Genomic DNA, 459,821 nt, shown 5'->3' with positions numbered 1-459,821 from the left:
CCTTGTTAAAATATGTTGATAGATATCGTAAATACTTACCCATTAGCAGACCTTCAGTCCAGCGAAGGATGCAGTATACGTATGATAATAAGCCATTAGAGTCATCCTCAAATAGTGATGTACAAAAACAATGGGATTTACCACCACCATGTAATATCTCACTAGCGCAATCACGGGATCGTGCGGTAGGTACGCTTATTGGTCTTGCTGTTGGAGATGCTGTAGGTACGACGCTCGAATTTTTGCCTCGTGACAGAGCATACGTCAAAGATATGACAGGAGGTGGGCCATTTCAACTTCGTGCAGGCGAATGGACGGATGATACATCCATGGCATTATGTCTTGCGGAAACGCTTCTTGAGAAAGGCGATGCTGATACTATATGTTTCAGGAATAAGCTTCTGGAATGGTATCAGCATGGTTATAACAGTTCAAATGGCGTCTGTTTTGATATAGGTAATACAACGCGATTTGCTTTAGAGCAATATTTAACAATTGGCCCAGGATGGAGCGGCAATACTGCTCCAGAAACTGCGGGTAATGCTTCCATTATCAGACAAGCCCCTGTCTCTATTTTTTTTAGAAAGTCATTAAGCAAAGCGTTTTATGAAGCTAAAAAACAATGTATCGCAACACACGGTGCCGCGGAAGCAATCAATAGCACGCAGTATTTAAGTTATTTGCTTGTGCATATGATTAACGGTAGCAATAAAGATTTTGTTTTTTCTCCGCACGTTATGCCGCTTCAGCCACGCGTAATGATTATCAACGCGGGTGAATATAAGCAAAAAACTCGCGATCAGATTCGTTCAAGTGGTTATGTTATCGATACGCTTGAAGCCGCGATGTGGTCCGTATGGAATACGGATAATTTCCGTGATGCCATTCTGCTGGCAGCCAACCTTGCCGATGATGCTGACAGCGTTGCGGCGACGGCGGGACAAATAGCTGGAGCATTATATGGTTATTCCGGTATTCCGCAGGAGTGGAAAAACAATCTTGTACAACATGAACGTATCGCCAAAATGGCTGGTGAATTGTTCGATAGAGCCCCCGAAGACACTTTCTTATAACTGTTTATCTCAATGAAACTACAGGAAAAGTAGTTTTATTTTGTGGCAAGCGAAGTCAATCTTACAGCTACTCATTATCACATCAACGGCGTTTCCGCTTTGCATACTGAGATGAGTTAACTTCTGGCACTGAGATTCGTCCATAGTGGAATAAAGATTATGCTCAACCGAATTACCGTCCAGCTCCCGGTTGAGGGGCTGCTCTTCTGGAAACTCTCCGGCCGCGAGGCGATGTCCGAGTCGTTCGCGCTGACGCTGACCGTGCTCGGCACAGACGCGCGCATTGACCGCAGCAGGCTGCTCGGTCAGCCGGTCACGGTGACCATCCCCACGCAGAGCCTGCTTACTCCCCGCTTTATCAACGGCAAGGTGACGCGCGTGGCGGTGAGCGCCGTTGAGCTGACGGGCACCCGCTACGCGGTGTACCAGCTGACGGTGGAGCCGGACCTGTGGCCAATGAAGCGCGACCGCAACCTGCGTATCTTCCAGGGCCAGACGGTGCCGCAGATTGTCAAAACCCTGCTGGGTGAGCATCAGGTCAACGTTGAGGACAAACTCACCGGCAGCTACCGGGTGTGGGACTACTGCGTGCAGTATCAGGAATCGAGCCTGGACTTCATCAGCCGCCTGATGGAGCTGGAGGGGATTGCGTACTACTTCAGCCACGAGGCGGACAAGCATACCCTGGTACTGACCGACGCCGCCACCCAGCACCAGCCGTTCAGCGGCTATGAGGTCATTCCTTACCATCAGACGCCGTCCGGCGGCAGTACGGACGAAGAGGGTATCAGCCAGTGGGCGCTGGAGGACAGCGTGACGCCGGGGATTTACAGCCTCGATGACTATGACTTCCGCAAGCCGAACGCGTGGCTTTTCCAGGCGCAGCAGAACCCGGCGTCACCGAAACCGGGCAGCATCGACGTGTACGACTGGCCGGGTCGCTTTGTGGAGACAGGGCATGCGGAGTTCTACGCCCGCATTCGTCAGGAGCGCTGGCAGGTGGAGCATCAGCAGATTCAGGCGACGGCCACGGCGGCGGGCATTGCGCCGGGCCACATTTTTACCCTCACCAACGCGCCGTTCTTCAGCGATAACGGCGAGTATCTGGTGACGGCGGCGGGCTACCATTTCGAGGAGAACCGCTACGCGAGCGGTGAGGGGGAGACCATTCACCGCACCGATTTCACCGTTATCCCGGCGTCGGTGTCCTACCGTCCGGCACAGTCCACGGCGTGGCCGCGGACCTACGGCCCGCAGACGGCGAAAGTGGTGGGGCCGCAGGGGGAGAGTATCTGGACGGACAAATACGGTCGCGTGAAGGTGAAGTTCCACTGGGACCGTCTGGCGAAGGGCGATGACACCAGCTCCTGCTGGGTGCGTGTGTCGAGCGCGTGGGCGGGCCAGGGCTACGGCGGGGTGCAAATCCCGCGCGTCGGCGATGAGGTGGTGGTGGACTTTATCAACGGCGACCCGGACCGTCCGATCATTACTGGTCGCGTGTACAACGACGCGAGCATGCCGCCGTGGGCGCTGCCGGCTGCGGCGACGCAGATGGGCTTTATGAGCCGGACAAAAGACGGTTCCGTGGACAACGCCAACGCCCTGCGCTTTGAGGACAAGGCGGGCGCAGAGCAGGTGTGGATCCAGGCCGAGCGCAACATGGACACCAGCGTTAAAAATGATGAAACGCACACCGTTGGCGGCGCGCGCAGCCATTACGTGAAGAAAAATGAGCTGCATCGCGTGGAGGCTAATCAGATCCAGGCCGTGAAAGGCGGAACCGAGATCCTTACGGGTAAAGGCAAGCTGGATGCAGCGGTGGAGCAGTACGTCATTGCTTCCGGGACGAAGCTGCGGCTGGTCTCGGGCGAGAGTGCTATTGAGCTTAACGCTAACGGCAAAATTAACCTGATCGGCAAAGAGTTTAACTTCTTTGTGGAAGGGGATGGGTATATCACCACAGGCGGTAAGCTGCATCTGAATACGTCGGGCACCAAGCCGGGCACAACGGCGCCGGGATCGGGGCATAAAGGGGATATTGATGCGGCGGTGCAGGAGAAGTTTTCTCCGAATAAAAGTGCTAAGAATCCGGCTCCCGCAGCTTCAGCGCCAGCAGCAACCAGACCAAAACCAACAACAAAATTTGCATCAGCGCCACCATTAAAAGGGAGTTACGTCTATCAAAATAATTCCTACAACTCTGATGTGATGCCCTTCAGTGAAGATGTAGTTAAGGAAATCAATAAGTCACCAACGCTTCAGACACAATTAAAAGATCTAAAAGATAAAGGGTGGGCTATTCAGCCGGGAGCAGCAGGAGGGGGGAGTTACGCTGATACGAATAACAAATTGATTGTCATGGACCCTGAACACATGGAAGATACAGCCACAACGGTGCAAACTCTGGCACATGAGGCAGGGCATGCAACTTATCCTGTTGCGGTAGATTCTTCGAGTAAGGAAAGCTTCATCAACAGCCAGCTTATGGATGAAGGTGGAGCAACGCTGAATAACATTAAAATACAACGCGAGATCCTTGCAAACGGCGGTATTGATATTGATATAGCGGGAAGTGCCGAAAACCTAAAAGCATATAATTCTGCCTATGATAAAATGGTAAGTGGTGAGTTATCTCGCATTGATGCAGCCAAAGCAATAGGAAAAGTGTATGGTAAAGGCGAAATAGCCTCAGGGACTAATCTAAATTATAATGATTACTATGGAGGATTCTATGGAAAGTAGGATGATTAAAGCTACATTCCTCATTGTTCTTCCACTATTTTCAATATTTACCTATGCAGGGCATAATAAAATGAATCAAGATTCGTTGTGGCAAATGATTAAAGAAATGAAATCAGTGTGGGGTAAACAAGTTGAGGATGTCAGTAAACTGTTTAACCAACCGCTGATTAATAATACACAGGAGAAAGAAGACCGTTATACTTCAGCTCCCTTTACGTTAACTGATGGCACACGGATCAGTAATGTGGATGTTCGTTTATGGGGAAATGGTGATAACAGCGTATCTTTGGTTTCTTTCGTAGTTAATCAACCATGTATTACTCTTGATCAAGTCAAATCTCATTTTCCGGATCTGAAATTGTCTAATATCCCTCGCGGAAACACGCCGGGACAATCAGTTGGATATCGCACCCCTACCGATGAACGCGGGCTGGCATGGGCATTTAGCTTTCCAGTTCTGAATCAGGAATGCCTGGGCAGGGTAGTTATGTCACGCTACGAACAATAAGTTGCGAGGCAATTTTACGGGCTGTGAAAGAAGATAATTATCAAACGGCTAATAATATCGCTGCCCCTAAAGTTTTTGCGGAAAAAAAGAAAGTGCTAACGTTCTAATGATCATATTTCTCTGAGTCGCTAAGCAGTAATTAATATTGGCGGTATAAATTTTAGCGCTTTTAATTTTATTTTTCTAATAAATCATCCCGAGTTCACTTATGAAATACACCCTCCAGGAAGGTTCCTTTACCCTTTTTCCTGCCGCCTGGCAGGACAACAGCATGAACATCATTCGCGATGACGAAAGCGGGCTGTCCGTGGTAGTCAGCCGCGGCGTCATCCCGGATGGTAGCGATTACGAACAAGAGTTCCACCTTCAGTGGGAAGTCCTGCGCCCTCAGATGGGGGAGATCGCCCAGAGCGAATTTCAGCACGTAAAAGCCGGGCCAGACGGAAACATTAGCGGACTGGAAGTTGAGACCACCTTTGACCGTAACGGCCAGCGCCTGTGGCAAAAACAGCTGGCCGTGCAGACGCCGGGCAAACCGGTACTGATGATTTTTACCCTCTCGGCCTTAAAAGCCTTTACGGAAGAGGACGAGGCGCGCTGGAGCGCACTGAAGCAGAGTCTGACGCTAAACGACAACCGGAATGTGTAAGGCATGAGCGATAACAACGCGGCCCGTAAGGGCGACGAGATTATTCACTCCAGCATTTTTGCTGATATTACCAGCATTGTGGCGGAAGGCGCTGCCTATGCGGTGATTGGCGCGGCGGTGGGCGCGGCAGCGACCGTCGCGGCCCCACTGCTGGGAGCCGGGGCCGCAGCGGCAGGCGTGGCGGCAATTGGATCCAGCTGTCTGTTGAGCGGCATTATTGGTGGGGTTCTGGCGAACGTCGCGGGGATCACCGACGATATCAGCAATGCTGCTGAAGGGCTGGGCAACGCGCTTTTTCCGCCGTCGCCTGCGGGTAAGATCACCACCGGTTCGAGCAATGTTCTGACAAATAAACTTCCCGCTGCACGCGCAGCCGGGACGTTAACGCCTGCCGATACCCCGTCTCCTGAGCCGCAGTCGCCGGGCAGCTTTGCCGACTACGCGGGTATGCTGCTCTCCGCTGCCGGACAGTTCGGCAGCGAGATGTGGCAGCCGAGCGTCGCCTCTGCTGCCGCGGGAACCTCGCCGCTGGAAGAAGACAAGGTGGCTTGCGAAAAGCACTCCGGGCCGCAGTATCTGGCGGAAGGCTCTAAAAGCGTCTTTATCAACGGACAACCCGCGGTACGCGCGAAAGATCGCACCACCTGCGAAGGCACCGTTTCCGACGACGTCTCCCCGAACGTGATCATCGGCGGCGACACCCTCACGGTCCGCGATATCAAAAGCGGTAAAACGCCGGGTCTGGCGTTGGGGATGATTGCGCTCTCCCTGCTGCGCGGGCGTCCGGGCAAGATCCTGAAAAACATGCCCTGCGCGCTGGCTGCTGCCGGTGGCGGGATGCTGGCTGATATGGCCGTCAACGCCGTGTTCGGCTCCTCGCACCCGGTTCACGCTGCTACCGGCGTGAAGGTGCTGAATGACGACGACGAACTCGATTTCTCGCTGCCGGGGCGCTTTCCGCTGCGCTGGCAGCGCAGCTACAACAGCCTGACCACCCGCGAAGGGCTTTTCGGTCTGGGCTGGGCTACCACCTTTGACAGCTATCTGACGCTGGAAGAAAACAATGCCACCTGGTTCGATGAAACCGGGCGCGAGCTGAGCTTTGAACTGCCGCCGGTCGACCGCGCGTTTTACAGCATTAGTGAAGGCATCATTATCCGCCGCAATGAGAGCGGCGACGTGGCGATAGCCGACGATGACGGCGCGGTGTGGCGTCTGTATAAACCGACCCGCGCTAACCCAGCCATCATGCGCCTGGCCTCCCTCAGCGACGAATACGGCAACGCGTTGCTGACGGAATGGGACGAGCACGGGCGGCTGGTCGGACTGCACGATGAGCCGCGGGCGATCGATGTCACCCTGCGCTATGACGATGAACGTTTCCCGCAGCGCGTTACCTCGGCGAGCCATTTTGACGGCAACCAGACATGGCCGCTGATGCAGTGGGGGTATGACGCGCGCGGCCAGCTGGCCAGCGCAACGGATGCCTCCGGCGTGGTTACCCGTGAATACCGTTATAACGATGATGGCCTGATGGTCTGGCACCGTCTGCCGGGCGGGCTGGAGAGCGAATACCGCTGGCAAAAATTCGACCACTGGCGCGTGGTGGAAAACCGCACCAGCACCGGCGACGGCTGTCGCTTTACCTATGATCTAGCCGCCGGGCTGACGACCGTCGAACACTACGACGGTCAGACGCGAAAGCATTACTGGAACGCGCAAAACCTGATTGTTCGCTACGTTGACGAGCGCGGTGAGAACTGGCGCTACGAGTGGGATGACAACGAACTCCTCACGCGTCGCATCGATCCGCTGGGTAATGCCGTTACTTTCGTCTATGACGAGATGGGCAACCGGGTGCAGGAGATCGACGCCGATGGCAATACCCGCACCACCACCTGGCTGGAGCACCGTGCGCTTCCGGCGTCCATCATCGAAGCCGACGGTAGCGCCACCCGGTTCCTGTATGACGAACATCACGGGCTGAAACGCGTGGTGGATCCGATGGGGCAGACCACGCTGCTGCGTCGGGACGAGTTTGGTCAGGTTGTGGAAGAAGTCGATGCCGCCGGGAACAGCCGCTACCAGGAGTACAACGAAGCCGGGCAGATGGTGCGTGTGACGGACTGTTCGGGCCGTGTGACACAATGCCGTTATCATCCGCTAGGCTGGCTGGTGGCTGAGATAAGCGCCGACGGCGAAGAGACGCGTTACCGCTACGACGCCGCGGGGCGTCCGGTGCAGCTCGACCGACCAGAAGGCTGGACCGAGTCGCTCAAATGGAACGAACGTGGCCTGCCGGTGAAGCATGCGGGCGCCGACGGGAAAGAGAGCGAGTTCAGATACGACGAGGCAGGGCGCTTAACCGCCACCCGTAATACGCAGGGTGAAGAGGTGCGCCGCCGCTGGGACAGCCGCGGGCGTCTGATTGCCCTGGAAAACGAAAACGGCGAAGCGTATCAGTTCCGCTGGGGCGCGGACTCGCTGCTGCTGGAAGAGGTGGGACTCGATGGCGAGGCCTCGCAGTATCGCTACGATGCCTGCGGGCGTACGATAGCGCGCACCTTTGCCGCCGGACATCCGGAGGCCATTACCCATTCCTTCGCCTGGAGCGCGAGCGGCCAGCTGGTCGCCCGCACCACGCCGGAGGGGCAGACCCGCTACCACTACACCCCGTCCGGCCTTCTGAGCCGGATTGGGCTGCATCCCGCGCTTTCAGCCGATGCCTGGAGTGCCGAGGCCGAGCAGGAGCTTGTGTTTGAGTATGACGCGCTCGGGCGCGTCACGCGCGAAGCTGGCGAGCACGGTGAGCTGGCGTGGGAGTATGACGCGCTGGGCAACCGCACCTCCGTCACGCTGCCCGATGGCCGCGAGCTGAAGCAGTTCTACTACGGCAGCGGGCATCTGCTCAGCATCGCGCTTGATAAGCTCTCGGTCTCCGACTTTACCCGCGACGAACTTCACCGTGAAACCAGCCGTACGCAGGGGCTGCTAACCACACGCAGCGAATATGACCGTCTCGGTCGACTGCATCGCCGGGACGTTTTTACCGGCAATGCCCAGCGCCCGTCGCCGCGCCGCTGGTCCCGCCGCTGGGATTACGACTATCGCAATAACCTGGTGCGGGAAGAGCGGGACGATAACCCGTTCAGCTGGTACCGCTGGCAGTACGACAGCGCCGGACGTCTGCTGGTTCAGGACGGCACGCTGCCCGGCCAGGAGCAGTGGCGCTGGGATGCTGCCGGTAACCCGCTCGAAGGATCTGCTGAGAAGGTCACGCACAACCGTCTGACGCACCTCAACGGCATTCGCTGGCGCTATGACATCCACGGCCGCACCGTGGAGAAGGATAACGGCCAGACCCGCTGGCACTACCGCTACGACGGCGAGCACCGCCTGACGGAGGTCATCAGCCAGCCGCGGGACCGCAACAGGCCGCAGACGCAGGTCAGCTTCCGCTATGACCCGCTCGGGCGACGCATCAGCAAAACGCGCCGCCAGATGCTGGGCGGACAGCCAACCGGCAAGCCGGTCACTACCCGGTTTGTCTGGGAAGGGTTCCGGCTGTTGCAGGAGGTGCACGGGGATGTGCCGCTGACCTACGTCTACAGCGATCAGGACAGCTACGATCCGCTGGCACGTATTGACGGCGTTGATGCCCCGGAAATCTTCTGGTTCCACTGCCAGCCCAACGGCACACCGGAGCGGATGACGGATAGCGAAGGGCAGGTGCGCTGGGAAGGGGTGAACAGTGCCTGGGGCAAACTGCTGCGGGAAAGCGAGACGCAGGTATCAGGATATTCCCAGAACCTGCGTATGCAGGGGCAATACCTGGACCGCGAGACAGGGCTGCACTACAATCTGTTCCGGTATTACGACCCGGACTGCGGACGATTTACGCAGCAGGACCCGATAGGGCTGGCGGGAGGGATTAACCTTTACCAGTATGCACCGAATGCGCTGGGGTGGGTGGATCCGTGGGGGTTAAAATGTGGTTTTTCTCAAAAAGATCGTATAACACAAAGATGGGTGGATAGATTAACAGGGAAAAAACCCGCTGATGTTCATAATATTTTGACATCCAAAGGTTGGACGAGAACATATCCACAAGCAAATAAACCAGGAGCTATCCAACATATTCAATATGTCAAAACAACAAAATCAGGTACTACGTACAAATTAGATTATCATCCCGGAGGGACTCCAACTCAACCTAATATTCATGGTAATGATTACTGGAAAGTTTATCGCGAAGTTGATGGTGCTGATGTAGTATATGGGAGAATTGGTCATGGAGAGTTTAAAAATTATGATTTAATAACCGATTCACCTGTTTATGTTGACGGAGTTTTACTTAATGGGGGGGTATAAAATGATTGATTTTAATGCTGATATTTTATCAGGAAGAGCACTAGGTAACGTTTTTTTGGGGGATAATATCAGTAAGTACATAAGCGAGTTATATGCTGGCTATAAGGTAACTTACTTTGATTATTTCTTGCCTGATGATAATAAAAGGCTTGCATATATTGTAGATGACACAATGACAATCGCTACCCTTGAAGATGGAACGATCATTTCTATTGGTTGTAACGTAAACTATAAGGGGAGGTATAATAAAATATTACAAACAGGTCAAACGATGGGGGAAATAATAGGGTTGACTTACAAACAGCGTATATTTAATGGCTGTATTATTATAAATGACGACTTTGGTTTTTCATTCGAGTTGCCAGCGCCATATGATGAAATTGCAGATAGCATTGCACATGTTCCACTAGATCTTGTTCTTAATGAAATCCGTGTTGCTGATTACTCTGATTGGAACCCACAAAAAATAAAACGCTGAAGTGTGGGTTAGGGTTGATCCCTCGGATTATTTACTTTACCTAAAACCCTAGGTAAGCATTTTCTGGAGTCATGACATCCACTGTCGTAAGTAAAATACCCAGCGCCCGTCGCAGCGCCGCTGGGATTACTACTACCGCAATAACTTGGTGCGCGAAGAGCGGGACGATAACCCGTTCAAATGGTACCGCTGGCAGTACGACAGACAGTGCCGAGCGTCTCCTGGTTCAGGACGGCACGCTGGCCGGAGAGGAGCAGGGGGTCTGGGATGCAGCCGCTAACCCGCTCGAAGGTTCTGTTGAGAACATTACGCACAACCGCCTGGCGCAGCTGAATGATATTCGCTGGCGTTATAATACCCATGCTTGCACTGTAGAGAAGGATAACGGCCAAACCCGAGGAACCGCAAAAAACCGCAGACGCAGGTCAGCTTCCGCTACGATCCGCTCGGTCGCCGCATCAGTAAAACGCGACGCCAGAAGCTGGGCGGACAGCCAACCGGCAAGCCATCACCACCCGGTGTGTCTGGGAATGACTGCCTACTGGGGGAAGCGCACGGGGATGTGCTGTTCACCTACGTCGACGAAAGTGGTCAGGACAACTACGATTTGCTGGCGCGTGTAGATAGTGTTGATGCTTCATATATCTTCTGGGTCCATTGCCAATCCAACGGCACGGCACAACTTATAACTGATATCTAAAAGCAGTAATTTTGGTGCAGGTTCGAGTATTGGTAATGTTTTTCCATAACAATCATATGGAACAAGAATAAAAGTCTAGGGAATATAATGAGTGATAAGATCATGCAAACAGTAGATCTGCTAATTTCACATAGTCAAATATTGTTACGATCCAGAGACTATGACGAAAAGCTGAGTCAGTGGGGAAAAGGTAATGTTTCTCAAGGCGCTGTTTTACACAAGGATTATGTTGTATTCGATCCATTACCAGAGGACGCATTTGGAGCAAACGTCAATATCAAAATAGATAATGCTTTTAAATTAGATCAAAATGCACAACGCTGCATTGTTGTTCCATTTTTTATTACGGATAAAAATAAGATCCAGATCGCATCTGCGACAGAGAAATTTGATGTAAGCATTAACGTAACCGGCAAGATTTATTCGCTCTTTTATGAGGTTTGTGAGGGGGACGAGATTTATTATAATTTTACTCTTGTGCCTGAAAAAGAAGCAATCCCTGCTAAGTTTTTATTAGACGACCCTTGGGGAGGGAAAAAATACAATCCTCTAAAAGAGGGTTTTTTTTAAAGTTAATAATAACTAAATCGAATGAAAAAAAATCATACGTTAAACAAGAAGTTCACCACATGAACCTCGTTAACGAAGTAATCTTTCCCTTCCGTACGCATCTTGCCTGCTTCTTTCGCGCCTTGCTCACCCTTGCAGGTGATAAAGTCTTAAAACGCGATAGTCTGCGCACGAATGAAGCCCTTCTCAAAGTCGGTGTGGATCTTACCGGCCGCGTGAGGCGCAGTCGCACCGACAGGGATGATTCACGCGTTCACTTCTTTCACGCCCGCGGTGAAGTAGGTTTGCAGGCTGAGCAGCTCATAGCCCGCGCGGATCACGCGGTTCAGCCCCCGCTCGGCCATGAACTCTTTATGGTCGCCGTCGATGATTTCAGCGATATCGGATTCAACCGCGGCGTAAACCGCTACCTCTACAGAACCTTTACCGCTTGAAGACTCTGCTGAGAAGGTCACGCACAACCGTCTGACGCAGCTGAACGTCATTCGCTGGCACTACTGTTATGACGGTGAACATCACCTGACGGAGGTCATCAGCCAGCTGCGGGACCGTAACAGGCCGCGGACGCAGGTCAGCTTCCGTTACCCTCATACATTGTGACATTCCCAACAGTCAATCAATATAGAGGTGATCCTTTGGGTTATCATCAAGCGTTACAGGTAAAATTAGATGTAACTGGCTTAGATGTAATTGAACCCCGGAAAAATACATTTTTGATCTTAAACACAAAAGATCTCGTTGTCTCTAAAAGAATTGTTAAAAGTGGGAGGAGTTGTGGTTGAGGTGAAAATATATTATAAAGGAAGTGTTTATTTTATTGCAGGTGAAGGGACTATTCTCAATGAGTTCATAGGAGAAGTAGCCACGCGACAAATAAATATTATAGATGGAAATTATTATGCTTCTTCCTCTTTGCTAGATAAAAAAGAAAAAGTTGGCTTCCTGCTGTATGATGGTAAGAAAAGCGACCTGAACTTAAGTGACGCCGAAGAAATTTCAAATGAGGAATTTGAAGTTTTCTGGCAAACATCAACGGGTTCATTGCAAGAAAAAAAGCGAATAAAATACTTGTCTGGAGATGCTGTGGAACCTTTGAAAAAATCCACAGTTATTGCTCATATTGTGAATAATAAAGGGAAGTGGGGTAAAGGTTTTGTTCTGTCCCTTTCAAATAAATATCCTGCGGCAAAAAAAAGCTATCTTAGTTGCTTCAAAGAAAATAACTTCCCAGAATTAGGGGTGGTTGATTTTGTTATGGTTGATGCTCAGGAGAAGATATTTATTGCGAATATGTATGCGCAGGATGGTATAAAGAAAAATATCAACGACAAAAAACAATACGTATGTTATGACTCTCTGAAAGTTTGTCTTGAAAAATTATCTGACTTTGCTTTAGTTAATCGCCTTTCTATACAAATGCCAAGGATAGGAGCTGGCCTCGGTGGTGGTGATTGGAATGTTATAGAGTCCTTAATACTAAAAAATATTTGCTATAAAATGATTGATTGCAATGTAATAACTTTATAATTTTAAATAAAATTTAACCATAGATTATGGTGTTTTTGGCGGTTTCTTAGGCAAAGTTTTTTATTTAAAAGGACAAGATCTTAAGTATTATAATATCTATAACAATATACTATTGATCAAGGGAACGAGTTTCACGACAACCAAAAATACGCCGAGGCTTTAGAGCAAAACCAAAAAGCCTGGCAAGCGCTTCCTGAGCCAAAGCTCGAATGGGAACTCGCCAACTGGATCGCTGCCTGCATGTACAGCGCATGTTTTGATCTTGCGGATTATGCTGAGGAAAACAAATGGGGAAAAACGACATTACGGACACGTGGATCGGATATAGACACTGCACCCTTAATCGATCTCGGCATGGTCTGTTATGAGTTAAATCAATTCGAGGAAGCGTATAAATATTTTAACGATGCTTATAACTACAGCAAAGAGCGTGCGTTTCAGGATAGACCTAAAAAATATCTAGAGTTCTATCTGCGCAAAAGGGATAAGTTCGTTACGCTATAAAAAAATCAAACATTACGCGTGGATCCGACAACGCCAGGTAGGTCGTGTGAATTACCATCAATATGGGCAGAATGGCTTGAAGAAGTAGCGATTCCAGGCTCCGGGAATGTAAGATAGGTTACTATATGAATATCAATAAAGATGACGAACTCCTTGTGATAGTTAAGTATGAAGGAAGATTTTATTGGTTCGTTGCGTTCAAGGAAATGTGGGTCTTAGACAGAGTAAAATGGGTAGAGGATTTTGTGAAAAGTGGGGTGGAAATAAACCTACAGAATACCCATAAGGAAAGATATGACATACCAGTTGTAAATGAAGAAAACGCGCAGATATTCATTGAAGGTTTAATTAACGATGGTTATTCATACGATAAGGATGACATTGCTGAGGAGTTTTATAAAAGGCTTTCGCAAAAAACAATTTGGTGGGATATATATGAACTTATGCCGGATTTATTTATAGACTTTGATAATAAAAGATTATATTCGGAATATGTTGAGAGTATGCATTATCAAGAATATGTTCCTGATGGTTGGCAAGGTGAACTTGTTGATTTTTGCAGCAATGGATCGTTACCTCAAGATGAAATGTTCTGGATAAAAAATGAAACTGATCATAGAAGCGTTTTGATCGCTAAAGGATAAAATATATTTTCGGCAAACCATTTTTAGACAATGCAATGGTCGATTCAACACGCCAATTTGTGTTTGTGTTAAGCGAGACAAAGCCGTTACCAATCGTTTTGACCATCTTCAACGCTCAGGGTGAAAAACTATTTTGGTCTGCATCTCCTGAAAGTGCTATTTTCTATTACTTAACATTAAACCAGTCAAAGGAAGTGGTTGTTGTATGTAATTTTACAGTAATACAAAATGGCTGGCATAATTGGTTTTATTCTTGGGATATGAAGCGTAACGCGTTGTCTAGATCAGGACCTTCGTACTAAATTCACATTTAACATTAAAATTACAGCGACAAGAGTGCCTGAAACTGGCGTACGCAAAGGGGGTATACCTGCTAAAGGTGAGAGACTTGCCTGACCAGCAGAGCGTTTACACCAGCACCCTTTTCAGACGTTAAAATTTGCGGCTGCCGACATCATTCTCTTTACCATGTAAAAAAAAAATCCACGCCCAAGCGGGGATTTTTCCCATTCAAAACAAATCAAACGTTAAACAAGAAGTTCATCACATCGCCATCTTTAATGATGTAATCTTTGCCTTCCGCACGCATCTTGCCTGTTTCTTTCGCGCCTTGCTCTCCCTTGTAGGTGATAAAGTCTTCAAACACGATAGTCTGTGTACGAATAAAGCCTTTCACGAAATCGGTGTGGATTTTATCGGCCGCCTGAGGCGCAGTCGCACCCACAGGGATGGTCCACGCACTTCTTTTACGCCCGCGGTGAAGTAGGTTTGCAGGCTGAGCATCTCATGGCCCGCGCGGATCACGCGGTTCAGACCCTGCTCGGCCATGAAATCTTCACGATCGGCGTCGTTCATTTCAGCGATATCGGATTCAACCGCGGCGCAAACCGCCACCACTACAGGACCTTTATCGCTTGAAGAGTCTGCTGAGAAGGTCACGCACAACCGCCTGACGCAGCTGAACGGCATTCGCTGGCGCTATGACATCCACGGCCGCACCGTGGAGAAGGATAACGGCCAGACCCGCTGGCACTACCGCTACGACAGCGAGCATCGCCTGACGGAGGTCATCAGCCAGCCGCGGAATCGCAACAGGCCGCAGACGCAGGCCAGCTTACGCTATGACCCGCTCGGGCGACGCATCAGCAAAACGCGTCGCCAGATGGTGGGCGGACAGCCAACCGGTAACCCAGTCACCACGCGGTTTGTCTGGGAAGGGTTCCGGCTGTTGCAGGAAGTGCACGGGGATGTGCCGCTGACCTACGTCTACAGCGATCAGGACAGCTACGATCCGCTGGCGCGTATCGACGGGGTTGATGCCCCGGAAATCTTCTGGTTCCACTGTCAGCCGAACGGCACGCCGGAACGGATGACGGATAGCGAAGGACAGGTGCGCTGGGAAGGGGTGAACAGCGCCTGGGGCAAGCTGCTGCGGGAAAGCGAGACGCAGGTATCAGGATATTCTCAGAACCTGCGCATGCAGGGGCAATACCTGGATCGTGAGACAGGGCTGCACTACAATCTGTTCCGGTATTATGACCCGGACTGCGGACGATTTACGCAGCAGGACCCGATAGGGCTGGCGGGAGGGATTAACCTTTACCAGTATGCGCCGAATGCGCTGGGGTGGGTGGATCCGTGGGGGTTGAGCCGCGAGTGTAGCGGTAAAACAAAACCTGATTTCTATGTTGGTCCAAATGGCCCTAGTTCGACTATGCCTTCTACAGCATATCGTTATATGGATAGCAAATATGCTCCACAGACAATAGAAAATAAATCAGCCCCGTTAAGTTATTTTGGGTATACGAAATATAAATCTGCACATGAAGCCAGGGACGCCTATCAAATTTTTTATGAGAAAGGTAATCCTGATTCATGGAGTGATGCACGTTTATTAGGTGAGTTTGATACATTACAACTGTATAAAAATGGAGTGCCTCAGGTGCAAGTACCTCTTGCCAATGGTGGTCGAGGGCCTGGATATGAGCTTTTCACCAGTGCATATCCTGAGTATGGTAAAGGTGGGGCATTACAGTTGCTACCAATCGAACGTAATTACCCTGTTATTTTTGAACGTGTTACTATAATTCCGGAGTAAAAGCGATGACAGATGAAGAGTTACGAAAGAATCTTGTTTTTTTAATAAAAAAATATGTTCCGGAAAGTCAACAAAAAGCATTTTATGATGATATATCAAAGTCTACTGTGCCAGTGAAAGGTATTTTAGCTGACTTTAATAAAATCAAAACCAGAACTGTTGATGAAGTTGATGGAGATTTAATACGGGATATTTACTTTTATTTTTGTTGACAGATAATTACGTGGGGGATTTATTTTTCCGTTCGTTTTTTATATTTTTTTGGTTGGGAATGGCTCGGTAAAGAGATGAAAATTATCTTTACCGGCAATCAAAATATCAGCAATGGCGTTTAGGAAATTATTAGTTACGCTGATCTCACAGAAAAAATAATTGAAAATATTTAATTATGCTGGTGATTTGTATAATGGAGAGGACTAAATCAGGCGGTTAGTTGTTGCCGAATATCCTAATTAAACTATAATGGGGGTTTCAGGGTTTGCGCTTGTTACTAACCTGCTGCTCAAAGTTTGAGCAGCAGGGGAAGGGTGCTTCCCCTATCAGTTTTCATATTACAGCTAATCATTAACCCCTTAAAGAATTTCACAAGCATTTTATTTTTAATGGACTGACCCCACATTATCGGTAGAACGATAATAAAAATCGAGGTAATGTAATGAATGATAAAAAAAATACAAATAGTTGAGCTACTGATTTCACATAGTCAAATGTTGTTACGATCCAGAGACTATGACGAAAAGCTGAATTACTGGGGAAAAGGCAATGTTTCTCAAGGTGCTGTTCTTCACAAAGATTATGTTATATTCGACCCATTCCCAGAGGACGCATTTGGAGCCAACGTCAATATCAAATTAGATAATTCTTTTATATTAGATGAAACTGCTCAACGCTGCATTGTAGTGCCATTTTTTATTACAAATAAAAATAAGCTTCAGGTCGCATGATTGAATTTAAATTCAACCCGATTACCGGTGAGCTAAACCTTGATGGTCTTCCTTTAAAAATAGATACTGAAGAAGGCTTTTGTAAGTGTGATTTATACCACGAATTAGTAAAACGCAAAGCTGTAAATAAAAATATGTCGAATCACTACCTTGTTGACTCAGTAATGTTTTTCGATAAAGAATTTCAAGTTACTATACGCCCGGTGTGCTATGGTTTTCATTTTATGCTTCATCTTGTTGATAAAAATAGTCAATACTATAAATCATTAAATGATTGGAATGCACGAACTAATGTTCACATGCTAAATGAATCAGTGAAAAGCCTGTCTGATTGGCTGAAAGAATCACTGAACCTGGACACGCCTGATACCACGGAAACAGACATCATTAGGTGGAACTTTGAGTGGGGGCGGGTTTCAGTCTCATATGAGACAAAGTCATTTAATCATGGGGTATATATAGTTTGGAATATAAAGTAGTCACTTCCAAAAAAGGTGGTTTAGATATGTTAGAAATGAAACTTGATGTTCATACTGGATTTGTAGAAATTAACAACTACCCCATCGAATTAAAAGATGTTGATACTTTTAAAAATTCCGCATTTTACAAGTTTTTCTCGCCATTGACTACAGTAGGTCCTTTTTATTTCGCTATCGATAATGTTAAATGGAAAGATCAAGTTTTCATTTTGGAACTGAGGCCTTCAGCATTTTCTTTTTCTCCATCATTATTCCTTACTAGTAAGGATGGAAGTTTTTATAAAACGTTAGAGGATTGGGATAAAAGGGCTAGTCTGAGTAATTTATCGGATGAGCAGCAGCGTTTGACAGTATGGGTTGAGAATGAAATAACATCAAAGCCTAATCTTAAAATTAACAATCCCCCATATGGATTTCAATGGAGGCATGAATGGGGAAATATTGTTGTACAGTCTAATGAAAAAAGCTTCGATTGTGGTGTTTATATAGAATGGAATGTTTGACTAAATGATGTTAATGATTAATAAAATCCTCCATTTCTTATAGCCTTACTTTTTTATTGATAAACTTAAAATTTAAATAATGAAACTTACTAATCGACTGAAAAAGAAGTTATTAGTCCTTGATGGCATTGACAATGATTTCATAGAGTATGGAAAGGAAATAACATGCCCTGAATGCGAGGGGGTAATAGTCTACTCTATCGTAAACTCATATGAGTTTGACACGCTCACAGAAGAGGTAAAATGCTTTTTGGTTAAGAAAATGAGAGGTGTGAAGCTTGATAGTGAACATAAGAAATATAGCTATGATGAAAGCCAATTAGATGTTTCGAAAAACACATGTTCAAAGTGTTTAAAAGAGTTTTCCGCTATATTAACGTATAAAGAAGTGCAGCCAGCCCGATACCGGGTATATCTTGTGGGGCTTTTTGAAGGTGATTTGAAGCAGATCAAACTTTAAACGTTGAGGTTTACCAATGATTGAAAATCTCATTTGTATTAAAGAAAAAGACCTGCTTCAATGGGCGTGTGGTGAAAGTAACATACTGGTTAGTGTGCCATTTTTAAGCTATGCATTGGTCGACTTAACACGCCAGTTAGTCTTTGTGTTAAGCGAGCCTAAGCCATTACCAACCGTTTTGACCATCTTCAATGTGCAGGGCGAAAAACTATTTTGGTCTGCCCCTCCTGAAGGTGCGACTTTCTATTACTTAACATTCAACCTGTCAAAGGAAGTGATCGTTGTCTGTAGCTATCCAGCAAAAAAAAATGGCTGGCATGATTGGTTTTATTCCTGGGATATGAAGCGTAACGTGTTGTCTCAATCGGGCCCTGCGTATTAAGTTCAAAAGCGCCAAAAAAATGATAACTATAACCGGTGGCAAAAAAGGAACTGTATCAGCAGTTATATCAAGCAGTTTAAAAAAGGCTATGAGGAAAAAGATGACTACGGTTTACATTGTCATATTGACGTATATAAACCCCTTGAGGAGGTTGACGCAACGATACCTTCTCATGTTGAGTGACTAAAAAAGGGTATTCAGAGGGGATATTTCTGACTTCCGGAAGACGGATCCCAAGAACTGGTGGGGTCATTCTCGCTAAATCTGAGAGTCCTGCATCTCTTAAAGAGCGCTAGCGCGAGGGCTCTTTTCAGGCGTTAGGCTTGTGTCTGCCGAAATCATTCCCTTAGATTCCAGCATGAAAACTGATCTCTTAGACAATGTGTTTTAACCTCACAATAAAAAAATCCACGCCAAAGCGTGGATTTTTTTCATTCAAATCAAACGTTAAACAAGAAGTTCATCACGTCGCCATCTTTAACGATGTAATCTTTCCCTTCCGCACGCATCTTGCCTGCTTCTTTCGCGCCTTGCTCACCCTTGTAGGTGATGAAGTCTTCAAACGCGATAGTCTGCGCACGAATGAAGCCTTTCTCGAAGTCGGTGTGGATCTTACCAGCCGCCTGAGGCGCGGTCGCACCCACAGGGATGGTCCACGCACGCACTTCTTTTACGCCAGCGGTGAAGTAGGTTTGCAGGTTCAGCAGCTCATAGCCCGCGCGGATCACGCGGTTCAGGCCCGGCTCTTCCAGACCCAGCTCGGCCATGAACTCTTCACGATCGGCGTCGTCCAGCTCTGCAATATCAGATTCAACGGCAGCGCAAACCGCAACCACTACAGAACCTTCAGCCGCAGCGATTTCACGCACTTTGTCCAGATACGGGTTGTTCTCGAAACCGTCTTCGTTAACGTTGGCGATGTACATGGTTGGCTTCAGGGTCAGGAAGCTCAGGTATTTGATCGCCGCTTTGTCTTCGTCAGTCAGGTTTTTCAGCGCGCGCAGCATGCCCGCGTTTTCCAGCTGTGGCAGACATTTTTCCAGCGCAGCCAGTTCCGCTTTCGCGTCCTTGTCGCCGCCTTTGGCTTTCTTCTGCACGCGGTGAATGGCGCGCTCGCAGGTGTCGAGGTCAGAGAGCGCCAGCTCGGTGTTGATGACGTCGATGTCGTCAGCCGGATCCACTTTGTTGTTTACGTGAATGATATTGTCGTTCTCGAAGCAGCGCACAACGTGGCCGATCGCTTCGGTTTCACGGATGTTGGTAAGGAACTGGTTGCCCAGGCCTTCACCTTTGGATGCGCCTTTTACCAGGCCCGCGATGTCCACGAACTCCATGGCGGTTGGCAGAATGCGCTGCGGCTTCACGATTTCCGCGAGCTGGTCCAGACGCGGATCGGGCATAGGCACGACGCCGGTGTTCGGCTCGATGGTACAGAACGGGAAGTTCGCCGCTTCAATACCTGCTTTGGTGAGCGCGTTGAACAGGGTGGATTTGCCCACGTTTGGCAGACCGACGATACCGCATTTGAATCCCATTTCTAAATCACCTTAATATCTTGATAATCAATCCGTTAACGATAATCGATTGAAGAAAAGTAAATAACTACGCCTATTATACACGTAACCCGCGCGACGCGCGGTAAAAAAGCCCCAGGACGCCGATTATTGCGCTTTGAAAGCGTGCAGTCGATTGGTGGCTTTCGTCAGGCCGTCCTGAAGCCAAATCTCGGTGCAGCGGGCCGCTTCGTCTACCGCTTCGTCAATCAGCTTCTGCTCAGAAACCGGGGGTTTACCCAGTACGAAACCAACAACTTTGTTTTTATCGCCCGGATGGCCGATTCCCACGCGCAAACGGTGGAAATTAGGGTTATTACCCAGTTTGCTGATGATGTCTTTAAGGCCGTTGTGGCCGCCATGACCGCCGCCCAGTTTGAACTTCGCCACCCCTGACGGCAGGTCCAGTTCGTCGTGGGCCACCAGGATCTCATCCGGATTGATGCGATAAAACGTTGCCATAGCTGCCACGGCTTTGCCGCTCAGGTTCATAAAGGTGGTTGGCACCAGCAACCGCACGTCAGCACCCGCAAGATTGATGCGTGAGGTATACCCGTAAAACTTGGGTTCTTCACGCAGGGGAGCGCGCAAACGCTCCGCCAGCAGATCAACATACCAGGCACCGGCGTTATGGCGGGTAGCAGCATACTCTGCGCCCGGATTGGCGAGGCCGACAATCAGTTTAATCGTCACGATTTACTTCCTAATGGGTTCCAGATCTGGCGCGTAGTTTACTGTCTGGCGCGCCGCTTGACAAAGTTCTGCCTGCTGTACACCGAAATGCGAATAATTTCTTCTTTGAACAATTAGAATTTCAAGCTGTTCAATGTCTTATTTGTAAATTTTTGTCCGGGAGTTATCAGTAAATGTGATCATTCACGCAACTCATATAAGAGGCGTTGTCTATACTTTACACACAAGGAGAAGGGGCTTTTCCCCTGACAACCCAAAGTTCCGGAGGTGACATATGAAACGCAAAAACGCTTCAATGCTCGGTAACGTGCTAATGGGGTTGGGACTGTTCGTGATGGTCGCCGGTGTCGGTTATTCAATCTTAAACCAATTACCGCAGCTTGACCTCCCACAATACTTTGCGCATGGCGCGGTGCTGAGTATCTTCCTCGGTGCGGTACTGTGGCTCGCCGGGGCGCGCGTGAGCGGACATGAGGAAGTCTGCGATAAATACTGGTGGGTGCGTCATTACGATAAACGATGCCGCCGCGACCAGCGCAAGCATAGCTAGTGCCCCATAAAGAACACCGAAACGACTTCATCTGAAGTCGTTTTTTTTTGCATGACGCATTGACCCTCACGTAACGTAAGGCTTCAGAGTAACGACACTGGCAGAACAAAAGGAGCCGTTATGTTGATACAGGTGGGAGAACTGGCGAAACGTGCCGGGATCACCGTGCGGACTTTGCATCACTACGAGCAAACAGGGCTGTTGTTACCTTCTGCCAGAAGCGCGGCAGGCTACCGGCTTTATAACCTGGCGGATGTGCAGCGTCTGCATATGATCCAGACGCTGGCAAAAGCCGGGCTGGAGCTTGCCGAAATCAGGGATTTTCTGAAACAGCGTTCGCTGTCATTAGCCGAATTACTCGACGGGCAAATCACTCTGCTGGACAAGCAACTGCGTAGTATCCATACGCTGCGCAACCGGCTGGTGGAATTGCGTACCGGGCTGACCGACGATGCGACGCCGGATCTGGAATCCTGGCTACAGACTCTGGAGTTAATGAATATGTACGATCGCTGGTTTAGCAAAGAAGAGTTGCAGCAACTGCCGTTTGCGGTAGAGAAAGAGGCGCTGGCGGATATCTGGTCGGGGCTGGTGAGGGAGGTTAAACACTTGCTGGAACAGAACGTCAGCGTCACGGACGCGCGGGCGACCGATTTGGCTTCACGGTGGATGGAACGCCTGGAGCAGGATACCGCAGGCAAACCGGAATTTTTGACCCGCCTGAACGAGATGCACAGCGTGGAGCCGCAGATGCAGGAGCAAACCGGCATTACGCCGGAGATAACTGATTACATCACGCGGGCGTTTGCCGAATCAAAGCTCAGCATCTGGGAGAAATATCTCACTGCCGAAGAGATGGCCTTTACCCGGGCGCACTACTTTGACCGGATGATGGAGTGGCCGCCGCTGGTGGCGAAGCTGCATCAGGCGCAGCGAGATAATCTCAGTCCCGCTTCTGACGATGCGCAAAAGCTGGCAGAAAAGTGGCTGGTTTTATTCCAGTCCTATGCGGGAACAAACCCGCAGACCCAGCAAAAATTTCGCCTCGCCATGCAGCAGGAGCCGCATCTGATGAAAGGCACGTGGATGACGCCTGCCGTGCTTGAATGGCTCCAGCAGGCGATCGGGGTGATGATGCAAAGACGCGTCTCTGCATCAGATGACTCACAGATCCGCTAATGCAGCTTCACGGTTAGGGTAGAAGGACAATCGGCCAGGGATCGGCTGCACGCCTGCGCGCGCCATGGTGCGCAGGGGCTGGAATTCGAGGTTACTTATCCGCAGCTCGCAGCCTTCCGGCAGGCGGGCAACAAAGCGCTGGAAGGCATCCAGACCGCCGGCATCCAGCACCGGGACGGCATCCCACTTCAGCACCACAATCCGTTTGCCCGCGATGCGGGATTCCAGATCGCTGAACAAACCTTCCGCTGCGGCGAAGAACAGCGGACCAATCACGCGCAGCACCAGCACATCGTCAGGCACCTCAACGTTAACCGGGGAGAGACGCGTCATCTGCGCGATGCGGCGCATAAACAGCAGCGAGGCCAGCACTATGCCGACGCTGATAGCGATAACCATATCGAACAGCACGGTCAGCGACATGCAGATCAGCATCACGATAATGTCGTCTTTCGGCGCGCGGCGCAGCAGGTTAACCACCTTATGCGCCTCACTCATGTTCCAGGCCACCATCAGCAGCAACGCAGCCATGGCAGAGAGCGGAAGCCATGAAAGCAGCGGGGCAAGGATCAGCAGCGCCATGATCACCAGCAGGGAGTGAATGACCGCCGAAACCGGTGATGTCGCGCCCGCACGTACGTTCGCGGCGGAACGGGCAATCGCAGCCGTAGCCGTAATACCGCCGAAGAACGGTGCAACGATGTTCCCTAAGCCCTGGCCGACCAGCTCGCTATTGGCTTTATGCTTAGTGCCGGTCATGCCGTCGAGCACAACGGCGCACAGTAGAGATTCAATCGCGCCCAGCATTGCCATGGAGAATGCAGCGGGCAGCAGAGCGCGAAGGGAATCCCAGCTCAGGGTGAAGCTGGAGCCCGGCATGTCCCACGGCAGAACCAGCTGCGGCAGCAGCTGCGGAATGCCGCTGCCCTGTGAGCCGTCCGCCAGAACATAGTGGAACTGGGAGCCAATGGTGGCGACCTGTCCACCGAGCAGGTTGACGGCGCCCATCACCGCGCAGCCCAGCAGCAGAGCGGGCAGATGGCCCGGGAGACGAATGCCTAAGCGAGGCCAGACGATGAGTGTGCCGAGGGTAACGATGCCAATGGCCGCATCGCCCAGGTTGGCCGTCGGCAACGCCATAAACAGCGCGCCCACTTTCTGTAAATAGTGCTCCGGAACATGGGCCATTTGCAGGCCGAGGAAATCCTTAATCTGCATGGTCCCGATGGTAATCCCAATCCCCGAGGTGAACCCCAGCGTTACGGAAAGGGGAATATATTCAATCAGGCGACCAAAGCGGGCCAGACCAAACAGAATTAAAAAGATGCCGGACATCAGGGTGGCAACCAGCAGGCCTGCCAGACCAAACTGTTGGGAAACCGGGTAGAGGATCACCACAAAGGCGGCCGTCGGGCCGGAGACGCTGAAGCGGGACCCGCCCGTCAGCGCAATCACAATCCCCGCAACGGCCGAGGTGTACAGCCCGTACTGCGGCGCGACGCCGCTACCAATCGCCAGCGCCATCGCCAGCGGGATGGCAATAATCCCGACGGTGATCCCGGCTATCAGGTCACGAACAAAGCGTGACGACGTGTATTTCTCTTTCCAGCAGGCGTCGATGAGGGCGCGAAAGGGCAGAACATGTGAGGAGGTTACTTTTTTCACAATTATCTATCATCCGTGTGCGCATCATCTGTCATATGAATGGCAGGTGAAGGAGGCATAAGTCATACAAATAAATACTATAAACAAAAAAACCCGCCGTAGCGGGTTTTTTGGCCGTGTTCGATCAGTGTTCGAACATTGCAGAGATCGATTCTTCGTTGCTGATACGACGAATTGCTTCGGCCAGCATCCCGGACAGAGTCAACGTACGCACATTTGGCAGCGCTTTGATCTCGTCGCTCAGTGGAATGGTATCGCACACCACAACTTCGTCAATGACGGAGTTACGGAGGTTGTTTACCGCATTGCCGGAGAAGATCGGGTGAGTGGCGTAAGCGAATACGCGTTTCGCACCACGCTCTTTCAGCGCTTCAGCGGCTTTACACAGCGTACCGCCGGTATCGATCATGTCGTCCACCAACACGCAGTCACGGCCAGCCACGTCACCGATGATGTGCATCACCTGAGAAACGTTAGCGCGCGGACGGCGTTTGTCGATGATCGCCATGTCGGTATCGTTCAGCAGCTTCGCGATAGCACGCGCACGTACCACGCCGCCGATGTCTGGAGAAACCACAATCGGGTTGTCCAGATTCAGTTGCAGCATGTCTTCCAGCAGGATTGGGCTGCCGAATACGTTATCAACCGGCACGTCGAAGAAGCCCTGAATCTGCTCTGCGTGCAGGTCGACCGTCAGTACGCGGTCAACGCCGACGCTGGACAGGAAGTCAGCGACTACTTTAGCGGTGATTGGCACACGCGCGGAACGGACGCGACGGTCCTGACGTGCATAGCCAAAGTAAGGAATAACAGCAGTGATACGGCCAGCAGAAGCACGACGCAGCGCGTCGACCATAACAACCAATTCCATCAGGTTGTCATTCGTTGGAGCACAGGTGGACTGGATGATGAAAATATCACCACCGCGTACATTTTCATTAATTTGTACGCTGACTTCGCCGTCGCTAAAGCGACCTACAGCGGCGTCGCCGAGGGAAGTGTACAGGCGGTTGGCAATACGTTGTGCTAGTTCCGGGGTGGCGTTACCAGCAAAAAGCTTCATATCAGGCACGAGAAGAACCTCAGGCATGCGTCCAGTGGTGGATAGCGTTCGCCGCAAACTGCGGGGCCTAAGCAAACGCTATCCAGGCGGTGTATTAAAGAGCGCGATGCAACGTCTGGAACAGGGTGACGTTGTCACCGAAACTCAGTCTGCGCCAGAATGGCCTGCTGTAGGGGGGAGATGTTCATCCCGCGTGCTACAAAACCATGCAGCCAAACCGGCGCTTGCTCAAGCACCTGACGGGCGGCGGTTTCGGTGTCAAATTCAGCAAAGACACAGGCCCCTGTACCGGTCAGGCGCGACGGCGCGTATTCTAACAGCCAGGAAAGCACCGCATCAACCTCGCGAAAACGTTTTCTTGCGATATCCTCGCAATCGTTGCTGAATTCACAATTTAATAACGTTTTTATTGACCGTACCGGGGTATTTCTTTTCAGGTCAGGATCTTTAAAGATGACCGGGGTAGGAATGCTCACGCCAGGGTGAACGATCAGATACCATTTTTCCGGCGGATCGACCGGCGTGAGGATTTCACCGACACCTTCAGCGAACGCCGCGTGGCCGCGCACAAACACCGGTACATCGGCGCCCAGCGTCAATCCTAACGCTGCCAGTTCGTCCGTCGTCAGACCGCAGTCCCAGAGGTGGTTAAGCGCCACCAGTACGGTCGCGGCGTTTGATGAACCGCCACCAAGACCGCCGCCCATTGGCAGGCGTTTGTCGATACGGATATCCGCACCGCTTCCCGCTGGCAGACGACCCGACGACGACGCCGTTTTCATCAGAAGGCGAGCAGCGCGCACGATCAGGTTATCCTCATGCGCCACGCCGTCGACCGGCGTCAGCAGGTGAATCTGCCCGTCCTGACGCGGTTCGATGGAGATCGTGTCGCCGTAATCGACAAACTGAAACAGCGTTTGCAGGGTGTGATAGCCGTCAGCGCGCTGTCCGGTAATGTAGAGAAACAGGTTCAGTTTTGCGGGAGAGGGCCAGTGGGTCATCATTTAACGATCCAGTTGTCCATTTTCAGCTTGATACGCTGGCTACCCTGCGTCAGCTCCATATTGGACGGCAGCGACGGTTGCGTCTTGCTGTCATACGCGCTGTACACCACTTTCCAGGTTTTACCGCCCTGAGTGTAATTTACCTGGCTCAGACGGTATTGATCGTCGAGCGTGTAGTCGGTTGCGTCACCCGGCAGGCCAAGGATCCACTGGCGCAGACTATTGAGCGGAATCGGCATCCCGGTCAGCTTGCCAATCATCTCTTCGGCGTCGGTTGCCGTGTAGTGCTGGCCTTTGTTATCGGTAATCTGCGCTTCGCCAGGCTTCGCGTTCAGCTCCAGTTCGGTGCTGCCCAGCGGGTTCAGCAGCAGCAGGCGATAGTTGTCCTGACCCGTTTGCTGCCAGAAGAAGCGAGCGTAAACTTTTTGCTCGTCAGAGAGATAAGCAAATGCACCGCGGGTCTGATACTGGCTTAATTTCAGCACGTCCTGCTGGTGCTGACGCCACTGCGGTGAGTCAGGGCTTTTGCCCGGGCCTTTCGGCTGATGAACGGAACAGGCGGTCAGAACCAGGGCCGCCAGAGGCAGCAGGCGAATCATTCGGGTCATAATGATGACAAATCCTTGAGATACGTTGCAGTTATAATTGTTAATGCTAGCGTTGAAGGGTGCCACCGTCTACGTTCAAATTATCTCAAAGCGTGGCGTAAGCTATTACTCCGAAAGGGGGCAGTCTCTTTTATTGATCTCGCGCATCCTGTATGATGCGTCCTGCTAACCTTATTAACGCTGGTACTACTCCCGCTCAACATGACCCTATTAGCACTCGGTATTAACCACAAAACGGCCCCGGTTTCACTGCGAGAACGCGTTACGTTTTCGCCGGATACGCTCGACCTGGCGCTGGACAGCCTGCTTGCACAGCCGATGGTGCAGGGTGGCGTGGTGCTGTCGACGTGCAACCGTACCGAGCTCTATTTAAGCGTGGAGGAGCAGGACAACCTGCACGAGGCGCTGATCCGCTGGCTATGTGACTACCACAACCTCAACGAAGAAGAGCTGCGCAACAGCCTGTACTGGCATCAGGATAACGATGCGGTCAGCCATCTGATGCGCGTGGCCAGCGGTCTGGATTCGCTGGTGCTGGGCGAGCCACAGATCCTCGGCCAGGTGAAAAAAGCCTTCGCGGATTCCCAGAAAGGGCATCTGAAAGCCAGCGAACTTGAACGAATGTTCCAGAAGTCATTCTCCGTGGCGAAGCGTGTGCGAACCGAAACCGACATTGGCGCCAGTGCGGTTTCGGTTGCTTTCGCGGCCTGTACCCTTGCCCGTCAAATCTTCGAATCGCTGTCGACCGTCACCGTACTGCTGGTGGGGGCGGGCGAAACCATCGAGCTGGTGGCGCGCCATCTTCGCGAACACAAGGTGAAGAAGATGATCATCGCCAACCGCACCCGCGAACGTGCACAGGTGCTGGCAGATGAAGTGGGCGCTGAGGTGATTGCGTTGAGCGACATCGATGAACGTCTGAAAGAGGCGGACATTATTATCAGCTCTACCGCAAGCCCGCTGCCGATTATCGGGAAAGGGATGGTCGAGCGTGCGCTGAAATCGCGCCGCAATCAGCCGATGCTGCTGGTGGATATCGCCGTTCCGCGTGATGTCGAACCGGAAGTGGGCAAACTGGCGAACGCCTACCTGTACAGCGTGGATGACCTGCAAAGCATCATTTCGCACAACCTTGCCCAGCGTAAGGCGGCGGCTGTGCAGGCGGAAACCATCGTTGAACAGGAAACCAGCGAATTTATGGCCTGGCTGCGCGCGCAAAGCGTCAGCGAGACCATCCGCGAATACCGCGGTCAGGCGGAGCAGGTGCGTGATGACCTGACGGCCAAAGCGTTAGCGGCCCTTGAACAGGGCGGCGACGCGCAGGCGATTATGCAGGATCTGGCCTGGAAACTGACCAACCGCCTGATCCATGCCCCAACCAAATCTCTTCAGCAGGCTGCCCGTGACGGGGACGATGAACGCCTGACAATTCTGCGCAACAGCCTCGGGCTGGAATAGCGCCCTATACCCATTTTCTAAGACAAGGTGCATTTACGCCTATGAAGCCTTCTATCGTCGCTAAACTGGAAGCTCTGCACGAGCGCCATGAAGAAGTCCAGGCGCTGCTCGGCGATGCCGGGACCATTGCCGACCAGGAACGTTTTCGCGCGCTGTCGCGTGAATACGCGCAGTTAAGTGATGTTTCAAAATGCTTTACCGACTGGCGACAGGTCCAGGAAGATATCGAAACCGCGCAGATGATGCTCGACGATCCTGAGATGCGCGAGATGGCGCAGGAAGAGTTACAGGATGCGAAAGCGCGTTCAGAAGAGATGGAGCAGCAGCTTCAGGTGCTTCTGCTGCCGAAAGATCCGGACGATGAGCGTAACGCCTTTGTGGAAGTCCGCGCCGGTACCGGCGGCGACGAAGCGGCGCTGTTCGCCGGGGATCTGTTCCGTATGTACAGCCGTTATGCCGAATCCCGTCGCTGGCGCGTGGAGATCATGAGCGCCAACGAAGGCGAGCATGGCGGCTACAAAGAGGTTATCGCCAAAATCAGCGGTGACGGCGTGTACGGTCGACTGAAATTTGAATCCGGCGGTCACCGCGTGCAGCGCGTGCCTGCGACGGAATCGCAGGGGCGCATTCATACCTCGGCCTGTACGGTGGCGGTGATGCCGGAGCTGCCGGAAGCGGAACTGCCGGATATCAACCCGGCGGATCTGCGCATCGACACCTTCCGCTCTTCAGGGGCAGGTGGTCAGCACGTTAACACCACCGACTCCGCTATCCGTATTACTCACCTGCCCACCGGGATTGTGGTTGAGTGTCAGGATGAACGTTCCCAGCACAAGAACAAAGCTAAGGCGTTATCCGTGCTGGGCGCCCGTATCCACGCGGCGGAAATGGCGAAACGCCAACAGGCGGAAGCCTCTACCCGCCGTAACCTGCTGGGCAGCGGCGACCGTAGCGATCGTAACCGCACCTATAACTTCCCGCAGGGGCGCGTAACCGACCACCGCATCAACCTGACGCTGTACCGTCTGGATGAGGCAATGGAAGGCAAGCTCGATATGCTGATTGAGCCTATCGTGCAGGAATACCAGGCCGACCAGCTGGCGGCACTGTCCGAGCAGGATTAATGGATTTTCAGCGCTGGTTACGCCATGCCGCCAGTGAGCTTTCTGCAAGTGAAAGCCCGAAGCGCGACGCCGAAATTCTGCTTGAGCATGTGACGGGTAAAGCCCGCACGTATCTGCTGGCTTTCGGCGAAACCGCGCTGACCGCTGAACAGCAATCGCAGCTGGAGACGCTGCTTGCCCGCCGTAAAACCGGCGAGCCGGTGGCGCATCTGGTTGGCGAGCGCGAGTTCTGGTCCCTTCCACTGTACGTCTCAGCGGCCACGCTGATCCCGCGCCCGGACACCGAGTGTCTGGTGGAGCAGGCGCTGGCGCGGTTACCGGCGCAGTCGTGTCAGATCCTCGATCTCGGCACCGGCACCGGGGCGATTGCGCTGGCGCTTGCCAGCGAGCGGCCAGACTGCACCGTGACGGCGGTAGACGTGATGCCTGATGCGGTCGCCCTCGCGCGGCGCAACGTTGAACGGCTGGGGCTGAACAATGTTTCCGTTCTGCAAAGCAGCTGGTTTGCCGCGCTTGAAAGCCGCATGTTTGAAATGGTTGTCAGCAATCCGCCCTACATCGACGAAGACGATCCGCATCTCGCGCAGGGCGACGTGCGTTTTGAACCGTTGACCGCGCTGGTCGCTGCGAATCAGGGACTTGCGGATCTTGATCACATTGTGACAACGTCACGGCAACATTTGCTTCCCGGTGGCTGGCTGCTGGTGGAACATGGCTGGACGCAGGGAGAGGCGGTGCGAGCGCTGTTTACGCATGCCGGATACGCTGCCGTGGAAACCTGCCGGGATTACGGCGGCAATGAACGTCTGACGCTGGGGCAGCGGTCATGAGCATGTTTACGCTGCTGATCTCCGTTCACCTGGTTTCCGTTGCCCTGACCATTGGCTTTTTTATTGCCCGCTACTGGTGGCGCTACAACAACAATCCGCTGATTAACGCCCGCTGGGTACGCATCGCCCCGCACTGTATCGACACGGTGCTGTTCCTTTCCGGAGCCGGGTTAATGTGGAAGACCGGCTATCTGCCATTTACTGATAAAGGCGCATGGCTGACTGAAAAGCTGTTTGGCGTTATCATCTACATCGTTTTGGGTTTTATCGCGCTTGGGCGTCATCGTCCGCGCAGCCAGCAGACAGGGTTTATCGCCTTTTTGCTGGGTCTGGTGGTGCTGTACATCATCATTAAACTCGCCACCACAAGAATACCGTTACTGGGGTAAGTCATGAGGTCCTTAGCCGATTTCGAATTTAACAAAGTGCCGCTCTGCGATGGTATGATCCTGATTTCAGAGATGATCCGCGACGATTTTACGTCACAGTACGTTTACGCTGAACTGGAGAATCTGGTCAGCCTGGCGCGCGAAGAGATCAATCAGGCACGTCCGCAGGACTGGCAATTAGAGAAGCTGATTGAGCTTTTCTACGGCGAATGGGGTTTCTGCGACACGCGAGGCGTGTACCGCCTGTCTGACGCACTGTGGCTGGACCAGGTGTTGAAAAATCGTCAGGGCAGCGCCGTCGCGTTGGGCGCCATTTTACTGTGGGTTGCGCACGAGCTGGAGATTCCACTGGTGCCGGTCATTTTCCCGACGCAGATGATTTTGCGGGCGGAGTGGCTGGACGGTGAGATGTGGTTAATCAATCCGTTTAACGGTGACACGCTGGATGAGCATACGCTGGATGTCTGGCTGAAAGGCAACATCAGCCCGATAGCTGAGCTGTTCAATGAAGATCTCGATGAAGCCGATAACGCCGAAGTGATCCGCAAGCTCCTGGATACGCTGAAGTCTGCGCTGATGGAAGAGCGTCAGATGGAGCTGGCCCTGCGCGCAAGCGAAGTGCTGTTGCAGTTCAATCCGGAAGATCCGTACGAAATCCGCGACCGCGGCCTGATTTATGCGCAGCTCGACTGCGAGCACGTGGCGCTGAATGATTTAAATTATTTCGTCGAACAATGTCCGGAAGACCCGATCAGCGAGATGATCCGCGCGCAGATCAACGCGATCGCGCATAAACACATTACACTGCATTAATCTTAATTCCGATTCACACCTGAATAAGGCGATCCTATGAAACAAAAAGTGGTTAGCATTGGTGATATCAACGTGGCAAACGACCTGCCGTTCGTGCTGTTTGGCGGTATGAACGTGCTGGAATCCCGCGATCTCGCTATGCGCATCTGCGAACACTACGTGACCGTGACCCAAAAACTGGGCATCCCGTACGTGTTTAAAGCCTCTTTTGACAAAGCCAACCGCTCCTCCATTCACTCATACCGTGGCCCGGGCCTGGAAGAGGGGATGAAGATTTTCCAGGAGCTGAAACAGACGTTTGGCGTGAAAGTGATCACCGACGTGCACGAGGCGTCTCAGGCACAGCCGGTGGCTGATGTGGTAGACGTGATTCAGCTTCCGGCGTTCCTCGCTCGCCAGACTGACCTGGTAGAAGCGATGGCGAAAACCGGTGCCGTGATTAACGTGAAAAAACCGCAGTTCGTGAGCCCAGGCCAGATGGGTAACATCGTCGACAAGTTTATCGAAGGCGGTAACGACCAGGTTATCCTGTGCGACCGTGGTTCAAACTTCGGTTATGACAACCTGGTTGTGGATATGCTGGGCTTCAGCGTGATGAAGAACGTCTCTAACCAGTCTCCGGTGATTTTCGACGTGACCCACTCCCTGCAATGCCGCGACCCGTTTGGCGCCGCGTCTGGCGGGCGTCGTGCGCAGGTGACCGAACTGGCGCGCGCCGGTATGGCAACCGGCCTGGCGGGTCTGTTCATTGAAGCGCACCCGGATCCGGCTAACGCGAAATGCGACGGTCCATCCGCGCTGCCGCTGGATAAGCTGGAGCCGTTCCTGAAACAGATCAAAGCGATTGACGATCTGGTGAAGAGCTTCGACGAGCTGGATACCAGCAACTAATAAAAAAACCCGCTTCGGCGGGTTTTTCTTTGCCCGGCGGCGCTACGCTTGCGCGGGCCTACGGGTTTTGTAGGCCGGGTAAGCGCAGCGCCACCCCGCAAAAAAATTACGCAAATATCGTCATCAGATACGCAATAAACAGCGCCATATGCGCCGCGCCGTTCAGCACATTGGTGCGGCCGGTGGAGAAGGAAATCTGGCACAGCAGCAAGGATGCCACCATCACAATCATCTCTGGCGCACCCAGCGCAAACTGCAATTCATTTCCCGTCATAAAGGCAATCAACGTCACCACCGGAACGGTAAGGGAGATGGTCGCCAGAACAGAGCCAAAGAACAGATTCATCGCACGCTGCACCTGATTATTGAGCACCGCTTTCAGCGCTCCCAGGCCTTCTGGCGACAGGATCAACAGGGCCACCAGGAAACCGGTAAAGGCGACCGGCGCGTTCAGTTCAGTTAACAGCGCCTCCAGCGGGTTCGCATTCATCTTGGTGACCGCAATAACGGCAATCAGATGCACGATCAGCCATACCGTGTGCCACGCGCTGCTGTGAGCCGACGGCTTACCGTGATGCGGGTCATCGTCGTCACCGTCGTCTTCATGCTCGTAAACAAACAGGCTCTGGTGCGTTTTGGTCTGGATCAGCAGGAACACGCCGTACATCGCCGCGGAAATCAGCGCCACCAGCAGCGCCTGGCCGGTGGTGAAATTTGCACCCGGCAGCGCCATCGGGAATACCAGCACAATAATCGCCAGCGGGAACAGGGCGATCAGGTACTGTTTAATGCCAAAAAGGTTCATGTACTGGGTGGCAAATTTGCGACCACCTAATAAAAGTGAAAAACCAACCAGGCCGCCGGTAACAATCATAATGATGGAATAGAGCGTATCGCGCATTAGCGTTGGCGCGGCGTCGCCGGTGGCCATTAATGCGGAAATGAGACTGACCTCAAGAATCACAACCGAAAGGCTTAAAATTAATGACCCATACGGCTCTCCAAGACGGTGGGCTAAAACATCCGCATGGCGTACCACGCTAAATGCGCTGGTTAAAATACCCACCAGAGCCAGAATATTGATCCCCACAACCACTGGCAATGACTGACTGCTTCCCCAGAAGAGCAGCACAGCCAGTGCCAGAACCGGGAAAATGAGAGAGGTCTCCTTGTGGCGGGTTTTCACCGCCTCGTGTGTTGCTGTCATGTGTTTCTCCAACAATGCAGGTGCTTGTAATTATAGATAGATTTTAAAAGTATTAAATTAACAGAAATCTGTTAAATACCCTGTATTTTTTACTTAATTTTACCCTTTATTATAATTTTTATGCCTGAGGCTTATAATGGCCTATCTCTGTTAAATATTAATTTAATAACAATGACTTGCATTTTTATATTGTTCATTTCTTTCTGTTGGCTGGCACCCTCGCGTATCGTCGTCCACACTTATCTTTTAGCCAAAAGAGGGGTTAACGATGCCATACAAATCGAAAAGCGAATTACCAGATAACGTGCAAAACGTATTGCCTGCCCACGCCCAGGAAATCTACAAAGAAGCCTTTAACAGCGCCTGGGATCAGTACAAAGATAAAGAAGATCGCCGGGACGATGCCAGCCGCGAAGAGACGGCCCATAAGGTGGCCTGGGCCGCCGTAAAAAATGACTATGAGAAAGGGGACGATGATAAATGGCACAAAAAGAAATAGCCGCGAATAATACGCTGCCTCCCTTTTGACATTTCAGGCGGTTGACCTGCCGCTGTATTGCATCTGGCCCGCGAATTGCTTATCGTTGCTCAACTGCTGTTAAAATGAACAGCACAGAATGCCGGGAAGGCGAATTACAGATGTCGCAAGGAAGCATGCAGTGGCGGAGGTGGAATGTGTTAACGCGTGATTTCTTGATGAAGGCAGATTGTAAGACGGCATTTGGTGCTATTGAGGAATCGCTTCTGTGGTCGGCTGAACAACGTGCGGCGTCGCTTGCGGCAACGCTGGCCTGCCGCCCGGATGATGGCCCGGTCTGGATCTTTGGTTACGGCTCGCTGATGTGGAACCCGGCGCTCGAATTTGTTGAATCGGCAACCGGAACGCTGCCTGGCTGGCACCGCGCCTTCTGTTTGCGCCTGACCGCCGGACGCGGCAGCGCGTGTCAGCCAGGACGCATGCTTGCACTAAAAGAGGGCGGGCGCACCACGGGCGTGGCATACCGGCTGCCGGATACCACGCTGGAAGATGAGCTGACGCTGCTGTGGAAGCGCGAGATGATCACCGGCTGCTATATGCCCAGCTGGTGCAAGCTGGAACTGGATGACGGCCGCACCGTCAACGCGCTGGTGTTCATTATGGATCCGCGCCACCCGCTGTATGAAGCCGACACCCGAACCCAGGTGATTGCCCCGCTGATTGCCGCCGCCAGTGGACCGCTGGGTACTAACGCCCAGTACCTTTTCTCGCTCGATCAGGAGCTGACGCGTCTCGGTATGCAGGACGACTGTCTGAGTGAGCTGGTGGTGAAGGTGAAAGCGCTGCTGGAAGGGAACCCGCTCAGCAATACGCTGCGGCCAGGTTTTGCCTGATAATACGCCCGGCTGGCCGGGCGTTTATGGTTATGCTGCCACGTAACTTACGGAATGTTCGAGCGACTGGCTGTGGCTGTCGATCAGCACATCCCAGGTGCCGGTGTAAGGCACCGTCAGCCAGGCCTTATCGTCCTGGACGGTAAGGATATCTGCCTGCGATTGTTTCTGTCCTTTCGAACTTATCAGATGGATGCGGCAACGCTCTGAGCAACGCACCACTACCGTATCCCCGCCAAACAGTTTCAGACTTGTTTTAACTCGTGCCATTTTATACCCCGTCGTTTTTGCCCATCCCGAGCGTGATGTTGTTCACAATTTACTCATTGCATAACACCAAAGGGGCAGGAGTGGGATGCTGATTTCGATCAAAAAATGGCGCAACGATTAAACAAAAATGACAAAATCCCTGAAACCTTTCAGCGGACGCACTTTTTCCCTGTTTAACGCGCGTCCGGGAAAAATTATATGCGGAAATGGCCTGCGGTCTCAGCAAGGTCGCCCGCCTGGCTTTGCAGCGCGCTGGCCGCCGCAGCAGACTGTACAACAAGCTCGGCGTTCTGCTGCACCATGCGATCCAGATGAGTCACCGCGTGGTTAATTTCATGGATCCCTTTCATCTGCTCGCGGGTGGCAATAGATATTTCACGCATTATGCCTGACACGCTCCCGACGCTGGCGCGGATCTCATCCATGCTGTCGCCCGCAAGGTGCACAAACCGGGAGCCGGTTGCAACGCTTTCGGTGGTGGAATCAATAAGGGATTTGATCTCTTTCGCCGCCTGAGCGCTGCGGCTGGCCAGGTTACGTACTTCCCCCGCAACGACCGCGAACCCACGGCCTTGCTCCCCGGCACGTGCCGCTTCCACCGAGGCGTTAAGCGCCAGAATATTGGTCTGGAAGGCGATGCCGTCAATGACGCTGGTGATATCGCCGATTTTCGCGGAAGCCAGTTCGATGGACTGCATGGTGCTGATGGCCTGAGCGACGACGTCGCCGCCGCGGGATGCGGCGGCAGAGGCCTTGCTAGCCTGTTCATTCGCTTCTGCTGCCGACTCGTTTGACTGCGTAACGGAGGCCGTGATCTCTTCCACGGCGCTGGCGGTTTCGCGAAGGCTTGATGCCGCCTGCTCGGTACGCCCGGAAAGATCCTGATTACCCGCCGCAATCTCATGCGCGGCGTTTTTCACTGAGGCGCTCGCATCACGCAGCTGGACCATCACCACAGAAAGCTTATCGCTGAAGGCGTTAAACGCCTGCGCGATTTGCGCCACTTCATCGCCCCCCTTATCCGGCAGACGCTGCGACAGATCGTTAGTACCGTTGGCAATGTTGTTCATCGCGTCACGGATACCGAACAGCCGCTTAAGCAGGCGGGCAATCAGGAGGTGCATGAGGGCTCCGCTCAGCAGGGCGAGGATTGCCAGCGACAGTGCAGATGCTTTAAGCAATGAGCGCATCCCTGCGGTGGCATCGCCGTTATCAAGCGCCACAACCAGCAGCCAGTGCGTCCCCGGCACGGCGGTGGCCAGGAACGTTTTTTCGCGTCCGTTTGACGTTCCGTCAACCAGGTTGCCGCTTTTCAGAGTGGCAAAATCGGTCCCTTTGATCGTTTCAGTAAACGGCTTAAGCGTCAGCGCAGGATCGCTGCCGGCAATTACGGTGCCGTTGCTGTCCAAAAGCAGTCCACTGCTGGCCGGAGTCGGGTGAATACCGCGCACGTTAGCCACCACGCTGTCCATTGCCACATCGCCCGCCACCACCGCTTTCAGGGCGCCTTGCTCTTTAACGGGTACCGCGAACGTCACCACCAGTTTCCCGGTGCCCGCATCCACATAGGGTGCAGTCACTACCGGGCCATCAGCGCTGACGACCTGCTGATACCACGGGCGAAGGGTGGGATCGTAATCAGCGGGCACCCCGGTTGGGTCAGAAAATTTAGCCGTTTTGCTGGCATAACCCACGTAGACGTTGGTAAATCCACCCGCCAGTGCAAGCTGTTTAAACACCGGAACCGGATCGTCGCTGAGCGCGACCGACTGCGCCGAAGTGATGACGGTTATTTTGCTGTTCACCCAGTCGGCAATCGCCATGTTGTGGCTGGCGCTGGTGCTGGTCAGAATATCGCGCTGCGACTGCTGATTATCCTGGCGCGTGACCTGAAAGTTAATAATGGTATTAAGAAGAAGGGCGACGACCAGACAGCCTGTCGTCGCGGCAATGATGCGGGCGCGAATGGATCTGAACATAAGTGTAATACCTGCTGTGTTGTTTCCATGCCTATCGGCAACGGTGCAGGTAAACTTGATGCTGAAACCGCGTCCATAAGAAAATAATATTTTTAGCGGGTTATTATTAAAAAGTTAATACTTTATCGGCGGAAAGCGTCCATTCAGCCAGCTCCACCAGCGTACCAATTTCCACGCCATCAATCAGCGGCAGCCCGGTAATGCCGCGCCCGTCGGTACAGGTTTTGCACAGTTTGACCGGAACGTTTTGCGCGGTCAGGATCTCCAGCATTTGTTGAATGTTGTAGCCCTCTGCGGGTTTTTGCCACTTCAGCCCGGCCGTGACGGCGTCGGACATCAAAAAGAGGCGCAGCTCCAGCTCACTCTCCTTATCGCGCAGCGCGATTGCCAGGCGCAGGCTGTTAAAAAGGGATTCACTGCCGTAGGCCGCACCGTTGGCGACGATCACAATCTTCTGCATGTTGACTCCTGTTCTTTGAAAAGGCACGAATATTGCTTCTCGTACCGAAGAATACGTATCGGGGAGAGAAACGATGACGATAGTGGCTGGCAGTTCCCCTGGCGCAACCGAATGGTTCCAGCGTGCGAGAATGTTGCGCGAGGAACAGCTCGGCAGACTGGCGCAGCTGGGCGCACTGGTGAACGGCATCAGTCGACTGGTGCATATGCTACAGTGCGAGCGCGGTGCGTCAAATGTCTGGCTCTGCTCGCAGGCCAAATTGTACGCGCCTGAATGCAAGGCCAGCAGGGCCCTGGTGGATGAAAACCTCGCCGCATTGCACCTTCAGTTTAACGAACCGCTGCCGGGCAGCGCCCTGTGCGAACGTATTGCCAGCGCACTGCACGGCCTTGAGACGCTAACGGCGCTGCGTGATGGCGTTACAGGTCAATGCGTCACCGCGCCGCAGGCGATGGAACATTACAGCCGCATACTGCGTCATTTGCTCAGTATCGTACCCCAACTCAGCGACAGCATTGACGATCCGCACATCGCGGGCCGATTTGTGGCCCTTTACAGCCTGATGCAGGGCAAAGAACTTGTGGGACAAGAGCGGGCGCTGGGGGCTATTGGTTTCACCCAGGGATTCTTTGACGATGAAACCCGCCAGCGGCTGGTGGATCGCATTGATGGCCAGCAGGCCTGCTTTGAGGTTTTTATCTCCCATTGCACTCCAGACGTGCAGGAGTCATTTACCCTCAACTGCCTGCCGGGTCTGGAGACTGAAAAACTCAGGCGTGAAGCGTGCACCCGCCAGCCTCCGGCAGATAACGGTGATACCGCCCTCAAATGGTTTGCCCTGCAAACCGCGCGCCTTGAGCACCTGCGCACGCTGGAGGAGGTGGCAATTGCCGATCTGATGACGGCAGTTGAGGAGCGCCGCTATAGCGAAAACCTGCACGCAGACGATGAACACGACGATATCCTGGCGCGATTTCCGGATAAACCGCTGCTGCCGCTGGTGCGCCAGCAGGCGCGTGAAATTGAGCAACTCTCCCGTCAGCTTGCTTCCCTGCGCGACACGCTGGAGGAGCGTAAGACCATCGACAAAGCCAAAAGCGTGCTGATGACGCACCAGAACATGAGCGAGGAGCAGGCGTGGACCTCCCTGCGCAAAATGGCGATGGATAAAAACCAACGCATGGTAGATATCGCCCGTGCGCTGCTTACGGTGAAAAATCTGTGGAAGATACCCCCTGGGGAGTAGTTGCACAGTCAGTGGGCAATTTATGCCTGATTGAGGTGCGTAATACAGCGCTCTTCTTGCAGAAACCCCGTAACGCCGGGGATGAAAAGCTGGCATTACCTTTGCATTAACAGATTAACCATTTTCGACGATGCGCCAACGGCGGTGCATGCGTCTTCAGGATAAAGGCGTCCAGCGGTGCTTCAGCACCGTCGGGCGCTTTTTTTTGCCTTTTTTCAGGAGCAATTATGGCGGATTTGTCGAGACGGCGGTTATTGCAGGCCAGCATGCTGGCGAGTGGTGCGATGCTGTTGCCGGGTGTCATGCAGGCCGCATGGGCGGCGGGGTCAGATAAGCCGGAGCAGGATACCGTGCGTATCGGGTTTATACCTCTGACCGACTGCGCGCCCGTGGTTATCGCGGCCCTGAAGGGGTTCGATAAAAAACACGGCATTACCATTGTACCGACCAAAGAGGCGAGCTGGGCGGCGGTGCGCGACAAGCTGGTGGCGGGCGAGCTGGACGCTGCGCACATTCTTTACGGCCTGCTGTACGGTCTGGAGCTGGGTATCGCGGGCAAGCCGCAGCAGATGGCGAACCTGATGACCCTCAACCAGAACGGTCAGGCCATTACGCTCTCCAGCGATCTGGCGGAGAAGGGCGTTCGTGACCTCGACGGGCTGAAAAAGCTGATTGCGCAGCAGGCGCCGGGAACCTACACCTTCGCGCATACCTTCCCGACGGGAACGCACGCCATGTGGCTCTACTACTGGCTGGCCAGCGCGGGGATTAACCCGTTTGACGACGTGCGCACCGTGGTGGTGCCGCCGCCGCAGATGGTGATGAACATGCGCATTGGCAACATGGTCGGGTTTTGCGTTGGCGAGCCGTGGAACGCGCGGGCGATTAACGACCGCATCGGATTTACCGCCGCTACGTCGCAGTCCATCTGGGCCGATCACCCGGAAAAGATCCTCGGCACCCGACGCGACTGGGTGGCGAAAAATCCGCACACCGCACGGGCGCTGGTGAGCGCCGTGATGGAAGCCGCGCGCTGGATCGAGGCGTCAGCGGAAAACAAACGCGAAACCGCGCAGATCCTCTCGCGCCGCGCCTGGCTCAACTGCAAGGAACAGTATCTCACCGGACGCATGCTCGGCGAGTACGACAACGGGGTCGGTCAGCGCTGGCAGGATGCGCACCCGATCCGTTTCTTCAACGAGGGTGCCGTGAGCTACCCGTATCTCTCCGATGGCATGTGGTTCTTAACCCAGTTCCGCCGCTGGGGCTTGCTCAACGCCGCGCCGGATTACGCGGGCATTGCACAGCGCATTAACCAGACCGCGGTCTGGCAGGATGCCGCGACCGCCGTGGGCGGCATGTCCACACCGTCATCACCGTATCGCAGCAGCACCCTGATGGACGGCACCGTCTGGAACGGCACCGATCCGGAAGGGTACGCCAACCGCTTCGCTATTCACCGTAAAGGGGCCTGAGTATGCAGCATCTGCAAAATACAAAACCACAAGAGACGTCAGAGAGCGGGGAAGTGATAGTCCTGCCTCCGTTACAGGTTCGCCGTCGTGCGCCCGCGTTTACGCGTCGGATGAATGATTTTTTACAGCGCGTCATCCCGGCGCTGCTCGGTCTCGGCCTGCTGGTGGTGCTCTGGCAGCTGGCGGCGATAAACAGTAAAGGCTTTCCGACGCCGCTCAGCACGCTCGATTCGGCCATAAGCCTGTTTGCCGATCCGTTTTATCGCGACGGGCCAAACGATATGGGCATTGGCTGGAACGTGCTGGCGTCGTTGCAGCGCGTCGCCATCGGCTTCGGTCTGGCGGCGCTGGTGGGCATTCCGCTGGGCTTTTTGATTGGCCGCTTCACCTTTTTCTCCCGCATGTTCAACCCGCTGATCGCGCTACTGCGTCCGGTCAGCCCGCTGGCCTGGCTGCCTATCGGCCTGCTGCTGTTCCAGAAAGCGGAGCCTGCATCGAGCTGGACTATTTTTATCTGCTCCATCTGGCCGATGGTCATTAACACCGCCGAAGGGGTGCGCTGTATTCCGCAGGACTACCTCAACGTGGCCCGGGTGCTGCAACTCTCAGAGTGGACCATCATGCGCCGCATTCTTTTCCCGGCCGTGCTGCCTGCGGTGCTGACCGGGGTACGTCTTTCCATTGGCATTGCCTGGCTGGTGATTGTCGCCGCCGAGATGCTCACCGGAGGTTTAGGCATTGGCTTCTGGATCTGGAATGAGTGGAACAACCTCAACGTCGAAAACATTCTCATCGCCATCGTCATCATTGGCGTGGTCGGGTTGCTGCTGGAGCAGGGGCTGATGCTGATCGCCCGTCGCTTTAGCTGGCAGGAAAAATAAGGAGTGAAGATGAAACCGTTAATTCAGGTCCAGGCCGTGAGCCAGCGTTTTTCCACCGCCAGCGGCGAGTTTCTGGCGCTGCAAAACGTCTCTTTTGATATCCACGAGGGCGAAACCGTCAGTCTGATTGGTCACTCCGGCTGCGGCAAGTCGACGCTGTTAAACCTGATCGCCGGGATCACGCTGCCGACGGAAGGCGGGCTGATTTGCGACAACCGCGAAATCGCCGGGCCGGGGCCAGAGCGCGCGGTGGTGTTTCAGAATCATTCGCTGCTGCCGTGGCTGACCTGCTTCGACAACGTGGCGCTGGCGGTAGATCAGGTCTTCCGTCACACCATGAGTAAGGCCGAGCGCAAAGCGTGGATTGAGCACAATCTCGACCGGGTGCAGATGGGCCACGCGCTGCATAAGCGCCCCGGGGAGATCTCCGGCGGTATGAAGCAGCGCGTCGGGATTGCCCGCGCGCTGGCGATGAAGCCGAAAGTCCTGCTGATGGATGAACCCTTCGGCGCGCTGGATGCGCTGACGCGCGCCCATCTTCAGGACTCGGTGATGCAGATCCAGCAGGCGCTGAATACCACCATCGTGCTCATCACCCACGACGTGGACGAGGCGGTACTGCTCTCTGACCGCGTACTGATGATGACCAACGGCCCGGCGGCCACCGTGGGTGAGATCCTGCGCGTCGATCTGCCGCGCCCGCGCAACCGGGTGCAGCTGGCGGACGACAGCCGCTATCACCACATGCGCCAGCAGATCCTCCATTTCCTCTACGAAAAACAGCCGAAAGCGGCGTAATGAGGGGGCACGATGCGACTGGTCATTATCGGTAATGGTATGGCGGCAACCCGGCTGATTGCGTCGCTCACCGGGCGTGTTCCCGGTCGTTTCGCTGTCACCGTCATCGGTGACGAGCCGGAGCAGGCATACAACCGCATCCAGCTTTCGCCAGTGCTGGGTGGCGAAAAGCAGGCGGAGCACATCTGTCTGCACGATGAAGACTGGTACACGGCACGAGGCGTGACGGTGCTGCGAGGAGAAACGGCGCTCGCAGTAGACGTCAACGCGCGTGAAGTGCATACCTCTGCTCGCACGCTGGGCTGGGATGCGCTGGTGTTTGCTACCGGTTCTACCCCTGTTGTGCCGCCGATCCCCGGCGGCGATGCGCCGCATGTGTTCACCTTTCGCACCCTGGCAGAAACCCGCGCCATCCAGAATATCTCCGGGCCGGCGGTAGTGCTGGGCGGCGGCGTACTCGGCGTGGAGGCAGCGGCAGCGCTGGCGCGCAAGGGTGACAACGTCACGCTCGTGCATCGCGGTCCGTGGCTGATGGAACAGCAGCTGGATCAGCAGGCGGGACTGTTGCTGGAAGAGGCGCTGGCGGCGCGGGGCGTTAGCTGTGAACTCGCCTCCGGCATCACCGCCATCGCTGACGATGCCGTGACGTTGCTCGACGGACGCCGCATTGCCGCCACGCGCGTGGTGCTGGCAACCGGCGTGCAGCCCAACGTTGCGCTGGCGAATGCCAGGGGCATTCGCTGCGCGCGCGGCATCGTGGTGGATCAGGAGATGCAAACCTCCGTGCCGGGTATCTACGCCATCGGCGAGTGCTGCGAAATTGACGGCCAGACGTTTGGCCTGGTGGCCCCCTGTCTGGCGCAGGCGGATATTCTTGCCGCGCGGCTGGCCGGGGAGGTCACCGCGCCGTTTACCCTGACCGACAACGGTGTGCGCCTTAAGGTGACCGGCGTGGATCTGTTCAGCCTCGGGCGCGCGACGGCGCAGGCGGACGATGTGGTCTGGAGTTCATGGGATCCGCTGACCCGTCACTATCGACGTTTACTGATCCATCAGGAGGCGCTGGCTGGCGTGCTGCTGCTGGGTGACTGCCGCAGCGCGGCAACCTTTACCGATTTACTGGCAACGGCTGCGCCCGCCCACGCGGACTGGCTGTTCGATCGTTTCACAACGCAACCGCAGGTTGCAGGACAGAACGCTATGACAAAACCTACTCTGGTGGTGGTTGGGCACGGTATGGTCGGCCATCATTTCCTCGAAGACTGCGTTAACCGCAATTTGCATCAGCAGTATCAGATTATTGTTTTTGGCGAAGAGCGCTATGCCGCCTATGACCGCGTGCATCTGTCGGAATATTTTGGCGGACGCAGCGCGGACTCGCTCTCGCTGGTGGCGGGGGAGTTCTTTGCCGATAACGGCATTGAGCTGCGCCTCTCCCAGCAGATCGTTGCTATCGATCGTGATGCACACGTAGTGCGTACCGCCAGTGGCCATGAGACTCACTGGGACAAGCTGGTGCTGGCGACCGGCTCGTACCCGTTCGTACCACCCGTTCCGGGCAACGATCTGCCGGGTTGTTTTGTCTACCGCACCCTCGACGATCTGGACAACATTGCGGCCCATGCGGCAGGCTCTCGCCGCGGTGTGGTGATTGGCGGCGGCCTGCTGGGGCTGGAGGCGGCGAATGCGCTTAAGCAGCTCGGGCTGGAAACCCACGTGGTGGAGTTTGCGCCTAACCTGATGGCGGTGCAGCTCGACAGCGACGGCGCGGCAATGCTGCGTAAGAAAATTGAGGCGCTGGGCGTAGGGGTACACACCAGTAAATCGACGACGGAGATTGCCACCGCAGACGACGGGCTGGTGCTGCGCTTTGCCGATGGTGAACAGCTGGAAACGGACATGGTGGTCTTCTCTGCTGGTATTCGGCCGCAGGACGCGCTGGCGCGCAGCAGCGGGCTGGCTGTCGGCGAGCGCGGCGGGATCTGCATTGACGACGGCTGCCGGACCTCCGATCCGGATGTGCTTGCCATCGGGGAATGCGCGCTGTGGGAGGGGAAAATCTTTGGCCTGGTGGCACCGGGCTACCAGATGGCGCGCGTGGCCGCCGCTGTGCTGGCGGGTGAGGCGAAGCGCTTCACCGGCGCGGATATGAGTACCAAACTCAAGTTGCTGGGCGTGGATGTGGCGTCGTTTGGCGATGCTCACGGGCGCACGCCGGGCGCGCTGAGCTACCAGTGGACGCACGGGCCGCAGCAAATCTACAAAAAAATTGTGGTCAGCCACGACAGCAAAACCCTGCTGGGTGGCGTGCTGGTGGGCGATGCCAGCGAATACGCCACGCTGGTGCAGATGATGCTCAACGGCATCAGCCTGCCAAAAGAGCCGGAAACGCTGATCTTACCCGCGTCGTCAGGCAGCGCGCCGAAAGCGCTGGGCGTGGCGGCGCTGCCGGAAAGCGCGCAGATCTGTTCGTGTCATAACGTCAGCAAAGGGGATATCTGCCAGGCGGTAAGCGCGGGCGCAACGGATATCGGCGCCATTAAGCAGTGCACCAAAGCGGCGACCGGCTGCGGAGGCTGTAGCGCGCTGGTGAAGCAGGTGATGGAGTTCCAGCTTGCGGAGCAGGGCGTGGAGGTGAAGAAAGATATCTGCGAACACTTCCCGTACTCGCGTCAGGAGATTTACCACCTGGTGCGCGTCAACCATATCCGCACCTTCGACCAGCTTATCAGCCGCTACGGTCAGGGGCACGGGTGCGAGATCTGTAAGCCGCTGGTGGGATCGGTATTGGCTTCCTGCTGGAACGAGTATCTGCTGAAACCGGCGCATCTGCCGTTGCAGGACACCAACGACCGCTTTTTCGCCAATATTCAGAAGGACGGAACGTACTCCATCGTCCCGCGGATGCCTGCGGGTGAAGTGACCGCCGACGGGCTGATCGCCATCGGCCAGATCGCGAAACGCTATAGCCTTTACAGCAAAATTACCGGCGGGCAGCGTATTGACCTGTTTGGCGCCACGCTCGAACAGTTGCCGGAAATCTGGCAGGCGCTGGTGGAGGCCGGGTTTGAGACCGGACATGCCTACGGGAAATCTCTGCGCACGGTGAAATCCTGCGTCGGGTCGACCTGGTGCCGCTACGGCGTGCAGGATTCCACCGGCCTCGCGGTCAGGCTGGAGCACCGCTACAAGGGCCTGCGCGCGCCGCACAAAATCAAAATGGCGGTCTCCGGCTGTACCCGTGAGTGCGCAGAGGCGCAGAGCAAAGACGTGGGGGTGATTGCCACGGACAAAGGCTGGAACCTCTATCTGTGCGGCAACGGCGGGATGAAGCCGCGCCACGCGGACCTCTTCGCCAGCGATCTGGACGACGAAACGCTGATCCGCACCGTTGACCGTTTCCTGATGTTCTACATTCGCACGGCAGATCGTCTGCAACGTACCAGTACCTGGATGGATAACCTGGAAGGCGGCCTCGACTATCTGCGCGAGGTGATCCTCAACGACAGCCTGGGGATCGCCCACGAGCTGGAGCAGGAGATGGCCCGGGTGGTGGAGACCTACCAGTGCGAATGGCAAACCACCCTCAACGATCCTGATCGCCTGGCGCTGTTCCGCACTGCGGTGAACGTCCCCGCCGCGGAGGAGAACAAGCGCTGGCAGGAAATTTGTAATATCGATGAGATCCCGGAGCAGGCGGGCATCGGTGCGCATCTTGGGCGCAAACCGATTGCGCTGTTCCGCTTTGGCAAAAACGTTTATGCCCTCGACGATCGGGAGCCGGGTAGCCGCGCGAACGTGCTTTCACGCGGCATCCTCGGCGATGCGGCGGGGGAACCGGTGGTGATCTCGCCGCTCTACAAGCAACGTATTCGTCTGCGCGACGGCTGTCAGGTGGAGAATGGCGAACCCGTGGTGCGCGCCTGGCCGGTAAAAATTGAAAACGGCAAGGTATGGGTTGGAAATGAAGAGCTGGTGATGCGTGCGGAGGCCTCATGACCGAAACCCGGACAACGTGCCCTTACTGCGGGGTGGGCTGCGGCGTGGTCGCCAGCGCAGACGGTGATAAGGTGAGCATTCGGGGGGATGAAACTCATCCGGCGAATTTCGGTCGTCTGTGTGTAAAAGGATCTGCCCTCGGGGAAACCACGGGGTTGCAGGGACGCCTGCTGCGCCCGGTGGTCGATGGCCGGGAGGTGGCATGGCCGCAGGCGCTGGGCGAAGCGGGCGAGCGGTTACGGAACATCATCAACGAATGGGGGCCGCAGGCGGTGGCGTTTTATGCCTCCGGCCAGCTGTTGACCGAGGATTACTATGCCGCCAACAAGCTGATGAAAGGCTTTATCGGGGCGGCGAACATTGATACCAACTCGCGGCTGTGCATGTCATCGGCGGTGGTGGGCTACAAACGCGCCTTCGGTGAAGACGTGGTGCCGTGCAGCTACGAGGACGTGGAAAACAGCGATCTGGTGGTACTCGTTGGCTCAAACGCGGCCTGGACGCATCCGGTGCTGTATCAGCGGCTGGTGCAGGCAAAGCACAACAATCCGCAGATAAAAGTGGTCGTGATCGATCCGCGTAAAACCGCCACCTGCGATATCGCCGATCTCCACCTCGCGCTCAGACCCGGCAGCGACGCCGGGCTGTTTGTGGGGTTGCTCAATCTGATTCAGGGGCGGGGCGAGTGGCCGATCCCTCGCGTGGCGGCGTTTTGCGATCTGCCTTCAGACGAGATTAGCACCTTCTACGACTGGTTTATCACCGCGCCACGCGCGATCACGCTCTACACCATGGGGATCAACCAGTCCTCCACCGGCAGCGACAAGTGTAACGCCATCATTAACGTGCATCTTGCCAGCGGGAAGTTCAACCGTCCTGGCTGCGGCCCGTTTTCGCTGACCGGACAGCCAAATGCCATGGGCGGGCGGGAAGTGGGCGGGCTGGCGAATCAGCTGGCGGCGCACATGAACTTCGAGCCGGACGATCTTTCGCGCGTGGCGCGTTTCTGGGGAACAGAACGGCTGGCGCAGACCCCGGGCCTGATGGCGGTGGAATTGTTTGACGCCATTGCGCGCGGCGAGGTGAAGGCGGTGTGGATCATGGGCACCAACCCTGCCGTGTCGCTTCCCGACAGCCACGCGGTGTGTCAGGCTCTGGCAGCCTGCCCGCTGGTCATGGTATCTGAGGTGATGCAGGAGACGGACACCAGCCGGTTTGCCCATATCCGTTTTCCCGCCCTGGGCTGGGGCGAGAAAAACGGCACGGTGACCAATTCTGAACGCCGTATCTCCCGCCAGCGTGCCTTTCTGCCTGCGCCGGGCGAGGCCAGACCGGACTGGTGGATAATCGCCCGGATCGCAGAGCAGCTCGGTTATGGCGATGCCTTCGCCTGGGAACACCCTCAGGAGATATTTTGTGAACATGCGGCGCTGACGGCGTTTGAAAATAACGGCGAACGGGCGCTAAACCTGCGCGAACTGGCGTCGCTGTCGCGAGAGGCGTGGGACGCGCTGGCGCCTTATCAGTGGCATGCCGGTGATTTCCCGCAAAGAAATCTTGTACCGGTTGATCCTTCCTCGCATGGGGCAGGCGTCGACGAATTGTACCCCTTGATACTGAATACCGGGCGGATCCGCGATCAGTGGCACACCATGACGCGCACGGGGTATGTTCCGCGCCTGATGCAGCATATTGATGAGCCTTTTGTTGAGATGAACGCAACCGATGCGGCGCGCGCTGGGCTGACTGACGGCCAGCTGGCGCGGATAAGCTCCCCGCGCGGGGTGATGGTTGCCAGAGTACGTATCTCCACCGCGCAGCGTGCGGGCGAGCTGTTTGCGCCGATGCACTGGAACGCGCAATTTGCACGGCAGGGGAAGGTCAATGCGTTGGTAGAAGGGCGGATTGATGCCGGTTCCGGCCAGCCGGAGAGTAAACAAACCGCGGTGAGGATCATGCCCTGGCTACCGGCCTGGCAGGGTGAACTGTATGCCCGCGAGCTGCCAGCGCTGCCGCCGTCGGTCTGCTGGTGGCGTAAAGCCTCACGTCTGACGGTGGCGGGGGAGCAGCCGTTGCTGTCGTGGGTCAGGGCGTACGCCAGCGGTCGGGGCTGGCAGTTACAGGTGGCACAGACGGGAGAACGCAGCAGCGTGCTCGCCTGGCATCACGGCGAGCTGATGCTGGGCTACTGGGAGGGCCATACGCTGCCGGCGCTGGCGCATGCGTTTATTGAAGAAGCCTTTGCTGCTGCACCCGTACAACTCGCTGAACGCCATGCGCTGCTGCACGGACAACGGCCGGGCGAAGATGCCGATCCCGGGCGAATTATCTGTAGCTGCTTCAGCGTGGGTGAAAATACGATACGTAAGGCGATAGCCGGAGGCTGTGATTCTGCCGCAGCGCTGGGCGTGAAGCTGCGCTGCGGCACGAACTGCGGCTCCTGCGTGCCGGAGCTGAAAGCGCTGTTGGGATAATAGTGCAAGGGCGTCGGTTGGCGGCTTCGCACCGGTACGAATTTGTAGGTCGGGTAAGGCGAAGCCGCCACCCGACAAATCTTTTCAGGATATTCCTGAAATTTCTGTTAAGACTGGTTTTCAGGGCTTATGGCGTTAACATAATAAGTGTTTGTTCATAAACACAGGTTCTGATTGACGACGTTGAAGGCTGTATCGTCCCGCATCCGTTTTTTGCTGTTACTCTCCCTTTTTACGGCTGGAGCCGTTCACGGTGCGCCGAAATCCTTCGTGCAGCAGGCGCAGAATCCGTTTGATAATAACGGCGATAGCCTGCCGGATCTCGGTATGGCGCAACCGACCACCGAAGGCGAAAAGCATCTGGCTGAAATGGCAAAGGCCTTCGGTGAAGCCAGTATGACCGATAACGGCCTGACGGCCGGGCAGCAGGCGCGACAGTTCGCGTTTGGCAAAGTGCGGGATGCCGTCAGTGGGGAAGTCAACGAGCAGATTGAATCCTGGCTTTCACCCTGGGGAAACGCCAGCGTCAATGTACTGGTGGATGACGACGGCAACTTTAACGGCAGCAGCGGTAGCTGGTTTATCCCCTGGAACGACAACACCCGTTATCTGAGCTGGAGCCAGCTTGGCCTGACGCAGCAGACAGATGGGCTGGTGAGCAATGTCGGGATCGGGCAGCGCTGGGTTGCCGGAAACTGGCTGCTGGGCTACAACACCTTTTACGACAACCTGCTGGAAGACAACCTGCAACGTGCCGGGCTGGGCGCAGAGGCGTGGGGTGAAAACCTGCGCCTGTCGGCCAATTACTACCAGCCGTTCGCTGGCTGGCAGCCGCGTTCCGACATCCGCGAGCAGCGCATGGCGCGCGGGTACGACGTAACGGCCAAAGCCTGGCTTCCCTGGTTTCATCACCTGAACACCAGCGTCAGCTTTGAACAGTATTTTGGCGATAACGTCGATCTGTTTAACAGCGGTACGGGATATCACAATCCGGTTGCGGTCAACCTGGGGCTGAACTATACCCCCGTTCCGCTGGTCACCCTGACGGCTGCCCATAAGCAGGGGGAGAGCGGCGTTAGCCAGAATAACCTCGGGCTGAAGCTCAACTATCGCTTTGGCGTGCCGCTGGCGAAACAGCTTTCCGCCGGGGAAGTGGCGGCGACGCGCTCGCTGCGGGGCAGCCGCTATGATTCACCTGAGCGCGATAATCTGCCCGTGATGGAATTCCGTCAGCGCAAAACCCTCTCGGTATATCTGGCCACGCCGCCGTGGGATCTTAAGCCAGGCGAAACCGTGATGCTGAAGCTGCAAATTCGCAGCAAGCACGGTATCCGGCAGATCCACTGGCTGGGTGATACCCAGGCGCTCAGCCTGACCTCACCGGCAAACGGCAACAGCAGCGATGGCTGGAGTGTGATCATGCCTGCATGGGATGATTCAGAAGGGGCGAAAAACGCATGGCGGCTAACGGCCGTGGTGGAAGATAAGGATGGGCAGCGTGTCTCCTCCAATGAGATCACGCTTTCCGTGGTGCAACCGCTCGTCGCAATGCCTGCCGACGATCCACGGTGGAAGTTGCTGCCGGATGAGTAAGTTAAAAAATGCGCTCCTGATGCACCCAGACGGCGGCTTCGACGCGGGATTTTAACTTCATTTTTTTCAGCATGTGTTTGACATGCACTTTGACCGTGCTCTCGGTGATGTCCAGACGGCGGGCGATCATTTTGTTCGGCAGCCCCTGGGCAATCAGCTTCAGAATGTCACGCTCGCGCGGGGTCAACTGGCTGACGTCGCGATCAGACGTGGCGCGGTTAGCACGCAGGCTGGCGGCCAGTACCGGCGTTAACGCTTCACTCAGCACCATCTCGCCTGCGGCAGCCTGTTGCAGCGCCTTGAGCAGATCTTCCGGCTCCATATCTTTCAGCAGATAGCCGTCTGCCCCTCGCTTGAGGGCGGTGACCACGTCTTCTTCATGGTTTGAGACGCTGAAGACCACCACCCGGCCAGAGAGGGATTTCTCCCGCAGCTTGTCGAGGGTTTCCAGGCCATTCATGCCCGGCATGTTGAGATCGAGCAAGATCAAATCAGGATCGAGCGATTCGGCAAGTTCAATACCCTGTTCGCCGTTGCTGGCTTCCCCGACGACGGTGATATCTGGCGCCATGCTGACAAGCTGTTTAACGCCAGTGCGCAGCATCGGATGATCGTCAATCAACAGGATAGATGCCGGTTCCTGATTAGTCATGGTTTTCTCCTTGAGCAGTTATGAGGGGCTTTTCGGGTATAAAGGTGACCACTACTTCGGTGCCACCTGACTCTCCCCGGCGAACCTGGCAATCACCGCGCAGGCTTTGCGCGCGGTCTCGCATGATAATTAAACCATAATGGTTCGTTCGTTCGGCATTTTCCGGCACGCCGCGGCCGTTATCCTGAACCCTGAGCTTCACCTGATTATCCTGGCAGCTGACGGTGACCGTAACGGCCGTCGCCTCGGCATGCTTGAGCACGTTGCTCAGGGCTTCACGGGCAATTTGCAGCAAATGGATCGCCTGGTGAGAGGGGACAAAACGCGGTGGCAGCTGGTAATCCAGCTTCACCGGGAAGCCCAGCCGGGCACTAAACTCCTGACAGCTGGACTCCAGCGCAGGGCGCAGCCCCGGCTCGGTGAGCTGCAAACGGAAGGTGGTCAGCAGCTCGCGAAGCTGAACCCACGAGGTGTTAAGCTCGTTGCGGATCTGGCTGAGCAGCTGTTTGCTGCTCTCGGGCATGCCTTCGTCCTGCATTTGCAGGCAGCTCACCTGCATCTTCATGCAGGAGAGGGACTGGGCGATGGAGTCGTGCAGCTCGCGGGCGATGGTGGCACGCTCCTCCATCACGATCAGCTGCTGCTGTTTCTCCTGGTGGCGGTCGAGCGCCAGCGTGGCCGTGAGCTGCTCAACAAGCGTATCGACCAGCTGCTGCTGGTCGTGGCTCAGGTGACGTCCGGCGGGCAGGGTGGCCAGCAAAATACCGTACTGGGTATGGCTGTCCATCAGCCGCCACTTGAGGGTCGTGCCGCTGGTGGTAAGCGGCGGCAAGCCGCGCGGGCACAGATGACACCCTTTATCGTCGCAGGAGATGTCCGACTGACAGGTAAATTCCTGATGGTTTTCCTCATCTTCAACGTCGTAAACCCGAAGCTCAAGATCGCGGAGCAGAGTCAGGTTTTGCAGGCCGTTCAGTACTGGCGAGAGACGTTCGCAAAGCGGTACCTGCATATGCAGGCGACGGTTCGCCTGCCAGAGGAAAGAGAGGATCTCGTTTTTTTGCTCAAGCCCGGCGGTTTTCTCCTGGACGCGTTGTTCCAGTACCGCGTAGCTCTCTGATAGCTCTGCCGACATGGTATTGAGCGCCTCGCCAAGCATCGCCATTTCGTTGCGCCCGCTGATGTGCGTGCGCTGGGTAAAATCGCGCTGTGTGACGGCGCGGGCCATCGCCAGGAGCTGTTTCCAGGGGTTAAGCAACCGCGCGCGCAGCCAGATAACCGTGAAAATCAGCAGCAAACCCATAAACAGCGCCATTGCGCGGTGAACCATCACCACACGGTCAATGCGTAACTCTGTGGTGCGATCGAATGAGGAGACAAGATGATCGATGCGTGACACAAACCCGGCGACATCCTGGGCGACCGTTTCCCGGTCTTCCGCCCGCTTTAAGCCGGGCTCCAGCTGGGTATGCCAGTAGCCCTGAAGCGCCTTAAGCTGAGATTGCTGACCGTCACGGATGGCGGCTCTTTCCAGTTCAGGGCTGAATGCGGTACGCTCCATTTCGTCGATAAGCGGTTGGTCAGCCTGCGTCAGCGGCACCGACGCCAGTAGCCGGTAACTCTGCATACGTAGCGAGCCTGCCTCGTTGATGGCATGCGCGTTACCCTGTACACCCTGTACCAGCCAGCCAGAAATAGCCATGCCGGTCACACCGATAGCGGTGGACAGCAGAACAATAAGCGCCAGCTGGTTAACCAGCGTCAGCGGAGATAAACATCTTTTTAACATAGAGTTGCCGGGCTCCTGACGTGACCTGATTGCAGGAATGGCGCTATTCTGGTGCATACCCTGGAGTATACCCATACCAATAAAGGATTACCTCTAAATTGCCAGAGGGGTAACGGTTAGTGGGTGGACGAAGCAGGGATGCCTCAGCACCGTGAAAAACCACACCTTTTTTACGTTTTGCATCTACTCATTAAGAGTGATGGCTTTTTTTTTGCCGCAAAACCTCCCACTTTTCCTTTGATTTATATCAACTTACCGCCGCTCTAAAGCCCTAATGTTTGCAGCATCATTCGAGAATCAGAGGTGTCTATGAGTCACTCTTCCGCTCCCGAAAGGGAAACTGGTGCCGTTATTACAGACTGGCGTCCAGAGGATCCGGCGTTCTGGCAACAGCGCGGCCACCGTGTAGCAAGTCGTAATCTGTGGATTTCCGTTCCATGTCTGTTACTGGCGTTTTGCGTCTGGATGTTGTTCAGTGCGGTTGCGGTTAACCTGCCAAAAGTGGGCTTTACCTTTACCACCGACCAGCTGTTTATGTTGACCGCGTTGCCGTCGCTTTCAGGCGCACTGCTGCGCGTTCCTTATGCGTTTATGGTGCCGGTCTTTGGTGGTCGTCGCTGGACGGCTTTCAGTACCGGGATCATGATCATACCGTGCGTGTGGCTCGGTTTTGCGGTGCAGGATACCTCCACACCGTTTAGCGTGTTCGTGATTATCTCTCTGCTGTGCGGTTTTGCGGGGGCGAACTTTGCGTCCAGTATGGCAAACATCAGCTTCTTCTTCCCGAAAGCGAAGCAGGGTGGCGCGCTGGGCATTAACGGCGGTCTGGGTAACATGGGCGTGAGCGTGATGCAGCTGATTGCCCCGCTGGCGATCTCTGTCTCCATCTTTGCGGCCTTTGGCGGCGGCGGTGTGACGCAGCCCGACGGTTCCGTGCTGTTCCTGCAAAACGCCTCCTGGATTTGGGTACCGTTCCTGGTGGTCTTTACCCTGGCGGCGTGGTTCTTCATGAACGATCTGTCCGCGTCCAAAGCGTCATTGAGCGAGCAGCTGCCGGTTCTGAAGCGTGGCCACCTGTGGGTGATGGCGCTGCTGTATCTGGCGACCTTCGGCTCGTTCATCGGTTTCTCCGCAGGCTTTGCCATGCTGTCTAAAACCCAGTTCCCGGACGTGCAGATCCTTCAGTTTGCCTTCTTCGGTCCGTTTATCGGCGCGCTGGCACGTTCGCTGGGCGGGATGATCTCCGACCGTCTGGGCGGGACGCGCGTTACGCTGGTGAACTTTGTTGTAATGGCCATCTTCTGTGCGCTGCTGTTCCTGACGCTGCCTGCGGGTGGTGAGGGGGGTAACTTCTTTGCCTTCTTCGGCGTCTTCATGGTGCTGTTCCTGACCGCCGGGCTGGGCAGTGCGTCTACTTTCCAGATGATCTCTGTCATCTTCCGCAAGCTGACCATGGACCGCGTGAAAGCGCAGGGTGGGAGCGACGAGCAGGCAATGCGTGAAGCCGCCACCGATACCGCTGCGGCGCTTGGGTTTATCTCTGCGATAGGCGCGATTGGCGGCTTCTTTATTCCAAAAGCGTTCGGTATCTCACTGGATCTGACCGGCTCACCGGCGGGTGCGATGAAAGTATTCCTCGTCTTCTATATCGCCTGCGTGGTCATCACCTGGCTGGTATATGGCCGTAATACCAAGAAAAACAAGTAAGCTTGATTATCCGTTTGCGCGGCCTGAGTGCCGCGCTTTTTTTAATCGCTGAATAGTTACAACATACTAATGGCGTTACCCGTGGTCACCCGCAGGTAACGCTGTGATCGCCATCGCTTTACAGGTGTTTCTACCCCTTAATACCTAAGATGTTAAATTTTGCCTCGCTTATTGTACGATAAATAAAATATATCTATATAAATCACAAGGTTAAGAAATATTAACGGCTACCGCTTTGGTGGTATTTGATCTAATACCACCCCTGAGAGTCCCCCTTCGTCTTGATCGTTATCAATTCTCACCATCTTTCATAGCGTTACCTTCGCTGCAAATCAGCAATGTCGATTTAGAGAGCCACAGGCTCCACACAGGAGATACCCGATGAGCAAATTTTTGGACCGGTTTCGCTACTTCAAACAGAAGGGTGAAACTTTTGCCGATGGGCACGGCCAGGTTCTGGATACCAACCGGGACTGGGAAGACGGTTACCGTCAACGCTGGCAGCATGACAAAGTTGTCCGTTCTACCCACGGCGTAAACTGCACTGGCTCATGTAGCTGGAAGATTTTCGTTAAAAACGGTCTGGTGACCTGGGAAATGCAGCAGACCGATTATCCGCGTACCCGTCCGGATATGCCGAACCACGAGCCGCGTGGCTGCCCGCGTGGGGCCAGCTACTCCTGGTATCTCTACAGCGCAAACCGACTGAAATACCCGCTGATGCGTAAACGCCTGATGAAAATGTGGCGTGAAGCGAAAGTGCAGCACAGCGATCCGGTTGATGCCTGGGCCTCCATCATTGAAGATGCCGACAAAGCGAAAAGCTTCAAGCAGGCGCGTGGTCGCGGTGGTTTCGTTCGCTCTTCCTGGAAAGAGGTGAACGAGCTGATTGCGGCTTCCAACGTCTACACCGTGAAAACTTACGGTCCTGACCGTGTGGCAGGCTTCTCGCCAATTCCGGCGATGTCGATGGTCTCTTACGCCTCCGGCGCGCGCTACCTGTCACTCATCGGCGGTACCTGCCTGAGCTTCTACGACTGGTACTGCGACCTGCCGCCAGCGTCGCCACAGACCTGGGGCGAGCAGACCGACGTGCCGGAGTCCGCTGACTGGTACAACTCCAGCTACATCATCGCCTGGGGCTCTAACGTTCCGCAGACCCGTACCCCGGATGCGCACTTCTTTACTGAAGTACGTTACAAAGGGACCAAAACCGTTGCCGTGACCCCAGACTACGCCGAAATTGCCAAGCTGTGCGACCTGTGGCTGGCGCCGAAACAGGGTACCGATGCCGCCATGGCGCTGGCGATGGGCCACGTCATGCTGCGCGAATTCCACCTCGACAAGCCAAGCCAGTATTTCACTGATTACGTGCGTCGCTACACCGACATGCCAATGCTGGTGATGCTCGAAGAGCGTGACGGCTATTACGCCGCAGGCCGTATGCTGCGTGCCGCAGATCTGGTGGACGCGCTGGGTCAGGAAAACAACCCGGAGTGGAAAACGGTCGCCTGCAACAGCAACGGCGAGCTGGTGGCGCCAAACGGCTCTATCGGCTTCCGCTGGGGCGAAAAAGGCAAATGGAACCTGGAGCAGCGTAACGGCACCACGGGTGAAGAGACGGAACTTCGTCTCAGCATGCTGGGCAGCCAGGATGAGATCGCCGATGTCGGCTTCCCGTACTTTGGTGGTGAAGGTTCCGAGCACTTCAACAAGGTTGAGCTGCAAAACGTTCTGATGCACAAACTGCCGGTTAAGCGCCTGCAACTGGCGGACGGTTCTACTGCTCTGGTCACTACCGTCTACGATCTGACCATGGCGAACTACGGCCTGGAGCGCGGCCTGAACGATGAAAACTGCGCGACCAGCTATGATGACGTGAAGGCTTATACCCCGGCCTGGGCGGAGCAGATCACCGGCGTGCCACGCGCGCAGATCACCCGTATCGCGCGTGAATTTGCGGAAAACGCCGACAAAACCCACGGTCGCTCCATGATCATCGTCGGTGCCGGTCTGAACCACTGGTATCACCTCGATATGAACTATCGCGGCCTGATCAACATGCTGATCTTCTGCGGCTGCGTCGGGCAGAGCGGCGGCGGCTGGGCGCACTACGTGGGCCAGGAAAAACTGCGTCCGCAGACCGGCTGGCAGCCGCTGGCGTTTGCCCTTGACTGGCAGCGTCCGGCCCGTCACATGAACAGCACCTCCTACTTCTATAACCACTCCAGCCAGTGGCGCTACGAGACGGTTACCGCCCAGGAACTGCTGTCGCCGATGGCGGATAAATCCCGCTACAGCGGCCACCTGATTGACTTCAACGTGCGCGCTGAGCGTATGGGCTGGCTGCCGTCTGCGCCGCAGCTGGGCACGAACCCGCTGCGCATTGCGGAAGCGGCGAAGAAAGCGGGCATGTCACCGGTTGACTACACCGTTAAATCCCTCAAAGACGGCTCAATCCGCTTCGCGGCAGAACAGCCGGAGAACGGTAAAAACCATCCGCGTAACCTGTTCATCTGGCGCTCTAACCTGCTGGGTTCGTCCGGTAAAGGCCATGAATACATGCTGAAATACCTGCTCGGTACCGAAAACGGTATTCAGGGTAAAGATCTCGGCAAGCAGGGCGGCGTGAAGCCAGAAGAAGTTGAATGGAAAGACAACGGTCTGGACGGCAAGCTGGATCTGGTGGTAACGCTGGACTTCCGTCTGTCCAGTACCTGCCTGTACTCCGATATCGTGCTGCCTACCGCCACCTGGTACGAAAAAGACGACATGAATACGTCGGATATGCATCCGTTTATTCATCCGCTGTCTGCGGCCGTTGACCCGGCATGGGAATCAAAAAGCGACTGGGAAATCTACAAAGACATCGCGAAGAAATTCTCCGAAGTCTGTGTAGGGCACCTGGGCAAAGAGACCGACGTGGTGACGCTGCCAATCCAGCACGACTCCGCTGCCGAACTGGCGCAACCGCTGGACGTGAAGGACTGGAAAAAAGGCGAGTGCGACCTGATCCCAGGCGTAACCGCGCCGCACATTATTCCGGTTGAACGTGATTACCCGGCAACGTACGAGCGCTTTACCTCTATCGGCCCGCTGATGGAAAAAATCGGTAACGGCGGGAAAGGGATCGCCTGGAACACCCAGAGTGAAATGGACCTGCTGCGCAAGCTCAATTACACCAAAGCGGACGGCCCGGCGAAAGGCCAGCCGATGCTGAACACGGCGATTGATGCGGCGGAAATGATCCTGACCCTGGCCCCGGAAACCAACGGCCACGTGGCGGTGAAAGCCTGGGCGGCCCTGAGCGAGTTTACCGGTCGTGACCATACGCACCTGGCGAAGAATAAAGAGGAAGAGAAAATCCGCTTCCGCGATATTCAGGCCCAGCCGCGCAAGATTATCTCCAGCCCGACCTGGTCTGGCCTCGAAGATGAACATGTGTCCTATAACGCCGGATACACCAACGTTCACGAGCTGATCCCATGGCGCACGCTTTCTGGCCGTCAGTCTCTGTATCAGGATCACCAGTGGATGCGTGACTTCGGTGAAAGCCTGCTGGTTTACCGTCCGCCAATCGACACCCGCTCCGTGAAAGCGGTGATGGGTGCGAAATCAAACGGTAACCCTGAGAAGGCGCTGAACTTCCTGACGCCGCACCAGAAGTGGGGTATCCACTCCACCTATAGCGACAACCTGCTGATGCTGACCCTGTCGCGCGGGGGGCCAATCGTCTGGATGAGCGAAGCGGACGCCAAAGATCTGGGTATCGAAGATAACGACTGGATTGAAGTGTTCAACAGCAACGGTGCCCTGACGGCACGTGCGGTGGTGAGCCAGCGTGTACCGGCCGGGATGACCATGATGTACCACGCGCAGGAACGTATCATTAACCTGCCGGGGTCTGAGATCACCGAACAGCGCGGCGGTATTCACAACTCCGTGACCCGTATTACGCCGAAGCCGACCCACATGATCGGTGGTTATGCCCAGCTGGCCTACGGCTTTAACTACTACGGCACCGTAGGATCGAACCGCGATGAGTTCGTGGTGGTACGTAAGATGAAGAATATTAACTGGTTAGATGGCGAAGGTAATGACCAGGTACAGGAGAGCGTAAAATGAAAATTCGTTCACAAGTCGGCATGGTGCTGAATCTGGATAAATGCATCGGCTGTCATACCTGCTCAGTCACCTGTAAAAACGTCTGGACCAGCCGTGAAGGTATGGAGTACGCCTGGTTCAACAACGTGGAAAGTAAGCCGGGCACCGGCTTCCCGACCGACTGGGAAAACCAGGAGAAGTGGAAGGGCGGCTGGATCCGTAAAATCAACGGCAAACTGCAACCGCGCATGGGTAACCGTGCCATGCTGCTGGGTAAAATCTTCGCTAACCCGCATCTGCCGGGCATCGATGATTACTACGAGCCGTTTGATTACGACTATCAGAACCTGCACAACGCGCCGGAAAGCAAACACCAGCCGATCGCCCGTCCTCGCTCGCTGATCACCGGCCAGCGCATGGACAAAATTACCAGCGGTCCAAACTGGGAAGAGATTCTGGGCGGCGAGTTCGAAAAACGCGCCAAAGACCAGAACTTCGAGAACATGCAGAAGGCGATGTACGGCCAGTTCGAAAACACCTTCATGATGTACCTGCCGCGCCTGTGCGAACACTGCCTTAACCCGGCGTGCGTGGCGACCTGCCCAAGCGGCGCCATCTACAAGCGTGAAGAAGATGGCATTGTGCTGATCGACCAGGACAAGTGCCGCGGCTGGCGTATGTGCATCACCGGCTGCCCGTACAAAAAAATCTACTTCAACTGGAAGAGCGGTAAGTCTGAGAAGTGCATCTTCTGCTACCCGCGTATCGAAGCCGGTATGCCGACCGTCTGCTCAGAGAGCTGCGTAGGTCGTATCCGCTACCTCGGCGTGCTGCTGTACGACGCGGACGCGATTGAAAATGCCGCAAGCACCGAGAACGAGAAAGATCTGTATCAGCGTCAACTGGATGTCTTCCTCGATCCAAACGATCCGAAGGTTATTGAGCAGGCGCTTAAAGACGGTATTCCGCAGAGCGTGATTGACGCCGCACAGCAGTCTCCGGTGTACAAAATGGCGATGGACTGGAAGCTGGCCCTGCCGCTGCACCCGGAATACCGCACGCTGCCGATGGTCTGGTACGTGCCGCCGCTGTCTCCGATTCAGTCTGCGGCGGATGCGGGTGAACTGGGCAGCAACGGCATTCTGCCGGACGTGGAAAGCCTGCGTATCCCGGTTCAGTATCTGGCCAACCTGCTCACCGCCGGGGATACCCAGCCGGTACTGCTGGCGCTGAAACGTATGCTGGCGATGCGTCACTTCAAACGTGCGGAAACTGTTGACGGCGTGAACGATACCCGCGCGCTGGAAGAGGTTGGTCTGACCGAAGCGCAGGCGCAGGAGATGTACCGCTATCTGGCAATCGCTAACTACGAAGATCGTTTCGTGGTGCCGAGCAGCCACCGTGAACTGGCTCGCGAGGCCTTCCCGGAGAAAAGTGGGTGTGGCTTTACCTTTGGCGACGGTTGCCACGGGTCAGACAGCAAATTCAACCTGTTCAACAGCCGCCGCATCGACGCGATGGATGTGACCAGCAAAACGGAGCCGCACCAATGATTGAACTCGTCATTGTTTCGCGTCTGCTCGAGTACCCTGATGCTGCGCTTGTGCAGCATCAACAGGAACTCTTTGATGCACTCGCGTCATCTGAAAACCTGGATAAAGAGGATGCCCAGAAGCTGGGCGTTTTCCTCCGCGATCTGCTGGCGCGCGATCTTCTTGATGCGCAGGCGGACTACAGCCAGCTGTTTGACCGGGGTCGTGCCACGTCTCTGCTGTTGTTCGAACACGTTCACGGTGAATCCCGCGACCGTGGTCAGGCGATGGTGGATCTGATGGCCCAGTACGAGCAGCACGGTTTGCAACTCGACAGCCGCGAGCTGCCGGATCACCTGCCGCTGTATCTGGAATATCTGGCGCAGTTGCCGAAAGAGGAAGCGCTGGGCGGGTTGCAGGACATTGCTCCCATTCTGGCGTTGCTCGGCGCGCGTCTCCAGCAACGTGAGAGCAGCTATGCAGTCCTGTTTGATCTGCTGGTGAAACTGGCTAACGCCTCGGTTGACAGTCAAAAAGTGGCGGAAAAAATCGCGGATGAAGCCCGGGACGATACCCCACAAGCACTGGATGCCGTCTGGGAAGAAGAGCAGGTGAAATTCTTTGCTGACCAGAGCTGTGGCGAATCTGAAATCTCCGCGCATCAGCGTCGTTTTGCCGGAGCGGTGGCTCCGCAATATTTGAATATCTCTAACGGAGGACAGCACTAATGCACTTCCTGAATATGTTCTTCTTTGACATTTACCCGTATATCGCGGGCAACGTGTTCCTGGTGGGAAGCTGGCTGCGTTATGACTATGGCCAGTACACCTGGCGTGCTGCCTCCAGCCAGATGCTGGATCGTAAAGGGATGAACCTGGCGTCAAACCTGTTCCACATCGGGATTTTGGGGATTTTCGCCGGTCACTTCCTGGGGATGCTGACCCCGCACTGGATGTACGAAGCGTGGCTGCCGATTGACGTGAAGCAGAAGATGGCGATGCTCGCCGGTGGCGCCTGCGGCGTGATGACCCTGGTGGGTGGTCTGTTGCTGCTGAAACGCCGTCTGTTCAGCCCACGCGTGCGGGCTACCACGACCGGAGCGGACATCCTGATCCTCTCCCTGCTGATGGTGCAGTGTGCGCTTGGTCTGCTGACCATTCCATTCTCTGCGCAGCATATGGACGGCAGCGAGATGATGAAGCTGGTGGGATGGGCGCAGTCTGTCGTGACCTTCCGCGGGGGCGCCTCTGAGCATCTGGACGGCGTGGCGTTCATCTTCCGCGTTCACCTGGTGTTGGGTATGACCCTGTTTGTGCTGTTCCCGTTCTCTCGCCTGGTGCACATCTGGAGTGCGCCGGTGGAGTACCTGACGCGCAAATATCAGGTTGTGCGTGCTCGTCGCTGATTCGCTGTATTAATACAACCCCGCATATGCGGGGTTTTTTTTGTCCCCGATCCAGGGTTTCGTGCGGATGCCGGGTGGCGGTTGCGCCTTACCCGGCCTACAGAATTCACTATGCTCGAATCGAACCTTGGTCGAAGCTTCTTATCCTTCCCCGCATGGGAGAACCATGGGGCATTGTGCTTTTGGATAGTGCTAAAGAATCTGGAAGTGATGGTGGTGGGGGAAGGATTACTCAGCGCTTCGCGCTTCGCCCTTCGGGTCGTTGCCTGCGGCAACGCTTTCTCGCTACGCTCGAATCGAACCCTGGTCGAAGCTTCTTATCCTTCCCCGCACTGAAGAACCATGGGGCATTGTGCTTTGAGAGAGTGCTGTAGCATCTGGAAGTGATGGTGGTGGGGGAAGGATTACTCAGCGCTTCGCGCTTCGCCCTTCGGGTCGTTGCCTGCGGCAACGCTTTCTCGCTACGCTCGAATCGAACCTTGGTCGAAGCTTCTCATCCTTCCCCGCACTGAAGAACCATGGGGCATTGTGCTTTGAGAGAGTGCTGTAGCATCTGGAAGTGATGGTGGTGGGGGAAGGATTCGAACCTTCGAAGTCGATGACGGCAGATTTACAGTCTGCTCCCTTTGGCCACTCGGGAACCCCACCAGGGGTAATTCATATTTTGAGGTAAAGCTGGAGATGGTGGTGGGGGAAGGATTCGAACCTTCGAAGTCGATGACGGCAGATTTACAGTCTGCTCCCTTTGGCCGCTCGGGAACCCCACCACGGGGTAATGCTTTTAACTGGCCTGCTTCCTGTTGGAAGCGGGGCGCATCATATCAAATGAGACGCCCCTGTAAAGCATTCCTTTAGGAAAATGAAGCTGTTTGCCTGCTTTTTATCCGTAAAGGCGTAAAGCTAATCAATTCATTTTCCGAGGGATTAAAGAATAATCGTTCTGTTGCCGTACACAAAGACGCGCTGGGCAAGTACCTGATACAGCGCACGGCTTAGTACGTTCTTCTCAACGTCACGGCCAGCACGCATCATATCTTCTGCCGTGTAGGTGTGATCCACGTGAATCACGTCCTGCATGATGATTGGGCCTTCATCCAGATTATCATTCACGTAGTGCGCGGTTGCGCCAATGATCTTCACCCCACGCTCGTATGCCTGGTGATACGGACGCGCGCCAATAAAGGCTGGCAGGAAGGAGTGGTGGATGTTGATAATCTTGTTCGGGAAGCGCGCCACGAAGGATGGCGTCAGCACGCGCATATATTTCGCCAGCACCACGTAGTCCGGGTTATGCGCTTCAATCGCAGCAGCCATCAGGTTGTCGTGCTCTTCACGGGTATGGCCTTCGTGACTGACCAGCTCAAACGGAATGTCGAAACGTTCTACCAGCGTACGCAGCGTCTCGTGGTTGCCAATGACGGCGGCAATTTCGACGTCCAGGCCACCGTAGTTGGCTTTCATCAGCAGATCGCCCAGGCAGTGCGCCTCTTTGGTGACCAGAATGACAATACGGCGACGGCCCGCCGGGTTAAGCTCACGCACCGAGCCTTCCGGCAGGGCGCTGTCCAGATCGGCAAGCAGGGTTGTGTCGTTGAAAATGCCTTCCAGTTCGGTACGCATAAAGAAGCGACCGGTACGGTGGTCAACGAACTCGTTGTTCTGCACGATATTCAGTTCATGCTTGTAGCAAATGTTGGTAATTCGTGCGATCAGCCCTTTTTGATCGGGACAGATAGTGCGCAGAACTTTACGTTGTAATGATTGCATCGCCGGGAAATCCTGTTTATGTATTTGCGAAGTCTGAGTTGTCAGGCATTACTGCCGCAACACTTTTTAAATTTTTTTCCTGAACCACAGGGGCAGGGATCGTTACGACCGAATTGCGGACGTGTGCCGTCAATATAATACCATTGCCCGCTGTCCTTTAAGAACCGTGACCGTTCAATGATGGCGCCGGGTTTGTTTTGTTCGCTAAAGCGGGCGACAAAACTGACATAGCCCTCGTTCGCATCGCGGCCGGGAGCGGCTTCAAAGACGGTGAGGCCCAGCCAGACGGTGTTAGCAAATCCGGCTTCAATCTCTTGGCTAAAATCGGCAGCATGGCAGGACGGATGCCAGGTTTTAATCAGGTAGTCTGCGTTTTTGATCACAAAAGCAGTATACCGCGAGCGCATAAGGTGTGACGGGTCTGGTGCAACCTGCTTGCCAGAAAGATATCGCTGGCAACATAGGCTATACTCCAGAGCGCTACCACAGGGGCAGAGTTGAGACACGATTCTCTTCCTGGAACAAAAAATAAGGCGTTAAACGCTTAAGGTAGCAATATGTTAACTGAGCAGGTGCGTTGACGCTATGTCGGGAATCCAGGGGAAGTAAAACAGGGCTAATGAGAAAGGTAAAAATTGGACTGGCGTTGGGCTCAGGTGCTGCCCGGGGTTGGTCACATATTGGCGTTATCAATACCTTAAACCAGATGGGGATTGACGTTGATATTGTTGCAGGATGTTCTATCGGGTCGCTGGTCGGATCTGCGTACGCCTGCGGTAAGCTCCCGGAGCTTGAAAGCTGGGTGCGCTCCTTCAGTTACTGGGATGTGCTGCGCCTGATGGATCTCTCCTGGCAGCGTGGCGGCCTGCTGCGCGGCGAACGCGTGTTCAATCAGTTTCGCAAGATAATGCCCCTCGCTGACTTCAGCCACTGCCAAATGCCTTTCGGGGCCGTTGCAACCAACCTCAGTACGGGCAGGGAGTTATGGCTCACCGAAGGGGATATTCATCTCGCCGTTCGTGCATCCTGTAGTATGCCTGGGTTAATGGCGCCTGTGCCTCACAACGGCTACTGGCTCGTTGATGGGGGCGTAGTGAATCCTGTACCCATCTCTCTGACCCGCGCCATGGGGGCGGATATCGTCATTGCCGTGGATTTACAGCACGATGCTCACCTCATGCAGCAAGATTTGATGCCGGTTAATCTTCAGAGCGATGATGCGGAAGAAGAGAAACTTGCCTGGCATGCTCGATTACGCGGCAGAATAGGGCGCCTGGCTGCCCGTCGCGCGGTGACCGCACCGAACGCCATTGAAATCATGACGACCTCTATTCAAATTCTTGAGAATCGCCTGAAGCGAAACCGTATGGCTGGCGATCCTCCGGATATTCTTATTCAACCCTATTGTCCACAAATCTCTACCCTTGATTTCCACCGGGCTGAGGCCGCCATAGCAGCGGGCTCGTTAGCCGTCGAAAAGAAAATAGATGAACTGTTGCCTTTTGTGCGTACAGCACGTTGAGCACTTTTTTGATTACTTCAGCAAAATCTGACAGGCGATAGTACCAATAGCATGCCACTATTGAGTAACTGTCAGCCAGGGGAGGAACCATGACACAGCCATTGGCCGGAAAACATATTTTGATAGTAGAAGACGAGCCCGTTTTCCGATCGCTACTGGATTCGTGGTTATCCTCACTGGGTGCAACCACGTCCCTTGCCGAAGATGGCGTCGAGGCACTGGAAAAAATGGCCAGCATGGCGCCGGATCTGATGATCTGCGATCTTGAGATGCCGCGCATGGACGGATTAATGCTGGTAGAAAACCTGCGTAATGAAGGTTATCAGACACCGATACTGGTGATCTCGGCCACCGAAAATATGGCGGATATTGCTAAGGCGTTGCGTTTAGGTGTGCAGGATATTCTGCTCAAACCGGTTAAAGATTTGAACCGTCTGCGTGAAACGGTGTTGGCCTGCCTGTATCCCAATATGTTTAATTCCCGGGTGGAAGAAGAAGAACGTCTTTTCCAGGACTGGGATGCTTTAGTCAGTAATCCTCTCGCGGCCGCGAAGCTGCTTCAGGAACTTCAGCCGCCGGTGCAGCAAAATATCTCTCATTGCAGAGTAAATTATCGCCAGCTGGTAGCGGCTGACCAGCCTGGACTGGTGCTGGATATTGCGCCGCTCTCGGATTCCGACCTCGCTTTTTATTGCCTGGATGTTACCCGAGCGGGAGATAACGGCGTTCTGGCGGCCTTATTACTCCGGGCGCTGTTTAATGGATTGCTACAGGAACAATTATCCCATCAGGGGCAACGACTTCCTGAGCTAGGCAGTTTACTAAAACAGGTCAACCAACTTTTTCGCCAGGCCAATTTACCGGGGCAGTTCCCGCTTCTGGTTGGCTATTATCACAGCGGGTTGAATAACCTTATTCTGGTGTCTGCGGGATTAAATGCCACACTGAATACTGGCGAACACCATATTCAGGTGAGTAACGGCGTGCCGTTGGGTACGCTGGGAAATACTTACCTTAATCAAATTAGCCATCGCTGCACCTCCTGGCAGTGCCAAATTTGGGGTGCCGGAGGGCGGTTACGCTTAATGTTGTCCACGGAGTAAGCAGTCAGATTTTATTTTTTAGATTGCTTTACCTGTGTTTTTGCTGGCAGTGCTACTATCGCTGCAAGTTTCATGCGTATTTGTCTTAATTGATCGGCAACGCGTTCTTTTCAGACCCGTATTAGTGGCTGAGACTGTATACTCAACGCGTTATTCAATGCATAAAAGTTCAAAACTTGAACAGTTCAGGAGAATTTCAATGGCTGCCCTTAATTCGAAAGTCAGAAAGGCCGTTATCCCGGTGGCGGGATTGGGTACCAGGATGTTGCCAGCGACGAAGGCAATCCCAAAAGAGATGCTGCCTCTGGTTGATAAGCCATTAATCCAGTATGTCGTGAATGAATGTATTGCAGCAGGTATCACCGAAATTGTGCTGGTGACGCATTCATCTAAAAACTCTATCGAAAACCATTTCGATACCAGTTTCGAACTCGAAGCAATGCTGGAAAAACGCGTTAAGCGCCAGCTGCTGGAGGAAGTGCAGTCTATTTGTCCTCCACACGTTACCATTATGCAGGTTCGTCAGGGCCTGGCGAAGGGCCTGGGGCATGCAGTATTGTGCGCACATCCTGTAGTGGGTGATGAGCCGGTCGCGGTTATTCTGCCTGATGTGATCCTTGATGAGTACGAGTCCGATCTTTCCCAGGAAAACCTGGCGGAAATGATTAAACGCTTCGACGAAACCGGCAGCAGCCAGATTATGGTTGAGCCAGTCGACGACGTGACCGCTTACGGCGTGGTTGACTGCAAAGGCGTTGACCTGCAACCTGGCGAAAGCGTACCGATGGTTGGCGTTGTTGAAAAACCTAAAGCGGACGTCGCGCCGTCTAACCTTGCTGTTGTTGGTCGTTACGTACTGAGCGCTGAAATTTGGGCGCTGCTGGCGAAAACGCCTCCGGGTGCGGGCGATGAAATCCAGCTGACGGATGCTATCGATATGCTGATCGAGAAAGAGACCGTGGAAGCCTACCATATGAAAGGTAAGAGCCATGACTGCGGGAATAAGCTCGGTTATATGCAGGCATTCGTCGAATATGGTATTCGCCATAACAGCCTGGGTGAAGAATTTAAAGCCTGGCTCAAAGGTAGCGTGGGTATTAAGTAATAAACTCACCAGCCTGTGAACAAGACCGGTGTGGCGTCGCCCACCGGTTTTTTTATGCCTGTCACTCTGTAAATGACGGGGGATTGTCAAGGACGTTAAATACGGAGCCTCACAATATGACAGAATGTAAGGAGATGTTCGGGCGGATATTACAGGCATAAAAAATCCCGCATTAAGCGGGATTTTTCAGAATCTTTCCAGATTAATCCTTGATCAGGAAGTCATCCAGTTGTTTACCTTGTTCGTCCATTGCTTTCTTGATTACAGCAGGAGTACGGCCCTGGCCAGTCCAGGTTTTCTCTTCGCCGTTCTCATCGATGTAGCTATATTTAGCAGGACGTGCCGCGCGTTTTGCTTTGGTACCGGTTTTAGCCGCAGCCATGCTGTTCAGCAATTCGTTTGGATCGATACCATCGGCAATCAGCATTTCGCGATACTGTTGCAGTTTACGTGTACGTTCTTCGATTTCAGCCGCAGCTGCGCTTTCTTCTTCACGACGTTCGTTAACTACAACTTCTAATTTTTCGAGCATTTCTTCAAGCGTCTCAAGGGTACATTCTCTTGCCTGCGCACGAAGAGTACGGATGTTGTTCAGAATTTTAAGTGCTTCGCTCATTGTAGTAATCTCAAACTTATAATGGGGGTGGGTTTGTTGTCCTAATAATAGAGCCTTAATTTCACTTGTGCAATAGGTGGGAATGTAAGGAATTCAAAAAATACAAAATAAACGACGCTATTATTAATTACGCTAACTTAAATTTCATTGTTTGTTGGGGCTGCGAGATATCGTTTCAAACGGCAAAAGCGCGTCATTTGCATGTTTGTTTTGTGACTTTTACCTCAGGAATTATAGTTGCGGTTGATAAATATCAGCCTTTTGTATTACCCCGTGTAAACGCAGCGAAGCCAGGAATAGTTAATAAATAGTGAATTTTAATGAACGAAGAAGACACTATAAAAAGAAGTGTTATCTCTGGTTGCGGTCTCACCTTATTGTCAGTGTTTAATGCCTTTACTGCCTGTTTTAACGCATTATTTTGCGCTACTCGCGAAGGATTTACCGGTGCATGGCAGGTTGGAGTGTGCTGCTCGCCGCAGCTGACGGTACAAAATATGGTACAATGATCCATCGGGAATATTTCACATTGATTAGGGTTCTTCGGCCAATGGCACAACTTTATTTCTACTATTCGGCAATGAATGCAGGGAAATCGACGGCGTTACTGCAATCCTCATACAATTATCAGGAGCGGGGGATGCGTACCGTTGTTTATACCGCCGAAATCGACGATCGCTTTGGGGCAGGGAAGGTAAGCTCAAGAATAGGGCTTTCATCGCCTGCAAGGCTGTTTAACCCTCAAACGGACCTGCTGGAGGACATTCGTGTCGAGCATGCCTCTAAGCCTGTCCATTGCGTGCTGGTAGATGAAAGCCAGTTCCTGACCCGTGAGCAGGTCCATGCGCTTTCAGAGGTCGTTGATGAGCTGGATATTCCCGTTCTTTGCTATGGATTACGTACCGATTTTCGTGGGGAGTTATTTGCCGGCAGCCAGTATCTGCTCGCCTGGTCGGATAAGCTGGTTGAGCTGAAAACAATCTGCTTTTGTGGCCGCAAGGCAAGTATGGTTCTTCGCCTGGACCAGTCGGGTAAACCCTATGCTGATGGCGAGCAGGTGGTGATAGGAGGCAATGAACGTTATGTCTCGGTCTGCCGCAAGCATTATAAAGAGGCGCTGGCTGTAGGCTCGCTGACGGCGTTACAGGGCGACAATCGAAAATAACAAGAATGTTTTACCGATCCTCAGATATAAAAAAACCCGCTGCTGGCGGGTTTTTTATCACACTGTCAACTAAGCGTTTTTCTTCGCTTTCTTGTCAGCCTTTACAACTGCGGGGATTTCAACTTTTACGGCTGCGACATCGCTTTCAGTGAAGTTACGACCGTAATAAGTATCCAGCAGGATCTGTTTCAGTTCGGAAATCAGTGGGTAGCGCGGGTTAGCACCAGTACACTGGTCATCGAATGCATCTTCAGACAGCTTATCTACGTGAGCGAGGAAGTCAGCTTCCTGAACGCCTGCTTCGCGGATAGATTTAGGAATACCCAGTTCCGCCTTCAGACTTTCCAGCCATGCCAGCAGTTTTTCGATCTTCGCGGCAGTACGGTCGCCCGGTGCGCTCAGACCCAGGTGATCGGCGATTTCAGCATAACGACGGCGCGCCTGTGGACGGTCGTACTGGCTGAATGCAGTTTGCTTGGTTGGGTTGTCGTTGGCGTTATAGCGGATAACGTTGCTGATCAACAGGGCGTTCGCCAGACCGTGAGGAATGTGGAACTGTGAACCCAGCTTGTGCGCCATAGAGTGACAGACACCCAGGAAGGCGTTAGCAAACGCGATGCCCGCGATTGTTGCCGCACTGTGTACACGTTCACGCGCAACAGGGTTTTTCGAACCTTCGTTGTAAGAAGCTGGCAGGTTTTCTTTCAGAAGTTTCAGCGCCTGCAAAGCCTGACCGTCAGAGAACTCAGAAGCCAGTACGGAAACGTAAGCTTCCAGAGCGTGAGTTACCGCATCCAGACCACCGAACGCACACAGTGATTTCGGCATTTCCATGACCAGGTTGGCGTCAACGATAGCCATATCTGGCGTCAGTGCGTAGTCAGCCAGCGGGTATTTCTGACCGGTTGCGTCATCAGTCACAACGGCAAATGGTGTCACTTCTGAACCAGTACCGGATGTGGTGGTGACGGCGATCATTTTCGCTTTCACGCCCATTTTCGGGAACTTGTAGATACGTTTACGGATATCCATAAAGCGCAGCGCCAGTTCTTCGAAGTGAGTTTCCGGATGCTCGTACATCACCCACATAATTTTCGCAGCGTCCATTGGGGAACCGCCACCCAGTGCGATGATCACATCAGGTTTGAAGGAGTTCGCCAGTTCAGCACCTTTACGGACAACGCTCAGGGTTGGGTCAGCTTCAACTTCAAAGAAGACTTCAGTTTCGACGCCAGCCGCTTTCAGAACAGAGGTGATCTGGTCTGCATAGCCATTGTTGAACAGGAAACGGTCAGTCACGATGAGCGCACGTTTGTGGCCATCAGTAATCACTTCATCCAGCGCGATTGGCAGAGAGCCGCGGCGGAAGTAGATAGATTTCGGAAGTTTGTGCCACAACATGTTTTCAGCTCGCTTAGCAACGGTTTTCTTGTTGATCAGGTGTTTTGGACCAACGTTTTCAGAGATGGAGTTACCACCCCAGGAACCACAACCCAGAGTCAGGGAAGGTGCGAGTTTGAAGTTGTACAGATCACCGATACCACCCTGAGAAGCAGGGGTGTTGATCAGGATACGTGCCGTCTTCATCTTCTGACCGAAGTAAGCAACACGCTCAGGCTGGTTATCCTGATCGGTGTACAGGCAAGAGGTGTGGCCGATACCGCCCATTGCCACCAGTTTCTCTGCTTTTTCTACCGCGTCATCAAAATCTTTCGCACGGTACATTGCCAGCGTTGGGGAGAGTTTCTCGTGAGCAAACGGCTCACTTTCATCAACGACTTTCACTTCACCAATCAGAATCTTGGTGGTAGCAGGGACGCTAAAGCCAGCGAGTTCAGCAATTTTATACGCTGGCTGACCTACGATAGCTGCGTTCAGTGCACCATTTTTCAGAATCACGTCCTGAACGGCTTTCAGTTCTTTACCTTGCAACAGGTAGCCGCCGTGGCTGGCGAAACGTTCACGAACGGCGTCGTATACCGAATCAACCACGACAACAGACTGTTCAGATGCGCAGATAACGCCGTTATCGAAGGTTTTAGACATCAGCACAGAAGCAACTGCACGCTTGATATCTGCCGTTTCGTCGATCACAACAGGAGTATTACCTGCGCCTACGCCGATGGCTGGTTTACCGGAGCTGTATGCTGCTTTAACCATACCAGGACCACCGGTCGCCAGAATCAGGTTAATGTCCGGGTGATGCATCAGAGCGTTGGACAGTTCAACAGAAGGTTGGTCGATCCAGCCGATCAGATCTTTTGGCGCACCCGCAGCAATGGCTGCCTGAAGCACGATATCTGCTGCTTTGTTGGTGGCGTCCTTCGCACGTGGATGCGGAGAGAAAATGATTGCGTTACGAGTCTTCAGACTGATGAGAGATTTGAAGATGGCGGTAGAGGTTGGGTTAGTGGTTGGAACGATACCGCAAATGATGCCGATCGGTTCTGCGATGGTGATGGTGCCGAAAGTATCGTCTTCTGACAGCACACCGCAGGTTTTCTCATCTTTATAGGCGTTGTAGATATACTCTGAAGCAAAGTGGTTTTTGATCACTTTATCTTCAACGATACCCATGCCGGATTCGGCAACGGCCATTTTAGCGAGAGGGATTCGAGCATCAGCAGCAGCCAGAGCGGCCGCGCGGAAGATTTTATCAACCTGTTCTTGGGTGAAATTGGCATATTCACGCTGGGCTTTTTTTACGCGCTCGACGAGGGCGTTCAGTTCAGCGATATTGGTAACAGCCATAATGCTCTCCTGATAATGTTTAAACTCTTTTAGTAAACCAGCGCTCGATACGTCTGACAGTATAGTCAGAGCCGATCCCACTTGCGTAACACACAGTAAAACAAAGGATTACTCACTGCTCCAGCTCACTAATTTACTAAAAGAGCCTTACCTTAGCATCATACCTTTTTGATAGGTGATCTCCCTGGCGGCGTAACCAAGATTACTCACTTCTGAGTACGAAAATTATGATCGAGATCAATTTTGTCCTAAGCTGATACCTTTCAGCAGGGTTATTTTGTGCTAATTATTCTACTGTTAAATAATTAAGTAACTATTGGAAGCGGCGATATCATTGATTACACAAATGTTTAACATCATGAATTGATAACGTTTAAGAACAGATTTCTGGTGAAGTGTGCGGCTAAAAAGCGTATCTTCAGCGCGGATTTATCATGACACGCAGTTTCTCCCCGGACATGCTCAATTGCGGAGCTTAATGTGATTCAAACGCTCTTTGATTTCCCTACATATTTCAAGTTTTTTATCGGCTTGTTTGCTCTGGTTAACCCGGTAGGGATCATCCCTGTCTTCATCAGTATGACCAGCTATCAGACGGCTGCGGCACGAAATAAAACCAACCTGACGGCAAACCTGTCGGTGGCGATCATCCTACTTACGTCTCTTTATCTCGGGGACGCCATTCTTCAGGTCTTCGGCATCTCGATTGATTCGTTCCGTATAGCAGGCGGGATCCTGGTGGTGACGATTGCCATGTCGATGATCAGCGGCAAGCTGGGGGAGGATAAACAGAACAAACAGGAAAAATCAGAGACAGCTATCCGCGAGAGCATTGGGGTTGTGCCACTGGCACTGCCGCTGATGGCGGGCCCGGGGGCGATCAGTTCCACCATTGTCTGGGGAACGCGCTACCACAGCCTGATGCACCTGATTGGCTTTTCCGTCGCCATTGCGCTGTTCGCGCTGTGCTGCTGGGGCGTATTTCGTATGGCGCCATGGCTGGTTCGCTTGCTGGGACAAACGGGCATCAACGTGATTACCCGTATCATGGGTCTGTTGTTAATGGCGTTGGGCATCGAATTTATCGTTACCGGTATAAAAAGTATTTTCCCCGGGTTAGTACACTGACTTTCATTTGAAAGAGCGGAGCCAGCGGCTCCGTTTTTTTACGTGATTATCTGCAAATCATATAAATAAAGTTGAAATAGGCGCCAGTCATAATAAGTTCTACTAATAACTCTCTTTTGTTGTTTTTCAAGAGGTTGTTTATTTTCATTTCCCCTTGCCGCGCATAAATCCCTCAAACCCTCTGTTATTTTACTCACATGATACTCTGGGGCTTGCTGACAGATAACCGAAATGATATTAGTAATTTCGATGCTGACTCAGACGAATGTGCTAAATAATAATCAATTGTTAAATTATCGTGAAAAGTCGTTCAACTAAGCCATGTCGTCGCGTTTGGAGCAGCAAAATTTCTTATCTGTATGAATTATATGTCTTTTTGTTGATTTCGGCGTAAGCCAGGGTTAGCGCCTTAGTTATGCCAGCCATCGTAAAAGAGAAATGCTTAACAAATTTGCAAAATGTATTGGCGAGAGTTGGCACCATTTGGTACTTTCCGGCCTTATATTTTGCAGCATTAAACAAGTTGATGAGAACTATTTTCATATAGCCCTCACGTAAGATATCCAACGCATCTCTCTGACAGGGGAGCGGTGTAAAGAATCGACGCAAGACCGCCGTTCGAGCGGTCAGTAATAATGAAGTCGGTGATAGCAAGAAGTAAAAAAAGAACCTGACAGTAGCAAAAAAAACTCCTGCGCTGTACAGGCCCCAACAGGGGATTACACAACTGGCGAAGGCCAGTCATTATAATGAGTGGAGTATCAACACAATGTCCATCATCACAAAAAAAAGTCTGGTAGCGGCGGGGATTTTAACTGCGCTAATCGCGGGCAACGCTGCAATGGCTGCGGACGTTCCTGCTGGTGTTCAGCTGGCTGAGAAGCAAACGCTGGTACGTAATAACGGTGCGGAAGTGCAGTCTCTTGATCCGCACAAAATTGAAGGTGTTCCAGAGTCTAACGTTAACCGCGATCTGTTTGAAGGTCTGCTGGTGACTGACGTAGACGGCCACCCGGCTCCGGGCGTGGCGGAAAAATGGGACAACAAAGATTTTAAAGTCTGGACCTTCCATCTGCGTAAAGATGCGAAATGGTCCGACGGTACGCCGGTTACCGCCGAAGATTTCGTCTATAGCTGGCAGCGTCTGGCGGATCCAAACACCGCCTCCCCGTATGCGAGTTACCTCCAGTATGGCCATATTGCCAATATCGATGACATCATCACGGGTAAAAAGCCAGTAACCGACCTGGGCGTAAAAGCCATCGATGCCAATACCTTTGAAGTGACGTTGAGCGAACCTGTTCCGTACTTCTATAAGCTGCTGGTTCACCCGTCCGTCTCCCCGGTACCAAAATCCGCGGTAGAAAAATTTGGTGAAAAATGGACGCAGCCTGCGAATATCGTGACCAACGGTGCATATAAGCTGAAGGACTGGGTCGTTAACGAACGTATGGTGCTGGAGCGCAACCCGCAGTATTGGGATAATGCGAAGACCGTTATCAATCAGGTCACCTACCTGCCAATCTCTTCTGAAGTGACGGACGTAAACCGCTACCGCAGTGGTGAAATCGACATGACCTATAACAACATGCCGATTGAACTGTTCCAGAAGCTGAAAAAAGAAATCCCGAAAGAAGTTCACGTCGATCCGTATCTGTGCACCTACTATTACGAAATTAACAACCAGAAAGCACCGTTCACCGACGTACGTGTTCGTACCGCACTGAAGCTGGCTCTGGATCGCGACATTATCGTGAATAAAGTGAAGAATCAGGGTGACCTGCCGGCTTACAGCTACACCCCGCCTTACACCGACGGTATGAAGCTGGTTGAACCTGAATGGTTCAAATGGTCCCAGGAAAAACGTAACGAAGAAGCGAAAAAACTGCTGGCTGAAGCTGGCTATACCGCCGACAAGCCGCTGACCTTTAGCCTGCTGTACAACACCTCTGATCTGCATAAAAAACTGGCTATTGCCGTCGCGTCTATCTGGAAGAAAAACCTCGGCGTGAACGTGAAGCTGGAAAATCAGGAATGGAAGACCTTCCTCGATACGCGCCACCAGGGAACCTTTGACGTGGCACGTGCAGGATGGTGTGCGGACTATAACGAACCGACCTCATTCCTGAACACCATGCTGAGCGACAGTTCGAACAACACCGCACACTATAAGAGCCCGGCGTTTGATAAGCTGATTGGCGAAACCCTGAAGGTGGCAGATGACGCCCAGCGCGCCGATCTGTACGCCAAATCAGAACAACAGCTCGATAAAGACTCTGCGATCGTTCCGGTTTACTACTACGTTAACGCCCGCCTGGTGAAACCATGGGTAGGGGGTTATACCGGTAAAGACCCGTTGGATAATATTTCCGTTAAGAATCTTTATATTATCAAGCATTAATGGCAATACGTGGGGCGAGCGAGCTTGCCCCACTGTGTCTATTTTGTAACATTCATCAGGCACACGCCAGAAGGTACGGGCAATGTTGAAATTTATCCTGCGTCGCTGTCTTGAAGCGATTCCAACGTTATTTATTCTAATTACAATTTCCTTCTTCATGATGCGTCTTGCACCGGGCAGTCCTTTTACCGGTGAACGCACGCTTCCGCCAGAAGTTATGGCCAACATCGAAGCGAAATACCATTTAAACGATCCTATCACCACGCAGTACTTCAACTATCTGAAGCAACTTGCACACGGTGATTTTGGTCCGTCATTTAAATATAAAGACTATTCCGTTAACGACCTGGTGGCGTCCAGCTTCCCGGTATCGGCTAAATTAGGGGCTGCTGCATTTATCCTGGCCGTTGTTCTCGGTGTCACTGCGGGCGTTATCGCTGCGCTAAAACAAAATACCCGATGGGATTACGCCGTAATGGGGGTCGCAATGACCGGGGTGGTTATCCCCAGCTTCGTTGTCGCGCCGTTGCTGGTCATGATATTCGCCATAACCCTGAAATGGCTTCCCGGGGGCGGCTGGAACGGCGGGGCGCTGAAGTTCATGATATTGCCGATGGTGGCATTATCTCTGGCCTACATCGCCAGTATCGCCCGTATTACCCGCGGTTCAATGATTGAAGTCCTGCATTCGAACTTCATCCGTACCGCCCGTGCGAAAGGGCTGCCGATGCGCCGGATTATTTTCCGTCATGCCCTCAAGCCTGCACTGTTACCGGTACTCTCCTATATGGGGCCTGCTTTCGTCGGCATTATCACCGGTTCAATGGTGATTGAAACCATTTATGGTCTGCCGGGCATCGGGCAGCTGTTTGTTAACGGGGCGCTTAACCGTGACTATTCGCTGGTGCTGAGCCTGACGATCCTCGTGGGCGCGCTGACCATTCTGTTTAATGCCGTTGTCGATGTGCTGTATGCCGTTATCGACCCTAAAATCCGTTACTAACTGGAGCACGCCATGATGTTGAGTAAGAAAAACAGCGAGGCGCTGGAAAACTTCAGTGAAAAGCTGGAGGTTGAAGGTCGTAGCCTTTGGCAGGACGCCCGCCGTCGTTTTATGCATAACCGCGCCGCCGTTGCCAGCCTGGTCGTGCTGGTGCTTATTGCGCTGTTTGTCACCCTGGCGCCAATGCTCTCTCAGTTCACCTATTTCGATACGGACTGGGGCATGATGTCCAGCGCGCCGGATATGGAATCCGGGCACTATTTCGGTACCGACTCTTCCGGGCGTGATTTGCTGGTGCGTGTGGCGATTGGCGGCCGTATCTCCCTGATGGTTGGCATCGCGGCGGCGCTGGTGGCGGTGATCGTCGGCACGCTTTACGGTTCGCTTTCCGGATACCTCGGCGGGAAAGTGGACTCCGTGATGATGCGTCTGCTAGAAATCCTGAACTCCTTCCCGTTCATGTTCTTCGTCATTCTGCTGGTGACCTTCTTTGGTCAAAATATCCTGCTGATCTTCGTGGCGATCGGGATGGTGTCCTGGCTGGATATGGCGCGTATTGTGCGCGGCCAGACGCTGAGCCTCAAACGTAAGGAGTTTATCGAAGCCGCACAGGTTGGTGGTGTTTCTACCGCCAATATTGTGGTGCGTCATATCGTTCCTAACGTGCTGGGCGTGGTGGTGGTATACGCCTCCCTGTTGGTGCCAAGTATGATCCTGTTTGAATCTTTCCTGAGCTTCCTGGGATTAGGTACGCAAGAGCCGCTGAGTAGCTGGGGCGCTCTGTTAAGTGATGGCGCAAACTCCATGGAAGTGTCACCGTGGTTACTCCTGTATCCGGCGGGCTTCCTGGTCGTCACCCTGTTCTGTTTCAACTTTATCGGCGATGGCCTGCGTGATGCCCTCGACCCGAAAGACCGTTAAGGAGCGCCGTCATGACTATTATTGAAACGGCAACCGCGCCACAGGCGCAACAGCGGACCAGCGCACTGCTGGACGTTAAAGACCTCCGCGTGACGTTTAAAACCCCCGACGGTGATGTTACTGCCGTTAACGATCTCAACTTCGACCTGCGTGCCGGTGAAACGCTGGGCATTGTGGGCGAATCCGGTTCCGGTAAATCCCAGACCGCATTCGCGCTGATGGGCCTGCTGGCGTCAAACGGCGTGATCGGTGGTTCGGCGACGTTTAACGGAAAAGAGATCCTGAATTTGCCGGAACATGAGCTGAATAAGCTGCGCGCGGAGCAGATTTCAATGATTTTCCAGGATCCGATGACGTCCCTGAACCCCTATATGCGTGTGGGCGAACAGCTGATGGAAGTGCTGATGCTCCACAAGGGGCTGGGTAAAGCCGAAGCGTTTGAAGAGTCCGTCAAAATGCTGGATGCGGTGAAAATGCCTGAGGCACGTAAGCGCATGCGCATGTATCCGCACGAATTCTCCGGCGGTATGCGCCAGCGCGTCATGATCGCGATGGCATTGCTTTGTCGGCCAAAACTGCTGATCGCTGATGAACCGACCACCGCTCTGGACGTGACCGTCCAGGCGCAGATCATGACGTTGCTGAACGAGCTGAAGCGCGAGTTCAACACCGCCATCATCATGATCACCCACGATTTAGGCGTCGTTGCCGGGATCTGCGACAAAGTGTTAGTCATGTATGCAGGTCGCACGATGGAATACGGTAATGCCCGCGATGTGTTCTACCAGCCAGCCCATCCGTACTCTATCGGGTTGCTGAATGCCGTACCGCGCCTTGATGCGGAAGGGGAGTCGCTGCTGACTATCCCGGGTAACCCGCCAAACCTGCTGCGTCTGCCAAAAGGCTGTCCGTTCCAGCCGCGTTGTCCGCATGCGATGGAAATCTGTAACAGCGCACCGCCGCTGGAAGCGTTTGTCCCAGGCCGTCTGCGCGCCTGCTTTAAGCCGCTGGAGGAGCTGGTATGAACGCAATCGACGAAAAAAGAAATGTGCTGCTCGAAATCGCTGACCTGAAGGTCCATTTCGATATCAAAGACGGTAAACAGTGGTTCTGGCAGCCTGCCAAAACCCTGAAAGCGGTGGATGGCGTCACGCTACGCCTGTACGAAGGGGAGACCCTGGGCGTGGTGGGTGAATCTGGCTGCGGCAAATCGACATTTGCGCGTGCGATCATCGGCCTGGTGAAAGCCACCGACGGGAAAGTGGCCTGGCTTGGCAAAGATCTGCTGGGGATGAAGCCGGATGAATGGCGCGACGTGCGCAGCGACATCCAGATGATTTTCCAGGATCCGCTGGCATCCCTGAACCCGCGTATGACCATTGGCGAAATCATTGCCGAGCCGCTGCGCACCTATCATCCGAAGATGCCGCGCCAGGAAGTTCGCGATCGGGTGAAAGCGACGATGCTCAAGGTGGGTCTGTTGCCTAACCTCATCAACCGCTACCCACATGAGTTTTCCGGCGGTCAGTGCCAGCGTATCGGTATCGCACGCGCGTTGATCCTTGAACCAAAACTGATTATCTGTGACGAGCCGGTTTCGGCGCTGGACGTCTCCATCCAGGCCCAGGTGGTTAACCTGCTACAGAAACTGCAACGGGAAATGGGGCTGTCGCTGATCTTCATCGCCCACGATCTGGCGGTGGTAAAACACATTTCGGACCGTGTGCTGGTCATGTATCTGGGCCACGCCGTGGAGCTGGGTACGTATGATGAGGTGTACCACAATCCGCTGCACCCTTATACCAAAGCGCTGATGTCTGCGGTTCCCGTTCCGGATCCCGATCTGGAAAAAAATAAAACCATTCAGCTTCTGGAAGGTGAACTGCCTTCGCCAATCAACCCGCCTTCAGGCTGCGTATTCCGTACGCGATGCCCAATAGCCGGGCCGGAATGTGCAAAAACACGGCCGGTTCTGGAGGGCAGTTTCCGACATGCGGTTTCCTGCCTGAAAGTAGACCCGTTATAATCGCAAGGGCTGACATGATGTCAGCCCTTATTTTTCGAGGTTAATGTGTCGCGATTATTCACGTCGGCCCGTCAGCGGCTGTATCACCTTTTATTTGATCCTGAGACGGTTTCCGGTCGCCGTTTCGAAGGCCTTTGTGGTTTATTTGCCCTGATTAGCGTCATTATTATCTTTATCGAATCCGGCGCCGGAACGCAGTACCATATGACGTATGAGGAGTGGCACGTTTTCGTCTGGCTGGAATTGATTGTCACGCTGGTGTTTACCGCGGAATATGTGCTGAGGGTCATTAGCTGGCCAAATCCGGCGAAATACGTTTTCAGCTTCTGGGGGTTTATTGATTTAGCCACCATCCTGCCGCTGTATGTCATGTGGCTGTGGCCTGAGATCAGCCTGAATTATGTGTTTGCCTGGCGTGCAATGCGGGCGATTCGTGTGTTACGAATACTCAAACTGCTGCGCTTTATGCCGTCGCTGCGGGTTTTTTGGGTCGCCATTGTCAGCGCCCGCCACCAGCTGATTCTCTTCTATTCGTTTATTGCTATCGTGATGATCGTTTTTGGCTCCCTGATGTATTTAATCGAAGGGCCAAAATACGGGTTTACCACGCTTAATGCGTCTGTTTACTGGGCTATCGTCACGGTGACCACCGTGGGCTATGGCGATATTACCCCGCATACGCCGCTCGGACGTATTGTGGCATCGGTTCTTATACTGATCGGCTATTCAGTAATAGCGATACCAACGGGGTTAATTACCACCCATATGAGCAGCGCCTTCCAGAACAGCAAGCAGCAACGCAAATGTCCGAAGTGTCAGCAGGGGAATCATGAACCCGGCGCGCGGTTTTGTCACCGCTGTGGAAATGCTTTACCGGATTAAATAAAAAAGGCTGCGCGGGCAGCCTTTTTTATTATTCGCGCCAGAGAATATGGCACAGTTTGTGGTCTTTCTCGCGGCACAGCAGGACGCGGGCAAAGATGTCGTTAATTTCTCCGCCGTCTTCATCTGCCAGGCCAATCACCACCTCGGCGAAGAAGTCCGGATTGAGGTCAAAATCGACGTGTTCGGCCCAGTCTTCAGACGGATCGAACAGCTCAGCACCGCCACGCTCTTCAAATTGCAGGTTGAAAAGAATGACGTCAGCAGGGTCGAGATTATCGACCGCCAGCTCGAGAAAAATATCGTAGGCCTGTTCGAGCGTTTCGTCTTCGGTCAGGCGATTGTTCAGATCCATTTCCATGATGACTACCTGTTAAACATCGTTGGGCACGTTTTACAGCAACGGGCTAAAGAAGTAAAACAGTCGTTCGGCAATTCGCTGCCACAGCGGACGTTTCGCCCACAGTCTGGCGTCCAGCAGGCGTGAGCGGGAGATATAATCGTCCTGAACCGCTGCCAGATCGCCACCGAACCCGGCGTCATCAATGACCAGCGTAATTTCAAAATTCAGCCACAGACTGCGCATATCGAGGTTAACGGTGCCCACCAGGCTCAGCTCTCCGTCCACCAGCACGCTCTTGGTATGTAACAGCCCGCCTTCGAACTGATAAATTTTAACGCCTGCGGCCAGCAGCTCACTAAAGAACGCGCGGCTTGCCCATCCCACCAGCAGCGAATCGTTCTTGCGCGGCATAATAATGCTCACATCCACTCCGCGCTGTGCCGCTGTACAGATGGCATGCAGAAGGTCGTCGCTGGGAACGAAATAGGGCGTGGTCATGATCAGATATTCCCGCGCGGAGTAGGCGGCGGTCAGCAGTGCCTGATGGATCAGATCTTCCGGGAAGCCAGGACCGGATGCAATAGTGTGGATAGTGTGCCCGCTGGCTTCCTCAAACGGCATGATATTGCCATCCGGGGGTGGGGGAAGTATGCGTTTACCGGTTTCAATTTCCCAGTCGCAGGAGTAGACGATACCCATTGAGGTCGCGATCGGTCCCTCCATCCGCGCCATCAGATCGATCCATTGCCCCACGCCGGAATCCTGCTTGAAGAAGCGGGGGTCAACCATGTTCATGCTGCCGGTGTAGGCGATATAGTTATCGATCAGAACCATTTTCCGGTGCTGGCGGAGATCCATGCGGCGCAGAAAGACGCGGAAAAGATTCACTTTCAGCGCCTCGACCACCTCGATACCGGCGTTGCGCATCATGCCTGCCCACGGGCTACGGAAAAAGGCCACGCTGCCGGCGGAGTCCAGCATCAGGCGGCAGTGGATACCGCGACGTGCAGCGGCCATTAGTGATTCGGCGACCTGGTCCGCCATGCCGCCCGGCTGCCAGATATAAAACACCATCTCGATATTATGCCGTGCGAGCTGGATATCACGGATCAGCGCCTGCATCACATCATCGGAAGAGGTCATCAGTTGCAATTGATTACCTTTTACCCCAGCAATCCCCTGGCGGCGTTCGCACAGCTTGAACAGAGATGCGGCCACGCTGCTGTTCTCTTCAGCGAAGATATGCTTGCAGGCTTTAAGGTCGGCAAGCCATTTCGCCGTGGAGGGCCACATGGCGCGGGCGCGTTCGGCGCGGCGTTTACCCAGATGAAGTTCACCGAAAGAGAGATAGGCGATGATGCCCACCAGCGGCAGAATATAGATAATCAGAAGCCAGGCCATGGCGGAAGGTACCGCTCTGCGTTTCATCAGAATGCGCAACGTCACCCCGGCAATTAACAGCCAGTATCCTAAAATGACCAGCCAACTCACCACGGTGTAGAAGGTTGTCATAAATAAAAAATCCTTTTGAAAGCGTATTGTTATGAGTTTACGCATCAGGATTCATCTGGCAAATAAAAACGGCAGATAAAAGCGCTGGTTTGCCGTCTGCTTAGGCATATAATGGCATCTCTGTTAGAGAAAGAGTTGTAGACATGAAGCGCAGTAGAACTGAAGTTGGGCGCTGGCGCATGTTGCGACAGGTGAGTCGTCGTAAGGCGCGTTGGCTGGAAGCACAATCCCGCCGCAATATGCGTATCCACGCCATCAGAAAATGTGGCCTGAACAGACACCGTAACGCGCTGTTGTTCGCGGTCCAGGACATCTGAAAAGCATGAAGGGCACCGTAAAGGTGCCCATTAAACATCCAGGCTATCAATTTTTGCAGTCTCTTCCCATCTGCTTTCCGCGATATACTAAGTCCCCTTAACGTCATGATATTAAAAGATGAATCCTTATCTCTGGATTTTTATTGTACTTTTGGCGCTGGATGCGCTCAGGGAAGATTTAGGACTTTCGTCATTTTCCTCATTGGCAGATTATGTTTTCGCATGGGGAATACATTGGCTTTATTAAAGGAAAAAAGGATGAACGGAAAAGTAATGGCAGCACTCTTTGGGATTGCGATATTAAGCGGTTGTGCCAGCAGCAAAACCTCACCCGAACGGCACGCGTTTTATTTCGTGTCGCATCAGTCCAGCTTTACTGGCGGCAATTACACCTCCAGCGTGCAGAAAAATTATCAGCTGAACGTGGCGCAGTTCCGCGAGCTTTATGCCCGGGGCAAAGCTGACCGCGCGGAAGGGCGGACTCAGGCTGAAGCCAGTGAATACGCACAAAGCATTCGCGATCAGCTAAAAGAAAATGCGACGTCTCAGGAATTGTTCGCAGGCAACACGAAGGATAAATGGTCATCGGACATGGACAGTAAAGACGCCATATTATTTGGCAACGAACTGGCCGCGACTTATCTTGATGGCTATAACGGCGTACAATAGCGCAACTGATTCAGGGGATACCGTAATTACCGGTATCCCCGCTGTTTTTGAGCGAAAGGAGTGAGACGTGTTTGCGGAGTTTGGTGTACTGAATTTCTGGACCTATGTTGTCGGCGCATTTTTTATCGTGCTGGTTCCAGGACCGAACACCTTGTTTGTGCTGAAAACAGGGATTGGCCACGGCGTTAAGAAAGGCTATCTGGCAGCCACCGGTGTGTTTATTGGTGATGCCGTGCTGATGTTTCTGGCCTGGGCAGGCGTCGCCGCGTTGATCCAGACCACTCCGGTATTATTTAATATTGTCCGCTATCTGGGCGCGTTTTATCTGCTGTGGCTGGGCGGAAAAATGCTCTGGTCCGTTATGACGCGTCAAAAAAATGCGCACGAAAGTAGCGCCGAACCGGCAAGCGCAATCCTTAAGCGTTCGCTGGTGCTGAGCCTGACGAACCCGAAAGCGATTCTCTTTTACGTGTCGTTCTTCGTACAGTTCATTGATGTCAATGCGAAGAATACCGGCACGTCGTTCCTGATCCTCGCCACAACGCTTGAGCTGATCAGCTTCATGTACATGAGCTTCCTGATTTTCTCAGGCGCGTTTGTCACGCGTTACCTCAAAACCAAAAAGAAACTGGCGAAGCTGGGGAACGGGCTGATAGGTCTGCTGTTTGTCGGATTTGCGGCGAGGCTGGCGTCGCTGCACTGAATGAAGAAAAGGCTCCCGAGGGAGCCTTTCGTTTCAGAATACTTTTTTATACGGACGAACCGTGACTTTCTCGTACACGCCGGCTGCGACGTACGGGTCTGCTTCTGCCCAAGCCTGCGCGGCTTCAAGAGATTCAAACTCGGCAATCACCGTGGAGCCGGTAAAACCCGCCGCGCCCGGATCGTTGCTGTCAACGGCAGGCATCGGGCCTGCGGTCAGCAACCGACCTTCATCCTGTAGCAACTGTAAACGCGCCAGATGGGCAGGGCGAACGGAAAGACGTTTTTCCAGAGAATCAGGTACATCTTCAGCGTAAATCACGTAAAGCACGGCAAAGCTCCTTAACCGGTAAAAGTGACAATTACGTTATGTGAAAGCACAAATGACTGCAATGTAAAGATAATAACAATGTTAAAACCCTGATCTGGATGCCCCTTTTTTGCCCTCATGTACGCTTAAATTGCGCCAGGACAAAGTGTCTTATTGAATATGATTGCTATTTGCATTTAAAATCAAGGTTCGGTTTTTTAACGTTGATGATTATGACTTCGATGACCCTTGATTTACCTCGCCGCTTTCCATGGCCGACGCTGCTTTCCGTCGTTATTCACGGTGCTGTCGTGGCGGGTCTGCTCTATACCTCGGTTCATCAGGTTATTGAAATGCCGGCGCCAGCGCAGCCAATTTCTGTGACCATGGTATCGCCTGCGGATCTTGAGCCGCCGCAGGTTGCGCCGCCGCCGCCACAGCCCGTTGTTGAACCCGAGCCGGAGCCAGAGCCCGAGCCGGTTCCTGAACCGCCGAAAGAAGCGCCGGTGGTGATCCATAAGCCGGAGCCGAAACCTAAGCCGAAGCCAAAACCCAAGCCGGTCAAAAAGGTTGAAGAACGTCCGAAACGCGAAGTGCGTCCGGTTGAGCCACGCGCCACGCAGCCGGTTGAAAATGCCGCCCCGTCACGTCCGCTGATGAATAACACCACGACCGCGACAAAACCGACGGTAACGGCGCCAGCAGGCCCGCGCGCGCTGAGCCGTAACCAGCCGCAGTACCCGGCACGTGCTCAGGCGTTACGTATTGAAGGGCGTGTACGGGTGAAATTCGACGTTACGGCCGATGGACGTGTCGATAACGTGGAAATCCTGTCCGCACAGCCGGCGAATATGTTTGAACGTGAAGTTAAATCGGCCATGCGCAGGTGGCGCTATGAAGCCGGTAAACCCGGCAATGGGTTGATTGTGAACATTGTCTTCCGCCTGAACGGCGGGGCACAGATGGAATAAAAGAAGCCTCCGCAAGGAGGCTTTTTTTTACCTGAGGATCAGCTCCGTGGAAGCTGGCGGGGCTTACCGTCGCTATCCACCGCCACATAGATGAACAATGCCTCCGTCGCCTTATAGCGCTGACCAATCGGTTCAGAAGAGACTTTTTTCACCCAGACTTCAATGTTGATGGAGACAGACGTAGTGCCGCGTTTTACGCAGCGTGCATAACAGCACACCACGTCCCCCACCGCGACAGGACGCAGGAAGGTCATGCCATCGACCCGGACGGTTACCACGCGCCCGTGTGCAATCTCTTTTGCCAGGATTGCACCGCCCATATCCATCTGCGACATCAACCAGCCGCCAAAAATATCGCCATTGGCATTCGTATCCGCAGGCATTGCCAGTGTGCGTAAAACCAGTTCGCCCTGTGGGGCGTCATTTGTTGTCATTGTTTTTAAACTCGTAACTGAAGACTTCAGGCGGGATGCTACTATGATTTCTGGCTGGAGAGAATAGGGTTAGCGCCCGCAGAGCAGGCGCCTTAGGGTCAGAAGGACAGGGTCACGCCTGCGTAATACGCACGGCCTGGTTCGTTATAGGTCGATGCACCGTCATTTTCACGGTAAATCTGCTTGTCAAAGAGGTTGCTGATGCCGGCATTCAGGCGCAGGTTTTTGGTCAGCTGATAGTTACTGCCGATACCCACGATGGAATACGCGCCGATCTCTCTGTTGGACATCGCATTTTCCTCTTTGCGGATTTCAGCGTTTTCTCTGGGCTTCTGGCGGCCGTACATCGTCCAGCTTACATTGGCTGAAAGCTTGCTGTTAACCTCCCAGTCCAGCATGGTGTTGACGGTATATTTGGGGATAATCGACAACGGATTACCGGTGTCTTTACTTTCAGACTGAATCATATACGTCGCATTAGTACGCCAGGTTAGCGTGTCGCGAATAACAGGGACGGTGAGGTTGCCTTCCAGCCCTTCAACAACGGCCTTACCGCCGTTCTCCCATTGCAGGATATTTGCGCCGCTGCTTGTCTGGCCCAGCACGTCCGTTCCTGAAACGATCTTGTTTTTGTAATCGTTGCGGAACCAGGTTATGCCCGCCTCGTAGCCTTCCAGCGCAAAGGCCAGGCCAATCTCTTTGTTCACGCTGATTTCAGGATCCAGATCCGGGTTACCTAACAGGTAACAGCTTCCTTCGGAAACGTTGTTCGGGCAGCCATTACCGCGGGTGGAAAGCAGATAGCCTTCGCTGGATTGATACAGATTTGGCGCTTTAAATACCCGAGCGATACCCGCTTTAACCTTGAACATGTCACCCAAATCCTGGGAGACGTTCAGGCTAGGGCTCCAGTTGCTGCCGAACTGATTGTGATAATCAAAGCGGAGCCCTGGGATCAGGTTGGTGCCCTGACGCGCTTCAATATTGTCCTCAAGATAGATGCCAGTGAGGTCAGCGCTGTTTTTGCTGTTGCGCTCAGAAGCCGTACCGGGAACGCCGTTAATCACTTCTCCCGACACATTTGTCGCCTGCATTGAGGCCGGATCGTTCAGTTCATCACGGTTCCATTCTGCACCCACGGTTAGCGTCTGTTCGACCAGCCAGAAGAAAGGAATGTTCAGCTCACCCGTTGAACGGTATGACTGCAGCCGGCTGGTATCGTATTTATCGCTATTGATCATCCCCTCAACTTTGCCCGTAGAGCCTTCTTCCAGGCGGGTGTTGTTGGTCTTTTCATAATAGACACCGAACTTTGACTGACCCCAGTCCCAGATGCCGTTGTGCGTAATGCCATAAGACTGGCGGTACATTCGGTTGGTTTCGTGTCCATACAGGGACGACACCAGACCGTCAGGGCTGACGTTGCTGTTGCTGTATTGAGTATCACCCGCGTAGATATTGCCCTGGCGGCTGTAGCTGTAGTCGAAATCGATAATCTGCTGTGGCGTGAGTTTCCAGGAGAGCAGGGCATTGATGTCCTTGTTGCGCACGCCTTCACGTCCGGCGGCGTAAGAGCCATTTTGCGCGGTGTTGATGTCCTGAGCATCTGCGTCAGTTTTATTGATATTCCCGTACAGGCGCATCGTTAACGCATCGCCCGCAAGGGGGCCGCTCAGATCAAAATTAGCGCGTTTTGTCGACCCCTCTTTATCATTTTCAGGCTGGTTAGTGTACAGGGAGAGTGAGCCGTGCCAGTCGTTGGTCGGGCGTTTGGTAATGATGTTGACGACGCCGCCGGCCGCCCCCGAACCATAGCGGGCGGCAGCAGGTCCCCGGAGCACTTCAATGCGCTCAACCATCTCTGGCGGAACCCAGTTAGTATCCCCGCGGGTGTCGCGCTCCCCGCGCCAGCTGTAGCGCACCGAGTTACGTGACGTCACCGGCACACCGTCAATCAGAATCAGCGTGTTCTCCGGCCCCATACCGCGGATGTCGATCTGGCGGTTGTTACCGCGGCTGCCTGTCGCGCTGTTTCCGGTGAGGTTAACCCCGGGCATTTTGCGAATAATTTCTGAAAGATCGTTAACCGGTGGATCCTTTTCTATGTCCTTTGCCGTGATGATGGAAACCCCCAGCTGTTGCTTCAGCGCCTCTTCAGCGGTGGCCTGAACAACCATTGTTTCACCATCGGTGAGAGTCTCTTCCGCTGCGTGTGCGCTCTGGTATAGCGTTGAAAAAATGGCGAGCGTAAGTGTAGCCGGGGCAAATCTTATTATGTTATTCATCAACTCATTTCCATTTGTTAAAAATGCGATGACGAATATTAATGATAGTCATTCTCATTACAATAAAGTGACAGCGATCTCCATAAAATCTTCATAGTTCAGACATTTTCGCAGGAAGGATGTAGAGAAAAGAGAAGGCGGGAAAAGAGGCCAGACCGCGTGGCGATCTGGCCAGAAGGATCAGTGCTTGTCATCCTGCGGCATGTGGCGATAAATATAAACGCCGCTGAGCAGGGTGAAGATAAGGGTCAGCGCCGTCAGGCCAAACACCTTGAAGTTGACCCAGATATTCTGCGGCAGCCAGAATGCGATATAGATATTCGCCAGACCACACAGAATAAAAAATAGCGCCCAGGCGATATTCAGACGCTCCCACACAGCCTGCGGCAGGGTCAGTTCTTTCCCCAGCATGCGCTGGATCAGCGGCTTCTTCATCACCCACTGGCTGATGAGCAGCGCGCCCGCAAACAGGCCGTAAATCACCGTAACCTTCCATTTGATAAATTCATCATTGTGGAAGAACAACGTCAGGCCACCAAACACCGCCACCATCAGGAAGGTGATGAGCGCCATCTTTTCAACTTTGCGATAGCGAACCCAGCTGTAAATCAGCACCACAGCCGTTGCCACAATCAGCGCCAGCGTGCCGGCATAAATGTCGTACAGCTTATAAAAAGCGAAAAATACGATCAGCGGTAAAAAATCAAGAAACTGCTTCATTCTGCGATCCCAGTTACTGACGAATTAACATGTACAGGCGGAACAAATAGACCAGCAGCACGGCTGAAATCAGATTGCTCAGCGTATTGGCGACAACCGCTCCGACATTTGGCGTTAACACCGCAAAATTCGGCGCAAACAGCAACAGCAGAGTCTTGGCCAGCAGCCAGCTGATAACGGCCGGGGCGACCAGTCGCATATTGGCCCATGCGAGCCTGATGCTGCTGCGCATGGCGGTGAAAATGCCCAGTTTGTCCTGCACAACCATTACTGGCGCGAATGAAAGCACGATAGCCAGCAGCACGCCCGGCACGACCACCAACATGATCCCCATCTGGACCAGCAGCGTGGTCAGGAAGATGAGGATAAACAGCTTTGGCAGCACCGGAGCACTGGCCCCGATTGCACGTAACGCGCTGACGCGTTGGCCGGCAGATACCAGTTGGATCATCAGCAACACGCCACCCGCCAGAATGGCATTGCCAATCAGACCCGAGAAGGTAGATGCCGCAGATGCGCGCAGCAAGATTTGCTGTTGCTCTGGCGTCATATTCTGCACAAGGTCAAACAACCCTGCGCTGCCTGCAAGATGATCCCCCTGGCTCAGCGTGGCAATCTGTTCATCACTGGGTGAGAACGCATGACCCAGCACCACCGTAATAAAGGCGCACAACAACGCGATCAGTAAAAAGGTAATGAACTGATTGCGGAAAAAATTTCCCGTGTCACGGTAGACAGACTTCGCCGTGATAGACATGCACTCTCCTTGAGTATTGCAGGTGTTAATTAGCCGGCAATTGTACACCGGATAACACGCTGGTGGCAGCATCAAGGCTTGTATGGAAAAGCATATCTTTGTAAAGCGGCGGTAATCCATAGCGGGCGCGGGCGCGATTGCATGCCTCATTGACCTGCCCATCCTCTCCCGACATCGCGAAAGTGCGACACGGGCTGGGGCGATCCGCGTAAATGGAGCAGCGGGTGGATACCCCAGGTTCACCTTCCAGTGCCACACAGCGGCTCTGTTTTTGGTTGGTGCCGCGCATACAGCGCAGAAAAGGGGTCAAGGGTTCAGTGAGATCGACCGGAACGGTGCCGCCGCCATCGCTGGCTTCAGCCCAGTAGAAAGAGACTCGAAAATACGCACAACAGGCTCCGCACGTCATGCACGGGTTATGATCACTCATGGCACACCTGCAAAAGTAGAACGCATCAAATCACATTGTGAGAGCGATAAATTATCCAGCCGCTACAGGAAGCGCAAGAGAGGGAAAACAGAAAATTTTGTAACCATGAAATGCCAAAAATTGACGCGGTAACAACTTATTGCTTTATGAGGCGTCACCAAAAATTAACCTAGATCAATGAATGTTAACTTACTGGTTTTAATGTGATCTGTGTTAGATCACTTATTACTCATTTGTGAGTATATTCTCCTCCGCAATTAAAACCACAACGATGGAGCGGATATGAAAAAATTAGCGGTGGCAGCCCTCATCTTAAGCAGTCTCTCTGGCGGCGCTTACGCGCATGAAGCAGGTGAATTCTTTATTCGTGCCGGTTCGGCAACGGTACGTCCAACGGAAGGGTCCGACAATGTGCTGGGTATGGGCGGGTTTAACGTTAGCAATAACACCCAGTTAGGCCTGACGTTTACGTATATGGCAACGGATAACATTGGCGTCGAGCTTTTAGCCGCCACGCCATTCCGTCACCGCGTCGGTTTAGGACCGACCGGGGACATTGCCACGGTGCACCATTTGCCACCAACGCTGATGGCGCAGTGGTACTTCGGCGATTCCAGCAGCAAGGTGCGCCCTTATATTGGTGCAGGCGTTAACTACACCACCTTCTTTGATGAGAAATTTAACGATACTGGTAAAGAGGCCGGGCTCTCCGATCTCAGCCTGAAAGACTCGTGGGGCATGGCGGGACAGGTTGGTCTGGATTATCTGATTAATCGTGACTGGCTGATCAACGCCTCTGTCTGGTATATGGACATTGATACGGACGTGCGCTTTAAAGCTGGCGGGCAGCAGCAAAGTATCAATACCCGTCTGGATCCGTGGGTATTTATGTTCTCAGCAGGCTATCGTTTCTGACAGAAGATATATCCCCTGTCAGCCGGTGATTGCTGTATGGTGGTTGTTCCACACACCTGTCTGGAGGGGATATCCCCAACATCAAATTTGAGTGTCCGGTTTGTGCAGGTAAACAGTTTCAGTTCACGACGTTCAGCCCAGCACATAGCCTACCTCACGGTGCTATCTGTTCCGTTTGCGGAACACGTCTCACCATTCATTCATGCCTGCCGAAGCTCAGACGACGACGGTGGCCAAAGCCAGTAAACTAGAAAAGGCCTCTGAGAGGCCTTTTTCGATCGTGAAATCACTTCTGAATTAAATAACGAATGGTTGGTCCGTCCTGCTGGATATCCAGCACGGTATAGCCGTGATTTTTGGCATCAAGCGGAATGTTATTGATCGACTGGGGGCAATCGCTCACCACTTCCAGAATTTCACCTTTCTTTAGCTGTGGTAGCGCTTCAAGCGTGGCGACGGCCGGGTAAGGGCAAGGTTCACCCACCATATCGAGACGATAATCAGGCACGATCTCTTTCATGCGGCATTCTCCTGAGTTTCAGTTTTGGCGGTGGCGCGTCGGAAGAAGCGCTTCTCTTGTGCAACAACCAGTAAGAAGGCGATAAGCAGCAGGGCATAGGTCACCAGGAGCCCCCCGAGTGGACCAAAGGTTTTCAGCAGGTTGACCTTGTCCCAGTTTGTTGCCAGCACCGGAGAGACGTCATCCCAGTAGCAGGCCAGAAGGGTAGAGCCAATCACGTTACCCAGACCCACCCACCAGTAATGCACCTGGCCTTCCACAGCGCGATACATCCAGCCGGTTTCACACCCGCCCGCCAGCACAATGCCAAAGCCAAACAGCAGCCCGCCAATGACGGCATTTGGGCCCGCCCACATGATTTTCGGTTCCACGCCGAGCTGAACGTAGCTGAAGATGCCGATCGCGCTCACGGCCATACCGGCAATGATCGCCTTCGCCATCATGGTTCGTCCGGTGATCCACATATCGCGAAACGCGGAGGTAAAGCAGATCTGCGCGCGTTCGATCAGCAGACCAAAGCCGACGCCGAACAGCATGGCCAGACCGAGTTTGGGCTGATTCATTGCCGTGCAAATCGCCCAGGCAACCATAGCAAAAAAGACCAGCATACCGAGGCGGAAACGACGACGCGCCTGATCGGGTTTTTGCGTTAACGGAGAGGCAGCGCTAACTTTCGTCATTTTCACCGGAATGCGGAACAGCGGCAGCAGGGTGAATTTAGCACCGAAGTAGGAGCCGATGGCGGTGGCGACGGCAAAGAACCAGGCATGCAGCGAGAACTGCGGAATGCCGGTAAAGAACGCGGCCAGATTACAGCCCATCGCCAGACGAGCGCCAAACCCGGCAATGATGCCGCCGACCACGGCCTGCATAATGCGGATGCGGCTTTTCGGCATGCGCAACTTAACGTTGTTGGCCCACAGCGCGGCCGCAAAACAGCCGCCGAACATGCCAATGATCATCATCCCGTCGATGCGGGTCAGCGGTGTGCCCTCAAGATGGATCAGTTTGAAGTAGCCCCACTCTTCGGCATGGACGCCTGCCAGCTGTAATAGCTGCCCACCCCAGCGGGTAAACTCGCCCGTAACAGCCCAGAAGGTGCCGGTAATACCGAAATAATAGGTAGAGAGAATGCCTGTCGCGATAACGGCCGGAACAGGTGACCAGAACTTAACCAGGTAAGTCTGTTTGAAGGAATGCCATGACATGAATAACCTCTGAACTCAGAAGGGTAACGCTAAAAAGAGCCCAGATCATACGCTTACGCGAAAGTTTGGAAAGTCATTCACACCTAAAATATCGACAGGATCAATTTTGACCTGCTTCTTTCAGGAAGAGAGGAGGGAAAACCGCCTGACGCCGGGGCCAGACGGTGTTAACGGTTACGCCTTGCGCGTGGCCGCTTTCATGGATGTGACGAATGCGTGTAATTCAGCCAGCATCTGCTGTGGCTTATCCACGTTCTTCTCGATAATTTTCACGATAGCCGAACCCGAAATGGCCCCGGCGGCTTTCGCGTCAATCGCCGCAGTAACCTGATCCGGTGAGGAAATGCCAAAGCCCTGAAGCGGCGGTGCAGCATGGTATTCTGCAAGCTTCTCCACCAGATGATGCAGCGGCAGCGCGGCTTTGTTTTCCGCACCGGTGACGCCCGCACGGGAGAGCAGGTAGGTGTAACCTCGTCCGTAAGAGGCAATCTGGCGCAACAGATCGTCATCGGCATTCGGTGGACAGATGAAAATCGGCGCGACGTTGTGGCGCATTGCCGCCTGACGGAATGGCGCAGACTCTTCAACGGGCACGTCAGCCACCAGCACGGAGTCAACGCCCACGCGGGCGCACTCTGCGTAAAACGCATCAATACCGCGGCTGAACACCAGGTTGGCGTACATCAGCAGGCCGATCGGAATGGTCGGGTGCTTCTGCCGGATCGCCGCCAGCATTTCAAAGCACTGGCTCGGCGTCACGCCCGCGGCAAACGCGCGTAGCGTTGCGTTCTGAATGGTCGGGCCATCCGCCAGCGGATCGGAGAACGGAATACCGAGCTCCAGCGCGTCGGCACCGGCATCAATCAGGGTGTCGATAATCTTCAGCGACTGCTCCGGGCCGGGGTCGCCCAGCGTCACGAAGGGAACGAACGCGCCTTCCTGGCGGGCTTTCAGTTGTGCAAATGCGTTGTCGTAGCGTTCCATCAGATTTCCCCTCGTGCTTTCAGAATATCGTGAACGGTGAAGATATCTTTGTCACCGCGACCGGAAAGGTTTACCACCAGCAGCTGCTCTTTTTCCGGGTTTTCCTTCATCATTTTCAGCGCGTGCGCCAGCGCGTGGGAAGACTCCAGCGCCGGGATGATCCCTTCATTGCGGCACAGCGTTTTGAAGGCCTCCAGCGCTTCGTCATCGGTGATGGAGACATAATCCGCGCGGCCGGTGCTGTTCAGGAACGCGTGCTGCGGCCCTACGGACGGGAAATCCAGCCCGGCAGAGATCGAGTAAGACTCCTCAATCTGCCCTTCATCGGTCTGCATCATCGGGGCCTTCATGCCGAAGTAGATCCCCACGCGGCCATGCTTCAGCGGCGCACCATGCTCGCCCGTTTCAATGCCGTGGCCGGCAGGCTCAACGCCAATCAGCCCAACGCTGGTTTCGTCGATAAAATCGGCAAACATGCCGATGGCGTTAGATCCGCCGCCAACGCAGGCGATCACCGCATCCGGCAGGCGAACCTCTTTTTCGAGGATCTGCGCTTTAGTCTCTTCGCCGATCATGCGCTGGAATTCACGCACGATGGTCGGGAACGGGTGCGGGCCCGCGGCGGTACCGAGCATGTAGTGGGCGGTTTCGTAGCTGCCAGACCAGTCGCGCAGCGCTTCATTACAGGCATCTTTCAGCGTGGCAGAACCGCTGTGCACCGGGATCACTTCCGCCCCCATCAGACGCATACGGAACACGTTTGGCGACTGGCGCTCAACGTCCTTCGCCCCCATGTAAATGCGGCATTTCAGGCCGAGCAGGGCGCTGGCGAGCGCTGAGGCCACACCGTGCTGCCCCGCGCCGGTTTCGGCGATGATTTCGGTTTTACCCATCCGCTTCGCGAGCAGCGCCTGGCCCAGCACCTGGTTAGTTTTATGCGCGCCACCGTGCAGCAAATCTTCACGCTTAAGATACAGCGTAGTTTTAGTGCCTTCGGTCAGGTTGCGGCACTTTGTCAGCGCCGTCGGACGACCGGCGTAGTTTTTCAGCAGGTCAGTAAACTCCGCCTGAAACGCCGGATCTTTCTGTGCGCTCACGAACGCTTCTTCCAGCTGGCGCAGCGCGGGCATCAGGATTTGTGGGACATACATCCCACCGAACTCACCAAAATACGGGTTAAGTAATGTCGTCATCTTCTCTTCCTTAATATGCACGCAGAGTTTTAAATACCGATGCCAGCTTGCTGGCGTCTTTAATGCCCGGTTGGGACTCTACGCCTGAATTGAAATCGAGGCCGGCGCAGCCGGTTTTGGCCGCTTCCACACAGTTATCGGGGCTTAATCCCCCCGCCAGCAGGACATTGTCCAGCACTTCGCCACGCAGCAGTGACCAGTCGAAACGCTGCCCCGTGCCGCCCTGGCCGTTGTCGAGCACGTATTTATCAACATGCTTCAGGTTACGCGCGGGCAGGGTGGCGCCAACGCTTTGCGCTTTCCAGATCTGAACCTGAGGCGCCAGAGCATGTCGCAGAGCATCAATGTACGCCTGATCTTCATCGCCATGCAGCTGAACCGCGCTCAGGGATAACGCGTCCGCTTTAGCCGCAACGTCGTTAATATCCGCATCGCGGAACACGCCCACGTAGTTCAGTGGCGCAGCCGCCATCACCTTGCGCGCCTGTTCCTCATTAACGGCGCGAGGAGAGGACTCAACAAAGATCAGACCACCATAGATTGCGCCCGCTTCATATGCGGCCTGCGCATCCTGTTCACGGGTCAGGCCGCAGACTTTGTTCTCACCCAACAGCACGCGGCGCACGGCCGCATTAAGATCGTCGTGTTCCATCATCGCGGAGCCGATCAGGAAACCGTTGGCAAAGTGGCTGAGTTCGCGCACCTGAGCGTAGCTGTTTATCCCGGATTCGCTGATCACCGTGACGCCCGCGCCCAGACGCGGCGCAAGCTGGCGCGTACGGTTGAGGTCAATCGACAGGTCGCGCAGGTCGCGGTTGTTAATGCCGACCACTTTGGCTTCCAGCGCGATGGCGCGCTCCAGCTCCTCTTCGTTGCTCACTTCGGTCAGTACGCCCATATTCAGGCTGTGCGCGACGGCGGAGAGCTGGCGATACTGCTCGTCATCCAGCACGGAGAGCATCAGCAGGCAGGCATCGGCCTGGTAAAAGCGCGCCAGCCAGATCTGATACGGGTCGATAATAAAGTCTTTGCACAGAATCGGCTGCGGCGCGATGCCGCTGACTACGGGCAGAAAATCGAAGCTGCCCTGAAAATATTTCTCATCCGTCAGCACAGAAATGGCAGACGCATGATGCTTGTAGATACCGGCAATACGCGCCGGGTCGAAATCGTCACGGATCACGCCTTTGGACGGAGACGCTTTTTTACACTCCAGAATAAACGCGGTACGCGCGCCCTGGAGCGCATCATAAAAACGACGGCTGCTCGGAACGACGTCATTCTGAAAACTGGCGAGCGGCTGCTGTTGCTTGCGGGCTTCCACCCAGATGGCCTTATCGGCGACGATTTTCGCTAAAACGGTCTGCATTATTTACCCTCTTGCCGCAAGTGCGGTAACGCGATCGTAAGCTGCACCGGAGCGCAGTACGTCCAGAACTTTTTGGGCGTTGGCTTTTAGATCTTCCTCGCCATGTAAACGCATCAGCATGGCTACGTTGGCCGCCACGGCGGCCTCATGGGCGGCCTCACCTTTACCTTGTAATAAGCGCGTGAGAATGTCACGGTTTTCTTCCGGCGTGCCGCCCGCCAGGGCGTCCTGATGGTACGGGGTCAACCCGAAGTCAGCGGCCTCAAGCTGATAGTTCAGCACTTCGCCGTGATTCAGTTCCGCCACCAGCGTGGGCGCATGCAGGGAAACTTCATCCATCCCGCCGCTGTGTACCACGGCGGCGCGTTGGTAACCGAGGACGCGCAGCGTCTCCGCAATCGGCAGGACCAGCTCCGGGCTGTAAACGCCAATCAGCGCCAGCGGCGGATGCGCCGGGTTAATGAGTGGACCGAGCACGTTAAACAGCGTGCGGGTTTTAAGCTGCTGGCGAACCGGCATCGCGTGGCGGAAACCGGTGTGATACTTCGGCGCAAACAGGAAACAGACGCCCAGGTCATCCAGCGCTTCACGGGAACGCTCGGCGTTCATGTCCAGGTTGATACCGAAAGCCGCCAGCAGGTCGGACGATCCTGAACGGCTGGACACGCTGCGGTTGCCGTGTTTCGCCACTTTCAGACCGCATGCCGCGGCCACAAAGGCGCTGGCGGTGGAAATATTGATACTGTTACTGCCGTCGCCACCGGTCCCGACAATATCGGCAAACGGATAGTCCGGGCGCGGGAACGGGGCGGCATTTTCCAGCAGCGCGGTTGCCGCGCCGGCGATCTCCTGCGGGCTTTCGCCGCGCACTTTCATACTCACCAGCGCAGCGGCCAGCTGCTCAGGCTTCAACTCGCCGCGCACGACGGCGGAGAACAGCTGATGGCTCTCCTGCTGGCTCAGGGTCTGAGCCTGATACAGTTTTTCCAGAATCGGTTGCAGGGTGTTGGTCTGCTCCAGCTTTTGCAGCGCCCAGTCGAGCGTTTGCTCCAGCAGGCGCGCGCCGTTGGACGTCAGGATAGATTCCGGGTGGAACTGCATCCCGCAGACGCGATCCGCATCATGACGCACCGCCATCACCATCCCTTCAAACGAGGCGTTAATGGTCAGCCCGGCCGGAATGTTGCTGCCAACCAGCGAGTGGTAACGCGCTACCGGAAGCGGGTTCGGCAGACCGGCAAACATCGCCTGACCGTCATGTTCAATGCTTGACGCTTTACCATGCAGGATCTCCCCCGCCTGACCCACGTAACCGCCGTAGGCTTCGACAATCGCCTGATGGCCAAGGCAGATGCCGATAATCGGCAGCTTGCCGCGCATACGGGTCAACAGCTCAGGCATACAGCCTGCTTCGCTCGGTGCGCCTGGGCCCGGGGAGAGCATCAGCACTGGGTTTTGCATGGTCGCCAGACGGTCAATCAGCGTCTGGGCCGGAACGTGGTTGCGATAGATAACGACATTGTGACCATTCGCACGCAGCTGATCTGCCAGGTTGTAGGTAAAGGAATCGATATTATCGAGCAGCAGAATGTCAGCCATCAGAAAATCTCCTGTGCATGGTGTGCGGTAGCAATGGCGCGCAGTACCGCGCGCGCTTTACTGCGGGTTTCGTCGGCTTCCGACTGCGGAACAGAATCCAGCACAATTCCGGCCCCGGCCTGGACGGTGGCAATGCCGTCCTCAACGTAGGCGGAGCGGATCACGATGCAGGTATCGAGGTCACCGTGAGCGGTGAAATAGCCCACGGCACCACCGTAGCTGCCGCGACGGCGGCCTTCAGCTTCGGCAATCAGCTGCATGGCGCGGACTTTCGGCGCGCCGCTCAACGTGCCCATGTTCATGCAGGCGCGGTAGGCGTGCAGGACGTCGAGGTCGTGGCGCAGCTCACCCACCACGCGGGAGACCAGATGCATGACGAAGGAGTAGCGGTCGACTTTGGTCAGGTCCGCCACGTAGCGGCTGCCAGGCGTGCAAATGCGTGCCAGATCGTTACGCGCCAGGTCAACCAGCATCAGGTGTTCGGAGAGCTCTTTATGGTCGGTACGCATTTCCAGTTCAATGCGGCTGTCGAGATCGCGGTCCAGGGAGCCATCGGCACGACGGCCGCGTGGGCGGGTTCCCGCTATCGGGTAGATCTCAATCTGGCGGCTGGTGGCGTCGTACTTGAGGGAGCTTTCCGGCGACGCGCCAAACAGGGTGAAATCATTGTCCTGCATAAAGAACATGTAAGGGCTTGGGTTGCTCTTTTTAAGCACATCGTAAGCCGCCAGCGGCGACGGGCAGGGCAGTGAGAAGCGACGGGACGGCACCACCTGGAATATCTCCCCGGCACGAATCGCTTTTTGCATCTGACGCACCACCGCGCCGTACTGATCGTCGGTCTGACTCACCTCGCAGGTCATCTTTTCAACACGCTGCACCGGGAGCGCGGGCGGTGCTTCCGACATCTGCTGTTGCAGTTGGGCGATGCGCTGCGCGAGGCGATTTTTCTCAGACGCAGACGGCGTGAACAGGCTGGCCTGGATGCGGGTGTATTTTTTCTGATGGTCGATCACCAGCAGGGTTTCGGCCAGGTAGAAGCAGTAGTCCGGGCAGCGGTTACCCTGCTCGGTTTGGGGTAAATCTTCAAAGCCAGCAACCAGGTCGTAAGCAAACAGCCCGCCAAAGAACATTGCTTCGCGCTCATCTTCCGGTACGGCCACCAGATTTTGCAGCAGACGGAAGGCGTCAAAAACGGAGAGCGAGCAGAGGCGGGCATCCTCATCCAGCAGCTGGCTTACCGGTGGGAAATGCAGAATTCTCAGGTCCGGATGACGCTCATTTTCAATACCTGAAGGCAGAGCCGCATCCAGCAGCGGCAGCAGCGACGCGCCATTCTCAGATAACGCCTTAATAGTGACAGTATCACCCGCTGCGGTAATGCGCAGCGCGCTGTCAACCAGCAGCAGGCTTTTGAGATCGTCCTTGCTGTCGATATCAGCAGATTCCAGCAGCAGCGTCGCAGGACGTGCACCGCACACCTGATGAAACAGCGCGGTAGGGTTATGGCGATAGGCCGCCTCGCAGGTCAGCAGTTCGAGGTGGGGTTTGGCTGTTTGCATGTTGTTTTTCTCATATTCTGTTCAAAAAAAAGCCCGCTGGGTAGCGGGCTGGGTATCTGTTTGCTTATCGCAGACGCGTGACACTGCCCGAAGATCAGGAAGTACGCCACCAACCGTGCAGAGCGAAATGTGCTGTCATTTTCAGATACCTTTCTCGTGTGAACTTGCGTACTAGTTAACTAGTTCGATGGCGTGTTGTCAACCCCTGATTTCAGTATTTCACGGTTAGTCGGTATCATAGGGGCTTCGGATGTCTCCAACCTGTTATGGGAAGTGCTTTGAGCGATACCACCTACGCCGTAATTTATGATTTACACAGCCATACGCAGGCTTCAGATGGCCTGCTGACACCCGAAGCTCTGGTCCATCGCGCCGTTGAAATGCGTGTCGGCACGCTGGCAATAACCGATCACGATACCACTGACGGCATTCCCGCCGCGCGCGCCGAGATTGTCCGCAGCGGACTGGCGCTGGATCTGGTGGCCGGGGTTGAGATCTCGACGGTCTGGGAAAACCACGAAATTCATATCGTTGGCCTGAACATCGATACAGAACATCCGGCCATGCGTGCTTTTTTGCAAGAACAAAAAACACGCCGCAATCAACGCGCGGAGATGATTGGCGAACGTCTGGAAAAAGCGCATATTCCCGGTGCGCTGGAAGGCGCGCGAAAGCTGGCGAACGGTGGGGCGGTGACGCGCGGCCATTTCGCCCGTTTTCTGGTGGACGCTGGTAAGGCGACGACCATGGCGAATGTCTTTAAAAAGTATCTGGCGCGCGGGAAAACCGGATACGTTCCCCCACAGTGGTGTACAATAAAACAAGCTATTGATGTGATTCATCATTCTGGCGGTAAGGCCGTGCTGGCCCATCCGGGGCGGTATAATCTTTCTGCTAAATGGCTGAAAAGACTGCTGGCACACTTTGCCGAATGCGGCGGTGAGGCGATGGAAGTTGCCCAGTGTCAGCAGGCACCCAATGAACGTTCGCAGCTCGCGACCTACGCCCGTCAGTTTGGCCTGCTTGGCTCACAGGGTTCAGATTTCCATCAGCCCTGCGCGTGGATTGAACTGGGGCGCAAGCTCTGGTTACCCGCGGGCGTTGAGCCTGTCTGGCAGCTCTGGGAACAGCCACAGCAAATTGAAGAGAGGGAAGTATGAGTCAGTTTTTCTATATCCATCCGGATAACCCCCAGCCACGGCTGATTAATCAGGCCGTGGAGATCGTCCGCAAAGGCGGCGTTATTGTCTACCCAACCGATTCTGGCTACGCGCTGGGCTGTAAAATTGAGGACAAAGGGGCGATGGAGCGCATCTGTCGCATCCGCCAGCTGCCGGACGGCCACAACTTTACCCTGATGTGTCGCGATCTCTCTGAACTGTCGACCTACGCTTATGTTGATAACGTGGCCTTTCGCCTGATTAAGAACAACACGCCCGGTAACTACACCTTCATTCTGAAAGGGACAAAAGAGGTGCCGCGTCGTCTGTTGCAGGAAAAACGTAAAACCATCGGCATGCGCGTGCCGTCGAACCCGATTGCCCAGGCGCTGCTGGAAACCCTCGGCGAGCCGATGCTCTCCACATCGCTGATGCTGCCGGGCAGTGAGTTTACCGAGTCCGACCCGGAAGAGATCAAAGATCGTCTGGAGAAGGTGGTGGAGCTGATTATCCATGGCGGCTATCTTGGCCAGCAGCCGACCACCGTGGTGGATCTCACCGAAGACGCGCCAGAAGTCATTCGTGAAGGTGTGGGCGATGTTAAGCCTTTCTTGTAAGGGTGTAAGCAGATATACTACGCGGCCATCAAAGCAGGGCGCCGCCCTGTTTTTGACCTGATTCGACGCCTGTGAAGGCGACACCTGAGGAAGCTCAATGAGCGAGAAGTTACAGAAAGTGCTGGCGCGTGCCGGCCACGGTTCGCGCCGTGAAATCGAAGCCATTATTGAAGCAGGCCGCGTGAGTGTGGACGGTAAAATCGCCACGCTCGGTGACCGCGTTGAAATCGTACCGGGGCTGAAGATCCGCATTGACGGCCATCTTATCTCCGTGAAAGAGTCTGCTGAACAGATCTGCCGCGTGCTGGCTTACTACAAGCCGGAAGGCGAACTGTGTACCCGCAACGATCCGGAAGGCCGCCCGACGGTGTTTGACCGTCTGCCAAAACTGCGTGGCGCCCGCTGGATTGCCGTAGGACGTCTGGACGTGAACACCTGCGGCCTGCTGCTGTTCACCACCGATGGTGAACTGGCAAACCGTCTGATGCACCCGAGTCGTGAAGTGGAACGTGAATACGCCGTTCGTGTTTTCGGCCAGGTTGATGAAAACAAACTGCGCGACCTGTCGCGTGGTGTTCAGCTGGAGGACGGCCCAGCGGCGTTCAAAACCATCAAGTTTACCGGTGGTGAAGGCATTAACCAGTGGTACAACGTTACCCTGACAGAGGGACGTAACCGCGAGGTGCGTCGTCTGTGGGAAGCGGTCGGTGTCCAGGTGAGCCGTTTGATTCGCGTCCGCTATGGCGACATTCTGCTGCCGAAAGGCCTGCCACGTGGCGGCTATACCGAGCTGGATCTGACGCAAACCAACTACCTGCGCGATCTGGTTGGCCTGACGCCAGAAACCACGTCGAAAGTGGCGGTAGAGAAAGATCGTCGTCGCATGAAGGCGAATCAGATCCGCCGTGCGGTGAAGCGTCACAGCCAGGTTAGCAGCAATCGCCGCTCTGGCAGCCGTAATAACAACGGTTAATCGAAAAGCCCGGTGAATATACCGGGCTTTTTTTCTTCAGTAATCAATCCCCATTTGCGCTTTGATACCCGCATCGAACGCATGCTTAACCGGACGCAGCTCGCTGACGGTATCGGCCAGCTCCAGAATATCCCGATGACACCCGCGCCCCGTGACGATAACCGTCTGATGCGCTGGGCGGTTTTTCAGGGCAGCCAGCACGGCCTCCAGAGGCAGGTAGTCATAAGCCACCATATAGGTGATCTCATCCAGCAACACCATGTTCAGCGACGGGTCTGAAAGCATTCTTTTGGCATGCTCCCAGACGGCGAGGCAGGCTGCGGTATCGGTTTCCCGGTTCTGGGTATCCCAGGTAAAACCGGTCGCCATCACCTGAAACTCAACGCCATGCGGCTCGAGCAGATTACGCTCGCCGTTGGGCCATTCACCCTTGATAAACTGGATCACGCCCACTTTCTGCCCATGTCCGACTGCGCGGGTGGCGGTACCAAATGCGGCGGTGGTTTTTCCTTTACCGTTGCCGGTGAACACGATGAGGATCCCGCGCTCGTCCTGAGCGGCTGCCACGCGTGCATCAACCTGTTCTTTCAGACGCTGCTGGCGCTGCTGATGCCGATCTTCACTCATTGCGATATCCCCGGTTTGCGGCCTGGCTGGGCATCGAAGGTCATTCCGGTTTTACGACGGCTGTCGTCACCCATCAGCCACAGGTAAAGAGGCATAATATCGGCCGGGGTTTTAAGCTTTTGCGGATCTTCTGTCGGGAAGGCGCTGGCACGCATTTTGGTGCGTGTACCGCCCGGGTTAATACAGTTAACCCGCAGGTGGCGGCTTTGGTACTCTTCGGCCAGCACCTGCATCATTCCTTCGGTGGCAAATTTTGAGACGGCGTAAGCCCCCCAGTTCGCACGCCCCTGACGCCCCACGCTGGAGGAGGTAAAGACCAGCGAGCCGGAATCGGAGTTGAGTAATAAAGGAAGCAAGGCCTGGGTCAGGAAGAACGTCCCGTTGACGTTAACCTGCATCACCTGCTGCCAAATCTCCGGATCCTGTTCATCCATCGGGCGCACTTCGCCCAGTAACCCCGCGTTGTGCAGTACGCCATCCAGACGCGGATAATGCGTGCTGATACGCTGGGCAAGGGCCTGACATGACGCTGGCGTACAGGTCAGCAGATCGAGCGTATACCAGGGCGTGGGGGTACCGCCGGCGTTTTCGATTTCACGGGCGACGGCCTTGAGCTTTTCTTCATTACGTCCCAGCAGAATAAGGCTCGCACCGTATTCAGAATAGGTCAGCGCCGCTTCGCGACCAATCCCGTCGCTGGCACCGGTAACCAGAATGATGCGGTTCTGTAGAAGGTTTTTTTGTGGCTGATAATGCACGGTGGCTCCTCAGGCGCATTGGGCGTGACTTGCACCTTTATTTATGACTTTTCGGCTTTATGCCCGAAACAGCGTCAGAATTCAATCAGTCTACAGGACAGATCGCTGGGAAATTAACAATTTGCAAAGATTTAAACCAGAAACGGGGGATTCCTGAAGCCGCCTCGCAGAGGTAATGTCCAGAGCGAGACGCCTGCGCAGGGCTGTTGTACACTGGCGTGAAAGATTCGTGGTTAAATCAAGGTGGAACGCGTGGAATTACTTTCTCAGTATGGGTTGTTTTTGGCCAAAATCGCGACGGTGGTTATAGCTGTCGCGGTGATTGCCGTCCTGATTGTTAACCTGACGCAGCGTAAGCGTCAGCGTGGTGAGTTACGCATTACCCGCCTGAGCGAACAGTATAAAGAGATGCAGGAGGAGATGTCTCTGGCGCTGCTTGACGATCATCAACAGAAGCTGTGGCTAAAAGCCCAGAAGAAAAAACATAAGCAGGACGCCAAAGCTGCGAAGGCGAAAGCTAAACTCGCCACGCCACAGGCTGACGCAAAACCGCGCGTCTATGTGCTCGATTTTAAAGGTAGCATGGATGCGCATGAAGTCTCCTCACTGCGTGAAGAAGTGACGGCGGTGCTGGCCGTGGCGACAGCCCAGGATCAGGTGGTGGTACGCCTTGAAAGCCCGGGTGGCGTAGTGCATGGGTATGGACTGGCGGCTTCGCAGTTACAACGTCTGCGGGATAAACAGATCCCGCTCACCGTGGCGGTAGATAAGGTCGCGGCGAGTGGCGGCTATATGATGGCGTGCGTGGCGGATAAAATCGTCGCGGCACCGTTCTCCATTATCGGCTCGATTGGGGTAGTCGCGCAGATCCCTAACTTCAATCGTTTCCTGAAAAACAAAGAGATCGACATTGAACTGCATACGGCGGGCCAGTACAAACGTACGCTGACGCTGCTCGGCGAAAATACCGAAGAGGGACGGCAGAAGTTCCGGGAAGATCTGAACGAAACCCACCATCTGTTCAAAGATTTCGTGCACCGCATGCGCCCAACGCTGGACATTGAGCAGGTGGCTACGGGCGAACACTGGTACGGCACGCAGGCGCAGGAGAAAGGGCTGGTGGATGAAGTGGGTACCAGCGACGACCTCCTGCTCAACCTGATGGACGGCCGTGAGCTGGTGGGGGTGCGCTTCACCCGACGTAAGCGCCTGCTCGACCGTTTTACCAATAGCGCGGCAGAAAGCGCGGATCGCCTGCTGCTACGCTGGTTGCAGCGCGGACAAAAGCCGCTGTTGTAAAGAAAAACGCGAGGCAGATGCCTCGCGTTTTCGTTTTAATCGACCAGGTGGTACTTCTCTGAGAGGGTATGCGCCAGGTATTTAAACATGTTAAATACGGCGGTGCTTTTTGGGGTGGGTAATCCTTGTTCATCAAGGAAGTATTCACCGCTGAACACCAGCACGCCATTACGTTGTTCCACGCCAGTCGCTTCAATCCCCGCCAGGGTGTCTTCATGGTCGCGAATGAGTTTGTTTGCTTCGATAAGCAGTGAAGCTCGGTCAATGGATTGGGTCGTATTCTGCATATTCCACTCCTTAAACAGTGACAATAGTCTACGCCTGGGTCGCTTCGGGGGCAAATTTTCCCTGTTATCCGAGGGGATAAGGAACAGGGGCTGGCTGGCGGGATTTGCTTTTGCATGCTAATAAAGTTGCGTAACGAATTTTATCAGGTACAGTGTGCGCTTTCGTCATTCTGGCAACAGAATTGCTTGACATTCGACCGGGAATTCGTCACGAATGAACTTTGATGTGAGAAAAATACCCGAAAACTCAATGACCTGGATGTCGCCATTCTGACGTTCGGTAACACATAGGGGTTGATATCCCCTGACGACGTCGCAATATCAATGGCTCGTCGTCAGCGGAAGGGAAATCAACGTGCGGCGTATTCCTGGAAGAATTAAATTAGGTAAAGGTGAATATGGGTAAAGCTCTCGTCATCGTTGAGTCCCCGGCAAAAGCCAAAACGATCAATAAATATCTGGGCAATGACTACGTGGTTAAGTCCAGCGTTGGTCACATTCGCGACTTGCCGACCAGTGGCTCAGCCAGCAAAAAGAGCGCAGACTCTACCTCCACCAAAGGGGCTAAAAAGCCTAAAAAGGATGAACGTAGCGCGCTTGTCAACCGCATGGGTGTTAACCCATGGCACAACTGGGATGCACATTACGAAGTGCTGCCAGGCAAAGAAAAAGTCGTTAACGAGCTGAAACAGCTTGCTGAAAAAGCAGACCACATTTATCTCGCAACCGACCTTGACCGCGAAGGGGAGGCCATCGCATGGCACCTGCGGGAAGTGATCGGGGGTGATGACAAACGCTACAGCCGTGTAGTGTTCAACGAAATTACAAAGAATGCGATTCGTCAGGCGTTTGAAAAGCCGGGTGAACTGAATATCGACCGTGTTAACGCTCAGCAGGCGCGTCGCTTTATGGACCGCGTTGTAGGCTACATGGTCTCGCCGTTGCTGTGGAAAAAGGTCGCTCGCGGCCTGTCTGCGGGGCGTGTGCAGTCTGTTGCTGTTCGTCTTGTTGTTGAGCGTGAACGCGAGATCAAAGCGTTCGTCCCGGAAGAGTTCTGGGAAGTGGATGCGAATGTCACCACGCCGGGCGGCGATGCGCTGCCGTTGCAGGTGAGCCACCACAACGACAAACCGTTCCGACCTGAAAATCGCGATCAGACCATGGCCGCCGTGGCGCTGCTGGAAAAAGCGCGTTATCAGGTTCTGGATCGTGAAGACAAACCGACCAGCAGCAAGCCTGGCGCACCGTTTATCACGTCAACGCTTCAGCAGGCGGCGAGTACGCGTCTGGGTTACGGCGTGAAGAAAACCATGATGATGGCCCAGCGTTTGTATGAAGCGGGTTACATCACCTACATGCGTACTGACTCCACCAACCTGAGCCAGGACGCTGTCAACATGGTGCGCGGCTATATCGAGGACAACTTCGGTAAGAAATATCTGCCGGACAGTCCTAATCAGTACGCCAGCAAAGAGAATTCTCAGGAAGCGCACGAAGCGATTCGACCTTCTGACGTTTCCGTTCTGGCAGAATCGCTGAAAGATATGGAAGCGGACGCCCAGAAGCTGTATCAGCTGATCTGGCGCCAGTTCGTAGCCTGCCAGATGACGCCAGCGAAATACGACTCCACCACGCTGACCGTCGGCGCGGGTGATTTCCGCCTGAAAGCGCGCGGCCGTATTCTGCGCTTCGACGGCTGGACAAAAGTGATGCCTGCGCTGCGTAAAGGTGATGAAGACAGAACGCTGCCTTCAGTCAACAAAGGTGACGAGCTGTCGCTGGTTGATCTGGTCCCGGCTCAGCACTTCACCAAGCCACCTGCGCGCTTTAGCGAAGCATCGCTGGTGAAAGAGCTGGAAAAACGCGGCATCGGTCGCCCGTCCACCTATGCGTCAATCATTTCGACCATTCAGGATCGTGGATACGTTCGCGTTGAGAACCGTCGTTTCTATGCTGAAAAAATGGGGGAGATTGTCACCGACCGTCTGGAAGCGAACTTCCGCGAGTTGATGAACTATGACTTCACCGCGCAGATGGAAGACAGCCTCGATGAGGTTGCCAGCCATAAGGCAGAGTGGAAGAAAGTTCTCGACAGCTTCTTCAGCGATTTTACCAATCAGCTTGAGAAAGCCGAGAAAGATCCTGAAGAGGGCGGCATGCTGCCTAACCAGATGGTACTGACGAGCATCGACTGCCCAACCTGTGGCCGTAAAATGGGGATCCGTACCGCGACCACGGGCGTGTTCCTCGGTTGCTCTGGTTATGCGCTGTCGCCGAAAGAGCGTTGCAAAACCACCATCAACCTCGTGCCGGAGAACGAAGTTCTCAACGTGCTGGAAGGTGACGATGCGGAGACCAACGCACTGCGCGCCAAACGCCGCTGTAAGAAATGCGGCACGGCGATGGACAGCTACCTGATCGATCCAAAACGCAAACTGCACGTTTGTGGCAATAACCCGACCTGCGATGGTTATGAGATCGAAGAAGGTGAGTTCCGCATTAAGGGCTATGATGGTCCAATCGTTGAGTGTGAGAAATGTGGTTCCGAAATGCACCTGAAAATGGGACGCTTCGGTAAGTACATGGCATGCACCAACGACGACTGTAAAAACACGCGTAAGATCCTGCGTAACGGTGAAGTTGCGCCGCCGAAGGAAGATCCGGTTCCGCTCCCTGAGCTGCCGTGCGAGAAGTCAGACGCGTATTTCGTGCTGCGTGACGGCGCTGCCGGGGTATTCCTGGCGGCCAACACCTTCCCGAAATCGCGCGAAACCCGTGCGCCGCTGGTAGAAGAGCTGTACCGCTTCCGCGACCGTCTGCCGGAGAAACTGCGTTACCTGGCCGATGCGCCACAGCAGGATCCGGAAGGCAATAAAACCGTGGTGCGCTTCAGCCGTAAAACGAAGCAGCAGTACGTGGCGGCAGAGAAAGAGGGCAAAGCGACCGGATGGTCAGCCTTCTTTGTCGACGGGAAATGGGTTGAAGGCAAGAAATAATCTTTCCTTACCGTAACTTACCTGTGAAAGGGCCGGACTTCCGGCCCTTTTTTATTACGTTGTTATTATTTTTTGTTCCGTACTATACAGCCTGGCTATAAATGATATAGTGGTTATAGTTAACCCGTTTCTTATTATCAAATCGTCTTAAGCGATTGACGCATGCGCTAAATCGGATGGTCTGGCATGAAATTACAGCAGCTTCGCTATATCGTTGAGGTCGTCAATCATAACCTCAATGTCTCTTCCACCGCAGAAGGTCTTTATACCTCTCAGCCCGGCATCAGTAAGCAGGTGCGTATGCTGGAGGATGAGTTAGGTATTCAGATATTTGCCCGCAGCGGTAAGCACCTGACTCAGGTCACGCCGGCAGGACAGGAAATCATACGCATCGCACGGGAAGTGCTCTCCAAAGTCGACGCCATTAAATCCGTCGCCGGGGAGCATACCTGGCCTGATAAAGGCTCTCTGTATATTGCCACCACGCATACACAGGCGCGTTATGCACTTCCCGGGGTGATCAAAGGTTTTATCGAACGCTATCCCCGCGTTTCCCTGCATATGCATCAGGGCTCACCGACGCAAATCGCAGAGGCCGTGTCTAAAGGTAATGCAGACTTCGCTATCGCGACGGAAGCGCTCCATCTGTACGATGATCTGGTCATGCTCCCGTGCTACCACTGGAACCGTTCTATTGTTGTGACCCCGGAGCACCCGCTGGCGGGGAAGGGCGAAGTGACAATCGAAGAACTGGCGCAATACCCGCTGGTGACCTATACGTTCGGCTTTACGGGCCGGTCTGAACTGGACACCGCGTTTAACCGCGCCGGATTAACGCCACGGATTGTCTTTACGGCGACGGATGCGGACGTCATAAAAACGTATGTGCGTCTGGGCCTGGGCGTTGGGGTTATTGCCAGCATGGCGGTGGATCCTGTCTCAGACCCGGATCTGGTGCGTCTGGATGCGCATGATATTTTCAGCCACAGCACCACCAAGATAGGTTTTCGTCGCAGCACGTTCCTGCGCAGCTATATGTATGATTTTATTCAACGCTTCGCGCCACATCTAACGCGCGACGTGGTGGATACAGCTGTGGCGTTACGCTCCAATGAAGACATCGAAGAGATGTTTAAAGACATTAAACTTCCCGCCAAATAATCACACCCGGTATCTTTCTTGCGCGGAAAGATACCGTCATTCCCCTTTAAACCTGAATTAGAATTATCATCATCTACGCCCACTGTCATATATCGTCATAACCCATTTAATGACTATGGTTTTACTGTCGCAAATTTGCGACAAAAGTAGAAACTAATTTACAGGTGTGCAAATTATTCTTTTCAATTATTTATTTCGGGTCAAAAGATTGAATTTTCCCAGCCTCAGATACGTAAATTCACTGGCTTTTCGGCTAAAGTTTCTTTAGGATTTATCTCATCAGATGATTACTTGTGCCAATTGTTTGGTCTCTAAATGATAAGCGATGTCGATTGTATGAGGTTAGCAATGCCGTCAGGAAGTGAAGAACCGCAAAGGGATCCCGCGCTTAAGCGTAAAGCTTGGCTGGCGGTCTTTCTTGGCTCTGCCCTGTTCTGGGTGGTGGTTGCTCTTCTTGTCTGGAATTACTGGGGTTGATTATGGTCATGACGGTGCGTACAGAAGCGAGAAAAGAGATGTGTCAGCTTCGTGACAATGTTCACAAAGCCCGTAAGGCGCCAGCAACCAGCGTACCAGCTTCCTGGAAACTGACGCCACAGCAGCAGGCCTTTATTGATGTGTTCGCGGAAGACGAACCCAAAAAACAATAATTTTGATTTTTGCGTAATGATGCAAATAGTCTGAATAAAGACTGTGCACTTTTGTACTCCTTAATAAATACACATCAGCAATATAGAACGAGGGCAGACCTCGCAACCTTAAATAATTAAAGTCTGGTGTCCCTATGATGAATAACATGACAACCGTAAAATACTGGTCATGGCTCGGCGTATTCTCAGCGTCGATCCTCTTCTGGTGTCAGCTCCTCTGGCTGGCCTTGCACTAAATCGTAAAACCTCGCCACGGCGGGGTTTTTTGTTTTATCCCTCGCGTTGGACCATTCCTAAATTTATCAATTTGGGTTGTTATCAAAACGTTACGACATCTTTGTGTTATCTTTAATTACAGCCCTGATGATTGTCAGGACATCCCTGTTTTTAAGGAGGAGCTTATGTCGTTAACCCTACGCGAAGCCAGTAAGGACACATTACAGGCGGAAAATAAAACCTGGCGCTACTACAGCTTACCGCTGGCTGCCAGAACGCTTGGGGACATTTCGCGGTTACCCAAGTCGTTGAAAGTGTTACTGGAAAACCTCTTGCGCTGGCAGGATGGCGACTCGGTTACCGAGGAGGACATCCAGGCTCTGGCAGGGTGGCTGAAAAATGCTCATGCAGACAGAGAAATTGCCTATCGCCCGGCCAGGGTGCTGATGCAGGATTTCACCGGCGTACCAGCGGTTGTGGATTTGGCTGCCATGCGTGAAGCCGTTAAGCGTCTCGGGGGCGATACTGCTAAGGTTAACCCCCTGTCCCCGGTAGACCTCGTCATTGACCACTCCGTCACCGTCGATCACTTTGGTGACGACGATGCTTTCGGCGAAAACGTCCGTCTGGAGATGGAACGTAACCATGAACGCTACGTATTTCTGAAATGGGGTCAGCAGGCGTTCAGCCGCTTCAGCGTTGTTCCACCAGGCACCGGCATTTGTCACCAGGTCAACCTGGAATATCTCGGCAAAGCCGTCTGGAGTGAATTGCAGGATAAAGAGTGGGTGGCTTACCCGGATACGCTGGTGGGCACCGATTCACACACAACCATGATTAACGGCCTTGGCGTTCTGGGTTGGGGCGTCGGTGGTATTGAAGCGGAAGCGGCCATGCTCGGCCAGCCGGTATCAATGCTCATTCCCGATGTGGTGGGCTTTAAGCTGACCGGTAAATTGTCCGAAGGCATCACCGCCACGGATCTGGTTCTGACGGTCACCCAGATGCTGCGTAAGCATGGTGTGGTGGGTAAATTCGTTGAATTTTATGGCGATGGTCTGGATTCCTTGCCGCTGGCGGACCGGGCCACCATCGCCAACATGGCGCCGGAATATGGCGCGACCTGCGGCTTTTTCCCGATTGATAGCGTTACGCTGGAGTATATGCGCCTCAGTGGTCGCAGCGAGGAGCAGGTGGCTCTCGTTGAGGCCTACACCAAAGCGCAGGGCATGTGGCGTAACCCGGGTGACGAGCCGGTATTTACCAGTACGCTGGAACTGGATATGGGCACCGTTGAGGCAAGCCTCGCAGGGCCAAAACGTCCGCAGGACCGCGTCGCCCTGAGCAACGTTCCCAAAGCCTTTGCCGCCAGCAATGAGCTGGAGGTTAACGCCGCGCAAAAAGATCACCGTCCGGTGGACTATGTTCTGAACGGGCATCAGTATCAGCTTCCTGACGGCGCCGTGGTGATCGCCGCTATCACTTCCTGTACCAACACGTCCAACCCGAGTGTGTTAATGGCTGCCGGGCTGCTGGCAAAAAAAGCGGTAGAACTGGGGCTCAAGCCACAGCCGTGGGTTAAAGCCTCTCTGGCGCCTGGTTCGAAAGTGGTTTCCGATTATCTGGCGCAGGCCAGACTCACGCCTTACCTCGACGAGCTGGGCTTCAACCTGGTGGGCTATGGCTGTACGACCTGTATCGGTAACTCTGGTCCACTGCCTGAGCCTATTGAAGTGGCGATCAGGCAGGGTGATTTGACCGTTGGCGCGGTACTTTCTGGTAACCGAAACTTTGAAGGGCGTATTCATCCGCTGGTGAAAACCAACTGGCTGGCCTCGCCGCCGCTGGTTGTAGCCTATGCGCTGGCCGGAAACATGAACATTAACCTGGCGACCGATCCGATTGGTCACGATCGCAAAAATGAACCGGTCTATCTGAAAGACATCTGGCCATCATCGCGTGAAATTGCGCGCGCGGTAGAGAAAGTTTCCACCGAGATGTTCCGCAAAGAGTATGCGGAAGTGTTCGAAGGCACAGCGGAATGGAAAGCGATCGACGTGGTGGGTTCCGATACCTATGACTGGCAGGATGATTCCAACTATATTCGCCTGTCGCCATTCTTCGACGAAATGCTGGCGGAGCCTGCACCGCTGAAAGATATTCACGGCGCGCGGATCCTGGCGATGCTGGGCGATTCCGTCACCACCGACCATATCTCTCCGGCTGGGAGCATCAAGGCGGACAGTCCGGCAGGTCGGTATCTGCAAAGCCGTGGCGTGGAACGTCGCGATTTCAACTCCTACGGTTCGCGCCGTGGTAACCACGAAGTGATGATGCGCGGGACCTTTGCCAACATCCGCATTCGCAATGAAATGGTCCCGGGCGTGGAAGGGGGCATGACGCGCCACCTGCCGGATACAGAGGTCATTTCAATTTATGACGCAGCCATGAAGTATCAGCAGGAGGGGACGCCGCTGGCCGTTATTGCCGGTAAAGAGTACGGCTCCGGTTCCAGTCGCGACTGGGCGGCAAAAGGTCCGCGTCTGCTCGGGGTTCGCGTGGTGATTGCCGAATCCTTTGAACGTATCCACCGCTCAAACCTGATCGGCATGGGGATTTTGCCGCTGGAGTTCCCGCAGGGCGTGACGCGTAAAACGCTGGGTCTGACCGGGGAAGAGCAGATTGATATCAGCGGTCTGCAAAATCTGCAACCGGGTAAAACCGTTCCGGTGAAGTTAACGCGCGCAGATGGAACGACAGAAGTGCTGGATTGCCGGTGTCGTATTGATACGGCAACAGAGCTGACCTATTACCAGAACGACGGCATTTTACATTATGTGATTCGTAAGATGCTGGACTGAAAATTCGCCCGGCACATGTGCCGGGCGTTTTGCGTTTACTCGCTCAGTAAATGCCCCATTTTGGCGGCTTTGGTATCGAGATAATGCGCGTTTTTCGGGTTGCGGCCGACAATCAGCGGCACGCGTTCCACGATATTGATGCCCGCTTCAGTGAGGATTTCCACTTTTTTCGGGTTATTGGTCAACAGACGCACTTCGTCCACGCCCAGCAGCTTGAACATATCTGCGCACAGGGTGAAATCGCGCTCGTCAGCAGCAAAGCCGAGCTGATGGTTCGCTTCGACGGTATCGTAGCCCTGATCCTGCAACGCGTAGGCGCGGATTTTATTCAGCAGGCCAATATTGCGTCCTTCCTGACGGTGATACAGCAGAACGCCACGTCCTTCCTCTGCGATATGAGAAAGGGCGGCTTCAAGCTGGAAACCGCAGTCGCACCGCAGGCTGAACAGCGCGTCACCGGTCAGACACTCTGAATGAACGCGGGACAGCACCGGCGTTTGCCCCGAAATGTCGCCGAATACCAGGGCGACGTGATCTTGCCCGGTTGCCAGTTCTTCAAAACCCACCATCAGGAAATCGCCCCATGGGGTTGGCAGTTTGGCTTCTGCCACACGTTTAAGCTGCATGTGATTCTCCAGACCAGGCTGACACGTTTCGTGCCTTTGCCCCATTATGCTTTCTGTATTGGACTATTTTGCCACAAGCCCGGCAACTTCACCTAATCACCACCACGCTTTACAAACGTTAAACGCACAATCCGACATATCCACCTGAATGATGAAATTCAGTTATGATTGTGGTGCTTAGTGAAAAAGGAGAGGACATGCTTTCAATTGCCAGACGAACGGCCGCAGGCGCCGCCGTATTGCTCGTTATCCCCCTGGTCGTTTGGTTCTCCGGCTGGATGTGGCAGCCCGGACAAAACGAGACGTGGCTGAAAGCCTTATACTGGATAACCGAGACGGTCACCCAGCCGTGGGGGATTATTACGCACGTGCTGCTCTGTGGCTGGTTCCTGTGGTGCCTGCGCTTTCGCCTTCGCGCGGCGCTGGTACTGTTTGCCATTCTCGGCGGGGCCATACTTATCGGGCAGGGGGTGAAGTCGTGGGTGAAAGATCGCGTGCAGGAACCCCGTCCTTTCGTCGTCTGGCTGGAAAAAACGCACCATGTTCCGGTGGATGAGTTCTACAATTTAAAGCGTAAAGATCGCGGTGCGCTGGTAAAGGAGCAGCTTGCGGAACAGCAGGATATCCCGACCTTTTTACGCAAACACTGGCAAAAAGAGACCGGCTTTGCGTTTCCTTCCGGGCATACGATGTTTGCTGCCAGCTGGGCGCTACTTGGCGTGGGACTGCTGTGGCCGCGTCGGCGTACCCTCACGATTGCGATTTTGCTGGTCTGGGCGACAGGCGTAATGGGCAGCCGGATGCTGCTGGGGATGCACTGGCCGCGTGATTTGGTGGTGGCAACGCTGATCTCGTGGGTACTGGTGACGCTGGCGACCTGGCTTGCACAACGTTTTTGTGGACCATTGACGCCGCCGCCGGAAGAGAAGGAAGAAATAGCCGAAAGGGAGTCTGGCGGAACCTGAAGGTTGATATTCCGCATTTTGACCATAAATCCATGTAGGGCGCGTTACTTTTTCCATTTCGCGCCCGCCACTAAAATGGTAGCTTATAAGGCTGATTGCAGTGAGTTGAACACGCTTTATACGCTCGAACCACATAACGGGAAGTCATGTGAAATATTTACTCATTTTCTTACTGGTGTTGGCGATTTTTGTCATTTCGGTCACATTGGGCGCGCAAAACGATCAACAGGTAAGTTTCAACTATCTGCTGGCGCAGGGCGAGTACCGGGTGTCGAGCCTGCTGGCTGTGTTATTCGCGGCGGGGTTTGTCATCGGCTGGCTTGTATGCGGCCTGTTCTGGCTTAAGGTTCGTGTTTCTCTTGTTCGCGCTGAACGTAAAATTAAACGACTTGAACATCAACTTACGCCTGCGTCTGACATTCCGGCGAGCTCTGGTGTGCCGGTAGTCAAGGAATAATCGAATATGCTGGAGTTGTTGTTTCTGCTTTTGCCTGTCGCCGCAGCCTATGGCTGGTATATGGGCCGCAGAAGCGCGCAACAAACAAAACAGGATGAAGCAAACCGACTCTCCCGTGACTACGTAGCGGGGGTGAACTTCCTGCTGAGCAATCAGCAGGATAAAGCGGTGGATCTGTTCCTCGATATGCTTAAAGAGGATACCGGCACCGTTGAGGCGCATCTCACCCTGGGAAACCTGTTCCGCTCGCGCGGAGAGGTTGACCGTGCCATTCGTATCCACCAGACCTTGATGGAAAGCGCTTCGTTGACCTATGAGCAACGGTTGCTGGCCGTGCAGCAGCTTGGGCGGGATTACATGGCCGCGGGGCTTTACGATCGCGCCGAGGATATGTTCTCTCAGCTGGTGGATGAGACGGACTTCCGTATCGGTGCGCTTCAGCAGCTTCTGCAAATCTATCAGGCCACCAGCGACTGGCAAAAAGCGATTGATACCGCTGAACGGCTGGTCAAACTCGGCAAAGACAAACAGCGCGTCGAAATTGCCCACTTCTATTGCGAGCTGGCTCTCCAGCAGATGGGTAGCGATGACATGGATAAAGCCATGGCACTGTTAAAGAAAGGCGCAGCGGCCGATCGCAACAGCGCGCGCATCTCGATCATGATGGGGCGGGTCTTTATGGCTAACGGTGATTACGCCAAAGCCGTGGAGAGCCTGCTTCGCGTTATCGATCAGGACAAAGAGCTGGTCAGCGAAACGTTGGAAATGCTGCAAACCTGCTATCAGCAGCTCGGTAAGCAGGACGAGTGGGTTGCGTTTCTGCGTCGCTGTGTTGAAGAGAATACAGGTGCCACAGCCGAGCTGATGCTGTCAGATGTCGTCGAAGAGCATGAAGGGAGCGATACCGCCCAGGTATACATTACCCGTCAGTTGCAGCGTCATCCTACCATGCGTGTCTTCCATAAGCTGATGGATTACCACCTTAATGACGCAGAAGAAGGGCGCGCTAAAGAGAGCCTGATGGTGCTGCGAGACATGGTGGGTGAACAGGTGCGCAGCAAACCGCGCTATCGCTGCCAGAAATGCGGCTTCACCGCCTATTCGCTCTACTGGCATTGCCCTTCCTGCCGGGCGTGGTCCACCATTAAGCCAATCCGAGGTCTGGACGGACAGTGATTTTTTAAAACGCTGCACTTTAGTTACAACATACTAATGGTTACAGTAATTCCATCAGCACCGTGCGGTCTGGGGTTCAGCAGGAAAAGCATTCGATTCTGTTCATTTACCCCGAGGGCAGGTAGAATGCACGCCGTTTATCTGTTCCGCGCCGCTGCGCGCCCATAGACGAAAAGGGCTGGTCATGACGTCTGTTACATCCTCCACTTCCCGCGTAGTTACCGATTCTCCCGTAGTTGTTGCTCTGGATTACAATAACCGTGACGCCGCACTGGCCTTTGTTGATGGCATTGATCCCCGCGATTGCCGTCTGAAAGTAGGCAAAGAGATGTTTACGCTGTTCGGCCCACAAATTGTCCGCGATCTGCATCAACGTGGTTTCGACGTTTTCCTCGACCTGAAATTCCACGACATTCCAAATACCACTGCGCACGCCGTTGCTGCGGCAGCTGAACTCGGCGTGTGGATGGTTAACGTACATGCATCGGGCGGGGCACGCATGATGACGGCTGCGCGCGAAGCGCTGGTGCCGTTTGGTAATGACGCTCCGCTTCTGATCGCCGTCACCGTGCTGACCAGTATGGATGAATCCGACCTGCGCGACCTGGGTGTGACGTTGTCACCTGCCGAACATGCAGAGCGTCTGGCGCGCCTCACGCAACAGTGTGGTCTCGATGGCGTGGTCTGTTCGGCTCAGGAGGCGGTTCGCTTCAAATCTGAGTTAGGCCGCGATTTTAAACTGGTGACGCCAGGTATTCGTCCAGCAGGCAGCGAGTCAGGGGATCAGCGACGTATCATGACGCCAGAGCAGGCGCTGAGCGCGGGTGTAGACTATATGGTGATTGGTCGCCCGGTGACGCAATCCGCTCATCCGGCAGAGACCCTGAAAGCGATTAATGCATCACTGAAAAAGGGGGCATAATGCGTGACGCCAACAGTCGTCTGGTCTATTCAACGGATACCGGGCGCATTGAAGAGCCAAAAGAGAAAGCTGAACGTCCAAAAGGCGATGGTATCGTGCGAATTCAGCGCCAGACCAGCGGCAGAAAAGGGAAAGGCGTTTGCCTTGTCACCGGCATTGACCTGGATGATGCAGACCTGGTAAAGCTCGCCGCTGAGCTTAAAAAGAAGTGCGGATGCGGTGGGGCAGTAAAAGACGGCATTATTGAGATTCAGGGCGATAAACGAGATTTAATTAAAACGCTGCTGGAAGCTAAAGGAATGAAAGTCAAACTGGCGGGCGGCTAAAATAAATGAGCCACGGACATTGCCGTGGCTCTTTTTTTTACGTGCGTAAGTCAGACCTGAAAATACTTAATATATTATTATGCCGCTGAGAGCCGTTATGGTGATTATTTGCCCACCTGGTGACCGATAATACCACCTACGGCAGCACCACCTAATGTACCCAGCGTACTACCATCCGTTAATACTGCACCACCAAGCGCACCAGCACCGGCACCAATCGCGGTGTTACGGTCACGTTTAGACCAGTTAGAGCAAGCGCTCAGGGACATTGCTACAGTGATTGCCAGAACAGCGGCGGCTAATTTTTTGCTGGTAAAGGTCATAATACTTTCTCCTGAATTATCGATTCACGGAAAGGAATGCACTTTAAGTATAGACAATATCCATTCTTAAATTCTGTTCCCGTGAAAGCTGGTCGCGCAGGCGTTTCATCATCACGCAGGTGATAGTCACTTCCTGTTATATCGCTAATATTAATTTTACGTGTTTAGAACGGTTTCAACAGGTAAAAACTCTTAAAGGAAGGGTCGGAATACTCTCAGAGAAAGGTTTAAGTGCGCCCATTATTCGGGCGCAGCAGGATAATCAGGCCGTTTTTTTTACAATATCGACAGTCAGACCGTCTTGTTCTAATTGCTGGCGATATTCATCACGCAAACGCTCATCCGTGATTACACGGCTGAAGCGCGAGGCCGGCCCCATCGTATAAGGGTGTACGGCGCCAAATTTAGAACTGTCGGTCAGCACAATCGCTTCACACTCTTTGGCGAGTACGGCGTTAACCACGTCTGAACGCATCATGTCGCGGCCGGTAAAGCCGGTGTCGGGCTGCCAGCCGTCAATACCTATGAATGCCTTACTGAAGTGAACCTGCTGAACATATTGGCGCGTTAATGGCCCCACCATGCTTTCGCTTTTCTTCTGGTAAATGCCGCCCAGCAGAATCACCTCGCAGCGAGTATCCTTCAACAGATGGGCAATATAGCTGCTTACGGTGATGATGGTAACGTCTTTTTGATCGGCAAGCGTGCGCGCCAGAAGGGCGTTACTGCTGCCATTTTCAATAAAGACGGTCTCACCGTTATTCACCAGGGATGCAGCAAACTCCGCCAACTCCCGCTTGAGTGCATAATTGTTCATCATGCGGGTTTCAACGTCGTCGCTGTCCAGTGGAACGGCATATCCGTGCGCACGCCGCAGGTAGCTCTGTTTTTCCAGAAGATTCAGATCCTGACGAATGGTGACTTCAGAAACGCCGGTGGCTTTAGCGAGATCGACCACGCTTACGCGTCCCTGATCGATCACCATCTGCAAAATGATTTGTTGTCGGGAGTTCATAGCATCCATTTAAAAGGCAAGGTCGGAAACGACGTGGTTACACTTCCCACGGGGCTTTAGGTTGAGTGGATTCTGGAGCGTTATCAGCGCCGTTCTCAGCCAGCAGTTCAGACTTGAGGATCTCAAGATTACGGATAGCAGAGTGATAATCGCCTGCGACAAGAATATCCAGCACAGTATCAATACGCTGCGCCACGGCTGTTGCATCAATGTTAGACATAAGCTCACCCTGAAGCGAAAAGTTAATATTATCAATGATGCAGAAAATTGATTCAAAAGAGAAGGTAAAAAATGCAATAACCAAAGTCCATAAATGAAAGTGATAAATTTAACCCCCGTCTGCTGCGGGTTGTAGGGGTGGATTAGTCTAAAACTGCGCGCAACGCGCTTTTTTATAAGAGGAATTCGACTATGACAGTTATCAACCAGACAACCTGCACATTGTTTACTGATGCTGAACGATTCACTCAACTGGCGGCTTATTATGAGGCCGAACGGCGTACGGTGTGGATGATGTTACGCGCCACGCCACGGCCTTGCTTCAACCATGCGCTGATCGAGGAGATCATGAATCTCTCCTGGCTGGTTCGACAGTCCGGATTTGTCGTTGATTTTTGGGTCACCGGATCGCTGGTCCCCGACATCTACAATACCGGCGGTGATTTACAGTTCTTCGTTGAGTGCATCAAAAACAACCGACGCGAAGCGTTACGCGCCTATGCCCGGGCCTGTGTGGACTGCGTTCATGCCGCCTCGCGAGGGTTTGATACCGGCGCTGTCACGCTGGCTATGGTGGAAGGAAGCGCTTTAGGGGGCGGGTTTGAAGCCGCGCTGGCGCATCATTTCATTCTGGCCCAGCGCGATGCCCGATTAGGCTTTCCGGAAATCGCGTTCAATCTGTTCCCGGGCATGGGCGGCTATTCACTGGTGGCGCGTCGTGCCGGCATGAAAATGGCGGAGGCGCTGATCTACAAAGGTGAGACGCATACGGCGGAATGGTATGAGCAGCATGGTCTTGTGGATCTCTTATTTGAGCCGTTACAGAGCTATGTTTCGGTGCGGACGTTTATCGACACGCTACAGCCGAAGCTGAACGGCGTAAGGGCCATGCTGCGTGCACGTACGCGCGTGCTGCCACTTCCGCGAAGCGAGTTGATGGACATTACTGAGGATTGGGTTGATGCCGCCTTCTGCCTTGAACCGAAGGATATCGCCTACATGGAGCGGCTGGTTATGCTGCAAAATCGCCATCAGGCGACGGGCTTACGCAAAGCCAGCTAACGGACATTCCTGGCCTGATAACGTTTTAGCCATCGCTCGAATGCGGCAGCGGGCATGGGCTTAGCAAAAAGATAACCCTGCCGTTCGTTGACGCCATTCTTCGTCAGAAAGGCGTCTTCTTTTGCACTTTCCACCCCTTCAGCAATGACCTGCAAATTTAACGCTTGCGCCACGGCGACTATCGCACGCACCAGCGACTGTGAAATGGACTGCTTATGGATATCCCGCACGAAAGACTGGTCAAGCTTAATGGCATCGATAGGGAAGCGCGCCAGTTGCGACAGGGAAGAGTACCCCGTACCAAAGTCATCCAGATGAATTTGCGCTCCCAGGCGGCTAAATTGCTGGATCACTGACAGGGCCAGTTCTTCATTTTCAATGAGACAGCTTTCGGTTAATTCCACGTCAATCGGGCAGTATTCAAAATTCAGGTCTTTCAGCGCCTGCTTCAGGTCACTGAAGATGGTCTGGTCCGCCAGCTGACGGGCGGAGACGTTGACCGCGACGCGCATGTTGATCCCCTTGTCGCGCCATTTTGCTACCTGGCGCACCACATCAAGCATAACCCAGCGGCCCAGAGGCACAATCAGCCCTGATTCCTCTGCATAGGAGATAAACTCCATCGGCGGGATCAGGCCACGCTCTGGCGACTGCCAGCGCACCAGCGCCTCCAGACTTCTGACTTCGCCGCGCCAGGTCATTTTGGGCTGGTAGTGGATTAACAGCTGATCGTTATCCAGCGCTTTACGCAGGTTAGTATCCAGCCACAGGTATTCAAATACGCGCTGGTTCATCTCTGGCGAGAAGACGCAGAATTTGCCCCGGCCATTTTCTTTGGCGGTGTACATGGCGGTGTCGGCATTGCGAATGACGCTTTCGCGATCGTTACCGTGCTGGGGCGCAAGCGCGATGCCCAGCGAGCAGCCGGTGTAAACCTCAATCAGCCCGATGCGGAAAGGTTGACGCAGTCGGGTCAGTATTCGCGACGCCATCGCTTCCAGCGCGCCCTGCGAGGTATCGGTGGCCATCACGATAAACTCATCCCCACCCAGGCGCGCCAGGGTTTGTCCTTCGTCCAGGCAGCTCAGGATCGCCAGCGCAACGGCCTGTAGCAGCTGGTCGCCAAACATATGCCCATAGGCATCGTTCACTTTTTTAAAATTATCCAGATCGAGATAAACTACGCCAACCTGCGTGTCACCCCGAGCGGTAATGGCATCAGAGATCAACTCATGGATGGCATTTCGGTTAGGCAAACCGGTAATCGTATCCGTATTGGCGAGAACGCGCAGGCGCTCCTGGGCCCGACGCTCCTCGGTTATGTCGGTACCTGAACAGATGAGGAAAATTTCATTTTTTCCGCTGCCGCTGTGAACAAATTTATTTCTGAAGAGAAACAGGCGTTGCCCCTTGCGGGTCTTGATCCAGCGTTCAACTTCGTATGAGCTGCCGTTACGAAAAAAACCGGTGATGTTGCGTTTGGAGGCCGCGGCTTCGCTGCGGCTCATAAACAGTTTGAACACGTTTTGCCCGATAACTTCCTGTTCCTTCAGGCCCGTATATTCTTCACTTAAACGGTTGAAGCGCTGAATATTCCCGTTCTGGTCGAGGATCACAATCACGGAGTTAGCCTCGGAAACTACCTGTTCGGCGAAGGAGAGCCCCTGCGCCAGGTCGCGCGCAACGGAAGGGGTATCGTTCCAGGCTGATGCCGTTCCTGCCCACTCATTTTTGTTAATTTTACGGCCGACAAGATGAACGGGAACGTCCACACCGTACAAAGGCAGGGTCATGGCAATGCTGGAGGTGATTACGGTGAGCTGGCGGATCAGCGCGGCCTGTTCATCATCCAGCGCAACCACCTGAATGATGTCAGCGCTTTCACTGGCAGCAAGATGCAGAGCATTGCTGTCTGCTGTCAGTCGCCACCAGGGGCTATGCGTACCCATGTAACGAAACAGCAAATTCTGCTCCAGATCGTCCATCACGTTTTCTCCCGCGGCTGCTGAGTAGCGCACAAATTATTCATTTGCAGTCGACAATGACGGCTCTCTTTTACTGTAGATAATTCTGGAGAAATGTGGCGATGGGAAACAGAAAAGTGTGAGAAAAAACGATGATTTTGCGGGAGATAATTCAGGAGAGAACTCCCGGCCATCCCTTAACGGAACGGCCGGAAGTTTACGCGGTTATCAGGCGACAGGGCGCGCGATAATACTGCGGGTTTCCATGCGCACTTCAGCGATGGTGACATCAATCACGTCAGTGACCTTGTAAACCGTTTCGCCTTTAATTTGCACGGTCCCGTTTTCCTGGCTACAAACCAGTTCGTCGCGGACGGCATGCAGGAACGGGGCAGGAATAAAGGCAACGGCGCCATTATCCACCAGGCGAACGCGCATACCGCCGCGGCTGATGTCAATGATTTCAGCCGGGAAACGGGTATCAGTCCCTGCCTTATCATTCAGGAAGCGCGCGTACAACCAGTCGCCGACATCACGCTCCGCCATACGGTTGAGACGGCGACGTTCTGCCATCTGCAATGTCGTATCATCCTGTGGGCGGGCAACAGATTCCCCTTTGATGATCGCTTTCAGCAGACGATGGTTAACCATGTCGCCGTACTTACGGATCGGGGAGGTCCAGGTCGCGTAAGCCTCAAGGCCAAGGCCGAAGTGCGGGCCAGGCTCGGTGCTGATTTCCGCAAAGGACTGGAAGCGGCGAATACGGCTGTCGAGGAACCCTGACGGCTGTGCGTCCAGCTCGCGGCGCAGTTTGCAGAAACCTTGCAGGGTCAGCACTTCCTCAGGATCGACGTGTACGTCATGGGTTTTCAGCAGGGCAGCCAGCGCTTCGGTGTTCGCCGGATCAAACCCGGTGTGCACGTTGTAAATGCCAAAGCCTAATTTGTCGCGCAGCACGCGTGCAGCACAAATGTTGGCGGAAATCATCGCTTCTTCAACGATGCGGTTGGCAATACGGCGCGGCTCAGCGACGATATTCAGCACTTCACCTTTTTCACCCAGCACAAAACGGTAGTCCGGACGATCTTTGAAGACCAGCGCGTGAGTTTGACGCCATTCGCTGCGGCTCAGGCAGACGCGGTGCAACAGACGAATTTGTGCGGCAATGTTGTCCGACTCGGGTTTCCAGTTGCCCGTGTTCTCCAGCCAGTCGGACACGTCGTCATAGGCCAGCTTGGCTTTGGATTCGATGGTGGCGGCGAAGAATTCAATATCTTCTTCAATGGTACCGTCAGCCGCAATGGTCATCCGACATGCCAGCACCGGACGTACTTCATGCGCACGCAGCGAACAAAGATCGTCGGAAAGTTCACGCGGCAACATCGGAATGTTAAAGCCCGGCAGGTAGTTGGTGAACGAGCGCACTTTGGCCATCTCGTCCAGCTTGCTGCCTTCGACAATCCATGCGGTAGGGTCGGCGATGGCGACGGTCAGATGCAGTTTGCCATCGGCTGTCTCTTCGGCATACAGCGCATCGTCCATATCCTCGGTGCTGGCGCTGTCAATGGTGACAAAGTCCAGCGCCGTCAGATCGCGACGTTCCAGACCTTCGTCCTGCATTTCAGTCGCCACGCCATCAGGCGCTTCTTTTTCGAGGTTGTGGCGCGCCAGCGTCACCCACCATGGGACGAAATGGTCGTCGCCGAAGGTAATGTATTGGGTAAGCTCGGCGTAGAAACCGCGATCGCCTTTTAAAGGATGACGGCGCATCTCAGCAACCGCCCAGTCACCCTCAACAAAATCATGCTCAACGCCACGCGCGGCGCGGCACGGAATAGCATCTTTCAGGAGAGGATGGTCCGGCACGACGGAAAGACGATCGTCTTTTTTATGCACTTTCCCGACAAAGCGGGTCAGGAAAGGTTCGATCAGTGCTTCCGGCTCGGCAGACTCTCGTTCCTTTTCGGTATGAATAACGGCCGAAATGCGGTCGCCATGCATCACTTTCTTCATCTGAGGAGGCGGAATGAAGTAGCTCTTCTGCCCGTCAACTTCAAGAAAGCCAAAGCCCTTTTCCGTGGCTTTTACGACCCCTTCTGCACGCGGCGTCTGGGAATGCAGTTGCTGTTTAAGCTGCGCTAGCAGCGGGTTGTCCTGAAACATAATGTTCTATTTTCGTAGCCATTGAGCGGCTGACAGTTTTACGCGAATCTCACTGCTACAGCAAGCGCTCTTTAGGTAAAGAGTATGGTTATTCCTCTTTGCCGAGCGCCACGCGCAGACGGTTCAGCCAGCCATAAAATGCATCTCGGGTTAGCAGATTGATGGCCTTCTCTGGCAAGAGACCCGACCCGGTCAGGGGCGTTAACTGAGCGGCGCTAAAGCGATCCGGAGAGGCGACGAGCAGCGCACGAGCGGCTGAGATCATCGAAGACGCGGGACCTTCACTTAGCGGATGGTTAAGCAGAATTTCGCCCGTCAGATTAAGCAGCATCGGCTCATGACACAGCACAGGGGTGAGCGCTTCAAGCGCCGGTTCCGCCTGCCAGCGTGAGAGTGCCTCAAGCTGAAGCGCACTGGCATATTTTAGCTCTACCGCGGGTAGCGTGGCGGTCCATCTGCTGAAGCTGACCGGCAGCGTATGGGGCTGAATGTGGTGCCCGGGCAACCAGCGTACCGGATGGCCAAGCAATGCCTGAAATACCGCGACCACTCGCGCCTGAAAACCGACAAAGCCGATGATCTGGTTGATAAGCACAATGTCATACGTTGTGAGTCCAACCTCATCAAGCTGGTTTTGGGCTTTGTCATCGATCACATCGGGTGAGCTGGCTAACTGGCGGGCATACTGGGTAATTTCTGCAAGGCGTCGATTGCTTTCCCGGGAGGAGTCCGGCCCCGGAAGAGGGGCGAGCAGGGCAGCGTAGTGGTTACAGAGCCGCTGAACACCACACGCCTGGGCAACCGTTAATGCCGTGCTCAGCCTGTCGTAGGCGCTGAGCGTATGCAGACGGCTCACGGGAGTATCAAGCGGGAACAAAAGATGACACAGGGTTCGGGCAGGCGCAAGCCAACCAGCACAGCTTGCGAGAATGTCATCGGGCAGGGCTAAATCGAGCAAAAAACGGTCGTCGACGTTAGCGGCTTCGGGCACCAGCGGCAGAACGTCCGTCTGCGAATGATTCGACTGGGTTTCATGATACCAGTGGCCTTTGCCGGAAAAACGGCGTTGTTCCATGGGCGTTCCTTGATCTCAAAATGGCGATCAATATCCTGGCGTAAGGCGGATGAGGGGAAAAATATTGTTAGGTGATAACAAATAGCAGAACGGAATAACGAGGAGCGGGGCGGGGAGAAACTCTCTTCCCTGGCGGGAAGAGAGTGACAAGCTTATTTGATTTCCAGCTCGTTCATTGCAGCGATGTTGAAGCCGCCGTCAACGTGAACCACTTCGCCGGAGATACCTGCGGAAAGGTCAGAGCACAGGAATGCCGCAGAGTTACCCACATCTTCGATGGTAACGGTACGACGAATCGGGGTAACCGCTTCGCAGTGTGCCAGCATTTTACGGAAATCTTTGATACCGGAAGCGGCCAGGGTACGGATTGGACCCGCAGAAATAGCGTTAACACGCACGCCTTCAGGACCCATTGCGTTCGCCATGTAGCGCACGTTGGCTTCCAGAGACGCTTTCGCCAGACCCATAACGTTGTAGTTAGGGATAGCACGTTCTGCGCCGAGGTAGGACAGGGTCAGCAGGGCTGCGCCCGGGTTCAGCATCGCGCGGCAGGATTTTGCCATTGCAACGAAGCTGTAGGAGCTGATGTCGTGGGCGATTTTGAAGCCATCACGGGTAACCGCGTTCACGTAGTCGCCGTCCAGCTGGTCGCCAGGAGCGAAGCCGATGGAGTGAACAAAACCGTCGAATTTCGGCCATGCTTTTGCCAGTTCAGCAAACATGCCATCAATGCTTTCGTCTTGTGCAACGTCACATTCCAGAACAATGCTGGAACCCAGCTGCGCGGCAAATTCTTCAACACGGCCTTTCAGCTTGTCGTTCTGGTAGGTGAACGCCAGCTCAGCGCCTTCGCGATGCATTGCCTGTGCGATGCCGTATGCGATGGACAGTTTGCTGGCAACGCCAGTCACCAGAATGCGCTTACCGGAAAGAAAACCCATAGCTTTAATCCTTATATTCATTGCTTATTTTGCCTTGTAATTCATAGCGTTACAGGCAGTATTTCAAAATCATTCGAAATTAGCTCGAAATTATAGCCCACTCACAGCCCCATGTGTCACGATATTTCTCGCTCCTGCGCCGTGAATGGGCTCACGGAAGAGGTTGAACTGACTCTTCATCAGGCCGTTTCGTGTGTATCCCAGCAGTATATCACCGCACGCGGGGTTCGCCTCATCCAACCAGCGGGCACCGTGACGCCGCCCTCATGCTGATGTGTCCAGCGCCTTTTGCGCAAAATGATCCGTTTAGCCCTTTAAACGCTTTAAAATTGCGCGAGGGTCGATAACGGCTATGCCATTTTGCGTCTTTATCTGTGTGCGGTAAGAAGGAAGATGAAAAATATAACGTTGGCCGAAAAACTGATCATGCTGTCAGGTGCGGCGCTTTTTGCGCTTATGATCGCGGTGAACTCCTTTTGCGTGAATGATAATCCTGGTTTCAGGGTGCCTATGACCACCTATTTGATCGTCATGATTGCGCTGTTCTTTCTGGATACCATTATCTTTATTTTTATCCAGATGCTGTATGCCTCCGACCGATCGCGTTTTTCCTTATTCATCCTGAGCCTGGCATTTCTTAGTGGGCTGGTTTATTTCATTGAGACGATCATTGTCATTCAGCTTCCGGAGCATGCTGGTTTTACCCAGGCGGCAAAAACCAACGATACGGCGGTATTCTATTTTTTTCGGCAGCTGAGCTTTATCGTATTACTGGCGCTGGCGGTCCGTGTGGAAAAAATCACGATACGATCCACGCTCAGATTCCGAAATAAGATCAGCATGACGTTAGCATTAATGATGACACTGGTTATGTTTCCGATGCTGGCCCATTATCTCAGCAGCTACCATCCGGCCTGGACATTAACGATTGCAGCATACGAAGATGAACATCATTATCCTGTCTGGGATATCAGGTACGTAAACGTTCTGATCCTGCTCTGGTCGGCTTTACTTTGTTATATGATCTCTGTGACACGCCTGGCGTCCGGGATCTGGAACAGTATTATTGTGGTTTGCCTTTCCGCCATCGTTTACAATTTTTTCCTCTTACTGCTTGATACCTACAATCTGTCGCTCTGGTATATCAGCCGGGCAGTAGAGGTCCTCAGCAAATTATTTGTGATTTGTACCTTAATGTTCCATGTCTTTAACCTGTTGAAAATTTTCGGCGATCGGGTTGATCGCGATCCGCTTACTCAGATCTACAACCGTAAATATTTTTATGAGGCACTTCCGCGGGTCCGCTCCCTCAGGACAGAAAAGGGGACCAGCATTATGATGCTGGACATCGACAACTTTAAGTCGATTAACGATAACTGGGGGCATCTTGTGGGGGATCGCGTGATTCTGGCGGTCGTGGATATTATCAAAGACAGCATTCGCGATAACGACATCTTTGCCCGACTGGGAGGCGAGGAATTTGGTCTGCTGCTGCCGGATACCGACGGTAAGCAGGCTATGGCCGTCGCGGAGCGTATTCGCCAGAACGTTCAACAGCGCACCGGGCCGGGCTATCATTATGCTCTCCCTGTAAAGGTCACATTAAGTATCGGCGTGTGCTCAGCCATTCAGAATAACGTCAACGGCAATGATATTATGCGTGACGTGGACGAGGCGTTGTATGAGGCTAAGCACAACGGTAAAAACAGAATTGTTACCAGACAGGCTGAATGAAGCTGAGGTTACAGGATGGGGATGAAAACATCAAAATCGACACACTCATCGCTGTACCCATTAATTTTCATCAGGTAAATACCGTCGCGCAACGTCAGGCGTTGATTTACCATCGCCTTAACGAAGGCAATCTTGTTAAACGCGCTGTAGATTTCCCAGCTACCGCTAAAGGGCATTCTTGCGTATCTCCCACGCACAATGCAGGATTTTTTATTTGTCACCGTGTCGCTTTGTAACGCGTACGATATTAATACCTCGACCAGATACGATCGGCTTTTGCCTAACTCGGGGCGGCGGGGCATCAGAATAATTTTATCGATATCATGGCGGTTTTCTGTCAGGAGCTTTTTGATTTTTTTAGTAATATCATGCACTGAGGTATCAAAAAGATGATCGTGTTCGATAAATTCATGCGTATAGATAAACGTTTCATCCAGATAGCAGACCTCGAGCTCAGGCGTTTCATGTTCGCTTAATAAAAAAGAGGGCTGTAAGATGTCAAAATTCCACCCTCTGGCACATCTGTACTCAGAGGGTGTCAGCCCCATCATTTTTTTAAAGGCTCTGGAAAATCCCTGACTGCTCTGGTAATGGAATAAATACGCAATATCCGTCACCGGAATCGACGTCATTCTCAGCATAATGGCGGCACGGCTTAACCTCCGTCGGAGAATATATTCACCTAAAGAGAGCCGATACTTCTCTTTAAACCATGTTTCGATGGTTCTTCTGCTGTATCCAATATCTGCAACCAAATCACCGATGTGTAAAATAGTAAAGTTATTTTCTTCTACCCAGGAGAGAATATAGTTGCTGATGCTGTCTTTCATTTGTGCGTCAGTGATAGCTTAACGGTAAATCAGTTTGCTGCCAGATGTTAATTCGCGGGCGTAGGGATCCTGGCGATAACCTTAATTTCGAAATCAAAACCCGCAAGCCAGTTAACGCCTATTGCTGTCCAGTTTGGGTAGGGGGGGTGCGGAAACGCCAGTTTTTTTGCCTCCATGATGGCGGGGAACTGGTTTTCAGGATCGGTATGAAATGTCGTGACATCAATCAGATCGTCAAAAGTACACCCTGCGGCTGCCAGAGTCGCCCGTAAATTATCGAACGCCAGCTGCACCTGAGCTGGGAAGTGGGGTTCAGGTGTGCCATCGCTGCGGCTGCCAACCTGACCGGAAACAAATAACAGATCGCCAGAGCGGATTGCTGCTGAATAGCCATGCTCTTCATAGAGGGCATGTCGATTAGCCGGAAAGACGGGGTCACGTGGATGCATGGCTTTTCCTTTTCTGTCAGAGGTATTGTTGTGGTTACGCAGTAGAAGTAACATACGCGATGTATGTCAAAAATGTAATCCACATACGCCGCGTATGTCAAATTATAATTACCGCTTAATGAAGGAAGTCCCATGGCTACAAAACGTCGTGCTGAAACGGCCCAGGAAAATCGCGAGAAAATGATTCAGGCGGCGCGGAAGGCATTTGCTGAAAAAGGCTATGCCGCAGCGTCAATGGATGAACTCACGGCAAGCGTGGGGTTAACACGCGGCGCGCTATATCATAATTTCAACGACAAGAAGGGATTACTGGCGGCGGTGGTCGCGCAGATAGACAGCGAAATGGCAGCAAACGCGAAAGCGATTGCCGCCGCCGCCGATGATGACTGGGAGCGACTGCTGGCGGAGGGCATCGCCTATATCAAAATGGCGCTCGTTCCGGAAGTTCAGCGTATCGTCCTTCTTGACGGCCCGGCTGTTCTGGGCGACCCGGCGCAATGGCCCAGCCAGAACAACTGCCTTGAGTCGACCCGTCAGACCATCGAAAAAATGATGGAGTGCAACGTAATCAAAAAGATGGATGCCAGAGTCGCAGCCCATCTGCTGAACGGCGCTGCGCTGAATGCGGCTCTGCTTATTGCCGCGAGTGATGAACCGCAGAAGACCCTTCCGCATGCCATAGAGGTGTTTACTCTGCTGGCAAGCGGGTTACGCAACGGCTAACGATCTTTACGCCACGCGTCCGCCGTCAATGCTTCACCAAAGTGTCCGGCAATCAGGCGTTTTGTCAGGTCATGGAGCGGGGAGGCCAGTACGTCAGCGGTACTGCCGCGCTCGACCACTTCTCCCTGGTGCATCACCAGCACCTGGTCGCTGATGTGTTTCATCATGCCCAGGTGCTGAGTCACGTAAATATAAGAGATCCCCTGCTTTTCCTGTAACTCCAGCATCAGGTTAATGAGCTGCGAACGCATCGACATATCCAGCGACGCCAGCGCTTCGTCGGCGATAATAACTTTCGGGCGCAGGATCAGCGCGCGGGCCAGACCGAGACGCTGTTTTTGGCCCGGGGCCAGCATGTGCGGGTAATAGCTGACATGGTCGGGCAGGAGGCCTACCAGACGCAGGGTTTCGACAATCCGTTTGCGACGCGCTTCCGGCTCCAGGTCGGTATTCAACCGCAGCGGGAAATCCAGGATCTGGGAAATACGCTGGCGCGGGTTCAGGGACGTCGACGGATCCTGAAAAATCATCCGGATGCGCTGACTGCGAAAAGAGTAGTCCCCAAATTCCAGAGGATGATCGTCAATCAGTATTTCACCGCCGCTTGGCTCGACCATGCCCGCGAGCATTTTTGCCAGGGTCGATTTGCCCGAGCCGTTTTCACCGATAATCGCCAGCGTCTGCTTTTCGCGCAGCGTAAAGCTCAGCGGTTTAACCGCCTCGACGGTCTGACGGTGAAACAGGCCGGTGCGATAGCGAAAGGTCTTACTCAGGTTACGTACTTCCAGTAAGGTTTCGACCATTTCACTCTCTCTCCATGTTCAGCGGGAAATGACAGGCAAACAGATGGTTTTTCGGCCCTGTCAGGCGCGGTGTTTCAATGCATTTACGCTGAGCATACGGGCAACGTGGTCCCAGACGGCAGCCAATGGGCAGCGATTCCAGCAGCGGTATCGCGCCAGGCAGCGTATTCAGACGGCTTTTGTGCGGCATCGCGCTGCCAAAGTCCGGGATCGCCCTGATCAGCGCCTGCGTGTAGGGATGATGTGGCGTCGTCACCAGGTCTTCACTTGGCGCGGTTTCTACCGTCTGGCCGCAATACATTACATCAATTTTATCCGCCCACTTGCTCAGCATTTGCAGGTCGTGACTGATCAGCAAAATGGTGGTGTTGTTATTCTGGTTCAGACGCGTGAGCAGGCGGAAAATCTGGGCCTGGGTGGTTGGCTCCATCGCGTTCGTTGGTTCGTCCGCAATCAGCAGACGCGGCTGATTCGCCAGGGCGATGGCAATCATCACTTTCTGGCATTCACCGTCGGTCAGTTCGTAGGGGAAACTGCGCATCGCGTCTTTATGGTCTTTGATCCCGACACGGTGCAACAGCTCAATGGCACGACGTTTACGCCAGCCGAAACGCTGCCACCAGCGGCCTTTATAGGTCCAGCCGGGGATGTTCTGCATCAGCTGTTTCCCGACGCGCTCGGACGGATCGAGACAGGATTGCGGCTCCTGGAAAATCATCGAGACGTTATGGCCCACCAGTTTGCGGCGTTCGCGCGGGGAGAGACGCAACAGATCGATGTCGTCGAAGCGCATACGATCGGCGGTCACCCGCCAGTTGTCTTTCGCCACGCCGCAAATGGCCTTGGCGATCAGACTTTTCCCCGAACCCGATTCGCCCACCAGCCCGCGGATTTCGCCCTCTGCGAGCGTAATACTGATGCGATCCACGGCCTTGACCCAGCCTTCGCCCGTTTTAATTTCTATTGTGAGGTTGCGGATATCGAGTAACGGCATTATTGCACCCCCGCATTGATTGCGCGGCGGATCCCGTCGCCCAGCAGGTTAACGAGCAGCACGCTCACCATGATGGCCGCGCCCGGCAGCATGACCGTCCACGGCGCAACGTAAATCAGCTCCAGCGCATCGCCGAGCATGGCGCCCCATTCCGGGGAGGGAAGCTGCGCGCCAAGGTCCAGGAAGCCCAGCGCTGCGATATCCAGAATCGCCATCGACAGGGCGCGGGTGATCTCCGTCACCAGCCCGGCGGCAATGTTAGGCAGCACGGCAAACCACAAAATATTAAACGTGGTGGCGCCATCCAGACGGGCGGCGACGACATACTCTTTTTCCAGCTCGTCGTGAACCAGGCTGTAAACCGAACGCACCATGCGCGGCAGAATGGCCAGCCAGACGGCGAACATCGCATGGGTGAGGTGCGGCCCCGCGAAGGCCACGACGATAATCGCCAGCAGCAGTGAAGGAATAGAGAGCAGGGTATCAAGAATATGGTTAAGCACGGCCGACCGCAGCCCGTGGGTTGAGCCGGCAAAAATGCCCAGCGCCAGGCCGCAGATCGCGGCAGCCAGGGTGACCACGAACGCGCCGCCTACCGTAGGTGCGGCGCCGCTCAGTAAACGACTTAGCACGTCACGTCCGAGATCGTCAGTCCCCAGGAAGAACGAAACCTCCCCGTAACGCGACCACGACGGCGGTAAAAGCTGATAACCAAGGAACTGCTGATCGATGCCATACGGTGCAAACCACGAACCCAAAACGCACAGCAACACGAGGCCAATGCAGCCGTAAAAGCCGATCATCGCCGTGGTGTCGCCGTAAAAATTACGCCACACGGTACGTAGCGCACCGGGCGTGCGCTTTTCGCTGTAGACGTTATCGTAAGGCATACCATTCCTTATGCTTCAATGGGTTGGCCATGGCACCCAAAATATCGGAAACAACGTTAACAATAATGACCAGGGAGCCAATCACCATCACGCCGGCAGAGATCGCCGCGTAATCCTGCTGGCGAATGGCGTTGATCATCCAGCGTCCAAGGCCCGGCCAGCTGAAAACCATCTCGGTGATCATCGCCAGCGTCAGCATGGTTGAAAATTGCAGCCCAAGACGTGGGATTACGGGTGGCAACGCATTGTGCAGCACATGGCGACGGAGAATCGTCAGGCGAGACAGTCCGCGCGTGGCGGCGGCCTTCACATAGTTTTGATCGAAGACGTCGATAGTGCTGATACGCATCAGGCGAATTACTTCGGTCGTCGGCGCGACGGCCAGCGTGAGCACCGGCAGCACCATGTGGCGCAGCGCGCTCACGATCATTTCGTCGCGCCAGACTGAATCAGAAAGCCAGGCGTCAACGATGGCGAAGCCGCTCACCGTTTGCACGTTATACAGCAGATCAAAACGGCCAGATACCGGCAGCCAGCCTAACGTCAGTGAGAAGAAGAGGGTAAGCAGTAGCGCCAGCCAGAAAACAGGGATGGAAAAGCCAATTAAGGCAAGCGCGCTGATGAATTTATCCTGCCACTTATTACGATAAATGCCCGCCAGCATCCCCACCGGGATCCCCACCATGAGGGCAAAGCCAAAGGCGAGTACACACAGCTCCATGGTGGCCGGGAAAACCACTTTCAGCTGCTCGGAGATGAGCTGTCCGTTAATGCTGGACACGCCAAAATCCCAGTGTAGCAGGCCATTAAACCAGAACAGCCAGGCGTCCCAGAGGGATGAGCCCTGAAGCGGGGCGTGCGGCGTAAAGTAGCTCAGGCTAAAGCCGACAAAGGTCAGGAAGAACAGGGTGACCAGCAGTAACAGCAGCCGACGCAAGGTAAATATAATCATGGTTTCTTCACCTCTTGTTCTTTCTCACGGGTGACGCCCGCGAAGGAGGCGTTACCAAACGGGCTGAGTACCAGCCCTTTAATATCGTAACGGTAGGCCTGGAGGCGCAGGGAAGAGGCAAGCGGCAACACGGGAAGTTCTCTGGCCAGAATATTTTGCGCTTCATCATAGGCCTCAATGCGTGAGGCAAGCTGTTGAGACGCCAACGCTTTTTGCAGCACGGCATCAAATTCCCGGTTACACCAGTGGGCGTAGTTGGTCTGGGAGTTGATTGCCGCACAGCTCAGCAGAGGACGGAAGAAGCTGTCCGGGTCGTTACTGTCGGTGGACCAGCCAGCCAGCGTTAAGTCGTGATTCATGTCCATCAGACGCGCCTCCTGGAAACGGCCTTCGACAGGCACGATGATCACCTTAACGCCCACCTGCGCCATATCAGCCTGCAACAGCTCAGCCGTTTTAAGCGGACTGGGGTTCCACGCCTGAGAGCTGGTGGGCACCCACAGCTGTAGCGTCAGGTTTTCTGCCCCCAGCGCTTTAAGCTGTTCGCGCGCTTTCGCCGGATTATATTCGGTAATCTTCGCCTCGCCGTCATAGGCCCAGGAGGCGCGCGGAAGAATAGAGGCGGCGGTTTCCGCGGTCCCGTAGTAAATCGACTGCATCAGACGCTGATTGTTGATTACTAACGCCAGCGCATGGCGCACGGCCGGATTATTCAGCGGCGGCTTATCGGTGTTAAACGCCAGATAAGCGATGTTCATTCCCGGGCGCAGTGTCAGGCGCAGGCGTGGGTCGTCGCGCAAAATGGTCAACTGGCTGGCCGCAGGCCAGGCAAGCACGTCGCACTCGCCGGTCAGCAGTTTGGAGAGTCGGCCTGTTCCACCTGAACCCAGATCGACAATGACCTGCGGCATCAGCGGTTTGCCGCGCCAGAAACGATCGTGGCGTTGCAGGCGAATGTATTGTCCGGCGCGGTACTCTGCTAACTGGAACGGACCTGTGCCCACTGGCTCACGATCGAGACGTTCCTGACGATCCTTTTTCGTCAGCTGATCTGCGTATTCGGCTGACATGACCGAGGCGTAGTGCGTCGCCAGATGCCAGAGGAAGGAGGCGTCCGGGCGCGTCAGGCGAAACTCAACCGTGCGGTTATCCAGCTTACGAACGCTTTTGACCGAGTCCGCGAATTGCAGACTGTCGAAATAGGGGAAGTTCCCGCCATTAACGTTATGCCACGGATGATTGCGGTTGAATATGCGCTGGAAGGTGAAAACCACGTCATCCGCGTTGAGTTTACGGGTTGGCGTAAACCACGGAGTGTGCTGAAAGGCGACATCATCGCGTAGACGAAAGCGGTATGTGGCGCCGTTATCAAGCACTTCCCAACTTTCAGCAAGCTCCGGAACCAGCCGATAGGTATAAGGATCGACGTCGAGCAGGCGATCGTAGAGCTGTGCGGCCAGCGTATCAACAATCAGGCCGCTCCCCGCTTTTTGTGGGTTAAAGGTATCAACTTGCCCGCTGACGCAATAGACGAAACCACTCTCTCGGATATCAGGGGGCACAGCGCGATCGGGCGCAGCAAAGGCCAGATTGCTGAACAGACCGAGTGCAAACAGGGACGATAAAACCAGGCGCATAGTTTTTAAGGTTTTTAGATTCGATCTGCAAAGTGTATCGCACTTACGCCTGCTTCGTAAAAATGTCTGGGGGTAAGTGCTGATAATGTCAGCGCATTTGATGTTTTTTGAGCAATGCCCTTAACTGATGGTAGGTCAGGCCCAGCAGTTCAGCCGCCCGTTTCTGATTATATTTCGCCTCTTTCAGGCTCTGCTCGAGCAAGTTTTGTTCCTGCTGATGCTGGAACTGGCGTAAATCGAGCGGCAACGCCGGATCCTGCTGGCGCGTCGCCGGAACCGGGGGCTGTTTATCCTCGCGACGAAACGGATCGAGAATAATGTTGTCCAGTTCGGTTTCGCTGCTGCCATGCCGGTAAACGGACCGTTCCACCACGTTTTTCAGTTCACGAATATTGCCCGGCCAGTGGTAACCGAGCAGGGTCTCAGTGGCCTGTTCGCTAAAGCCCGGAAAGAGCGGCAGGCCCAGTTCCCGGCACATCTGAATGGCAAATTGATCGGCTAGCAGCATGATATCGCTGCGACGCTCCCGCAGCGGCGGCAGCTGAACGACATCGAAAGCCAGCCTGTCCAGCAGGTCGGCGCGGAATTTGTCTTCTGCCACCATTGCGGGCAGATCGGCGTTAGTGGCGCACACCAGGCGAACGTTGACCTGGAGCGGCTGACTGCCGCCAACGCGTTCCAGTTCGCCATACTCAATGACGCGCAGCAGCTTTTCCTGCACCAGCATCGGCGCGGTCGCCAGCTCGTCGAGAAAAAGCGTTCCGCCATCGGCGCGCTCAAAGCGTCCGGGATGGCGTTTTTGTGCGCCGGTAAAGGCGCCAGCTTCATGACCAAACAGCTCGGTGTCGAGCAGATTTTCATTCAACGCCGCGCAGTTAAGGGAAATAAAAGGGCCGTCCCAGCGGCCAGACAGAAAGTGCAGGCGGTTAGCGATAAGTTCTTTACCCGTTCCGCGCTCACCGATAATCAGCACCGGTTTATTCAGCGGCGCGAGGCGCGAAACCTGTTCAAGCACTTCCAGGAAGCTGTTGGCTTCGCCAAGCAAATTATCCTTATAGTCAGTCATGATGAAATTAACCACTCCTTAGTGATATTCACCAGGTGAGAATAGCCGCTGGATGGATAAATATCAATCACATTGAGTAAAATCAATAAGATAAAAAGTTGGCATGGGATTTGTATTATCTGTTGAGCAGGGCATCGCCCGATAACAGAACTATGAGGATTGAATTATGGGTATTTTTTCTCGTTTTGCCGACATCGTGAACGCCAACATCAACTCGCTGCTGGAGAAAGCGGAAGATCCGCAGAAGCTGGTGCGCCTGATGATTCAGGAGATGGAAGACACGCTGGTTGAAGTACGCTCCACCTCCGCCCGCGCGCTGGCAGAGAAAAAGCAGTTAACACGTCGTATCGAGCAGGCGACTGCCCAGCTTAACGAGTGGCAGGAAAAAGCGGAACTGGCGCTGCGTAAAGATAAAGAAGATCTGGCCCGCGCTGCGCTGATTGAGAAGCAGAAGCTGACCGACATGGTTGCCACGCTGGAACACGAAGTGACGCTGGTGGATGATACTCTGACGCGTATGAAGAAAGAGATTGGTGAGCTTGAAAACAAACTCAGCGAAACCCGTGCACGTCAACAGGCGCTGGCGCTGCGCCACCAGGCTGCAAGCTCGTCCCGCGACGTGCGTCGCCAGCTGGACAGCGGCAAACTGGATGAAGCAATGGCGCGTTTCGAATCGTTTGAACGTCGTATCGACCACATGGAAGCGGAAGCCGAAAGCCACAGCATCGGTAAGCAGAAAACTCTGGATCAGCAGTTTGCTGACCTGAAGGCCGATGATGAAATTAGCGAGCAACTGGCTGCGCTGAAAGCCAAAATGAAACAAGACAACCAATAATAATTCCTGCGGCACCTGAGCGTGCCGCATCGTTAGACAAGGAGTACACATGAGCGCGCTTTTTCTGGCTATACCCCTGACCATTTTCGTGCTGTTTGTTCTGCCCATATGGTTATGGCTGCACTACAGCAACCGCTCTTCACGCGGTGAGCTGTCGCAGAGTGAACAACAGCGGCTGGCGCAGCTCTCTGCCGAGGCAAATAAAATGCGCGAACGTATTCAGGCGCTGGAAGCCATCCTGGACGCGGAACACCCAAACTGGAGGGAACGGTAATGGCTGGACTGAATCTGAATAAAAAATTGTGGCGGATCCCACAGCAGGGCATGGTTCGGGGCGTTTGCGCCGGGCTGGCGCACTATCTGGATGTCCCGGTAAAACTGGTGCGTGTGGTCACCGTATTGTCGATTTTCTTCGGTCTGGCCTTTATTACACTGGTGGCATACATCATTCTGTCGTTTGTACTCGATCCTATGCCGGAAGGTGAGCTGAATGCTGAGAACACGCCAACCAGCAGCGATCTCCTGAACGCGGTGGATGAACAGCTGAGCGCAGGGGAGAAGCGATTGCGCGAGATGGAACGTTATGTCACCTCCGATACCTTTACGCTGAGAAGTCGTTTTCGTCAGCTTTAAGAGAGAACTTACATGAAACAAAACTGGCAACAGGCCGGTCAGAAGGTAAAACCCGGCCTGAAAATCGCAGGTAAACTGGTTCTGATGACGGCGTTACGTTATGGCCCGGCCGGTGTGGCGGGTTGGGCGATCAAGTCTGTTGCCCGCAAGCCGGTCAGAATGATGCTGGCGGTCGCTCTGGAGCCGCTGTTACAGAAACTGGCAAAACGCGTTTCCCGGCGCTACTTGTCACGCTAGATCCTCCCGCATAAGCCCTTTCTCCCCCAGAGAAGGGGCATGACTTTCCTTTCTGCGTTTCTTCTGCTTTTCTGCTTTCTTTGCGGCAGCTCACAATAATGCGTTGCGCTGCGCTGAGAATGCTGCTTTCTGCCCCCGGGTCCGTTGACAGATATTTTTCATGGGAGTAGATTGCCACTCCGTGGGACCGCTACCATGGAAAATAATGTGAACGCAAAAATTAAAAAACTCATCAATCATATCTACGGTGAATCATTTTCAGATGCACACCTTAACGTGTTATTAACTAAGCTTGAAAAAGCGGCGGCTAATATTACGGAAAAGCGTAAGTCAGGCTGGGATGAAAAAGACGTTGTGCTGATTACCTATGCCGATCAGTTCTCCACAAAAGGGGAGCAAGCGTTGCCGGTATTTACCCGGTTCTATAATGAATGGCTTTCTCGTACGTTTTCCCATGTCCATCTGTTACCTTTTTATCCGTGGTCTTCGGATGATGGATTTTCCGTCATTGATTATCACGAGGTTGCTCCTGAAACAGGAACCTGGCGAGATGTCGCGGAATTAAAACAGTCAGCCAGCTTAATGTTTGACTTCGTTTGCAATCATATGTCAGCGAAAAGCGAATGGTTTGCTAATTATCTTGCGCAGAAGCCGGGCTACGAAGATTTCTTTATTTCTGTCGACCCCGAAACCGATTTATCCGCGGTGACGCGTCCACGCGCATTACCGCTGCTGACGCCGTTCACGCTTCATGATGGCAGCGTTCGTCATCTGTGGACCACATTCAGCGATGACCAGATCGATCTCAATTTCGCCTCGCCGCAGGTGCTGATTGCCATGGTTGACGTTCTGCTCCATTACCTCATGGAAGGGGCGCGTTATATCCGTCTGGATGCGGTCGGGTTTATGTGGAAGATCCCGGGAACCACCTGTATCCATCTGGAACAAACCCATTGCCTTATCCAGCTGTTCCGCGCCATTACGGACGCTGTGGCGCCTGGAACGGTGATCATCACTGAGACAAATGTTCCCCACAAAGACAATGTCTCTTACTTCGGTGATGGTGAAAATGAAGCCCAGATGGTCTATCAGTTTTCCTTACCTCCGCTGGTGCTGCATGCTGTTCATCGTCAGGATGTTAAAGCCCTATGCCAGTGGGCGGGGTCACTGGCGCTGCCTTCAACTCATACCACCTGGTTTAATTTCCTGGCCTCGCATGATGGTATCGGTTTGAACCCGTTACGCGGCATCCTTCCGGAATCAGAGATCCTCTCGCTGGTTGAAAAGCTTCAGCAGGAAGGCGCGCTGGTCAACTGGAAAAATAATCCTGACGGTACGCGAAGCCCCTATGAAATTAATGTCACATATCTTGATGCGTTGAGTTTGCGAGACAGCTCAGATGATGAGCGCATTGCGCGGTTCATCCTGGCGCATGCTGTGTTGTTAAGTTTTCCTGGCGTACCGGCTGTATATATTCAAAGCATTCTCGGTTCGCGTAACGATTATGAAGGTGTCGAACGTCTTGGATATAACCGCGCAATAAACAGGAAGAAATACACCGCAGGTCAGGTTGATCTGGAACTCAATAATAAGAAGAGTATTCGTTATCAAATTTATTCTCGTTTGAGTGAGCTTATTGCTATTCGTCGCGGCGTGAGTGCGTTCCATCCGGATAGTCAGGCTATTTTTGACGCAATCGGCGAACATATTCTTAAAATTGTTCGTGTTGCTGAAAATGGCGAGCGAATGACAGCATTATTTAATTTTAGCAATAAAATGCAGACCATTTATGGACAAACGCTCTTTGGTAGGGAATTACTATCAGGACACGATATTAGCGGTACGGAACTGAACCTCAATCCATGGCAGGTAATGTGGATTAAAGAAAACTAAAAAGGACCCTAAAATGAAAATGCCCAAAATTGTGCTGTTATCAGCACTGGTTTCGTGCGCCCTGTTATCAGGCTGTAAGGACGATAAAGCATCTCAGGTCACCATTGAGTTTATGCACTCGTCGGTAGAACAGGAGCGTCAGGCAGTTATTACGAAACTGATCGAAAAATTCGAGAAAGAGAACCCGACTATTACGGTGAAACAGGTACCCGTTGAGGAAGATGCCTATAACACCAAGGTCATTACGTTGGCCCGTACCGGCGCGCTGCCGGAAGTGATTGAAGTCAGCCATGACTACGCCAAAGTCATGGATAAAGAGCAACTGCTGGACCGTGACGCGATCGGCAACGCGATTAAAGCCGTCGGTGAAGATACCTTTTATGACGGCATTTTACGCGTTGTTCGCACTGAAGACGGCAAGGCATGGACGGGGGTGCCGGTTAGCGCCTGGCTGTCCGGCGTCTGGTATCACAAAGATGAGCTCGCGGCAGCAGGAATCGAAGAACCGCACACCTGGGAGCAACTGCTGAAGGCCAGTCAGTCGCTCAACGATCCGGCGAAAAAACATTACGGTATCGCGCTGCCAACCGCAGAAAGCGTCATGACCGAGCAGGCTTTCTCGCAGTTTGCGTTGTCAGGCGGAGCCAACGTCTTTGATGCAAACGGCAACGTGAAAATCGATACCCCTGAAATGTCGAAAGCGCTGGCGTTTTATCGGGCACTGGCCGCGAACACCATGCCGGGCTCGAATGATGTTATGGAGATCAAAGACGCCTTCATGAACGGTTCTGCGCCGATGGCCGTTTATTCCACCTATATCCTGCCCGCGGTCTACAAAGATGGCAATCCGGCCAACCTGGGGTTCGTGGTCCCGACAGAAAAATCATCAGCCGTGTACGGCATGATCACCTCGTTGACGATCACGACCGGCCAGACCGAAGAGGAAACGCAGGCGGCAGAAAAATTTGTGACCTGGATGGAGCAGGCTCAAAACGCGTCTGACTGGGTGATGATGTCCCCTGGTGCGGCGCTGCCGGTGAACAAACTCGTGGTGGGCACTGAGAGCTGGAAAAACAACGACGTGATCAAAGCCTTTGGTCAACTGCCTTACGAGCTGATTGCGCAGTTCCCGAACGTCCAGGTATTTGGCGCCGTAGGCGACAAAAACTTTACCCGCATGGGAGATGTTACCGGGTCCGGCATTATCAGTTCCATGGTGCATAACGTAACAGTGGGACAAAAAGATCTCAATGCGACGTTAAGCAACAGCCAGAAGAAACTGACTGACCTGATCTCACAACGATAGGAGCGCTTTGCGAAGGGAATTATGAAGACGTTGTTTTCTGGTCGTTCAGATATGCCTTTCGCCATGCTGCTGTTGGCCCCCAGCCTGATTTTGCTGGGGGGCCTGGTGGCCTGGCCAATGATTTCCAACATTGAAATCAGTTTTTTACGTTTACCGCTGAACCCGCGTATTGATGCGATGTTCGTCGGCCTGGATAACTACATTCGCATTCTGGGCGATGCTGCGTTCTGGCACTCCCTGTGGATGACGTTCTGGTATACGGCGCTGGTCGTACTCGGCAGCACCGGGTTGGGACTGGCCGTAGCGATCTTCTTTAACCGTGAATTCCGCATGCGGAAAACGGCACGTTCACTGGTGATTCTGTCCTACGTGACGCCGTCTATTTCACTAGTATTTGCCTGGAAATACATGTTCAACAACGGCTACGGGATTGTGAACTACCTGGGCGTTGATCTGCTGCATCTCTACGATCAGGCGCCGCTGTGGTTCGATAATCCTGGCAGCAGTTTTGTCCTGGTTGTGCTGTTCGCCATCTGGCGTTACTTCCCGTACGCCTTTATCTCGTTCCTCGCAATTTTGCAGACCATTGATAAATCATTGTACGAAGCGGCAGAGATGGACGGGGCGAATGCCTGGCAGCGTTTTCGTATCGTGACGTTGCCCGCCATCATGCCGGTGCTGGCCACGGTGGTCACGCTGCGAACCATCTGGATGTTCTACATGTTTGCGGATGTGTATCTGCTCACCACCAAGGTCGACATTCTGGGCGTATATCTCTACAAAACCGCCTTTGCGTTCAATGACCAGGGTAAAGCAGCCGCCATTTCCGTTGTGCTGTTTGTGATCATCTTCGCGGTCATTCTGCTGACCAGAAAAAGGGTAAACCTCAATGGCAACAAATAAACGCGTTCTGGGCCGTATCGGTTTTTATCTGGGACTGGCGGTATTCCTGATTATCACGCTGTTTCCGTTTTTTGTAATGTTGATGACGTCATTCAAAAGCGCGAAAGAGGCGATCTCGCTGCACCCGACCATTCTGCCGCAGGAGTGGACGCTACAGCACTACATCGACATCTTTAACCCGCTGATTTTCCCGTTTGTGGATTACTTCCGTAACAGCATGGTGGTGTCGCTGACCTCCTCGGTCATTGCGGTGTTTCTCGGCACGCTGGGCGCATATGCGTTATCCAAACTGCGCTTTAAAGGGCGTACGACGATCAATGCGAGCTTCTACACCGTCTATATGTTCTCCGGGATCCTGCTGGTGGTGCCGCTGTTCAAAATCATCACCGCGCTCGGCATTTATGACACCGAACTGGCGCTGATCATCACCATGGTGACGCAGACGTTGCCTACCGCGGTCTTTATGCTGCGCAGCTATTTCGACACCATCCCGGACGAAATCGAAGAAGCCGCGATGATGGACGGCCTGAACCGCCTGCAAATCATCTTCCGCATCACCGTCCCGCTGGCGATCTCAGGTCTGGTGTCGGTCTTTGTCTACTGCTTCATGGTGGCGTGGAATGACTATCTGTTCGCCTCCATTTTCCTGTCCAGCGCCAGCAACTTCACGTTGCCGGTGGGGCTGAACACGCTCTTCAGTACGCCAGATTACATCTGGGGTCGCATGATGGCGGCATCGCTGGTAACGGCACTTCCGGTCGTCATTATGTATGCCCTGTCTGAACGTTTCATTAAAAGTGGTTTGACCGCCGGCGGCGTGAAGGGCTGAGGCGGCCGATATTAACAAGGAGTCAGTCATGAAAAAATTAGTTGCGACAGCGCCTCGTGTAGCGGCGCTGGTGGAATACGAAGATCGTCCTGTTGCAGCACATGAGGTGAAGATTCGTGCCCGTTATGGTGCCCCGAAACACGGCACCGAAGTCGTGGATTTCCGCGCGGCAAGCCCGTTCATCGATGAAGAGTTCAACGCTGAGTGGCAGATGTTTACCCCGCGTGAAAAAGGTGCAGCGCGCGGCATCGAATTTGGTAAATTCCAGCTGGGGAACATGATCGTCGGCGACATTATCGAATGTGGTGCGGACGTGACGGAATACCAGATCGGCGACAGCGTCTGCTGCTACGGCCCGTTGCAGGAAACGGTCATCGTAAACGCGGTGAACAACTATAAGCTGCGCAAAATGCCGCAGGGCGCATCCTGGAAAAACGCCGTTTGCTACGATCCGGCGCAGTTCGCCATGAGCGGCGTGCGTGATGCTAATGTCCGCGTAGGGGATTTCGTCGTGGTTGTGGGGCTGGGCGCGATTGGCCAGATTGCGATTCAGCTGGCGAAAAAAGCCGGCGCGTCAGTGGTTATTGGTGTCGATCCTATCGAACATCGCTGTGAGATCGCCCGCCGTCACGGTGCAGACCACTGCCTGAACCCAATCGGTACCGATGTCGGTCTGGAAATTAAGAAACTGACCGGCAAGCAGGGCGCCGATGTGATCATCGAAACCAGCGGATTTGCAGATGCGCTGCAATCTGCGCTGCGCGGTCTCGCCTACGGTGGAACGATCTCCTACGTGGCTTTCGCCAAGCCGTTTGCGGCAGGCTTCAACCTTGGTCGCGAAGCACACTTCAATAACGCCAAAATTGTCTTCTCCCGCGCATGCAGTGAACCCAACCCGGATTATCCGCGCTGGAGCCGCAAGCGTATTGAAGAGACCTGCTGGGAATTGCTGATGAACGGTTATCTCAATTGCGAAGATCTGATCGACCCGGTCGTCACCTTCACCACCAGCCCGGAAAGCTATATGAAGTATGTCGATCAGCACCCGGAACTCAGTATCAAAATGGGCGTCACTTTTTAAGCTAAGGACAGCAATCATGAAAATCGCAACACAAAACCAGGCCTTTTTCCCGACCGCTATCATGGAAAAATTCGAATACATCAAAGCGATGGGATTTGATGGCTACGAAATTGATGGCCGACTGCTGGTGGAAAACCTCGACGAAGTAAAAGCGGCTATCAAAGCCACCGGCCTGCCGGTCACGACGGCCTGTGGCGGATACGATGGCTGGATCGGGGATTTCATTGAAGAACGCCGCCTGAACGGTCTACAGCAGATTGAACGCATTCTGGAAGCGCTGGCAGAAGTGGGCGGAAAGGGGATTATCGTTCCGGCTGCCTGGGGGATGTTTACCTTCCGTCTGCCGCCAATGACTTCGCCACGTAGTCTGGACGGCGATCGCAAAGCGGTCAGCGCTTCCCTGCGCTGGCTGGATGAGGTGGCAGCGCGCACCGGTACTACCGTCTACCTGGAGCCGCTGAACCGCTATCAGGATCATATGATCAACACTCTGGCCGACGCGCGTCGTTATATCGAAGAGAACGGCCTGAAGCACGTGCAGATCATCGGTGATTTCTACCATATGAATATTGAAGAAGACTCCCTGACGGAAGCGTTGCATCAGAACCGCGACCTGCTGGGTCATGTGCACATTGCTGATAACCACCGCTATCAGCCGGGCAGCGGCAGCCTCGATTTCGCCAGCCTGTTCGATCAGCTGCGTGCCGATAATTATCAGGGTTACGTCGTGTACGAGTGCCGGGTGCGTGCCGACGATCCGGCTCAGGCCTATAAGGACTCTCTCACTTACTTGCGTGAATGCTAAGGATGACAAGCGTGATGAGTGCTTCTACACCTTTGCCTCTGCGCGTCGCCATCATTGGCGCCGGGCAGGTTGCAGACAAAGTGCATGCCTCGTATTACGCCACGCGCAGTGATGTTCAAATGGTGGCTGTCATGGACAGCCGCCTTGAGCAGGCACAGGCGTTCGCGGAACGTTATGCTATTCCATCGGCATGGCAGGACGCTCACGAGATGTTGCAGGAAGTAAAACCGGATGTGGTGAGCGTCTGTTCGCCTAACCGGTTCCATTTTGAACATGTGATGGCGGCTCTCGAAGCAGGTTGTCATGTGATGTGTGAAAAGCCGCCGGCGATGACGCCGCACCAGGCGGATGAGATGCGTCTCGCGGCGCGCAAGGCCGGAAAAGTCCTCGCGTACGATTTTCACCATCGCTTTGCGCTGGATACCCAGCTCCTGCGCGATGCGGTAATGAACGGAACGCTCGGTGAAATTTACTTCACCTCCGCGCAGGCGCTGCGTCGTTGCGGTGTGCCGGGGTGGGGCGTTTTCACCAATAAATCGCTCCAGGGCGGCGGGCCGCTGATCGATATCGGCATTCACATGCTGGATGCCGCGATGTATGTGCTGGGTTTCCCGACCGTGAAACGGGTAACCGCGCACAGCTTCCAGAGACTGGGGAACCGTAAACACACCGGCCAGTTTGGCGAATGGGATCCTGCACAGTTTACCGTGGAGGATGTCCTGTTTGGCACGATTGAGTTTTGCAACGGTGGCATTCTGCGTCTGGACACCTCTTTTGCGCTTAATATCCGCGAGCAGTCGATCATGAACGTCTCTTTCTGCGGTGAGAAGGCGGGTGCAACGCTGTTCCCGGCACACATTTATAACGACGAAGCCGGAGTTTTACAGACGCTGACCCAGCGGGAGGAGGCTGACGGTCGCCGACATCTGCGCAGTATGGATGCGTTTGTTCGCCACGTAATGGGCGAGCCGGTCATGATTGCCGATGCGGAGCAGGGGCTGGTGATCCAGCAATTAGTCGCGGCGTTATATGAAGCCGCGGAAACAGGGGAAAGCGTGACGTTATGCTGAACCAGTCTGTATTAACCGATCCGGGCTTTTGCCCGCATAGCCTGAATAAGTACGCGTCCATTATGGCCTGCGGCAATGGCTACATGGGCATTCGCGCCACGCATGAAGAAGATTACACCCAGCAGACCAGAGGCATGTATCTCGCGGGGCTGTATCATCGCGCGGGACGCAACGAAACCACAGAGCTGATCAATCTGCCGGATGTCACCGGGGTTGAAGTTGAGCTGGACGGCGTCAATTTCACGCTCCTTTCAGGCGAAATTCTTGAGTGGCAACGCGAGCTGGCCTTTGCTAACGGCGAACTGCATCGTAACGTTGTCTGGCGTTCGCCGGACGGAAAACGCTATCGCCTCGAGAGCCGTCGTTTTGTTTCGCTGGACCAGTTGCCCTTAGTGGCAATGCAGCTCTCGATTACACCGCTTGATGGCGCCGCTCAGGCCGTGCTGAAAACCGGCATAGATGCGACACAGACGAACAGCGGCAGGCAGCATCTGGATGAAATCTCGGTCAGGGTTTTTGACCAGCACTACATGCAGGGTGTGTATGAAACGCAGGACCGGGCGTCTGAAGTTGTTGTTTCGGCGTTTTGTCAGCTCTCCGCTCAGAGCGACAGCTGTTTCACCGCCAAAAATCGTCGCCTCAGCGTTCATCATTCTCTGACTATCTCGCAAGGTGACACCGTCACGCTTGAGAAGATCGTCTGGCTGACCCATCGCAGCGATAAAGCGCTCTCACAGGAGTCTTTCGCCCGCAACGCGCTGGCCGATCTCAAAGTCTGCGCGGCAAGAGGCTACGATGCGTTGCTTGAAAGCTCAGCGTACGCCTGGGAAGCGGTCTGGCGTGACGCTCGGGTGGAAGTGACTTGTGCAGAACAGCAGGATCAGCTTGCACTGGATTATGCCGTCTGGCACCTGACGACAATGACGCCAGCCCATAGCGAAAGAAGCAGCATTGCCGCGAAAGGGCTGACGGGGGAAGGGTACAAAGGGCACGTCTTCTGGGATACCGAAATTTTCCTGTTGCCGTTCCATCTGTTTACCCGTCCACAGATTGCCCGCAGCCTGCTGCGCTATCGCTGGCTGAATCTTTCTGGCGCGCGTGAAAAAGCACGCCGTAACGGTTGGCCGGGCGCGTTGTTCCCGTGGGAAAGCGCCGCCAGCGGAGAGGAAGAGACGCCAGAATTCGCAGCCATTAACATCCGCACCGGGGTTCGCCAGAAGGTCGCCTCCGCACTCGCTGAACACCACATCGTGGCTGATATTGCCTGGGCCGTTGTCGCTTACTGGCAGGCAACACACGACGATGCCTTTATGCGCAATGAGGGTCTGACGCTGCTGATGGAAACCGCTTCGTTCTGGATGGGACGCGCGACGGAAATTAATGGTCGTCTTGAGATCCATGACGTGATCGGACCGGATGAATACACCGAGCATGTCAACAACAACGCTTACACCAACTATCTGGCCTGGCACAACGTGGCCTGCGCGCGTCAGTTTATGGCGAAATTTGGGCGTGAAGATGCGCGTTTTACGGAGAATGCCGGTAAGTTCCTGGCGCGCCTGTGGCTGCCAGAGGCCGACGCAGAGGGTGTGATCCCGCAGGATGATACCTTCATGGCAAAACCTGCCATCGATCTGAGCCGCTATAAAGCCAAAGCGGGTAAGCAAACCATTCTGCTTGATTACTCTCGCGCGGAAGTGAACGAGATGCAGATCCTGAAGCAGGCCGACGTGGTGATGCTTAACTACCTGCTGCCGGAACGGTTTACGCCGCAGCAATGTGCCGCCAATCTGGCGTTCTACGAGCCACGCACGATCCATGATTCATCCCTGAGTAAAGCCATTCACGGCATTGTGCTCGCACGCTGCGGTGACACCGAGGGGGCGTATGCCTTCTGGCGCGATGGGATTGCCATCGACCTGGGGGACGACCCGCACAGCAGTGATGACGGTATTCATGCCGCCGCCACCGGTGCGATCTGGTTGGGCGCCATTCAGGGATTTGCTGGCCTGCACATTAGCGAAGGGGAGCTGCATCTTGCGCCGAAGCTGCCTGCTCACTGGCAGAAACTCGCCTTCCCGCTGCGGTGGCGGGGCGCAACAATACACATTACCTGTGAAGATGACCTGTTAACCATTGAAACCACCGCACCTGTCACGTTGACGCTGTGGGGTAAAACGCTGCATGTATCAGGGCGAAAGGTCTGTGAGCGTAAGGACTTTCTTGTACCTGTTAATGGGACCGCTACCACGGAGGGGCGCCATGACGCTTAACGCTGTTGTATTCGATCTGGACGGGGTGATCACCGATACCGCGCATCTTCACTTTCTGGCCTGGCGCGCCGTGGCGGAGGAGATTGGTATCACCTTCGACGAAGTATTTAACGAACAGCTGAAGGGAATAAGCCGTATGGACTCCCTCCAGCGCATTCTGATACATGGCGGGAAAGAGGGGATGTTCAGTGACGAGCAGCGCCTGGCGCTGGCGACGAAAAAAAACGCGCTTTACGTCCAGTCGCTGGCATCACTGAAGCAGGATTCGCTGCTGCCGGGTATTCGCGACGTGCTGGCGGATATTCGCGCCGCGAAGGTCAAAATTGGCCTGGCATCCGTATCGCTTAATGCTCCTGGGATTTTGCACGCGTTGGGTATTCATCAGGCTTTCGATTTTTGCGCCGATGCTTCGCGTATTAGCCGCTCAAAGCCGGACCCGGAAATCTTCCTTGCGGCCTGTAAAGGACTGAACGTGCGTCCTGAAGAGGCCATTGGTATCGAAGATGCCGCCGCAGGGGTAGATGCGATCAACGCCGCAGGAATGCTGTCGGTCGGGATTGGGCCTGGCCTGAACCATGCGGGATTACAACTTCATTCAACGCAGGAACTGACCTGGGAACGCCTGACGGCGTTCTGGGCATCCCGGGCGTATTGATAAGGAATTAATAATGGCTCAACTGTCTCTGAAACACATTCAGAAAATTTATGATAACCAAGTCCACGTGGTGAAGGATTTCAACCTCGAAATTGAAGACAAAGAATTTATCGTCTTCGTCGGTCCATCGGGTTGTGGGAAATCCACGACGCTGCGAATGATTGCCGGCCTCGAGGAGATCAGCGCGGGTGAACTGATTATTGACGGGGTTTGCATGAATGATGTTCCCGCCAAGTCCCGTGATATCGCGATGGTCTTCCAGAACTATGCGCTCTATCCGCATATGACGGTCTACGACAACATGGCGTTTGGCCTGAAAATGCAAAAAATTGCGCCCTCCGTCATTGAAGAACGCGTTACCTGGGCGGCACAGATCCTGGGCTTGCGCGATTATCTCCAGCGTAAACCTGGCGCGTTGTCCGGCGGTCAGCGTCAGCGCGTGGCGTTAGGCAGGGCGATAGTGCGCGAAGCGGGGGTGTTCCTGATGGATGAGCCCTTATCCAACCTCGATGCCAAACTTCGTGTGCAGATGCGCGCTGAAATCAGCAAGCTGCATCAGAAGCTTAATACCACCATGATTTACGTGACGCACGATCAGACGGAAGCCATGACGATGGCGACCCGCATCGTGATTTTAAAGGACGGCATCATTCAGCAGGTGGGCGCGCCGAAGCAGGTCTACAACGAGCCGGCGAATATGTTCGTTGCAGGATTTATTGGCTCACCGGCGATGAACTTCATTCGTGGCGCAATCGACGACCGCTATTTTGTGACGGAAACGCTGCGTCTGGAGATCCCGGAGGACAAGCTGGCCGTACTGAATGCGCAAGGTTACCAGCGTAAAGCGGTTGTCTTTGGGATCCGTCCGGAAGATATTCTCACCGTACAGCGAAGCGGCGAAAACATCACGGCGAAGATCAGCGTTGCTGAGCTGACCGGGGCTGAATTTATGCTTTATGCCACCGTGGGTGGGCATGAACTGGTTGTCCGTGCGGGAGCGGCGGATGATTACGTTGCCGGAGATAATATCGGCATCCAGTTCGACATGAATAAGTGCCATTTCTTCGATGCTGATACTGAAACAGCTATTAGATAAGAAAGGTGTTCGCCGGAAATGAAAGTTTCCGGTTTTTTGTATGTTAATTATAAAGGAATATTTTAATGAGTACTCTACTAAGAAGTGCTGCGCTCGTCCTGTGCGCAGGGGTGAGCTGCGCGCAAGCAACTGAATCAGCCAAACAGTGGGAATTTAATATTGGCGCCATGTATGAAATTGAAAACGTCGAAGGTCAGGCAGACGATAAAGATGGATTATATGAACCCTCCGTGTGGTTTAATGCCACTTGGGATGCATGGACCATTTCGCTGGCTATGTATCAGGAAGGGCCGGTTGATTACAGTAGCATGACGCGCGGCACCTATTTCGATCGTCCCGAAGTAGAATTACGCTATCGTATTATTGGTACCGATGATTTCACGCTGGGACTGACGGGTGGTTTCCGTAATTACAGCTATCATTTCAAAGATGAGGATGGCGCGAAAGCGGGCAGCGCAAATATGCAGCGCTATAAAATTCAACCGGACTGGGATGTAAAATTAACCGATGACTGGCGTTTTGGCGGATGGTTTGCCATGTACCAGTTTGCGAATGACCTGGCAAAAACCGGTTATTCTGACAGCCGTGTTGAAACGGAAACCGGTTTTACCTGGACAATTAACGAAACCGTCTCTGCAAAAGTTAATTACTATTTAGAGCGGGGTTTCAATATGGACAGTTCACGTAATAACGGTGAATTCTCCACTCAGGAAATTCGCGCCTATCTGCCGATTTCATTGGGTCAGACGACGCTAACGCCTTATACCCGTCTGGGACTCGATCGCTGGTCAAACTGGGACTGGCAAGACGATCCTGAGCGTGAAGGACATGATTTCAACCGTTTGGGTATGCTGTACGCCTATGATTTTAACAATGGTTTATCCATGACGCTGGAATATGCCTACGAATGGGAAAACCATGACGAAGGGGAAAGTGACCGCTTCCACTATGCCGGTATCGGCGTGAATTACGCGTTTTGATAACACTTCACCAGGGGCGTTTGCCCCTGGTTTTTAGCGTAATGAAGCCGCATCTGAAAAATGCGTTTCAACCAATACCTTATGCGGGGCAGGTTTACCCGCAATGCACCTGAACAACAAATCGCAGCTCTCTTCGCCCAGCTTTCTCGTGGGGATATCAAAACCGCCTGGTGCAGGGGTTAAAATGAGAGATAGCATCGGGTCGCTGTATCCTGCCATTGCGACCTGTTCCGGGATCGTCAGATTTAGCTCATCCGCGGCACGATAAAGACTCAGCAATTTCATGCTGTCCGTCGCAAAAACCGCATCGGGCGGGTTGTCTGATGAGAGTAGCTGACAGGCCGCCTGAAGCGCGCTTTCATGGGTATATCCGCCATCAATAACCCAGTCCGGATTAATCGCAATACCGTGCTTCTCAAGGCTCGATTTATAGCCCGCCAGGCGATCGATAGAAACGTGATAATCGAGCGGGGCATGCAGGCAGGCAATTTTAGTGCGACCATGTTTGATAAATGAGTCGGTTAATATGGCGCTGTCGTGGAAATTATCCGTGTCGACAGAATAGATATTCTGGTAATTGCCTTCCACTTTACCAATAACGACCACGGGCACACCGTATTCGTCCAGCGTCGCGAAAAAAGACTCGTTCGCCGGCGAGCTTAGCATGATGATCCCTTTGATCATCTTCTGCTTTATTTTACCCACGCATTTTTGCAGATCATCTTCGCTGCTTTTGGACGTTTGTAAAATAACATCAAAACCTTCTTCTTCTGCTTTTGCCGTTATGGCATGCAGTACATCAGAGAAAAACGGATTCCCTGCGGTGGTTTTGGTTGAACGGGTCGAAATAACCATAATGGCGTCGAAGCCAGAAGAGGTGAGTGCGCGGGCAAGTTTATTCGGTTGATAATTTAATTCTTCTATCGCCTTCAACACCTTTTCGCGCGCTTCAGGAGAAATATTCGTTTGTTTATTCAGAACGCGCGACACGGTTGATTTCGAAACGCCAGCAACGCGGGCAATATCATAGATGGTGGGTGACATACACCTTACTCACTCCAGACGGACAGCAATTGCGCCCATCTTACTGGAGAGAAAACGGCAATAGCAATAATTAAGAATTGATAATCAACGATCTGCCCCAATTTACTGTATTCTGAAGTGACTTTTTTCAGGGTACCAGGCAATGAAGGACGGCGATGAAGCGACTTAAAAACGAATTCAATTCTCTGGTGAACCGTGGCGTTGATCGCCATTTGCGTCTTGCCGTGACGGGGCTGAGCCGCAGCGGTAAGACAGCATTCATTACGGCGATGGTCAATCAGCTGTTGAACCTGCATGCAGGGGCGCGCCTGCCACTGCTTAGCGCAGTGCGCGAGGAGCGGTTGCTGGGGGTGAAACGCGTACCGCAACGTGATTTTGGCATCCCCCGTTTCACCTATGATGAAGGTCTGGCGCAGTTATACGGGGAACCTCCCGCCTGGCCCACCCCGACGCGTGGCGTGAGCGAAATCCGTCTTGCGCTGCGTTTCCGCTCGAATGAATCCCTGATGCGTCACTTCAAAGAAACGTCCACGCTCTATCTCGAAATTGTGGATTATCCGGGAGAATGGCTGCTCGATTTACCGATGCTGGCGCAGGATTACCTGAACTGGTCCCGACAGATGACCGGTTTGTTGCAGGGGCAGCGGGCAGAGTGGTCGACCCAATGGCGCCAGCTTTGCGAAGGGCTGGACCCGCTGGCGCCGGCGGATGAAAACCGTCTGGCCGTCATAGCCGAAGCCTGGACGGATTACCTGCATCAGTGCAAGCAGGAGGGGGTGCATTTCATTCAGCCGGGCCGCTTCGTTCTGCCGGGTGATTTAGCCGGTGCTCCAGCGCTACAGTTTTTCCCGTGGCCGGACGTTGACAGCATCGGCGAATCGAAACTGGCGCAGGCGGACAAGACCACCAACGCCGGTATGCTCCGCGAGCGATACAATTATTACTGTGAGAAGGTGGTTAAGGGCTTTTATAAAAATCACTTTTTACGCTTTGACCGCCAGATCGTGCTGGTGGACTGCCTGCAACCGCTCAACAGCGGGCCGCAGGCGTTCAATGATATGCGGCTGGCGCTGACGCAGCTGATGCAAAGCTTTCATTATGGCCAGCGTACGCTGTTTCGCCGTTTGTTCTCGCCGGTCATCGACAAGCTGCTGTTTGCCGCCACAAAAGCTGACCATGTGACGGTCGATCAGCACGCCAACATGGTATCCCTGCTGCAACAGCTGGTGCAGGATGCCTGGCAGAATGCGGCCTTCGAAGGGATCAGCATGGACTGTCTGGGGCTGGCGTCCGTACAGGCAACGCAGAGTGGGTTGATTGACCTGAATGGCGAGAAAATTCCGGCCCTGCGGGGCAACCGTCTCAGCGACGGTGAGCCGCTCACGGTCTATCCGGGGGAAGTTCCGGCGCGTCTGCCGGGCCAGGCATTCTGGCAAAGCCAGGGTTTTCAGTTCGAAGCCTTCCGTCCGCAGAGCATGAACGTTGACCAGCCATTGCCGCATATCCGTCTGGATGCTGCGCTGGAGTTTTTAATTGGAGATAAATTGCGATGACGGAACCGTTAAAACCACGCATTGATTTTACCGGCCAGCTTGAGCAGACGCCCCATGAGGCGTTCAAAACGGCGCAAACCTTCAGCGGCCCGCAGGCTGACAACTTTGCTCCCGTGCTGGCAGACGAGCCGATGGTTGAAGAGGGGCAGGCGGAAGCGGTGGTTGATGCGGCACTGCGCCCGAAACGCAGCCTGTGGCGTAAGATGGTGACCGCCGGGTTAGCCCTTTTTGGTGTGAGCGTAATCGGCCAGGGCGTGCAGTGGGGCGTCAATGCCTGGCAAACGCAGGACTGGGTGGCGCTGGGGGGATGCGCCGCCGGGGCGTTGATTGTTGGTGCGGGCGTTGGCTCAGTCGTCAGCGAGTGGCGTCGCCTCTGGCGTTTGCGTCAGCGTGCCCACGAACGCGATGAAGCGCGGGATCTGCTGCACAGTCACGGCACAGGAAAAGGGCGTGCTTTTTGTGAAAAGCTTGCGGCTCAGGCCGGGATAGATCACTCTCACCCGGCGCTTCAGCGCTGGTATGCGGCGATCCACGAAACCCAGAATGACCAGGAAGTGGTCACGCTCTATGCGCACATTGTTCAGCCGGTACTGGATGCGCAGGCTCGTCGTGAGATCAGCCGTTCGGCGGCGGAATCTACCCTGATGATCGCCGTCAGTCCGCTGGCAATGGTGGACATGGCCTTTATCGCCTGGCGCAACCTGCGTCTGATCAACCGCATCGCCAGGCTGTACGGCATTGAGCTTGGCTATTACAGCCGACTGCGCCTGTTCAAACTGGTGTTGCTGAATATCGCCTTCGCCGGGGCAAGCGAACTGGTACGGGAGGTCGGGATGGACTGGATGTCGCAGGATCTTGCGGCGCGTCTCTCTGCCCGGGCGGCGCAGGGGATTGGTGCCGGTCTGCTGACGGCACGCCTGGGTATCAAAGCGATGGAGGTTTGTCGTCCACTCCCCTGGATCGATGGCGATAAGCCGCGGCTGGGGGATTTCCGTCGCGAATTGATTGGCCAGCTTAAAGAGACGCTCAATAAAAAACCTGCTCAGTGAGGTTTTGTTTACTAATCGTGCGGGCTGTCAATATTTGTTGACAGCCACCTTCCCGAACACCGTGATCTGACATATCATTTTACTGTTATTGGCTTAAACGGTGAATTTCCCATGCGTCTGGAAGTCTTTTGTGAGGACCGTCTCGGTCTGACCCGCGAGTTACTCGATCTTCTTGTTTTACGTAGCATTGATTTACGTGGCATAGAGATCGACCCTGTCGGGCGAATTTACCTCAATTTTGCCGAAATTGAATTTAATACCTTCAGTAGCCTGATGGCGGAAATCCGCCGTATCGCTGGCGTTACGGATGTACGCACCATCCCCTGGATGCCGTCCGAGCGGGAACATCTTGCGCTGAGCGCGCTGCTGGAAGCAATGCCGGAGCCGTTTCTCTCTCTCGATCTGAAAAATAAAGTCGAGCGCGTTAACCAGGCCAGCTGCCAGCTGTTTGCGCAGACTCAGGAAAAACTTATCGGGCACCACGCCACGCAACTGATCACCGGTTTTAATTTCCAGCGCTGGCTGGACAGCAACCCGCAAAATACCCATAGCGAGCATGTCGTCATCAACGGACAGAATTTCCTGATGGAGATCACGCCGGTCTACCTGAAAGGGGAAAATGCCGCGCGGGTGCTGACCGGCGCAGTGATCATGCTGCGCTCCACGGTGCGAATGGGGCGTCAGTTACAGAACCTTTCCAGCCAGGACGTCGGCGCATTCAGCCAGATTATTGCGGTGAGCCCGAAGATGCGTCATGTGATCGACCAGGCGCGCAAGCTGGCAAATCTTACGGCGCCGCTGCTGATTACCGGGGATACCGGTACGGGGAAAGATCTGCTGGCGCATGCTGTGCACATGGCCAGCCCGCGTGCGCCAAAACCGTATCTGGCGCTGAACTGCGCCTCTATTCCTGAAGATGCCGTTGAAAGTGAGCTGTTCGGGCATGCGCCGGAAGGTAAAAAAGGCTTCTTTGAACAGGCGAATGGCGGCTCGGTGCTGCTGGACGAGATTGGCGAAATGTCGCCACGCATGCAGGCGAAACTGCTGCGTTTCCTCAATGACGGCACGTTCCGCCGCGTGGGGGAAGATCATGAAGTTCACGTGGACGTGCGCGTCATCTGCGCCACCCAGAAAAACCTGGTGGAGCTGGTGCAGAAAGGGGTATTCCGCGAAGATCTCTACTATCGTCTCAACGTTCTGACGCTCAATATTCCGCCGCTGCGCGATTGCCCACAGGACATCATGCCGTTGACAGAACTGTTCGTGGCCCGTTTTGCCGATGAGCAGGGCGTGCCGCGTCCGAAGCTCTCTGCCGACCTGGGCACCGTGCTGACGCGTTACGGCTGGCCGGGCAATATTCGTCAGCTTAAAAATGCGGTCTATCGCGCATTAACTCAGCTTGAAGGGTATGAACTGCGCCCTCAGGATATTCTATTGCCGGATTACGATGCCGGGACGGTCTCGGTAGGCGAAGAGGCAATGGAAGGCTCGCTGGATGACATCACCAGCCGTTTCGAGCGTTCGGTGTTAACGCAGCTATATCGCAGCTATCCGAGCACGCGCAAGCTGGCTAAACGTCTTGGGGTGTCACATACCGCGATTGCGAATAAGTTGCGCGAGTATGGGTTAAATCAGAAGAAGGGTGACGAATAAATAAAAAAGCCTCTTTGCAGAGGCTTTTTTACGTTTAGGCTTTAAGCGCCTCAAGTGCAGCGGTGTAATCCGGTTCGGTAGTGATTTCGTTCACCAGTTCACTGAAAACAACGTTGTCGTTTTCGTCGATCACCAGCACCGCACGAGCAGCCAGACCTTTCAGCGCGCCTTCGGAAATGGCAACACCGTATTTTTCCAGGAAATCCGGGCTGCGCAGAGTGGATAGGGTGATGACGTTGCTCAGGCCTTCAGCGCCGCAGAAGCGGGACTGGGCAAACGGCAGGTCAGCAGAAATGCACAGCACTACGGTGTTGTCCATTTCGGTCGCCAGCTGGTTGAATTTACGCACTGATGCAGCGCAAACGCCAGTATCGATGCTTGGGAAAATGTTCAGGACTTTACGCTTGCCAGCAAACTGGCTCAGCGTGACGTCAGACAGATCTTTAGCCACCAGAGTAAAAGGCTGTGCTTTGCTGCCAGACTGTGGGATGGAACCTGCAACAGCAACCGGGTTGCCCTGGAAATGAACGAGTTGTGACATAGATATCTTCCTGTTTACAAATAGTTAACGTCGTGGCTAGTGTATGTCATCCGCAGTTAGCACGGCAAACCAATTTTCTGCCTTTCCGGCCTGCAAGGAGTCAGTGATGAGAAGCGTTAAGGTCTATGAAGAAGCCTGGCCATTGCACACCCCGTTTGTGATCTCGCGCGGCAGCCGTAATGAGGCCTGCGTGGTCGTGGTTGAATGTGAAGAGGACGGCGTAAAAGGCGTCGGAGAATGTACCCCTTATCCTCGCTACGGAGAAAGCTTGGCGTCAGTCATGGCGCAAATTATGACGGTGGTGCCCGAGTTGCAGGCGGGCCTGACGCGTGAGGCTCTTCAGCTTCGGTTGCCGGCCGGCGCGGCACGCAACGCGATTGACTGCGCACTCTGGAGTCTGGAAGCGGCGAAACGACAAAAACCGCTGCCTGCGCTGCTGGACGTTACGCTGCCGCAATCGATCGTCACCGCGCAAACGGTGGTCATCGGTGAACCAGAGCAAATGGCCGCCAGCGCTCAGGCGTTGTATGCCACAGGTGCAACATTATTAAAGGTGAAGCTCGACGATCGTCTGATTAGCGAACGCATGGTCGCCATTCGTGCGGCGGTACCTGATGCCACTCTTATCGTCGATGCGAACGAATCATGGCACAGCGAAGGGCTGGCAGCCCGTTGTCAGCTGCTTGCCGATCTGGGCGTTGCCATGCTGGAGCAACCCCTCCCGGCAGAAGACGATGCCGCGCTGGCGAATTTTATTCATCCGCTTCCCGTCTGTGCAGACGAAAGCTGTCATACCCGTGAGAGCCTGTCAGCCCTCAAGGGACGTTACGAAATGGTGAACATTAAGCTGGATAAAACAGGTGGATTAACCGAGGCTCTGGCTCTGGCACAAGATGCGCAGGCGCAAGGCTTTGCTCTGATGCTGGGCTGTATGTTGTGTACGTCCAGAGCGATCGGCGCTGCACTCCCGCTGGTGAACAGCGTGCGCTTTGCCGATCTGGACGGCCCAACCTGGCTGGCGGTTGACGTCTCACCCGCGCTGAATTTTACCTCCGGCGTACTTCATCTTTGAGGCTGCCAGCGCAGGAGATCTGTCATCGCCCGCAGGTATTTTTCGCTCGCTTCATCCGAGGAGATGGGCGGAAACTCTGCGGTGATACAGTGAAGGCTGAGGTCTGCGCACCAGCTGCCAAACGACCCGGGTGTTTCATAGCCAACGCTGCTCACCAGAGGTAGAGCAAACGCATCCGCCAGCCACTGCCCGAGCGCCGTATGACGAGGATCTTCAATACAGGCGAGGGGATCGTGGAAAGAGATAACCCAGGCCGGGTGGATCTTATGAATAAGCTGGCATAGCGCCTGAGTCTCCGGTTCGGAACCGGGTTTGTCTCCCGTGAGCAGGACCACATCTCGCTCCTGCGCCGAACTGTTCCAGCGATACACCGTTTCACCGGCGCGCCAGTTTGCCGCCGGGAAGTTCCTGTTCAGGTCAACGCCGCGTGCATTCGCCCGCAATCCAAGCTGACAACCGTCCGGGTTGACGGTCAAAATCACATGATGACGTCGTAAATCGGGGGCCAGCGTACGTAGCGCGCACGAGAGTGTCACGACAGACGAGTTTTCATCGCCATGCGTGCCTGCAATGATTAAGCCGCTATTGCGATCGGCCTCGGGGGCCGGAAACCAGATCAGCGGCGCGCCTAAAAATGAGCGTCCATAATGTTCAGTTCCGGGCGGGAAGGCGCCGCGTTCCGTTCTTGGTCGGGTAGTTGCCATAGTAAACCCTGATGATAAAGTCACTTCTGGCAGTGTTGTGCAAAAGCCGCGCTTAATCAAATAGTTTCCGTGTGTGTGGAAAATTGCCTGACATCAACTTTCCGGAGGAAGCATTTGCATTTCTCCGTTTCGAAACAAATAATTACGCATCTGTCTGTTACCTGACATCATTAAGGGGATCGTATGAAGCATCCTGTTTCGCTTCTTTGTACTGCGCTGTGGCTGTGCGGGCTTTCTTCACTTTCATATGCCGCGGAGGTTCCCGAAGGAACGGTTCTGGCGCAAAAGCAGGAGCTGGTTCGACATATCAAAGATGAACCCGCTTCGCTCGATCCGGCAAAAGCGGTGGGATTGCCGGAGATACAGGTGATTCGCGACCTCTATGAAGGGCTGGTAAATCAGAACGAAAAAGGGGAGTTAGTTCCCGGCGTGGCGACGCGCTGGCAGAGCAATGACAACCGCGTCTGGACGTTCACGCTGCGGGATAACGCTAAGTGGTCTGACGGTACCCCAGTGACGGCACAAGATTTTGTCTATAGCTGGCGTCGTCTGGTTGATCCTAAAACAACGTCACCTTTCGCCTGGTTTGCGGCGCTGGCGGGCATTAACAATGCCCAGTCCATCATCGACGGCAAAGCTGCTCCGGATACGCTCGGCGTGACGGCGGTCGATGCTAAAACGCTGCGCGTGCAGCTGGACAAACCGCTACCCTGGTTCAGTAATCTGACGGCTAACTTCGCGTTTTATCCTGTTCAAAAGGCCAATGTGGAAAGCGGTAAGGAATGGACGCGCCCTGGCGCGCTCATTGGCAACGGTGCGTATGTGCTGAAAGATCGCGTGGTGAATGAAAAACTGGTGGTTGAGCCAAATTCTCATTACTGGGATAACGGCAGGACGGTGCTTAAAAAAGTCACCTTTGTGCCGATCAACCAGGAGTCCTCAGCGACCAAACGCTATCTTGCGGGCGATATCGATATTACAGAATCGTTTCCGAAAAACATGTACCAGAAGCTGCTTAAAGATATTCCGGGACAGGTATATACACCGCCACAGCTTGGGACCTATTACTACGCGTTTAACACGCAAAAAGGCCCAACCGCGGATGCCCGCGTACGTCTCGCGCTCAGCATGACTATAGACAGACGTATTATGGCGGAAAAAGTCCTGGGGACCGGTGAGAAACCGGCCTGGCATTTTACTCCCGATGTCACTGCGGGCTTTACGCCGGAAACCTCGCCATTTGAGCAGATGTCGCAGCAAGAGCTGAATGCGCAGGCGAAAACGTTGTTGCAGGCGGCAGGCTATGGCCCTCAGCGTCCGCTAAAATTAGCGCTGCTGTATAACACGTCTGAAAACCACCAGAAAATCGCGATTGCCGTTGCATCCATGTGGAAGAAAAATCTGGGTGTTGACGTTAAGTTGCAGAATCAGGAGTGGAAAACCTACATCGACAGCCGCAATACCGGGAATTTTGACGTCATCCGTGCATCGTGGGTAGGGGACTACAATGAGCCGTCTACATTCCTGTCGCTGCTGACCTCCTCCCATAGCGGGAATATCTCACGATTCAACGAGCCTGCTTACGATAAGATTATTCATCAGGCGACGCTCGAAACTACTGAAAAAGCGCGTAATGCCGACTACAACATGGCCGAGAAGATCCTCACCGAGAAAGCACCAATTGCCCCTATTTATCAGTACACCAATGGCCGTCTCATCAAGCCATGGGTTAAAGGTTATCCGATAAATAACCCGGAGGATGTTGCGTACAGCCGTACAATGTATATTGAAAAGCATTAAAAAAGAGGTCAGGGCGCTACGTGATTATGGTAAATATCCATTAACCGCATAAGCGCCCGCTCTCAGGGTTGATAGTTTTACAGCCTGATTATTACCAAATATCCCCTTCATATCAGCCCATCACTTATTGTCATGATGAATATCTTCAGAGAGATTCTTTCTCCCGTTTATCGAAAAACGCGTAGTCATTTATTCGCCATTCCTGTAGCAGTATAGTCATTACTGTTTTAAAGATTGAATTTGTCCGATACAGGATTTTTTCATATTCAGGCCATTTATTGAATTAAAGCCTTATTTCTCTGTGCTGTTACGGGGTGTGTTAATAAATGCATTGATGTAAATCAATTATTCAACCTCATGGAACAATAAGTTCAATATTTCCAATCAAAGCAGTCATTTCTGCCAAATTAATGTGAATAAATAGTTAATTTTTACTGTGTGTCATGTATCTATGGCATTTATGAGTACACTAATTTAGTGGAATATTCTTAAGAAAAGTCTAATGGTAGATCTTTGATCTGGAAAGTTGATTTCAAATGGACATTTGCTCTAATATGGCTTTGTAAAGAAACGTCACTCACTTAACATTTATTTCTTTTAAAGAAAGGGACTGCTATGGCCGATTCATTCCAGAATGAGGTGCCCAAGGCACGCATAAATTTAAAGCTGGCTCTGCATACAGGTGGCGCGCAAAAGAAAATCGAACTGCCACTTAAACTCCTCACCGTCGGTGATTTCAGTAATGGAAAAGAGAATCGCCCATTATCGGAAAGGGAGAAAATCAACGTCAATAAAAATAACTTCAACAGCGTACTTTCGGAATTTAACCCGGAAGTGAATCTGACGGTTCCTAACACAATGGCCGGGGATGGCTCGGAAGAAAGCATAAAACTGAATTTCTCCGATATTAAGGATTTCGAACCTGAACAGGTTGCCCGCCAGATCCCCCAGCTCCGCGCCATGCTGGCTATGCGTAATTTATTACGCGACCTCAAATCCAATCTTCTTGATACCGCCTCTGCCCGTGTCCGTATGAGCCTCGACACTATTCCGGAGCCGCTGACCCGCATGAAGGCGCAGCTCACGGCACTGGCTATGGAAAAGCAGGCGCTGCTGGAGGATATCGCGGTGGGCAATACCGCCCACGGCGAACGTCTGGCTGCCATCGGAGAGGAAGAAGTCGCCATCATTTTGCAGCTCGACGAACGGGAAACCCGGTACGGCCAGGAGCTGAAACTCACGGAAGAACTGCTTGCCTGCCGCACGGATATCTCCCGTCAGGGGGAGATTGCGGACCTTCAGATGCAGCTTACTGCCGTGCAGCAGAATACCCCGCTGCTGGGGCTGGATGTGGACGCGCGTACGGTTGCCACCGTTATCGCCGACTGGACCGGCGTACCGCTCTCCTCATTAATGAAGGACGAACAGACCGAACTGCTGAGTCTGGAGCAAAACCTCGGCGTACGGGTGGTCGGCCAGGACAGTGCACTGAATGCCATTGCGCAGCGCCTGCGCGCCAGCAAAACCGGTCTGGCGCCGGAGAACGGCCCGCAGGGCGTGTTCCTGCTTGTGGGGCCGAGCGGCACCGGCAAGACCGAAACCGCACTGGCGCTGGCCGATGAACTGTTCGGCGGCGAGAAGTCCCTTATCACCATCAACCTTTCGGAATACCAGGAGCCACACACCGTTTCGCAGCTTAAGGGCTCACCGCCGGGCTACGTGGGTTACGGCCAGGGCGGCATTCTGACCGAAGCCGTCCGTAAGCGCCCGTACAGCGTGGTGCTGCTGGATGAAGTGGAAAAGGCGCACCGGGACGTGATGAACCTGTTCTATCAGGTGTTTGACCGGGGCTTCATGCGCGACGGCGAGGGGCGGGAAATTGACTTCCGTAACACGGTGATTCTGATGACCTCCAACCTCGGCAGCGACCTCATCATGCAGATGCTGGAGGAACAGCCGGAGGCGACAGAGCCGGACCTGCATGAACTGCTGCGTCCTGTCCTGCGGGACCACTTCCAGCCCGCGCTGCTGGCGCGCTTCCAGACGGTGATTTACCGTCCGCTGGCAAAGGCAGCGATGCGTACCATTGTGGAGATGAAGCTGAATCAGGTGAGCAGACGCCTCAACCGTCACTACGGTATGACTACCCATATCAGCGAAAGCCTGTACGACGCGCTGACTGCCGCCTGCCTGCTGCCGGACACCGGGGCGCGTAATGTTGACAGCCTGCTGAACCAGCAGATTCTGCCGGTGCTGAGTCAGCAGCTGCTGAGCCATATGGCAGCGGGGCAGAAGCCGCATACCCTGACGCTCGGCTGGGATGAGGAAGAGGGCATAGTGCTCGAGTTTGACCGGACAGAAGGAGTGCACGCATGAGCAATAATCCCCCGCTAAGATTCAGCCACAGCCATCACCTGCTTTCGGTGAAGGGCTGCGATGCAGGGCTTGATGTGCTGGCGTTTGAGGGTGATGAAGCCCTGAGCACGCCGTTCAGCTACCGTACTGAATTCACCAGCGCGGACCATGCCATCAGCAAAGAGATGATGCTGATGAAAGCGGCTTCCCTGACGCTTCAGGCCCCGGTAGACCAGGGGTACGGCATCAAAATACAGCAGCCGGTGCGGGTGATTCAGGGCGTGGTCACGGGTTTTGAACGCCTGGGTACCTCAAAGGATGAAACCCGTTACGCAGTGACACTTGAGCCGCGTCTGGCCCTGCTCAGCCGCTCGCACCAGAACGCCATCTACCAGGATATGTCCGTCCCGCAGATTGTGGAGAAAATCCTGCGCGAGCGCCACGGCATGCGCGGCCAGGACTTCCTGTTCTCACTCTCAAAAGAGTATCCGCGCCGTGAGCAGGTGATGCAGTACGCTGAGGACGACCTGCACTTTATCACCCGCCTGCTGGGTGAGGTCGGTATCTGGTTCCGCTTCACCACCGACACGCGCCTCAACATTGACGTGGTGGAGTTTTACGACAGCCGGCAGGGATATGAGAAAGGCCTGACGCTGCCGTCGGTGCCGCCGTCAGGGCAGCACTCGCAGGGGGTGGACTCGGTGTGGGATATGGAGTGCCGTCATAAGGTGGTCCAGAAGGCGGTCAGCACCCGCGACTACAACTACCGTCAGGCCACGCAGGACATGAATACCCTGGTGGATGCGACCCGCGGGGATGTCACCACGTACGGTGAGGCCTATCACTGGGCGGATAACTACCTGACGCCGGGCAGCGCATATGACCGCAACCCGGCAGCGGAGTCCGGGGCGTTTTACGCCCGCATCCGTCACGAACGCTACCTGAATGACCAGACGCAGACCGTTGCCTTCACCAGTTGTCCGGAGCTCTCTCCGGGTATGCTGCTGAAAGTCACCGGCGGGTACGAAGTGGCGGAGGTGTTTGCGAAGGGCGTGGTTGTCACGGCGATGCACAGCCATGCGCAGCGTGATGCGGACTTTTGCGTCAGGTTTGACGGTATCCCGGACAGCCCGGATTTCAGTTTCCGCCCTGAGCCTGGTTCACGTCCGGTGATGGCCGGTACCTTACCGGCCCGCGTCACCAGTACAACCGAAAATGACACCTACGGGCATATCGATAAGGACGGCCGCTACCGCGTCAACATGCTGTTTGACCGTGAGAACTGGGAGACCGGGTTCGAGAGCCTGTGGGTCCGTCAGTCCCGCCCGTATGCGGGTGACACGTACGGCCTGCACCTGCCGCTGCTGGCGGGCACCGAGGTGGCGATTGGTTTTGAGGGCGGCAACCCGGACCGGCCGTACATTGCCGGCGTGCTGCACGACTCGGCGCACGGCGACCACGTCACCATCCGCAACTACAGACGCAACGTGCTGCGCACGCCGGCGAACAACAAAATCCGCCTCGACGACGAGCGCGGGAAAGAGCATATCAAGGTCAGTACGGAGTACGGCGGCAAGAGCCAGCTCAATCTCGGCCACCTGGTCGACAGCGAGAAACAGCAGCGCGGTGAGGGGTTTGAGCTCAGGACGGACAGCTGGGGCGCCATCCGGGCGCAGAAAGGGATTTTTATCAGTGCTGACGGCCAGGCGAAGGCGCAGGGCCAGGTCCTTGATATGGAGCCTGCACTCGCACGGCTTTCAGCAGCATTAGTGGAAATGGAATCCCTTGCTGCCTGCGCACAGCAGGCTCAGGCTCTGGCTGCCGATGTTGGCCGTCAGCAAAAACTCCTGAAGCAGAAAATTGAACAACTGCATGAAGAGGTGATTCTGGGCAGTGCGCCAAAAGGCATGGCACTGGTGAGCGGCGAAGATATGCAGCTATCAGCCAGTGATAATATGACGCTGACAGCGGGTAAACAGCTGGATGTCGGTGCGCAGAATGACTTTACGCTGGCGGCCGGTAAGCAACTCAGCCTGTACAGCCGTGAAGGAGCAAAACTGTTCAGCTCGCAAAACGACATTGATATTCAGGCGCAGGGCGGAAACATCACCACGTGGTCCACGCAGGATACGCATGTTTCAAGCGGCAGGAAAATGGTCATTACAGCACAGGACGAGCTGACGCTGATTTGTGGTGGTGGCTACATCAAAATCAACGGCGGAAATGTTGAGATTGGTGGTCCGGGTAAACTGCTGATTAAGAACACGGGCATCAGGAAAGCGGGCACGGGCAGTATGCAGGGGGTGATGAAGTCGTTTGAACCTTCTACGTTTGATGAGAAATTTGTCATCAGAAATGCATTAACCCAAGAGCCGCTTCCAGGAAAAGCCTATAAAATAACTATGCCAAACGGGTCAGTTGTCACTGGTATAACAGACGCGCAGGGGGCAACGACGCTTAATTCTTCGGATTTGATAGATGATATGATAATAACACTTACTGGTCGTTAAATAATATTAATGGAATACATATGTTAGGATTAATACTCTTTATAATGTGTTTATATTCTCTTGTAATTGGTAGCATCTTATATATTTTTGTTGGCTTTTTGCATAAACCTATTGATGGTGGGTGGAAAAAAACAGGCAAGTGGTGTATGTGTGTGGTTTTATCATATTTAATTATATATATCCTCCAATCACATGGTGTCCTAATAATAAGATAAGTGGCGGCTTGTCTAATAGATAAAAAAGGATGCTTCTAATGAGTGAAAAAACAGATACAACCAGGACTTTAGAGTTAAAGTATGACGACAATGGAAAACCTTCATGGCGTTCATGCCCTTCTCATAAGAATATAAAGGTCCGCGGAGGACGTGATTTACCTCCTCATCTCCCTGGTTTGATAATACTCGTCCATGGGGTTAACTCAACAGGTGAATGGTATCAAAATGCGGAAGAGTCTCTCTGCAAAGGATTAAATGACAGGTTAGGGCTCAATGGTTCTCAATTTGAATTGAAGCCGAACAAATATAGTACAGATTGTGAGAAGGAGGAAGGGAAAAGTAACTCGTCACCTTCACCTTTAGCTCGTAGAAAACTTATTGAAAATTCTGAGCGCTCTCCAATCATTCGATTCTATTGGGGGTATTCTTCTGTGAGGGGGGAAGAGGATAAATATATTATCCCGTTAGCTAATGCGGATGGTGAAGATTATCATGAAATGAAAAGAACAGGTATAAAACAAGATGACATTCAAAAAAAAGGGCCATATATATGGGGAGGTGGCCCATTCCAAAATGGCACGAATAACTTACACTCGCTTTGGAGTGACTATGGATTCGATGAGAATCTGGCGGGAATCTCTGGAGCAAAACTTCAGTATCTCAATGAAGATAAAGATAGACTTTTAACAAATGCTCCACCAAGAAAATACTATTCACATGCAGCTAAGAGATTAGCAGATCTTTTAGACCTTATCCGGGATAAATATCCAAATGATACGGTTAGTATTATCTCTCATAGCCAAGGGACAATGATTTCGCTAGCCGCAGTCGCATTAGCAAAAAAAAGGACCAGATACTCTTTTTATATTAAACTCCCCTTATGCAATGCATAATAGCCAGCTTAATGAGCTTTCAATTCCTCAGAAAGAGAGAATTTCTCCAAGCGGACGCGAAAATACATTATCATCAATAATTGAAAAAATTGCAAAGCAATCCACGCATCTGTCCTCTGTGGGTTATAAAGGGTTATGTGTAGGCAAGTTTACTGATAAAACGAATTGGAAGCCTGAAGGTGAGAATGTAATACGGGCTGGAAAAATACAAGAGCGTGATAATCATGGCAGAACGTATATTTATTTTTGCCCTCATGACCGAGTTATGGGGTCATTACCGCTTCGCTCGATAGGGTGGCAAGGGCTACCTAATGATAAAAATGGTAATCCACATCCATTAATTGTGAAATTTAAAAATAATTTGTACCAGAGGATGTTGGCCAGGAATACGCCATGCGGTTCTTATCCTGATAAGCAGACACCATTTGGTACTTTACCTGATGGAAAACCATTTTGGGATGATGATGGTGATAAATATCAAAGTAGTAGCATTACATATCCTGACCCTCCAAAATGGCAAACAGTGTTTGTAAATGCAGAGAAAGTCCCTGAGCCTATTAATCCCAGTGAGCTGGCCGAATTTGACGAAACCAGAGTAGGTAAAGAGCATGGCTCAAAACAACAGGATGGTTGGGGTGAGATAGCCCCTAAAACTGGAAAGAAAAATGACAATACATATGATAACTATGTCAATTTATATCCAAACCAAGATGTCGTAATCGGCTATAAGGAACTTCCAAGTGGTTATGTGCAAGAGATAACAAGGAAGGAAACTTTCGAAGAAAAAGATAAAAGGTTACGAACTTATGTTTCTCAACCAACAGATCACAGCACACTGCCCGGAAACAAGGAATTTATGACCAGAGTAGTAGCTTATGATTTACCGATAGGTTACTGCGATGCTACATGGGATAAAGAATTTCTTTCAACGCTCCGATATCTTGCTGATTGGACCACTGGCGCAGACCCTTATATGAACACTGGGGTTGTTGAAAGAATTAATGAACCTTCAATGATAAGTCGGGAAACGGGTATCGAGGAAATTATTCGAGAAAAGGCAAAGGAGTATGGTTATTAAATGAGTAGATACGTCGTTGTTTTAGGGGATGCCACTTCGCATGGTGGCAAAGTCACATCAGCCTCATCCAGTTTCGATATATCCGGTAAAAATGCCGCACTTTTGAATGATACTGTCAGTTGCCCGGAACACGGTATGAATAAAATTATTGAATGCGATGTTTCTGCGTATGAAGAAAACGGGCGTGGAATTGTATTGCATGGCTGCAAGACGCAGTGTGGTTCGAGTGTCATTGCAAGTTATGCAGCTATCAGTCAGTGATAATCTTACGCTGACAGCGGGTAAACAGCTGGATGTTGGTGCGCAGAAGGACTTTACGCTGGCGGCCGGTAAACAACTCAGCCTGTACAGCCGTGAAGGGGCAAAACTGTTCAGCTCGCAAAACGATATTGATATTCAGGCGCAGGGCGGAAACATCACCACATGGTCCACACAGGATACGCATATTTCAAGCGGCAGGAAAATAGTCATTACAGCACAGGACGAGCTGACGCTGATATGCGGTGGCGGCTACATCAAAATCAAAGGCGGGAATGTTGAGATTGGTGGTCCGGGTAAGCTGCCGATTAATAACGCGGGTATCAGGAAAGCGGACATAGGCAGTATGCAGGGGGTGATGAAGTCGTTTGAACCTTCTACGTTTGATGAGAAATTTGTCATCAGAAATGCGCTGACAAAAGAACCTATACCAGGTAAAGCGTACAAAATCACCATGCCAGATGGTTCTGTTGTTTCCGGTATTACAGATGCTTCTGGAGCAACGTCACTCAATTCTTCTGATGTTATCGGCAATATGATTATCAGCTTAGTAAAGGCGAATTAAGATGAGATGGAATCAGTCAGACAGGAAAGTCCTTACAATTATAGCCATTATTGGTGTATTCCTGTATGCCATTTATAAAGGCTTACAGTTCCTGGCAGGAGCCAGTATGGGAGCCAGTTTTGGGGTGGGTCTGGGAGGAATGAGCGGTTCTCAGAAGGTAGAAGAGTCACGAAAAGTTGAAACAGATGCTCCTGCTCAAATTATTTATCGCATAGATAAAAATCGATACCTGACGCTGGAAAACTACATATCCTGTGATAGGGGTGGACAAGTATATTACAATGACTCTCAGAGGGGAATAAAAACACACCTGGGATGGGATAACGATTTTTATGATTTCTCATATCGCCGGGGAAATAATATTGCGGCTTATCAAGGCTCTATTATTAATGGGGCGGATAATGGTTATCTGGCATTCCCTGGCGCATCTACCAGACAATATTGTGGTAGTGGAAGGTCAGAAACAGGTTGCCCTGTGTTTTTCTTCTTTTCAGCAGATCATGGGAACACATTTATATATAAAATTGTAGCTATGGAATACAGCACCCCAGAACGTTTTAGTCAGCTTAAAGTAGTAGTGGCTAATGATGGTGTTTATCTAAGGGATGAGTCTAAAACGGAGGATAGCTATTCTCGCCCTACAGGTCTCAATGACCTTAGCTCAGTGAATAAATTAAGGTTTTCTGACGGCAATTTAATCAGTGTTTATGATGACTGGCAGAAAAAAATTGATGAGTTAGTGAAAGAAGAACTGATAAGAAAAAAAATGCCCTATGCAAACGAGTATGGACCTAGATTTCATATATTCGACTATCTCAGAACATTAACGCCACCGAAAACACATGAGGAAAGGAATTTAATGGCAAACGAATTGTCTGAAATCCAGATTAGGATTGAAGATGAAGTTTATAAAGATGGAATTAAATTTCCGAAGCCTTCAACGTCAAGCATTGATGTTAAATATCAATGTAATAAAAATATTAAAGCTAAAACCATCACATATACTAATGAGTCAAATGGGAAAAAGGAGGTGGTGAAAAATGAACAATAATTATGAACCTGTTCGGGAACTTGAATGTAAGTTTGATGATAATGGGCATCCTTCCTGGCGTTCATTTCCCTCTCATAAAAATTGCCAAATCAGAGGTGGGTGTGATTTACCTCCACATTTGCCTGGAATTATTATTCTTGTACATGGTGTTAACTCGACAGGAGAATGGTTTTCAATTGCTGAGGACAAAATTTGTGAAGGCCTGAATAAGAGACTTGGATTAAAAGGGACTGATTATAAACTGGTGGCTAATAAATATATTTCTGATGAAAAAATAGAGATTGAACCTCTTATAGAAAGAGATTTGCCTGCGCCTAAGAAGGAAACCTCTCCAGTCATTCGCTTTTACTGGGGGTATGCTTCACCTAAAGGTAATGAAGATAAATATGATATACCGTTAGCCAATAGGAAAGGCGTTGATTACCATCACTTAAAAAGGCAAGGCATGCCTCATGAAAATATTATTGCTCAGGGGCCATTTTTCTGGGGCGGCGGGCCATTCCAGAACGGTACAAATAATCTGCACTCTTTATGGGGTGAGACAGGGTTTAAAGAGAGAGTAGCAGGTATCAAAGTCCAGTGGTTTAATGAAGACAAAGATCGCCTGTTAACCAATGCGCCACCGCGAAAATACTACGCGCATGCTGCAAAACGCCTTGCAGACCTGGTTGACAGTATTCGTAATAAATATCCCAAAGATACAGTAACCATTATTTCTCACAGCCAGGGAACCATGGTTGCAATGGCTGCGGTAGCGATAGCCAGGAATGCACCTGATGCATTATTTGTACTTAATTCTCCTTATGCACTGGATCATAACGATCTTAATGGGGCGTCACTTCCGGCAGATGAGTGCATTTCGCCAGAAGGGCGGCAGAATACGTTATCTGCCATCATTGATAAGGTGGCTTCCAGAAAAAATCATTTATCATCACTGGGCTATGAAGGGCTTTGTGTCGGACAGACGGCAGATAAAAAGAACTGGCGACCAGATGTCGCTCTTGCCAGTGAAAGTGGCAGCAGTCTTGCCGAACGAGATAACCACGGACGCACTTATATTTACTTCTGTCCTCATGATCGAGTTATGGGGTCACGTCCGCTACGCTCAATTGGCTGGCAGGGATTACCCAATAATTCTCAGGGGCAGCCTCATCCTCTGCTGAAAAAGCATCAGGGAAATTTATTTCAGCGCATGCTGGCTCGCAGTACTCCATGTGGCGAAGCGCCAAATCCCGCAACACCTTTTGCAAAATTGCCGGATGGTAAACCGTTCTGGGATGATAAAGGCGACAAGTATCAAAGCAGTAGTTTCACCTATCCAGATCCTCCGGAATGGCAAACGGTTTTTATTAATGCCGAAAAGGTACCTGAACCTATAGATGCTGCAAAATTAGCTAATTTTGATGTATCACGTGTTGGAGCTGAACAGGATGACAGACAGATAGATGGCTGGGGGGAAATTAATCCGGATAAAAATCTAAAAAACGACAATACCTATGACAATTACATCAATTTATACCCCAATCAGGATATTGTGATTGGATTTAAAAATGTGGGAACTGAATCTGAGCCCCGAATGGTGCCTGTGACCCGTAAGGAGACATTTGAAGAAAAGGATCTTCGCATAAGAACCTATGTTTCTCAGCCCACGGATCATAGTACTCTTCCTATGCGTGCTGATTTCATGTCTCAGGTGGTGGCATATGATTTACCGATTGGGTATTGCGATGCAACCTGGGATAAAGAATTTATGGCAGATTTACGGCGAAAAGCGGACTGGACGCAGGGAGAGGATCCTTATCTCTCCAGTGGAGAGCCAGACAAAGTACCTGAACCTGATTTAATTAGTCAGGACACTGTTGTTGATGAATTTTATAAAGAGCAAAGTAAGCTGCCAGCATATAGAGCTGTAAATAAAGCATAAACACACTTCGGTAGGTTGTTGTTCAGTGAGTTTGCTAAAATTCAACGCTATATAGTCAGTTGTTTTCTTCGAATTAAAGGATTAGCAAATGGGGAAATTTGTCGTCGTTTTAGGGGATGCCACTACGCATGGTGGCAAAGTCACATCAGCCTCATCCAGTTTCGATATATCCGGTAAAAATGCCGCACTTTTGAATGATACTGTCAGTTGCCCGGAACACGGTATGAATAAAATTATTGAATGCGATGTTTCTGCGTATGAAGAAAACGGGCGTGGAATTGTATTGCATGGCTGCAAGACGCAGTGTGGTGCGAGTGTCATTGCAAGTATGCCGGATACAGCCTTAGTAGCGGTATATGTCGTTATGCTATTACGACGATCATTTTGCAAAATGGGGATCGCAGCGTCACCATTATGCCAGAACAGGTGATCAGGGGGGCGGAGAAGGGGTGTGTGACGATGAGTATTACTGTCCCCGATAGTCTGTCGGGGGCGAGGATATTCCATTTAAGCATGGCGCCTGAAGCAGGCTGGTATATTCGTCGCGGGCATCAAAGTGCAAAAGAGAATATCCTCATGACTGAGGACTGTTTTTTCCAGGCTATCGACTGTCTGGCCTGAACGTCAGCCACCCTAACGGAAGGGGCGTGCAATAACGTAGTTAATATATATTAACTACGTTAACTTATTAAGCACCACTAAACATCGGCACTCTACAGTATCTCTCCTTAAATATATAATTACCGTTATTGAAGGAGTATCAGTAACCAAACGACAAGCCAGATATTTACCGTAACACATGCTTTTTATCCGCCTTAAGTAAAACTGCGCAAATCAAACTGCAAAACAACAAACCAGCGACGAACGTGAGGACAAATTCGTATGGCAATGCTATAACCCTTAATGCCAACCAAAATATAATGCCCCAGGAAAACGTATGCTAAGAAATATTAGTGTCAGAACGTTCATTGTCTATTTCCTTTTATGTGTATTTTTGGTAAGTGATGGAGTTATAGCGCTATTTTCACGGAATTCTTCGCTTTTTATTGCAGTCATAATTGTACAATTCATCGCCTTATTTTTACTCTGGGCGTACATGACAAAATATCTTGTGACGCCGATCAATACTGTGAAAAAAAGTATTGAAGAAGTGACGTCAGGCAAACTTGGCGTGTCGATACCTGAATTTGGCAACAATTGTGCAGGACGCCTGATCCCGGGGATTAATAGTCTCTCCAGCAACATTGCAACGCTGGTCCGTGAGATCCGCGCCTCCTCGCAAACTGCGATGACCCTGTCAGATCAACTCTCTTCACGCAGCGCGCAGCTTTCCGTCAAAACAGAACAGCAGTCAGCTTCGCTGGTGCAAACGGCAGCCAGCATGGAAGAGATGGCTGCAAGTACAAAAAATAATGCCGACAATACCCGTTTAGCCAGCGAACAGGCGAATCTCGCGACGTTGCAGGCGCGTAAAGGCGGAGAGTTAATGGGGCAGGTCGCGAACAATATGCAGTCGATTACCGACTGCGCCCAGCAAATGACAGAGATTATCTCGCTGATTGACGGTATCGCTTTTCAGACCAATATTCTGGCGCTTAACGCCGCCGTTGAAGCGGCAAGAGCGGGCGACCATGGTAAAGGGTTTTCTGTGGTCGCGGGTGAAGTGAGAAGCCTGGCGCATCGTAGCGCCGAAGCGGCAAAAAATATTAAGTCATTGATTGAAGTCACCAGCCATAACGTGACGCAGGGCGTTAACGTGGTCTCTGAAGCCGAAAAAAACATGCATGACATTGTTACCGGTTCGGGCAATGTGAGCAGACTGATGGATGAAATTTCCGCCTCAACATCAGAACAGGAAAAAGGTATTTCACAAATTACGCAGGCATTGTCTGAGCTTGAACGCGTAACGCAGAGCAACGTGTCGATGGTTGAAGAACTCAATGGATCGTCAGATGTGCTGCGCAATCAGGTGATTGAGCTCCAGACACGAACACGTAATTTCCGTCTGGAAAATGAGCTCCAGGCTGACAATGCGTTAAGAAGCCGCGAATGGGCGGTGAATTCCTGAGCGTATTCAGGACGATGCCTCACATAATTATTGCTTAACCCTCGGCGAAAGCTAGACTGACACCGAAAGAGATAAAACGGTGGAGGCGCTGTGGAGAGCATCAAAGGGTCTGAGGTTAACGTACCTGACGCAGTTTTTGCATGGGTGTTTGATGGACGTGGCGGCGCAAGGCCGCTTGAAGATCAGGATCATATCGACAACGAACATCCATGCTGGCTGCACCTCAACTACACGCACCCGGACAGCGCCGAGTGGCTCGCGTCCACGCCGCTATTGCCCAACAACGTTCGGGATGCGCTGGCGGGAGAAAGTCTCAGACCCCGCGTCAGCCGGATGGGTGAGGGGACGTTAATTACGCTGCGTTGTATAAACGGCAGTACGGATGAGCGTCCGGATCAGCTGGTGGCCATGCGTGTTTATATGGATGAACGGCTGATTGTTTCCACCCGCCAGCGAAAAGTGCTGGCGCTGGATGACGTCATTAACGATCTGAAAGAGGGCACGGGGCCTACGGATTGCGGCAGCTGGCTGGTGGATGTGTGTGATGCGCTGACCGATCATGCCAGCGAGTTTATAGAAGAACTTCACGATAAAATCATCGATCTGGAAGATAACCTGCTCGATCAGCAAATTCCCCCACGTGGTTTTCTGGCGTTGCTGCGTAAGCAGCTCATCGTGATGCGCCGCTATATGACTCCCCAGCGCGACGTTTATGCGCGGCTGGCCAGCGAACGCATGAGCTGGATGAACGACGATCAGCGCCGCAGAATGCAGGATATCGCTGACCGGCTCGGACGTGGTTTGGACGAGATTGACTCATGTATTGCCAGAACGGCAGTCATGGCGGATGAGATAGCCCAGGTGATGCAGGAGTCGTTAGCCAGGAGAACGTACACCATGTCGCTGATGGCGATGGTCTTTTTACCGAGTACCTTCCTGACGGGGTTGTTTGGCGTAAACCTCGGAGGGATCCCCGGCGGTGAATATCACTATGGCTTCACGACATTTTGCGTCATGTTAGTGGTTTTGATTGGCGGTGTTGCGTGGTGGTTGCATCGTAGTAAATGGCTGTAAATTTACGCTTTTCTGTGGCAGAGTCGGCTTCAAAACGACATTTTAATTGAGCGAAGTCAATAAACTCCGACCATGTTAGGTGCAATATTACTCCCGCAGGTGAATGCAACGTCAAGCGATGGGCGTTGCGCTCCATATTGTCTTACTTCCTTTTTTTGAATTACTGCATAGCACAATTGATTCGTACGACGCCGACTTCATAGTCGGCTTTTTTTTGCCTCCTGTTTATCTGCGTCTACCCTTTAGGGGTCAGCACCCTAATCTGGAGGAAAAGATGAGTATGCTACTTGCCCTGCAACGCCTGAACACCTGGCAGTCCGATCCGGTGCCCACCGATCCGACGCCGATACCCGATCCTGTCCCACGTCCGCAGCCGATGCCTGATCCACCACCGGATGAAGAGCCGATTAAATTGTCGCATCGTTAGCGCAGATCTGCGAGGATACGCGCCATCTGACTGCAATCATTACTACGAGAGTATATTGTGACCGCTTTTTCCACGCTGAACGTTCTGCCTGAAGCCCAACTGGCTAACCTGAATGAGTTGGGCTACCTCACTATGACCCCTGTCCAGGCCGCCGCGCTGCCGGCTATCCTTGAAGGCCGTGACGTGCGCGTGCAGGCGAAAACCGGCAGTGGAAAAACGGCTGCATTCGGGCTAGGCCTGTTACAACACATTGATGCAACCCTGTTTCAGACTCAGTCCCTGATACTCTGCCCGACGCGCGAGCTGGCCGACCAGGTCGCGGGTGAGCTGCGTCGTCTGGCGCGTTTTTTGCATAACACTAAAATTTTAACGCTCTGCGGCGGGCAACCGTTTGGTGCGCAGCGCGATTCCCTTCAGCACGCGCCGCATATCATTGTGGCAACGCCGGGCCGTCTGCTCGATCACCTGCAAAAAGGCACCGTTTCACTCGATGCACTGCAAACGCTGGTGATGGATGAAGCTGACCGCATGCTGGATATGGGCTTCAGCGATGCGATTGACGAAGTGATCCGCTTTGCGCCAGCCACGCGTCAGACGCTGCTCTTTTCTGCCACCTGGCCTGAGGCGATTGCGGCGATCAGCGGGCGCGTGCAGAAGAACCCGCTGACCATTGAAATCGATACTGTCGATGCGTTGCCGGCGATTGAGCAGCAGTTCTTCGAGACATCGCAGCAGGGCAAAATTCCACTGCTACAAAAATTGCTGAGCCAACACCAGCCAGCGTCCTGCGTGGTGTTCTGTAATACCAAAAAAGACTGTCAGGCGGTGTGCGATGCCCTGAATGATGCCGGGCAGAGCGCATTATCGCTGCATGGTGATCTGGAACAGCGCGATCGCGATCAGACGCTGGTGCGTTTTGCTAACGGCAGCGCTCGCGTGCTGGTTGCAACGGATGTGGCGGCCCGTGGCCTGGATATTAAATCGCTTGAGCTGGTGGTGAATTTCGAACTGGCATGGGATCCGGAAGTGCATGTCCACCGCATCGGGCGTACTGCGCGTGCGGGTAACAGTGGTCTCGCCATCAGCTTCTGCGCACCTGAAGAGGCGCAGCGCGCTAATATTCTTTCGGAAATGCTGCAACTGAAACTCAACTGGGTGAATACCCCAGGTAATATCAGCATCGCTCCGCTGGCGGCGGAAATGGCCACCCTGTGCATCGACGGCGGTAAAAAGGCCAAAATGCGTCCCGGTGACGTTCTGGGGGCGTTAACAGGGGATATCGGTCTCGACGGGGCAGATATTGGCAAGATCACGGTCCACCCTGCGCATGTCTACGTAGCGGTTCGCCAGTCGGTTGCGCATAAGGCCTGGAAACAGTTGCAGGGCGGGAAGATTAAAGGGAAAACCTGCCGCGTTCGACTGCTGAAGTAAGCTTAAAACGCGTCTCAGAAACGATATCTGAGACGCTGCCAGGTTACTTGACTTCTACCACGTTCAGGCGCAGTTCATCGAATTGCGCATCCTCTTCCTCTGGCTGCCAGCCAGCAGGCTGCATCGGGATCTCTTCGCGATCAAACGCCAGATCCCCGCCATTCACCACCTCTGAACCGTGGTTAATCCCTTTGAAATCGAACAGTTCAACGTCGGCGAGGTGCGAAGGCACCACGTTCTGCATGGCGCTGAACATGGTTTCGATGCGGCCCGGATAGCGTTTATCCCAGTCACGCAGCATGTCGCCAATGACCTGACGTTGCAGGTTCGGCTGTGAGCCGCACAGATTGCACGGAATGATAGGGAAGGCTTTGGCCTGAGAGAAACGCTCAATGTCTTTCTCGCGGCAGTAGGCAAGTGGGCGGATCACGATGTGTTTGCCGTCGTCGCTCATCAGCTTCGGTGGCATTCCCTTCATTTTGCCGCCGTAGAACATATTCAGAAACAGCGTTTGCAGAATGTCGTCCCGGTGATGGCCAAGCGCAATCTTGGTGGCACCCAGTTCGGTTGCGGTGCGGTACAGAATGCCGCGACGCAAACGTGAGCAGAGCGAGCAGGTCGTTTTGCCCTCTGGGATCTTCTCTTTAACAATGCCGTAGGTATTCTCTTCTACGATTTTGTACTCAACGCCCAGGTTATCAAGGTACTCCGGCAGGATATGCTCCGGGAAGCCAGGTTGTTTCTGATCGAGGTTAACCGCGACCAGGGAAAAGTTCACCGGTGCGCTTTGCTGTAGATTACGCAGGATCTCCAGCATGGTGTAGCTGTCTTTACCGCCCGACAGGCAGACCATGATGCGATCGCCTTCTTCAATCATGTTGAAGTCTGCAATGGCTTCGCCCACGTTACGGCGCAGTCGCTTTTGCAGTTTATTCAGGTTGTACTGTTCTTTCTTGTTAATCTCTTGATTTTCTTGCATCTATTCGTTACTCAGATCTCAAATGGGGCACAGGGTGAGGAAAACGATTTCAAAGCGTCAGCTTCGTGTTCATCTCTTCTATCCATGTAGCATAGATTTCATACACCATCTGCGCATTAACGTGCCCCATCTGGTTAGCGATAAAAGACGGGTTTGCGGCTACCGGTAAAAACCAGCATGCGAAAGTGTGTCGTGTATGGTACGGATTGCAGCGCCGAATGCCAGCACGATTTACAAATGAGCCCCACAGGAGAAGTTTGGTTAAGACTGAAGGGTTGTCTACACTTACAGCTTACGCAGTAAAAACGGAGGTGAAAATGACTGACCGTCCCGTTCATGGTGACCATCCTGATTATAATCCCAGCCCGGATAACCCGGAAAAGGATGGAAGAAAACCGAAAGATGATCCTGGCTCAGCGCCTGAATCAGGCGATAAAGATCCAGAGTAATGACCAACCGCCTTTACGAAGGCGGTTTTAACACCCATTACGGCCTCTCTACGCGCACCGCTATTCACGTTATCCTCATCAACGTCGTCTGATAACCGCTCAGAATCCATCCCTTTTTTGCCGGATGAACGGGTGAGATAAAGCACGGATCTCATTCCCGCGTACCAGCGCGTTTTACAGTTCTCCTGCTACGCTTTTGAGGGTGACAAGGGAGCGCTTCTATGAAAAATAAAGACGAGCAGACAGGATTAGTTGGGCTGGCGATTGGTGCCGCCGTTATCGGGCTGGTTTCATCCCAGAAGATCATCAACCGTGAAAGTATTGTCGATGAACTGGTAAGGCTCGGCAGGCAGAAGGGGGATGGTGTCGAAGATGAGGTCTTTTTAAAAGCGGCTGAGTTAGTGAGAAAAGGGGTATAAGCGATGGCTGACATTCGTCATGCACAGTGTCATTGTGGGGCGGTGAAATTTACGGTTGAGCTGACGGACGGCCTGAATACCGCACGTCGATGTAGCTGCTCGTTTTGCAGGATGCGTGGGGCGGTCGTGGTTTCAGCGCCTTTGACGGGCATTAAGGTGACGCAGGGCGCGGACACGCTCACAGAGTACCGTTTCAACACCGGCACGGCGCGCCATTTCTTCTGTTCGATTTGCGGTATTTACACGTTCCACCAACGACGTTCCAATCCCAATGAATATGGTGTGAATGTCGCCTGTCTGGAAAATGTCACGCCATTCGACTTCCCGGAAGTGGCGGTAATGGATGGAGTAAATCACCCTATGGATGGCGACAGCGGGGTATTTGGCTATCTCTCTTTCCGTAAAGAACAGACGAAACAGCGATGAAAACTAGCCCGCAGATCGCTGCGGGCTAACGGGATTAGAACTGGTAAACCAGACCTAACGCTACAATGTCATCCGTACCGATGCCATTGTTTTTGTAGAATGAATCATCTTCATCCAGCAGGTTGATTTTATAATCAACATAGGTGGACATATTTTTGTTGAAATAATAGGTAGCACCGACGTCAGCATATTTCACCAGGTCTTTATCGTCCTGGCCATTGCCCAGGTCTTTACCTTTAGACTGTAAATAGGAAATGGCCGGACGCAGACCGAAATCGAACTGATATTGTGCGGTGACTTCGAAGTTCTGGGTTTTGTTTGCCACCGCATCTGCATTGTCGCCGTACGGCGTCATATTGCGGGTTTCGGAATACATTGCCGCCAGATAAATGTTGTTGGCATCGTATTTCAGACCTGCGGTCCATGCATCCGCAGTATCGCCGCCCGCAGTAGTGTAATTTACCTGATCGTTGGTACGGTCAGATGAAGTATATGCTGCACCTGCGCTGAAGCCCATGCCGAAATCGTAGGTTGCGGATATACCGTAACCGTCACCATTTTCATGACGTGTATCACGACCGTTGTTGGTCCCTTCATTGGTAGAGCAGAAATTCTCGTCGCAGTTATTACCTTCATTATTACCCTGATACTGCACCGCGAAGTTCAGACCCTGCACCAGACCAAAGAAGTCGGTGTTACGGTAGGTCGCCACGCCGTTTGCACGACCGGTCATAAAGTTATCGGCATAAGTATAAGAGTCGCCACCAAATTCTGGCAGCATATCGGTCCAGCCTTCAACGTCGTACAGGACGCCATAGTTGCGGCCGTAATCGAAGGAGCCGTAATCGCCCACCTTCACGCCCGCGAAGGCCAGACGCGTCCAGGACTGATTGTCAGAACCTTCGGTGTTGTTTGCCTGAATGTTATATTCCCATTGGGCGAAGCCGGTCATCATGTCGTTGATTTGGGTTTCACCTTTAAAACCCAGACGCATATAGGTTTGATCGCCATCTTTAGACGCGTCGTCAGAGAAATAATGCAGACCATCTACTTTGCCATACAGATCCAGTTTATTGCCGTCTTTATTATAAATTTCAGCTGCGTGAGCGGCTCCAGCCATTAACAAAGCGGGGATCATCAGTGCCAGTACTTTTCTTTGCATTTTGATTATTCCTTTGCAGTTATTTTTTTATTGCTTAGTGAACTTTCCGGGCTGGAAAGGTGTCCCATGCTAAATCACTCTGGCGGCGGATGAATAAAATATAATTGTTACGGGTTAAGTAAAATCTAAACTAAATGATGCGGTTGAAATAATGATAAACGTCATGAATGAATTATTATAATCAATACAAAATAAAAATTATTAATTACGCGGAAAACAAGGTAATCTCCACGCCGTTATATGCCTTTAAGATTATTTCATCCATAATTCACGTGAATATTGTTCAGAACATTGAGGCAATTTTCACCGATCTTCTGGATTCGCCCGGTGCACGTGCATCGGGCTTTTTTATAGCAAAAAAATGCCCGGACAAGCCGGGCATACAGGTTATTCACTGGTCGATTTTTCGGCTTTTCCTGCCAGTTGCGCCAGAAAGTCATAACGCTTCTGAAGATCCGCTGCCGCATCCTTCCATAGCTGCTCTGCTACTTCAGGCTGCTGGGCGTTCAGCCTGCGGAAACGCTGCTCCTGAAGTAAGGTTTCGGCAAGGGCGTCTGACGGCGGACGCGAATCCAGCGCCAGCGGCAATTTCCCTTCATCGGCACGGCGCGGGTCAAAGCGGTACAGTGGCCAGAAGCCGGTTGCGGTGAGCTGACGCATCTGGTCGTGGCTGAGTGCCAGATCGTAGCCATGCTCCTCACACGGACTGTAGGCGATGATCAGCGACGGGCCTGGATACGCTTCCGCTTCCTGAATGGCTTTCACCGTCTGGTTGAGCTGCGCCCCAAGCGAAATTTGCGCGACGTAGACGTGCCCATACATCATCATGCTGACGCCCAAATCTTTACGCGCCTTGCGCTTGCCGTGCTCACCAAATTTCGTGACCGCCCCCAATGGCGTTGCTTTCGAGGCCTGTCCGCCAGTGTTGGAATAACACTGAGTATCGAGCACCAGAATATTGACGTTTTCGGTCAGGCTCAGGACATGATCAAGACCACCGAAACCAATATCGTAGGCCCACCCGTCGCCGCCGATCAGCCAGATAGATTTTTCAACCAACGCGTCAGCATCAGTCAGGAGTTGTTCAGCCCCTTCAACACCCTGAAGCGCGTGGCGCAGTTCAGCAACCTGCGCACGACGAACGTCAGGTGTGGCCTCCGCATGCAGGGCATCATTCAGTTCTGCCGGGATCTTATCGGCAAACTGTGCCAGCAGACGCATTACGCGGGCGCGGTGCTGATCGACCGTCAGACGGAATCCCAGACCAAATTCTGCGTTGTCCTCGAAAAGCGAGTTTGCCCACGCCGGGCCGCGACCGTTTGCGTCGGTAGTGTACGGCGTGGACGGCAGGTTACCTCCGTAGATCGACGAGCAGCCCGTCGCGTTGGCAATCAGCATCCGGTCGCCGTAAAGCTGGGTAAGCAGTTTGATATACGGTGTTTCGCCGCAGCCGGAGCACGCCCCGGAGTACTCGAAGAGCGGGGTGATGAGCTGCGAGGTACGAATGTCAATGCGTTCCAGCTTGTTGCGATCGATTTCGGGCAGGTCGAGGAAGAAATCATAATTCACTTTCTCTTCTTCAACATGTTCAAGACGCGACATCATATTGATGGCTTTGATTGACGGGTCCTGACGATCTTTCGCCGGGCACACCTCGACGCACAGGTTACAGCCGGTACAGTCTTCCGGCGCCACCTGAAGAACATATTTCTGACCACGCATATCGCGGGATTTTACATCCAGCGAGTGCAAACTTTCCGGTGCGCCATCTAACGCTTCTGGTGACACCACTTTGGCGCGAATAGCCGAGTGCGGGCAGGCCGCCACGCAGTGGTTGCACTGGGTGCACAGCTCTTCTTTCCAGATAGGGATCGCTTCGGCAATGTTGCGTTTTTCCCAGCGGGTCGTGCCCATCGGCCAGGTGCCGTCAGGCGGAAGCGCAGAGACGGGAAGGGTATCTCCCAGTCCGGCAAGCATCGCCGCCGTGACGGTTTTGACGAAATCCGGGGCGGCGTCAGACACCACTGGCGGCCGGTTCGGACTGCTGGCATTGACCGGCTGCAACGGCACCGCGAACAGCGATTCGCGGGCCAGCGCCAGCGCCTGCCAGTTGCGCTCAACCAGTTCCTGACCTTTGCTGCTGTAGCTTTTGGCGATTGCACCCTGAAGCTCCATCAGCGCGCTGTCGCCCGGCAGAATATTGGTCAGGTGGAAGAACGCCATCTGCATAACCGTATTGATGCGCGCCGCCAGGCCGCATTCGCGGGCGATCTTCGCGGCGTTAATGACATACAGGCGCGCCTGTTTCTGGTTAAGCACTGCCTGCACTTCCTGGGGCAGGCGTGCCCAGACCTCGTCGGCGCTGTAAGGGGTGTTGATCAGGAAAATACCGCCGGGCTTCAGGCGCTCGGCCATCTGATATTTATCAATGAACTGGAGCTGGTGACAGCCAACAAAATCCGCCTGAGAAATCAGGTATGCCGAGCGGATCGGGTGTTCGCTGACGCGCAGGTGGGAGACGGTAAGTCCGCCCGCTTTTTTGGAGTCGTAGACGAAATATCCTTGCGCATACCACGGCGTAGAGTTGCCGATAATTTTGATGTTGTTCTTGGTCGCTGAGACGCTGCCGTCGCTGCCCAGACCGTAGAACAGCGCTTCCAGTTTCGCATTCGAGGGCAGGGTGTTTTCCGGCAAAGGGAGAGAAAGGTTAGTCACGTCATCATAAATGCCGACCGTAAAGCGCGGCTTCGGTTTTGCCTCGCGCAGTTCAGCAAATACCGCAAGGACGCACTCCGGCCCGAACTCTTTTGAAGACAATCCATAACGCCCGCCAATGACGCGCGGCAGCGTTTCGCGCTCACCGCGGTTAAACGCCTCAGCCAGTGCGGTCATTACATCCAGATAAAGTGGCTCAGCCTGTGCGCCAGGTTCTTTGGTGCGGTCCAGTACTGCCACGGCACGCGCGCTGTCCGGCAGGGCTGCGAGCAGGTGTTTCGCTGAGAAGGGACGGTAGAGGCGAACTTTGAGCACGCCAACTTTTTCACCAGGCGTCAGCAGCTCATCGACCACCTCTTCGCAGGTGCCGATGGCAGAGCCCATCAGGACGATCACGCGCTCGGCCTGCGGATGACCGTAATATTCAAACGGCTTATATTCGCGGCCCGTCGCAGCGGCAAAATCGTCCATCGCCTGTTCAACGTGCTCATACACCGCGTTGTACCACGGGTTTGTCGCCTCGCGGGACTGGAAATAGGTATCCGGGTTCGCAGAGGTACCCCGGATCACCGGATGTTCCGGATTGAGGGCGCGAGCGCGATGCGCATCGATATCAGCCTGCGGCAGCAGATTGAGAATGGTGTCGTCCGGTAGTGGAACGATTTTGTTGATCTCGTGGGACGTGCGAAAACCATCGAAGAAATGAATAAATGGCACTCGGCTTTTCAGCGTAGCGATATGCGATATCAGCGCGAAGTCCTGTGCTTCCTGTACGCTGCTGGCGCAGAGCATAGCGCAGCCGGTCTGACGCACGGCCATCACGTCTGAGTGGTCGCCAAAAATAGAGAGAGCGTGAGTGGCTACGGTGCGTGCGGCAACGTGCAACACAAACGGCGTTAATTGCCCTGCCAGCTTGTAAAGCGTGGGGATCATCAACAGCAGCCCCTGAGACGACGTAAACGAGGTCGACAGGGCACCGGTCTGCAACGCACCATGCACGGTGGCAATGGCCCCGGCTTCGGACTGCATCTCAACAACCCGCGGGACATCGCCCCAGACGTTTTTTATCCCATTACCAGCCCAGGCGTCAGCCTGTTCAGCCATCGTGGAGCTGGGAGTGATGGGGTAGATGGCGATCACTTCGCTGGTACGAAACGCAACAGACGCGACTGCACCATTGCCGTCAATAGTTTGCATAGGACAACACCCTTACATTGCGCAAAAAGAGGGGTCTGTAAAACGACGACAGACCCTGAATATTATCTGTGTATTTTAGCAAAGCTCAGGTTTTACGATTTTCGCTTTTGTGTCCTTGGTATGCGCTGTATCAATGACTCGAAGGCTATTCGCGTTAAAAAATTGCGAGAAATTGTTACCAAGGCGCATAAATACGCACATCCGCTCTCGACGATGCGGCGCGTGATGCCTATTATGCATAGGTTTCGCGTTAATTATGGGGAGGAAGGTATGCGTACAGCATTTTGGGTCGGATGTGCCGCGTTACTGTTGTCGGCATGCAGCAATGAACCAGTACAGCAGGCGACAGCGGCACACGTTACGCCGGGTATGCGAGCGGCTATGTCCAGTTCAGGTCAGGCCAACTGCGCAATGATCGGCGGTTCACTCTCCGTTGCCCGTCAGCTCGACGGCTCAGCCATCGGCATGTGCGCGTTGCCAAATGGCAAACGCTGTAGTGAGCAGTCGCTTGCCGTTGGTTCGTGCGGAAGCTACTGAGTTATTCAACTCGCTTAAACATCAATGTCTTATTGGCTGTCGCCAGCGTTAACTGGTCTTCGGTCAGGTCTACCTGTGCGCCTGTGCGTAGCATATCGGCGATGGTCTGATCCAGTTCATTTAGCTGCGGCTCGGTGCAGAGTTTCCGCGTCATTGCCAGCGTTTTGACCGTCAACTCTCCTTCGGACAGTTTACCCTGGCCGTTGAAGCCGTTGCACATTGTGCCGGAGACGACAATGTTGTTAATCAGGCTGATATTGGGTTGCGCACTGAAGCGAATTTCAGGCTGCGTTTTCCCGCCTTTGACTGCTTTGCCATCCACATTTTCAAGAACGAAACGGTGATTCTCTAACTGATCGGTCTGAACGGAGGCTTTAGCAGGATTAACGCATCCAGCCAGTACAAGGCTGATTAAACTTACTGCCGCGAGCTTTTTCATTTTTCTTCTCAAACTATCAATGCTGTAAATATTTTTTCAGTGTAACCATACCCTCCTGGGTGTTAATGGGGTTTATCTGAAAGTGCGGGAAGGGACCGGGCGGCGGCGCGCCCGGTCAGCGAGTTAGTGCGATTTAAATCCAGCTGCGGCCATCAGCATTTGAAAGAGCATACTTACGCAGGCCAGCGCCAGGACGCTGCCGCCCCAGATGATGGCAAGCCACATCAAACGTTTCCATACAGGTTGTTGCATCAGTGATAACCCTCCCCATGCTGTACTTTTCCTCGAAAAACGTAATAACTCCAGAAGGTGTAGACCAGAATCACGGGAATGATCAACAGTGCACCCACTAACATAAAGCCCTGGCTTTGGGCTGGCGCAGCGGCCTGCCAGAGGGTAATGTCCGGCGGGATGATATGCGGCCAGATGCTGATCCCAAGCCCGCTAAAGCCAAGAAAAACCAGCCCTAACGTCATGATAAACGGCAGGGTATGGCTCGCAGGATCGTGCAGGCAGCGCCACTGGCACAGACTCAGGATCGCAACCAGCGCAGGAACAGGCAGCAGATAAAACAGATTCGGCAGAGTAAACCAGCGCGCAGCAATGGCTGGTTGGGCGAGAGGGGTCCAGATACTGATTATCGCAATGAATACCAGAAGCAGGGGCAGAAGCACTTTCGATAGCTGACGCATCCGCTTTTGCAGGGCATTTTCGCTTTTCATTACCAGCCACGTTGATCCTAACAGCGCGTAAGCCACCACAAGACCCGCTCCGCAGAAAAAATTGAACGCGGTAAACCAGTCAAACGGACCACCGCTGTAAGCTCGACCGGTGACGCTGAACCCCTGGATGACCGCACCGACGGTGATGCCCTGGCTGAAGGTCGCCACAATTGACCCGCCAATAAAGGCCTTATCCCAGAACGGGCGGTGCGCCGGAGTGGCCTTGAAGCGAAATTCGAAGGCGACCCCACGAAATATAAGCCCGATCAGCATTATTGTCAGTGGAATGGTTAGCGCGTCGATGATAACCGCATAGGCGAGAGGAAAGGCGCCAAACAGGGCCGCACCGCCAAGCACCAGCCAGGTTTCGTTGCCATCCCAGACGGGAGCCACGCTGTTGACCATCACGTCGCGGTCGTCCGCATTCGGCGTTGCCGGAAACAGGATGCCTATCCCCAGATCAAAACCGTCCATCACGATATACATCAACGTGGCGAAAACGATAATCACGAACCAGATAATGGAAAGATCGATACCCATTACGGTTACTCCTTAAATTCAGTGGTGACGGCAGAAAGCGGACGAGCAGGGCGGCCATCGGATTCAGTCGCGAAGGATTCATGGGGCTGCGGCCCTTTTTTAATCAGACGCACCATATAGCTGTAACCCACGCCGAATACCGCGGTATAAACCACGAAGAAGGCCAGCAAACTGATGCTCATGTGCAGATCGCCATGCGCGGAAACCGCATCCTTCGTACGCTGTAGTCCATAGACGACCCAGGGCTGGCGGCCGACCTCCGTTGTTACCCATCCGGCGAGGATCGCGATCAGCCCGGACGGCCCCATCAGCAGGGCAAACCACAGGAAGGAACGTGAGGTATAAAGGCGCTGTTTATAACGCAGCCAGATTGCCGTCACGCCCAGGAGCAGCATCAACATTCCCAGGCCGGCCATGATGCGGAAAGACCAGAAGACAATGGTGGCGTTCGGGCGATCTTCTTTTGGGAACTCCTTCAATGCCGGAACCTGTTTATCGAGACTGTGGGTCAGGATCAGGCTGCCGAGAGCGGGAATTTCCAGGCCAAAACGGGTCCGTTCCTGCTCCATATCCGGCCAGCCAAACAGCAGCAGTGGAGTAGGCTCACCCGGCGGATTCTCCCAGTGACCTTCGATGGCGGCTATTTTCGCTGGCTGGTGTTTTAAGGTATTAAGCCCGTGCATATCCCCCACCAGCGCCTGGACTGGGGCCACGATTAACGTCATCCACAACGCCATGGAGAACATAGTGCGAATAGCGGGGGTATTGTTTCCGCGCAGCAAATGCCAGGCCGCGGAGGCACCAACAAACAGTGCGCTGCTGAGAAATGCCGCTATCGACATGTGCAGCAGGCGGTAAGGGAAGGAGGGGTTAAACACCACGGCAAACCAGTCCACCGGAACGACCTGACCGTTGATGATTTCATACCCTTGCGGTGTCTGCATCCAGCTGTTTGACGAGAGGATCCAGAACGTAGACATGAGGGTCCCCAGTGCGACCATGCAGGTCGAAAAGAAGTGCAGCCCCGGCCCGACCTTATTCCAGCCAAACAACATCACCCCGAGGAACCCCGCCTCAAGGAAGAACGCGGTAAGCACTTCATAGGTCAGCAGGGGGCCGGTAATACTGCCCGCGAACTGCGAAAACCCGCTCCAGTTGGTGCCAAACTGATAAGCCATCACCAGGCCGGAGACCACGCCCATCCCAAAGTTGACGGCGAAGATCTTTGACCAGAAATGGTACAGCGATCGCCAGACGGGATTTTTTGTTCTCAGCCACAGCCCTTCCAGCACGGCGAGATAGCTCGCCAGGCCAATGGTTATCGCCGGAAAAATAATATGAAAGGATACGGTAAAGGCGAACTGTATTCGCGCAAGATGAAACGCATCTGGACCAAACATGCATTGCCTCAATGTTAAACGGTGTACTGTTATGATAAAGAGGGGGGGAATGAGATATCAGAAGCAGAAATTGATAATTTACCTATAACAGTTGTGTGAAAAGGTGAACTTTATCTGGCTGATATAGCTAACAAGTAAGAATAAAAAATTTCTTTTTATGATTATTACGCATTAAACAGCTTGCTTTGTCGCCAGCAACATGCGTTAATGGATTTCTGGTTTTGAATCCAAATAAATATCTGACGTAGTTTTATAAAGCAGTTCTCATCACGTTGTGCCTCTCCGCAGCCTCTCTTGGGTCTTTATCTACATTCCGATTAGTTTTGTATCGAACCATTTTTTGCCTGATCGGCTCATGAGTAATTTACGTTTTTACGTTTACAGGAGAATCCTATGACTTCTTATATCCATTTCCGCTGCCCATGCTGTCATGGCTCGCAGTACCGCACCTCAGCTTTTGATGTGTCTGACAAAAATCCGTTCGGCGCGAAATGCATTTTCTGCAAATCGCCAATGATCACGCTCGACCACCTGGCCGCAGCGCGTTCGGCTCAGAATCACATTACTGAGTACCGCAAGTAATCTGCCGCGTTTCCCATAACAGTTAGCAAAATCTTCTCTTTTTCTCCTGCTGATATACACTGTCAGCAATAAGGAGAATCTGATGAAAAAATACCAGCGTCTGGCGCAACAAATTATCTCGCAGATTGAGCTTGGCGTATGGTTGCCGGGCGATAAGCTGCCTTCTCTGCGAGAGCAGGTGGCAAGCAGCGGCATGAGTTTTATGACCGTGGGCCACGCGTATCAGATGCTGGAAAGTCAGGGGCGCATTGTTGCCAGACCGCAGTCAGGCTATTACGTTGCCGCCCGCCCGACCACACACCAGCCTGCACCGCCCGCGCAGGTGATGCGCGATGAGGTGGTCGACATTAACACCTATATCTTCGACGTGCTACAGGCCAGCCGCGACCCCTCCGTTGTCCCTTTTGCCTCGGCGTTTCCCGATCCGCGCCTTTTCCCGCTTCAGCAACTCAACCGATCGCTGGCTAACGTCAGCAAAACGGCTACCGCCATGAGCGTGATTGAAAACCTGCCGCCGGGTAACGTCGACTTACGTCATGCCATTGCCCGTCGCTACGCTCAGCAGGGAATGAATATCTCCCCGGATGAAATTGTGATCACCGCGGGTGCGCTTGAGGCGCTCAACCTCAGTTTGCAGGCTGTGACTGAACCAGGGGACTGGGTTATCGTTGAAAATCCCTGTTTTTATGGCGCACTCCAGGCGCTTGAACGTCTGAAACTGAAAGCGCTGTCGGTTGCCACTGACGTGCGTGAGGGCATCGATCTCAGTGCCCTTGAGCAGGCATTAAATGATTATCCGGTGAAAGCCTGCTGGCTGATGACCAACAGTCAGAACCCGCTCGGCTTCACGCTGAGTGCAGAGAAGAAAGCTCAGCTGGTGGCGTTATTAACCCGGCATAACGTCACGCTGATTGAAGACGATGTTTACAGCGAACTCTACTTTGGCCGCGAAAAGCCGCTTCCGGCAAAGGCCTGGGATAAGCAGGATATGACGTTGCACTGCTCCTCATTCTCCAAGTGTCTGGTGGCTGGTTTTCGTATTGGCTGGGTGGCGGCGGGAAAACATGCGCGCCGTATTCAGCAGTTGCAGCTGATGAGTACGTTATCCACCAGTTCTCCCATGCAGCTGGCGCTGGTGGATTACCTGGCGACCAAACGTTACGACGCCCACCTTCGCCGCCTGCGACGCACGCTTGCTGAACGCAAACAGCAGGCCTGGCAATCGCTTTTGCGCCATATGCCTGCCGGCGTCAAAATCCATCATAACGACAGCGGCTACTTTTTATGGCTGGAACTGCCTGAACAGCTGGATGCGGGGCGGTTGAGTGAGAAGGCGTTAACCCATCAAATCAGCATCGCGCCCGGCAAGATGTTTTCCACCTCCAATATCTGGACACCGTTTTTCCGTTTCAATACCTCATGGGGATGGGGCGAGCGGGAAGAGCAGGCGGTCGTCCAGCTGGCGGGGGTAATCCGCGAAATGATGCTGCACCCAGTCACACCTTGATGAAAATTCCTGAAGCGACATGACGCGCGGTCTACCTTTAGTAAGGGAGTGCGGATTGGTGACGTGACGTTGTCACGTACATGTCCGCCAGAACGTGTGCTGACAGCGAAAACAATGTCGATTTCAACAGGACGATGCTATGCAAAATCAATTGCTGATTAATGGTGAACTGGTGGCCGGCGAAGGTGAGAAGCAGGCGGTTTATGATCCTGCCACGGGTGAAGTGCTGCTGGAGATTGCTGAAGCGTCGGAAGCACAGGTGGACGCTGCCGTCCAGGCTGCCGATCGCGCGTTCACAGAGTGGGGACAAACGACGCCGAAAACGCGCGCCGAATGTCTGTTGAAACTGGCTGATGTGATAGAAGCCAACGCTGACGCGTTCGCAAATCTGGAATCCCTTAACTGCGGGAAACCGCTGCACTGTGTCCGGGGGGACGAGATCCCGGCCGTGGTCGATGTGTTTCGCTTCTTTGCCGGGGCCGCCCGCTGCCTGAACGGGCTGGCTGCCGGAGAATACCTCGAAGGACATACTTCGATGATCCGCCGCGACCCGGTTGGCGTTGTCGCCTCTATTGCGCCCTGGAACTATCCTCTGATGATGGCCGCATGGAAGCTGGCGCCCGCGCTGGCGGCGGGAAACTGTGTCGTCATCAAGCCGTCTGAAATCACCCCGTTGACGGCGCTGAAGCTGGCGGAACTGGCGAAAGATATCTTCCCGCCAGGCGTGTTGAACGTGCTGTTTGGTCGCGGCAAAACCGTAGGAGATCCGCTGACCGGTCACGAAAAAGTCCGTATGGTTTCTCTCACCGGCTCTATTGCTACCGGAGAACATATTATCGGGCATACCGCATCTTCAGTTAAACGTACCCATATGGAATTGGGCGGAAAAGCGCCGGTCATTGTCTTTGACGATGCAGATTTGGATGCCGTGGTTGAAGGCGTGCGTACGTTTGGTTTCTACAATGCTGGTCAGGATTGTACCGCAGCCTGTCGTATCTATGCCCAGAAGGGGATTTACCCCGCGCTGGTCGAAAAGCTGGGCGCAGCCGTTGCCAGCCTGAAAATGGGCGCGCCGGACGATGCTTCAACCGAGCTGGGCCCGCTCAGCTCCGCAGCGCATCTTTCCCGCGTTTGTGCTGCCGTGGACGAAGCCAAAACCCTTGGACATATCCGCGTCGTCACCGGTGGCAGTAAAAAAGAGGGGGCAGGATATTACTTCCAGCCAACGCTGCTGGCCGGGGCGAAGCAGGAAGATGCGATCGTCCAGCGAGAAGTGTTTGGCCCGGTGGTCAGCGTGACAGAATTTGAGGATGAAGCGCAGGTGCTGAACTGGGCTAACGATTCGCAATACGGCCTGGCCTCGTCCGTCTGGACAAAAGACGTCGGACGCGCCCATCGCCTCAGCGCACGGTTGCAGTATGGCTGCACCTGGGTCAATACCCATTTTATGCTGGTGAGCGAAATGCCGCACGGCGGGATGAAGTTATCCGGTTACGGAAAAGATATGTCGGTCTACGGACTTGAGGATTACACGGTAGTCCGACATGTCATGTTTAAACACTAAACCCTCATGCCCGGCGCAGTGCCGGGCGATTCAGCTTACCAGCCACATACCTCGTGTTCATTTTCCGTATCGTAGGCGCGAACGGTGTTCACCAGATCCTTCACGACATCTGCCGCGACGTCCGGGATCAACAGCTCCATTGGCGCTTCTGTTTCATAATCCACTGACACGCCGTTGCTGTTGTTGGTGACGGTCACGGTATAGGTAGCCTTACCCATTATTTACTCCTTATGCGTGTTGACCACTTTACCGATGCCCGCACCGCTGAGCGTGACGGCAGGATCCGCGAAAAAGTCGATATTAAAATAGGTGTCGTCGGTCAGAAGCTCAATGCGGTGCCATTTTTGCGGTGGGGAGATGCCAAAAGAACCGGCCTCAATGACCACTTCCAGATCGGGCTCGGTGGCGTCGCCATCGGCAAAGCCAAAGTAACGCACCGCACCCTGCATGACGGACAACCGACCGTACACGCCGGCTTTGGTGTTGTGATGGGTAAAAAGCGCTTTTGGGGCGGTCTCTTTATTCCAGAACGGCGTCGAGCGGGTATGAACAAAGTTTTCAGGAATACGTAACATCATAGTTTCCTTCATGTTGGCGGGTGCTTAAAGGGACTTAAGCACCTCAGGTTCAACAAAGAATTCAATATTGAACAGGGTGTCGTCGGTCATCACCTCAATGTGGTGCCATCTCTCTGGCGGGAAAACGCCGAAACGACCCGCTTCAATGACGAGCTCGCTGTCAGGCTCAGAGGTAAATTCATCAGCATAGCCCAGATAACGCACTGCGCCACGCATCACCGACAGGCGAGGGTAAACGCCCGGACGCGTGCCCGTATCAAGGTGACGTTTAAAAATGCCGGCGGGGGCCGTTTCTTTGTTCCAGAAAGGCGTGGAACGGGTGTGAATGCAACTCTGCGGAATGCGTAGCATGTTTCCTCCCTTAAAAGCCTGCTGTTATTAAACTGCTTTCTGAGGGGATGGATTTATCAAAAAGTGCATTTAATTTGCATGTTATCAATAATAACCGTTTTGCTTTACCCGGCGTTGTTACACAAGGTACTCAGTTGTTATTATCCATAGTATTTAAGTGGTTATGATGTAACGAAAAAACTTGATCTGTGTCAACATATGACGCATATTGCGTGCGGTTATTTTTCGGCTCAGGTAAACAGAATGACGTTGTATCAAAAGATGTTGGTGTTCTACGCAATCATGGCCTCCATCTGCGCATTAATCACCTGGTTCCTGTCTAAAGATCGTAAACGTATTCGCCTGTTGAGCGCACTCCTGGTGGGATCTACCTGGCCGATGAGCTTTCCTGTTGCCCTGTTGATCTCTCTTTTCTGAAGCACGCTTCCAGAATCAGCATCCAGACATAGCATTCCATACATTGAGGCTGTATAAATATACAGTTTGTCATACATGGAGTGCTTATGAACAGTTTCTATTCGCAGCAAGCAGGCTGCACTGTGCGCTGGCAGGATCTTCCCGGTTTCGGTGACCCGGTTGTGTTTATCCATGGGTTGGGCTGTGCATCGTCGTATGAATATCCTCGTATTGTCTGTGATACCCGTTTCGGGGGGCGCAGAGCCATTCTGATCGATCTTCCCGGTAGCGGTTACAGTGACAAACCTGACCTCTACCGTTATCGCACGAGCGAACAGGCGCAGGTGGTGGTTGAACTGTTAAACCATCTCGGCCTGGATAGTCTATGGCTCTATGGTCATAGCATGGGGGGGAGTATCGCGATCGAAACGGCAACGCTGTTAACGTCGCGCGTTAAGGGCCTGATAGTGTCTGAACCCAATTTTCATGCGGGTGGCGGGATGTTCAGCCGGGCAATTGCGGCCCAAACGGAACAACATTTTCTGGCTCAGGGCTATGATGACATGCTGCGGGCGGAAACGTCGCCGTGGGCTGGAAGCCTTCAAAGTAATGCCCCCTGGGCCGTCTGGCGCGGCGCAACAAGCCTGGTCGAGGGCGTTAAACCTGACTGGGAACACCTGTTCTTGTCATTGCGCTGCCCGGTAATGTTAGTTTTTGGTGAGCGATCCCTGCCTGATGACGATTTTAATCGTCTGCAACAAAACGGCGTTGCTGTAAAAATTATCCCTGATGCGGGCCATTCAATGTCCTGGGAAAACCCGTCAGCGTTGGCTCAGGCTTTGTCTGGCTTCATAAACGGCTCATGAATGGGCAGCCCGCATTGTTGCGGGCTGGAATGATTAAGACAGCAAGGCAGACAAGGCTTTCCGTGCCGCAGGCTGAACGTCATACGGACACTGATAATCCACGTTCTCAATCGCGCGGGTGTAGAGCGCAACCAACCAGTCATAAACATAGGCTGTCGCCGCATGGACAGGCTGCTCGCCAAGTCGGGTAAGACGGGGTGAAGCGCTGCTCACAACGGGCGTCACAAAAATTGGCTCACCTTTGCGGATCCGGCTTGCAGGCCGTTCAGAAACGGGTGTCAGTTCATAGCCAAGCCAGCTAATGAAATTGCCTGTCGCGGCATGCAGCTGCGCGGCGCTGCTTTTATCTTTTTCTGCAATGCGTTGCAGTTGCAGCGGCAGATCCAGCCGATAGCTGGTAACGATCAGCACATCCGCAATCTGCTGTAATACCTCTGCGTCCAGGCCCAGACGGGCAGCCGCCGCGTCGTTGCGACTCCACTGACGAAGATGGTTAACCCACACGTTATGGGCCAGCCGCGCTTTGTCTTTGGTCTGCAACGCGCCTGGATTTTCCTGCGTCTCTTCCGCAAACAGATCGATAACATCGTTAAACAGGCCGTTGACCTGTTCCTCACGAGGCTGGTGGACGGTCAGCAGCGTCTCAAACGCGTTTAACGGCGGCAGAAGCCCCTCAAGCAGTTCACCATGACGAGCGGCACTGCCTTGCAGCGTTCGGACCATTTTTTCGGCCATTGCCCGCCCTGCGCCTGGCTCCTGAGTGAGAGGCGCGACATATGGGCGCATCAGCGTTGACAGCGACTCTAGTAACAGCCTTTTCAGCGCGCGGAGACGCTTCTGGCGCTGTGCCGGCAGGGTAGCCTGCGACAGCCACTCAATCACTCGCTGCATGCTGTGGCTATCGAGCGCCTGAAGCGTGCCCCAGCGCAGACCCGGCTGGCCCAGCAATTGCTGCACCGCTTCGTCCAGATTCTGCTTTGTGGTAAACCGCGCATCATGAGGGGTAATGGCCCAGACCAGCCCCGGCAACGCGGATTCTTCAACCGGCTGCGTCTCTTTGACCCAGTTTTGCAGGAGCCTTGCCGTTTTCGCGGTCTGCTGGTGGTGCGCCGTTGCATTGCAGATAACCAGGACATCCGGCTGAATGTGCTGACGATAATGCTCCAGCAACCACAGGCATTTTGCCTGCATCATCAGCGGCGTGTTTTCCTCAGAAATGGCCGGAATATCAATGACGTCAACGGTATCCAGCACGCAGTTCTCAACGGGCAGCACAACTTCGCGGGTCAGAGATGCCAGTACATCAACTGGCAGGCTAATGGCGTTAAGCAGCTCGCCGTTTTTTACCGGATGAAGCAGTGTTTCCTGTGCTTCCGGCACGGTAAACGCCCCGTGAGTAAGAAAGCCTTCGCAGGGTAGACCAAAGCTGTCCACCAGCAGACTCAACGGCGCCGCAAGTGCGCTGGCATGGCTGGTTTGATGCAGCACCTGGGCGAATTTAAGCCACTGCTGGGTTAACTCCTGCTGCTCACCCCACAGCAGAGACCAGACGCTGGCGCGGGTGCTGAGATCAAGCGACGGAACCAGCAGAGCAAACTGGTGCCACAGGGCATCATCAATATGCTGCTTAGCGCCGGGTACTACGCTTTGCCAGAACCGGGCTATGGTCGCGACTTCCCGCGCCGTCATTCCCGGCACGCTCTGCGGTTGACGCAGCGCCCGCCACTTCTCAAGCCGTGCTTCAATCACCGATTTATCCACCGCGCGGATCTGTGGATCCAGCGTGGTGCGCGCGATAAACAGCTGCACCAGCTCGGCCTCCGTTACCAGGCGCAGGCGCAGGGGAAACGCGTCGTCTGCGACCTCGCGGGACGCTCTGCTGAAACGCACGGCCATGTTGGTCGGTGCATGCCCGGGGTTAATATGCGAGAAGTAATCAAACGTGCGTTGACCCGGCGTAACGTTCAGCCGTTCGTCCCCGCTGCCGCACAGGGCAGCCAGCAGGTGCGCTTTCGCGGCCTGCGAGTGGCCATATAGGCCGATACTGCCCTGGCTGACAAGGGCGCGATCGAGCGCCTCTTCACGCGCGCTTACTGCGTTAAGGCGGGCAAGCAGGGCGTCGGCTTCGTTATCCAGCATCGGGGCGTGCTGTCGCGTCTCGTTGATCCACCCGATTAAGGCCTGAGTGGTGGCAGTCGTCGCAGTCATTTGAGGTATACGCTCCCGCTGTCGATCCAGTAGTGGCTGCCGCTGTGTCGGCGATCGGCCAGAGTATTCAGTTTAAAGGTCAGGGCATCCGGCGGCACTGGCGTGCCGTCCTGTAGCCAGGCATCACTCAGCTCGAAAGATTCCGGACCTCCCTGCTTAGTGCCGCCACGCAGCTTCAGGCGCACGTTCAGTACGCCGTCGCCCGCAATGGCTTTCGCCAGCTCGGCAGAGTTGATGCTCAGGGTATGGAGCGGCGTCGCGGGCCAGCGGGCATTGGCCAGCTGCCGGAAGCCGAGCGTAACGTTGCCGCGCAGCGGGAAGTGCAGACGGGCGTCCAGTTTCGCGCCGGGTTTATCGAGGTCGATATCGTGATACCAGACGTTCTCGTCCCGCAGGGTATTGATCGTGTTATCCAGCACGCCCAGATAGCGCACCGTAGAGTACGCGCCGATATCCGCTGCTTTAAAGTTAAAGCGCGGCAGACGAAGATCCAGCGCCAGGCTACAGAGCATCGCTCCCACCGCAGCGGTGGATTTCGGGTTGCCGATCCGTCCCTGCTGGCTGAACGGATACCATTCATGAACCTGGTATTTATCCAGCCAGACGATGCGGTTGACGGGCACCGGTTGCAGGTGGCGAATCAGGGCCTGAACGCCCGGCAGACAGCCCGGCCGTCCCGTGATCAGCAGGATATCGCAGCTGTAGTGAGAGATCGCCTCACATACCGCATGAAGCGGGGCGGCAAGCGTGAACTGACCCGCCAGCATGGCGTCCCGCATCTCCCGGAAGCTGACGTGCAGCGGTACGCTGAACAGATTAAAGTGTTCTGAGCCGGCAGGCAACGCATGGTCAATCGCCTGCTGGAGATAATTCATCACGTTGCGCGTCGGTTTTTGCGTAAGCAGGTCGCCAAAGGTGGCATGCAGCCCGGCCAGCGGATCGTCAACATCGCTCGATTCCCACGCCGCCAGGATCGCGTGACCTATCGGCATAAAAAGCTGAAGCGCCGTCTGCTGGCGCAGGACCGCCTGGGTATCGATCCGCCCGGAATCACCGAACAGGGATGCCATCAGTTGGGAGGCATCGGCTATGCCGGATTTCTGAAGCTGGGTTTGCAGCGCGGGCAGAACGTAGCGCTGGATCACGTCCAGCAGCGTATCATCGCCAGCGACCTTGAACCCTTCGCGGAACAGCAGCTGCGGGGTGATTTTGACGTTATTTCCGGAACCATCATCTAACTGATAGTGCGTGATGGCCATATCCGTCGTGCCGCCGCCGATATCAATCGAGGCCACGCGCAGCGCACGCCCCGGCAGGACGCCAGGCTCAGGCGCGCGATCCGGACGGGCGAGGGAGGCGAAAAAGGCCTCGGTCTGGCCACCGAAATGGGAAATGGCTTCGTTATACAGCCACACCAGCTGGCCGCAGCTGGCCTCGTCCCACTCCATCTGGATCTCAGGGACCGGCACCACGCTTTTTTCCTGCTGCTTGCGGCTGGCAAAATCTTCATCCTGCGGGTGCCAGCCCATCGCTTTCCAGACGATGGCGATGGCTTCGAACATGCGGCGACGGAAAATCTCGCGCTCCTGTTTCGGCATTGCCGAAGGCAGGGTGAGGATCAGCGTCCGCAGTTGGCGGGGAGAGGCCGGGAAGCCGAGCCGCAAGCGGGTGGCCACGCTGTTAATCTGGCCAAGCGCCTGAGCCAGCAGCTCGCAGAGCATGTGCGTCATCAGGGTGCTGCGGCTGTACTGCGGAGAGAACACCGGCAGACGCTCATCCTGCGGCAGCGTAAAGAGTGGTTCCCCGTCGTCGTTCATCAGGTTCATCAGCGGAAACGCAGTTGCCAGCGGTTCGCGCTGGGTTTTGCTGTTCATCTGGCTAAAGCGCCAGTCCTGCACCACCGGCGTCTCGTCCCACAGATAGCGACGCGGGCTGGAAATTCCACTGTTGCCTTCCGTGCCCAGACGCTGCATCGCCAGCTTACGCGCTTCATCACCCACGCGGACAATGGACGGCCAGACGAATGCATCCTCCCGGCCGCTTTCCACCGAGAAGTGCTGCTTGCCAAAACGCGCTTCGGAAAATTCAAGACGGCTGGTAAACAGCGGCTCATTCAGGAACTGTGGCTCACTCAGAGATCGTACCTGAAGTTCAGCCGTCTGGCGCAGGCCGTCGTTGGCATCACCATGATCTTCAATAATCACGCCGCAGGTGTGGGTGTTGCCTACGTCAAGGATCAGATCGACAGGAATAGCAGGGGTGCTCAGGGTATGGGTGACAAACTTCACTTCCGGCACGGTGAGTTGTTCCCCGAGCATGGAGAGCAGGTTGAGCCAGTGTGCCTGATATTCAAAGCTTCGCATGGCCTGATGCAGCTCCCGCTCGGAGCGTTTTTCAACCCCGTCGGCAAACTGCGTAAAGGCTTCGCGCAGCCAGCCGTCAATCCAGGTCTGGTCAAGGAAACTCTCAACCTCACTGTCGCGCCAGGCGAGCGCGAAACGCGTGCCGTTAAGGATATCGTTTTCAACCGGCGACAGGGCAGACGTTGCATGCTCTGCAATCTGGCTGTCGAGCGCGACGGTGACCCTGTGCGTATTGCCAGCCGCGTCGGGAGTGGAAAGCTTTCGTACCTGGACGCGCGCCCAGTTATCCGGACCATCAACAAACGTCCGCGGCGGGTTAAAGCGCAGGAAAGGGAGCGGCAGCCAGACGCCGTCCAGCACGTTCAGGGAGTTATGCAGTGGAATGGTGCTTTCAGGCTTGACCACTTCCGGCTGCCCGCCATCGGTGGCAGGCAGCGTGTACCGGCCATTAACCAGATCAAAATCCAGGCGCAACAGCGGGCCATTTGCCGTTTTACGCACGAAACGCCCGTTGCTGGCGGTGTCCTGCGGAGTCAGGCCAAAATCGAGAAACTGCACGCCGCTGTTAGCAATCAGCGTCACGCTCTGTTTATAGTCGCAAAGATTAACCAGCATAGGATCAGACACCTGCTTTCTTGAACGTCAGAGGAACGATGGTGTTGGCATCGTAACGTGCGGTGCATTCCGCCACGTCGCTGGCACCTGCCTTACAGGTCACTTCCGGCATCGGATAGCGTGAACCGTCGGTGCAACGAGCGTTTCCGCGCGTTTTGATCAACAGCTCGCCGTTGCTGTGTAATCCGGAAAAGACGTCTACCCGGCAGACAATGTTGTCGCCATGCACAACCCGGGCGAAACCTTTATTGTTCTGGATCTGGTAGCGCAGCGACGGCGGTTTGCCGGTGAGCGGATCCTGCACATCGAGAAACGCGCGCCAGGTGCCATTCAGGAAGCGCGTTAACCCCGCTTTGACCTGGTTTGCCTCCATCACCATCGCATCTTTCGGTATCGCGGTAATGACCACTGGTTCGGCTGCCGGTGCAGGCGTTTTCACCTTCGGCTCTACCACTTCGGCCTAGTGCAGCGGGAGTTTCAGCTCAAGCGGCTCGACCGTCTTTACGGGGGCCGGAGCAATGGCGACAGGCACTGGCGCTGGTGTGGCAACAGGCGCTGCGGTCGGGGCCTGTTTTGGCCAAAGCAGCGGGGTGGCAATGGCCGCAATAATGACGGCGGCAACCAGCAGCAACCACAGGGGGGAGCGACGTTTTTTCTTCATGGCCGCCGGTGCGGGCTCTGGCGGCGCGGCGTTCATGCGCACCGGCTCTGGCGTATACAGTTCATCTTCGGTGATACGGACGGAAGCCACAGGCGTGATAAGCGGCGCGTCGGCCTGCTCAAAGGTCACTACCGGGGCCGGTTCTTGCTCCTGTTCAGGTTCAGGCTCGTTAATCACCACTGGCTCAGGTTCAGGGACCAACGATTCGCGCAGGCAGTCCAGCACGTCGTCGCGCGCGTTCTCGTTAAGATTGACGAAACCCCAGAAGCAGATCACCGGTTTGCCATCCACCAGGAAAACAAAGTTTTCACCGGGAAACTGAAAGGCTTTTGAGAGCAGAGAGCCAAACAGTTGCTGCGCCGTTTTCGGTGACTGAAGGCATTTTTTACTCAGCGACTCCACGCTGGCGAGCGTGTTTTCCAGATAGCGTAGGGCGCGATAACGATCATCTTCATCCGCCGCCTTCCAGCTGGAGACGGTTCCCTCAACCGGGGAGTACCAGTCAACGCGATCGCCGCCGTCGTAGACCTGGGGGATGGCCAGACAATCGACGATAGCCTGTTGTTTGCGCAACCGAAGCGCTTCGCGGATTTGCAGCGCTGATTCAAAAACGGCCTGTCCGCCGCCACCAACGGCCTGAAAATCATCCAGATTACCGCTGCGTAAAAGTGTTTTTGCCACGATTTGGTCCTGTAGACTTCTTCACGCCATTACTTTAACGAAACAGCTAAGCAAGCAAACGGCGGAGGAGACGATAAAAGGGACGATTTCTTGCGGCATTGATCGTGATGGTTGTGCTTGACGAATAATGAACCTTAAGGCAAATCGCTTTCTGCGGGGTGATGCTAAAACCAGCGAAATGTACGGCTTTAGAATAACCTGATAGTGATTCGTTATTTGTCAGGCCAATACGTCTGTGCTGTTATTACTGTTCACTATAATAAAACCGAAAGGGTAATAACCATGTCTACAGGGAAAACCGTGCTCGCCCTCGCGCTGAGCGCGCTGCTACCGGCAAGCGCCGCATGGGCGGCAAATAAAGACACCATTATCTACTGCTCCGAGGCGTCGCCGGAGTCGTTTAACCCGCAGATCGCCAGCTCTGGACCTTCGTTTGTCGCCAGCTCGCAAACGCTGTATAACCGTCTGATTAACTTCGACCCGGTAAAAAACACGCCGGTGCCTTCTCTGGCCGAGTCGTGGACCATTTCGCCAGACGGCAAAACATACACGTTTACCCTGCGTAAAGGGGTAAAATTCAACAGCAATAAATACTTCAAACCTACCCGTGATTTTAACGCTGATGACGTTATTTTCTCCGTTATGCGTCAGAAAGACCCTAAGCATCCCTATCACAATGTTTCCCAGGGTAATTACGAATACTTTAATGACGTGGGCCTCGACAAGCTCATTCAGGACGTGAAAAAGATCGACGATTATCACGTCCAGTTCACGCTGAGCGAACCCAACGCGGCGTTCCTGGCCGACTGGGGAATGGACTTCGCCTCGATCCTCTCTGCCGAGTACGCGGACGCGATGCTGAAAAAGGGGACACCTGAAAATGTGGACACCTGGCCAATCGGCACCGGCCCGTATGTGCTTCAGCAGTACAAGGTGGACTCGCTGATCCGCTACGTCGCCAATCCGAACTACTGGGACGGTGAGGTGCCGACCAAACACCTGATCTTCTCCATCACGCCAAACGTTGAGACGCGTCTGGCGAAGCTGCAAACGAACGAGTGTCAGATCATTCCTGCGCCGTCGCCGGTGCAGTTTGAAGCGATCAAGAAAAACAAAGACCTGACCCTGCATTCGGTGGATGCGCTGAACGTGGGGTACCTGGCGTTCAACACGGAGAAAAAACCGTTTGATAACGTGCTGGTGCGCCAGGCTCTGAATTACGCGACGGACAAAAAGGCCATTGTGAACGCGGTCTTTATGGGGTCTGGTACGGTCGCTAAATCGCCGATCCCGCCGAACATGCTCGGCTTTAATAAAGACCTGAAGGATTACGGCTACGATCCGGAAAAAGCGAAAGCGCTGCTGAAGCAGGCGGGTCTGGAAAAGGGCGCGGAAGTGACCCTCTGGTCCATGCCGGTTCAGCGTCCGTACAACCCGAACTCGCGACGCATTGCGGAGATGATCCAGGCTGACTGGGCGAAAGTGGGTGTGAAGGCGAAAATCGTCTCTTACGAGTGGGGTGAGTACCTCTCCGGCATGCGTAAAGGCGAGCATGATTCCGCGCTGTTCGGCTGGATGTCTGATAACGGCGATCCGGACAACTTCGCCGATGTGCTGCTGGGTTGTAACAGCATCAAAACCGGATCTAACGCCGCGCGCTGGTGTGATAAGGGGTATGATGAGCTGGTGCAAAAGGCCAAACTGACCAGCAACCCGGACGAACGTGCGAAGCTGTATGGACAGGCACAGGAGATTTTCTATCAGCAGGCACCGTGGATTGCGTTAGCTAACGGCAAAACGTTCTACGCGACCCGCAGCAACGTGACCGGGTACAGCGTGAGTCTGATGGGCAGTGACTTCTCGAAAGCGAAGCTGAACTGATCGTATTCTTGCCGGGTGGCGGCTATGCCTTACCCGGCCTACAGTTAGCACCCGTAGGCCGGGGAAGCGTAGCGTCACCCGGCACGTGATAAGGAGTGACAATGTCACATTTAAACAAAGTTATCGCCCGCGTCGATGCCACCATCGAAGAGAGCGTGATTACCCACATGAACGAACTGCTGATCGAATTAAGCGATGATGCAGAGCTCAGCCGTGAAGATCGTTATACCCAGCAGCAGCGCCTGCGTACCGCGATTGCGCATCATGGCAAGCAACATAAAGAAGAGGCGGAGGCACGCCATGCCCACCTCACGCAGGGTGGGACTATCCTGTAAGGGTTAAAACTGGCGCCGTGCCACCAGCCAGGCGCCAACCACCAGCATCACTGCGCCGCAGACCGGGCCAACCAGCGCGCGCAGGGGAATGCCGTTGCTCTTGAGGATGTCCATCACCAGACCGCCAATCAGCTGGCTTGCCACCAGTACGGCAATGGTCGTTGCCGCGCCCACATTCTGATATCCGCTAATACTGGCAAAGACAAAAAAAGACCCCAGCAGGCCGGGGATCAACGTCCACCAGCGCACCGTTGACGCCAGTTCGTTAAACCCCGCCAGGCCATTTTTCACCAGCAACATGCTGACAAACAACACAATCCCCACCAGCGAGTTCAGCAGCATGGCGATAAGAATGGTGGAAGAGGATTGCGTAATGCGCACCATAAGGGTGTTTTGTACCACCAGCCCAATCCCGGCGGCCACCAGAAATGCTAACGTCAACGATTGATTCATGGCAGAGCATCCGGATCGCTGCGCTCATCGAGCTGGAGTTGCATAAAGGTTAAATCCAGCCAGCGACCGAATTTGGTTCCTACCTGCGGCATATTTCCGGTGGTAACAAAGCCCAGGGTTTCATGCAGATGAATCGACGCCTGGTTCTGCGCCTCAATACCGGCAACCATCACATGTTTACCAATCTGGCGGGCTTCCTTAATTAATTCCGTCATTAGCAGTCGACCAATGCCTTTGCCCTGATGATCGGGATGAACGTAAACCGAGTGCTCCACCGTATGGCGAAAACCGTCGAATGCTCGCCAGTCGCCAAATGAGGCGTATCCCGTCACTACACCTTCTTCTTCACTGACCAGCACCGGATAACCCAACAGCGTGCGCGCCTCAAACCATGCAATACGGTTATCGGTATCGACAGTTGTATCGTTCCAGATTGCGGCGGTGTGCAGCACCGCATGGTTATAAATTTCACCGATAGCGGCACAATCTTCTTTGCAGGCATGACGAACAATCATGGTTAACCTCTGGCTGTGTTGTTCACTATAGTAGTATGATTTTCTCACAATATTACACAGTTCATGTATTCCATCGCTACGACAAAATCCCTGTTTTTTTGTCACAAAACTGCCCCGAAAAACCATCCGTACACTATAGTATGACGTCATGAATACAATGACAGACAATATGAATCAACGCATTAGCGCCCGCATACGCCTTGAACGCGAGTCGCGTGGCTGGTCATTAAGCGAACTGGCCGAACGGGCAGGTATCTCACGCGCCATGATCCATAAGATTGAACGGGGTGACAGTAGCCCAACGGCGACGCTGCTTGCGCGGTTATCCGGTGCCTTCGGTATTAGCATGTCTACGCTCATTGCGCGCGCGGAAATGCAGGAGGGCAAACTGTTACGTCTGGCGAACCAGCCCGTCTGGCGCGATCCGCAAACCCACTATTTGCGTCGCCATGTGTCGCCGCGCACCGATATGCCTATCGACCTCGTCCAGGTGGAGCTACCCGCAGGCAGCGATGTGCCGATGCCCGCTTCCTCTTACGCGCTGGCGCGACAGCTGATTTGGTTGCAGGCAGGTGAACTGGTCTTTCTGGAGGGGGATACCCGCCATGAAATGAAGGCCGGAGATTGTCTGGAACTCGGGCCGCCGAACGACTGCCGGTTTATCAACGAAACGGATGAATCGTGCCTCTATCTGGTCGTGCGGCTTAATCAGTCCGGCTCATAATGCAAAGGCGATCCGCAGGATAACGTGCCAGACTTGAATGACATTTTCAGCAGTAAGGAGCGAAGAATGAATCAATCAACTACGCAAAACCGACGCTGGGTACTGGCTTCCCGTCCACACGGCGCGCCGGTTGCCGAAAATTTCCGCCTGGAAGAGCAGCCGATCCCCACGCCCGCAGAGGGACAGGTGTTATTACGCACCGTATGGCTCTCGCTTGATCCGTACATGCGTGGCCGTATGAGCGATGCCCCATCCTATTCACCTCCTGTCGAGATTGGCGCGGTGATGGTGGGCGGCACGGTAAGCCGCGTCGAGACCTCCCGCCATCCGGATTATAAAGAGGGCGAGTGGGTTCTGGGCTACAGCGGCTGGCAGGAGTATGAACTTTCCGACGGGAAAGGGCTGGTCAGGCTGGGCGAAAACCCGTCGCACCCTTCATGGGCACTCGGCGTGCTCGGGATGCCGGGCTTCACCGCGTATATGGGGCTGCTTGATATCGGCCAGCCTCAGGCAGGGGAAACCCTCGTCGTGGCGGCGGCCACGGGGCCGGTTGGCGCAACGGTGGGGCAGATCGGAAAAATCAAAGGGTGCCGGGTCATCGGCGTGGCTGGCGGGGAGGAGAAATGCCGTCATGCGGTCGACGTGCTCGGTTTCGACGCCTGTCTGGATCACCATGCGGATGATTTTGCCGAACAGCTGGCGAAAGCCTGCCCGCAGGGCATTGACGTGTATTATGAAAACGTCGGCGGTAAAGTCTTTGACGCCGTACTGCCGCTCCTGAATACCTCCGCGCGCGTGCCGGTTTGCGGACTGGTCAGCGGCTACAACGCGACCAACCTGCCGGAGGGGCCGGATCGCTTGCCGCTGCTGATGGGGACCATCCTGAAAAAACGCATCCGCATGCAGGGCTTTATCATCGCTCAGGACTATGGTCATCGTATCGGCGAGTTCCAGCAGGAAATGGGACGCTGGGTGCAGGAAGGCAAAATTCACTATCGCGAGCAGGTCACCGAAGGGCTGAACGCGGCGCCGGAGGCGCTGATTGGGCTGCTGGAAGGGAAAAACTTCGGCAAGGTCGTGATCCGCGTGGCGGCGGACTAAACAGAGCATCGGTTATGGCGGGCAAAGTCCGCCATAATTATTTGTGAAGATACGATATATTGTCTTTAATTAATCCATAAGCATTGCGCGCCATCGGCCCAGCTGAGCCAGAAGTGGTAAACGTAATAGTAATTGATCAATTTTTATTTTAACGCGCGCCCTTCATACCAGGCATGACGATACAGGATATATCAAACCGGCGATGTTTTTTTAAACAGTCGCTGAAAATGGCATTTTGTTTTGGCTACGGGAATTAAACATGCTTGATTTGGAAAACCTGGAAAAAGCACAAAGAATCAGTCTGACGATGCAAGTTGAGAACAGTTTAAAGGGAGCGTTAATTACGGGCTCATTAAAACCTGGGGCTCGACTCATCACGAAAGAGATTGCGGATAAATTAGGCACCAGCATCACACCAGTGCGCGAAGCCCTGCTGCGTCTGGTGTCGGCAGGCGCATTACAGGCCACGCCTGCTCAGGCGTTTTTGGTGCCAGAGGTTACGCTGGAGCGTTATAACGAAATTAACGCCATCCGAAAACAGCTTGAGCCGATGGCCGTTGCGGCGGCGTGTCAGAATACGACCGAGACCAAACTGGATGCATTACGCGCGCTGTCAGATAACTTCAGCACCGCCATGCATCAGGGCGACGTGCAGAAGGCGATCCATGCCAACCGTGTGTTCCGGTTTACGCTCTATCAGTATGCCGAAATGCCGACCCTGAACTCGCTGATTGAGCAGCTATGGGTACGGATTGGTCCGTGTATCAACTACCTGCACGAAGAGATGAAAGATATCCCTGCCACGACTTACCATTATGCCGATCTGCTTTCTGCGCTTGAGCAAAGGGACGTGACGGCCAGTCGGGAAGCGATCGACCGAGCCATTGATGAAGCCAATATCCTCCTGCAACGGCAATACTACAGTTAAGGATCGCACTGGCGCACTTATTTTTTTATTCGTTTTAAACTTCCCTGAGTATATTCCCGGCGCTTAAGGCTACCGGGAATGATGTTATTTTTTTACCGGCAACGTGCGCTGCCGGAAAATGTTTTACTCAAAGCGATAAGAGACCGACAGGCCCACGCCATAGTTACGGCCAGGGGCGGGTTCGTAATAGCGATTGTAGCCTGCGTTTACAATCTCTGAACCGACGTACTCTTTATCGAACAGGTTATCGACGCGACCAAAGATGTCCATTCCCCATTTGCCGTAATTGAGTTTATACCCGGTATTCAGACCGACCACGGTATAAGAGGGCGCTTTGGCGGTATTGGTGTCGTTTGCCATCACGTCGCTCATGTAGCGGGCATCTGCCCCCGCGTACCAGCCTTCCTCAGGCTCCCAGCCAAACGACGCATACCCCATGTTACGGGCAATCCCCGGCATCCGGTTGCCGCTACAGTCTGCATTGCTACAGACGTTGGTACGGTAGGTCGCATCGAGATAGGTCCACGCCATTTTCAGCTTCCAGTTTTCGGCAAACTGCTGGTCGAGCGCAATTTCCACACCCTGACGGCGCGTTTTCCCCGCATTTTTGTAGGTAGTGCGACCATCTTTGTTTTCGTCTACCACGATCTCGTTGTCGGTATCCGTGCGGAACAGCGCCGCCGTCAGGATGCCATTGCCGATGCGGGTTTTGCTGCCAATCTCATAGGTGTTGTTGGTTGACGGTTGCAGGTTGATATTGAGGCCGCCTTTGCCATCAGAACGGTATGAGAGTTCGTTGATGGTAGGGGTCTCAAATCCCCGTCCCGCCGCGGCATACAGGTTCCAGGCGTCGGTCACGGCGTATTTCACCGCACCAGCCGGGAGCCATTTATGGTAGCTGGCGTCACCGCTGTCATCGCCGTTTTGCGGGGTAATGTAATGATCGTTGGAGTCAAACCAGACGGAGCTGTAACGCACGCCCGCCTCAACGGACAGCTTTTGCGTGAGCTGCCATTGGGTTTGCAGGTAGGGATCAAGGTTCCACATCAGGTTACGTTCGTCACGGCGTTTGTTACCCTTCACGCCAAAATCCGGCACGCCGTTGTTCATCACGAAGTTTTCATACCCGCGGCGATTTTCACTCATATTTTCGTAGTTCAGGCCGGTGGTAAACGTTACCGGCACCAGCAGCTCACCGCGGTGGGTCCAGCGGGTATCAATACCCTGATAGTGGCGCTGCATATCAATTACGCCACCCGAATGCGCAGGATTTTCAGTCTGCGCGGTATCCGGAATGGACTGGTACTGGGTCATTTCACGCTCACCGGCGTACATCATCACGCTGAGGTCGTCCTGTTCGCTCAACTGACGGTCGTAGCGGATCCCGGCCTGGGTCTGCTTAATGGTTTTACGCGTGTTGTACTGATCGCCACGGGGTGACTGGCGTGGGTTGTTCTGCCACTCCTGATAACTCAGTCCGCCCGGATCGTTGGCTTTCATGTCGACGCTGTTAAAAATCAGCGTTAGCTTGCTGACATCATCAATGCGTACGCCCAGTTTCGCATTGGCGAGGTTTTTCCGTGCGCCGCTGTGGTCGCGATAGCCATGGGTGGTGAAGCGGGTTGTGGATACCGCATAGTCCACATCCCCCGCCTGAGTCCCGTCGCCCACCGCACCGGTGGCCTTCATGCCGTAACGCCAGGTGCCGTAACTGCCGTAATAGCTGCTGGCTTCAATTGTGGCTGGCTGTTGTCCGGTCTGGGTGTTGATGTTGATTACGCCGCCGGAGGCATTGCCGTACAGGGCAGAGAAGGGGCCGCGCAGCACGTCGACGCTCTCAATGCTGTTGAGGTCTATGTTTGACGTCTGCCCCTGGCCGTCGGGCATGGTTGCCGGAATGCCGTCCACGTACATGCGGATCCCGCGTACGCCGAAGGTTGAACGCGCGCCGAATCCGCGAACGGAAAGTTGCAGATCCTGAGCATAGTTCTGGCGGTTCTGGATTTGCAGGCCAGGCACGCTCCCAAGGGATTCAGAAAGGTTGATGCGCGGTGTGGCATGTCGCATATCCTCGCCGCTCACCACGCTGACTGCGGCCGGGGTGTCCAGTTCGGAGACAGTTTGCGGCGTGGCGCTGACGATCAGGGTCTGTTCATCCGCGGCCATCGCACTCAGCGGGCCAAAAATGACGGGAGCGAACAGCAGGGGTAGTGATGCCTTGCGGGCAGTAATAATTTTCATGGAGTAAACCGGTTAAGAAAAATTCGAACCAAATCAACTGGAACCTGTGTATATATGTTAAATCCTTTGTAAATGTTATGAAAACTATAACCGCACATTTCGTGAATGTAAGGCTTTGAAGGAAAGAAATACTCCACATTCAACTGATTAATGATTACTATTCTCATTAAAATAACGGCAAAGCGATGACTTTGCCCACCGGAAGTGATGTCAGCGGTAAATCTCCTCATTTAAAAAGGAATTGTTATGTCTTTACGTCATCTGTGCTCGCCGCGCCTGCGTGGGTCTCTGCTGTTGGGCTCTTTACTGTTTGCCGGTACGTTCCAGGTTCATGCCGCTGAAGAGATGTTGCGCAAAGCGGTCGGCAAGGGCGCGTATGAAATGGCCGTCAGCCAGCAGGAAAACGCGCTGTGGGTTGCGACGTCACAAAGCCGCAAAACCGATAAGGGCGGCGTGGTTTATCGTCTGGATCCGGTCACGCTGGAAGTGACGCAGGCGATTCATAACGATCTCAAGCCGTTTGGCGCCACGATCGATAACGCCACCCAGACGCTGTGGTTCGGTAACACCGTCAACAGCGCCGTGACGGCGATTGACGCCAAAACGAGCGAGGTGAAAGGGCGCCTGGTGCTGGACGATCGCAAGCGTAGCGACACGGTGAAGCCGCTTCAGCCGCGCCAGCTGGTGGCCGATGACACGACCAATACGGTGTACATTACCGGCATCGGCAAGGAGAGTGTGATCTGGGTTGTTGATGGCGCAACGCTGAAGCTGAAGGACACTATCACGAACACCGGCACGTTCAGCACCGGACTGGCGCTGGATGCGAAGGCAAAACGCCTGTATACCACCAATGCGGACGGCGAGCTGGTGACCATTGATACGGCAACCAACAAAATCCTCAGCCGTAAAAAAGTGCAGGATGACGGAAAAGAGCACTTCTACCTGAACCTGAGCCTGGACACTGCCGGCCACCGTGCGTTCGTGACGGATTCAAAACAGCCAGAAGTGCTGGTGGTGAATCTGAAAGATGGCAGCGTGATGCAGAAAATCGCCGCGCCAGAATCGCTGGCCGTACTGTTTAACCCGGCGCGTAACGAAGCCTATGTGACGCACCGCGAGGCGGGCAAGGTGAGCGTGATCGACGCCAAAACTTACAAAGTGACCAAGACCTACGATACCCCGGTTTACCCGAACAGCCTGGCGCTGTCCGCGGACGGTAAAACGCTGTACGTAACGGTGAAACAGAAATCAACCCGTCAGCAGGAAGCGACCCAGCCTGACGATGTGATTCGTATCGCGCTCTGATGTGGGATTTGCCCGGTGGTGGTGCGCTTACCGGGCATAAAAAAACCATGAAATGCAGGCCGGGTAAGGCGAAGCCGCCACCCGGCTTTTTTATTAACGCGACGTCTCTTCCACCAGTGGACCGTCCTGTTTGTCATCTCCAGGATGAACCGGTGCGGTACTGTGGATTTCATTCACGCGTTTACGAACGCCAAACCAGCCAGCAATCAACAGCACCGCCAGCAGCGGGATTGTGGCGATGGTGTAGGTACCGTTCGGGTAGTCGAAGGCCATCAGCACCAGCACGCTCAGCAGGAACAGCAGGGTAAGCCAGGAGGTCACCGGTGCGCCCGGCAGCTTGAAGCTGACGTCAGCCGCTTTTCCTTCTTTGATCGCTTTGCGCAGACGCATCTGACACACCACAATAAAGGCCCAGGAGGCAATAATGCCCAGTGCAGCGACGTTCAGCACAATCTCAAACACCTGAGACGGCACCAGATAGTTCAGGAACACGCCAAAGATATACACCACCAGAGTGGCCAGAATACCCGCGTAAGGCACCTGCTGCTTGCTCATCTTCGACATAAACTTCGGCGCAGAGCCCCCCATCGACATGGAGCGCAGGATACGGCCCGTCGAATAGAGTCCGGAGTTCAGGCTGGAGAGCGCGGCGGTCAGTACCACGATGTTCATGATGCTGCCCACGTACGGCACGCCCAGCTTAGAGAAGAAGGTTACAAACGGGCTTTGGCCCGCCTGGTATGCGTTCCACGGCAGCAGCAGAACCAGTAGCACCACGGAGCCCACATAGAACAGGCCGATACGCCAGATCACGCTGTTGATGGCTTTTGGCACCATCGTCTGCGGATCTTTGCATTCACCTGCCGCCGTACCGACCAGTTCGATGGAGGCAAAGGCGAACACCACCCCCTGCACCAGAACCAGCGCTGGCAGCAGGCCGTGCGGGAAGAAACCACCGTTATCGGTAATCAGGTGGAAGCCGGTTGCGTTACCGTCCAGCGGTTTACCGGTGCCGAGGAATACGGTCCCGACCACCAGGAAGATCACAATGGCCAGCACCTTAACCAGCGCGAACCAGAACTCCATTTCGGCGAACCATTTCACGCCGATCATGTTCATGGTCCCGACAATTGCCAGCGCTCCGAGGGCGAACACCCACTGCGGCACATCGCCAAACGCGCCCCAGTAGTGCATATACAGCGCAACGGCGGTGATATCGACAATACCGGTCATTGCCCAGTTAACGAAGTACATCCAGCCCGCGACATACGCGGCTTTTTCACCAAGAAACTCGCGGGCGTAAGAGACAAAGCTGCCGCTGGAAGGGCGGTGGAGTACCAGTTCGCCGAGCGCACGAAGGATGAAGAAAGAGAAGATCCCGCACACCAGATAGACCAGGGCGAGAGCGGGGCCAGCCATTTGCAGACGTGCGCCTGCACCTAAAAACAGACCTGTACCGATAGCGCCGCCGATGGCGATCATCTGCACCTGACGGTTGCCCATCGCCTTGTGATAGCCCTCTTCATGAGAGTTCAACCAGCGACGTTTCGCAGCATGATGATCGGCTGCGCTTTTATTGCTTGTTTTCATTGAGTTACCTGTTTGCCTGTCTGAACCATTAACGTGATAGTCCTGCCTGGCAGATGCCGAAACAAACGATTGCTTCTGCGCAGACACATGCTGCCTTTCCAGTCATTCTGTGTATGGATAAGGCAAAACATGGCGAGGCATCCTACCCGCAATTGATAAGCGACGCAAAATATAACCGTGCCGAAAGTGATGCACGTCGAAGGAAATCGTGTGGTCAGAGCAGACGGGGATCACAACGCGCTGAATCGTGGCGTTTTTTTAGGCAAAAAGGTCTGCGAATGCTGATTTAAACATCAGGTTTACTTAATAGTTACTTATAGGTAGAGACTATTTATGCCGCAGGGCTGCAATGAGTAATGCAAAGGCGGTAGTGTGCTGGCGGCGGCTCGGATAATACAGATGGTATCCCGTAAAAGCCGGACACCAGGCTTCAAGCACACCCACTAACCGGCCCTTAGCAAGGGCGTCCTGAACCGCATCTTGCGGAACATACGCCAGCCCCAGACCGTTTTCGGCGGCATCGATGCGCTGCGGCAGGCTGTTGAGGATCAGCTGGCCGTCAACCCGCACGCGCAGCTCACGTCCGTCCCGTTCAAATTCCCAGGCATATAATCCGCCGCGTGTGGGCAGGCGCATATTAATGCAGCGGTGCTGATCGAGCTGCTCCGGCGTTTTCGGTATGCCGAAACGTTGCAAATACTCTGCTGACCCGACAACCGCCATGCGCATGTCCGGCGCAATACGTACCGCAATCATATCTTTCGCCACCTGCTCACCCAGACGCACCCCCGCGTCAAAGCGGCCATCGACAATATCAGTCAGCCCATTGTCCACCGTGACTTCAACGTTGATGTCAGGATACTGCGCCATAAAGGGTTTAAGCACAGGCCACAGCACCGTAGACATGGCGTGTTCCCCGGCGTTAAGGCGAATATTCCCGGCAGGTCTGTCGCGGGTATCACGCAACGCGGTGAGTTCCTGCTCGATCTCCAGCAGATGGGGGCTTAAGCGCCTAAAGAGTTGCTCGCCGGCCTCGGTAGGGGCCACGCTACGGGTGGTGCGGGTTAACAGACGGACTTCCAGCCTCGCTTCCAGCTTGCGCATTGCGTGGCTGAGTGCCGACTGAGATACCCCAAGCTGCGCCGCGGCGCGGGTAAAGCTGCGCTCCCGGGCGACGACCATAAAGGAAAGCAGATCGTTGAAGTTGTCTTTTAACATGGCGGCTTACTCGATTTATGAATTGAACTCATGGTTCCTTTCTGATTATGCACTCTAATGCTCCCCATGGCTTTACGCTACTGTTAACGCAACAGCAAACGAGGAGTAAATCATGAAAATTATCCGTAGCGGTTCGTTACCTTCCGTTCAGGGTCCAGAGGCCTGGTTTACCGGCAGCGTGCGCATTGACGCGCCTTTCCAGGCGACTGAACCGGCAAAAGTCGGTGGCGCGACCGTCACCTTTGAACCCGGCGCACGTACCGCCTGGCATACGCATCCTCTTGGACAAACGCTGATCGTGACGCAGGGGCGCGGCTGGTTACAGGAGTGGGGGAAAGAGGCGGAACCGCTGAATCAGGGGGATATCGCCTGGATCCCACCCGGCGTGAAGCACTGGCACGGCGCAAGCGCGCAGACGGCGATGACCCATATCGCCATCGCAGAAGCGGTCGACGGGAGTCCGGTGGCGTGGCTGGAGAAGGTCACCGACGAGCAGTATCCGAACGAGTAGTCTGGCGTTTCGTAAACAAATTATTAACGTTATGATTCGATCCGTTTTCTTCAGCATTTGCAGGCGGAACGGTGAAAATCAATATCATAGGTACCAGCGGAAGTGGGAAAAGCACGTTTGGCAGGCGAATCGCGGAGGCGCTGGCTATCCCTTACATTGAGATGGACAGGCTTTACTGGCGAGTGAACTGGCAGGGAACACCGGACGATGAGTTTCTTGCAACCCTGGAAAAAGCGCTCGCCGCCTCGCCTGACTGGGTCCTGGACGGGAATTACAACCGCACACGCGACGTTAAGTGGCGCGACGTCGATCTGGTGGTGTGGATAGATCGTGGGTTTATCCGCACGCTCTGGCAAGCGGTGACGCGGGCCTCCAGACGCGCCTGGCACAAACAGGAGCTCTGGCCCGGCACGGGGAACCGCGAAAGCTTTCGTCGGTCGTTCCTTAGCAAGGACTCTATTATCATCTGGACGATCAAAACCTGGCGCAGCAACCGCAAACGCTATCAAGCGGATATGCAAAACCCGCAGTACAAACACATTCGCTTTCTCCGCATTACCCGACGGCAGGATGCCGAAAGACTCATTGCCTCGCTTAAATCACGCCGATGACAGACTCTCTATTGCCGTTTTCCGGCAATCCAAATGTAAATTAATTGTTTCTCAGAGGTGAAATCCGCCTTTAATAATGACGACATGTTAAGTCAAACGAGAACGCAACATGTCATGGCGAATCAGCATTCTGGATAAAAGCCCCGTCGCAGAACACGAAACAGCCGCCGATGCGCTGGCGCGAACCTTAGCACTGGCGCAGCAGGCAGAAACGCTGGGTTATCACCGCTTCTGGATTGCCGAACACCACAATACCCCGCAGCTTGCCAGCCCCTCGCCGGAGCTGCTGATTGCCTGGATCCTCGGGCAAACAAAGCTTATTCGCCTGGGCTCAGGCGGCGTCATGCTGCAACATTACAGCCCCTACAAAGTCGCCGAAAATTTTAACGTACTGGCCGCCATTGCGCCGGGCCGGGTTGATCTGGGCGTTGGCAAAGCGCCCGGCGGTCTGCCGCTCTCTACCCGCGCCTTGCAGTACGGCCTAAATCCGCAGGAGAAAGGCAGCTTTGCGGACCAACTGACGCAGCTTGATCGCTGGATCCGCCCTGAAAATCAGTCAGCGGAGGAGGACGTTCGCGCCACGCCGCTGCCACCGGCGCCTGCCCGGGGATTCCTGCTGGGCGCCAGTACCGAAAGCGTGCTGCTGGCGGCCTCCCTCGACTGGCATTTTGTCTTTGCCGCCCATCTGAATGGTGATCCTGAGCTGCTGCGCGAGGTCGTCACAGCCTGGCGTCAACACAGCGTCCGGGAGGTGATTGTGGCCGTGCAGGTCATTGTTGCCCCAACCCAGGCTGAGGCCGATGCGCTGGCGCAGAAGGTTGAAGTGTGGGGTGTGGAGCTGGCAAACGGACAGCGCGTCACCGTCGCCAGCGAAGAACAGGCCTACGCCTTTGCGCGGCAGGCGGGGAGTGAACCGGTGCGCATTGCGCGTCGGGCGCAGTCTCTGCTGGCCGGAACGGCGGCGTCGGTGCTTGAACAGCTCAACGCGCTGCATCAGCAGTGGGGGATTGACGAATTTATCATCGACACGCCGGTCGCTGATGGCGCAACGCGCGTGCAGTCCCTGCGACTGCTGGCCGAGGCGCGTCTTAACAGGGAGGTTACCGTATGAGCTTTAGCGAACAACTGATTGCCTGGCGCCGTGAGCTGCACCAGAACCCTGAACTCTCCGGTCAGGAGGTCGAAACAACGGCCCGCCTGCGCGAGTGGCTGACGGCAGCCGGGATTGCGCCGCTGCCTTACGATCTCCAGACCGGGCTGGTTGCGGAGATCGGCACGGGCAACGCACTGGTTGCGCTGCGCGCCGATATCGACGCGTTACCCATCGACGAGCGCAGCGGGGTGCCGTTTAGCTCCCGGCGTGCCGGGGTGATGCATGCCTGCGGACACGACATTCACACCAGCGTGATCCTAGGCGCCGCGCTAAAGCTGAAAGAGCGGGAAGCCTCGCTTAACGGTCGCGTGCGGATCCTGTTCCAGCCTGCGGAAGAAAATTTCGGCGGAGCGAAAAGCATGGTGCGGGCCGGGGCGTTACGCGACGTACGCGCGATTTTCGGGATGCATAACGAGCCGTCACTGCCGGTCGGCGAGTTTGCCACGCGCGGCGGCCCGTTCTATGCCAACGTCGATCGCTTCGTTATTCACGTGACCGGCAAAGGCGCGCATGCCGCACGTCCCCATGAAGGCAACGACGCCATCGTGCTGGCAAGCCAGCTGGTAACCGCGCTGCAAAGCGTAGCCAGCCGTAACGTCAATACGCTGGATTCGGTTGTTCTGAGCGTGACGCGCATCGCCGGGGGGAATACCTGGAATGTGCTGCCGGAAAGCGTTGAGCTGGAGGGCACGCTGCGCACGCACCGCACGGAAGTGCAGCAGAACGTGAAAGCGCGCGTCGGTGAAATCGCCGCCGGATTTGCCAGCGCCTTTAGCGCGCAGATCAACATCACCTGGTACGCCGGGCCCACCGCGCTGGTGAACGATGAGCACTGGGCCGTGTTTGCCACCTCGGTCGCGCGCGAAGCGGGATATGAAACCCGGCATGCGGAACTGCACATGGGCGGGGAGGATTTCGCGGTCTATCTGCAAAACATACCCGGCGCGTTTGTCAGCATTGGCAGCAACAGTCCGTTTGGGTTACATCACCCGGCATTTAACCCGGACGAAGCATTAATCGAACCCGCTGCCCGCTATTTTGCTCAGCTCGCGGAAAAAGCCCTGCAACACGTTTAATTAATTTGAGGTGAATATGACTGCACATCGTCAATTGCGGCTGGGGACCATTTTGCATGGTGCATCCGGTAATATGTCTGCCTGGCGCCATCCCGCGGCGGTCGCGGATGCCAGCATTAATTTTGATTTCGTTAAAGAAACGGCTTTAAAAGCAGAAGAGGGCAAGCTCGACTTTATATTTGTGGCCGACGGCCTTTATATTAACGAGAAATCCATTCCGCATTTTTTAAACCGCTTTGAGCCGCTGACGGTGTTGTCCGCGCTGGCGAGTATCACCTCGCGCCTGGGGCTGGTCGGCACGTTATCCACCTCGTACAGCGAGCCCTTCACCGTTGCACGCCAGTTCGCCAGCCTCGATCACCTGAGCAACGGACGCGCGGGCTGGAACGTGGTGACGTCACCGCTGGAAGGGTCAGCGAAGAACTTCTCACGTGAAAAACACCCGGAGCATGCGCTGCGCTACCGCATTGCCGATGAGTATCTCGACGTGGTGAAGGGGCTGTGGGATTCCTGGGAAGGGGATGCCTTTATCCGCAATAAAGAGAGCGGACAGTTCTTTGATGCGTCGAAACTGCATACTCTTGATCACCACGGTGATTTCTTCCAGGTTTCCGGCCCGCTGAATATTGGCCGCACGCCGCAGGGACGTCCGATTGTCTTTCAGGCTGGTGCGTCCGACGACGGTAAAAAGCTGGCGGCAAAACACGCTGACGCCATCTTTACCCACCATGACACGCGGGAAGAAGCCCAGGCTTTTTACCGCGATGTTAAACAGCAGCTGGAAAGTCACGGCCGTCGCGCAGGGGATTTACATATATTCCAGGGCGTCAGCGTGATTGTTGGAAACGACGCCGATGACGTAGAAAACCAGTATCAAACTACGGCGGCACTGGTCTCCATTAATGATGCGCTGAATTACCTCGGACGATATTTCGAGCATCACGACTTCAGCCAGTATCCCCTCGACGCGCCGTTCCCGGATATTGGCGATTTGGGCAAAAACAGCTTTCGCAGCACCACCGATGAAATCAAGCGTAACGCCCGTGAGCGCAACTTAACTCTGCGTCAGGTCGCGCTGGAAGCCGCATCGCCGCGCCCGCGTTTTTCCGGCACACCGGAGCAGGTGGCCGATGGTTTACAGGCCTGGTTCGAAGAGAAGGCGGCGGATGGCTTCATCATTCAGGGCGGCACGCCGGACACCTTCCCGCGCTTTGTTGACCAGGTGGTGCCCGTTTTACAGGCGCGTGGCCTGTTCCGCACCGACTATCCCGGCACCACGCTGCGCGAAAGTCTGGGCTTAGACGAGCCCAAAAATCAGTTCACACAACAATAAAAGAGAAAAACGCTATGCAGAAATCATCGCTTATTCTGGCGCTTGCGCTGGCCTTTACCCCTGCCGTCTGGGCAGAGAATGTCAATATTAACGGCACCGGCGTGAGCATTGAGGCCAATAAAACGCCGATCAATACCGCCAAAAACAGCGATGCGATCGCGCAACTGCCGAAAGACTATCGCTTTGCCGTGCCGGGGAAATTTACCGTGGCGGTGGCGGGTCTGAATCAACCGCCACTGACGGTCTTTTCCGACGACAACAAAACTCTGCTGGGAAGTGAGGTCGACATTGCGCGTCTGGTATCGGACAGCCTCGGACTGGAGCTGAACGTGGTGCCCACCTCCTGGGAGGACTGGCCGCTGGGGGTTGCCTCCGGGAAATACGACGCGGCTATTAGCAACATCACCGTCACTAAAGCGCGCAAAGAGAAGTTCGACTTCGCCACCTACCGCAAGGATTCACTTGGCTTCTACGTGAAATCCACCAGTCCGATCAACTCGCTTGTGAAGGCAGAGGATATCGCCGGGCTGCGCATCATCGTAGGTCCCGGCACCAACCAGGAGGCCATTCTGCTGGCATGGAACGAAGAGAACCTCAAAAAAGGGCTTAAACCCTTTACGCCGATCTACACCAAAGACGACGCGGCCCAAACGCTGGCGCTTCAGTCCGGACGCGCGGACGCCTACTTTGGCCCGAACGTGATCGGTGCCTGGAAAGCGGCGCTTAACGGTAAAACCAAACTGGTCGGCAGCGTCGACGGCGGCTGGCCGAAGGCAGCGCATATCGCGGTGACGCTGAAAAAAGGCAGCGGCCTGGTCGAACCGGTTCAAACCGCGCTGAACGGCGCGATCAAGAACGGAGATTACGACAAAGTGCTGAACCGCTGGGGGGAAGGCGTGGAGCGTATCTCCAGTTCCGAAGTTAACCCGGCGGGTCTGGGCGATTAAGGAGGCGCTATGCGCGAACAATTTCGTGACGTTTCGCCGGAAGATGCCGATCTTCAGCCCATTATCGAGGGGCTTTTTGGTGAATACGCCGCTCGTTACGGCGACTACTTTTCAAAGGATGCGGAAGTCGAGCTGACAGAGTGGTACCTGGCGCCGCAGGGGCTGTTTATCGTTCTGGAGCGCGATGGCGAGATCATCGCCACCGGGGCGTATAAGCCCTTCGACGAACATACCGCAGAGATCAAACGTATCTGGACGAATAAAACGCTGCGCCAGCAGGGGCTGGCCGCGCGCGTGGTACAGGAGCTGGAGCGCCGGGCGGTGCTGGCGGGCTACAGCCACATCTACCTGACCACGGGGTTTCGTCAGCCGGAGGCGGTGCGGCTCTATCTCAGCCAGGGGTATCAGCCGCAGTTCGATCTCAACCGCGACCCGGAAGAGTACAGCCAGCCGCCGTTCGACGGTCGGCTGCGTTTCACCAAGACGCTGATCCGCGAAGCGCTCAGCAAAACCGCATAAGGAGCGACGATGAGCAACGTTGAAACCATAAAAGTGGTCCCGGCACGTTATCCGCTGCGCGCTGCTGGCGCCGTGGTGGCGCTGTTTGTGCTGGCGGTCGTGATTCAGTCCGTGGCCTTTAATCCGCGCTGGGAGTGGGCGGTATTTGCCCGCTGGTTCTTCGACCCGGTGATCCTCGAAGGCGTCGGCCAGACGCTGCTGCTGACGTTGATAAGCACTGTACTGAGCGTGGTGATTGGCGGCATGCTGGCGCTGGCGCGGCTCTCGTCATCATGGCTGTTGAGCAGCCTGGCGTGGGGTTACATCTGGCTGTTCCGATCGCTGCCGCTGATCGTGGTGCTGATTATCCTCTATAACTTCTCCTATCTCTACGACACGCTCTCTCTCGGCGTGCCTTTTACCGGCATTACCTGGGGCAGCTTTGAAACCATCAACGTTCTCGGGCAGTTTTCTACCGCCATCGTGGGGCTGACGCTGGTGCAGAGCGCCTATACTGCGGAGATCATTCGCGGGGGCTTCCTTGGGGTCGACCACGGTCAGTATGAGGCGGCCGCTGCGCTAGGTCTGCCGGCGTGGCGTCGCACCGTGCGCATAATTCTCCCGCAGGCGCTGCGCACCATCCTGCCGTCCGGGTTTAACGAAATTATCAGCCTCGCAAAAGGGACGGCGATGGTGTATGTGCTGGCGATGCCGGAACTGTTCTACACGATCCAGATGATCTACAACCGCACCCAGGAGGTGATCCCGCTGTTGATGGTGGGGGCCGTCTGGTATCTGGTGATCACCACCGTACTGTCTGCCATCCAGCATGTTATTGAGCGTGGACTCGCCCGCAGCGAGCGCCGCTCCGCCGTAAACCAGAACCGGGCGGCGAGTCGCTCGCGTTCGGTCACCACTTCGCCAGCACAGGAGCCTGTTCATGCAAGCCTCTCCTGAAGGACACATTTCCATTACCGGCGTCAGTAAGTTTTTTGGCCGACATAAAGCGCTCGATAACGTCACGCTTGAGATCCCGCCGGGCTCCGTGACGGTGATCCTCGGCCCCTCTGGATCGGGAAAATCGACGCTGCTGCGCGCCATTAACCATCTGGAGCGCGTAGACGAAGGCTTTATTCAGATTGACGGGGATTACATCGGCTATCGCCGTCAGGGTGACAAACTCTACGAACTAAAAGAGAGAGAGATCCTCAAACAGCGCGTCAACGTTGGGTACGTGTTTCAGAACTTCAATCTTTTTCCGCATCTCACGGTGCTGGAAAACCTGATTGAAGCACCCATCGCGCATAAAAAGTTCAGTAAAAAAGAGGCTGTTGAAAACGCCTACAGCCTGCTGGATGTGGTAGGACAGCGCGATAAAGCCGATGCCTGGTCGCGTCACCTCTCCGGCGGCCAGCAGCAGCGTATCGCCATTGCCCGCGCGCTTGCGCTGCGCCCGCGCGTGATGCTGTTTGATGAACCAACCTCGGCGCTGGATCCGGAACTGGTTGGCGAAGTGCTGGACGTGATTAAAAAACTCGCCCGTTCCGGCACTACGCTGGTGGTGGTCACCCATGAGATCGGCTTTGCCCGGGAAGTGGCGGACCAGGTGGTATTTATGGTCGACGGTAAAATTGTGGAGCAGGGCAGCAGCGATGACGTTTTAAACCGACCGTCTCATCCGCGAACGCGCCAGTTCCTCTCAAAAGTGCTGTAAGGAGCGCAGATGAAATATGGACTCCTGGCGGGGCTGGTCTTCACGACGGCGAGCCACGCCAGCATTGATTTAAAGGCCAACGAACAGCCGCTGCCGGTGACGGTTGATCAACAGGCAGTGGCGAAAATCCCGGCGAACTATAAATTTGTTGAGCCGGGTACCCTCACGGTGGCGATTTCAGCCCTGAATTCTCCGCCGCTTGCGCTGCTGGCCAGTGATAACCGCACCCGTATTGGCAGCGACCCGGATATCGCCCGGTTGCTGGCGGGCAGTCTGGGGCTGAAGCTGAAGCTGGTGCCAACGGCGTGGGAAGACTGGCCGCTGGGGATCACTTCCGGGCGCTATGACGTGGCGTTGGTGAATATCGCCGTCACCGAGCAACGTAAGGAGAAGTTCGATTTTGCGACCTATCGCGTCGATTCCCTGGCCTTCTCGGTGAAATCCACCAGCAACGTACAGTCGATCACCAGTGCGAAAGATCTGGCCGGGAAAAAGGTGATTGTCGGGTCTGGCACCAATCAGGAGCGTATTCTGCTGGGCTGGAACGAAGAGAATAAAAAGGCCGGGCGCGAGCCTGCGTTGCCGGTTTACCTGACCGACGACGCCTCAGGCAATCTTTATATTCAGTCCGGCAGGGCGGATGTGTTCTTTGGACCGCAGTCCGTTTCGGCCTACAAAGCCGCGTTAACCGGCAAAACCCGCGTCGTGGGTTTAGGCCCGAAGAAAGCCTATGTCGCCACCACAACCAAAAAAGGTAATGGGCTGGTGTATGCGTTGCAGGCTGCGCTGGACGGTGCGATTAAGCGCGGGGAGTATCAAAAGGTGCTGGCGCGCTGGGGGGAAGCGGGCGAAGCGGTGACGTCTTCAGACGTTAATCCGCCCGGGATAACCTACTAATGGTGCTCTATACCCTAAATAATTCGAGTTACAGGAAGGCGGCAAGGGAACGAATCCCCGGGAGCGTACATAAGTACGTGACTGGGGTGAGTGAATGCAGCCAACGCACCTGCAACTTGAAGTATGACGGGTATACACTTAGGGTTTTCATCCCTGAGGGGGCAACATGATCAAACTCTATGGCGTACCTGGCTGGGGATCGGCAATCAGTGAAGTGATGCTGACTCTGGCAGACATCCCGTATCAGTTCGTCAACGTGGACGGGTTTGACCAGCCCGGCCCGCAGCGCGAATTGCTGTTGAGACTGAACCCGCTGTGCCAGGTGCCGACGCTGGAGCTGGAAAACGGGGCGATCGTGACGGAAACCGCGGCGATCGCCCTGATGGTGCTCGACAGACGTCCCGACCTCGCGCCGCCCGTTGGGCAGGCCGAGCGCCAGCAGTTTCAGCGCCTGCTCATCTGGTTTGTGGCGAACGTCTATCCCACCTTTACGTATGCAGATTACCCGGAACGCTGGGTGCCTGATGCCCCGGAACAGTTGAAGAAAAACTGCATTGAGTACCGAAAATCGCTTTATCTGTGGTTCGACAGCCAGCTCAGCGCCTCGCCGTTTGCGTTTGGCAAACAGCTGACGCTGCTTGACGTCTATATTGCCGTTGCGCGTACCTGGGGTCCACGCCATGAGTGGTTTGCCACCAACACGCCTAATATTACCGCCGTCGCGGATGCCGTCTGCGCGCTGCTGGAACTGCACAAGGTGCTAAAAGCTAACGATATAATCTGATAACGTTGAACGCTCACCTATAAAAGGAGCCCTGCCCATGCCACATGTTGATATCAAATGTTTTCCACGCGATCTGACTGACGAACAAAAAACGGCCCTGGCGGCGGATATCGCCGAAGCGATCGCCCGTCATCTGAACAGCAAAGATCGCTCAATCTCCGTGGCGCTTCAGGAGATTCAGGAAGCTGACTGGAAGGTGCAGGTCTGGGATACCGAGATCTGCCCGAAACTGGATGAACTGATTAAGAAGCCCGGCTATTCGATGTAACTTGCCTGCCGGGTGGTGCAATATCACCCGGCGATCCCCATTTTTATTCCCTTTCGCAAAAATCGATAATAAAAACCATAACGATTCCGCTACAATTCATCCTTCCGAACAATATTCGTTAAATCAGCAGGTAAGCACTGCAACTGCACCAGATTAAGTACAAATTAGTAAAAGGATAATTTTTCCATGACAAAATTACCTCAGTTTTCACTCGCCTTTATTCATCCTCGTTACTGGCTCAGCTGGGCAGGCATTGCCGCGCTCTGGTGCACGGTTCAGCTTCCGTACCCGCTGCTGTTGAAAACAGGTCACAGGCTTGGGCGTCTGGCTATGCGCCTGCTTCCACGCCGCGTGGAGATCGCCAGACGAAATCTTGAGCTTTGCTTTCCTGATATGAAAGAGGACGAGCGCGAGCGTTTACTTGAGCGTAATTTTGAATCGGTTGGAATGGGCGTCATCGAAACCGGGATAGCGTGGTTCTGGCCTGACTGGCGCGTGCGGAAACACTTCAGCGTGACCGGCTACGAACATATGGAACAGGCGCGGGCGCAAGGTAGGGGCGTGGTGCTCATTGGCATGCATTTTCTCACGCTGGAATTAGGCGCACGCATCTTTGGCATGCTCAACGCGGGTATTGGTGTGTATCGTCCCAACAATAATGCGTTGCTCGACTGGCTGCAAACGCGCGGTCGTCTGCGTTCCAATAAAACCATGCTTGACCGCTATGACCTGAAGGGCATGATCCGCGCACTGAAGCAAAACGAGATCCTGTGGTATGCCCCGGACCACGACTATGGCAAAACGAATAGCGTGTTTGTGCCGTTTTTTGCCGTCCCGGACGCCGCGACAACTGCCGGGAGCTACATGCTGGTGAAAAGTGCCAGACCGGCCGTGATCCCGTTTGTACCGCGCCGAAAAGCAGATGGCACAGGATATGAACTGCTTATTCTGGAAGATATCAGCGATACCTTGCAGGGAGGCGATAAAGCGTCGGTGGCCACGCAAATGAACAGAGCGATTGAGCGCGCCGTGATGATGGCGCCTGAGCAATATATGTGGCTGCATCGCCGGTTCAAAACCCGCCCTGAAGGCCAGCCGGACCGGTATAAACGCAAAAAACAGGTCGCGTCTACTGCAAGAACCTTATCTGCCAGCGATATTTCGGACCGGTCGAGAATCCAGCAGTAGTCGGTCAGGGCGGATGCCGGTGCGCTCCGCCCTTTATAAATCCTGCCGCGCTGGATAGAATTACCGCATCCACATTGACGGGATGCCCCACATGACCGGAAGAGTCGATTATCATCTTGAAAAATACCTCCTTACCGAAGCCGGCGAGCCCGAACGTTTGACGCGCCAGTGGGCCGAGGTGATGCGCGAGTGTCATGACCAGAAATCCGGGGCAGAAGAGCGGCTGCGTCTCGCGCTGCTGAACGTGGATTATGTGACCAGCTTTGAGCTTCCCTTCCGGTTACTTCTTACCCGTGCACCGCAGCTGATTGATGGCATCAGAAATGAGTTCCAGCTCAGTCAAAAAAATGTCCTGTTCAACGGCAAGCGGTTTGGCTGCGTTTACAGCCTTAAACAGGATTTGAACGGCATTCCAGATGAATTTACCTACCACCTGAAGACCCGTATTCAGCGGATCGATGCCTCCGGCGGTTCGGAAGTGCCTTACCGGCAAATCGCTCAGCAGGTGAAAGCCCCCCGCGAGCGCCTCCAGCTGGCGCTGGAACAGGGGCTTGCGGTCACCGCGCTTGACGGGCTTTTCTGGTTTGGCCTCCAGCGCATAGCCGCCGACGTGCAGCGGTTAAGGAAGACGGGGATGAGAATAGTGACGTCCGATACGGAGGTGTTCGACACCCTTACCGGAACAACACGGCGCATTCCGGTTTATCGTCTTGAGGACGCTGCCGCTACTTAGCCTGGAGCAGGATCGCCAGCAGTCCCGGAAAGCGGGCGTCCAGATCCTCTCTTCTCAGTGAAATCATATTCTCGCGCCCCTGCGGGCGCTGCCAGATCACGCCGCTGTCGCGCAGCACGCGCCAGTGGTGAGTCATAGTGGATTTCACCACCTCTTCCGGGCGCAGCGCGTTACAGCTCAGTTCGCTGCCGTCGGCCAGCCTGCGAATAATCGCTAATCGCAGCGGGTTGCCGAGGGCGAACAGCACATTTTCCAACACTATTTGTTCAGGTTCCGGGTGGTTTGGGATCATCGTTTTCCTGCGTCTCGCGTGAGATTGAGCTATATCAACAATAGGTCAACCGTTAAAAAATAGTTCGATAATACTCGTACAATGGGACTATTATAACAAACGAACGAATACGCGACCATCCCGGTCGTCACAAACCAGTCTTGAAGACTTAAGGAAATAACATGCCCCGACCCATTCCACTCGAACGTTATCGCAACATCGGTATCTCCGCGCATATCGATGCGGGCAAAACAACCACCACTGAGCGCATCCTGTTTTACACCGGGATGAGCCACAAGCTGGGTGAAGTACACGATGGCGCGGCAACCACCGACTGGATGGCGCAGGAGCAGGAGCGCGGGATCACCATTACGTCGGCGGCGGTAAGCTGTTTCTGGCCTGGTATGGACAGAGGCTTTGAACCGCACCGCATCAATATTATCGACACCCCCGGGCACGTGGATTTCACCATTGAGGTGGAACGTTCCATGCGTGTGCTCGACGGCGCGGTAATGGTCTATGACTCCGTCGGTGGCGTGCAGCCGCAGTCGGAAACCGTCTGGCGTCAGGCGAATAAATACCATGTTCCGCGTCTGGCATTCGTCAACAAAATGGACCGCCCGGGCGCAGATTTCTTCCGCGTGGTGCGGATGATGCAGGAGCGGCTGAAAGCCAATCCTGTCCCGATTGTGATCCCCGTGGGGGCAGAAGAACACTTCACCGGCGTGGTGGATCTCATCAAGATGCGCACCATTCTGTGGGACGATGCGACGCAGGGCATGGCATTTAGCTACGCGCCGGTGCCTGACGATCTGCTGAGTACCGCCCAGACGTGGCGAGAAAAAATGGTCTCGTCTGCGGCAGAAGCCAGCGATGAGCTTATGGATAAGTACCTTGAGACGGGCGAACTGGATGAAGCGGAAATCATCAAAGGACTGCGGATCCGGACTATCTCCGGTGAAATACAGCCCATGCTGTGCGGCAGCGCTTTCAAGAACAAGGGCGTGCAGCGCATGCTCGACGCGGTGATTGAATTGATGCCGTCTCCACTGGACGTGCCCGCTATTGATGGGGTAGACGAAGACGGACAGCACGCCGAGCGCCACCCAAGCGATGATGAACCGTTCTCGGCGCTGGCCTTCAAGCTGATGAGCGATCCGTACGTCGGCCAGCTGACCTTCATCCGCGTCTATTCCGGCATACTGCGTAAAGGCGACGCGGTGTACAACCCGGTGAAGGGCAAGAAAGAGCGTATCGGGCGCATCGTGCTGATGCATGCCAACGATCGCCATGAGGTGGACGAGCTGCGCGCAGGGGATATCGCAGCCTGTGTCGGGCTGAAAGACGTCACCACCGGTGACACGCTGACCGACCCGAATGCGGTGATCACCCTTGAACGGATGGAGTTCCCGGATCCGGTTATTTCGTTGGCGATTGAGCCGAAAACCAAGGCCGATCAGGAGAAAATGGGGATCGCCCTACAGCGCCTGGCGGCGGAAGATCCGTCGTTCCGCCTGCACACGGACGAAGAGTCCGGTCAGACGATTATCTCCGGGATGGGCGAGCTGCATCTGGAGATCATCGTCGACCGCATGAAGCGCGAGTTTGGCGTTGAGGCGAACATTGGTCGTCCGCAGGTCACCTACCGTGAAACCCTGCGTAAAGCGGTGAAGGATATTGAAGGTAAATTTGTCCGACAGTCCGGCGGGAAAGGGCAGTACGGTCATGTGGTCCTGAGCCTTGAGCCGTTAGCAGCCGGGAGTGGTTTTGTGTTTGAAGATGCCACCAAAGGCGGGGTGGTGCCGCGGGAGTACATCCCGTCGGTGGAAAAAGGGTTGCGAGAAGCCATGAATACGGGTGTGCTGGCGGGCTATCCGGTGGTGGATGTGAAAGCGACCCTGACGTTTGGTTCTTACCATGACGTTGACTCCTCGGAGATGGCCTTCCGCATGGCGGCGATCCTCGGCTTCAAAGAGGGCGCACGGCGGGCGGACCCGGTTATTCTTGAGCCGGTCATGCACGTTGAGGTGGAAACGCCGGAAGAGTATGCCGGGAACATTATGGGCGATCTCTCCTCCCGTCGCGGCCTGGTGCAGGGGATGGCAGAGCAGTACGGCAGCCAGATTATTCGCGCTGACGTCCCGCTGGCTGAGATGTTTGGTTATGCCACCACGCTGCGCTCGATGTCCCAGGGGCGCGCGACGTATACGATGGAATTCCATCATTTTGCGGAAGCTCCGCGGAATGTGGCGGATGAGATCATTGCGAAGCGTGTGAAGAGTTAATTAATTACACATGGTAGTCATTTGGCTACCATGTGTCTTTATTATTGCGACAGGGAGTTTATGCCTGTTACTTAATTAGCGTCGCCGATCGCACTTTCCATTTTCCTTGCTCTTCAACGAGACAATCTGCAATAACATGATCTTGCTTCTTACCAAATGCGACATAGACGTTTGTGCATACGGCGTCAAAATCAGAATGTAAGACGGTTATCTGATTCCAGTCATCATCCCAGTCCTGCGCTTTGATAAACATATCCGCATCGGGCATATCTTTATCGTTACTGTCGCCAGAGTACATTTCTTTAATTGCTGCAATGGTCCCTGAGGCTACGTACTCGTTCATAATGTCTGGATTGAGTACGGGTGGTTTGTTCTGATCTAACTGCGCTATATACCATTGATTGAATTTAAGTGCCGCCTGACCCGGTGCATAAATATTTTCTGCGGCCGCGAGCGGAGACAGGGCGAAAAGTAAAAAGTAGAGTGGTTTCATTAATCATGCCTGAACAGTTCGTAATGAGGTTGTATGTTGCGGTAAGCCTGCCCAGGATACATGGTGCGTTGCACAAAATCGCTGATCCACTGTTGACCATCGTATATACAAACGTGACCGCTATCATGACCAACTATATTTTGGATAACTGCGACGTCACCAGCATGGGGTTGATCATATACCCTGTGAAAGCCTGCATTGACTAATGTGCGCCCCATATCTTTTGCCAGACGCGTGTTGGGGAGTTTTAATCGACCACCCGCTCTGATCGCTTCTGTTACGTAACGAGCACAATTACCCGTGCTGCTGGGCTGCGCGTGTGATTTCGCATATGATATTGCGCCATCTTTGTTCCATGACATGGATATTTCCTTTACGAAAGATTGTTTATACAACAGCTTCTGAAATATCCTCCGTTTAACATCGTCATGATAAACATAAAATGCCATTGAAATTTTATATAATTCATATGGGTATAATTAAAAAATCATTCCAGCGCCTTCACCATTTTCCCGCTCGCGACAAACGTACCCGCTCCCAGATGATGCAGCGTATTCAGCTTATCCCCGTCAAACTGCCAGCGTCCGGCGACAAATGCGCGTTCATCCGCCGCGGCGGAAACCACTTCGCCAAACAGAGTGTCATATTTCTCTGCCGCAGAGGTGACAGGTAATAACCGGCACTCCATCCAAGCCAGACATTTCTCTTCTATAACCGGCAGGTCAAGCTCAGGGCCATAAATAACCGGGATCCCGTAGCAGTTAAATTTATCCTCGTCGCGCCCGCTGACGCTGCCGACCGCCCAGGTCCAGTTGGCTGCCGCCACGCCGGGGATCACAATGCCGAATTTCCCGCTGCGTTCGATCAACTCCCGTGACCACGCGCTTTTGTCTACCACAATCGCGATACGCGGGGGTTCAAATTCCACCGGCATAGACCATGCGGCGGCCATGACATTGCGACGATCGATGGTCTCATCCCGGCTGGTGATGAGCACGGTTGGACCGTGATTCAGAAGGCGGCTGGCGTGACGTAATTCAACAGGGCGAAAGTGGCTCATAGGATCTCCTCGTGTACACGATGAGTATGACGAAAAAGCACTTTTACGCATATGCAAAAGGGAAAATAGTTTATAAACAGGGGATATCACCTCCTGGAGCAAATCATGTCCCCATTTCTGAGTGCTTATTTTGCCCGCACGGGCTGGCAGCAGCCCGTACAGGTTAATATCGATACCCTGCGGGGGCTGCATTTACACCATAACTGCGCGATCCCCTTCGAAAATATCGACGTCGTTTTGCCGCGGGAAATCCATCTGGACGACGGGTGTCTGGTGGATAAACTGGTCACCGCACGTCGAGGGGGGTATTGCTTCGAGCAAAACGGCTTGTTTGAGCGGGTATTGCGCGAAGTCGGGTTTACGGTGCGCAGCGTGCTGGGGCGGGTTGTGCTGGCCAATCCGTCGCAGATGCCGCCGCGTACGCACCGGTTGCTGCTGGTTGAGCTGAACGGCGAGCGCTGGATCGCCGATGTGGGATTTGGCGGACAAACGCTGACGGCGCCGATTCGTTTGATCGCCAACGAGGAACAGGAAACCCCGCACGGGCGTTATCGTTTGCTGAGCGAGGGTAACGACTGGATACTGCAATTCCGCCATCACGACCACTGGCAGTCGATGTACCATTTTGACCTGGCGACCCAGTACTTCAACGATTACGTGATGGGAAACTTCTGGTCGGCGCACTGGCCGCAGTCCCATTTCCGTCATCACCTGCTGATGTGTCGCCACCTGCCGGACGGGGGCAAGCTAACGCTGACCAACTTTAATTTTACCCACTGGCAGAACGGTCATGTGGAAGAGCAGATCCATTTGCCGGATGCGGAGGCGCTGTATCAGCTGATGCAGGCGCGGTTTGGCCTGGGCGTTGATGACCCGAAGCACGGCTTTACCCTGGCAGAGCTGACGGCCGTGATGGCGGGGTTTGATACGCATCCGCAGGCGGGGAAATAGCCCGGTGGCGGCTACGCCTTACCGGGCCTACGGGAGTGTGAACGTAGGTGGAATAAGGCGTAGCCGCCACCCGACAAAATTAACGGCGCGATCTCACAACCTGATAGCGACGGGTAAAATACTCAAACGGCGCGCTCCACACGTGCACCAGGCGGGTGAACGGGAAGATAAGGAAGATCGTCATCCCCAGCACCAGATGCACGCGGAAGATCGGCGCGACGCCGCTCAGCATTTCCGACGAGCCTCCCTTGAACGTCACGATCCCCTGCGCCCAGCCGACCAGCTTCATCATCTCGCTTCCGTCAGGATACTGGGCGGAGAAAGGAATGGTCGACAGCCCAAGGATGCACTGAAGCAGCAGGATACTCATGATGATAATATCCGGCGTGGTGGACGTGGCACGTACCCGCTGGTTGAACAGGCGGCGGATCAGCAGCATAGAGCCGCCAATCAGCGTTAGCACCCCGCAAATGCCCCCCGCAATCATGGCTAACTGCTGTTTAACCGCGATGGGTAAAAACCAGGCGTACATCCAGTGCGGGGTTAACATGCCGAACAGGTGCCCGAAGAAGATCCCCAGAATGCCGATATGAAACAGGTTCGAAGCCCAGTTCATCCCGCGCTTGCTGAGCATCTGGCTCGACGAGGCGCGCCAGGTGTACTGCCCGTAGTCGTAGCGCAGCCAGCTGCCAAGGAAAAAGACGGTGGCGCAGATGTACGGATAAATGTCATAGAAAAACACGTTCAGGTAATGAGTCATTTTGGGCCTCCGGCGCTGACGTCCACGTACTGCGGCGCGACGTCCTGGCTAAAGCGTCGTTGATATTGCTGCATCGGCGAACTGTCGCACGATGTGGCGTTGTCTTCGATAAACTTGACCTGTTCCTCTTCCCACACGGCGTCCAGCGCCTGACGGGTATCATCCCGTTTTTCACCGGATACCTGTTTCGCCACGCTGTCGCTGGAAAGCCGTGTTTCCGCCAGCGACAGCAGGGCGTCAAACAGCTGGTAATGCGCGACCTCGCGCTGTTTCAGGCGGCCTCCAATCAGCGCCAGTATAGGCGCGACGTTTTGCAGCCCTTCACGTGCCTCGTCGTCGCTGACGATACTGAGATATTCCAGATAGAGCGGCAGATAGTCCGGCAGCTCGCGGCAATCCAGCTCCAGCCCGGCTTTCTCATACTGGCTCATCAGGTCGACCATCGCCTGACCGCGATCGCGCGACTCGGCGTGAACGTGCTCGAACAGCAGCAGCGACGTTGCGCGTCCCCGCTCGAAGACTTCACACCATTCGGCCTGCTTATCCAGCAGCGGGGCGCTCAGGTGCTGCTGCGCAAACGGCAGCAGCATGGGCGCATCCTGTTCCACCAGGGAAAGCGCTTCGTCACGGTTTTCCCACAGCAGCTCATCGGGATACTCAATGAGCAGCGCGATGATTTTGAGGATTTGCATTACTCTCCCTCCCCGTGATCGCGCACTTCGGTGATGTTGATCGCGTCGATGCGGCTGCTGTTGAAGAGGTTGAATTTGGTGTCGGAGCCGTGACAGCCGTCGCCGAAGGTGAAGCCGCAGCCGTTTTTCTCCGGGAAAGCGTCGCGTGCCATTTCGCGGTGGCTGGTGGGGATCACGAAGCGGTCTTCGTAGTTGGCAATCGCCAGATAGCGGTACATCTCCTCAACCTGCGCTTCGGTCAGGCCCACTTCCTCAATGGCGCGGGTATCGGTCACGCCTTCCACGGTCTGGGAGCGCTTGTAGTGACGCATTGCCATCATGCGCTTCAGGGCGCGCAGCACCGGGCCGGTGTCGCCCGCGCTGAGCATGTTTGCCAGGTATTGCACCGGGATGCGCAGGCTTTCTACCGCAGGCAGTACGCCGTCGCTCTGCGGCAGACCACCCGCGTCCGCGTAGGACTGAATCGGTGACAGCGGCGGCACATACCAGACCATCGGCAGGGTGCGGTATTCCGGGTGTAGCGGCAGGGCGAGCTTCCAGTCCATCGCCATTTTGTAAACCGGGGAACGCTGCGCTGCGTCGATGACGTTCTGCGGAATACCCTGTTTCAGCGCTTCTTCTATCACCGCCGGATCGTTCGGGTTAAGGAACACGTCGCACTGGCGCTCATACAGATCGGTTTCATGCTCGGTGCTGGCCGCCTCTTCAATGCGGTCTGCGTCATACAGCAGCACCCCGAGATAGCGGATGCGTCCGACGCAGGTTTCCGAGCAGACAGTCGGCTGGCCGGACTCGATGCGCGGATAGCAGAAGATGCACTTCTCTGACTTGCCGCTTTTCCAGTTGAAGTAGATTTTTTTGTACGGACAGCCGCTAATGCACAGACGCCAGCCGCGGCATTTGTCCTGGTCGATCAGCACAATGCCGTCCTCTTCGCGTTTGTAAATCGCACCGCTCGGGCAGGTGGCGACGCAGCTCGGGTTCAGGCAGTGCTCGCACAGGCGCGGCAGGTACATCATGAAGGTGTTTTCGAACTGGCCGTACATCTCTTTCTGGATCTTCTGAAAGTTTCGATCGCGGGCGCGTTTTTCGAACTCGCCGCCCAGCAGCTCCTCCCAGTTGGGCCCCCATTTGATTTTATCCATTCGCTTGCCGTCGATCAGCGAACGTGGGCGGGCGGTGGGGAGGTGGTCTCCCTCCGGGGCGCGGTGCAGATCCTGGTAATCGAAGGTGAAAGGTTCATAGTAATCGTCAATCTGCGGCAGGACGGGGTTAGCGAAAATCTTCGACAGCACGCCCATTTTGCCGCCCAGGCGCGGGGTCAGCTTGCCGTGAATTCCGCGGATCCAGCCGCCTTGCCACTCATCCTGATCTTCCCAGTTTTTCGGATAGCCGATGCCGGGTTTGGTTTCGACGTTATTAAACCACGCGTACTCCATCCCTTCGCGCCCGGTCCAGACGTTCTTACAGGTGACCGAGCAGGTGTGGCAGCCAATGCATTTATCGAGATTCAGTACCATGCCAACCTGTGAGCGTATTTTCATTTTTTCGCCTCCTGTACTTGATCCCGACCTTCGCCGTCCAGCCAGTTAATGTTTTTCATTTTGCGGATCATGATGAACTCGTCGCGGTTCGAGCCGACGGTGCCGTAATAGTTGAAGCTGTACGCCAGCTGCGCGTAGCCGCCGATCATGTGGGTCGGTTTCGGGCAGACGCGGGTAACCGAGTTGTGGATCCCGCCGCGCCGTCCGGTTACTTCTGAACCCGGAATGTTCAGGATTCGCTCCTGAGCGTGGTACATCATGGTCATGCCCGGCGGCACGCGCTGGCTGACCACCGCGCGGGCGGTGAGGGCGCCGTTGGCGTTGAAGGCTTCAATCCAGTCATTGTCCTCAATGCCCAGCTCGCGCGCGTCGGTTTCGCTGATCCAGACGATGGGCCCGCCGCGCGACAGGGTCTGCATCAGCAGGTTTTCGCTGTAGGTGGAGTGAATGCCCCATTTCTGGTGCGGCGTCAGAAAGTTAAGCGCTTTTTCAGGGTAGCCGTTCGGCGGGATCTCGCGCATATGGGTTACGCTGCGGGTATCAATCGGTGGACGATAGGCCACCAGACTTTCACCGAAGGCGCGCATCCAGGCATGATCCTGATACAGCTGCTGGCGGCCGGAAATCGTGCGCCACGGGATCAGCTCGTGAACGTTGGTATAGCCTGCGTTATACGACACGTGCTCGCTCTCAAGGCCGGACCACGTTGGGCTGGAGATAATTTTGCGCGGCTGCGCCTGAATATCGCGGAAGCGGATTTTCTCGTCTTCTTTGTTCAGCGCCAGATGGGTGTGATCGCGCCCGGTCAGTTCGCCGAGGGCCTCCCAGGCTTTGACCGCGACCTGACCGTTAGTTTCCGGCGCAAGAGCCAGGATCACCTCTGAAGCATCAATGGCGGTTTCAATGCGCGGACGGCCTTTGGCCGGGCCGTCGAGCTTGACGTAGTTGAGCTTGCCGAGGAAATCGACCTCATTCTGGGTGTTCCACGATATGCCTTTTCCGCCGTTGCCGAGCGTGTCCAGCAGCGGGCCAAGCGCCGTAAAGCGCTCGTAGGTTTCCGGATAGTTGCGCTCGACGACTGCAATGTTTGGCGCGGTTTTGCCGGGGATCAGATCGCACTCGCCTTTGCGCCAGTCCAGAATATCAAAAGGCTGCGACAGCTCCCCCGGGGAGTCATGCTGTAGCGGCTGTAGCACCACGTCAGTTTCGGTGCCGAGATGTCCGACGCACACTTCAGAGAAGACTTTGGCGATGCCCTTGTAAATCTCCCAGTCGCTGCGGGACTCCCACGCCGGGTCAACGGCGGCGGAGAGCGGGTGAATAAACGGATGCATGTCCGAGGTATTCATATCGTCTTTTTCATACCAGGTGGCGGTGGGCAGGACGATATCCGAGAACAGGCAGGTGCTGGACATACGGAAATCAAGCGTCACCAGCAGATCCAGCTTGCCCTCAATGGCGGCGGTTTGCCATTCCACCTCTTCAGGTTTCACGTCGTCCGTTGAGCCTAAATCCTCACCCTGAATACCGCTCTCGGTGCCAAGCAGGTATTTCAGCATGTATTCATGTCCTTTCCCGGACGAACCGAGCAGGTTAGAACGCCAGACGAACAGGTTGCGCGGGTGGTTCTTGCCGTTGTCCGGCTGTTCGCAGGCGAAGCGAATATCACCCGATTTTAACGCCTGCACGGTGTAATCCTGCGGCGACATCCCGGCGGCGTCGGCGCGAGCTTTCACGTGCAGCGGGTTGAGGTTGAGCTGCGGCGCGGAAGGGAGCCAGCCCATACGCTCGGCGCGGACGTTGAAATCAATCAGGTGACCGGTAAACTTCGATGCGTCCGCGAGGGGAGAAAGCAACTCCCTTGCGGTGAGCTTCTCATAGCGCCACTGGCTGGCGTGGTTGTAAAAGTACGATGTGCTGTTCATCTGGCGCGGCGGACGGTTCCAGTCCAGCGCGAAGGCCAGCGGCAGCCAGCCGGTTTGCGGGCGCAGCTTTTCCTGGCCGACATAGTGCGACCAGCCGCCGCCGCTCTGCCCGACGCAGCCGCAGAAGACCAGCATGTTGATCATCCCGCGGTAGTTCATGTCCATGTGGTACCAGTGGTTCACACCGGCCCCGAGAATGATCATCGACCGTCCGTGGGTCTTATGCGCCGTGTCGGCAAATTCACGGGCGATTTTTTCTATCAGATAAGCGGGGACGCCGGTAATTTGTTCGCCCCAGGCCGGGGTGTAGGCTTTTATCTCGGCGTAGTTTGTCGCCGCGTTACTGTCTTCCAGACCGCGATCGAGGCCGTAGTTTGCGAGCACCAGATCGTACACGCTAACCACGCGTCTCTGGCTGCCGTCGGCCAGCGTCAGGGTTTTACTCGGTACTCGGCGCGTCAGCACCGGCTCCTGCTTCACGCTGCGGAAATGCGGGTTCTCGTTGCCCCCGAAGTAAGGGAAGGCCACGTCTGCCACGCTGTCGTGGGTGATGAGCAGGGAAAGCGTCAGCTCGGTTTCCTGTCCTGCGGCCAGCGACTCCAGGTTCCATTTGCCTTTTTCACCCCAGCGGAAGCCGATGGAACCATTCGGCGCCACCAGATTTCCGGCCACGTCAAAGGCGATGGTTTTCCACTCCGGATTATTGGTTTCACCCAGCCCGTCGGCCAGATCCGATGCACGCAGCATGCGGCCCGGCACCACGCGACCGTCAGCCTGTTCATCCAGCAGAACCAGCATCGGCATGTCGGTGTAGCGGCGGCAATAGTTGAGGAAGTAATCGCTCGGGTTATCAAGATGGAACTCTTTGAGGATCACATGCCCCATCGCCATGGCAAGGGCGCTGTCGGTACCCTGTTTGGGGGCCAGCCATTCGTCGCTGAGCTTTGCCACCTCCGAGAAGTCCGGCGTAATGGCGACGGTCTTGGTGCCTTTGTAACGCACTTCGGTAAAGAAGTGGGCGTCGGGGGTACGCGTCTGCGGCACGTTCGAGCCCCAGGCAATGATATAGCTGGAGTTGTACCAGTCCGCCGATTCCGGCACGTCGGTCTGTTCGCCCCAGGTCATCGGCGACGCCGGAGGCAGATCGCAATACCAGTCATAGAAGCTCAGGCAGGTGCCGCCGAGCAGGGAGAGATAGCGCGTACCGGCGGCATAAGAGACCATCGACATGGCCGGGATGGGGGAAAAACCGGCTACCCGATCCGGGCCGTAGTTTTTGATGGTCCAGACGTTGGCGGCAGCAATCAGCTGGTTAAGCTCTTTCCAGTTTGAGCGGATAAAACCGCCTTTACCGCGCGCCTTCCTGTAGCTCTGCGCTTTCTGCGTATCGTTCTGAATGGCGTCCCAGGCCAGCACCGGATCGGTATGCTGCGCCAGCGCCTCGCGCCAGAGTTCGATCAGCCGACGGCGCACCAGCGGGTATTTCAGGCGGTTGGCGCTGTAGAGATACCAGGAGTAGCTTGCGCCGCGCGGGCAGCCGCGTGGTTCGTGGTTAGGCAGGTCAGGGCGGGTACGCGGGTAGTCGGTCTGCTGGGTTTCCCAGGTCACCAGGCCATTTTTGACATAAATCTTCCAGCTACAGGAGCCGGTGCAGTTAACGCCGTGGGTGGATCGCACAATTTTATCGAACTGCCAGCGTTGACGGTAGCTGTCCTCCCAGTCGCGGTTGGTGTGGTACACCTGCCCGTGCCCATCGGCGAAACTGTCGCCTTTTGTTTTGAAGTAACGGAAGCGGTCCAACAGTTTGCTCATGACATTTCTCCTGCTTCGATAGCATGGCCGGAGGGTGAGGCATCACACTCCGGCGAAGATGTAGTTATTATTTTTGTGAGGATTTGCGGCCGTACACCAGCCAGGTGACGAGCACGCAGACGATGTAAAACACGAGGAAGACTTTCATGGCGCCCACCGGGGATCCGGTCATCGCCAGGGATGTGCCAAAGGCTTTGGGAATAAAGAACCCGCCTACCGCACCGATGGCAGAGATAAAGCCCAGCGCGGCAGCCGTTTCGGTCACCGCTTCATGCTGTGCCTGTTCGTCGCTCCCGCCCTGTTTTTTTACGCGGTCGAGGGTGATTTGGCGAAAGATAATCGCGATCATCTGGAAGGTCGAGCCGCTGCCCAGGCCTGCGGTCAGAAACAGACCCATAAAGACCAGATAGAAGGCGATAAAACTGCCTGAACCAGACCCGGGGAGTGTCAGGAAAATCAGGGCGCTAAAGATGGCCATAAAGACGAAGTTGATCAGCGTCACCCGTACGCCGCCCAGCCTGTCTGAAATCATCCCGCCAGCCGAACGCGCCAGGGCGCCAATCAGCGGACCAAAGAAGGCGAGGTGGAGGATATTTACGTCCGGAAACTGGGTTTTCGACAGCATGGCAAAGCCTGCCGAGAAACCGATAAACGAGCCGAAGGTTGCCAGATAAAGCAGGCTCAGCAGCCAAAGGTGAAAGCGCTTAAGTACCGGAAGCTGGCTGGCAATGGATGCTTTCGAGCTGGCGATGTCGTTCATGCCAAAAAACGCCGCAAGGGTGGCCAGAATCAGCAGCGGCGCCCAGATCCACGCCGCGTTCGCCAGCCACATCGTCGAGCCATCCTCCTGGGGGACGCCATGAACGCCGAGAAAGGTAAACATCGGCAGGAAAATCACCAGCGGCGCAACCAGCTGCATCACGCTCACACCCAGGTTACCCAGCCCGCCGTTAATGCCCAGCGCGCTGCCCTGTCTGGCTTTCGGGAAGAAGAAACTGATGTTTCCCATGCTGGAAGCGAAGTTGGCGCCGGCAAAACCGCACAGCAGTGCGATGATGATAAAGACCCAGTAAGGCGTGGCGGTATTCTGGATGGCGATCCCAAGCCAGACACAGGGTACGACCAGGATAACGGTGCTTAACACGGTCCAGTAACGCCCGCCAAATATCGGCACCATAAAAGAGTAGGGGACACGCAATATCGCGCCGGAGAGAGAAGGTAATGCCGTTAGCATAAAAAGCTGATCGGTGCTGAAATTAAATCCGACCTTATTAAGGTTTACCGCAATAGCGCTAAACAACATCCAGACACAAAACGCGAGAAGCAAACACGCCACGGAAATCCACAGGTTTCTTCGTGCGATATGTTTCCCTTTATTCTCCCAAAATTGCGCATTTTCCGGTTTCCAGTTACTCAACAGATGCTGGTTACTCTTCTCGCTTTGATGTGACATATCACCCTCTTGCTTACCCAAGTGGAGAGAAAAAATTAAATAAAAACAGAAAGATACCTGTCGATAGCTTGTAGGAATTATTGGATGTTATGGGATACATCTGAAAGGATAGATAAAAAAGCGAATCCCTGAGTTTGGAATGGGAATCAGGGTTCGCTTTATGTGTTACTAATTGTAACTTTTTGCGGAAATTAATACCCCGATGGGAGTATTAAAACAATTCGAGGGAGATAAGTTTATCCAGATGCTTATTAAAGGCCGCGTCGTCCATTTCAGGCATATTTAATACGTATATGCCATCCAGGCCACATACCAGACCAATTAAACGCCAGGCGATATTTTCCGGCTGGTCAGCAAGCGTAAAGGCGTTGGCCTCCGCCCCGGCCCTGATAATCGCAACCGTTTCCTGGTGCCACATCTCCATAGTCAAAACGTAGGCGCCTTTAATATCGCTATCCCGGCTGGCGAGAATTTGCGCCTCTCGCCACAGCCGAATGTAGGGCTCAAACCCGCCGTCATCGCTGCCGAGCATGGCATGCAGGCGCTCGCGCCAGCCAGCGTTTTCGCCAACGATTTCAGCATCCAGCAAATCGCGGATTAGCCGGACAAACGCCAGCGACTTAAGCTCGCCCGCCGACGCAAAGTGGTGATGCAACTGCCCGGTGGCGACGCCCGCTTCGGTGGCGATGCGGCGCACGGTCATTGCAGCGAATCCTTCGGTCAGCGCCACGCGCATCGCGGCCTGGAGGATCTCTTCCCGCCGCTCGTCCTTGCTCAGATAACGCATAATTTCTCACTCTCAATGGCAACGAAACGAGTGTAACAAAGAGCTGGACAAGTGTTCAACTTTACGTAGGATCGCAATCTGGACATGTGTCCAGTTTTTAACTGAAAAGGAAATTTATGTTTCGTCAGTGGTTAGCGTTAGTGATTATCGTGCTGGTATATATCCCGGTGGCGATTGACGCGACGGTGCTGCACGTGGCGGCACCAACATTGAGCATGACGCTGGGTGCCAGCGGCAACGAATTGCTGTGGATTATTGATATTTACTCGCTGGTGATGGCGGGGATGGTGCTGCCGATGGGCGCGCTGGGCGATCGCATAGGTTTTAAGCGCCTGCTGATGATCGGCAGCGTGCTGTTTGGCCTGTCATCGTTAGCGGCGGCTTTTGCGCCGTCCGCGGGCTGGCTGATTGCCGCCCGCGCGTCGCTGGCGATAGGCGCGGCGATGATTATTCCGGCTACGCTTGCAGGGATCCGCACGCTGTTTATTGATGCGCGGCACCGTAATATCGCCCTCGGCGTCTGGGCTGCCGTTGGGTCGGGCGGCGCGGCGTTTGGCCCGCTGATTGGCGGCATGCTGCTGGAGCACTTTTACTGGGGTTCGGTGTTCCTGATTAATGTGCCGATCGTGCTGATGGTGGTTTCGCTTGCTGCGCGCTTTGTGCCTGCTCAGCAGGGGCGGCCCGAGCAGCCGCTCAATATCAGCCATGCCATTATGCTAATTGTGGCGATTTTACTGCTGGTCTATAGCGCCAAAACCGCCCTGAAAGGGGTGCTGTCGCCGTGGATGGTGACCATTACGCTGCTTACCGGGGCGGTGATGCTGTTTATCTTCGTCCGTATCCAGCTGCGCGCGCGCGTACCGATGATCGACATGCGTCTGTTTTGCCATCGCATTATTTTAAGCGGCGTGGTCATGGCGATGACCGCCATGATTGCGCTGGTGGGCTTTGAACTGCTGATGGCGCAGGAGTTGCAGTTTGTGCATGGTTTTACGCCGTTTGAAGCAGGGATATTTATGCTGCCGGTGATGGTGGCGAGCGGATTTAGCGGGCCGATCGCGGGTGTGCTGGTCGGGCGTCTGGGGCTGCGCATTGTCGCGGCCGGAGGCATGGGGCTAAGCGCAGTCAGTTTTATCGGCCTGTCGATGCTTGATTTCAGCACCCAACAGTGGCAGGCGTGGAGCCTGATGGTGCTGTTGGGCTTCAGTGCCGCCAGCACACTGCTGGCATCGACGTCAGCGATCATGGCTGCCGCGCCGAAAGAGAAAGCGGCCGCCGCAGGCGCGATCGAAACCATGTCCTACGAGCTGGGCGCTGGTCTGGGGATCGCCATTTTCGGTTTGCTGTTAACCCGCAGCTTTTCGGCGTCTATTGTACTGCCGCAGGGGCTGAGCGCGTCGCTGACCGATAAAGCCTCGTCGTCCATCGGTGAAGCGATGAAGGTGGCGCAGGAGCTGACGCCGTCACTGGCCGAGCCGGTGATGACGGCGGCGAAAACTGCGTTCATCACCTCGCACAGCGTGGCCCTGGGCAGTGCGGGAGGTATGCTGCTGATTCTGGCGGTCGGGATCTGGTTTAGTCTGGCGAAGGTCGGAGGGCAGCAGTAATAAAAAAGGCCAGCCGCGAGGGCTGGCCTTTTGAACTAACAGATCTTAGAACTGGTAGGTCAGACCTACAGCCACGATGTTGTCGGTAGCCACTTTGGCATCTTTGGTGAACTGGCTGTCATCCACGAGGTTGATTTTGTAATCAACGTAGGTGGACATGTTTTTGTTGAAGTAGTAGCTCGCGCCAACGTCAACGTATTCAACCAGATCCTGGTCGCCATAAGAACCGATGTCTTTACCTTTGGATTTCAGGTAAGCGATGGATGGACGCAGACCGAAGTCGAACTGGTACTGCGCCACAACTTCGAAGTTCTGCGCTTTGTTGGCAACGTGACCGTTACCGAACGCCGTCATGTTGCGGGTTTCAGAGTAGGTGGTTGCCAGGTAGATGTTGTTCGCATCGTACTTCAGGCCAGCAGCCCAGACTTCTGCGTTTTCGCCACCGGCGTTCAGGTTGCTTGCAGCACGAACCTGACGGTCAGTACGGTCAGATTTCGCGTAGGTCGCACCCACACCGAAGCCGTCGAATTCATAGGTAGAAGACAGACCCCAGCCGTCACCGTTGGATTCGGTGATCTCTGAACGGTCGTTTTTACCCTGGTACTGAGCAGCCACGTTCAGGCCGTCAACCAGACCAAAGAAGTCGGTGTTACGGTAGGTTGCAACGCCAGTGGTACGGCCGGTCATGAAGCCATCAGTCTGCGTCCAGGTATCGCCACCGAACTCTGGCAGAACGTCAGTCCACGCGCCGATGTCATAAGCCACACCGTAGTTACGACCGTAGTCGAAGGAACCGAATTCATCGAATTTCAGACCAGCGTAGGCCAGACGGGTTTTGTTGCCGTCGGAACCCTGAGCTTCGGAGCGATTGCCCTTGAACTCATATTCCCACTGGCCGTATCCGGTCAGCTGATCGTTGATCTGAGTTTCACCTTTGAAGCCCAGACGAACATACGTTTTGTCGCCGTCGCTACCAGCATCATCAGAAAAATAGTGCAGACCAGTAACTTTGCCGTACAGATCCAGTTTGTTACCGTCTTTGTTAAAAACTTCAGCCGCGTTAACAACGCCAGCTGCCAACATGGAAGTCACTGCCACTGCAACTAATTTAAGTTTCATCTTAAATAATCCTTATAATTTTATTTAGGTATTTCCTAAGCCACCCGAGCGATTTTTAAACGAGGTTTATCGTCAATGGCAGACTATTTTTAAAATTCCGTAGACTGCTTTCAATAATAAGTTTCAAAATATTAAAGATAATTTCAATTAGTGTGATCCCGATCGGGTAAATTGCCCTTAAATCGCTCAATCAGGTTAATATATAGACATAAATTGATTATTAACAAAGCACGATAATATGGATGTAAATAATTGTCGGACGTTTTAGTTTTTCGATGGAATTAAAGGGTTTTGACAGAGAGTGTCAACGTGTGGGGCGCGATAACATCTTTTAAAACAGCGGATTATGAATTTTTCGGTGAGCCAGTGTCTGTTTTCTAAGTGAAATATTCAGAAATAAACTATTGCACTTTGTGCTATATATCGCGGTAATATTGGCGCTGAACTAATTACCTGTGTTGTCAGTTTATGTCAACTTCCACAACGGCTCTGGCTATCTGTGGGCATTCTATACAGAAATTTTAGTTGTCTCGAATGTTACTAATTATATTCGAGGGTGTGATCACACATTAAATAATTGTTAATTTTGTGCCGGGCATATTGGGTACCCGGCAAAAAATAAAAATACTATTTGCGGGTGGCATACCAGCACAGTAACGATCCGGCGCACACCATTAATGCCCCTTGCCAGAATGAGAATGAAAGCGGAGAGCTCAGCACAATAGCCGCCAGCGCGGCGGAAAGAACGGGCGTGAAATAAGAGACAGCCGCAAGCACCGTGACGTTACCGTGAAGAATACCGATATTCCAGGCGGCGTAGCCAAAGCCAAGCGCAACCCCACACATCAATAGCTTCACCACAACCGGGACGCTGAACACCATTTCGGGCTGATCGCTGACGGCATATTTGACCCACAGGCTCAGGGCGGTCAGCAGGACGAAAAGGGTAATGCCATTTTGCCCTTTGGCATACTTGCTGGTGACGGTGCAGTAGGCGGCCCAGATAAAAGCGCCAGCAAACGCCAGCCCATAACTCAGCGGACTTGAAACGACGTTCTGCATGATGTCATTCAGTTGCAGACCGTTTTCGCCACCTAAAACCCAGCACACCCCCAACAGCGAGATGAGAAGCCCAGGGATGACCCACAGGGTGGATTTTTGCCCGTTGAACAAAATCGCGAAGGCAATCGTCAGGCTTGGCCACAGATAATTGACCATACCGACTTCAATCGCCTGTGAGCGCGTCGCGGCATATCCCAGCGACAGGGCCAGGCACATCTCATAGCTGACAAACAGGATGCTGCCCGCAAGAAGATAGCGCCTGGAAAAACGCCGAAGATCGGGAAAACCCACCGTTACCAAACACAGCAGCCCGCTGACGGTGTAAATCATCGCCGCGCCGCCCACCGGGCCCAGTCCTTCACTGACGCTGCGGATGAGACCCACCATGGTGCTCCACAGCAATATGGCCGCCAGGCCTGTCAGCGTTGCTCTTTTTCTGTCCATTACCCTGCCAGTCTTCAAAAAATCAAAGGGAAAACTTATAGCATCTATCCGCTTCACCTGGCGAATTTTCTACGGGGGAGATACCCCGAAAAGAGTAGCAAATCGTACCAGCGGTGACTATTTGGGGGGCTAAGTATAGCGACCTTGATTTGACGCAATAAAAAAAGGGGCTTTGCTGTTAGTTTGCCGCGCGAAGTCTTATCAGATAACGAGGACAACAATGGACGTCAGCCGCAGACAATTTTTTAAAATCTGCGCGGGCGGTATGGCCGGAACAACAGCCGCGATGCTGGGATTCGCTCCCAAAATGGCGCTGGCTCAGGCACGCAACTATAAACTGCTGCGCGCGAAAGAGATCCGTAACACCTGCACATACTGCTCCGTGGGTTGTGGGCTATTAATGTATAGCCTGGGTGATGGCGCGAAGAACGCCAAAGAAGCGATTTATCATATTGAAGGGGACCCGGACCATCCGGTGAGCCGCGGGGCGCTTTGCCCGAAAGGGGCGGGGCTGCTGGACTACGTCCACAGTGAAAACCGTCTGCGCTACCCGGAATATCGTGCGCCGGGGTCTGACAAATGGCAGCGTATCTCCTGGGACGACGCTTTCTCCCGAATTGCAAAACTGATGAAAGCGGATCGCGACGCCAATTTTATTGAGAAGAACGAGCAGGGCATCACGGTAAACCGCTGGACCTCCACCGGGATGCTGTGTGCCTCTGCGGCAAGTAATGAGACCGGCATGCTGACGCAAAAATTTGTGCGCTCCCTCGGCATGCTGGCGGTTGATAACCAGGCGCGCGTCTGACACGGACCAACGGTAGCAAGTCTTGCTCCAACATTTGGTCGCGGTGCGATGACCAACCACTGGGTTGATATCAAAAACGCAAACGTCGTGGTGGTTATGGGCGGTAACGCCGCTGAAGCCCATCCGGTGGGGTTCCGCTGGGCGATGGAAGCGAAAAACAACAACGATGCGACGCTGATTGTCGTCGATCCACGCTTTACGCGTACGGCATCGGTGGCTGATATCTATGCGCCGATCCGCTCCGGTACGGATATTACGTTCCTTTCCGGCGTACTGTTGTACCTGATCGAAAACAATAAGATTAACGCGGAATACGTTAAGCATTACACCAATGCCAGCCTGCTGGTGCGGGAAGATTTCGCTTTCGAAGATGGTCTGTTCAGCGGCTATGACGCCGAGAAACGTCAGTACGATAAATCATCCTGGAACTATCAGTTCGACGAAAACGGCTACGCGAAACGCGATGAGACCCTGAGCGATCCGCGCTGCGTGTGGAACTTGCTGAAACAGCACGTTTCCCGCTATACGCCGGACGTGGTGGAAAACATCTGCGGTACGCCGAAAGCGGACTTCCTGAAAGTGTGTGAAGTGCTGGCCTCCACCAGTGCCGCCGACAGAACCACTACTTTCCTGTACGCGCTGGGCTGGACGCAGCATACCGTGGGCGCGCAGAACATTCGCACCATGGCGATGATCCAGCTGCTGCTCGGCAACATGGGGATGGCCGGTGGCGGCGTGAACGCCCTGCGCGGACACTCTAACATTCAGGGCTTAACCGACCTCGGCCTGCTGTCGACCAGCCTGCCGGGTTACCTGACCCTGCCGTCCGAGAAGCAGACCGACTGGCAAAGCTGGCTTGACGCCAACACGCCAAAAGCGACGCGTCCGGACCAGGTGAACTACTGGAGTAACTATCCAAAGTTTGCCGTCAGTCTGATGAAATCGTTCTACGGCGACGCGGCGCAGAAAGAGAATGACTGGGGCTTTGAGTGGTTGCCGAAATGGGACCAGGCTTACGATGTCATCAAGTATTTCAATATGATGGATAAGGGCGACGTCACGGGGTATATCTGCCAGGGCTTTAACCCGGTGGCGTCATTCCCGGATAAAAACAAAGTCGTTCGCAGCCTGAGCAAGCTGAAGTACATGGTGGTTATCGATCCGCTGGTCACCGAAACGTCTACGTTCTGGCAGAACCACGGTGAATCAAACGATGTCGATCCGGCATCCATTCAGACCGAGGTGTTCCGCCTGCCATCGACCTGTTTTGCGGAAGAGGACGGTTCTATTGCCAACTCTGGCCGCTGGCTACAGTGGCACTGGAAAGGTCAGGATGCGCCGGGTGAAGCGCGTAATGACGGCGAAATTCTGGCCGGGATTTACCATCGTCTGCGCGAGATGTACCGCACAGAAGGCGGCAAAGGCGCTGAGCCGCTGCTGAAGATGAGCTGGAACTACAAGCAGCCGGATCATCCTGAGTCCGAAGAGGTGGCAAAAGAGAACAACGGCGTGGCGCTGGCCGACCTGTACGATGCCAACGGCAATCTGGTGGCGAAGAAAGGCCAGTTGCTCAATAGCTTCGCGCTGTTGCGTGACGACGGTACCACCGCCTCGTCCTGCTGGATCTACACCGGCAGCTGGACTGAGCAGGGTAACCAGATGGCCAACCGCGATAACGCCGATCCGTCAGGCCTGGGTAACACCCTGGGCTGGGCATGGGCGTGGCCGTTAAACCGCCGCGTACTGTACAACCGTGCCTCCGCAGACGTGAACGGTAAGCCGTGGGATCCGAAACGCATGCTGATCGAGTGGAACGGCACGAAGTGGACGGGGAACGATATCCCGGACTTCAACACCGCCGCGCCGGGTAGCAACACCGGGCCGTTTATCATGCAGCCGGAAGGGCTGGGACGTCTGTTTGCTATCGACAAACTAGCGGAAGGGCCGTTCCCTGAACACTACGAGCCGATGGAAACGCCGCTCGGCACTAACCCGTTGCACCCGAACGTGGTGTCAAGCCCGGTGGTACGCATCTACGAAGACGACGTGCTGCGTTTAGGTAAAAAAGACAAGTTCCCGTATGTCGGCACTACTTACCGCCTGACCGAGCATTTCCATACCTGGACCAAGCACGCGCGGCTTAACGCCATCGCGCAGCCGGAACAGTTTGTGGAGATAAGCGAAACCCTGGCGAAGGCGAAAGGCATTGCCAATGGCGATCGCGTGAAGGTCAGCAGCAAGCGCGGCTTTATTCGCGCGGTGGCGGTGGTCACCCGTCGTCTGCAAACGCTGAACGTGCACGGCCAGCAGGTGGAAACGGTGGGCATACCACTGCACTGGGGCTTTGAAGGGGTAGCGCAGAAAGGCTACATCGCCAATACCCTGACGCCAAACGTCGGCGATTCCAACTCGCAAACGCCGGAGTATAAAGCGTTTCTGGTCAACATCGAGAAAGCGTAAGGAGCGATTAAATGGCGATGGAAACACAAGACATTATTAAACGCTCCGCGACCAACCCGATAACGCCCGCGCCTCGTGCGCGGGACTACAAGGCAGAAGTCGCCAAGCTGATCGATGTCTCTTCCTGCGTGGGCTGTAAGGCCTGCCAGGTGGCCTGCTCGGAGTGGAACGATATCCGCGACGAGGTGGGGCACTGCGTTGGGGTCTATGACAATCCTGCTGATCTGAGCGCCAAGTCCTGGACGGTGATGCGCTTTAGCGAAACCGACCAGAACGGCAAGCTGGAGTGGCTGATCCGTAAAGACGGCTGTATGCACTGTGAAGATCCGGGCTGCCTGAAGGCGTGCCCGTCTGCCGGGGCAATCATTCAGTACGCCAACGGGATCGTCGACTTCCAGCAGGATAACTGCATCGGCTGCGGCTACTGCATCGCAGGCTGTCCGTTTAATATCCCGCGCCTCAATAAAGAGGATAACCGGGTCTATAAATGCACCCTGTGCGTCGATCGCGTCAGCGTCGGCCAGGAGCCTGCCTGCGTGAAGACCTGTCCTACCGGGGCGATCCACTTCGGCACCAAAAAAGAGATGCTGGAAGTGGCGCAGCAGCGGGTGGATAAGCTCAAAGCGCGCGGCTATGACAAGGCCGGGATTTATAACCCGCAGGGCGTGGGCGGCACGCACGTCATGTATGTTCTGCACCACAATGACCAGCCGGAGCTGTATCATAATCTGCCGAAAGATCCGGCGATCGATACATCAATCAACCTGTGGAAAGGGGCGCTTAAACCGCTTTCAGCGGCGGGCTTTATCGCCACCTTTGCCGGGCTGATTTATCACTACATCGGTATCGGGCCGAATAAAGAGGTGGATGACGACGAGGAGGAGCATCATGAGTAAGTCGAAAATGATAGTGCGCACAAAATTTGTCGATCGCGCCTGTCACTGGACGGTAGTCATCTGCTTCTTCCTGGTGGCGGTATCCGGCATATCGTTCTTCTTCCCGACGCTACAGTGGCTCACGGAAACCTTCGGGACACCGCAGATGGGGCGCATTCTGCATCCGTTCTTCGGCGTGCTGATTTTCGTGGTGCTGATGTTTATGTTCGTGCGTTTTGTTCATCACAATATCCCTGACAAGCAGGATATTCCGTGGCTAAAAGGGATTGTTGAGGTTCTGAAAGGCAACGAGCATAAAGTCGCGAAGGTGGGGAAATACAACGCCGGGCAGAAGATGATGTTCTGGACCATCATGAGCATGATTTTTGTGCTGCTGGTGACCGGGGTCATCATCTGGCGTCCGTATTTTGCGCACTATTTCCCGATTCAGGTAGTGCGTTATGCGCTGCTGATCCACGCGACCTCGGCCATTATTCTGATCCACGCCATTCTGATCCATATGTATATGGCCTTCTGGGTGAAAGGATCGATTAAAGGCATGATTGAAGGGAAGGTGAGCCGCCGCTGGGCGCAGAAGCACCATCCGCGCTGGTACCGCGACGTTGAGCGTCTTGAAGCGCAAAAAGAGAGTTCGGAAGGGTTGAAGTAAACCTTGCGCCGTCGGCATTGTCCGGCGGCGCTGCGCTTGTGCTGGCCTGCTTCCCCGTATCAAAATCGCTCTGCAATATACCGGAAGGGATATTTTGTAGGCTTCACTTTGCCGATCTTGCGTTTCGCTAAATCCACTTTGTCTACGTGAATTTCTTTATAGGGGATCTGTGAAAGCAGATGCGAAATAATATTCAGCCGCACCCGTTTTTTATCTTCTGAGCGCGCCACAAACCACGGCGCCCAGGCGGTGTCGGTCGCTTTAAACATCGCGTCACGGGCGAGGGTATATTCATCCCACAGATTAAAAGATTTTATGTCCATTGGAGAAAGCTTCCAGATCTTGCGACCATCATTAATGCGATCGCGCAGGCGGCGTTCCTGCTCTTTTGGCGTTACTTCAAGCCAGTATTTCAACAATATGATCCCGGCATCGACCATCGCTTTTTCCATTACCGGCGTTCCATCAAGAAATTTTTCGGCCTGCTCTTCAGTACAGAAACCCATTACTTTTTCCACCCCCGCGCGGTTGTACCAGCTGCGGTCAAAAATAACGATTTCCCCGGCAGAGGGCAGATGAGGAACGTAACGCTGAAAATAGAGCTGACTTTTCTCTTTATCGGTGGGGGCCGGTAACGCAACAACGCGAAACACCCGGGGGCTGACGCGTTCGGTGATGGCTTTGATGACGCCGCCTTTACCGGCGCCGTCTCGCCCTTCAAAAACAATACAGACTTTTAACCCTTTGGCGACCACCCATTGCTGGAGCTTAACCAGTTCAACATGGAGGCGGCGCAGCTCTTGCTCGTACGTTTTGGTTTTGAGCGGCGCGTTTTTAACGACATCATCAACAACACGGGTTTTCTTCTTACTGACCATGGCGGGTCTCCCTATGGGTCCGGTCGCGGGATCGAGGCCGTACTAAGCGTGTAATCGGCCTGAATGAATGGATTAATGTGTCAGAAAGCTGATTTGAACTGGTTCACCATACAAGTTTAATCAATAATGCACGCTGCGTATTTTTTAACAGTGGTCGCGGTATGAAAAAGACAATTTTTTCGTTAGCACTGGCTACCTTTGGCCTGGGGATGGCTGAATTTGGCATCATGGGCGTGCTGACAGAACTGGCCCATGATACGGGCATTTCGATTCCCTCTGCCGGAAATATGATTTCGTTTTACGCTTTTGGCGTGGTGATCGGCGCGCCGATTGTGGCGCTGTTCTCCAGCAAATTTTCGCTGAAAACAACGCTGCTGTTTCTGGTGGCGATGTGCGTCGTTGGTAACACACTCTTTACCTTCTCTGACTCCTACGTGGGGCTGGCGGCGGGGCGCTTAATCTCTGGTTTTCCGCATGGCGCGATTTTCGGCGTGGGGGCGATAATCCTGTCAAAAATCGCACCGCCGGGTAAAGTGACGGTCGCTGTGGCCGGGATGATTGCCGGGATGACCGTTGCCAACCTGCTTGGCGTACCACTCGGGACGTGGCTGGGACATGAATTTAACTGGCGTTACACCTTCTTTTTGATTGCGGTCTTTGACGCGCTGGTGATCCTGTCTGTTCTGCTGTGGGTGCCAGACATTCACGACACGACAACCACCCGGCTGACAGAACAATTCCATTTCCTGAAGAAACCGGAACCGTGGTTGATTTTTGCCGCTACGATGTTTGGCAATGCCGGGGTGTTTGCCTGGTTTAGCTTCGTGAAGCCGTTTATGGTCAACGTGTCAGGCTTTTCCGAGGGCGTGATGACCGCGATCATGATGCTGATGGGGCTGGGCATGGTGCTGGGAAATGTCTTCAGCGGCAAGCTGTCGTCGCGCTTTAGCCCGCTGCGCATTGCTGCCACCACCGACCTGGTGATTGTGGCTTCGCTGCTGGCGTTGTTCGCCTTTGGCGAGCTTAAAACAGCTTCACTGGTAATGGGATTCGTGTGCTGCGCCGGGCTGTTTGCGCTCTCTGCGCCGCTGCAAATACTGCTGCTGCAAAATGCGAAAGGCGGCGAGATGCTGGGGGCCGCAGGCGGACAAATGGCGTTTAACCTCGGCAGCGCAATTGGCGCGTATTTCGGTGGAATGATGATTACGCCCGGCTTTAGCTGGAGTTATGTCACGCTGCCGGCAGCGATCTTATCCTTCTCAGCGATGACCTCTCTGTTGATGTATGGTTATTTATGTGCCAAAAAGCGTCAGGCCAACGCAGGAGCGCTGGCCTGATTCCACATGTTGCCCGCTGGTCGCGGGTGGTGGAGTGGACTACACGAATTTCGCCAGCGGGTCAGCGGCGGCAAAAGCAACCGCTTTGTCTGCTGCTGGCGGGTAAATCAGTTCGTTGGTGATGGCAACTTTGATCTTTTTGCCTTCCTCGCGCACGGATTTAATGCGCTGGTCCCAGCCCTCGGTGTATACCGCGCCCCAGCTACCCAAATCCAGACAGGTAACGTAGTTCACCTGACGGTAAGGGTACGGCTCCACATTTAACAGGCTGGCCGCCGCGTTGTGTCCGGCGAATTTCCCCAACTGGATCGCGTGCTGGCAGGTCATCAGCGCCGTGTTGCCCACATCGTCCGTTTTGGCATGCGCCATATCACCCGTCGCGTAAACCTCCGGATGCGCAGGAACCTGCAATGTGTCGGTGACGATAAGGCGTCCCTGAGTGTCGCGTTCCCCGTCAATTTGCAGGCTGAGGGGGTTAGCTTCTACCCCTGCCGTCCACACTACAGTGGCGCTGGCAATGCGTTCTCCGTTTTTCAGCGTTACGCCGCTGGCATCGATGGCTTCAACTTCACTGTTTAAACGCCATTCAACGCCCAGCGCGCTGCTTGCTTCTTCAATGGTGTTTCTCAGCGCCTCGCTGTAACGCCCGCCAATGGTTGCACCCCTTTCAACTACGATTATTTTAGTCTTTGTATTGGCGCCGAAGCGAGTGCGGAGCCGGGCAGGGAGTTCCGTTGCCAGCTCGATGCCGGTAAAGCCGCCGCCACACACGACCACGGTATTACGCTCCGGGGTGGAGGGGCGCGAAACCAGCGAATCAAGATGTTGCTCGAATAACCTGGCGGAGTCGAGTTGGTCGATATCAAAGGCGTATTCAGCCAGACCGGCAACAGGAGGACGTTTAGTCTGGCTACCGGTTGCGAGGATCAGACGTTCCCAGGCGACGTCAGCAATCGCGCCGTTTGAATCGCGATACAAAACGGTTTTAGACGAGGTATCAATACGTTGTGCTTCGCCCGCAATAAAGGTAATGCCCAGCTCAGCAAACAGTTCGGTCAGCGGCGCGACCATCGTCGACACGTTCTCTTCATAAAAGCGTGGGCGAACGCGTAGCTCCGCAACAGGGGCCAGCACGGCAATGCTGAGGCTATTGTTACCCGCCAGAGCAGAAAGGCGCGCGGCGCTGACCGCAGCCCACATACCGGAAAACCCACTACCCACAATTAAAATCTGCTTTTTCATACTCGATCCTTTAGTGCGTCAGGCTGTATGTCTGACATAACTGCCACTATACTTGTCGGAGTTAACTGCGACAACTTCTTTCTGAGTTAAAAATCGTTATAATGCAGCGAACAATGACCCGGAGTGAGCCATGGCGTTTTACAGTTCTGGTGTGGAATATGGCATTCATAGCCTGATGTGTATGGTGGATGCAAAAGGCAATGAACGTGAGATGAGCGTCCGGGAGATGGCGGCCTTGCAGGGCGTGCCGTACGACTATCTTGGAAAAATCTTCACCCGTTTATCACGCGCGGGGCTGGTTATCAGCACCGAGGGTAAAGGGGGAGGCTTCCGGCTGGCGCGTCCGGCAGAGCTGATCAGCGTGCTGGACGTGGCGCACGCCATCGACGGCGAGAAGAATATGTTTGAGTGTCGGGAAGTGCGTCAGCGCCTGGCGGTGTTTGATGAAACGCCACCTGCCTGGGTCTGTGACGGCCCGTGTGGGGTGCGCTCGGTCATGGACAGCGCGCAGCAGCGGATGGAAGAGGAGTTAGGGCGCCATACCATCCTGGATCTGGCGCGGAAGATGTATCGAAAAGCGCCTGACACGTTCCAGATCGAGGTTCAGGAGTGGATTTCCGATCGCCGTTCGTCCACGTGAAAAGCCGGGCAGGGCAAAGCCGCTACCCGGCCGCCGCGGTTAAGAACGTAAATCAATCACCATACGGCCACGGATCTGGCCCTGTTCCATCTCTTTAAAGATAGCGTTGATATCTTCCAATGGGCGCATCGTGACTTTCGGAACCACCTTACCTTCAGCCGCAAACTGGAAGGCTTCGAGCAGATCCTGACGGGTACCCACCAGAGAGCCCACCACCTGAATCCCATCCAGGACCAGACGTGGAATATCCAGGCTCATCGCTTCCGGCGGCAGGCCAACAGCCACCACGCGGCCTCCGGCGCGAACTGCGTCAACGGCAGAGTTGAAGGCCGCTTTCGCTACTGCCGTCACCACCGCCGCATGCGCACCGCCGGTTTTCTCCTGAATCACTTTTGCCGCATCTTCACTGCGAGAGTTCACGGTTAAGTCTGCGCCCATGCTGGCAGCGAGCTTCAGCTGCTCGTCATTCACGTCAATGGCGATAACCTTCGCATTGAAGACATTTTTGGCGTATTGCAGCGCGAGGTTGCCCAGACCGCCCAGGCCATAGATCGCAATCCACTGGCCGGGTTTGATGTCAGAGACTTTTACCGCTTTGTAGGTGGTGACCCCGGCGCAGGTGATGCTGCTGGCCGCCGCGGAGTCCAGCCCGTCCGGGACTTTAACCGCGTAATCCGCGGTTACGATGCACTCTTCCGCCATGCCGCCGTCAACGGAGTAACCCGCGTTTTTCACGTCACGGCACAGCGTTTCGTTGCCGGTATTACAATATTCACAGTGGCCACAGCCTTCAAAGAACCACGCCACGCTTGCACGGTCGCCTACTTTTAGCGACGTGACGCCAGGACCAATCTCTTTGACGATACCAATCCCTTCGTGGCCGAGGATCACCCCGGTTTTGTCGCCAAAATCACCATTCTTAACATGGAGATCGGTATGGCACACGCCACAGCACTCCATCTTCAGCAGCGCTTCACCATGTTTAAGCGCGCGTAAGGTTTTCTCTGTAACATTAACCTGATGATCCTGAGTGACAACAGCAGCCTTCATGTGTTTCTCCTTTCATGATGAGTATCTGCATAGCAGGTGTAATACCCATTAAGGATTAATACTTTGACGCTGTAATGCAAGGCAACCGCAACATAATGTCATCATTTAGCTCAGTTTCAGATTAAGAATACGGCGATCCTCTAATAATCAGTAGGGAAAAACACTGACGTAAAAAAGACCCGGCGTAATGACCGCCGGGTACAGACTTACAGTTGGGCTTCTATCTCCTCAATCTCTTTTCGCCATTGCGCCTGCAACTGCGGTTTTTGATGTTTGGGCTTACGCGCCAAATCTTCTTCCAGCAACGTTTCCAGGGCGACAAGGCGTTCGAGCAGATCGTCTGACGCTGAAGAGGGTGCCTTTAATGCGGCGTTCGATGCCTCAGGTACAACCGGACCGGCGTCCTCACGCAGGCGCTCAAAGACCGCCTCCGCATCGTGCCATTCGCTCAGCCTGCCGTCCTCAATCAGCCAGAAGCGGTTACAGCACTGGCTAATTAACTGACGATCGTGGCTCACCAGCAGCACTCCGCCTTCAAACTGTTGCAGCGTTTCCGCCAGCGCCTCTTTGCCCTCCATATCCAGGTGGTTGGTCGGTTCATCCAGCATCAGCAGGCTATAACGGGCAAGGGTCAGGCCGACGAACAGCAGGCGCGAACGTTCCCCGCCGCTCAGCGTACTGACTTTTTGCCCGTGCCGCGCCCACGGGAAGCCGGCACTGATGAGCGCCATTTTACGGGTCTGCGGATCTGGCGCGAAAGGCTCCAGCGCATCAAGCAGCTCCGTATCGTCTGGCAACTGATGCAGCGTCTGGTCGTAGTAGCCGGGTGAAACGCGCGGATGACGCTTAAGCCGCTCGTCCGAGATCTCGTCGCGAAAATGTCGCCAGATAAGCTTCAGCAGCGACGATTTTCCGCAGCCGTTACGACCCACAATCGCCACGCGATCGCCGCTCTTCAGCCGCGCGCTGACGAGGGTAAACAGGTCTGGCAGACCCGGCGCCGGGGGGACGCCGAGGTCGGTTATTTCCAGCAGGCGGTCGGCCCGAAGCGCGTCCCCGCGCAGGGTTAAGGTCCACGGGCTTCCCGCCGTCAGTTCCGTCTGGTTTTCTTTAAGCCGTTCGACCTGTTTTTCCATCTGCTTAGCCTTACGGGAGAGATCTTCGTTGTCGTAGACCTTGCCCCAGGTCGCGAGGCGTTTGGCGCTGGCCGTGACGCGGTCGATCTCTTTTTGCTCTGCCTTATGCCGCAGCGCATCGCTTTCGTCTTTCGCCTCCAGCGCCTGACGGGCGGCAGTGCAGGGAAGGGCGAAGTAGTGCAGTGTTTTATCGCGCAGGATCCAGCTGCCGTTGGTTATCGCGTCCAGCAGTTGCCTGTCGTGTGAAACCAGCACAAAGCTGCCGGACCAGCTCTGTAAAAACTGCTCCAGCCACAGCAGGGCCGGCAGGTCGAGGTGGTTGCTCGGTTCGTCCAGAAGCAAGAGATCCGGATCGCTTATCAACGCCCGCGCCAGCAGCAACCGCGTATGCTGACCGCCGCTCAGCGTGGCGGATTGCAGCGCCGTTTCCTGCGTCGTAAAGCCCATTCCGGCCAGCAGCGTCTCGGCCTTCCAGCGAAGACTGTCGCGCTCACCGGTCGGCAGCTGCGCCAGCACCGCATCCAGCATGGTCAGGGGATAAAGGGTCTCCGGCAGATGTTGTTCCACGCGCGCCAGCAGGCAATGTCCCGCCAGTGAAACGGTTCCGGCAGCAGGGGACTGCGTCCCGTCGAGGATTTTCAGCAGCGTACTTTTTCCGCAGCCGTTATCACCCAGCAGGCCAATGCGGTCGCCTTTTTTCAACGTAAAGGAGAGAGAGTCGAAGAGCGTGCCAAACGCGGTATCAACACGTAAAGAATATGCAGTGAGTAGAGTGCTCATTGTTGCTTACCCAGGAGTTACAGGCATGTTTATGCCTCGTCAAACATCGCTGACGATAACTCAGTAAGCCCGAGAGAAGGGATTTCAGGGGTTAGTGTCTTCGCTCAAGCGGAAGTTATCGCAGCACGATACCGATAACGCTTGAGCTGGTGCGATCACCAAATGTATGTGAAACATTGAAAATTTCACAGTACAGCATAATTGGCCTCCTTATATATTCAGTAGGTTAATGGATGAAGGGAGTGTAGCGGGGGAAAATGGGTTTGGCTAGTGGGAAGTGCCGTATATTCCCCTCACCCTAACCCTCTCCCCAAAGGGGCGAGGGGACTGTCCGGTGCGGTTTTCACCCTCTCCCCTTTGGGGAGAGGGCTGGGTGAGGGGCGATGCTTAAATCGAAGTACGACGATAGCTACGGTATTCCGGCATCCAGAAATTATCATCAATCGCCTGCTGCAACGCATCGGCAGAGGTTTTCACCGCGACGCCTTGCTGCTGCGCCATTTTGCCTACCGCGAAGGCAATTGCGCGGGACACTTTATGAATGTCTTTCAGCTCCGGCAGTACCAGGCCTTCACCGTTATTCACCAGTGGTGAGTGACCTGCCAGCGTTTCGCTCGCGGACATCAGCATTTCGTCGGTGATGCGGGACGCGCCGGAAGCGATCACTCCCAGACCAATACCCGGGAAGATATAGGAGTTATTGCACTGCGCAATGGGGTAGAGCTTGTCCTTCCACACCACCGGATCGAACGGACTGCCGGTCGCGACCAGCGCATTGCCTTCGGTCCAGGCGATGATATCCTGCGGCGTCGCCTCCACGCGTGAGGTCGGGTTCGATAGCGGCATCACGATAGGGCGTTCGCAGTGCTTATGCATCTCGCGAATGATCTCCTCCGTGAAGAGGCCGGTCTGCCCGGATACGCCGATCAGAATATCCGGTTTCACGTTGCGCACCACGTCAAGAAGCGAGAGCACCTCGTTATCCGTATCCCAGTTTTTCAGGTTCTCGCGCTTCTGCACCAGTTTGGTCTGGAACGGGAGCAGGTTTGGCATACCGTCGGTCAGCAGGCCAAAACGGTCCACCATAAAGACGCGGGAGCGGGCGAGCTCTTCGCTTAAGCCTTCGCGCTGGGTCTGGGCAATAATTTGCTCGGCGATGCCGCAGCCCGCGGAGCCTGCACCCAGGAAGACAATTTTCTGATAGCTGAGCTGGCTGCCTGCCGCACGGCTCGCAGCAATCAGCGTACCGACGGTCACTGCCGCAGTGCCCTGAATGTCATCGTTGAACGAGCAGATCTCATCGCGGTAGCGGTTCAGCAGCGGCATGGCGTTTTTCTGTGCGAAGTCTTCGAACTGCAACAGCACGTCCGGCCAGCGGTGCTTCACGGCCTGGATGAAATCATCCACAAACTGATAGTACTCGTCGTCGGTAATGCGCGGGTGACGCCACCCCATGTACAGCGGATCGTTCAGCAGTTGCTGGTTGTTGGTCCCCACGTCCAGGACCACCGGCAGGGTGTAGGCCGGGCTGATCCCGCCGCAGGCGGTGTACAGCGAGAGCTTACCGATGGGAATACCCATCCCGCCAATGCCCTGGTCGCCAAGGCCCAGAATACGTTCGCCATCGGTTACCACGATCACCTTGATGTTGTGGTTCGGCACGTTTTGCAGAATGTCATCCATGTTGTGACGGTTCTGATAAGAGATGAACACGCCGCGGGAACGACGGTAGATCTCTGAGAAGCGTTCACATGCCGCGCCGACGGTTGGGGTGTAAATGACGGGCATCATCTCTTCGAGATGGTTCTGCACCAGGCGGTAGAAGAGGGTTTCGTTGGTGTCCTGGATATTACGCAGGTAGATGTGCTTATCGATTTCGGTTTTAAAACCCTGATACTGGATCCAGGCGCGTTCCGCCTGTTCTTCAATGGTTTCAACCACTTCAGGCAGCAGGCCCAGCAGGTTAAAGCTGCTGCGCTCTTCCATGCTAAAGGCGCTGCCTTTGTTCAGAAGGGGAAACTCCAGTAAAACCGGACCGGCGTAAGGAATATAAAGGGAACGATGTTTTTTCAGTTTGTTGTCCATGTCACTCACTCTTTTTAAGAAGATCCGTCCCTGACACTGCTGTTTGTCATCTTTCTGGCCTGTGCTACGGGGTGCGGTCGGTTGGTATTATAAAGGAGCTGAATATTAATTACCGCAACACATAAACAAAAACACCATCGGGATTACCGATGGTGTTGTGAATATCGTGCCGGAACTTACTTGCCGGAAGGGCGTTTTCTGCCGGTAGCGTGGGTAACCTGCGTTTCGCTACCCTCCTCAATAACCACTTTACGCTTGTTAGAGAGCTTGTAGTTCAGTCCCAGAATGTGGCGTGCCTGACGGTTCGATTTCATTTTAACTCCTCAATCCCGTTGATAGTTTTAAGGACAAGTTTGCTCACGCAAACGAAATGTAACCCCTTAGGTTGCTGATCCAGCTTAGCAGGTTTTTACAAAGGTGCATTTTGCCCGCTGACCACATAGTTGATGGTTTGCTGGTAGATGTCACTGAGGATGTCATTGTCTGTGGCTTCCACCCACTTGGTCAGTTCCATCAAAATGTCATCTTCGGTAACAACACCGTGCTCTGCCTGAAGACCCTGCGCAATCGCGTTAACGAGTTCGGGTTGTGCTGCTGTGGTATGTGCCGGGTAATAAGTAAACATGCTGCCTCCGTGTCGTTGTCTGTTTAATGTTACGGCGTGCAAAATCGTAATTCACATTCAGATTGGCAAATATTTTCGCCGTTGTGGTTCAGATTCGTCCTGGAAATAAAAATATCATCTCTCCTGGCACACAAATAAAATTCAGGGTTTCCAGCGGCGTAAAATTGTCGTTTTTTCATAAGGCATGGGCGCCGGCCAGGAGATCAATTCCACAATGCTGCCCCAGGGGGTCTGCCCATAGCAGAAAGCATTCCCTTCACCTTGCTCATCCGGAAACGTGAGCGGCTTTGGCGCGGTAAATATCTCCCCGCCGGCAGCGGTGAAAGCGGCTATCGCCTTATCAAAATCATCAACATAAACAGCAAAATGCTGGAGGCCAAAGTCGCTTGCGCGGGCGGGCATTCCCTGTTCAGGGCCATGCATTTCGAAAAGTTCAATGCCGGGTCCATGGGGCATAACAAGCATGCGAATGGCGTGAATTTTTGTGCCGGGAAATAATTTTAAGGTGTGCTGCTGGGCGGCCTGATCAATATTATCGGTTTCCGCATCGACAGAATGATATAAAACCTGTGCGCCGAAAGCGCGTTCAAAAAATAGGGTGGCTTTTTCAATGTCGGGCACCGTAATACCGATATGGTCGATGCCCCTTACTGACGATGGCATAGTAAACTCCTGCTATAAAAAATTTAAATATAGCAGGAGATAATCAGGATATTACCACTTCATTTCGCCGGTATTCACTTTGGCACTCAATTCCAGCGAACTGGCTTCCGCCAGATTCGGCCATTGTTTTTTCATCGTGCTAATGACGCCGGTTGACGCTTTATGTGTCATGAGGGCCTGTTCAAACTGATGTAGATAGCGACGGGTAAAGTCGATAGCGCCGGTACCCGCTGGCGGTGTCCCAAGGTAGTGGCCCGGAATAACGTGTTCGGGCTTAAGGGCTGCCATGCTATCCAGCGTCTGCTGCCACTGTTTGCGGCTTTCCGGCGTTTGGGTATCTGCCGTCCAGACGTGAATACCCCACGAGACGCCCGTGCCGCCGAGGATGGTTTTTGCGGATGGGATCCAGACGTACGCCGCATAGCTCTCAGGCTCTTCAATATTCACTCTTTCACCATCAATCATAAAGGTGGTTGAGGCAAGCACTTGCGGCACGTAGAGCTGTGACGGCGCGCCGTCTTTCATCTGTGGCCCCCAGAAGGCGAGCTTCGCGTCTTTTGTGGCCCTGATATGGTCCACCACCTGTTGCGTGGCGACAACTTTGGCATTAGGGAAGGCTTTCACCAGCGGTTGCAGGCCGAAATAGAAATCCGGATCGCCGGAGGTGATCACGATTTTGTTCAGCGTTTTACCGCTGTGGCGAATTTTTTCCACCAGCGCTTCGCCATCTTTCACGCTGAACTGGGCGTCAAACAGTACCGCCTCTTTCGGGCCAGACACCAGCGTGGAAGAAACGGCAAAAATGCCTTTTTCCTGCGGGTTGTACGTATCAACGGTCAACGGCGCGGCAAAGACGGCCGGAGTGAAAAGGGTTGTCAGCAAAGCAAGGCGGGCGATAGTCATGGTCATGTCTCTGTTCTTCAGGAAAGTCTCTATTGTACGGATCTCTTCATTTGCCAGAATTCCTGGAACAGGACATGCTTAGTTTCATAAATCGAGCAAATGGAGGTCAAAATGGATCGCGTTATTGCCGCCCAGGTGTACAACCGCATCTGTGAGCTGGGGAGTTTAAGCGCGGCGGCGCGGGCGCTGGGGATCTCCCGTCCGATGGTGAGCCGTTATCTGGAGCAAATGGAGAAGTGGGCCGGGGCGCGGCTGGTGAACCGCTCCACCCGCAAGCTGACGCTGACGGCGGCGGGGGAGAAGGTCCTGCAAAAGACCCGCACGCTCTCGCAAATTTCTCAGGAAATTGAAGATCAGTCAGTGAAGGATTTACCCTCAGGCACGCTTCGTGTCGCCTGCGCGCACTTTACGGCGATGCATATTATCGTTCCGGTGCTGCCCGATCTGTTGCAGCGTTACCCTCAGCTGCGCATTGAGCTGGATGTTAACAATCATCCGGTAAGTCTGGTGGGCGAGCGAATTGACGTGGCGATCCGCATCACCGATAACCCTGAATCGGGCATGATCGCCCGCCGACTGGGAGAGTGTCGGTCCGTACTTTGCGCCTCGCCGCACTACCTTGCCAGTCGGGGCGTTCCAGTGCAGCTGGAGGATTTATCCCGGCACAACTGCCTGCATTACAGCTTTTTTGCCGGTCAGTCGTGGCGTTTTTTGACGCCAGAAGGGGAGCCGGTCACGACGGCGGTCAGCGGCAATCTCAGCGCCAGTATCTCGTCATTGCTGATGGAGGCGGCGATAAACCACTGTGGTATTGCCATGCTGCCCGAGCGCGAGGCCGACGCGGCGCTGCGGCAGGGCAGCCTGGTGCCGGTGCTCGGCGCCTTTACGCCAAAACCGATCGGTATTTTTGGTATTTATCAGTCGCGAGACTATCAGCCTGCGGCGCAGCGTGTGTTCCTGGATGCACTTGCAAACCACCTTGCCACGCGCTCGGACTAGTCTGTCTTCCCTGCAAAATGGATTATGCGTCCTATACTTATCCCTTTGTAAGCCAAAAGGAGAGCAAGAATGACGATTCATAAGCACGGTTCAGCACACTGGTCTGGCGACATCAAACGCGGCAAAGGGACGGTCTCAACAGAGAGTGGCGTCCTTAACCAGCAACCTTACGGCTTTAACACCCGCTTCGAGGGCGAAAAAGGGACTAACCCGGAAGAGCTGATTGGCGCAGCGCACGCGGCCTGTTTCTCTATGGCCCTGTCTCTAATGCTGGGCGAAGCGGGTTATACTGCCGATTCCATCGATACCACGGCGGATGTCTCGCTGGATAAAACCGACAGCGGTTTTGCCATCAGCAAAGTGGCGCTACAAAGCAAGGTGACGGTACCGGGTATCGATCCGCAGCAGTTCGACGGCATTATTCAGAAAGCGAAGGCGGGTTGTCCGGTATCGCAGCTGTTGAAAGCCGAAATCACGCTGGATTACAAACTGAACTGATATCAGGCCGGGCAAATGCCCGGCTAACCTTTCACTGCCGCAGGGAAAACCTCGGCAAGCCACGCAATAAACACTCTCAGGCGATGCGTTAAATGCCGACTCTGGGGATAGACCACGTGAAAAGGATACGCCTTAGGACGCCAGTCGCTCAGGATCTCTACCAGCGCGCCCGTTTCCAGATGCGCTCTCGCAGCATAGCCAAACGTCTGAATAATCCCTAAACCCGCCAGCGCCGCGGCCAGATGTGCGTTGCTTTCATTGACCCCAAGGTGGTGCGGAACGCTGATCTCCAGGGGCTCACCCCGGTCAAGGAAGCGGAACGGAAATGCGCGTCCGGTAACCGGGGAAAGGTAGCTAATCAGCTTATGGCCGTTGCGCAGCTCCTGCGGATAGGCAGGGATGCCGTGAGCTTTAAGATAGCCCGGCGCCGCGCAGGCGATCATCCCGGCATCACCGATATGCCGCGCGATAAGCGAAGAGTCATCCAGCGGGCCGCCGCGGATCACGCAGTCCACGTTTCCGCTGATTAAATCTACCGGACGATCGGCTACCCCCAGGTTAATGCGCAGATCCGGGTAGCGCTGAAAAAAATCCGGCAGCAGGGGGATCAGCACGTCCCGGGCGGTTGAGCCCCCCACGTCAATACGCAAATGGCCTTTGGGCGTGCAGCACGATGCGCGAAAGGCGGTATCAATGTCCTCTATATCAATTAATACCCGTAGCGCTTTCTCGTAGTATTCCATGCCTTCTGCCGTCGTGACCACCCGGCGCGTCGTGCGATGCAGCAGCCGTGTTTCCAGGTGCGCTTCAAGTGATTTTACCAGCTTGCTCAGCGTGGCTATCGGCATGTTCAGGGAGTCTGCCGCTCGGGTAAAGCTTCCGGATTCAACCACCCGCGTAAAGGCACGCATTGCCATTAGCTGATCCACATAGATCTCCTCTGATTATTTCCTGCTGTGAAAATTCATTTTCATTTTTGCCCGTTTATCGCTAATCCCGCAAGGTCTAAAGTCTGCCTGACGCGGGCAAACGCTCCTCTTTTACATCACAACAAAGGTTATGAGTATGAATACAACGCTTGCAGGAAAAATCGCTCTGGTGACCGGTGGCAGCACCGGTATTGGTCTCGCAACGGCACAGGAGCTGGCGGCGCAGGGAGCGAAGGTCTATATCACCGGACGTCGTCAGGCCGAACTGGATGCTGCCCGGGCAGACATTGGCGCCGCGGCGGTAGCTATCCGCGCGGACGTCTCCAGAATGGCCGATCTGGATGCGGTTTACGCGCAGATTGCTAAAGAAGAAGGACGACTCGATATTCTGTTCGCCAACGCCGGGGGCGGCGACATGCTGCCGCTGGGCGCTATCACCGAAGAGCAGTTTGACCGGATTTTTGCCACCAACGTGCGCGGCGTGCTGTTCACCGTCCAGAAAGCGCTGCCGCTGCTCTCATCTGGTTCATCCATTATCCTCACCGGATCGACGGTTTCGATTAAGGGGACGGCGAATTTTAGCGTCTACAGCGCCAGTAAAGCCGCCGTGCGTAACTTTGCCCGCTCCTGGGCGCTGGACTTACAGGGCCGCGGGATACGCGTCAACGTCGTCAGCCCTGGCCCCGTGAAAACGCCCGGTCTTGGCGATCTGGTTCCCGAAGAACAGCGTCAGGGATTATACGATGCGCTGGCGGCCCAGGTACCGCTGGGTCGCCTGGGCGCGCCGGGCGAAGTCGGGAAAGCCGTGGCGTTTCTGGCGTCCGATGCCGCCAGCTTTATTAACGCCACGGAGCTGTTTGTCGATGGCGGGATGGCGCAAATCTAGCGGTTACGCCAGCAGCGTACGCTTCGGCCTTCGGCTGCGGGCTGAAGCGGCTGCGGCCGTTCACATCCCTGCATCGCCAGCGGGCAGCGGTCGCGGAAGTAGCAGCCAACGGGCAGGTGGCGATTACCGGGAAGATCGGTTTTGCGTAATGCCAGATCTTCGTCCAGCGGTTCTCCGGTACGGGGAACGGAGTCAAGCAGCAGCTGCGTATACGGATGCCGCGGCTGACTCAGCACCTGGTCCGCCGGACCCAGCTCCACGATCTGCCCCAGATACATCACTGCCACACGATCGCTCATGTGCCGGACCACCGAGACGTTGTGCGAGATCAGTACGTAGGTCAGATTTCGCTGCTGTTGCAGGGCAACCAGCAAATTGAGGATCTGCGCCTGGACAGAAATATCCAGCGCGCTGGTGGGTTCATCCAGCACGATGATGTCAGGATCTGAAGAGAGCGCCCGGGCGATAGCGATGCGCTGGCGCTGTCCGCCCGAAAACGCATGCGGCAGGCGGTCAAGATATTCTGCTCGAATGCCCACCTGCTGCGCCAGCGTCTCAGCCAGCTGACGACGCTCCCGTTCGCTGCGGCGTTGCTGTATCCACACCGGCTCGGTGATGATGCGCCAGACGGGTAAACGCGGATCGAGGGACGAGAGCGGGTCCTGAAATACCATCTGCATACCGCCTGCCGCATTTGCGCGCTGACAGGCACCTGTACTCGGTTTGAGCATGCCCATCAGCAGTTGCGCCAGCGTGCTCTTTCCACAGCCGGATTCCCCCACAACGCCCAGCGTTTCGCCGCGATGGATCCGGAGATCCATGCCGTTGAGGGCGTGTACCTGCTCCGTCACGCGCCCCAGCCAGTTTTTGCGCGCAGGAAAATTCACATGCACGCTATCCAGTTCCAGCAGTACCTCAGACATGGCGTCTCTCCTGTTGTGGGTACCAGCAGGCAGCCTGTTGGCCTTCTGCGCCCGTGGAAATTAAGCGCGGCGTTTCGCTGCATTTCGCCCCGGCAGCAAAACAGCGTTCGCGAAAGGCACATCCGCGCGGGAGGTGGCTGAGGTTAGGTACCGTGCCGGGAATGGCCGGGAGGATCTCGCGCGGTTCACCATTTTCCGGGGCACACCGCAGCAGGCCAATCGAATAGGGGTGTACAGGATGGTGGATCAAAGTCTGCGTGCTGCCGCTTTCGATCACGCTGCCCGCGTACATAACGTACATCCGGTCACAAAGCTGCGACACCACCGCCATATCGTGACTGATAAACAGCACCGACGTCCCGCTGGCGCGCGCTTTGTGTTTCAGTAGCCGCAGCACCTGACGCTGAACGGTCACGTCCAGCGCGGTGGTCGGCTCATCGGCAATGATCAGCTCCGGCTCGCAGGAGAAGGCAAGGGCGATCATCACCCGCTGGCGCATGCCGCCGGAAAGCTCAAACGGATAGCGTTCCATCACCTGTGCCGCATCCGGGATTTGCATCTCGCCCAGCAGGGCGATCGCCTTCTGCTGCGCGTCGCGGCGGGAAAGCGACTGATGCTGGCGGATCACCTCCACCATTTGCCTGCCAATCCGGCGCGTAGGGTTAAGCGCCGTCATCGGCTCCTGAAAAATCATCGCCACCCTGGCGCCGCGCCACTGACGAAGCTGTTTTTCCGACGCGTTCAGGACATCTTCCCCGAGCAGGGTGACCCGGCCATGGTGAACATGGTAACTGCCTTCCGGCAGCAGGCGCATCGCCAGCATCGCGGTGACCGATTTTCCCGAGCCGGATTCGCCCACCACGCCGACAATTTCACCCCGGCCAATCTCCAGCGAGACGTGGTTGAGCGCGTGGACGTCACCGCGAAAAATGGGGAAGCTCAGATGCAAATCTTCAATCGATAATACGGAATCACTCATGACTGCTTCCCTCCTGATTTGGGATCCAGCAGGTCGCGAAGACCATCGCCAAACAGATTAAACCCAACCGCCGTGATCAGAATTGCCGCCCCCGGAAACGCGCAGTACCACCACTGGTCAAGCACGTAGTTACGCCCCACGGCCACCATCGCGCCCCATTCGGCGGTCGGCTGCTGCGCGCCTAATCCAATAAAGCCCAGCGTGGCGGCCATCAGGATGGCGCTGCCGATATCCAGCGACGCCTGTACGATCAGCGGCGGGAGGGCGTTACGCAGAATATGCCAGCTGATCAGGTGCCAGCGCGATGCGCCAAAGGTGCGGGCGGCCTGCACGTAGGTGAACTGGCGCACCAACAGCGTTTGCCCGCGTGCCAGCCGCACGTAAAACGGAATGCGTACAATCGCAATCGCCAGCATCGCGTTAAACAGGCTTGGGCCGAGCGCGGCGGCCAGCGCCATCGTCAACACCAGCGAGGGGATGGAGAGCATAATGTCCATGATACGCATAATGATGGCGTCGCCGCGTCCGCCGAGTACGCCGGACAAACAGCCGAGCAGAGAACCGATGCCGCCCGCAATCACCACCACCGCCAGCCCCGCCGTGATGGACTGCTGGCTGCCCACCAGCACGCGGCTGAACAGATCCCGGCCCACCTCATCGGTGCCAAACCAGTGCTGGGCTGAAGGCGCCTGCAATCGCGCGGTCAGATCCAGCGCATTCGGATCGTGCGGGACTATCCACGGCGAGACCATCATCATCAGCAGCATCACGATCATAATCACCCCGCCGATCAGCGTGAGCGGGCTTTTGCGTAACATCCAGAATAGCTTTGCCCAGTTAATGCGCTGTTTAGCGGTGCTGACAGGGACGGGCGTTTCCTGAGTTAACATCATTCGGCACCTCCGCGCCCGATTCGCGGGTCGATCCACAGATACAGCAGATCCACCACCAGATTGACGAAGACATAGGCCAGCGATACCACGACCGCGAAGCCCATGACGGCAGGGAAGTCCAGCGCCTGAATGGAGGTCACCACCCAGGCTCCCATTCCCGGCCAGGCAAACACGGTTTCGGTAAGGACTGCCCCGTACAGCAGATCGCCCAGCGCCAGCCCGAGCACGGTAATGGAGGGGATCATGGCGTTGGGTAAGGCGTAGCGCAGCACGATGTACCACCCCGGCAACCCGCTCGCGCGGGCGGTACGAATATAATCCTCGCTCAGTTGCTCCAGCATCGCGGAACGTACCTGACGCGCCACAATACCCAGATGCACAAAGGCCAGGGTCAGGGAGGGGAGAATCAGGTGCTGTAGGGCGTTGAAAAACACCTCGCCGTTGCCTTCCAGCAGAGCGTCCAGCAGATAAAAACCGGTAACGTGGGCGGGCGGATCGAGCCAGTCGTCCAGCCTGCCGCCGCCGGGCAGAATTTGCAGTTGCCCGTAGAACAGAACGATAACTCCCAGTCCCAGCCAGAAGGCAGGCGTCGAGATGCCGGTCATCGCCATCAGTCGCACCAGGTGATCCAGCCAGCGGTTACGGTACACCGCCGATAAAATGCCCAGCGGCACGCCAATCACCAGGGCCAGCAGCAAAGAGCAGAAGGCCAGTTCCAGCGTGGCGGGGAAAAAGGCTTTCAAATCTTCCGCAACGGGGCGACCGGTGCGAATGGATGTGCCCAGATCGCCATGCGCCAGCGCCTCTACATAGCGGCCAAACTGAATATAGAGCGGTTGATCCAGCCCCAGCTGCTGGCGGATGCCCTGCACGATTTCATCGCTGGCGCGGTCACCGGCCAGCAGGCGGGCCGGATCGCCGGGGATCAGGTGTGAAATAATAAAAGTAATAATACAGACACCGGCCACCACCAGGATTAACCCCCAGCAGCGCTGGCGCACAATGCTCCAGAACGTCATACACTTCCCCCCGGCGTGGGCCGTTACTTACTCATGGTGGCGATGTTAAAGACCTGCTCAAGCATCGGATTAAAGGTGAAGCCTTTGACCTCTTTGTTCATCGCCAGCTGATAGTTCTTCTGGAACAGATAAACGTAAGCCGCCTCGTCAATCACCACTTTCTGCGCCTGCTGGTAATCTTTGGTGCGCTCCGCCTGATCGGTGGTTTTCAGTGCCGCCTGCAACAGCGCATCGACCTCTTTGTTCTCATAGAATGAGCGGTTACCCGGCAGCCCTTTTTTGTCCGATTCGAACCAGTAGTTCATGAACATGTACGGGTCAGCGAAGTCCGGGCTCCAGTTACCAATCGCAATGTCATAATCACCTTTGCCGACGCGGTCGCGCATGGTGGCGTTCGCCAGTTTCTCGAGCTTGACGTTAATCCCCAGCTTGCCCAGGCTCGCCTGCGTGGAGAGGGCGATAGGCTCCCAGTTCGGGTCGTTATCGGAGTAGAGGAACGTCAGGCTGGCGGGTTTATCGTTGACTTTTTCCAGCGCCGCTTTGGCTTTGGCCTCGTCAAAGCTGTACTGCATGGCGTTCGCATCAAAGCCCCACATGCCCTCCGGGATCGGGCCGCGCATCTGCTTGCCGTTCCCGCTGAGAATGCCTTTCACCATCCCCTGATAATCGGTCGCCCAGGAGACCGCGCGGCGCAAATCCACCTGATTCATCGGAGGCTTACTGTTGTTCAGATAGAGGTAGGTCACCCGCAGGGACGGGTATTCCGCCACGGCCACTTTGCCTTCCTGCTTCAGAGCGGCAAGCTGATCCACCGGCAGGGCGTCGGCGATATCCAGATCGCCACGGGAAAGTTGCAGGCGACGCGAGGCGCTTTCACCGATAATCTTTACCGAGACGCGCTTGAAGTGCGGCTTTTCACCCGACCAGTGTGGGTTGGGCACCATCACCAGCTGCTGACCTTTCCGCCAGCTTTTCAGCATAAACGGTCCGGAACCCGCGGTGTTTTGCGCCAGGAAACCGCGTGCGTCGTCGGCGGCATTGGCTTTCAGCACCGCCGGGTTGACGATCGACGCGCCGTCATTGGCCAGCGTGTAGAGGAACGGGGCGAACGGCTGGCTGAGGGTGAATTTCACCGTATGCTCATCCACCGCGTCCACTTTCAAATCTTTCGGGAACGCTTCGGAAGGTCCCTGGTTAATTTTCAGCAGACGTTCAAACGACAGCTTTACCGCTTCGGCGGTCACCGGCGTGCCGTCGGAGAATTTTGCATTATCTGCCAGGGTGAACGTCCACTCTTTCTGGTCGTCAGACGCCTTCCAGCCCGTCGACAGATCGCCTTCCACCTCCGTGGTGCCAGGCTTGTATTTCACCAGACGCTGGTACGAGGGGTAGGTCACCGTCCAGTCGTTGTTATCGATAGTGACCGCCGGATCCAGCGTTTGCGGATCGGCAGCTTTCCCAATCACCAGCATATCTTTTGGCACCGCCGCCAGCGCGAGAGGGGCGCTCAGGGTGAGCGTAGCGGCAATCAGGGTTGTAAGCAGCGTTGTTTTCATGGCGGGGCTCCAGAATTACAGTGAGTGTGTGGTCGGATAACAGGCGAACTGGTCATCTAACAGCGGGTAGCTGGCGGCATTCGGCAGTTCGAAATGCCACCATTCGCTGCTGATGCCTACAAAACCGCCGCCGTACATAACGGCGTTCAGGAGCAGACGATTTCGCTGCGCCTCAGGCGGAACGGAAGGGTGCCAGGAATGAGAACGGTCGTGCATTTCGTCAAACCCGGCGCCCATATCCAGCACGTTGTCGTGTTCATCCATCAGCGTGACGTCAATGGCGGTGCCCCGGCTGTGGTTAGAGCCAATTGCGACATCCACCACGTATTCCGGATTGGGGCAGGCATCCCAGAGTTGCGACTGCGCCTGCTGGGGGCGGTAGGCGTCGTAAACCACCAGCTTCAGACCGGCCAGCGCGGCGATGCCGATCGCTTTCGCCAGCGCGGTGGCGGCATCCGTATGCAACAGGCACGCGGCGTGCTGGTAGATCGGGCGGCCAGTGATGTTATCGGCGGTCGCGTATTTCAGATCGATATGCAGCGTGGGAAAGGTTTTCGCCACATCAATCAGTTGACTCTCTTCAGGCATAGCTCCGCTCCTTTAGCGTTCAAATTGACCAAACTCTTGTTGTAGTTGTCGGTTGATTGCCAGACGTTCCGGCAGCGCATCCCCCAGCGCCTCCACAACGCCCGACAGCAGCAGGTTGAACAGACAGCTCACCGGCGCCAGCGAATCCCAGAAATGGCCGGTATCGGTCTTCACTTGGAGTAAATCAATCGGGTAATCCCGCGCCCACGGGCACCAGATATCGGTGATCAGCGCCATCGCCAGGTCTTTTTCGCTCGCCACGCGGCAGTACTGGCGGGCAATGGCGGAGTAGGCGCGGGTATCCGTCAGCACGATATACGGGTTCGCAAAGCCGGAGTTAAGCGACTCCACCCAGCTACCGGAGAGCCCTTCTGAATAGCTCACCCGCGGGCGCAGATACTCCAGATGGCTGAAGAACGCATTGGCGATCCCGCGCGTGGACTGGATCCCCAGCACGAAAACGGCGTCGGCATGGGTAAGTTGCTGGACCACCTGCCTGAACGTTTCGCTTTGCGCCAGCTGGTAGACATGGGCAATGGCGTCCACCTCCAGCGACAGGGAGTGCTGAAGGCGATCCGACAGCGGCTGTTGCTGCTTCCAGGAGTCGAGACGCTCGTTAATGCCCCAGGGCTGGTGGGGATCGCGCAGGCTTTTTTTGGCGTCGTCCAGGTTGCGGTAGCCCAGCTTGCGCAGAAAGCGTCCGACGGTGATCCCGCTGGTGGCCGTGGCCAGCGCCACGCTCTCTGCCGTTTCAAAGGGGATCTGCCCGACGTGCGCCAGCATCCAGCTTGCCACCCGCTTTTCGCTTGGGGTGAGCTGGCTAAAGGTCGCTTCGATACGGCTCAACACCTCAGGTTTGGTCGTCATACCGCCTCGCTGTTAACTGGCTGTCAAAGGCCGGGTTTCTGTTACCGGATTAACAATGCAGGACGCGTGCCATGTTCACATTGCGGCGAAAACGCGCTGTGCAGCAAAGTTAATGCAATATTTGTTTAACAGGTGATCAACATTTGTGCAGCGTAGTTCACTTTTGGTGCAGTGTGCAGGCTGAAGGGTATCTATTTGGTGAATACGTCAGCCTCTTCACATTTTTTGGTAAGATGAAAGCTCTGGGAAAAAAGAGGGAGCCTTACATGGCGAATTTGCCCTGGCGGGTCAGCGTGCGCCTGATGGCTCTCGCAAAAAAAATAGCGATGGTCATCGGGATCATTGTGCTCGTTCTGCTTTCGGTGCGGGTTTATCTTTCGCAGCAGGGGCCAGCCCTGCATCACTGGCACACCTGGCGGGCTGATGAAATGTCCGTGCAGGAGATGGATAACGCGACCTTCGTAGCGTATGTCGCGCGGGAAAACGCCATCTTCACCGCTCTCGACGCTGAGGTGACGGCGAAAGTCACCCCCGCAGAGCGCACGCCGCTGAACCGTTATTACCGCCAGAGCCTGGTGTGGCCAGGACACTTTTCCCCGGATGCAAACCGGTCGTTCGTGCTGATGCCTGCCGGAAAGCCGCGCGGGGGGGTGGTATTGCTGCACGGTCTGACGGATTCGCCCTACAGCGTCAGGCATCTGGCAGAGAATTATCAAAAGCACGGCTTTGTGGCCGTAGTGCCTCGTTTGCCCGGACACGGCACGGCACCGGGCGCGCTGACAGACGTTGACTGGGAGGCGTGGCTGGCGGCAACGCGCCTCGCGGTTCGTGAAGCGACACGCCTGACGGGGAACGATCTCCCCCTGCATCTGGTGGGCTACTCCAACGGCGGGGCGCTGGCGATGAAATATGCCCTCGACGCCCTTGATGCGCCTGCACTGCGTCAACCTGAGCAGATCGTTTTGCTCTCACCGATGATTGGCGTCACGGCGTTTGCGCGCTTTGCCGGATTCGCCGGGCTACCGGCTATGTTACCGGCGTTTGCCAAAGCCGCGTGGCTCAACATTTCGCCAGAATATAATCCTTATAAATACAATTCGTTCCCGGTGAATGCGGCACGTCAGTCCTGGCTGCTTACCCAGGCGCTGCATGAGCAGATAAATCGCGGTGTTCATGATCACAAACTGGCGCAGCTTCCGCCGATACTTGCTTTCCAGTCGGTCATGGATTCAACGGTCAGTACCCGCGCCGTGGTCAGCGGGCTGTTTGACCAGCTTCCGGCAAACGGCAGCGAACTGGTGGTTTTTGATATCAACCAGGCCGGGAGTTTCCGTCCACTGTTCAGGCCATCATCCTGGACGGCGGTGGCTGACCTGCTGCCGGAGGCAAAAAGACGTTACAGTGTCACAATTGTGACCAATGCCAGCCCCGACAGGTTTGATATGGTGGCAAAGACAACGCCAGCGGGCAGCACCCGGGAAACGGTGATGCCGCTGTCGGTCGCGTATCCGCAGGAGGTTTATTCCCTGTCACATGTTGCTATTCCGTTCCCGCCTGATGACGATCTGTATGGCCGCCATCCTGCGGTGAAAAACCGCTACGGTATCAGCCTCGGGACGATAGCCCTGTGGGGAGAAACATCGGTTCTGAGCGTCGGCAAAGATGCGCTGATGCGCGTGACGTCGAATCCGTTCTACGACTATATGCAGACGCGGATCGACAGCCGTATCGGTGATAATTAAGCCCAACGTGGAATAGATTAGGTCACACCGGGGAACTGTGTTAAACAGTACCGTTCAGGCGTATACCCCATACCGGACCCCGTTTCTGTGCTGACAACTCTCATTTATCGAAGCCAGCTGAGCTTAACCTGCACCTCCGCAGCGTTAAGCGCGCTGGTTGAACAGGCCAGGATCCGTAACACGGAGCAGGGCATCTCAGGCATTCTTCTCTCCCGTGGACGTGACGTTCTGCAAATTCTCGAAGGCACGGAACAGCGCGTCGTCGCGCTTTTTAACTCCATCCGTGCGGATGACCGGCATACCGGCGTAGTGGAGCTGATGCGCGATTACGGCCCGCGCAGACGTTTCGAAGACGTGGGAATGCTGCTGTTTGACCTGGACGTTCAGACCCCGAAAGCGGTTCTGGCGTCGGTTCTGCATTACAGCAAGCTGGAAAGTTATCTGACTTCTGAGGAGCGGGTCTTCAAATTCATTCAGACCTTTATCACCGGTAAAACCGCTATCCCACCCGCTTCGGACTATGAGCCCGATAAATGGACGCTTTCGCGAGAGCGCGCGCCGTTTGGTAAAGGGTTAGGTCTGCTGGCGGGACAGCCCTGCCAGTTTGCGCTGCAACCCATTGTCGAGCCGTCCGAAGGCAAGATCAGTTCTCTCGAAGCGCTTATACGCGGAAACGACGGCGGCAGCCCGGAGCTTTTCTTCCGTAGTCTCGATCGTGAACTGATTTACGAAGTCGACCTGCAAACCAAAGCCTGGACCTTTGCGCTGGCGCAAAAGCTCGGCATCGGCAGCCACAAACTGGCGGTGAACCTGCTGCCAATGTCGCTGGTTAACGTGCCGGGCGCGGTAGAGTTCCTGGTAACGCAGATCAAAAAGCACAATCTACAGCCGGAGCAGGTGATCATTGAAGTCACTGAGAACGAGATGATTTCAGGCTTCAACCAGTTTAACAGCGCGATTAAACAGCTGCGGGCGGAAGGGGTTGGGCTGGCGATAGATGATTTTGGTTCCGGCTATGCTGGTCTTTCGCTGCTCACGCGGTTCCAGCCGGATAAACTCAAAATCGACAGAGAGATCGTCAGCGATATCCACCTGAGCGGGCCCAAGCAGGCGATTGTGAAGTCGATAATCAGCTGCTGCACCGATCTGGAGATTACGCTGGTCGCAGAAGGCATTGAGAAGATAGAAGAGTGGTGCTGGCTTGAATACGCTGGTATTCGGCGCTTCCAGGGCTTTTTGTTCGCCCGCCCGCAGCTCAATGGCGTGGGTGATATCCACTGGCCCCATCGGGTGGGTTAAGCAAATTTTCCCTCGCCATATTTCCCCGACACCCTGCCTGTGCTTAAATAGCTAAACCGGTTTAACATGATTTAGCTAAGAAGGTGATATGGAGACGATCTGGGTACTTGGCGATGCAGTGGTGGATCTGTTGCCCGACGGAGAGGGCAAACTGCTGCAATGTCCTGGCGGCGCACCGGCCAACGTCGCGGTAGGGGTAGCGCGTCTGGGCGGCAGAAGCGCCTTTATAGGCCGGGTGGGCGACGACCCCTTCGGGCATTTTATGCAAAAAACGCTTGCGGATGAGCAGGTTAATACAGAATGGCTGCGGCTGGATCCGCAGCATCGCACCTCCACGGTGGTGGTGGATCTCGATAACGACGGTGAACGTTCCTTTACCTTTATGGTTCGCCCGAGCGCTGATTTATTCCTCGACTCTGCCGATCTCCCGCCATTCCGCGCCGGGGAGTGGCTGCACGTCTGCTCTATCGCGCTCAGCGCCGAACCCAGCCGTTCCGCGACGTTTCTGGCGATGGCCGCGATCAGACAGGCGGGGGGATTCGTCAGCTTTGATCCCAATATTCGCGCCGATCTCTGGCACGATGAAGTCGAGCTGCGTCAGTGTCTTGAGCGGGCATTAGCCTGTGCAGATGTGGTGAAAATCTCGGTGGAAGAGCTGGCGTTCTTAACCGGAAATGCGCAGGTCCATGAGGGGCTGGCGGCGCTGATGCGCACCTGTCCGGCCAGGCTGGTGCTGGTAACGCAGGGAAAAGAGGGCGTCACCGCCTGGCAGGAAGGCGCGTTGACACACTATGCTGCATCACCCGTGGAATGCATTGATACCACTGGCGCGGGGGATGCTTTCGTCGCAGGGCTACTGTTCGGTCTGGCACGTTATGGCCAGGCCCGTCTCTCAGAGGTCATCACGTTAGCGCAGCGCTGTGGGGCGCTGGCGACAACCGCAAAAGGGGCAATGACCGCGCTGCCTTATCATCACGAACTGTAATTCACCTCTCCAGGCCACCATTCGGCGGCCTGAATTGTCGCCTCGATCACACTTACTAAAACGGTTTAGCAAAAAACATTGCCGATCTAAAATTCAACGGTTTAGTATCACCAGCCTAAACCGGTTTAGCAATTTAGCACTTTCACCGATAGTTATTAGGGATGCGACAAAATGTATAAAAAACGCAGACTTGCCGTGATGATAGGCATGCTGGCCGGCAGTACCTCTGTTTTTGCCCAGACGGATATGACCCGTATCGAAGCGCGCCTGGCGGCGCTGGAGCAGCGTTTGCAGGAGGCGGAAACTCGCGCGCAGGTTGCTGAAAAGCGCGCCACGGCAGCGGAACAGAAAACGCAGCAGCTGGTGGCTGCGCAGCAGGAAGCGCAAACCTCCACACAGGCGGTGGCGCAACGCACCACGGTGCTGGAAGAAAAAGCCGACCGGACAGGCGGTTTTGAATTTCACGGTTACGCCCGTTCCGGCCTGCTGATGAACGACGCGGCCTCCAGCAGCAAAAGCGGCCCTTATCTGACGCCCGCCGGGGAAACGGGCGGGGCCATCGGGCGTCTGGGGAACGAAGCGGATACCTACGTTGAGCTGAATGTTGAGCACAAACAGACGCTGGAGAATGGCGCGACGACGCGCTTTAAGGCGATGCTGGCCGACGGTCAGAAAACCTATAACGACTGGTCGGCAGACAGCAGCGACCTGAACATTCGTCAGGCCTTTGCCGAGCTGGGCAATTTGCCGGACTTTACCGGCGCGCTGAAGGGCAGCACCTTCTGGGCGGGTAAGCGTTTTGACCGCGACAACTTCGACATTCACTGGCTGGATTCCGACGTGGTATTTCTCGCCGGGACCGGTGGCGGCGTCTACGACGTGAAGTGGAACGATACGCTGCGCAGTAACTTCTCCCTTTATGGCCGTAACTTCGGCAGCGAAGAGGAGATCGACAACAACGTTCAGAACTACATCCTCAGCATGAATCACTTCGCCGGGCCGGTGCAGATGATGGTCAGCGGCTTACGAGCAAAAGATAACGACGACCGTAAGGACAGCAACGGCGATCCGATTAAAACCGACGCGGCCAATAACGGAGTACATGCGCTGGTTGGTCTGCATAACGAGAGCTTCTACGGCCTGCGGGAAGGTTCCGCCAAAACGGCGCTCCTTTACGGCCACGGTCTGGGCGCCGAGGTGAAAAGCATTGGTTCAGACGGCGCGCTGCTGTCAGAAGCCGATACCTGGCGTTTTGCTAGTTACGGTGTCACGCCTCTGGGCGGTGGCTGGCACATTGCGCCCGCCGTGCTGGCGCAAAGCAGTAAGGACCGCTACGTGAAGGGCGACAGCTATGAGTGGATCACGTTCAACACGCGTCTGATCAAAGAGGTGACCCAGAATTTCGCCCTCGCGTTCGAGGGCAGCTATCAGTACATGGATTTAAGCCCGGAAGGCTACAAGGATCGCAATGCGGTTAACGGTAGCTTCTACAAGCTGACCTTCGCCCCGACGTTAAAGGCGGGCAAGATTGGCGATTTCTTCAGCCGTCCGGAGCTGCGCCTGTTCGCCACCTGGATGGACTGGAGCAGCAAGCTGGATAACTACGCCAGCGATGACGCCTTTGGCAGCAGCGGCTTTAACGCGGGCGGGGAATGGAACTTTGGGGTGCAGATGGAAACCTGGTTTTAACCCTTCACGCTCCCGCATCGCGGGGGCGTTTCGAACACCATAAAAAGAGGTCAGGAAGAGGTATCTATGGATTTTAATCATATTGCGCGCGAGCTTATTCCGCTGCTCGGTGGCAAAGAGAACATTGCCAGCGCGGCACACTGCGCCACGCGCCTTCGTCTGGTGCTGGTCGACGATGCGCTTGCCGACCAGCAGGCTATCGGCAAGGTTGAAGGCGTGAAAGGCTGTTTTCGCAACGCCGGGCAGATGCAGGTGATCTTCGGCACCGGGGTGGTGAATAAGGTTTACGCCGCGTTTATTCAGGCGGCAGGAATTAGCGAGTCCAGTAAATCGGAAGCGGCCGATATTGCGGCCCGCAAGCTGAACCCGTTCCAGCGTATCGCGCGTCTGCTCTCCAACATCTTCGTGCCGATTATCCCGGCGATCGTGGCCTCGGGTCTGCTGATGGGCCTGCTGGGGATGGTTAAAACCTACGGCTGGGTTAATCCGGATAACGCGCTCTATATCATGCTGGATATGTGCAGCTCGGCGGCGTTTATTATTCTGCCGATCCTGATTGGCTTCACCGCCGCGCGGGAGTTTGGCGGCAACCCGTATCTGGGGGCAACGCTCGGCGGCATCCTGACTCATCCGGCGCTGACCAACGCCTGGGGCGTAGCGTCCGGCTTCCACACCATGAACTTCTTCGGTCTTGAAATCGCCATGATTGGCTATCAGGGAACCGTCTTCCCGGTGCTGCTGGCGGTGTGGTTTATGAGCATTGTGGAAAAACAGCTGCGCCGGGCAATACCGGATGCGTTAGATCTGATCCTGACGCCGTTCCTGACCGTCATTATCTCCGGCTTTATCGCGCTGTTGATTATTGGCCCGGCGGGACGCGCGTTGGGCGACGGGATCTCCTTCATTCTTAGCACCCTGATTGCCCACGCGGGCTGGCTGGCCGGGCTGTTGTTTGGTGGGCTCTATTCGATGATTGTCATTACCGGCATTCACCACAGCTTCCACGCTATTGAGGCCGGACTGCTGGGTAATCCGTCGATTGGCGTTAACTTCCTGCTGCCGATCTGGGCGATGGCGAACGTGGCGCAGGGCGGGGCGTGTCTGGCGGTGTGGTTCAAAACCCGCGATGCTAAAATCAAAGCCATTACCTTACCGTCGGCGTTTTCCGCGATGCTGGGCATCACCGAAGCGGCAATTTTTGGCATCAACCTGCGTTTTGTGAAGCCGTTTATCGCGGCGCTGATCGGTGGTGCGGCGGGCGGTGCCTGGGTGGTGTCGGTGCATGTCTACATGACCGCCGTTGGCCTGACCGCGATTCCCGGTATGGCTATCGTTCAGGCCAGCTCGCTGCTCAACTATATTATCGGCATGGTGATTGCATTTGGCGTGGCGTTCACCGTCTCTCTGCTGCTGAAATATAAGACGGACTCTGAATAATGACTTTAACTTCCCGCTGGCCTGCCGTATTGCAGGCCGTGATGCAAGGCCAACCGCGTGCGCTGGCGGACAGCCACTATCCGCAGTGGCATCCCGCGCCGGTGACGGGGCTGATGAACGATCCGAACGGCTTTATCTGGTTTGCCGGACGCTATCATCTGTTTTATCAGTGGAACCCGCTGGGCTGCAATCATCGCTACAAGTGCTGGGGACACTGGAGCTCAGCAGATCTGGTGCACTGGCAGCACGAGCCAATGGCGCTGATGCCTGACGAAGAGTATGACCGCAACGGCTGTTACTCCGGCAGCGCCGTGGATAACAACGGTGTGCTGACCCTGTGCTATACCGGCAACGTTAAGTTTGACGATGGCGGCCGCACCGCCTGGCAGTGTCTGGCGGTGCAAAATGACGACGGCACGTTTGCCAAACTGGGACCGGTGTTGCCTCTGCCGGACGGGTATACCGGGCACGTCCGCGATCCGAAAGTGTGGCGCCATGACGGGCTGTGGTACATGGTGCTCGGGGCGCAGGATCGGCTTAAGCGCGGCAAGGTGCTGCTGTTTACGTCAGCCGATTTACACACCTGGGCGTCCTGCGGCGAAATCGCCGGTCACGGCGTCAACGGACTCACGGACGCGGGCTATATGTGGGAGTGCCCGGATCTGTTTGAGCTTGATGGCACACACGTCTTGATCTGCTGCCCGCAGGGGCTGGCGCGCGAACCGCATCGCTATCTCAACACCTATCCGGCCGTCTGGATGAGCGGGGCATTTGATTATCAAACCCCTGCATTTACGCACGGCGAGCTGCATGAGCTTGACGCCGGATTCGAATTTTACGCGCCGCAAACCACGGTGGCAGAAGATGGCCGCCGCATCCTCATCGGCTGGATGGGCGTGCCGGACGGCGAAGAGATGCTCCAGCCTACGCGGGCGCACGGCTGGATCCACCAGATGACCTGTCCTCGCGAGCTGCGCTACCGCGACGGTAAGCTCTGGCAGACCCCGGTCCGTGAGCTGGAAACGCTGCGCGAGGATGAACACCACTGGCAGGGACGCGCCAGCGATGCCCCGGTGCTGGCGGGAGCGCGTCTTGAGTTCGAACTGAGCGCCTCGTGCGTGAACGTGGATTTTGCCGGCGCGTTGCGACTGATTGTGGATGATGCGGGGATCCGTCTGGAACGCGCCAGTCTGAAAACCGCAGACACGCTGACCCGCTACTGGCAGGGCACTGTTCATCATTTACGCGTGCTGTGTGACCGTTCCAGCGTCGAAATTTTCATCAATCACGGTGAAGGCGTCATGAGCAGCCGCTATTTTCCTGACCATCCGGCCCAGGTACGCTTCGAAGGTGCGTCCGACATCACATTACGCTACTGGTCGCTGCGCAGCTGCATGATAGAATAGAGGTTTTGGCAGCCGGATCTAAGTCGTTGTGAGAAAAACAAAACGCGTCACCATTAAAGATATCGCGGAGCTCGCGGGGGTATCAAAAGCCACCGCCAGCCTGGTGCTGAACGGCCGCAGCAAAGAGCTTCGGGTGGCGGAGGAGACACGCGAGCGCGTGCTGGCGATTGCCAAAGAACATCATTATCAGCCCAGTATTCACGCCCGTTCGCTGCGGGACAACCGCAGCCACACCATTGGTCTGGTGGTGCCAGAAATCACCAACTACGGGTTTGCCGTTTTTTCTCATGAGCTGGAGACCCTCTGCCGCGAGGCGGGTGTTCAGCTGCTGATCTCCTGTAGCGATGAAAATCCGGGCCAGGAGACGGTGGTGGTCAATAACATGGTGGCCCGCCAGGTGGACGGGCTGATTGTCGCCTCCAGCATGCTCAACGACGCGGACTATCAAAAGCTGAGCGAACAGTTGCCCGTTGTGCTTTTTGACCGTCATATGAACGACAGTACTCTGCCGCTGGTCCTCACCGATTCAATTACCCCAACCGCCACACTGGTGGCCGACATCGCGCGCAAGCATCCGGATGAGTTCTACTTCCTCGGCGGCCAGCCGCGGCTTTCCCCGACGCGTGACCGTCTGGAAGGGTTTAAGCAGGGGCTGCGTGACGCTGGCGTCGAGTTACGTCCGGAGTGGATCATTCATGGTAATTACCATCCGAGCTCCGGCTACGAAATGTTTGCCGAGCTTTGCGCACGCCTGGGCCGCCCGCCAAAAGCCCTTTTTACCGCCGCCTGCGGTCTGCTGGAAGGGGTGTTGCGCTATATGGGGCAACATAATCTGCTGCAAAGCGATATGCGTCTGGCCAGCTTTGACGATCACTATCTCTATGATTCTCTGACCATTCCTGTCGATACCGTTCGTCAGGATAACCGCCAGCTCGCCTGGCACTGCTTTGATCTGATTGGCAAACTGATTGAAGGGGAAACGCCGGAGCCGATCCAGCGTAAGCTGGATGCCACCCTGCAACGGCGATACAAGGCCGTGGAGTGACAGGGTAACGTATGAGGGGTACATCTATAACTTTAATTAATTAAAGATTGGATTCAGCCGATAACCAAAGGGAAATTATATCCCTGAGGTGTGTTATGTCGTTGAAAAAATCATCCCTGATTATCCTGTTTTCCCTGCTTTTCTTCTTTGTGGCCAGCACTATCACCAGCGTTGGGCTCATCATTAAAAGTAATACTTCGCTGGATAATGTGAACAAAGAAATTCAGGTTGTCCTGTCCATTATTGATCCCATTAACCACAGCCGAACCCTGCGCGTCAGGGTTATGGAGTATGTGAAAATGGTGGAAGCGGGGGACGCTACCGACCCGTCTGCGAAACTGGCCTCGGTTAAAGAGGCGCTGACCAAAGCCGATAGTGCATTTTCGGCGTTTATGGCCTCGCCGCGTTTGCAGGAAGAAGCCCCGCTGGTCACTGCCTACCAGGAGGCGTGGCAAAACTACCGTAACCAGGGACTGGCACCGCTGATTGCCGCTGCCGCCGCTCACGATGTGTCGCGGTTCAACGCTCTTATTCCCGTGGTGTCTCAACTCGATCGCCAATATGAAATTGTGCTCGATCAGGTTCTCTCCGTTCACCAGAAGTACGCCAAAACGCTGAACGAGGATGCGAGTCATAATTTCGTGTCGGGTCTGGTTATTATCGCCTGCATTGCGGTGCTGTTCGTGGTGGTTATCTTCGCCGTCAGCCTGCTGATGAAACGCGTGGTCTTTGCGCCGGTGAACCTGGCGCGCGAGCACTGTCGCCAGATTGCGGCCGGGAAGCTGGACGTACCGGTACCGATCAAGCGTGATTCCGGGAATGAAATCAATCACCTGATGTCCTCGATGGAGCAGATGCGCCAGGCGCTGCTCTCCACCATTTCTCAGGTGCGCGACGCAAGCCACACCGTGACGCATGCGGCGCAGGAAATTGCCTCCGGCAATATCGACCTGGCCTCCCGTACAGAGCAACAGGCTTCGGCCCTGACCCAGACGGCCGCCAGCATGGAAGAGCTGAGCGCGACGGTGGCGAATAACACCGACAACGTTTTCCAGGCCGGTAAGCTGGTGCAGGATGCCGTGAAAAATGCCCATACCGGTGAAGCGGTAACCCGTGAAGTCATCGAAACGATGAATACTATCGCGTCCAATTCGAAGCGTATTGAAGACATCACCAGCGTCATCAACAGCATTGCTTTCCAGACTAATATTCTGGCGCTAAACGCGGCCGTTGAAGCGGCGCGTGCTGGCGCGCAGGGGCGAGGATTTGCAGTGGTAGCAAGTGAAGTGCGCACCCTGGCACAAAAAAGCGCGGTGGCGGCGAAAGATATCGAAAGCCTTATCGCCCAGTCTGTTTCCAGCGTGAAAAACGGTGCACAACTGGTGAATCGTTCGGGAGAGGTGATTGATTCTATTATCAGCTCTGTGAATAAAGTGCATACGCTGATGGAACAGATTTCGGTTGCCTCAGAAGAGCAGAGCCGCGGGATTGGTCAGGTTGGGCAGGCCGTAACGGAGATGGACGGTGTGACCCAGCAGAACGCGGCGCTGGTGCAGCAATCCGCCGCCGCCGCGGCCTCGCTGGAGGAGCAGGCGCAGCAGCTGTCCCAGAGTATCTCGAGCTTTAGTTTGCCTGCTACGGCGTGATGTTCAGAGAGGCTCCTGAGGGAGCCTTTTTAATGTCTGCATGTAGCCGCTGCACAATCTCCTTCAGCCATTACTGTTATCCGTACAAAGCCGCTATCACATAAATTTTATCTTTCCCCGGCAATATTTCTGTTCCTCATCCGTCTACCTCATCAGAGACCATAATCATTCAATATAAACGAGGTACACATGAGAAATTTTGATATGCACGGAAAAGGTCACGGGCGTGGTTTGGGCCGCCATCGTATGGGTAAGGGCATCGTGATTGGCACAGTCCTGTTCGTGGTGCTTGGCCTGCTGGTCATGTCCCTGTGGAACGCGTTGCTCCCGGCCATCCTGGGGGTTAAAGCCATTGGCTTCTGGCAGGCGCTGGGGATCCTGCTGCTGAGCCGCATTCTTTTCGGTGGGCTGGGTTTCCGTCCGGGCATGTTCGGTGCGCACCGCCGTATGCACGAACAATGGATGAATATGAGCCCCGAACAACGTGAGGCCTTCATTCAGCAGCGTCGGGCGGGATTTGGGCGCCACGGTCATTGCCGGTGGCACGATGGCCGGGATGAAAAGCGAGATGATAACGGTGCAAAAGCGCCGGAAGCCGAGTGAGCGATATGAAAGCCGGTGAGGTGGGGCAATCATTACTGATCTCGGCACTCAATGCCTGCCGCACGCGGCTAAAAGCCTTCATTCGCGGAAGGACTGCGGTTCGTGATGATGTCGATGATATTCTTCAGGAAGTGACCTGGCAGTTGATGAAAGTGGAACAACCGGTCGAGAACGTCGCCGCCTGGCTGTTTCGCGCCGCACGAAATGAGATGATCGACCGGGCGCGAAAAAAGCACGAGGTTTCACTGCCGGGGTACCTGACAGCAGATGACGAGGACTTTCCGGAGCAGGAGATTGCAGAAACGTTATTCGGCGTACCGCAAACGCCGGAGGAGGAGTATCTCAACATGCTGCTATGGGAAGAGTTGGGGCAAGCCCTGTCGGAACTGCCGCCACCTCAGCGCGAGGTGTTTGAAAAAACGGAATTTGAGGGCTACAGCATGAAGGTGCTGGCAGAGGAAACAGGCGACAGTGTGCAGGCGTTATTATCCCGCAAACACAAAGCCGTGCGATTTTTGCGTAGTCGCCTCAAGGATATTTATGAAGCGTTGACAGGGCAATAAACTTCGACCACTCTGAAAAACAATATTTTAGAGGGGTCGTTATGCTTCAACGGTTAGCAAAGAAAAAGGTGCTGTTACTCTCTGCTCTGATGGTTTCGGGGCTGGTCAGGGCAGAGGAGTCGCTTCCGGATGTGGTGAAGCACTTCAGTGAACAGCAGGACATCAAGATCATTAAGAAAATTGACGCCCCCGGCGGCGCGCCAGCGTGGCTGGGGCAATATCAGGACATGGGCGTGACGCTCTTTCTGACCCCTGACGGAAAGCACGTCGTGTCTGGCTATCTGTATGATGAGAAGGGAACCAACCTCAGCGAGGCCTTTTTCCAGAAAGAGATCTACGCCCCGATGGGCCGCGAGATGTGGAAAAAGCTCAATGCGGCGCATCCCCTGAAGGAGGGCGCGGAGAGTGCCCCGCGCAAAGTCTTCGTCTTTGCCGACCCGTTCTGCCCGTACTGCAAGCAGTTCTGGGCTGAAGCGCAGCCGTGGGTGAAGGCTGGCAAGGTCCAGCTCAACACGCTGCTGGTTGCGTTTCTTAACCCGAACAGCGGGCGTAACGCCTCCGCGATCCTGAATGCGAAAGATCCGGTGTCGGCCTGGAAAGCGTACGAGCTGTCCGGCGGTAAAAAGCTGCCGAAACCTGAAGGAGCGGCGTCCCGGGAAACCGTTGAGATCCTGCAAAATCACCAGACGCTCATGGACAGTCTCGGCGCGAATGCCACACCGGCTATTTATTACCTGAATGAGCAAAACGAACTGCAACAGGTCGTGGGTATGCCAGATGCAAAACAGCTTGAGGCAATGTTCGGACCGAAGCCGTAAAAAGAAAGGCAGAAACAGGACGTTTCTGCCTTTTTTCAGTCAACTACCCCAGCGTCCCCGGAGGTAATTTACTGCTTCCTGCGTCTGCGGCTGGTTAAGATAGTCTTCACGGAACAGGATGGTGCCCTTAACGTCTGGCAGTGAATCATTGAGGTCGAGCTGTTTTTTCAGCTCCGGTACGCCGCCGTTCACCGTCCAGTCCGGTTCGTTTCTGGAAGGCGCGCCCACTTTGTAGAACGCGATCCCGATATACAGACGGGTATGGGTTGGTTTCACCACGTCAGCCCACCATTTTGTCAGCACATCGTAACGTGCCGCGTCGCGGGCGAAGGGCCAGTAGATCTGCGGCGCAATGTAATCCAGTAATCCCTGCTGTACCCATTTGCGCGTGTCAGCGTAGGATTCATCATAGGCTGCGGCGCCGCGCGTGTCCGAGCCTGCCGGGTCGAAGGAGCGATTGCGCCAGACCCCCGCCGGGCTGACGCCAAATTCGACCTCAGGTTTAGCCTGCTTGATCGCCCTGGAGACCTGCACAATCAACTGCTGCGTATTGTGTCGACGCCAGTCCGCTTTTGACGCAAATCCTTCGCCATAGCGCCTGAAGGTCCAGGCATCATTCAGGGGGGAGCCCGGCGTCTCGGTGTAAAAATAGTCATCGAACTGAACGCCGTCGACAGGGTAATGATTTACCACTTCCATCACCACCTGGGTTATCCAGTCCCGCACCTCGGGAATGCCCGGGTCGAGTACAAAACGATCCCCCGAGGTGCGGATCCACTCCGGATGCAGGACGTACACGCTCGAAGGATGAAGCGACGAGGTGCGGTTAAGCGCGGCGATGGTCGACGGCTTCGTGTTGGTGGAAACGCGGTATGGGTTAAACCAGGCATGAACCTTCATCCCACGCTTGTGCGCTTCATCCAGCATAAACTGAAGCGGATCGTAACCGGGATCTTCCCCGATAGTCCCCGTCAGGGTATCTGACCAGGGCAGTATTTTAGAAGCCCACAGCGCCGTACTGTCCGGTTTTACCTGAAAGAAGACGGTGTTGATCCCAAGATTTTTCAGCTTATCGAGCTTGTCCGTCAGCGCCCGCTGTTGCTGGGCGATGCGCTGGTCCGCGCTACGGCCATTCACCGATGAAACGGGAGGCCAGTCGAGACGGGAGACGGTCGCCAGCCAGATCCCGCGCATGGGTTCTTTAGTCTGCTGTACAGGTTTCGCCTGCGGCAGCGGGGTTACGAGTGATTTAGGTGGTTTGGAAGTGCAACTTACCAGTAAAAGCGCGCAGCCAAGCAGCGCGCCAGTCCGTTTTACGTGTCGCATCATTTGCGTGTTAGCTCCTGGGTGTCCGGCTATCCGTCCAGGGATTAAACGCCGGTTCGTCCTGTTCCCCGTTACCGTCATCGTGAAGGGAGTCGAGGTAGAGGGCTTCAACTTCCGCCCGCGCCCATGGGGTGCGGCGCAGGAACTTCAGACTCGATTTAACACTCGGGTCCTTGCGAAAACAGTTGATTTTGATTCGGTTGCCCAGTTCATTCCAGCCATATCGCGCAACCAGCGCGTTAACCTGCATTTCGAGGGTTACGCCATGCAAAGGATCGTTGGAAACATGTGCTGTCATAGGCGTCCGGTAGTCTCATTTTTTATGGGGATGTGATAAACGCTCAAAGGTTACAAGAAAGCAGGGGACGCGGCAATTTCAGCGTGAGGTTCTTCACCCGTGAAGGGTGAAGAAGATTTTCCGGTTAACGCTATTTTTTAAACAGTTCAGGTGCCCACGGCGTTGGGTCTACCTCCATAAAGGGCGCACGCTCAAAGCGGGACTTCAGCGCCCAGGGCACCGTACAGTCGAAAATCGTTTTGCAGGTGATCCCGTTGCCACGAATGGAGGGGCTGTAGTCCGGCGCCTGAGACGGATCGAGCTGGTGTCCGCGGATCCCCGGCAGATGGGTGATGCTGACATCGCCCTGCATACGGGTCGTCATCGCCCACAAGATGTCGTCGCTGTCGAAAATATCCACATCTTCGTCGACGAGAATAATGTTTTTAAGCTCGGAATAGGTGGCTAACGCAATGAGAGCCGCCTGACCCTGACGCCCTTCGTCAGAGGGCTGGCGTTTTTTCACCTGCAATACGCCAAGGAACTTGCCGCCGCCAGCGGTATGCGCATAGACGTTTTGCAGAAAACCGGGGATGGCTTCTTCCACCGCATTACGGATGCTGGCCTCCGTTGGCAAACCGGCCAGCGTGGTGTGCTCTTCGCCCGGTCCTACCAGGGTTTGCAGGATCGCCTGATGACGCATCGTGACGGCCTTCACTTTGATTACCGGTAAGGAGGGGTTAGCCTCCCCGCAGTAGCCGGGAAATTCCGGCATCGCGTGCCCGGTGTGGGTATGCTGATCTTCTTCTACGCGCACGCCCGGCAGCAGTTCGCCTTCGAGGATAATTTCCGCACGCGCAATCGCTTTTTCATTTACGGCCACACCCTGCACCAGCTCGACGGGGGTCTGACGTAACGCACCGGCGACACCCAGTTCGTTGTAGCCGAAGGGCGTGGTAGGGGCTTCGAAACAGGCGCCAATATAGATAGCGGGATCGAGACCCATATTGATCGTGACCGGCAACGGTTTGCCCGCCTCCTCGGCTTTCTTACGGAACACTTCAATATGGCGGCCCGCGGCAAGAAACATGGAGAGCTCATCGCGCTCCTGCACGCAGAGACGGTGAATAGTGACATCGGTCAGTGAGGCATCTTCCGGATCGCTTGCCAGCACCAGCCCCAGACAGAAGAACGGACCGGCATCTATCGGCGTGTTGGTCGGTGCCGGAAGCAATTTACGCAGATCGAAGTCCGGATAGTCGGCATAAAACACCTGTTCCTGACACGGCGCCTGTGCCGCCGGAACCACAACGGGAGCAATCGGGTTTTTCACGGCCTGGCCGACATGTTTTGCCAGTTCAGAGGGATCGCAGCCCAACAGGAGCGCCGCCCGCTCGCGGCTGGCGTGCATTCCGACCAGAATACGGGAGTCGGGGTATCCCTTAATAGCGTTAAACATCATCGCCGGGCCAATGCGCGTCGGACGTTTTACCGTGCCGCCAGCACCAATATGCCGGTACACACCCGCCAGCTCCGCGTCAGGATCGACCGGATGGCTGGTTTCAAGGTATTGACCTTCATGGCGTTTTAGCAGTTCGATAGCACTTCTGAGATCGTTGATGTGGTTTTCCATATTTTTCCCTCCTCGGATGAATGCATCCATTCTTAACCGGACGAAGAGGGCTATCAATTGCATCATTTATGCTATTTTAATATGAATTTTATTATCAATAATAAAGGCATGGTATGCAGTTTCGACTGATGCGCAATTTTATCGTGGTGGCGGAAGAGCTTCACATGCATCGAGCGGCGGAGCGCCTTAACATGGCGCAGCCCGCGCTGAGTCAGCAGATAAAAACGCTTGAAGATCGTCTGGGGGTAATGCTCTTTAGCCGGGCGAATCGTCGCCTGACGCTGACGCCAGCCGGTGAGGCGTTTCTCAGTAAAGCCAGAGTCGCGATTTTAATGACCGATCAGGCGATTCTGGATGCCAGACAGACGGCCAGAGGGGAACAGGGCGTGCTGAATCTCGGATGTGTTTCAAGTGCGATATTCGACAGTAAGCTGCCCGCCGCGCTGCGGCTTTTACATGAGAAATGGCCCGCCATCAGCCTTTCCATGATGACGGGAAATGTGCAAACCCTTTATACCGGCGTGCAAAGCAACCAGCTGGATGTGGCCATTATTCGTGCCCCGTTACCGCTGCTGCCTGACGATCTGCAAAGCCGTCCTTTCACAACGGAAAAAGCCGTGCTGGCCTTACCTCGTCAACACAGCCTGGCGGGCTCCGCCGCGCTGACGCTTGCGTCGGTGAAAGAGGAGAAGTGGATCGCCCTGCGCGACCCGGAGGGGATGGGGCTGGAGCAATATTTCTATGATGCCTGCCACAGCGCGGGCATACAGCCTGACGTTGTGCAAAATGCCACCGATGTCCCCACGGTGATAAGTCTCGTCTCGGCAGGGTTTGGCATCGCCATGCTGCCGGCTTCAGCGAAGGCGATATGCGTACAAAACGTCGTCTTTGTGGATATTCTTGACCGACTCCGGGAGAGCGAGCTGACGCTGGTTTGCCACCGGATTATTCGCTCTGAGGTGCTGAAAAAATTGATGAGTATCCTCGATCATACCTGACGTCCGGCGGCCTGAAGAAGCTGTTCTCGCAGCCAGCGGTTAGCCGGATCCTGGCTGTTTTTCGGGTGCCAGTACATACCGATGACGATCGGCGGGAGATCCAGCGGCGGCGTTTGCGTAAACCGTAGCAACATGCGTCTGGGTAAGGTGCAGAGCAAATCGGCACCGGCAACAATCGCAGGCGCCATCGCATAGCTTTGCGTCGACATCACTACGTTACGCTGGTGGCCAAGCCCCGCCAGGTGCTGATCGACAAAGCCCGCGAACGGGTCGCCCTCGGATGAAACCACCAGGTGGGAAAGGCTACAATAGCTATCCAGATCCATCGGACTCGTACCGCGCGGATGGCCTTTTCGCTGGGCTGTGGCATATTCATCGTCAAACAGCTTGCGTCTGACCCATGCATCGTGCGCCACCGCGTTAACGCCGACATAAATATCCACATCGCCATTTTCCATCTGCGCTGGCAGCAGTTGGGTTTCCGGGAGCGCAAAACGCAGGCGGATACCTGGCGCCGCACTGCTAATCTGATTCTGCAACTCTGCCCCCAGCATCAGCGCCGGGTTCTCGTGCAGGGCAATCACAAAGGTGCGGTTGCTGTTCTGCGCGTTAAACGTGGTGGGTTCAAGCATCGCCGATATACCCTGCAAAACCGTCGCGACCTGCGGCCTTAACCCCTCGGCGCGCGGCGTCGGTAACACCCCACGTCCGTGTGGGGAAGGGACAAACAGCGGCTCACCAAACAACACGCGCAGGCGCGCAAGGCGGCCAGACATCGCCGGCTGGCTGATGCCCAGCCGCGCGGCGGCATGGGTGATATTCTGGTCCCTGAGTAACGCATCCAGCGTCAGGATCAGGTCCATATCCATATCGGAGGGGGACATCTTATTTTGCGTCACGGTTGGTATAGGTCACCGGAACCCACGCGTAGCCGTCCCGCTCACCTTTCGTCACATAGCCGATCCCGGGGAAAGGCAGATGTGGCGCCGCAATCAGCGCTTTATTTTTCACAAACTCAGCGAAAGCAGCGTTGCGCACCCGGGCGGCGCCGTCCTGATCCTCATCGTAAGCAATCGTCACGTTGGGCTGTGGGAACTGAACCGCGGCAACGTGAATGATGTCGCCGACAAAAGTCATTTTTTCACCTTTGCTCTCCAGCGTGTAGAACGCGGAGCCTGGAGTGTGACCCGGGTGAACCGTACCGCTGATGCCCGGCAGAAGCTGTTCCGTGCCGGAGAAGGTCGTCACTTTTCCGGCATCCAGATAGGGCTTTAAGGTCTTGTGCGCGACGTCGAAGTAGTTCTGGTCATAGCCAGACTTTTTCTGGTTCTCGTCGTTAAAGAAGAAATCGATATCCGGTTTGCCGACATACACCTGCGCGCGGGTAAACACGCGCTGACCGTCTTTAACCAGGCCGCCAGCGTGATCGGAGTGAGCATGGGTGATCAGAATATCGGTAATATCTTCGGGTTTGATGCCCTGGGTCGCCAGGCTCTCAATCAGCCGCCCCCCTTTGCCGGGGCCAAACAGCTGACCAGAACCGGTATCCACCAGAATTTTGTGGCCGGGGATGGCGATATAGAACGCGTTAATCGACGCTTCCACCGGATTGGCCTGGAAGTTTTTAGCCAGTAACGCATCGGTATTTTCCGCCGTCGTCCGGCGCAGTAAGGCGTGCAGATCCTGCGGCACGCTCCCGTCCGTAAAGGCGGTGACAATCGTATCGCCAACCTGAACGCTGTAGCCGCCAGCCTGCTGTTTCACCACATGCTGCGGAACGCTGGCCACCGCGTGGATAGCGGGAAAGAATAAAACCGAACCGGCCAACAGGGTTGATATCGCAAGTTTTTTCACAGTAAACATGATGGGCTCCTCAATAGTAAGTTCATCATAGTTCAACTGCGATTTTTGAGAACCGCCGGGAAGTGAATGTGACCTATCCATGGAATGGATAGGTCTGAGAGGATGCTTTACAGCACGCCGGTACCGCCGTCAGAGCACCACACTTGCCCGGAGGCGTATGAGCAGGTATCGGAGGCAAACAATACATACAGCGGTGCGATTTCAACCGGCTGGCCCGGTCTGCCCAGGGGCGTATCTTCCCCGAACTTCTGAACTTTGGACTGCGGCTGGCCGCCGCTGGACTGAAGAGGCGTCCAGTATGGACCTGGCGCGACGGCATTCACCCGAATGCCACGCGGTCCCAGCTGCTGGGCCAGAGACTTGGTAAAGGCTACGTTACAGGCTTTGGTCTGCGCATAGTCCACCAGGATCGCGCTCGGTTTAAACGCCTGAACGGAAGTGGTGTTAATGATCACGGCGCCTTCCTGCAAATGGCGCAGCGCAGCTTTGGTGATCCAGAAGGGGGCATAGACGTTGGTCTTAAACGTCGCGTCAAAATCTGCCGTGGTGAGATCGTCGATAGATTCACAGTACTGCTGGCGTCCGGCGTTATTCACCAGAATATCCAGGCCGCCCAGTTCGGCAACGGCTTTTTCCACCAGCGTGTCGCAGAACGACTCCACGCGAATGTCGCCCGGAATGGCGACCGCTTTACGGCCTTCAGCCTGAATCAGCGCAATGACCGATGCCGCATCGGACTCCTCTTCCGGCAGATAGCCAATAGCGACATCTGCGCCTTCACGGGCATAGGCGATCGCTACCGCGCGACCAATTCCGGAATCACCGCCGGTAATCAGCGCTTTTTTTCCTGCCAGTTTTCCTGACCCGATATAACTTGTTTCACCATGATCCGGTATTGGCTTCATTTCCGATGCCAGCCCGGGGGCCCTTTGCGGTTGTTCAGCAAACGGTGGACGAGGGTAATGCAGCGTGTGATTATTTCCTGTAGACATACCGGCCTCCTTAATAGTGAATTCCAAGATTAGTCGTTAATTAAACGTAAGCGGGCAAAATTGACAAATTCAGACAAATCTATCTTCCGGTAGCGGATATAAAATATTTTCTCAAGCCAGCATGTAATACCAGAAAAGGGCGACCTCATCTTTTTCCGGCAGGGCGTTGTAAAGGTAGCGATCGTAACCGCCGAGAATAAACCCATAGTGACGATAAAAAAGACAGGCAGAAACATTAACGTTCTGCGTCTCCAGCCGTAACCCGGGCGCATTGAGGCTTCGCGCCCAGACGTGGGTGGCGGACATCAGCTTGTGCGCCGCGCCCGTACGACGCTTTGAACGCTCCACGGCAATGTAATCCACCGATATAAATTTATTCCAGTTGCAGGACGCGGTAATAAAACCGGCGATTTCACCGTCATCCGTTTCGGCGATAAGAAATATTGAATCCGGATTAACACAATGATTTTCCAGCGTCTGGAGATCCAGTTCATAGGTTTTAAGATAAGGTTCGGTCAGCGCCTCGATATGCAAATCATCATTGAGAAAAGGCTCTCTGGCAATCTCATCGACCGTAAAAGAAAAATCACAGCATTCAAGACGGGCAAGGTCGGTGCTTAATCCTTTTCGAATATGCATAGTATTCCTTAAGTGGGAGTTATAAATAGATAATAGACGAAGCGGCATACTCTGCTGGCATAACACTCTGTAGATCCTGGTCTAAGCTTGTATTTCGTTCCGCGTAAAATGTGGTCATTCGAGGACAATGAATGGAATTCAGAACATGTCGCAGGCACTGGGGTGCTGAGTTTATTTCCGATGACGTTGTACGTTTTCGCGTCTGGGCAGAAGGGCAAAAAGATCTCACGTTGCGTTTAACCGATACCGACATTCACATGGCGGCGGTGGGCGACGGCTGGTTTCAGATTGACGTGCCCGGCGTCAGGCACGGTACGACGTATCAGTTTGTTTTACAGGATGGAATGGCGGTGCCGGACCCGGCCTCGCGCGCGCAGCAGGCTGACGTCAATGGCCCGTCGGTGGTGATCGACCCGCGTCGCAGCCTGCCCGCTCAGCGCGAATGGCAAGGACGACCGTGGGAAGAGACGGTGATCTACGAGCTGCATATCGGCACCTTCACCGGGGAAGGAACCTTCAGGGCGGCCATCGACAAACTGCCTTATCTGGCCGAACTGGGTATTACGCAACTGGAAGTGATGCCCGTGTCCCAGTTCGGGGGCGCGCGCGGATGGGGGTATGACGGTGTACTGCTGTATGCCCCGCACTCGGCTTATGGTACACCGGATGATTTTCATGCCTTCATTGATGCCGCCCACGCGCTCGGGCTTTCCGTGGTGCTGGATATCGTACTCAACCACTTTGGCCCGGAAGGGAACTACCTGCCGTTGCTCTCGCCGGCGTTTTTCCATCAGGATCGTATGACCCCGTGGGGCAACGGTATTGCCTATGAGGTTGAAGCTGTCCGGCAATACATCGCTGAGGCGCCGTTATTCTGGCTCTCGGAGTATCATCTTGACGGTCTGCGCTTCGACGCCATCGACCAGATCCATGACGACGCTGAGACCCATATTCTTCCCGAGATAGCGCAACGGATCCGCGACGCCTTTCCGGATCGGCATATCCATCTGACCACCGAAGACAGTCGCAACGTGATTTTCCTGCATCCGCGTGATGAGCATGGTCAGACGCCGCTTTTCACCGCCGAATGGAATGATGATTTTCACAACGCCGCGCATGTCTTCGCGACGGGAGAATCACACGCCTACTATCAGGATTTTGCCTTTGAGCCGGAGAAAAAACTGGCGCGGGCGCTGGCAGAAGGCTTTGTCTACCAGGGGGAAATCTCGCTTCAGACCGGAAAATCGCGCGGGGTAGAGTGTCGCGAGCAACCCCCACAGTTTTTTGTCGATTTTATTCAAAATCACGACCAGGTCGGCAACCGTGCCCAGGGGGAGAGGCTTATCTCTCTGGCTGGGGCGGATAAAACGCGCGTGCTGTTCGCGGCGCTGCTCCTGTCGCCCCATATTCCGCTGCTGTTTATGGGCGAGGAGTATGGCGAAACGCATCCGTTCCTCTTTTTCACCGACTTCCACGGCGACCTGGCGAAAGCGGTGCGGGAAGGGCGCGCGAAAGAGTTTACCGGCCATGCCGGGCACGATGAAACCGTACCGGACCCCAATGACGTAAATACCTTTATGCGGTCGAAGCTTGACTGGAACAAGGCAGACACGGAGGAAGGCAGGGCGTGGCTGCACGTCACGCGCGAGCTGATTGTGCTGCGTCAGCGCTTTATCGTCCCGTTACTGAAACAGCGGGGCACCGTGGAGGGTAACGTCCTGCAAACGGCGCTCGGCATGGTTGTCGTGAGCTGGCGTTTTCCGTCCGGCACGTTGTCGCTGGCGCTGAATATCGGCAAAAAGCCGTTCGCCTTACCGGACCTGCCTGGAAAAACGATCTTTAGCTGGCCGGAGGCAGTCGAAAACCTGCCGTCGAACAGCATCGTTGTTCGCTTTGCTGATGGAGAAGCAGCGCTATGATCCCTTCCTCTACTTACCGAATTCAGTTTCGCAACGGCATGACCTTTGACCGCGTGGCAGATCTGATTCCGTATATGAAAGACCTCGGTATCAGCCATCTTTACGCGTCGCCTGTTTTCACCGCAACCACGGATTCCACCCACGGCTATGACGTGACCGACCCCAACGAAATTGACCCGGCGATTGGCGGGCGGGAAGGGTTTGACCGCATGGCGGCGGCGCTGAAACAGGCGGGGATGGGGCTGATTCTGGATATCGTTCCTAACCATATGTCGACCTCGCTGGAAAACCGCTGGTGGCGCGATGTTATCGAACATGGCAGGCAGAGCCGCTATGCGGCGTATTTTGATATCGACTGGTCCCGACCGCTGACGTTGCCGTTTCTTGGCGACACCTTTGAAGCCGAGCTGGAGCGGGGGACTATCACCTTAAAACGTGACAGTGTCACAAACAGCGCAGCGCTGGTTTACTATGATACCGCCTATCCGCTTAATCCCGGCACGTATGCCGAAGGCAAGAGCATCGCTGAGATCCACGAGGCGCAAAGCTGGCGGCTGATGTCCTGGCGTGAAGCGCCGAAACAGCTTTCATGGCGTCGCTTTTTTGAAATCACCGGGCTGGTCGGCGTGCGGGTAGAGGATGAGGCGGTATTCGCAGATACGCACCACCTGATCCTTGAGCTTGTCCACGCCGGGGTTGTCGACGGCCTGCGCATTGACCATGTGGACGGGCTTGCCGATCCGCTGGGCTATTTGCAGCGACTGCGTGCGGCTACCGGACCGGATTGCTACATCACGGTGGAAAAAATCCTCGCCAAAGGGGAACAGCTTCCTCCGGAGTGGCCCATCTCAGGTACTACGGGTTATGAGTTTATCGCCTCCCTGGCGGAAGTGCTGGTGGATGATACCAACCTCTCGCGGCTGGAGATGCTCTACGACGAGACGCTGGGTACGACCGTGGACAGGCAGGCGGAACTTCGCAACGCCAAAGGGCTGATGACCGATCGTAATTTTGAGGGTGAATTTACCACGTTGCTCAAAATAGCCAGCGAGCTGGCCGGGCATAACGGTGCAGAAGTGGAGCATGAGGATATCCGCCATGCCCTGCGTGAGCTGCTTATCGCGTTTCCGGTGTATCGCACCTACGGCACCGCTGAGGGACTGACGCCACCGGATGTGGCGCTGCTCAGCCGTGTGGTCGCCAGCGTCAACGCCTCTGAACCCGCTCTGAGCCTGATCGTGCGTATTCTTACTGGCGATCTGCCGGAGCATGACCACGCGCTGGCCTCGCTTTTCCGCACCCGTTTTCAGCAACTGACCGGGCCGCTGATGGCGAAATCGGTAGAGGATACGCTGTTCTTCCGCCATAACCTGGAGCTGGCCCTGAACGAAGTCGGCGCCGACCCGACGCCGCGCGCGTTTTCACTTTCCCGTTTTCATCAGGAGATGCGCATTCGACTTGCCCGCCAGCCCGATGCGCTGCTGGGAACTTCCACCCACGACACCAAACGCGGCGAGGATGCACGAGCTCGTCTGTATACGCTGACGGAAGCGCCAGATCTGTGGGGAGAAAATCTGGCGCGCTGGCGGCAGATGAACCAGACGCAGGTCCGATTCCTCAACGATGGCACCGCGCCGAACGCCGCCGACACCTGGATGATCTTCCAGGCGCTGGCGGGCGTCTGGCCAGCAACCCTGTCGCCTGAGGATCGTGATGGCCTTAAGTCACTGGAAGAGCGTTTCCTCGGCTTTATCGAGAAAGCCCTGCGCGAGGCCAAGCAGCGTACCGACTGGATCGACAGTAACGAAGGTTACGAGAGCGTGGTCCTGGACTACGTGCGCCATCTGCTTTCCCCGGATAACACCCTGTTCCTGCGTGATTTCAGTGCCGCACTCCAGCCGTTTATTCGGGCTGGGTTAATGAACAGCCTGAGCCAGACGGTGATCAAGCTGACTGCGCCTGGCGTACCGGACATCTACCAGGGCAGCGAGGGGCTTAACTTCAGCCTCGTCGACCCGGATAACCGCCGCGAACCGGATTTCGCCGCACTGGCGGAAAACCTCAGCGTAGCGGATGGCACCGTTTTTAACGATGCGCAACGCTGGCGAGACGGCAGCGTGAAGCAGTACGTTACCGCCACGCTGTTACGGCTTCGGCCACATTACCCCGCACTTTTCCGCTACGGCGACTGGCTGCCGCTGAAGGTAACCGGTGAGCGGGAGGAGAATCTGATCGTTTATGCCCGCATAAAAGATGACGAGGCGCTGATCGTCGCCGTGCCGCGTCTGGTGTTTGACGTCACCGACAATGCGTTGCTGTGGGCCAACACTATCGTGGCCATACCCCAGGAGTTGGCCGGGAAGCACTACCGGGATCTGTTTACCGGTGAGCGTCGCCTTCTGCCAGAGACGCTGGATTTAACGTCTGAAAAGGGATGTTTGTTGGTTCTGCTTACCTGCGACTAATCGAGGAGAACAAAAATGCCAAAGGATACAACGTTTGAAATTCGGGCCGGTCATGGCCAGCAGTTGGGCGCAAATTATGACGGGAAAGGGGTAAACTTCGCCCTGTTTTCCGCCCACGCGGAGCGGGTGGAGCTGTGTCTGTTTGATCCTTCGGGAAAAACAGAAATCGCCCGCCTGGAACTGCCGGAATATACCCATGAGGTCTGGCACGGCTATGTGCCGGATCTGAAACCGGGGGCGCTGTATGGCTACCGTGTGTATGGCCCCTACGATCCGGAGAACGGTCACCGTTTTAACCCCAATAAGCTGCTTATTGACCCCTATGCCCGTGAACTGGTGGGTGACATTGAGTGGAACGATGCCCACTTCGGCTATGAGCTGGGACACGATGAGCTGGATCTCAGTTTTGATACGCGAGACAGCGCGCCATTTACGCCCAAATGTAAGGTCATCGACCCCAATGCCGTTGACTGGCAGGACTCACGCCGGCCCGATATCCCGTGGCCGCATACCGTGGTCTATGAAAGCCACGTAAAAGGCTTTACCCAGCTTAACCCGGCTATTCCGCCTGAACTGCGCGGTACGTTTGAGGGGATGGGGCATAAAGCCTCGGTGGAGTACATCAAAAGCCTCGGCATTACCTCGGTCGAGCTGCTACCGGTTCACTGGTTCCCTGACGATCAGCACCTGCTCGATCGCGGCCTGAAAAACTTCTGGGGCTATAACTCGCTCGGTTTCTTTGCGCCAGCGTCCCGCTATTACGGCCCGGCGGGCATCCAGGGTTTCCGCGACATGGTGCGTGCCTATCATGACGCGGGCATCGAGGTGATCCTCGACGTGGTCTATAACCACACGGCGGAGGGCAACGAGCTGGGACCAACCCTGTCGTTTAAGGGGATTGATAACTTCTGTTATTACCGCACCATGCCGGATCAGCACCGGTATTACATCAACGACACCGGCACCGGGAACACCGTTAATACATCGCACCCGCGCGTGTTACAGATGGTCATGGACTCCCTGCGCTACTGGGCGGAGTCGATGCAGATTGACGGTTTCCGCTTTGACCTCGGGACCATTCTCGGACGTGAGCCGGAGGGGTTCGATCCGCGCGGCGGCTTCTTTGATGCCGTGACCCAGGATCCGGTGCTGTCGAAGCTGAAGCTCATCGGTGAGCCGTGGGATATCGGCCCCGGCGGGTATCAGGTGGGGGGCTTCCCACCTGGCTGGGGTGAGTGGAACGACAAATACCGCGATACGGTACGTGAATACTGGAAGGGGGATAACGTTTCTAACGATTTTGCCGCCCGTCTGTTAGGGTCCGGTGATTTGTACGATCTGCGCGGGCGTCGTCCGTGGGCCAGCGTCAATTTTATCACCGCGCATGACGGCTTCACGCTGAACGACCTGGTATCGTACAACGAGAAACATAACGCCGATAACGGGGAAGATAATAACGACGGACATAACGATAACCGTTCGTATAACTACGGCGAGGAAGGGCCGACGGAAAACCCGGATATCATTGCCACCCGCGAGCGGCAAAAGCGCAACTTCCTCACCACGCTCTTCTTCTCGCACGGCACGCCGATGCTGCTGGCAGGCGATGAGTTTGGCCGGACGCAAAAGGGCAATAATAACGGCTATTGTCAGGACAGCGAGATCTCCTGGGTAAACTGGGAAGGACTCACTGAAAACGACGAGAAGCTGCGCGACTTTACCCGTCGGTTGATTGCCCTGCGCGCGACGCAGCCGCTGCTGCGACGTGAGAACTGGCGCGACGGGCTGGAGATCCGCTGGTTTAACGCCGGTGGCGGACCGCAGCAGTCGGAACAGTGGGACGAGGGTTCCACCCTTGGTCTTGCCATCAGCCGTCCTGATCTTGAGCAGGAAGAGGGCGTCTGGCAAGACGTGCTGATGCTGTTTAACCCGTTTGAAGGTACGGTGCCATTCCAGATCCCGCAGTTTGGCGAAGGGGGTTGGGTGCTCGAACTCTCGACGTCGGAGGATGCCACCACGGGGGAAATCATCACTGAATCTGTCGATTACGAGCTGGCCGGGCGGAGTATCACCCTGTTCCGCCGTCCTTAAAGCGAGGCCGCCGCGCGTGCGGCGGTATCATACAGGGAGGAGATCGCGCGGAGTAACTGCGCGGTCTCGCCAATCGACGCGCCCGGAATACCGCTTTCCGCATGAATGTTGATCAGGCAGGCCTCCCGCACCTCCCGGTACTTCATGCACAGCGCTTTTCCCTCCTCCGTAGTGGAGAAAAAAAGCTCTTTTCCCGCTTTCTCGCTGGTGACGTAGCCCGCCTTGACCAGCTTTTTCAGCGCATACGTCACCACGTGGGTATCTTCCACGTTCAGCACAAAGCAGATGTCAGCCAGCTTTTTCTTACGGTTGCGGTGATTCACGTGGTGCAGAAGCGAAACATCAAAGGCCCCCATATCCGGTTCACCCGCTGCGGTCATGCAGCGCACCATCCATTTGTTAAACGCATTGCTGGTCATGATCAGCGCATATTCCAGCTCTGATAATTCAGCACACCGCTCTGAGACGAGATGACGGGAGGAGACGATTCGCCCGTCCGCAATATCGTCGTGGTTTAACGCTGTCGTCTTTTTCTTTACTGTCATAACGATCCTTCCCCCGAAATGTAAACCCGTCGATAAAATAAGAACATTTTATTGATAAATTGTTTACATGTTTTTGACGTTCAGATATAGCTTTTTAGTGCAGGTTCTGTGGAGCCTCACGCAAAACACAACATCGCGCGCCGTAATGCACCGGCTTCGCTCTGCTGCGAAGTATAAAAAATAGCCGTCGGCGCGCAACGCTCACTTTGGATAGGGTAACGTTTATGGACAGTTCTACACTGTTGCCACTTATCGGGATTCCGGTGGTGGTTATTGGTTTTGCACTGCGTTTCAACCCGCTGCTGGTTGTCGTGGTGGCGGGCCTGGCGACGGGCCTGCTGGTTGGCATGGATTTCGGTATGCTGCTGGAAACCTTTGGCGAAAAGTTCGTGAATAGCCGATCGCTTGCCACCTTCATTCTGATCCTGCCGGTGATTGGCCTATTAGAGTATTACGGGCTGAAAGAACGCGCCCAGGCCTGGGTCGCGAAGATCGCCAGCGCCACCTCGGCGCGTATCCTGATGCTCTACTTTGTTGCCCGCGAAGGAACGGCTGTGCTGGGCCTGATGTCGCTTGGCGGCCACGCGCAAACGGTGCGTCCGCTGCTGGCGCCGATGGCGGAAGGGGCCGCTCTGAATGAATACGGGGAACTGCCGCAGACTATCCGCGACAAAATCAAAGCCCATGCCGCCGCGTGTGACAATATCGCGGTTTTCTTTGGGGAAGATATTTTTATCGCCTTTGGCGCGGTACTGCTGATTGATGCGTTCCTGAAAGAGAACGGGATCGAGGGGATCGAACCGCTGCATATCGGCCTGTGGGCCATTCCGACCGCCATTGCGGCACTGATCATCCATATGACGCGTCTGCTACGCCTTGATGCCAGCATTCGTCGCGACGTGATGGCCTGGAAAGCAGAGCAGGGTACGCAGGAGATCGCACAATGATGACCCTCATCACCATTAACCGCGTGTACTACCTGATCGGCTTCGTCGTGATGCTGCTGGTTGTGATGACCCTTCGCGATCGCGCTAACCCGAAACGCTATACCACGGCGCTGTTCTGGTTTCTGTTTGGCGGGATCTTCCTGTTTGGCGATCTGATGGTGCAGGAGCTGGGTAAGTCCCTGGCGTATCGCATTATTGGCGGCGCCGTTATCGTGATTGCGCTGCTGGCCGGTTTCGGGCTGGTCGGGAAGGGGCGTTATAAAATGTCCACCGAGGAGGAGCGCGTTGCCTCGTCGAACCGGCTGAAAAACTGGCTGTTTTTACCGGCACTGATGATCCCCGTGGTAACGGTCATCGGGACGCTATTTTTGAAAGGCGTGTCGATTGGCGGTGTCTATCTGCTCGACCAGAAACAGCTTACGCTGGCGGCGCTGTGCGTGGCCTGTGTGGCAGCTATCCTCACCGGCTGGTGGCTGACAAAAGGTACGCCGCTGCATGCGGTTCGTCAGTCGCGTCGGCTGGTCGATACCATTGGCTGGGCGGTGATCCTGCCGCAGATGCTCGCCATGCTCGGCGGGGTGTTTGTGGTGGCGAATACCGGCGAATCGGTACAAAAGGTGGTCAGCCTGTTTGTGAACCCGGACAGCCGCTTCATGCTGGTGGTCATTTATTGCGTGGGGATGGCGCTGTTTACCATGATCATGGGTAACGCCTTCGCAGCCTTCCCGGTGTTAAGCGCCGGTATCGCTCTGCCATTCCTGATTAATGTCCATCACGGTAACCCAGCGCCGCTGCTGGCTATCGGTATGTACGCTGGCTATTGCGGCACGCTGATGACGCCGATGGCCGCCAACTTCAACATTGTGCCCGCCGCGCTACTGGAGCTAAAAGACAAATATCAGGTTATCAAGATCCAGATCCCGACCGCGTTAACCCTGCTGGTGGTGAACGTGTTCTTAATGTATTTCCTCGTGTTTCGCTAAGGAGCTGCAATGGAATTAACGCAACATCAGGCTGACGCCTTCGCCAGAATGCCGTTGACCTATTTACGTCAGGAATACCCGAACCACATTATGCATCTGCTCAACGATGACGGCGACGTTCTGCCGCCTCGCGAGCTGCACCCGATCTTTTACGGCTGTTTTGACTGGCACTCTGCGGTGCATGGCTACTGGCTGCTGCTGCGCTGCCTGCGTCTCTGGCCCGAACTGCCGTGCCGGGAAGAGATCATCACTCTGTTCGAAGAACACCTGACCGACGAGAAGGTGGCGAAGGAGTTGGCCTATTTTACCGCGCCGTTCCGCGCGTCGTTTGAGCGGCCTTATGGCTACGGCTGGCTGCTGGCGCTGGCGCAGGAGCTGAAGCAATCGTCACTGCCGCAGGCGGAGCGCTGGTACCAGACGCTGCAACCGTTAACGCTGGATATTCGCCAGCGGCTGGTGGATTACCTCAGCAAGCTTACCTATCCGATCCGCGTCGGGACGCACTACAACACGGCGTTTGCGCTCGCGCTGGGGCTGGATTATGCCCGGGCGGTGAACGATGACACGCTTGAGCGCGCCATCCTGGACGCGGCAACGCGGTTTTACCTCGCGGACACGCAATATCCTGCGCATTATGAGCCGGGTGGCGACGAGTATATCTCCGGAGCGCTGACCGAGGCCCTGCTGATGAGTAAGGTGGTGGAGGATTTCCCGGCCTGGTTCGATGCGTTTCTGCCTGAAGTGGGCGCCGTTTCTGCGCTCATGAACCCGGCCGAGGTGAGCGACCGCACCGACCCGAAAATCGCGCATCTGGACGGTCTCAACCTCAGCCGAGCCTGGTGTATGAAGCACATTGCCCGTGCTCTGCCGGAAAATTATCACGCCCGGAAGCCATTACACGATGCCGTTGCGCGCCATCTCTCGGCAAGCGTGGAGCATGTTGTCGGCAGCCACTACAGCGGCGGCCACTGGCTGGCGAGTTTTGCGCTGCTGGCGCTGGAGTAGCGCTTAGTTATATTTTCGTGCTCATCCTGTTTCCGCAGGATGAGTGATTTTACGCAACCGACTCGCGCTGACGACGACCGCTACCGCAGAAGCTGCGGCTGCGACCCATAGCGCAACATGAATTGACCTTTCATCTGCGGCCAGCAGAACGGCCACGGCGGCGGCGCCCAGACACTGCCCGAACGTGCGCATAATGGATAAAACACCGGATGCATAGCTCGCATGCTCACGAATAACGTTGGAGAGCATTTCCCGGTTATTGGGACTCTGAAAGCAGCCAAACCCCATGCCGCATACCAGACTCCGCAGGCAGATATCCCACATTGTAGGGCGGTCGGGTAATGTCGCAAGAAGGATCAAACCCACGACAAAAATCACCAGCCCCAGGGTGGATATCGCCGGGGCTGAAATCGTGTCCGCCCACCGGCCTGCATGCGGCGCAATCAGTACGATCCCTAGCGGCCACGGCGTAAACAGCAGGGCAGACAACACCGGACTGTAGCCGTATTCGCTCTGAAACAGGAAAGGCAGTGCAATAAAAGTGATCCCCTGGCTGACAAAAGCAATCATTGACGTGAAGGCCGCGAGGGTAAAACGTTCATTTTTAAACATCGTCGGCGGCAGCAAAGGGTTATCCGTGCGGCGGATCTGCCAGATAAACGCCATGCCGCTCAGCGCAGCGAGCACCGTCCAGCAAAGACTGCCGGGGTGATAAGTAGCCTCCTGGAGGCTGTTCGCCGCCATGATCGTCGACCCCAGCAGCAGCGCCGACAATATGGCGCCCGGGGTGTCGAAGGGCGCTTGCTTTCGAACCGCATCCCGCGGCAGCGCTTTGACCGCCAGCAGTAAGGCGAGGGTGCCGGGAACCACGTTTATCGCAAACAGCCATTGCCAGCTCAGGGTGTGAAGGATCGTCCCACCCAATACCGGCCCGATAGCGGAGCTGGAGGCGATGAGCAGAGCGTGTAACCCCAGAATGCGGCCAAGTAATCGCCCGGGAAATACGGATCGCAGGATTGCGGGGGCAATACTCAGCGTCGCCGCGCCGCCGATCCCCTGAAGCACGCGCATACCGATGAGCACTTCGGGCGTCTTCGCCAGCGCGCAACCCAGCGATGTCAGGGTAAAGGTTGTCAGACCTGCCAGAAAAACGGGGCGATAACCCAGGCGGGCCGCAAGCGCCGCGAATATCGCCAGAGACATCGCGGCCGCCAGCAGATACCCGTTGGCAAACCAGACGGCAATACTGGCAGGTACCTGCATCTCCTGAGCCATGGAGGGCAGGGCAATGTTGATCATGGTGCCATCAAACACGCCCATTAAGGTGGTGGTCATAATTGCGGCCATCACCCGTGCGCGCGCCGGGCCAGGCAGTCCTTCGTCGCCGGGTTGACTGGAAAAGAGCGTCATCAGGTTGTCCTCTGAGAAGAGTGTATGGATGACAAAACTATAAAGATGGCTTTTACAGGGCGGAAGGCGCACCATTTGCACTTTATCGTTGCATGAAACGCCTTATCTGAATGTACAGGAATGAGCGCTATGACCGATCCTGATTTTAATTTACTGATTGCACTCGACATATTGCTGAGCGAAGCGAGTGTCGCAGGTGCGGCACGCCGTCTGAACCTCAGCACCTCGGCCATGAGCCGGACATTAAGCAGGTTACGCGACGTTACAGGCGACCCGATCCTGGTGCGCGCCGGACGTAACATGGTACTGACCCCGTGGGCCGAAGCGACCCGGGATCGCGCCAGGCGTGCAGTGCACGAGGCCAGGGCGGTATTGCAGCCCTCAACTGAAACGTTCAGCGCGCGAAGTCTGGCGCGTCTTTTTACCATCAGGGCAAACGATGGTTTTGTGGTGGCGTTTGGGCCTGCGCTTATAGCGGCTGTGGCCGACGCCGCGCCGGACGTCTGTATACGCTTCGCGCCGAAGCCGGAAAAAACGTCGCGCTATCTTCGGGAAGGGCTGGTTGATCTGGAGATTGGCGTCCAGAGCAATATGGGGCCTGAAATACGGCTGCAACGACTGTTTGAGGATCGGTTTGTGGGCGTCGTGCGTAAGGGGCATCCGCTGGCTAATCAGGCAGAAATAGGGGTGAAGGATTATGTCGCCTGGGGCCATGTGGTAGCGTCACCTGAGGGCGCGTTGCACGGTTCCGTTGACGATGCGCTGGCCGAACTGGGGACAAAACGTAAAATCGCCAGCGTCGTTCCGGGATTTCCGACGGCGCTGTCCGTGGCGCTGGCATCAGATCTTATTGCCATGATACCCGCGCTCTATTTACTCAATCAGCAGGTAACGGAGCAGTTACACGTTTTCGAGCTGCCGTTCAAAAGCCGTCGTATTACGGTTTCACAGATGTGGCACCCAAGAATGGAACGCGACCCTGGTCACCGCTGGCTGAGAGAGCAAATTCTTGCGATATGCGGTGTGGAGAGGTCAGACATGATAAAGAGCGCTGTATAGCGATTGCTATACACGCCGCTTATGTTATGCTTGTAAAGCAATTGCTATACAAGAGGTATACCCATGAAATCAGATGTTCAACTCAATCTCAGAGCCAAAGAATCCCAGCGGGCGCTTATCGATGCCGCCGCAGAGATCCTCCATAAATCACGTACAGACTTCATTCTGGAGATGGCCTGTCAGGCAGCCGAGAATGTGATCCTCGATCGACGTGTATTCAATTTTAACGATGAACAGTACGCAGAGTTCATTGACATGCTCGATGCCCCGGTCGCGGACGATCCTGCCATAGAAAAACTGCTGGCAAGGAAACCGCAGTGGGACGTGTAACAGCGCCAGAGCCCTTATCCAGCGTCCATCAACTGGCGGAGTTCGTCAGCGGAGAGGCCGTGCTTGACGAATGGCTAAAACAAAGAGGTCTGAAAAACCAGGCGCTCGGCGCAGCCCGAACGTTTGTCATTTGTAAAACGGGCACGAAGCAGGTCGCGGGATTTTACTCACTGGCTACCGGCAGCGTTAACCATACGCAAGCGACAGGTAATCTGCGGCGTAACATGCCGGATCCCATTCCCGTGATTATACTTGCCCGTCTGGCTGTTGATGTCTCGTTACGCGGAAACGGGTTGGGAGCCGATTTACTCCACGATGCGGTTTTACGCTGTTATCGGGTAGCTGAGAATATCGGGGTGCGGGCGATCATGGTTCATGCACTCACTGAGGAAGCCAAAGCGTTTTATATCCACCATGGTTTTAAAGCCTCGCAGACTCAGGAACGGACACTGTTTCTCCGGCTTCCTCAGTAGAGGCAAAGGAAAGGGTGGTATGCGATGGGCTTATCTGATGAGTGATAGGATTCATAATATTTCATTTAACTTATGTTGAGCACAAATCAGGTTCACAGTTAGTGCTTCTGTTAATGCATTGTTCTTAAACAGTATTTAATACTAAAAACCATTTCGTCAGAAACTCACTTCATGAACAAACCGCTAGTTAGCGGGGCCCATTTGAAAAGCATGAGTCTCATACCCCATCAGCCGCTTGGTCTATAAGATATTGTAACGGGTATAAAAGTGACTGGTACGTATGAGCGCCTGACAGAGAGGGGGGCTGCATGAGATATAGTTTCTGAGGCGGTTACGCCGCGCTATCGGTGCCGTTTAGCTACAGTGCCACAAGTAGCAATATCTGGCGCCTACATACGCCAGGCGGCGTATTAAATAGTTTCATAACCAAAGTGAGCCGAAAATGTGTTTGCCGAAATATTTTCTCACACTAATGAATCTTCCGCTAAAACAATAGCTTTTCAGCGGCTTGCACCACTTAGCCGTAGATATAACTCTACAATATTATCGAACCCTTCAATCTCATTAAGCTATCTAGTTTGCAGCAACCCAATATTAGTCCGCCATTTCCACGTATATATGCAAATTCTTGGCTTGCAACTGATAATATAGCGGCCCCGCAATACCTTGAAAGAAACCAAGGCATGCGAAGGCGTTTGGTAATTGATCGTAGGAAATTACTTCTGCTGAGATTTGCCAGTCACTATGACCGCATATGTGTAGTTGCTCTTCATTGCTATGAACCGCCTGCGTTTGCAGCCCGCGTAAGCAAATAGTCAGGGAGCGGCACATTGACAGTTTAAAACCAACTAACTGAACCTGAAAACAAAACGACTCAACCAGGCCTAGAAAGGCGTTAATGCTCACCGATGAGCTGCGCCAGGGGATTTGCGGTCGCTGCTTTCGCACGTTCAGTATCGTCAATGATTTTAATCGCGAGGCTATATCGATTGAAATAGACCTGAACCTGCCGTCTCAGCGAGTACTTCGTGTGCTTTCGAATGAACTTTTAAGTTCTTTGCCCAACCTCATGTAAGCTTTTTAGTAAGGTTGGACAATAAAAAACAATCTTGAATTTTTGGTTCTCTATTGTAAGCGAGGTTGAGCTTGAGCGTCTGTTAGCTTAGACATGTTAGCACCATCGCAACGCTCAAAGAGCTCATTTCTCCATTCAATTTTTGGAAGCAAGCTATTAAAATCATCCATCAGCTTGCCGTTAAAATATCTTCGGCCATTGAATATGATTCCAAAGTTTAATCCGGGAGTATGCTTATACAAGCCCACTAATTGAGGAGCGCCGCCTGAAAATTTATCATTCCCCTTTTTCAAAGAATCGCACAAAGCACCAAAAACAAATCTACTAAAACCTATTTCTTTCACTCCGCCAAGCCATTTTTCATGCATTGATTTTAGTTCTGTAACTCCAGAACCAGAGCATGTTACAATGTCTGATGAAGTAGGGAGAATTTGCTCCTGGAATGTAATGCTCCCATTGTTAAACTTTATTTCAACGACATGGAATTTTGAGCGCATTTTAAACCCAATACGTGTTGCATAAATTATTGTGCCAAAACCGCTTTGTTTATGGGGTACCTCTGAAAAACTATTCTGAATAAATTTTGATATTGCTTCTAATTTTTCATCAAAGTCGGCATCCAAAGAGAATAGAAAGCAGTTATCTATGGTATTCACTAATTGATTTAGGATATGTACAGGAAACTCAACACGTCCGCTATAACCGAAGAGCTCTGGATAAGAATATGTTGCAAATACTTTTCTTACTGAATCCCATGTATTAGCAACGTTTTTCCAACTGATTCTGCTATCAGAAGCTATGTAGACTGAAGCGGGACCATGAGTATCTACTCCTATCCATGCAACTAACGTTGTCATGTCTTTACATTTCCTGATTTTACGGTTAAAATATATTCATACAGCAATTTATGTAAAAGAGCAACCCCGGGCCCCTCCACCAATCTATGGGGGGGACAGGTAGAGAACATTCCCCCTAGTGATAGGGGGATTCCCGGTTTTTATTATATGTTAATTATCTTGCATCCCCCGCGAATATTTAAAGCCTACATTGCTGATAACTGATGGTAGTGGCGTTTAGGTATATTTCTGCGCATCGGACGGAGCAGTATTCGGCATTCAGGGAAAATACTTTTTCCAACTTGTTTCTGCATTTCATAACTCACTGTAATAAAATAATTTTTACTCATCGAGCAATCAAAGCATGCGTTTATGAACTAAGTTTTGGTTCATAACCTTGCAAGTAGCCGAACATAAATCATACGAATTTTCTACCATTGGTTCATGAGCTGGTTGTTCTGATTTTGTGATAAGCGTCAAGTTTTAGTATTCAGTTATTATACTTTTTAGTTGGTAACCTAATGCGTACTGAAAAATCCAATAAAATTCCTTAAACATGCGAGCGTGATAATGGCACTGACTCCGGATCAAATACGCTACCTCAATCAATGTGAACCCGGCGAACCTGTGTCACATTCATTGTCCGAGCTACTATTCAATGATCATGATCTACTCAGTATTGATGCTAACGAACGGTCCATTACTTTTCGCTTTGCGATGTACCTCCAGCTATCTTTCCCCAGTTGGAATGTAGATTGCGAATATAACCGAGATGGTGTAGAACCTAAACGGCTCAGACATTTGGAGCTTTATCCAGACAGCGAAGACGTTGAAGCAAAGACAGTATTTCCTGATGTGATCGTGCATCGGCGGGGTACACAACAGAATCATCTGGTCTTAGAGTTCAAAAAATCAACGAGTCGCGTCGATAGACGAATCGATCTACTGAAACTTCAAGGTTATAAGCAGCAGCTTGGCTACGAGCACGCTTTGTTTGTGGAGGTCGGTACTGAAGGGCAATCAATTATCACGGCGCTCGAGTGGGTCTGAAAGGTGATAAAAAGATAATTTATGATACGTATTCCATTATTCAACTCTCAGCACCTTGAGGCCGCCTGTCGCGTTCTTGCTGATACCGAACGTGGTTTGAGTGGGTCGCAGATCGAGCGACTTCTACAAGAAATCAAAGTTGCCGACACATCGCCAGGCATGACAAAATGGATACGGCTTTATAATGCGCTCGTAGGCGCGCAGAACCAATATCAGGTCGGCAACCATCTCATCATGTTCATTAACCGTGCGATGAACCCGGTAAATTACGCTCGTGATCCAGCAGTATTTACTTGGAGGCGTGATGAACTCAATGTTGTCCTAGCTTTTTCCGGCTTTTATGTCCGTGAAGATGGTAAGGTCGTGAACGCCACTAAAGCAACAACACTCGATTCTGCCCGAGCCCGTGCCGGGCGACTTAAGGCTGCACTCGAAAGCCGTGCTGTGCATGCAGAAGTTTTGAACTATTGTCGTGCAGAACTTCTGGACGAAAACTATTTTCATGCCGTCTTCGAGGCGACGAAAGGGGTTGCAGAACGTATTCGTCAGTTGTCTGGGTTGAACGGCGATGGTGCCGACTTGGTGAACAAGGCATTCACCGGGCAACAACCAGTTCTGACCTTGGGACCGCTCACTACCGATTCAGAAAAGAGTGAACAAAAAGGTTTTGCGAACCTACTGATTGGTCTATTTGGCGCTGTGCGTAATCCACTAGCCCATTCGCCTAAGAAGAATTGGCCCATGTCTGAACTGGATGCGCTGGACATCCTTACGTTGGTTTCGCTTATTCATCGCAAGCTGGATGGCACACAGAAAAAAATATAGTTGAATTGCCACAGGTTTAACAGACACCTCAGAGCCATTTATGGACTGACCCCGCCCCGGTAGATGATCCTGCCCTATAGTGTGAGCATAGGAGGAGCGTATGGGCACACCACGATTTACACCTGAATTTAAGGAAGAAGCCGTCCGTCAGATAACGGAGCGCGGTTATTCTGTTGCTGAAGTATCCGACCGTCTGGGCGTTTCTGCGCACAGCCTCTACAAGTGGCTACGGGCTATCAAGCCTGATAACAGCGAACATCTTACCTCGCTTCAATACCAATACATTTTTAATGGGTATAATATGTGACTGCTTTTGCCGCATTATTGACAGGAACAAGGACTGGTGATGAATATTGATTTCAGTTTAATTCGTAGCGCCCCCAAAAGCCGTAACGATAGCTTTGAAGCACTCGCCGTACAGTTATTTAGGAAAACCTGTCGAGTACCGACAAATTCAACATTTATTAGTCTGCGTGGAGATGGTGGAGACGGTGGTGTTGAGGCATATTTCCGCTCACCGGACGGTGCCGTATTCGGTGTTCAGGCAAAATACTTTTTCCAGCTTGCTTCCGCAGAGCTTACACAGATTGATAGTTCCCTTAAAGCTGCGCTAAGCAACCATCCCACACTAACCGAATACTGGATTTATATACCGTTTGACCTGACCGGGCGTGTTGCTGCGGGAAAGCGAGGAAAAAGCCAGGCGGAACGCTTTGAAGAATGGAAAAGTAAAGTCGAATCGGAAGCGTCAGCGAAAGGGAAGTCACTTTCTATTGTCCTTTGTACCGCTGCTGTTATCTGCAATCAATTACTTGAGATAGACCCTTACGGAGGGATGCGCAGGTATTGGTTTGATGACACGTTGCTGACAACAGCTCAAATTCAACAATGTCTGGAGGACGCCATTGCTTTTGCCGGGCCAAGATATACTTCAATGCTGGATGTGGTGACGAATGCTCATGTCGGCCTGGATTTCTTTGGTGGGACTGGTGACTTTTGCGAGTGGTACGAAACATCATTAACACCAATCGTTCGAGAGTTCCATTCACTGAATGGATACGGACGCAAATCGCTGGATATACTCGGCGAAACCCGTGCTACATCTGCCACGGCATTGATTGAAGAAATAATTGCCTACTGTGAGAGCATGAGAGATAACAATGTCACGGCCACATCGGTTACAGATCTTTGCGTCGCTCTGTCATCCCTATTGACACTTTTCGCTGATGCCCGCCATGCTCAAGAAGATAAATTTTATGAAAAGCATGGCAAGCATAGTGATACAGAATCGTTCCGACAGTTCCACGCAGAGTATATGTGTGCATTTCCTGCCGGAGATATGGATGCGGCGAGAAAATGGGAAGAGCAGGCGCAGCAACTGCAAAATTTGCTGACTTCTCAGGTCATTGGTGCCGCAACAGCACATTCCTTACTGCTGGTTGGGCCAGCGGGTATCGGCAAAACCCACGCGATTGTCAGCGCAGCATTGCGTCGACTGGAACATGGTGGTTTTTCCCTGGTCGTCTTTGGAGACGACTTTGGCAAAGCAGAGCCTTGGGAAGTGCTACGCAGTAAAATAGGGCTGGGTGCCGCCATCGATCGTTCGACATTATTTGAATGCATACAGGCCTGCGCCGAACATACTGGCTTACCTTTTGTCATTTATATCGATGCCTTGAACGAAAGCCCGCGAGAAGTGCGCTGGAAGGACAAGCTTCCCGAATTGCTCGCTCAATGCAAGTCTTATCCAGACATCAAAATCTGCGTTTCAACCCGAGATACCTATCGCAATCTTGTGGTCGATTCACGCTTTCCAGGGTTTGCTTTCGAACACATCGGTTTTTCAGGACATCAATTCGAAGCGCTACAAGCTTTCGCAGCCTACTATGGGTTGGATGCAGAGATTACACCACTTTTTTCACCCGAACTCAGTAATCCTTTATTTTTACACTTGGCCTGTAAAACGCTAAAGGGCGAAGGCCGTGATAGTCTGGATATTTCTTTGCCGGGTTTTACCTCTCTGTTTCAAGGACATCTCAAACATTGCGATGTTTTAATTCGAGAACGCCTCCACTACGCAAACCCTCGCAATCTGGTAAGGGCTGCAATGATGGCACTCGCGAATACCCTGACGCATGAGTTGCCGCAGAACCGAACCTGGGAAACCTGTTGCGAAGCACTGAGCAAAATAGTGGGAACTGAGACCACACCTGAATCCTTTTTAAATGCATTGGCACATGAAGGCCTCATTATCCTTTCTGTTGTAGATGAGGATACCTTCCTGATCCGTCTGGGTTATCAACGCTACGGTGACATACTCCGTGCTATCAGCCTTGTGGAAGCTCTTGATTCGGATACAGCAAAACTAGCGGAGAAAATTGCAGCGTTAACAGAAGAAGATGCTGGATTGCTGGAAGCTCTTGCCGCCGTGCTGCCTGAGAAAACTGCTCTTGAAATTACTGCTGAAGAAGTAGGATTACCATCCGAACAAGCCCATAAGCTGTTCATCCAGTCATTGGTTTGGCGTTCCCGACAAAGTGTAGTGGAAGAAATTGATGAACACATCCATGCAGCACTGCATACACCTGGATTATGGGAGTCGGTTTATGAAGCGCTGTTTTCACTTAGTCTGGTTCCTGACCATCGTCTAAACGCAACTAACTGGCTGGGGCCATTTTTACGGCAGTCATCCTTAGCTGAACGTGACACCTACTTGTCATTAGCTGCGCTGGGATCATTTGATAACAAGACTGCTGTCTATTCACTCATCCATGCAGCACTATTTGCTGACATAACCCATTGGCCTGCTGAAAGCCGGAGGCTGGCCAGTCTAACACTTGCCTGGCTCACTTCGTGTGCTGACCGCCGAATCAGGGATTTATCCTCAAAAGGGCTAAGCAGAATCCTGGCAAACTACCCGGAGAACTGCCAAACAGTAATCAGTGAATTTGCATATTGTGATGATGATTACGTATTAGAGCGTATTAGCCTTGCTATCTACAGTGCATGCTTATTGTCACACCAATGCAGAAATGCGTTTATGCCAGCGCTCCCTGGTCTATTAAGCATTGCGTCAGATAGCAAGAATATTCTGCTCCGGGATACGGTTCAGCTATTAGTAAACTTGTTGAAAACAGGAGAATTTCCCACAGCCGTAACAAGCCAATTACAGCATTACCAGACAAACGTTTCATTACCATCACGATGGCCTGTACTGGCGGATGTCAAACCCCTCCTAGATCTGGAACATTTACCATCAAACATGGTGCTCTGGGGAGAATCCATGGCCCCGGATTTCTGGCGTTATCAGGTGGAATCGAAGATTTCCGGCTTTGACTTGGAGAGCGCCAATATCAGCCATGAAAACATTGCCTGTTGGTTAATGCGAGAAGCACTTAATTTAGGATATCCCGGTTATAACCACTGCGCGCTCAATTATGATCGCCATATCGGGAGTCAGTATGGCTCGGGACGGGGTAGAAAAGGGTATGCTGACCGACTCGGTAAAAAATATTACTGGATCGCCTTACATCGACTACTGGGCATTCTGGCCAGTAATGTTCCCGCACTGGAAGACCCATATTCCGACTACGAACCTACAAGTGATCATCTATGGTCAGTCGACGTCCGTAAAGTTGACCTGACCGATGTACGCGATATCACCGCAGAAGGTGTCTATCCAGTACTGATGGAGGAAACAAATTATGCATTCCCTGACCACAATTCAGATATCAAAGGTTGGGTTCGGACCGATGATTTTCCACCTTATGAAGCTTGTCTTATTCGAACTGACGAGGAAGGAGAGCAGTGGGTAGCGCTTTCACATAGCTATTGGGATGACGATAAAGCGCCGAATGAAAATAGCTGGGATTCCCCGTACTTGGGAGTGCGTGCTTCCTACTCAAGCGCACTCATAAATGAAAACATCCAGAACTTTAAACAGAAAAGAGCACGCGATATTTTCCAATATAATCAGGGAAGTAGTTGTTATCGCGGTTATCTTGCTGAATATCCTGACAGCCCGGTATACAAACAACTTCTTAATAGTGATGAAGATAGTGAAGCGTTTAATTTTACAGAAGTCAGTTTACTGCGCGGAAACGAATGGGAATACGACTACTCATATACCATGCCCGAGCGCCAGGATAACCTCATTGCGCCATGCCTGGGAATCATTCAAAAACTCGAACTTTTATGGGATTGTCAAAGCGGTTGGGTTGATCATTCTGGCAAACTTATCGCCTTCCATCAAAAAGGTGTAAAACAACGCGGACTTTTCATCCATCGTTCGGCATTGAACGCCTATCTGTCCATAACAGGTGAAGAGCTTATACATCGCCGTTTTGCTAACAGAGGATATTTTGATTTAGCTGGTCGTAATAGCACGCAAATAGACCTGAAAACTTGGATCCAGTACCGGGCAGACAAGGCACCGGTAGTTTTACGTGAAGAGGAACTGCCGTTTAACTGCTAACAACGATACTTATTAAGTAATCAACTGGCTGCCTTGGCATCGAATGCCAGAAGAGCCATTTCGCACTACCGATTTAAGTAGACTGAAGGAATACTTGGTACAAGCAAACGCACGCCATATCGGATAGAGGGGACTATGAACGAAACCATCGAAAAACTGATTGCCAGTGGCAAGGAAGGGCCATGGTGGGACTTTAAACAAACCTACCACCAAAACAATGCAGCCCTTGTTCACGATATCCTCTGCATGGCAAACGTCCTGCATGACGGTGACCGGTATCTGATTTTTGGCGTGAATGATGAAGGGTTGATTACTGGCGTGCCGGAAGATGGTAAGCAACTTAACCAGGCAAATTTAATCGATCTGTTAAGAAAAGTCAGTTTTGCAGAGCACCATTGTCCGGATATTCAGCTGCACCACATCACACTCCAGCATAAGGCGCTGGCTATTCTACAAATTCGTAACGTCAGAATAAAACCCTACTATCTGACCCAGGACTATATAAAAGAGGGAAAAACTGTCAGAGCCGGTGTCGTTTACACCCGGCAACAGGATGCCAATACGCCCGTAACTAGCTGTGCCAGCCCTGGAGATGTCATGGCAATGTGGAGAGAGCGCTTTAACCTGGACCTGGCACCCGCTGACCGCATAGTCAGACTGCTTCTGGATTACGACAATTGGGAATATGACGGTATCAGCGAGGCCTATTATCGGTTGGACCCGGATTATGCCATTCATATTGGCGACACAGAAAAAGATATAGGAGGACAACACTGGTGGTCAACGATTAGCATTGAGCAACCTTGTCGCTATGAATACATCCTCAAATACCGTGGGCGTGTACTTGAACGAGTGCCAATCGTATATTACAGAAAAGAGGGTTTACAGTTTCCCTTTCCAGAGATGGATACGCTGGCTTATCCAGGAAAAAGGGATGGATTCGTAACTGATTATTATGCAGACGTTTTTTACTTCGTAAAAAACACCTTACCCTACAATCTATTGAGTCATATCAGAGAATTACACTCACTGCCTGGCCGTAATTCAGGCATAACCATGCCGTTAACCACCCAGACCAAACCGCCGATTATCGAGCTGCCATTCATGGTGTTTGAGAACGCAGGGGAAAAAGAAGAAAAGCTAAAGTTTATTCAAAGTCAGCTTGCTGATTTTTGTCCGGATGGTATGCCTGATACAGCATCGATGAAAACTGACCCAGAACTAAGAATGGAAGCAGAGAGACAATTTTCTTGGTGGGTTTTTAACCATTTTCGTTGAGCCGAAGCCAGTAACCCTGCCTGGGAGTTGTTCATTTTTGACGTTGCAACTAAAGGTCAGCGCTACGATAGTTAGTGGGAGTGTCTTATGAACTTATTTACCACAGTAGGTGATTTAACTATTCTGGGTTTGAGGAATATACATAATTTACGACAGCACCAGAAACAGTATAACAAACTGTTTTAAATGGATATTAATCAAATGGCGATTCAAACTCACAGTTATGAACTCAGTTTTGGTTCATAACTGTGTTAAACGCTGTCCATAAATCACTCGATGTCACGTCTGTTGGTTCATGAACTGTTCGTTCTAATTTTGTGATGTGCGTCAGGTTTTAGTGTTCAGTAATGTTACCTTTTACTCGATGATCGATTGTTTAGCACCTCTCCCACAACCGGAGCAGCGGTAAATGCGTTTGGCCAGCCAGCATAGAAGGCGGCCTGGGTAACGATCTCACCAGCTTCCTCAACAGAAAGTCCATTATCCATTGCTCTATTGAGGTGATAGCCAATCTGCGCGCTCTGTCCGGATGCGATTAAGGCGCTGACCGTAATCAGGCTTCTGTCGCGGGGTTTCAGCGCGGGTCTTTGCCAGAGATCCAGGAAGAGTGGATCAGCAGTGAATTTAACCAGGCCTGGAGATATTGGGCCAACATTTTTTTCCACTGTCTCTGAACGCTGCTTTTCTGCTTCCTGATTGAGAGGAAGCAGGTCCGGAGAAGCTTCAGGAAGTGCATCTGCCGTGACGCCACGAGTTTCAAATACTGCTTTGGTCACGCTGACGGCTGACATTGCATTTGGCCAACCTGAGTAGAACGCCAGATGGGTAATGATTTCTGACAATTCCGCTGGCGTAACGCCATTATCAAGGGCAATGTCTATAAAGTGCTTAAGGTCGCCAGGCTGGTTTCTGGCAATTAGCATGGCGACGGTCACCATACTACGATCCCTGGGTGAGAGGGCATCGCGTGTCCACAGATCTTCTGTAATAGCTTCTCGACCAAAGCGCGCAAGAGCCGGTGAGACAGAACGAATATCAGCTTCAGGAATCGCTGAAGGTTCAATTTTCATCATAGCTTTACCTCTTGTTTCCTCAGCATTAGCAAAATCAGAAATAACAAGCGACATGGCCGCCGCTGCAATTATGCTTTTCATGTCAATCCTCACTGGTCAACGGTACGGATCCTGTTTGATTCCGCCTTTGTTACGAAGAAATACCGGTTTTACCGGGATAGCCTCCTTACTGACGCTCATATGCGCCGTTTGCCTGAGATAGTCACGGAAGTGTGGCGTTTGTCGGTGCAGTTGATACGCATCCTCACTGGCGTAAATCTCATAGAAATACCAGCGGTTCGGAGTCTGTGAGTCTGTAGCGGCATACATGGCTAACACGCCTTTCTCTACTTTGAGCGACTCAGCCATTTCAGGCATGACGATGTTTTTAAATTCGGTCTGAAATTCAGGCTTTACCTCGACGATCACCAGATTATTAATGGTTCGCTCATTCGGTATGATATGTTTGTCCCCCAGAAACTGTGGCTCCAGAGTGATTTTATTTTTCCGATCGATAATGTCAGGTGCCCGGGCAGCGAATGCCTTGTATGGTTCGGCATTCAGATGTTTGCGGTAAGCACTCTCGTTTTCATAGAGTTCGACCATGAATGCCTTACGTGGATTGTCGCTGCGGTGCAGGGCGTACATCGCCAGCGTACCTGCTTCATGATCAACCGAAGCGGAAATCGTCTGTCTGGCTACGTCTGCAAAATCTTTGTCCCGATCGGGCCTGACGCCGAGCTCAAAGATATTCATCACTCGCTTATCCGGCGCGTCCAGTTTTGTTGCAAAGACAGGGCTGCTTATCAGTATGCAAATTAAAAGCATAAGAGTCTTTTTCACGATGATCCTTTTACTGAAATGGCTGTTTAAGACGTTCTATAAGTTGGTGTTGGTAAGAAGGTAACCGATCGCTGCTGGCGCTCTCAAAGACCAGGGGCGGAAGCCACGTCATACCTGCGTGCAGGGCGCTTGCCTTCATCGGTAAAAACACATCCGTAAGCGATACCCCGATCCTGCCGTCCGTCCCGTAAGTGGAGCTTCCCCCCGCAGCCGTACTGACAACAAACATCTCCTTTCCCTGCCAAAGACCGGGTCCGACACTTCCCCAGGTTTCATTCAGCCAGGCCTTCATCATTGGTGTAATGTTGAACCAGTGTGTCGGGAAGATAAAAACAACACGCCTGTGCTCACGCATCATTTTTCGCTCCGCGTCGCCATTAATCCGACGTGTGTCATAGCCATACAGCGTCTCAAGGTTGCGAACCGTCACGCCTTCCAGACTCGCAGCGGCTTCCTGCAGCCCTTTTGTCAGAACTGAGCGTTCCGGATAAGGGTGAGAGACGATAACGAGCGTTTTAATGTCGGTCTTTTCACGGCTATAAGCATGACTAACGGGCATGAGGAAGATAAAGGCAAACAAAAACAATGCTGCTGCTCTGCGCTGAAGTAACACCATCATAAACCTCCTTTGTCTTAACAGGATTGTAAAACGCTATGGTGTAACAGGAGCCAGTTCTGGCAATCCTTCTACGATATAGGTTCGCGAATTGCCGGCACGGTGTCGGATAGGAATGATCTTCTGGTACGCGGCCGAGCTATACCAGTCTTGGGCATTTTTGAGACTCTCAAACTTGATTACAACCAGTCTGCCCTGTGCTCCAAACCCTTCTTTAACATCGGGTTCACCTCCTCTGACGATGAAGCGTCCACCAAAAGGTCTGAAGGTAGATTCAACCTGAGCGCTGTACGGTTTGATAGCGTCAAGATCGGTCGCCTGAAACTCTGCGATGTAATAAGCAGGCGTTGCTGCCAGGGCTGACGCGAGCCCGGAGAGGGTGAAAAGAGTGGCTACCACTGTTTTAAAAATCATCCTTCCTCCTCATAAGCTTTCATGAAAGTGAATAAGGGCTACCGCGTCCAGACCTGCCTGGCGTCTTTCGTTTGCGGCGTGTTTTGCGCCATGATCCCCGTCAGAACGTGCGGCTGGTAGGTTTCTTCCAGAAACCGGATTTCCTCCGGGTTTAGTTGAAGATTTACGGCGTTTACCGCGCCATCGACGTGATCTTTTTTTGTGGCCCCTACGACAGGTGACGTGACTTTTGTCAGCAGCCAGGCGAGTGAGATTTCCGTCATGGACACCTGATGTCGTTCAGCAAGCTCGGCGACGCGCTCGATAATGCTCCGATCCTGTTCAGCCGTGCTATCATATTTTCCGCGGGCATAGGCATCCTCGGAGGCTCGCCGCGTGTGGCCTTCTTTCCGGGAGAGACGACCGCTGGCCAGCGCGCTATAGGGGGTCATGGCGATATCATCTTCAGCGCACAGACCGAAGAGCTCTCGTTCATCTTCACGCATAATCAGGTTGTAGTGGCTTTGCACGGAAACAAAGGCCGTCAGCCCTTCGCGTTCGGCAAGGGCGTTCGCTTTCGCAAGCTGCCAGGCATAGCAATTGGAAATACCAATAGCGCGCACTTTGCCCGCAGTAACGGCGGCATGAAGCGCTTCAAGCACCTCAATAACTGGCGTGTTGTAATCCCAGATGTGGTAAATGTAGAGGTCGATGTAGTCCATCCCCAGATTCTGCAGGCTCTGGTCGAGCGATCGGGCTATTGCCTCTTTTCCGCCGATCCCAGCGGCAATTTGCGCGGCGGTTCGTGGCAGAAACTTGGTGGCCAGCACCACGTCCTCGCGTTTTGCCATCTCCCGCAGCGCCCGGCCAACGTATCGCTCGCTGGAGCCGTTCTGATAGGCGATAGCGGTATCGTAAAAATTGATACCCTTTTCGAGACCGTAGCGGATGATGTCCCGGCTTGCTGTTTCGTCCAGCGTCCAGCGATGCTGGCCCGTTAACGGGTCGCCAAATCCCATACATCCCATACAGATGCGGGAGACCAGTAAGTCACTTTTACCGAGCCGGGTATACTGCATCTTTATTCTCCCTCTGGATTATTCACGACGGAATTGAGCAGATGGACGAGCCTTAAAGCGTGTTCCCGGGCAAGCGTTTTTTGCTGCGCGAGTTTGTCGGCATCCCGATCGGCATAGCTGATACCGCAGGTATAAACCGGCTCCAGCAGCTCAAGATTGCACAGTTTTGCTGTGGTCTCGAACGGAATTAGATACTCTTCAATGGCATGGCCAAAGAAACCGTCAGCGGTATAGAGCGCCTGTGGCGCCCCTGTAGTGAAGGAGAGGAGCAGCTTTTTACCGCCCAGTTTCGCCGTTGAGCCATGCGCGAAGCCGTGGACAAAGACCTCGTCCAGCCATTGTTTCATTAACCCGGGCAGCCCATACCAGGAAAAAGGAAACTGCCAGACAATCACATCGGCCCTGAGCAGGCTTTCCTGCTCCGCAGCGATATTGAATTTGCCGTCCGGATAGAGCCAGTCCAGACGACGAATTTCAGCATCGGGAAGGGCGGTCGCCACTTCATCAAGGATCGTGGCATTGGCGACGGAATGGGTAAGCTCAGGATGGCCTGAAACAATAAGGATATTTTTCATTTCAATGAGTTAAATATATTTGGTGAATGTTTAACCCAGTATAGAGTGACACCATTATTTTTTTTAGAGCAGTAAAGACTCATTCACTTTTAGACAAAAACTAATAATGGTCGACTGTTCTCATTGTACCGGTCATCACGAACCCGTGAACTACGCCGTGATGCCCAGTAAACGTTCTGCATTGCGAAATGCGATGGCCTCTTTTTCAGCCTTGTTGACGGGCAGACTGTCGATAAAGGTTTTTACACCGTCCAGGGTCTGATAGGGATAATCGACGGAGAACAGGATCCTTTCTGCCCCCATTAACGCGTAGATAAACTGGAAGTGCGGCAGCGACAGCATACCTGACGGGGTAACGTAAACGTGCTCCTGGAAGGTTCTCGTTAGCGTGCGTGACAGACCCGTTGCAGCCAGTGGTAGGCTGTCATCAAGACGCTGGAGCCAGAAGGGTAACATCTCCCCCCAGTGGCCACTGATTACCTGCAGGTTGGGATATTTATCAAATGCGCCCGATAACATCAGCCGCAACAAATGGATCCCCGCTTCGTGATGCCAGCCCCAGCCAAACATAGAAAGCCTGGCGTTGACCTCTGCGCTGAAGCCCGTGAAGTAGGCCTGCTGTACGCTTTTAAGCGGTAATCCGGGATGAAGATAGAGTGGCACATTCAGTTTATTAAAGCGGGAAAGCAGGGAGTCATAGTCAGGATGATCGAGAAAGCATGAAGAGGGTCTGCCATTCAGCAGTGCTCCTTTAAATCCTAGTTTTTCAACTGCGCGGACAAGCTCATTTTCAGCATCTTTCGGCTGTGCCCAGGGAAGTGTGGCAAATGCCGCGAAGCGATCTGGGTGATTTCTTACCGCCTCGGCAAGGCGATCGTTTGCCGCCGTATTTAATGTTACCGCTTCATCCTCGGGTGCCAGCTGGGGGAATCCGCCCACAGAGAGTATCTGCAGGGTAATTCCCGCCTCATCCATATCCCTGAGGCGGCGGCTTCCCAAATCAGCGCCTTTCGTGTTTATCAGCGCATTCTTTTCTATCTGCGGCCGGCTTCGGTCAGGATTATGACCATCAGCGACGGTTTTCCCCCAGTCGCCAATGAAAGGTGCCTGCTCAAGCGCAACAGGCATACACGCTCGACCTAACTCGCTGTCGAGATAATGTTCTTCGAGGCAAATGATTTTCATATTCTCACCATTCATACAAAGCAGTAAAAGTGATACAGATTAGGATCGCCCGGAACTGTCCATACGTGAATGTGATTCATGACAGTCTGTTCCGGATGGGCTTTACACCATCGGTTTTTCCCAGGCGCCTCGTGTATCCACTCTGGTCTCTGCGGCGAGTTGTTCCAGCAGGATGATTTCCTCATCGCGTAACTGGATGTCTGAAGCGCAGGCGGCGTCCAGCACGTGATGGGCTTTAGTCGCACCAACGAGGGGAAGGGTACCTTTTGCAATAGCCCATGCGATGGCTATCTGTGCAACGCTGGCATTCCTTTCGGCTCCCATTTTTTTCATGGCGGCGGTTAATCTTTCAATCTGCGGCAGTACAGCGTTATAACTTTCGGCCCGGCCACTCCCGGCAGGCATGGGATGATTTGAATCATAACGACCACTGAGCGCGCCTTGCTCCAGGACCATGTAAGCAAAGAACGTGATGTTATTTTTTCGGCAATAATCAAGGATCCCGGCCTCTTCAGAAGCGCGATAGAGCAGGCTGTAGTGATTTTGTACTGCACTGAGGGAATAACCGGAAGCGTTAAGGATTTCGTTGGCGCGTCTGATTTGTGCCAGATTGTGGTTGGAAACACCTACGCGTTTGACCTTACCGCTTTGTAAAAGTGGGATCAGTCCTGGCGTCCATTTCTCAACGTCGAGGGGATTATGGATCCAGTAGATATCAATCGCGTCCACACCCAGACGTCCAAGGCTGGCCTCAAGCATATCGCTGACAGGCTGCGCTGACTGTTCGTTCGCAATCTGCGGTGTGAATTTGGTGGATAAAATCATATCCTCGCGGGGGAACTGACGGACTAATGCTCCCAGCGCGGCCTCGGAACTCCCCATGCCATATACTGCTGCGGTATCCCAGAGATTGAGGCCCTTACTCATGGCCGTGGTGAACACGTCTGCCATCTGAGTATCAGAAAGATGATTGCCGAAGACGGTGTCGCCACCGGCGAAACCTGTGCCCCAGGACCATGTGCCCAGCGCGACGGAAGGTAGTGTTTTCATATTCAGCTCCTGTAAAAAGGCCGGAACATTGCTGACGTAAACCGGCCAAAGAGGGTGAGTAACGGTGAAAAAGAGATGAATGGATTAAGCTGACTGGCGGAGGGCATTTAACAGCGCCACACCGACACCGTGTGCTGAAGCGGGATTCTGCCCCGTGATAAGGCGACCGTCAGTAACCACATTTTCAGACCAGTTCGGGGCTTCATGATGAAGCGCGCCATGCTCGCGAAGTGCAGTCTCAAGCAGGTAGGGAACCACATCTGTGGTGTGAACTTCTTCCTCTTCCTTGTTGGTAAAGGCCGCCACGTTTTTGCCTTTCACCAGGTATTCGCCGCTGCTGAGCTTTGCGTCAACCAGTGCCGCAGGTCCGTGGCAGACGGCTGAGACAATCCCATCACTTTCATATACTTCGCGGATAATACGCTGGGCATCCTGGCTGTCGCGGAAATCCCACATGGTTCCATGGCCGCCCGCAAAGAAAACGGCGCTGTAGTCGGTACCGTTCAGCTCGGATAACGCTGGTGTTGTTGCCAGGCGCTGCTGAAAATCGGTTTCGTTCCAGTACCAGGCGTTGACAGAATCACTGAGGTCAAATCCATCCACCGGCGGCTGTCCCCCGCGAATGCTGGCTATCATCGTTTTTAGTCCGGCATCTTCCAGTACTTTCAGCGGATGCGTCAGCTCGGCCAGGAAAAAACCGGTTGGTACACCGGATGCGCCTTTAATCGGATGACTGGAAACGACACACAGCACGGGTTTATCTGCAGGTTTCATATCGGGCCTCACTATTTATTTTTAAATTCAGCGGCAAAGAGATTTTCCCAGTTAATAAAGGAGCCAAGCGGAATGCACTCAAAGCTTAATAAGCCAGCTTTTTCCAGCGGGAATTCGGCCATTACGTTCATCGCTTCATCGACAGAGTCACATTCAAGAAAAATAGCGACGCCAGGTCTGTCCTGACGGAAGTAGATGTCGCGGATGAAGCCGGATTTATACAATCCCCAGGCGTGTAGCGCTTCAGCGTTAAGGTGTGGAGCATATTTTTCCAGCGATGCTCCAGGTGCGGGGATATCCAGACATAAAATTCGCATCATAGTCTCCTGAACTCAGGTCGTTGTAGAAAGAGATAAAAGTATAAGAGGCGAATTTCACGAAGATTAGAGGAGCATTGACTTAAGCATCTTTAGACTGTACTTAATAATCAGGCGGAGATTGCTTTAGGAACACATTATGAATAACGCCCTGTATAACCAGATACGCATCTTTCAGAGCATTGCACGTGAGGGCAATATTTCGGCAGCCGCAAGAAAACTGGAAATTACGCCTCCCTCCGTCAGCAATGCGCTTAAGCTGCTGGAAGATCATAATGGCCATCCGCTTTTTGTGCGTACGACCCGCCGTATTGAGCTGACGGAAACCGGGCAGCTGTTGCTGGAACAGACCGCTGCGGCGGTGGAGTCGCTGGAACATTCGCTTGAAAGCATTCGCGACCAGAATCAGGAGCCCTCTGGTATCGTGCGAATCACGCTCTCGCGTTTTGCCTATCTGTTAATTCTTAAGCCTGCAATGGCGAAATTCTGTCAGCAATATCCGGGTATACAGCTTGAAATTTCGGTTTACGACGGTACCGTGAATGTTATCGAAGAGCGTTTTGATCTTGGGATCCGTTTTGGCGATATCCTCGAAGGTGGGGTGGTGGCGCGGCCGTTAATGAAACCCTTTCGTGAAGGGTTATATGCATCCTCAGCTTATATCAGCGAGCATGGAATGCCCGAGGTGCCGGCTGACCTCAGTCAACACAAGCTCATTGGCTACCGTTTTATTACTAACAACCGCATCCTTCCGTTGATTCTGAACGATCGCGGAGAGCAGTTGACGGTTGAGATGCCGGGGCAGTTAATCAGCAACGATATTGACGTTATGGCAGACGGGATCCGTAACGGCCTGGGAATCGGACGTTTGTTTGAACCCATCTTACAGTTACAGCCGGACAGGGAGCGCTTTATACCCGTGATGGAGAGCTACTGGAAAACCTACCCGCCAGTGTATCTCTATTACCCCAAAAACGCGGGTAAAACGAAAAGAGTGAAGGCCCTGATTGATTTTCTGATATCCGCTACGGGGCGATAAAGACGATAACGCATCGTCCCGCATGGAAGTGCTATTTCACAACCCCAGCGGCCTGGCCTCCTGGATGAACTCAATCAGAAGGCGAAGCCCGGTCGGTAGTTGCCGGCGGCTTGAATAATAGATATGAAAACCTTCCTCCAGCGGGGACCACTCCGTAAGCACCAGGCGGAGCCGTCCATCCTTCACATAGGGTGCAACAAGAGGCTCCGGAAAATACATCAGGCCGGCTCCGCCTAATACGGCCACAAGGCCCGTTTCAGCCTGATTGACCGTCACAGAGCCTGGCACAGTGATTTGGTACGTTTCGCCGTCTCGCTCAAGTTCCCAGCGATAAATCCGATCGTCGCCGAGACGATTGCTTATACAGCGATGGTGTAATAAATCATCCGGATATTCAGGCGTTCCGTAGCGTTCAAGATAGTCGGGGGATGCCGCGATAACCCAGCGAATATCGGCAGATAAACGTCGGGCAACCATGTCTTCCGGAACGGTGCCACCATAGCGGATACCGGCATCGAAGCCCGCATCAGTGACGTCAACCATACGGTTGCTGGCCACAATATCGATTTCAATATCGGGATAGCGATCCATAAACGCGGGCATAACTGGCGCAAGCAAAAGATTGGCCGCTTCAACGGCAGCATTGATTCGGATACGTCCGGTAGGGGTATTACGATACCGGTTAAGCGATTCAAGCGCGCCTTCTATCGTGTCGAAAGGTTGAAGTACAGACTGAACCAGTTCTTCACCTGCAGCCGTAGGTGTAACGCTCTTGGTCGTGCGATTAAGGAGGCGAACACCGAGCCTGGTTTCCAGCCCCTTCAGGGCATGACTAAGCGCTGATGCACTGACACCTAATTCAATCGCCGCACGGCTGAAACTGCGATGACGTGCAATAGCCATGAAATAAATGAGATCGGCGACATCCGCTCTGCTTATTTGCATACAGAACCGTTTTCCTTGTGCGTTAAGGCCCGAATGTATTGATACGGAAATGATATACACCATAGACCGACCAGGGCTAATCCGTTGCTGAATTTTTTTCACAAGTCCATCCACTCATCGCCTCTCACTGAACACGTTGTGCTTCGTTATTCTTGAAAATTATGCGCTCTGGCCGTCGGTCAGGGCGGAACATTCACCTAACGGAGCCGTGTATGAACTATACGCATCTTGGCCGAACCGGCCTGAAAGTCAGCCGCCTTTGTCTCGGAACCATGAATTTTGGTGACGTCACCGACGAGAAAACCAGCGCCCGCATTCTGGATGAAGCGCTTGAGGCAGGTATAAATTTCATTGATACAGCGGACGTGTATGGCACCGAACAATCACCCGATATCCAGCAAGGCTCGGGGCTGTCCGAAGAGATTATTGGTCGCTGGATCCAGCAGGGGGGACGCCGTGACCGTATCGTTCTGGCGACGAAAGTCTATCAGCCAATGGGGCCAGGTCCGAACGATCGCCGTCTTTCTGCTTACCATATTCGCAAGGCCTGCGAGGACAGTTTGCGACGGCTTAAGACCGACCATATTGACGTCTATCAGATGCATCACATCGATCGCTATACGCCATGGGAAGAGATCTGGCAGGCCATGGAACTCCTTGTTCAGCAGGGAAAAGTGCTTTATATCGGTAGCAGCAATTTCGCGGGCTGGGACATTGCGACTGCGCAGTCAGTTGCTACGGCCCGTCATTCCCTTGGCCTGGTTGCTGAGCAAAGTCTCTACAATCTGACTGCCCGGACTGTTGAGCTGGAGGTCATTCCCGCATGCCGTCATTTTGGCCTGGGACTGATTCCCTGGAGTCCACTTGCCGGAGGGTTGCTTGGCGGCGTACTGAAAAAGATGGAAAGCGGGCGCCGTGCAAGGCCCGCGTTTTCCCGTCTAATCGAACAGTATCGTCCGCAGCTGGAAGCCTACGAAGGATTATGTGAGGACCTCGACGAAACCCCTTCCGATGTGGCTCTTGCCTGGCTCCTGCAGAATCCTGTCGTTACTGCTCCACTTATCGGGCCTCGTACGGTCGAGCAACTCCGGGAGGCGCTTCACGCAACGACAATCACGCTATCAGACGACACCATGAGCTGTCTCGACGAAATCTGGCCCGGACCCGGGGGAGAAGCGCCCCAGGCTTATGCCTGGTAATGACCAAATTAATGAATCCTTTCTTCGCTATAGGGAGTTCCAGTTTATGAGCAAGATGATGCATGACCAGCATTCTGCTTCCGTACCCGCTTCCCGGGATCGTCGCAATTTTCTGATCGCCGGCGCCGGTCTGGCGTTGGCCGCTACCACCCTTGGCAGGAGCGGAGCAGTGATGGCTAAACCGGCTGGTCAGGACACGTCGAGCGCCCCTTCGGGTGCTGTTCCCGTCCAGAAGGAGACCTTAACCACGCGTAAACTCGGCTCGCTGGAGGTTTCCAGCATGGGACTCGGGTGTCTGCCTATGGTGGGGTATTACGGCGGTGGTCCGCGCGATCGTAAAGCCATGGTTTCGCTTATCCGGGCCGCCTTCGAACAAGGCATCACGTTCTTTGATACTGCCGAGGTGTATGGCCCCCATCTCAGTGAAGAATTTGTCGGGGAAGCACTGGCCCCCGTTCGCGATCGTGTGGTGATTGCCACTAAGTTCGGTTTCGGCGTGGAGGAGGGGAAGCCAACCTCCCTCAACAGCCATCCTGACCATATTCGCCGTGCCGTAGAGGGCTCGCTGAAGCGTCTGAAAACGGACCATATCGATCTTCTTTATCAGCATCGCCCCGATCCGAATGTGCCGATTGAGGATGTGGCGGAAACCGTGAAGGCGTTGATCCAGGAGGGTAAAGTGAAACACTGGGGATTGTCGGAAGCGAGTGCCAGGACAATCCGCCGCGCACATTCGGTACTCCCTGTGACTGCAGTACAGAGTGAGTATGCCATGTGGTGGCGTGAACCGGAGACGCGGATATTTCCAACGCTCGAAGAGCTGGGTATCGGCTTTGTACCTTACTGCCCGACCGCCCGGAGTTTCCTTGCCGGGGCAGTCAATCCAAGCCAGCGGTTCGACAGCACAGATCGGCGGCATAACCTGCCACGCTTCCAGCCCGATGCCCTGGCCAAAAACATGGTACTGCTTGAATTTGCGCAATCGTGGGCCCGCCGCAAAAACACCACTCCGGTTCAGTTCGCGCTGGCCTGGGTGATGGCTCAGCGGCCATGGATAGTCCCCATCCCGGGTACGACGCAATATCCGCACCTGATAGAAAATAGCGGTGCACCGCAAGTCCGGTTGACGGACAGCGAGCTACGCGAAATCGATGCGGCGCTTGCCAAAATCCCATTGCAGGGCGGTCGCGCCGATCCGTTTACCGAAAGTCAGTTTGATAAAAATTAATACCTGCTGTTACAGGGAGACTGCAGGTAAAGTCTCCCTCAGTGCTATTGCCGGGGATAAACCACATGAATGGACTAAATCATAACGCGCTTACGCGCAGTGCCGTCCCCATACCGCCCTGCGAGCGTTCTCTTCAGACCGTGGAGGCCCAGCCGTACTTCAGCGTTTCAGAGGCGTCTCTCGTGCTCGAAGGGGCGGTGTTCGATCGGAACAATAACCTGCTGTTTGTTGATGCGGCGACGGGGCGCGTGTTTAAGCTCACCCCGGAGCGGCAGCTTTCCATTGTCCTTAAGGAGAATACCTTCGGTGCTTCCGGCCTGGCGGTACACAAAGATGGACGGATCTTTATCGCGTCGGTGGGCGATATGCAGCGTGGTTCTGTTCGGGCTATCGAACCCGACGGCACCCGTGAGCAGATGATTGTTGATCCTGAAGGGGGATTTCTTGCCAACGACCTTGTCTTTGATAATCAGGGCGGATTTTATTTTACAGACAGCCGGGGAAATTCAGCCGATCCACAGGGTGGGGTGTTCTACGTTAGTCCCAACGTCGGGTCAATTCACGCCATCCTGCCCGGACTCGCTGTCGGGAACGGCTTAGCGATTGACCCTGACGGTACTCTGATATGGGCCACTGAACACGCTAAAAACAGGCTTCATCGCGTAAGATTGTCAGACGCCACCACGATTGCCCCCTTTGGTTCGGTTGTTACCTATCAGTTCACCGGGCCCGCTCCAGATGGAGCCCGAGTCGACAGCGAAGGCAATGTGTATGTGGCAATCTCAGGCCAGGGTCGCATCATGGTCTTCAACCGCAACGGACTGCCGATTGGGCAAATTGTGCTGCCTGACCGCGACAAAGGTCGTAACCTTAAATCGACAAGCCTGGCTATCCGACCCGGACATCACGAGTTGTTCATTGTCACCAACAGCGGGACCGAACCTGGTGGAGCGATGATTTTTCGATCGGGCGCATTCGCGCCGGCACCGCTTCCCTTTTCACATCAATGACCGGGCATGAGTGGCCTGGGGGACCCGGCAACGCCGGGCCAGGGGAGGGCATTAACAGTCCTGTATTGCTGAAGGCGGTGTGAGTGAAGGTGGCGTATCCGGAAGTGGGGGAATGATCCCGTCGACAGGATGCGGCAGATAGTGTGCCTCGAGTTCCATGATTTCGGCATCGCTAAGTGAAAAGTCCAGTGCGCTGATAGCCGTGGAAAGATGTTCTGGTTTCGTCGCGCCGATGATCGGGGCTGTGATGACCGTTTTTGATAGCAACCAGGCAATTGCAACATGGGCTCTTGGCACATCGTGCTTTTCAGCAATGCTGGCAACAACATCAATAACGGGCTTATCCAGCAGGGCTGCGTTCTCATACATTTTTAACGCAAAGGCATCGTTTTGCGTTCGTCGGGACGTGACACTCCAGTCGCGCGTGAGCCTGCCGCGTGCCATCGGACTCCAGGGGATCACACCAACGCCCTGGTCTTCACACAGGGGCAGCATCTCGCGCTCTTCTTCCCGGTAAAGCAGGTTGTATTGCGGTTGCATTGTAATAAATCGGGTCCAGCCGTTAAGCTCTGCCGTATGCTGCATTTTTGCAAAGCGCCAGGCTTCCATAGATGATGCGCCGATGTAACGTACTTTTCCTGATTTAACGAGGTCATGCAGAGCCTCCATGGTCTCTTCAACAGGCGTGGAGTGGTCAAAGCGGTGAATCTGAAAGAGATCCACGTAATCCATGCCTAAGCGCATCAGGCTATCGTCAATAGACTGAAAAATGGCCTTGCGGGAAAGAAACCCGGTATTGGGGGAGTTGCGCCACGGAAAGAAGGTCTTTGTCGCCACAACGATCTCATCGCGTCTGGCCATTTCTCTCAGCGCTTTTCCAGTGATCTCTTCAGAACTTCCGCCCGAGTAGATATTCGCGGTATCAAAAAAATTAATGCCCGCTTCAAGCGCCTGACGAATGAGCGGACGTGACGCCTTTTCATCCAGGGACCAGGGTTGAGGCAAGCGTTCAGGTTCACCATAGCTCATACAACCGAGACAAAGACGGGAGACTTGCAAACCGCTACGACCCAGATTCACATACTTCATTCTGTGTTCCTTCTTTTATTGCCAGCAATTCTGTATGTGAAAGGGTATTGCACTGACATGAAGGGAACCAGCATGCGCCATCGAATGGTGTAGTGAATTTTTTTCACAGATGGGCGTAATCGTCAGTGGATTTTACATACAAGGACAGCGCCCACACACTGACATCATTAATTATTGTTGGGTGAGGTTTTCGGACACGGCTGACCAACAGGAATAACAATTTTTTCACGGTGTTCCCCGCGTTCATAAACGCAGATTGTACCTTCATCTGTATTGACCTGTTCCTTCAGCGGGAGCTCTGGTTCCTGCGCAAAAATGCGAAAGGATGCGACCAAAATCAATGCCAGAGAACACAAAAGCTGGACTGCATTCATATCTTCACTCCTGAAAAATTTTTAACTCATTTCCAGCACCGACTGGCGAGGCGTAAGCTTACCAATTATCGGTGGCAGTTCCGTTTCGCGAAGCGGACGACCCTCAACGATGCTTTTAATGCGCTGTACGCACTGGTGCAGGAGGGATTCCATTGGCCAGGAAATGCAGGTCAGTTGCGGGTATAACTGCGTGGCCAACGGTGAATCCTCAAGACTGAGGAGGGAAACCTCCTGAGGCACGGCAATATTAAATTCGCGGAACAGGCGCATGGCCTCTGCAGCATAAGCATCACGCTTAACTACGATGGAAGAGAACTTGCTCAGACTATTAATAAGCGTCAACAGCGCGCGTTCGACATTCTCATTGGCTGTTAATACCAACTGGCGTTTAAACGGAAATGAGTAGTTCTGCAACACGTTGCGATAACCTTCGACCATTCGCTTGCTTGCGTCATCCGTCTCGTTATCGATAACCAGCGCGATGTTGCGATGGCCTTTACCTATCATGTAGCGGCAGGCGCTCTCCGTAGCAAATGCGAAATCGTAGCCCTGACTTTTCGCATCCACCACGGGTCGGTCGAAAGAAATCACGTTATCGCCACTGCCCGGTACAACTGGTCCGAACACCACAACCGCGGCGCATTGCCGTTGTAAATCATCTACCGAAGCTGCATGTTCGACGTCATTATCCACATACTCGACGATCAGCGTTTTGTTCAGCACTTTCATTGCGCGGCAAGCGCGGGAAGAATACGCGCGCCACTGCTTTCATCACGTGAGGAAAGCACCACACCGATATGGCTTGATGACTGACTCGCCAGGTTTTGCGCGGCAAAGCTGGGGCGGTAGTTGAGTTCTTCAACGGCCCGTAATATTTACCACAGTAGGTGATTTAACATAATATACATTATGCGCACTAAAATTAATTAAGAACAAATCCAGCCGTTTCGGGCCCAGCCTTGTTCTGCTCATTCAGCGAATTATGCCCATAGATTCTATGCCATCAACGTTCATAACTGTCGTTACAGTCTTGCGTGTTCACTACGGCAGTCACCTGCACATCCTGAAAGCGCAACCCATCCACACCGGAAATTTTCCCAAACTCTGTCGCGTCAATAAAAATCCCCTCCAGCGTTAACCCGGCCACAGGACGCTCCGGATACCCCGCAATGAAAAATGCCCGCGAGAAATATTTGTTGTCTGAGCGACGCGCCGTCATATTTTTAATCGTCAGTCCGCTGACCTCAGTAAGACCGGCTTCGCCCTCAACACCTTCAGCCAGCTTGCGCCAGTGTTCTGGTTTATCAGATAAATTGCTCTGGTCGCCATAGCTGTACTGCGGAAACCAGTTCAGCTGGATCAGCACCGGAAAACGTACGTCCGTAAGACGTAAATTTTGGACGGTGATATCACGGATAAACCCGCCACGGTTGCGGGCCGACTTAATGCGAAATCCGACGCCCGTTCCGTTAAACGCGTTATCTTCTATCAGGACGCGTTCAATGCCACCTGAAGTTTCACTCCCCAGCGTGATCCCGGATCCCTTATTCAGCGTACATCCTCGAATCACTATATCCCGCGCGGTACGTGCTTTTTGCGCCGCTTCGCGTCCTCGTCCTGATTTGATGCAAATATTGTCGTCATTGCAGGACACAATGCAGCGTTCAATCCGCACTTGTTCGCAGGAGTCGACGTCAATCCCGTCGGTGCTCGGCCCCGCAGAATTGCTGATTTGCACAGCCTCAACCGCGATACGGCGCGAATAACAGAGGTGTATGTTCCAGAATCCGGACTCCCGACTGGTAAAATCACGCAGCAGAATGTTCTGGCTTTCAAAGACCAGGATATTGCGCGGGCGCTGACAGTCGTAATCAACCACCCAGCGTAATCCTCTGGCGCTGTAATCGCCAACCATGCCGCTGCGTTCGTCGTCGCCCCAGAAGCGTTGCCACCAGATGACACCCTGCCCGTCTATCGTGCCTGTACCGGTAATGCTGACGTTTTCACAATCAATGATATTAATAATGCCTGCCGGCCAGCGCATATCAATGCCGGCCACCCGGGTGTTTATCAGGGGATAATCAGCCAGATCCTGGCTTCCAACGAGCTGTGCGCCAGCATCCAGGCGAAGCGAAACACCGCTTTTCAGAAACAGTGCGCCGGTCAGAAAACGGCCTTGCGGAATAAGAATGACATCGTTCTCTTGAGCACTGTTTATGGCCTGCTGAATGGCAGACGTTGACAGGCGTTGCGCGGTTGGGTCCGCGCCACACGCCAGAATGGAGATCGCTTTCATGGCTTGTCCTTAAACAAATGAAAGCCTTAGTCTAGAAATCCGCGTGAAGGATAACCTTTGTCTTTTTGACAGCCTGGCGGTCAGGCTGGCAAAAAAGCGGATATTTACTGGCTTGCGATCACCGTAACGCCCTTTTCTTTCATGGCGCTCACCCAGCGTTCATCCGTTGTGTTTTCAACAACCAGCGTATTCACCAGCGACAGGTCGCCAATCACGAACGCCGAGGCCGTGTTGATCTTTTCCGGCGAGGCCAGTACCACCGTTTCCGCCGCTCTGCCGGAAAATGCACGTTTGATGCACGCTTCTTCATAATCTCCGGTGGTCAGCCCGGCCTCAGGATGCACGCCGGTGACACCCATGAAAAACAGATCCGCATGAATATTATTGATGCCTTCAATTGCGGCCGCGCCGACCGTGACGATGGAGTGTTTATACAAACGACCACCGATCAGGATCACCTCTATGCTCGGATGGCCGACCAGACCCAATGCGATACCCGGGCTGTGCGTCACCACGGTTATCGGTAAATCGGGTGGGAAGAATGTAATAAGTTCAGAGGTGGTCGTCCCGCCATCAATGATCACCACCTGCCCCGGTGAAATGAGCTGCGCGCCTCGCCGTGCCACGCGTTTTTTTGCATCCATTTTGACGGACTGACGCTCGGCAAAAGGCGCAATCGCTGAAGATGCTGGCAGTGCACCGCCGTGAACACGCTGCAAACGCCCTTCTGCCGCCAGTTCACGTAAATCCCGGCGGATAGTGTCCTCAGACACCGAGAAAAAGAGGCTGAGCGCAGTTGACTGGACCTGGCCTTCCGCCTCCAGTTTTTCCAGAATCAACTGTTTACGCTGGCTTGTGAGCATGATTTATTCCTGATGTTGCACGATGTGTCTTGTATTTGCACGATAGTGCTGTTTATGATGCTTACTCTACGAGAGGAGAGCCAAACGTGCAATCAAAACGTGCAGATATACGCATCATCAACAGCGAAACGTTGTCCGACAACTGGTATAACCTAAAAAAATACACTTTTGACTTCCAGCGCAGCGATGGCGACTGGCAGCGGCAAGAGCGTGAAGTGTATGACCGGGGGAATGGCGCGACGATCCTGCTCTATAATCGCGACAGCAAAACCGTCATTCTGACGCGTCAGTTCCGTTTCCCGGTGTTTATCAATGGTCACGAAGAGGATCTCATTGAGGCGGCCGCCGGGTTGCTCGATAACCTTGACCCGGAAAGCCGGATTAAGGCCGAAGCGGAAGAAGAAACCGGGTTTAAGGTGACGCGCGTAGAGAAAATTTTTGAGGCCTATATGAGCCCGGGCTCGGTCACCGAGAAACTCTACTTCTATCTGGCGGAATATCATCCGCAGGATCGGACCAGCGCGGGCGGCGGCGTTAAAGCTGAGGGGGAAGATATCGACGTGCTGGAAATGACGCTGGACGACGCGCTTCGGGGCATTGAAAATGGGCAGATCGTCGACGGAAAAACCATCATGCTGCTCTATCACCTGGCCCTCAAAGGCATTTTATAATCTCACCATTAGCCAGATACCTGCCCCGGCGCAGGTATTTGCCTGTGCTATTCTTGCTGAACACCTCAACATGGAGATGCGAAAATGGCCGACTGGGATCCCTCTCTTTATCTACAGTACAGCGCAGAACGCACACGTCCCGCCGCTGAGTTACTGGCCCGGGTGCCGCTTGCTGACATAACCTCAGCCGTGGATTTGGGCTGCGGGCCAGGCAACAGCACCGCGCTGCTGAAACAGCGCTGGCCTTCTGCGCAGATCGCCGGCGTGGATAACTCCCCGGCCATGCTGGAGGAAGCCCGACAGGCCCTGCCAGATTGCCACTTTGTTGAGGCGGATATCCGGCACTACAAACCTGACCAGCCGCTCAGCCTGATCTACGCCAACGCCTCATTGCAATGGATCCCGGACCATTACCACCTTCTGCCACACCTGGTTTCACTGCTCCAGTTAAACGGCGTGCTGGCGGTGCAAATGCCTGACAACTGGCTTGAGCCGACGCACGCCCTGATGCGTGAAGTTGCCTGGGAACAGGGCTACCCCGATCGTGGCCGCGAGCCATTGCCGGGTATCCATGCCTACTACGATATTCTGACGGAAGCGGGATGTGACGTGGATATCTGGCGCACCACCTACTTCCATCAGATGAGCTCTCATCAGGCGATTATTGACTGGGTCAGCGCGACGGGGTTACGGCCGTGGTTACAGGAACTCAACGAAAGCGAGCAGAAAAACTATCTGAAACGCTACCTTGAGCTGCTGGAAGAGCAGTATCCGCTCCAGGAGAACGGGCAGATACTGCTGGCTTTTCCGCGCCTGTTTATGGTGGCTCAGCGGGTTCCGTAAGCCGGATCAGGAACGCGCTTCCTTGAGCAACTGCTGAATCACGGCCTCCTGCTTGTCGTAGTTACCTTCGCCAAACGCGGTGTAACGCAGTTGCCCTTTCGCATCGAAATAGTAATGCGCTGGCCAGTACTGATTTCCGAACGCGCTCCAGATTTTGTAGTTATTATCCGTCACTACGCGGTACGGCAGCTGCCATTTATTGACCGCGTTTTTCACCGATGATAACGGCTTTTCCCAGGGGTATTCCGGGGTATGGACGCCAATCACCACCAGACCTTGTGACTCATATTTCTTCGCCCAGTCTCGAACATGCGGAAGGGTATGCTGGCAGTTGATACAGTCCCAGGTCCAGAAATCGATAAGCACAACTTTCCCCCGCAAGGCCTCAGACGTGACAGGGTCACCGTTTACCCAGCCCGTACCGCCGCTTAATGATGGTAGCTGGCTGCTTGGCGTTGCGTCAGCGACTGGTTGCAGTTTCACCTGCGTGGAGGATGGTTGCGCAAGGCTCAACAGAGCGTTTTCCAGCTGGTCGGCAATACCGTTGGCACCTTTCAGGGCTGAGGTCATCCCGCTGGCGTTGAACGCAACGGCAGCTAACATCATCACTCCCGCTCCCTGACGCAAACGCGCCATCAATGCGGATTTGGCTCTCAGAGGGGTTATCAGCTTACGGCCCCCCGCGACAAGCAGCCCCAGCATCAACGCGCACCCACTGCCGTAAGCGGCTAACAGCGCTCCGGTTGCGATGGCCGAGTGGCCCGCAATATTAATGCTGAAGATCGCCCCGAGAATCGGTCCGGCACAGGGGGACCAAAGAAGTCCAACGGCCAGTCCTGCCAGAAAAGCCGAAACCAGGCCGCGTCGCTGAACGCTGTGGGTGTTGAGAACGTTTCCCGCACTGACCGCCGGACGGGCAATGCGCTGAGCAAACTGCGGGAAGATCAGAGCCAGGGCGGCAATGCTCAGTATCAGCAGCGCAATCCAGCGACCGATAACGGTGGCGTCAGCGATCCACTCGCTGGCAATCGTTACTACCATCGCCACCAACGTGAACATCACAATCATTCCCGCCAGAAGCGCCAGAATGTGTTTGCGCTGCCCCTGAAAGCCAGCGAACAGCAGAGGAATGACGGGAAGCGTGCACGGACTGAGCAGGCTAATCATGCCGCCCAAAAAAGCGATTATCAGAAACATAACGACCTCACGATACGGTTGCTGCGAAGGTGCAGTGAGGTCATTTGACCGTACGAATGTGTCCAGGCCGTGTGCGAAAAGCTGAATTTTGTCTGCCTGCGTATCGGCACGGGGTGCAGATACACAGGCGTACAATTAACCGCGCGGAAGAGTCACGCTTACGACCAGCCCGCCCTCTGCCCGGTTTGCAAGATGCAATTTCCCGTCAAGCTGGGCGGTGAGCTGCGCGGCAATGGCGAGGCCTAACCCGGTGCCGCCCGTTTCGCGGTTGCGCGACGTTTCAACCCGGTAGAACGGCTGTAACACCGCCTCCAGTTCTGCCTCCGGGATGCCGGGGCCGTTATCCATAATACGGATCGCTACCTGCCTTTCATCTTCATCAATCTCTATAACCGCGCTATCGCCAAACTTGAGCGCATTATCCAGCAGATTGGTCATTACCCTGCGCAATGCCTGTGGACGAGTAACGATCGGCAGACGCGCATTGCGTGCATGAAACTGCACGTTTTTACCAATGTCCTGATAATCACTGGCGATGCTGTTAACCCACGCGTTCAGCTCCAGCTTCAGCGTGGTCTCTTCCAGTGATTCTGATGACCGGGCATAGGCAATCCCCTCCCGTACCAGGCGCGACATATTATCCAGGTCGCTCAGCAGCTTATCGCGGAGTTCGGGCTGATCTGCCATTTCGATCCGCAGCTTCATGCGCGTGATGGGCGTCTGGAGATCGTGAGAAATGGACGCCAGAATCTGCGCGCGTTCACGCAGATACGTTTGTATCCGCGACTGCATCTCATTAAAAGCGTGTGCAGCCTGGCGCACTTCAACCGGTCCTTTTTCAGTCATCGGTGAATGGGCCGCAGGATCGAGGGAATCAACCGCACGCGTGAATTGCAGGAAAGGCCGGACAACCTGGCGTACGGCAATCCAGGAGCAGAGCGCGACAAGTAACAGCTGAAGAACTAGCACCACGGGTAACCAGCTGGCGACAGGCGGCATGCGCGGGATCAGATCGATAGTGAGCGGTGCGCCGTCGCGGAGCGTCAGATGGGCCTGAATATGGGAGATTGGCCCTGGCACCGCCGTAAACTGGAGCGGATATTGGGCTGAAAGCGTCTCTTTCAGGGTGCGAATTGCATCCCGCGAGCGCTTGTCCGTTGGTGCGGCGCCTGCCTCGCCGGGGCCAAGGATATAACGATAATTACCGCGACTGAGCCGTTCCAGCCACTCTGGCCTCTCTTTGGCCGGAAGCCGGTCGAGAATGGCCACGCTGGTCGCCACGTCATTCTCAAGATTGCCCAGCATAACCGTGCGCGCGCTGTGCATTCGCTCAACCATGACCAGCGTCAGGCTGAGCGCGTTAGCCAGTAAGAGTCCAAGCAGCACAATGATCAGCAGCCGGGCCAGTAAGGTGCGGGGCCACAGCGTCATTCATTGGCCTCGACGATGGTCACCGGCATGGTAAAAACGTAGCCTTCGCTGCGAACGGTTTTAATGTAGGCCGGCGTGCGGGCATCTTCATTCAGGCGCTGTCGCACGCGGCTCACCAGGAGATCAATCGAACGCTCAAACAGCTCGGCATCACGTCCCTGCGTCAGGTTCAGCAGCTGATCGCGGGTCAGCACCCGTTGAGGATGATCGAGGAATACGCGCAAAAGGCGATATTCCGCCCCGCTGAGCGCCACAACCATCCCCTCGTTATCAATCAGATGACGCGCCACGGTATCCAGTTGCCATTCACCGAACACCACCAGGCGCCCTGCCTCGGTCACCTGAAGATTAGGCGGCATAGTACGAAAACGACGCAGGATAGCTTTGATACGCGCCAGCAGTTCGCGGGCCACAAACGGTTTCACCACATAATCGTCGGCGCCCATCTCCAGTCCCAGGATCCGGTCCGTGTCCTCGTTGCGCGCGGTGAGCATCAGGATCGGCAGATCCTTATGCCTGCTGCTGCGCAGCTGTCGACACAGCGTCAGGCCATCATCGCCGGGCATCATCACGTCCAGCACCACCAGGTCGATATGCTGTTTGTCGAGCACTACGCGCATCTCTTTCCCGTTCGCCGCGCCAGAGGCGTGGTAGCCGGATTTCACGAGGTAATCGACAATCAGTTCACGAATATCCCTGTCGTCATCGACGACAAGGATGTGATCAATATGCTCCACCGCAGGCTCCTGATTAAGAGGTAACGGATTGAAAATAGCACATATCAGAGCTTATCCGCGTCGACAACGGCTTTAACAAAGTCCTGCGGATCTTCCTGCGGCGGGTTGTGGCCAACCGTTGCGCCGAAAGTACGGTGCTCATATTTTCCGGTGAATTTCCCCGCATAGGCTGCGGGTGCAGGATGTGGTGCTCCGTTGTTACCACCCTCGATGGTGATGGTCGGCACCGTAATATTCGGCAGCGTAGCTAGCTTTTGTTCGTAGGCGTCATATTTCTGCTCACCCTTCTCCAGCCCCAGACGCCAGCGGTAATTACTGAGCGTGACGGCAACGTGGTCCGGGTTATCGAGGGATTTGGCGCTGGCATTGAAGGTGGCATCGCTGAATTTCCAGTCAGGCGAAGCCTGGGACCAGATCAACCGGGCAAAATCGTGCGTATTTTTAGCATAGCCCTCCGCCCCGCGCGGCGTGGCGAAATAGAACTGATACCACCACTGAACCTCTGCCTTCGGCGGTAAAGGCTGTTTGCCAATCGCCTGGCTGCTGATCAGGTAGCCACTTACCGAGACCAGCGATTTCACCCGTTCCGGCCAGAGCGCTGCAACGATATCTGCCGTACGCGCCCCCCAGTCATAACCGGCAAACACCGCCTGTTTGATATTCAGGGCGTCCATCAGGTTGACGATGTCTTTTGCCATTGCCGAAGGCTGGCCGTTTCGCGGCGTTTTATCAGAAATAAAGCGTGTGGTGCCGTACCCGCGCAGGGACGGCACAATGACACGATACCCCTTCGCGGCCAGCGCGGGGGCCACTTCTGCATAACTGTGAATGTCGTACGGCCAGCCATGCAGCAGGATCACCGGTTGCCCCTCTTTTGGCCCGATATCGACGTAACCGACGTTCAAATCGCCAGCGTTAATCTGTTTAACCTGGTTAAAGGCCGACGCGTAATCCTTACCCGTCGCTTCTGCCTGGCAGGACATCACGGTGCCAAGTGATACGGTCAGGGCGACGGCTGAGTATGCGAGTTTATTAAACATGATGTTATCTCCGGGTAAGTTCAGTTGACGGAGATATAACACCATGCGTTTGTACAGGAGATGTGTGCGGATGCGGTTTTATTGCATACCTGTGTATGTATCACAGAGGCAGATACAGTGTGATACAAACCCAGGTATTAAACGACTAAAGCGAGATTCGGTACCGGACGTAATCGTCGGCTTCACCATAGTGATCATACAGCTTACGCGCCGGATTGTTCATGCGGGTTACCCAGTAGAGTTTTGACCACCCTTCCCGCTTGCCTTCATCGATCAGGGCGTCGATAAGCGCTTTACCCGCCCCTGCGCCACGTTCGGCAGCGTCAACAAACAGATCTTCCAGATAGCAAACGGGCGCGGTTGACCAGGTCCCTTCATGCAGGACGCACATGGCGAAGCCGATGACGCGGCCGTCCTTCTCCACGACACGGCAAAACAGAGATGATGAATCTGCGAGCGCCCTGTCCCAGGTGGCCGCGGTAACGGACTCGTCAAGGTAGCACTCATAAAAATGGGTATAGCCATCCCACAGCGGTCGCCATTGTGGGTAATCATCTGTGCATAAAGGACGTACGGTTAGCGTCATCTGTTCTGACCTTACAAATCAATTGCCATTTCAATACAGCGTAAATGCGCGTCGGCCATACGCGAGTAATGCGTATTTTCACCCAGCATGGCAAAACCCACTAGATTTTGCAGCCATGGCGAATCGCTTCGTTACGGACGTGCCAGAGTGTTTCGGCTTCTTCGGGCCTGGCTTTTCTCAGCATCATATAACCCCTTTTATGGATAAACCTGAATAACAAAAGCACGACCAAATAGAATGTGATATTGATGAAAATACCAGAACCCAAACAAAAGCATAACGCTTAATTATGGAGATCAGCGGATGACCATACCCACGCTTACCACCGAGCGCCTGATATTACGCCCCCTGATTGCAGAAGATGCCGTCCAGATCCAGCAACGCTATCCGCGCTGGGAGATTGTCCGCTATATGGTGGCTTCAGTCCCCTGGCCCTACCCGGAAAACGGTGCAGAAAATTATGTCAACAACGTTGCACTGCCCGATATGGCCAAAGGGATTGCGTGGTTCTGGACGATTCGCCGTCGCGAAGCGTCTGACGAACTGATGGGGTTGATTTGCCTGTATGACGTGGAGGACAACAACCGGGGCTTCTGGCTCGCGCCGGAATTTCAGGGCCAGGGATATATGCGCGAGGCGAGCATTGCGGCCACGGATTACTGGTTCAATACGCTTAACAAACCGGTGTTGCGCGCGCCGAAAGCGGCTGCAAACAGCCGCTCCCGACGTATTTCAGACAGCAGCGGCATGCGGCTCATCAGGACGGAGAAGAAAGCCTATGTCAGCGGCCTGCTGGATTCGGAGCTGTGGGAAATCACCCGCGACGAGTGGAATGCCCGTCAGGTCAGCTGATAATGCTTATCCGGCATCAGTCTTTCAGGTATGTTCTCTTCATCGTTCATCTGCAACAGGTCGCGCTCCATCATGTTGCAGATGGCGTCCAGCGGCAGATCGTTATCTTCCGTTCCAAACGGATCTTCCAGCTCTTCCGCCAGCGTGTCCAGCGAGATAAAGGTGTAGGAAATCAGTGCAGAGACAAAGGGCGTCATGTAATGCAGATCAACGACCAGCGCAAACGGCAGCATGATGCAGAACAGATACACCGTCCGGTGCAGGATCAGCGTATAGGCAAACGGGACCGGCGTATTGGCGATACGCTCACAGCCAGCCAGCACGATGGACATATCATTAAGGCGGTTGTTGAGGCTGTGAAACAGAATGTCTGAAAGGTGCCCGCTACGCCGCCGCACGGCCAGCCACTCCCCCATGATCAGCAGGATACGGTTCGCCGGCGAGTTGGCGTCCATCACTTTGCGTAAATCGCCTGGAGCCAGATAGCGGGACAGCTGATCGGCATTGGTTTCTCTGCGTAGAGTCATTCGCAGACAGTTAGCAAACGCGATTTGCAGGCGGACAAACTCTCCAAGATGTTTATCATCCGGCAAGGTGTTTTTTACCTCGCGAAACAGCGAGCGCGCCGCTATCATCAACTGCCCCCAAAGCAGACGCGCCTCAACGTAGCGCGAATAACAGGCGTTATTGCGAAACCCCAGGAAGATGGCGATAGCCACACCCAGAATGCTGAACGGCGCGACGGTAAACCGGATACCCAGCGAGGTGTACCACGGCAGCATGACAATCACGGCGATGGAAAGCAGGAAGTTAAGCAGCAGTCGGGTATAAATTTTGGGAAGTACCGAACCATGCCAGACAAAAATCAGTTGCAGCCAGTGCTGTTGAGGACGAACAATCATAATCAGCTTCAGAAAAGTAAAGAGCGCGGCTATTAAACGTGATCCCCCTCACGGTTGCAAGCATGTTAATAGTTCATTGCATTTTCTGACCTGTTAAGCCTGAACCGCACGGTGCCGCAAGTGCTTTCTAAAAAAAGAACGTATAGTATGTTGTAACTAAATGGGGTCTTTAAAAAACCCGGCAAACGCCGGGCATTATGATTAGCAGAGCGGTTTCACCGCATCGCGCATGCCTTTGCTTAAAATCGCATCCAGATCCAGCGCAACCTGGTCTACCAGTCCGTTAACCAGAGTGAGATCCTGTTCCCAGTGTTCGCTCACGCTTAACACCGACGATACCAGTTCACGGGTAGTGACCTGTTTGTCGTGATGTTGCGTCCACAACTGCTGGTAACGTTCAAGCCAGTGCGCATCGTCCTGCACCGGATAGCGCTCACCGTTGCGCTCGGCACGGTAAAATGCAATCAGCGCCGCCAGAGCAAAGGTCAGACGTGCTGGCAGTTTGCCGGTCGCCTTCTGCCCTGCCAGCAGTTGCGGCAGAATGCGGGTGCGGTACTTGGTCATCCCGTTCAGTGCAATCGACAGCAGCTGATGCTTAATGTACGGATTACGGAAACGCCCCGTTACGGCACTGGCGAAGGAGTGCAGCTCGTCGCGCGGCAGATCCAGGACCGGAATAATCTCCTCATAAATAGCCTTCTCGACGAACGCGCAAATTTCCGCGTCGTTCATGGCTTCCCCTACCGTATCCAGGCCGGCCTGAAAAGCGACCGGAACCAGCGCCGTGTGCGCGCCGTTGAGGATCGCCACCTTACGCTCTTTATACGGTTTAATATCGTCAACAATCAGGACGTTAAGCGAGTATTTATCCAGGCGCAGTTCTGCTGCAAGTGATTTTGGCCCCTGAATAACAAACAGATAGAAATGTTCTGCCGTGTCGAGGAAGCTGTCTTGATAGCCCAGACCAGCTTCCAGCTCTGCCACCTCATCACGCGGATAGCCGGTAACAATGCGGTCAACCAGCGTCGAGCAGAAGGTGTTAGCGTTATTCAGCCACGCAATGAATGCCGCCGGCAGCGCCCACTCCTGTGCATAGCGCAGCACCAGTTCACGCAGGGCATCGCCGTTGTAGTCGATAAGCTCACAAGGAATAATGATCCAGCCTTTATCCGCAGCCCCGTTAAAGTGGGTAAAGCGCTCGAACAGCAGACGCGTCAGTTTGGCCGGATAGCTGGCAGCAGGCGCATCGTCATACTTATCGCCCGCGTGATAGCTGATGCCCGCTTCCGTGGTGTTGGAGAAGACAAACCGCATGTCCGGGTTATGGGCGAGCGCCAGAAATTCATCGTACTGGCTGTAGACGCTGATTTCACGATTTACGGAACGAATAAGACGCGCATCGCTTACCGCTTCTCCCTGCTCATTCAGACCACGAATAATTGTGGTATACAGACCATCCTGGGTGCTCAGCGACGGCGGAAAATCGCTCTGGATCGGCCGCACAATCACCACACCGGCATTGAGATCGGTATGCTCGTTTAAGAGGTCGATTTGCCAGTCAACGAACGCGCGCAGGAAGTTACCTTCGCCAAACTGGATGATACGTTCAGGGTAGCACGCACCGGGGAAATCACGACGGTTGAGAGTGTTCACAATGGAGGTCCTTTATGATTAGTCATACAGCCTGATAAGATTGGTGTGATAACTTATCAAAACTTCAGGACCAGAACCCCTGTCTGGATCAACTCAGGACGCGATGGTGAAAAATATCAAAGAAATTTATAGAACATCGAGGTCGCCGTCATGTCCCCGTTCGGCATCAGGGCGTAGCGTGGGATCTCCCCCGCCTTTTGCCAGCCCGCTCTCTGATAAAACGTCTCCGCGCCGCTGCCGGTCGAGGTATCAAGCACCAGCACCGTAAGCGCTTTTTCACGCGCAACCGCCTCCAGGGCTTCCATCAGCGCCATTGCCGCCCCTTTACGGCGCGCCTTCTCATGAACCAGCAGTTTCGCGACATCTGCACGGTGCGGCTGGTTTTCAGGCTGATCGGTGATCAGCTGGACCGTGCCAACCAGCCCCTGCTCCGCATCAAAACAGCCCATGACGGTACGCTCGTCGCGCCCGACGCTGTCTGCGACGCCGAGCCAGAAGGTTTGGGCTTTCCCGGCAGAAAAAGGCAGCATAAAGCTGACGGAGGCGCCGCCGTTGACACAGTTGACGAGAATATCGTTCAGGGCATCAATATGGGTGAGGATGTCCTGTCGGGAGAGAGGTTTAATCAGCATGGGAGAGTTCATTGCGCGTCCTTAGGTTGAATCTCTCCACTTTGCTATTAACATTTTTGTAACGCAATAAGCGATGACATAGGATTTCGTTATGTCATTTTTCGCCGTGGTGTTGCCGCTTCATGGCGTACATTTGCGCATCCGCGTGTTTTAACCATGCCTGAATATCGTTGCGGTGATGATCGAACTCGCTCAACCCCCAGGAGAACTGTAACGACCAGGGATGCAGCTGACGCGCGTTATACTTTTCCGTTTGTTCGACGAGATACTGCATGGCGATCCAGGCGCCAGGCTCATCGGTATCCGCAAACAGCACCGCGAACTCATCTCCCCCGAAACGTACCAGCAGATCGGCCTCGCGGAACGAGGAACGCATCAGGGCGGCCATCGCTTTCAGAGCTTTGTCACCCTCCTGATGTCCGAAGCGATCGTTAATGGTTTTGAAATGGTCCAGATCCAGCCAGCCAAGGGTTAACGGTTCTGCCCGACGCTGCGAAACCGACAGTGCAAACTGCGCAAACTGGTTAAACCCGCGACGGTTAAACAATCCCGTGAGTTCATCGGTCGTGGCGGCGCTAACGGCTGCAAATTCATCCTCCGCCAGCGCGCTGAGATCGGCCAGTACGGCGGCATCCGCCGCGGTAAACTCCCGCGGCGCGTAATCAATGAGACACAACGATCCTACGCACGCCCCGTCGCGTAAACGCAGCGGGAAACCGGCATAAAAGCGCACGCCCGGATCTCCCGCCACCTGCGGATTATCCGCGAAGCGTTCGTCCAGCAGCGTGTCACTCACCACCAGCGGCGCGTCACCCAGGATCGTATGACCGCAAAACGAGAGGTCGCGAGGCTGGCTGGCGAGTGCCCGGCCGTCAGCAGATTTCACGATCGCGGCGTGGTCATCCACCAGCGTAATCATCGCCAGCGGCACCCTGAAAAAGCGTGTTGCCAGCCGCGTAAGACGATCAAACGCGGGATAATTGTCGATCTCAAGCAGACCGGATTCGCGCAGCGCATTCATGCGCTCCGCTTCATTAACGGGAATTTGAGGTGCCTTCATAACGTCTCCTGACGCTGAGCATTAGTAAAAGCGTAGCTTAAACAGAGACATTGTCAGTTCAGGAGGCACGATTTACCTCTATGACCAGCCAATGATGGATTACGTTGACGATATACTGTTGTTGCTGCGCACTCAGCGGCACGCCCTGCGGAATAGCGTGCCACTTAGCCAGACAGCCCCGACAGCAGGTTGCCGTGGCATGCTGGGCGATAAAAACCGGATGGCCGCGCATCGGCGTCTGCTTACCGTCATTCACCGGGTGTGCAGGCGCCAGCCGCGCGGCGACAAAATCGGCGGCATGCTTATCGATAGTCTCTGCGCCCTTATCCCAGCAGTATTGCCGCTCTTTCGTCCCTAAATGAAATCGTGAACGAAACGTGGAGCGAGCCAGGCGCGCGAACAGAGGATCTAACGTGGACATCAGTATACGGACCGTCCAAGACGTTTGGTCAGCTGTTCCAGCGCCGCTACGCCCGCCAGTGAATTTCCGGTCTCGTCCAGTTCCGGGCTCCAGACGGCAATCGCCATCTCGTGGGGGACAATCGCCACGACCCCACCGCCAACGCCGGATTTAGCCGGCAGCCCCACGCGCCAGGCAAACTCCCCGGCATTCTGATACATTCCGCTGGTTGCCATTAAGGCGTTGATCTGCCGGGCCTGCATCGGGGAGACAACGTCCTCGCCCAGATGAGGGGCATGGCCCTGATGCGCCAGAAACAGAAAAGTCTGCGCCAGTTCAACGCAGTTCATCTTCAGCGCGCAGTAATGAAAATAGTTTTGCAGCACCGTGGCAACGTCATTATAAAAGTTGCCGAAGGACTTCATCAGCCAGGCGATGGCGGCGTTACGTGCAGAGTGTTCAAACTCAGAGCGCGCTACCACCGGATCGTAGGCGATGTCCTGCACGCCGGAAAGCTGCCGCACAATCTGGAGCATCCGCTGGCGCGGCGCGCTCAGCCGGCTTTGCAGCATATCGCACACCACCAGCGCCCCGGCGTTAATAAATGGGTTACGCGGCTTACCCTGTTCGATTTCCAGCTGAAGAAGGGAGTTAAACGGCTGACCGGACGGATCTTTGCCCACCCGCTGCCAGATCTCCTGCTCGTCATACTGGCGCATGGCGGCAACGAGGCTAAGCACTTTTGAGATCGACTGAATGGAAAATCGCTCCAGCGCGTCTCCCGCCTGAAAACGCTGCCCGTCGACAGTACAAATGGCGATGCCGAGCTTATTACCGCTGATCGAGGCCAGCGCGGGAATGTAATCGGCAACCTTACCCTGCCCCAGTAACGGACGAACCTGCGCCAGAATCTCGTCCAGCATCTCATTATGGATGACCGCAGCCACACTTTGCTCCTTGCCCTCAGGCTAAAACGGGCTGCGAGTATAACAGAGGCTTATACGTCACGTCAGGCAGGGAGACGAAAACGCGAGACGGCCTGCAACAAAAGATCGGACTGTTGATGCAGGCGCTCAGAGGCATTTGACGCTTCGCTAACCAGCACATCAGTCTGACGTGATACCTGATTCAGCGCCTGAAGCTGACGGGTCATCTGATGGATGCTATCCCCCTGATTCAGGGTGGCCAAGGAAATATCATTCAGCAGGCTGCTCAGATTCGCCACCAGCCCGGTGACCTGTTGCAAATTCTCTTCCAGACGGTTTACCACCTGAGATCCTTCCTCAATGCCCTGAAGCGAGTGGTTAATCAGCGCCTGGATGGTTTGCGTAGAGTGACTGCTTTTTCTGGCCAGCAACCCCACTTCCCGGGCGACCACCGCAAATCCGCGCCCCTGCTCTCCTGCATGGGCGGCTTCAATGGCAGCATTGAGGGCGAGAATGTTGGTCTGAAACGCCACGCTGTCGATCATCGCGACGATCCCGCGCATCTCTGAGGATCGGTCGACGATCGTCTGCATCGAGCCATTCACCGCCGTCATCATTTGCTCCCCGCCTACGGCAGCCTGTCGGGCTTCATCCGCGCGCGAGCGGGCGAGTTTTGCATAACCTGTGTTCCCCTCAACGTGGGTTTCGAGATCGGCGATATGCGCGGTCACCTCCTCCAGCTCTTTGGCTTGTCGCGTAGACTGCTGATAAAGCTTCTGATTCCCCTGCGCAAGTGACCCAATATTTTCAACCATGGCGGTAGTGGCCTCGCTGACCTGAGTCACCAGCTGCTGTAGCCCAAGCTGCATGGCGGTAATACTGCCGCAGAGCTGGCTGATTTCACGGTTAAAGCGCACAACGTCAGGCGGCGTGCCTGATAAATCCCCTGCCGCAAGCTGGTTAATATGGATAATCAGACGGCGTAGCGGGGATATCACCCACTTCGCCATTCCAAACCAGACGGCTATGGCAATGGCCAGCAGCACCAGCGGCGCAAACAGGAACAGCCGTTGCAGGCCTGAGAGTTGTTCCATGAGCGACTGACGCCCCTGTATCGCCTGCTTCTCACTCCGTTGCTGATAGCGTGCAAAGTTGTCATTAAAATCGGTCTGAAAGGCCTGGGCGGGTACGGCAAAAAAGAGGTCGATGCTGTTGGTTTTCACCAGCCCTTCCGCCTGCTCGCTAATGGCACCGAAGAACAGCTGATAGCTGTTAACAAGCCCCTCGTCCTGCGGAGGATTAAGCGCGAGCCATGCTTGCCATGCCTGTTGAGACGCCGCCAGGGATTTTTGCGCCTCGTCCATCAGGCTATGCCAGCTCCCTTCCGAACCGGTCTCTTTATCCTGCATAAAGTACACTCCGGAGCGGTTGAGCAGATCGCTCGCCGCAAGCAGCGAAATACGGGCCTGATCCAGCCTGCTCTGTTGCTGCCAGGCCAGCTGATTGCGCTGTTCGTTACGCTGGGCTTGATTCAGGGAGGCGGTGAGCAGGAAGGAGGAAGAGAGTTGCAGGGCGGAGAAAAGGCCAATAATACAAAAGATGCCGGTCAGCAGGCCAAACTGACGAGGAATAAAGCACGGCGCAAGACGACTAAAAATTTGCGTTAGGTTCATAATTTTCTTCTGTAACAATACGTTAGACGCGGCGAGTCTACGAAACGAAAATGACAGAACCATTACGCAAAAATGACAGGAAACGTGAACTGCCGGGTAGCGGCCTGGCCTTACCCGGCAACAATATTAGATGCGATCCTTCCACACCGTCTGCACATTACAGAACTCATGCAGACCGAAATGAGATAGCTCTCGCCCGAAGCCGCTCTTCTTCACTCCGCCAAAGGCAACGCGCGCATCGCTTGCGCTATAGCCGTTGATAAAGACTCCGCCGCACTCCAGCTCGCGAGAGAAGGTTTCAGCCAGCGCATCGTTAGCGGTAAAGACCGTCGCCGATAAGCCAAAATCGCTGTCGTTAGCCAGCTGCAACGCGTGCGCCGCATCATTGGCGACGGTAATCGCGGCCACCGGGCCAAACAGCTCCTGACGGAAGGCCGTCATCTGTCGGGTGACGCCGCCGAGTACGGTTGGCGCATAATAGTTACCGCTCCCGGCAAGCTTCTCTCCGCCGAGCAGCAGGGTCGCCCCTTCCGCCAGCGTAGCCTGCACCTGCTGATGCAGTTCATCGCGAAGATCAAATCGCGCCATCGGGCCAATATAGTTATCTTCCTCATCCGGTGCGCCCACCTTCAGCGCCTTGACCGCGTCAACAAAGCGTTGGGTAAAGGCGTCCGCTACGCCCGCTTCCACAATAAAGCGTTTTGCCGCCGCACAAACCTGTCCGGTATTCTGATAACGTCCGGCCACCGCCGCGTTGACGGCCAGATCAAGATCCGCATCGTTCAGAACGATAAACGGATCGGAACCGCCCAGCTCCAGCACGCATTTCTTCAGCGCCGCGCCCGCCTGCGCGCCAATTGCCGCACCAGCCCGAACGCTGCCGGTTACGGTCACCGCCGCGATACGCCGATCGTTAATCGCCTGGCTGACGCCGTCATTCGTCGCGTTCACCCAGCCAAAGACCCCCTCCGGGAAACCGGCATCCGCGAATACCTTCCCGATCAGCTCCGCCGAGCCGAGCACATTAGGCGCATGTTTAAGCAGATAGCTGTTCCCTGCCAGCAGGATCGGCACCGCACCGCGCAGCACCTGCCAGAGCGGGAAGTTCCACGGCATCACCGCAAGAATAGGTCCCAGCGGACGGTACTCAATCACCGCATTTTCGACCTGGGTTGATTCCGGGTGCAGCATCGACGGGCCGTGTTCAGCGTACCAGTCGCAAAGGCTGGCGGACTTAGCCACCTCCGCACGCGCCTGCACAATGGGCTTGCCCATCTCCCGGGAGATAGTCTGCGCCATCTCTTCCGCACGGCTACGCAGTGCCGCACCCAGATCGCGAAGTTTTTGCGCCCGGTGCGCCACGCTTTCGCGTCGCCATTGACGAAAACCAGTATCCGCCTGTGCAATGGCACGCTCAACGTCACGGGACGTTGCCCACGGGTAAGCAGCCAGCGTTTCGCCGGTAGCCGGGTTGACAGAGTGGGCATGGGTAGCAGATGAATAGGTCATGATGTTCTCCACGTAATAACAGTTGATTGATTGTGGCCTACTCTGCTATTTCTTAAAAATGAATAATACTCACCACCTTATTCACGAATCGAGAACGGTATGGACTTAACTCAGCTTGAGATGTTTAACGCCGTCGCACTGACCGGCAGCATTACCCAGGCGGCGCAGAAGGTACACCGGGTGCCCTCAAACCTCACCACCCGCATCCGACAGCTAGAAGCGGATCTCGGCGTGGAGCTGTTTATTCGCGAGAATCAGCGCCTGCGGCTTTCCCCCGCCGGGCACAATTTTTTGCGCTACAGCAAACAGATCCTGGCGCTGGTCGACGAAGCGCGAATGGTCGTCGCCGGGGATGAACCGCAGGGATTATTCTCGCTCGGCGCGCTGGAAAGTACCGCCGCCGTACGCATTCCGGAAAGTCTGGCGCGGTTTAACCAGCGCTATCCGCGCATTCAGTTTGCGTTATCCACCGGGCCTTCCGGTACGATGATTGACGGCGTGCTTGAAGGGACGCTTAGCGCCGCCTTTGTCGACGGGCCGCTCTCGCACCCGGAACTGGAAGGGATGCCGGTTTACCGGGAAGAGATGATGCTGGTCACCCCTGCGGGCCACGCGGAAGTGTCAAAAGCCACGCAGGTGAGCGGCAGCGACGTGTATGCCTTTCGCGCCAACTGTTCTTACCGGCGTCATCTGGAGAGCTGGTTCCATGCCGACCGCGTAACGCCGGGAAGGATCCATGAGATGGAGTCCTACCACGGGATGCTCGCCTGTGTGATTGCCGGGGCAGGCATTGCGCTGATGCCCCGCTCCATGCTGGAGAGCATGCCGGGGCATCATCAGGTGGCGGCGTGGCCGCTGGCGGAAAACTGGCGCTGGCTCACCACCTGGCTGGTGTGGCGACGCGGGGCGATGACCCGCCAGCTGGAGGCATTTATCGCGCTGCTGAACGAGCGTCAGCCACCTGCGCCCAGTTGTTAAAGTTGAACGTAGTCCTGGAGTCGAAGGAAAATTTTTCCCTTCATATACAGCGTGGCCTGCCCTCCAATCAGCACGCGGTCGCCTTTCAGCTCGCAGCGCAGATCCCCGCCGCGCAAGGAAACCTGGCGGGCCGACATCTGCGTTTTACCAAGCTTTTCGCTCCAGTACGGGATCAGCATGCTGTGAGCTGATCCCGTCACCGGATCCTCCGGCACCCCTTCCCCCGGGCAGAAGAAGCGGCTGACGAAATCATACTCATCTCCCGGCGCTGTAACGCAGACCATTTTCCCCAGCGGGAGCATGGCAGTGATATCCGGCGTCAGCGCCTCCACCTGCCGCTGGCTGTCGAGCACCACCATGTAGTCACGCCCCACACGGACCTCGTTTGTCGCGTTAATGCCCAGCGCGCTGAACAGCACTGGGGGTGGAGTATCGACAACCTCGGTTGACCACGCCGGGAAATTAAGCGTCAGCCAGTCGCCGCTGCGTTGTACCGTCAGTTCGCCGACAAAGCGCGTGGTGAAGGTGATTTCCGTATGCGGATAATCCAGGTATTCAAAAATAACGTGAGAAGCCGCGAGGGTTGCGTGGCCACAGAGGTTAATTTCATCCTGCGTGGTAAACCAGCGCAGTTCAAACCCGTTATCCGTTCGGACAAAAAACGCCGTCTCTGACTGATTATGCTGCTTCGCCATCTTCAGCAGCGTCTCATCCGGTAGCCACGCTTCCAGCGGACACACCGCCGCCGCATTGCCGCCGAACGCCCTGTCGCTGAAAGCATCTACCAGATAAAAATCAATTTCCTGCATCGTTGGTTCCTCTTAGATTTATTCAGCGCAGAAATACTGTGCCCTTCAGATACAGCGCCGCCTGCCCGCCCATCCGCACGCGGTCGCCCTTGAGTTCGCAGCGTACGTCTCCTCCACGGGCGGAAACCTGGCGGGCAAACATCTGTGTTTTGCCAAGCCGTGCACTCCAGTAAGGGATCAGCATGGTGTGCGCGGAGCCGGTGACAGGATCTTCCGGCACGGCCACGCCCGGCGAGAAGAAACGACTGATAAAGTCGTATTCTCCTTCGTCCCGGGCGGTGACGGCCACTTTATGCTCCCCCGGCGTCATGGCGGAGAAATCCGGATTAATGGCTTCCACCTGCTCGCGGCTCTCCAGTACCAGCACCCAGGCGCGGCCTTTTCGCGCCTCGACGTAGCGGGTGATACCGAGTGCGGTGAGCAACTCCGGTGGCGGCGTCTGCGCCTGCGTCGGGCAGGCCGGGAAGTCCAGCGTCATCCAGTCACCTTCACGGCTGACGGTCAGGCGACCAGAGGCAGTGTCAAAATGAAGGCGTGAGTCCGGATAATCCAGTTCGTTAAACAGAATATACGCCGCGGCAAGCGTCGCGTGACCACACAGATTAACCTCGGTTAGCGTGGTGAACCAGCGCAACTCGATCCCCCCTTTGGTACACACAAAAAACGCGGTTTCCGACTGGTTATGCTGTTGTGCCATCCGCAGTAACGTCTCATCCGGTAGCCACGCGTCGAGGGGGCACACCGCCGCCGGGTTGCCGCCAAAGGAGGACGCGCTGAACGCATCTACCAGATAAAAATCAATCTCCTGCATTGTGTTACCGCCTGTTTTTGTTGTGTTGTTCTTTATCTTCAATGAAAACAACCGCGTTCGCTACCGCTGCATGAAGGTAAATTTTGTGATTCATATCACATAACGGTTGAGTTTTCGCCGTTTAAGGCTTTAAGATCGTCTCCTCATCTTTCAGGCAACGAATCCCAGATATCCCTATGACAACACACACGGTTTCCCGCAGGGTCGCGTGGCTACGCGTGGTCACGCTCGCCATCGCAGCGTTTATTTTCAACACCACGGAATTTGTTCCGGTTGGGCTGCTGTCCGACATTGCGGCCAGCTTCCATATGGAAACGGCACAGGTTGGCATTATGCTGACCATCTATGCATGGGGGGTAGCGCTGATGTCGCTGCCGTTTATGCTGCTGACCAGCCAGATGGAACGTCGTAAGCTGCTGATTGGGCTGTTTGTGGTGTTCATTGCCAGCCATGTGCTGTCATTTATGGCATGGAACTTCACCGTGCTAGTCATCAGCCGCGTCGGCATCGCGTTTGCCCATGCCGTTTTCTGGTCGATCACCGCATCGCTCGCCATTCGTCTGGCCCCGGCGGGGAAACGCGCCCAGGCGCTGAGCCTGATTGCCACCGGAACGGCGCTGGCGATGGTGTTAGGCCTGCCGATCGGGCGCATTGTGGGTCAATACTTCGGCTGGCGCACCACCTTCTTTGCCATCGGCATGGGGGCGCTGATCACCCTGGTGTGTCTGATCAAACTGCTGCCAAAACTGCCCAGCGAACACTCCGGCTCGCTGAAAAGTCTTCCGCTGCTGATGCGTCGACCGGCGCTGATGAGCATCTATTTGCTGACCGTGATTGTGGTGACCGCCCATTACACGGCCTACAGCTATATTGAGCCGTTTGTTCAGGTTGTGGCGGGCTTTAGCGCTAACTTTGCCACCGTTCTGCTGCTGATCCTGGGCGGCGCGGGGATTATCGGCAGCATCCTGTTCGGGAAGCTGGGCAATCAGCATGCGTCTGCGCTTGTAAGCAGTGCGATTGGCCTGCTGCTGGCATGTCTGCTGTTACTGATGCCTGCGGCAGGCAGCGAGAGTCATCTGGCGATCCTCAGTCTGTTCTGGGGCGTGGCGATCATGATTATTGGTCTGGGAATGCAGGTCAAAGTGCTGGCGCTGGCCCCGGACGCCACGGACGTAGCGATGTCGCTCTTCTCCGGGATTTTTAATCTGGGGATTGGCGCCGGTGCGCTGGTGGGAAATCAGATCAGCCTGCATGTATCGATGTCGGCCATTGGCTATCTCGGGGCGATTCCGGCGCTGATCGCGCTGATCTGGTCGGTGCTTATCTTCCGTAAATGGCCGGTCGCGATGGAAGAACAGACCAGCCACGCCAGCCACGGTTGACGTTTGTTGTGCCGGGTGGCTCTGCGCTTACCCGGCAACGTTCTCAATGATACGTCTTAACAATCTCCAGCACGCCGTTAATAATAAACTGCACGCCCATACAGACCAGCAGGAAGCCCATCAGACGGGAGATAGCTTCAATCCCCCCCTTGCCCACCCAGCGCATAATCGCCCCGGAACTGCGCAATGACCCCCAGACAATAATGGCAATAAGCGCAAAAATGATCGGCGGCGCAACGGTGATAACCCAGTGCGGAAATGTCGACCCATCACGCACCGTTGAGGCGGAACTGATGATCATCGCAATCGTTCCCGGCCCTGCCGTGCTCGGCATGGCTAACGGCACAAACGCGATGTTGGCGCTCGGTTCGCTTTCAAGCTCCTCCGATTTGCTTTTGGCTTCCGGGGATTCGTGCGCTTTGTGCGCCGGGAACAGCATCCGGAAACCAATAAAGGCCACGATCAGCCCGCCAGCGATACGCAGACCGGGAATCGAAATACCAAAGGTATTCATCACCAGTTGCCCGGCGTAATAAGCCACCATCATTATGGCAAAGACGTACACAGAGGCCATCATCGACTGCTGATTGCGCTCCGCGCTGTTCATGTTCCCCGCCAGCCCCAGAAAAAGCGCCACCGTCGTTAACGGGTTCGCCAGCGGCAGCAACACCACCAGCCCAAGCCCCACTGCTTTAATCAAATCCAACATAATGCACCGCAGTCCTTATCCTTATTCAACATCGCAATTATAGGGGCAAATCCTCGTCCGTAGCCATCCGCGCAGCGTAACCATAATTGTCTCTCGTAATTCATAACCCCAGATTATCTGTATGATTTAAAAGCGTACAGAATGAGTTCCTGAAGCGTTTTAGCATTTCGTGGCATCGGCCGATTCATTCAGTTGACTTATACTTGCCTGAGCAATAATATCTGCCGTGACTAAACTACTTGCCAGGGCAACCATTGTGAAAAGCACCAGTGACCTCTTTAACGACATAATCCCACTGGGTCGTCTTATTCATATGGTTAATCAGAAAAAAGATCGCCTGCTCAATGACTATCTGTCACCGCTGGATATCACCGCAACACAGTTTAAAGTGCTGTGTTCCATTCGCTGCGAAGTGTGTATCACGCCGGTTGAGCTGAAAAAGGTGCTCTCTGTCGATCTGGGTGCGTTAACCCGCATGCTGGATCGTCTCGTCTGTAAAGGATGGGTAGAACGAAGCCCTAACCCAAATGACAAACGTGGCGTACTGGTGAAACTGACCAGCGATGGCGCGGCCATGTGTGAGCAATGTCATCAATTAGTAGGACAAACACTGCACCAGGAACTGACAAAAAACTTAACGGCGGATGAAGTGGCAACGCTTGAGCTTTTACTCAAGAAAATCCTGCCGTAAACAGAAAAAGAGGTATGACGATGTCCAGACGCAATACTGACGCTATCACCATTCATAGCATTTTGGACTGGATCGAAGATAACCTGGAATCTCCGCTCTCCCTTGAGAAAGTGTCTGAGCGTTCAGGTTACTCAAAATGGCACCTGCAACGGATGTTTAAAAAAGAGACCGGCCATTCATTAGGACAATATATTCGCAGCCGCAAGCTGACGGAGATTGCCCAAAAACTGAAAGAAAGCAATGAGCCGATCCTCTATCTGGCGGAACGTTACGGATTTGAATCGCAACAAACCCTGACGCGTACATTCAAGAACTACTTTGACGTGCCGCCTCATAAGTACCGTATTACCAGTATGCCGGGTGAATCCCGTTATCTGTATCCGCTAAAACATTGCAGTTAATCATCGCCTGTTAAGACGTAACCGAGGAAATCATGAAATTTATCGCCTCCGCCGCCCTCACCTTGCTGGTGATGGTTTCCGGCCAGAGCTTCGCGGAGCAAACCCCCAGTGCGGGGCAGCAAAATAATCGTGACACCATGATTATGCCGTCCACGCAAAACCAGTCGCCCTGGGACTTCAATCACATGGGCGCTGGCAGCGACAAATCCGACGAATTAGGCGTGCCGTATTACAACCACGACCTGTAATTCGTTTTTGCCCCGCTAATGCGGGGCTTTTTTCTGCCTTAACTCTGCACCCGCGTCGCCCGATGCACCCGCAAGCCAAAGACGTTGATATACAGCCCGGCCATAATCAGCCCTGCGCCACACAGTTGCAGCGCGCTGAGCGTTTCATCCAGCAACAGTGCGGCGCTGGCAAGCCCGACCACCGGTACCAGCAGCGATAACGGCGCCACGCGCCAGGTTTCATAGCGTCCGAGCAGCGATCCCCAGATACCATAGCCAATGATTGAGGCAACGAACGCCAGGTAGATCAGCGACAAAATAGTCGTCAGGTCGATCTCCACCAGGCTTTTCAGCATCGCCTGCGGCCCCTCCAGAATAAATGACGCGGCCATAAACGGTACGATGGGGATCAACGCGCTCCAGACCACCAGCGATAAGACCGCCGGACGCGCCTCGTGCTGCATTATCAGCTTGTTAAAGATATTGCCGCACGCCCAGCTCAGCCCCGCCGCCAGGGTGAGCATAAAGCCCAGCAGCGCGACATGCTGACCGTTGAGGCTGCCTTCAATCAGCACCAGCACGCCAAAGACCGCAAGGCTAATGCCCGCCAGCTGCTTGCCCTGCAAGCGTTCGCCAAAGACAAACGCGCCGAGAATGATGGTAAAGAACGCCTGCACCTGAAGCACCAGCGAAGCCAGGCCCGCAGGCATACCGAATTTAATAGCGCAAAAAAGAAACGCAAACTGACCAAAGCTGATGGTGAGGCCGTAGCCCAGCAGCAGCTTGAGGGGAATTTTCGGGCGGGCGACGAACAGCAGCGCCGGAAACGCCACCAGCAGGAAGCGCAGACCCGCCAGCATCAATGGAGGCATGTTGTGCAACCCCATTTTGATGACCACAAAATTGAGTCCCCACACCACGACAACCAGCAACGCTAACAGCCCGTCTTTCCGCGTCATTTTCCGCCCCTGAAATATTAAAATTTTGTAAACACTTCAAGGTAACAGAAAAAATAGCCCCGCGAGAAGATCATTAATTCTGGTACTGAAGAGAAGCACTTGCAGATAAATTGGGTGCTATACAAGCTGCCGATCCCATGATAATCCTGTAATAACACAACAAAAAAGCATAAGCATTTGTCGGGCAGGAAAATGAAACCATCAATCAGGCGCTCAACCGCAGCGCTGCTGGCATCGTCATTGTTATTAACAATTGGCCGCGGGGCAACGCTGCCCTTTATGACCATATATCTTACACGCGTGTACGATATGAGCGTGGAGAATATTGGCTATGCCCTTACCGTGGCGTTGACCATTGGCGTGGTGTTTAGCCTGGGGTTTGGCATCCTGGCGGATAAATTCGACAAAAAACGCTATATGCTGATCGCCATCGTCGCCTTTATCGCCGGGTTTGTGGCCATTCCGCTGGTGAATAACGTGACGCTGGTAGTGCTGTTCTTTGCCCTGATTAACTGCGCCTATTCCGTCTTCTCAACGGTGCTGAAAGCATGGTTTGCCGACGTGCTGACCTCCAGCGAAAAGGCGCGCGTTTTCTCACTCAACTACAGTTTCCTGAACATCGGCTGGACGATTGGGCCGCCGATCGGCACCCTGCTTGTGATGTACAGCCTGCAACTGCCGTTCTGGCTGGCGGCCTTCTGCGCCGCACTGCCGCTCGGGTTTATCCATTTCTTTGTGCAGAAAAGCATAGCCTCGGACAGCCCTGAGGAGAAAATGCCATGGCAACCCTCGGTGCTGCTGAAAGACCGGGCGCTGTTCTGGTACACGCTTTCCGGGCTGCTGGCGTCGTATGTGGGTGGATCGTTTGCCACCTGCATTTCCCAGTATGTCCTCGCTGCACATGCGGACAGTGATTTCGCAGAAAAGGTGGTGGCCGTTGTGCTGCCCGTCAACGCGGCGGTGGTCGTCACCCTGCAATATGCGCTTGGACGGAAGATCACCGCCAGCAATATCCGTCCGCTAATGACCGCCGCGACGCTTTTTTTCATCCTCGGGCTGGGGGGGTTTATGCTTTCCGGCGAGAACCTGATTTACTGGGGGATCGCGGCAGCGATTTTCACCCTGGGTGAGGTTATTTATGCACCGGGTGAATACATGCTGATCGACAATATCGCCCCGCCGGGCATGAAGGCGAGCTACTTCTCCGCACAAGCGCTGGGCTGGCTGGGCGCGGCGGCGAACCCGATGATCACCGGGCTCATCCTGACCCATCTGCCGCACTGGTCATTATTTATCATTATGATGGCCGCCATCATTGCGGCCTGGCTGATGATATTGCGCGGGATGCGCGTGAAAAGTGAAGATAGCGTGTCGAGTAGCGCTGCGCTTACCCGACCTGGAAAACCCTAATCCCAGGCCGGGTAAGGCGAAGCCGTCCCCCGGCAAAACCAACACCTTAGTGGTGCAACATCTCCTCAACCACCTGCTCTTTGTACATCTCATTCGGGTAGTAGGTCGGCCAGTTATCCATCTCTTTCAGCAGCGCCTCGTGGGAGGTGTTGCCCATAAAGATATGGAAGTGTGAAGAGGCTTTCGGCCCGATGATATGGTCGCTGAACTGCACAAACTTAGGCGCCTCGCTCGCGTTATCCTTGCACTCAAACAGGTAGCGCACACCTTTTTTCCCCGACGCATAGGTCAGAATTTTGTAGCCGCTGTAGTCGTAGCGGCAGCTGCTCACCGTTTTGCCTCGGTGGAATTCCATCACGTTGTTTTCAATGCCGATGGCGTCCACGTCCGTCGCGTAACCCTTGCGGTAGTAGGCCTTCACCTCGGCAGCAGATTTTTCTCCCTTCTGCGCTTTCTTTTCGAAAACCGGATCCAGCGAACCATCAAGCAGGAACGGGTAAACAGACTGCCATGTTCCGTCCCAGTCAGACAGCTTCCTGTCCCTGACGTCTTTATCCTCAAAGACGCCGTTTGCCGCCTTCTGTTCCGCCTCCGTCATCTGATGACCGTGCGAATGGGCAAAAAGCGAGCCGCTTACCAGCAGCGTTCCCAAAGTCAGCGCAATTTTTCCAGGTTGTGCAGCCACAGCAAAATCCTCATTCCGTTTTATAAGAACAGGGATGTTATATTATAACATTTCAGATCGCAACCAGCCCGCGAACGCCCTCCCGCTCCATATTCTCCCCGCGCCCCTGCTGGACGATGCTGCCGCGCGACATCACCAGATAGCTGTCGGCCAGCTCTGCCGCAAAATCATAAAATTGCTCCACCAGCAGGATCGCCATATCCCCCCGGTTCGCCAGGCTGCGGATCACCTGCCCAATCTCTTTAATCACCGACGGCTGAATACCTTCCGTGGGTTCATCCAGAATCAGTAACTGTGGACGGCTCGCCAGCGCGCGACCAATCGCCAGCTGCTGTTGCTGACCACCGGAAAGATCGCCTCCGCGTCGGTGCTTCATCTCCTTCAGCACCGGGAAAAGCTGCCAAATCTCCTCCGGTACGCTCCTTGCGTTTCCCGCTGAGAAGCGCGTCAGCCCCATCAGCAGGTTTTCTTCTACGGTCAGACGCGGAAAAATCTCCCGCCCCTGCGGAACATACGCCACGCCGGACTGCACTCGCTGGTGCGGTTTACTGTGAGTGATGGTCTTTCCCTGCCAGACGACCTCCCCGGCTTTCACCGGGATCAGCCCCATCAGGCACCTCAGCAGCGTGGTTTTGCCCACCCCGTTGCGCCCCAGCAGGCAGGTAACTTCCCCGACGACCGCCTCAAAGCTCACCCCGCGCAGAATATGACTTCCGCCGTAGTACTGATTCAGTTCGCAAACCTGTAACATCCCCTCTCCTTAACGTCCCAGATAGACGTCAATTACCTGTTCATTGGCCTGTACCTCGCGAAGCGAACCTTCCGCCAGTACCCGCCCCTGATGCAGCACCGTGACGTGGTCGGCGATGGTCTCGACGAAGCCCATATCGTGCTCAACCACCATCAGCGAATGCTTGCCTGCCAGGGTTCGGAACAGCTCGGCTGTGTATTCCGTCTCTGCGTCGGTCATACCGGCAGCGGGTTCGTCCAGCAGCAACAGGTGCGGGTCCTGCACCAGCAGCATGCCGATCTCCAGAAACTGCTTCTGTCCGTGGGAAAGCAGTCCGGCACGGCGATCGCGTTCGCTGCCAAGCCGCAGCAAAACCAGCATCTCGTCAATGCGGTCGCGCTGCTCGCCGCTGAGCGTTGCCCGCAGGCTCGCCCAGACGGACCTGTCGGCTTTCATGGCGATTTCGAGGTTTTCCCCTACGGTCAGCGCTTCAAACACGGTCGGCTTCTGGAACTTACGGCCAATGCCCTGACGGGCGATGGCCGCCGGTTCCAGGACTGTCAGATCGATGGACTGATCGTAAATAGCTTTCCCGCTTTTTGGCCGGGTTTTGCCGGTGATCACGTCCATCAGCGTGGTTTTACCGGCGCCGTTAGGGCCAATGATGCAGCGCAATTCTCCGACGCCGATATTCAGCGAAAGATCGGTCAACGCCTGAAAACCGTCGAAACTGACGTTAATGGCCTCGAGCTGCAACACCGGATCGGTCTGCTCACGGTAACGATCGCCCGGTAGCTGGCGGGTAAAGAGTCCTTCAGAGGGCTGCATTAATTCTCTCCCTTACGAAACAGACCGAACACGCCGCGCGGTAAAAACAGCGTCACGGCGATGAAAATCAGCCCCAGAAACAGCTGCCAGTACTCCGGCATCGCCACGGTGAAAAAGCTCTTCGCACCGTTGACCAGCGCCGCGCCCATCACCGGGCCCACCAGCGTGCCGCGACCGCCCAGCGCCACCCAGATGGCCGCTTCAATCGAGTTGGTCGGCGACATTTCACCCGGGTTGATAATACCCACCTGCGGAACGTACAGCGCCCCCGCCAGGCCACACAGCACGGCGGAAAGCGTCCACACCAGCAGCTTGAAACCGCGCGGATCGTAGCCGCAGAACGTCAGACGGTTTTCCGCATCGCGCACCGCCGTTAAAATGCGGCCAAATTTACTCTTCGCCAGCGCGTAGCCTGTGCCCAGGGCCAGCAGCAGCAGCATGACCGTTGCGAGAAACAGCGCGATCCGCGTGGTAGTCGCCGTGACGGAAAACCCGAGCAGCGTGGTAAAGCCGGTAAAGCCGTTATTGCCGCCAAAGCCGGTTTCGTTGCGAAAGAACAGCAGCATGCCCGCATAGGTCAGCGCCTGGGTCATGATGGAGAAATAGACCCCTTTGATCTTCGAGCGGAAAGCAAACCAGCCGAAGACCAGCGCCAGCAGGCCGGGGATCGTCACAATTAACACCAGAGCCCAGGCAAAATGCTGCGTTCCCCACCAGAACCAGGGCAGTTCGCTCCACGAGAGAAACGACATAAACGCGGGCAGCCCGTCCCCGGCCGCCTGGCGCATCAGGTACATGCCCATCGCATAGCCGCCCAGGGCGAAGAATATGCCGTGCCCCAGCGAGAGCATACCGGCATAGCCCCAGACCAGATCGAGTGCCACGGCGACAACTGCGTAGCAGAGGATCTTGCCGATGAGCGTCAACATCCACGTAGAAACGGCCAGCGGATGCGTTGCGGGTAACAGCGCGAGAAAAGGCAGCACCAGCAGCGCCGCAACCAGCAGACTGCCGAAGATTTGCGCGATGCGCGGTGCCCTGCGCGCCAGTGTTAAGGTCAATGGCTGGCTCATCAGTCAGTCACCCTCCCTTTAAGTGCGAATAACCCCTGCGGACGTTTCTGGATAAACAGAATGATCGCCACCAGAATCAGTATCTTGCCCAGCACGGCGCCCATCTGCGGTTCAAGAATTTTATTGAAGATCCCCAGACCAAAGGCCGCCGCGACGCTACCGGCCAGCTGGCCGACGCCGCCGAGCACCACCACCAGGAATGAATCGATGATGTAACCCTGGCCCAGCTCCGGTCCCACGTTCCCCAACTGGGATAACGCCACGCCGCCCAACCCGGCAATGCCGGACCCGAGGCCAAACGCCAGCATATCTACCCGTCCGGTGGGAACGCCGCAGCAGGCCGCCATGCTGCGGTTTTGCGTCACCGCCCGCACGTTCAGACCCAGACGCGTTTTGTTCAGAATGAGCCAGGTGAAGAACAGCACCATCAGCACAAACCCGAGCACCACAATACGGTTCCACGGCAGCGTCAGGTTGGCGAAAACCTGCACCCCGCCGGACAGCCAGGCCGGGTTAGCGACCTCAAGGTTTTGGGCGCCAAAGGTCATGCGCACCAGCTGGATAAGCATCAGGCTGATCCCCCAGGTGGCGAGCAGGGTTTCCAGCGGGCGGCCATAAAGATGGCGGATCACCGTGCGCTCCAGCACCATCCCGATACCTGCCGTCAGGCAAAACGCCACCGGCAGCGCCACCACCGGATAAAGCGCCAGCCACTGAGGCATCCACTGCGCCATCACCTGCTGCACCAACCAGGTAGCATACGCCCCGAGCATCAGCATTTCACCGTGGGCCATGTTAATCACCCCCAGCAGACCATAGGTGATAGCCAGCCCGAGCGCGGCCAGCAAGAGTACCGACCCCAACGACAGGCCCATGAAGGCCTGCCCCAGCAGTTCACCCCACATCAGCCGGTGCTGAATACGGTCCAGGCTCTCAGCGGCGGCGGCACGTACCCGTGCGTCCGGCTCGGTTTGCGCCCGGGTGAACGGCGTCAGCGTGGCCTGAACGTCCGGATCGTCAGACTGTCCCAACAGTTCAACCGCGTTGAGGCGCGTTTCCGCCTGCGGACTCGCCAGCTGAAGATTTGCCAGCGCCAGCCTCAGCGACTGTCGGGTGACGTCGTCCGTTTCGCGATTAGCCCGCTGTTGCAGAAACCCGAGCATATCCGGCTGGGCGTCACGCTGAAGTTGCCGCGCGGCATGACGCCTTTCGGTGACACTGTCACTGACAAGCTGATGCGTCGCCAGCGCCGTGACGGTTAACACGCGCAGCCGGTTGGTCAGCCGCACGGCTTTGGTCGTTCCTTCGGCGCTCTTTGCCGCGCCCAGGGCAACCATTTCGCCGTCGATGCGGGTAAATGCCTTCTTCTGGCTGTCGGTATAAAGGTTCTCCTGTTGTAGCGCCTTAAGCAGCGGCAAACGTGCAGGTTCCGGCGTGGCTGCCCAGCGGGTCAGCATGGCGGTTTGCTGGCTGCGGCTAGCGGCAACGAAATCATCGGCATCCGATGCCTGCGCCATCCCTGGCAGCAGTCCGGTAAGCCACACAATCGCAATCATCATGCGTATGGCGTTCATGACGTCTCTCCCTGGTGGTGGCTTAGTTGCTGGCGGTTTTCATCGGCTGGTCAGGTTTTTTGTCATTCCCGGCGATAAACGGGCTCCACGGCTGAGCGCGTACCGGCTGTTCGGTTTGCCAGACGACGTTGAACTGGCCGTTGCCTTCGATTTCACCAATCATGACGGGCTTATGCAGGTGGTGGTTGGTGGCATCCATGGTCAGCGTAAAGCCGGACGGCGCGTTGAACGACTGGCCCGCCATTGCCGCGCGCACTTTGTCCACGTTGGTTGTCCCCGCTTTTTCAACCGCCTGCGCCCACATATGCAGGCCGACGTAGGTCGCTTCCATCGGATCGTTGGTGACGACGGTATCGGCATTCGGTAGCTTATGGGCTTTCGCGTAGGCTTTGTAGGCCGCGACAAAGGTCTGGTTGGTCGGGTTATCGACGGATTCAAAGTAGTTCCACGCCGCAAGGTTACCCACCAGCGGTTTGGTATCAATGCCGCGCAGTTCCTCCTCGCCCACCGAGAACGCCACCACCGGCACGTCCGTGGCTTTCAGCCCCTGGTTCGCCAGCTCTTTATAGAAAGGCACGTTGGAATCACCGTTGATGGTGGAGACCACCGCCGTTTTACCGCCCGCAGAGAATTTCTTGATACTGGCGACGATGGTCTGGTAATCGCTATGACCAAATGGGGTGTAGACCTCTTCAATATCTTTATCTTCCACGCCTTTCGAGTGCAGGAAGGCGCGCAGGATCTTGTTCGTGGTGCGCGGGTAAACGTAGTCCGTTCCCAGCAGGAAGAAGCGTTTCGCGCTGCCGCCGTCCTCGCTCATCAGGTACTCCACCGCCGGGATCGCCTGCTGGTTAGGCGCCGCGCCAGTATAGAAGACGTTAGGTGACATCTCTTCACCTTCGTACTGCACCGGATAGAACAGCAAACCGTTCAGCTCCTCAAAAACCGGCAGAACCGATTTACGCGATACGGAGGTCCAGCAGCCAAACACCACGGCGACCTTATCCTGGCTCAGAAGCTGGCGGGCCTTTTCGGCAAACAGCGGCCAGTTGGAGGCCGGGTCAACCACCACCGGCTCCAGCTTTTTCCCGAGCACGCCGCCTTTGGCGTTAATTTCATCGATGGTCATCAGGGCGACATCTTTCAGGGGCGTTTCTGAAATGGCCATCGTGCCGGAGAGTGAGTGCATGATCCCGACTTTAATGGTCTCTGCGGCCTGGACGCCAAAACTGACCCCCATGGCGACCACGGAGGCGGACAAGGCGAACGCTTTTATAAAGGTACGACGGTGCATATTTTCACTCCTGAAAAAGAAAGCTGTGCGAAGACGTCCGTTACCGCCCGGACGCAGAAAAAGTAACGTCAGTTTCAGGAGAGCAAAAAGGGTGCCAGGTTGCAGAGGCAGGATTTAAACGGGTTCGAAGAGAGGATTTACGGTAAACGACTCAGAATGGTACAGCGCTGCACTGTAATAATGCAGCGCTGTGAACGGCGTTACCAGACGTCGCTGGCGATTTGCGTCACCAGGCGAATTTTATCCCACTGCTGGGCTTCGCTCAGGCTGTTACCCTCTTCCGTGGAGGCAAATCCGCACTGCGGGCTGAGGCAAATCTGCTCTTTCGCCACGTAGCGCGCAGCCTCTTCCAGACGCGCTTTCACCCCTTCCGGGTTCTCCAGTTCACCGTGCTTGGTGGTGATCAGCCCCAGCACCACCTGCTGTTTACCCGGGCGCACAAAACGCAGTGGCGCAAAGTCGCCGCTACGGTCGTTGTCGTACTCCAGGAAGAACGCGTCGACGTTCACCGTGCCGAACAGCACCTCCGCCACCGGCTCATAGCCGCCTTCGGAAATCCAGGTTGAGCGGAAGTTGCCGCGGCAGACGTGCAGCCCGATGGTCAGGTCGTCCGGTTTGCCCTCCAGCGCCTTATTCAGCACCCGGGCATAGGTTCGGGCAAGTTCGTCTGCATCGTCACCGCGCTCGCGGATCTGGCGGCGCTGGTCTTCTGAACAAAGGTAGGCCCAGACGGTATCATCCAGTTGCAGATAGCGGCAGCCTGCATCGTAAAAGGCCCGAATGGCATCACGCCAGGTTGTCGCCAGATCGTCAAAGTAATCCTTCAGATCCGGGTAGACCGTGGCATCAATATCCTTGCGGCCACCGCGGAAGTGCAGCACGCTCGGGCTCGGAATGGTCATCTTCGGCTGTGCGTTACCGCTGATGCTTTTGAGGTAGCGAAAATCTTCCAGCATAGGATGATCGCCGAAGCCCAATTTGCCCGTTACGCGCACGCCGTGGGCTTTGGTCTGCACCCCGTTGAACTGAATGCCCTGCTGCGAATCATAACGCTCTACGCCCTGTAGCCCGTCAAAGAAGTCAAAGTGCCACCAGGCGCGGCGGAATTCACCGTCCGTTACCACATGCAGACCGCAGGCGCACTGCTGTTCGACAACATGGCGAATGGCCTCGTCCTCAACCGCGCGAAGCTGACCGGCATCGATCTCACCGCTGGCAAATTGCAGACGGGCCTGTTTAACAGAGTCCGGGCGTAAAAAACTGCCGACTACATCGGCGCGGTACGGGGCGTGGTGTCGCTGCATGGAAATCTCCTCTGTCTGTCGGCGTTAATTGCCCACAGTGATAATTCATCTCTTGAACATTTAGACTTCTGGATGTCTAAACGTCCTAAAAAGATGTCATACCGGCTCGCCGCCGACAAACGAGAAAATTTCATCTGTGTTGAAATAAATTCATGTTCACAGGGCGGGCGATGAAGATCCTGCAAACGCGAACCGCTCATCTTCCCAGCCGGTCATGCCCCCGAGCATAACCTTAACCGGCAGACCCAGACGCGCCAGCTTCAGCGCCGCCCTGTCCGCCCCGTTGCAGTGCGGGCCTGCACAATAGACGACAAACAGCGTGCCCTCTGGCCACGCTGTCATCCGCTCGACGGTGATCTGGCTCCAGGGTAAATGCAGCGCGCCGGGCAGATGCCGCCGGGCAAAATGTTCAGGCTTCCCGACAACGTGCAGCAGAACAAAGTCCTGCTCACCGCTGGATACCGCGTGATGGACATCGGCGCAGTCCGTCTCGACGCTCAGACGACGCAGAAAATGCCCCACGGCTTCCTGCGGCTCAGCAGCCGGAAATTCAGTAACATAGCTCATGAATCTTCCTCATTTGTGGTGTTTGTGTTAACACTACTCTATCCCTTAATTCAGCACATGAATGCGTCCGCCTATGCCAGAAAACAGCAAAAAGATGACAAACTTAAGACATCCCTCGCCGCGCGCGGTCGTGCTGGCATATGACGGTTTATGTACCTTTGAGTTTGGCGTGGCGGTAGAAATCTTTGGCTTGCCGCGCCCGGAGATGGGCGATGACTGGTATCAGTTCGCCGTGGCGAGCGTGGATGGCGGCGAGCTCCGGGCAACGGGCGGGATCCGTATTCTGGCCGACGGCGATCTGCGTCTGCTTGAAACGGCGGATCTGGTTGTTGTACCCGGCTGGCGAGGGCTGGATGAACCCGTACCCGAAGCGCTCTGCCAGGCGCTCCGCGCGGCGCATGCCCGCGGCTGCCAGCTACTCTCGATCTGTTCTGGCGTTTTCGTTCTGGCAGCCTCAGGCCTGCTTGACGGGCGGAAGGCAACCACCCACTGGCGCTACACGCAAGCTCTGAAAACACGCTTTCCCGCCATCACCGTGGTCGAAGATGTGCTCTACCAGGACGAAGGCGATATTCTCACTTCCGCCGGCAGCGCCGCGGGGATTGATCTGTGTCTGCACGTGGTGCGCCGGAATTACGGTATGGAGGCAGCAAACCGCGTGGCGCGTCGACTGGTGATCCCGCCCCATCGGGACGGCTCGCAAACCCAGCAACTTAGCCGACCGGTGGCTCAGTTGCGGGAGAGCCAGCGCCTGGGCCAGCTGTTCGATTATCTTCACCAGCATCTGGCCGTTTCCCATACCGTCGAATCGCTGGCCCTGCGGGTGGGTATGAGTCAACGCACCTTTCTGCGCCGTTTCCAGGACGCGACCGGGACAACGCCCGCGCGCTGGTTATTGACTGCGCGATTGCAGCGGGCAAAAGATTATCTCGAAAACAGTCGGCTCAGCATTGATAATATTGCGGAACAAACCGGATTTGGACAAAGCGCCACGCTGCGCCACCATTTCCGGCAGCAATTTGCGCTTTCGCCCGCGCAATATCGCAAACAATTTTTACAGCCGGTACGATAAACGGGCAAAAAAAAACCGCCATAATCTGGCGGTAAATGCTTGCATGGATAGATTTGTATTTTGGTATCTACGCTCCGGTATTCCCTACCGGGATGTGGATCACCAGCAATCTACCACTGTGAGCCTCAACGAAGCATAAACGAATCGATTAACCCGCTTTGGTATTAATTTGCAGATAACGCATCAGCCCCTGATCTGCACTCTGGCGGGCATCATCATTAATCGCTTCGAGATAAAACGCACGAGAGACCCCATACGGTGCCTGCTCGGGTGGGTAAACGGCGAACTGGAAGGTTTTGCCTCTCGCCTTATTGGTACAGCCCAGCTCCCAGCGATCTTCACTTACCTGGGTGCTATTACATTCGACACGTCCGTAATCGCTGGTTAAATACGATCCAACACGGCTTTTTGCTGACTGAATATATTCTGGTTCTTCATTTGAATAGATGCTGGCCGCAGCACCCACCGCAACCACTACGCCCAGAAGTGATAGCACGATTATTTTTTTCATTTATTCGATCCAATCCTTAGCCAGAAAAATCTTATTGTAAATGATTTCCCAATAAATCTAGTTGTTCTTTGCATACCAGAAATGGGAGTTTACAACGTCGATATCACTTTTAAGAATAGTCTTAAGCGCGTTTTATTGCGACCACAATTTTTGACACTCTATTTTCTCAAATTTAAAGAGTCGAATAATTACTCTATGAAATTATCCCTACGATGACCGTAGCGTATTTTCAGGGGATAAATGATGTTCAGAAAAGAATTTTCGCTACTGCTGGTAATTAGCGCCCTGTTCTCAGGACAGATTATGGCGGAGCACAAAGGGCATGAATTTGTGTATGTGAAAAACGCCGACCATCAGCTTCGTCATGAAGCTGACAGCGACGAGTTACGCAGCGCGGCTGAGGAGTCTGCGGAGGGGTTGCGCGAGCACCATACCTGGCAGAAATCGCGCAAACCGGATACCCACTCTGCGGGTTAGCTGCCTTTACGCTTCGGCAGGGTCTTCATCAAATCGTCAGGGCTGACGGAGGCCACAATGCTTCCCGGCGGCGGCATTTTGAAGATGTGATTCTTCATCTTGCCGATAACGTGCATTTCACACGGACGGCAGTCAAACTTCAGCGTCAGCACTTCATCGCCATTCACCAGCTGCATCGGCGTCGCTTTCCAGCTTTTAATATTGCCTTTCGCCTGTTTCGGACAAAGGTTAAAAGCAAACCGCAGGCAGTGTTTGGTGATCATCACCGGCACATCGCCCTTCTCTTCATGCGCTTCATACGCGGCGTCAATCAGCTGCACGCCGTGACGATGATAAAACGCACGCGCTTTGTGGTTGTATACGTTCGCGAGGAAAGAAAGATGCGTGTCCGGGTAGACCGGCGCAGGCACCGCTTCGGCCTTACGGCTGCCGCGCGAATAGTTTGCCAGGCGTACTTCATCCAGCATCTCGGCCGTTTCACGGCGGAACTGGTTCAGCAGGCTGTTCGGCACGAACAGCGCGTCCGGCAGATTCACCTCAATATTGCGCGCGTAATAAATGGTCTGCCCCAGCTTCGCCACGCCATCCTTGAGGTTGTTGAGCGCTTTCTCCGCATTGTTCGCCACCTCGAACAGGCCGTCGAGCGTATGCGTGACGCTGATGCCGTCTTCGCAGGTCATGGTCAGGATCAGCTGCTCTTCCCAGCCCCCCAGCGCGATATCCACCGCAATGCGGCGCTCGCTGGAGGTCTTGAGCAAGGCCTGCTGCCAGTTGTGATCCAGGTTACGGTTAAGCGCCGCATTAGGACGGGCTTTGTAGAGATCGGCAGGCATTTCGTTCGGCCAGACGCGATAGCGATTTTCGCCGGTTTTCTCCACCGTATTGGCGCGGAAACCCACTACTTCACGTTTGATCATCACGTTGAGACCATCGCCGTTCGCCAGCGGCTCTGTCACCTGAACGTCAAGATGATCTTTCGCCACTTTCAGCACTTCACCCACCGGCAGGCCGATAAACTTCGGTGAGTCGAACGCGCCAATATCCCCTTTACGGGCATTCACGAAATAGTCCGTGCTGCCGCGGTGGAAGGTTTTGTCCGTAGACGGAATAAAGAAATGCTCTGTACGCCCGGCGGAGGCGCGCGCCAGATCACCGCGATCGTCGATGATGGCATCCAGCATCTGACGATAATGGGCGGTGATATTTTTCACGTAGCTCATGTCCTTGTAGCGCCCTTCAATTTTGAAGGAGCGTACGCCAGCATCGATCAGCGCACCGAGGTTCGCCGTCTGATCGTTATCTTTCATCGACAGCAGGTGTTTTTCGAATGCCACCACGCGGCCCTGATCGTCTTTCAGGGTATACGGCAGACGGCAGGCCTGAGAGCAGTCGCCCCGGTTAGCGCTGCGCCCCGTCTGGGCGTGAGAGATATTACACTGCCCGGAATAGGCCACACACAGCGCACCGTGGATAAAGAATTCAATGGTCGCGTCGGTCGCCTGATGGATATCGCGGATCTGGTTCAGGTTCAGCTCGCGCGCCAGCACAATCTGCGTAAACCCGACGTCCGAAAGAAACTTCGCCTTCTCGACGGTGCGGATATCGCACTGAGTGCTGGCGTGCAGCTCAATCGGCGGGATATCCAGTTCCAGAACGCCCATATCCTGAACGATCAGGGCGTCAACGCCGGTCTGGTAGAGATCGGTGATCAGACGCTGCGCGGGCTCCAGCTCATCATCATGAAGAATGGTGTTCAGGGTCACAAACACCTTCGCCCCGAAACGGTGAGCGAACGGTACCAGCTCGGCAATGTCGCGCAGGCTGTTGCTGGCGTTATGCCGGGCACCGAAGCCAGGGCCGCCAATGTAGACGGCATCCGCACCGTGAAGAATGGCTTCACGGGCAATGGCGGCGTCGCGGGCCGGGCTTAGCAGTTCAAGATGATGGGAGTGCAGGCGCATACTTCGTCGTTATCCGTTATGGTCAAAATGGCGGCTATTGTAGTCAGAAGTCTGTGTCAGTGAAACCGTTTTGCGACGCTTTAGCGGGGATAATGGATCAGGGAGTGAAAATGCACCGTCCGGGCGCTGCTGTTGCGGTACGCGTGCGGTTTATCGCCGGCAAAACGCACGCCGGAATCAGCGTATATTGTGCGCCAGACACCGTCGATCTGCATATCCAGCTCACCGCTTATCACCACCACATGTTCGATCACCCCGGCTTCGTGCGGCGTGGACTCGCTCAGCGCGCCGGGCGACAGGGTGATGGAGAAATGGTCGAACTTAAGCTGTTCATCCCAGGGGAAAAGCGGTTTCACCACCATCGCCTGCTGCTGCGGATCGAATACCGCCTGCGGTTCGCTTTCTGGAGTGATAAACGCCGAAAAAGGTACGTTCAACCCGGTGGCCATTTTCCACAAGGTAGAAACCGTCGGGCTGGACTCATTGCGTTCGATTTGCCCAAGCATTGCTTTCGACACGCCTGTCTCTTCCGCCAGTTTTGACAGGCTCCAGCCCCGCGCCTGACGCAGCGCTTTCAGTGTGGTTGCCAGGTGTTGAGTGATATCCATAGTTCCTCCCGTTGCGGTAAAGCATACCACTTGTACGCTATAGCGCACAGTGATACCTTATCCCGGACGTTATAACGCACAACGGAGTTTCCATGCGATCGACTGCCTCTCTCTTTCCTGCCGTGCTGGCCGGTTTTGTTGCCGTTCTGGTGGGCTATGCCAGCTCTGCCGCCATTATCTGGCAGGCGGCTGCGGCGGCTGGCGCCAGTACACAGCAAATCGCCGGATGGATGACCGCGCTAGGGCTCGGGATGGGGATCAGCACGCTGGCATTGTCGTGGTGGTATAAAGCCCCCGTGCTGACCGCCTGGTCGACTCCTGGCGCGGCGTTGCTCGCCACCAGCCTGCATGGCGTGACGCTGGCGGAAACCATCGGGGTATTTATATTCGCGAATACGCTGATTCTGCTGTGCGGCGTCACCGGCCTGTTTGCCCGGTTGATGAAACTGATCCCGCACTCGCTTGCCGCCGCTATGCTGGCGGGCGTGCTGTTACAGTTTGGCCTGAAGGCATTCAGCAATCTTGAGGGACACATTTTTCTTTGCGGCAGTATGCTGGCCGCCTGGCTGGTGGCCAAAGCTGTAGCGCCCCGGTACGCCATTGTCGCCACGCTGCTGGTGGGCGTGTTCGTTGCCTGGGCTGGAGGTGACGTTGTCACGAAAAGGATGACGTTATCGGTCATCATGCCGGAATTCATTGCCCCTGCGTTCACCTTCACCAGCCTGATCAGCATCGGCTTACCCTTCTTCCTGGTGACCATGGCGTCGCAGAATGCGCCCGGCTTCGCCACCATGCAGGCATCGGGCTATCCGCTGGCGGTCTCACCGCTGATCGTTGCCACAGGCGGGCTGGCGCTGCTGTTGTCCCCCTTAGGCGTCTATTCTATATGCATCGCCGCCATCACCGCCGCCATCTGCCAGAGCCCGGACGCCCACCCGGATGCCAGTAAACGCTGGCTGGCTGCGGCGGCCGCAGGTGGGTTTTATCTGCTGGCGGGGGTGTTCGGCGGGTCGATTTCGGGGCTGATGTCCGCCCTGCCGCTGAGCGGCATCCAGACGCTGGCCGGGCTGGCCCTGCTCGGCACTATCAGCGGGAGTTTGTATCAGGCACTGAATCATGAAGCAGAGCGCGACGCGGCGATCGTCACCTTCCTGATGACCGCCAGCGGCGTCACGCTCCTGGGGATTGGCTCCGCCTTCTGGGGGCTGGTGTTGGGAGGGATCTGTTACGCCGTCTTCTCACGCCTTCGCCGCGCGTAGCTGTGACGGCGTAATGCCGGTCATGCTGCGAAAACGGTTACTGAAATGGCTGGCGGAGTTAAATCCGCAGGCCAGCGCGATGTCGGTGAGCGGCGTGGTCGTGTGCTGCACCATCGCTTTGGCCTTCTCCATGCGGCGCTGCATGACGTACTGATGCGGCGCCAGGCCCATCGACTGGCGGAACATCCGCGCAAAGTGATACTCACTGAGTGCGGCCTGGCCCGCCAGTTCCGCCAGCGTTAAGGGTTGCGCCAGGTTTTCCTCGATAAAGGCCAGCACGTTGCGCAGCACAAACGGCGATAACCCGCCGGTCACCACCGGCAGCTTCCACTGTACGCTGGAATAGTGCTGGACTAAATGCGTCAGCAATAAGGTCGACGCGGTGCTCAGGGTGAGCTGATTGGCGTTTTGCTGCCAGTCGCAGCCGAGCAAAAACTGGCGATAAAGGGCGGTGATTTTCGGATCGCTGCCGAATATTTTTTCCTCCAGCGTCAGCGATAGCGGTCGTTTATCCCAGATTTTCTCCCCCACGTCCCGCAGGTGTTCATCGGTGCAGTAGAGGTGCACGAACGACAGGTCGTCACGAATATCCCACGTGGATTCGCTCTCTTCCGGCATCAGACAAAAACGATCCGGCCCACCGCCATTTTTCCAGCCACCCGGCGTTTTTTGATAGCTTTCATAGCCATCTGCCACGTACAGGCTAAGGGTGTGATGGTTGCTTTTCACGGTGATCGTGTCGTGCTTGTTGTACCACGCCGCCAGTTGAATGCCAGTATTGAGCGCAACGGTTTCCCGCAGCACCGCATTTTGTTGGCGTAACGTTTCAAAGGTGTCGTAAACGAGAGACATGGCCGTAAACAGGTGATTAATCAGACTGTCAGTCTAAGAAGTGTTGCAGCCTGTTACCAGCCATTGTGCGAGAAAAAAGCGCAAGAATTTGCAAGTCCGGCGCAAGGCGATGAAAGCCGGGTCCCTCTTCTTTCGCCACACTGTTGTTTTTCGCGGTATGAGAAGAGAGACACCATGAACGCATTACTCTATGGGCTGGTTGTTGTTATCTGGGGCACGACCTGGATCGCCATTTTTTTGCAACAGGGGCCGGTTGCAGCGCCGGTCTCCATTTTCTGGCGCTTCGCCGTGGCCAGCGCCACGATGATGATCGTCCTGGTCGCCCTTCGCCGTCTGCGCAGGCTGGCGCTGCGGGATCATCTCTACTGCATGCTTCAGGGCTGCTGCGTTTTCTGTTTCAACTTCTGGTGCTTTTACACCGCCGCCGCCCATATCAATACCGGCCTTGAGTCGGTGATTTTCTCGATGGCCGTGCTGTATAACGCCATCAACAGCTTTATCTTCTTCGGCCAGCGTCCACCCGCACGCTTCTGGACGGCGGCAGCGCTGGGGCTTATCGGGATCATTACCCTGTTCTGGAACGATCTGCTCGCCAGCGGCTGGAGCGCGTCGTTGCTTACGGGCATCGGGCTTTCCGCCCTCGGCACCTACGGCTTCTCGCTGGGGAATATGATCAGCATGCGTCATCAGCGAAACGGGCTGGAAACCATGACCACCAACGCCTGGGCGATGCTGTATGGCACCGTCGTGATGGGCCTTATCGCCCTCTTCAGAGGCGATAACTTTATGCCGGAATGGACGGTGAGCTATATGGGGGCGCTGCTCTATCTTGCGCTGTTTGGCTCGGTGATTGCCTTCGGCGCCTACTTTACGCTGGTAGGCCGCATTGGTCCCGGTAAAGCCGCCTACAGCACCCTGCTGTTCCCGCTGGTGGCGCTGTCGATTTCAACGGTGTACGAGGGTTACGTGTGGCATCTCAACGGGATCGTCGGCCTGTTGTTGATACTGGGGGGGAATATGGTGATGTTTACGAAGCCGGAAACCTGGTTCCGCCGCCTGCGGACGGCATAAAAAAACGGCCTGCGAAAATGCAGGCCTTTTTTTATTAATTTGCTGTCTGATGAACATCAAACATAGTGGCATCCGTTGCCATGTCATCCACAACCTGCTTCAGGGTGCCGAAGCCCATTGGCGTATTCTCGTTCGCCAGCTCTTTCCCTTCCCCCTTACGAACAACCTTAATCACCGGTTTGTTCGTAGCCGCGTCGATCAGCTCACCTTCGAAGAACAGGTGCGTATCCATGGTACGATGGCCCGTGGCCATTTGCGTACCCGCAACCAGCAGCGCGACAGGCACCACTTCATAGAACTGCAAACCTTCTTTGTCTGAGCTCACACCCGTGATGGCGCCGCGGAAGATCAGGCTATGTTTGCCCGGCGTCGTCACAATCGGCTTACGCTGGCCAATCGCGGTTTTCAGTTTGGTATTGGTATAATTCAACAGCTCATCAAGCGTTTTTTGCCCAAGCTGAGTGGTCGGTTTTGGCGTCGGATAATAGGTTATCGGCGTCCAGATAATGCTGTCATAATTCGCCTCATTATAAGAAGGATCAACCCAACGCAGGGTTGGCTTCCCGGTTGCAGATTTCATCTCCTGCAAGCCTGAGTAATCTTTTAAAAAGCCTGAATATTGATCGGGGGCTGCGACTTTTGACGCACAGCCTGAGAGGGCCAACAGACCAGAAAGCACTGCAACTTTAAAAAAAGTGTGAGTACGCATGATGGTATTCCATGTTATCTGCAAGTATGCACTTGAAGTTATAACAAAAAATGGGGCGATGTGTTGTGGCAAAAAATGACGAAGACAGCACAAATAGCGAAAAAACTGCCCGACCGAAACCGGGCAGTGAAAATTACTCTTTCAGGTCCACTTGCCAGAACAGGTGTTTGCCGAAGGGATCAATTTCATAGCCCGTGACCTCTTTACGGACTGGCTCAAAAATCGTTGAATGAGCAATCATTACCGCCGGCATTTGATCGTGCATCATCTGCTGCGCCTGCTTGTACAGCGCCACGCGTTTTTCGCGATCGGTTATCGATTTTGCTTCGGCAATCAGGTTATCAAACGGCTTATAACACCATTTCGCCGAATTCGACCCGCCGTTGGCGGACGTACAGGTAAACAGCGGGCCGAAGAAGTTATCCGGATCCCCCGTCGCCGTTGTCCAGCCCATCAGCGCAGCCTGATGCTCCCCGCCCTTCACGCGCTTCAGGTATTCGCCCCATTCGTAGGTCACGATTTTGGTCTGCACGCCAACTTTCGCCCAGTCCGCCTGGATCATCTCCGCCATACGCTTCGCGTTCGGGTTATACGGCCGTTGCACGGGCATGGCCCACAGATCGATGCTTACGCCGTTGGCAAACCCCGCCTCCTTTAACAGCGCTTTCGCTTTTTCTGGATCGTAATCGTAGTCTTTCAGCTCACTGTCGGCACTCCAGACGCCAGGCGGCAGCAGGTTTTTCGCCGCCGTGCCGGTGCCGTGGAAAACCGCCTCAATGATGGCCGGTTTGTTAATCGCCATCGCCAGCGCCTGGCGCACTTTTACGTTATCCAGCGGCGGCTTTTGCGTGTTAAACGCCAGGAAACCGGTATTCAGACCGGCCTTGCTCATCAGGTTGATATCTTTGTTAGCCTTCATACGCGGCAGGTCCGCCGGGTTCGGGAACGGCATCACCTGACACTCATTCTTCTCGACTTTGGCAAAACGTACCGAGGCGTCCGGCGTGATGGTGAACACCAGACGATCCAGCTTCGATTTTCCCTGCCAGTAGTCAGGGAAAGCGGTAAAGAGGATGCGGGAATCCTTCTGATATTGCGACAGCTTAAACGGCCCGGTGCCAATCGGCTGCATATCGACCTTTTCTGGCGTGCCCGCTTTCAGCATGGCATCGGCATACTCCGCCGACAGAATGGAGGCAAAGTACCACGCCAGGTCAGCGACAAACGGCGCTTCCGGATGCGCCAGGGTGAAGCGCACGGTGCGATCGTCAACTTTATCAATGGCGGTAATCAGGCTGCCGAACTCCAGACTTTCGAAGTTGGAATAACTGCCGTTGGAGACGTTATGGTAAGGATGATTCACATCTTTCTGGCGCATAAACGAGAAAATCACGTCGTCCGCGTTGAAATCGCGCGTCGGCGTGAACAGCTTATTACTGTGGAATTTCACCCCTTTGCGCAGGTGGAAGGTGTAGACCTTGCCATCCTCGCTTACCTCCCAGCTTTCCGCCAGGCTCGGCACCAGTTCGGTAGTGCCCGGTTTGAAATCGACCAGACGGTTATAAACCGGTACGGCGCTGGCGTCCACGCTGGTCCCCGACGTATAGAGCTGAGGATTGAAATTTTCCGGCGATCCTTCGGAGCAATACACCAGCGTTTTTGCCGCGACGGTGGAACTGACCGTCAGTGCAGCAAGCGCCAGCGTTATCATTGTGAATGTGCTTTTCATCATTTATTCCTGTCTTTTTAATTCGACGGCTAATTACTTCTTTTGCCATTTCATAAATAACATTAAAGTGATGGCGCAAACACATGAAAAATAAATACAGAAGGAAACACTATGGGCTCAGAACTCTCCAGACAATTAACCCAACGCTTTTTCCGCTATCTCGCCATCACCAGCCAGAGCGACCCGAAAGTCAAAACCCTGCCCTCCACCCCGGGCCAGCACGACATGGCGCGGGAGCTGGCGAAGGAGCTGAAAACGCTGGGGTTAGACGATATTGTGATAGATGAGTTCGCCACCGTTACCGCCGTGAAAAAAGGTAATGTTCCCGGCGCGCCGCGGATTGGTTTTATTACCCATATCGACACCGTCGACGTCGGTTTATCCCCGGATATTCATCCACAAATATTAACCTTTACGGGGGATGATCTCTGTCTGAATAAAGAGAAAGATATTTGGCTGCGCGTAAAAGAGCACCCGGAAATTCTGGCTTATCCTGATGAGGAGATTATTTTCAGCGACGGAACCAGCGTATTAGGCGCAGATAATAAAGCGGCCGTCACCGTGGTCATGACGGTGCTGGAAAACCTCACCGCTGAGCACAACCATGGCGATATTGTGGTGGCGTTTGTGCCCGATGAAGAGATTGGCCTGTGCGGCGCGAAAGCGCTGGATTTAAAGCGCTTCGACGTCGATTTTGCCTGGACCATCGACTGCTGCGAGCTGGGCGAAATTGTTTACGAGAACTTTAACGCGGCGGCGGCTGAAATTCGCTTTACCGGCGTCACGGCGCACCCGATGTCCGCCAAAGGGGTGCTGGTCAATCCGCTGCTGATGGCAACGGATTTCATCAGCCATTTCGATCGCCAGCAAACCCCGGAATGCACCGAGGGGCGCGAAGGTTATATCTGGTTTAACGGCATCCAGGCCGGGCAGAACGAAGCGATACTGAAAGCCAATATTCGTGATTTTGACAAAGATGGTTTCGCCGCCCGCAAGCAGCACATTGCCGATGTGGCGGCGCAAATAGCCGCGCAGCATCCCACGGCAAACGTGGAGTATCGCATTGAGGATACCTACAGCAATATCAGCAATGCGATTGGCGAAGACCGCCGCGCGATCGACCTGATGTTCGAGGCGATGGAATCGCTCGGCATCACCCCAAAACCGATCCCCATGCGCGGTGGCACGGATGGGGCGGCCCTGTCAGCCAAAGGCCTGCTCACCCCGAACTTCTTCACCGGCGCCCATAACTTCCACTCGAAGTTTGAGTTTTTACCGCTGTCGTCGTTCGAGGCCTCCTGTCGCACGGCCCTGCAACTCTGTCTGCTGGCCGCGCGTTAAGCGGGCTTGCGTGCGAGCATGGTAGCGAAGCGCAGCTTGATACGGTTCCCGTTGGCATCGGTACGGTGGAGTTCCCCCACCTCTTCGTTGTACTTGATCAGCTCCCAGCCTTCGTAGTAGTTACTCAGTTCACCGGGTTTGAAGGCAAACGGGAAGCCGACGGTGCACGGATAATCCTCCGTATCCATGGCGGCAACGATCAGGTTATAGCCGCCTGGTTTAGTGCAACGCTGCATATTGGCGATAAGACCAGGGATGGTATTCGCTTCGAGGAACATCAACACGACGGTGGAAAGAATAAAGTCGTATTCGCCGTCAAAGGTCAGGTTGTTCAGATCCTTAATCGCCGTTTGCAGATTCGCGATCCCTTCCGCCGCCTTAATGCGCTCAATGTTATCGATGCTCATCGGGTTTTTATCCCACGCCGTCACGTCATGGCCATTGGCAGCGAGGTAGAGGCTGTTACGGCCATTTCCGCAACCGAGATCGAGCGTTTTTCCCGGCTTAACAATGTCCGCGCTGAGCAGCACCTCTGAGTGCGTGCGGGTCAGCCCATATTTCTCAGTAAAGTAGTTTTCATCGACAGTCATTATTTTTCCTCAGATTGCATAAGCAGTGCCTTATCAGCGCGCACCAGAAGTTTGCCCTGCATCAGCAAGATAAAAGTACGGACCAGCAGCATCGCGATGATGACGTTGGTGAAAATAAACAGGGGAACAGCGAGGGCATGAAAGAACCCTGACGGACTGCTCTGCCCAAGATGTAAACCGGTGGTCGCCAGCGCCGACACCCCGAACGAGAAGCTCCAGAACGACGCGTTGAACGGCTGCGACAGATACCACGGCATCAGACGCAGCATAAACAGGAGTTGCAACAGGCCATAGCCGAAAAGCATTTTGGCGAAGGTGTCCGCTTCGCCGCCGTTGACGCTAAACCAGGCGCTACAGGCCACCAGGGCAGGCGCAAGCTGGATCCCGAGCGAGGTACGAAGGGCAGCGGGCAGCTCGCCCGCGCTGCGCAGGCGTTGTAAAATGACCGGCTCCAGGCTCAGCCAGGAAAAGACCCCGGCACCAAGGAACACCAGCCCCGCGTCGTGGAAGCCTAGCGCACCGCAGGCCATCGCGCTGATAAAATTGTTCGCCACCGTCGGCAGATAGAGTCCCGGCGTCGTGGCTTCTTCCGGATGCTTGCCGCGCCACAGCCCGGCGCTTTGCCAGGCGGCATACGCAAGCTGGATCACCACGCCCACGCTAAACAACCCCAGCGCCACCGGGCGATACCACGGCACAAAGCCGATGGCCACCAGCAGCGTTGTGGCAGGAAACAGGCTGACAAAACTGCTCATTACCGGATGCCGCATCTCGGCCAACACGCTATGTGGAAACCGTACCGCACGGGTAAGAAACGCCACGCTCAGAAGGAACCAGATCGCCACCGCCAGCGCCACCAGGATCTCGCCCGGCCAGCGCGTCACCGGCCAGATGGTGCTGGCATAACGCCAGGCGAACCCCATACCTATGGTCCCGAGGACCATACCGAAATACCCGGCGGGCAAGTTAAGAACGCGTTGGTTTAGGTTATGCATTTTTTTTAAAGTTTAAAATGTATTTTAAATGCCATTTTAAGGGGTTTCCTGTGCGGACGCCAGCACTTCGAAAAACCAAAACTTTGCTACGTTTATTGAAAGGCTTTTCAGGGATAATACGATGACAAAATATCGGCTCAGCAATGAAACGCGTCTCTGGCGCTGGCAGGACGGATCAACACCGTGCACAACGCCTCTAAGACAAATTATTGCCGTGAAGGATTTTAACGATGTGACCAGCGGGACTAAAGGCGGTTGGGTTGAGGATGAACACGCGCTCGCCCAGGACGGGGATTGCTGGGTTTACGATGAAAACAGCGTGGTGTTTGCCGGGGCCAGGATATCCGGTAACGCCCGCCTCACCCAACCCTGCATCGTAAGCCACCGCGCACACGTTGGCGGCAACGGCTGGCTTGACGCGGCAGAGGTGAGTCACGGCGCGATGATACGTGACAACGTCACCATTCAGCATTCCACCGTACGCGGGGAATGTCGTATCGCGGGTGACGCGCGGGTGCTGCATAACAGCCTGGTGATTGCAGCCAAAGGGCTGACACCCGACCGTCAGCAGATCCTGCAAATTTATGACCGAGCCACGGTCAGCCAGTCGCGTATTGTGCATCAGGCGCAAATCTACGGCGATGCCATGGTGACCTGGGCCTTTGTTGAGCACCGTGCCGAGGTGTTCGAACGCGCCATTCTTGAGGGCAACGCGCTGAATAACGTCTGGGTGTGCGACTGCGCCAAAGTGTACGGCAACGCCCGTTTGCTGGCCGGTCTGGAGGATGATGCCATCCCGACCGTGCGGTACAGTTCACAGGTCGCGGAAAACGCCCTCGTAGAAGGCAACTGCGTCATTAAACACCACGTATTAATAGGCGGCGAGGCGTGGTTACGCGGCGGGCCGATCCTGATTGATGACAAAGTGGTTATTCAGGGGCGGGCGCGTATCAGCGGCGATGTCCTGATCGAGCATCAGGTGGAAATAACGGACGATGCGGTTATCGAGGCGCTGGAGGGTGAAAGCATTCACGTCCGGGGAGCCAAAGTGATCAACGGCGACACGCGGATCACCCGGACGCCGCTGCTGGGGGCGCTATAGCGGGAAGATTCTGGCGTACAGGTTCACGTCATCGTAACGGCCGTTGAGCATTTCCGCTTCCCGCAAACAACCTTCGAGCGTGAAACCGTTGCGCTGCGCCACCCGGTTACTGCTCTGGTTATCCACGCGACACTTGATCACAAAACGGCGGATCTCGCCGCGCTCAACGTAATAGCGCATAAACGTCTGGAGCGCCTGAGAAAGAATACCCTGCCCCTGATGCGCCTCGTCAAGCCAGTATCCAATGTACCCGGTCTTATTCGCAGGCTCGATCGCGTTGAAGGACAGCACGCCCACCAGCTCGTCCTTCATGAAAATCAGGAACATTTTGGCGTAACCGCGCTGGTGCAGCATCTGGTTGCTCTGCACGTTGCGGCGCGTGTCCTCTTCGCTGCCGACATGCTGCGCCCAGTCGAAGGCGGTTTGCAGCCAGGTTTTGTTTTTGATTACGAGGTTGTGCAGATCGGTGGTATAGCGCTCTTCGACGGCGCGAAGCTCGATTTCCTGGTTAACGGGGATGATTTCTGAAGACATAGTGCCTCTTAATTGCCGGGTGGCGCTAACGCTTACCCGGCCTACAAATGCGTCCAGAGCAGGCCGGCTAAGGCGAAGCCGCCACCCGGCACAAACCCATAAGGACTAGCGCATGATCCGGTCGTCAACGTAGTTACGTTTGTCCGGCGCGGGCGGGAAGTACTGGTACAGCCAGGTCTCGCTGATGGCATCGCCCTGACAGCGCAGGAACAGGCGCATATCCACCGGCTCGGTGGAGTCAGAGGTTGGATACCAGTCAAACAGAATGCGATACCCGTCGAATGGCTCGACATAGAGGATCTCTACCTGCTTCGCTTCACCGCTGGACAGGGTGATCACCGGCTCAATGCCCTTCGGTGCGGCGGCCTTCAGATCGCCCCCGACGAAGTCAATGGCAAAGCGACGGGCCCACACTTTCGGGTAATTTTCACCCGGCGCCCAGCCCTCCGGGAAGCCGCCCATACCGGTACGGGTGGCGTAGACGTTTGCCAGCGGGGAACGCACCGGCGGCTGCGCGCTCCAGTAGAGACGGTATTTGAAGTCCAGCTCATCACCCGCCTGCACCGGTTTCTCCGGCTGCCAGAAGCAGACCACGTTATCGAGCGTCTCGCCGGTTGTCGGGATCTCCATCAGGGCAATAGAACCTTTCCCCCAGTTGTTGCGCGGCTCGACCCACAGGCTTGGTCGCTTGTTATACCAGCCCATGACGTCCTGGTAATGGGAGAAGTCACGGTCAAGCTGTAACAAACCAAAGCCTTTCGGGTTTTTATCCAGGTAGGCGTTGAATTGCAGCTTTTGCGGGTTGTTCAGCGGTCGGCAGATCCACTCCCCGTTACCGCGCCACATCGCCAGGCGGTCTGAATCATGGATCTGCGGATGTATGGTGTCGCACATGCGGCGTTCGTTGTTGCCGCAGCTGAACATGCTGGTCATTGGTGCGATGCCGAGCTGCTTGATGTCTTTGCGCGCATAGAGATGGTTTTCGACGTCCATGATCACCTGACTCTTCTCACAGTGGATCACAAACTTATAGGCACCGGTAATGCTCGGGCTGTCCAGCAGCGCATAGACGGTAAAGGTGGTATCACCCGGCTTAACGGTTTCAAACCAGAAGGAGGTGAAATCCGGGAACTCTTCCGGGGTGTCGGTAAAGGTATCTACCGCCAGCCCGCGCGCGGAGAGGCCGTACTGGTAGGTATCATCCACTGCGCGGAAGTAGCTCGCGCCCAGGAACGAAACGATATCGCGTCGCGCCAGTTCCGGCGCTTTAAAGACGCGGAATCCGGCGAAGCCGAGGTCACTCTGCCCTTCAAGCTGTTTGGTATCCACGCCCGTATCGCCATAGCTGAACAGCTCAGGCCGGAAGTGGATCTCACGCGCCTGAGAGGTGGTTTGATCCAGCGAGAACATGCGCACGCGGCGGCGGAATCCCATCCCCATATGGAAGAACTGGGCGTCCAGCTGACGGCCTTCAATGTTATTCCACAGCGACTGCTTCTCATCGTAACGGATGGCGTTGTACGCCTGCGGCGTCATGGTGGCCAGCGTTTCCGGCAGCGGACGCGGCGCACCGCCCCACGGGGTTTTCGCCAGATCGTGCGCCATGGATTGCAGAACAGAGAAGTCAAAGCGACGGCTCTGACCGTCGGCAATGTCGGAGTCAGCAGCATACGCCGCCTGGGAAAACAGAGATGCAAGGCCAGAAGTGCCGCTCAGGGCAGCCATTGCCAGGGAACCTTTGAGAAAACGTCTGCGATTCATGCCTGAGAAAACGTCCTTATGGTCGTGTGAATGAGTTTCGCGCGCAGCGAAATGACGGCAAGAAAGAACGCACAGCCTAAACAAAAACGGTTAAGAATCCAATTGTTGGCGGGTGATTATCTGAACAAACCGAGAAATATTTTCTGTCGACCAGAACGGCCTGAAAAAGGGGTAAAGTTATGTATAAAAATGCCCCGGCTGGACATCGACAGCCGGGACCAACGAGGCGGTTATTTTACGCTGACATCGATACCCGGGAAGTACTTATCAGCCAGTTTAGCGATCGTGCCGTCGGCACGTACTTTATCAATTGCGGCATCAAGCTGCTTTTTGGTGGCCTCATCCCCTTTACGCAGCCCAAAGCCGATCCCACTGCCGAGGATGGTGTCGTCCGACACCGGTTTGCCGATAAAGCCAAACCCTTTACCCTGCGGCTTACTGAGGAAACCTGCCTGCCCGGCCGCTGACATGACCAGCGAGGCATCAATGCGGCCATTCAGCAGATCTCCCCAGGCCATATTCTGATCTTTATAAGACACCACGGTGACACCGTGCTTTTCCCAGTGCTCTTTGGCGTAAGTTTCCTGAATTGAACCCTGGAGAACGCCGATGGTTTTGCCCTTCAGCCCTTCGGGGGTAGCCTCTACCGCAGAACCGGCTTTGCCCACCAGCTGGGAGGGAATGCGATAGATGGGCTGGGTGAAATCAATGCTTTTGCGACGCTGCTCGGTGATGTTCATCGCCGAGTTTATGGCGTCGAACTTTTTCGCCACCAGACCGGGGATCAGCGCATCAAACGAGGTTTCAACCCAGCTGCACTTCAGCGCGGCGGCTTTACAGATGGCATTTCCCAGCTCTACGTCAAACCCTTCCAGCTCCCCTGACGCATTGCGGCTTTCAAACGGTGGATATTCCGCTTCCAGCCCGTATCGCAACTCGGTGGCGGCAAACGACGAGAATGAACACAACAGTCCCATGCCGACAACTAACGCGCGTAATTTCATCTCAAATTCCTTAACGTGGTGTAACCCGACAAAGGGCCTGGGCACCTGCCCGTAACGTCGCCTCATCTTTCGCAAAAGAGAGACGGATTAACTTATTGTCCGTGCCATCGGCATAAAACGCCGACAGCGGAATGGTGGCAACCCCGTACTCGACAATCAGCCTTTTCACCATCTCGCTGTCGCGCTCGTCGCTAAAGCCGCTGTAATCCGCCAGCAGGAAGAACGAACCGGCACTTGGTAGCAGCCTGAACGGTGAGTCGGCGAGCAAACTTTGCAGCAGATCGCGCTTGCGCTGATAAAACGCCGCCAGCGACAGCCAGGTTTGCGGATCGGTCATGTGTTCGGCAAACGCGTACTGCATCGGCGTATCGGCCGAGAACATTAAAAATTGATGGACTTTACATATCTCATCCATCAGTTCCGCGGGTGCCACACAATAACCCACGCGCCAGCCGGTGACGTGATAGGTTTTTCCGAAAGAAGAAATAATCACGCTGCGCTCCGCCAGCTGCGGGTGCGTCGCCATTCCGTGGTGCGGTTCGCCATCAAAAACGACGTGCTCGTACACTTCGTCAGACAAAATGATGATGTCGGTGTGGCGCGTCAGCGCTGCCAGCTGGTGCAGATCGGCGGCTGAAAACACCTGTCCGCTCGGGTTGTGCGGCGTATTGACGATGATCATCCGCGTGCGTGGGGTTATAGCCGCCCGTACTTCATCCCAGTTCACGGCAAAATACGGTACCGTCAGTTTAATGGCAATCGGCGTCGCTCCTTGCAGACGGACAATCGGCGCATAGCTGTCAAAGGAGGGCTCGAAATAGATCACCTCGTCTCCAGGATGAACCAGCCCGCTGATGGCTGAGTAAAGCCCTTCGCTGGCGCTGGCGGTCACCAGCACCTCACTCGCCGGGTCATAGTGTGTGCCATAGAGCGTGGCAATTTTGTCCGCGATGCGCTCTCTGAGCGGTTGCAGACCGGTCATGGAGGCGTACTGGTTATGCCCTGCCTCCATGGCGCGGGTCACGCCGGTGATAAGTTTTGGGTCGCATGAAAAATTCGGCGCACCCTGAGAAAGGTTGATGGCGTTATGCCGGGCTGAAAGCTGGCCGATAACGGTAAAAATGGTGGTTCCTACATCGGGCAATTTGGATCGTGTCTGCACCGGCGTTTTCAAAGTCATCCTCTGTCCCTTCTCGTGGTGAATGCATAACTATTCAAACAACAACTTCATTGCCGGGACAATCGAATTGTTGTCATAATAGCCATGACAAAAATGCATAGCTAAGGTGAGATATGTCGCGTCGTTCATTTCCGCTTAATGCCGTAGAGACGTTCATCGTGACCGCGCGTCACCTGAATCTTACCCATGCCGCGAAGGAGCTTTGTCTGACGCAGGGGGCGGTAAGCCGTAAAATCGCCTCGCTGGAAAGCTGGTTCGGCTTCCCGCTGTTCGAGCGCCATGCCCGCGGCCTGCGTCTCTCCTCACAGGGAAGCGCCCTGCTGCCGGAGCTGCAATCTGCCTTTGAGCACCTGCTGAACGTTGCTGAACAGGCGCGAACGCACCAGACCGTAATCCGTCTGAAAGCGCCTACCTGCGCGATGCGCTGGCTGGTGCCGCGTCTGCTACAGGTGGAGCGCGAACAGCCGGAACTCCAGATTGCGCTGACCACCACCACCGATCACAACGTCAATTTCAAAACCGAATCCTGTGACGCGGCGATTGTGTTTGGGACGCACATGAGCGCCGGCGATCTGCTGTTCGAAGAGGCCTTAACCCCGGTGATGAGCCCGCTACGGGCCGGCTCTGCGCTGGAAGCACTCACCTTCCTTCACCCCACGCGGGACAAAACGGACTGGACGCTGTGGCTGGCGAAACAGCCGGGTCCGCCGCCAGCTATGCTCAAAAATCAACACTTCGAAACCATGGATCTCGCCATTACCGCCGCCATTCAGGGGCTGGGCATCGCCATCGCGGATGAAACGCTGGTGGAGGAGGACGTGCGCGCCGGACGGCTGATGCGCCCGTTTGACACAAGCATAAAGACGGGGGCGAGCTACCGGCTGGTATTACGCGACGCACCCGGCCCTGAAAACGGGCTGGATGCGTTTCGCGCCTGTCTGCTCAGTCGAGGCTGACGTGGTGTTTCATCACCCGTTTGAAGAGGCTCATACGCGCACGCATGAAGCGGTTTTCAAGCCGAAAACCTGCATGTTTATTCACACCAATACGTAACAGCACGTCCCGCCCTTTCCGGCAGGCGGGCCAGCGCGTGGGCCCTGCCAGGCTATCGCGTGCCCCCGCATCCCGGGCGAAGCTCACCCAGTAGTCCGCCACCTGAGCGGCGAAGGCCAGATCGCGTTCATTCACATACTGCCGCGAAGGTTCCACCTGTCCAAGGGTATCGAAGACGTAGGGCACTTCGTTGCCGTGCCAGGCGCCGTTGATGTACGTCGCGTGCTCCGCTTCGGCCACATAATCAAACCAGTATCGCCAGCACAGGCCGCCCGCCCGCTGCTGGGCCTGCATTACCACGTATCCCATGGTGGTGAAGGCCATGTCGCGGCATACCTGCCTGCCAAGTTCCTCATCGCCCTTCACGCCAGGATAAAGCAGCTTTATCAGCCCCAGGCCAAAACGCCGCTCGCGGCGGAGCTTCTGGATCTGCCCGGCCAGATCGACCCCGAATACCGACATCACGCTGGCTTCGTCGCTGTTCGACCCAATCATCACCGGTACAGGATGCTGGCGGGCCGCGAAGAAAACGTCGAGCATGGCCTCAGGCAAAACGCAATCCCCCACGATGGGCGCAGGGGCGATATTCAGCGGCGAGGTCAGCGGCCAGAACGCCTCAGGCGGGATCGCGCGAAGCTGTTCCGCGGTAGCATTGTGCAGGCCGAAATGGGCGGCAATCGCTTCGCCTTTATGCATGGCCTGCTCGCGCGGGGTGTCGGGCAGCGTGTACCCGCTTTGCACAATGGCTTTATGGAACAGTCCTCCCGCAAGCGGGGAAGCCATCAGCGACAGCACGCTGCGCGCACCGGCCGACTCGCCAAATACGGTGATGTTCTCAGGATCGCCGCCGAACGCGGCAATGTTATCGCGCACCCATTCCAGGGCCTGAATCTGATCGAGCAGTGCAAAGTTATGCACCACGCGCTCTTCCTCCCCCTCCAGCGCCGGATGGGCAAAAAAGCCGAGGTGGCCGAGACGGTAATTGATCGTCACCACCACCGTGCCACGCTTCGCCAGCGCCCTGCCGTTATACGGAGGCAGCCCGCCAGCGCCGAGGGTAAATCCTCCGCCGTGCAGCCAGACCATCACCGGAAGCGGAGCGGCGCGAGCCACTGGCGACCAGACGTTAAGATACAGGCAGTCTTCAGAGAACTGGCCGGGGTCGCCGCCGCCCAGCTCCTGACAGCTTTCGCTGCTCTGCCAGCTGGAGGCGGAGAACGCCGTCGCCGGACGCACGCCATCCCAGCGTGCAGGGGGACGCGGGGAGCGCCAGCGCCACGGGCCAACAGGGGGTGCTGCATAGGGAATGCCACACCACACATGGGTATCGCCTTCAGTAAAACCAATCAGTGCGCCCTGGCGCGTTTCAACCACAGGGGCAGAGGGATTTTCCATACCAACCTTCTTTTTCCATCACACCCTTGCAGAGTAACGGTTTCAGAGCAAACCGCAACGCTGTTTGCTGCGCGCTTCCGCCTCCTCGTAAAGCGAAAACTCGTCGTACACCGCACAGCCGAGCGCGGCTTCGAAGGCATTGCGGCTGGCATTGCCGTGGCTGCGCGCCTGCGTTTCATTGCCAAGATTCGACTGGAAGATCCCCGCCGCGCTGACGGGCAGAAAATCCTCGTAGGTGATGGGCTGTGCCACAACCCAGCCGCGTTCGATCAGCGGCTGCGGATCGTCGCCGGGACGAAACGCGTGGCGATGCGCCTCACCTGTCGGGGTCAGACGGTAGCGGAAATAAGCCAGCCCCTGACGGCGCAGGAACATTTCACTGTCCGGGAAGGCGCTGAAGATCTCGCGCAGGTGAAGCTGGTGGGTCAGGTTGTCTTTGCCGGTCCCGGCCTGGTTTAACAGGCTGTCGTACAGCTCGCGCCCTTTCGGCGTAAGCGCCACGCCGCGCTGCTCAATCTCACCGAAACGCGCGGTATGGGTGCCCTTGTGTTCCCCCGCGAACAGCACCGGCTCCTCCAGCGCCTTAAAGCTGGTCTGACGCAGGAGGATCGGCACCTCGCGGCGCGGCGGGCCTTCAATCAGGATTTTCGGCTCGATGCCGTACTTCGGCATTAGCTCCTGCACCCGGTCGATATCCAGCGTACGCGGCGTGAGATGGTTGATGTGGCACCCCGGGAAACAGACCACGTCGGCAATCAGGCGATGTTCGTTGCTCAGCGCCAGATAGGTTTCCTGATCGACCGTCGCATGGCGATGCCAGCGGAAGGTTTCTAAGGCTTCCTGCACAAATTCGCGCGCCTGTGCCTCGGTAAAGTGTCCCTGCGCATCATGCAGGTCGATCAGTTCCAGACAGCGCGGCGTAAAGATGTTGCGCCGGGAGAGGATCTCCGCCGCCCTTTCGCGCAGCGCAACGTTTTCAATCAGCTCCAGGCGCAGCAGCGAGGTAAAAATGCGAAACGGATTACGGCAGAGCGCCGCATCGTCTGTCGGACGAAACGCCGTCGAGTGGACGGGCACGCCCGCCTGGGAGAGATCGTAGTAGCTGACCGGGTACATGCCCATAATGGCGAAGATCCGGCGCAGGGTGGAAAGCTCCTGCGCGGTGCCAACGCGGATCGCACCGTGACGTTCAACATTCAGGCGCGCCAGTTCGTCTGCGTTCGCCAGTTGTTCATGTAAAAGTGGGTTATTTTCCAGAACCGCCAGGTTAACGTCCGCCACCAGTTCCAGCAAGGTGCCGTACTGCGGAACTTCCTGCTGGTACATCGCCGACATAGCCTGCGAAAAGTGTTCCCGAATATCATCAGCCGTGATGGTGTTCGCCATGATGTCATGCCTCCAGTGAATACTACCTGGAGTGTAGAGAAGCCCGTTCCTTTCGTTGGGAAGAATTTACGAATTGTGATCCAGGCAGACGAGTGGTCAAAGCGTGGACATTTTCGAAAAACGGTTGTAACTCAAACAGATCAAATGTTAAAAATATTTTGCTATCAGGTTATCAAATTCAAACATCTTAACTTGTCACCCGCGTCGCTCTGTTTTTAACATCGCCTATGGAAAAAAATGGTCTGTTCAGTCAGCGCATACGCTTGCGCCATTTGCATACATTTGTGGCCGTCGCTCAACAGGGAACGCTGGGGCGAGCGGCTGAAACCCTTAACCTCAGTCAGCCTGCACTCTCCAAAACGCTGAACGAACTGGAACAGCTTACCGGAACCCGCCTGTTCGATCGCGGCCGTCTGGGGGCTCAGCTTACACTCGTGGGCGAACAGTTCCTGACGCATGCCGTTAAAGTTCTCGATGCCCTCAATACCGCCGGTCAGGCGTTAAACCGTAAAGAGGAGCCGGCCAGCGACATCGTGCGCGTGGGCGCGCTGCCAACGGCGGCGCTGGGCATACTGCCTGCGGCGATCGGCCAGTTCCACCGTCAGCAAAAGCACGCCACGCTTCAGGTCGCGACCATGAATAACACCATGCTGCTGGCGGGCCTGAAGTCAGGCGAGCTGGATCTGGGCATTGGGCGGATGTCCGATCCGGAACTGATGAGCGGCCTGAACTACGAGCTGCTGTTCCTGGAATCGCTGAAGCTGGTCGTGCGTCCGAATCATCCTCTGTTGCAGGACACCGTGACCCTGAGCCGTGTGATGGAGTGGCCGGTGGTGGTCTCACCAAAAGGAACCGTTCCGCGTCAGAATGCGGAAGCGTTGCTGCAAATGCAGGGCTGCACGCTGCCTTCCGGGTGTATTGAAACGCTCTCGGCGTCGCTGTCGCGCCAGCTTACGGTGGATTATGACTACGTATGGTTTGTGCCGTCCGGCGCGGTGAAGGACGATCTGCGACGCGGCGTGCTTACGGCGCTGCCGGTAACATCGCCCGGCGCGGGAGAACCGATTGGGATCCTGACGCGGGTAGATGCCCCGCTCTCTGAAGGTGCCCAAACGCTGTTAAGCGCCATTCGTAAATCAATGCCTCTCTGACCATAAACGCAGAACCCGCCGCGAGGGCGGGTCTGTCTTACTCAGAACGTTTCCCAGTTATCACCTGAGACGACCGCCGCCGGGGTTAAAGGCGCGGGTTTCGCTGCGTTTGCAGCGGCTGTAGTCCGTCCTGCGTGCGCCCCGTTGAGACGAAACGCGCCAACGGCTTCCGTCAGACGTGCGCCCTGCTCCTCCAGCGAAGCCGCTGCCGCAGAAGCTTCTTCCACCAGCGAGGCATTCTGCTGCGTCACCTTATCCATCTCGGAAATCGCCTGGCTCACCTGAACGATGCCGCGGCTCTGCTCATCGGACGCCGCTGCAATCTCCAGCATGATATCGGTGACGCGTTTAACCGCCTCGACGATTTCATTCATGGTATTGCCCGCTGCAACCACCTCCCCGGAACCCTGATCGATAAGCGATACCGATTCATTAATCAGGCTTTCAATCTCTTTCGCCGCGTTTGCGCTGCGGCTTGCCAGGGTGCGAACTTCACTCGCCACGACCGCAAAGCCACGTCCCTGTTCACCCGCACGCGCCGCCTCGACCGCCGCGTTGAGCGCCAGAATATTGGTCTGGAACGCGATGCTGTTAATCACGGCGGTAATTTCAGAGATCTTCTTCGAGCTGGTGGAAATATTACCCATGGTTTTCACCACGCCGGAGACCATCTGCCCCCCGCGGCTGGCCTTCCCGGAGGCATCTTCTGCCAGTTTACTTGCATGATGCGCGTTATCGGCGTTCTGTTTCACCGTCGCGGTGAGCTGCTCCATGCTGGCCGCCGTCTGTTCAATCGCCGCCGCCTGCTGCTCAGTACGGGAAGAGAGATCGGTGTTACCCGCGGAGATCTCGCTGGTTCCCCGGTAGATCTCCTCCGCCCCTTGCCGCACGGTGCCTACGGTGGTCACCAGCGCGTGCTGCATCGTTTGCAGATCGCGCGTAAGGCGGCCAATTTCACTGCGCCCGGTCGGTTCGTCCGGCATGGTCAAATCGCCTTTCGCGATATTTTCGATACGCGTAGCGGCTCGCTGGAGCGGGTTTATCACCGTACGGCGCAGCACCACAAAAGTGATCACCGCCAGCGCCAGCGCCAGGCCAAACGCGCCGAACATAAACATCAGCCCCAGCCGGGTGCGGGTGTGAGCCTGCGCCGTCAGCGCGTTGGCGCGTTCGGTGCGGATTTTTATCGCCTTCAGCAGCACCGCGTTATAGGCATCGTCCAGCGGACGCGCGGTCTCATTTTCGTGGTTAATAATGGCTTCAAACATGCCGTTTTTGGCATATTTCAGCATCGGCTGCATACCGGCGATGTAGGCGTCATAGCGGGCTTTCAGATCGCCGTCCAGCGCTTCATCAGCCGGTGTGCGAATAGTGCGCTTCATATAGGCGGCAAATCCATCCTGCGACTGCCTGATGCGGGTCTCAGCCTCAGCGATGTTTTGTTTCATCGCCTCCATCTCCGCGATACGGCTCGCCGCCCCCGCGTGGATCATGTTGATACGGGCGGTGCGTAAATGGTTGGAACTGTTTGACAGCCCGGTGCGCACCTGGATTTCTGCCGTAACATCCTGCTGATCGTTATCGGCCTGGAGCAGGAAATAGCCTGCGAGACCCGAGCTCAATGCAAACAGGAGAATAATGCCACCGAGAATGGAGGAAAACAGCGGAACCAGCCGGATGTGATGCAAGAAACTCAGCTTATGCTGCGCCTGCATCGATGTTGTGTTGTCCATGACCGTCGACTCTCTTATAGGTAAGATGCGTAAAAACACGCCTGTAAAAGAGTCATCGGCACGGCGTAGAATTAGATTACGGTTAAAAGCGCCAGACAGGTCACACTTTAGAAAAGATCAGGGAAGAAATGCCAGCGGAAAAAACCGCTGGCAGAATAATCAGTTGTCGCCGAAATGGATAACGGTACGAATAGATTTTCCTTCGTGCATCAGATCGAAGGCTTCGTTGATCTGCTCCAGCGGCAGGCGGTGCGTAATGAACGGGTCGAGCTGAATTTTACCGACCATCGCATCTTCAACCATGCCCGGCAGCTGGGTACGGCCTTTCACGCCGCCAAATGCCGACCCGCGCCATACGCGCCCTGTCACCAGCTGGAAGGGACGGGTTTTGATCTCCTGACCCGCGCCGGCCACACCGATAATGATGCTCTCGCCCCAGCCTTTGTGGCAGCACTCAAGCGCTGAGCGCATCACATCGACGTTGCCGATACATTCGAAGCTGAAGTCCACGCCGCCGTCGGTCAGCTCAACGATCACCTCCTGAACCGGTTTGTCGTAGTCTTTCGGGTTGATGAAATCGGTCGCGCCCATCTCACCTGCGAGCTTAAATTTTTCCGGGTTGGTATCCACAGCAATGATGCGGCCAGCTTTCGCCTGTACCGCGCCCTGGATGACTGCCAGACCGATCCCGCCGAGGCCGAACACCGCCACGGTGTCACCCTCTTTCACTTTCGCCGTGTTATGCACCGCGCCGATACCGGTGGTGACACCGCAGCCGAGCAGACAGACTTTATCCAGCGGGGCCTGCGGATTCACTTTCGCCAGTGAGATCTCGGCGCACACCGTGTATTCGCTGAAGGTGCTGGTCCCCATGTAGTGATAAATGGGCTCGCCGTTATAGGAGAAACGGGTGGTGCCGTCCGGCATAAGACCTTTACCCTGCGTGGCGCGCACGGCCTGGCAGAGGTTAGTTTTGCCGGATTTGCAGAACTTACACTCACCGCACTCTGCGGTGTAGAGCGGGATCACATGGTCGCCGGGCTTAAGGCTGGTGACGCCTTCACCCACTTCCACCACCACACCGCCCCCTTCGTGGCCGAGCACCGCCGGGAATACGCCTTCCGGATCGTCACCAGACAGGGTAAACGCATCGGTATGGCAAACGCCGGTATGGGTAATTTTGATCAGCACTTCGCCTTTCTTAGGCGGAGCAACATCAATTTCAACGATTTTCAGCGGCTGGCCTGGGCCGAACGCGACAGCTGCGCGAGATTTCATGATGTCTTTCCCTTGTTGTGAGGTGTGTGGATTTATTTTAGATAAGAGCGCAGTAAATGGCCGACTTCCGCCATCCGCACAGCCCGCTGATCCGGGGTGGTCTCCCCCGTCACCAGCTCATCTTTGAGGTGAATTTCAACCATTTCCCCCATCAGGCCATTGGCAGCGCCGCGCACGGCGGCGATTTGCTGCAAAATGGCGAGACAGGGATCGCCCGATTCCAGGGCGCGTTCAAGGGCATCAACCTGGCCCCGAATGCGGCGGACGCGGGTCAGAATACGTTTTTTATCTTCGGGTGAATGCGGCATACGCCCTCCTGATACTATAGGGGGGTATTGTATCTGTTAATACGATTTTATGTAAACACGAAGTTTATTGTGGGTTTTAAGTAGAACCGTAGGTAATGTGAAAAATCAGCGAGTTAATATTAGTGACTCGCTGATATATCAGAAGTGGGCAATCAGGTGCGTCAGGAGCGAAAAGTAGGTATTGCTATAAAAAGCAGAATTTTTAGAATTCATGCTTCATAACATTTTTTCCACGTTGTCTAACCAGTCGGGAAGATGTTCTCTGTACCAGTTGAGATACAAGGGAAATGCACTCTTTTGCCGCATATGAAGCAGGACAATCACTTCCGTGACAATCCAGGCTTTGACAATAGCAATTTCTCTGGCCAGCTCCCTGATATTTTGATGGGAGGATAGCTGGCAATAGCGTCCTGCAAGGTCTATAAATTCTTGTTTTGTCCCCATTCCCCTTATGAGGGGAGCCAGGTCAATAGCAGGACTCCCTTTGCCAAACCTTTCCCAGTCAAAAAGAACTAAATTACCGCTTTCTCTTCTTCCCCAGTTGCCTGCATTGCTGTCGCCTGAAACCAGGCTTTGGCAGGCGAATAACGCATTACTATTCTGCTGAAATCGTCGAAGCTGCCGGGCATTTTTTTCAGGTAATGCCAAAAGCATGAGAGCGTTTTCAAGCGCTGTTTCTGTCCACGTATACGTATGATAGAGCCATTCAGAATTTGCAGGATAGCGATGCAGGCGCCCCAGCATAGCTATGGCATAATCGTTTGCCACAGCGGTCTGATCAACCTTATAAGGAATATACTCCAGTCTTAACTTGCGTAAGGTGGCATCAGCAGACAAAAGCGTTGGCGTAGCAATCCCTGCCTGATTAAGCTCTGTTGCCGCGTAGAGATAAAAGGCCCACTCAACATCGCTGACAGGCCACTTTTCTATAACTATCTGATTGCAATCACTGGTATTCAGCACCACTTTGGCAGTGCCCATTTTGGATAAATCCATTGCAGCCATGCACTGTCCCTTAAAAATTAACGTGTTGGTTGTTCTTGTTATTGAGTGTAATGCAAGTGTGCTACAGATGAAGTCATACATCATCATTCTTTCTTAAAAATCCTACTTTAAAAGACTTGTGCAATCACACTAACCCCCACTAAAGAACGTAGGTATCATAAGAATACGAAAAAGAATAGACTAATGCTGTTGGATATATTTATCTTTGATAACATTTAGCCTGTAGTAAACAAAATAAGTCGGGTGCAGCATGTTCGGACAGAAAACATTGCTGAAACTGGTCCTGATCCGGTTTATCCAAAAGAATTTTTATACACTCTGATAAATATTACTATCACAATTGGGTTTTACATATTGAATTCGGATCACAACGCTTCATCATTAAGGAATGACTAAGTATGAAAAGAATTGTTCTCGCCTCTTTGGTTTTATCTTTTTCGTTATCAGCTATCGCTAATCAATTAAGCATTGATGACCAAATTAATAATGCTTGTGCTAAGGCCTTAAGCGGTGATAAAGAACCTTTGGGTAACTTCCCACCAGATAGTTTTGCTGCAACAGTCAGTCCGAAAGTTAAAGAAGCTTACAACGAAGTTTTAAAATCTCGTTCTTCTATTGTAAACGACCTGAGTTTACAGAATGCAACCAGTTGCGCCAACCTGGTTAGAGATAAACTGAAATCAAAAGGTGAGTACAAAGAAGAAAAATAATTCCCAGGGTGGAGAAACAGCATTTTTGTGGAACTGAACGCTTTCTCAATCAGAGTATGTTCTTAAGAAAACATCGACAAGATAGTTCCGCAGCTGTGTTTTCCACCTCTCGCTGGTCCCTCAATACCCTGACATCCCGTTGCCTGATGGCACCCTCCGCAATGACATCGCCCCGCCTAAACAGCACAGACGTTGTTGACGATATTTACGCTTTCGTCTCGTCGTGACCAACCCTATTTAGCTCGAAATGTTAAAAATCCGCACCTATATGGCACAATGTGGACAGAAATAACATTCTCGTCACCTAACATACTCGCTACAAACAAAATGGTGGTGTTAATGATTGTACTAAAGAGCTTTTTATTCTTCGTTGGCGCAGCGGCCGCTTGCGCACTTATTGTACTTTGTCTTTGGGTAGATATGCGGTTTGTCGGCCATGATATTCCGGAATTATCACTGACCGAAATTATGCAGGAAACGGTATTAGCGACTATTGTCTTTCTCCATTTTCGTCTGGCGAAAATGTACGAATCCATGCGTTACTGTAATATTCTGGTGGGCGGATTTTTCCTGACAATGCTAATTCGTGAACTGGACGCGCTTTTTGATCTCATTTCTCATGGGAGTTGGGTGTGGTTCGCGCTGATTGCCGCTCTGCTGGCGTTAATTCGCCCCGTTATGCATTTTCGCGCTACCCTGGAACAGCTGGCAAAATATACCCAATCCCCCTGGTACGGTATTCTGTTGAGCGGCCTGCTGGCTGTACTGGTCTTCTCCCGCCTCTTTGGGATGCAGGTGCTGTGGCACGCCATCCTGGAGCATGGCTATATGCGTGTCGTGAAAAACGCCGTGGAGGAAGGTTCGGAATCGTTCGGCTATATGCTGTGCCTGGCTGCATCCCTTGGCTATTACGTTACCTTTCCCGCTCACGCACGACAAAAATAATCTCCTGGTGCTGCGTAGAGAGACGGCAAGGGAAATTTTTATCAACGACATCCTTAGGACGTTAGGGTGGCCATGTAAGAAAGACATATCCTAAAAAGGGGCAATCAGGCGTCGATTTCAGCGAAATCTCGCTCACGCCTGAAATCAGCGTCTATCCTTAGACTATCAACAATAGGAGGCTGGAATGTCTGATTTCGACACTGATAAAAATGCACAATACGCTGGCGATAAAGCCAAAAACAAACTTGATGAATTATCCGGCTCTGCGCAGCAGCAGTTTGGTGAATTCGTTGACTCCCCTAAACACCAGGTGAAAGGTGCAGCGAAAAAATATGCTGCCCAGGCCAGTGATGCCGTTTCGGATGTTACTGAAGCCGTCAGAAATAACCCGTTAACGGGCTTAATCGCTGCGGGTGCGGTAGGTATCGTTCTGGGACTTCTGCTGGGACGTAAATAATTTCAGGCCCTCCGGGGCCTTTTCTTTTCCCCCTCTTTCCTTCTCTCCCCCCTAATTTTGATAGTTCTCCTGTTAAAAGCCCGATCCATACGAAAAAGTTGTACAATTTTGATGTACAGATTTGACCATATAGTATAAATTCGATGCCAGTGATGTTACAAAATTGTTTGTTAACGGTGGAAAATTATGCGTCGCAACCATGCTCCCTCTACAGCAGAAAGCGCTATCACCTTGTATTTTAACAAGGATAACGTCCCAACACAGCAGGAAACCCTTGGTGCCATCGTCAGTGAGATCATCCAAGAAAATGTACAACTGAGCAGAATGACAATTTGTACAAAGCTGTTGCGCAGAATTGAAGAATCAACGTCTGACGTTGAGAAAGCGCACTACAACGGTTTGATAGCCCTCTTCTTCGAGCGTTAACCTGAACACTGTTTTTTAACTTACTAAGTTAGTCATGCTGAGTGAGAATAGAGCTCCTGAATGCGATGACTAACCCCATGCTACAGCCTGCCGCGTGTAGCAGAGTGAGATTGAAGCTATGCATAGAACTAAATTTGAACGACTTAAGGATGACCTTATCGGTGAGGCCGTATTATCCATACTGAAAGAGAACGGACCTATTACCTTTGTGTCTCTTGCTAATCGCCTGCGGGCGATGGCTAACGTTGAATCAAATGATGAACGTAAAAATGCATTGATTGCCGCTGAAGATGAAGTGCGCCAGCGTGTAACCGGCGTCTCGCACGACCGGGGAAGAGTGATGGGCAATTATGACATGGGTCGCATGCGATCTCTCTTTACTCACAACACGCTTCTGACCCCAGACAAGAAACACTAATTTTAACCGAAACGGTGACCACCATGAGTAAAGCGATTATGCAGCAGACGTATAATTTTGAAGCCTTGCACGATAAAGGACTGGCGGAACATTTTCTTAATGCAGGAAAACATCTCAGTGGTGAGGTTGAAGTGTTGGGCTCGGCAATACGCTGTATTATGCTGACCGGTGACAATCTCTCTAATAAAGAGATTATCCTGCAACTGATTCACGCCCTCGAAATTACCGAGGAGCCCGAAGCCTGCGATGTCATTCGAAATACGCTTGAAATTGTTGTCGGTTTTACGCGCGATGATATCTGATAACAGATTATTGCGCTGGTGAGTGACTGTTTTTGCTGGTGGTAGAAAAGTTTCTCTGTCGTACCACCAGCATAGTGAACCCATTAACTAAATAGCCGTACCATTCGATCAAGCTCTTCTTCTTTAACCGCCCGGGAAAGATAATATCCCTGGAAGCGTTTAACCCCTAACGCGACAAGTTTTTCAAATTTTTCTTCGCTATCGACGCCTTCCGCAACGCATTCCCTTCCCGTCATGTCGCTGTATATCTGTATCGCTTTAATAATGCTATAGTCATTGTCGTTAGCAACAAAGTGCTCAACTATATCGCGGTCAAGCTTCAATCCATCAACATTAATCTGTCGGATGGGTAACATAGCATAATCTCTGGAAAAGCAATCATCCAGAAACAGCCGACACCCCTCGGCGCGTAAACGCTGAAGAGTGACAGGAATATTTGGATCCTTTGTCACATCAATCGCTTCAGCTAATTCAAAGACAATTTTCCCGGCCCACTGCGGCTTCAGTAACATCTCAACGGCTTTTTTCGCCATTCCCGGCAGCGCGTTCCCGGTAGCCAGTGGAGGCGGAATATTAACCGAAAAATAATATTTTCCATTGTATCTGTTGATACCTGACACGGCCGCGTGGATGACTAACGCCGTCAGCTTGAGCCATATTTCGCCATTTTTCACCCCACCCAGAAATTGGGCAGCCTTCAGAACCTGACCTTTTTTATGCCAGCGCAGCAGAATTTCAAAGCCTACTCCTTTTTTATCGCCATCAGTAATAATTTGATAAGCCGCAAAGATTTCCCGCTTATGTAACGCCTGCAAAATATCAATTTCCGCATCCGAAAATCCCTGCGGATTATTTTTCACTGCACAGACTTCATCTCTGAAAACACGTGCATCGCTAAACCACACTCTAATAAGATATAATTTACCCAACCCCACTTTTCGATGGGTATAAATGGTTTTATCTGACAACCCTAACCTCGCAGACTGCTCTTTTATCGAAATACCCCGATAAAAATTCAGCAATACGGTTAATTCGCGCTTTGTTAAGCCATTCAGACTTTCTTTACCTTCTTTCTCGGGTCCATCACGCAATATGCGTGATGAATCGGTATGCACGTCATAAATGTTGTCTGCACAGTCCATTACGTCTGAAATATTCGCTATCCTGATCATCGATAACGATTTGGTATTATTAACGAGACTACACAACGTGGCATAAAGCCATCTCTCTGGTATTGCGCCATACAGCGTCACGCTACAAATAACCGGCAGCGCATTCAGCACCGATACCAACTGCTTCAGGCTTTCAAGAAAGGCAGCGACGTCGCGACCAAGAAAAACAGCAACTTCAGGTGGTTGATTTTGCATCATTTTCTGAACATCACCTGAGCAAACTTCATCCTCTTCAAAATGGAGCCGCGTGGCGTTTACGCCACGTGACTTCAGAAGCAGGCTATACCCCTCGAAGGTGAAACCGCAGGCTGAAATAACAAACCGTTGCTTGTAGCACGTACCTTGTATAGAAGGTAAATTTTGAGACATAACCTGCTCCTGAGAATGAAAATAGTATTCCCATCTGTAATTAAAGCCAATACTCTTTGTCGCATTGAATAATTTTACCGCACCCTGTTTGGTTAATAAACCGTTATCAATGTTATGCACAGGAACATTTTTGCGTTAATCAACCGACTCATCCATATGCAGCATAAATATTACTTTCTTTTCATATAACGACAGTAAATATGCATTTCTCGAGGTATAATGAAAATTCCGAAAAAGAAGACCGGACACTTCATCTTATCGGCCCAGACAAAAAGAGAAAATGCTATGGATAATCACATCTCATCCAGGGCTTTGCTACATCGAAGGGATGTCATTAAAAACAACCCGCGATTTGGTGAAGCTATAACAGAACACTACAGAATTAATGATGTCATTTATAAAAAACAACCCTTGTTCTACAAAACGATGCTTCAGGAATCACGCTTCAACATAATATTGTCCATGTGTTGTTTTGTTTTTGGCAATCAGGCTGAGTCAGTTTCAGAGATTAAGGCGCTATGCACCCGTTACAATATCGCCAGCCCTAACAGTGTTATCGCGATCATTACCATACTTAAAACTACCGGGCGAATAAAGACCTGGCGCTGTAGTGAAGATCGCCGAAAAACAAAAATTGCGCCGACGGAAAAAGGACTCGATGAGCTTAAACGCTATATGTCCGGGGCGTTTACGCCTGTCAGCATTCTTTATCCGGCATTCAACATTAATGTTAACCTTCTCGACAATGACATTCTGAGGCACAACTTTTTCCGGCGCGCCGCAGAGTACCTTTTCCGCGGATTAACATTCAGGAAAGTGCTTCCGGAGGTGGGTTTATTTATTGATAAGGATGGTGGACGAATGATTATGCTCTATCTCTATTTGCAGGCCATTAAAAACAAAACAGCACACGGTGCCATAATAGCGTATTCAGCCAGCACGCTGGCAAAAGAATTTTTCGTCTCGCGTATTCACGTCAACCGCATTATCAAATCGGCGCAGGAGGCAGGTTATCTTAAAGATCGCGGCGATGGCCGGATGTCAATTTATCCGGCCTTTATCGAGCTTGTCGAAAATTATGCCGGATTATATTTTGCGTATGTCACACATTACATCAATGTGGTACCAAAAGAACGACGCCATGCTGTCAACATGACGCCTACACTCTGATCTGACGGGCGTTCGGTTTGCTGAACGCCTTTTTTACCGCTCGCGCAGCGCCTCTTTTGCCTTATTCAACGGTTTCAGCAGATAATCAATGACGGATTTACTGCCGGTTTTGATATCAACTGTGGCTATCATGCCCGGGAACACCGGGAACGCCTTGCCCTGCCTGTTGGTCAGATGGTTACTGTCTGTACGAATATAAACGCGATAATAATAAACATCCCGTTTCACCTCGTCCTGAAGGGTATCCGGGGAAATCATCGTCACCTCCCCTTCCAGCCCGCCGTAGATCGAGTAATCATAGGCGGTGATTTTCACCAGCGCTTTTTGCCCGGGATGGATAAACGCGACATCGCGCGGCGAGATTTTCGCTTCTATCACCATCTGGTCATCAAGCGGTACCAGGCTCATCAGTTTGCCGTTCGGCGGGATCACCCCGCCCACCGTCGTCACGTCAATATCCTTCACGATGCCACGCACCGGCGCATTAAACGTTAAGCGGGTGAGTGAATCTTCGCGTCCTTTCATGACCGAACGCTGCGCCTCTATTTCTGCGTTCGCTTTCGCCAGTTCTTCGCGGGCGCGAACGTAGTACTGGTTTTTCATCTCGGTGATTTTGCTCTCCAGCTCATTTTTTTGGCGTTCAAGGCGTAAGACTTCGACCTTACTGGCCGCCCCCTGCGTCACCAGCGGGCGCGTTAATGCCAGTTCACGCTGCACGAGATCCGCTCCCTGGCGTAAACCCGCCAGCCCTTTTTCAAGGCTTTCGCGACGTGACTGATAAAGCGCCGTTTCCTGTTTGACCAGCTCAACGTCGTCATCCAGCTCTGCCGGGAATGTCAGCCCGGTGTCGTTCACCTCAGCATTCAGACGCGCGGCCGTCGCCATTGCAGCGTTTAATCGAGACTCGCTCTCCAGCACGCTGGACTCGGTTTTCGTCCGGTCCAGTTGGGCAAGCTGTTGACCACGCTCGACGATGTCGCCTTCGCGCACCATCAGACTGTGAATAATCCCCCCTTCCAGGGACTGGATCACCTGCTCGTGGGAGGACGGGATCACCTTGCCACTGCCCGTCGTGACCTCATCCAGCTGGAACAGGCTGGCCCAGGTAATAAACACCACCAGCAGGGCAAACAGCGACCATGCCACCAGCGACGAACGCGGCAGGCGGGGCTCCTTCAGTCGGCTATAAAAGCGGGAGAAATCATTCATGCCACGCCCTCCGTTTTCAGTTTAACCGTACGCTGCGGCGCCTGCTGCGGGGCCATTCCGTGCTGGCGTAAAATGGCATCACGAGGGCCATCCATCACCACTTTGCCGTTTTCCAGGACGATGATGCGGTCAACCAGGTCCAGAATCGGCAGGCGATGCGTCGCCACCACCAGCGTCCGGCGCTTACCGAGCCACTGGTGCAGATGCTGGATAAACTGCTTCTCGCTGACCTCATCCAGCCAGGCGGTGGGTTCATCCAGCAGCAGAATATTCGGCGAGGTGATCAGCGCGCGCGCCAGCAGCAGCGCCTGACGTTGCCCGCCGGAAAGCCCCGTTCCGCCCTCGTTGATGATGGTGTTTAGCCCCATTTTCTGCTTGCGCACAAACTCCAGCGCGCCGCTGTTGACCAGCGCCTGATGGATTTCCTCGTCTGTCGCCAGCGGATTACCCATCAGGATGTTGTCGCGTACGGAGCCGAAGAACAGCCGCGCCTGCTGGCTGAGCAACTGCATATCGCGGCGCACGTCGGCCGGGTCAAGATGATTGAGAGCAATATCGTCCAGCAAAATGCTGCCCTGCTGCGGCTCCTGCATTCCCGCGAGGAGGTGCAGCAAGGTGCTTTTCCCCGAACCATTCCGCCCGAGCACCGCCACGCGCTCCCCGGCGCGAATGCGCAGTTTGCTGATATTCAGCACGGTGAGCTTCTCTTCTTCGTCGTAATAAAACCCCACGTCGTCCAGCAGATAATCACCGCGCAGGTGGGCTTTATGCACCTTCTTTCCGTGCTGGGGATCGTCAATCGGGCGCTGCATCAGGTCATCCAGTCCCTTGCGGGCCACCTTTGCTGACTGCCAGCGGGAAAGCACGCCAGAAATTTGCGACAGCGGCGCAATGGTCCGGGACGCCAGAATCGAGGTGCCCACCAGCGCACCGGTGGTCATGTCACCGCTGATGACCAGGTAACACCCCACCAGCAGCACCACGGCGTAGACGATAGATTGCACCTCCTGGGTCCAGGTTAGCAGCAGCCCCGTCAGCCAGCGCTGCTTCATGCCGACGCTGGCGGCAACGTCATTGGTGTTATTCCACTGGTTCTGGAACCGCTGCTCAGCGCGCATCAGCTTGATGTCCTCAAGCCCCTGCACCGCTTCCACCAGCGTGGCGTTGCGAATCGCCGATTCACGCATCCCTTCGCTGGAGAGTTTCCCCAGCGGGCGCTGCACCAGCAGGCCAGGAATAAGCAACAGCGGCACGGCGAGCAGGACCACCAGCACCAGCGGACCACCAATCATCCACAGAATGAAGACGAACAGCAGGAAGAACGGCAGATCGGAGATAGCGGCAATGGTGGTGGAGGTGATCAGCTCCCGCACCGACTCCAGCTCGCGGATCTGCGCGATAAACGATCCGGTTGATTTCGAGCGTGCGCCGTTTTTAATCCGCAGCGCGTGGGCAAAGACGCGTTCAGAGATGCGCAGATCGGCGCGCTTCCCCACCACGTCAGAAATGTGCACGCGCAGCATGCGCATGATGAATTCGAACACGATGGCAATCATCACGCCGCCAAACAGCACCCACAGCGTGGCTTCTGACTGCGACGGTACCACCCTGTCGTAGACCTGCATGGAGAAGACCATGCCGGAAAGCGCCAGCACGTTGGCGACCAGCGCCACCAGCATAATATCGCTGTAACGACGCCAGTCTTTCAGCGCCAGCTGCCAGAACCAGTTTTTCTCATAGGGTTTGATGTAATCATCCACGCGCGCATCCGGCGTGGACTCCAGGGGACGCAGCACCATCAGCCCCTTTAACCGCGAACCGAGCTCGTCCCTCGTCAGCGTTGTCTCCAGGCCGCCGTCGCCGCTAAACTGCACGCTGACGTTCCCATCGTTGTCCATACGGTTGATGACCGCAATTTGCCCGCCGGTAAACTCCGCCAGCAGCGGTAAACGCCACGGATCGAGCGATAGGGCTTCCGCCGCCACCCAACGCATCCCCAGCCCAAGCTGGCGCGCCATCTCCTCCAGCACCAGCTGGCGTGGCGACTGGCTTTCATGGTTAATCGTGACCCGAACATGCTCCGCCGAAAAATCCAGCCGATAATATTTCGCGATGATGAGCATGCCCTGCAACCAGGGTTCGTACTGTGGATGTGTCTTCATAATGCTACGTCCTGTTCAGGGCGATGATTTCGCACTGAAATGATACCTTTCCGGGATGATTAGAAATCGAACACTGTCTAAACGAGCCCGCAAAATAATCTTGTGAAATATAGGGTTATGGCTATTCGTGTAAAGAAACGCAAAAAGCCGCGAGGATCGCTCCCCGCGGCAGTGTTTTACGCAATTAACAGCTGGTGGTTCGCCAGCAGCGTCGCCAGATCTGTCTGCACCCCGTTCAGCGTCACCAGCGTGGTGGGCGAGAACTGACCGCCGGTGCCGTCCAGGTCAACCTGGATCTCGGTGTTGCTGCCGTTCTGCACCACGCGGATGTAGTCGGCGATGTTGCCCGCGCTGCTGTCCAGCGTCGCCACGCCGTTGACGTAGCTCGCCGAGCCGGTGCCGGTATAACCGCTGTCGGAAAGCAGGTCGCGCAGGTCGATACGGTCCGTATCCGCCGTCCCTTCCCAGGTGCCGACGGTAAAGCCGTTCACCACATCGCTGCCGTTGCCGCCCGTCGCGTCAGACGCGTTGATCAGCTTATAGAGCAACGTATCGTGACCGCCGGTGCCGATGTTGAAGGTGTCGTTCCCGCCCCGGCCTTCGAACTGGTTATCACCGCTGTTGCCGGTGATCACGTCGTCATAGTCGGAGCCGTTGATGCCTTCAATATTCACCAGTGTCGCGGTATCGAATCCGGTACTCTGCGCCGTAGAGCGTCCTAAATCGACGGTGACGCCGGAAGTGGCGTTGCGATAATCCACGACATCCATGCCGCCCGTACTGCTCCACGTGTCGTGTTCAGAGGTCGTCGTCCAGCCACCGGAACCGTTGTAGGTATACGTCCCTGCTTCAGCGATAAAGGTATCGTTGTAGCCGGTTCCTGTCAGGGTGCCCTGGTGACCGCCCGTAGCAGCTTCAGCCGTCAGGGCGTAACTTTCTTTACCGTCTCCTGCCGTCAGCCCGTCCCAGGTTACGTTACTCGAAACACCGTTAACGGCACGAACCAGCACCGCGTGATACGTCTCGCTGGGATCCAGGCCGTAAAAACTGATGAGCGACGAGGAATCGTTAATGCCAATCCCGGACTGGGCATTGATGATTTCACTGGCGACCAGCTGGCCTGCCGCGTTGTACAGCTGGACAGTGTTGCCAAAGAAGGCGTTAATCCCTTCGCTGTCGACAATCTTCAGATGCAAGGCCGTACCTGGTGCGACCGTATTGGTATTCCGCTCCAGTAAAACCGTACCGTTTTGACGGAAAATGAGCAGATCCTGTGCGCCATCCCAGTCGTAATCAAGCAGAGCCGCGCCGGATACCTGAGTTGACGTAGCGGTACTGAATTTCGAAGCAGTAAAGCTTGCAGTACCTGCCAGTCCATCATTGGTGTAAAGATAAGACTGCCCGCTATTCGCCAGCTTGATGATGTCCATGTGACCGTCGAGGTTCCAGTCCACCGCCACGCTGACGTTACCCACAAACTTATCCGTGGTCGCCGTTCCAACCGCGGTGCCGGCCAGAAGGTTGCCGCTACCGTCGTTCAGCATTAACACCCCGCCCTGACTGGTTCCGCTGGAGGTACGGGACATGCTCATATACAGGTCCATGTAACCATCACCGTTAAAGTCGGCCCAGGTCATACTCACGGCATTGGACGCTGCGGCGGAACCATAGCCGCTGTACATGGTATTGGTGAAGTTTTGCCCCCACGTAAATGAGCCATTGCCCTGGTTAAACATGGTCGACAGGGCATAGTTGTTGCCCCCGTTGGTCGTATGCTGGGCAATATCCACTTTCCCGTCGTTGTTCAAATCCACACCGGACGTTTCAATCAGACTGTTGTAATTACCTACCGTTGATCCCGATACGAAACTGGAGTACGTACCGGACTTCGAACTGCCCGTCAGCGTGCCGTTGTTATTGAGCATGACGGTGCTGGAATCAGGCCCGCCAGCATCGCCGATGACAAAGTCAGTGTAACCATCGCCCTTGATGTCAATGGCGACCACCGCGCCATACCACACCGCAGCCCCCATATTGGTCAGCGTACTGGAAGTGTATGTACCGTCTCCATTGTTAATCAGCTGCACCATGTACGAGTAACTTGTCCCTTCCGCCAGCACGTCAGCCAGCCCGTCGCGGTTGATATCCGCGTAAGTACCGGTTGTGTAACTCCCCGTCATTGAGAAATTGCCTGAAACGGTGTAAGCGTTACGGCTACTGGTATTGGCGGATGCGAATTGCTGGTTGGCCATAATCGTCCACAGCCCATCCGAATCCAGCATATAGCTGGCAGAATAGGAGTAGTTCGCGGCGGTAAATGACCAGGCCGGCGTCAATGATTCTTCACTCCCTACAATCAGGCTACCGGTGGTCAACCCAGCGGTATTACCGTTGCCGGCGCTGCTTTTCACCTGTGCCGTAACATCATAATTCTTCACGCTCAGCGCATCGCCGTCAGGGAGCTGCAAATACCATGTGTTGTTATCCGGATCGACCACGACCGCACCGCCAGTCTCTGAGGTGTAGGTTTTATCGTTCACGGTGATAACCACGTACTCGCCGTTGGTCAGTCCCGCCGATACAAGTCCACTCAGAATCGGGGTGCTATCTGTCGTCGTCTGAGGGTTAATGGTCACGGTGGTGGTCGGGATGCTCGTATCCACTTTCAGCACGAAATCATCTGAGTCGGTGAAGTTACCTGCCAGATCGGTCACACGCAGCATATAGACGTGATTACCGTCATTCAGACCACTGTCCTGGAAATACCAGCTGGCGGCGCCGTTCATCGTCACCTGTCCCAGCAGCACACCGTCACGATACAGTTGCACGATCTCGCCACTGTCCGGCGCACGGTTAAGCGTCCCGTTAATCACTGGAGAGTTGTCATCTGTTGCCACCGAAGCGCCGAAGCTGCCCTGACGTTCGCCTTCCCCGTCGTATAGCTGACCACCGTTCCCACCGTATCAGGCGGCGTGGTATCAACCGTTACTACCTGCGAAGTGGTTGAGCCGACGTTGCCCGCCTGGTCGATGATCCGCACCTGGTAGTTGTAATCCCCGTCCGCCAGATCGCGGGTGTCCGTATAGCTCCAGCGCTGGTTAGTGACGGTAGCGTCAATCCAGGTATTGCCGCCGTCGAGGCTAATCTGTACGCGCTCGTCGCTGGCCAGCGCGCTGCCCAACGAACCGTTGATTGTCAGCGAGGTGTCCATGGTGATGAAATCACTTCCGGACTGCCCGGTATCTTCGCTGATGCTGTCAATGGTGATGCCGTACTGCGGCGCCTGGGTATCCACCGTCACGTCCTGCGTGGTGGTGGCCCCGACGTTGCCCGCCTGATCGACAACCCGCACCTGATAGCGGTAGTCGCCGTCGGCCAGGGTGCGCGCGTCGGTATAGCGCCACTGGGTACCGCTTACCGTGGCGTAAACCCAGGTGGTGCCGCCATCCATGCTCACCTGCACATACTCACCCGCCCCGAGTTCGGCCCCGAGCGTCCCGTTGAGCGTGTACGAGGTCGAACTGGTCAGGAAGTCATTGTTATCGAAACCGGTATCGACGGTGATGTTATCCACGGTCACCGTAATCGCCGCATCCGGCGCGACCGTATCGACCGTCACCTGCTGATGAGCGCTGGCACCCACGTTGCCCGCCGCATCCACTACGCGAACGTAGTAGTCATAGGTCTGGTTACCCAGCGTGCGGCCGTCCACGTAGTACCAACTGTTGCCGGTGACGATCACGTTCTGCCAGGTGACGCCGCCGTCGATGCTGATCTGGGCATATTCGCCGTCGGCCAGCGTCGCGCCGAGTGAGCCGTGCAGGGTCAGGGACGTGTCGCGAGTGATAAAGTCGCTGCTGCTCAGGCCGGTATCGTCGCTGATGCTGTCGATAGCGATCGTTTTGCTGGCGTCCGGCGCGACGGTATCAATGGTCACCACCTGGCTGGTGGTGGCGCTGATATTCCCCGCCTCGTCAATCACGCGCAGCTGGTAGTTGTAATCCCCGTCGGTCAGCGTACGGCCATCAATATACGTCCAGCTCAGGCCGCTAACGCTCACGTCAGTCCAGGTCGCGCCACCGTCCAGGCTGATCTGGGCGTGGTCGCCGCTGCCCAGGGCCGCGCCGAGCGTCCCTTTCAGGCTGATCTGGTTGTCGCTGGTAATGAAGTCGCTGTCGGACAGGCCGGTATCCTGCGAGACGGAATCCACGGTAATGGTCGCCGCCGCAGGCTTCGTCAGATCGATTACCACGTCCTGGCTGTCCGTTGCCCCAACGTTGCCCGCGTTATCAATCACGCGCACCTGGTACTGATACGTACCGTCCGTCAGGGTGCGACCATCAGTGTAGCGCCAGGTGGTGCCGGTGACGGTCAGGTCGATCCAGGTGACGCCGCCGTCAAGGCTGATCTGCGCCTTCTCGTTATTGCCGAGCTGCGCGGTCAGGGAACCATTCACCACCACCTGGCTGTCGTTGGTGATGAAGTCATTCGCGCTGAGGCCGGTATCGTTTTGCAGGGAATCAATGCTGATCCCCATCGACGGTGCGGTGAGATCCACGGTTACGGTGTGGTTATCGCTGACGCTGTTGCCGATGGCGTTGCTCACCTGCGCGTTAATCACGTACGAACCGCCGTCCGCCAGCGCGGTCACGTCTGCGCTGCCGACCGTATAGCTCCAGGTGCCGTCATTTTGAACGGTAGCCGTGTAGGTTTTACCGTTAAGCGTAATTGTCACCGTCTGGCCCGCTGGCGCATCGGTGGTGCCGCTGATAACCAGTGGCGTGCCATGTTCGGCGGCATTTACGATATCGTCCTGCGCAAAGGTGTTAATGGCGATGGTCGGCACGTCGCCGTTAAGCGTCACGTCGTGCGTTGCGCTGCCCGGGTTACCTGCCTTATCGCTCACCGTAGCCGTAATGGTGTAATCCCCGTCGCTCAGGCCAAGGAAATCACGCCCCGGCACGAAGACCGACCAGGAGCCGTCCGCCCCGACGGTCGCCTGATAGCTGTGGCCGTTGAAGGAGACGGTCACCGTCTGGCCCTGTTCCGCGGTGGTGGTCCCGCTGATGGTCTGTCCCGCCAGCTGCTCGGCGTTGTTGACGATATCGTCATCAGCCACGGTGCTAATGGTGACGGCTGGCGCGATGGTATCGACCGTTAAGGTATGCGTCGTCTGGCCGCTGTTACCGGCTTTATCGTTGACCGAGGCGGTCACCGTCAGCGCCCCCTGGCTCAGTGCAGCCAGATCGACTGCCGGAACATCCAGCGTCCACGTCCCGTCGTTTGCCACAAGCGCAGTGTAGGTTTTGCCGCCCAGCGTGACGGTCACCGTCTGGCCTGCTTCCGCGCTGGAAGAGCCTTGTACGGTGAGCGCCTGCTGGGCTTCCGCCGCATTCAGCACATCGTCGCCCGACAACGTGTTCACGCTAATCACCGGCGCGGTGGTGTCCACGCTGATGGTGTGCGTCGCCGAGGCGCTGTTCCCGGCGCTGTCCTGCGCCGAAACAGAAACCTGGTAGCTCGCGCCGTCGGCCAGGGTGCCCACGTCGGCGGCCGGTACGGTGGTTGTCCAGGAGCCATCGCTCTGGATAGTGGCCGTATAGCTCTTACCATTCAGGGTGATAGTGACCTGCGTACCGCTGGCGAACTGCGCGCTGGAGCCGTTGATGACCAGCGACGCGCCCGCTTCTGCCGCATTGATCACGTCATCACCGCTGAGGGTGTTGACGGTCAGCGCGACCGATGCGGTATTTACCACCACGTCGTGGGTCTGGGTGCTGCTGTTACCCGCACTGTCGGTGATAGTCGCGCTAAGGGTCACGGTGCCGTCGGTCAGCGCGGAAATCACGCTGGCCGGAACGCCCACACTCCATTTGCCGCTGGCGTCAACGGTGGTGGTGTACTGGTTCGAACCGATGGTGATGACCACCTTATCGCCGACGCTGGCGCCGGTTGCGGTGCCGCTGACGATCTGCGCCTGCCCGTGCTCCACGCTGTTGATGACGTCATCGCCCGCCACAACGTTAAAGCTGACGGTCGGCGGCGTGGTATCAAGCGTAATCGCTTTCCCCGCGCTGCCCGGATTACCCGCGGCGTCACTCACGCTGGCCTGCACGGTGTAACCGTTATCCGCCAGTGCGGACAGGTCTGTGCCCGGCACGTTCACGCTCCAGACGCCGCCCTGCTGAACCTGTGCGGTATAGCTGTTTCCGCCCAGCGTCACGGTGACCGTCTGACCGACTTCAGCCGTGGTGGTGCCGGAAATGTCCACGCCCGCAGCCGCTTCGCTGCCGTTGATCACGTTGTCGCCGGTTACCGTATCAATGTTCACGGTTGGCGCAGTCGCGTCCACGCTATATTCGCGGCCCGCCGAGGCGCTGTTGCCGTGCGCGTTGGTGACGCTCACCTGCACGCTGGCGTCACCGTCCTTCAGGCCCGCGAGATCGGCGGAAGGCACGGTGGCCGTCCAGTTACCGTCAGCATCCACCTTCGCGGTGTACGTCTTGCCGCCGAAGGTAACGGTAACGGTCTGGTTTTCCTCCACGTTCGAGGTGCTGCCGGAGAGCACCAGATCCACGCCTTTCTCCGCCGCGTTAATCACGTCGTCGGTGGCAATCGCATCAATGCTGATAGCCACCGCCGCCAGATCGACGGTCACGTCATGGCTGATGGTCACCGGGTTGCCCGCCGCGCTCTGGCCTGCCACGGTCACGGTGACGGTACCTGCTGCGAAGGCCGCGACGTCTGCCGCCGGGATCGCCGCGTTCCAGGAGCCGTCTGCCAGTACCGACGCGGCATAGGTCTTGCCATTCACGGTCACGGTGAGCGTTGTGCCTGCCGCCAGCCCGTCACTGGTGCCGGAGACGATCAGGTTTTGACCATGCTCAATGCTGTTGATCACGTCATCGCCCGCCACGGTATTCACGCGCAGCCCCGGCAGGCTGGCGTCGATAGTGATATCGCGCTCGCCTGTTCCCGTGTTGCCGTGGCCGTTGGTCACAGTCGCAGACACCGTCAGGTCGCCGTTGCCCAGCGCCGTCAGGACGGATTCCGGCACGTTCACGGACCAGGTCAGATCGCTCTGCACTGTCGCGGTGTACGTGTTGCCGCCAATGGTCACGGTGACGGTATTGCCCGCCTCCGCGTTCGCTACCTTGCCGCTGAGGGTCTGACCCGCGGCCACTTCCGCCGCGTTGATGACGTTATCGCCCGCAATGGTGTTGATGGTGACGGTTGGCAGCGCGGTATCTACAAGCAGGTTCGCGGTGTTGCTCACGCTGTTGCCCACGCCGTTGGTGGCCGTCGCGTTCAGGGTGTAACTGGCCTGACCGAGACCGGTCAGATCCGCTGCCGGAACGGTCAGGCTCCAGGTGCCGTCTGCCGCCGTCGTGGCCGTGTAGTTTTTGCCGTTGAGGGTCACGGCCACCACGGTGCCTTCTGCCAGGTTGGCGCTGGTGCCGCTGACGCGCAGATCCTGACCTTTTTCCACCGCGTTCAGCACGTTATCGTCGCTGATGGCGTTGAAGCTGACCGAAGGCAGACCGGTATCGACGGTCACATTATGCGTGCCGCTGCCGGTATTGCCCGCCGCGTCGGTGACTGACACAGAGACGGTCGCGGTGCCGTCGCTGAGGCCTGAAATCACATTCGCCGGAACGCCCACGCTCCAGTTACCCGCCGCGTCCAGCACGGTGGTATAAGTCTGGCCGCCGATCGTGACGGTGACCTTATCGCCCGCCGCCGCGCCGGTGGCGGAGCCGCTGATAATCTGCGCCTGATTGTGTTCAGCCACGTTAATCACGTCGTCGCCTGCCACGGTGTGGATGGTCACTGCCGGAACGGTGACGTCCACCGTAAGGTTGTGGTCCGCCGACGCCGGGTTACCCGCCTTGTCGCTCACGCTCGCGGTCACGGTGACGCTGCCGTCGCTTAATCCTGCCAGATCCGCCGCCGGAACGTTCAGCGTCCAGCTGCCGTTCGCGCTGACGGTTGTGGTGTAATCTTTGCCGTTCAGCGATACGGTCACCGTCTGGCCCGCTTCGGCGGTGCTGGTGCCGGAGATTGCCAGGTCGGACTGCGCTTCTGAGGCGTTGAGGATATCGTCGGTGGCAATGGTGTTGATGGTCACGGACGGCGCGGTAGCATCCACGCTGTACTCACGGCCCGCCGAGGCGCTGTTGCCGTTCACATTGGTGACGCTCACCTGTACGCTGGCGACACCATCCTTCAGGCCAGCCAGATCCGCTGACGGCACGGTGTAAGTCCAGTTGCCGCTGTCGTCCACGGTGGTGGTGTAGATCCTGCCGTTCAGACTAATGGTCACGGTCTGCCCGGCTTCCACGTTGGTGGTCACACCGGACAGCACCAGATCCGCGCCCTTCTCCGCCGCGTTAATCACGTCGTCGGTGGCAAGCGCATTGATGCTGATGGCAACGGTAGCCAGATCAACGGTCACGTCGTGGCTGATGATGATCGGATTACCCGCCGCGCTGTCACCGGTAACGCTGATTTTCACGGTGCCTTCCGGCCACGCGCTCACGTCGGTGGACGGGATCGCCGCGCGCCAGGTGCCGTCTGCCAGCACCGTTGCCGCGTAATCTTTACCGTTGACGGTAACCGTCAGCGCCGTGCCCGGCGCCAGCCCGTCGCTGGTGCCTGAAACAATCAGGTTCTGCGCGTGCTCGATGGTGTTGAGCACGTCGTCACCCGCCACGGTATCGACGCGCAGCCCCGGCAGGTTAGCGTCGATAGCGATCTCGCGTTCGCCGGTGCCGGTGTTGCCGTGGCCGTTGGTGACGGTCGCGGTTACGCTCAGGCTGCCGTTGCCGAGTGCGGTCAGCACGTCAGACGGCACGTTGACGGACCAGGACAGATTATTCTGCACCGTTGCGGTGTAGCTGTGGCCGCCGATAGCGACGGTCACGGTGTTGCCCGCTTCGGCATTCGCCACGGTGCCGCTCAGGGTCTGACCCGCGGCCACTTCCGCCGCGTTGATGACGTTGTCGCCCGCCACGGTGTTGATGGTGACGGTTGGCAGCGCGGTGTCGACAAGCAGGTTCGCAGAATTGCTCACGCTGTTGCCCACGCCGTTGGTGGCCGTCGCGTTCAGGGTGTAACTGGCCTGACCGAGACCGGCCAGATCCGCAGCCGGAACCGTCAGGCTCCAGGTGCCGTCTGCCGCAGTTGTCGCCGTGTAGTTTTTACCGTTCAGGGTCACGGTGACCAGGGTGCCTTCCGCCAGGTTGGCGCTGGTGCCGCTGACGCTCAGATCCTGGCCTTTTTCAACGGCGTTCAGGACGTTGTCATCGCTGATGGCGTTGAAGCTGACCGATGGCAGACCGGTATCGACGGTCACATTATGCGTGCCGCTGCCGGTATTGCCCGCCGCGTCGGTGACTGACACAGAGACGGTCACGGTGCCGTCGCTGAGGCCTGAAATCACATTCGCCGGAACGCCCACGCTCCAGTTACCCGCCGCATCCAGCACGGTGGTATAAGTCTGGCCGCCGATCGTGACGGTGACCTTATCGCCCGCCGCCGCGCCGGTGGCGGAGCCGCTGATAATCTGCGCCTGATTGTGTTCAGCCACGTTAATCACGTCGTCGCCTGCCACGGTGTGGATGGTCACCGCAGGTACGGTGACGTCCACCGTCAGGGCGTGGTCAACCGACGCCGGGTTACCCGCCTTGTCGCTCACGCTCGCGGTTACGGTGACGCTGCCGTCGGTTAATCCTGCAAGGTCAGCTGCCGGCACGTTCAGCGTCCAGCTGCCGTTCGCGCTGACGGTTGTGGTGTAATCTTTGCCGTTCAGCGATACGGTCACCGTCTGGCCTGCTTCGGCGGTGCTGGTGCCGGAGATTGCAAGGTCGGACTGTGCTTCTGAGGCGTTGAGGATATCGTCGGTGGCAATCGTGTTGATGGTCACGGACGGCGCGGTAGCATCCACGCTGTACTCGCGGCCCGCAGACGCGCTGTTGCCGTTCACGTTGGTGACGCTCACCTGCACGCTGGCGTCACCGTCCTTCAGGCCAGCCAGATCCGCAGACGGCACCGTGGCGGTCCATTTACCCTCAGCGTCCACCGTGGCAGTGTAGCTCTTGCCGCCGAAGGTGATGGTGACGGTTTGATTTTCCTCTACATTCGCGGTGGTGCCGGAGAGCACCAGATCCGCACCCCTCTCGGCGGCGTTGATCACGTCATCGGAAGCGATGGCGTCAATGCTGATCGCGACGTTTGCCAGATCCACGGTCACATCATGGTTGATAGTCACCGGATTGCCCGCGCTGCTCTGGCCTTCAACGTTCACGGTGACCGTGCCTGCGGCAAGGGCACTCACGTCCGCAGAAGGGATCGCCGCGCTCCAGGTGCCGTCTGCCAGCACGGTGGCTGCATAGGTTTTACCGTTTACGGTGACGGTCAGCGCTGTGCCCGCCGTCAGGCCGTCGCTTGAACCCGTGATAATCAAATTCTGCCCGTGTTCGATGCTGTTAATCACGTCATCGCCCGCCACGGTGTCCACGCGCAGGCCCGGCAGATTCGCGTCGATAGTGATATCGCGCTCGCCGCTGCCGCTGTTGCCCACGCCGTTCGTGACGCTGGCGGTCACGGTCAGATCGCCATTGCCCAGCGCGGTGAGCACAGATTCCGGTACGCTGACGGACCAGGTCAGATCGCTCTGCACCGTTGCGGTGTAGTTATGGCCGCCAACAGACACAGTCACGGTGTTGCCCGCTTCGGCATTCACCACTGTGCCGCTAATGGTCTGGCCGGTTGCCAGCTCCGCCGCGTTGATCACGTCGTCGCCCGCCACGGTGTTAATGATGACGCCAGGCAGCACGGATTCCACGTTCACGGTGTGCGAGGTGCTGGTGCTGTTGCCGACGCTGTCCGTTGCGGAGGCCGACACGGTGTAAAGCGCTTCACCCAGTTGCCCCACCTCGCTCGCCGGAACGGTTGTGGTCCATTGGCCATTGGTATCCACCGTGGCGCTGTACGCTTTGCCGTTGAGCATCACGGTGACCACCGCGCCCACGGCCAGCCCGGAAGCCGTACCTGTGATGGTCAGATCCTGCGTTTTCTCACTGCTGTTGATCACATCGTCGCCGGACACGGTGTCAATGGTCAGCACCGGCGCAGTGAGGTTGACTTCAACCTCGTGCGTTGTGCTGTTGCTGTTTCCGGCTTTATCGGTCAGCGCCGCGGTGATGGTGTGATCCCCGGCGGTCAGGGCACTCACGTCCGCCGCAGGCACGCCCACGCTCCACCTGCCGGAAGCGTCCAGGGTCGCCGTGTAATCTTTGTTATTGATGGTGACGGTCACCACGTCGCCCGCCGCCGCACCGGTCACGGAACCGGTGACAATCAGCGCCTGCGCATGCTCGGCGCTGTTGATCACGTCGTCGTCGGAAACGGTGTTAATGGTCAGCTGTGGCACCGTGGTATCCACCAGCACATCGCGGTCCGCTAAGGCCGGGTTACCCGCCTTATCCGCGACGGCTGCCGTGATGGTGTAACTGCCGTCGGTAATCGCGCCGATATCCGCAGACGGTACGGTGACGCTCCAGCTGCCGTTCGCCTGTACGGTGGTGGTGTAGTCCACGCCGTTCAGCGTCACGGTGACGGTCTGGCCCGCTTCGGCGTTGGAGACACCGTTAACGACCAGATCCTGCTGCGCTTCGGCCGCGTTGATGATGTTGTTGTCGCTGACGATCTCGATGGACACCGTCGGCGCGGTGGCGTCCACGCTGTACTCGCGGCCCGCCGAGGCGCTGTTGCCGTTCACGTTGGTGACGCTGACCTGCACGCTGGCGTCGCCGTCTTTCAGGCTACCTAAATCGGCAGACGGTACGGTCGCCGTCCAGTTGCCGCTGGCATCCACCGTCGCGCTATAGGTCTTACCGCCGAAAGTGATGGTAACGGTCTGGTTTTCTTCCACGTTGGTGGTGGCACCCGACAGCACCAGATCTGCGCCTTTTTCTGCCGCATTGATTACGTCGTCGGTAGCGATAGCGTCAATGCTGATAGCAACCGTCGCCAGGTCGATCTTCACGTCGTGGCTGATAGAAACCGGGTTGCCCGCTGCGCTCTGGCCTTCAACGGTCACGGTGACGGTGCCTTCGCTCAGCGCGCCGACGTCTGCTGCCGGAACGGCGGCCGTCCAGGTACCGTCTGCCAGTACGGTGGCCGCGTAGGTTTTACCGTTAACGGTCACCGTCAATGCTGAACCCGCTGCCAGACCGTCGCTGGAGCCGGTGATAATCAGGTTTTGTCCGTGTTCGATGCTGTTGATCACGTCGTCACCCGCCACCTTATTGACCCGCAGGCCAGGCAGGTTGGCATCAATCGTGATGTCGCGCTCGCCGGAGCCGGTATTACCGTGGCCGTTAGTGACGCTGGCGGATACGGTCAGGTCGCCGTTGCCGATGGCGGTTAACACGTCAGACGCGACGTTAACCGACCAGCTTAAATCGTCCTGCACGGTTGTCGTGTAGGTATTGCCACCCACCGAAATTGTGACAGTGTCACCACTCGCGGCACCGCTCACTTTCCCGCTCAGGGTTTGTCCGGAAGCCACTTCCGCCGCGTTAATGACGTCGTCGGTGGCAACCGCATTAATGGTGACCTGCGGCAGCGCGCTGTCGACCAGCACGCTATGGCTGGTGTTCGCACTATTACCCGCAGTATCGGTCACGCTGGCCGTCACGCTATAGCTCGCTTCGCCCAATGCCGAGACATTTGCCGCCGGAACGGTGACGCTCCAGTTACCGCTGGCATCGGTAGTGGCGGCGTAACTGATACCGTTCAGGGTTACGGTGATGCGGGTCCCGTCCGGCTGGTTGCTGGTACCGGAGATCAACAGGTCCTGGCCTTTCTCGGTCGCGTTGATCACGTCGTCAACCGCCAGGGTATTGATGGCAATCACCGGCGCGGTCAGGGAGACGTCAAACGCGTGCGTCGCGCTGGTGCTGTTGCCCGCTTTATCGGTGACCGTGGCGGAGATCGTCTGATCGCCGTTAGCCAGCGCGCCCACGTCTGCCGCCGGAACGCCCACGCTCCAGCTTCCGGCACCGTCCAGCATCGCTGTGTAGTCTTTGCCGTTCAGGGTCAAGGTAATCACATCGCCCGCCTGCGCGCCCGTCACCTTGCCGGTGACAATCAGCGCCTGGCCGTGCTCGGCAATATTAACAATGTCGTCGCCCGCCACAATGTCGAAGGTAATCTGCGGCACGGTAGTGTCGACCAGCACGGACGCCCCTGCACTGGCCGGGTTGCCCGCTTTATCGGACACGGTCACCGTGACCGCCGCGCTGCCGTCGGCGATGCCTGCCATATCCGCCGCCGGTACGTCCAGCGTCCAGCTGCCGTTTGCCTGCACCTGGGCGGTGTACTGATTGCCGTTGAAGGCCACGGTGACCGTCTGGCCTGCTTCGGCAGTAGACGTCCCGCTCAGGGTCAGATCCTGCGCCGCCTCTGCCGCATTCAGCATGTTGTCGCCGCTGATGGTGTTGATGGTGACCGCTGGCGCGGCGGTAGCGACGCTGAATGCCTGCGAGGAAGAGGCCGCATTGCCGTTCACGTTGGTTACGCTGACCTGTACGCTGGCGTCGCCGTCCTTCAGGCCGCTCAGATCGGCAGCCGGTACGGTGCAGGTCCAGTCGCCGTTGGAATCGACCGTCGTGGTCCAGGTTTTACCCGCAAAGATAATGGTAACGGTCTGGCCCGCTTCAACGTTCGAGGAGGAGCCGGACAGCACCAGATCCTGGCCTTTTTCTGCCGCGTTCAGCACGTTGTCGTCCGTCACGTTGTTAATGCTTATCGCCACCGGGGCGAGATCGACATCCACCACGGTGCCGATGTTCACCGGGTTGCCGGAGGTATCCTGCGCGCTGGCGCTGATGGTGAGCGACCCGTCCGCCCACCGGGAGACGTCTGCGGCCGGAACCGCAGCCTGCCATGTGCCGTCCGCCAGTACCGATGCGGAATAACTCTTGCCGTTGATGCTCACGGTGACGGTGCTACCCGCCGCCAGGTCGGTGCTGGTGCCGGAGATAACCAGGTTCTGCGCGTGTTCAATTATGTTAATGACGTCGTCACCGGCGACGGTATCAATGCGCAGGCCGGGCAGCTCGGCGTCAATGGTGACATCCAGGGAAGACGATCCGGTATTGCCGTGCGCGTTCGTCACGCTGGCCGACACGGTCAGGTCGCCGTTGCCGAGCGCGGTTAACTGACTCTGGGTTAACGGCAGGCTCCAGGTGAGATCGTCCTGTACGGTAGCCGTGTATGTCTGCCCGCCGAGGATAATCGTGACGGTATCACCCGATGCCGCGTTAGAAACCTTTCCGGTCAGGGTTTGCCCTGCGGCCACTTCCGCCGCGTTGACGATATTGTCGCCCGCAAAGTTGTTGAGGGTAACAACCGGCAGCGAGCTGTCCACCAGCACATCGTGCGTGGCAGCGGCGCTATTGCCCACATTATCGGTGACGCTCGCCGTTACGGTGTAATTGGCTTCACCCAGCGCGCTCACCGCAGAGGCGGGTACGGTAACGCTCCAGTTGCCGCTGGCGTCGGTGGTGGCGGAGTAGTTGATACCGTTCAGATTAACAGTGATGGTGGTTCCTTCCGGCTGGTTGCTGGTACCGGAAAGCAGCAGATCTTCGCCCTTCTCTGCCGCATTGATCACGTCATCCGCTGCCAGCGTGTTAATACCGATAACGGGCGTCACAGTATTGACCACCACATCCACTGAACTGCTGCCGGTGTTGCCGGACCGATCGGTCACGGAGACGTTAATAGTCCAGGTGCCGTCCGTCAGCCCCTGAATGACGGACGCAGGCAGGCCGAGACTCCAGTTTCCTGCCGCATCCACCACGGTGGTGTAGTCCACGTTATTGATGGTGATGGTGACCAAATCGCCCGCCGCCGCGCCGGTGACGGAGCCGCTCAGGATCTGCGCCTGAGCATGGGCCAGCTGGTTAACGGTGTTGGTGTCGGTGACGAAATCGTTGATGGTCATCTGCGGTACGGTAGCATCCACCAGCCCAACGCGGTCCGCGCTGCTGCTGTTGCCCGCCACGTCACTGACGGTGGCCGTCACGGTGACATTGCCATCGGTCAGCGCGCCCACGTCGGCGGCAGGCACGTTCAGCTGCCAGCGACCGTCCGCCTGTACCGTGGTCTGGTAAGATTTACCGTTCAGCGTCACGGTGACCGTCTGGCCCGTTTCAGCGGTTGTGCTGCCGCTGAGCACCAGATCCTGCTGCGCTTCTGCCGCATTAATGATGTTGTCGTCGGTCAGGTTATCAAGCGTAATGGCTGGCGGCTGCGTATCGACGATCACCACGCGTGAGGCGTCCGCGCTGTTGCCGTTGACGTTAGTCACGCTGACGCTCACCTGCGCACGCCCGTCGATCAGCGTTTCCATCGCGCTCGCCGGAACGGTCAGGTGCCAGGAGCCGTCCTGCTGCACCTGTGCAGTAAAGGTTTGATCCGCGAATTTCACCACCACGGTCTGCCCGGCCTCCACGCCCTGCGTCTGACCAGAAAGCGTGACATCCGCGCCTTTTTCTGCCGCGTTGAGCATATCGTCAGTGGTTACGGTATCGATGGTGACAGCCACCGCATTCAGGTCAAGCTCGATCGGGTGTTCAGCCGCCACGGTGTTGCCCCAGGCATCTTCCGCGCTGACGCTGACGGTGATGCCTCCCGCCGTCCATGCCTGAAGGTCCGCCGCCGGCACGCCAATCTGCCAGCTGCCGCTGGCGTTAACCGTGGTGACGTATTCGACATTATTGATGGTAACGGTGATCTGTGTGCCTTCGGCCAGATGAGTGCTGGAGCCGGTGACGGCCAGATCCTGCTGCTGCTCGATGGCGTTAATCACGTCATCGCCAGAGATCGTGTTCACGCGCAGGCCCGGCAGTTCGGCGTTGATGTTGATATCACGTTCGCCGGTGCCGGTATTGCCGTGCGCATTAGTGACAGAGGCGCTGAAGGTTAAATCGCCGTCGCCAAACGCCTGGAGGTCGGCCGATGGGATCGTCACGCTCCATTTCAGGTCGCTGCCAACCGTCGCGGTGTAGCTCTTGCCGCCCACGGTGACTGAGACGGTATCGCCCGCCGCCGCGCCGGTGACGCGTCCACTGAGGGTTTGGTCAACCGCCGCTTCGGCGTTATTGACCAGGTTATCCCCGGCAAAGGTGTTGACGATCACCTGCGGCAGCACGGTGTCTACCAGCAGATTCGCCTCGGCGGAGCCGCTGTTACCCACGCTGTCGGTGCCGCTGACGCTGACGGTGTAAAGGGTATTCGCCAGATCCAGCACGTCGGAAACCGGCACCTGAACGGACCAGCGACCGTTCTCAACGGTGGCCTGATAGTTAACGTTGTTCAGCGTCACGGTGACAGCGCTGCCGTTCGGCAGATTACTGGTCCCGCTCAGGCTCAGGGGCTGCATGGCCTCCTGCGCATTCAGGACGTTATCCTGGCTGATGGGATCAAGGGTAAATTCCGGCGGGTTGCCGCTCAGCGTAATGCCGTGCGTCGCGCTGCCGGTGTTGCCCGCCGCATCGGTCACGGCGACCGAAATGCTGTGGCTACCTTCCCCCAGCGCGCCAATGACGGAGGCAGGCACGCCGACGCTCCAGCTGCCGTCCGCCTGGACGACACCGGTAAAGGTCTTGCCGCCAACGGTCACGGTGACAACGTCGCCCTCCGCCGCGCCGTTCGCCTGGCCGGAAATAATCTGCGCCTGCCCCTGCTCGCTGGTGTTCAGAATGTCGTCGCCCGCGACGGTGTTGATAGTGACCACTGGCGATGCGGTATCGACCGTGAAATCGGCGGTGATGGAGGACCCATTACCCGCTTTGTCGCTGACGTTTACCGTCAGGGTGTGCTCGCCGTTAGCCAGCGTCTGTACTTCACTGGCCGGAAGCGTAACGGACCAGCTGCCGTCGCTGCCCACGGTCGCCGTGTGATTTTTGCCGTTCAGCGTGACCGTCACAATCTGGCCCGCTTCCGCATCGGTTTTCCCCGTCAGCGTCAGCGGCTGATTATGTTCAGCCGCGTTGATGATGTTGTCCTGGGCGATCGTGTCGACAGAGATCACTGGCGAGGCGGTATCCACGCCAATCGTCTGGCTGCCGGACACGGTGTTGCCCGCCGCGTCTTTTCCGCTGACGTTGACCGTCCAGGTACCATCGCCCAGCGCCTGTGCGTCGGCAGCAGGGACCTTCACGCTCCATGCGCCGTTTGCCCCCACTTCTGCGGTATAGGTTCTACCGTTGAGCGTGACGGTAAGCGCCGTTCCCTGCGCCAGGTTTTTGCTGGTGCCGGACAGCGTAAAGCCCGCGGACTGTTCGCTGGCGTTGATCACGTTATCACCCGCCGTGGTGGCGAGCGTCACGCTGGTATCCGCTGTAGAAACGGTTACGTTAATACTGCCCGCAGAGGTCGTTTTACTGCCGTCGATCTGTACGACGGACCAGGTATGTTCCCCGTCCGCCTGGGTCGGGAGTGTTACCGTCCAGGTGCCGTCCTTCGCGACCATGGTGCTGGCGATGGTGCTGCCGCTGCCGTCTTTAACCTGAATGGTCGCGCCCGGCTGCCCGGTACCGCTGAAGGTGGGGGTGTTATCATCCGTGACCTCTTTTGCACTCAGCACGCCCTGCTTGTCACCCGCGTTGTCCGTCAGCAAAAATGTCGGCGTGGCGCTTTCGACTTCTTTTGTATTATCAATAACCTTCGTTTTGGTTTCGCCATCGCCGCCGTGAGCCAGCAGTGCGCCGATCGCACCGCCCCCTAACGCCGCACCGGCAATCCAGCCCCACGGCGCATCGCTTAATACGCTTCCCTGCTCCAGGAAAGGTTCAATGCTGCTAATGGGTGCAGCCTGGGCGGTTAATTCGGTGGCGGCAACGCCTGATGTTTCCCCGGCATCGGCAAATGAAATATGCGTCAACGCCTGGTTATCGTTAAATACCAGTTCGGAATGATTATGGGTTTCCGTGTCTTCGACAAAATAATTATTGCAGCGGATCACGCTGCCATCTTTCATATAAATGAGGAGGTCATTCCCCTGGCGGACATAACGCACCACGTCCTGAGCAGAACCCTGAATTTCAATCACGCTCGGTGAGGAAATAGAAACCGAGAGATTCCCTTCACCGGTTAATTTCGTCTTCTCTGCCGTTTTGCGAATGATGACATCAACAACTTTTGCGGTACTCATATTCTTCTCCTTGCAGGTGCGCGTATTTCTGTGGATATGTCCACCAGAGGGATGTAGCTATCCTTGGGAAAAATCACCCATTATTGTCTGACTTATTTCGCGCAGAAAGGCGCGCCTTTTTTAACTTAAATCAGGTAATTTCGCGGCAGCGTTTTTCTCTATTCCGATAAGCGGCATGAGATTATCCACCGCAGAGGCGTAATTAATCGCCGCACTCCAGCCATCGTATTCAGCCATTATTTTCGCGGAGGTGGCAGACCAGACATCCTGCTCCACGCTGAGCAGATCGTTAATGCTGCGCTTGCTCAGGGTATATTCATTTTTGTAGACATCGCGGGCGCGCAACGCATTTTCCAGCTGACGTTTCCCGGCTTCCATTCGTCCACGCGCCCCGGTCCAGTCGGCCTGTGCGACGGAGGCTTTTTGCAGGACATCAAAACGGGCCTGATCGACCTGAGACGATGCCATTGCCCTTGCGCCCTCGGCCTGACGGACGCGCGCCGAGACCGCGCCGCCCTGATAAAGCGGTGCGTCAATATTGAGCTGGATCTGATCATCCCAGTACGCGCGATTATCCGACTCATAGCGGGTACGGCCCCCTTTCAGGCTTAAGGTCGGCCAGTGCTGAGACTTCGCGGTTTCTACGCCGTACTGGGCTGAACGCTCCATGTTCTGCGCGGCCATCACCGTTGGGATCAGTGAATAATCAATCCGATTGAGAGAATCCGGCTCCACGGCCAGACCTCCCGGAACCGGTGAATAGCGTTCAGCCTGTATGCCAGTTAATACCGCCAGCCGCGCGCGGGCGCTGTTCAGGGACGCATTGTACTGCTCTACCGTCGCCTGCATCCCGGCAATACGGGTGCGGGTCTGAAGCTCATCAGAGGTGGAGTTTACGCCAGCGTCGGCGCGGAGTTTTGCCAGCTGCTCAACGTTTTTAAGCGCCTGCACGTTCTCTTTTGCCGCCTGCAACAGATCGCTGTAGCGTTTCACTTCCACATAGCTGAGGGCTGTTTTTTCCGCGACGGCAGACATCGTGCTCATCAGCTGGTAACGATAGCTGTCACGCTGAGCTGAAGACTGGCTGATGCTGTTGTTGGTCTTGCCAAAATCGTACACCAGCTGCGTCAGACTCAGGCCCCAGGCTGCGGAATTTCGCAACGATCCGCTTGAATCGGTGGTCTGGCTGTGACCTGTACTCCCGTTCAGGGCTATTTGTGGCATCCAGCCACTGCGCGCTTCGTCTATTTGTGCCTGGCCGATCCCCAGCTGTGCCGCCTGCTGACTCACCGAGGGGTCGCGATCGAGAGCGAAAAGAATACTTTCTTTCATCGTCATTGCCGCAACGGGAGATATCCCCGCCTGGCCGTTATTTGCATTAGCCGCAGTCACCACCAACGAAATTAAGGTCAGGGAGGCAGATAATCTGAGTAACCTGTTATTGCATTTCATCTTCATAATATCCCCCGACTCCAGGTGATAGCCAAATAAATACCCAGGAAGAGGTACAAATAATTCGCCAGAAATCCATTGCCCCTTCTCCATTAATTCCGGGCAAGAGTTCCCCTAACCCATTTCAATTGAGACGAGAGCCGTTCAATCCTTTTTTTCTTTTAAGAATTTACTTAAATATTTAGTGATTCGCAGCATAAAAAAATGTGATATAAGCAACCACACCCGCAATGTTAATGTGTTGTTACAAATAAGAAAAAAGATGGGGTTTCTGGACAAAACGTTATAAAAGACCTCTCAGATGAAACAAATAAACCCCCTGTAATATAAAGAAAATTCTAAAATACCCCGGTGTACATTTTTGCGTTAATTTCACCCCGAATCAGACACAAAGATTTTCATAGAAATGTCAATTTAAGTAATCCACCGAATAAAACTGGATTATTTTACTTTATAAACACAGATTGTTAGATATATACACTAATTTATAATTACAAATTAGTTATAAATATCAATTAGGCGCTGGAATGTGGCAGCTTAAGCCAAATTTATAAGTAAAACATAGCGATAACAACATACCTAAGAGATACATACATGTTTTTGATGACTGATTAATGCGATATCAATAATCACACCATTAAACTGTTTTTGGATAACATCCCGCGCCTGTCGCGATTCCCTTTTCTGCAAAATGCTGTAAACTGCGAAGTATTGCGACATTTTGCAGGATATTGCGCCCATGCATAAAACCGCCAGACAGAAATATGTGCTTGATATCATTACTGAACAAGGCCAGGCCAGCATTACCGAGCTGGCAGATCGATTGCAGGTTTCAGCGGACACCATCCGTCGCGATCTGACCGACCTGGAAAAACAGGGACTGGCACAAAAAAACCATGGTGGCGCCATCGCGCTGAATCTCTCGACGATGAACCGGGTTAGCAGGAATACCTTGCTGCCTGAAATCAAGCAGCGGCTGGGTGAACAGGTTGCGCAATGCGTGCCTGCGGGCTCGACGCTGTTTCTGGATGCCGGAAGCACACTGCTGGCCGTTGCCTCTTTCCTTCAGGGGCCGCTGACCATCATCACCCCTTCTCTTGATATCGCCCAACAGGTGAGCGATCGGGAAGGTATCGACCTGATCCTGCTCGGTGGAAAGTGGGATCAGAAACAGCGCCTGTTTGCCGGAAGCGCCACCCTTTCGCTGCTCTCTCGTTACCGGGCGGATATTGCCATCCTTGGCGCATGCGCCATCCATGCCGAACTCGGATTGAGCGCCAGTCAGGAGGCGGATGCCGAGGTAAAGCGTGCCATGCTGGCCGCAAGCCAGGCGCACTGGGTAGTCGCCGATCATCTGAAACTCAACCAGTGCGAACCGTATCTGGTTTCAGGATTATCCCAGATTCATCAACTGTTTTTAGATCGTCCCTGGGCAGAGCTCGGGGACCATAGCGCCGTGCAGGTTACCGTTTGCGCACATTAACGTGGAGAAGGTCATGAATAAAGTGAAGACAATGAATATTGCGCTGATCGGGTATGGTTTTGTGGGTAAGACGTTCCATGCCCCGCTGATCCAGTCCGTTGACGGCCTGAAGCTGGCGGTGGTCTCATCCCGGGATGAAGAGAAAGTGAAACGCGATCTGCCGGACGTGCTCGTTGTCGCCACGCCGGAAGAGGCCATTCAGCACCCGGATATCGATCTGGTGGTTATCGCCTCCCCTAACGCGACCCATGCGCCGCTGGCCACCCTGGCGCTCAATGCCGGCAAGCATGTGGTAGTGGATAAGCCGTTCACGCTGGATATGCAGGAAGCGCGGGATCTGATTGCGCTGGCTGAAGAAAAACAGCTGCTGCTTTCTGTCTTCCATAACCGCCGCTGGGACAGCGATTTTCTCGGCATTAAGCAGGTGATTGCGCAAGGCAGCATCGGCAAGGTGAAACATTTTGAGTCGCATATCGATCGTTTCCGCCCGGAGGTTCGCGTGCGCTGGAGAGAGCAAAACGTTCCCGGCAGCGGCCTGTGGTTCGACTTAGGCCCGCACATGATTGACCAGACGCTACAGCTTTTTGGTCTGCCGCAGTCGGTACAGGGCAACATCGCCACCCTGCGTGACGGCGCGGAGATTAACGACTGGGCGCACGTGGTGCTGAATTATCCGGAACACAAAGTGGTCCTCCATTGCAGCATGCTGGTGGCGGGCGGCGTATCCCGCTTTACCATTCACGGTAACAAGGCTAGCGTGGTGAAAGCGCGCATCGATCAGCAGGAAGCCCAGCTGCTGGCAGGCGTCATTCCGGGTAGTGAACGCTGGGGTGAAGACAGCGACGCTATGGTGCTGCTTAATGCCCAGGGTGAAGCCAGCGCTATCCCTGCGCCAAAAGGCGACCAGCGGCAGTACTATATAAACGTGCGCGATGCCCTGAACGGCAAGATTGACAACCCGGTCCCGCCGGTGGAAGCCCTGGCGGTGATGGCGGTGCTGGAAGCGGCGGTAAAATCTTCAGAAACGGGTACAACTCAGGAACTGGACTTAACGGCGCAGGAGCGCGCGCAACTGCAATAAGCCGCAAAAAAATGCCCTGCGGGTTCGCAGGGCATTATCGGTTACTGACGCTTTTTTGGCATCATCCGCAGCAGCGTGTTGTCTTTCCAGAAATAGTGATGCATCAGCGCGGCAAAGGCGTGCAAACCAATCACGAAATATCCCAGATTCGCCAGCGTCACGTGCCACGCTTTTAGCGTATCCACCAGGTCAAAATTCCCCTCCGCCGCATGCGGCATCGTCAGGCCAAACGCAAACCAGTCATTTCCCCGGTTATACATCATCACCATGCCGATCAGCGGCAGCGCAATGAACAGCAGGTAGATAACCAGATGCCCCAGATGGGACAGCCCGGTAATCATCGCTTTTGGTTTCGGTTGAATAGGCGGAGCCGGGAATTTGAGGCGGATAAGCAGGCGCGCCACCATCAGCACCAGGATGCTGATCCCGCAGGAAACGTGGATCATATTAATGAGCGGACGATCGCTTCGCGGGAACCATCCCCTGAACTCCATGGCGCAATAGGCCATAATAACTAACAGAAAAACCAGCCAGTGAATGCTGATTTGCAGACCCGTATATTTTGTGCGCATGTTGTTTCCCGATAAATAACCATTATCGCGCCAACATAACCACCTTTCCTGAAAATGTGAACCCCCTCGCATGGAGGGGGCTCCTGATTACGACTGCAAATAGACCACCTGCGTCTGCAAATACTCATTCAGACCGTGTTTACCATCTGCCCCGCCGATACCGGATTTCCGCCAGCCCGCATGGAAGCCCTGCATCGCTTCAAAGTTTTCACGGTTAATGTAGGTCTCGCCGAACTTAAGCCCCTTAATGGCTTTCATGGCGACGTTCAGGTCCTGCGTATAAACAGACGAGGTTAAACCGTAGTCGCTGTCGTTGGCCATGTTCAGGGCCTCTTCCAGGGTGTCGAAAGCCACCACCGGCAGCACCGGGCCAAAGGTCTCTTCGTGCATGATGGCCATATCCTGACGCACGTCCAGCAGCAGCGTTGGGGGATAAAAATACCCTTTACCTTCTGCCGCTTTACCGCCAAGGACCACTTTGGCCCCCTCCTGCACCGCGCGCGCCACCTTCTGCTCCACGCGCTCCAGCGCGGCGGCGTTGATCAGCGGCCCCATGGCAATATCCGTTCGCTCAGCCGGATTGCCAAACTGGACGGTTTTCATTGCCTCGCCCAGACGATTCACAAAGCGGTCGTAGATCCCCTTCTGGACATAGACACGTTCCGCGCAGTTACACACCTGCCCGGTATTGATGACGCGTGAATCCACAATGGCCTTCACGGCCAGCTCAAGATCGGCATCGTCCATCACGATGGCCGGGGCTTTACCGCCCAGCTCCAGCCCCACTTTGGTGATGTTTTTCGCAGCCGCAGCCATGATCTTTTCACCTGCCCCGACGCTGCCGGTCATGCTGACCATCGCCACTTTCGGATTCCCGGCCAGCTCCTGTCCGACGGTTTCACCCCGGCCCAGCACCAGGTTAAAGACGCCTTTCGGCAGGCCAATCTCATCGACGATTTTGGCAAACGCGATGGCGTTGTTTGGGGTAAATTCGCTCGGTTTGATAACGATGGTATTGCCGGTGATCAGCGCGGGAGCAAGCTTACGGGCAATCAGGAAGAAGGGAAAGTTCCACGGCAGAATGCCGGTGGTGACGCCCAGGGCACGCTTAAACACCAGAATATTCTCGCCCGGACGGTCGCTCTGAATGATTTCCCCTTCATACCGGCGCGCCCACTCGGCCATATAGTCGATATAGTCAGCGGTAAAGTTCACTTCCACTTCCGCCAGCTGCTGGATCTTGCCGCCTTCGGCCACAATCAACGCGCTGATTTCACTGACGCGCTCGCGGATCCCGGCAGAAATTTTGCGTAGCCAGCTGGCGCGTTCAATGGCTGGCAGCGCCTCCCAGCCAGCCTGCGCGCGCTCTGCCGCGTCAATGGCTTTGCGGGCGTCCTCGGCGGTGCCGTCGGGAATACGGGAAATGACCTCTTCCGTGGCCGGATTGATCACGTCAATCCATGCATCACCCTGCCAGGCAACAAACTGTCCATCAATATACATAGGATGTTGTACGGGTACTGTCATAACCTGCTCCTGTAATCACACTGTTTTTAACAAGTAAACTTATTGTTAAAAACTATAATTACCGGGGCAATTGCCTACTCTATGAGTCTGTTTTTGTGAGATATCTCATAAAAGATACGGGTCAGCCCGTTTCCAAAATCACAAATCGGCAACAAAGGCTGCCCGTTTGCGTAAAAGATGGCGCAAACGGGCAAGAGCATTACAGCAGAGAACGGCTCACCAGCGCGTCGGTGAGAATGACGTCGTTTCGCAGGATCTGCCACGCGGCGTCCACGTCGGCAGGGATATCGACATGGGCAATGAAATCACGTCCCGCCGGACCGTAGCCGTTGATGTCGTCCCTGAGTCGCGGAAATTCACCCAGCACCAGCGACAGGTAACGTTCTACCGGCCATAACCCCTCGACCGGGCCGCTAAACACCAGACCGTCGTCGCTGTTTTGCAGCACGGGCGTCAGGCCGGGATGACTCACCCATGCGGGCGCTGCGGCCTCGTCGCGGCATACGCGGGCAAACGTAGCCATTGTGCGCCGCTGCATCGTCGGGTCTTGCACCACCAGCACCCGGGCGGCGTTCAGTCCGGATTGTTTCATCAACGCCCGGCTGAAGCGGGCGTTTTCACCACAGTTGGTCGACTGATCCTCAACGTGAAGATGCTCAGCCGGAATGTTCCAGAATTCACGGGCGATGTCGGCCAGAATAGCTGCCTCAGCCCGCCCGGTGGTGGGTATCCTGTTATAGCGGGGGTGTTTCGCAATCGCGGCGTAGAGGAAGGTCGTCGAGTGACCGATCCCGCCGCTGATGATCAGAGGAACACCCTGTTCAGCCGCGTTTTTACAGGCAGCATCAATCGCGGGGATCACCGCATTACCCGCCAGAATCACCAGATCAACGGGCTGATTGTCCTGATAGTCGTCCTGAGCAAGCCACGCCCCAACGGTATTCACGGCGTCGAGGGTTGTGCCAGGCAGACAGGGGAAAAGTGCCATTGTCATCGTTACCTCCTTACAGCATACAGAGCCATCGATTATCCCCCTTTCTGCGCGTCATGCTATGGCATGAATGCTGAAAAAACGGGCTGGAACGTTCTCAAAAAGCACTCACATTTGATTAACTTGAGAAAATCGTATTCACTTGAATTATGATTTGCGTCAGCCTTAGAATCATTAGCCCGCTCACAATTCAACATTTTGAAAGGTAAACCACGTTATGCGCCTGCCCCAACGCGACCCTTATGCTCCTCGCGAGTGGCAGCCACACGAGAAACCCGCCCTGCTGGGTTCCCCTTCCACCCCGGAACATCCAACCCCAAAACGGATCGCCTATGGCGTGGTCGGCCTGCTGGTATGTCTGACCGGGGCGCTGGGTAACGCGGTCGTCACCGCTAATCTGCAAAATCTGCAAGGCACTTTTGGCGCCTGGTCGACTGAAATCGCCTGGTTGCCTGCCGTCTATGTCATGACCAACGTGTCCATCAACCTGCTGCTGGTAAAGTTTCGCCAGCAGTACGGTTTGCGCGCCTTTACGGAAGGCTTCCTGGTGCTGTATGTGCTGGTCACCTTTTTCCACCTGTTTGTGAACGATCTTAGCTCGGCGCTGATGGTAAGGGCGGCACACGGGATGGTCGCCGCCGCGCTCAGCTCGCTCGGCATTTATTACCAGATACAGGCCTGGCCCGCGAAGCATCGACTGAAGGCGCTGACCATTGGCATTACCGGGTCGTCCCTGGCGATCCCGCTGGCGCGGCTGTTCTCCACCGAGCTGTTACAGCTTGATGAGTGGCGCGGGCTGTACTTCTTCGAGCTGGGTCTGGCCCTGATCTCCCTGGCCTGCGTGATGGTGCTAAAGCTGCCGCCGGGCGATCGGCGCAAAGTCTTCGAGAAGAAAGATTTCATCACCTTCTTTTTGCTTGCGCCCGGCATGGCGCTGCTGTGCGCGGTTCTGTCGTTAGGGCGTCTGGACTGGTGGTTTGAAGCGCCGTGGATCGGCTGGGCGCTGGCCCTCTCGCTGGTGCTGATTGTCTCTGCGATCGTGTTTGAACATAACCGCAGCAACCCGCTGCTTAATACCCGTTGGCTGTCCAGCGGCAGCATCGTACGCCTGGGGCTGATTATGCTGCTGATCCGCATCGTACTGGCGGAGCAGAACACGGGCGTCATCGGCTGGCTGCAATATGTGGGCCTACAGAATGAACAGATGACCCATCTGGCGTGGGCTATTTTCGCCGGGATCGTCTGCGGTATCGTCACCAGCTGTCTGACGATTAAGCCCACTAAACTGGCCTGGCCGATAATCACCTCGCTGGTGCTGATGATCGTCGCCTCGCTGCTGGACAGCCAGTCCAACAACCTGACCCGGCCGGATCAGCTTATTTTCAGCCAGTTCCTGCTGGGCTTCGGCAGCGCTTTCTTCCTCGCGCCTGCGATGCTGGCAGCCATTGGCGGGGTGATCGCCGACCCGCGCAACCTGGTCAGCTTTTCCGTGATGTTTGGCATGAGTCAGAACCTTGGGGGCCTGCTGGGTTCCGCGATCCTCGGCACCTTCCAGACCTGGCGCGAGAAGTACCATTCCAGCCTGCTGGCTGACCAGCTCACCACCCTTAACCCGCTGGTGAACGAACGCATTCAGCTTTACACCCAGATGTACAAAAGCCTGATTGGCGACAGTTCCCTGCTGGGAACCCAGGCCATTACCCAGCTCCAGACGGTGACGGCGCTTGAGGCAAATATTCTGGCTTACAACGATACTTATCTCCTGACGGCGAGCATTGCCACTGCCACGCTGGTCTGGATTTTATGGCGCTTGCTGCGCCTGCGCATCACCGCCCGTATGGCCCTTAAGAACGCCACTGGCAACAAGTAATGACTATTTTTCAGGAGAGGTTATGAGTCAGCAGGATGCCGCCAAAGAGCAGGCCAACACCCGTAAAAACGTGCGCGTCGTGTCCATTTTCACCGCCGCGGCTATCGGCATTGTCGGGGTACTGGTGATCCTTTATGCCTGGCAGCTGCCCCCGTTCACGCGTCATGCCCAGTTTACCGATAACGCCTACGTGCGCGGCCAGACTACGTTCATCAGTCCTCAGGTAAACGGCTACATTACCGAGGTCCATGTTCAGGATTTCGCGCAGGTTAAAAAAGGCGAGCTGCTGTTGCAGATAGATGACCGTATCTATCGCCAGCGCGTCCATCAGGCCGAGGCGCAGCTGGCAATGAAAATTGCAGCTCTTAATAACAACCTGCAACAGCGCAGAAGTGCGGAAGCGGTGATTGCCAAAAACGAGGCGGCGCTGAAAAACGCCCGTGCCCAAAGTCTGAAAACCCAGGCGGATTTGAAACGCGTGAAAGAGCTGACCGCGGACGGCTCCCTTTCCATTCGCGAGCGCGATTCGGCACTGGCCAGTGCCGCCCAGGGGAGCGCCGATATCGACCAGGCGAAAGCAACGCTTGAGATGTCGCGTCAGGATTTACAAACGGTTATCGTCAATCGCGGTTCGCTGGAGGCCGACGTTGAGAATGCGAAAGCCGCGCTGGAGCTGGCGCAGATCGATCTGCAAAACACCCGGATTGTCGCGCCGCGTGATGGTCAGCTCGGGCAGATTGCAGTGCGTCTGGGGGCGTACGTCGCCGCCGGGACGCACCTTACCACGCTGGTCCCGCCGCAGCACTGGGTGATCGCCAATATCAAAGAGACGCAGCTGGCGAATTTACGCGTCGGACAGCCGGTGAAATTCACCGTCGATGCCTTAAACGATAAAGCCTATCAGGGCCGCGTGGAGAGCATATCCCCGGCCACAGGCGTCGAGTTCAGCGCTATCACCCCGGATAACGCCACGGGCAACTTTGTTAAAATCGCCCAGCGCATCCCGGTACGCATTGAAGTACTCGGTGAGCCGGAGGCGTACCGGCTGCTGCGCCCTGGCATGTCGGTGCAGGTAACCATCGACACGCGGGAGGCGAAACAATGACGCTTCGCCCGATAGCCGGCCTGCTGATGATGGCTATCCTGGCGGGATGCCAGTCGGTTGACGTTGAGCCCGCCAAATCGTCCCTGCACATACCGGCCCAATGGCGCGCGACGTCGGGGCCAGCCAGCCCGACAGAGCAGCTCTGGTGGCGAAATTTTCACGACAGCAATCTGAACCGCTATGTGGATCAGGCGCTGAAGAACAACAGCGACGTGCTGATTGCACGCGAGCGGATTAACGAGTACCAGGCCCGGGTGTTCGCCGCCGACGGCAGTCTGTTCCCGTCGCTTGACGCGGGCGTGACCGGGACGCGCGCACGCTCGCAGTCCGCCGCCACGGGGCTTCCGGTATACGGTACGTTGTACAAAGGCAGCCTGACCGCCAGCTACGACGTGGATATCTGGGGCGTAAACCGTAGCACCTCCCGTGCCGCTGAAGCATCGCTGGAGGCACAAAAGGCGGCGGCAGCGGCGGCTGATCTTACCGTCGCATCATCGGTGGCCTCCGGGTATGTCACCCTGCTGTCGCTGGATGAACAGCTTCGCGTTACCCAATCCACGCTGAAGTCGCGTGAAGAGGCGTTCAATCTCGCCAAACGACAATTTGAGACGGGATACAGCTCTCGCCTTGAGCTGATGCAATCGGATTCTGAGCTGCGCGCCACCCGCGCCCAGGTTCCACTGCTTCAGCACCAGATTGCACAGCAGGAAAATGCGCTTAGCCTGCTGCTGGGCAGCAACCCGGGTGACGTTGCGCGCGGTGAAAGCTTTGATGCCCTGACGCCGCTGAAACTGCCCTCCCAGCTGCCGTCGACACTACTCAACCGGCGCCCGGATATCGTTCAGGCGGAACGTCAGCTGATTGCGGCAGACGCGACGCTGGCGGCATCGCGCGCCAGCCTGCTGCCGTCGATCAACCTCACGGCCACGGGATCGGTGCAGGATCGCACGCTGTCGGGATTGCTGGATAACCCCCTACAGCTCTGGAGCGTGGGCGGCAGTATTCTTGCGCCGCTGCTGAACCGTCAGGCGCTGAATGCGCAGGTGGATATCTCCCAGTCCCAGCGGAATCAGGCTCTGTATAGCTACGAAAAAACCGTGCGTAACGCGTTTGCTGAGGTGAATGACAGCCTTGATGCCATCACCCGCTATCAGGAACAGCTTACCGAGCTGCTGGCACAGCAGGCGGTCGCGCAGGAGACGCTGCGGATTGCGCAAAACCGCTACCGCAACGGGTACTCTTCTTATCTGGATGTGCTCGATGCGCAGCGCACGCTGTTCTCGGTGCAGACCAGCGTGGTACAGGTGAAAAACAACCTGTTGCTGGCGCAAATTGATTTGTATAAAGCGCTGGGCGGCGGTTGGAGCAGTGCGTGAAAACATGCCGGGTGGCGCTGCGCCTTACCCGGCCCACATGCTCTCCCGTAGGCCCGGTAAGCGCAGCGCCACCGGGCAACGGTTTTAGCCGGAGATCTGCTCCATCGCCTGCAAGATACGCTTATCCGAAATCGGATACGGCGTACCGAGCTGCTGGGCAAAGAAGCTGACGCGCAGCTCCTCGATCATCCAGCGGATCTCCCGCACGTCGTCGTCATCGCGACGCGCTGGCGGCAGTTTGTTGAGCCACTGCTGCCACGCCTGCTGCACGTTTTCGACTTTCAGCATCTGCGCGCGATCGCGATGCGGATCGACCGCCATTTTCTCCAGACGCTTCTCAATCGCCTGCAAATAACGCAGCGTATCGCCCAGACGCTTAAAGCCGTTGCCGGTGACAAAGCCCCTATACACCAGCCCCGCCATCTGCGCCTTGACGTCCGACAGCCCCAGGGCCATGGTCATATCCACCCGCCCCTTCAGGCGCTTGTTGATATTGAACACGGCGGTAAGGATCTGCTCGACCTGTTTGGCAATCTCCACCACGGTGTCGTTCAGCTCCGCGCGCACCTTTTCATGAAGCTGAGCAAAGCCCTCTTCCGTCCAGACCGGACCGCCCGCCTCGTGGATCAGCTTATCCACACCGCAGGAGATGCAGTCGTCGATCAGATCCAGCACCTTACCGTACGGGTTAAAGTAGAGCCCCAGCTTGGCTTTGTTCGGCAGCTTCTCGTGCAGATACTTAATCGGCGACGGGATGTTAAGCAGAAGCAGTCGACGCAGCCCGCGCCACATCATCTGCTGTTGTTCCTGCGGATTGTCAAAGAGCTTAATCGCCACGCTGTCGCGCTCATCAACCAGCGCGGGCCAGGCTTTGACCTTATAGTTCCCGCGCTTCTGCTCATAGCTTTCCGGAAGCTGACCAAAGCTCCAGATGTGCAGCCCGCTCTGCTCGATACCGTCGTCCGCCACGGCAGACAGGGTTTCCTGCACTTTGCCCTTCAGGGCGTCCTTCAGTTCCGAAAGCGAGCGGCCTTCCAGCAGCTTTTTGTTTTTATCGTCCACCACGCGGAAGGTGATTTTCAGGTGATCGGGCACCTGATCCCAGTTCCAGTCGTCGCGGTCGATGGTGGTCCCGGTCATGCGTCGGAACTCACGCTCCAGCGCGTCCAGCAGCGGCAGCTCCAGCGGCGTGACGCGGCCCAAAAACGCTTCGGCGTAGTTCGGCGCCGGCACAAAGTTACGCCGCACCGGTTTAGGCAGGGATTTGATTAACGCAATGACCAGCTCGCGGCGCAGGCCGGGAATTTGCCACTCAAACCCGCTCTCGTCGACCTGGTTTAACAGCGGCAGCGGAATATGAACGGTCACGCCGTCCGCGTCGGCCCCTGGCTCAAACTGATAGGTCAGACGCAGCTTGAGGTTGCCCTGATGCCAGAAGTTCGGGTAGTCGAGCTTGCTGACCGACTCCGCGCCCTCTTTGATCAGCATGCTCTTTTCAAAGTTGAGCAGGTCCGGGGTCTCTTTGCTGGCTTTCTTCCACCAGCTGTCGAAATGGCGCGCCGAGATCACATCGTGGCTGATGCGCTGGTCGTAAAACTCAAACAGCGTCTCGTCGTCCACCAGTATGTCGCGGCGGCGGGACTTGTGCTCAAGCTCTTCCACCTCGGCGCGCAGCTTCAGGTTTTCGCGGAAGAACGCATGACGCGTCTGCCAGTCGCCCTCCACCAGCGCATGGCGGATAAACAGCTCGCGACTCAGCGCCGGATCGATCTGGCTGTAGTTAACCTTACGCGCGGCCACCACCGGCAGGCCGTAGACGGTGACTTTTTCCGTCGCCATCACCGCGCCCTGCCCGCGCTCCCAGTGCGGCTCGCTGTATGAGCGTTTCAGCAGGTGCTGCGCCACCGGCTCAACCCACTCCGGATCGATACGCGCGGCGATACGCCCCCACAGACGGCTGGTTTCCACCAGCTCGGCGACCATGGTCCACTTCGGCGGCTTTTTAAACAACCCGGAGCCCGGGAAGATGGAGAAACGCGCGTTGCGTGCGCCGGTAAATTCCTGTTTATCCGCATCCTTCATCCCGATATGGGACAGCAGGCCGGTCAGCAAGGCGATATGAATTTCGCGGTACTCCGCCGGTTCACTGTTGACCGGAATGCCCAGCTCTTTTACCACCTGGCGCAGTTGGGTGTAGATATCCTGCCACTCGCGCACGCGCAGGTAGTTGAGGAAATCCACCCGGCACTGACGGCGGAACTGATTTGAAGAGAGCGTTTTTTGCTGCTCGCCCAGGTAGTTCCACAGATTCACAAAGGCCAGGAAATCAGACTCTTTATCGTGGAAGCGACGGTGTTTTTCATCCGACGCCTGCTGCTTGTCCATTGGGCGCTCGCGCGGATCCTGAATGGAGAGCGCCGAGGTGATGATCATCGCCTCGCGCACGCAGCCGTGTTTTTGCGCCTCCAGCACCATGCGCGCCAGACGCGGGTCGACCGGCAACTGGCTAAGCTGGCGGCCCAATGGCGTTAGCTTGTAGGCCGTCGCCTGCTCGTCGGTGGTGATGGCCCCCAGCTCTTCCAGCAGGCGCACCCCGTCCTGAATATTGCGTTTATCCGGCGCTTCCACAAACGGGAAGGCGGCGATATCGCCCAGCCCCAGCGCGGTCATTTGCAGGATAACGGATGCCAGGTTGGTCCGCAGAATTTCCGGATCGGTAAACTCCGGGCGCGACAGGAAATCGTCTTCCGAATAAAGACGAATACAGATCCCTTCCGACACGCGGCCGCAGCGGCCCTTACGCTGATTAGCCGACGCCTGGGAAACCGGCTCAATCGGCAGGCGCTGAACTTTGGTTCGGTAGCTGTAGCGGCTGATGCGCGCCGTACCCGGGTCGATCACGTATTTAATGCCCGGCACGGTGAGCGAGGTTTCGGCCACGTTGGTCGCCAGCACGATGCGGCGTCCGCTGTGCGGCTGGAACACGCGGTTCTGCTCACTGTTGGACAGGCGCGCGTACAGCGGCAGGATCTCGGTATGGCGCAGATCGCGTTTGCTGAGCGCATCGGCGGTATCGCGGATCTCGCGCTCGCCGCTCATGAAGATCAGAATGTCGCCAGAACTCTCGTTGCCCAGCTCGTCGACGGCATCGAAGATGGCCTGAAGCTGGTCGCGCTCGGTATCGTCCGCCTCTTCCACAATCGGGCGATAGCGCACTTCAACCGGGTAGGTTCGGCCTGAGACTTCAATGATCGGCGCATTGTTGAAATGTTTTGAGAAACGCTCCGGGTCAATGGTCGCAGAGGTGATGATGATTTTCAGATCCGGACGCCGGGGCAGCAGCTCTTTCAGGTAGCCGAGCAGGAAGTCGATGTTCAGGCTGCGCTCGTGCGCTTCATCGATGATGATGGTGTCGTACTGCATCAGCAGACGATCCTGCTGGATTTCCGCCAGCAGGATACCGTCTGTCATCAGCTTAACCATGGTGTTATCGCTGACGTGGTCGCTGAATCGCACCTTGTAGCCGATGCAGCCGCCCGGCTCCGTTTGCAGCTCTTCCGCAATACGGTTCGCCACGGTGCGCGCCGCCAGACGACGCGGCTGGGTGTGACCGATCAGCCCTTTCAACCCGCGGCCCAGCTCCATGCAGATTTTCGGCAGCTGAGTGGTTTTACCTGAACCGGTTTCCCCCGCGACGATCACCACCTGGTGGTCGCGTACGGCCTCAAGAATGTCCTGTTTCTTCTGGCTGACGGGCAGGTTTTCCGGATAGGTAATCTCCGGGCGTGCGGCTTCACGCAGCACAACTTTCCCTGCCGCCTGTTCAATCTCTTTGGCCATTTCCTGGTAAATGGCCTGTTGTGCATCAGGATTTTTAACCTTCTTAACGCCGTGCAGACGGCGCGCAAACCGCTGTTTATCGCGCAGCATCAGCGAATCAAGCTTTTGCATCAGCATCGGGAAGGTCAATTTTTGGTGTTCTGTCATAGCGTTAACGGGCAGTGCACTGCCGGATAAAATCTCTTTTTAATGATTGCTATAGAGTACCACATCAGCGCTTTGCGCGCCTTATTCAAAAAATTCGAACATAGGCTTCGATATATTGCGCTATCCCTGTGGCAGGATTGTGAATAAAGTGTCAACAAGCAACGGGGCAACCCCCTCAATCAAATACAAAACAGGAATTTCCCATGAGCAAAGTATTAGTGTTGAAATCCAGTATTCTGGCAGGGTATTCACAGTCTGGTCAGCTGTCTGACTATTTCGTTGAACAGTGGCGTGAACAGCACAGCGCGGATGAAATCACCGTGCGTGACCTGGCAGCAAACCCAATTCCTGTGCTGGACGGCGAGCTGGTTGGCGCGCTGCGTCCGAGCGATGCGCCTCTTACCCCGCGTCAGCAGGAAGCCCTGGCGCTTTCCGACGAGCTGATTGCTGAATTGCAGGCGCACGACGTTATCGTGATCAACGCCCCAATGTACAACTTCAACATTCCTACCCAGCTGAAGAACTACTTCGACCTGGTGGCGCGCGCTGGCGTAACCTTCCGTTACACCGAGAACGGTCCGGAAGGTCTGGTAAAAGGCAAGCGTGCGGTTGTACTGACCAGCCGCGGCGGTATTCACAAAGATACCCCAACCGACCTGGTGGCGCCGTACATGACCCTGTTCCTCGGCTTCATCGGCATTACCGACGTGAACTTTGTGTTCGCTGAAGGTATCGCTTACGGCCCGGAAGTGGCTACCAAAGCGCAGTCCGACGCGAAAGCCGCTATCGACAGCCTGATCGCTGCCTAAGATCTCCCCCTCTCACCGCCCGGTGGGAGGGTTTTTCTTTTCCTGCATATTTCGTTATCATCCGCACCCACTCTCCAGCCGGGCGGCCTGATGTCTGTCATAATCGATACGTTTATTGCACCACCCTGTCACGACGACATTGAGATCCTCTGGCAGGACGAGCATCTGCTGCTGATCAACAAACCTTCCGGCCTGCTTAGCCTCTCGGGAAAAAATCCGCAAAACCGTGATTCCGTTCACCATCGTCTGGTGCAAACCTTTCCCGGCTGCACGCTGGTGCATCGCCTTGATTTTGGCACCTCGGGCCTGATGGTCATTGCGCGTAACAAGGCGATTAACGCCGCGCTTTGTCACCAGTTCAGCCAGCGCGCCGTGAACAAGGTTTACACCGCCCTGTTGTGCGGACATGTGGAACAGGACGAAGGGACCGTGGATGCCCCGATTGCCAAAGATCCGGCGCTGTTTCCGCTGATGACGATCTGCGCCCGCACCGGTAAGCCCGCTCGCTCTCGCTATCGGGTGATGGAACGTATTTATCAGGATACGACAATGCCATTGACGCGGGTAGAGCTTACCCCGGAGACCGGTCGCACCCACCAGCTGCGCATTCACTGCCAGCAGTTAGGCCACCCTATTCTGGGGTGCGATCTGTATGGTGGTCTGGAATGGCCGGGCGCGGAAGAAACGCCCCGGCTGATGCTGCATGCCAGCGTTCTGAATTTTATTCATCCGCTGAGCGGCGAGACGATAAACGCCCGTCACGCCGCGCCATTCTGAGCGGGGATTACCACATTAAATCGTCAGGGATTTTAAAGTCTGCGTACGGATCGTCTTCGTCCTGCTCTTCCTGACTCAGCGCGCTGTTAAGCACAATGCTGTCCGCATCGCGTTGGGCAATTTTATCCGCCACCACCGCCGGGATAATCGCGTAATCACAGTCGCCCTTCGCATTAATCACCAGTCGGGCAATCGCCAGACGGCCGTTGATCAGCTGGGTTTGCGTCTGCTTATCGACCTCGATTTTTTTGATCAGGTTGCCGTCGGTAAAGTTAAAGGTAATGTTGCCCTTCGCCACGGTGATGCGGTTCATCTCAATCAGCTGCTTCACCTGCGCCCTGAACTCTTTTGCCAGCACCGCCTGTTTTTGCTGTTCGCTCAGCTGCTTATCACGCTCCAGCTGGGCTTTCTTGTTCTCTTCAACAGCCTCTCTCGCCTCGCGAGCCTGGACGCGGGATTTTTTCGCCGTGCGCTGGACCTTCGCCATCTTTTTACTGCTGACCAAGCCCGCTTTCAGCATCTGCTCTTGCAGGGTGAGTTTTGTCATGTTCGTTTAAACCGGTTGGAAATGTCGGGGGATTATACCTGAATCGCGCAGTTCATGAAGAACCCTCATGTTGCAGTGAAATTAAGTCACTTCCCCTGCGCCAGGGGCTCAGGCATAAATTATGCATTGATAACGTTCCGGCAACATGAACTTAGGATGCATAACCAAATGAGTCAGGCTTTCACATTTACCCTTAAGCGCAGTTGCTTTGATGAAAATTATAACCCGTCAGAAAACACGCGTACCACCACCAACTTCGCCAACCTGGCGCGTGGCGAGAAGCGTCAGGAGAACCTGCGCAACACGCTGGTGATGATCAACAACCGCTTTAACGCGCTGGCGAGCTGGGATAACCCGAAAGCTGACCGCTATGCCGTCGAGCTGGAGATTATTTCAGTCGATATGAATATCGGCGGCGATTTTACCTTCCCGGCCATCGAAATTCTGCAAACGACGATTGTGGATAAAATGACCCACGAGCGCATCGAAGGCATCGTCGGGAATAACTTCTCATCGTATGTTCGTGACTATGATTTCAGCGTCCTGCTGCTGGAGCATAATAAAGATCAACCCCGTTTTACCCTCCCCGAGAATTTTGGCGAGCTGCACGGCAATATCTTTAAAAGCTTCGTTCATTCTGCGGAATATCAGGCGAACTTCAAAAAAGCGCCGGTGATCTGCCTGAGCGTCTCCAGCAAAGACACCTATCGTCGTACCGGTAACCACCACCCGGTGCTGGGGTATGAGTACCAGCCGGACGGCGAGTCGCTAACGGAACAGTACTTCGCGAAGATGGGCCTGAAGGTTCGCTACTTCATGCCGGAAAACAGCGTCGCGCCTTTCGCCTTCTTCTTCACCGGCGATTTACTGCGTGATTACACCAATCTGGAGCTGATCGGCACCATCAGCACCATGGAGACGTTCCAGAAGATCTATCGACCGGAAATTTACAATGCCAATTCCGCTGCGGGACAGTGCTATCAGCCCGACCTGAATCAGCAGGATCACTCATTAACAAAAATCGTCTATGACCGTGAAGAGCGCAGCCGGCTGGCCATTGAACAGGGGAAATATACCGAAGAGCGGTTTATCAAACCCTACAAAACCCTTCTTGAGCAGTGGTCTCATCACTTCACGCTTTCATTTAATACGGATAAAAGGTTCTTCTCATGAAAACATTGCTCCCGACATCGACGGCTGGCAGCCTGCCGAAACCCACCTGGCTTGCGCAGCCGGAAACGCTCTGGTCGCCGTGGAAACTCCAGGACGAGGGGTTACTTGCAGGGAAACAGGATGCGCTACGTTTGTCTCTGGATGAACAGATTCGCGCCGGGATTGATATCGTCAGCGACGGGGAACAAACTCGCCAGCATTTCGTCACCACCTTTATTGAACATCTCAGCGGCGTGGATTTTGAGAACCGTCAGACGGTACGCATCCGTAACCGTTACGATGCGAGCGTGCCGACCGTGGTAGACGCGGTGGCGCGTCAGAAACCGGTGTTTGTTGACGACGCGAAATACCTGCGCCAGCTGACGGACAAGCCGATCAAGTGGGCGCTGCCCGGCCCGATGACCATGATCGACACGCTATACGATGCTCACTATAAAAGCCGTGAAAAGCTGGCCTGGGAGTTCGCAAAAATCCTTAATCAGGAAGCCCGCGAGCTGGAGGCGGCCGGTGCCGACATTATTCAGTTCGATGAACCTGCCTTTAACGTCTTTTTCGACGAGGTGAATGACTGGGGCATTGCCGCGCTGGAGCGCGCCATTGAAGGACTGAAATGCGAAACCGCGGTACATATCTGTTACGGGTACGGCATCAAAGCCAATACGGACTGGAAAAAGACGCTCGGCTCCGAGTGGCGCCAGTATGAAGAGGCGTTTCCTAAGTTGCAGACCTCAAAGATCGATATTATCTCGCTGGAGTGCCACAACTCGCGCGTGCCGATGGATCTGCTGGAGCTTATCCGTGGTAAAAAAGTGATGGTCGGGGCAATTGACGTCGCCACCCAGACCATCGAAACGCCTGAAGAGGTCGCCGATACGCTGCGTAAGGCGTTGCAGTTTGTTGATGCAGACAAGCTCTATCCGTCCACCAACTGCGGTATGGCTCCCCTTTCCCGCCAGGTCGCCAACGGTAAGCTGAAGGCGTTAAGCGCCGGGGCTGACATTATCCGTCGCGAGCTTGTCCGCTAACCTTCAGGTTTGCCAGTACAGCGGCGTACCGAATCGCTCAATATAGTAATCAATCACCGCCCTGACGTTCAGGGGCGGATGACGCGCGTTCGGGTAAATCGCCGCAATCGTCAATGGCTCCGTATTAATTGAACACTCCATTTCCGGCAGCAGTGCCACCAGCTCACCGCTTTTGAGTCGTTCGCTTACCATCCAGTCCGGGAAAAGCACAACGCCCATACCGCCCAGCGCCGCAATCAGGAGCGTTTCCGCGTTATTGGAAGTCATCAGCGGTACGATGGGATAGTGAACCCACGCCTCGCCCGGCTGTCGGATCAGCCAGCGGTTAGGCCCGGACGAGCCGCGGTAAACCAGACAGTGGTGACGGCTGAGATCGTCCGGCCCCTCGGGCGCGCCATGTTTTTGCAGATAGTCCGGCGAGGCCGCCAGATGGTAGAACTGCTGCCCGAACACCCGGGCGTGAAACGAGGAGTCCGTCAGCGCGCCGATGCGGAAGATAACGTCCGCGGCGTCACGGTGCGGATCGATAAAATCGTCGGTGAGGGTCAGTTCAATGGAGAGGCGCGGGTAACGCGCCAGAAGCCCCGGCAGGCCCGGCGCGATGTGCCTCTGTCCGAAAAAGACCGGGCCATTGATACGCAGCGTGCCCGACGGCTCGCGGGCGCGTTCATCCAGCTCGCGTCGCGCGTCCTCCATATTCCCGGCCATTGCCCGGGCATAGCGCACAAAAAGATGCCCGCTCTCTGTGGGCATAATCGCCCGCGTGTTGCGGTAGAAAAGCTGTTGCCCGAGGGCGTCCTCAAGCTGGTGGATCACGCGTGAGACCTGCGACGCAGAAATCCCTTCCCGCCTCGCCACCACGGAGAAATTCTGCGTTTCATAAACGTCGATGAAGATCAGCAGCGCGCGAATGCTGATATGTCCGGCATCCATCATTAATGCATTTCCTGCACAGGTGTTTCCTGCATTATGGCATTTTTCTCAATGATGTTCAGACGTAATCTTCACCGCCTGGAAAAAGGAGAAAAAGCGTTATGCACATTATTTTAATTTTACTGGTGATTGCCGGTGGCATGGGGCTGTCCGTGGAAGCCGGGCTGCTGGGGCCGCTGGGCGCAGAGGTGGGCGACCTGTGGGCGGCGTTCAGCATATTTAGCGTGGGAACGGGGCTAACGTTTCTGCTGATGCTGTTTTTCAGCCCCCGCAATAGTCCCTCATTTTTTGCGCAGCCTTCATGGCACCTGTTGGGCGGCGTGCTCGGCCCGGTTTACGTCATCATTCTCACCATTGCCACGCCTGCGATCGGCATTGCCATGACGATGATCGGCATTCTGGCAGGCCAGGTTTTTAAAAGCCTGATTATTGACCACTATGGCCTGCTGGGTACGCCGCACCGCAGGATCGATACAAAACGCATTATTGCGCTGGGATTTATCATCGCCGCGCTCATTCTCGTGGCGCAGGGGTAACGTTATGACAGTGATTATGATTATTCTGGCGGTGATTGGCGGCGCAACGCTGAGCATTCAGGCTGCCATTAACGGGCAATTAGGCAGCAGCGTGGGGGTATTCAAAAGCGCGTTTCTGACGTTTTCCGTCGGCGCGCTGGTGACCGCCCTGCTGATCTTCTTTTTTGAGCCGAAACAGGCGGTCAGCCTGATGGATGTACCCAAATGGCAGCTTCTGGGCGCCCTGTGCGGCGTGCCCTATATCGTGATTATGGTGCTCGCGGTGCAGCGCATCGGGACCGCTGTTGCCACGGTAGCGGTTATCCTGGGCCAGCTGGCCATGAGCATGCTGATTGATAACTTTGGCTGGCTGAACAATGAAGCCATTCCGTTTTCAGTGAGCCGTTTCGGGGCCGTCGTCTGCCTGAGTATTGCGCTCTTCTTCATCTACTCAAGCAGTAAACCTCAGCCCGAAGAGGATTAACCGCCCTCTTTGCGGGTAAAGAACAGCGTCACCGTGGCGACGGTGACGCCAAATTTCTTCATCTCCGTTTTATTGAACAGACGGGTGCTGTCCTGCAAATACATCCAGTCATCAAAGTGCAGCAGCCAGGTTTTGCCGTCCGCCTTCACGTTCATGCTGTAGCGCCAGTTAAGGGCATTGCCCGCCGCCTGGCCTGTCGCGACACCTTCTATGTCACCCGCCGTGCCTTCATAGCGATTCTGCCCAACGCGGCGGATATGCCAGACGCGCTGCTGCTTTTCGCCGTCATCGTAGACAAAATGCTCGTTCAGGGTCAGCGTATCGCCGATAACATCCCCGGCGATCTCGACGTGAAAACGGCGGATCTGCTTACCGCTGCGATCCTGCACCATCCCCCACGCCTCGGTTTTCCCCTGGAAGTAAGTAAAAATATCAAGCCGTGGCTGCTGCTGACGATACTCTGTCACCTCGGTGCTACATCCGGCCACCAGCATCGTCAGGGCAAGCGCCACTAGCAGGAAACGTTTCATTGTGCTCCTCCAGTTAACTGCTGACGCAGTTCAGGATATTCGGTGCGGGGATCGAGCCATATCGCCAGAAAGCGTGAGCTAAACGCTGCCGTCTGGCGTGGCCCGAGTGGCGTAAATTTTTTCTGCGACGCCGTGGGGCGATACCAGAATTGTCCCTGGCCGTTATTAACCACAAACGCGAGCTGCGTGCCGGGCGTGACGTCGGGCCAGAGCGTGGACAGCATGCGTAGCCAGGCTTCACTCTGCGGCTCCTGCTGCAAAATGCCCTGCGCCTGCCACTGGTCGCGGGTCGCTTCGACCAGGTCGTCACCATCGATGTCCCGGGCATAGGTGATAATCAGCGCATTATCGCCGTCTAATCCTGTATAGCTGCCGTCGGGCGTCAGAAGCTGAGAGGTATAGACGGTAAACGGCCCCCAGGTGAGGGTGGCGTCACCCACCTTGCGCCAGCTCAGCCAGTCTGCCGCCTGCACGGTACAGGTGAAGACGGATAACGCGAGCATCAGTACCAGATTTCTCATTGTTGTCTCCCCATCAACAGGTGGAAAAACAGCATCAGCACCAGCCAGCCGGGGAACATCCAGCTGACGACGATAAAGGTCGGCTCCCGAAACGTAATGGCCCCAAGATGCTCGCCGATCAGGTAGGCTACCGGTCCGCCCAGAGTCGCCAGCACCGTCAGCAACCATCCTGGCAAGGTGGTCGTGCGGGTCAGGTGCGTCCAGACGGTGGCAAACATTAGCCACAGCGCCACCATCCATAGCGGCATCAGGGACGCGCCTGTGAACGCAATCAGCCCCGTCAGCGCCCAGAGGGCGTCCAGCAGCGCACCCGACGCCGCCAGCACAAGGGCGTATACCCGGTGTGATGGCGGTAATAACAGCCAGGCAAGCACCGCCAGCGCGATCCAGATGACCAGCCCCTGCTCGCGAAACAGCACCACCAGCGTCCAGTAGAGATCAAAACCGATGGCCAACAGAAATACCTGCCCGTAACGCTTCATACGCGTTCCGCAGTCAACTGCACCACGCTGATGGTGCGGGCATTAAACCCGGCTTCACAGTAGCCGAGGTAGTACAGCCACATCCGCCGGAAACGGTCATCAAACCCGAGCTTTTCAATCTCCTGCCAGGCGTGAACGAAACGCTGACGCCAGTGCGCCAACGTGCGGGCGTAGTCCGGCCCCATATCGAAGAGATTACGCACCACAAAATCGGTATGGCGGGTCATCAGTTCATTCATGGCGGTGATGCTGGGCAAAAAGCCGCCGGGGAAGATGTAGCGCTGAATAAAATCGACGCTTTTGCTGTAGTCGCGATAGCGTTGATCCTGAATGGTGATGGCCTGAATCGCCATCCGCCCGCCTGGACGCAGACGCGCCTGACAGGTACGGAAAAACGTTGGCAGGTAGCGTTGGCCGACGGCTTCGATCATCTCAACCGAGACCAGTTTGTCGTAAACCCCGGTCAGATCGCGGTAGTCGCAAAGCAGCACCTCAACGCGATCCTGCAACCCTGCCCGGGCGATCCGCGCGGTGGCCCAGTGGTACTGCTCCTGCGACAGCGTGGTGGTGGTCACCCGACAGCCGTAGTGACGGGCGGCGTACTCCGCCATCGCCCCCCAGCCGGTGCCAATCTCCAGCAGATGATCGTTTGCCGTGAGCGCCAGCTGGTCGCACAGCCTGGCCATTTTCGCCTGCTGAGCCGCGTTCAAATCCTGCTCGTCCCCGTTAAACAGCGCGCTGGAGTACAGCAGGTCTTCATCAAGGAAATGGGCGTAGAAGGCGTTGCCCAGATCGTAATGGGCGGCAATATTTTCACGCGCCTGAGCGCGGGAGTTGCGCCGCATCCAGTGCCGTAGCCGCTCCACCGGTTTCCCGAGCAGGCGAAACCCTTTTTCCAGTTGCCCGAGGATTTGGCTATTACGTGCAATCAGCTCCAGCAGCGGCGTCAGGTGGGGCGTCTCCCAGTCGCCATCCATCCACGCTTGTGCCGCGGCGAGGCTGCCCCCGGTTAAAATGCGCCAGTAGACGCCCGGAGCAAGTACCTGCACCTCAGCATGAAGCGCGGCGGAGGCGTCGCCGAACTGGAACGTCTGCGCGCCTTCACGCAGCGTCAGCGAGCCACCGCGCAGACCGTTCAGCAGGCGGAAGAGCAACCATCGCGCGACGCGGACGTTGCGCGGGATATCGGGTTCAAGCGCAAAGACGGGATCGGTCATGAGCGTTCACTCCTGCTGAGGGGATGGTTATGCAGCGGCACGCGCTTCAGCCACAGCCTGAGCGCCTGCCAGTAAATGGCGAAAACGGTTTTGAGGGTCATCAACGGGATCCGCGCCAGCAGCGAACGCAGCGCTGCGCGCGTCAGCGGCGCCCGGCGTAGCGTCAGGGTGGCATCAAACACCTTCGTCTCCTGATGGTTTTCGATATGCATGCGCAGCGTGCTGTCCGGGCTGTTGAAGCGCCAGTGGTAAACCATATCCATCGGATTAAAGGGCGAGACGTGAAACGCTTTCTGCGTCGGCGGGGCGTCCCGCCCCGCTACCGCGTAGTAATGTCGTTCATTCCACGGCGTGTTACGCACTTCGGCGAGAACCCAGCGCAGAGTGTCTTCGCCGTCATAGCAGTAGTAAAAATTGACCGGGTTGAAATGAAAACCGAAATAGCGCAGCTGAGTCAGAAGCATGACCCGCCCCGCCGGACGTTCGCCGGTCAGATTTTCCAGACGCTCAAGGACACGCGCTTTGAGCGGCGTGCCCAGCGGGTAATCCGCATCATAAAATGCCGCGGGCGCAACGCGGTTACGACGCACGCCGACAGAGGGCAGCGCGTCCAGCTCATCCAGATCGAGCCAGGCCATAAAGACGCTGTAGGTAAAGTGGTGCGCTTTCGGCGCAAGCCGACGATGGCGCAATGTACCGTGGTAAAGGCAGCTGTTCATCTCAGTTGCCCTCCCCGGCCGCGATAGCGTTTACCACATCCAGCGCACTGCGTACGCCATCTTCGTGGAAGCCGTTGTACCAGTACGCGCCGCAGAACCAGCTCCGCTGGCGACCGTTTATTTCTCCGCGTCGGGCCTGGGCTTGCCAGCTTTGCGGGTTAAAAAGCGGATGCTCATAGACAAAGCGGCGCAGCACATAGCGTTCTTCCACCGGCGTTTCCGGGTTGAGGGTGACGCAAAACAGCGGGCTACCCGGCGGCAGTCCCTGCAAGATATTCATGTTGTAGGTGACACAGGCGCTGGCCCGATCCTGCTCGCTGAGGCGGTAGTTCCAGCTGGCCCACGCGCGTTCGCGCACCGGCAGCCAGCGCGGATCGCGGTGAAGCACCACCTCGTTACGCTGCCAGCCGATATCACCCAGCACCTCACGTTCAGCCTGCGTTGGGCTGGCGAGCATCGCCAGCGCCTGAGCAGAGTGACAGGCGAAGATCACCTGATCGAAGGTATGAGTGACGCCTTCCCGCTCAATATCGACGCCACGATCGTGGCGAACAACCTTCTGAACCGGCGCGTTGAGGTGCAGCGTCAGGCGATCGCCAAGCTTGTCCATCATCGCGCGGATATACTCCCGGGAGCCGCCTGGCACGACGTACCACTGCGGACGATGGGTAATGTCCAGCAGACCGTGGTTTTCAAAAAAGCGTAAAAAGAGCGGCAGCGGAAAGCGTTTCATCTCCTGTAGCGACGACGACCAGATAGCCGCTCCCATTGGCAGGATGTAGTGGCGCGCAAAAAAGGGCGTAAAGCGGTGCTGGCGCAGGAACGTTTCCAGCGTGGCGGATCCATCGACTTCGCCCCGGAGCGTCTGTTTCGCCAGCCGGTTAAAGCGCACGATCTCCTTCAGTAGCGTCCAGAAGGCAGGGTTCAGCAGATTACGACGCTGGGCGAACAGCGACGTCAGCGTGTGCCCGTTATACTCCAGCCCGCTCTGCGGGTTGTGCACCGAAAAGCTCATCTGCGTTTTTTGCCCGCTGATGCCCAGTTCGCTGAGCAGCCCCATGAAGCGCGGATAGGTGCGGTCGTTGTAGACGATAAAACCGGTATCGATGGCAAAGGTGCCCTGGGGCGTGTCGACATCCACCGTTGCGGTATGGCCGCCCGGGGTGGCCTGCGCCTCAAACACCGTGATCTGATGATGTCCGGCGAGCCGCCAGGCACAGGTTAACCCGGCGATGCCGCTGCCGATAATTGCGATTTTCATGGTCGCACCATCCTGCGCAGCAGTGCGCGCTGAAGTACATCGGGCAGGCCGGAAAGCAGGCGCAGCGCCAGGCTGAACCCGGCGGGAAACGCGATGTGATCCTTCCCTTTTGCCAGACCGCGACGAATGGCGTGGACGGCGTCCCCCACGCTGACCCGGCCCGGCATCGGGAAATCGTTTTTGCGGGTCAGCGGCGTGTCGACAAAACCGGGTGAAACGACCGTGACGGCAATCCCTTTCGGTTCCCAGTCGAGGCGCAGCGTGTCGGCAAACCAGGTTAACGCCGCTTTAGAGGCCCCATAGGCTTCGGCTCGCGGGAAGTGAAGCCAGTGCGCCATCGAACTGACCAGCACCACGCGGTTGCCGGATACCAGTTGCGGCTGCAACGCCGCAAGGCAGTTTACCGGCCCCATGAAATTGGTGGTCATGACCCGCGCCACCAGCTCGGCATCCACCTCGCCGCGGTCGAGATACTCGCAGGTTCCGGCGCAGAGAATCACCGTGTCGGCAGCACAGTCCGCCAGCGCCTGGCGACAGGCGTCCCTGTCTGTCATATCGAACAGGCGCACCGTGATGTTGGGGCTGTGCTGATGCACAGCGGCCAGACGTTGCGCATCGCGCCCGCAGGCAATCACCCGGTAACCATCGTCGGCAAAAGATTTCGCCAGCCCCGCCCCGATGCCCGAGCTTGCGCCGGTGATCAGAACCGTTTTCATGATTTCACTCTCCGCTTCACGCCGCGTACGGCCCAGCCGAGTATCGGGAGATGTTCGTAAATCATCTCTCCGGCATCGTAGTAATCCCGCTGGCGAACAATGCGATCGTCGCGCATGTCTACCACGGAGCAGCCCGGCAGCTGTCGCACTGCACCCCGGGCAATACGCGGGTGCGACCAGTGCATCATCCAGGTGACCACAAAGCGATCGCCCTGCTGCAACGGCGCATCAACGGTAAAGCGACAGTGCTGGACGTTAGCCAGCAAGTGGGTGAAATAGCGCTGGATCGCGAACACCCCGCTATGTTCGCCAAAGGGATCGATAAGCGTGGCATCGGCGCGATAAATCCCCGCCAGCGCCGAAGGTGGCTGGGTATCCAGCGTGGCGTAGTAATCAACGAACCGACTGATGACGGACGGCAACGTGCTCATGGGTCACATCCTGGGTGTAAACAACGTAGCGAAATCGCATAATTTAAACTTACACAATTAACGTTATTTGTCCAAGTTTACGCAGATATATTTTTTATTCTTATTATTTTTCAAAGACCTGAAATGTTACCTCGCGCAACCATTTTGTGCATAAAGTTTAATTTCGCCGCCAGGCTGCCGTTTTTTTAGGGATAACCTTAAGGCAAAGGTGCCATTTATCTTCCAGACTTATCCTTTTAATTCATAAGGATGTCACGCGATGAAACATTTACTGATGACGCTCTTTTCCAGCCCGGAATCCTTGTTGCAGGTCATGAGTCACCAGGAAATTATCGAAGCCGTAGAGGATGGCGACCGCATCATCATCGATCAGGATGGAAACGCCTCGGTTAACTACAAAAGCCACGAGGTGCGGCAGGACTTTCTGCGCCATGTCAACGCGCTGAAGAGGGCCTGAAATGGGAACGGCAATATTCATGGTATTGATGGTATGCGGGTACTGGTACACCAGCCGCGACCTCTCAACACGGTTTAAAATCAAGCGCTCCTTTGGCTGGGACGTCTATTTTCTTGTGGCGCTGTATGGCTGTATTTTTGTTCTTCAGGGAGTGATCGCCACCGGCCTGTTGTGGCTGCTGTTGTTCGCCCTCTCCGCCGCCGATAACACGTTCCATTTCACGTCTGCAAAATATGCCGACTGGCAAATTGATTTTATGAACTGGAGCTTCCTGGGGATTCAGGCCCCGGTGGTGGTAATGCTGACCTTCGCGATCCTGTTCTGTCTCTACCGCTCGAACTGGGCCGGGAGCGCGCGGCTGGACGGCGAAGGCCGAAAAAAGCTCTACAAGCGGCTGGCGCAATCGAGCGGGATTGAACAGCTGCTCTATCAGTGCATGGAGGAAGGTGAACTGGCGCACGTCACGCTGAAATCGCGGCGGATCTATATTGGGATGATCCATACCGCCACGCTGGAGTATGAAAAAACGGCCAATATCGTGCTTATTCCGATGCTGAGCGGCTACCGTGACGGGAAAAACATGCAGCTCTGTATCGAACATAACTACAGCAAATGGTATGCCGAGCATGACATTACGCTCGATTCAGAGCCCAAAAGCGCCATGGATTTTCGCAAAGTGATCATGCTGGATCAGATCGAGAGTATTTCGCTGTTCGATCCGGCAAGCGCCAGCGCGCTGGCAATGCGTGAATAAAAAAATGGCGCCTTATCGCAACAAGGCGCCAGGATTAGCCAGGATGAACGCTAAACTTATGGCGTCACAATATTGAACCAGAAGTCAAATGTGTCCATGTAGCTCAGCATCTCTTCCAGCTTCGCCCCGTTTCCGCTCACCTTCACGTCACCCTTATCCATCGCCTGCTTCAGCGTCTCTTTCTTAAGGATGATGTTGTTCAGCGTGGTACGGTCCAGCGTGATGGTTGCGTCAGCATCCTTCGCCTGCGCGTTGGCGGTATGGTTCAGCACGCCGTTTTCCAGCTCCAGCTTGTATTTGCCGCCATCCTTACCGAGATCGACATTGAAGACCGCCTTCGCGTTACCGGCCCGCACCCCGTTGATGTGCACACCCAGGTAGTCGAAGAACATTTCCGGGGTCATCGCCCGCACGGTATCCGGGCTGGCGGTGTTCGGCGTCGGTAGCTTCTTCACGCCATTACGCAGTTCTTGCGCGCCGGTAAGGTAGAAGTTACGCCAGGTGCCCGCTTCCGCCTGGTAACCTAACTGCTCCAGCGCGTCGGCTTCCAGATTACGGGCAGCCTGGTTGTTAGGATCGGCAAAGACCACTTTGCTTACCACCTGAGCAACCCAACGGTAATTACCCTGCTGATAATCCGCTTTGGCTTTCTGCATGATGGCATCAGCGCCGCCCATGTACTGCACGAACTTCTTCGCAGCCAGTTCAGGCGGCAGCTCGTCGAGGGTTGCCGGGTTGCCGTCGAACCAGCCGAGATAAAACACGTAGGTGGCTTTGACGTCGTGGCTAACGGAGCCGTAGTAACCGCGGCTTGCCCACTGTTTTTCCAGCGATTCCGGCAGTTTAAACTCGGCGGCGATCTCGTCGCGGGTCAGCCCCTTGTTTGCCATACGAAGGGTCTGGTCGTTGATGTAGCGGTACATATCGCGCTGACCTTTCATCAGCTTGACGATATTCTCGTTACCCCAGGTCGGCCAGTGGTGCTGCGCAATAATCACTTCCGCGTCCGCGCCCCAGCGCTCAATGGCGGCGTTAATGTACTTAGACCAGGCCAGCGGGTCGCGGATTTTCGCGCCGCGCAGGGAGTAGGTGTTGTGCAGAGTATGGGTCACGTCCTCTGCGGCCTCGATCATTTTCTTCTCTTTGACATACCACAGCATCTCCGACGGAGCTTCTGAACCCGGCGCCATCATAAAGTCGTAGGTCAAACCGTCGATCACTTCTTCCTGACCGGTATGGGTAATGTAGTCGGTCGGCGGGATGAGGGTGACAGTACCCGCAGAGGTGGTGGTGCCAAGGCCTGCACCCACCTGGCCTTTTGCATTCGGCTTCAGCAGGTTGCCGTACATATAGCTCGCACGGCGGCTCATCGCGTTTCCGGCCATAATGTTTTCGGAAACCGCCTCTTTCATAAAGCCATCCGGCGCGTAGATTTTCACTTTGCCAGACTTGACGTCAGCTTCGTCAACCACGCCGCGCAGGCCGCCATAGTGGTCAACGTGGCTGTGGGTGATCACCACAGCGACGACCGGTTTCTTGCCGCGGTTTGCATAGTAGAGATCCAGCGCTTCTTTCGCCGGTTCAGCGCTTAACAGCGGGTCGATAACGGTAATGCCCTTCTCGCCCTCAATGATGGTCATGTTGGAGAGATCGAGATTACGGATCTGATACACGCCGTCGGTGACCTTAAACAGCCCGCCAATGTTGATCAACTGTGACTGACGCCACAGGCTCGGGTTTACCGTATCCGGGGCTTTCTCACCCTCTTTCACGAAATCATATTTCGCCGGGTTCCAGATAACGTTCCCCTGCTCGCCTTTAATCATGTTTTGTGGCAGCGGGGCGATAAAACCTTTATGGGCGTTCTCAAAGTCGGTTTTATCGGCAAACGGTAATTTGTTATACAGGGCGTTATTTACCTGCCGGGTCGTGGCAGTGGCATCCTGCGGCTGCACTTCCGCAAACGCGGAAAGCGACAGCGACGTCAACACACCGGCAAGCGCCAGATGTTTAGCAATTAGGGTTAATTTCATTGAATGGCCTCATAGATTAATTGCGCCGCCTGGATATTTACTGTTGGCGGATAATTTTAATGCGAACTCATTGACGACCATTCTAAACAGAATACCTTTCCATCATAGTCCCATATGGGACTGGTTATTTATGGGTTCGTAATTCGGGGCCTATTGCTGCTATACTCGCTACCACGGCAAACGTTGCGGGGAGAGGCTTAGCGTGAATTTTCAGGATATCCATACCTATTATCAGCAACTCAATATTGGGCAATTTTTTCCGCACATGCTTTGTAAAGGCGAGGCCTTAACCGTTGCCGCAAATAAAAAACTCACCGTCGAGCCTGGCTATATCTATTTTTGCACTGAAGGGTCGCTGACGATATTAATGCCTGATGATGGCCTTAATATTGGCAATACTATCGAGTATATGCCGATAGGGTTAATGGAAAGGTATTGTCCACTGGCGAAGTATGAATATCGTAGCAGTGCGAAGGTGAAGCTGGTGAGAATATCCTGGGTCGACTTCGACCAGATATTTTTCCAGGGCGGGCCTGAGCGCATGCAGGCGCTGGCCACCATACTGACCTACATGTCCATATTTACCATCGACCTGCACAATGAACGCAGGCAGGTCACCAGCTACCAGACCATCAAACCAATGCTGTACCACTATCTCTATCGGCAGGAGACCCACACGGGAGAGAATGAGGGCCTGGCGCTGTTTATCATCAAGCGCACTAACCTGTCACGAACGCATGTCTTTCGCGTGCTGGCAGATCTTAAAGCCGGGGGATATATCACCATGAAGCGCGGAAAGCTGGTGTCGATTGACCGGCCCCTGCCGGATGCGTATTGAGCTCATTTTCACGCCTTGATCAACGTGCGGGAGCGAACAGCCTTATTTATCCCGGCCAGCCGACTTAGGCCGTAAATTCTCATCGAAGACCAGCCGTTTGCGTCCTGGCTCTTCTTCACGCAGCGGCTCCACCTGGTGCAGCGTCTGCTTACAACGGTCCACCAGCACCTGATACTCCCGCGTGCCCTGCTTTTTCCACTCTATTTCCTGCGCACTTAGCTCACGAATCGCTTTCGCCGGACTGCCAAGAATTAAGTGATTCGCAGGCATTTCCGCTTTGGCCTTCACAAACGCCGCCGCCCCAACGATGCTGTTTTCGCCGATCGTCGCCCCGTCCATCACGACCGCATTCATCCCCACCAGCGCATTACGGCGGATAATGCAGCCGTGCAGGATCGCGCTGTGGCCGATATGCCCGTCCTCTTCCACCACCGTGTCCTGCTCCGGAAAACCGTGCATCACGCAGTTATCCTGGATGTTCGCGCCGTCTTTCACCACGATCCGGCCAAAATCGCCGCGCAGGCTGGCGTTGGGCCCCACGTAAACGCCTTTGCCGAGGATCACGTCGCCAATCAGCACCGCGGTCGGGTGAACATAGCTCTCTTCAGGCACGACCGGCGTCAGACCATCAATTTGATAAACAGGCATACCCTCTCCTTATGTGATATTCAGACCACCAAAACGCTGGTGATAAAGCGTGCCGGGAGCGGGCAGCTCGCCCACAGAGGTTTCCCCCTTCTCACTGACAAACGCCAGGGCTCCCGCCGCCACGCGCTGGTAGATATTAATGCACAGCTGTCGCGCGCTCTGTCCCGCCCAGTGCGCAGGAAGTAACTCCTCCGGCAACAGCGGATCTTTCAGCACCACGCGACGATAAAAATGAATGAGTAACAGCTGGATCTGGAAGCAGCGTTCCGGGGTCAAATCCTCAGGCGGCGTTTCTTTCAGCAGCGGCAACAGCGGACGGAACGAGTTGATAAACGTTTCGTACATCGCGTTTTGTTCGGTCAACTGCCAGCACTCTTCCACGCGGGCTCGTAACGCCGCACGTGATAAGGCCAGCGGTGAATGGGCCTCAAAGAAAATGACGTTTTCCGCCACGCCCGCGTCATGCAGCAGAGACTGCACGTCCGCCAGGTTCTGCGACGGCGAGGCCATCAGGCTCGGCGCCAGCGTGCCGAATCCTTGCCAGATGAGCTGTTTTTTCACGTCCGCGAGGGTGGTTTTATCCAGCCCCTCGGAGAGCAGCAGCAGCCATTTACCATCCCACGCCGGCAGTTCCGCCCGGTAGATTTTATTTTCCGCGCGGCGGGTCAAACGCAGCCCCTTGTCGCTGAGACGGTAAAAGCTGCGGCGGCCAATGCGGGACACGTCCAGCCAGCCCTCTTTGTTGAGGCGAAACAGCGCGGTGCGCACAAAGCGCTCGCCAAATCCCATCCCTTCCAGCAGGGCCGCCAGGCTGCCGAGCCAGATCTCTCCGCCGCGGTGCGAAAGCGCGTCGCCATACAGTGAGGAGATAAGCGACGTTCCGCTGACGGGAACAGAGCTGACTGCATGCTGGATAAAGGCATCAAGTTTATTCATGTGATTCATTCTGTTGTTATTTTTTTCCTGGATGAATCATAGCATACGAATCTGGGGTGTACCCTCTCCCAAAGGGAGAGGGAACTCAATACACCCTCTCCCTTTGGGAGAGGGCTGGGGTGAGGGGAATTCAACTGTTGGCTGCCACTTTACGCAAATCAAACACCCGGCAGGCTTTACCCTCGGAGCGCGGTATGCTGCCACAGTTAACGATCATCACGTCGGTCGAGATCCCCACCATCGATTTAATCCGATGACGCAGCTGATGGCAGACCTGACAGCGCTGCTCATGGGTCAGCGTTAAGCTGCTCTGTTTCAGCTCGACCTTCACCGAAAGTGAATCAAGATGCCCGCGGCGGTTCACCTCCAGCTGATAGTGTGGCGAAAGATGTTCGAACTTAACGATCTCCTCTTCCAGCTGTGACGGGAAGACGTTCACGCCGCGAATGATGAGCATGTCGTCGCTGCGCCCGCTGATGCGATCCATCCGGCGCATGGTGCGTGCAGTGCCCGGCAGCAGGCGCGTCAGGTCGCGGGTGCGGTAGCGGATCACCGGCAGCGCCTCTTTGGTCAGGGTGGTGAATAGCAGTTCGCCCTGCTCGCCGTCAGCCAGCGGCGTGCCGTCATTCGGGTTGACGATCTCCGGGTAGAAGTGATCTTCCCAGATGGTCGGGCCGTCAGCGGTTTCAAGACACTCCATCGCCACGCCCGGCCCCATCACTTCGGAGAGACCATAGATATCCAGCGCGGTAATGCCCAGCCGTTTTTCAATTTCGCGGCGCATCGCCTGCGTCCACGGCTCGGCGCCAAACACGCCGACGCGCAGGGAACAGGCGCTGGCGTCACTGCCCATCTGACGCTCCAGCTCTTCAATTAAATTCAGGCAGTATGAGGGCGTCACCATGATCATATCCGGCTGAAAATCGCGGATCAGCTGCGCCTGCTTCTCCGTCTGGCCGCCGGACATCGGGATCACCGTCGCACCCAGACGCTCGGCACCGTAGTGCGCCCCCAGCCCGCCGGTGAATAGCCCGTAGCCGTAGGCCACGTGAATTTTATCCTTCGCGCTGCCCCCGGCGGCGCGCAGGGAACGGGCAACTATATTGGCCCAGTTGTCGATATCATTCTGGGTATATCCCACCACGGTCGGCTTTCCGGTGGTGCCCGACGAGGCGTGGATGCGCACCACCTGCTCCATCGGCACCGCAAAGGTATCGAACGGGTAGTTGTCGCGCAGATCCTGCTTGGTGGTGCACGGGAATTTTTGCAGGTCCGCCAGCTCGTTAAAATCGTCAGGGTGAACGCCCGCGGCGTCAAACTTGCGTTTGTACATCGGAACGTTGTTGTAGGCGTGGTTCAGCGTCCACTTCAGGCGCGCGGTCTGCAACGCCTGCAATTCATCAATGGACGCGGTTTCGATCGGATCAAGCTTTGTTGTATTTATCATCGCAGGGTACTCACATTATTGTTCGCTCAAACACGCTCAAGGATCATGGCAATGCCCTGACCCACACCGATGCACATCGTACACAGCGCGTAGCGCCCGCCGCGTCGGTGCAATTCATTGCTCGCGGCCAGCGCCAGTCTGGCACCGCTCATTCCCAGCGGATGACCTAACGCGATCGCCCCGCCATTCGGGTTCACATGCTCCGCGTCATCCGGCAAACCCAGCTGACGCAGCACGCCCAGCGCCTGTGCGGCGAAGGCTTCGTTAAGCTCAATGACGTCCATATCGGTGATACTGAGTCCGGCACGTTCCAGCACCTTACGGGTGGCGGGAATCGGGCCTAATCCCATCAGGCGCGGCTCGACGCCCGCGGTCGCCATGGCCACAATGCGTGTGCGCGGGGTTAACCCCTGGGCAAGCGCCATCGGCTCGCTGGCGATAATCAGCGCCGCCGCCCCGTCGTTCACGCCGGAGGCGTTCCCCGCCGTCACCACACCGTTCTTGCGGAACGGAGCTTTCAGCGCGGCAAGCTGTTCAAGGGTGGTTTCGGCGCGCGGATGCTCGTCCACGCTCACTTCCGTTACGGCACCTTTTTTCCCCGCCAACTGTACCGGGATAATCTCCTGCGCCAGAACGCCATTCTGCTGCGCCCGCGCGGTGCGCTGCTGGCTGCGCAGGGCAAATGCATCCTGATCGGCACGGCTTATATTTAACAATTCCGCTACATTCTCTGCCGTTTCCGGCATGCTGTCAGTTCCGTATTGCTGATGCATGAGCGGATTCACAAATCGCCAGCCGATGGTGGTGTCGAAGATCTCCGCCTGACGCTGAAACGCCGCGGTGGCTTTGCCCATCACGAACGGCGCACGGGACATGGATTCGACGCCACCGGCGATCAGCAGATCGCCATCCCCGGCCTTAATGGCGCGTGCCGCAAAGCCAAGGGCATCCAGACCGGAGCCGCACAGGCGGTTAATGGTGGTACCGGAAACGGTCTGAGGCAGCCCGGCCAGCAGCGACGACATGCGCGCTACGTTGCGGTTATCCTCTCCGGCCTGATTTGCGCAGCCGAAGATCACATCATCTATGCGCTCCAGATCGAGCTGCGGGTAACGCGCCAGCAGCGCACGCAGCGGCACGGCCCCTAAGTCATCGGCACGCACGCTGGATAATCCTCCACCGTAGCGACCGACCGGGGTACGCACACCCTCACAAATAAATGCGTCACGCATCAGGCTTCTCCTGTCACACTGCCGCCGGTGCGGTGCGATTTCCCGCGAAAAAGAGCGACGGTTTTCTGTTGTTGGTTCTGAATTTCAATGTCGTATACGCCGGTCAGTTTGCCCTGATGCTTCACCCACGCGGTAGCGGTCAGCTTATCGCCGGCAAAGCCCGGACGCAGAAAATCGATGGCGCAGCCTGAGGCCACCGCCGCCAGCCCCTGACTGTTGCAGGCGTAGGCAAAGGCGGTATCGGCCAGCGAGAACAGCTGTCCGCCGTGGCAGGTTTTATGCCCGTTGAGCATCTGCGGGGTGATGGTCATGGTCACCACCGCGTAGCCCTCGCCCATGTCGAGAATGTCCATCCCCATCGCCTGCGCGCAGGCGTCCCGTTCGTACATCGCACGGGCGTTATGCCAGGCGTTATGACTCATAGCTACTCTCCAGAAGCGCACGCTGGCGCAGCAGTGAACAGGGGCGATAGCGTTCCTCGCCGTAGTGACGTTGCAGGTTCTCCAGCAGCGTTAACAGACGCTGCCAGCCAAGGCGCTCGCCCCAGGCGATGGGCCCGCAGGGATAGTTGACCCCTAAGCGCATGGCGGTATCGATGTCTTGCTCGCTGGCGACCCCTTTTTGCAGGGCGTCCAGCGCTTCGTTGGCAATCATCGCTACCGTGCGCCAGACCAGCAGACCGGGGTAATCCGCAATCTGGACCACCCGTTTCTGCTGGTGCTGCAACCAGTAAATGGCTTTCTGCGTGGCGGCGTGCGGGTTGCCGGGTGCGGCGGCTATCACGGCCACATCCCGCTCGATGCGGTCGACCACCACCACCGGGCAGCCATGGCGCAGCGCCAGCGACTGCGCGGTCTCACCCTGCGTTTCGATCAGCAACAGATCGTCAATTTCCGTGACACCGTCACTTCTTCGCTGTACGCGCATGGGGTTGAAGCTGTCGCTGACCAGGGCGAGCCAGCTGACGGTGGGTTTCTCCTCCAGCCAGCGGTAAATGCCCTGCCCGCTTTTCTTACCCAGACGCCCCGCCAGCACCAGCTCCTGCTGCACCAGCGACGGCAGAAAACGACGCTCCTGCCAGAAGGCGTTAAACACGGAGCAGGTCACGGCAAAGTTGACGTCCTGACCAATCATGTCCGTCAGCTCAAGCGGCCCCATCGGGAAGCCTCCGCCGTCTCGCAGGGCGGCGTCAATCACCTCGGGCGTTGCCACCTGCTCTTCCAGCGCGCGCCAGGCTTCCGAGTAGAACGGGCGCGCCACTCGGTTGACGATAAACCCCGGCGTGGACTGGCAGCGTACCGGCTGCTTTCCCCAGCTCAGCGCCAGCTCGCACAGCGCATCGGCCACTTCTGGTGAGGTCGCCAGCCCGCTGACCACCTCCACCAGCTTCATCACCGGGGCAGGATTGAAGAAGTGCAGCCCGGCGACGCGTTCAGGGTGGTTTATCTCCGCCGCAATCGCGGTAACGGAAATGGACGAGGTATTGCTGGCGAGCAGCGTCTGCGGCGGGCAAACCTCTGCCAGCTGGGTAAACAGCGCCTTTTTCACTTCAAGCCGCTCGGAGGCCGCCTCGATCACCAGATCGGCTTTCGCCAGAGCACTGATATTCGTCACCGGCGTCAGGCGGGCGAGGATCTGCTCCCCGGCGTCGGCAGAGAGTTTTCCACGCGCAACGCGTGAGGACAGCCGCTGGCGAATGCCGTCGACGGCGCGGGAAATCGCCGCTGCGTCAATGTCGTACACCAGAACCGGATGACCGTGGCTGGCTGCCACTTCGGCAATCCCGGCGCCCATGGTGCCGCTGCCAATGACGGCGACCGTATGGATATTCACCATCTTATTTCCCCGTAAAGTTCGGCGCGCGTTTTGCCAGGAACGCGCTGACGCCTTCCCGGTAGTCGTCGCTGCGTCCGGCCAGGCGTTGATAGTCGCGCTCCAGATCAAGCTGGGCGTCGAGGGTGTTGGTTTCGGCGGCGTTGATCGCCTGCTTGATCAAGCCCAGGCCAAAGGTCGGCTGCGAGGCAAAATGCAGCGCCATCTGCTGTGCGGTGGCGGAGAGCTGCTCGTCGTCCACCACCTGCCAGATCATTCCCCAGGCCTGTGCCTGCTCAGCGCTGAGCTTATCGCCCAGCAATGCCAGCCCCATGGCGCGGGCGCGTCCGGCCACGCGCGGCAGCAGCCAGGTGCCGCCGCAGTCCGGGACGAGGCCGAGCTTGCTGAAGGCCATCACAAAACTGGCGGAGCGCGCCGCAATCACCATGTCGCAGCCGAGGGCCAGCGTCGCCCCCGCGCCCGCCGCCACGCCGTTAACCGCGCAAATCACCGGCTTCGGCAGTTTTGCCAGGCGGCGCACCAGCGGGTTGTAAAAAGTCTCAACGGACATGCCCAGATCGGGCGCCGGGCCGTTCGGGTCGACGTTACGGTCGTTGAGATCCTGCCCGGCGCAGAAACCGCGTCCTGCCCCGGTGATCAGCAGGCAGCGGATGGCGTCATCGCGCTCGGCCTGCTTCAGGCATTCGGAAAGCTGCTGGTGCATGACGTCGTTAAAGCTGTTCAGGCGCTCCGGGCGGTTCAGCGTAATGGTCATTACGCCCTGCTCAACATGGCTCAGAATAGATTCCACAATTAGCGTCCTTTAAAGTCTGGGGTGCGTTTTTGTAAAAAGGCGTTGATCCCTTCCCGGCGATCGTCGGTGGCCGCGAGCAGCGCAAACAGCTGACGCTCCTGCGCCAGCCCGGCCTGAAGCGGGACTTCCTGCGACTGGCGAAGCGCCTGCTTCGCCGCCTGTAGCGCCAGCGGCGAATGGCGCGCCATCAGCGCCGCCTGCTTCAGGGCGTACTCCAGCGTCAGCGAGGCCGGGTAGATGTCGCTGACCAGCCCGGCGCTGTGCGCCTGCACCGCCGTGATGCTTTCGCCCGTCAGCACCATTTTGCTGGCCAGCGATTTGCCTACGCTGCGGATCAGCCGCTGGGTGCCGCCTGCGCCCGGCATGATCCCGATGGTGATTTCCGGCAGGCCAAAACGGGCGTTATCGCCAGCAATCACGACATCGCAGAGCAGCGCCAGCTCACAGCCTGCCCCCAGCGCGAAGCCGTTTACGGCGGCAATCAGCGGTTTGGTGAAGGCGTTGATCCGCGCCCACAGCTGCGGACGGATATCGTTCAGGGTGGCGGGCAGGTCTTTCTCCGCCATTTCGTTGAGATCGGCCCCGGCGGCAAAGCAGCGTTCGTTGCCGTACATCACGCAGACGGCGATCTCAGCATCCGCGGCGGCGGCCTCAAGCTGCTCCGCGATTTGCAGGAGCAGCGCATTGTTGAGCGCGTTGCGCGCCGCCGGACGGTTAAGCGTTAGCTGCAACACGCGGCCATGACGGGTAACAATCAGTTCGCTCATGCCATCCCCTTCGCATCAAAATCGACGATAACGTCGGCGGTTAACGGCAGCGCCTGACAGCTCAGCACATAGCCTGCGGCCAGCTCGTCCGGCTCCAGGCTGTAGTTGGTCGCCATATCGACTTTCCCACGCAGCACTTTGCATTTGCAGGTGGCGCATACGCCGCCCTTGCAGGCGTAAGGCAGATCCGCCCCCTGACGCAGGGCCGCGTCAAGAATGCTTTCGTCGTCCGCCGTCAGGGTGATCTCCCTGTCGCGCCCGTCCTGACGGACGGTGACCTTCTGGCCATCGGCCTGCACGCTGGCTGTCCGTTTAACGGCGGTACCCGGCGTGTTAAAGCGCTCAAGATGGATCGCTTTTTCCGGCATACCCAGCGCTTTAAGCGCCGCTTCGGCCTCATCCATCATCGCCGACGGGCCACAGATGAAGGCTTCATCGTACTGACGGAAATTCACCAGCGTTTTTGCCAGCGCCTGGAGCTTTTCCCCGTCAATGCGGCCATGGAGCAGATCGCTGTCGAGCGTCTCCTGGCTGAAGATGGCGATCAGCTGTAAACGCTGCGGGTATTTATCTTTCAGGTCCGCCAGCGCCCGGCGGAACATCATGCTCTGGCTGCTGCGGTTGCCGTAAATCAGGGTGAAGTGGCTGTGGGCTTCAGTGGCCAGCGTAGCGGACATAATCGCCAGCATCGGGGTGATCCCGGACCCGGCGGCAATCGCCAGATAGTGGCCTTCGCGTTCAGCCTGCGGCTGGTAGCCAAAATGCCCCTGGGGCACCATCACCTCCAGCGCCATGCCCGGTTTGATCTCGTCCCGGGCATAGCGGGAAAAACGTCCGCCCTCGATGGCTTTGACCGCCACGCTGATCTCACCGCACGCGGTGCTTCGGCAGATGGAGTAGCAGCGGCGCAGTTCATCCCCGCCAGGACTGGCTTTCAGGGTCAGATGCTGACCGGGACGGAAGCGGTACGCCTCCTGTAACGCCTGCGGCACCGCGAAGGTAATGGTCACCGCGTCGCGGGTTTCGGGCTCCACTTTTGCCACTATTAATGAATGAAACGTTGTCATGGCAGCCTCAAATACATTTGAAATAATCGAAGGGCTCACGGCAGGTATTGCAGCGGTAGAGCGCTTTGCAGGCCGTGGATCCAAATTCACTGATAAGCGAGGTATCGGTGCTCGCACAGCGCGGGCAGCTCACCTCCGCGGGAACGTGGGCATGGCAGCTATGACCAACAGGCGGGCTGATGCCATATTCACGCAGGCGCCTGCGGGCATCGTCGGTCATCCAGTCGGTGGTCCAGGCGGGCTCCAGTTGCAGCACAATATGTACCGGGCTAAAGCCGTTTCCGGTCAGGGTTTCGCGGATCGCCCCCAGCAGATGCTCCGTTGCCGGACAGCCCGAATAGGTTGGCGTGAAGCCGATAACCCAGCCTTCCCCCTGTGCCTTCACGCTGCGCACCATGCCCAGGTCGGTGATGGTCAGCACCGGCACTTCCGGGTCGGGGATCTGGCTTAACAGCGCCCAAATCTGCGGGATTTGTGCAGGCGCGATGTCGACGAGGCGTTGCATGGCGTCCTCCTTTACCACTGCTGGCCGGGGTAAACGCGCTGGAGATACTGCATCTCTGCCAGCATCGGCCCGAGGTGTTCGGTATGTAGCCCCTTCTTACCGCCCGTGCGATACGCCACCTCTTCGGGCACGCGGAGGGTGGCTTCCGCCAGGCCAGCAAACACTTCGCGCTCCCACGGGTCCCGCAGGTCGCGCGGATCAACCGCCACGCCGTCATCAATTAGCGCCAGCTCGACCTCGTCAGCGTCGAACAGTTCAGCCGTAAAGCGCCACAGGCTATCCACCGCCTGCTGCATTTTTTGTGCGGAGGTTTCTGTTCCGTCCCCCAGCCGCACCAGCCAGCCGCGGCTAAAGCGCAGGTGATAGCGCGCCTCCTTAATGGCTTTTGCCGCGATGGCGGCAAGCTGACTGTCGCTGCTGTGGATCAGCCGCTCGTAGAGCGCCACGTTCCACGCATCCATCAGATACTGACGGGCAATGGTGTCGGCGAAGCTGCCGTTTGGCTGTTCCACCAGCAGCAAATTGCGGAACTGACGCTCATCGCGGCCATAGGCCAGGGTATCTTCATCACCCTTACCTTCCCGTTCAGCGGCGTAGGTCAGGAAATTGCGCGCCTGCCCGAGCAGATCAAGGCCGATATTGGCGAGCGCCAGGTCAATTTCCAGCTCCGGCGCGTGGCCGCACCAGGCGCCCAGACGATGTGAGAGCACCAGACCGTTGTCGCCCAGACGCAGGGCATAAGCAGATACGTTGTTCATCCCCAACCTCACATATGCTCGATACCATCAGGGATGGTGTAAAACGTCGGATGGCGGTAGACCTTGCTTTCCGCCGGATCGAAAAACTCCCCGCTCTCTTCCGGCTGGGAAGCGACGATTTCACTCGCCTTCACCACCCAGATGGAACAGCCTTCGCTGCGGCGGGTATAGGCATCGCGCGCGTTTTCCAGCGCCATGCGGTCGTCGGCAGCGTGAAGGCTGCCTACATGCCGGTGCGACAGCCCCTGCTTCGAACGGACAAAAACTTCGTATAACGGCCAGTAAACGTTGCTCATGGTTGATTCCTCTTATGCGGCCTGGCGGGCGCGTTGTTTTTCCGCGTGGGCCAGAGCGGCTTCACGCACCCATGCGCCGTCGTCCCAGGCTTTACGTTTTGCGGCCAGACGTTCGTGGTTGCAGATCCCGCGCCCGTTGATCACCTCGTCAAATTCCTGCCAGTCGATTTCGCCGAAGCGGTAGTGGCCGCTCTCTTCATCGAAACGCAGGTCGGGATCCGGCACGGTCATGCCGAGCATCTCCACCTGAGGCACCGTGTTGTCCACGAAGCGCTGGCGAAGCTCATCGTTGCCAAAGCGTTTGATCTTCCAGGCCAGACTGCGGGCGCTGTTTGGGGAGTTGTCGTCGTTGGGTCCGAACATCATCAGCGCGGGCCACCAGAAGCGGTTGATGGCGTCCTGCAACATCTGCCGCTGGGCTTCGCTACCCTGCGCCAGCGCCATGCAGGCCTCAAAACCCTGACGCTGGTGAAAGCTCTCTTCTTTACAGATTTTCACCATCGCCCGGGCATACGGGCCGTAAGACGTACGGCACAGTGCCACCTGGTTCACAATGGCCGCCCCGTCCACCAGCCAGCCAATGACCCCGATATCGGCCCAGCTCAGGGTCGGATAGTTGAAGATGGAGGAGTATTTCATCTTGCCGTCGAGCATCTTTTGATAGATGTCCTCCCGGGCGCAGCCCAGCGTTTCCGCCGCGCTGTAAAGGTACAGGCCGTGTCCGGCTTCATCCTGCACCTTCGCCAGCAGAATGGCTTTCCG

General features: G+C 55.0%; 407 protein-coding genes, 2 tRNA genes, 2 other RNA genes, 19 pseudogenes and 1 other annotated feature (2 of these 431 running past the window's edge). Of the genes and pseudogenes, 218 read left to right on the top strand and 212 right to left on the bottom strand.

Going from position 1 to position 459,821, the window contains the following annotated elements:
• The 8 genes from tri1 to comJ (ACOTXL_RS02750) all read left to right on the top strand — a co-directional run.
• Positions 1–1,073, top strand: the 3' portion of a protein-coding gene (tri1, locus tag ACOTXL_RS02785; RefSeq protein WP_032634185.1) for an ADP-ribosylarginine hydrolase Tri1. 28 nt of this gene lie to the left of the window's left edge; 1,073 of the gene's 1,101 nt are visible here — the last part of the coding sequence; its start codon lies beyond the left edge, outside the window; it ends in the stop codon at positions 1,071–1,073.
• 159 nt (positions 1,074–1,232) lie between these two features.
• Positions 1,233–3,815, top strand: a complete 2,583-nt coding sequence (locus ACOTXL_RS02780) for a type VI secretion system Vgr family protein (RefSeq protein ID WP_058998916.1) — start codon at positions 1,233–1,235, stop codon at positions 3,813–3,815.
• A 1-nt stretch (position 3,816) separates the two neighbouring features.
• Positions 3,817–4,323: a hypothetical protein gene (locus tag ACOTXL_RS02775; protein ID WP_223831766.1), complete on the top strand. Its 507-nt coding sequence runs from the start codon at positions 3,817–3,819 to the stop codon at positions 4,321–4,323.
• 208 nt (positions 4,324–4,531) lie between these two features.
• Complete coding sequence (locus ACOTXL_RS02770; RefSeq protein WP_045351216.1) at positions 4,532–4,972, top strand: DcrB-related protein; 441 nt, start codon at positions 4,532–4,534, stop codon at positions 4,970–4,972.
• Between the two features lie 3 nt (positions 4,973–4,975).
• A complete protein-coding gene (locus ACOTXL_RS02765; protein ID WP_228041307.1) occupies positions 4,976–9,343 on the top strand; it encodes an RHS repeat-associated core domain-containing protein in 4,368 nt (1,455 codons plus the stop codon).
• 1 nt (position 9,344) lies between these two features.
• Positions 9,345–9,821, top strand: coding sequence for a hypothetical protein (locus ACOTXL_RS02760; RefSeq protein WP_032609451.1), 477 nt, complete (start codon positions 9,345–9,347; stop codon positions 9,819–9,821).
• A 71-nt stretch (positions 9,822–9,892) separates the two neighbouring features.
• Positions 9,893–10,444 (top strand): hypothetical protein, encoded by a 552-nt coding sequence (locus ACOTXL_RS02755; RefSeq protein ID WP_223307895.1) that lies wholly within the window; start codon positions 9,893–9,895, stop codon positions 10,442–10,444.
• 164 nt (positions 10,445–10,608) lie between these two features.
• Entirely contained in the window at positions 10,609–11,091 is a 483-nt protein-coding gene (comJ, locus tag ACOTXL_RS02750) for a competence protein ComJ (RefSeq protein WP_023314287.1), read from the top strand.
• 32 nt (positions 11,092–11,123) lie between these two features.
• On the opposite strand, the pseudogene ACOTXL_RS02745 reads toward comJ (ACOTXL_RS02750), so the two are convergent.
• Positions 11,124–11,531, bottom strand: a pseudogene (locus tag ACOTXL_RS02745) (DUF933 domain-containing protein); the annotation flags it as partial.
• Here ACOTXL_RS02745 and ACOTXL_RS02740 point away from each other — a divergent pair.
• From ACOTXL_RS02740 to ACOTXL_RS02730, 3 genes and pseudogenes are all read left to right on the top strand, one after another.
• Positions 11,518–11,676: pseudogene (locus ACOTXL_RS02740) on the top strand (RHS repeat protein); the annotation flags it as partial. The pseudogenes ACOTXL_RS02745 and ACOTXL_RS02740 overlap by 14 nt on opposite strands.
• Before the next feature lie 153 nt (positions 11,677–11,829).
• On the top strand, positions 11,830–12,618 hold the full coding sequence (locus ACOTXL_RS02735) for an Appr-1-p processing protein (RefSeq protein ID WP_045351225.1): 789 nt from the start codon (positions 11,830–11,832) through the stop codon (positions 12,616–12,618).
• Between the two features lie 629 nt (positions 12,619–13,247).
• Complete coding sequence (locus ACOTXL_RS02730; RefSeq protein WP_022651381.1) at positions 13,248–13,766, top strand: hypothetical protein; 519 nt, start codon at positions 13,248–13,250, stop codon at positions 13,764–13,766.
• A 520-nt stretch (positions 13,767–14,286) separates the two neighbouring features.
• Here ACOTXL_RS02730 and ACOTXL_RS02725 read toward each other — a convergent pair.
• A pseudogene (locus tag ACOTXL_RS02725) lies at positions 14,287–14,672 on the bottom strand (DUF933 domain-containing protein); the annotation flags it as partial.
• A gap of 7 nt (positions 14,673–14,679) precedes the next feature.
• Here ACOTXL_RS02725 and ACOTXL_RS02720 point away from each other — a divergent pair.
• The 8 genes and pseudogenes from ACOTXL_RS02720 to ACOTXL_RS02685 form a co-directional block, all read left to right on the top strand.
• Positions 14,680–15,864, top strand: a pseudogene (locus ACOTXL_RS02720) (RHS repeat domain-containing protein); the annotation flags it as partial.
• A gap of 5 nt (positions 15,865–15,869) precedes the next feature.
• Positions 15,870–16,076, top strand: coding sequence for a hypothetical protein (locus tag ACOTXL_RS02715; RefSeq protein WP_022648388.1), 207 nt, complete (start codon positions 15,870–15,872; stop codon positions 16,074–16,076).
• Between the two features lie 447 nt (positions 16,077–16,523).
• Entirely contained in the window at positions 16,524–16,808 is a 285-nt protein-coding gene (gene comJ, locus ACOTXL_RS02710; RefSeq protein WP_045351019.1) for a competence protein ComJ, read from the top strand.
• Complete coding sequence (locus tag ACOTXL_RS02705; RefSeq protein ID WP_023314281.1) at positions 16,805–17,287, top strand: hypothetical protein; 483 nt, start codon at positions 16,805–16,807, stop codon at positions 17,285–17,287. The genes comJ (ACOTXL_RS02710) and ACOTXL_RS02705 overlap by 4 nt, the downstream gene beginning before the upstream one ends.
• Positions 17,288–17,313: 26 nt before the next feature.
• The gene (locus ACOTXL_RS02700) at positions 17,314–17,790 is read left to right on the top strand and encodes a hypothetical protein (RefSeq protein ID WP_003856645.1); all 477 of its coding nucleotides are present in this window, start codon (positions 17,314–17,316) and stop codon (positions 17,788–17,790) included.
• Between the two features lie 79 nt (positions 17,791–17,869).
• Positions 17,870–18,250 carry a hypothetical protein gene (locus tag ACOTXL_RS02695; protein WP_022651375.1) on the top strand — a complete coding sequence of 127 codons (381 nt, stop codon included), beginning with the start codon at positions 17,870–17,872 and terminating at the stop codon, positions 18,248–18,250.
• 16 nt (positions 18,251–18,266) lie between these two features.
• Positions 18,267–18,632 (top strand): hypothetical protein, encoded by a 366-nt coding sequence (locus ACOTXL_RS02690; RefSeq protein WP_003856647.1) that lies wholly within the window; start codon positions 18,267–18,269, stop codon positions 18,630–18,632.
• Between the two features lie 100 nt (positions 18,633–18,732).
• Positions 18,733–19,023 (top strand): annotated as a pseudogene (locus ACOTXL_RS02685) (YciI family protein).
• A 49-nt stretch (positions 19,024–19,072) separates the two neighbouring features.
• Here ACOTXL_RS02685 and ychF read toward each other — a convergent pair.
• Both ychF and pth read right to left on the bottom strand, forming a co-directional pair.
• Complete coding sequence (gene ychF, locus ACOTXL_RS02680; RefSeq protein ID WP_045351016.1) at positions 19,073–20,167, bottom strand: redox-regulated ATPase YchF; 1,095 nt, start codon at positions 20,165–20,167, stop codon at positions 19,073–19,075.
• A 126-nt stretch (positions 20,168–20,293) separates the two neighbouring features.
• Positions 20,294–20,878 (bottom strand): aminoacyl-tRNA hydrolase, encoded by a 585-nt coding sequence (pth, locus tag ACOTXL_RS02675; protein WP_045351015.1) that lies wholly within the window; start codon positions 20,876–20,878, stop codon positions 20,294–20,296.
• Between the two features lie 274 nt (positions 20,879–21,152).
• Between pth and ychH the strand changes: the two genes are divergently transcribed.
• Positions 21,153–21,428: a stress-induced protein YchH gene (gene ychH / locus ACOTXL_RS02670; protein ID WP_003856655.1), complete on the top strand. Its 276-nt coding sequence runs from the start codon at positions 21,153–21,155 to the stop codon at positions 21,426–21,428.
• Between the two features lie 120 nt (positions 21,429–21,548).
• The gene (locus ACOTXL_RS02665; RefSeq protein WP_022651374.1) at positions 21,549–22,607 is read left to right on the top strand and encodes a MerR family transcriptional regulator; all 1,059 of its coding nucleotides are present in this window, start codon (positions 21,549–21,551) and stop codon (positions 22,605–22,607) included.
• Here ACOTXL_RS02665 and dauA read toward each other — a convergent pair.
• The 4 genes from dauA to lolB all read right to left on the bottom strand — a co-directional run bounded on the left by dauA (position 22,593) and on the right by lolB (position 26,947).
• The gene (gene dauA, locus ACOTXL_RS02660; protein ID WP_032658872.1) at positions 22,593–24,272 is read right to left on the bottom strand and encodes a C4-dicarboxylic acid transporter DauA; all 1,680 of its coding nucleotides are present in this window, start codon (positions 24,270–24,272) and stop codon (positions 22,593–22,595) included. The two genes, ACOTXL_RS02665 and dauA, sit on opposite strands and share 15 nt — an antisense overlap.
• Positions 24,273–24,396: 124 nt before the next feature.
• On the bottom strand, positions 24,397–25,344 hold the full coding sequence (gene prs / locus ACOTXL_RS02655) for a ribose-phosphate diphosphokinase (RefSeq protein ID WP_003856663.1): 948 nt from the start codon (positions 25,342–25,344) through the stop codon (positions 24,397–24,399).
• A gap of 125 nt (positions 25,345–25,469) precedes the next feature.
• Positions 25,470–26,339, bottom strand: a complete 870-nt coding sequence (ispE, locus tag ACOTXL_RS02650; RefSeq protein ID WP_003856664.1) for a 4-(cytidine 5'-diphospho)-2-C-methyl-D-erythritol kinase — start codon at positions 26,337–26,339, stop codon at positions 25,470–25,472.
• A complete protein-coding gene (gene lolB, locus ACOTXL_RS02645) occupies positions 26,336–26,947 on the bottom strand; it encodes a lipoprotein insertase outer membrane protein LolB (protein ID WP_003856665.1) in 612 nt (203 codons plus the stop codon). Before lolB ends, ispE begins: the two co-directional genes overlap by 4 nt.
• A 201-nt stretch (positions 26,948–27,148) precedes the next feature.
• Here lolB and hemA point away from each other — a divergent pair, with 201 nt between their 5' ends.
• From hemA to kdsA, 6 genes are read left to right on the top strand one after another with little or no spacing between them, the layout of a single operon-like run.
• The gene (gene hemA / locus ACOTXL_RS02640; RefSeq protein WP_003856666.1) at positions 27,149–28,405 is read left to right on the top strand and encodes a glutamyl-tRNA reductase; all 1,257 of its coding nucleotides are present in this window, start codon (positions 27,149–27,151) and stop codon (positions 28,403–28,405) included.
• Positions 28,406–28,446: 41 nt separating this feature from the next.
• Complete coding sequence (prfA, locus tag ACOTXL_RS02635; RefSeq protein ID WP_003856667.1) at positions 28,447–29,529, top strand: peptide chain release factor 1; 1,083 nt, start codon at positions 28,447–28,449, stop codon at positions 29,527–29,529.
• Positions 29,529–30,359, top strand: a complete 831-nt coding sequence (prmC, locus tag ACOTXL_RS02630) for a peptide chain release factor N(5)-glutamine methyltransferase (protein WP_045351014.1) — start codon at positions 29,529–29,531, stop codon at positions 30,357–30,359. Before prfA ends, prmC begins: the two co-directional genes overlap by 1 nt.
• A 2-nt stretch (positions 30,360–30,361) precedes the next feature.
• Positions 30,362–30,748 carry an invasion regulator SirB2 gene (sirB2, locus tag ACOTXL_RS02625; RefSeq protein ID WP_369701965.1) on the top strand — a complete coding sequence of 129 codons (387 nt, stop codon included), beginning with the start codon at positions 30,362–30,364 and terminating at the stop codon, positions 30,746–30,748.
• Between the two features lie 3 nt (positions 30,749–30,751).
• The gene (gene sirB1 / locus ACOTXL_RS02620) at positions 30,752–31,561 is read left to right on the top strand and encodes an invasion regulator SirB1 (protein ID WP_003856670.1); all 810 of its coding nucleotides are present in this window, start codon (positions 30,752–30,754) and stop codon (positions 31,559–31,561) included.
• A 36-nt stretch (positions 31,562–31,597) separates the two neighbouring features.
• Positions 31,598–32,452: a 3-deoxy-8-phosphooctulonate synthase gene (kdsA, locus tag ACOTXL_RS02615; protein ID WP_003856671.1), complete on the top strand. Its 855-nt coding sequence runs from the start codon at positions 31,598–31,600 to the stop codon at positions 32,450–32,452.
• 106 nt (positions 32,453–32,558) lie between these two features.
• Here the strand turns inward: kdsA and chaA are convergent, their stop codons facing one another.
• Positions 32,559–33,659, bottom strand: a complete 1,101-nt coding sequence (chaA, locus tag ACOTXL_RS02610; RefSeq protein WP_003856672.1) for a sodium-potassium/proton antiporter ChaA — start codon at positions 33,657–33,659, stop codon at positions 32,559–32,561.
• Between the two features lie 268 nt (positions 33,660–33,927).
• On the opposite strand from chaA, the gene chaB reads away from it, so the two are divergent.
• Both chaB and ACOTXL_RS02600 read left to right on the top strand, forming a co-directional pair.
• Positions 33,928–34,158 (top strand): putative cation transport regulator ChaB, encoded by a 231-nt coding sequence (chaB, locus tag ACOTXL_RS02605; RefSeq protein WP_032609439.1) that lies wholly within the window; start codon positions 33,928–33,930, stop codon positions 34,156–34,158.
• Between the two features lie 176 nt (positions 34,159–34,334).
• A complete protein-coding gene (locus ACOTXL_RS02600) occupies positions 34,335–35,030 on the top strand; it encodes a gamma-glutamylcyclotransferase (RefSeq protein WP_017384255.1) in 696 nt (231 codons plus the stop codon).
• A 30-nt stretch (positions 35,031–35,060) separates the two neighbouring features.
• Here the strand turns inward: ACOTXL_RS02600 and ACOTXL_RS02595 are convergent, their stop codons facing one another.
• The 3 genes from ACOTXL_RS02595 to ACOTXL_RS02585 form a co-directional block, all read right to left on the bottom strand.
• Positions 35,061–35,300 (bottom strand): hypothetical protein, encoded by a 240-nt coding sequence (locus tag ACOTXL_RS02595; RefSeq protein WP_003856678.1) that lies wholly within the window; start codon positions 35,298–35,300, stop codon positions 35,061–35,063.
• Positions 35,301–35,494: 194 nt separating this feature from the next.
• Positions 35,495–37,279, bottom strand: coding sequence for a methyl-accepting chemotaxis protein (locus ACOTXL_RS02590; protein WP_045351013.1), 1,785 nt, complete (start codon positions 37,277–37,279; stop codon positions 35,495–35,497).
• Positions 37,280–37,385: 106 nt separating this feature from the next.
• Positions 37,386–37,739, bottom strand: a complete 354-nt coding sequence (locus ACOTXL_RS02585; protein ID WP_045351012.1) for a DsrE/DsrF/TusD sulfur relay family protein — start codon at positions 37,737–37,739, stop codon at positions 37,386–37,388.
• A 73-nt stretch (positions 37,740–37,812) separates the two neighbouring features.
• Between ACOTXL_RS02585 and nasR the strand changes: the two genes are divergently transcribed.
• From nasR to ACOTXL_RS02550, 7 genes are all read left to right on the top strand, one after another.
• The gene (nasR, locus tag ACOTXL_RS02580) at positions 37,813–38,985 is read left to right on the top strand and encodes a nitrate regulatory protein NasR (protein WP_045351011.1); all 1,173 of its coding nucleotides are present in this window, start codon (positions 37,813–37,815) and stop codon (positions 38,983–38,985) included.
• A gap of 227 nt (positions 38,986–39,212) precedes the next feature.
• Complete coding sequence (locus ACOTXL_RS02575) at positions 39,213–40,460, top strand: CmpA/NrtA family ABC transporter substrate-binding protein (RefSeq protein WP_023296759.1); 1,248 nt, start codon at positions 39,213–39,215, stop codon at positions 40,458–40,460.
• Between the two features lie 2 nt (positions 40,461–40,462).
• Positions 40,463–41,341 (top strand): nitrate ABC transporter permease, encoded by an 879-nt coding sequence (ntrB, locus tag ACOTXL_RS02570; RefSeq protein WP_045336444.1) that lies wholly within the window; start codon positions 40,463–40,465, stop codon positions 41,339–41,341.
• 9 nt (positions 41,342–41,350) lie between these two features.
• Positions 41,351–42,139, top strand: coding sequence for an ABC transporter ATP-binding protein (locus tag ACOTXL_RS02565; RefSeq protein ID WP_015570359.1), 789 nt, complete (start codon positions 41,351–41,353; stop codon positions 42,137–42,139).
• Positions 42,140–42,151: 12 nt separating this feature from the next.
• Positions 42,152–46,138 carry a nitrite reductase large subunit NirB gene (nirB, locus tag ACOTXL_RS02560; protein WP_072223367.1) on the top strand — a complete coding sequence of 1,329 codons (3,987 nt, stop codon included), beginning with the start codon at positions 42,152–42,154 and terminating at the stop codon, positions 46,136–46,138.
• Positions 46,135–48,612 (top strand): nitrate reductase, encoded by a 2,478-nt coding sequence (locus ACOTXL_RS02555; protein WP_045351010.1) that lies wholly within the window; start codon positions 46,135–46,137, stop codon positions 48,610–48,612. The genes nirB and ACOTXL_RS02555 overlap by 4 nt, the downstream gene beginning before the upstream one ends.
• A gap of 174 nt (positions 48,613–48,786) precedes the next feature.
• Positions 48,787–50,205 (top strand): YchO/YchP family invasin, encoded by a 1,419-nt coding sequence (locus ACOTXL_RS02550; protein WP_045351009.1) that lies wholly within the window; start codon positions 48,787–48,789, stop codon positions 50,203–50,205.
• Between the two features lies 1 nt (position 50,206).
• Here the strand turns inward: ACOTXL_RS02550 and narL are convergent, their stop codons facing one another.
• Entirely contained in the window at positions 50,207–50,857 is a 651-nt protein-coding gene (gene narL, locus ACOTXL_RS02545) for a two-component system response regulator NarL (RefSeq protein WP_003856701.1), read from the bottom strand.
• Entirely contained in the window at positions 50,850–52,646 is a 1,797-nt protein-coding gene (gene narX, locus ACOTXL_RS02540) for a nitrate/nitrite two-component system sensor histidine kinase NarX (protein ID WP_003856703.1), read from the bottom strand. Before narX ends, narL begins: the two co-directional genes overlap by 8 nt.
• 309 nt (positions 52,647–52,955) lie before the next feature.
• On the opposite strand from narX, the gene ACOTXL_RS02535 reads away from it, so the two are divergent.
• From ACOTXL_RS02535 to narI (ACOTXL_RS02515), 5 genes are all read left to right on the top strand, one after another.
• Entirely contained in the window at positions 52,956–54,353 is a 1,398-nt protein-coding gene (locus ACOTXL_RS02535) for a NarK family nitrate/nitrite MFS transporter (protein ID WP_003856705.1), read from the top strand.
• Between the two features lie 381 nt (positions 54,354–54,734).
• Positions 54,735–58,478, top strand: a complete 3,744-nt coding sequence (locus ACOTXL_RS02530) for a nitrate reductase subunit alpha (protein WP_045351008.1) — start codon at positions 54,735–54,737, stop codon at positions 58,476–58,478.
• On the top strand, positions 58,475–60,010 hold the full coding sequence (gene narH, locus ACOTXL_RS02525; RefSeq protein ID WP_017384243.1) for a nitrate reductase subunit beta: 1,536 nt from the start codon (positions 58,475–58,477) through the stop codon (positions 60,008–60,010). Before ACOTXL_RS02530 ends, narH (ACOTXL_RS02525) begins: the two co-directional genes overlap by 4 nt.
• Entirely contained in the window at positions 60,007–60,717 is a 711-nt protein-coding gene (gene narJ, locus ACOTXL_RS02520) for a nitrate reductase molybdenum cofactor assembly chaperone (RefSeq protein WP_022651366.1), read from the top strand. Before narH (ACOTXL_RS02525) ends, narJ begins: the two co-directional genes overlap by 4 nt.
• Entirely contained in the window at positions 60,717–61,394 is a 678-nt protein-coding gene (narI, locus tag ACOTXL_RS02515; protein WP_410031820.1) for a respiratory nitrate reductase subunit gamma, read from the top strand. The genes narJ and narI (ACOTXL_RS02515) overlap by 1 nt, the downstream gene beginning before the upstream one ends.
• 211 nt (positions 61,395–61,605) lie before the next feature.
• On the opposite strand, the gene ACOTXL_RS02510 is transcribed toward narI (ACOTXL_RS02515), so the two are convergent.
• The 6 genes from ACOTXL_RS02510 to ACOTXL_RS02485 all read right to left on the bottom strand — a co-directional run bounded on the left by ACOTXL_RS02510 (position 61,606) and on the right by ACOTXL_RS02485 (position 63,667).
• Positions 61,606–61,736, bottom strand: a non-coding RNA gene (locus tag ACOTXL_RS02510) — RtT sRNA.
• Positions 61,737–61,781: 45 nt separating this feature from the next.
• Positions 61,782–61,912, bottom strand: a non-coding RNA gene (locus tag ACOTXL_RS02505) — RtT sRNA.
• A 45-nt stretch (positions 61,913–61,957) separates the two neighbouring features.
• A tRNA-Tyr gene (locus ACOTXL_RS02500) sits at positions 61,958–62,042 on the bottom strand.
• A 34-nt stretch (positions 62,043–62,076) separates the two neighbouring features.
• A tRNA-Tyr gene (locus ACOTXL_RS02495) sits at positions 62,077–62,161 on the bottom strand.
• A gap of 157 nt (positions 62,162–62,318) precedes the next feature.
• On the bottom strand, positions 62,319–63,161 hold the full coding sequence (purU, locus tag ACOTXL_RS02490; protein WP_003856715.1) for a formyltetrahydrofolate deformylase: 843 nt from the start codon (positions 63,159–63,161) through the stop codon (positions 62,319–62,321).
• Positions 63,162–63,202: 41 nt separating this feature from the next.
• Positions 63,203–63,667 (bottom strand): YchJ family protein, encoded by a 465-nt coding sequence (locus ACOTXL_RS02485; protein WP_022651365.1) that lies wholly within the window; start codon positions 63,665–63,667, stop codon positions 63,203–63,205.
• Positions 63,668–63,780: 113 nt separating this feature from the next.
• On the opposite strand from ACOTXL_RS02485, the gene rssA reads away from it, so the two are divergent.
• The 3 genes from rssA to galU all read left to right on the top strand — a co-directional run bounded on the left by rssA (position 63,781) and on the right by galU (position 66,891).
• Entirely contained in the window at positions 63,781–64,683 is a 903-nt protein-coding gene (gene rssA, locus ACOTXL_RS02480; RefSeq protein WP_045351007.1) for a patatin-like phospholipase RssA, read from the top strand.
• An 89-nt stretch (positions 64,684–64,772) separates the two neighbouring features.
• Entirely contained in the window at positions 64,773–65,786 is a 1,014-nt protein-coding gene (gene rssB / locus ACOTXL_RS02475; protein ID WP_003856721.1) for a two-component system response regulator RssB, read from the top strand.
• A 199-nt stretch (positions 65,787–65,985) separates the two neighbouring features.
• The gene (gene galU / locus ACOTXL_RS02470; RefSeq protein ID WP_003856723.1) at positions 65,986–66,891 is read left to right on the top strand and encodes a UTP--glucose-1-phosphate uridylyltransferase GalU; all 906 of its coding nucleotides are present in this window, start codon (positions 65,986–65,988) and stop codon (positions 66,889–66,891) included.
• A 202-nt stretch (positions 66,892–67,093) separates the two neighbouring features.
• Here the strand turns inward: galU and hns are convergent, their stop codons facing one another.
• A complete protein-coding gene (hns, locus tag ACOTXL_RS02465) occupies positions 67,094–67,507 on the bottom strand; it encodes a histone-like nucleoid-structuring protein H-NS (protein WP_003856724.1) in 414 nt (137 codons plus the stop codon).
• A 550-nt stretch (positions 67,508–68,057) separates the two neighbouring features.
• Here hns and tdk point away from each other — a divergent pair.
• Positions 68,058–68,672: a thymidine kinase gene (gene tdk / locus ACOTXL_RS02460; protein ID WP_032610234.1), complete on the top strand. Its 615-nt coding sequence runs from the start codon at positions 68,058–68,060 to the stop codon at positions 68,670–68,672.
• A 69-nt stretch (positions 68,673–68,741) separates the two neighbouring features.
• On the opposite strand, the gene adhE is transcribed toward tdk, so the two are convergent.
• A complete protein-coding gene (adhE, locus tag ACOTXL_RS02455) occupies positions 68,742–71,423 on the bottom strand; it encodes a bifunctional acetaldehyde-CoA/alcohol dehydrogenase (RefSeq protein WP_003856730.1) in 2,682 nt (893 codons plus the stop codon).
• 480 nt (positions 71,424–71,903) lie between these two features.
• On the opposite strand from adhE, the gene ACOTXL_RS02450 reads away from it, so the two are divergent.
• From ACOTXL_RS02450 to ACOTXL_RS02420, 7 genes and pseudogenes are all read left to right on the top strand, one after another.
• Positions 71,904–72,551, top strand: coding sequence for a YchE family NAAT transporter (locus ACOTXL_RS02450; protein ID WP_017384236.1), 648 nt, complete (start codon positions 71,904–71,906; stop codon positions 72,549–72,551).
• 769 nt (positions 72,552–73,320) lie between these two features.
• Positions 73,321–74,952, top strand: coding sequence for an oligopeptide ABC transporter substrate-binding protein OppA (oppA, locus tag ACOTXL_RS02445; RefSeq protein ID WP_003856736.1), 1,632 nt, complete (start codon positions 73,321–73,323; stop codon positions 74,950–74,952).
• Positions 74,953–75,034: 82 nt separating this feature from the next.
• A complete protein-coding gene (gene oppB, locus ACOTXL_RS02440) occupies positions 75,035–75,955 on the top strand; it encodes an oligopeptide ABC transporter permease OppB (protein ID WP_003856738.1) in 921 nt (306 codons plus the stop codon).
• A 12-nt stretch (positions 75,956–75,967) separates the two neighbouring features.
• A complete protein-coding gene (oppC, locus tag ACOTXL_RS02435; RefSeq protein ID WP_003856740.1) occupies positions 75,968–76,876 on the top strand; it encodes an oligopeptide ABC transporter permease OppC in 909 nt (302 codons plus the stop codon).
• 11 nt (positions 76,877–76,887) lie between these two features.
• Complete coding sequence (locus ACOTXL_RS02430) at positions 76,888–77,901, top strand: ABC transporter ATP-binding protein (protein ID WP_003856742.1); 1,014 nt, start codon at positions 76,888–76,890, stop codon at positions 77,899–77,901.
• Positions 77,898–78,902 (top strand): murein tripeptide/oligopeptide ABC transporter ATP-binding protein OppF, encoded by a 1,005-nt coding sequence (gene oppF, locus ACOTXL_RS02425; RefSeq protein WP_045350850.1) that lies wholly within the window; start codon positions 77,898–77,900, stop codon positions 78,900–78,902. The genes ACOTXL_RS02430 and oppF overlap by 4 nt, the downstream gene beginning before the upstream one ends.
• Before the next feature lie 14 nt (positions 78,903–78,916).
• A pseudogene (locus tag ACOTXL_RS02420) lies at positions 78,917–79,784 on the top strand (ion transporter).
• A 31-nt stretch (positions 79,785–79,815) separates the two neighbouring features.
• On the opposite strand, the gene ACOTXL_RS02415 reads toward ACOTXL_RS02420, so the two are convergent.
• Together ACOTXL_RS02415 and cls are read right to left on the bottom strand one after the other, a co-directional pair.
• Positions 79,816–80,145, bottom strand: a complete 330-nt coding sequence (locus ACOTXL_RS02415) for an HI1450 family dsDNA-mimic protein (protein WP_006810881.1) — start codon at positions 80,143–80,145, stop codon at positions 79,816–79,818.
• Between the two features lie 33 nt (positions 80,146–80,178).
• On the bottom strand, positions 80,179–81,639 hold the full coding sequence (cls, locus tag ACOTXL_RS02410) for a cardiolipin synthase (RefSeq protein ID WP_003856750.1): 1,461 nt from the start codon (positions 81,637–81,639) through the stop codon (positions 80,179–80,181).
• A gap of 143 nt (positions 81,640–81,782) precedes the next feature.
• Between cls and ACOTXL_RS02405 the strand changes: the two genes are divergently transcribed.
• From ACOTXL_RS02405 to leuE, 4 genes are all read left to right on the top strand, one after another.
• Positions 81,783–81,956 carry a YciY family protein gene (locus ACOTXL_RS02405; protein WP_017384232.1) on the top strand — a complete coding sequence of 58 codons (174 nt, stop codon included), beginning with the start codon at positions 81,783–81,785 and terminating at the stop codon, positions 81,954–81,956.
• A gap of 118 nt (positions 81,957–82,074) precedes the next feature.
• Complete coding sequence (locus tag ACOTXL_RS02400; protein ID WP_208985927.1) at positions 82,075–82,203, top strand: KPN_01571 family protein; 129 nt, start codon at positions 82,075–82,077, stop codon at positions 82,201–82,203.
• 11 nt (positions 82,204–82,214) lie between these two features.
• Positions 82,215–82,625 carry an Exc2 family lipoprotein gene (locus ACOTXL_RS02395; RefSeq protein WP_003856751.1) on the top strand — a complete coding sequence of 137 codons (411 nt, stop codon included), beginning with the start codon at positions 82,215–82,217 and terminating at the stop codon, positions 82,623–82,625.
• A gap of 67 nt (positions 82,626–82,692) precedes the next feature.
• Positions 82,693–83,328 carry a leucine efflux protein LeuE gene (leuE, locus tag ACOTXL_RS02390; protein ID WP_006810877.1) on the top strand — a complete coding sequence of 212 codons (636 nt, stop codon included), beginning with the start codon at positions 82,693–82,695 and terminating at the stop codon, positions 83,326–83,328.
• 33 nt (positions 83,329–83,361) lie between these two features.
• Here leuE and ACOTXL_RS02385 read toward each other — a convergent pair whose 3' ends face one another.
• Positions 83,362–83,658 carry a YciI family protein gene (locus tag ACOTXL_RS02385; protein WP_003856755.1) on the bottom strand — a complete coding sequence of 99 codons (297 nt, stop codon included), beginning with the start codon at positions 83,656–83,658 and terminating at the stop codon, positions 83,362–83,364.
• Between the two features lie 221 nt (positions 83,659–83,879).
• On the opposite strand from ACOTXL_RS02385, the gene tonB reads away from it, so the two are divergent.
• Positions 83,880–84,608, top strand: a complete 729-nt coding sequence (tonB, locus tag ACOTXL_RS02380; RefSeq protein ID WP_017384230.1) for a TonB system transport protein TonB — start codon at positions 83,880–83,882, stop codon at positions 84,606–84,608.
• A gap of 38 nt (positions 84,609–84,646) precedes the next feature.
• On the opposite strand, the gene yciA is transcribed toward tonB, so the two are convergent.
• From yciA to ACOTXL_RS02355, 5 genes are all read right to left on the bottom strand, one after another.
• Entirely contained in the window at positions 84,647–85,042 is a 396-nt protein-coding gene (gene yciA / locus ACOTXL_RS02375) for an acyl-CoA thioester hydrolase YciA (protein WP_023314256.1), read from the bottom strand.
• A gap of 98 nt (positions 85,043–85,140) precedes the next feature.
• A complete protein-coding gene (locus ACOTXL_RS02370) occupies positions 85,141–87,327 on the bottom strand; it encodes a TonB-dependent siderophore receptor (protein WP_045350848.1) in 2,187 nt (728 codons plus the stop codon).
• 180 nt (positions 87,328–87,507) lie between these two features.
• On the bottom strand, positions 87,508–88,047 hold the full coding sequence (locus ACOTXL_RS02365) for a septation protein A (protein WP_023324803.1): 540 nt from the start codon (positions 88,045–88,047) through the stop codon (positions 87,508–87,510).
• Positions 88,048–88,060: 13 nt separating this feature from the next.
• Positions 88,061–88,804 (bottom strand): YciC family protein, encoded by a 744-nt coding sequence (locus ACOTXL_RS02360; protein ID WP_003856765.1) that lies wholly within the window; start codon positions 88,802–88,804, stop codon positions 88,061–88,063.
• 25 nt (positions 88,805–88,829) lie between these two features.
• Positions 88,830–89,234 carry a YkgJ family cysteine cluster protein gene (locus ACOTXL_RS02355; RefSeq protein WP_003856766.1) on the bottom strand — a complete coding sequence of 135 codons (405 nt, stop codon included), beginning with the start codon at positions 89,232–89,234 and terminating at the stop codon, positions 88,830–88,832.
• 282 nt (positions 89,235–89,516) lie between these two features.
• On the opposite strand from ACOTXL_RS02355, the gene ompW reads away from it, so the two are divergent.
• Positions 89,517–90,149: an outer membrane protein OmpW gene (gene ompW / locus ACOTXL_RS02350; RefSeq protein WP_003856769.1), complete on the top strand. Its 633-nt coding sequence runs from the start codon at positions 89,517–89,519 to the stop codon at positions 90,147–90,149.
• 286 nt (positions 90,150–90,435) lie between these two features.
• On the opposite strand, the gene yedF is transcribed toward ompW, so the two are convergent.
• From yedF to trpL, 8 genes are all read right to left on the bottom strand, one after another.
• Complete coding sequence (gene yedF, locus ACOTXL_RS02345) at positions 90,436–90,669, bottom strand: sulfurtransferase-like selenium metabolism protein YedF (RefSeq protein WP_003856774.1); 234 nt, start codon at positions 90,667–90,669, stop codon at positions 90,436–90,438.
• The gene (gene yedE, locus ACOTXL_RS02340; RefSeq protein ID WP_045350847.1) at positions 90,666–91,877 is read right to left on the bottom strand and encodes a selenium metabolism membrane protein YedE/FdhT; all 1,212 of its coding nucleotides are present in this window, start codon (positions 91,875–91,877) and stop codon (positions 90,666–90,668) included. The genes yedF and yedE overlap by 4 nt, the downstream gene beginning before the upstream one ends.
• 174 nt (positions 91,878–92,051) lie before the next feature.
• On the bottom strand, positions 92,052–92,861 hold the full coding sequence (gene trpA / locus ACOTXL_RS02335) for a tryptophan synthase subunit alpha (protein WP_032609356.1): 810 nt from the start codon (positions 92,859–92,861) through the stop codon (positions 92,052–92,054).
• Positions 92,861–94,054: a tryptophan synthase subunit beta gene (trpB, locus tag ACOTXL_RS02330; RefSeq protein WP_045350846.1), complete on the bottom strand. Its 1,194-nt coding sequence runs from the start codon at positions 94,052–94,054 to the stop codon at positions 92,861–92,863. The genes trpA and trpB overlap by 1 nt, the downstream gene beginning before the upstream one ends.
• Before the next feature lie 10 nt (positions 94,055–94,064).
• Entirely contained in the window at positions 94,065–95,423 is a 1,359-nt protein-coding gene (gene trpCF / locus ACOTXL_RS02325) for a bifunctional indole-3-glycerol-phosphate synthase TrpC/phosphoribosylanthranilate isomerase TrpF (protein ID WP_003856781.1), read from the bottom strand.
• A 3-nt stretch (positions 95,424–95,426) separates the two neighbouring features.
• Positions 95,427–97,022, bottom strand: a complete 1,596-nt coding sequence (gene trpD, locus ACOTXL_RS02320; RefSeq protein WP_032609354.1) for a bifunctional anthranilate synthase glutamate amidotransferase component TrpG/anthranilate phosphoribosyltransferase TrpD — start codon at positions 97,020–97,022, stop codon at positions 95,427–95,429.
• A complete protein-coding gene (locus ACOTXL_RS02315; RefSeq protein WP_022651355.1) occupies positions 97,022–98,584 on the bottom strand; it encodes an anthranilate synthase component 1 in 1,563 nt (520 codons plus the stop codon). The genes trpD and ACOTXL_RS02315 overlap by 1 nt, the downstream gene beginning before the upstream one ends.
• Positions 98,585–98,607: 23 nt before the next feature.
• Positions 98,608–98,702 (bottom strand) — a sequence feature (Trp leader region).
• Positions 98,679–98,723 (bottom strand): trp operon leader peptide, encoded by a 45-nt coding sequence (gene trpL / locus ACOTXL_RS02310; RefSeq protein WP_071524153.1) that lies wholly within the window; start codon positions 98,721–98,723, stop codon positions 98,679–98,681. Its footprint overlaps the feature before it by 24 nt.
• 127 nt (positions 98,724–98,850) lie before the next feature.
• Here trpL and rnm point away from each other — a divergent pair, with 127 nt between their 5' ends.
• From rnm to rluB, 3 genes are all read left to right on the top strand, one after another.
• A complete protein-coding gene (rnm, locus tag ACOTXL_RS02305) occupies positions 98,851–99,744 on the top strand; it encodes an RNase RNM (RefSeq protein WP_023314252.1) in 894 nt (297 codons plus the stop codon).
• Positions 99,741–100,361, top strand: a complete 621-nt coding sequence (locus ACOTXL_RS02300) for an L-threonylcarbamoyladenylate synthase (protein WP_003856793.1) — start codon at positions 99,741–99,743, stop codon at positions 100,359–100,361. Before rnm ends, ACOTXL_RS02300 begins: the two co-directional genes overlap by 4 nt.
• 97 nt (positions 100,362–100,458) lie before the next feature.
• Positions 100,459–101,334, top strand: coding sequence for a 23S rRNA pseudouridine(2605) synthase RluB (gene rluB, locus ACOTXL_RS02295; protein ID WP_003856794.1), 876 nt, complete (start codon positions 100,459–100,461; stop codon positions 101,332–101,334).
• A gap of 36 nt (positions 101,335–101,370) precedes the next feature.
• On the opposite strand, the gene cobO is transcribed toward rluB, so the two are convergent.
• On the bottom strand, positions 101,371–101,961 hold the full coding sequence (gene cobO, locus ACOTXL_RS02290) for a cob(I)yrinic acid a,c-diamide adenosyltransferase (RefSeq protein WP_023314251.1): 591 nt from the start codon (positions 101,959–101,961) through the stop codon (positions 101,371–101,373).
• Positions 101,958–102,719 (bottom strand): YciK family oxidoreductase, encoded by a 762-nt coding sequence (locus ACOTXL_RS02285; protein WP_017384219.1) that lies wholly within the window; start codon positions 102,717–102,719, stop codon positions 101,958–101,960. Before ACOTXL_RS02285 ends, cobO begins: the two co-directional genes overlap by 4 nt.
• Positions 102,720–102,971: 252 nt before the next feature.
• Between ACOTXL_RS02285 and sohB the strand changes: the two genes are divergently transcribed.
• The gene (sohB, locus tag ACOTXL_RS02280; protein WP_022651351.1) at positions 102,972–104,018 is read left to right on the top strand and encodes a protease SohB; all 1,047 of its coding nucleotides are present in this window, start codon (positions 102,972–102,974) and stop codon (positions 104,016–104,018) included.
• A 35-nt stretch (positions 104,019–104,053) separates the two neighbouring features.
• Here sohB and ACOTXL_RS02275 read toward each other — a convergent pair whose 3' ends face one another.
• On the bottom strand, positions 104,054–104,305 hold the full coding sequence (locus ACOTXL_RS02275) for a YciN family protein (RefSeq protein ID WP_045350845.1): 252 nt from the start codon (positions 104,303–104,305) through the stop codon (positions 104,054–104,056).
• A 398-nt stretch (positions 104,306–104,703) separates the two neighbouring features.
• Here ACOTXL_RS02275 and topA point away from each other — a divergent pair, with 398 nt between their 5' ends.
• The 6 genes from topA (at position 104,704) to acnA (ending at position 112,189) form a co-directional block, all read left to right on the top strand.
• Positions 104,704–107,301: a type I DNA topoisomerase gene (gene topA, locus ACOTXL_RS02270; RefSeq protein ID WP_003856806.1), complete on the top strand. Its 2,598-nt coding sequence runs from the start codon at positions 104,704–104,706 to the stop codon at positions 107,299–107,301.
• A gap of 186 nt (positions 107,302–107,487) precedes the next feature.
• Positions 107,488–108,462, top strand: a complete 975-nt coding sequence (gene cysB / locus ACOTXL_RS02265) for an HTH-type transcriptional regulator CysB (RefSeq protein ID WP_003856808.1) — start codon at positions 107,488–107,490, stop codon at positions 108,460–108,462.
• A 336-nt stretch (positions 108,463–108,798) separates the two neighbouring features.
• Positions 108,799–108,939 carry a YmiA family putative membrane protein gene (locus ACOTXL_RS02260; RefSeq protein WP_213083754.1) on the top strand — a complete coding sequence of 47 codons (141 nt, stop codon included), beginning with the start codon at positions 108,799–108,801 and terminating at the stop codon, positions 108,937–108,939.
• Positions 108,940–108,947: 8 nt separating this feature from the next.
• A complete protein-coding gene (locus ACOTXL_RS02255; RefSeq protein WP_162184032.1) occupies positions 108,948–109,112 on the top strand; it encodes a hypothetical protein in 165 nt (54 codons plus the stop codon).
• 137 nt (positions 109,113–109,249) lie between these two features.
• Complete coding sequence (gene ymiC, locus ACOTXL_RS02250) at positions 109,250–109,348, top strand: small membrane protein YmiC (RefSeq protein ID WP_032103392.1); 99 nt, start codon at positions 109,250–109,252, stop codon at positions 109,346–109,348.
• A gap of 165 nt (positions 109,349–109,513) precedes the next feature.
• The gene (gene acnA / locus ACOTXL_RS02245) at positions 109,514–112,189 is read left to right on the top strand and encodes an aconitate hydratase AcnA (protein ID WP_045617443.1); all 2,676 of its coding nucleotides are present in this window, start codon (positions 109,514–109,516) and stop codon (positions 112,187–112,189) included.
• A 35-nt stretch (positions 112,190–112,224) separates the two neighbouring features.
• Here the strand turns inward: acnA and ribA are convergent, their stop codons facing one another.
• Positions 112,225–112,815 carry a GTP cyclohydrolase II gene (gene ribA / locus ACOTXL_RS02240; RefSeq protein ID WP_003856813.1) on the bottom strand — a complete coding sequence of 197 codons (591 nt, stop codon included), beginning with the start codon at positions 112,813–112,815 and terminating at the stop codon, positions 112,225–112,227.
• 197 nt (positions 112,816–113,012) lie between these two features.
• On the opposite strand from ribA, the gene pgpB reads away from it, so the two are divergent.
• The 5 genes from pgpB to yciH all read left to right on the top strand — a co-directional run bounded on the left by pgpB (position 113,013) and on the right by yciH (position 116,661).
• Positions 113,013–113,780, top strand: coding sequence for a phosphatidylglycerophosphatase B (gene pgpB, locus ACOTXL_RS02235; RefSeq protein WP_003856815.1), 768 nt, complete (start codon positions 113,013–113,015; stop codon positions 113,778–113,780).
• Between the two features lie 148 nt (positions 113,781–113,928).
• Positions 113,929–114,237 carry a LapA family protein gene (locus ACOTXL_RS02230; RefSeq protein WP_003856817.1) on the top strand — a complete coding sequence of 103 codons (309 nt, stop codon included), beginning with the start codon at positions 113,929–113,931 and terminating at the stop codon, positions 114,235–114,237.
• A gap of 6 nt (positions 114,238–114,243) precedes the next feature.
• Entirely contained in the window at positions 114,244–115,413 is a 1,170-nt protein-coding gene (lapB, locus tag ACOTXL_RS02225) for a lipopolysaccharide assembly protein LapB (protein ID WP_003856819.1), read from the top strand.
• 184 nt (positions 115,414–115,597) lie between these two features.
• Positions 115,598–116,335, top strand: coding sequence for an orotidine-5'-phosphate decarboxylase (gene pyrF, locus ACOTXL_RS02220; RefSeq protein ID WP_003856820.1), 738 nt, complete (start codon positions 115,598–115,600; stop codon positions 116,333–116,335).
• Entirely contained in the window at positions 116,335–116,661 is a 327-nt protein-coding gene (yciH, locus tag ACOTXL_RS02215; protein WP_003856822.1) for a stress response translation initiation inhibitor YciH, read from the top strand. Before pyrF ends, yciH begins: the two co-directional genes overlap by 1 nt.
• A 104-nt stretch (positions 116,662–116,765) precedes the next feature.
• Here the strand turns inward: yciH and osmB are convergent, their stop codons facing one another.
• The 3 genes from osmB to ACOTXL_RS02200 form a co-directional block, all read right to left on the bottom strand.
• Complete coding sequence (osmB, locus tag ACOTXL_RS02210; RefSeq protein ID WP_003856823.1) at positions 116,766–116,984, bottom strand: osmotically-inducible lipoprotein OsmB; 219 nt, start codon at positions 116,982–116,984, stop codon at positions 116,766–116,768.
• Between the two features lie 262 nt (positions 116,985–117,246).
• Entirely contained in the window at positions 117,247–117,999 is a 753-nt protein-coding gene (locus tag ACOTXL_RS02205; RefSeq protein WP_045350842.1) for a DNA-binding transcriptional regulator YciT, read from the bottom strand.
• Positions 118,000–118,036: 37 nt separating this feature from the next.
• A complete protein-coding gene (locus tag ACOTXL_RS02200; protein ID WP_003856825.1) occupies positions 118,037–118,219 on the bottom strand; it encodes a hypothetical protein in 183 nt (60 codons plus the stop codon).
• A 191-nt stretch (positions 118,220–118,410) separates the two neighbouring features.
• Between ACOTXL_RS02200 and ACOTXL_RS02195 the strand changes: the two genes are divergently transcribed.
• Complete coding sequence (locus ACOTXL_RS02195) at positions 118,411–119,280, top strand: crotonase/enoyl-CoA hydratase family protein (protein WP_003856826.1); 870 nt, start codon at positions 118,411–118,413, stop codon at positions 119,278–119,280.
• On the opposite strand, the gene pdeR is transcribed toward ACOTXL_RS02195, so the two are convergent.
• The 4 genes from pdeR to fabI all read right to left on the bottom strand — a co-directional run bounded on the left by pdeR (position 119,277) and on the right by fabI (position 125,423).
• A complete protein-coding gene (gene pdeR, locus ACOTXL_RS02190) occupies positions 119,277–121,268 on the bottom strand; it encodes a cyclic di-GMP phosphodiesterase (RefSeq protein ID WP_003856827.1) in 1,992 nt (663 codons plus the stop codon). The two genes, ACOTXL_RS02195 and pdeR, sit on opposite strands and share 4 nt — an antisense overlap.
• A 204-nt stretch (positions 121,269–121,472) precedes the next feature.
• The gene (locus ACOTXL_RS02185) at positions 121,473–123,407 is read right to left on the bottom strand and encodes an exoribonuclease II (protein ID WP_022651348.1); all 1,935 of its coding nucleotides are present in this window, start codon (positions 123,405–123,407) and stop codon (positions 121,473–121,475) included.
• Positions 123,408–123,495: 88 nt separating this feature from the next.
• Positions 123,496–124,482 carry a CMD domain-containing protein gene (locus tag ACOTXL_RS02180; RefSeq protein WP_045346337.1) on the bottom strand — a complete coding sequence of 329 codons (987 nt, stop codon included), beginning with the start codon at positions 124,480–124,482 and terminating at the stop codon, positions 123,496–123,498.
• A 152-nt stretch (positions 124,483–124,634) separates the two neighbouring features.
• A complete protein-coding gene (gene fabI, locus ACOTXL_RS02175) occupies positions 124,635–125,423 on the bottom strand; it encodes an enoyl-ACP reductase FabI (protein ID WP_003856831.1) in 789 nt (262 codons plus the stop codon).
• 393 nt (positions 125,424–125,816) lie between these two features.
• Here fabI and ACOTXL_RS02170 point away from each other — a divergent pair, with 393 nt between their 5' ends.
• Positions 125,817–127,157 carry a sensor domain-containing diguanylate cyclase gene (locus ACOTXL_RS02170; protein ID WP_003856833.1) on the top strand — a complete coding sequence of 447 codons (1,341 nt, stop codon included), beginning with the start codon at positions 125,817–125,819 and terminating at the stop codon, positions 127,155–127,157.
• Positions 127,158–127,165: 8 nt separating this feature from the next.
• Here ACOTXL_RS02170 and ACOTXL_RS02165 read toward each other — a convergent pair whose 3' ends face one another.
• Together ACOTXL_RS02165 and ACOTXL_RS02160 are read right to left on the bottom strand one after the other, a co-directional pair.
• Entirely contained in the window at positions 127,166–127,987 is an 822-nt protein-coding gene (locus ACOTXL_RS02165; RefSeq protein ID WP_032609347.1) for a helix-turn-helix transcriptional regulator, read from the bottom strand.
• Positions 127,988–128,034: 47 nt separating this feature from the next.
• The gene (locus ACOTXL_RS02160; RefSeq protein WP_032609346.1) at positions 128,035–128,436 is read right to left on the bottom strand and encodes a RidA family protein; all 402 of its coding nucleotides are present in this window, start codon (positions 128,434–128,436) and stop codon (positions 128,035–128,037) included.
• 132 nt (positions 128,437–128,568) lie between these two features.
• Between ACOTXL_RS02160 and ACOTXL_RS02155 the strand changes: the two genes are divergently transcribed.
• Positions 128,569–129,159, top strand: coding sequence for a TetR/AcrR family transcriptional regulator (locus ACOTXL_RS02155; protein ID WP_003856836.1), 591 nt, complete (start codon positions 128,569–128,571; stop codon positions 129,157–129,159).
• On the opposite strand, the gene sapF is transcribed toward ACOTXL_RS02155, so the two are convergent.
• The 6 genes from sapF to pspF form a co-directional block, all read right to left on the bottom strand.
• The gene (gene sapF / locus ACOTXL_RS02150) at positions 129,156–129,962 is read right to left on the bottom strand and encodes a putrescine export ABC transporter ATP-binding protein SapF (RefSeq protein ID WP_003856838.1); all 807 of its coding nucleotides are present in this window, start codon (positions 129,960–129,962) and stop codon (positions 129,156–129,158) included. The genes ACOTXL_RS02155 and sapF overlap by 4 nt on opposite strands.
• Before the next feature lies 1 nt (position 129,963).
• Positions 129,964–130,956, bottom strand: a complete 993-nt coding sequence (sapD, locus tag ACOTXL_RS02145; protein WP_003856840.1) for a putrescine export ABC transporter ATP-binding protein SapD — start codon at positions 130,954–130,956, stop codon at positions 129,964–129,966.
• Positions 130,956–131,846, bottom strand: a complete 891-nt coding sequence (gene sapC, locus ACOTXL_RS02140; RefSeq protein ID WP_003856843.1) for a putrescine export ABC transporter permease SapC — start codon at positions 131,844–131,846, stop codon at positions 130,956–130,958. Before sapC ends, sapD begins: the two co-directional genes overlap by 1 nt.
• Positions 131,833–132,798 carry a putrescine export ABC transporter permease SapB gene (gene sapB, locus ACOTXL_RS02135; protein ID WP_003856845.1) on the bottom strand — a complete coding sequence of 322 codons (966 nt, stop codon included), beginning with the start codon at positions 132,796–132,798 and terminating at the stop codon, positions 131,833–131,835. The genes sapC and sapB overlap by 14 nt, the downstream gene beginning before the upstream one ends.
• Complete coding sequence (gene sapA / locus ACOTXL_RS02130) at positions 132,795–134,435, bottom strand: ABC transporter substrate-binding protein SapA (protein ID WP_045350839.1); 1,641 nt, start codon at positions 134,433–134,435, stop codon at positions 132,795–132,797. Before sapA ends, sapB begins: the two co-directional genes overlap by 4 nt.
• Positions 134,436–134,523: 88 nt before the next feature.
• Positions 134,524–135,516, bottom strand: coding sequence for a phage shock protein operon transcriptional activator (pspF, locus tag ACOTXL_RS02125; RefSeq protein ID WP_162184626.1), 993 nt, complete (start codon positions 135,514–135,516; stop codon positions 134,524–134,526).
• A 151-nt stretch (positions 135,517–135,667) separates the two neighbouring features.
• Between pspF and pspA the strand changes: the two genes are divergently transcribed.
• The 15 genes from pspA (at position 135,668) to ACOTXL_RS02050 (ending at position 150,097) form a co-directional block, all read left to right on the top strand.
• A complete protein-coding gene (gene pspA, locus ACOTXL_RS02120) occupies positions 135,668–136,336 on the top strand; it encodes a phage shock protein PspA (RefSeq protein ID WP_022651342.1) in 669 nt (222 codons plus the stop codon).
• A gap of 49 nt (positions 136,337–136,385) precedes the next feature.
• A complete protein-coding gene (gene pspB, locus ACOTXL_RS02115) occupies positions 136,386–136,610 on the top strand; it encodes an envelope stress response membrane protein PspB (protein ID WP_003856853.1) in 225 nt (74 codons plus the stop codon).
• The gene (gene pspC / locus ACOTXL_RS02110) at positions 136,610–136,969 is read left to right on the top strand and encodes an envelope stress response membrane protein PspC (protein WP_003856855.1); all 360 of its coding nucleotides are present in this window, start codon (positions 136,610–136,612) and stop codon (positions 136,967–136,969) included. The genes pspB and pspC overlap by 1 nt, the downstream gene beginning before the upstream one ends.
• Positions 136,970–136,981: 12 nt before the next feature.
• Entirely contained in the window at positions 136,982–137,206 is a 225-nt protein-coding gene (pspD, locus tag ACOTXL_RS02105) for a phage shock protein PspD (RefSeq protein WP_003856857.1), read from the top strand.
• Positions 137,207–137,401: 195 nt separating this feature from the next.
• Positions 137,402–139,099, top strand: coding sequence for a sugar phosphorylase (locus ACOTXL_RS02100; protein WP_045350838.1), 1,698 nt, complete (start codon positions 137,402–137,404; stop codon positions 139,097–139,099).
• Positions 139,100–139,112: 13 nt separating this feature from the next.
• Positions 139,113–140,405: an ABC transporter substrate-binding protein gene (locus tag ACOTXL_RS02095; protein WP_045350837.1), complete on the top strand. Its 1,293-nt coding sequence runs from the start codon at positions 139,113–139,115 to the stop codon at positions 140,403–140,405.
• A 21-nt stretch (positions 140,406–140,426) separates the two neighbouring features.
• Positions 140,427–141,308, top strand: a complete 882-nt coding sequence (locus ACOTXL_RS02090) for a carbohydrate ABC transporter permease (RefSeq protein WP_045350835.1) — start codon at positions 140,427–140,429, stop codon at positions 141,306–141,308.
• Positions 141,295–142,137, top strand: coding sequence for a carbohydrate ABC transporter permease (locus ACOTXL_RS02085; RefSeq protein WP_003856865.1), 843 nt, complete (start codon positions 141,295–141,297; stop codon positions 142,135–142,137). Before ACOTXL_RS02090 ends, ACOTXL_RS02085 begins: the two co-directional genes overlap by 14 nt.
• A 28-nt stretch (positions 142,138–142,165) precedes the next feature.
• Positions 142,166–143,218 (top strand): zinc-dependent alcohol dehydrogenase, encoded by a 1,053-nt coding sequence (locus ACOTXL_RS02080; protein WP_003856866.1) that lies wholly within the window; start codon positions 142,166–142,168, stop codon positions 143,216–143,218.
• 16 nt (positions 143,219–143,234) lie between these two features.
• A complete protein-coding gene (locus ACOTXL_RS02075; protein WP_003856868.1) occupies positions 143,235–144,023 on the top strand; it encodes a sugar phosphate isomerase/epimerase family protein in 789 nt (262 codons plus the stop codon).
• A gap of 11 nt (positions 144,024–144,034) precedes the next feature.
• The gene (locus ACOTXL_RS02070; protein ID WP_086532029.1) at positions 144,035–145,093 is read left to right on the top strand and encodes a Gfo/Idh/MocA family protein; all 1,059 of its coding nucleotides are present in this window, start codon (positions 144,035–144,037) and stop codon (positions 145,091–145,093) included.
• Positions 145,087–147,366: a glycoside hydrolase family 65 protein gene (locus tag ACOTXL_RS02065; protein WP_045350834.1), complete on the top strand. Its 2,280-nt coding sequence runs from the start codon at positions 145,087–145,089 to the stop codon at positions 147,364–147,366. The genes ACOTXL_RS02070 and ACOTXL_RS02065 overlap by 7 nt, the downstream gene beginning before the upstream one ends.
• Positions 147,356–148,021 carry a beta-phosphoglucomutase gene (gene pgmB, locus ACOTXL_RS02060; protein ID WP_045350833.1) on the top strand — a complete coding sequence of 222 codons (666 nt, stop codon included), beginning with the start codon at positions 147,356–147,358 and terminating at the stop codon, positions 148,019–148,021. The genes ACOTXL_RS02065 and pgmB overlap by 11 nt, the downstream gene beginning before the upstream one ends.
• Before the next feature lie 13 nt (positions 148,022–148,034).
• Complete coding sequence (locus ACOTXL_RS02055; RefSeq protein WP_003856876.1) at positions 148,035–149,117, top strand: ABC transporter ATP-binding protein; 1,083 nt, start codon at positions 148,035–148,037, stop codon at positions 149,115–149,117.
• Between the two features lie 65 nt (positions 149,118–149,182).
• Complete coding sequence (locus ACOTXL_RS02050) at positions 149,183–150,097, top strand: OmpG family monomeric porin (RefSeq protein WP_023314240.1); 915 nt, start codon at positions 149,183–149,185, stop codon at positions 150,095–150,097.
• Positions 150,098–150,130: 33 nt separating this feature from the next.
• Here ACOTXL_RS02050 and ACOTXL_RS02045 read toward each other — a convergent pair whose 3' ends face one another.
• Positions 150,131–151,141, bottom strand: coding sequence for a LacI family DNA-binding transcriptional regulator (locus ACOTXL_RS02045; protein WP_003856881.1), 1,011 nt, complete (start codon positions 151,139–151,141; stop codon positions 150,131–150,133).
• Between the two features lie 155 nt (positions 151,142–151,296).
• Here ACOTXL_RS02045 and ACOTXL_RS02040 point away from each other — a divergent pair, with 155 nt between their 5' ends.
• The 3 genes from ACOTXL_RS02040 to tyrR all read left to right on the top strand — a co-directional run bounded on the left by ACOTXL_RS02040 (position 151,297) and on the right by tyrR (position 155,396).
• Complete coding sequence (locus tag ACOTXL_RS02040; protein WP_045625998.1) at positions 151,297–152,694, top strand: YcjX family protein; 1,398 nt, start codon at positions 151,297–151,299, stop codon at positions 152,692–152,694.
• On the top strand, positions 152,691–153,743 hold the full coding sequence (locus ACOTXL_RS02035) for a YcjF family protein (protein WP_032609317.1): 1,053 nt from the start codon (positions 152,691–152,693) through the stop codon (positions 153,741–153,743). The genes ACOTXL_RS02040 and ACOTXL_RS02035 overlap by 4 nt, the downstream gene beginning before the upstream one ends.
• Positions 153,744–153,854: 111 nt before the next feature.
• Positions 153,855–155,396, top strand: coding sequence for a transcriptional regulator TyrR (gene tyrR, locus ACOTXL_RS02030; RefSeq protein WP_045350832.1), 1,542 nt, complete (start codon positions 153,855–153,857; stop codon positions 155,394–155,396).
• Positions 155,397–155,430: 34 nt separating this feature from the next.
• On the opposite strand, the gene tpx is transcribed toward tyrR, so the two are convergent.
• Positions 155,431–155,937 (bottom strand): thiol peroxidase, encoded by a 507-nt coding sequence (gene tpx, locus ACOTXL_RS02025; RefSeq protein ID WP_003856889.1) that lies wholly within the window; start codon positions 155,935–155,937, stop codon positions 155,431–155,433.
• A gap of 106 nt (positions 155,938–156,043) precedes the next feature.
• Here tpx and ycjG point away from each other — a divergent pair, with 106 nt between their 5' ends.
• Positions 156,044–157,009 (top strand): L-Ala-D/L-Glu epimerase, encoded by a 966-nt coding sequence (gene ycjG / locus ACOTXL_RS02020; RefSeq protein ID WP_023324778.1) that lies wholly within the window; start codon positions 156,044–156,046, stop codon positions 157,007–157,009.
• Here the strand turns inward: ycjG and mpaA are convergent.
• Positions 157,000–157,713, bottom strand: a complete 714-nt coding sequence (mpaA, locus tag ACOTXL_RS02015) for a murein tripeptide amidase MpaA (RefSeq protein ID WP_023303816.1) — start codon at positions 157,711–157,713, stop codon at positions 157,000–157,002. The two genes, ycjG and mpaA, sit on opposite strands and share 10 nt — an antisense overlap.
• A gap of 183 nt (positions 157,714–157,896) precedes the next feature.
• On the opposite strand from mpaA, the gene ACOTXL_RS02010 reads away from it, so the two are divergent.
• From ACOTXL_RS02010 to dbpA, 15 genes and pseudogenes are all read left to right on the top strand, one after another.
• On the top strand, positions 157,897–159,513 hold the full coding sequence (locus tag ACOTXL_RS02010; RefSeq protein WP_045350831.1) for a peptide ABC transporter substrate-binding protein: 1,617 nt from the start codon (positions 157,897–157,899) through the stop codon (positions 159,511–159,513).
• Between the two features lie 615 nt (positions 159,514–160,128).
• A complete protein-coding gene (gene tssB, locus ACOTXL_RS02005) occupies positions 160,129–161,889 on the top strand; it encodes a type VI secretion system contractile sheath small subunit (RefSeq protein WP_072223366.1) in 1,761 nt (586 codons plus the stop codon).
• Positions 161,886–164,378: a type VI secretion system Vgr family protein gene (locus tag ACOTXL_RS02000; RefSeq protein WP_045350047.1), complete on the top strand. Its 2,493-nt coding sequence runs from the start codon at positions 161,886–161,888 to the stop codon at positions 164,376–164,378. Before tssB ends, ACOTXL_RS02000 begins: the two co-directional genes overlap by 4 nt.
• A gap of 244 nt (positions 164,379–164,622) precedes the next feature.
• Positions 164,623–165,736 (top strand): annotated as a pseudogene (locus ACOTXL_RS01995) (T6SS effector phospholipase Tle3 domain-containing protein); the annotation flags it as partial.
• A 15-nt stretch (positions 165,737–165,751) separates the two neighbouring features.
• Positions 165,752–166,564 (top strand): effector protein Tle3 domain-containing protein, encoded by an 813-nt coding sequence (locus ACOTXL_RS01990; RefSeq protein ID WP_251842631.1) that lies wholly within the window; start codon positions 165,752–165,754, stop codon positions 166,562–166,564.
• Positions 166,565–166,825, top strand: coding sequence for a PAAR domain-containing protein (locus tag ACOTXL_RS01985; protein WP_072050214.1), 261 nt, complete (start codon positions 166,565–166,567; stop codon positions 166,823–166,825).
• Positions 166,791–167,387 (top strand): annotated as a pseudogene (locus ACOTXL_RS01980) (DUF2345 domain-containing protein); the annotation flags it as partial. The gene ACOTXL_RS01985 and the pseudogene ACOTXL_RS01980, both read left to right, overlap by 35 nt.
• Position 167,388: 1 nt before the next feature.
• Positions 167,389–168,438, top strand: coding sequence for a T6SS immunity protein Tli3 family protein (locus tag ACOTXL_RS01975; RefSeq protein WP_045350043.1), 1,050 nt, complete (start codon positions 167,389–167,391; stop codon positions 168,436–168,438).
• Entirely contained in the window at positions 168,428–170,362 is a 1,935-nt protein-coding gene (locus ACOTXL_RS01970) for a T6SS effector phospholipase Tle3 domain-containing protein (RefSeq protein WP_045350042.1), read from the top strand. Before ACOTXL_RS01975 ends, ACOTXL_RS01970 begins: the two co-directional genes overlap by 11 nt.
• An 88-nt stretch (positions 170,363–170,450) precedes the next feature.
• Positions 170,451–170,699, top strand: a pseudogene (locus ACOTXL_RS01965) (PAAR domain-containing protein); the annotation flags it as partial.
• Positions 170,696–170,983, top strand: a pseudogene (locus tag ACOTXL_RS01960) (hypothetical protein); the annotation flags it as partial. The pseudogenes ACOTXL_RS01965 and ACOTXL_RS01960, both read left to right, overlap by 4 nt.
• A 316-nt stretch (positions 170,984–171,299) precedes the next feature.
• The gene (locus ACOTXL_RS01955; RefSeq protein WP_022651306.1) at positions 171,300–172,430 is read left to right on the top strand and encodes a methyl-accepting chemotaxis protein; all 1,131 of its coding nucleotides are present in this window, start codon (positions 171,300–171,302) and stop codon (positions 172,428–172,430) included.
• A 90-nt stretch (positions 172,431–172,520) separates the two neighbouring features.
• Entirely contained in the window at positions 172,521–173,504 is a 984-nt protein-coding gene (gene zntB, locus ACOTXL_RS01950) for a zinc transporter ZntB (protein WP_023314230.1), read from the top strand.
• A gap of 280 nt (positions 173,505–173,784) precedes the next feature.
• Positions 173,785–173,931 carry a hypothetical protein gene (locus ACOTXL_RS01945; protein WP_275427718.1) on the top strand — a complete coding sequence of 49 codons (147 nt, stop codon included), beginning with the start codon at positions 173,785–173,787 and terminating at the stop codon, positions 173,929–173,931.
• 57 nt (positions 173,932–173,988) lie between these two features.
• The gene (gene dbpA / locus ACOTXL_RS01940; protein ID WP_045350040.1) at positions 173,989–175,362 is read left to right on the top strand and encodes an ATP-dependent RNA helicase DbpA; all 1,374 of its coding nucleotides are present in this window, start codon (positions 173,989–173,991) and stop codon (positions 175,360–175,362) included.
• 43 nt (positions 175,363–175,405) lie between these two features.
• Here the strand turns inward: dbpA and ttcA are convergent, their stop codons facing one another.
• Positions 175,406–176,341, bottom strand: coding sequence for a tRNA 2-thiocytidine(32) synthetase TtcA (gene ttcA, locus ACOTXL_RS01935; protein ID WP_045333089.1), 936 nt, complete (start codon positions 176,339–176,341; stop codon positions 175,406–175,408).
• A gap of 49 nt (positions 176,342–176,390) precedes the next feature.
• A pseudogene (locus tag ACOTXL_RS01930) lies at positions 176,391–176,588 on the bottom strand (tyrosine-type recombinase/integrase); the annotation flags it as partial.
• Positions 176,589–176,658: 70 nt separating this feature from the next.
• Here ACOTXL_RS01930 and ACOTXL_RS01925 point away from each other — a divergent pair.
• The 3 genes from ACOTXL_RS01925 to ACOTXL_RS01915 all read left to right on the top strand — a co-directional run bounded on the left by ACOTXL_RS01925 (position 176,659) and on the right by ACOTXL_RS01915 (position 177,635).
• Positions 176,659–176,790 carry a hypothetical protein gene (locus tag ACOTXL_RS01925; RefSeq protein WP_255301129.1) on the top strand — a complete coding sequence of 44 codons (132 nt, stop codon included), beginning with the start codon at positions 176,659–176,661 and terminating at the stop codon, positions 176,788–176,790.
• Between the two features lie 221 nt (positions 176,791–177,011).
• Complete coding sequence (locus tag ACOTXL_RS01920) at positions 177,012–177,209, top strand: hypothetical protein (protein WP_003856931.1); 198 nt, start codon at positions 177,012–177,014, stop codon at positions 177,207–177,209.
• Positions 177,210–177,212: 3 nt separating this feature from the next.
• The gene (locus ACOTXL_RS01915; RefSeq protein WP_022651250.1) at positions 177,213–177,635 is read left to right on the top strand and encodes a GFA family protein; all 423 of its coding nucleotides are present in this window, start codon (positions 177,213–177,215) and stop codon (positions 177,633–177,635) included.
• Between the two features lie 34 nt (positions 177,636–177,669).
• On the opposite strand, the gene ompC (ACOTXL_RS01910) is transcribed toward ACOTXL_RS01915, so the two are convergent.
• The gene (gene ompC, locus ACOTXL_RS01910) at positions 177,670–178,797 is read right to left on the bottom strand and encodes a porin OmpC (protein WP_017382260.1); all 1,128 of its coding nucleotides are present in this window, start codon (positions 178,795–178,797) and stop codon (positions 177,670–177,672) included.
• Between the two features lie 387 nt (positions 178,798–179,184).
• On the bottom strand, positions 179,185–182,709 hold the full coding sequence (gene nifJ / locus ACOTXL_RS01905; RefSeq protein ID WP_410031821.1) for a pyruvate:ferredoxin (flavodoxin) oxidoreductase: 3,525 nt from the start codon (positions 182,707–182,709) through the stop codon (positions 179,185–179,187).
• Between the two features lie 270 nt (positions 182,710–182,979).
• Here nifJ and ACOTXL_RS01900 point away from each other — a divergent pair, with 270 nt between their 5' ends.
• Entirely contained in the window at positions 182,980–183,246 is a 267-nt protein-coding gene (locus tag ACOTXL_RS01900; RefSeq protein WP_023314217.1) for a DUF333 domain-containing protein, read from the top strand.
• A gap of 1 nt (position 183,247) precedes the next feature.
• Here the strand turns inward: ACOTXL_RS01900 and hslJ are convergent, their stop codons facing one another.
• The 4 genes from hslJ to ACOTXL_RS01880 all read right to left on the bottom strand — a co-directional run bounded on the left by hslJ (position 183,248) and on the right by ACOTXL_RS01880 (position 186,347).
• Positions 183,248–183,685 (bottom strand): heat shock protein HslJ, encoded by a 438-nt coding sequence (gene hslJ / locus ACOTXL_RS01895; RefSeq protein ID WP_045350038.1) that lies wholly within the window; start codon positions 183,683–183,685, stop codon positions 183,248–183,250.
• A gap of 123 nt (positions 183,686–183,808) precedes the next feature.
• Positions 183,809–183,937 carry a DUF2474 domain-containing protein gene (locus ACOTXL_RS01890; protein ID WP_045350037.1) on the bottom strand — a complete coding sequence of 43 codons (129 nt, stop codon included), beginning with the start codon at positions 183,935–183,937 and terminating at the stop codon, positions 183,809–183,811.
• Positions 183,937–184,947, bottom strand: a complete 1,011-nt coding sequence (gene cydB, locus ACOTXL_RS01885; protein ID WP_023314215.1) for a cytochrome d ubiquinol oxidase subunit II — start codon at positions 184,945–184,947, stop codon at positions 183,937–183,939. The genes ACOTXL_RS01890 and cydB overlap by 1 nt, the downstream gene beginning before the upstream one ends.
• Positions 184,948–184,952: 5 nt before the next feature.
• Entirely contained in the window at positions 184,953–186,347 is a 1,395-nt protein-coding gene (locus ACOTXL_RS01880; RefSeq protein ID WP_003856944.1) for a cytochrome ubiquinol oxidase subunit I, read from the bottom strand.
• Positions 186,348–186,740: 393 nt separating this feature from the next.
• On the opposite strand from ACOTXL_RS01880, the gene ACOTXL_RS01875 reads away from it, so the two are divergent.
• The 3 genes from ACOTXL_RS01875 (at position 186,741) to patD (ending at position 190,000) form a co-directional block, all read left to right on the top strand.
• Positions 186,741–186,929, top strand: a complete 189-nt coding sequence (locus tag ACOTXL_RS01875; protein ID WP_003856945.1) for a hypothetical protein — start codon at positions 186,741–186,743, stop codon at positions 186,927–186,929.
• 82 nt (positions 186,930–187,011) lie between these two features.
• A complete protein-coding gene (locus ACOTXL_RS01870; RefSeq protein ID WP_003856948.1) occupies positions 187,012–188,436 on the top strand; it encodes a PLP-dependent aminotransferase family protein in 1,425 nt (474 codons plus the stop codon).
• A 139-nt stretch (positions 188,437–188,575) separates the two neighbouring features.
• The gene (patD, locus tag ACOTXL_RS01865; RefSeq protein WP_045333085.1) at positions 188,576–190,000 is read left to right on the top strand and encodes an aminobutyraldehyde dehydrogenase; all 1,425 of its coding nucleotides are present in this window, start codon (positions 188,576–188,578) and stop codon (positions 189,998–190,000) included.
• Positions 190,001–190,035: 35 nt separating this feature from the next.
• On the opposite strand, the gene ACOTXL_RS01860 is transcribed toward patD, so the two are convergent.
• Genes ACOTXL_RS01860 through ACOTXL_RS01850 form a run of 3 tightly spaced genes read right to left on the bottom strand, consistent with a single transcriptional unit; the run spans position 190,036 to position 190,929 of the window.
• Positions 190,036–190,218 carry a DUF1869 domain-containing protein gene (locus ACOTXL_RS01860; protein WP_003856955.1) on the bottom strand — a complete coding sequence of 61 codons (183 nt, stop codon included), beginning with the start codon at positions 190,216–190,218 and terminating at the stop codon, positions 190,036–190,038.
• A gap of 3 nt (positions 190,219–190,221) precedes the next feature.
• Positions 190,222–190,575: a DUF1971 domain-containing protein gene (locus ACOTXL_RS01855; protein ID WP_003856958.1), complete on the bottom strand. Its 354-nt coding sequence runs from the start codon at positions 190,573–190,575 to the stop codon at positions 190,222–190,224.
• A gap of 27 nt (positions 190,576–190,602) precedes the next feature.
• Positions 190,603–190,929: a DUF1971 domain-containing protein gene (locus ACOTXL_RS01850; RefSeq protein ID WP_023303799.1), complete on the bottom strand. Its 327-nt coding sequence runs from the start codon at positions 190,927–190,929 to the stop codon at positions 190,603–190,605.
• Between the two features lie 243 nt (positions 190,930–191,172).
• Here ACOTXL_RS01850 and ACOTXL_RS01845 point away from each other — a divergent pair, with 243 nt between their 5' ends.
• Both ACOTXL_RS01845 and ACOTXL_RS01840 read left to right on the top strand, forming a co-directional pair.
• Positions 191,173–191,346, top strand: a complete 174-nt coding sequence (locus ACOTXL_RS01845) for a GhoT/OrtT family toxin (protein ID WP_045350036.1) — start codon at positions 191,173–191,175, stop codon at positions 191,344–191,346.
• Positions 191,347–191,432: 86 nt separating this feature from the next.
• Entirely contained in the window at positions 191,433–192,191 is a 759-nt protein-coding gene (locus ACOTXL_RS01840) for an alpha/beta fold hydrolase (protein WP_045350035.1), read from the top strand.
• 33 nt (positions 192,192–192,224) lie between these two features.
• On the opposite strand, the gene ACOTXL_RS01835 is transcribed toward ACOTXL_RS01840, so the two are convergent.
• From ACOTXL_RS01835 to ACOTXL_RS01825, 3 genes and pseudogenes are all read right to left on the bottom strand, one after another.
• Positions 192,225–194,399: a virulence factor SrfC family protein gene (locus ACOTXL_RS01835; protein WP_045350034.1), complete on the bottom strand. Its 2,175-nt coding sequence runs from the start codon at positions 194,397–194,399 to the stop codon at positions 192,225–192,227.
• A complete protein-coding gene (locus ACOTXL_RS01830; protein ID WP_045617361.1) occupies positions 194,396–197,377 on the bottom strand; it encodes a virulence factor SrfB in 2,982 nt (993 codons plus the stop codon). Before ACOTXL_RS01830 ends, ACOTXL_RS01835 begins: the two co-directional genes overlap by 4 nt.
• A 4-nt stretch (positions 197,378–197,381) precedes the next feature.
• Positions 197,382–198,719: pseudogene (locus tag ACOTXL_RS01825) on the bottom strand (SrfA family protein).
• Between the two features lie 282 nt (positions 198,720–199,001).
• Here ACOTXL_RS01825 and ACOTXL_RS01820 point away from each other — a divergent pair.
• Both ACOTXL_RS01820 and ACOTXL_RS01815 read left to right on the top strand, forming a co-directional pair.
• Positions 199,002–200,600: an ABC transporter substrate-binding protein gene (locus tag ACOTXL_RS01820; protein WP_003856968.1), complete on the top strand. Its 1,599-nt coding sequence runs from the start codon at positions 199,002–199,004 to the stop codon at positions 200,598–200,600.
• A gap of 101 nt (positions 200,601–200,701) precedes the next feature.
• Complete coding sequence (locus ACOTXL_RS01815) at positions 200,702–200,935, top strand: YdcY family protein (protein WP_003856971.1); 234 nt, start codon at positions 200,702–200,704, stop codon at positions 200,933–200,935.
• Between the two features lie 3 nt (positions 200,936–200,938).
• Here the strand turns inward: ACOTXL_RS01815 and ACOTXL_RS01810 are convergent, their stop codons facing one another.
• Together ACOTXL_RS01810 and ACOTXL_RS01805 are read right to left on the bottom strand one after the other, a co-directional pair.
• Entirely contained in the window at positions 200,939–201,388 is a 450-nt protein-coding gene (locus ACOTXL_RS01810; protein ID WP_032658547.1) for a DMT family transporter, read from the bottom strand.
• A complete protein-coding gene (locus ACOTXL_RS01805) occupies positions 201,385–201,903 on the bottom strand; it encodes a GNAT family N-acetyltransferase (RefSeq protein ID WP_015570449.1) in 519 nt (172 codons plus the stop codon). The genes ACOTXL_RS01810 and ACOTXL_RS01805 overlap by 4 nt, the downstream gene beginning before the upstream one ends.
• Before the next feature lie 148 nt (positions 201,904–202,051).
• On the opposite strand from ACOTXL_RS01805, the gene ACOTXL_RS01800 reads away from it, so the two are divergent.
• The 3 genes from ACOTXL_RS01800 to ACOTXL_RS01790 all read left to right on the top strand — a co-directional run bounded on the left by ACOTXL_RS01800 (position 202,052) and on the right by ACOTXL_RS01790 (position 204,656).
• Complete coding sequence (locus ACOTXL_RS01800) at positions 202,052–202,627, top strand: helix-turn-helix domain-containing protein (RefSeq protein WP_003856978.1); 576 nt, start codon at positions 202,052–202,054, stop codon at positions 202,625–202,627.
• A 66-nt stretch (positions 202,628–202,693) separates the two neighbouring features.
• Entirely contained in the window at positions 202,694–203,728 is a 1,035-nt protein-coding gene (locus ACOTXL_RS01795) for an NADP-dependent oxidoreductase (RefSeq protein WP_045336345.1), read from the top strand.
• A 259-nt stretch (positions 203,729–203,987) separates the two neighbouring features.
• Entirely contained in the window at positions 203,988–204,656 is a 669-nt protein-coding gene (locus tag ACOTXL_RS01790; RefSeq protein ID WP_045350031.1) for a GntR family transcriptional regulator, read from the top strand.
• 123 nt (positions 204,657–204,779) lie between these two features.
• Here the strand turns inward: ACOTXL_RS01790 and pqqU are convergent, their stop codons facing one another.
• Positions 204,780–206,897: a TonB-dependent receptor PqqU gene (gene pqqU, locus ACOTXL_RS01785; protein ID WP_045336343.1), complete on the bottom strand. Its 2,118-nt coding sequence runs from the start codon at positions 206,895–206,897 to the stop codon at positions 204,780–204,782.
• Positions 206,898–207,143: 246 nt separating this feature from the next.
• On the opposite strand from pqqU, the gene ACOTXL_RS01780 reads away from it, so the two are divergent.
• Entirely contained in the window at positions 207,144–208,205 is a 1,062-nt protein-coding gene (locus tag ACOTXL_RS01780; RefSeq protein ID WP_032658537.1) for a YncE family protein, read from the top strand.
• A 93-nt stretch (positions 208,206–208,298) separates the two neighbouring features.
• On the opposite strand, the gene ansP is transcribed toward ACOTXL_RS01780, so the two are convergent.
• Both ansP and ACOTXL_RS01770 read right to left on the bottom strand, forming a co-directional pair.
• A complete protein-coding gene (gene ansP, locus ACOTXL_RS01775) occupies positions 208,299–209,795 on the bottom strand; it encodes an L-asparagine permease (RefSeq protein ID WP_022648235.1) in 1,497 nt (498 codons plus the stop codon).
• 327 nt (positions 209,796–210,122) lie between these two features.
• Positions 210,123–211,013, bottom strand: a complete 891-nt coding sequence (locus ACOTXL_RS01770; protein ID WP_045350030.1) for a LysR family transcriptional regulator — start codon at positions 211,011–211,013, stop codon at positions 210,123–210,125.
• Between the two features lie 112 nt (positions 211,014–211,125).
• Here ACOTXL_RS01770 and ACOTXL_RS01765 point away from each other — a divergent pair, with 112 nt between their 5' ends.
• The 13 genes and pseudogenes from ACOTXL_RS01765 to ACOTXL_RS01705 all read left to right on the top strand — a co-directional run bounded on the left by ACOTXL_RS01765 (position 211,126) and on the right by ACOTXL_RS01705 (position 222,726).
• The gene (locus tag ACOTXL_RS01765; protein ID WP_023314200.1) at positions 211,126–211,524 is read left to right on the top strand and encodes a (R)-mandelonitrile lyase; all 399 of its coding nucleotides are present in this window, start codon (positions 211,126–211,128) and stop codon (positions 211,522–211,524) included.
• A 71-nt stretch (positions 211,525–211,595) separates the two neighbouring features.
• Entirely contained in the window at positions 211,596–212,135 is a 540-nt protein-coding gene (locus tag ACOTXL_RS01760) for a shikimate kinase (RefSeq protein WP_045350028.1), read from the top strand.
• Positions 212,136–212,244: 109 nt separating this feature from the next.
• Entirely contained in the window at positions 212,245–213,246 is a 1,002-nt protein-coding gene (locus tag ACOTXL_RS01755) for an MsnO8 family LLM class oxidoreductase (RefSeq protein WP_045350026.1), read from the top strand.
• The gene (locus ACOTXL_RS01750; protein WP_003856998.1) at positions 213,243–214,364 is read left to right on the top strand and encodes an amidohydrolase; all 1,122 of its coding nucleotides are present in this window, start codon (positions 213,243–213,245) and stop codon (positions 214,362–214,364) included. Before ACOTXL_RS01755 ends, ACOTXL_RS01750 begins: the two co-directional genes overlap by 4 nt.
• 16 nt (positions 214,365–214,380) lie before the next feature.
• Positions 214,381–216,644: pseudogene (locus ACOTXL_RS01745) on the top strand (NtaA/DmoA family FMN-dependent monooxygenase).
• Between the two features lie 9 nt (positions 216,645–216,653).
• Complete coding sequence (locus tag ACOTXL_RS01740) at positions 216,654–217,163, top strand: GNAT family N-acetyltransferase (protein ID WP_003857004.1); 510 nt, start codon at positions 216,654–216,656, stop codon at positions 217,161–217,163.
• 9 nt (positions 217,164–217,172) lie between these two features.
• The gene (locus ACOTXL_RS01735) at positions 217,173–218,099 is read left to right on the top strand and encodes an amino acid ABC transporter permease (RefSeq protein ID WP_003857005.1); all 927 of its coding nucleotides are present in this window, start codon (positions 217,173–217,175) and stop codon (positions 218,097–218,099) included.
• Positions 218,083–218,856: an amino acid ABC transporter ATP-binding protein gene (locus ACOTXL_RS01730; protein ID WP_045350022.1), complete on the top strand. Its 774-nt coding sequence runs from the start codon at positions 218,083–218,085 to the stop codon at positions 218,854–218,856. The genes ACOTXL_RS01735 and ACOTXL_RS01730 overlap by 17 nt, the downstream gene beginning before the upstream one ends.
• Positions 218,857–218,865: 9 nt before the next feature.
• Positions 218,866–219,753: a transporter substrate-binding domain-containing protein gene (locus ACOTXL_RS01725; RefSeq protein ID WP_003857009.1), complete on the top strand. Its 888-nt coding sequence runs from the start codon at positions 218,866–218,868 to the stop codon at positions 219,751–219,753.
• Positions 219,754–219,919: 166 nt separating this feature from the next.
• Positions 219,920–220,537 carry a glutathione S-transferase family protein gene (locus ACOTXL_RS01720; RefSeq protein WP_045350020.1) on the top strand — a complete coding sequence of 206 codons (618 nt, stop codon included), beginning with the start codon at positions 219,920–219,922 and terminating at the stop codon, positions 220,535–220,537.
• A gap of 37 nt (positions 220,538–220,574) precedes the next feature.
• On the top strand, positions 220,575–220,805 hold the full coding sequence (gene pptA / locus ACOTXL_RS01715; RefSeq protein ID WP_045350018.1) for a tautomerase PptA: 231 nt from the start codon (positions 220,575–220,577) through the stop codon (positions 220,803–220,805).
• Positions 220,806–220,991: 186 nt separating this feature from the next.
• Entirely contained in the window at positions 220,992–221,993 is a 1,002-nt protein-coding gene (locus ACOTXL_RS01710) for a Kdo(2)-lipid IV(A) acyltransferase (RefSeq protein ID WP_045350016.1), read from the top strand.
• A gap of 91 nt (positions 221,994–222,084) precedes the next feature.
• The gene (locus tag ACOTXL_RS01705; protein ID WP_023296669.1) at positions 222,085–222,726 is read left to right on the top strand and encodes a hypothetical protein; all 642 of its coding nucleotides are present in this window, start codon (positions 222,085–222,087) and stop codon (positions 222,724–222,726) included.
• Here ACOTXL_RS01705 and ACOTXL_RS01700 read toward each other — a convergent pair.
• Positions 222,719–223,018, bottom strand: coding sequence for an ArsR/SmtB family transcription factor (locus tag ACOTXL_RS01700; RefSeq protein WP_000612740.1), 300 nt, complete (start codon positions 223,016–223,018; stop codon positions 222,719–222,721). The two genes, ACOTXL_RS01705 and ACOTXL_RS01700, sit on opposite strands and share 8 nt — an antisense overlap.
• A gap of 161 nt (positions 223,019–223,179) precedes the next feature.
• Between ACOTXL_RS01700 and fusA the strand changes: the two genes are divergently transcribed.
• A complete protein-coding gene (fusA, locus tag ACOTXL_RS01695) occupies positions 223,180–225,282 on the top strand; it encodes an elongation factor G (RefSeq protein ID WP_003857019.1) in 2,103 nt (700 codons plus the stop codon).
• A 67-nt stretch (positions 225,283–225,349) separates the two neighbouring features.
• Here the strand turns inward: fusA and ACOTXL_RS01690 are convergent, their stop codons facing one another.
• From ACOTXL_RS01690 to ACOTXL_RS01680, 3 genes are all read right to left on the bottom strand, one after another.
• Entirely contained in the window at positions 225,350–225,775 is a 426-nt protein-coding gene (locus tag ACOTXL_RS01690; protein WP_003857021.1) for a DUF3828 domain-containing protein, read from the bottom strand.
• Entirely contained in the window at positions 225,775–226,137 is a 363-nt protein-coding gene (locus ACOTXL_RS01685) for a hypothetical protein (RefSeq protein WP_045350013.1), read from the bottom strand. Before ACOTXL_RS01685 ends, ACOTXL_RS01690 begins: the two co-directional genes overlap by 1 nt.
• Before the next feature lie 125 nt (positions 226,138–226,262).
• Entirely contained in the window at positions 226,263–226,835 is a 573-nt protein-coding gene (locus tag ACOTXL_RS01680; protein WP_003857024.1) for a flavin reductase family protein, read from the bottom strand.
• 105 nt (positions 226,836–226,940) lie between these two features.
• On the opposite strand from ACOTXL_RS01680, the gene nhoA reads away from it, so the two are divergent.
• Complete coding sequence (nhoA, locus tag ACOTXL_RS01675) at positions 226,941–227,786, top strand: N-hydroxyarylamine O-acetyltransferase (protein WP_003857025.1); 846 nt, start codon at positions 226,941–226,943, stop codon at positions 227,784–227,786.
• 79 nt (positions 227,787–227,865) lie between these two features.
• Here nhoA and narI (ACOTXL_RS01670) read toward each other — a convergent pair whose 3' ends face one another.
• From narI (ACOTXL_RS01670) to ACOTXL_RS01645, 6 genes are all read right to left on the bottom strand, one after another.
• Complete coding sequence (narI, locus tag ACOTXL_RS01670) at positions 227,866–228,546, bottom strand: respiratory nitrate reductase subunit gamma (RefSeq protein ID WP_003857027.1); 681 nt, start codon at positions 228,544–228,546, stop codon at positions 227,866–227,868.
• On the bottom strand, positions 228,543–229,238 hold the full coding sequence (gene narW / locus ACOTXL_RS01665; RefSeq protein ID WP_022651230.1) for a nitrate reductase molybdenum cofactor assembly chaperone: 696 nt from the start codon (positions 229,236–229,238) through the stop codon (positions 228,543–228,545). Before narW ends, narI (ACOTXL_RS01670) begins: the two co-directional genes overlap by 4 nt.
• Positions 229,238–230,782 (bottom strand): nitrate reductase subunit beta, encoded by a 1,545-nt coding sequence (narH, locus tag ACOTXL_RS01660; protein ID WP_022651229.1) that lies wholly within the window; start codon positions 230,780–230,782, stop codon positions 229,238–229,240. The genes narW and narH (ACOTXL_RS01660) overlap by 1 nt, the downstream gene beginning before the upstream one ends.
• Positions 230,779–234,519: a nitrate reductase subunit alpha gene (locus tag ACOTXL_RS01655; RefSeq protein ID WP_045350012.1), complete on the bottom strand. Its 3,741-nt coding sequence runs from the start codon at positions 234,517–234,519 to the stop codon at positions 230,779–230,781. The genes narH (ACOTXL_RS01660) and ACOTXL_RS01655 overlap by 4 nt, the downstream gene beginning before the upstream one ends.
• A 67-nt stretch (positions 234,520–234,586) precedes the next feature.
• Positions 234,587–235,972 carry a NarK family nitrate/nitrite MFS transporter gene (locus tag ACOTXL_RS01650; RefSeq protein WP_003857034.1) on the bottom strand — a complete coding sequence of 462 codons (1,386 nt, stop codon included), beginning with the start codon at positions 235,970–235,972 and terminating at the stop codon, positions 234,587–234,589.
• Between the two features lie 211 nt (positions 235,973–236,183).
• Positions 236,184–236,759, bottom strand: a complete 576-nt coding sequence (locus ACOTXL_RS01645) for a TetR family transcriptional regulator (RefSeq protein ID WP_003857036.1) — start codon at positions 236,757–236,759, stop codon at positions 236,184–236,186.
• Between the two features lie 116 nt (positions 236,760–236,875).
• On the opposite strand from ACOTXL_RS01645, the gene ACOTXL_RS01640 reads away from it, so the two are divergent.
• Positions 236,876–238,366: an MFS transporter gene (locus ACOTXL_RS01640; RefSeq protein ID WP_045350010.1), complete on the top strand. Its 1,491-nt coding sequence runs from the start codon at positions 236,876–236,878 to the stop codon at positions 238,364–238,366.
• Positions 238,367–238,411: 45 nt separating this feature from the next.
• On the opposite strand, the gene ompC (ACOTXL_RS01635) is transcribed toward ACOTXL_RS01640, so the two are convergent.
• Together ompC (ACOTXL_RS01635) and yddG are read right to left on the bottom strand one after the other, a co-directional pair.
• Entirely contained in the window at positions 238,412–239,485 is a 1,074-nt protein-coding gene (gene ompC, locus ACOTXL_RS01635) for a porin OmpC (protein ID WP_003857040.1), read from the bottom strand.
• 627 nt (positions 239,486–240,112) lie between these two features.
• The gene (gene yddG / locus ACOTXL_RS01630) at positions 240,113–240,991 is read right to left on the bottom strand and encodes an aromatic amino acid DMT transporter YddG (RefSeq protein WP_023314188.1); all 879 of its coding nucleotides are present in this window, start codon (positions 240,989–240,991) and stop codon (positions 240,113–240,115) included.
• A gap of 220 nt (positions 240,992–241,211) precedes the next feature.
• Between yddG and fdnG the strand changes: the two genes are divergently transcribed.
• From fdnG to fdnI, 3 genes are read left to right on the top strand one after another with little or no spacing between them, the layout of a single operon-like run.
• Positions 241,212–244,259, top strand: a complete 3,048-nt coding sequence (gene fdnG / locus ACOTXL_RS01625; protein ID WP_086528405.1) for a formate dehydrogenase-N subunit alpha — start codon at positions 241,212–241,214, stop codon at positions 244,257–244,259.
• Positions 244,260–244,270: 11 nt separating this feature from the next.
• Positions 244,271–245,155, top strand: coding sequence for a formate dehydrogenase subunit beta (fdxH, locus tag ACOTXL_RS01620; protein ID WP_003857048.1), 885 nt, complete (start codon positions 244,271–244,273; stop codon positions 245,153–245,155).
• Positions 245,148–245,804: a formate dehydrogenase-N subunit gamma gene (gene fdnI, locus ACOTXL_RS01615; RefSeq protein ID WP_003857050.1), complete on the top strand. Its 657-nt coding sequence runs from the start codon at positions 245,148–245,150 to the stop codon at positions 245,802–245,804. Before fdxH ends, fdnI begins: the two co-directional genes overlap by 8 nt.
• Positions 245,805–245,863: 59 nt before the next feature.
• Here fdnI and ppk2 read toward each other — a convergent pair whose 3' ends face one another.
• On the bottom strand, positions 245,864–246,682 hold the full coding sequence (gene ppk2, locus ACOTXL_RS01610) for a polyphosphate kinase 2 (RefSeq protein ID WP_045350006.1): 819 nt from the start codon (positions 246,680–246,682) through the stop codon (positions 245,864–245,866).
• A gap of 161 nt (positions 246,683–246,843) precedes the next feature.
• Here ppk2 and araJ point away from each other — a divergent pair, with 161 nt between their 5' ends.
• A complete protein-coding gene (gene araJ, locus ACOTXL_RS01605; protein ID WP_045350004.1) occupies positions 246,844–248,019 on the top strand; it encodes an MFS transporter AraJ in 1,176 nt (391 codons plus the stop codon).
• A gap of 39 nt (positions 248,020–248,058) precedes the next feature.
• Here the strand turns inward: araJ and ACOTXL_RS01600 are convergent, their stop codons facing one another.
• The gene (locus ACOTXL_RS01600; RefSeq protein ID WP_045336317.1) at positions 248,059–249,261 is read right to left on the bottom strand and encodes an NAD(P)/FAD-dependent oxidoreductase; all 1,203 of its coding nucleotides are present in this window, start codon (positions 249,259–249,261) and stop codon (positions 248,059–248,061) included.
• 130 nt (positions 249,262–249,391) lie between these two features.
• Between ACOTXL_RS01600 and ACOTXL_RS01595 the strand changes: the two genes are divergently transcribed.
• Complete coding sequence (locus tag ACOTXL_RS01595; RefSeq protein WP_015570482.1) at positions 249,392–249,901, top strand: RrF2 family transcriptional regulator; 510 nt, start codon at positions 249,392–249,394, stop codon at positions 249,899–249,901.
• A 39-nt stretch (positions 249,902–249,940) separates the two neighbouring features.
• Here ACOTXL_RS01595 and adhP read toward each other — a convergent pair whose 3' ends face one another.
• From adhP to ACOTXL_RS01560, 7 genes are all read right to left on the bottom strand, one after another.
• On the bottom strand, positions 249,941–250,951 hold the full coding sequence (adhP, locus tag ACOTXL_RS01590) for an alcohol dehydrogenase AdhP (RefSeq protein WP_023314184.1): 1,011 nt from the start codon (positions 250,949–250,951) through the stop codon (positions 249,941–249,943).
• Between the two features lie 206 nt (positions 250,952–251,157).
• Positions 251,158–252,867 (bottom strand): ABC-F family ATP-binding cassette domain-containing protein, encoded by a 1,710-nt coding sequence (locus tag ACOTXL_RS01585; RefSeq protein ID WP_045350003.1) that lies wholly within the window; start codon positions 252,865–252,867, stop codon positions 251,158–251,160.
• 387 nt (positions 252,868–253,254) lie between these two features.
• Entirely contained in the window at positions 253,255–254,952 is a 1,698-nt protein-coding gene (locus ACOTXL_RS01580) for an NAD-dependent malic enzyme (RefSeq protein ID WP_003857058.1), read from the bottom strand.
• 176 nt (positions 254,953–255,128) lie between these two features.
• A complete protein-coding gene (gene sra, locus ACOTXL_RS01575) occupies positions 255,129–255,266 on the bottom strand; it encodes a stationary-phase-induced ribosome-associated protein (RefSeq protein WP_003857059.1) in 138 nt (45 codons plus the stop codon).
• Positions 255,267–255,361: 95 nt separating this feature from the next.
• Positions 255,362–255,577, bottom strand: a complete 216-nt coding sequence (gene bdm, locus ACOTXL_RS01570) for a biofilm-dependent modulation protein (protein ID WP_003857061.1) — start codon at positions 255,575–255,577, stop codon at positions 255,362–255,364.
• Positions 255,578–255,718: 141 nt separating this feature from the next.
• Complete coding sequence (locus ACOTXL_RS01565) at positions 255,719–256,240, bottom strand: VOC family protein (protein WP_045350001.1); 522 nt, start codon at positions 256,238–256,240, stop codon at positions 255,719–255,721.
• Positions 256,241–256,291: 51 nt separating this feature from the next.
• On the bottom strand, positions 256,292–257,143 hold the full coding sequence (locus ACOTXL_RS01560) for a Vmh family MBL fold metallo-hydrolase (protein ID WP_032666370.1): 852 nt from the start codon (positions 257,141–257,143) through the stop codon (positions 256,292–256,294).
• A gap of 111 nt (positions 257,144–257,254) precedes the next feature.
• Here ACOTXL_RS01560 and ACOTXL_RS01555 point away from each other — a divergent pair, with 111 nt between their 5' ends.
• Together ACOTXL_RS01555 and ACOTXL_RS01550 are read left to right on the top strand one after the other, a co-directional pair.
• Complete coding sequence (locus ACOTXL_RS01555; protein WP_072223364.1) at positions 257,255–258,142, top strand: LysR family transcriptional regulator; 888 nt, start codon at positions 257,255–257,257, stop codon at positions 258,140–258,142.
• Between the two features lie 69 nt (positions 258,143–258,211).
• Positions 258,212–258,640 (top strand): OsmC family protein, encoded by a 429-nt coding sequence (locus ACOTXL_RS01550; RefSeq protein ID WP_003857069.1) that lies wholly within the window; start codon positions 258,212–258,214, stop codon positions 258,638–258,640.
• A 23-nt stretch (positions 258,641–258,663) separates the two neighbouring features.
• On the opposite strand, the gene ACOTXL_RS01545 is transcribed toward ACOTXL_RS01550, so the two are convergent.
• Positions 258,664–259,569, bottom strand: coding sequence for a LysR family transcriptional regulator (locus ACOTXL_RS01545; protein WP_023324676.1), 906 nt, complete (start codon positions 259,567–259,569; stop codon positions 258,664–258,666).
• A gap of 136 nt (positions 259,570–259,705) precedes the next feature.
• Between ACOTXL_RS01545 and ACOTXL_RS01540 the strand changes: the two genes are divergently transcribed.
• Positions 259,706–260,455, top strand: coding sequence for an SDR family oxidoreductase (locus ACOTXL_RS01540; RefSeq protein WP_003857073.1), 750 nt, complete (start codon positions 259,706–259,708; stop codon positions 260,453–260,455).
• Here the strand turns inward: ACOTXL_RS01540 and ACOTXL_RS01535 are convergent.
• The 8 genes and pseudogenes from ACOTXL_RS01535 to ACOTXL_RS01500 all read right to left on the bottom strand — a co-directional run bounded on the left by ACOTXL_RS01535 (position 260,409) and on the right by ACOTXL_RS01500 (position 267,280).
• On the bottom strand, positions 260,409–260,519 hold the full coding sequence (locus ACOTXL_RS01535; RefSeq protein WP_349861263.1) for a hypothetical protein: 111 nt from the start codon (positions 260,517–260,519) through the stop codon (positions 260,409–260,411). The genes ACOTXL_RS01540 and ACOTXL_RS01535 overlap by 47 nt on opposite strands.
• Positions 260,476–261,276: pseudogene (locus ACOTXL_RS01530) on the bottom strand (ABC transporter ATP-binding protein); the annotation flags it as partial. The pseudogene ACOTXL_RS01530 and the gene ACOTXL_RS01535, both read right to left, overlap by 44 nt.
• A gap of 94 nt (positions 261,277–261,370) precedes the next feature.
• A complete protein-coding gene (locus ACOTXL_RS01525) occupies positions 261,371–262,357 on the bottom strand; it encodes an ABC transporter ATP-binding protein (protein ID WP_003857075.1) in 987 nt (328 codons plus the stop codon).
• A complete protein-coding gene (ddpC, locus tag ACOTXL_RS01520) occupies positions 262,354–263,250 on the bottom strand; it encodes a D,D-dipeptide ABC transporter permease (protein WP_003857076.1) in 897 nt (298 codons plus the stop codon). Before ddpC ends, ACOTXL_RS01525 begins: the two co-directional genes overlap by 4 nt.
• Positions 263,247–264,269, bottom strand: a complete 1,023-nt coding sequence (locus ACOTXL_RS01515; RefSeq protein ID WP_003857077.1) for an ABC transporter permease — start codon at positions 264,267–264,269, stop codon at positions 263,247–263,249. The genes ddpC and ACOTXL_RS01515 overlap by 4 nt, the downstream gene beginning before the upstream one ends.
• A gap of 23 nt (positions 264,270–264,292) precedes the next feature.
• A complete protein-coding gene (locus ACOTXL_RS01510) occupies positions 264,293–265,825 on the bottom strand; it encodes an ABC transporter substrate-binding protein (RefSeq protein ID WP_045349997.1) in 1,533 nt (510 codons plus the stop codon).
• 15 nt (positions 265,826–265,840) lie between these two features.
• Positions 265,841–266,413: a D-alanyl-D-alanine dipeptidase gene (gene ddpX / locus ACOTXL_RS01505; protein ID WP_045349995.1), complete on the bottom strand. Its 573-nt coding sequence runs from the start codon at positions 266,411–266,413 to the stop codon at positions 265,841–265,843.
• A gap of 12 nt (positions 266,414–266,425) precedes the next feature.
• Positions 266,426–267,280, bottom strand: coding sequence for a MurR/RpiR family transcriptional regulator (locus tag ACOTXL_RS01500; RefSeq protein ID WP_045349993.1), 855 nt, complete (start codon positions 267,278–267,280; stop codon positions 266,426–266,428).
• Between the two features lie 266 nt (positions 267,281–267,546).
• Here ACOTXL_RS01500 and ACOTXL_RS01495 point away from each other — a divergent pair, with 266 nt between their 5' ends.
• From ACOTXL_RS01495 to dsbG, 11 genes are all read left to right on the top strand, one after another.
• The gene (locus tag ACOTXL_RS01495) at positions 267,547–269,022 is read left to right on the top strand and encodes an alpha/beta hydrolase (protein ID WP_032658471.1); all 1,476 of its coding nucleotides are present in this window, start codon (positions 267,547–267,549) and stop codon (positions 269,020–269,022) included.
• Between the two features lie 87 nt (positions 269,023–269,109).
• The gene (locus tag ACOTXL_RS01490) at positions 269,110–270,321 is read left to right on the top strand and encodes a diguanylate phosphodiesterase (protein ID WP_045349990.1); all 1,212 of its coding nucleotides are present in this window, start codon (positions 269,110–269,112) and stop codon (positions 270,319–270,321) included.
• Positions 270,322–270,409: 88 nt separating this feature from the next.
• Complete coding sequence (locus ACOTXL_RS01485; RefSeq protein ID WP_023314175.1) at positions 270,410–271,306, top strand: aminoimidazole riboside kinase; 897 nt, start codon at positions 270,410–270,412, stop codon at positions 271,304–271,306.
• A gap of 171 nt (positions 271,307–271,477) precedes the next feature.
• Positions 271,478–272,995 carry a carbohydrate porin gene (locus ACOTXL_RS01480; RefSeq protein WP_045349988.1) on the top strand — a complete coding sequence of 506 codons (1,518 nt, stop codon included), beginning with the start codon at positions 271,478–271,480 and terminating at the stop codon, positions 272,993–272,995.
• Positions 272,996–273,061: 66 nt separating this feature from the next.
• Complete coding sequence (locus ACOTXL_RS01475; RefSeq protein ID WP_045349986.1) at positions 273,062–274,432, top strand: sucrose-specific PTS transporter subunit IIBC; 1,371 nt, start codon at positions 273,062–273,064, stop codon at positions 274,430–274,432.
• A complete protein-coding gene (locus ACOTXL_RS01470) occupies positions 274,432–275,838 on the top strand; it encodes a sucrose-6-phosphate hydrolase (protein ID WP_045349984.1) in 1,407 nt (468 codons plus the stop codon). Before ACOTXL_RS01475 ends, ACOTXL_RS01470 begins: the two co-directional genes overlap by 1 nt.
• A 28-nt stretch (positions 275,839–275,866) precedes the next feature.
• The gene (locus ACOTXL_RS01465; protein ID WP_045349982.1) at positions 275,867–276,883 is read left to right on the top strand and encodes a LacI family DNA-binding transcriptional regulator; all 1,017 of its coding nucleotides are present in this window, start codon (positions 275,867–275,869) and stop codon (positions 276,881–276,883) included.
• Between the two features lie 95 nt (positions 276,884–276,978).
• Positions 276,979–278,529, top strand: coding sequence for a methyl-accepting chemotaxis protein (locus tag ACOTXL_RS01460; RefSeq protein WP_045349980.1), 1,551 nt, complete (start codon positions 276,979–276,981; stop codon positions 278,527–278,529).
• 189 nt (positions 278,530–278,718) lie between these two features.
• Positions 278,719–279,132, top strand: coding sequence for a hypothetical protein (locus ACOTXL_RS01455; protein ID WP_032609233.1), 414 nt, complete (start codon positions 278,719–278,721; stop codon positions 279,130–279,132).
• Complete coding sequence (locus tag ACOTXL_RS01450; RefSeq protein ID WP_045349977.1) at positions 279,129–279,695, top strand: RNA polymerase sigma factor; 567 nt, start codon at positions 279,129–279,131, stop codon at positions 279,693–279,695. Before ACOTXL_RS01455 ends, ACOTXL_RS01450 begins: the two co-directional genes overlap by 4 nt.
• Before the next feature lie 41 nt (positions 279,696–279,736).
• Positions 279,737–280,513 carry a thiol:disulfide interchange protein DsbG gene (dsbG, locus tag ACOTXL_RS01445; RefSeq protein ID WP_022651212.1) on the top strand — a complete coding sequence of 259 codons (777 nt, stop codon included), beginning with the start codon at positions 279,737–279,739 and terminating at the stop codon, positions 280,511–280,513.
• 39 nt (positions 280,514–280,552) lie between these two features.
• Here dsbG and ACOTXL_RS01440 read toward each other — a convergent pair whose 3' ends face one another.
• The 3 genes from ACOTXL_RS01440 to ACOTXL_RS01430 form a co-directional block, all read right to left on the bottom strand.
• Complete coding sequence (locus ACOTXL_RS01440) at positions 280,553–281,842, bottom strand: glycoside hydrolase family 10 protein (RefSeq protein ID WP_023314168.1); 1,290 nt, start codon at positions 281,840–281,842, stop codon at positions 280,553–280,555.
• Positions 281,843–281,849: 7 nt separating this feature from the next.
• Positions 281,850–282,137 (bottom strand): VF530 family DNA-binding protein, encoded by a 288-nt coding sequence (locus ACOTXL_RS01435; RefSeq protein ID WP_003857097.1) that lies wholly within the window; start codon positions 282,135–282,137, stop codon positions 281,850–281,852.
• A 130-nt stretch (positions 282,138–282,267) separates the two neighbouring features.
• Positions 282,268–283,749: a UbiD family decarboxylase gene (locus ACOTXL_RS01430; RefSeq protein ID WP_045349975.1), complete on the bottom strand. Its 1,482-nt coding sequence runs from the start codon at positions 283,747–283,749 to the stop codon at positions 282,268–282,270.
• Between the two features lie 113 nt (positions 283,750–283,862).
• Between ACOTXL_RS01430 and ACOTXL_RS01425 the strand changes: the two genes are divergently transcribed.
• On the top strand, positions 283,863–284,747 hold the full coding sequence (locus ACOTXL_RS01425) for a LysR substrate-binding domain-containing protein (RefSeq protein WP_003857101.1): 885 nt from the start codon (positions 283,863–283,865) through the stop codon (positions 284,745–284,747).
• Here ACOTXL_RS01425 and ACOTXL_RS01420 read toward each other — a convergent pair.
• From ACOTXL_RS01420 to ACOTXL_RS01405, 4 genes are all read right to left on the bottom strand, one after another.
• A complete protein-coding gene (locus ACOTXL_RS01420; protein ID WP_045349973.1) occupies positions 284,738–285,631 on the bottom strand; it encodes a LysR family transcriptional regulator in 894 nt (297 codons plus the stop codon). The genes ACOTXL_RS01425 and ACOTXL_RS01420 overlap by 10 nt on opposite strands.
• Position 285,632: 1 nt before the next feature.
• Entirely contained in the window at positions 285,633–286,610 is a 978-nt protein-coding gene (locus tag ACOTXL_RS01415; RefSeq protein ID WP_023324665.1) for an MBL fold metallo-hydrolase, read from the bottom strand.
• A 107-nt stretch (positions 286,611–286,717) separates the two neighbouring features.
• Positions 286,718–287,602: an SDR family oxidoreductase gene (locus ACOTXL_RS01410; RefSeq protein WP_022651207.1), complete on the bottom strand. Its 885-nt coding sequence runs from the start codon at positions 287,600–287,602 to the stop codon at positions 286,718–286,720.
• A 111-nt stretch (positions 287,603–287,713) separates the two neighbouring features.
• Positions 287,714–288,241, bottom strand: a complete 528-nt coding sequence (locus ACOTXL_RS01405; protein WP_045349971.1) for a GNAT family N-acetyltransferase — start codon at positions 288,239–288,241, stop codon at positions 287,714–287,716.
• Between the two features lie 131 nt (positions 288,242–288,372).
• Here ACOTXL_RS01405 and treZ point away from each other — a divergent pair, with 131 nt between their 5' ends.
• From treZ to glgX, 3 genes are read left to right on the top strand one after another with little or no spacing between them, the layout of a single operon-like run.
• Positions 288,373–290,160 carry a malto-oligosyltrehalose trehalohydrolase gene (gene treZ / locus ACOTXL_RS01400; RefSeq protein ID WP_023324664.1) on the top strand — a complete coding sequence of 596 codons (1,788 nt, stop codon included), beginning with the start codon at positions 288,373–288,375 and terminating at the stop codon, positions 290,158–290,160.
• The gene (treY, locus tag ACOTXL_RS01395; protein ID WP_023324663.1) at positions 290,157–292,625 is read left to right on the top strand and encodes a malto-oligosyltrehalose synthase; all 2,469 of its coding nucleotides are present in this window, start codon (positions 290,157–290,159) and stop codon (positions 292,623–292,625) included. The genes treZ and treY overlap by 4 nt, the downstream gene beginning before the upstream one ends.
• Before the next feature lie 15 nt (positions 292,626–292,640).
• On the top strand, positions 292,641–294,716 hold the full coding sequence (gene glgX, locus ACOTXL_RS01390) for a glycogen debranching protein GlgX (protein ID WP_023324662.1): 2,076 nt from the start codon (positions 292,641–292,643) through the stop codon (positions 294,714–294,716).
• Here glgX and ACOTXL_RS01385 read toward each other — a convergent pair.
• A complete protein-coding gene (locus tag ACOTXL_RS01385; RefSeq protein ID WP_003857118.1) occupies positions 294,713–295,261 on the bottom strand; it encodes a winged helix DNA-binding protein in 549 nt (182 codons plus the stop codon). The two genes, glgX and ACOTXL_RS01385, sit on opposite strands and share 4 nt — an antisense overlap.
• 224 nt (positions 295,262–295,485) lie before the next feature.
• Between ACOTXL_RS01385 and ACOTXL_RS01380 the strand changes: the two genes are divergently transcribed.
• The 3 genes from ACOTXL_RS01380 to ACOTXL_RS01370 are packed head-to-tail and all read left to right on the top strand — an operon-like array spanning position 295,486 to position 298,196.
• Positions 295,486–296,208, top strand: coding sequence for a DUF969 domain-containing protein (locus ACOTXL_RS01380; protein ID WP_045349969.1), 723 nt, complete (start codon positions 295,486–295,488; stop codon positions 296,206–296,208).
• On the top strand, positions 296,205–297,191 hold the full coding sequence (locus ACOTXL_RS01375) for a DUF979 domain-containing protein (protein WP_003857123.1): 987 nt from the start codon (positions 296,205–296,207) through the stop codon (positions 297,189–297,191). Before ACOTXL_RS01380 ends, ACOTXL_RS01375 begins: the two co-directional genes overlap by 4 nt.
• Positions 297,192–297,200: 9 nt before the next feature.
• On the top strand, positions 297,201–298,196 hold the full coding sequence (locus ACOTXL_RS01370) for a DUF2891 domain-containing protein (RefSeq protein ID WP_045336282.1): 996 nt from the start codon (positions 297,201–297,203) through the stop codon (positions 298,194–298,196).
• A gap of 21 nt (positions 298,197–298,217) precedes the next feature.
• On the opposite strand, the gene ACOTXL_RS01365 is transcribed toward ACOTXL_RS01370, so the two are convergent.
• Positions 298,218–299,606 carry an MFS transporter gene (locus ACOTXL_RS01365; RefSeq protein ID WP_023314162.1) on the bottom strand — a complete coding sequence of 463 codons (1,389 nt, stop codon included), beginning with the start codon at positions 299,604–299,606 and terminating at the stop codon, positions 298,218–298,220.
• A gap of 129 nt (positions 299,607–299,735) precedes the next feature.
• Here ACOTXL_RS01365 and ACOTXL_RS01360 point away from each other — a divergent pair, with 129 nt between their 5' ends.
• The 4 genes and pseudogenes from ACOTXL_RS01360 to ACOTXL_RS01345 form a co-directional block, all read left to right on the top strand.
• Positions 299,736–300,665, top strand: a complete 930-nt coding sequence (locus ACOTXL_RS01360; protein WP_045349966.1) for a LysR family transcriptional regulator — start codon at positions 299,736–299,738, stop codon at positions 300,663–300,665.
• Between the two features lie 63 nt (positions 300,666–300,728).
• Complete coding sequence (locus tag ACOTXL_RS01355; protein ID WP_003857131.1) at positions 300,729–300,995, top strand: DUF1778 domain-containing protein; 267 nt, start codon at positions 300,729–300,731, stop codon at positions 300,993–300,995.
• The gene (locus tag ACOTXL_RS01350; RefSeq protein ID WP_032609220.1) at positions 300,983–301,468 is read left to right on the top strand and encodes a GNAT family N-acetyltransferase; all 486 of its coding nucleotides are present in this window, start codon (positions 300,983–300,985) and stop codon (positions 301,466–301,468) included. Before ACOTXL_RS01355 ends, ACOTXL_RS01350 begins: the two co-directional genes overlap by 13 nt.
• Before the next feature lie 925 nt (positions 301,469–302,393).
• Positions 302,394–302,504: pseudogene (locus ACOTXL_RS01345) on the top strand (IS3 family transposase); the annotation flags it as partial.
• An 89-nt stretch (positions 302,505–302,593) separates the two neighbouring features.
• On the opposite strand, the gene ACOTXL_RS01340 reads toward ACOTXL_RS01345, so the two are convergent.
• Positions 302,594–303,400, bottom strand: a complete 807-nt coding sequence (locus ACOTXL_RS01340; RefSeq protein WP_045349962.1) for a hypothetical protein — start codon at positions 303,398–303,400, stop codon at positions 302,594–302,596.
• A 549-nt stretch (positions 303,401–303,949) separates the two neighbouring features.
• Between ACOTXL_RS01340 and ACOTXL_RS01335 the strand changes: the two genes are divergently transcribed.
• The 5 genes and pseudogenes from ACOTXL_RS01335 (at position 303,950) to ACOTXL_RS01315 (ending at position 311,006) form a co-directional block, all read left to right on the top strand.
• Entirely contained in the window at positions 303,950–304,429 is a 480-nt protein-coding gene (locus ACOTXL_RS01335) for a hypothetical protein (protein WP_045349960.1), read from the top strand.
• Between the two features lie 21 nt (positions 304,430–304,450).
• Positions 304,451–305,254 carry a TIGR02391 family protein gene (locus ACOTXL_RS01330; protein WP_045349958.1) on the top strand — a complete coding sequence of 268 codons (804 nt, stop codon included), beginning with the start codon at positions 304,451–304,453 and terminating at the stop codon, positions 305,252–305,254.
• A 100-nt stretch (positions 305,255–305,354) separates the two neighbouring features.
• A pseudogene (locus tag ACOTXL_RS01325) lies at positions 305,355–305,510 on the top strand (transposase); the annotation flags it as partial.
• 90 nt (positions 305,511–305,600) lie between these two features.
• On the top strand, positions 305,601–309,728 hold the full coding sequence (locus ACOTXL_RS01320; RefSeq protein ID WP_045349955.1) for an ATP-binding protein: 4,128 nt from the start codon (positions 305,601–305,603) through the stop codon (positions 309,726–309,728).
• Positions 309,729–309,863: 135 nt separating this feature from the next.
• Positions 309,864–311,006, top strand: coding sequence for a helix-turn-helix domain-containing protein (locus tag ACOTXL_RS01315; RefSeq protein ID WP_045349953.1), 1,143 nt, complete (start codon positions 309,864–309,866; stop codon positions 311,004–311,006).
• 350 nt (positions 311,007–311,356) lie between these two features.
• Here the strand turns inward: ACOTXL_RS01315 and ACOTXL_RS01310 are convergent, their stop codons facing one another.
• The 10 genes from ACOTXL_RS01310 to ACOTXL_RS01265 all read right to left on the bottom strand — a co-directional run bounded on the left by ACOTXL_RS01310 (position 311,357) and on the right by ACOTXL_RS01265 (position 318,890).
• Positions 311,357–312,160: a carboxymuconolactone decarboxylase family protein gene (locus tag ACOTXL_RS01310; RefSeq protein WP_045349951.1), complete on the bottom strand. Its 804-nt coding sequence runs from the start codon at positions 312,158–312,160 to the stop codon at positions 311,357–311,359.
• A 15-nt stretch (positions 312,161–312,175) separates the two neighbouring features.
• Complete coding sequence (locus ACOTXL_RS01305) at positions 312,176–312,886, bottom strand: putative quinol monooxygenase (RefSeq protein WP_045350053.1); 711 nt, start codon at positions 312,884–312,886, stop codon at positions 312,176–312,178.
• 25 nt (positions 312,887–312,911) lie between these two features.
• Positions 312,912–313,517 carry an NAD(P)H-dependent oxidoreductase gene (locus ACOTXL_RS01300; protein WP_086532006.1) on the bottom strand — a complete coding sequence of 202 codons (606 nt, stop codon included), beginning with the start codon at positions 313,515–313,517 and terminating at the stop codon, positions 312,912–312,914.
• A 36-nt stretch (positions 313,518–313,553) separates the two neighbouring features.
• Positions 313,554–313,931 carry a DUF1330 domain-containing protein gene (locus tag ACOTXL_RS01295; protein ID WP_023292403.1) on the bottom strand — a complete coding sequence of 126 codons (378 nt, stop codon included), beginning with the start codon at positions 313,929–313,931 and terminating at the stop codon, positions 313,554–313,556.
• Between the two features lie 38 nt (positions 313,932–313,969).
• Positions 313,970–314,989: an aldo/keto reductase gene (locus ACOTXL_RS01290; RefSeq protein WP_045346198.1), complete on the bottom strand. Its 1,020-nt coding sequence runs from the start codon at positions 314,987–314,989 to the stop codon at positions 313,970–313,972.
• A gap of 2 nt (positions 314,990–314,991) precedes the next feature.
• The gene (locus tag ACOTXL_RS01285; RefSeq protein ID WP_045346197.1) at positions 314,992–315,564 is read right to left on the bottom strand and encodes an NAD(P)H-dependent oxidoreductase; all 573 of its coding nucleotides are present in this window, start codon (positions 315,562–315,564) and stop codon (positions 314,992–314,994) included.
• A 150-nt stretch (positions 315,565–315,714) separates the two neighbouring features.
• Complete coding sequence (locus ACOTXL_RS01280) at positions 315,715–316,749, bottom strand: amidohydrolase family protein (protein WP_045349949.1); 1,035 nt, start codon at positions 316,747–316,749, stop codon at positions 315,715–315,717.
• 102 nt (positions 316,750–316,851) lie between these two features.
• Complete coding sequence (locus ACOTXL_RS01275) at positions 316,852–317,799, bottom strand: aldo/keto reductase (protein ID WP_024908509.1); 948 nt, start codon at positions 317,797–317,799, stop codon at positions 316,852–316,854.
• Positions 317,800–317,883: 84 nt separating this feature from the next.
• The gene (locus ACOTXL_RS01270) at positions 317,884–318,573 is read right to left on the bottom strand and encodes a type 1 glutamine amidotransferase domain-containing protein (protein WP_045349947.1); all 690 of its coding nucleotides are present in this window, start codon (positions 318,571–318,573) and stop codon (positions 317,884–317,886) included.
• Positions 318,574–318,584: 11 nt separating this feature from the next.
• Complete coding sequence (locus tag ACOTXL_RS01265) at positions 318,585–318,890, bottom strand: hypothetical protein (protein ID WP_045349945.1); 306 nt, start codon at positions 318,888–318,890, stop codon at positions 318,585–318,587.
• Between the two features lie 139 nt (positions 318,891–319,029).
• Here ACOTXL_RS01265 and ACOTXL_RS01260 point away from each other — a divergent pair, with 139 nt between their 5' ends.
• Positions 319,030–319,929: a LysR family transcriptional regulator gene (locus ACOTXL_RS01260; protein WP_045349943.1), complete on the top strand. Its 900-nt coding sequence runs from the start codon at positions 319,030–319,032 to the stop codon at positions 319,927–319,929.
• A 36-nt stretch (positions 319,930–319,965) separates the two neighbouring features.
• Here the strand turns inward: ACOTXL_RS01260 and ACOTXL_RS01255 are convergent, their stop codons facing one another.
• Entirely contained in the window at positions 319,966–320,874 is a 909-nt protein-coding gene (locus ACOTXL_RS01255; RefSeq protein WP_045346190.1) for a LysR family transcriptional regulator, read from the bottom strand.
• A gap of 212 nt (positions 320,875–321,086) precedes the next feature.
• On the opposite strand from ACOTXL_RS01255, the gene ACOTXL_RS01250 reads away from it, so the two are divergent.
• From ACOTXL_RS01250 to ACOTXL_RS01240, 3 genes are all read left to right on the top strand, one after another.
• Positions 321,087–322,073, top strand: coding sequence for an aldo/keto reductase (locus tag ACOTXL_RS01250; protein ID WP_045346189.1), 987 nt, complete (start codon positions 321,087–321,089; stop codon positions 322,071–322,073).
• A gap of 46 nt (positions 322,074–322,119) precedes the next feature.
• A complete protein-coding gene (locus ACOTXL_RS01245) occupies positions 322,120–323,301 on the top strand; it encodes an aldo/keto reductase (RefSeq protein ID WP_045350049.1) in 1,182 nt (393 codons plus the stop codon).
• Positions 323,302–323,366: 65 nt separating this feature from the next.
• Entirely contained in the window at positions 323,367–324,311 is a 945-nt protein-coding gene (locus ACOTXL_RS01240; protein WP_045346188.1) for an SMP-30/gluconolactonase/LRE family protein, read from the top strand.
• Positions 324,312–324,362: 51 nt separating this feature from the next.
• On the opposite strand, the gene ACOTXL_RS01235 is transcribed toward ACOTXL_RS01240, so the two are convergent.
• The 5 genes and pseudogenes from ACOTXL_RS01235 to ACOTXL_RS01215 all read right to left on the bottom strand — a co-directional run bounded on the left by ACOTXL_RS01235 (position 324,363) and on the right by ACOTXL_RS01215 (position 328,933).
• Complete coding sequence (locus ACOTXL_RS01235; protein WP_045346187.1) at positions 324,363–325,400, bottom strand: aldo/keto reductase; 1,038 nt, start codon at positions 325,398–325,400, stop codon at positions 324,363–324,365.
• Positions 325,401–325,567: 167 nt separating this feature from the next.
• Positions 325,568–325,774: a hypothetical protein gene (locus ACOTXL_RS01230; RefSeq protein ID WP_045346186.1), complete on the bottom strand. Its 207-nt coding sequence runs from the start codon at positions 325,772–325,774 to the stop codon at positions 325,568–325,570.
• A 21-nt stretch (positions 325,775–325,795) separates the two neighbouring features.
• Positions 325,796–326,649, bottom strand: a pseudogene (locus ACOTXL_RS01225) (LacI family DNA-binding transcriptional regulator); the annotation flags it as partial.
• A 128-nt stretch (positions 326,650–326,777) separates the two neighbouring features.
• Complete coding sequence (locus tag ACOTXL_RS01220; RefSeq protein WP_045349941.1) at positions 326,778–328,070, bottom strand: glycoside hydrolase family 28 protein; 1,293 nt, start codon at positions 328,068–328,070, stop codon at positions 326,778–326,780.
• A gap of 104 nt (positions 328,071–328,174) precedes the next feature.
• Positions 328,175–328,933 carry a DeoR/GlpR family DNA-binding transcription regulator gene (locus ACOTXL_RS01215; protein ID WP_023324658.1) on the bottom strand — a complete coding sequence of 253 codons (759 nt, stop codon included), beginning with the start codon at positions 328,931–328,933 and terminating at the stop codon, positions 328,175–328,177.
• An 86-nt stretch (positions 328,934–329,019) separates the two neighbouring features.
• Here ACOTXL_RS01215 and ACOTXL_RS01210 point away from each other — a divergent pair, with 86 nt between their 5' ends.
• Together ACOTXL_RS01210 and tam are read left to right on the top strand one after the other, a co-directional pair.
• Positions 329,020–329,604, top strand: a complete 585-nt coding sequence (locus ACOTXL_RS01210; protein ID WP_023324657.1) for an NUDIX hydrolase — start codon at positions 329,020–329,022, stop codon at positions 329,602–329,604.
• Positions 329,605–329,688: 84 nt separating this feature from the next.
• Positions 329,689–330,447, top strand: a complete 759-nt coding sequence (gene tam, locus ACOTXL_RS01205; RefSeq protein ID WP_023314159.1) for a trans-aconitate 2-methyltransferase — start codon at positions 329,689–329,691, stop codon at positions 330,445–330,447.
• 6 nt (positions 330,448–330,453) lie between these two features.
• On the opposite strand, the gene ACOTXL_RS01200 is transcribed toward tam, so the two are convergent.
• From ACOTXL_RS01200 to ACOTXL_RS01180, 5 genes are all read right to left on the bottom strand, one after another.
• The gene (locus tag ACOTXL_RS01200; protein ID WP_045349938.1) at positions 330,454–331,644 is read right to left on the bottom strand and encodes a cytochrome c biogenesis protein/redoxin; all 1,191 of its coding nucleotides are present in this window, start codon (positions 331,642–331,644) and stop codon (positions 330,454–330,456) included.
• Between the two features lie 135 nt (positions 331,645–331,779).
• Positions 331,780–333,075 (bottom strand): ATP-binding protein, encoded by a 1,296-nt coding sequence (locus ACOTXL_RS01195; protein ID WP_032609216.1) that lies wholly within the window; start codon positions 333,073–333,075, stop codon positions 331,780–331,782.
• Entirely contained in the window at positions 333,072–333,812 is a 741-nt protein-coding gene (locus ACOTXL_RS01190; RefSeq protein WP_022651194.1) for a response regulator, read from the bottom strand. The genes ACOTXL_RS01195 and ACOTXL_RS01190 overlap by 4 nt, the downstream gene beginning before the upstream one ends.
• A 44-nt stretch (positions 333,813–333,856) precedes the next feature.
• Positions 333,857–334,852, bottom strand: a complete 996-nt coding sequence (locus ACOTXL_RS01185; protein ID WP_003857149.1) for an alpha/beta fold hydrolase — start codon at positions 334,850–334,852, stop codon at positions 333,857–333,859.
• A gap of 145 nt (positions 334,853–334,997) precedes the next feature.
• The gene (locus tag ACOTXL_RS01180; RefSeq protein WP_003857152.1) at positions 334,998–335,438 is read right to left on the bottom strand and encodes a GNAT family N-acetyltransferase; all 441 of its coding nucleotides are present in this window, start codon (positions 335,436–335,438) and stop codon (positions 334,998–335,000) included.
• A 303-nt stretch (positions 335,439–335,741) separates the two neighbouring features.
• Between ACOTXL_RS01180 and ACOTXL_RS01175 the strand changes: the two genes are divergently transcribed.
• Positions 335,742–336,290: a GNAT family N-acetyltransferase gene (locus tag ACOTXL_RS01175; RefSeq protein ID WP_045336268.1), complete on the top strand. Its 549-nt coding sequence runs from the start codon at positions 335,742–335,744 to the stop codon at positions 336,288–336,290.
• On the opposite strand, the gene ACOTXL_RS01170 is transcribed toward ACOTXL_RS01175, so the two are convergent.
• The 8 genes from ACOTXL_RS01170 to sad form a co-directional block, all read right to left on the bottom strand.
• Positions 336,278–337,192, bottom strand: a complete 915-nt coding sequence (locus ACOTXL_RS01170) for a bestrophin family protein (protein ID WP_045349936.1) — start codon at positions 337,190–337,192, stop codon at positions 336,278–336,280. The two genes, ACOTXL_RS01175 and ACOTXL_RS01170, sit on opposite strands and share 13 nt — an antisense overlap.
• Before the next feature lie 201 nt (positions 337,193–337,393).
• Positions 337,394–338,845 (bottom strand): tagaturonate reductase, encoded by a 1,452-nt coding sequence (locus ACOTXL_RS01165; protein WP_032609210.1) that lies wholly within the window; start codon positions 338,843–338,845, stop codon positions 337,394–337,396.
• Between the two features lie 116 nt (positions 338,846–338,961).
• A complete protein-coding gene (locus ACOTXL_RS01160; RefSeq protein WP_045349934.1) occupies positions 338,962–339,489 on the bottom strand; it encodes a GNAT family N-acetyltransferase in 528 nt (175 codons plus the stop codon).
• A gap of 82 nt (positions 339,490–339,571) precedes the next feature.
• Positions 339,572–340,537 carry a sensor domain-containing diguanylate cyclase gene (locus tag ACOTXL_RS01155; RefSeq protein WP_032609205.1) on the bottom strand — a complete coding sequence of 322 codons (966 nt, stop codon included), beginning with the start codon at positions 340,535–340,537 and terminating at the stop codon, positions 339,572–339,574.
• Between the two features lie 58 nt (positions 340,538–340,595).
• Entirely contained in the window at positions 340,596–340,958 is a 363-nt protein-coding gene (locus ACOTXL_RS01150) for a DUF4186 domain-containing protein (protein ID WP_003857163.1), read from the bottom strand.
• On the bottom strand, positions 340,958–341,884 hold the full coding sequence (glsB, locus tag ACOTXL_RS01145) for a glutaminase B (RefSeq protein WP_045349932.1): 927 nt from the start codon (positions 341,882–341,884) through the stop codon (positions 340,958–340,960). The genes ACOTXL_RS01150 and glsB overlap by 1 nt, the downstream gene beginning before the upstream one ends.
• 62 nt (positions 341,885–341,946) lie before the next feature.
• Positions 341,947–343,536, bottom strand: coding sequence for a methyl-accepting chemotaxis protein (locus ACOTXL_RS01140; protein ID WP_045349930.1), 1,590 nt, complete (start codon positions 343,534–343,536; stop codon positions 341,947–341,949).
• Between the two features lie 126 nt (positions 343,537–343,662).
• Positions 343,663–345,045, bottom strand: a complete 1,383-nt coding sequence (gene sad / locus ACOTXL_RS01135; RefSeq protein ID WP_045349928.1) for a succinate-semialdehyde dehydrogenase — start codon at positions 345,043–345,045, stop codon at positions 343,663–343,665.
• A gap of 99 nt (positions 345,046–345,144) precedes the next feature.
• Here sad and ptrR point away from each other — a divergent pair, with 99 nt between their 5' ends.
• Positions 345,145–346,023, top strand: coding sequence for a putrescine utilization regulator PtrR (ptrR, locus tag ACOTXL_RS01130; RefSeq protein WP_017382364.1), 879 nt, complete (start codon positions 345,145–345,147; stop codon positions 346,021–346,023).
• Here the strand turns inward: ptrR and ACOTXL_RS01125 are convergent.
• Together ACOTXL_RS01125 and ACOTXL_RS01120 are read right to left on the bottom strand one after the other, a co-directional pair.
• Positions 346,020–346,832, bottom strand: coding sequence for a PhzF family phenazine biosynthesis protein (locus ACOTXL_RS01125; protein WP_003857174.1), 813 nt, complete (start codon positions 346,830–346,832; stop codon positions 346,020–346,022). The two genes, ptrR and ACOTXL_RS01125, sit on opposite strands and share 4 nt — an antisense overlap.
• Positions 346,833–346,854: 22 nt before the next feature.
• Positions 346,855–347,643: a PhzF family phenazine biosynthesis protein gene (locus ACOTXL_RS01120; protein WP_045349925.1), complete on the bottom strand. Its 789-nt coding sequence runs from the start codon at positions 347,641–347,643 to the stop codon at positions 346,855–346,857.
• Between the two features lie 176 nt (positions 347,644–347,819).
• On the opposite strand from ACOTXL_RS01120, the gene ACOTXL_RS01115 reads away from it, so the two are divergent.
• Positions 347,820–349,025, top strand: coding sequence for a sugar transporter (locus ACOTXL_RS01115; protein WP_045617326.1), 1,206 nt, complete (start codon positions 347,820–347,822; stop codon positions 349,023–349,025).
• Positions 349,026–349,068: 43 nt separating this feature from the next.
• On the opposite strand, the gene ACOTXL_RS01110 is transcribed toward ACOTXL_RS01115, so the two are convergent.
• Entirely contained in the window at positions 349,069–349,734 is a 666-nt protein-coding gene (locus ACOTXL_RS01110) for a MarC family NAAT transporter (RefSeq protein WP_003857180.1), read from the bottom strand.
• A gap of 256 nt (positions 349,735–349,990) precedes the next feature.
• On the opposite strand from ACOTXL_RS01110, the gene marR reads away from it, so the two are divergent.
• From marR to marB, 3 genes are read left to right on the top strand one after another with little or no spacing between them, the layout of a single operon-like run.
• The gene (gene marR, locus ACOTXL_RS01105; RefSeq protein WP_003857182.1) at positions 349,991–350,425 is read left to right on the top strand and encodes a multiple antibiotic resistance transcriptional regulator MarR; all 435 of its coding nucleotides are present in this window, start codon (positions 349,991–349,993) and stop codon (positions 350,423–350,425) included.
• A 20-nt stretch (positions 350,426–350,445) separates the two neighbouring features.
• Positions 350,446–350,826 carry an MDR efflux pump AcrAB transcriptional activator MarA gene (gene marA, locus ACOTXL_RS01100; RefSeq protein ID WP_001303241.1) on the top strand — a complete coding sequence of 127 codons (381 nt, stop codon included), beginning with the start codon at positions 350,446–350,448 and terminating at the stop codon, positions 350,824–350,826.
• 32 nt (positions 350,827–350,858) lie between these two features.
• On the top strand, positions 350,859–351,074 hold the full coding sequence (marB, locus tag ACOTXL_RS01095; RefSeq protein ID WP_086532008.1) for a multiple antibiotic resistance protein MarB: 216 nt from the start codon (positions 350,859–350,861) through the stop codon (positions 351,072–351,074).
• Positions 351,075–351,112: 38 nt separating this feature from the next.
• On the opposite strand, the gene eamA is transcribed toward marB, so the two are convergent.
• Entirely contained in the window at positions 351,113–352,012 is a 900-nt protein-coding gene (gene eamA, locus ACOTXL_RS01090) for an O-acetylserine/cysteine exporter (protein WP_045349922.1), read from the bottom strand.
• A 192-nt stretch (positions 352,013–352,204) separates the two neighbouring features.
• Between eamA and ydeE the strand changes: the two genes are divergently transcribed.
• The gene (ydeE, locus tag ACOTXL_RS01085; RefSeq protein ID WP_003857189.1) at positions 352,205–353,422 is read left to right on the top strand and encodes an efflux MFS transporter YdeE; all 1,218 of its coding nucleotides are present in this window, start codon (positions 352,205–352,207) and stop codon (positions 353,420–353,422) included.
• Positions 353,423–353,468: 46 nt separating this feature from the next.
• Here ydeE and zinT read toward each other — a convergent pair whose 3' ends face one another.
• The 8 genes from zinT to ACOTXL_RS01045 all read right to left on the bottom strand — a co-directional run bounded on the left by zinT (position 353,469) and on the right by ACOTXL_RS01045 (position 361,477).
• Entirely contained in the window at positions 353,469–354,107 is a 639-nt protein-coding gene (gene zinT, locus ACOTXL_RS01080) for a metal-binding protein ZinT (RefSeq protein ID WP_003857190.1), read from the bottom strand.
• Positions 354,108–354,159: 52 nt separating this feature from the next.
• Positions 354,160–354,858, bottom strand: coding sequence for an urea ABC transporter ATP-binding subunit UrtE (gene urtE, locus ACOTXL_RS01075; protein WP_045349920.1), 699 nt, complete (start codon positions 354,856–354,858; stop codon positions 354,160–354,162).
• 9 nt (positions 354,859–354,867) lie between these two features.
• Positions 354,868–355,665, bottom strand: coding sequence for an urea ABC transporter ATP-binding protein UrtD (urtD, locus tag ACOTXL_RS01070; RefSeq protein ID WP_045349918.1), 798 nt, complete (start codon positions 355,663–355,665; stop codon positions 354,868–354,870).
• The gene (urtC, locus tag ACOTXL_RS01065; RefSeq protein ID WP_045349916.1) at positions 355,665–356,738 is read right to left on the bottom strand and encodes an urea ABC transporter permease subunit UrtC; all 1,074 of its coding nucleotides are present in this window, start codon (positions 356,736–356,738) and stop codon (positions 355,665–355,667) included. Before urtC ends, urtD begins: the two co-directional genes overlap by 1 nt.
• Positions 356,738–358,312: an urea ABC transporter permease subunit UrtB gene (urtB, locus tag ACOTXL_RS01060; RefSeq protein ID WP_045349914.1), complete on the bottom strand. Its 1,575-nt coding sequence runs from the start codon at positions 358,310–358,312 to the stop codon at positions 356,738–356,740. The genes urtC and urtB overlap by 1 nt, the downstream gene beginning before the upstream one ends.
• A 22-nt stretch (positions 358,313–358,334) precedes the next feature.
• Positions 358,335–359,606, bottom strand: coding sequence for an urea ABC transporter substrate-binding protein (gene urtA, locus ACOTXL_RS01055; protein ID WP_032609178.1), 1,272 nt, complete (start codon positions 359,604–359,606; stop codon positions 358,335–358,337).
• A gap of 200 nt (positions 359,607–359,806) precedes the next feature.
• Positions 359,807–360,910: a cobalamin-independent methionine synthase II family protein gene (locus ACOTXL_RS01050; RefSeq protein ID WP_023314139.1), complete on the bottom strand. Its 1,104-nt coding sequence runs from the start codon at positions 360,908–360,910 to the stop codon at positions 359,807–359,809.
• A 156-nt stretch (positions 360,911–361,066) separates the two neighbouring features.
• Positions 361,067–361,477, bottom strand: a complete 411-nt coding sequence (locus ACOTXL_RS01045) for a rhodanese-like domain-containing protein (RefSeq protein ID WP_045349912.1) — start codon at positions 361,475–361,477, stop codon at positions 361,067–361,069.
• A 73-nt stretch (positions 361,478–361,550) separates the two neighbouring features.
• On the opposite strand from ACOTXL_RS01045, the gene ftrA reads away from it, so the two are divergent.
• Positions 361,551–362,549, top strand: a complete 999-nt coding sequence (ftrA, locus tag ACOTXL_RS01040) for a transcriptional regulator FtrA (protein ID WP_022651184.1) — start codon at positions 361,551–361,553, stop codon at positions 362,547–362,549.
• A gap of 148 nt (positions 362,550–362,697) precedes the next feature.
• On the opposite strand, the gene ACOTXL_RS01035 is transcribed toward ftrA, so the two are convergent.
• Positions 362,698–363,060 (bottom strand): hypothetical protein, encoded by a 363-nt coding sequence (locus ACOTXL_RS01035; RefSeq protein ID WP_003857209.1) that lies wholly within the window; start codon positions 363,058–363,060, stop codon positions 362,698–362,700.
• A gap of 243 nt (positions 363,061–363,303) precedes the next feature.
• Between ACOTXL_RS01035 and ACOTXL_RS01030 the strand changes: the two genes are divergently transcribed.
• Positions 363,304–363,537 carry a DUF2554 family protein gene (locus ACOTXL_RS01030; RefSeq protein ID WP_003857211.1) on the top strand — a complete coding sequence of 78 codons (234 nt, stop codon included), beginning with the start codon at positions 363,304–363,306 and terminating at the stop codon, positions 363,535–363,537.
• On the opposite strand, the gene ACOTXL_RS01025 is transcribed toward ACOTXL_RS01030, so the two are convergent.
• On the bottom strand, positions 363,534–365,498 hold the full coding sequence (locus tag ACOTXL_RS01025) for a peptidase U32 family protein (RefSeq protein WP_003857212.1): 1,965 nt from the start codon (positions 365,496–365,498) through the stop codon (positions 363,534–363,536). The two genes, ACOTXL_RS01030 and ACOTXL_RS01025, sit on opposite strands and share 4 nt — an antisense overlap.
• Positions 365,499–365,578: 80 nt before the next feature.
• Positions 365,579–366,106 (bottom strand): helix-turn-helix domain-containing protein, encoded by a 528-nt coding sequence (locus ACOTXL_RS01020; RefSeq protein WP_045349910.1) that lies wholly within the window; start codon positions 366,104–366,106, stop codon positions 365,579–365,581.
• A 92-nt stretch (positions 366,107–366,198) separates the two neighbouring features.
• Here ACOTXL_RS01020 and ACOTXL_RS01015 point away from each other — a divergent pair, with 92 nt between their 5' ends.
• Positions 366,199–367,365, top strand: coding sequence for a benzoate/H(+) symporter BenE family transporter (locus ACOTXL_RS01015; protein WP_045349909.1), 1,167 nt, complete (start codon positions 366,199–366,201; stop codon positions 367,363–367,365).
• Here ACOTXL_RS01015 and ACOTXL_RS01010 read toward each other — a convergent pair.
• Complete coding sequence (locus ACOTXL_RS01010; RefSeq protein ID WP_003857218.1) at positions 367,345–368,217, bottom strand: helix-turn-helix domain-containing protein; 873 nt, start codon at positions 368,215–368,217, stop codon at positions 367,345–367,347. The two genes, ACOTXL_RS01015 and ACOTXL_RS01010, sit on opposite strands and share 21 nt — an antisense overlap.
• 174 nt (positions 368,218–368,391) lie before the next feature.
• Here ACOTXL_RS01010 and ACOTXL_RS01005 point away from each other — a divergent pair, with 174 nt between their 5' ends.
• A complete protein-coding gene (locus tag ACOTXL_RS01005) occupies positions 368,392–369,288 on the top strand; it encodes a DMT family transporter (protein WP_003857219.1) in 897 nt (298 codons plus the stop codon).
• Positions 369,289–369,322: 34 nt separating this feature from the next.
• On the opposite strand, the gene ACOTXL_RS01000 is transcribed toward ACOTXL_RS01005, so the two are convergent.
• Positions 369,323–369,997 (bottom strand): DUF3313 domain-containing protein, encoded by a 675-nt coding sequence (locus ACOTXL_RS01000; protein WP_003857221.1) that lies wholly within the window; start codon positions 369,995–369,997, stop codon positions 369,323–369,325.
• Between the two features lie 133 nt (positions 369,998–370,130).
• On the bottom strand, positions 370,131–371,726 hold the full coding sequence (locus tag ACOTXL_RS00995; RefSeq protein ID WP_003857222.1) for an ABC transporter substrate-binding protein: 1,596 nt from the start codon (positions 371,724–371,726) through the stop codon (positions 370,131–370,133).
• A 111-nt stretch (positions 371,727–371,837) separates the two neighbouring features.
• Between ACOTXL_RS00995 and pepT the strand changes: the two genes are divergently transcribed.
• Entirely contained in the window at positions 371,838–373,067 is a 1,230-nt protein-coding gene (pepT, locus tag ACOTXL_RS00990) for a peptidase T (protein ID WP_045349907.1), read from the top strand.
• On the opposite strand, the gene tehB is transcribed toward pepT, so the two are convergent.
• Both tehB and tehA read right to left on the bottom strand, forming a co-directional pair.
• The gene (gene tehB / locus ACOTXL_RS00985) at positions 373,064–373,657 is read right to left on the bottom strand and encodes a tellurite resistance methyltransferase TehB (RefSeq protein ID WP_003857227.1); all 594 of its coding nucleotides are present in this window, start codon (positions 373,655–373,657) and stop codon (positions 373,064–373,066) included. The genes pepT and tehB overlap by 4 nt on opposite strands.
• Entirely contained in the window at positions 373,657–374,652 is a 996-nt protein-coding gene (tehA, locus tag ACOTXL_RS00980; RefSeq protein WP_023324635.1) for a dicarboxylate transporter/tellurite-resistance protein TehA, read from the bottom strand. The genes tehB and tehA overlap by 1 nt, the downstream gene beginning before the upstream one ends.
• A 121-nt stretch (positions 374,653–374,773) precedes the next feature.
• Here tehA and ydcK point away from each other — a divergent pair, with 121 nt between their 5' ends.
• Positions 374,774–375,754 (top strand): YdcK family protein, encoded by a 981-nt coding sequence (gene ydcK / locus ACOTXL_RS00975; protein WP_023324634.1) that lies wholly within the window; start codon positions 374,774–374,776, stop codon positions 375,752–375,754.
• Here the strand turns inward: ydcK and rimL are convergent.
• From rimL to ACOTXL_RS00955, 4 genes are all read right to left on the bottom strand, one after another.
• Complete coding sequence (rimL, locus tag ACOTXL_RS00970; protein WP_023324633.1) at positions 375,749–376,288, bottom strand: 50S ribosomal protein L7/L12-serine acetyltransferase; 540 nt, start codon at positions 376,286–376,288, stop codon at positions 375,749–375,751. The two genes, ydcK and rimL, sit on opposite strands and share 6 nt — an antisense overlap.
• A 105-nt stretch (positions 376,289–376,393) precedes the next feature.
• Complete coding sequence (locus ACOTXL_RS00965; protein WP_032609161.1) at positions 376,394–378,049, bottom strand: glucan biosynthesis protein D; 1,656 nt, start codon at positions 378,047–378,049, stop codon at positions 376,394–376,396.
• A gap of 230 nt (positions 378,050–378,279) precedes the next feature.
• Positions 378,280–379,053 carry an ABC transporter substrate-binding protein gene (locus ACOTXL_RS00960; protein WP_003857237.1) on the bottom strand — a complete coding sequence of 258 codons (774 nt, stop codon included), beginning with the start codon at positions 379,051–379,053 and terminating at the stop codon, positions 378,280–378,282.
• 10 nt (positions 379,054–379,063) lie between these two features.
• A complete protein-coding gene (locus tag ACOTXL_RS00955; protein ID WP_023324630.1) occupies positions 379,064–380,233 on the bottom strand; it encodes a pyridoxal phosphate-dependent aminotransferase in 1,170 nt (389 codons plus the stop codon).
• A gap of 113 nt (positions 380,234–380,346) precedes the next feature.
• On the opposite strand from ACOTXL_RS00955, the gene ACOTXL_RS00950 reads away from it, so the two are divergent.
• Positions 380,347–381,189 (top strand): LysR family transcriptional regulator, encoded by an 843-nt coding sequence (locus ACOTXL_RS00950; protein WP_022651173.1) that lies wholly within the window; start codon positions 380,347–380,349, stop codon positions 381,187–381,189.
• Here the strand turns inward: ACOTXL_RS00950 and ACOTXL_RS00945 are convergent.
• Complete coding sequence (locus ACOTXL_RS00945; protein WP_045349905.1) at positions 381,176–382,681, bottom strand: carboxylesterase/lipase family protein; 1,506 nt, start codon at positions 382,679–382,681, stop codon at positions 381,176–381,178. The two genes, ACOTXL_RS00950 and ACOTXL_RS00945, sit on opposite strands and share 14 nt — an antisense overlap.
• 42 nt (positions 382,682–382,723) lie before the next feature.
• Positions 382,724–384,067: a 2-oxoadipate dioxygenase/decarboxylase HglS gene (hglS, locus tag ACOTXL_RS00940; RefSeq protein ID WP_003857245.1), complete on the bottom strand. Its 1,344-nt coding sequence runs from the start codon at positions 384,065–384,067 to the stop codon at positions 382,724–382,726.
• 227 nt (positions 384,068–384,294) lie between these two features.
• Between hglS and ACOTXL_RS00935 the strand changes: the two genes are divergently transcribed.
• Positions 384,295–385,218, top strand: a complete 924-nt coding sequence (locus ACOTXL_RS00935) for a LysR substrate-binding domain-containing protein (protein WP_003857247.1) — start codon at positions 384,295–384,297, stop codon at positions 385,216–385,218.
• A 41-nt stretch (positions 385,219–385,259) separates the two neighbouring features.
• Here the strand turns inward: ACOTXL_RS00935 and ACOTXL_RS00930 are convergent, their stop codons facing one another.
• From ACOTXL_RS00930 to ACOTXL_RS00915, 4 genes are all read right to left on the bottom strand, one after another.
• A complete protein-coding gene (locus ACOTXL_RS00930) occupies positions 385,260–386,951 on the bottom strand; it encodes a methyl-accepting chemotaxis protein (RefSeq protein ID WP_023324628.1) in 1,692 nt (563 codons plus the stop codon).
• 159 nt (positions 386,952–387,110) lie between these two features.
• Positions 387,111–388,229, bottom strand: a complete 1,119-nt coding sequence (locus ACOTXL_RS00925; RefSeq protein ID WP_003857251.1) for an S-(hydroxymethyl)glutathione dehydrogenase/class III alcohol dehydrogenase — start codon at positions 388,227–388,229, stop codon at positions 387,111–387,113.
• A 32-nt stretch (positions 388,230–388,261) separates the two neighbouring features.
• On the bottom strand, positions 388,262–388,537 hold the full coding sequence (locus ACOTXL_RS00920) for a metal/formaldehyde-sensitive transcriptional repressor (protein ID WP_003857256.1): 276 nt from the start codon (positions 388,535–388,537) through the stop codon (positions 388,262–388,264).
• 216 nt (positions 388,538–388,753) lie between these two features.
• On the bottom strand, positions 388,754–389,542 hold the full coding sequence (locus tag ACOTXL_RS00915; RefSeq protein ID WP_032609157.1) for a phosphotransferase family protein: 789 nt from the start codon (positions 389,540–389,542) through the stop codon (positions 388,754–388,756).
• 398 nt (positions 389,543–389,940) lie between these two features.
• On the opposite strand from ACOTXL_RS00915, the gene ACOTXL_RS00910 reads away from it, so the two are divergent.
• The 6 genes from ACOTXL_RS00910 to ACOTXL_RS00885 all read left to right on the top strand — a co-directional run bounded on the left by ACOTXL_RS00910 (position 389,941) and on the right by ACOTXL_RS00885 (position 392,800).
• Positions 389,941–390,252: a hypothetical protein gene (locus tag ACOTXL_RS00910; protein WP_003857260.1), complete on the top strand. Its 312-nt coding sequence runs from the start codon at positions 389,941–389,943 to the stop codon at positions 390,250–390,252.
• Between the two features lie 339 nt (positions 390,253–390,591).
• Positions 390,592–391,197: a hypothetical protein gene (locus ACOTXL_RS00905; RefSeq protein ID WP_032609156.1), complete on the top strand. Its 606-nt coding sequence runs from the start codon at positions 390,592–390,594 to the stop codon at positions 391,195–391,197.
• A 184-nt stretch (positions 391,198–391,381) separates the two neighbouring features.
• The gene (locus tag ACOTXL_RS00900; protein WP_003857263.1) at positions 391,382–391,654 is read left to right on the top strand and encodes a DUF883 family protein; all 273 of its coding nucleotides are present in this window, start codon (positions 391,382–391,384) and stop codon (positions 391,652–391,654) included.
• Between the two features lie 186 nt (positions 391,655–391,840).
• A complete protein-coding gene (gene ycgZ / locus ACOTXL_RS00895) occupies positions 391,841–392,080 on the top strand; it encodes a regulatory protein YcgZ (protein WP_045349902.1) in 240 nt (79 codons plus the stop codon).
• A 118-nt stretch (positions 392,081–392,198) separates the two neighbouring features.
• Complete coding sequence (locus ACOTXL_RS00890) at positions 392,199–392,498, top strand: hypothetical protein (RefSeq protein WP_003857266.1); 300 nt, start codon at positions 392,199–392,201, stop codon at positions 392,496–392,498.
• Between the two features lie 23 nt (positions 392,499–392,521).
• Positions 392,522–392,800 carry a biofilm development regulator YmgB/AriR family protein gene (locus ACOTXL_RS00885; protein ID WP_044596271.1) on the top strand — a complete coding sequence of 93 codons (279 nt, stop codon included), beginning with the start codon at positions 392,522–392,524 and terminating at the stop codon, positions 392,798–392,800.
• An 83-nt stretch (positions 392,801–392,883) separates the two neighbouring features.
• Here the strand turns inward: ACOTXL_RS00885 and ACOTXL_RS00880 are convergent, their stop codons facing one another.
• Entirely contained in the window at positions 392,884–394,341 is a 1,458-nt protein-coding gene (locus ACOTXL_RS00880; protein WP_045349900.1) for an EAL domain-containing protein, read from the bottom strand.
• Positions 394,342–394,626: 285 nt separating this feature from the next.
• Between ACOTXL_RS00880 and ACOTXL_RS00875 the strand changes: the two genes are divergently transcribed.
• On the top strand, positions 394,627–395,511 hold the full coding sequence (locus tag ACOTXL_RS00875; RefSeq protein WP_032610223.1) for a hypothetical protein: 885 nt from the start codon (positions 394,627–394,629) through the stop codon (positions 395,509–395,511).
• 33 nt (positions 395,512–395,544) lie between these two features.
• On the opposite strand, the gene ACOTXL_RS00870 is transcribed toward ACOTXL_RS00875, so the two are convergent.
• The 5 genes and pseudogenes from ACOTXL_RS00870 to ACOTXL_RS00850 form a co-directional block, all read right to left on the bottom strand.
• Positions 395,545–396,720: an HlyD family type I secretion periplasmic adaptor subunit gene (locus ACOTXL_RS00870; protein WP_045349898.1), complete on the bottom strand. Its 1,176-nt coding sequence runs from the start codon at positions 396,718–396,720 to the stop codon at positions 395,545–395,547.
• Complete coding sequence (locus ACOTXL_RS00865) at positions 396,717–398,882, bottom strand: type I secretion system permease/ATPase (RefSeq protein ID WP_045336224.1); 2,166 nt, start codon at positions 398,880–398,882, stop codon at positions 396,717–396,719. The genes ACOTXL_RS00870 and ACOTXL_RS00865 overlap by 4 nt, the downstream gene beginning before the upstream one ends.
• A 176-nt stretch (positions 398,883–399,058) precedes the next feature.
• Positions 399,059–416,763, bottom strand: a pseudogene (locus tag ACOTXL_RS00860) (Ig-like domain-containing protein); the annotation flags it as partial.
• A 3-nt stretch (positions 416,764–416,766) separates the two neighbouring features.
• A pseudogene (locus ACOTXL_RS00855) lies at positions 416,767–417,111 on the bottom strand (BapA/Bap/LapF family prefix-like domain-containing protein); the annotation flags it as partial.
• A gap of 120 nt (positions 417,112–417,231) precedes the next feature.
• Entirely contained in the window at positions 417,232–418,569 is a 1,338-nt protein-coding gene (locus tag ACOTXL_RS00850) for a TolC family outer membrane protein (protein WP_045350628.1), read from the bottom strand.
• A 733-nt stretch (positions 418,570–419,302) separates the two neighbouring features.
• On the opposite strand from ACOTXL_RS00850, the gene ACOTXL_RS00845 reads away from it, so the two are divergent.
• Positions 419,303–420,046, top strand: coding sequence for a DeoR/GlpR family DNA-binding transcription regulator (locus ACOTXL_RS00845; RefSeq protein ID WP_045350629.1), 744 nt, complete (start codon positions 419,303–419,305; stop codon positions 420,044–420,046).
• A gap of 13 nt (positions 420,047–420,059) precedes the next feature.
• Positions 420,060–421,127, top strand: coding sequence for an oxidoreductase (locus ACOTXL_RS00840; RefSeq protein ID WP_045350630.1), 1,068 nt, complete (start codon positions 420,060–420,062; stop codon positions 421,125–421,127).
• A 41-nt stretch (positions 421,128–421,168) separates the two neighbouring features.
• Here ACOTXL_RS00840 and cybB read toward each other — a convergent pair whose 3' ends face one another.
• From cybB to ACOTXL_RS00825, 3 genes are all read right to left on the bottom strand, one after another.
• On the bottom strand, positions 421,169–421,699 hold the full coding sequence (gene cybB, locus ACOTXL_RS00835; RefSeq protein ID WP_003857288.1) for a cytochrome b561: 531 nt from the start codon (positions 421,697–421,699) through the stop codon (positions 421,169–421,171).
• An 87-nt stretch (positions 421,700–421,786) separates the two neighbouring features.
• Positions 421,787–423,226 (bottom strand): aldehyde dehydrogenase, encoded by a 1,440-nt coding sequence (gene aldA, locus ACOTXL_RS00830; RefSeq protein ID WP_022651158.1) that lies wholly within the window; start codon positions 423,224–423,226, stop codon positions 421,787–421,789.
• Between the two features lie 199 nt (positions 423,227–423,425).
• Positions 423,426–424,220 carry a YdcF family protein gene (locus ACOTXL_RS00825; RefSeq protein ID WP_072202968.1) on the bottom strand — a complete coding sequence of 265 codons (795 nt, stop codon included), beginning with the start codon at positions 424,218–424,220 and terminating at the stop codon, positions 423,426–423,428.
• A 214-nt stretch (positions 424,221–424,434) separates the two neighbouring features.
• Between ACOTXL_RS00825 and ACOTXL_RS00820 the strand changes: the two genes are divergently transcribed.
• Genes ACOTXL_RS00820 through ACOTXL_RS00810 form a run of 3 tightly spaced genes read left to right on the top strand, consistent with a single transcriptional unit; the run spans position 424,435 to position 428,568 of the window.
• Positions 424,435–426,087 (top strand): MFS transporter, encoded by a 1,653-nt coding sequence (locus tag ACOTXL_RS00820; protein ID WP_003857293.1) that lies wholly within the window; start codon positions 424,435–424,437, stop codon positions 426,085–426,087.
• A gap of 22 nt (positions 426,088–426,109) precedes the next feature.
• Positions 426,110–427,192: an HlyD family secretion protein gene (locus ACOTXL_RS00815; RefSeq protein ID WP_003857294.1), complete on the top strand. Its 1,083-nt coding sequence runs from the start codon at positions 426,110–426,112 to the stop codon at positions 427,190–427,192.
• Positions 427,189–428,568, top strand: coding sequence for an efflux transporter outer membrane subunit (locus ACOTXL_RS00810; protein ID WP_023324614.1), 1,380 nt, complete (start codon positions 427,189–427,191; stop codon positions 428,566–428,568). Before ACOTXL_RS00815 ends, ACOTXL_RS00810 begins: the two co-directional genes overlap by 4 nt.
• An 84-nt stretch (positions 428,569–428,652) precedes the next feature.
• Here the strand turns inward: ACOTXL_RS00810 and hrpA are convergent, their stop codons facing one another.
• Complete coding sequence (hrpA, locus tag ACOTXL_RS00805) at positions 428,653–432,555, bottom strand: ATP-dependent RNA helicase HrpA (protein ID WP_023314108.1); 3,903 nt, start codon at positions 432,553–432,555, stop codon at positions 428,653–428,655.
• Positions 432,556–432,758: 203 nt separating this feature from the next.
• Between hrpA and azoR the strand changes: the two genes are divergently transcribed.
• Positions 432,759–433,364: an FMN-dependent NADH-azoreductase gene (gene azoR, locus ACOTXL_RS00800; RefSeq protein WP_045350631.1), complete on the top strand. Its 606-nt coding sequence runs from the start codon at positions 432,759–432,761 to the stop codon at positions 433,362–433,364.
• A gap of 90 nt (positions 433,365–433,454) precedes the next feature.
• Positions 433,455–434,141, top strand: a complete 687-nt coding sequence (locus ACOTXL_RS00795; protein WP_045350632.1) for an RluA family pseudouridine synthase — start codon at positions 433,455–433,457, stop codon at positions 434,139–434,141.
• Positions 434,142–434,148: 7 nt separating this feature from the next.
• Here the strand turns inward: ACOTXL_RS00795 and ACOTXL_RS00790 are convergent, their stop codons facing one another.
• The gene (locus tag ACOTXL_RS00790) at positions 434,149–434,688 is read right to left on the bottom strand and encodes a DUF2058 domain-containing protein (protein ID WP_003857300.1); all 540 of its coding nucleotides are present in this window, start codon (positions 434,686–434,688) and stop codon (positions 434,149–434,151) included.
• A 168-nt stretch (positions 434,689–434,856) separates the two neighbouring features.
• Between ACOTXL_RS00790 and ACOTXL_RS00785 the strand changes: the two genes are divergently transcribed.
• Both ACOTXL_RS00785 and ACOTXL_RS00780 read left to right on the top strand, forming a co-directional pair.
• Positions 434,857–435,861, top strand: a complete 1,005-nt coding sequence (locus ACOTXL_RS00785) for a DUF1852 domain-containing protein (protein ID WP_045346324.1) — start codon at positions 434,857–434,859, stop codon at positions 435,859–435,861.
• On the top strand, positions 435,858–436,886 hold the full coding sequence (locus tag ACOTXL_RS00780; protein ID WP_045350633.1) for a methionine synthase: 1,029 nt from the start codon (positions 435,858–435,860) through the stop codon (positions 436,884–436,886). Before ACOTXL_RS00785 ends, ACOTXL_RS00780 begins: the two co-directional genes overlap by 4 nt.
• 3 nt (positions 436,887–436,889) lie before the next feature.
• Here the strand turns inward: ACOTXL_RS00780 and ACOTXL_RS00775 are convergent, their stop codons facing one another.
• The gene (locus ACOTXL_RS00775; protein ID WP_023303693.1) at positions 436,890–437,822 is read right to left on the bottom strand and encodes a LysR family transcriptional regulator; all 933 of its coding nucleotides are present in this window, start codon (positions 437,820–437,822) and stop codon (positions 436,890–436,892) included.
• Between the two features lie 98 nt (positions 437,823–437,920).
• On the opposite strand from ACOTXL_RS00775, the gene ACOTXL_RS00770 reads away from it, so the two are divergent.
• Positions 437,921–438,355, top strand: a complete 435-nt coding sequence (locus ACOTXL_RS00770; protein ID WP_003857304.1) for a DMT family transporter — start codon at positions 437,921–437,923, stop codon at positions 438,353–438,355.
• A 4-nt stretch (positions 438,356–438,359) separates the two neighbouring features.
• Positions 438,360–438,818 carry a DMT family transporter gene (locus ACOTXL_RS00765; RefSeq protein ID WP_003857305.1) on the top strand — a complete coding sequence of 153 codons (459 nt, stop codon included), beginning with the start codon at positions 438,360–438,362 and terminating at the stop codon, positions 438,816–438,818.
• Here ACOTXL_RS00765 and ACOTXL_RS00760 read toward each other — a convergent pair.
• From ACOTXL_RS00760 to ACOTXL_RS00725, 8 genes are read right to left on the bottom strand one after another with little or no spacing between them, the layout of a single operon-like run.
• Positions 438,815–439,348: a DUF3833 domain-containing protein gene (locus ACOTXL_RS00760; RefSeq protein WP_023314103.1), complete on the bottom strand. Its 534-nt coding sequence runs from the start codon at positions 439,346–439,348 to the stop codon at positions 438,815–438,817. The genes ACOTXL_RS00765 and ACOTXL_RS00760 overlap by 4 nt on opposite strands.
• Positions 439,345–439,869, bottom strand: coding sequence for a hypothetical protein (locus tag ACOTXL_RS00755; protein WP_023314102.1), 525 nt, complete (start codon positions 439,867–439,869; stop codon positions 439,345–439,347). The genes ACOTXL_RS00760 and ACOTXL_RS00755 overlap by 4 nt, the downstream gene beginning before the upstream one ends.
• Positions 439,866–440,351: a DUF2878 domain-containing protein gene (locus ACOTXL_RS00750; protein ID WP_045350634.1), complete on the bottom strand. Its 486-nt coding sequence runs from the start codon at positions 440,349–440,351 to the stop codon at positions 439,866–439,868. Before ACOTXL_RS00750 ends, ACOTXL_RS00755 begins: the two co-directional genes overlap by 4 nt.
• Positions 440,348–441,568, bottom strand: coding sequence for an SAM-dependent methyltransferase (locus ACOTXL_RS00745; RefSeq protein WP_003857310.1), 1,221 nt, complete (start codon positions 441,566–441,568; stop codon positions 440,348–440,350). The genes ACOTXL_RS00750 and ACOTXL_RS00745 overlap by 4 nt, the downstream gene beginning before the upstream one ends.
• Positions 441,565–442,287, bottom strand: a complete 723-nt coding sequence (locus tag ACOTXL_RS00740) for a DUF1365 domain-containing protein (RefSeq protein ID WP_045350635.1) — start codon at positions 442,285–442,287, stop codon at positions 441,565–441,567. The genes ACOTXL_RS00745 and ACOTXL_RS00740 overlap by 4 nt, the downstream gene beginning before the upstream one ends.
• 1 nt (position 442,288) lies before the next feature.
• Positions 442,289–443,548 (bottom strand): NAD(P)/FAD-dependent oxidoreductase, encoded by a 1,260-nt coding sequence (locus ACOTXL_RS00735; RefSeq protein WP_023314099.1) that lies wholly within the window; start codon positions 443,546–443,548, stop codon positions 442,289–442,291.
• Positions 443,545–444,264, bottom strand: coding sequence for an SDR family NAD(P)-dependent oxidoreductase (locus ACOTXL_RS00730; RefSeq protein ID WP_023324604.1), 720 nt, complete (start codon positions 444,262–444,264; stop codon positions 443,545–443,547). The genes ACOTXL_RS00735 and ACOTXL_RS00730 overlap by 4 nt, the downstream gene beginning before the upstream one ends.
• Entirely contained in the window at positions 444,261–444,695 is a 435-nt protein-coding gene (locus ACOTXL_RS00725; protein ID WP_003857316.1) for a nuclear transport factor 2 family protein, read from the bottom strand. Before ACOTXL_RS00725 ends, ACOTXL_RS00730 begins: the two co-directional genes overlap by 4 nt.
• Positions 444,696–444,954: 259 nt before the next feature.
• Between ACOTXL_RS00725 and ACOTXL_RS00720 the strand changes: the two genes are divergently transcribed.
• Positions 444,955–445,152 (top strand): hypothetical protein, encoded by a 198-nt coding sequence (locus ACOTXL_RS00720; RefSeq protein ID WP_003857318.1) that lies wholly within the window; start codon positions 444,955–444,957, stop codon positions 445,150–445,152.
• 1 nt (position 445,153) lies between these two features.
• Positions 445,154–445,906, top strand: coding sequence for a hypothetical protein (locus tag ACOTXL_RS00715; protein WP_022651152.1), 753 nt, complete (start codon positions 445,154–445,156; stop codon positions 445,904–445,906).
• Between the two features lie 56 nt (positions 445,907–445,962).
• On the opposite strand, the gene ACOTXL_RS00710 is transcribed toward ACOTXL_RS00715, so the two are convergent.
• Positions 445,963–447,939 carry an alkyl/aryl-sulfatase gene (locus ACOTXL_RS00710; RefSeq protein ID WP_032609131.1) on the bottom strand — a complete coding sequence of 659 codons (1,977 nt, stop codon included), beginning with the start codon at positions 447,937–447,939 and terminating at the stop codon, positions 445,963–445,965.
• 202 nt (positions 447,940–448,141) lie between these two features.
• On the opposite strand from ACOTXL_RS00710, the gene ACOTXL_RS00705 reads away from it, so the two are divergent.
• Complete coding sequence (locus ACOTXL_RS00705; protein ID WP_045350636.1) at positions 448,142–448,777, top strand: helix-turn-helix domain-containing protein; 636 nt, start codon at positions 448,142–448,144, stop codon at positions 448,775–448,777.
• A gap of 42 nt (positions 448,778–448,819) precedes the next feature.
• On the opposite strand, the gene paaY is transcribed toward ACOTXL_RS00705, so the two are convergent.
• The 13 genes from paaY to paaA all read right to left on the bottom strand — a co-directional run.
• Positions 448,820–449,425: a phenylacetic acid degradation protein PaaY gene (gene paaY / locus ACOTXL_RS00700; protein ID WP_006810541.1), complete on the bottom strand. Its 606-nt coding sequence runs from the start codon at positions 449,423–449,425 to the stop codon at positions 448,820–448,822.
• A gap of 9 nt (positions 449,426–449,434) precedes the next feature.
• Positions 449,435–450,370 carry a phenylacetic acid degradation operon negative regulatory protein PaaX gene (gene paaX, locus ACOTXL_RS00695; RefSeq protein ID WP_032628228.1) on the bottom strand — a complete coding sequence of 312 codons (936 nt, stop codon included), beginning with the start codon at positions 450,368–450,370 and terminating at the stop codon, positions 449,435–449,437.
• 121 nt (positions 450,371–450,491) lie between these two features.
• On the bottom strand, positions 450,492–451,808 hold the full coding sequence (gene paaK / locus ACOTXL_RS00690) for a phenylacetate--CoA ligase PaaK (RefSeq protein WP_032609128.1): 1,317 nt from the start codon (positions 451,806–451,808) through the stop codon (positions 450,492–450,494).
• A 26-nt stretch (positions 451,809–451,834) separates the two neighbouring features.
• Positions 451,835–453,040, bottom strand: a complete 1,206-nt coding sequence (gene pcaF, locus ACOTXL_RS00685; RefSeq protein WP_032609127.1) for a 3-oxoadipyl-CoA thiolase — start codon at positions 453,038–453,040, stop codon at positions 451,835–451,837.
• Positions 453,040–453,462, bottom strand: a complete 423-nt coding sequence (gene paaI / locus ACOTXL_RS00680) for a hydroxyphenylacetyl-CoA thioesterase PaaI (protein ID WP_032609125.1) — start codon at positions 453,460–453,462, stop codon at positions 453,040–453,042. Before paaI ends, pcaF begins: the two co-directional genes overlap by 1 nt.
• Positions 453,452–454,876 (bottom strand): 3-hydroxyacyl-CoA dehydrogenase PaaH, encoded by a 1,425-nt coding sequence (gene paaH / locus ACOTXL_RS00675; RefSeq protein ID WP_045350637.1) that lies wholly within the window; start codon positions 454,874–454,876, stop codon positions 453,452–453,454. Before paaH ends, paaI begins: the two co-directional genes overlap by 11 nt.
• A gap of 1 nt (position 454,877) precedes the next feature.
• Positions 454,878–455,666, bottom strand: a complete 789-nt coding sequence (gene paaG / locus ACOTXL_RS00670; protein ID WP_026080707.1) for a 2-(1,2-epoxy-1,2-dihydrophenyl)acetyl-CoA isomerase PaaG — start codon at positions 455,664–455,666, stop codon at positions 454,878–454,880.
• Positions 455,666–456,433, bottom strand: coding sequence for a 2,3-dehydroadipyl-CoA hydratase PaaF (gene paaF, locus ACOTXL_RS00665; RefSeq protein ID WP_045350638.1), 768 nt, complete (start codon positions 456,431–456,433; stop codon positions 455,666–455,668). Before paaF ends, paaG begins: the two co-directional genes overlap by 1 nt.
• Entirely contained in the window at positions 456,430–457,500 is a 1,071-nt protein-coding gene (paaE, locus tag ACOTXL_RS00660; RefSeq protein WP_045333011.1) for a 1,2-phenylacetyl-CoA epoxidase subunit PaaE, read from the bottom strand. The genes paaF and paaE overlap by 4 nt, the downstream gene beginning before the upstream one ends.
• A gap of 7 nt (positions 457,501–457,507) precedes the next feature.
• Positions 457,508–458,005, bottom strand: coding sequence for a 1,2-phenylacetyl-CoA epoxidase subunit PaaD (gene paaD / locus ACOTXL_RS00655; RefSeq protein WP_003857347.1), 498 nt, complete (start codon positions 458,003–458,005; stop codon positions 457,508–457,510).
• Positions 458,006–458,016: 11 nt separating this feature from the next.
• A complete protein-coding gene (gene paaC / locus ACOTXL_RS00650) occupies positions 458,017–458,763 on the bottom strand; it encodes a 1,2-phenylacetyl-CoA epoxidase subunit PaaC (protein ID WP_045350639.1) in 747 nt (248 codons plus the stop codon).
• Positions 458,764–458,771: 8 nt separating this feature from the next.
• Positions 458,772–459,059 (bottom strand): 1,2-phenylacetyl-CoA epoxidase subunit PaaB, encoded by a 288-nt coding sequence (gene paaB / locus ACOTXL_RS00645; protein ID WP_003857353.1) that lies wholly within the window; start codon positions 459,057–459,059, stop codon positions 458,772–458,774.
• Positions 459,060–459,071: 12 nt separating this feature from the next.
• Positions 459,072–459,821, bottom strand: partial view of a 1,2-phenylacetyl-CoA epoxidase subunit PaaA gene (paaA, locus tag ACOTXL_RS00640; protein ID WP_003857355.1) — the 3' portion only. It continues 180 nt past the right edge of the window; the window shows 750 of its 930 coding nt (coding positions 181–930); the start codon falls outside the window, past its right edge — the gene reads right to left on this strand; it ends in the stop codon at positions 459,072–459,074.

This window comes from Enterobacter cloacae complex sp. IR5402 (assembly GCF_049238125.1).
In the GTDB taxonomy this organism is placed as follows: Bacteria; Pseudomonadota; Gammaproteobacteria; order Enterobacterales; family Enterobacteriaceae; genus Enterobacter; species Enterobacter hormaechei_C.
The sequence above is the reverse complement of the archived record's forward strand: the minus strand, read 5'-3'. Positions and strand labels throughout refer to the sequence as shown.

What these genes read in the sequence shown, in the direction of transcription:
- ACOTXL_RS02780 (WP_058998916.1), top strand. Translation starts at nt 1,233, where the DNA reads ATGCTCAACCGAATTACCGTCCAGCTCCCGGTTGAGGGGCTGCTCTTC.
- ACOTXL_RS02775 (WP_223831766.1), top strand. Translation starts at nt 3,817, where the DNA reads ATGATTAAAGCTACATTCCTCATTGTTCTTCCACTATTTTCAATATTT.
- ACOTXL_RS02770 (WP_045351216.1), top strand. Translation starts at nt 4,532, where the DNA reads ATGAAATACACCCTCCAGGAAGGTTCCTTTACCCTTTTTCCTGCCGCC.
- ACOTXL_RS02765 (WP_228041307.1), top strand. Translation starts at nt 4,976, where the DNA reads ATGAGCGATAACAACGCGGCCCGTAAGGGCGACGAGATTATTCACTCC.
- ACOTXL_RS02760 (WP_032609451.1), top strand. Translation starts at nt 9,345, where the DNA reads ATGATTGATTTTAATGCTGATATTTTATCAGGAAGAGCACTAGGTAAC.
- ACOTXL_RS02755 (WP_223307895.1), top strand. Translation starts at nt 9,893, where the DNA reads ATGACATCCACTGTCGTAAGTAAAATACCCAGCGCCCGTCGCAGCGCC.
- comJ (WP_023314287.1), top strand. Translation starts at nt 10,609, where the DNA reads ATGAGTGATAAGATCATGCAAACAGTAGATCTGCTAATTTCACATAGT.
- ACOTXL_RS02730 (WP_022651381.1), top strand. Translation starts at nt 13,248, where the DNA reads ATGAATATCAATAAAGATGACGAACTCCTTGTGATAGTTAAGTATGAA.
- ACOTXL_RS02715 (WP_022648388.1), top strand. Translation starts at nt 15,870, where the DNA reads ATGACAGATGAAGAGTTACGAAAGAATCTTGTTTTTTTAATAAAAAAA.
- comJ (WP_045351019.1), top strand. Translation starts at nt 16,524, where the DNA reads ATGATAAAAAAAATACAAATAGTTGAGCTACTGATTTCACATAGTCAA.
- ACOTXL_RS02705 (WP_023314281.1), top strand. Translation starts at nt 16,805, where the DNA reads ATGATTGAATTTAAATTCAACCCGATTACCGGTGAGCTAAACCTTGAT.
- ACOTXL_RS02700 (WP_003856645.1), top strand. Translation starts at nt 17,314, where the DNA reads ATGTTAGAAATGAAACTTGATGTTCATACTGGATTTGTAGAAATTAAC.
- ACOTXL_RS02695 (WP_022651375.1), top strand. Translation starts at nt 17,870, where the DNA reads ATGAAACTTACTAATCGACTGAAAAAGAAGTTATTAGTCCTTGATGGC.
- ACOTXL_RS02690 (WP_003856647.1), top strand. Translation starts at nt 18,267, where the DNA reads ATGATTGAAAATCTCATTTGTATTAAAGAAAAAGACCTGCTTCAATGG.
- ychF (WP_045351016.1), bottom strand. Translation starts at nt 20,167, where the DNA reads ATGGGATTCAAATGCGGTATCGTCGGTCTGCCAAACGTGGGCAAATCC.
- ychH (WP_003856655.1), top strand. Translation starts at nt 21,153, where the DNA reads ATGAAACGCAAAAACGCTTCAATGCTCGGTAACGTGCTAATGGGGTTG.
- ACOTXL_RS02665 (WP_022651374.1), top strand. Translation starts at nt 21,549, where the DNA reads ATGTTGATACAGGTGGGAGAACTGGCGAAACGTGCCGGGATCACCGTG.
- ispE (WP_003856664.1), bottom strand. Translation starts at nt 26,339, where the DNA reads ATGATGACCCACTGGCCCTCTCCCGCAAAACTGAACCTGTTTCTCTAC.
- lolB (WP_003856665.1), bottom strand. Translation starts at nt 26,947, where the DNA reads ATGACCCGAATGATTCGCCTGCTGCCTCTGGCGGCCCTGGTTCTGACC.
- hemA (WP_003856666.1), top strand. Translation starts at nt 27,149, where the DNA reads ATGACCCTATTAGCACTCGGTATTAACCACAAAACGGCCCCGGTTTCA.
- prfA (WP_003856667.1), top strand. Translation starts at nt 28,447, where the DNA reads ATGAAGCCTTCTATCGTCGCTAAACTGGAAGCTCTGCACGAGCGCCAT.
- prmC (WP_045351014.1), top strand. Translation starts at nt 29,529, where the DNA reads ATGGATTTTCAGCGCTGGTTACGCCATGCCGCCAGTGAGCTTTCTGCA.
- sirB2 (WP_369701965.1), top strand. Translation starts at nt 30,362, where the DNA reads ATGTTTACGCTGCTGATCTCCGTTCACCTGGTTTCCGTTGCCCTGACC.
- sirB1 (WP_003856670.1), top strand. Translation starts at nt 30,752, where the DNA reads ATGAGGTCCTTAGCCGATTTCGAATTTAACAAAGTGCCGCTCTGCGAT.
- kdsA (WP_003856671.1), top strand. Translation starts at nt 31,598, where the DNA reads ATGAAACAAAAAGTGGTTAGCATTGGTGATATCAACGTGGCAAACGAC.
- chaA (WP_003856672.1), bottom strand. Translation starts at nt 33,659, where the DNA reads ATGACAGCAACACACGAGGCGGTGAAAACCCGCCACAAGGAGACCTCT.
- chaB (WP_032609439.1), top strand. Translation starts at nt 33,928, where the DNA reads ATGCCATACAAATCGAAAAGCGAATTACCAGATAACGTGCAAAACGTA.
- ACOTXL_RS02595 (WP_003856678.1), bottom strand. Translation starts at nt 35,300, where the DNA reads ATGGCACGAGTTAAAACAAGTCTGAAACTGTTTGGCGGGGATACGGTA.
- ACOTXL_RS02590 (WP_045351013.1), bottom strand. Translation starts at nt 37,279, where the DNA reads ATGTTCAGATCCATTCGCGCCCGCATCATTGCCGCGACGACAGGCTGT.
- ACOTXL_RS02585 (WP_045351012.1), bottom strand. Translation starts at nt 37,739, where the DNA reads ATGCAGAAGATTGTGATCGTCGCCAACGGTGCGGCCTACGGCAGTGAA.
- nasR (WP_045351011.1), top strand. Translation starts at nt 37,813, where the DNA reads ATGACGATAGTGGCTGGCAGTTCCCCTGGCGCAACCGAATGGTTCCAG.
- ACOTXL_RS02575 (WP_023296759.1), top strand. Translation starts at nt 39,213, where the DNA reads ATGGCGGATTTGTCGAGACGGCGGTTATTGCAGGCCAGCATGCTGGCG.
- ntrB (WP_045336444.1), top strand. Translation starts at nt 40,463, where the DNA reads ATGCAGCATCTGCAAAATACAAAACCACAAGAGACGTCAGAGAGCGGG.
- ACOTXL_RS02565 (WP_015570359.1), top strand. Translation starts at nt 41,351, where the DNA reads ATGAAACCGTTAATTCAGGTCCAGGCCGTGAGCCAGCGTTTTTCCACC.
- nirB (WP_072223367.1), top strand. Translation starts at nt 42,152, where the DNA reads ATGCGACTGGTCATTATCGGTAATGGTATGGCGGCAACCCGGCTGATT.
- ACOTXL_RS02555 (WP_045351010.1), top strand. Translation starts at nt 46,135, where the DNA reads ATGACCGAAACCCGGACAACGTGCCCTTACTGCGGGGTGGGCTGCGGC.
- narL (WP_003856701.1), bottom strand. Translation starts at nt 50,857, where the DNA reads ATGACTAATCAGGAACCGGCATCTATCCTGTTGATTGACGATCATCCG.
- narX (WP_003856703.1), bottom strand. Translation starts at nt 52,646, where the DNA reads ATGTTAAAAAGATGTTTATCTCCGCTGACGCTGGTTAACCAGCTGGCG.
- ACOTXL_RS02535 (WP_003856705.1), top strand. Translation starts at nt 52,956, where the DNA reads ATGAGTCACTCTTCCGCTCCCGAAAGGGAAACTGGTGCCGTTATTACA.
- ACOTXL_RS02530 (WP_045351008.1), top strand. Translation starts at nt 54,735, where the DNA reads ATGAGCAAATTTTTGGACCGGTTTCGCTACTTCAAACAGAAGGGTGAA.
- narH (WP_017384243.1), top strand. Translation starts at nt 58,475, where the DNA reads ATGAAAATTCGTTCACAAGTCGGCATGGTGCTGAATCTGGATAAATGC.
- narJ (WP_022651366.1), top strand. Translation starts at nt 60,007, where the DNA reads ATGATTGAACTCGTCATTGTTTCGCGTCTGCTCGAGTACCCTGATGCT.
- narI (WP_410031820.1), top strand. Translation starts at nt 60,717, where the DNA reads ATGCACTTCCTGAATATGTTCTTCTTTGACATTTACCCGTATATCGCG.
- purU (WP_003856715.1), bottom strand. Translation starts at nt 63,161, where the DNA reads ATGCAATCATTACAACGTAAAGTTCTGCGCACTATCTGTCCCGATCAA.
- rssA (WP_045351007.1), top strand. Translation starts at nt 63,781, where the DNA reads ATGAGAAAGGTAAAAATTGGACTGGCGTTGGGCTCAGGTGCTGCCCGG.
- rssB (WP_003856721.1), top strand. Translation starts at nt 64,773, where the DNA reads ATGACACAGCCATTGGCCGGAAAACATATTTTGATAGTAGAAGACGAG.
- galU (WP_003856723.1), top strand. Translation starts at nt 65,986, where the DNA reads ATGGCTGCCCTTAATTCGAAAGTCAGAAAGGCCGTTATCCCGGTGGCG.
- hns (WP_003856724.1), bottom strand. Translation starts at nt 67,507, where the DNA reads ATGAGCGAAGCACTTAAAATTCTGAACAACATCCGTACTCTTCGTGCG.
- tdk (WP_032610234.1), top strand. Translation starts at nt 68,058, where the DNA reads ATGGCACAACTTTATTTCTACTATTCGGCAATGAATGCAGGGAAATCG.
- adhE (WP_003856730.1), bottom strand. Translation starts at nt 71,423, where the DNA reads ATGGCTGTTACCAATATCGCTGAACTGAACGCCCTCGTCGAGCGCGTA.
- oppA (WP_003856736.1), top strand. Translation starts at nt 73,321, where the DNA reads ATGTCCATCATCACAAAAAAAAGTCTGGTAGCGGCGGGGATTTTAACT.
- oppB (WP_003856738.1), top strand. Translation starts at nt 75,035, where the DNA reads ATGTTGAAATTTATCCTGCGTCGCTGTCTTGAAGCGATTCCAACGTTA.
- oppC (WP_003856740.1), top strand. Translation starts at nt 75,968, where the DNA reads ATGATGTTGAGTAAGAAAAACAGCGAGGCGCTGGAAAACTTCAGTGAA.
- ACOTXL_RS02430 (WP_003856742.1), top strand. Translation starts at nt 76,888, where the DNA reads ATGACTATTATTGAAACGGCAACCGCGCCACAGGCGCAACAGCGGACC.
- oppF (WP_045350850.1), top strand. Translation starts at nt 77,898, where the DNA reads ATGAACGCAATCGACGAAAAAAGAAATGTGCTGCTCGAAATCGCTGAC.
- ACOTXL_RS02415 (WP_006810881.1), bottom strand. Translation starts at nt 80,145, where the DNA reads ATGGAAATGGATCTGAACAATCGCCTGACCGAAGACGAAACGCTCGAA.
- cls (WP_003856750.1), bottom strand. Translation starts at nt 81,639, where the DNA reads ATGACAACCTTCTACACCGTGGTGAGTTGGCTGGTCATTTTAGGATAC.
- ACOTXL_RS02405 (WP_017384232.1), top strand. Translation starts at nt 81,783, where the DNA reads ATGAAGCGCAGTAGAACTGAAGTTGGGCGCTGGCGCATGTTGCGACAG.
- ACOTXL_RS02400 (WP_208985927.1), top strand. Translation starts at nt 82,075, where the DNA reads ATGAATCCTTATCTCTGGATTTTTATTGTACTTTTGGCGCTGGATGCG.
- ACOTXL_RS02395 (WP_003856751.1), top strand. Translation starts at nt 82,215, where the DNA reads ATGAACGGAAAAGTAATGGCAGCACTCTTTGGGATTGCGATATTAAGC.
- tonB (WP_017384230.1), top strand. Translation starts at nt 83,880, where the DNA reads ATGACCCTTGATTTACCTCGCCGCTTTCCATGGCCGACGCTGCTTTCC.
- yciA (WP_023314256.1), bottom strand. Translation starts at nt 85,042, where the DNA reads ATGACAACAAATGACGCCCCACAGGGCGAACTGGTTTTACGCACACTG.
- ACOTXL_RS02370 (WP_045350848.1), bottom strand. Translation starts at nt 87,327, where the DNA reads ATGAATAACATAATAAGATTTGCCCCGGCTACACTTACGCTCGCCATT.
- ACOTXL_RS02365 (WP_023324803.1), bottom strand. Translation starts at nt 88,047, where the DNA reads ATGAAGCAGTTTCTTGATTTTTTACCGCTGATCGTATTTTTCGCTTTT.
- ACOTXL_RS02360 (WP_003856765.1), bottom strand. Translation starts at nt 88,804, where the DNA reads ATGTCTATCACGGCGAAGTCTGTCTACCGTGACACGGGAAATTTTTTC.
- ACOTXL_RS02355 (WP_003856766.1), bottom strand. Translation starts at nt 89,234, where the DNA reads ATGAGTGATCATAACCCGTGCATGACGTGCGGAGCCTGTTGTGCGTAT.
- ompW (WP_003856769.1), top strand. Translation starts at nt 89,517, where the DNA reads ATGAAAAAATTAGCGGTGGCAGCCCTCATCTTAAGCAGTCTCTCTGGC.
- yedF (WP_003856774.1), bottom strand. Translation starts at nt 90,669, where the DNA reads ATGAAAGAGATCGTGCCTGATTATCGTCTCGATATGGTGGGTGAACCT.
- yedE (WP_045350847.1), bottom strand. Translation starts at nt 91,877, where the DNA reads ATGTCATGGCATTCCTTCAAACAGACTTACCTGGTTAAGTTCTGGTCA.
- trpA (WP_032609356.1), bottom strand. Translation starts at nt 92,861, where the DNA reads ATGGAACGCTACGACAACGCATTTGCACAACTGAAAGCCCGCCAGGAA.
- trpB (WP_045350846.1), bottom strand. Translation starts at nt 94,054, where the DNA reads ATGACGACATTACTTAACCCGTATTTTGGTGAGTTCGGTGGGATGTAT.
- trpCF (WP_003856781.1), bottom strand. Translation starts at nt 95,423, where the DNA reads ATGCAGACCGTTTTAGCGAAAATCGTCGCCGATAAGGCCATCTGGGTG.
- trpD (WP_032609354.1), bottom strand. Translation starts at nt 97,022, where the DNA reads ATGGCTGACATTCTGCTGCTCGATAATATCGATTCCTTTACCTACAAC.
- ACOTXL_RS02315 (WP_022651355.1), bottom strand. Translation starts at nt 98,584, where the DNA reads ATGCAAACAGCCAAACCCCACCTCGAACTGCTGACCTGCGAGGCGGCC.
- rnm (WP_023314252.1), top strand. Translation starts at nt 98,851, where the DNA reads ATGGGAAGTGCTTTGAGCGATACCACCTACGCCGTAATTTATGATTTA.
- ACOTXL_RS02300 (WP_003856793.1), top strand. Translation starts at nt 99,741, where the DNA reads ATGAGTCAGTTTTTCTATATCCATCCGGATAACCCCCAGCCACGGCTG.
- rluB (WP_003856794.1), top strand. Translation starts at nt 100,459, where the DNA reads ATGAGCGAGAAGTTACAGAAAGTGCTGGCGCGTGCCGGCCACGGTTCG.
- cobO (WP_023314251.1), bottom strand. Translation starts at nt 101,961, where the DNA reads ATGAGTGAAGATCGGCATCAGCAGCGCCAGCAGCGTCTGAAAGAACAG.
- ACOTXL_RS02275 (WP_045350845.1), bottom strand. Translation starts at nt 104,305, where the DNA reads ATGCAGAATACGACCCAATCCATTGACCGAGCTTCACTGCTTATCGAA.
- topA (WP_003856806.1), top strand. Translation starts at nt 104,704, where the DNA reads ATGGGTAAAGCTCTCGTCATCGTTGAGTCCCCGGCAAAAGCCAAAACG.
- cysB (WP_003856808.1), top strand. Translation starts at nt 107,488, where the DNA reads ATGAAATTACAGCAGCTTCGCTATATCGTTGAGGTCGTCAATCATAAC.
- ACOTXL_RS02260 (WP_213083754.1), top strand. Translation starts at nt 108,799, where the DNA reads ATGAGGTTAGCAATGCCGTCAGGAAGTGAAGAACCGCAAAGGGATCCC.
- ACOTXL_RS02255 (WP_162184032.1), top strand. Translation starts at nt 108,948, where the DNA reads ATGACGGTGCGTACAGAAGCGAGAAAAGAGATGTGTCAGCTTCGTGAC.
- ymiC (WP_032103392.1), top strand. Translation starts at nt 109,250, where the DNA reads ATGAATAACATGACAACCGTAAAATACTGGTCATGGCTCGGCGTATTC.
- acnA (WP_045617443.1), top strand. Translation starts at nt 109,514, where the DNA reads ATGTCGTTAACCCTACGCGAAGCCAGTAAGGACACATTACAGGCGGAA.
- ribA (WP_003856813.1), bottom strand. Translation starts at nt 112,815, where the DNA reads ATGCAGCTTAAACGTGTGGCAGAAGCCAAACTGCCAACCCCATGGGGC.
- pgpB (WP_003856815.1), top strand. Translation starts at nt 113,013, where the DNA reads ATGCTTTCAATTGCCAGACGAACGGCCGCAGGCGCCGCCGTATTGCTC.
- lapB (WP_003856819.1), top strand. Translation starts at nt 114,244, where the DNA reads ATGCTGGAGTTGTTGTTTCTGCTTTTGCCTGTCGCCGCAGCCTATGGC.
- pyrF (WP_003856820.1), top strand. Translation starts at nt 115,598, where the DNA reads ATGACGTCTGTTACATCCTCCACTTCCCGCGTAGTTACCGATTCTCCC.
- yciH (WP_003856822.1), top strand. Translation starts at nt 116,335, where the DNA reads ATGCGTGACGCCAACAGTCGTCTGGTCTATTCAACGGATACCGGGCGC.
- osmB (WP_003856823.1), bottom strand. Translation starts at nt 116,984, where the DNA reads ATGACCTTTACCAGCAAAAAATTAGCCGCCGCTGTTCTGGCAATCACT.
- ACOTXL_RS02205 (WP_045350842.1), bottom strand. Translation starts at nt 117,999, where the DNA reads ATGAACTCCCGACAACAAATCATTTTGCAGATGGTGATCGATCAGGGA.
- ACOTXL_RS02200 (WP_003856825.1), bottom strand. Translation starts at nt 118,219, where the DNA reads ATGTCTAACATTGATGCAACAGCCGTGGCGCAGCGTATTGATACTGTG.
- ACOTXL_RS02195 (WP_003856826.1), top strand. Translation starts at nt 118,411, where the DNA reads ATGACAGTTATCAACCAGACAACCTGCACATTGTTTACTGATGCTGAA.
- ACOTXL_RS02185 (WP_022651348.1), bottom strand. Translation starts at nt 123,407, where the DNA reads ATGTTTCAGGACAACCCGCTGCTAGCGCAGCTTAAACAGCAACTGCAT.
- ACOTXL_RS02180 (WP_045346337.1), bottom strand. Translation starts at nt 124,482, where the DNA reads ATGGAACAACGCCGTTTTTCCGGCAAAGGCCACTGGTATCATGAAACC.
- fabI (WP_003856831.1), bottom strand. Translation starts at nt 125,423, where the DNA reads ATGGGTTTTCTTTCCGGTAAGCGCATTCTGGTGACTGGCGTTGCCAGC.
- ACOTXL_RS02170 (WP_003856833.1), top strand. Translation starts at nt 125,817, where the DNA reads ATGAAAAATATAACGTTGGCCGAAAAACTGATCATGCTGTCAGGTGCG.
- ACOTXL_RS02165 (WP_032609347.1), bottom strand. Translation starts at nt 127,987, where the DNA reads ATGAAAGACAGCATCAGCAACTATATTCTCTCCTGGGTAGAAGAAAAT.
- ACOTXL_RS02160 (WP_032609346.1), bottom strand. Translation starts at nt 128,436, where the DNA reads ATGCATCCACGTGACCCCGTCTTTCCGGCTAATCGACATGCCCTCTAT.
- ACOTXL_RS02155 (WP_003856836.1), top strand. Translation starts at nt 128,569, where the DNA reads ATGGCTACAAAACGTCGTGCTGAAACGGCCCAGGAAAATCGCGAGAAA.
- sapF (WP_003856838.1), bottom strand. Translation starts at nt 129,962, where the DNA reads ATGGTCGAAACCTTACTGGAAGTACGTAACCTGAGTAAGACCTTTCGC.
- sapD (WP_003856840.1), bottom strand. Translation starts at nt 130,956, where the DNA reads ATGCCGTTACTCGATATCCGCAACCTCACAATAGAAATTAAAACGGGC.
- sapC (WP_003856843.1), bottom strand. Translation starts at nt 131,846, where the DNA reads ATGCCTTACGATAACGTCTACAGCGAAAAGCGCACGCCCGGTGCGCTA.
- sapB (WP_003856845.1), bottom strand. Translation starts at nt 132,798, where the DNA reads ATGATTATATTTACCTTGCGTCGGCTGCTGTTACTGCTGGTCACCCTG.
- sapA (WP_045350839.1), bottom strand. Translation starts at nt 134,435, where the DNA reads ATGCGCCTGGTTTTATCGTCCCTGTTTGCACTCGGTCTGTTCAGCAAT.
- pspA (WP_022651342.1), top strand. Translation starts at nt 135,668, where the DNA reads ATGGGTATTTTTTCTCGTTTTGCCGACATCGTGAACGCCAACATCAAC.
- pspB (WP_003856853.1), top strand. Translation starts at nt 136,386, where the DNA reads ATGAGCGCGCTTTTTCTGGCTATACCCCTGACCATTTTCGTGCTGTTT.
- pspC (WP_003856855.1), top strand. Translation starts at nt 136,610, where the DNA reads ATGGCTGGACTGAATCTGAATAAAAAATTGTGGCGGATCCCACAGCAG.
- pspD (WP_003856857.1), top strand. Translation starts at nt 136,982, where the DNA reads ATGAAACAAAACTGGCAACAGGCCGGTCAGAAGGTAAAACCCGGCCTG.
- ACOTXL_RS02100 (WP_045350838.1), top strand. Translation starts at nt 137,402, where the DNA reads ATGGAAAATAATGTGAACGCAAAAATTAAAAAACTCATCAATCATATC.
- ACOTXL_RS02095 (WP_045350837.1), top strand. Translation starts at nt 139,113, where the DNA reads ATGAAAATGCCCAAAATTGTGCTGTTATCAGCACTGGTTTCGTGCGCC.
- ACOTXL_RS02090 (WP_045350835.1), top strand. Translation starts at nt 140,427, where the DNA reads ATGAAGACGTTGTTTTCTGGTCGTTCAGATATGCCTTTCGCCATGCTG.
- ACOTXL_RS02085 (WP_003856865.1), top strand. Translation starts at nt 141,295, where the DNA reads ATGGCAACAAATAAACGCGTTCTGGGCCGTATCGGTTTTTATCTGGGA.
- ACOTXL_RS02080 (WP_003856866.1), top strand. Translation starts at nt 142,166, where the DNA reads ATGAAAAAATTAGTTGCGACAGCGCCTCGTGTAGCGGCGCTGGTGGAA.
- ACOTXL_RS02075 (WP_003856868.1), top strand. Translation starts at nt 143,235, where the DNA reads ATGAAAATCGCAACACAAAACCAGGCCTTTTTCCCGACCGCTATCATG.
- ACOTXL_RS02065 (WP_045350834.1), top strand. Translation starts at nt 145,087, where the DNA reads ATGCTGAACCAGTCTGTATTAACCGATCCGGGCTTTTGCCCGCATAGC.
- pgmB (WP_045350833.1), top strand. Translation starts at nt 147,356, where the DNA reads ATGACGCTTAACGCTGTTGTATTCGATCTGGACGGGGTGATCACCGAT.
- ACOTXL_RS02055 (WP_003856876.1), top strand. Translation starts at nt 148,035, where the DNA reads ATGGCTCAACTGTCTCTGAAACACATTCAGAAAATTTATGATAACCAA.
- ACOTXL_RS02050 (WP_023314240.1), top strand. Translation starts at nt 149,183, where the DNA reads ATGAGTACTCTACTAAGAAGTGCTGCGCTCGTCCTGTGCGCAGGGGTG.
- ACOTXL_RS02045 (WP_003856881.1), bottom strand. Translation starts at nt 151,141, where the DNA reads ATGTCACCCACCATCTATGATATTGCCCGCGTTGCTGGCGTTTCGAAA.
- ACOTXL_RS02040 (WP_045625998.1), top strand. Translation starts at nt 151,297, where the DNA reads ATGAAGCGACTTAAAAACGAATTCAATTCTCTGGTGAACCGTGGCGTT.
- ACOTXL_RS02035 (WP_032609317.1), top strand. Translation starts at nt 152,691, where the DNA reads ATGACGGAACCGTTAAAACCACGCATTGATTTTACCGGCCAGCTTGAG.
- tyrR (WP_045350832.1), top strand. Translation starts at nt 153,855, where the DNA reads ATGCGTCTGGAAGTCTTTTGTGAGGACCGTCTCGGTCTGACCCGCGAG.
- tpx (WP_003856889.1), bottom strand. Translation starts at nt 155,937, where the DNA reads ATGTCACAACTCGTTCATTTCCAGGGCAACCCGGTTGCTGTTGCAGGT.
- ycjG (WP_023324778.1), top strand. Translation starts at nt 156,044, where the DNA reads ATGAGAAGCGTTAAGGTCTATGAAGAAGCCTGGCCATTGCACACCCCG.
- mpaA (WP_023303816.1), bottom strand. Translation starts at nt 157,713, where the DNA reads ATGGCAACTACCCGACCAAGAACGGAACGCGGCGCCTTCCCGCCCGGA.
- ACOTXL_RS02010 (WP_045350831.1), top strand. Translation starts at nt 157,897, where the DNA reads ATGAAGCATCCTGTTTCGCTTCTTTGTACTGCGCTGTGGCTGTGCGGG.
- tssB (WP_072223366.1), top strand. Translation starts at nt 160,129, where the DNA reads ATGGCCGATTCATTCCAGAATGAGGTGCCCAAGGCACGCATAAATTTA.
- ACOTXL_RS02000 (WP_045350047.1), top strand. Translation starts at nt 161,886, where the DNA reads ATGAGCAATAATCCCCCGCTAAGATTCAGCCACAGCCATCACCTGCTT.
- ACOTXL_RS01990 (WP_251842631.1), top strand. Translation starts at nt 165,752, where the DNA reads ATGGGGTCATTACCGCTTCGCTCGATAGGGTGGCAAGGGCTACCTAAT.
- ACOTXL_RS01985 (WP_072050214.1), top strand. Translation starts at nt 166,565, where the DNA reads ATGAGTAGATACGTCGTTGTTTTAGGGGATGCCACTTCGCATGGTGGC.
- ACOTXL_RS01975 (WP_045350043.1), top strand. Translation starts at nt 167,389, where the DNA reads ATGAGATGGAATCAGTCAGACAGGAAAGTCCTTACAATTATAGCCATT.
- ACOTXL_RS01970 (WP_045350042.1), top strand. Translation starts at nt 168,428, where the DNA reads ATGAACAATAATTATGAACCTGTTCGGGAACTTGAATGTAAGTTTGAT.
- ACOTXL_RS01955 (WP_022651306.1), top strand. Translation starts at nt 171,300, where the DNA reads ATGCTAAGAAATATTAGTGTCAGAACGTTCATTGTCTATTTCCTTTTA.
- ACOTXL_RS01945 (WP_275427718.1), top strand. Translation starts at nt 173,785, where the DNA reads ATGCTACTTGCCCTGCAACGCCTGAACACCTGGCAGTCCGATCCGGTG.
- ttcA (WP_045333089.1), bottom strand. Translation starts at nt 176,341, where the DNA reads ATGCAAGAAAATCAAGAGATTAACAAGAAAGAACAGTACAACCTGAAT.
- ACOTXL_RS01925 (WP_255301129.1), top strand. Translation starts at nt 176,659, where the DNA reads ATGACTGACCGTCCCGTTCATGGTGACCATCCTGATTATAATCCCAGC.
- ACOTXL_RS01920 (WP_003856931.1), top strand. Translation starts at nt 177,012, where the DNA reads ATGAAAAATAAAGACGAGCAGACAGGATTAGTTGGGCTGGCGATTGGT.
- ACOTXL_RS01915 (WP_022651250.1), top strand. Translation starts at nt 177,213, where the DNA reads ATGGCTGACATTCGTCATGCACAGTGTCATTGTGGGGCGGTGAAATTT.
- ompC (WP_017382260.1), bottom strand. Translation starts at nt 178,797, where the DNA reads ATGCAAAGAAAAGTACTGGCACTGATGATCCCCGCTTTGTTAATGGCT.
- nifJ (WP_410031821.1), bottom strand. Translation starts at nt 182,709, where the DNA reads ATGCAAACTATTGACGGCAATGGTGCAGTCGCGTCTGTTGCGTTTCGT.
- ACOTXL_RS01900 (WP_023314217.1), top strand. Translation starts at nt 182,980, where the DNA reads ATGCGTACAGCATTTTGGGTCGGATGTGCCGCGTTACTGTTGTCGGCA.
- hslJ (WP_045350038.1), bottom strand. Translation starts at nt 183,685, where the DNA reads ATGAAAAAGCTCGCGGCAGTAAGTTTAATCAGCCTTGTACTGGCTGGA.
- ACOTXL_RS01890 (WP_045350037.1), bottom strand. Translation starts at nt 183,937, where the DNA reads ATGCAACAACCTGTATGGAAACGTTTGATGTGGCTTGCCATCATCTGG.
- cydB (WP_023314215.1), bottom strand. Translation starts at nt 184,947, where the DNA reads ATGGGTATCGATCTTTCCATTATCTGGTTCGTGATTATCGTTTTCGCC.
- ACOTXL_RS01880 (WP_003856944.1), bottom strand. Translation starts at nt 186,347, where the DNA reads ATGTTTGGTCCAGATGCGTTTCATCTTGCGCGAATACAGTTCGCCTTT.
- ACOTXL_RS01875 (WP_003856945.1), top strand. Translation starts at nt 186,741, where the DNA reads ATGACTTCTTATATCCATTTCCGCTGCCCATGCTGTCATGGCTCGCAG.
- ACOTXL_RS01870 (WP_003856948.1), top strand. Translation starts at nt 187,012, where the DNA reads ATGAAAAAATACCAGCGTCTGGCGCAACAAATTATCTCGCAGATTGAG.
- patD (WP_045333085.1), top strand. Translation starts at nt 188,576, where the DNA reads ATGCAAAATCAATTGCTGATTAATGGTGAACTGGTGGCCGGCGAAGGT.
- ACOTXL_RS01860 (WP_003856955.1), bottom strand. Translation starts at nt 190,218, where the DNA reads ATGGGTAAGGCTACCTATACCGTGACCGTCACCAACAACAGCAACGGC.
- ACOTXL_RS01855 (WP_003856958.1), bottom strand. Translation starts at nt 190,575, where the DNA reads ATGTTACGTATTCCTGAAAACTTTGTTCATACCCGCTCGACGCCGTTC.
- ACOTXL_RS01850 (WP_023303799.1), bottom strand. Translation starts at nt 190,929, where the DNA reads ATGCTACGCATTCCGCAGAGTTGCATTCACACCCGTTCCACGCCTTTC.
- ACOTXL_RS01845 (WP_045350036.1), top strand. Translation starts at nt 191,173, where the DNA reads ATGACGTTGTATCAAAAGATGTTGGTGTTCTACGCAATCATGGCCTCC.
- ACOTXL_RS01840 (WP_045350035.1), top strand. Translation starts at nt 191,433, where the DNA reads ATGAACAGTTTCTATTCGCAGCAAGCAGGCTGCACTGTGCGCTGGCAG.
- ACOTXL_RS01835 (WP_045350034.1), bottom strand. Translation starts at nt 194,399, where the DNA reads ATGACTGCGACGACTGCCACCACTCAGGCCTTAATCGGGTGGATCAAC.
- ACOTXL_RS01830 (WP_045617361.1), bottom strand. Translation starts at nt 197,377, where the DNA reads ATGCTGGTTAATCTTTGCGACTATAAACAGAGCGTGACGCTGATTGCT.
- ACOTXL_RS01820 (WP_003856968.1), top strand. Translation starts at nt 199,002, where the DNA reads ATGTCTACAGGGAAAACCGTGCTCGCCCTCGCGCTGAGCGCGCTGCTA.
- ACOTXL_RS01815 (WP_003856971.1), top strand. Translation starts at nt 200,702, where the DNA reads ATGTCACATTTAAACAAAGTTATCGCCCGCGTCGATGCCACCATCGAA.
- ACOTXL_RS01810 (WP_032658547.1), bottom strand. Translation starts at nt 201,388, where the DNA reads ATGAATCAATCGTTGACGTTAGCATTTCTGGTGGCCGCCGGGATTGGG.
- ACOTXL_RS01805 (WP_015570449.1), bottom strand. Translation starts at nt 201,903, where the DNA reads ATGATTGTTCGTCATGCCTGCAAAGAAGATTGTGCCGCTATCGGTGAA.
- ACOTXL_RS01800 (WP_003856978.1), top strand. Translation starts at nt 202,052, where the DNA reads ATGAATACAATGACAGACAATATGAATCAACGCATTAGCGCCCGCATA.
- ACOTXL_RS01795 (WP_045336345.1), top strand. Translation starts at nt 202,694, where the DNA reads ATGAATCAATCAACTACGCAAAACCGACGCTGGGTACTGGCTTCCCGT.
- ACOTXL_RS01790 (WP_045350031.1), top strand. Translation starts at nt 203,988, where the DNA reads ATGCTTGATTTGGAAAACCTGGAAAAAGCACAAAGAATCAGTCTGACG.
- pqqU (WP_045336343.1), bottom strand. Translation starts at nt 206,897, where the DNA reads ATGAAAATTATTACTGCCCGCAAGGCATCACTACCCCTGCTGTTCGCT.
- ACOTXL_RS01780 (WP_032658537.1), top strand. Translation starts at nt 207,144, where the DNA reads ATGTCTTTACGTCATCTGTGCTCGCCGCGCCTGCGTGGGTCTCTGCTG.
- ansP (WP_022648235.1), bottom strand. Translation starts at nt 209,795, where the DNA reads ATGAAAACAAGCAATAAAAGCGCAGCCGATCATCATGCTGCGAAACGT.
- ACOTXL_RS01770 (WP_045350030.1), bottom strand. Translation starts at nt 211,013, where the DNA reads ATGTTAAAAGACAACTTCAACGATCTGCTTTCCTTTATGGTCGTCGCC.
- ACOTXL_RS01765 (WP_023314200.1), top strand. Translation starts at nt 211,126, where the DNA reads ATGAAAATTATCCGTAGCGGTTCGTTACCTTCCGTTCAGGGTCCAGAG.
- ACOTXL_RS01755 (WP_045350026.1), top strand. Translation starts at nt 212,245, where the DNA reads ATGTCATGGCGAATCAGCATTCTGGATAAAAGCCCCGTCGCAGAACAC.
- ACOTXL_RS01750 (WP_003856998.1), top strand. Translation starts at nt 213,243, where the DNA reads ATGAGCTTTAGCGAACAACTGATTGCCTGGCGCCGTGAGCTGCACCAG.
- ACOTXL_RS01740 (WP_003857004.1), top strand. Translation starts at nt 216,654, where the DNA reads ATGCGCGAACAATTTCGTGACGTTTCGCCGGAAGATGCCGATCTTCAG.
- ACOTXL_RS01735 (WP_003857005.1), top strand. Translation starts at nt 217,173, where the DNA reads ATGAGCAACGTTGAAACCATAAAAGTGGTCCCGGCACGTTATCCGCTG.
- ACOTXL_RS01730 (WP_045350022.1), top strand. Translation starts at nt 218,083, where the DNA reads ATGCAAGCCTCTCCTGAAGGACACATTTCCATTACCGGCGTCAGTAAG.
- ACOTXL_RS01725 (WP_003857009.1), top strand. Translation starts at nt 218,866, where the DNA reads ATGAAATATGGACTCCTGGCGGGGCTGGTCTTCACGACGGCGAGCCAC.
- ACOTXL_RS01720 (WP_045350020.1), top strand. Translation starts at nt 219,920, where the DNA reads ATGATCAAACTCTATGGCGTACCTGGCTGGGGATCGGCAATCAGTGAA.
- pptA (WP_045350018.1), top strand. Translation starts at nt 220,575, where the DNA reads ATGCCACATGTTGATATCAAATGTTTTCCACGCGATCTGACTGACGAA.
- ACOTXL_RS01710 (WP_045350016.1), top strand. Translation starts at nt 220,992, where the DNA reads ATGACAAAATTACCTCAGTTTTCACTCGCCTTTATTCATCCTCGTTAC.
- ACOTXL_RS01705 (WP_023296669.1), top strand. Translation starts at nt 222,085, where the DNA reads ATGACCGGAAGAGTCGATTATCATCTTGAAAAATACCTCCTTACCGAA.
- ACOTXL_RS01700 (WP_000612740.1), bottom strand. Translation starts at nt 223,018, where the DNA reads ATGATCCCAAACCACCCGGAACCTGAACAAATAGTGTTGGAAAATGTG.
- fusA (WP_003857019.1), top strand. Translation starts at nt 223,180, where the DNA reads ATGCCCCGACCCATTCCACTCGAACGTTATCGCAACATCGGTATCTCC.
- ACOTXL_RS01690 (WP_003857021.1), bottom strand. Translation starts at nt 225,775, where the DNA reads ATGAAACCACTCTACTTTTTACTTTTCGCCCTGTCTCCGCTCGCGGCC.
- ACOTXL_RS01685 (WP_045350013.1), bottom strand. Translation starts at nt 226,137, where the DNA reads ATGTCATGGAACAAAGATGGCGCAATATCATATGCGAAATCACACGCG.
- ACOTXL_RS01680 (WP_003857024.1), bottom strand. Translation starts at nt 226,835, where the DNA reads ATGAGCCACTTTCGCCCTGTTGAATTACGTCACGCCAGCCGCCTTCTG.
- nhoA (WP_003857025.1), top strand. Translation starts at nt 226,941, where the DNA reads ATGTCCCCATTTCTGAGTGCTTATTTTGCCCGCACGGGCTGGCAGCAG.
- narI (WP_003857027.1), bottom strand. Translation starts at nt 228,546, where the DNA reads ATGACTCATTACCTGAACGTGTTTTTCTATGACATTTATCCGTACATC.
- narW (WP_022651230.1), bottom strand. Translation starts at nt 229,238, where the DNA reads ATGCAAATCCTCAAAATCATCGCGCTGCTCATTGAGTATCCCGATGAG.
- narH (WP_022651229.1), bottom strand. Translation starts at nt 230,782, where the DNA reads ATGAAAATACGCTCACAGGTTGGCATGGTACTGAATCTCGATAAATGC.
- ACOTXL_RS01655 (WP_045350012.1), bottom strand. Translation starts at nt 234,519, where the DNA reads ATGAGCAAACTGTTGGACCGCTTCCGTTACTTCAAAACAAAAGGCGAC.
- ACOTXL_RS01650 (WP_003857034.1), bottom strand. Translation starts at nt 235,972, where the DNA reads ATGTCACATCAAAGCGAGAAGAGTAACCAGCATCTGTTGAGTAACTGG.
- ACOTXL_RS01645 (WP_003857036.1), bottom strand. Translation starts at nt 236,759, where the DNA reads ATGCGTTATCTGAGCAAGGACGAGCGGCGGGAAGAGATCCTCCAGGCC.
- ACOTXL_RS01640 (WP_045350010.1), top strand. Translation starts at nt 236,876, where the DNA reads ATGTTTCGTCAGTGGTTAGCGTTAGTGATTATCGTGCTGGTATATATC.
- ompC (WP_003857040.1), bottom strand. Translation starts at nt 239,485, where the DNA reads ATGAAACTTAAATTAGTTGCAGTGGCAGTGACTTCCATGTTGGCAGCT.
- yddG (WP_023314188.1), bottom strand. Translation starts at nt 240,991, where the DNA reads ATGGACAGAAAAAGAGCAACGCTGACAGGCCTGGCGGCCATATTGCTG.
- fdxH (WP_003857048.1), top strand. Translation starts at nt 244,271, where the DNA reads ATGGCGATGGAAACACAAGACATTATTAAACGCTCCGCGACCAACCCG.
- fdnI (WP_003857050.1), top strand. Translation starts at nt 245,148, where the DNA reads ATGAGTAAGTCGAAAATGATAGTGCGCACAAAATTTGTCGATCGCGCC.
- ppk2 (WP_045350006.1), bottom strand. Translation starts at nt 246,682, where the DNA reads ATGGTCAGTAAGAAGAAAACCCGTGTTGTTGATGATGTCGTTAAAAAC.
- araJ (WP_045350004.1), top strand. Translation starts at nt 246,844, where the DNA reads ATGAAAAAGACAATTTTTTCGTTAGCACTGGCTACCTTTGGCCTGGGG.
- ACOTXL_RS01600 (WP_045336317.1), bottom strand. Translation starts at nt 249,261, where the DNA reads ATGAAAAAGCAGATTTTAATTGTGGGTAGTGGGTTTTCCGGTATGTGG.
- ACOTXL_RS01595 (WP_015570482.1), top strand. Translation starts at nt 249,392, where the DNA reads ATGGCGTTTTACAGTTCTGGTGTGGAATATGGCATTCATAGCCTGATG.
- adhP (WP_023314184.1), bottom strand. Translation starts at nt 250,951, where the DNA reads ATGAAGGCTGCTGTTGTCACTCAGGATCATCAGGTTAATGTTACAGAG.
- ACOTXL_RS01585 (WP_045350003.1), bottom strand. Translation starts at nt 252,867, where the DNA reads ATGAGCACTCTACTCACTGCATATTCTTTACGTGTTGATACCGCGTTT.
- ACOTXL_RS01580 (WP_003857058.1), bottom strand. Translation starts at nt 254,952, where the DNA reads ATGGACAACAAACTGAAAAAACATCGTTCCCTTTATATTCCTTACGCC.
- sra (WP_003857059.1), bottom strand. Translation starts at nt 255,266, where the DNA reads ATGAAATCGAACCGTCAGGCACGCCACATTCTGGGACTGAACTACAAG.
- bdm (WP_003857061.1), bottom strand. Translation starts at nt 255,577, where the DNA reads ATGTTTACTTATTACCCGGCACATACCACAGCAGCACAACCCGAACTC.
- ACOTXL_RS01565 (WP_045350001.1), bottom strand. Translation starts at nt 256,240, where the DNA reads ATGCCATCGTCAGTAAGGGGCATCGACCATATCGGTATTACGGTGCCC.
- ACOTXL_RS01560 (WP_032666370.1), bottom strand. Translation starts at nt 257,143, where the DNA reads ATGACTATCGCCCGCCTTGCTTTGCTGACAACCCTTTTCACTCCGGCC.
- ACOTXL_RS01555 (WP_072223364.1), top strand. Translation starts at nt 257,255, where the DNA reads ATGGATCGCGTTATTGCCGCCCAGGTGTACAACCGCATCTGTGAGCTG.
- ACOTXL_RS01550 (WP_003857069.1), top strand. Translation starts at nt 258,212, where the DNA reads ATGACGATTCATAAGCACGGTTCAGCACACTGGTCTGGCGACATCAAA.
- ACOTXL_RS01540 (WP_003857073.1), top strand. Translation starts at nt 259,706, where the DNA reads ATGAATACAACGCTTGCAGGAAAAATCGCTCTGGTGACCGGTGGCAGC.
- ACOTXL_RS01525 (WP_003857075.1), bottom strand. Translation starts at nt 262,357, where the DNA reads ATGAGTGATTCCGTATTATCGATTGAAGATTTGCATCTGAGCTTCCCC.
- ddpC (WP_003857076.1), bottom strand. Translation starts at nt 263,250, where the DNA reads ATGATGTTAACTCAGGAAACGCCCGTCCCTGTCAGCACCGCTAAACAG.
- ACOTXL_RS01515 (WP_003857077.1), bottom strand. Translation starts at nt 264,269, where the DNA reads ATGACGTTCTGGAGCATTGTGCGCCAGCGCTGCTGGGGGTTAATCCTG.
- ACOTXL_RS01510 (WP_045349997.1), bottom strand. Translation starts at nt 265,825, where the DNA reads ATGAAAACAACGCTGCTTACAACCCTGATTGCCGCTACGCTCACCCTG.
- ddpX (WP_045349995.1), bottom strand. Translation starts at nt 266,413, where the DNA reads ATGCCTGAAGAGAGTCAACTGATTGATGTGGCGAAAACCTTTCCCACG.
- ACOTXL_RS01500 (WP_045349993.1), bottom strand. Translation starts at nt 267,280, where the DNA reads ATGACGACCAAACCTGAGGTGTTGAGCCGTATCGAAGCGACCTTTAGC.
- ACOTXL_RS01495 (WP_032658471.1), top strand. Translation starts at nt 267,547, where the DNA reads ATGGCGAATTTGCCCTGGCGGGTCAGCGTGCGCCTGATGGCTCTCGCA.
- ACOTXL_RS01485 (WP_023314175.1), top strand. Translation starts at nt 270,410, where the DNA reads ATGGAGACGATCTGGGTACTTGGCGATGCAGTGGTGGATCTGTTGCCC.
- ACOTXL_RS01480 (WP_045349988.1), top strand. Translation starts at nt 271,478, where the DNA reads ATGTATAAAAAACGCAGACTTGCCGTGATGATAGGCATGCTGGCCGGC.
- ACOTXL_RS01475 (WP_045349986.1), top strand. Translation starts at nt 273,062, where the DNA reads ATGGATTTTAATCATATTGCGCGCGAGCTTATTCCGCTGCTCGGTGGC.
- ACOTXL_RS01470 (WP_045349984.1), top strand. Translation starts at nt 274,432, where the DNA reads ATGACTTTAACTTCCCGCTGGCCTGCCGTATTGCAGGCCGTGATGCAA.
- ACOTXL_RS01460 (WP_045349980.1), top strand. Translation starts at nt 276,979, where the DNA reads ATGTCGTTGAAAAAATCATCCCTGATTATCCTGTTTTCCCTGCTTTTC.
- ACOTXL_RS01455 (WP_032609233.1), top strand. Translation starts at nt 278,719, where the DNA reads ATGAGAAATTTTGATATGCACGGAAAAGGTCACGGGCGTGGTTTGGGC.
- dsbG (WP_022651212.1), top strand. Translation starts at nt 279,737, where the DNA reads ATGCTTCAACGGTTAGCAAAGAAAAAGGTGCTGTTACTCTCTGCTCTG.
- ACOTXL_RS01440 (WP_023314168.1), bottom strand. Translation starts at nt 281,842, where the DNA reads ATGATGCGACACGTAAAACGGACTGGCGCGCTGCTTGGCTGCGCGCTT.
- ACOTXL_RS01435 (WP_003857097.1), bottom strand. Translation starts at nt 282,137, where the DNA reads ATGACAGCACATGTTTCCAACGATCCTTTGCATGGCGTAACCCTCGAA.
- ACOTXL_RS01430 (WP_045349975.1), bottom strand. Translation starts at nt 283,749, where the DNA reads ATGGAAAACCACATCAACGATCTCAGAAGTGCTATCGAACTGCTAAAA.
- ACOTXL_RS01425 (WP_003857101.1), top strand. Translation starts at nt 283,863, where the DNA reads ATGCAGTTTCGACTGATGCGCAATTTTATCGTGGTGGCGGAAGAGCTT.
- ACOTXL_RS01420 (WP_045349973.1), bottom strand. Translation starts at nt 285,631, where the DNA reads ATGTCCCCCTCCGATATGGATATGGACCTGATCCTGACGCTGGATGCG.
- ACOTXL_RS01415 (WP_023324665.1), bottom strand. Translation starts at nt 286,610, where the DNA reads ATGTTTACTGTGAAAAAACTTGCGATATCAACCCTGTTGGCCGGTTCG.
- ACOTXL_RS01410 (WP_022651207.1), bottom strand. Translation starts at nt 287,602, where the DNA reads ATGTCTACAGGAAATAATCACACGCTGCATTACCCTCGTCCACCGTTT.
- ACOTXL_RS01405 (WP_045349971.1), bottom strand. Translation starts at nt 288,241, where the DNA reads ATGCATATTCGAAAAGGATTAAGCACCGACCTTGCCCGTCTTGAATGC.
- treZ (WP_023324664.1), top strand. Translation starts at nt 288,373, where the DNA reads ATGGAATTCAGAACATGTCGCAGGCACTGGGGTGCTGAGTTTATTTCC.
- treY (WP_023324663.1), top strand. Translation starts at nt 290,157, where the DNA reads ATGATCCCTTCCTCTACTTACCGAATTCAGTTTCGCAACGGCATGACC.
- glgX (WP_023324662.1), top strand. Translation starts at nt 292,641, where the DNA reads ATGCCAAAGGATACAACGTTTGAAATTCGGGCCGGTCATGGCCAGCAG.
- ACOTXL_RS01385 (WP_003857118.1), bottom strand. Translation starts at nt 295,261, where the DNA reads ATGACAGTAAAGAAAAAGACGACAGCGTTAAACCACGACGATATTGCG.
- ACOTXL_RS01380 (WP_045349969.1), top strand. Translation starts at nt 295,486, where the DNA reads ATGGACAGTTCTACACTGTTGCCACTTATCGGGATTCCGGTGGTGGTT.
- ACOTXL_RS01375 (WP_003857123.1), top strand. Translation starts at nt 296,205, where the DNA reads ATGATGACCCTCATCACCATTAACCGCGTGTACTACCTGATCGGCTTC.
- ACOTXL_RS01370 (WP_045336282.1), top strand. Translation starts at nt 297,201, where the DNA reads ATGGAATTAACGCAACATCAGGCTGACGCCTTCGCCAGAATGCCGTTG.
- ACOTXL_RS01365 (WP_023314162.1), bottom strand. Translation starts at nt 299,606, where the DNA reads ATGACGCTCTTTTCCAGTCAACCCGGCGACGAAGGACTGCCTGGCCCG.
- ACOTXL_RS01360 (WP_045349966.1), top strand. Translation starts at nt 299,736, where the DNA reads ATGACCGATCCTGATTTTAATTTACTGATTGCACTCGACATATTGCTG.
- ACOTXL_RS01355 (WP_003857131.1), top strand. Translation starts at nt 300,729, where the DNA reads ATGAAATCAGATGTTCAACTCAATCTCAGAGCCAAAGAATCCCAGCGG.
- ACOTXL_RS01340 (WP_045349962.1), bottom strand. Translation starts at nt 303,400, where the DNA reads ATGACAACGTTAGTTGCATGGATAGGAGTAGATACTCATGGTCCCGCT.
- ACOTXL_RS01335 (WP_045349960.1), top strand. Translation starts at nt 303,950, where the DNA reads ATGGCACTGACTCCGGATCAAATACGCTACCTCAATCAATGTGAACCC.
- ACOTXL_RS01330 (WP_045349958.1), top strand. Translation starts at nt 304,451, where the DNA reads ATGATACGTATTCCATTATTCAACTCTCAGCACCTTGAGGCCGCCTGT.
- ACOTXL_RS01320 (WP_045349955.1), top strand. Translation starts at nt 305,601, where the DNA reads ATGAATATTGATTTCAGTTTAATTCGTAGCGCCCCCAAAAGCCGTAAC.
- ACOTXL_RS01315 (WP_045349953.1), top strand. Translation starts at nt 309,864, where the DNA reads ATGAACGAAACCATCGAAAAACTGATTGCCAGTGGCAAGGAAGGGCCA.
- ACOTXL_RS01310 (WP_045349951.1), bottom strand. Translation starts at nt 312,160, where the DNA reads ATGAAAAGCATAATTGCAGCGGCGGCCATGTCGCTTGTTATTTCTGAT.
- ACOTXL_RS01305 (WP_045350053.1), bottom strand. Translation starts at nt 312,886, where the DNA reads ATGCTTTTAATTTGCATACTGATAAGCAGCCCTGTCTTTGCAACAAAA.
- ACOTXL_RS01300 (WP_086532006.1), bottom strand. Translation starts at nt 313,517, where the DNA reads ATGGTGTTACTTCAGCGCAGAGCAGCAGCATTGTTTTTGTTTGCCTTT.
- ACOTXL_RS01295 (WP_023292403.1), bottom strand. Translation starts at nt 313,931, where the DNA reads ATGATTTTTAAAACAGTGGTAGCCACTCTTTTCACCCTCTCCGGGCTC.
- ACOTXL_RS01290 (WP_045346198.1), bottom strand. Translation starts at nt 314,989, where the DNA reads ATGCAGTATACCCGGCTCGGTAAAAGTGACTTACTGGTCTCCCGCATC.
- ACOTXL_RS01285 (WP_045346197.1), bottom strand. Translation starts at nt 315,564, where the DNA reads ATGAAAAATATCCTTATTGTTTCAGGCCATCCTGAGCTTACCCATTCC.
- ACOTXL_RS01280 (WP_045349949.1), bottom strand. Translation starts at nt 316,749, where the DNA reads ATGAAAATCATTTGCCTCGAAGAACATTATCTCGACAGCGAGTTAGGT.
- ACOTXL_RS01275 (WP_024908509.1), bottom strand. Translation starts at nt 317,799, where the DNA reads ATGAAAACACTACCTTCCGTCGCGCTGGGCACATGGTCCTGGGGCACA.
- ACOTXL_RS01270 (WP_045349947.1), bottom strand. Translation starts at nt 318,573, where the DNA reads ATGAAACCTGCAGATAAACCCGTGCTGTGTGTCGTTTCCAGTCATCCG.
- ACOTXL_RS01265 (WP_045349945.1), bottom strand. Translation starts at nt 318,890, where the DNA reads ATGCGAATTTTATGTCTGGATATCCCCGCACCTGGAGCATCGCTGGAA.
- ACOTXL_RS01260 (WP_045349943.1), top strand. Translation starts at nt 319,030, where the DNA reads ATGAATAACGCCCTGTATAACCAGATACGCATCTTTCAGAGCATTGCA.
- ACOTXL_RS01255 (WP_045346190.1), bottom strand. Translation starts at nt 320,874, where the DNA reads ATGCAAATAAGCAGAGCGGATGTCGCCGATCTCATTTATTTCATGGCT.
- ACOTXL_RS01250 (WP_045346189.1), top strand. Translation starts at nt 321,087, where the DNA reads ATGAACTATACGCATCTTGGCCGAACCGGCCTGAAAGTCAGCCGCCTT.
- ACOTXL_RS01245 (WP_045350049.1), top strand. Translation starts at nt 322,120, where the DNA reads ATGAGCAAGATGATGCATGACCAGCATTCTGCTTCCGTACCCGCTTCC.
- ACOTXL_RS01240 (WP_045346188.1), top strand. Translation starts at nt 323,367, where the DNA reads ATGAATGGACTAAATCATAACGCGCTTACGCGCAGTGCCGTCCCCATA.
- ACOTXL_RS01235 (WP_045346187.1), bottom strand. Translation starts at nt 325,400, where the DNA reads ATGAAGTATGTGAATCTGGGTCGTAGCGGTTTGCAAGTCTCCCGTCTT.
- ACOTXL_RS01230 (WP_045346186.1), bottom strand. Translation starts at nt 325,774, where the DNA reads ATGAATGCAGTCCAGCTTTTGTGTTCTCTGGCATTGATTTTGGTCGCA.
- ACOTXL_RS01220 (WP_045349941.1), bottom strand. Translation starts at nt 328,070, where the DNA reads ATGAAAGCGATCTCCATTCTGGCGTGTGGCGCGGACCCAACCGCGCAA.
- ACOTXL_RS01215 (WP_023324658.1), bottom strand. Translation starts at nt 328,933, where the DNA reads ATGCTCACAAGCCAGCGTAAACAGTTGATTCTGGAAAAACTGGAGGCG.
- tam (WP_023314159.1), top strand. Translation starts at nt 329,689, where the DNA reads ATGGCCGACTGGGATCCCTCTCTTTATCTACAGTACAGCGCAGAACGC.
- ACOTXL_RS01200 (WP_045349938.1), bottom strand. Translation starts at nt 331,644, where the DNA reads ATGTTTCTGATAATCGCTTTTTTGGGCGGCATGATTAGCCTGCTCAGT.
- ACOTXL_RS01195 (WP_032609216.1), bottom strand. Translation starts at nt 333,075, where the DNA reads ATGACGCTGTGGCCCCGCACCTTACTGGCCCGGCTGCTGATCATTGTG.
- ACOTXL_RS01185 (WP_003857149.1), bottom strand. Translation starts at nt 334,852, where the DNA reads ATGTTTAATAAACTCGCATACTCAGCCGTCGCCCTGACCGTATCACTT.
- ACOTXL_RS01180 (WP_003857152.1), bottom strand. Translation starts at nt 335,438, where the DNA reads ATGACGCTAACCGTACGTCCTTTATGCACAGATGATTACCCACAATGG.
- ACOTXL_RS01175 (WP_045336268.1), top strand. Translation starts at nt 335,742, where the DNA reads ATGACCATACCCACGCTTACCACCGAGCGCCTGATATTACGCCCCCTG.
- ACOTXL_RS01170 (WP_045349936.1), bottom strand. Translation starts at nt 337,192, where the DNA reads ATGATTGTTCGTCCTCAACAGCACTGGCTGCAACTGATTTTTGTCTGG.
- ACOTXL_RS01160 (WP_045349934.1), bottom strand. Translation starts at nt 339,489, where the DNA reads ATGAACTCTCCCATGCTGATTAAACCTCTCTCCCGACAGGACATCCTC.
- ACOTXL_RS01155 (WP_032609205.1), bottom strand. Translation starts at nt 340,537, where the DNA reads ATGAAGGCACCTCAAATTCCCGTTAATGAAGCGGAGCGCATGAATGCG.
- ACOTXL_RS01150 (WP_003857163.1), bottom strand. Translation starts at nt 340,958, where the DNA reads ATGTCCACGTTAGATCCTCTGTTCGCGCGCCTGGCTCGCTCCACGTTT.
- ACOTXL_RS01140 (WP_045349930.1), bottom strand. Translation starts at nt 343,536, where the DNA reads ATGAACCTAACGCAAATTTTTAGTCGTCTTGCGCCGTGCTTTATTCCT.
- sad (WP_045349928.1), bottom strand. Translation starts at nt 345,045, where the DNA reads ATGACCTATTCATCTGCTACCCATGCCCACTCTGTCAACCCGGCTACC.
- ptrR (WP_017382364.1), top strand. Translation starts at nt 345,145, where the DNA reads ATGGACTTAACTCAGCTTGAGATGTTTAACGCCGTCGCACTGACCGGC.
- ACOTXL_RS01125 (WP_003857174.1), bottom strand. Translation starts at nt 346,832, where the DNA reads ATGCAGGAAATTGATTTTTATCTGGTAGATGCTTTCAGCGACAGGGCG.
- ACOTXL_RS01120 (WP_045349925.1), bottom strand. Translation starts at nt 347,643, where the DNA reads ATGCAGGAGATTGATTTTTATCTGGTAGATGCGTTCAGCGCGTCCTCC.
- ACOTXL_RS01115 (WP_045617326.1), top strand. Translation starts at nt 347,820, where the DNA reads ATGACAACACACACGGTTTCCCGCAGGGTCGCGTGGCTACGCGTGGTC.
- ACOTXL_RS01110 (WP_003857180.1), bottom strand. Translation starts at nt 349,734, where the DNA reads ATGTTGGATTTGATTAAAGCAGTGGGGCTTGGGCTGGTGGTGTTGCTG.
- marA (WP_001303241.1), top strand. Translation starts at nt 350,446, where the DNA reads ATGTCCAGACGCAATACTGACGCTATCACCATTCATAGCATTTTGGAC.
- marB (WP_086532008.1), top strand. Translation starts at nt 350,859, where the DNA reads ATGAAATTTATCGCCTCCGCCGCCCTCACCTTGCTGGTGATGGTTTCC.
- eamA (WP_045349922.1), bottom strand. Translation starts at nt 352,012, where the DNA reads ATGACGCGGAAAGACGGGCTGTTAGCGTTGCTGGTTGTCGTGGTGTGG.
- ydeE (WP_003857189.1), top strand. Translation starts at nt 352,205, where the DNA reads ATGAAACCATCAATCAGGCGCTCAACCGCAGCGCTGCTGGCATCGTCA.
- urtE (WP_045349920.1), bottom strand. Translation starts at nt 354,858, where the DNA reads ATGTTACAGGTTTGCGAACTGAATCAGTACTACGGCGGAAGTCATATT.
- urtD (WP_045349918.1), bottom strand. Translation starts at nt 355,665, where the DNA reads ATGCAGCCCTCTGAAGGACTCTTTACCCGCCAGCTACCGGGCGATCGT.
- urtC (WP_045349916.1), bottom strand. Translation starts at nt 356,738, where the DNA reads ATGAGCCAGCCATTGACCTTAACACTGGCGCGCAGGGCACCGCGCATC.
- urtB (WP_045349914.1), bottom strand. Translation starts at nt 358,312, where the DNA reads ATGAACGCCATACGCATGATGATTGCGATTGTGTGGCTTACCGGACTG.
- urtA (WP_032609178.1), bottom strand. Translation starts at nt 359,606, where the DNA reads ATGCACCGTCGTACCTTTATAAAAGCGTTCGCCTTGTCCGCCTCCGTG.
- ACOTXL_RS01050 (WP_023314139.1), bottom strand. Translation starts at nt 360,910, where the DNA reads ATGCAGCGACACCACGCCCCGTACCGCGCCGATGTAGTCGGCAGTTTT.
- ACOTXL_RS01045 (WP_045349912.1), bottom strand. Translation starts at nt 361,477, where the DNA reads ATGAGCTATGTTACTGAATTTCCGGCTGCTGAGCCGCAGGAAGCCGTG.
- ftrA (WP_022651184.1), top strand. Translation starts at nt 361,551, where the DNA reads ATGCCAGAAAACAGCAAAAAGATGACAAACTTAAGACATCCCTCGCCG.
- ACOTXL_RS01035 (WP_003857209.1), bottom strand. Translation starts at nt 363,060, where the DNA reads ATGAAAAAAATAATCGTGCTATCACTTCTGGGCGTAGTGGTTGCGGTG.
- ACOTXL_RS01030 (WP_003857211.1), top strand. Translation starts at nt 363,304, where the DNA reads ATGTTCAGAAAAGAATTTTCGCTACTGCTGGTAATTAGCGCCCTGTTC.
- ACOTXL_RS01025 (WP_003857212.1), bottom strand. Translation starts at nt 365,498, where the DNA reads ATGCGCCTGCACTCCCATCATCTTGAACTGCTAAGCCCGGCCCGCGAC.
- ACOTXL_RS01020 (WP_045349910.1), bottom strand. Translation starts at nt 366,106, where the DNA reads ATGGATATCACTCAACACCTGGCAACCACACTGAAAGCGCTGCGTCAG.
- ACOTXL_RS01015 (WP_045349909.1), top strand. Translation starts at nt 366,199, where the DNA reads ATGCGATCGACTGCCTCTCTCTTTCCTGCCGTGCTGGCCGGTTTTGTT.
- ACOTXL_RS01010 (WP_003857218.1), bottom strand. Translation starts at nt 368,217, where the DNA reads ATGTCTCTCGTTTACGACACCTTTGAAACGTTACGCCAACAAAATGCG.
- ACOTXL_RS01005 (WP_003857219.1), top strand. Translation starts at nt 368,392, where the DNA reads ATGAACGCATTACTCTATGGGCTGGTTGTTGTTATCTGGGGCACGACC.
- ACOTXL_RS01000 (WP_003857221.1), bottom strand. Translation starts at nt 369,997, where the DNA reads ATGCGTACTCACACTTTTTTTAAAGTTGCAGTGCTTTCTGGTCTGTTG.
- ACOTXL_RS00995 (WP_003857222.1), bottom strand. Translation starts at nt 371,726, where the DNA reads ATGAAAAGCACATTCACAATGATAACGCTGGCGCTTGCTGCACTGACG.
- pepT (WP_045349907.1), top strand. Translation starts at nt 371,838, where the DNA reads ATGGGCTCAGAACTCTCCAGACAATTAACCCAACGCTTTTTCCGCTAT.
- tehB (WP_003857227.1), bottom strand. Translation starts at nt 373,657, where the DNA reads ATGACTGTCGATGAAAACTACTTTACTGAGAAATATGGGCTGACCCGC.
- tehA (WP_023324635.1), bottom strand. Translation starts at nt 374,652, where the DNA reads ATGCATAACCTAAACCAACGCGTTCTTAACTTGCCCGCCGGGTATTTC.
- ydcK (WP_023324634.1), top strand. Translation starts at nt 374,774, where the DNA reads ATGACAAAATATCGGCTCAGCAATGAAACGCGTCTCTGGCGCTGGCAG.
- rimL (WP_023324633.1), bottom strand. Translation starts at nt 376,288, where the DNA reads ATGTCTTCAGAAATCATCCCCGTTAACCAGGAAATCGAGCTTCGCGCC.
- ACOTXL_RS00965 (WP_032609161.1), bottom strand. Translation starts at nt 378,049, where the DNA reads ATGAATCGCAGACGTTTTCTCAAAGGTTCCCTGGCAATGGCTGCCCTG.
- ACOTXL_RS00960 (WP_003857237.1), bottom strand. Translation starts at nt 379,053, where the DNA reads ATGAAATTACGCGCGTTAGTTGTCGGCATGGGACTGTTGTGTTCATTC.
- ACOTXL_RS00955 (WP_023324630.1), bottom strand. Translation starts at nt 380,233, where the DNA reads ATGACTTTGAAAACGCCGGTGCAGACACGATCCAAATTGCCCGATGTA.
- ACOTXL_RS00950 (WP_022651173.1), top strand. Translation starts at nt 380,347, where the DNA reads ATGTCGCGTCGTTCATTTCCGCTTAATGCCGTAGAGACGTTCATCGTG.
- ACOTXL_RS00945 (WP_045349905.1), bottom strand. Translation starts at nt 382,681, where the DNA reads ATGGAAAATCCCTCTGCCCCTGTGGTTGAAACGCGCCAGGGCGCACTG.
- hglS (WP_003857245.1), bottom strand. Translation starts at nt 384,067, where the DNA reads ATGGCGAACACCATCACGGCTGATGATATTCGGGAACACTTTTCGCAG.
- ACOTXL_RS00935 (WP_003857247.1), top strand. Translation starts at nt 384,295, where the DNA reads ATGGAAAAAAATGGTCTGTTCAGTCAGCGCATACGCTTGCGCCATTTG.
- ACOTXL_RS00930 (WP_023324628.1), bottom strand. Translation starts at nt 386,951, where the DNA reads ATGGACAACACAACATCGATGCAGGCGCAGCATAAGCTGAGTTTCTTG.
- ACOTXL_RS00925 (WP_003857251.1), bottom strand. Translation starts at nt 388,229, where the DNA reads ATGAAATCTCGCGCAGCTGTCGCGTTCGGCCCAGGCCAGCCGCTGAAA.
- ACOTXL_RS00920 (WP_003857256.1), bottom strand. Translation starts at nt 388,537, where the DNA reads ATGCCGCATTCACCCGAAGATAAAAAACGTATTCTGACCCGCGTCCGC.
- ACOTXL_RS00915 (WP_032609157.1), bottom strand. Translation starts at nt 389,542, where the DNA reads ATGGCTGCAATGGATTTATCCAAAATGGGCACTGCCAAAGTGGTGCTG.
- ACOTXL_RS00910 (WP_003857260.1), top strand. Translation starts at nt 389,941, where the DNA reads ATGAAAAGAATTGTTCTCGCCTCTTTGGTTTTATCTTTTTCGTTATCA.
- ACOTXL_RS00905 (WP_032609156.1), top strand. Translation starts at nt 390,592, where the DNA reads ATGATTGTACTAAAGAGCTTTTTATTCTTCGTTGGCGCAGCGGCCGCT.
- ACOTXL_RS00900 (WP_003857263.1), top strand. Translation starts at nt 391,382, where the DNA reads ATGTCTGATTTCGACACTGATAAAAATGCACAATACGCTGGCGATAAA.
- ycgZ (WP_045349902.1), top strand. Translation starts at nt 391,841, where the DNA reads ATGCGTCGCAACCATGCTCCCTCTACAGCAGAAAGCGCTATCACCTTG.
- ACOTXL_RS00890 (WP_003857266.1), top strand. Translation starts at nt 392,199, where the DNA reads ATGCATAGAACTAAATTTGAACGACTTAAGGATGACCTTATCGGTGAG.
- ACOTXL_RS00885 (WP_044596271.1), top strand. Translation starts at nt 392,522, where the DNA reads ATGAGTAAAGCGATTATGCAGCAGACGTATAATTTTGAAGCCTTGCAC.
- ACOTXL_RS00880 (WP_045349900.1), bottom strand. Translation starts at nt 394,341, where the DNA reads ATGTCTCAAAATTTACCTTCTATACAAGGTACGTGCTACAAGCAACGG.
- ACOTXL_RS00875 (WP_032610223.1), top strand. Translation starts at nt 394,627, where the DNA reads ATGGATAATCACATCTCATCCAGGGCTTTGCTACATCGAAGGGATGTC.
- ACOTXL_RS00870 (WP_045349898.1), bottom strand. Translation starts at nt 396,720, where the DNA reads ATGAATGATTTCTCCCGCTTTTATAGCCGACTGAAGGAGCCCCGCCTG.
- ACOTXL_RS00865 (WP_045336224.1), bottom strand. Translation starts at nt 398,882, where the DNA reads ATGAAGACACATCCACAGTACGAACCCTGGTTGCAGGGCATGCTCATC.
- ACOTXL_RS00850 (WP_045350628.1), bottom strand. Translation starts at nt 418,569, where the DNA reads ATGAAGATGAAATGCAATAACAGGTTACTCAGATTATCTGCCTCCCTG.
- ACOTXL_RS00845 (WP_045350629.1), top strand. Translation starts at nt 419,303, where the DNA reads ATGCATAAAACCGCCAGACAGAAATATGTGCTTGATATCATTACTGAA.
- ACOTXL_RS00840 (WP_045350630.1), top strand. Translation starts at nt 420,060, where the DNA reads ATGAATAAAGTGAAGACAATGAATATTGCGCTGATCGGGTATGGTTTT.
- cybB (WP_003857288.1), bottom strand. Translation starts at nt 421,699, where the DNA reads ATGCGCACAAAATATACGGGTCTGCAAATCAGCATTCACTGGCTGGTT.
- aldA (WP_022651158.1), bottom strand. Translation starts at nt 423,226, where the DNA reads ATGACAGTACCCGTACAACATCCTATGTATATTGATGGACAGTTTGTT.
- ACOTXL_RS00825 (WP_072202968.1), bottom strand. Translation starts at nt 424,220, where the DNA reads ATGACAATGGCACTTTTCCCCTGTCTGCCTGGCACAACCCTCGACGCC.
- ACOTXL_RS00820 (WP_003857293.1), top strand. Translation starts at nt 424,435, where the DNA reads ATGCGCCTGCCCCAACGCGACCCTTATGCTCCTCGCGAGTGGCAGCCA.
- ACOTXL_RS00815 (WP_003857294.1), top strand. Translation starts at nt 426,110, where the DNA reads ATGAGTCAGCAGGATGCCGCCAAAGAGCAGGCCAACACCCGTAAAAAC.
- ACOTXL_RS00810 (WP_023324614.1), top strand. Translation starts at nt 427,189, where the DNA reads ATGACGCTTCGCCCGATAGCCGGCCTGCTGATGATGGCTATCCTGGCG.
- hrpA (WP_023314108.1), bottom strand. Translation starts at nt 432,555, where the DNA reads ATGACAGAACACCAAAAATTGACCTTCCCGATGCTGATGCAAAAGCTT.
- azoR (WP_045350631.1), top strand. Translation starts at nt 432,759, where the DNA reads ATGAGCAAAGTATTAGTGTTGAAATCCAGTATTCTGGCAGGGTATTCA.
- ACOTXL_RS00795 (WP_045350632.1), top strand. Translation starts at nt 433,455, where the DNA reads ATGTCTGTCATAATCGATACGTTTATTGCACCACCCTGTCACGACGAC.
- ACOTXL_RS00790 (WP_003857300.1), bottom strand. Translation starts at nt 434,688, where the DNA reads ATGACAAAACTCACCCTGCAAGAGCAGATGCTGAAAGCGGGCTTGGTC.
- ACOTXL_RS00785 (WP_045346324.1), top strand. Translation starts at nt 434,857, where the DNA reads ATGAGTCAGGCTTTCACATTTACCCTTAAGCGCAGTTGCTTTGATGAA.
- ACOTXL_RS00780 (WP_045350633.1), top strand. Translation starts at nt 435,858, where the DNA reads ATGAAAACATTGCTCCCGACATCGACGGCTGGCAGCCTGCCGAAACCC.
- ACOTXL_RS00775 (WP_023303693.1), bottom strand. Translation starts at nt 437,822, where the DNA reads ATGATGGATGCCGGACATATCAGCATTCGCGCGCTGCTGATCTTCATC.
- ACOTXL_RS00770 (WP_003857304.1), top strand. Translation starts at nt 437,921, where the DNA reads ATGCACATTATTTTAATTTTACTGGTGATTGCCGGTGGCATGGGGCTG.
- ACOTXL_RS00765 (WP_003857305.1), top strand. Translation starts at nt 438,360, where the DNA reads ATGACAGTGATTATGATTATTCTGGCGGTGATTGGCGGCGCAACGCTG.
- ACOTXL_RS00760 (WP_023314103.1), bottom strand. Translation starts at nt 439,348, where the DNA reads ATGAAACGTTTCCTGCTAGTGGCGCTTGCCCTGACGATGCTGGTGGCC.
- ACOTXL_RS00755 (WP_023314102.1), bottom strand. Translation starts at nt 439,869, where the DNA reads ATGAGAAATCTGGTACTGATGCTCGCGTTATCCGTCTTCACCTGTACC.
- ACOTXL_RS00750 (WP_045350634.1), bottom strand. Translation starts at nt 440,351, where the DNA reads ATGAAGCGTTACGGGCAGGTATTTCTGTTGGCCATCGGTTTTGATCTC.
- ACOTXL_RS00745 (WP_003857310.1), bottom strand. Translation starts at nt 441,568, where the DNA reads ATGACCGATCCCGTCTTTGCGCTTGAACCCGATATCCCGCGCAACGTC.
- ACOTXL_RS00740 (WP_045350635.1), bottom strand. Translation starts at nt 442,287, where the DNA reads ATGAACAGCTGCCTTTACCACGGTACATTGCGCCATCGTCGGCTTGCG.
- ACOTXL_RS00735 (WP_023314099.1), bottom strand. Translation starts at nt 443,548, where the DNA reads ATGAAAATCGCAATTATCGGCAGCGGCATCGCCGGGTTAACCTGTGCC.
- ACOTXL_RS00730 (WP_023324604.1), bottom strand. Translation starts at nt 444,264, where the DNA reads ATGAAAACGGTTCTGATCACCGGCGCAAGCTCGGGCATCGGGGCGGGG.
- ACOTXL_RS00725 (WP_003857316.1), bottom strand. Translation starts at nt 444,695, where the DNA reads ATGAGCACGTTGCCGTCCGTCATCAGTCGGTTCGTTGATTACTACGCC.
- ACOTXL_RS00720 (WP_003857318.1), top strand. Translation starts at nt 444,955, where the DNA reads ATGAAACATTTACTGATGACGCTCTTTTCCAGCCCGGAATCCTTGTTG.
- ACOTXL_RS00715 (WP_022651152.1), top strand. Translation starts at nt 445,154, where the DNA reads ATGGGAACGGCAATATTCATGGTATTGATGGTATGCGGGTACTGGTAC.
- ACOTXL_RS00710 (WP_032609131.1), bottom strand. Translation starts at nt 447,939, where the DNA reads ATGAAATTAACCCTAATTGCTAAACATCTGGCGCTTGCCGGTGTGTTG.
- paaY (WP_006810541.1), bottom strand. Translation starts at nt 449,425, where the DNA reads ATGCCTGTTTATCAAATTGATGGTCTGACGCCGGTCGTGCCTGAAGAG.
- paaX (WP_032628228.1), bottom strand. Translation starts at nt 450,370, where the DNA reads ATGAATCACATGAATAAACTTGATGCCTTTATCCAGCATGCAGTCAGC.
- paaK (WP_032609128.1), bottom strand. Translation starts at nt 451,808, where the DNA reads ATGATAAATACAACAAAGCTTGATCCGATCGAAACCGCGTCCATTGAT.
- pcaF (WP_032609127.1), bottom strand. Translation starts at nt 453,040, where the DNA reads ATGCGTGACGCATTTATTTGTGAGGGTGTGCGTACCCCGGTCGGTCGC.
- paaI (WP_032609125.1), bottom strand. Translation starts at nt 453,462, where the DNA reads ATGAGTCATAACGCCTGGCATAACGCCCGTGCGATGTACGAACGGGAC.
- paaH (WP_045350637.1), bottom strand. Translation starts at nt 454,876, where the DNA reads ATGGTGAATATCCATACGGTCGCCGTCATTGGCAGCGGCACCATGGGC.
- paaF (WP_045350638.1), bottom strand. Translation starts at nt 456,433, where the DNA reads ATGAGCGAACTGATTGTTACCCGTCATGGCCGCGTGTTGCAGCTAACG.
- paaE (WP_045333011.1), bottom strand. Translation starts at nt 457,500, where the DNA reads ATGACAACGTTTCATTCATTAATAGTGGCAAAAGTGGAGCCCGAAACC.
- paaD (WP_003857347.1), bottom strand. Translation starts at nt 458,005, where the DNA reads ATGCAACGCCTCGTCGACATCGCGCCTGCACAAATCCCGCAGATTTGG.
- paaC (WP_045350639.1), bottom strand. Translation starts at nt 458,763, where the DNA reads ATGAACAACGTATCTGCTTATGCCCTGCGTCTGGGCGACAACGGTCTG.
- paaB (WP_003857353.1), bottom strand. Translation starts at nt 459,059, where the DNA reads ATGAGCAACGTTTACTGGCCGTTATACGAAGTTTTTGTCCGTTCGAAG.